The sequence below is a fragment of the Lentzea sp. CA-135723 genome, assembly GCF_050936595.1.
GTDB lineage: Bacteria > Actinomycetota > Actinomycetes > Mycobacteriales > Pseudonocardiaceae > Lentzea.
In genome coordinates this window covers 4,665,001-5,118,121 of sequence record NZ_JBNJMK010000001.1, presented here as the reverse complement: position 1 = coordinate 5,118,121, position 453,121 = coordinate 4,665,001, and the positions used below count along the sequence as shown (strand labels likewise).

Sequence of the window (453,121 nt, the reverse complement as noted above, 5' to 3'; positions counted from 1 at the left end):
ATTGGCTCTCCGCATCGCGCGAAGCTCCTCTCCGTGCAGGGCAGGGCTGTTGTGACGTACGTTACTTTCGGGTACGGCTATCGCGAAAGACCTTCGCGTTTTCCGGAACCGAGCCGAGACCTCTGCATCGATGCGGAAACCCATCGAAAAGCCATATGGGCAGAAACGAGACCAAACGAGACATCTGAATCGGATTACCGAGGGTGGACTCGTGTTTCTGGTACGGCATTCCACTCAGTGGGATTTCGAGTTTTGGTCACGCACAGTTCCGATGGCCCCTCCAAAGACCAGGTGGCATGCCTACGCAGCGAAGTCGGACGCCAATTCCGGTAACTGTGAACGTTGCCGGTGATCTCGAAAATCCGTTACCACATGATGAGATAACTGAGAATTAACGTGACCTTCGGCGTGCGTACGCGAAGATCACGAACATGAGGGAGCACGGAACGCCAATGCGGGAGGCGTCGTGATCAAGGTTCTGCTGGCCGACGACGAGGATCTCGTCCGTTCCGGCCTTCGCATGATCCTGAGCAGCGTCGGAGACATCGAAGTTGTTGCTGAGGCCGATGACGGACACCTGGTAGCCGACCTGGCGCGCCAGCACCGTCCTCACGTGGTTCTGCTCGACATCCGGATGCGCACCTCGGACGGACTCGTGGCTTTGCGGAGGCTGCGGACCCTGCCGGACCCACCGAGGGTCTGCATCCTGACCACGTTCGACGTGGATGAATACGTTTCGGAGGCGCTGCGTCTCGGCGCGGCCGGTTTCCTCCTCAAGGACACCGAACCGGAACAACTCGTCAAAGCCGTGCGCGATCTCGCGCGCGGAGGAGCGGTTCTCGACCCCGGCGTCGCGGCGAGGGTTCTCGCGGCGGTGGCCGACGGCGAACGAATGGCGGAGCCGGCGCGACGGCTTCTGCAGAGCCTGTCCGAACGCGAGCGCGAGGTGCTCGTGCTGATCGGCCAGGGCATGTCCAACGCGGAGATCGGCGGCACCCTGCACCTGTCGGAGGCGACGGTGAAGGGCTACGTCTCGTCCGTGCTCGGCAAGATCGGCGCGGTCAACCGCGTGCAGGCCGCGCTGGTGGCCTACCGCGGCGGCCTGATCGCCTGACACGCCTCTACGGCACGACCTCGTCCACCGAGGGCTCGACCTCGACCCTGTTGCGGCCGTGGCGCTTGGCGCGGTAGAGCGCCATGTCCGCGGCCGCGAACAGCTGGTCCAGCTTGGCCGGTCCGGCCGCCACGCCGATGCTCACGGTCGGGCGGCGGACCGCGCCCAGCACCATCGTCCAGTCGTGCCCGTCGACGGCCGCGCGGATCCGCTCCGCCACGTTCGGACCGACGTCCATGTTCGGCCCGGTGTCGCCCAGCAGCACCACGAACTCGTCGCCGGCCCAGCGCGCCACCAGGTCGTCCGCCCGGCACTCGCGCCGCAGCAGCGTCGCGATCTCGCGCAACGCCGCGTCGCCCGTCGCGTGCCCGGCGTCGTCGTTGACGTTCTTGAACCAGTCCACGTCGACCAGCACCAGCCACGGCACCCGCCCGCGCGCCGCCGTCGACTCCAGCAACGCGGCGGCCGCGCGTTCCAGCCCGAGCCGGTTCGCGAGACCTGTCAACGGATCGCGTGCCGCGGCCTCCTGCGCCGCCACCGCGAGCCGTTGCGCCTGCACGGCCACCCGCCGCTGTTCCAGCGCCTGACCGAGGCCCTCCTGCAACGTCTCCCTGGCCGTGCGGGAGGCCTGCATGGACCGTCGCAACGCCTCGGCCTCTCCCTGCGCGTCGTCGAGCCCGTGGCAGATGTCCGCGAGCTCCGTGGAGAACCGCAGCAGCAGTGACGTGTCGTTGATGCGTTCGGCGTGTGACACCGCACGGGATGCGAGTGTGCGGGCCTCGTCCAGGTCGCCCTGTTCGCGGCGCACGACGGAGAGGACCCAGTTGCCGACGGAGATGCCCCACAGGTCGGTGGCGTCCGTCGACAGCCGCAGGGTCTCCTCGCCCATCTCCTCGGCCTTGTCCAGCTGGCCTACACCGGCGAGCGACCGCCCGCACGCTCCGAGGAGGGCACGCCGGTGGCCCTCGTCCTTGACGATGCCGAGGCCTTCGTCCAGGTAGGCCAGTGCCTCCTCGAAGATCGCGGGCGCCGCGGCGGGAGGTCCGGAGCAGGCGCGGAAGTTGAGGGAGCCGCCGAGGCGTTGCAGGCACTGGGCCAGCACGTCGGTGTTGCCCGCACGCCGTGCCACTTGGACGGACAGCCGCAGCATGTCCAGGGCGGCGCGCCGGTTGCCGATGCCCTCCATCAGATAGCCGAGGGAGCCCATCGTGTGGGCCACGGCCGGGCTGTCGGAACGTTCGGCGTCGAGGTCGGTCCAGCCCTCGGCGGCCAGTTCGAGCGCGAGGGGGATGCGGCCGAGACGCCACGCCATCACGGCCCGGTTGACCAGCACGGCGGACCGGACCCAGCGGTCAGCGCCGGGGGACACCTTGGTGACCACCTCGTCGAAGAGGCTGTTCGCCTCCGGCACGCGGCCAGCGTTGTACAACGCGCGGACTTCGAGGTCCAATCGCGGAATCTGGCCCGCTACCAGCGGTTCGCGCTGCTCCACCTCGGTCATCGACTCCGTTCCGACTCGCCGAGCGGCCCGCACAGGCTACCGGGTGCGTCGCGCCCCGTACCGATCGTGGTGCAGGACGTCATCGAGGGGTAGGCGGTTGCGCCATCCGTGACGTTCCAGATCGGGCGTGTCGGGCAGCGAACGAACCGGTCCCACGCACAGCCACGCCACCGGACGGACCCTGGCGGGGATGTCCAGCAGGCGGCGCAGCACATCTTCTCGGTAGAAGCTCACCCAGCCAACACCGAGGCCCTCCTCGGTGGCGGCGAGCCACAGATTCTGGATGGCCAGACACACCGAGTACAAGCCCGCGTCCGCAATTGCGTGCCGGCCGAGCACCGCCGGGGAGCCCCGATCGGGGTCGTAGGTCACCACGATGCCGAGCGACGACTCCATGACGCCCTCGACCTTGATCCGCGCGAACGTCTCCGCGCGCTCCTCGTCGAGCTGCGCCGCGAAGACGCTGCGCTCGGCCTGGACGTGGTCGCGGAACGCCCGCCGGGTCGACTCGTCCCGCACCAGCACGAAGTCCCACGGCTGCGACAACCCGACGCTGGGAGCGGCGTGCGCGGCCGCCAAAACGCGGCGCAGGACGTCCTCCGGGATTTCCTCACCGGAGAACTCGGCGCGGGTGTCCCTGCGGCGGTGGACCACGTCGTACAGGTTCATTCGACCGATCGTGCCTCACTCGAAAGCACCAACTTCACGCCGAGGAGGTGGCGCTGATCTCACCTGGCGCGCTACACCGAGCGGATGCGAAGAATGAGGGGTGGTTACGGCTCCGCGCTCGGATTCGGCGGCGGAGTCGGCGTGACCACGTTCACCGGCGCCTGGCCGCTCGTGGCCCTGGTGCTGCTCGCCGCGGTCGTGGTCGTCGTCTCGCTGAAGACGACCATCGTCGGGGCGGGCCTGGCCGCGCTGCAGTGCTGGGGCCTCTACGCGACCTTCTTGGTGGGTGTTCGTGGCGATCTGACGGTCGACGAACACACGACCTGGGCGCTCGCGTTGCTGGTGCAGCTCGCCGCGCTGGCGTTCCTCGCCAGCGCGGCGATCCGCGTCATCGCCCTTGTGACGGGTACGGCAGCAAGGCCATCTCCCGTGCGTTCTTGACGGCCGTGGCGACCTGGCGCTGCTGCTGCGGCGTCAGGCCGGTCACACGGCGGGACCGGATCTTGCCCCGGTCCGAGATGAACTTGCGCAGCAGCGTGACATCCTTCCAGTCGACGACGGTCACGCCCTCCTTCGCGAGCAGGTTCACCCTGCGCTTGAGCGGCTTCCGTTCGCGCATCACCAGCTCGCCTTCGACACGCCCGGCAGTTCGCCGCGGTGGGCCATCTCCCGCAGTCGCACGCGGGACAGTCCGAACTTCCGGTTGTAGGCACGCGGTCGTCCGTCCACGACGTCCCGGTTGCGCAACCGGGTCGGCGATGCGTCGCGCGGCAGCTTCTGCAGGCCCCGCAACGCTTCCTCGCGCGTCTCCGGGTGCCGCAGCTTCTCCTTGAGCTCGGCACGCCGTTCCGCGTACCTGGCCACGACCTCGCGCCGGCGCCGGTCCGCGGCGATCTTCGACTTCTTCGCCATCAGCGCTCTTCCTTGAACTCGACGTGCCTGCGCGCGACCGGGTCGTACTTGCGCAGCACCAGGCGGTCCGGGTCGTTGCGGCGGTTCTTGCGGGTCACGTACGTGTACCCGGTGCCGGCGGTGGACCTCATCTTGATGATCGGCCGGACGTCCGTGCTCTTCGCCATCAGACCTCCACCCCGAGCTTGCGGATCTTCGCCACGGCGGCCTCGACGCCGATCTTGTCCACGGTCTTGATGCCCTTCGCGGACAGCGTGAGCGTCACGACCCTGTTCAGCGACGGCACGAAGTACCGCTTGCGCTGGACGTTCGGGTCCCACCGGCGCCGGGTCTTCCGCTGTGAGTGCGAGACGCGGTTGCCGAAGCCCGGCTCCCGGCCGGTCAGCTGGCAGCGCACGAGTACCTCCAGATTGAAACGACTTTCGTTTTCATCTACGGTACCTCACATGGAAACCGTTGTCGTCATGGTGGCGGGGCTGGTGGACCACGACGTCGCCGTGCGGGTGTGGCGTGACCGGCCCGGTTCGGTGCTCGTGCGGCACGTCGCCGCGGAAACGTGCGTGCGGCGGTGGGTCGACGGCATCGCGACCGACGTCGAACTGCTGCACGGCTGCGTGTCCTGCACGGTGCGCGAGGACCTGTGCTCGTTGTTGTCGTCGTTGGCGGGCCACACGGTCGTGCTGCACCTGGACCCGTTGCTGGAACCGGACGCGGTGCGGCGCAACCTCGGCATCGACGTCGAGTGCGTGATCACCGTGCTCGACGCGGCGACCTGGCTGGACGACGCGCTCAGCGACGCGTCCATGACCAGCGACCGGCGGACGGTGGCGCAGGTCGTCGTCGCGCAGGCCGAGGCGGCGGACGTGCTGGTGCTGCAAGGAGATCCGGACGGCCGCACGCTCGCGGTGCTCGACCGGCTCGCTCCCGGCGCACACCGCTGCACGCCGGAAACCGTGTGTGTGAGGCGATCCGCACGACCGCGGCTCGTGCCGCTGACGCCGGAATGTGGTGTCTCGACGGCGGTTTTCACGGCGGACCGGCCGTTCCACCCGGCTCGCCTCAACGACGCGCTCGCCTCAACGACGCGCTCGACTCGTTGCTCGACGGAACGGTCGTGCGCTCGCGCGGCCGGCTGTGGGTCGCGGACGAACCGGACGTGGCGCTGCACCTGGAGTCCGCGGGCTGCGGGATGCACGTCGGCGCGGGCGGGCCGCGCGGCGGGAAGACCACCCAGATCGTGGCGATCACGCTCGGCGAGCCGGACGCGATCACGGCGGCGTTCACCCAGGCGCTGCTCACCGACGACGAACTGTCCTTCGTGGACTCGATCCGAAAGCTGGATGTATGAAGCCCGGAATCCACCCCGACTACCACCCGGTCGTCTTCCAGGACGCGTCCACTGGAAAGACGTTCCTGACCCGGTCGACCGCGAAGTCCGGCAAGACGATCGAGTGGGAGGACGGCAACACCTACCCGTTGCTGGTCGTCGACATCACCGCCGACTCGCACCCGTTCTGGACCGGCACGCAACGGGTCATGGACACCGCGGGCCGGGTCGAGAAGTTCAACCGCCGCTACGGAAAGCGAGAGCGCTGATGGCCGTTCCCAAGCGCAAGACCTCACGCTCGAACACGCGGCACCGGCGGTCGCAGTGGAAGGCGACGGCGCCGGACCTGGTCAAGGTGCGCACCTTGGACGGCAAGGAACTCCTCGTGCCTCGCCGCCTCGTCGCCGCCTACAAGCGCGGACTGATCTAGACCGGGTGCTGGACCGTTCCGTCCGGTGAGTCGCGCCACTGGTCGAAGGGGCGGTCCAGCCTCCACCCGTCGCCGTCGTGGTCGATCACGCGGTTCTCGCAGGTGTCCGGATTGGACAGCGACTCGAACAGGTCGATGCTCCAGTCGAAGAACCTGCGGCACAGCAACCTGATCGTCAGGCCGTGCGACACGACCAGCACCGTCTTCGGGTGGTGCTCGTCCTTGTGCATCCGCACGGTCAGGCCGTCGAGGAACGCCGCCACCCGGTCGTCCACGTCCGCGCCCGACTCGCCGTTGGGCAGCCGGAAGAAGAAGTGCCCGAACGCGTGCCGCTGGTGCTTGAGCACCTCCTGCTGCACCGGGTCCTGGAGGTTGCCCCAGTCCTGCTCGCGCACCCTCGGTTCGGTGACGATCCGCTCCGCGTCGATCCCGAGCAGCTCGAACGTCCGCTTGGTCCGCTTGTACGGCGAGACGTAGGCCGCGACCGGGCCGTCGCCGATCAGCTCCCTGATCCCCGGTCCGGCGGCCCGTGCCTGGTCCTCGCCGGTCGCCGTCAGCGGGAGGGCGTGGTCGGGGATGCGGCAGTAGGCGAGCTCGTCGACGTTGCCGAGGCTCTGTCCGTGGCGCAGCAGGATGATCCGCACTCCACCATCGTGCCTCAGCTCGCGGGGTGCTCCGGGCGTTACAGTGCTCGGCGAGTCGAGGAGGATGGTGTCACATGATCAAGTACATCGTGCTGTACCGGCGGCCGGCCGACCCCGAGGGCTTCGACCAGAAGTACTTCGAGTCGCACCTGCCGATCGTGAACTCCGTTCCCGGCCTGGTCCGCGCCGAGGTCGCCAAGGTGCAGCAGGTGTTCCTCGCCGGGTTCCTCGGTGACACCGACCCGTACCTGGTCGCCGAGATGTACTTCACGTCCGAGGAGACCTTCAGGGCTGCCCTGCAGTCCCCCGAGTGGGCCACGTCGGGCGCCAACCTCGCCGAGATCGGCGGGATGGAGCTCGTCGCGATGTTCAGCGCCGAGGTGGTCGAGTCGTGAAGGCCGTCGTCATCGGCGGCGGCACGATGGGTGCGGGCATCGCGCACCTGCTGCTCGCCGGCGGTCACGAGGTGTGGCTCGTCGAGGCCGACGCCGAACGGGCGCGTGCCGGCTTCCTGGGAGTGAAGTCCTCGCTGCACAAGGCCGAGGCCAAGGGCAAGCTCAACGGTGCCGAGGCCGACGAGCTGCTGGCGAACCTGACCGTGGCCGAACCGCCGGCGGACGCCGAGCTCGTCGTCGAGGCCGTGCCGGAGAACGTACCGCTCAAGCAGAAGGTGCTGGGCGACGCGGCGGCGAAGTGTCCGGACGCGGTTCTCGCCTCCAACACGTCGTCGCTCTCGATCGCCGACATCGCGGAGGGGCTGCCCGGCGAACGCGTGCTGGGCATGCACTTCTTCAACCCGGTCCCCGTGCAGCAGCTCGTCGAGCTGGTGCACCACGACGGCGTCGACCCGGCGAACGTGGCCAAGGTGCGAACCTGGGCCGAACAACTGGGAAAAACCGTGATCGAAGTGCGTGACTCTCCCGGGTTCGCGACCTCGCGGTTGGGCGTCGCCGTTGGCATGGAAGCGATCCGGATGGTCGAGGAGGGCGTCGCGTCCGCCGCCGACATCGACACCGGCATGAAGCTCGGCTACCGCTGGCCGATGGGCCCGCTGGAGCTCACCGACCTGGTCGGACTCGACGTCCGGCTGGCCATCGCCGAGCACCTCGCGGCGCGGCTGGGCCCCCGGTTCGACCCGCCGCGGTTGCTGCGGGACAAGGTCGCGCGCAACGAGCTGGGGAAGAAGACGGGTCAGGGCTTCTTTTCCTGGTAGATAGTTGTCCGTGCGCATCCGTGAGTACACCGACGACGACATCGAGGCCGTCTTCCGGCTTCGCAAGCTCGCGTTCAACTCGTCCGAACGACCCGAACGGTTGGTGAAACCGGGTACGCACGGACTCGTCGCCGAGCTCGACGGCCGGATCGCGGGTGTGCTCGGCATCGGGGAGTTCGCCCAGTTCTACGGCGGCGCCGCGGTCCCCATGGGAGGGATCGGTGGTGTCGCCGTCGACGGCTCGCTGCGCGGCAGGGGAGTCGCGAACGCGTTGCTCGACGAGGCGCTGAACGTCATGCGCGAGCACGGTCAGCCCATCTCGGCGCTGTACGCCACGGTCCCCGCCGTCTACCGGGGCCGCGGCTGGGAGAAGGCCGGCGTCTTCGAGTGGGTGGAGCTGTCGATGGACAGGCTGCTCTCAGCTCCGAGGGCCGCCGAACCGGTAGCCTCGCGCCCGGCGACCGGGAGCGATCTCACCGCGCTGCACGACTGCTATCTCGAAGTGGCCAGGACGATCGACGGCATGGCGGACCGCCGCCCTCCGCGCATCGACGTCGAGAAGGTGCTGGAGATGGACCTGGTGACGGTTCTCCCCGGCCAGGACGGGCTGCGCGGCTACCTGACCGCGAAGCGCGAGCCCGGCGGGGACATGGGCCGTCTCAAGGTGTTCGACCTCATCGCCGTCGACGTGGACGCCCAGCTGACGCTGCTCCGCTCGCTCGCCTCCTGGGCCGGCACGCTCGAGGCGGTCGACGTGCGGATCACCGACCCCGCCACGGTGAACCTCCTCGGCAGCACCCCGATGCGGCACTCGGTGTGGAGCTCGACCTGGATGCAACGGGTCGTGGACCTGCCCGCCGCCGTGGCCGCGCGGGGCTGGCCGCGGCTCGCCGACACCGCGGTGGACCTGGAGGTCGTCGACGCGCACGCGCCGTGGCACGCGGGTCCGCAGCGGCTCGTGGTCGAGGACGGCGCGGTGCGCGTCGAACCCGGCGGCACCGGCGCGGTGCGGCTGCACGCGCGGGCGCTCGGGCCGTGGTTCTCCGGCGCGCAGAACACGCATGCGTTGCGGCGCGCGGGGTTGCTGGAGGGCGACCCGGCCGACGCGGTGGTGCTCGACCAGCTCACCGGCACGTCCGGCGTGCCCCGGCTCGCGGACTTCTTCTGATGGCCGACGTCTACCACGAGGTCATGCGGGCCATCTGGGACCACAACCTCCACTTCGGCCTGTGGGCGTCCGAAGAGGACGAGTCGTCCAACCGCGTCGCCGCCGAACGCATGACGGCGCTGCACATCGAGAAGCTCGGCGCGTGGCACGGTTCGCGCGTGCTGGACCTCGGCCGCCGCGTCGGCACGTCCGCGTTCCGGCTGGCCGAGGCCTCGCACGCGGACATCGTGTCCGTGTCGCCGTTCGCCGAGCACGTCGAACGCGCCAACTCGCGCGCCGAGGCGTTGTTCGTCGACGACCAGGTGCGGTTCGTGCACGCCGACCCGCACGCGATGCCGTTCCCCGACGGCTCGTTCGACGCGGCGTGGGCCGTGGAGACGTTGCCGCACCTGGGGGACAGGGTCAGCGTGCTGCGCGAGCTCGCCAGGGTCGTGAAGCCGTCCGGCCTGGTGGTGGTGTCGGACTTCGTGCAGCGCAGGCCGGTTCCCGACGGGGTGATCGACGACATCCGGTCCATCATGACCACGTACGACATCGAGGAGCTGCCGTCGTTCGGCGGCTACCCGAAGCTGATGGCGGCGGCCGGTCTGCAGGTCGTGGAGATGGTCGACCTGAGCAACGAGACGCGCAGGACCGTGCCGCGGATGCAGGAGGGCGCGCGCAGGCATTACGACGCTCTCGTTGCGGAGCACGGAGAAGAGGCGCGCCGCTATTTGGACGAGATCCTGTCGCCGCTCGCCATCCAACCGTCGCTGGGGTATTTGCTGGCGGTTGCACGCGTGTGAACAATGGCCGTGTGGCGGGGGACCAGGACGAGGTCAGGCATGCCTACGGCGACAACATGGGTTGGCGCCTGAAGGGGTATGCCAAGCACCTCAGCGGCGCCCCCGTCAGCGTCCGGGAGATCTCGCGCACCGAGTTCCTGATGATCAGGCCGTTCTTCGACGCCGAGAACAACCCGTGGCTCGTCGACCTGAACGAGGTGCTGCCCGCGATCCGGCCGTGCGTGGAGCACGTGCTCGGCCCGCTGAACCCCGACGAGGACTACTACGTCACCGGCCACCCGCTGGACTGGGACAAGGACCCCGTGCAGGTGGCGCGCGACCTGCTGGACACGTACTACCCGCTCGCCAGGGCGGCGTTCCTCGGCGGCAGCGTCGCGGCGGGCACCTACACCGCGAACTCCGACCTGGACGTGATCGTGGTCGTGGACGACCTGCCCGGTGCGTTCCGCGAGACGCTGCGGCACCGCGGCTGGCCGGTCGAGCTGTTCTGTCACACGATCGAGTCGTTCTGGGACTTCGTGGCCCGTGACGCCGAGGGCCGGCGGCCGCCGTTGCTGAACATGTGCGCCGACGGGTTCCTCATGCTCGACGCCGACGGCACCGGGCAGCGCATGCGGGCCGAGGCGCGGTCGTTGCTCGACGCCGGACCGCCGCCCGCGACCGCGTCCGAGCTGGAGGACCGGCGCTACCACACCACCGACCTGCTGGAAGACCTCATCGGGGCGCGCGACGAGGACGAACGGCTGTTCGTCGCGGCACGGCTGCTGACCTGCGCGGGCGAGCTGGCGCTGGTCGTGCGGAACCGGTGGCTCGGGCACGGCAAGTGGCTGCTGCGGCGGTTGCGCGACGCCGGCGAGAACGACCTCGTGGACTCCTACCGGGCGTTGGCGCGCGGGGAGGGCCCGGCGCGGTTCATCGCCGCCGTGGAGGGCGTGCTGCTGGCGGCGGGCGGCCGCCTGGACGCCGGTTACCGCCGGGAAGCGTTCCAGAAGTAACGCACTACTGTGTCCGTTCGTGCTGCTCATCGTCCTGGAGCTGATCGGTATCGCGGTCTTCGCCGCCTCCGGCGCGGTGGCCGCGGTGCGGGCCCGCCTCGACGTGTTCGGCGTGATCATCCTGGCGCTCACCACGGCGCTGGGCGGCGGCATCATCCGCGACGTGCTGCTCGGCGTGCACCCGCCGACGTCGCTGCGGAACTGGCCGTACCTGCTGGTCGCCGGCGGCACCGGCCTGATCGTCTTCTGGTTCCACCCGCAGGTCGCGAAGCTCCGCCGCTCGGTGCTGCTGCTGGACGCCGTGGGGCTCGGTCTGTTCGTGACGTCCGGCACGTCAACTGCGCTCACACTTGGCGCGACTCCTTATGCGGCCTGCCTGATCGGTATGACGACCGGAATCGGTGGTGGCGCGCTCCGGGATCTTCTTCTTCGTGAGATCCCGTTGGTCCTGAGGAGAGAGATCTACGCCGTGGCCGCGCTGTCCGGCGCGGTGGTGGTGGCGGTGGGCGAGTGGGCCGGGTTCCCGAAAGGCCTGGTTGCGCTGGCGGGTGCGTTGCTGATCATCACCATCAGGCTGATCGCGCTCTGGCGGAAGTGGAACGCGCCGGTCGCCAGAGGCCTCGAGGGCTAACGCCGAACTCACACCCGCTGTTAGGGCGCTTCTCAGGCACTTCTCAGATGGCTCGGCAAGACTGCCCTCATGCGCATCCTCGTTGTCGACGACGATCGGGCGGTCAGGGAGTCACTCCGCCGCTCGCTCCAGTTCAACGGCTACCAGGTCGAGACTGCCGGAGACGGCATGCAGGCCCTGGAGTCGGTGACCGCGGCCAGGCCGGACGCGATGGTGCTCGACGTGATGATGCCCCGCCTCGACGGCCTCGAGGTGTGCCGCAGGCTGCGCAGCACCGGCGACGACCTGCCCATCCTCGTGCTGACCGCACGGGACGCCGTGAGCGACCGGGTGTCCGGTCTGGACGCCGGTGCCGACGACTACCTGCCCAAGCCGTTCGCGCTGGAGGAGCTGCTGGCCCGCCTGCGCGCGTTGCTGCGCCGGGCCGCCCATGACGACGACGCCGCCCAGCAGTCCGCGGCCGCACTGAAGTTCGCGGACCTGGAGCTGGACCCGTCCACCCGCGACGTGCGCCGCGGCGAGCGTCCGATCAGCCTCACCCGCACCGAGTTCGCGCTGCTCGAGCTCCTGCTGGCGCACCCGCGCCAGGTGCTCACCCGCAGCCGCATCCTGGAGGACGTGTGGGGATACGACTTCCCGACCTCGGGCAACGCTCTCGAGGTCTACGTGGGCTACCTGCGCCGCAAGACGGAGCTGGAGGGCGAGCCGAGGCTGATCCACACGGTGCGCGGGGTGGGCTACGTCCTGCGGGAGACCCCTCCGTGATCGAACCGCAGGGGCGCCTGCAGAGGGCGTCGCTGCGGGCCCGGGTCACCTGGCTCGCGGCGTTCTGCGTCGCCGGCGCCGTCGCGTTGGTGTCCCTCGGCGCGTACATGGTCGTGCGGAAGAGCACCTACGACGCTCTCGACGAGAGTCTGCGACAGCGCGCCGCCACGGTCGCCAACGGCAAGAAGGTCAACGACCCGAACGAGTTCATCAACTACCCGGCCGCGTTCCTCGCGGCCGGTGACGTGAAGATGGGCGTGCTGCTGGCGGACTCCGGGAAGCTCTCGTACCCGAAGGAGTCCGACCCGCCGCCGACCGTCCAGGAGGCCTGGGACGTCGCGGACGGCGACCGCGGCGAGTTCATCTGGACCGACCACAAGACCGAGTCGCGCGTCATCGCCGTGCCGTACCAGCCGGGGCAGGCGATCATCATCGCCCAGTCGATGGTGCCGCAGCGGACGACGCTCGCGAAGCTCAGCGTCGTGTTGCTGCTGATCGGCGGTGCGGGCGTGCTGCTCGCGGCCATCGCCGGCACGGCCGTGGCGCGGACGAGCCTGAGACCCGTCCAACGGCTCACCGAGGCCACCGAACGGGTCGCCAACACCGGCGACCTGACGCCGATCCCGGTGTCGGGCGACGACGAGCTGGCCCGGTTGACGCACAGCTTCAACGCGATGCTGGGCGCCGTCGCGGAGTCGCAGGAACGACAACGCCGCCTGGTCGCCGACGCGGGCCACGAGCTGCGCACGCCGTTGACGTCCATGCGCACCAACCTGGAACTGCTGCTCGCCTCGGAACGCCCCGATTCGCCCACCCTGTCCCAAGAGGACAAAGCGGAGATCCAGGCGGACGTCCGCGGCCAGCTCGACGAGCTCACCACGCTGATCGGTGACCTGGTCGAACTCGCCCGCGAGGACGCCCCGCAGGTCATCCACGAGCCGGTCGACCTCGTCGAGGTGGTAGAACGGTCTCTGGACCGCGCGCGCCGCCGCGCCTCGAACGCCGTGACGTTCGACGTGCAGCTGCAACCGTGGACACTTCTGGGTGATTCCAGTGCTCTGGAGCGCGCCGTGCTGAACCTCCTCGACAACGCGGTGAAGTTCAGCCCGTCGGGCTCGGCGGTGCGGCTGACCCTTCGGCAGATGGGTGACGGCACCGCCATCGTGGAGGTCGCGGACGCGGGCCCCGGCATCGCGGACGCCGATCTACCTCACGTTTTCGAGCGGTTCTACCGTTCGTCCGAGGCGCGGACCCTGCCGGGTTCGGGGCTCGGACTCGCCATCGTCAAGCAGGTGGCACAACGGCACGGCGGCACGGCCACGGCGGGCAGAGCCCCCGAGGGCGGGGCCCTGTTCACGTTGCGCCTACCCGGACGTCCGTAAGGTGGGGCGTGTGAGTCATCGCGTGAACGACGATTCGTCGACCTGGGAGACCACCCCTCCCTCCGGAGACGGCCCCGCCGAGCCCACGTCACGCTTCTCGACGTCCGGTTCGCGCGCTTCGTCGTACGAGGACCGTTCGTCGCGGTCCTCCGCCTACGAGGAAGAGGATCCGGCTCCCCGGTTCCGCAAAAAGAAGAAGAAACAGCCGTTCTGGAAGGAACTGCTGGTCATCTTCAGCGTGGCGCTGCTGCTGACCGTCGTCATCCAGACGTTCGTCGCGCGCGTCTTCGTGATCCCGTCCGCGTCCATGGAGACGACGTTGCACGGGTGCACGGGGTGTGTGAACGACAAGGTGCTGGTCGAGAAGATCACGTACCTGTTCAACGACCCCCGGCCAGGTGACGTGATCGTGTTCCGCGGTCCGCCGAACTGGACCGGTGGGCAGGAACCGCCCAACTTCGTGGTCGGGACGCTGCAGGACCTCGGGTCGATGGTGAACCTGTCCGAGCCCAGCGGGACCGACTTCATCAAGCGCGTGATCGCGGTCGGCGGCCAGACCGTCGAGTGCTGCGACGAGCAGGGCCGGGTGATGGTCGACGGGAAGCCGTTGGACGAGCCTTACCTGAACTTCGGCGGCGGGCCCCGCCAGCAGGAGTCATTCGAGAAGGTCACCGTGCCCGCGGGCAAGCTGTGGGTGATGGGCGACAACCGGAACAACTCGTCCGACTCGCGCAAGCACGGGGACCCGACGCCGGCCGACGGCGCCATCCCGATCTCCAACGTCGTCGGCAAGGCCCGGGTGATCGTGATCCCGGTCAGCCGGTGGGGGACGATCTCGGACCACAACCCGCAGACCGGCGGGAAGTAGCCACCAGCAGACGCAAAGCGCGCCCCGGCTGTCCGCCGGGGCGCGCTTGTGCGTTCTGGCTGATCAGCCCTTGGTCGAGCCCAGGGTCAGGCCGCCCACGAACTGCCGTTGCAGCACGAAGAACACCACCAGCGTCGGCAGCGCGACCAGGAGAGAGCCCGCCGCGATCAGGTTGTTGTCGGTGAAGAACGTGCCCTTCAGGTTCTGCAACGCCGAGGTGACCGGCATCTTGTCGCCGTCCTGGATCAGCACCAACGCCCACAGGAAGTCGTTGTAGATCCAGGTGAACTCGAGCGTCGCCAAGGCGGCCAGCACCGGGCGGCACAACGGCAACGTGAGCTGCCAGTACTGCCGGAACACCGACGCGCCGTCCACCCGCGCTGCCTCGGTGAGCTCGTACGGGATCGTCTTCATGTAGTTCGAGAGGACGAACGTGCAGAAGCCCATCTGGAACGCGATGTGGATCAGGATCACGCCGAGCTGCGAGTCGATCAGCGAGCCGCTCTCGGACATCCACTCCGGCACGACGATCAGCCGGTACAGGCGCCACAGCGGCGTCACGATCACCTGCTGGGGCAGCAGGTTGCCGGCGGTGAACAGCATCAGGAGCGCGATGTTGAACTTGAAGCTGAACCGCGAGACCCCGAACGCCACCATCGAGCTGAGCAGCAGGGTCAGGACCAGCGCCGGGATCGTGATCAGCAGCGTGTTCCAGTAGAAGTGCGGCAGGTCGCCGATCTCCCACGCCTTGGCGAAGTTCTCGAACGTCAACGACTTGGCGATCGAGAAGTACCCGTTGACCGACGTGTCGTCGTAGGTCCGCAGCGATGCGTAGACCGCCCACAACAACGGCGCCAACGTCATGAGGCACGTGAGGATCAGGAACACGTGCAGGGCGATGCGGGCCGGCGTGACCGGGTGCTTGCGCTGAGCAGGGCGTTCCAAGGTGGCCGTCATGCGCGGTTCTCCTTGCTGAACACCTGGTACAGGTACGTGATGATGAAGCCGAGCGAGATCGTCAGCAGGACCACGGCCACCGCGGAACCCCGGCCGATGCGGGAGGCCTCGCCGATGATGTTGTCGGTCACCAGGACGGACAGCAGTTCCAGGCCGTTGCGGCCCTTGTTGATGACGTAGACGATGTCGAACGCGCGCAGGGCCTCGATGACCGTGACGACCAGGACGACGATGTTGACCGGCTTCATCACCGGGAACGTCACGCGGAAGAACGTCTGCGAGGCCGAGGCCCCGTCCAGCGCAGCCGCTTCCTTCAGGGCCGGGTCCACGGACTTCAGACCCGCCAAGTACAGCAGCATGATGTAGCCGGTGTGGCGCCACGCGGCCGCGACGAGGACGGCGTAGAGGTTGATGTCCGAGTCGCCGATCCAGTCGACCGGGTTGGCGCTCAGGCCCAGCAGCGAGTTGAGCAGGCCGCCGTCCGGGGTGTAGATCAGCTGCCAGATGAAGCCGACCAGGGCCAGCGACAGCACCATCGGCAGGTACAGCGCGCTCTGGTAGACGCGGCTGAACTTGAGCTCGCGGTCCAGCAGGACGGCCAGCAGCAGGCCTGCCGAGGTCGGTACGACCAGCAGGAAGACCAGCCAGATCAGGTTGTGCTGGACCGCGGGCCAGAAGCGCGGGTACTCGGTGAAGATCTCCACGTAGTTGCCGACACCGATCCACTCGATGTCTTCGAAGCCGCCGATGCCGTTCCACTTGCTGAACGACAGCGCGACCGAGCCCAGGGTCGGGATCCACACGAACAGCAGGTGCACGACCGTGGGGATGCCGAGCATGAGGGCCAGCACGAGCTTGTCCGTGCCGGCGAGGGCCGTGGCACGCTTTCCACGCCGACGAGGCGGCGGCCCCGAGGGGGCCACCGCCTTCGGCTTCTCCTGCACCGCGGTCACTTGAAGATGTTCTTCGCCTGGTCAGCCATGCCCTTGAGCACGGAGTCGACGCTGTTCGGGTCCTTGATGAACTCGATCAGGCCGTTGGTGGCGGCCTCGCTCGCGAAGCCCGGGTCGGTGTCGCGGTCGAGGAACTGCGTGATGTGCTTGGCGTTCTTGATGGTGTCCGCCACCTTCTTCTGCAGCGGGCTGTAGCCGGCCTGGTCGGCCTTCTGGTTCGTGGCGACCGCGGTCGGGTCGGCCTTCAGGTAGGCGAGCTGCGGCTCGGCGCTGGACAGGTACTCCAGGAGCTTGAGGCCACCGTCCGAATTGGACGGCTTCTTCGCCATCATGTAGCCGTCGATCGGCGCCTCGACCGTGTCGGTGCCGTGCGTCGGGTTGATCTCCGGGAACGGGAAGAAGTCGAGGTCGTCCTTCTCCGCGTCCGGGAACTGCTGGCCGACGAACGCGCCGAGCAGGTACATGCCGGACTTCTTCTGCTGCAACGACTGCGCGGCTTCCTGCCACTCGCGGCCGAGCGCGTTCTCCTGGTGGAACGGCAGCAGGCGCTTCCAGGTGTCGAAGACGTCCTTGACGCGCTTGTCCTGCCAGTCCTCCTTGCCCGCCAGCAGGTCGACGTGGAACTGGTAGCCGTTCGTGCGGAAGTTCAGCTGGTCGAACGTGCCCATGCCCGGCCAGCCCTGCTTCTGCGCGAAGGCGATCGGGATCAGGCCGTCGGCCTTCATCTTCGTGGCGAGCGCGACCAGTTCGTCGAGCGTCTTCGGGACCGCGTAGCCCTTCTCCTGCCAAACGCTCTTGCGGTAGAACATGCCCCACGCGTACTGGGTGAACGGCACGAAGTACTGCCTGCCGTCCGTGCCCGTGGAGGCCTGCTTGAGCGCGTCGGAGTAGTTGCCGCCGACCTTGCCCCACAGGTCGCTGAGGTCGGCCGTGAGTCCCTGGTCCGCGAAGAACCGCATGCGGTAGCCGGCGAACCACGCGAGCACGTCGTCCGGCTTGCCCTGCAGGTAGTTGTTGATCTGCTCCTGGTACTGCTCGTGCTGCTTGGTGTTGATCGTGACGGACAGGCCGCCCGACTGGGCCTCGAAGGCCTTCACCGCCGCCGTGATCGCGTCCTTCGGCACCTGGTCGGACAGGTTGTTGCCGAAGGTGACCACCTTGGAGTCGCCGCCCGCGCTCGATCCACCGCCGCAGGCCGAGAGGAGACCACCGGTCGCCGCGACGCCGGCACCGGCCAGCATGACTCGCAGCATCGTTCGCCGACCGAAGTGCGGTAACGGAGTGGAACCAGGCGTGTGCAGAACCATCATCGCTCCTACGGGTGACACTCGCTCGTGCGAACCGAACAGGACTCAAACAAAGTTGCGCACAATGTGGTCCCAGGCACACAGCATGTCAAGCCCCGTTACTCAGCTGTTAAACCTGGGCACAGCCACGTTCCTGAGGTAGACCGGGACTTGTACCGGGAAACTCACCCACAGACCTCAACGCGAAGTTGTGTTTGCTTGTGTTGACGTTGGGGGTTGTTGTCGGCCACGCTTGCGGCCGTGACGACATGGCCAACGGACCTGGCAGGGCTCGGCTGGGGAGCTGACTACAACCCCGAGCAGTGGCCCGAGCACGTCTGGGCCGAGGACGTCGAGCTCATGCGGCGGGCCGGCGTCACCATGGTCAGCCTGGGCATCTTCAGCTGGGCCAAGATCGAGGTCAGCAAGGGCGAGTACCGGTTCGAGTGGCTCGACCGCGTGATGGACCTGCTGCACGAGGGCGGCATCCGCGTCGACCTCGCGACCGCCACCGCCGCGCCCCCGCCGTGGCTCACCACCGCGTACCCCGAGATGCTGCCCGTCCGTGCGGACGGTGTGCGGCTCTCGCACGGCTCGCGGCAGGCGTACTGCCCGACGTCGCCGATCTACCGCGACCGGGCCACGGCGCTCGCCGGTGAGATGGCCGCGCACTACCGCGACCACCCCGCGCTGGCCGCCTGGCACGTCGGCAACGAGTACGCGTGCCACGTGAAGCGGTGCTACTGCGACACGTGCGCGGCCTCGTTCCGCGAGTGGCTGGCAGCCCGCTACACGCTCGACCAGCTCAACGACGCGTGGTCGACGGCGTTCTGGAGCCAGGGCTACACCGACTTCGCGCAGGTCCTGCCGCCGCGCGTCACGCCGACGTTCCAGAACCCCGCGCACGTGCTCGACTACGACAGGTTCTCCGACGACGCGATCCTGGAGCTGTACAAGGCCGAGCGGGACGTGCTGCGGATGATCACGCCCGAGGTCCCGGTCACCACGAACTTCATGGTCAACTGGACGTTCGGCGACCTCGACTACTGGAAGTGGGCGCGCGAGGTCGACTTCGTCTCCAACGACCACTACACGCTCGGCGAGTCGCCGGACCGGCACGTCGAACTGGCCATGTCCGCCGACCTCGTGCGCGGCCTCGCCGGCGGGAAACCGTGGCTGCTGATGGAGGCCTCGACGTCCGCGGTGAACTGGCAGCGGCGCAACATCGCCAAGCTGCCGGGAGAGCAGCGCAGGCACTCGTTCCAGAACATCGCGCGCGGCGCGGACGGCACGTTGTTCTTCCAGTGGCGGCAGTCGCGCGGCGGCAGCGAGCGCTACCACTCGGCGATGGTGCCGCACGCGGGCACGGACACCAAGGTGTACCGGGAGGTCTGCGAGGTCGGCGCCGAGTACGCGAAGCTCGCGGACGTCGTCGGTTCCACTGTGGACGCCTCGGTCGCGGTCCTCTTCGACTTCCAGTCCGGCTGGGCGCTGCGCCAGGACGCCCACCCGACGCAGGACTTCGACTACTGGCAGCACGTCCTGGGGTACTACAAGGCGTTGTGGGACCTCGGCGTCACGGTCGACTTCGTCGCACCCGGCACGAACCTGTCGAAGTACTCGCTCGTGGTCGTGCCCGCGTTCTACGCGGTGTCCGACGCGCACGCGGCCGTCATCGCCGACTACGTGGCGGGCGGCGGGCACGTCGTCGTCACGTACCTGTCCGGCGTGGCCGACCAGCACACGCGGATCAGGCTCGGCGGCTACCCCGGTGCGTTCCGGGACGTCCTCGGCGTGTGGTCGGAGGAGTTCCACCCGTTGAAGGAGAACGAGACGGTCTCGTTGAGCGACGGCTCGACCGCCTCGCTGTGGACGGAGCACCTGCACACCCGCACCGCTGACGTCGTTGTCTCCTATGCGGACGGGCCGTTGCCCGGTGTGGCGGCGGTGACACGCAACGCGTTCGGCAACGGTGTCGCCTGGTACGTGGCGTGCGATCTCGACGGGAGCGGTCTCGGCCGAACGGTGGAAAACGCGCTTTCCGGTGCGGGCGTTGCGGTGTCGCGTTCGCCGATCGAACTCGTGCGGCGCAGGGGCGACGTATCGTTTCTCTTCGCCGTGAACCACGGGGACGCCGACGCGGAGATCGAAGCGACCGGCGTCGACGTGTTGTCCGGCACGCAGGTCTCCGGACGCCTCACCGTGCGAGCCGGGGACGTCGTCGTCCTCAGGGAAGAGGTGTGAGGTGCTGGCACGTCAACGGCAAGCCGTGATCATCGAAGAGGTCCGTCGTACCGGGGCGGTGCGCGTCAGCGACCTCGTCGTGCGGCTCGGCGTGTCGGACATGACCGTGCGCCGCGACCTCGACGTGCTCGCCGCACGCGGCCTGGTGGAGAAGGTCTACGGCGGCGCCACGTCCGTCGTCGGGCGCTCCACCGACGAGCCCGGGTTCGAGGCCAAGTCGGTCCGCCAGCTGCCGGAGAAGGAGGCGATCGCGGCCGCCGCCGCGGGCCTCGTGCGTCCCGGCACCGCCATCGGCCTGTCCGCCGGCACCACGACGTGGACCCTGGCGCGGTTCCTCGACGACATCCCGGACCTCACGGTCGTCACGAACTCCATCCGCGTCGCCGACGTGTTGCAGCAGAGCGGGCGCACGGACCGCACGGTCGTGCTGACCGGTGGCGTGCGCACGCCGTCCGACGCGCTGGTGGGCCCCGTGGCCGTGCAGGCGTTGCGATCGCTGCACCTCGACGTGGTGTTCCTGGGCGTGCACGGCATGGCCGAGCGCTCCGGCTTCACCACCCCGAACCTCAACGAGAGCGAGACCGACCGCGCGCTGGTCGACGCGGCCGGGCGCGTGGTCGTGGTGGCGGACCACGAGAAGTGGGGCACCGTCGGCATTTCCACGATCGCGGACCTCGACGAGGCGCACGTCCTGGTGACGGACGAGGGTTTGCCGGACGACGCGCGGGCGATCCTCTCCGAGCAGGTCGGCGAGTTGGTGTTGGCTCATGTACCGGGAAGTGGCGAGGAGTTGGCGTGAGGCGTACCGCGGGCAAACTGGCGGACGGCCGGGAGATCATCTACTTCGACGACAGCGCTGAGGCGCCACCGAGAGTCGCGGTGGACACCCGGGATCTTCCGGAGACCCAGCCGATGTCCGAAGCACGGCTGGACCCGTTGACCCGCGAGTGGGTCGTCATGGCGGCCCACCGCCAGACGCGCACGTACAAGCCGCCGGCGGACCTCTGCCCGTTGTGCCCGTCGACGCCCGGCCGTCCGACGGAGATCCCCGAGGCCGACTACGACGTCGTGGTGTTCGAGAACCGCTTCCCGTCGCTGGCGCAGAACGTTCCCGACGTGCCGTCCACTGTGGACGGCGAGTCGGTGTTCTCGCGCGCGCCGGGGCGTGGTCGTTGCGAGGTCGTGTGCTTCACCTCCGACCACAACAAGTCCTTTGGCGAGCTGTCCCCTGAGCGCGTGCGCACCGTTGTCGACGCCTGGGCGGACCGTGTCGCCTTCTTGTCAACGTTGCCAGGGGTCGCGCAGGTCTTCCCGTTCGAGAACCGCGGCGAAGAGATCGGTGTGACCCTGTCGCACCCGCACGGCCAGATCTACGCATATCCGTTCGTGACGCCCCGGACCGAGCGGATGCTCTCGGCGGCTCTCGACTACTACGCCGAGCACGGGCGGCCGTTGTTCGGCGACGTCCTGGAGGCCGAGCTTCGCGCGGGCGCCCGCGTGGTGGAGACGTCCGAGCACTGGGTCGCGTTCGTGCCCGCCGCCGCCCGCTGGCCCGTCGAGGTCGTGCTGGCGCCCCGGCGGCAGGTGCCCGACATCGCCGCTTTGTCCTCTGTGGAGCGTGACGACTTCGCGTCGCTCTACCTGAAGGTGCTGCACCGCCTGGACGCGCTGTACGACCGGCCGTTGCCCTACATCGCCGCGTGGCACCAGGCGCCGGTGCGGGCGGGCCGCGAGGAGATGTGGCTCCACCTGCAGGTCTTCTCGGTGCTGAGGACGAAGGACAAGCTCAAGTACCTCGCCGGGTCCGAGTCGGGCGAGGCCGTGTGGATCAACGACGTGACGCCGGAGCAGATCGCCGAGAGGCTCCGGGGAACACACAAGTAGCTCCCAGGCTGGTTTAAGGGTTCTCTCAGGACGGGCCGAGAGACTATGCCCATGACCGAGAGCAACCAGCCAGCGCAGCAGCCGGAAGACACCGACTCCGTGCCGACGAGCGCCGGTCAGACAGACTCCGGCGCGCGGGAGCAGGGCCCGTCGCAGCCGGAACCCGGCCAGCCGGATCCTTTGCAGGGGGGATCCGGCCAGGCTGGGGCATCTTCCGCGGCAGCACCGCGGCAGGCGGCGGCTCCGGCCGCGCCGGCGGGGCTGGGCGACGTTCCCGCCTCCTTCACTTCGGCCCAGCCGCAGGTGCCCTCACCTGACGCGGGTCAGACGCAGCTCGGCGGGTCCGGACCCGGCCGGCAGCACTCCTCACCCTCCGGGTCCGGCCAACCTCACCCGCTCGGCCTCGGCGCCACGACGGCGCAGTTCGGCGCGGGTCCGCACACCGGTCCGTTCGGCGAGCAGGCGGCGGGACCGCACTCCGGTTCGTTCGCCGAGCAGCCCAACCCGTTCGCGGCGCCCGGCACCGGGCCGTTCCCGCAGGGGGCGCCGACCGGGCAGTACTACCTCCCGCCGGGCCAGCTGCCGCCCGCTCCCGCTCGTCCCAAGGGGCGCGGCAAGGTCGTGGCCGGTGTGGCGGCCCTCGTGCTGCTCGTCGGAGGCCTCTCCGGCGGCATCGGCGGCTACCTGGGCTACACCTTCGCGAACGACTCGACGTCGGTGAGCTCGCTCGACTCGCCGCGCCCCGCCTCGCAGACGTCCAACGCGCCGGCGGGCTCGGTCGAGGACGTGGCGAACAAGCTGCTGCCGTCCGTCGTGCAGATCCGCGTCACCACGCGGTCCGGCGCCGGCGAGGGCTCCGGCTTCATCATCTCCAGCAACGGCCAGATCGTGACGAACAACCACGTCATCGAGGGTGCCGCCACCGGTGGTGACATCAAGGTGGTCTTCGCGGACGGCAAGACCGTGTCCGGCAAGATCCTCGGCCGCGACCCCAGCTCCGACATCGCCGTCATCCAGGCCGACGGCGTGTCGAACCTCCCGGTCGTGAACCTCGGCAACTCCGGCGACATGAAGATCGGCCAGAACGTCGTCGCGGTCGGCTCGCCGTTCGACCTGGCCGGCACCGTGACGTCCGGCATCGTCAGCTCGCTCGACCGGCCGGTGTCGGCGGGCGGCGACAGCAACTCCCAGGCGACCGTCCTGAACGCCATCCAGACCGACGCCGCGATCAACCCCGGCAACTCGGGCGGTCCGCTGGTGAACATGCAGGGCCAGGTCATCGGCATCAACTCGGCCATCTACAGCCCCAGCCAGGGGCAGGGCCAGGCCGGTTCCGTCGGCATCGGCTTCGCGATCCCGATGGACCAGGCGCGCCGCACGATCGACGAGATCGTGAAGACCGGCAAGCCGAAGCAGACCGTGCTGGGCGTGAAGGTCGAGTCGACAGAGCAGGGCGCGCGCATCTCGGAGATCACCACCGGTGGCGCCGCCGAGAAGGCCGGGCTCAAGGCCGGTGACGTGATCACCAAGTTCGGCGACCGCCGCATCGACGAGTCGGACACGCTGGTGGCCGCCGTCCGGTCCAAGGCGCCCGGCGACAAGGTGACGATCACGCTGGCCGACAACAAGACCGTGGAAGCCACCCTCGACGGTGTCGAGGTGGGGTAGGTCGGGGGACGCCTCGTCTCGGACAACCGCCGCCCGTCCGAGCCGGGGCGTTGCGACCCCTCGGAGGCCCGGACCTGTGCGCACCTGCCCCGCACACAGGTTCGGGCCTCTTCTTACGTCCGTGTGACGGTTCCGGGCTGTTGGCGCGTTCGTGGCATAGCGTGGTGACGTGGTGGAACGGGTGTTGGTCGTCGACGACGACACGACGGTGCGCGACGTGGTGCGCCGCTACCTCGAACACGCCGGGTACGAGGTGGAGCTCGCCGGCGACGGGGAGCAGGCGTTGCAGCTGATGGCGGCTCAGGAACCGGACATCGTGGTGCTGGACCTGATGCTGCCCGGCATCGACGGACTCGAGGTCGCCAGGCGGATCCGGGCGCGCGGCAGCACGCCCGTCGTGATGCTGACGGCGCTGGGCGAGGAAGAAGATCGGATCGCCGGGCTGCAGATCGGGGCGGACGACTACGTCACCAAGCCGTTCAGCCCGCGTGAGCTGGCGTTGCGGGTCTCGTCGGTGCTGCGGCGAGCGCACCGGGCGTTCGAACCGCGGGTGGTGCGCGACGGTGACCTGGTCCTGGACGTGGCCGCGCACACCGCGACGTTGTCTGGGCAGCCGCTGCAGCTCACGACCCGCGAGTTCGACCTGCTGGCGTTCTTCATCTCCAACGCCGGGAAGGCGTTCGGCCGCGCCGAGCTGCTGGAACGCGTGTGGGGCTGGCAGTTCGGCGACCAGTCGACCGTCACCGTCCACGTGCGACGGTTGCGCGAGAAGATCGAGCAGGACCCCGCGAAGCCCCGCCGGTTGAGCACCGTGTGGGGCGTCGGCTACAGGTATGACCCGTGTTCGATCGGCTGAGCCGCGTCTCGCTGACCACCGTGATGACCGTGATGGTCATGGTGCCGGTGGTGGCGACCATCGGCGGCGTGCTCGTGGTCAGCGGGTTCATGTTCACGCCGATGCTGAACGCCGCCCTGATGGCGTGCGCTCTCGTCGCCGTGGTGACCGTGCCGTTCTCGATCCTGCTCGGCCGTGCGATCGCCCGGCGGACGATGTGGGAACGCGAGGCGGAGGCCGCGCGGCGGCAGCTCGTGGCGTGGATCTCGCACGACCTGCGCACGCCGTTGGCCGGCATCCGCGCCATGACCGAGGCCCTGGAGGACGGCGTCGTCTCGGAACCGGGCGAGGTGGCCGTCTACGCGAAGCAGATCGCTCTCGAAGCCGATCACCTCGCCAAGCTGGTCGACGACCTGTTCCAGCTCTCCCGCATCACCGCCGGCGCGCTGAACCTCTCGATGCACGACGTACGCCTGGCCGACGTGGTGTCCGACGTCGTCGCCGCCTCCCGCCCGGTCGCTTCGTTGAAGGGCGTCCAACTGCGCGCCGACGCTCGCGAGTGGCCGGTCGTGCGAGGCTCCGATCCGGAACTGATGCGTGTCGTGCGCAACCTTGTGTCCAACGCCATCGGCTACACCCCGGAGGGCGGCACGGTGTCCGTCCAGGTCGATGTGGACGGACCCGACGCCGTGGTGCGCGTGGACGACACGTGCGGCGGCATACCCGTTGACGTGCTGCCACAGGTCTTCGAGGTGGGCTTCCGCGGCACCACCGCCCGCAACCCGTCCGGCGCCGGACTGGGCCTTTCCATCGCGCGTGGCCTCATCGAGGCCCACCACGGCCGGATCGGCGTCGAGAACCACGGTCCTGGCTGCCGCTTCGAAGTCAGACTCCCGCTACGGTGATCGGTATGGAACGCAGCGCGCAGCGCCTTGGCCGCGCTTTGGTCGTGATCGTGGACGACCGGGTGGCGCACGGCGAGCAGGACGACAACTCCGGGCCTCTCGTCACCGAACTGCTCGAAGAAGCGGGCTTCATCGTCGACGGCACCGTCGCGGTCGAGGGAGAGGTGGTCGACATCCGGGCCGCCCTCAACACGGCCGTCATCGGTGGCGTCGACCTCGTGGTCACCGTGGGCGGCACCGGCGTGTCCCCGCGCGACGTCACGCCCGACGCCACGCAGGGCGTGCTCGACCGCCCCATCCACGGCATCGCGGAGGCCCTGAGGGCGTCCGGCCTTGCCGCAGGGGCGGTGGACGCCGGGATCTCGCGTGGGCTCGTCGGGGTGTCCGGTAGCACCTTGGTCGTGAACCTGGCCGGGTCCCGTTCCGCGGTTCGGGACGGGATGGCCACGTTGTCGGCTCTGGTGCCTTATGTGATCGAGCAGTTGAGCGGTCTTGACGAAGAGTGATTCGCCTGGGCCGGCCGGCAACGCCGACGCGGTTGCGCGGCGTCGCCGGTTGGCTGAGGTGTTCGGTGAGGTGCTGCCGGAGACCTCTTCGGATGAGCGGCCTGCCGGTGGTTCCGGTGGTGCTGGTTCTGGCGGGGCTGAGGACCGTGAGGCTTGGTACCGGGAGAATCGGCCGCCGCATCACGGTGGTTGAGGTTGCTTGTGGTTAGGGCGGTGCCGGTTTCGTAGGTGCGTCGCGTTCCAGCGGGGTTGGTCGCGTTCCCGAGATTTGCCTACCTTGCGAGGGTGCTCGCGTAGGTCCTGCCGAAGTGCGGGGTGGCGATTGGGGCTTGACCTTGAGCCTCTGGCGGGATGCATTCGCGGCCTCAAAGCCGGGCTGAGAAGCGCCCCGGCCGGACCGGACAGGTTGGCATCCCGCCCCCTCAAGGTAAAGCCCCAATCGCAGTCGGTGGGCTGTACCGCTGACCGGAGTGGGATCAGCCCGTTCGGGCTCGCCTCCGGCTTCGCCACGCCAGGACTCGTACGTGGTTGAGGTGCGTCGTTGGCTGTCCGGTTGGGGTGCGCGCGCCGGGCCAAGACGGTGGTCGCCTTGCGCTGACGACTGTGGTTAGGTGCGCGCGCCGAGCCTGCGTGCGTGGTTGGGCTGCGTTGACGACTGCGGTTGGGTTCGCGCGCCAGGCCTGCGTGCATGGTCGCCTCGCGTTGACGACTGCGGTTTGGCCGGACTGTCAGACCTGCTCGGTACGTTGGGTCGTGGGGGAGGGTGGGTTCAACCGGTCGTCGCAACGGTTGATGTTGGTGGGAAGAGTAGTTGGTGGAGTGCTTCGGCTGGGGTGTGCCAGCCGAGGGTTTGTCGTGGTCGGCCGTTGAGTTCGGCGGCGATGGCGGCGAGGTGTTCTGGGGTGTGAGCGGTAAGGTCTGTGCCTTTGGGGAAGTACTGGCGGAGTAGGCCGTTGGTGTTTTCGTTGCTGCCGCGTTGCCAGGGCGAGTGCGGGTCGCAGAAGTAGATGTCCAGGTCAGTGGCCAGGGTGATCTCGGCATGGCGGTTCATCTCCGAGCCCTGGTCCCATGCCAGCGAGCGCCATAGGTGTTTCGGAAGGGCGCCGATGGTGGTGATCATCGCGTCGCGGACGCTGACGGCGTCGTAGCGGGGCAGGTGCAGCAGCAGGCAGTAGCGGGTGGCGCGTTCGACCAGGGTGCCAATCGCGGATTTGTTGTTCTTACCGATGATCAGGTCGCCTTCCCAATGTCCGGGCACGGCGCGGTCGTCGGCTTCGGCGGGGCGTTCGCTGAGCATGATCATGCCGGGGATCTGGCCTCGGCCGGTCTTGCGTTCGGCGCGGTGCGGGCGACGCAACGTCCGCCCGGTCCGCAGACATGTGGCGAGTTCGCGGCGCAACGCGCCCCGGCCCTGCACATACAGCGATTGGTAGATCGTTTCGTGCGACACCCACATCTCCGGATCGTCGGGGAAGTCGATCCTCAGCCTGGCACTGATCTGGCGGGGTGAGTGCCGTCGGGTCAGCCGCCGCTGGACCTCCTCGCGCAGTCGGGAGTTGACCGCGAGCAGGGCCGGTTTCGGGCGCCGGGCCCGCTGGTCGGCCTTGGCCTGAGCTGCTCCGGCGAGATAACGCCGAGGCCGAGCGGTCCGTGAGTTGCGGGCGATCTCCCGGCTGACCGTCGACACCGGCCGGCCCAGCCTGCGGCCGATCTCCCGCATCGACAGGCCCGCAGCCCGGCCCAGCGCGATCTCCTCCCGCTCCGCGAACGACAAATACCGCCCTGACACGGGTCTCGTTCCGTTGCCGCACACCCCGCCAGCCTTGACGAACCACTCCTGGCCCGTCGGCCACGACACACCCGCAGCCCGCGCAGCCGCGGTCACACCCAGACCACCCGCGACACCGGCCCAGAACCGGACCCGCACATCCCGAGACACCTTCGGAACACCCACACAACCCTCCAACCAGGAGCGTTGCAACGACCCACTGACCCCAAGGAGCCAACTTCCGAGGGGACCCCTGCGTCAGCGTGCCGCGTGCCGCGTGCCGCGTGCCGCGTGCCGCGTGCCGCGTGCCGCGTGCCGCGTGCCGCGTGCCGCGTGCCGCGTGCCGCGTGCCGCGTGCCGCGTGCCGCGTGCCGCGTGCCGCGTGCCGCGTGCCGCGTGCCGCGTGCCGCGTGCCGCGTGCCGCGTGCCGCGTGCCGCGTGCCGCGTGCCGCGTGCCGCGTGCCGCGTGCCGCGTGCCGCGTGCCGCGTGCCGCGTGCCGCGTGCCGCGTGCCGCGTGCCCTACTCCTATGCCCGGCCCTGCTCCTGTGCCCGGCTCTCGCCGTGCCTCTCGCTTCAGCGCGTTCTAGCGCATCCCGCTGCCGCCAGGCGCGCCCTGCCGCTCGCTTCTCGCCCGCGCTGTTCTAGGCCTGCCTCGGCTCGCGCCGCTCTGCCCTCGCCTTCCGCCTCAGCCCTCGCCTCCGCCCGTGCCTCCGCTTCCGCCCGCGCCCTCGCCTTAGCCCCACCTCTGCGGTGCCTGGGCGTCTGTCTCGCTCGGCGGTCTGGCGTGGCTGGGTGCCTTGACGGAGCGCGCGGGCTTGGGGGCCGCGCGCTTCGTCTCGGCGGGGAATCAGGGGGTGGGTGGGGGTCAGATCGCTGGGCCCCGGCGGTCGGGTGCCGTCGTGGGCTGCTGGGACTGCTGGGACTTGAGGAGGTCGCGGATCTCGATCAGGAGCTCCACGTCGGTGGGCTCTGCCGGGCCCGGCTCTTCGCCTCGCTTGCGGCGGTCCTGGATCTTCTTGATCGGCAGGACCAGGACGAAGTAGACGACAGCTGCCACGATCACGAAGTTGATCGCGGCGTTGATGACGTTGCTGAAGTCGAGGTAGGTGTCTGCCTTGCCCTCCCTCAGCTGGATGCCGAGGCCTGCGGTTTCGGTGCTGCCCAGTGATGCGATGAGCGGCTTGATGAGGCTCGTGGTGAACGCGGTGACGATCGCGGTGAACGCCGTGCCGATGACCACGGCCACAGCCAGGTCGACGACGTTTCCGCGCATCAGAAAGTCTTTGAATCCCTTCAGCATCAGCGGAGAGTAACGGCTAATGCTTGATCCAGTGACATCGCGGCGATACGAGTTGCATTAAGTCTCGGCAACGTCAGGACCACCACTTGGCCCTGGGTTTCGCGGATCGCGGCGTTCTCGGCCAGCACCTCGCCGGACTGGGAGATCACGTCCACGCGAGCGCCTGGGCGGACCACGGCGGCCAAGGCCTGGTCAGCCAGCTGGACGGCGGCCGAGGCTTGGTCGGGGGCGGTGGTCGCCAGGTCCACGTCGGTCAGCGGGACGCCTGCTCGCGCCGGGGACGCGAGCGGTCTGCCCACCAGATCGGTGGAATTCCGGAAGGTCCCCGCCACGGGTGAGGGCAGGGTGACCAGGCGGAGGTCGGCGGCGGACAGGGCGGCGCCTGCCTGGAGGTCGCGGGACGCGACCAGGGTGGGGTGGCCGACGTCCGGCCAGAAGAACGTCACCACGGCCGACAGGGCCAGGCTCAGAGCCAGGAATCGGCGCCACGCAACGGAAAGCGGGCGGCGGAGCAGTGAGCGGAGCCGGTCGGGGAGGGTCGCGGAAAAGGTCATGCCTCCGACCGTAGAGAGGTCGGAGGCAGGTCGAACCGGGGTGAGCCGCAAGTTGTGGACAACTCGCGATCTTCAGGACGCGGCAGCCGCCGGCGCGCTCGAAGAAGAGGACGAAGACGACTTCTTGTCCGAAGAGGACGACGAGGACGACGACGTGGACGTCGACTTCGAGTCCGAAGTGGAGGACGACGAGGACGTGCTCTTGGACGAGCCCGAACGGCTGTCCGTGCGGTAGAAACCGCTGCCCTTGAACACGACGCCGACGGCGCCGAAGAGCTTGCGCAGCTTGCCCGAGCACTCCGGGCACTCGGTGAGGGAGGCGTCGCTGAACGACTGCACAGCCTCGAACCGGTGCTCACACGCGGTGCAGGCGTACTGGTACGTAGGCACTGGGTCTGCTCCTAGCTCTGGCACTCGACCGTTGTGAGTGCCAACACGATTTTCGCTCAGGACCTTCCCGGAGCGCAAACACCCCAGGTCAATGTCACAGCCATCGCAGGCCCACCGAGGGCGTCAACACGCCGTTCATCAGCACGTCGTGCGGCTCGCCCGGCACGTCGGCGAGCACCTCGCAGTCTCGCACGACACCCACCAGAGGTGCGTTGACCAGCGGCAACGACCGGTCGTAGTGACCTTGCCCCTTCCCCAGCCGCACCCCGGTCACCGACACGGCGAGGGCGGGCACGAGCACCAGCGAGGCTCCAGCGATCGCCGAGGCGCCGAGCCGCTCACCGGTCGGCTCCAGCAGCTTGAACCCGGCGGGCGCGAGCGAGGACGGCCCCGAGTACACCGCCCAGTTCAAGGCGGAGGGACCCGTCACGATCGGTAGCAGGACGCGGCACCGCAGCCCCTCCAGCCAGGACGCCTCACCGGGCTCCGAGCCGACCGGGATGAACGCGCACAGCGTCTGATCAGCGGAAACGTCCAGCGACGCGAGGTGCGCGGCCAGCGCGCGAGATTCAGCTGAGCGAACCTCGGGTGAAAGCGAACGGCGGGCGGCCAGCAACTGTGAACGCAACGTGGCCTTCCGGTCACGAAGATCGGACGTCATGTCGGGTACCCCTCGGTATGTCGTTAGCATCGCAGCCCATGAGCAGCGCCTTCCACACCGCTATCGTGCCCGCGGCCGGTCTGGGCACCCGTTTCCTCCCCACGACCAAAGCCGTGCCGAAGGAACTGCTGCCCCTGGTCGACACCCCCGCCATCGAGTACGTGGCGCGCGAGGCGGCCGAGGCCGGCGCGAAGAAGCTGGTCATCGTGACCTCGCCGACGAAGGCGTCGGTCGCGAACTACTTCGACGAGAACCCCGACCTCGAGGAGTCGCTGACCGCCAAGGGCAAGACCGACCTGGTCGAGAAGATCCAGCGCGCGCCGAAGCTGATCAAGGCCGAGACCGCGATCCAGGAGCAGGCGCTCGGCCTGGGCCACGCCGTCGGGTGCGCTGAGGGCAATCTGACCGGCGAGGACGAGGCCGTCGCGGTGCTGCTGCCGGACGACATCATCCTGCCGAACGACGCCCTCCAGAAGATGGCGAAGGTCCGCGAGGAGAAGGGCGGCAGCGTCCTGCTGGCGTTCGACATCCCGCGCGAGCAGATCTCCGCGTACGGCGTGTTCGACGTCCGCGACACCGGCAACGACGACGTCAAGCAGGTCGTCGGCATGGTCGAGAAGCCGAAGCCGGAGGACGCGCCCTCGACGTTCGCCGCCGCCGGCCGCTACCTCCTCGACCGGGCGATCTTCGACGCGCTCAAGCGGATCACCCCCGGCGCGGGCGGCGAGCTGCAGCTCACCGACGCCATCGCGCTGCTGATCAACGAGGGTCACCCCGTGCACGTCGTCGTGCACCGCGGCGGGCGACACGACCTCGGCAATCCCGCAGGATTCCTGCGCGCTGCGGTTGACTTCGCACTCAACACCCCGGAGTACGGACCCGATCTGCGCGAGTGGTTGCGGGAACGCCTCGACGACAACTCCTGAGCGCGAGGACCAAATCACATGAGGTCAGTGGACGAGCAGCTCGCACGGGTGATCGCGGCCGCGGTGCGGCCCGCACCTGTCCGCGTGGCGATCTCCGAGTCGCAGGGCCTGCTCTGCGCCGAGGAGGTCGTCGCGGAACGCGCGTTGCCCGGCTTCGACCAGGCCGCCGTCGACGGCTACGCGGTGCGCAGCGTCGACGTGTCCGGTGCGAACGCGAGCCCGGTGCAGCTGCCGGTCGTGGGCGAGATCCCGGCCGGCTCCCGGCAGCCCCGCCGGCTGCAACCCGGCCAGGCGGTGCGGATCGCCACGGGCGCGCCGCTGCCCACGCTCGCGGACGCGGTCGTGCCGCTCGGCTACACCGACGGCCACCAGGCCAAGGTGACGGTCAACCGCAGCGTGCCGTCCGCCGGGTTCGTCCGCCGCACCGGCGAGGACGTGCAGACCGGTGACGTCGCGGTACGCCGTGGCGCGTCCATCGGTGCTGCTCAGGTAGGCCTGCTGGCCGCCGTGGGACGCAACAAGGTGCTCGTGCACCCACGTCCGCGCGTGTCCGTCATCTCTCTCGGCGAAGAGCTCGTCGACGTGGACCGCACGCCCGGTCAGGGCCAGGTCTACGACGTGAACTCGTACGCGCTGGCCGCCGCCGCACGCGACGCGGGCGCGGAGGTCAGCAGGGTCGGCATCATGTCCGCCGACCCGCGCCGCCTGCGCGAGGTCGTGGAGGGCCGCCTGCTGCTGTCCGAGATCGTCGTGATCGCGGGCGGCGTCGGCGGCACGGTCGGTGACGAGGTCAAGGCCGCGCTGACCGACCTCGGCGACATGGACGTCAACCGCGTCGCCATGCACCCCGGCTCCGCCCAGGGCTTCGGCAGGCTCGGTCCCGACGCCGTGCCGACGTTCCTGCTGCCGGCGAACCCGATGAGCGCGCTCGTGGTGTTCGAGGTGCTGGTCAGGCCCCTGATCAGGGCCGCGCTGGGCAAGAAGAACCCGTACCGCCGGGCCGTCAGCGCACGGTTGTTGTCGCCGTTGCAGTCGGCGAAGGGCCGCCGGGGCTTCCTGCGCGGCCAGCTGCTGCGCGACGCGGACAACGGCGAGTACCTGGTGCAGCCGCTCGGCACGTCCGGGTCGCACCTGCTCGCGTCACTGGCGGAGGCCAACTGCCTGATCATGGTCGACGAGGACGTCACCGAGATCTCCGTCGGTGAAGAGGTGCTGGTCAGCTTCCTAGCGCAGCGTGGATGAGCGCTTTCGCCGATCTGGGCAGACACCCCGGCTGGCCCGCCCGGCTGGGGCCTCTCCAGGTGCGCGCGGGCGTCGTCGAGCTGCGCGGGCCGAGGTTCTTCGACGGGTCGAAGTGGTCGAGGCTGCGCATCCGCGACCGCTCCTACCTCGAACAGTGGGAACCGACCGCGCAGGAGGGCTGGGACGAGCGCAACGCGACGCTCTCCTGGCCCGCGCAGTGGTCGTCGCTGCGGGGCATGGCCCGGCGCGGCTCCACGTTGCCGTTCATGATCCTCGTGGACGGCGAGGTGGCCGGTCAGATCACCGTCGGCAACATCGTGCGCGGCTCGCTGCTGTCCGCGTGGATCGGCTATTGGGTAGCCGCTGATCGGGCGGGAGGCGGCGTCGCAACGGCGGCCGTGGCGTTGCTCGCCGACCACGCTTTCCGCGACGCTGGTCTGCACCGGCTCGAAGCGACCGTGCGACCCGAGAACGGTCCCTCGATTCGGGTGCTCACGAAGTCCGGCTTCCGCGAGGAAGGCCTCTTCAAGCGTTATCTGGATGTTGCCGGGCAGTGGCGCGACCACCTCTGCTTCGCGCTCACGTCCGAAGAGGTCCCGGATGGCCTAGTGCGCCGTTTGGTCGCACGCGGAGAGGCCCGTCTTCCCTGATCCGCGCTTCCGTTTGCCCTAATCACTTCACCCAAAAGTGGGTGATACACCACACTTTGGTACGCACTGGGGTCGGCGTGCCTCCGACACAGGTGTGACTGTTGTGACTAACGTGGTTGCCAGCACCACGCGTGGGCCGGGGGAGGTGAACGGGGAATGCCGAGTTCGCTGATCATCGTTGCGCTGGTCGTCGCCTGGCTCGTGGTCCTCGTCCCCATGATGGCCCGCAAGCGCCAGGAGAGTGCGCGCAGCGTGGGGGAGGAGTACGACGCCATGCCAGACGCCGAGTACGACGACATCCACGACATCGACGACGACTACTTCGACGAGGAGGAGTACGTCGAGCGCCCGTTCCGGCGTGGCCGAGGTGGCTACGACCCGGAGACCGCAGCGCTGGTCGCCCAGGCCAAGTACGCGTTCCGCCGCAGAGTGGTGGCACTTCTCTTCGTCGCCGCGGTGGCGTCGGGAGTCGTCGCCGGAGTGTTCTTCACGAAGCTCTGGTACGGCCACGCCGCGATCGACCTGCTGCTCGTCGGGTACCTGACGTACCTGCGCCGGCAGGTGCGGATCGAGGAGGAGATCCGCGGCCGCAGGCTCGCCCGCCTGCAGCAGGTCCGCCGCCGCCGTGCGACGGGCCCGCAGCAGCAGGAGGCGCCGGCCCCGGTCGTCGCGGACCTGCCGAAGCAGCCTTCCTCCGACGAGCAGGAGACCACGCGGGTCGAGGTCGTCGAGGAACGTCCGGCGCTGCCGCCGTTGCCGCGCTTCGAACACCACGTCCGTCCCGGCACGATCCCGGTCGACTCCGACGACGAGGACCCGGTCTTCGTGGAGTTAGAGGGACTGGAGTCGCTGCGGTACCGAGGTGCCGTGGGGGCTTAACGAGGGGTGGTGAAAACACCCCTCCAGGGACTGCTATAGTTCTCTTCGTAAGGAAGCAAGGGGCTGTAGCACAGTTGGTAGCGCGTCTCGTTCGCATCGAGAAGGTCAGGGGTTCGATTCCCCTCAGCTCCACGTAAGAGGCAGGGCCGGTGGTCACGACCACCGGCCCTGCCTCTTTTTCTGCGTCCGTCCGAAGAGGACGGCCTTCTCCGTCGTCGCTCTGCCGTAACCCATCGCTCTCGAAAGGCGATTGGGGACGTGTGGGCGGCGCGCGGAAGTCTTCTGGCTACAAGGACCTGTCGACGTCCGCGATCGTGTGGGCCGGGATCGGTCTGGTACTTCTCGCCGTGGGCATGGCGATCTGGCTGCTTCGGGCGTACGGCGGTGGCACGGACGCGCAGAAGGCCCAGCTCGAGGCGATCAAGACCGCCGGCACGATCGTCGTCGGCACCGGGGGCGCCGCGGCGTTGTGGCTCGCCGCGCGCCGGCAGCAGACCTCGGAGCGGGTGGCGACCCAGACCGACCACGACGCCGCCGAACGGCGCGTGACCGAGCTCTACACCAAGGCCGTCGAACAGCTCGGTTCCGACAAGGCGCCGGTTCGGCTCGGCGGGATGTACGCGCTGGAACGCCTGGCGCAGAACGTGCCGGAGCAGCGGCAGACCATCGTGAACGTGCTGTGCGCGTACCTGCGGATGCCTTATCTGCCTTCGACGGACGGAGAGGCGGACAAGACCGAAGTGGAGCGCCGCCAGCAGGAACGGCACGCGCGCCTCACCGCCCAGCGGATCCTCGCCGCCCATCTCGATCCCGGCGCCGCCGGCAGGTACTGGGAGGACATCGATATCGACCTCACCGGTGCCACGTTACTGAATCTCGACTTCCGCGGATGCCGGTTGAGGACGGCCCAGTTCGTCGAGGCGAGGTTCTGCGGGCCGACGGATTTCCGCCAGACGCGGTTCGACGGAGAGGCCTGGTTCGACGGGACGACGTTCGAAGAGGAAGCGGATTTCGAAAGTGCTGAGTTCGCCGCCGCCGCGTGGTTTCGTGACGACGTGGAGTTCGCGCAGACCGCCTGGTTCAACGGTGCGCGATTCCGCGGACCAGCCGGGTTCAACGGCACCAGGTTCTGCTCGTCTGCCTGGTTCAGCGACGCCGAGTTCGCGGCGGCCACCGCTTTCGACTGGGTCGAGTTCCGCACGCAAGCGAGGTTCAAAGGAGCCAGGTTCGGCGGAGCCAGCGCGTTCAGCAAGACCGCCTTTCACCGGACCGCGTGGTTCGACCAGGCGAAGTTCGCCAGGGATGCGGTGTTCGCCGACGCCGAGTTCGGTGAGGACGCCAGGTTCATCAAGGCCGAGTTCGGCAGGGACGTGTCGTTCAAGAATTCCCGGTTCAAGGCGAACGCGTGGTTCGGAGAGGCGCGTTTCTCGGAGGGCGCCTGGTTCCGCGAAACCGACTTCATCGGCGCTGCCAACTTCGACTCGGCCGTGTTCGGCGTGGCTGCCTGGTTCGACGCGGCCCTCTTCGGCGGGAGCGCGTCTTTCGGCCGCACGCGGTTCGACGGCGTCGCCGGGTTCGAGAAGGCCAGGGTCAAGCTGGTGGTGGATCTGCTGGAGGGGTCGGTCTGGCCTGCCGGGGTGTCCGTGGCCGAACCGTTCACCGAGGAGGAAGCGCGGGTGGAGGGGAAGACCGGCAGGTGGGGATTCCTCTGGAGCTGAAACCCGTTCGGTTTCCGTCCAGGCGCCGGATATCTTCTGGCGCGTGACCATCCTTGGGGGATTCAAAGCGGTGTGCGTGGTGGCGGCGGCACTCGCCGCCGTCAGTTGTACGGCCGGAACGGGCACGGGGTCGGGGGACCAGCAGCCCGCCGCGCCGGAGAAGAAGGTGCTGGACGTCAACGGGTTCGGGAAGCTCAAGCCCGGAATGTCCAAACAGGACGCTCTCGCGACCGGCGAGCTCGCCGCGTCCGCCTCGGGCAGGACCGGCAAGTGCGAGGACTACCGGTACGCCGGCGCGCCGCAGCCCGATGCCGCCCAGCTCGCCGAAGAGGCCGAGTTCGAGAAGAAGTACGAGGCCGCGCAGAAGGCCGCCGACGACGCGGAGGCGGCGATCGGGCCTGCGCCGGGTGCGAACGCGGGTGCCGCCGAGTACGCGGCCTACGCCGAGAAGGCCGCCACTTCGGCCGAGGCCAGTGCCAAGGCGACCGAGCTCATCTCGGAGTCCACGAAGCGGATCGTCGCGCGGGCGGAGGCGCGCGAGGCCAACGGCGGCGTGCTGTTCGCGGGCGACAAGATCCGCATGATCCTGCCGCCGCCGGGCGTCACGGCGGCGAAGGACATCGCCAAGGGCGCGACGGTCGAGCAGTTCAAGGCCGCCTACCCCGACGCCGTGGAGAAGGAGGGCGGCAAGACCTTCGAGGTGCCGGTGCCGGGACGGACCGACGTCGTGCTGAGCTTCCACTTCGCCGACGGCAAGCTCACGACGTTCATGCTGTTCGACGCCGCGGCCGAGTGCGTCTGAACCAGCCCGTGCAAGGGCCGCTCACCGTAATGTGAGCGGCCCTTTCCTCTATATAAGAGCCGTAAGCTCCGCTCCCGCGAAAGGCTGTACCCATGAGCGACGCGCCGCAGGACAAGGTCACGGTCCTGTCCGCCGATGCCCTTGCGCAGATGAAGGCGTTCCCGCTGCACGGCGACGAACGACTGCGGAACAAGCTGCTGTGGAAGTCCCCCAACGGCGACACCATCGTCGGCCTGCTCCAGATGGCGCCGGGCGCACGCGACGTCGGCCACAACCACCCGTCGGCCACGCAGCACACGTGGGTCGTCGACGGCACGGTGAGCATCGGCGGTGTGGAGGCGACGGCGGGTTCGTACGCGTTCGTGCCGCCGGGCGTGGACCACGAGACGGTCGCGGGCGACGAGCCGGTCACGATGTTCTACATCTACCAACCGACCGTCGAGCACGACCACGATCACGACCACGAGCACTGACAGGTCCCCACCAGTTCTGGGGCCTGGAACGCCTTTCGCACGCGCCACCCATCTATGGGGTGAAGTTGGATGAACAACGCGGCGTCGGCAAATAGTTTTCTCTCATGAGATCTGTCGTCGCCGCGTTATTACTCGTGGCCGTCACCTCCAGCGGTGCAGCGGCCTCCGAGGCTCCTGCCGCCAGGTGCGCGGCCGCCCGTCCCGTCGTCTCCAGCACGGAGACAGCTGTAGAAGCGCGCGTTCTCACCGGCTGCACGGCCGGTGAGCTCGTCGTCTTCCGGGCCGCCCTGACCTTCCGCGCCCACGGCACCGCGTGCACCGCGATCTCCCAGGAACTCGAAGCGGACCCGGCCACCGAGCCGCAGTGGATCCGCGCCCGCCTGGAACTGAGCTGCGCCCCGGGCGAGAAGGGCGACGCCGGCTCCCAGGCCACGGCCGAGCTGCACGACCAGCGCGGCACCCGCGTCGCCGCCTACGTCCTCTCCGACTCCTACGCGGAGAAGGCCGCCTCCCACCTGTGGACCGTCGAGTTCGTCGCCGGCCTCGGTGACCTGCCCGTGCCACCCGACCCGGCCGCGCGGACGTCCAGCGCGTCGGCGGGGCAGGGCAGCGCCCTCACCAGGATCGATCACCAGGCCCGTTCCTGATCACCCGTTCGCCACTGCGCCTTTGGCGCGTCTTCGATAACGAATCGCGCAAAAAGGGCGACTCCTGTCAACGGAGCCGTCCATCGCAACGTGTAAGAGCCAACAGGCCGAACGTGCGATGGGCGGAGGTGCAACGCGGTGATCAAGGAAAGGGTTGCTGTGGCGTCAACCGCAGACCAATTACGCACAGTAAGCTGACAGGGCGCCTAGGCTGGGGGTGATCTCGGAAGGGGTGGTGTGAGTCGTGGGGCTCGCTGAGTCCTTGCTCACGTGGCTGCACGGCTTCGTGGGTGCGAGTGTCTGCCCCGGTGACTGGGTGTGGACCACCACGGCGCTCGGTGCGGTGCTCGGGTTGTTCCCGACCATAGGTGCGTTGCTGTCCATCGCGGTGCGCCGGGTCGTCGGCAACTCCTACGGACCCGTGACCGGTGCCATCTTCACCGTGCTCGGCGTCGCCAGCTGTCTGGTGCTGCCGTGGCTGATCATGCGCGGAACCGTGCAGGGGCTCGCCGGCCGCAGCATCACCGGTGCCGACTCGCTCGACGAGGCCACCTGCTTCGGCACGTTCTCGCAGGGCAACTACCTGGTCGACGGGGCTCCGTCGATCATCGGCGTGATCCAGCGGCCCGGTCAGTCGGTCGTGTTCCTCGTCGCCGCGGGCATCACGATCGTGCTCGCGCTGCTCTGCCTGCTCTTCGTCATGCTGCAGTCGGGGTCGGCGTTCCGGCTCGGGCCGAACTGGCCGCGCCGGGTGTTCTGGCCGATGTTCCTGGTACTGCTGGTGACGACCTCTGCGTTTCCCGTGACACTGGTGGGCCATGTGCTGCTCGGGTTTCTGCCAATTGCTGTAATCGGGTCAATCGTCGTGCGGATTTTCGGGTTGACTACCGCCATGCTCAACCGCCCCGGCCGCGACCGGTCCCAGGACCGGAGCTCGCAGAACCAGCCACCGCAGCCGGTGGCGCGCACGCCGCAGCCCCAGAACAACCAGCTGCCGCAGGGTCAGCCGAAGCAGAAGGCGCCGACCAAGCCGATCACGGCCGCGCAGCACCAGCCACCCGGCCAGAACCCGCCGCCGTACCAGCCGGCGCAGGTGCCGAAGTACCAGCCTGCGCCGATGAACCGGCCGATGCGCCCGGTCACGCAGCCGCAGCCACAGCCACACCAGAACCAGCCGCCGCGCCAGTACCCGCCGACCCGCGTCGCCGAGGTCATGCCGCAGCTGGGTCCGCCCCAGCCGTCGAACCCGGCGGTGCTCGCGGACACGCCGGGCCCGCTGCCGTTCGGTCCGGGCGCGGCGAACGCCGAGTCGCCCGTGCCCGTGCAGAAGTCCGGCAAGGTCTGGAACCCGGGCAACGGCCGGTTCCGCCGCGTCCGCCAGCTCGGTTCCGGCGGCTTCGGCACGGTCTGGCTGGCCGTCGACGAGCAGCTCGACCGCACGGTCGCCGTGAAGCTCGCGCACGCCCCGGACAACGAGACCGAGGCCCGCATGCTCCGCGAGGCGCGTGCGCTGGCCGCCGTCCGCCACCCGAACTGCGTGCGCGTGTTCGACATCGTCCAGGACCCGGACGGCCTCGCCCTGGTCATGGAGTACATCGAGGGCGCCTCGCTGTCCGAGACGGTCCTGAAGAACGGCCTGATCGACGACAAGCTCGCCGCCCGCCTCTGGCTGAACATGGCCGACGCCCTCGCGGCGGCGCACGACCGGGGCGTCCTGCACCGCGACGTGAAGCCGTCCAACGTGATCGTCGACGGCCAGGGCACCGCGCACCTGATCGACTTCGGCATCGCCCGCTCCAAGGGCGACAGCACCCTCACCGCCACCGGCATGATGGTCGGCACCCCGGACTTCCTCGCGCCCGAGACGGCACGGGGCGAGACGGCGTCGCCGGCCTCGGACTCGTGGCAGCTGGCCGCGACCGTGTCGTACGCGCTGACGGGCCACCCGCCGCGCGGCTCCCGCGAGAACCCGATCTCCTCGCTGATGGCCGCTGCCCAGGGCGAGCCGATCACCAAGCTGCCGCAGAACAGCGCGCACGCGCGGTTGCTGCTGGCGGCGATGGACCCCGAACCGGGCCGTCGCCCGTCGCTCGCGCAGGTGCGGGGGCAGCTCTCGCAGTTCCTCGACCAGCAGGGGATGAGCAAGGAGGGCCCGGTGACCAAGATGATCACCAAGCCGGGTCCGCCGCCGACGAGGCACATGCCGATGTAGGACCGCGAGAAACCCGCTGGGCGGCAGGCCGTCCGGCGGGTTTCGCATTCCGGGGCGCGAGTCGTCCGACGTTCCCGTCGACGCTTAGGCGAACCGGGTGAACGTCGGACCGGTCCGTAACGGTGGTTCAGCCTTCAACGACCTAGGTCGTGGTTCACCCGGAAGCCTCGGCATCTCACGGGATGCCACGCGAAGAGTGGTGAGGCGGTTTCCGCCGATCGCCTCACCACTCACCTTCGGCCGGACGGCCTCAACCTCTTGCGCAGCACGAAGAACAGCCCTGCCGCGCCCACGACCACCAGCCCGACCAGCCACACGGGCAAGGGCTTTCCCGAAGCATCGTCCGGCACCACCGCGGCAGCAGGAGCAGGCGATGCCGACGTCACCGCGGCAGACGGTTTCGGCAGCGGCGGCGCGATCTCCTGCCACGGCCAGCCGACGTCGTCGAGGCCCTGCACCATCTGCGGGTCCACCGGTTTCACCTGGAGCGTGCCCGGCACGGTGAGCGTGCCCAGCGCGTGCTCCGGAAACCACCCCTGCACCCCGAACACCTCGTACGTGCCGGCGGGCAGCGCGAAGGTCACGGCGTAGTGCGCGGGTTCGGCCAGTGCGACGCCGGCGAACGAACGCGACTCGTCCCCGTTCTGGAACCGCAGGCCCGTCTTGCCCAGTTCGCCGGAGGCCGGGTGGGTGCCGTGCTGGAGCACCCAGTAGCCGACGGTGTGGGCGACGGACGGCTGGATCGACGGCACCGGGTCGACGTACGTGACCGCCCAGCCGCCCGCGTGCGCTGCAGGTGCGCTGACAAGCAGGAAAGCGCAAATCAAGGCGAGAATCCTCATGACGCGACTACACCGGGAACCAACGAGGGGTTCCCGGTGTAGAGGAGGCATCACGGACGAAGCGGTGGCACGGGCGATCGCGGGCGACCAGGCGGCCTACGGCGAGCTGGTCGTCCGGTACACCGCGCTCGCACACCGGACGGCGTACCTGCTCGGGGCCGGTGCGGACGCCGGTGACGTGGTGCAGGAGGCGTTCGTGAAGGCGTACCGGAAGCTAGGCACGTTCAAGCCCGGCGCCGACTTCAGGCCGTGGCTGCTCAAGATCGTCGCCAACGAGACGAAGAACCTGCACCGCGGCAGAAGGCGGCGCAACCTGATGGAGCTCCGGCTCGCCACCGTCACCGAGACCGTCGACCACGACGATCCGGGCACCCTGGTGGACGACTCGCGCGCCGCGCTGCTGAAGGCCGTGCAGAGCCTGAACGAGAGCGACCGGCAGGTCGTCACGTGCCGGTACCTGCTCGACCTGAGCGAGGCCGAGACCGCGCAGACCCTGGGCCTCGCCAAGGGAACCGTGAAGTCGCGGCTGTCCAGAGCGCTGCAGAAGCTGCGCCCGATGCTGGAGGAGGTGGCCCATGACCGATGACCAGGCGGAAGCCCTGCGCGACCTCGGCCGCCACCTCCACGTCCCGGAACCGCCGGACGTCACGGCGGCGGTCCTCGCCGAGATCGCCAAGCCGAAGCGGAACCGCTGGCTGAAAGCGATCGCGGCGGCGGTAACGGCGTTCGCCATCGCGTTCGCGGTGTCGCCGGCGGTGCGGGCAGGCGTTCAGCAGCTGCTGGAGTTCGCCGGCGTCGAGTTCCGCACGGAGGCCCCGCAGAGCGTCGCTCCACCGCTGCCGAGCCAGGACGTGCCGCTGGACGAAGCGAGGAAGCAGATGCCGTTCGAGATCCACCTGCCGGCGGAACTCGGCACCCCGGACAGGGTCACCGTCCACGAAGGACGGTTCGTCACCCTGCACTACGGCGAGCTGAGGCTGGACCAGTTCGACGGCACCATCAGCTCGACCGTCGGCAAGCTCATCCACCAGGAGGGCGTCGAGCAGATCAACGACCGGATCTGGATCCCCTACCCGCACGTGTTCTTCTACATCGACCGCGACGGCCAGTGGCACACCGAGGAACCGCAGAAGGCGGGCCAAACGCTGCTCTGGCAACGAGGTCAGGTCACCCTCAGGCTCGAGGGCGACCTGACCAGGCAACGCGCGCTGGAGATCAGCGAGAGCTAGCCTCCCCGGTCACCGCCAGCTGGGCAGCCACAGCTGCTGCTGCCACAGCTCAGGCGTGATCGGCACCCCGTTCAGGATCGGCCACAGCCACACGAAGTTCGCCACCACGATCCCCACGTACAGCGCGACGACGAGCATGCCGGTGCCACGGCGCTCGGACCCCGCCGACGAACGGCCCAGGATCTCGCCCAGCGCCAGCACGATCAGCAGCACCAGGAACGGTGCCATCGGCGTGACGTAGAAGAAGTACATCTGCCGGTCGAGGTTCAGGAACCACGGCAGCAGCCCGGCGGCGTAGGCGACCAGGACGGCGGCGTAGCGCCAGTCCATCCGGCCGATCGTGCGGTACAGGGCCCAGCCGATCACCGGGAACGCCAGCCACCACATCGCGGGGGTGCCGATGAGCATGATCGCGCCGAGGCACGACGCCGCGCCGCAGCCCGTGACGGTGTTGTCGTAGTAGTAGAGCATCGGGCGCAGGCCCATCGGCCACGTCCACGGCTTCGACTCCCACGGGTGCGTGTTGGTCGCCGAGGTGACCAGGCCCACGTGGAACTTGTAGACGTTCTGCGCGTTGTACCAGAGCGACTGGAGGACGTCCGGGATGTACGAGATGTCCTTGACCTTGCCGCCGACCACGTGGCGGTCGATGCCGGTCTCGCTGGCCATCCACGGGAACCACGTGACGACGTAGACGAGCACCGGGATGGCGACCAGGGCGCCCAGCGACGGCAGCACGTCCTTCGCCAGCGCGCCCAGCCAGGGTTCCTCCACGCCGGCCGCGCGCCGGGCCAGGGCGGTCCACAGCACCGACAGCAGGCCGAACGCGGCGATGTACCAGATGCCGGACCACTTGATGCCGCACGCGGCGCCGAGCATCACGCCCGCGCCGAAGCGCCACCAGCGGAAGCCCAGCCACGGGCCGAACGCCGAGTTGTTGATGAAGCCCTCGCGCACGGCGACGGCCAGTCGTTCGCGCACCTGCTCGCGGTCCACGACGAGGCAGCCGAACGCGGCGACGACGAACAACGCCAGGAAGATGTCGAGCATGCCCATCCGCGACTGGACGTGCGAGACGCCGTCCGCGATGAGCAGGACGCCGGCCAGCGCGCCGAGCAGGTCGGAACGCGTCAGGCGGCGGGCGATGCGGACGATCAGCAGGATCGTGATCGCGCCGGCGAGCGCGGAGGCGAAGCGCCAGCCGAGGCCGTCGTAGCCGAAGAGGTCCTGGCCGATCGCCATCAGCTGTTTGGCGAGCGGCGGGTGGACGATCAGCTCGTAGCCGGGGTTGTCCTCGTAGCCGCCGTTGCGCAGCACCTGCGCCGTCTGCGGCACGTAGTGCTTCTCGTCGAAGATCGGCGTGCCCTTGTCCGTCGGATAACCGACGTTCCAGAAGCGCACGACGGCACCGATGAGGGTCACGACGGCCGTCATGAGCCACCCGCGCATCCGGTCTCCATACGGAGGCGGGTCGAGCGCGGCCGCACGATCCGTGCGCGGCTCCTCGACGACGACGGGCGCCTCTCCTGGCTGCACGAGGACTGTCACGCCGCCGATCGTAGGGTGAAGCTTGTGAGTCCTGTATCCGGTTCAGGCCGTCTGGTCCTGGCAGCCACCCCTCTCGGCGACATCCGCGACGCTTCCGCGCGCCTGATCGAGGCACTTGAGACCGCCGACGTGATCGCCGCCGAGGACACCAGGAGAACGCACAGCCTCGCGGCCGCGTTGCAGGTCAAGCCGTCCGGGCGGGTGCTCAGCTTCTACGACCAGAACGAGGTCGGGCGGGTGCCGCAGCTGCTCGAAGCGCTGCACAACGGCGAGACGGTGCTGCTCGTGACGGACGCCGGAATGCCGTCCGTGTCGGATCCGGGTTACCGGCTGGTCGCCGCGTGCGTCGAGCAGGACATCACCGTCACGTGCCTGCCGGGGCCGTCCGCGGTGACGACGGCGCTGGCGTTGTCCGGCCTGCCGAGCGACAGGTTCGCGTTCGACGGATTTCCGCCGCGCAAGTCCGGCGAGCGCAAGCGCTGGTTCGCACCTTTGGCCAGTGAGCAACGCACGGTCGTGTTCTTCGAGGCACCTCATCGGCTCGCGGACACCCTTGCCGACGCCGTCGACGTGCTCGGGCCGGACCGCCGTGTGGCCGTGTGCCGCGAACTGACGAAGAAGTACGAAGAGGTCGTGCGGGGGACATTGGCAGAACTCGCCGAGTGGGCCGTGGAAGGCGCACGCGGCGAGATCACCGTTGTGCTCGGTCCCGCGCCCGTGCAGGACACGCCGGACCTCGACACGCTCGTCGCCGAGGTCAAGCAGCGCGTCGCCGACGGGGAGCGGATGAAGTCGGCCGCCACCGAGGTCGCGGAGGCGGCCGGGATCAGCAAGAAGACCCTCTACGACGCGGCCATCAAGTCAAGCTGACTCCTTGTTGAACGTGCGCACGCCGTAGAAGACGCCGACCAGCACGAGCACCGCGACCGAGATCAGCCCGTACGTCATCGTGCCGGGGTTGAAGATCGAGCGTTCGGCGTCCACGACGTGCGCCAGCGGGTTGATCCGAGACAGCCAGTAGAGCCACTGCGGGCCGTTGGTCATGGGCAGCAGCACGCCGCTCAAAAGCATCAACGGCACGATGGACGCCGACAGCACCGACGCGAAGACGTACTCCAGCTTCACCTTCAACGCGATCGCGTACGAGACGGAACCGATCGCGATGCCCAGCACCGCCACCAGCCCGAGCCCGAGCACCATCTGCCCGACCGAGGCGCGGAAGCCGAACAGCATCGCGGCCAGCATGATCAGCAGGCTCTGCACGACCAGCAGCACGACGTCCTTGCCGACCCGCCCGACCAGCAGCGCGACCCGGCTGACCGGCGTGACCCGCAGCCGTTCCATCACGCCTGTGCGGACCTCCGGCAGCAACGAGAAGCCCGCGTAGGCCGTGCCGAACAACGCCATCTGCACCAGCAGGCCCGGCACGAACCACTGCCAGCCGCCCTCGCCCAGCAACGGCCCGAAGAGCCCCAGGTAGAGCAACGGCTGGGCGATGCCGAACACGACCGCCACGGGGTTGCGCAGCACCGGCAGCATCACGCGGGTGAACACGAGCCAGGTGTCACCCAAGAGGTTCCTAGGCAGCATTGGCTTCCTCCCGCAACGAGCGGCCGGTCATGGTCAGGAACACGTCGTCGAGCGTCGGCCGGTGCACCTGGACGGAGTGCAGCTCGACGCCGATGTTGTCGAGGTCGCGCAGGAGCCCCGGCAACGCGCGGTCGCCGTTCGGGATCCGGAAGCTGACCCTCTCGCCGTCGATCACGGCGTCCTCGAACTTGGAGGCGACGAGCGACGCCTGGGGCGTGCCCAGCTCGACCAGGTCGCCGGAGACGCTGTGCTTGAGCTCGTCCGGTGAGCCCTCGCCGACGATCGCGCCGTGGTCGATGACCAGCAGCCGGTCGCTCAGGAAGTCGGCCTCGTCCAGGTAGTGCGTGGTCAGGAAGACGGTGGTGCCGTCGGCCTTGAGCTGCTTGATGTGGTCCCACAGGTTGCGGCGGCTCTGCGGGTCGAGCGCGGTGGACGGCTCGTCCAGGAACAGCAGCCGCGGTTCGTGCAGCATGCCCATCGCGATGTCGAGCCGGCGCTGCTGGCCGCCGGACAACGTCACCACGCCGCGCTTTTCGAGACCTCGCAGGTCGAACCGCTCGAGCAGGCCGGCGACCTTCCTGCGGGCGTCGTGCTTGGAGAGCCCGTAGAAGCGGGCCTGGAACTCCAGCTCGTCGCCGACGCGCTGGTCGAGGCCACCGCCGCCCTTCTGGCCGACGTAGCCGATGTTGCGGCGCACGCCCGCCGGGTCCTTCAGCAGGTCGTGCCCGGCGATCGTCGCCTCGCCCGCCGTGGGCTGCAGCAGCGTCGTGAGCATGCGCAACGTCGTGGACTTGCCGGCGCCGTTCGGGCCGAGGAACCCGACGAGCTCGCCCTCGGCGACGTCGATGTCCACGCCCCGCACCGCGTCCACCGGACCCGTCTTGGTCGTGAACCGGCGCGCGAGGCCGCGTGCCTCGATCATGACGAAACCCCCTCTACTCAAGTTTGACTAGAGGCTAGCTCGGACTAATCAAGTTTGACTAGTCCCTCAGCTCGTACTCGCCGGCCTCTAGGCGCTCGATCAACTCCCGAGTCCACCGGACCTGACCTTCGAGATGGACGAGCCACAGTCGAAAGAGCTCGCTGACGTGCGCGGGCTTGCCCATCGCCGGCATCGAGTCGATGCCGTGGCGGGTGGGGGTGAGCTGGCCTTCGAGGCCCGCGAGCCGTTGCTCCAGCAGCACGATCGCCTGACGGCGGGGGACGAGGTTGATCATCGCCACGGCCGCGGAGACCTCGTCGTTGCCCGCGGCCGGGTTCGCCAGGGCGTGCGCGAGGGCGTCGGTCAGCTCGTGCTCACCGGACGACGTGATCTTGTACGTGGTGCGGGCGGGGCCCTCGCCGGACTCGACGCCGACCGGCTCCAGCAGTCCGTCCTTGGCCAGCGACTTCAGCGCGTGGTAGATCGACCCCGGCTGCACGTTCGCCCAGGAGTCCGCCGACCACGACTTGAGCTCGCGGCGCACCACGTAGCCGTGGGCCTCGCCGACCAGCTTGACGATCCCGAGCACCAGCATTCTGGTCGCGGACAATCAGACCTCCCACTCGGTGAAAACCGCCTGGCACCGCCTCCGTAGGCTATGTGCATGAGTGCCTCCGTACTGACCGCGGTGGCCTGGCCTTATGCCAACGGCCCCAGGCACATCGGTCACGTCTCCGGTTTCGGTGTCCCGTCCGACGTCTTCTCCCGCTACATGCGAATGTCCGGACACCGGGTGCTCATGGTCAGCGGCACGGACGAGCACGGCACGCCCATCCAGGTGCAGGCCGAGAAGGAGGGCCTCACGGCCCGCGAGCTCGCCGACAAGTACAACCGCGTCATCGCGTCTGACCTGCAGGGCCTCGGCCTCTCCTACGACCTCTTCACCCGCACCACCACCGGCAACCACTACCAGGTGGTGCAGGACCTGTTCCTCGCGCTGTGGAAGAACGGCTACGTCGTCCCCAAGGTCGAGATGGGCGCCATCAGCCCGTCGACCGGCCGGACGCTGCCCGACCGCTTCATCGAGGGCACCTGCCCGATCTGCGGGTACGACGGCGCGCGCGGCGACCAGTGCGACAACTGCGGCAACCAGCTCGACCCGATCGACCTGAAGAACCCGCGCTCGCGGATCAACGGCGAGACGCCGAAGTTCGTCGAGACCGAGCACCTGTTCCTCGACCTGTCGGCGTTCATCAACTCGCTGTCGGGCTGGATGGGCACGCGCAGCGACTGGCGCCCGAACGTGCTCAAGTTCTCGCAGAACCTGATCAAGGACCTGCGGCCGCGCGCGATCACCCGCGACCTCGACTGGGGCATCCCCATCCCGCTCGACGGGTGGAGCGACCAGCCGATGAAGCGGTTCTACGTGTGGTTCGACGCGGTCATCGGGTACCTGAGCGCGTCCGTGGAGTGGGCGCGCCGCACCGGTGACCCCGACGCCTGGAAGGAGTTCTGGACGGGTGACGCCCAGGGCTACTACTTCATGGGCAAGGACAACATCGTCTTCCACTCGCTGATCTGGCCGTCGCTGCTGCTCGGGCAGAACGGCGCTGGCGACAAGGGCGGCGAGCCCGGCCGGTTCGGCACGCTGAACCTGCCGACCGAGGTCGTGTCGTCGGAGTACCTGACGATGTCCGGCTCGAAGTTCTCGACGTCGCGCGGCACCGTGATCTACGTCGGCGACTTCCTGAAGGAGTTCGGCCCGGACGCGCTGCGGTACTTCATCTCCGTCGCCGGTCCCGAGAACCAGGACACGGACTTCACCTGGGAGGAGTTCGTCCGGCGGACGAACTTCGAGCTGGCGAACGAGTGGGGCAACCTGGTCAACCGCTCGATCTCGATGGCGCACAAGAACGTGGGCGCCATCCCGAAGGCCGTCGCGCTGACGCCCGCCGACCACGAGCTGCTGGCCCAGTCGAAGGCGGCGTTCGACACGGTCGGCGCGCACCTGCGCCGTTCGCGGTTCAAGCAGGCCACGGGTGAGGCCATGCGCGTCATCTCGGCGGCGAACAAGTACCTGTCGGACCAGGAGCCGTGGAAGCTCAAGGACGACCCGGAGCGGCGCGACTCGGTGCTGCACACGGCGTTGCAGGTCGTGCAGGACGCGAACACGCTGATGACGCCGTTCCTGCCGCACTCGGCGCAGAAGGTGCACGAGGCGTTGGGCGGTACGGGCGTGTGGGCCGCGCAGCCGCAGATGAACGAGGTCACCGACCTCGACATCCCCGAGCGCTCGTACCCGGTGCTGACCGGTGACTACGCCGGCGAGCAGGCGCGCTGGGAGTCCACGCCGCTGGAGGTCGGCCGGCCGCTCGAGAAGCCGTCGCCGCTGTTCGGGAAGCTCGACTCGAAGCTGGGCGAGACCGGGCCCGAGTGGGCTCCGATCGTCACCGACTAGTGGCGGACAAGCGGGAACGACCGCCGGTGCCGGAAGCTCTTCCGGCACCGGTGATCGACGCTCACACGCATCTGGACGCCTGCGGTGCCTCCGATGCCGCCGGCGTGGCGGTGCTGCTCGACCGGGCGGAGGCCGCGGGCGTCTCGCACGTGATCACCGTGGCGGACGACCTGGCGGCCGCCACCTGGGCCGCGGAAGCGTCCACTTGGGACCCGCGGGTGTACGCGGCCGTGGCCGTGCACCCGACGCGAACCTCCACCTTCGGTGAGGTCGAGAAGGCCGAGCTGGAGCGGCTCGCGGTGCTGCCCCGCGTCGTGGCGATCGGCGAGACGGGTCTCGACTACTACTGGGACTACTCGCCGCCAGCCGCCCAGCACGAGGCTTTCCGTTGGCACATCGACCTTTCCAAGCGCGTCGGGAAGCCGTTGATGATCCACGACAGGGACGCGCACGAGGACATCCTCAAGATCTTGTCCTCCGAGGGTGCACCGTCCACTGTGGTGTTCCACTGCTTCTCCGGTGACGCGGACTTCGCCCGGCGGTGCGTCGACGCGGGGTACGTGCTGTCGTTCGCGGGCCCGGTGACGTTCAAGAACGCCCGCGCGCTGCGGGAGGCGGCGGCACTCGTACCGCAGGACCAGCTGCTCGTCGAGACCGATGCGCCGTTCCTGACGCCTCATCCGTTCCGCGGCCGCCCAAACGAACCCTATTGTGTGAATTACACAATTCGGGATCTCGCTACTCTCCGTGGCGAAGATCTTTCTGAACTCTGCTCCGCCGTCACCCGTACTGCTCAACGTGTGTTCGGGCTCGGGCGCTGAAATGCCACTTAGAGCGAACGGAGTAGGCGGTTCCTACCCCCACGGGGTGACTGACGTCACAACATTGGTGGGGGTGTTTGCGCAACGTCGGTTGCCCCGTTACTGTCCCGTGACCGTGCCACCAGAGCCGATGTTGTCGGTTCGGTGCACGCCCGCAGTCGGGGCGGGACCGAAGCCAGAAGCGCGAAGAAGCGAGACCACGTAGGAGGAGTTGCCGGGAACCTTCGAGCTCCAACTCGAATGATCTTGTCAACGCCAACTGTGCGGTGGCCTCAAAGCTTCCGCAATGGAGGTATCGACCCTGATGTCCGGTAGCGACAGAACTGCCGCGCCTTACGACTTCAACGACGACACCGACTGGTTCACGCCGGTCGGGCAGACGTCGGTGAGCGTCGCAGACCCGCACCCGAGCTTCCCGCCCGGCGCGTTGACGATCACGCCCGCGGACGTGCTCGAGGTGCTCGGCCCGGACGCGGACGACCTCCTCGCGTCGGCGAACGTCGACGTCGACGAGCTGATCCGTCTCATCAACGCCGAGACGACGATCATGCCGCCCCTCGTCCTCCCGTCGGAGGAAGAGGAGAAGCAGGACCCGCAGCTCCTCACCAAGACCGTCACCAACTGGAAGCGCCGCTTCCTCAAGGGCACGGTCGCCGCGATCCTCGTGTCGATCTCCGGCGGCGGCGTGACCGCCATGGCGATGGACAAGTCGCTGACCGTCGAGATCGACGGCGCGATGCAGACCGTCCACTCGTACGAGGGCACGGTCGGCGACGTCCTGGCGGAGGAGGGCATCGTCGTCGGTGAGCACGACGCCCTGTCCCCGTCGCTGAACGCCCCGATCTCCGACGGCGGCAAGATCAGCCTCGACCGCGGCCGCCTGCTCAAGATGAGCGTCGACGGCCAGGCCCGCGAGGACTGGGTCCGCTCCGTCACCGTCGAGGAAGCCGCCAAGCAGCTCGGCGTGAACCTCGAAGGCGCGTGGATGTCCGCCCAGGGCAGCCACGACATCCCCCTCGAAGGCATGAACCTCGAGGTCAAGACCCGCAAGAACATCAAGCTGTTCGACGGCGCCAACCCGGTCCGCGAGATCCAGACCACCGCGCTCTCCGTCGACGAGCTCCTCAAGGGCGAGAACATCACCCTGGGCGCCGAGGACTCCATCACGTCCGGCATGGACGTGAAGCTGGCCACCGGCGCCGAGGTCTACATCTCCCGCACCGGCGTCACGGTCATCAACGTGAACGAGCCGGTCGCCCCGCCCGTCGAGAAGACCAACGACCCGAACATGAACGCGGGCGAGCAGAAGGTCACCGACCCGGGCGAGGCCGGCGAGCAGATCTCGCAGTACAAGGTGACCATCAAGAACGGCAAGGAGGTCAGCAAGGAGAAGCTGAGCTCCAAGGTCACCAAGGAACCGAAGCCGAAGAAGGTCACCGTCGGCACCAAGCCCCTCCCCGACGGCGACGTCTGGGACCGTCTCGCCAAGTGCGAGGCGGGCGGCAACTGGGCCATCAACACCGGCAACGGCTACTACGGCGGCCTCCAGTTCAACGCGGGCACCTGGGCGGCCAACGGCGGCACCGCCTACGCCCAGCTCCCGCACCAGGCCACCCGCGAGCAGCAGATCGCCATCGCGACCAAGCTCCGCGACCGCGCGGGCGGCACGTACGGCGCCTGGCCGGGCTGCCGCGCGAAGCTCGGCCTGCCGTAAACCCCTCTCCGTCCCCCGCAGAAGGCCGCTCAGGTTCGCCTGGGCGGCCTTTGCCGTGTCCGGGGGTCGTGGAGGGGCGCTGGGGCTCCGGGGTGAGGGTGGGGCGGGGTTCGGGAAGCGAAGCTTGGGGCGCCAGGTAGGGCAGAGCGCGGGCCGGGCGAGGCAGGATGGGCTGGTGGGGCTGGGCCAGGCGGGACAAGACGGGCGGGCGAAGGCAAGGCGGGGTAGGACGGGCCGGAAGAAGGCAAGCGGGGCGGAGCGCGGGCCCGGCGAGGCAGTACGGGCGAAACGGGTTCGGGAAGCGAAGCTGGTGCGCGGGGCAAGGCGGAGCGCGCGGCGAGACCGAGCCAGGCGGGCGAGCGGGCAGGCTGGCGCAGGGGTCCCCTCGGGTTTGGAGTCCCCGCGACCCAACGTACTCAGCGGGTCTGACAGTCCGGCTGAGCGAGCGGCGAGGCAAGACGGCATCGGACAGGACGTGTCTCAGACAAGACGGCGTCGGGCGAGCCCGGTCTCAGGCGAGACGGGGCAAGGCGAGACGGGGTAAGGCGAGACGGGTCGAGGATGGCTATAGGGCTTGGCGAAGCCGGAGGCGAGCCCGACCGAGCGCAAGCTTCGCGATGGCGCAGCCGAGCTCGGCCAAGACCCAAGGCAATGCCGAAGGCGAGGCGTCCTTTCCTCGACGCGCCGTGCAAGCGGTATCGGTGACGTAGCCGCCCAACTCAGCCACGCACGCGAAGAGATTAGGGCTTGACTTTGGGTGCGAGGTGCTACCACTAGTGGCTCGGCCGGGCCTCTTTTCAGCCCGGCCTTTTCCGGTCCGACAAGCGCCTCGCAAGGGCCCCGAAGTCAAGCCCCAATCTCTATCGACGCGCCAGCGGCGATGACTCGACCACGCCCGTCGAGGTCTTTGCGCCCAACGCAACCACCGCCCCGAGGCGACGCAACGCGACCTGCGAGAATGCCCGGGTGAGCCTGCTGGGACCTGCCGAAGTCCGCCGCCTAGCCGCGGAACTGGACATCCGCCCGACCAAAAAACTGGGCCAGAACTTCGTGCACGACCCCAACACGGTCCGCAAGATCGTCGCAGCCGCCGACCTCGCCCAGGACGACGTCGTCCTGGAGGTGGGTCCGGGCCTGGGCTCCCTGACCCTCGCCCTGCTTCCCAGCGCGGCACAGGTCATCGCGGTGGAGATCGACCCGCCCCTGGCCGAGAGGCTCCCGCAGACCGTCCAGGAACTGGACCCGGAGAACGCCGCCAAACTCCACGTGGTCCTGAAGGACGCGCTGAAAGTCACCCAAGAAGACCTGCCGGCGCAACCCACCGCGATCGTCGCCAACCTGCCGTACAACGTCGCGGTCCCCGTCGTGCTGCACCTCCTGGCCGAACTCCCCAGCCTCCAAAAGGGTCTCGTCATGGTCCAGGCCGAGGTGGCCGACCGGATGGCCGCGAAGCCGGGCAACAAGATCTACGGCGTCCCCAGTGTGAAGCTCGCCTGGTACGCCGACGCCAGGAAGGCCGGCAGCATCGGCAAGAACGTCTTCTGGCCCGCCCCCAACGTCGACTCGGGCCTGGTTTCTTTCCGCAGGCACGAAAATCTACTATCCACAGTGGACCGGAAGAAGCTCTTCCAGATCGTCGACGCGGCCTTCGCTCAGCGCCGCAAGACGCTGCGATCGGCCCTGAAGGCGTGGTCGCCGAACGTCGACGAGATCCTCGCCAAGGCCGGTGTCGACCCGCAGCAGCGGGGCGAGCAGCTGTCGGTGATCGACTTCATCCGGATCGCCGAGGTCTAAGCCGGGGATCCTTCGGCCAACAGTGTGATCTGTCGAACGAATCGGATTCTGGCTTGCGCAACCGAACGTCCGTCCGGTTGACTGCTACTTGCCATCCGGAGCGACTGAGAGACCTGGCTCTACGACGTCGCAGCAACCACCCGCTGGATGCGGGCAGGTGCTAACGCCAGGACCGATGGAGGAGCACCATGGGTACCGTGCGAATGCTGACGCGCCGTCGAGTTGTCGACCAGTGCCGTCGCACCGCTTCTGCATGTCGTCGCCACCTCGTCTAAGGCGCCTTCTCAAAGTCCTTTGACGCGCACTCCCCAGCGAGTGGCGCACCCCTGAGCAGCACACCTCGACCGCGCACGTCCACATCGGACGGTGTGCCGTCGCGCGCAGCCGTGGAGCAGAAGTGATCACTGTCGAAAACCTCACCAAGTCCTTCCAGGGCGTCTCCGCCCTCAACGGCGTGACCCTCGACGTCGAGGCCGGCACCGTGCTCGGTGTCGTCGGCCCGAGCGGCGCCGGCAAGTCGACGCTCGCCCGGTGCGTCGCGCTGCTGGAGCGTCCCGACTCCGGGGCGATCCGCGTCGACGGCACCGACATCACCAGCCTCGACGGCAGTGCTCTCCGCGCCGCGCGCAGGCAGATCGGCGTTGTGCCGCAAGGGGATTCGCTCCTGCGCCAGCGGACGGCGGCCGGCAACATCGCGCTGCCGCTGGAGTCCGCGGGCGTGCCCGGACCGCAGCGGCGGACGCGCGTCGGCGAGCTGCTGGACCTCGTCGGGCTCACCGACAAGGCCGCCGCGTACCCCGACCAGCTGTCCGGCGGGCAGCGTCAGCGCATCGCCGTGGCGCGTGCCCTCGCCGCCAACCCCAGCGTTCTCCTCGCGGACGAGCCCACCAGCGCGCTCGACCCCGAGACGACCGGCTCCGTGCTGACCGTGCTCGACCGTGCGCGCGCTGAGCTCGGTGTGACCGTGCTCGTCGTCACGCACGACATGGGCGTGGTCCGGAAGATCTGCGACGACGTGGCCGTGCTGGAGCAGGGCAAGGTCGTCGAACACGGCAAGGTGCTCGACCTGGTCAACAACCCGGGCAGCCGCACGAGCAGCTCGCTGCTGCCCGCCGTGGACCTCAACCCGATCAACGAGAACGCCTACGACCGCGTCGCGGACGTCGTGCTCGTCGGGTTCGCCGCGGTCGGCGCGCTGCTGCCCGAGGCCGCGCACCGGTTCGGGGTCGAGCTCAACATCGTGGGCGGTGGCCTGACGCGCCTCGGCGAGACGCCGGTCGCGCGCTTCCGGCTCGGCCTGAACGGTGAGCGGTCCGACTCCGCGCTGGAGTGGATCGGCGAGGCCGGCGGCGCTGTGCAGAGGTCCCTGAAGGGGCCGCAGGGAGTAGCTGCGTGAGGTCTGCAACACCCTGGTCCGACGTGATCGCTTATCTCGTCGAGGCCACCGGAGAAACGCTGTACATGGTCGGCGTCTCCACGGTCATCGCAACACTGCTCGGCGTTCCCGTTGGTGTCTGGCTGCAGCTCACCGCCAAGGGTGGGCTGCGGCCGAACGCCGCGGTGCACAGGATCCTCAGCTTCGTCACCGACCTGGGCCGCTCGATGCCGTTCATCGTGCTGCTCGTGGCGCTCACGTCGGTCACCCGGCTCATCGTGGGCGGCTCCATCGGCAGCACGGCGGTCATCGTGCCGCTGGCCGTGGGAGCGATCCCATTCGTCGGCAGGCTCGTGCAGAACATCCTGTCCGAGGTGCACGTGACCGTGGTGGAAGCCGCGATCACGACCGGGGCGAGCACCCTGCGGATCGTGCGCAGCGTGCTCATCCGCGAGTCGTTGCCCGCCCTGATCAACGCCATCGGCGTCACCGTGATCGCCCTCATCGGGTACTCGGCGATGGCCGGCGTGATCGGCGGCGGTGGTCTCGGCGACCTGGCGATCCGCGAGGGCTACCAGCGCTTCAACGACCGGATCCTGTGGAGCACCGTGGCGTGGCTCGCCGTGCTCACCACCGTGATCCAGCTCGGTTTCACCCGTGCCGCCCGTGCGTCCGACCGGCGCCGGCACGCCTCAGTCTGACCCGTAGAAATTTCTCAAAAGGAACGTCATGCGTATTCGTGCTGCCCTGATCGCAGTCGCTTTGACCGGTATCACCGCTTTGTCCGCCTGCTCGGCCGGTACGTCGAGTGCCTCCGACACGCTCAAGGTCGGCGTCTCGCCGGTTCCGCACGCCCAGATCCTCAAGTACGTGGCCGACAACCTCGCCGCGCAGAAGGGCCTGAAGATCGAGGTCGTCGAGTTCACCGACTACGTGCAGCCGAACACGGCGCTGGTCGACGGGTCGCTCGACGCCAACTACTTCCAGACCGTCCCGTACCTGGAGACGTTCACGAAGGAGAGCGGCGCCAAGGTCGAGTGGGTCCAGCCCGTCCACGTCGAACCGCTCGGCCTCTACTCCAAGAAGGTCAAGAAGCTCGACGAGCTGCCGGCCGGGGCCAAGGTCGCCGTCGCCAACGACGCCACCAACGAGGCCCGCGGCCTGAAGCTGCTGGAGGCCAACGGCCTGATCAAGCTCAAGCCCGTCGACCAGCCCACGGTCCGCGACCTGGCGGAGAACCCCAAGAACCTCCAGTTCGTGCCCCTGGAGGCCGCTCAGCTGCCGCGTTCGCTCGACGACACCGACGCGTCCGTCATCAACGGCAACTACGCGATCGACGCCGGCCTCAAGCCCGCCACCGACTCGCTCGCGCTGGAGAAGGCCGAGGGCAACCCGAACGCGAACGGCCTGGTCACCCGCACCGAGCTCAAGGGCGACAAGCGGATCAAGGACCTCGCGGAGCTGCTCGGATCGCAGCAGGTCAAGGACTACATCAAGCAGACGTTCGACGGTTCCGTCATTCCGGTGTGACATCGGCAGTGGCCGGGGGAGGAGTCCGGCGGGCCAGAACGCCCGTAGGCTGACGTGGTGCTCGCAGTCGTTCCTCCCCCGGTCACAGTTCGCGTCCCGGCCAAGGTCAACCTGCACCTGGCCGTGGGTGACGTGCGCCCGGACGGTTACCACGACCTGGTGACGATCTTCCAGGCGCTGTCGCTGGTGGACGAGGTCACGGTCGCGGTGGCCGACGAGCCAGGCGTCGAGGTGCACGGCGAGGGCGCCGACCAGGTGCCCACCGGAGCCTCCAACCTCGCCTGGCGCGCCGTCCAGCTGCTGGCCGCGCACGTCGGCAAGGACGCGGACGACCCCAAGGTCCGCGTCGTCATCCGCAAGGCCATCCCGGTCGCGGGCGGCATGGCGGGAGGCAGCGCGGACGCGGCGGCGACGCTCGTCGGCCTGTCGTCCTTGTGGCGCCTCGACATCAGCCGCGACGAACTGGCCGAACTGGCCGGCAAGCTCGGCGCCGACGTCCCGTTCGCCCTCTACGGCGGAACGGCGCTCGGCACCGGCCGCGGCGAGCGGATCGTGCCCGTGCTGGCCCGCCACCAGTTCCACTGGGTGCTGGCGTTCGACCGCCGCGGACTGTCCACTCCGGACGTCTTCGACGAGCTGGACCGCCTGCGCACGGAGGGAGATCCGCCCCGCGTGGGCGAGGTCGAGGCAGTGCTGGAGGGTCTCTCCTCCGGCGACCCGCGCCAGCTCGCGCTGCTGCTCGGCAACGACCTCCAGGCCGCCGCCGTGTCGTTGCGGCCCAACCTGCGCCGCACGCTCCGCGCGGGCGTCGACGCGGGCGCGCTCGCCGGCATCGTGTCCGGTTCCGGCCCCACGACGGCGTTCCTGTGCGAGGACGGCGATGCCGCGGTGAAGGTGGCCGCCGAGCTCGCCGGCGCCGGGGTGTGCCGGACCGTCCGGGTCGCGCACGGGCCGGTGCCCGGTGCCCGCGTGATCACGACGGAGGAGCCGAAGCCGACGCCGCCCGAGGTGCACGCGTAGTAGTCCGTCCGGACGATCGCACGCCGCGGGCACGCTCCCCGGGTCAAGGCTGGCGATCAGGACCTTTGGCCCCGCTGGGTAGCCTTCAGCGGGGTTCTTTCTTCCGAAGTCGTGAGGTTTTGATGGCCAACCTGGTCAACCTGGAGTCCGTGGCGAAGTCGTTCGGCGTCCGGCCGCTGCTCGACCGCGTGTCGCTCGGCGTCAACGAGGGCGACCGCATCGGCGTCGTCGGCCTGAACGGCGGCGGCAAGACGACGCTGCTCGAGGTCCTGGCCGGGGTGGAGCCCGCGGACGACGGCAGGGTGTCCCGGTCGCGCGACCTGCGGATGGCCGTCGTGACGCAGCGGACCGAGCTGCCGGAGGGCTCGACCGTGCGCAACGCGGTGATCGACCCGCTCGGCTTCGACGCCGAGCACGAGTGGGCCTCCGACGCCCGCGTCCGGTCCATTTTGGACGGTCTGGGGATCACCGCGCTGGGCCTCGACTCCGTGGTCTCGCGGATGTCCGGTGGCGAACGGCGCCGCGTCGTCCTCGCGGCCGCGCTGATCCAGGACCTCGAGCTCCTCGTGCTCGACGAGCCGACCAACCACCTCGACGTCGAGGGCGTGCGGTGGCTCGCGGAACACCTGCTGTCCCGCAAGTGCGCGCTCGTCGTCGTCACCCACGACCGGTGGTTCCTCGACACGGTCTGCAACCGCACGTGGGAAGTGGTGAACGGCAAGGTCGAGCAGTACGAGGGCGGCTACGCCGACTGGATCTTCGCCCGCGCCGAACGGCAGCGGCTCGCGGACACGCTCGAGGAGAAGCGGCAGAACCTGGCGCGCAAGGAGCTCGCCTGGTTGCGCCGCGGTGCCCCCGCGCGGACCTCCAAGCCCCGCTACCGGATCGAGGCCGCCGAGGCGTTGATCGCGGACGTGCCTCCGTTGCGGGACAACGTGGAGCTGCTCGCGTTCGCGAAGAAGCGGCTGGGCCGCACGGTCATCGAGATCGAGGACGCCACACTGTCCATTCCGGACCGGGTGCTGGTGCGCGACCTGACGTGGCGGATCGGGCCCGGCGAGCGGATCGGTCTGGTCGGCGTCAACGGATCGGGCAAGACCACGCTGCTGAAGCTGCTCGCCGGAGAGCGCGAAACCGAGACGGGCAAGCGGATCCAGGGTTCGACCGTCAAGATCGCGCACCTGTCGCAGGAGCTGCTCGACCTCAACGGGTCGATGCGCGTGCTGGAGGCGATCGAGGAGGTCGCGCGGCGCGTCGTGCTCGGCAAGTACGAGATGTCGGCCTCGCAGCTCGGTGAGCGCTTCGGGTTCTCGTCGCAGAAGCAGTGGACGCCCGTCTCCGACCTCTCCGGTGGCGAACGCCGCCGGCTGCAGCTGTGCCGGTTGCTGATGGCCGAGCCGAACGTCCTGCTGCTCGACGAGCCGACGAACGACCTCGACATCGACACGTTGCAGCAGCTGGAAGACCTGCTCGACTCCTGGGCCGGCACGCTCGTCGTGATCTCGCACGACCGCTACCTCGTCGAGCGCGTCTGCGACAAGGTCGTCGCGTTGTTCGGCGACGGTGGCCTGACCGAGCTGCCCGGCGGCATCGAGGAGTACCTGAAGCGCCGCGACTCGCTGCGGGACAGGGAGAACGCCACCGCCGCGCCCGCCGCCGAGAAGGCGCCGTCGAACGCGGCCGACCAGCGGGCCGCCCGCAAGGAGCTGGCCAGGCTGGAACGCCGGCTCGAGGTGCTGCACAAGAAGGAAGCCGAGCTGCACGCGGCACTCGCCGAGGCCGCGACCGAGCCTGACCGGCTGCTGAAGCTCGACGCCGAGCTCCGCGCCGTGCTGGCGGAGGAGTCCGAAGTGGAGACCGCCTGGATGGTCGCGGCGGAGGTCGTGGAGGGCTAGCGGCGCGGCCCGCACCGGGCCGCGCGTCCTAGCGTCCCTTGCGGCGCAGCTGTTCGGCGAGCTGGGGCAGCAGCTCGTCGATGAACGCCGTGTCGTAGCCCTGCCCGGACAGCAGCGCGTAGCTGAAGCGTGCCTTCATGACCTCGTCGGAGGACGCGCCGAGCATGCCGTCGAGCGCGACGCCGATCTCCTCCAGCATCCGGTCGACCTGCGCGGTGCGGTAGCCGCGCTGGCCGGACGCCGCCTGCGGGATCCGCAGCTGGCGCAGGTCCTTCCACGACTTCACCTGCGGCATGCTGCTGCGCATCGGCCCGGAGAGCTGCTGCTCGATCGCGGTGAGGAACGCGTCGACCTCGGTCTCGTCATACCCGCGTCGTCCGATGAGCGGACGGGAGAACCGGATGTCGCGGACGTCCTTCGCGGTCAGGTTGTCCTGGCCGAGCAGCGTCGCCTCGATGCGGTCGAGGAACGCGTCCACCTGGGACTCCTGGTAGCCGCGGCGGCCGCGGGGAGGGCGGTGGAACGCGATGTCGCGGATGTCGGCGGCGGTGAGCTTCGGCGAGTCGACCGCCTGGGGCGCCGCCGGCTGCTGCGCGGGCGGGCGTTGCTGGGCCTGAGAGGGCCGAGGACGCTGCTGGGGCCGCTGGGACCGTGGATCCGGCTGGGCGGAGCGTTGCTGCGGCCGTTGTTGCTGCTGGGGCAGCGGAGGGAGCACCGTGGTGGGCGGGCCCGTGTCGCGCGGGGGCGGGGCGACCTCGAACATCAGGACCACGAGGTCGAGGAACGTGTCGACGTCTTCCTCGTCGTAGCCGAACGTGCCGGGCGCGGTCTCGCCGAACACGGCGTCCTGCACCTGCTGGGCGGTCAGGTTGTCCCTGCCGCGCAGGGTCTGCTCGATGCGGTCGAGGAACGCGTCGATCTGCCCCTCGTGGTACCCGCGGGTCCCCGGTCTGGGCTTGTGGAAGCGCACGGCGGCGACGTCGTCCGGCGATAACCGGACCGCCGGTCTCATCGCCTGCGACGTGGCGTGCGCGCCCTTGGCGGGCGCAGAGGCCTGCTGGCGTTGCGGAGTGGACCGCAGCGTGTCCGCCACGAGCTCCATGAAGACGTTGACCTCGTTCACGTCGTAGCCCGGGTCGCGGGTCGCCGTGCTGAACTTGACGTTGAGGACGTCTTCGCGCGTGAGGATGTCCTTGCTCTTCATGGTGCCCTCGACCCTGTCGAGGAACGCGTCCACCTCAGCCGCGTCGTAGCCGCGCTGCCCACTGGGGGGACGGTGGAACGCGACCAGTGCCACGTCCTGCGCGGAGAGCAGAGGAGCCGGATGCGCGGGTAGACGATGCTGCGCTCCGGGACCGCCCCGATCCACCAATGACCTCCTCCTGCGTACCTGTACTGGGGAGTATCGCGTTTCGCGTGGCATAACGTTTCGCCCTGATGGACCAAACGGCGCCACTACGATCGCGAACATGAGTCAGTTCGTGGATGTGATGCTGGCGACGGCCTCCAACGGCCGGGACAGGGGCATGACGACGGGTGAACCCGCCGCGCCCGTCCGCCGGACCTGGGCCGAGGTGCACGAACGCGCCCGGCGGATGGCCGGTGCGCTCGACGTGGCGCCGGGCACCGCGATCGCCGTGCTCGCCGCCGAACCAGCCGTGATCGCCCCAGCCGTGCAGGCCGCATGGCTGTGTGGTGGCAGCGTCACGATGTTGCATCAACCCACACCACGCACCGACCTGGCCGAGTGGGCCGAGGACACGCTGCGGGTGCTCGCCATGATCGATTCGCGTCTGGTCCTGCTCGGCAGCCCTTTCGACGCCCTGGCTGCCGTTCTGGACCAGCACGGAGTGCCGTACCGACTGCTCTCCGAACTCGACGCGGAACCGATCGCTGCTCCTGTTCCCACCGACGAGGATGCCACGGCACTGCTGCAGTTGACGAGTGGCTCCACCGCCGATCCCAAGGCGGTGCGAATCACGCACCGCAACCTGATGGCCAACGCGCGCGGCATGGAGATCGCGGCGGCCCTCGACCCCGAGTCCGACGTGATGGTCTCCTGGCTGCCTTTGTTCCACGACATGGGCATGGTCGGCTTCCTGACCGTGCCGATGCTCTTCGGCCTGGAACTGGTGAAGGTCACCCCTGTCGACTTCCTGTCGCGCCCGACGTTGTGGGCCGACCTGATCACCCGGTACAAGGGCACGATCACCGCTGCTCCGAACTTCGCCTACGCCATCGTGGCTCGTCGGCTGGCCTCTTCTTCCGACTCCTTCGACCTGTCGTCGATGCGGCTGGCGTTGAACGGGGCCGAGCCGATCGACCCGGCCGCTGTCCAGGCGTTCGTGGTGGCCGGCGAGCGCTTCGGGCTGCGTCCCGAGTCGATCCTGGCGGCCTACGGCATGGCGGAGACCACTCTGGGTGTGGCTTTCGCGCCGTTGTTCACCGGTCTGTCGGTGGACGTCGTGGACGCCGAATCGTTGGAGGCCACGCACCGCGCGGTACCCACTGAGGGTGGGCGTGCGTTCCCGTTGCTGGGGCCGCCGTTGCCGGGGCTGGAGCTGCGGGTGGTGTCGGACTCGGGTGACGTGCTGGGCGTGCGGGACGTCGGTGAGTTGCAGATCCGCGGTGAGGCGGTGACTCCCGGGTACCTGACCGTGGACGGTCCTCTGGCCACTCAGGACGCTGAGGGCTGGCTGTCCACCGGGGACCTCGGCTACCTGGTGGAGGACGGCCAGGTCGTCGTCTGCGGGCGGCGCAAGGACGTCATCATCATGGGCGGGCGGAACATCTATCCGACCGATGTGGAGCGTGCGGCCTGTTCCGTCGAAGGTGTCCGGGCCGGCAACGCCGTTGCCGTTCGGCTGGACGCCGGGACGCAGCGGGAGCGGTTCGCCGTCGTGCTGGAGTCGAAGCTCGCCGGGGACGCCGAGGCCGAGAAGGACCTGGTCAAGCAGGTGACGGCGCGGGTGGTGGACGCGGTCGGGCTGCGGCCGTTCGCCGTGGTGGTGCAGCCGCCGGGGACTTTGCCGAAGACGCCGTCCGGCAAGCTGCGCCGGTCCGCGGCGGCCGAACTGGTCTAGCTAGTGGTAGGTGTTCTGCGCGGCTTCGAGGCCCTTGGTGACCAGGGCCTCGGCCGCGTCGGCCGCCCGGTCGACCTCCAGGGCCAGCTGCTTGCGCTCGACCGTCGAGAAGTCCTTCAGGACGTAGTCGGCGGGGTCCTGGCGGCCGGACGGGCGGTCCACGCCGAAGCGCAGGCGGTGGTAGTCCTTGGTGGCCAGGGACTTCGTGATGGAGCGGAGTCCGTTGTGGCCGTTGTCGCCGCCGCCCAGCTTCATCCGCAGCTGCGCGAACGGCAGGTCCAGCTCGTCGTGGACGACGACGATGGTGGTGGGCTTGAAGAACTTGACGGCGCTCGCGACGGGGCCGCCGGAGAGGTTCATGAAGCTGCGGGGCTTGGCGAGCACGACGCGGTGGCCTTGGAGGCGGCCCTCGACGATCTCCGCGCCTGACTTGTGGGCCTTGAACTTGCCGCCCACGCGTGCGGCCAGCTCGTCGAGGACGAGGAAGCCGATGTTGTGGCGGTTGCCCTCGTACTTGGGGCCTGGGTTGCCCAGCCCGACGATGAGGGCGAGGTCAGCGTCCACGGAACCGCAACTCCTGCTCGAGATCGTCCAGCAACGTGTCCACGGCCTGCACCTGGTACCCCTTGCCCAGCAGGCCGGACGTGGTGCTGAACCGGGTGTTGCGGACCTCGGTGGAGGTCATGGAGCCCCGGCCGTCCAGGTTGGCCGCGGCGCGGGCGATGAAGGCGTCGACCTCGGCGCGATCGTAGCCGGTGCCGGTCTTGCCGAGCTTGCGCGCGTGCAGGTCCTCACCGGAGTTGAGGCCGGTCGGCGGCACGATGCCGTTGCGGACCTGGTGCTCCAGCAGGTGCAGCACGCCGTCGACGCTGAGCGGGTCGTAGCCGTTCGGGACCGCGGCGAACCTGACGGTGCGCACGTGGTCCGGGTTCAGCCGCAGCCTGCCGGCCAGCGCGTCGGCGACGATCTGCAGGAACTCGTTGACCTGGTCCGGGTCGTAGCCCTGGCGCTTGCGGCGGAAGGTCTTCGACCGGACATCGGCCGGGCTGAGGTACTGCAACGGCGCGCCGCCCCCCTCGTGAGGAGGCGACGCGCCGTCGTTTCTGCCCGACGTGATGGGGCTCAGTCTTCCTCGGTGGCCTCGGCCGGAGCGGCCGCCTCGTCACCCTCGAGCTGCGCCGCGGACGGCGCCTCGTTCACGGCGACGATCAGGGCCTCGGCGTCGGTGGCCAGGGTGACACCCTTCGGCAGCTCCAGGTCACCGGCGTGGATCTGGGTGCCGGCCTCCTTGCCCTCGATCGAGAGCTCGACCTGCTCCGGGATGTTGAGGGCGTCGGCCTCGACGGTGATCGTCGTGGCGTCCTGCGTGACGAGCGTGCCCGACTGGGCCTCACCGGTCACGACGACGGGGATGTCGACGGTGACCTTCTCGCCGCGCTTCACGAGCAGCAGGTCGACGTGCTCGATGTAGTTCTTGATCGGGTGCGTGGTGACGGTCTTGGTGAGCGCCAGCTCAGCCGCGCCGTCGAGGGCGAGGGTGAGGACGGCGTTCTGACCGTGCTCGCGGACCACACGGGCGAACTCCAGCGCCGGCAGGGCCAGGTGCTTGGGGTCGGAACCGTGGCCGTAGAGCACCGCGGGGATCTTGCCGGCGCGACGGGTGCGGCGGGCTGCGCCCTTGCCGAATTCGGTGCGCTGCTCAGCGGCGAGACGAACCTCGGACACGGTGGGGTACTCCTTACAAGTCTGGCCTTGTACGTCGGGGCGGTGCACAAGTATCAGTGGTTCAGCGTGTTCAGCTCTGGGTGGTGGCCTGCGGCGGCGAGCAGCGCGGAACAGGGGTCAACACGCGCGGCATCAAGCCACCGCGTCGATCACGCCGAGCTGGGTAGCTCGCCCTCGCCGAGGCAACCCGACCAGTGTAGGTGAGTGCGGGTCGGAGGTGGTAATCGGGGGTGTGTCACGGGTGGGTGAATGTGCGCGGGTCGGGTTGCGGGGTGGGTGCGGGTCGGCTTTGGCGGGTGCGGGGTGCCGGTTCTGCGGGGCGGTTCCTGTTGTGGCGGGGGTTGGTCGCGTTCCTGGGGTTGGGCTGCGGTTGCGAGGGTGGTCCATCAGGCAGTGACGAAGTGCGGGGTGGCGATTGGGGCTTGACTTCGGGGCCCTTGCGAGGCGCTTGTCGGACCGGAAAAGGCCGGGAAGAACGCCCGGCCGAGCCACAAGTGGTAGCACCTCGCACCCAAAGTCAAGCCCCAATCGCAATCGATGGGTCCGACCGCTGACCAGCCGGGCAGCAGCCCGTTCGGGCTCGCCTGCGGCATCGCGTGCCAGGACTCGTAGGTGGTTGGCTTGGTTGTTGGCTGTCCGGTTGGCACCACGCGCCGGGCCTGCGTGCGTGGTCGGGTTGCGTTGGCGGCTGCGGTTGGGTGCGCGCGTTCGGCCTGCGTACGTGGCTGGGGCTGCGCTGACGGCTGCGCTGACGGCTGCGGTTGGGTGTGCGCGTTCGGCCTGCGTGCGTGGTCGCCCTGCGTTGGCGACTGCGATTTGGCCGGAGTGTCAGACCTCGTCGGTACGTTGGGTCGCGGGGGAGCCTGAGCGCGAGGGGACCTCTGCGCCAGCCTGCCTGCTCATGCAGAAGGGCCTCCCGCTGTCCGTGTGGACTGCGGAAGGCCCTGTGCGAGCGTGGGTCAGGCGTTGCCGTCGAACAGCGACGTGACGGAGCCGTCCTCGAACACTTCCTGGATCACGCGGGCCAGCAGCGGCGCGATGGACAGGACGGTCATGTTCGGGAAGCGCTTCTCCGCCGGGATCGGCAGCGTGTCGGTGAACACGACCTCGCGGGCGCCCGAGTCCTGCAGGCGCTGGGTGGCGGGGCCGGAGAGGATGCCGTGCGTCGCGGCGATGACCACGTCGGAGGCGCCCTCGTTCAGGAGCTGCTTGACGGCGCCGGCGATGGTGCCGCCGGTGTCGACCATGTCGTCGATCACGATGCAGAGGCGGCCCTCGACCTTGCCGACGACCCTGTTCGAGACGACCTCGTTGGGGCGGAGCGGGTCGCGGGTCTTGTGGATGAACGCGATCGGCGCGCCGCCGAGGGTGTCCGCCCACTTCTCGGCCAGCTTGGTGCGACCGGAGTCGGGGGAGACGACGGTGATCTCGTGGCCCGCGTACTTGCCGCGGATGTGGTCTGCCAGCAGCGGCATGGCCCACAGGTGGTCGACCGGGCCGTCGAAGAAGCCCTGGATCTGGGCCGTGTGCAGGTCCACGGAGACGAGGCGGTCGGCGCCCGCGGTCTTGAACAGGTCGGCGACGAGGCGCGCGGAGATCGGCTCGCGGCCGCGGTGCTTCTTGTCCTGCCGGCTGTACGGGTAGAACGGCATGATCACGGTGATGCGCTTGGCCGAGGCGCGCTTGAGGGCGTCGACCATGATCAGCTGTTCCATCAGCCACTGGTTGATGGGCGCGGTGTGCGACTGGATGACGAAGGCGTCGCAGCCGCGGACGGACTCCTCGAAGCGGACGAAGATCTCGCCGTTCGCGAAGTCGTAGGCGGACTGCGGGGTCACCGTGACGTTGAGGTGCTTCGAGACCTCTTCAGTCAACTCCGGATAGGCACGCCCGCCGAAGAGCATCAGGTTCTTCTTCGGTGTGCCGGGCATCTGCGGGTTCACAGTCAGCGACCCTCCTCTGTCTTCTCGTCGGCATTCTGCTTCGCCAGGGCCTCGGCTGCCGCCTGAGCCGCGGCCGTTCCCTCGCGACGGCTGAGTACCCAGCCCTCGAGGTTGCGCTGAGGGCCTCCGGACACGGCGAGCGCGCCCGGCGGGACGTTGCGGCGCAGGACCGTGCCCGCGCCCGTGTACGCGCCGTCGCCCACGGTCACCGGCGCCACGAACATGTTGTCCGAGCCGGTGCGGCAGTGGGAACCGACGATCGTGCGGTGCTTGTTCACGCCGTCGTAGTTGACGGTGACCGAGGCCGCGCCGATGTTGCTGTGCTCGCCGATCGTGGCGTCGCCGATGTAGGACAGGTGGGGGACCTTCGAACCGGCGCCGATCTGCGAGTTCTTGGTCTCGACGAACGTGCCGATCTTGCCCTTGACCCCTAGAGACGTGCCTGGGCGCAGGTAGGCGAACGGGCCGACGGACGCGTTGTCGCCGATCACCGAGTCGCTGCCGTGGGTGCGGACGACCGACGCGCCCTCACCCACCGTCACGCCGGACAGCGTCGTGTCCGGCCCGACGACCGCACGCGCGCCGACCACCGTGCCCGCGCGGAGCTGCACGTTCGGCTCGATCAACGCGTCCTGGCCGACGGTCACGTCCGCGTCCACCCACACCGAGGCGGGGTCGACGACGGTGACGCCACCGCGCATCAGGCCCTCGACGATGCGGCGGTTCATCTCGGCGCCGACGGCCGCGAGCTGCACGCGGTCGTTGATGCCCTCGACCAGCCACCGGTCGGACGCGATCAGCGCGCCGACGCGCAGACCGTCGCCGCGGGCGATGCCCAGCACGTCGGTCAGGTAGAGCTCGCCCTGCGCGTTGTCGGTGGACAACCGCGAGAGCCCGTCGCGCAGCACCGCCGCGTCGAACGCGTACACGCCCGAGTTGATCTCGGTGATGAGCTGCTCGGTGGAGGAGGCGTCCTTCTGCTCGACGATCCGCACCACGGTGCCGTCGGAGTCGCGGACGATCCGGCCGTACCCGGTGGGGTTCTCCACCACGGCCGTCAGGACGGTGACCGCGTTGCCCGCTTCCGAGTGCTCGGCGAGCAGGGCGGCGAACGTCTGGGTGTCCAGCAGCGGCACGTCGCCGTAGCTGACGATCACCGTGCCGCCGAGGTCGTCCGGCAGCTCGGCGAGGCCGCACGAGACCGCGTGGCCCGTGCCCTTCTGCTCGGCCTGCACGGCGACGGTGACCTTGCGGCCCAACGCCCCGGCGAGAGTGTCCAGATGCTCAGTGACTGCTTCACGGCCGTGTCCGACGACGACGGCCAGGTGGTCGGGGTCTGTGCCGGCCGCCGCGCGCACCGCGTGTTCGACGAGTGAGCGTCCGGCGATCCGATGCAGCACCTTGGGCGTGGACGACCGCATGCGGGTGCCTTCCCCGGCGGCGAGCACGACCGTGCTGACAGGGCCCTCGAGCATCAATGCTCTCCCTAACAGGCTGGGTGGTTCGAAGTCCGCCGACCAGCCTAGGCCTCCGCGGACGGCTCTCCAGCCACCGCGGCCACCTGGCAGCCACCCTGGCGCTTCGCCACGTACATCGCCGAGTCCGCCCTCGACAGGGCCTGGTTCGCTGTTTCGCGGGGTCGCAGGGAGATCACGCCGACCGACAGCGTCACCCCTCTGGAGAGGTCGATTGGCAGGCCTGCCACGGCATCCACGGCCCTGCCCAGTGCGGCTTCCGCGGCGTGCAGAGGGGCGCCCGGCAGCAGCACGACGAACTCGTCACCGCCGTAGCGGGCCACCATGTCGTCACCCCGCAGGGCCTGCCGGAGTGTGCTGGCAATCACCCGGAGGACATCGTCACCCTCCGCGTGCGAATGCCGGTCGTTCACGCCCTTGAAGCCGTCGAGGTCGACCAGCGCGATCGAGAACGGGTCGACCTGACCGGCGATGAGCTCGCCCATCTTGTCGTCGAGCGCGCGCCGGTTCGGCAGCCCCGTCAGCGGGTCCTGCAACGCCTGCTGCGCGATCTGGCCGTGCGCGCGCGTCAGCCGTTCGTGTTCGCGGCGGGTCTGCAACGTGGCCACGCGCGACTCGCGCATCTGCCACAGCTCCAGTTCCAGGGCCGCGTTGTACGCCTGCAACGCCGACGTCGTGTGCGGGCCGCAGAGGTGCGCGTACTCGCGTTCGAGCGACAGCACCAGCGACGGTTCCGACGTGTCGTGCTCCATCTGCGTGCGGGTGTCGTCGAGGACCTTCAGCGCGTCGTCCAGCCGGTTCGCCTCGACGAGGCACCTGGCCAGCGCGATCGCGACGATGATCAGCTCCCGCGCGTACATCGACAGGCCGCGCAACGACCACAGCCGGTCGAGGTGGCGTTCGGCCGGGTGCGTGAGCGCGTGGGCGGCGCCGAGGATCGGCACCTGCTCGGCGGCGTCGAGGTCGCGCCTGCCGGGGTGCAGCGACTGCCGGAACGGCACCTCGGCGGCCTCGGCGAGCCCGGACGCCATCTTGAACTGCTCGCCGGCGTCGTCGTGCAGGTTCACCCGTTCGAGGCGCAGGCCCCAGCCGATCCGGAGCCGGGCGCGGTTGACCAGGTGCACGTAGATCTGGTGGGGCTGGCCGCTCTCGCGCAACGCGTTGTTGGCGCCCGCCAGCACGTCGTCCGCCATCTCGTAGACGCCGAGCTGGGTCAGCACCAGCGCGATGTCCTGCAGCGTCGTGGCGAGCAGCTGGTCCCAGATGCGCTTGTCGAAGACCGGGTCCACGTCCGGTTCCTCGTCGAGCATCATCGCGAGCGCCGACGCGATCTCGGTCAGCGCCTTGTCCTCGGCGTTGCCCAGCAGGAACCGGCGGCCGCGCAACGCCCGCGCGTCCGCCTCCAGCACGATCAGGCCGTGCCGGCGGCAGTGCGAGAGCATCTCGTCGAGTTGCGGGTCGGACATGTCGACCAGCCCCGGCGTGACCAGCCGGACCACGGCCGCGGCTCTGAGCAGCTGCGCGACGATCCGGGGCTCTCCGCGCCCCTGCGCCTCGGCGAGGATGCGGTCGATCTCGGAGGCCGCGTCCAGCTGCGCGGCGAGGTGGCTGCTCTGGGCCACGGCGACGAGTTCGGACGCGCGGCCCACCAGCCACGCGTCGGACATCTCGTGATGGCGGTGGCCCACGTTGCCCTGCTCGTCGACCGTTTCCTCGGGCAGCTTCGCACCTCCCAAAGACACCCTGACCCTGCGCTTTCAAGGCCTTGCTCCGCCACCAGGATTCGAACCTGGACCATCTGAACCAAAATCAGAGGTGCTGCCTTTACACCATGGCGGAACGGGCGAGCTCGCGCGCGCCCAGGGCACATGTTGTCACGAGTGGTCCTCTTCTTGTCCAACCACCACTCCACCGGCCCAGTTCAAGATCACGGCTTGGTGCCGACTGACCTGGTCAGGAAGTCGCCGAGCGTCGTTCGATACGTGTCCGTCGCCACATTCCACCCCGAGGTGTGGTCGGCGCCGGGGATCTCGACGTACTGCAGCGGCCACCCGAGCCCGCTCGCCGCGGTCGCGAGGTCGCGCGACGACTGTGCGGGCACCGTCTCGTCCGCCGAGCCGTGGAAGACCAGCGTCGGGGGCTTCCGCGCGGGCGGGTTGCGGACGAGGTCGAACCGGTCGAAGTCGATGTCGGCGCGCCAGCCGGACACGAGCTCGGCGACCGGCGTGAGCCACGTCGGCACGCCCCGGTTGCTCGCCTGCAGGTCGAGCGTCTGCGTCCAGTTCGTGACGGGGGAGTCGAGCACGACCGCCTTGACGGACGCCGCGAGGCCGGACCGGGCGAGCGTCTGGCCGACGATGGCGCCGCCCATCGACCAGCCGTAGAGCACGACGTCGCGGGCGCCCTGGCTCTGCGCGTACCTGATGGCGGCCTCGACGTCGCGCCACTCGGTGTCACCCAGGTGGTAGAGGCCGTCGGGCGAGGCGGGCGAGCCCTCGTCGTTGCGGTAGGTGATCAGCAGGACGGGCAGCCCGGCGTTGTGCAGCTGCGGCACGATCCGCAGCCCCTCCTCGCGCTTGGCGCCGCGCCCGTGGACGTTGATGACCCAGGTGCCCTTGTTCTCGGCGGGCACGAGCCACGCCGGCATGTCGCCGAGCTCGGTGGGCACCGCGACGTCGCTGTAGACGAGGCCCAGCGCGGTCTTCGGGTTGCCCTCGTAGACGGCGGTCTCGATGCGCACCCTGGTGCCGTCCGGCGGCGCGCTGCCCTCCAGCACCGGCCGTTCGACGCGCCCGTCCTTCGTGCTGGTGATCTCGCCGATCTTGGCCTGGCCGCCGGACCAGATGAGGCCCAGCGTGCCCTGCTGGACCGTGGAGACGGACTCGGCCAGCACGACCGACTGACCTTGGCTGCCCAGCGCGGTGTCCGGGTACCGACCGGCCCAGCGGTCGGGTTCGAGCAGCTCGCCGCTGTAGTACCAGCCGATGCCGCCCAGGGCCGCCGTGACCAGCACGAGCAGCGCGACGAGCGAGATCGTGGTGATCCGGATGATCTTGCGTCTGGCCATCTTCGAATGATGCCTTTTCCACCCGGGGTGTGGCGAAGCGAGGGGGTCAAGGCCAAGCGCCCGTTGAAGATCGCCGACGTGTGGGCGTTGGCGATCTTGAGCTTCGGCGAGCTCGGCCAGGATCACCGCCGCGAGGTGAGCTTTGTACGCTGACTCGGTGACCAGGGTCAGGATGACGGGCAAGGAACGCCGCGAGCAGCTCCTCGACGTCTCCCGCGCCCTGTTCGCCGAGAAGGGCTTCGACGCGACCTCGATCGAGGAGATCGCCCACCGCGCGAGCGTGTCCAAGCCCGTCGTCTACGAGCACTTCGGCGGCAAGGAAGGCATCTACGCCGTCGTCGTCGACCGCGAGATGCAGCGCCTGATGGACCAGATCATGACGGCCCTGGACGGCGGCTCGCACCCCCGTGAGCTGCTGGAACAGGCCGCGTGCGCGTTGCTCGACTACATCGAGGGCTCGACCGACGGGTTCCGCATCCTGGTGCGCGACTCGCCCGTCGCGTCGTCCTCCGGGACGTTCTCGTCGTTGCTGAACGACATCGCGTCGCAGGTCGAGCACATCCTCGGCGTGCACTTCGCCCGCGGCGGCTACGACCGCAAGCTCGCCCCGCTGTACGCGCAGGCGCTCGTCGGCATGGTGGCGCTGACCGGGCAGTGGTGGCTGGAGGCGCGCAAGCCGAAGAAGGACGAGGTGGCCGCGCACCTGGTCAACCTGGCCTGGAAGGGCCTGTCCGCGATGGACCACAAGCCCAGGCTGCGCTTCGGCCGCTGAGGTTCCCGTTGCCCGGTGGTAAGCGCGCATAGGACCATGCCTGCGTGAGCGGGTTTCTCGTTGTGCAACTTGCCGAATGCTTGTTGTGGATTGAAACGGTTCAGGTGTGACCGAGCGATGTCTCCGGGTGAGGGGCGTGACGTGTCCGGGCCGTTCGTCGAGGGGTCGAACGGCCCGGAAGCGCCTGGCTTCCTGCTGTGGCGCGTGACGCTGGGGTGGCAGCGGGCCATGCGAGCCGCGCTGGCCCCGTTCGGCCTCACCCACGTGCAGTACGTGCTGCTGTCGTCGTTGCGCTGGCTGGAGACCTCGGCCGGGCCGCCGTCCCAGCAACGCCTCGCCGAGCACGCCGGCACCGACCCGATGATGACCTCGCAGGTCGTGCGCCGTCTCGTGGCCCGCTCGCTCGTCGCGCGCGGCGTGGATCCCGCCGATGCGCGGGTGCACCTGCTGTCGCTGAGTGCTGATGGCGCGGCGCTGGTCGGCTCGGCCTCCGTCGCCGTCGAGTCCGCCGACCGCGCCTACTTCGCCGCGCTGGGTTCGTCTTCTGACTCGTTCGTGCGCGGACTCACGCGGCTCCTGTGAGCTTCAGCAGCTTGTCGTCGGTGCCGTTGGACGTCGTGACGTAGAGCGACCCGTCCGGCGCGGTGCGGGCGGCCCGCAGGCGCCCGTACCTGTCGTTGAGCTCGTCGGGGATGGCGACGTTCTGCACCTTCCCCGCCGCGTCGAGGGTGAACAGCAGCAGCTTCTGCCCCTTGAGCGCCGTGATGGCCAGCTTGCCGTTCCAGAACGCGGCCTGGCAGATCGCCTCGGTCGGCGACCCGGACGACCACACCGCGGGCACGGCGTCGGGGAACCGCTGCAGGTCCGTCATGGGCACGTCCTCGTCGTACCCGCCCTGCGTGCCGCCCTTGGACGGGTCCCACCCGAAGTTGGCGCCCTTCCGCAGCAGGTTGACCTCGTCGTCGACGTCGGGCCCGTGCTCGCTGGAGAAGATCTGGTCCGTGCCGGGCCGGAACACCACGCCCTGCACGTTGCGATGCCCGAAGCTGTAGACCCGCCGCTCGTTGGCGTTGGCCGACGTCGCGAACGGGTTGTCCGCGGCGCCCTCGCCGGTCTCCGGGTCGATCCGGAGGACCTTGCCGCCGAGGCTGGTGCGGTCCTGCGGGTTGCGCCCCTGCGCGATGTCGCCGGTGGCGATGAACATGGTGCCGTCCGGGGCGATCGTCGGACGGCACCCGGAGTGCCGGCCGCTCGGGTTGGACGGCATGCCGGTGAGCAGGTCTTTCGTCTTCGTCGCCGTCGTGCCGTCGAGCTTGAACGTGGTCAGCCGCACGTCCTTGGTCGTGTTGTAGCAGACGGTGAAGCGCTGGTTGTCCGGGTGGATCGCGAGGCCCATGAGGCCGCCCTCGCCGCGCACCTGGATGTCGGTCAGGTCGGCTTCGACGTCGGTGACCTGACCGTTCTTGACCAGCTTGATGCGGCCTGGACGTTCGGTGACCAGCATCGAGCCGTCCGGGAGGAAGCCGATGTCCCAGGCGTGCTGGAACCCGCCGGCCACCTCCTCGACCTGCAGGCCTTGTGGGGCCGGGGCCTTGGACGGGGCGTTGCCGCCTGGTGCCGGCGACGAACAGGCCGCTAGTCCTAGGGCCAACCCTGCTGCAACTAGTGCGCGCATGTCTCAACTATGCGTTTTGCGCCGTGGAGGTTCCGTAAGGCCGTTCGGGCGGGAGGAGGGCTTGGGCCTTGTCCAGGTCTCTGGCGCGGACGTGCTGGTGGATCTCGCGGGCTCGCTCGGTCAGGTCGGTGATGCTCAGGGTCCACTCGTTGACGTAGCGGTGGGCGGCTTCGCCGGTCAGGCCGATCTGGATGGACCTGTGGTTCAGGGCTTCGTGGTTGAGGCCGCGTTCCGGGTCCCACTGGACGCGCACCTGGGGTTTGCCGGGGATGCGGCTGCTGACGGCGTTCGCGATGGCCCAGTCGAAGCCCTCTCGGGTGATTCGGATGGCGAGGACGCGTTCCTGGTCCTGCTTGGTGGCGTAGCCGCAGCGGTACATCATCCAGAGGAAGGACGGCTTGATCCACGTCATCCTGGTCAGCTTGAACGGGGGGACGAAGCGTTGGGCCCGCAGTGCGGGGTCGGCGATCGCCGGGGAGTAGGCCTGGTAGACCACGATGGACTGATCGTCGTAGTCAGCCCTGATTTCTTTCATGCCGGCCAGGGTGGTCGGTGATTGGTTGGTGGGCCAGCGATTTTGCCGGGTCGGGTTCCTGTTCCAGCGGGGTGGGTTGCGTTCCAGCGGAGTTGGTCGCGTTTTGTTGGTTGGGCTGCGGTTGCGAGGGTGTTCGCGCGGGTCGTGACGAACGCCTGGGGGTGGCGATTGGGGCTTGACTTCGGGGCCCTTGCGAGGCGCTTGTCGGACCGGAAAAGGCCGGGCTGAAAAGAGGCCAGGCCGAGCCACTAGTGGTAGCACCTCGCACCCAAAGTCAAGCCCCAATCGCAATCGATGGGTGACACCGCTGACCAGCCGGGCAGCAGCCCCGTTCGGGCTCGCCTGCGGCATCGCGTGCCAGGCCTCGTAGGTGGTTGGCCTGCGTCGACGGCTGACCGGTTGGCACCGCGCGCCGGGCCTGCGTGCGTGGTCGGGTTGCGTTGGCGACTGCGGTTGGCGCGCATGTCCCTGCTGTGGCGGAGCCGCGCTCAAGCCACCCGATAAGGGGTCGCGGGACGAGCTATGGTGGGTGACCGAGACCCCTCGTCCCAGGCAGGGGTCTGTCTGGCGTCTCCCACGACCGGGGTTTCTCACATGCCGCTGCTCGGCCTGCTCGATGGTGTCCTGCCCGACAAAGCCCTCCGCACGTTGATCGACTCGGCCGGTGTGCCCGAGTTGGAGCTCGACGGGCCCCTGGCCGCGCGGCCGCTGGTGACGGCTGCGCTGTCCACGGCCAGGCCCGTGCTCGCGGTTACCGCCACGGGCAGGGAGGCCGAGGAGCTGACGAGTGTCCTGCGGGACCTCATCGGCGCGGACAAGGTCGCGTTCTTCCCCAGTTGGGAGACGTTGCCGCACGAGCGGTTGAGTCCTCGGGCGGACACGGTCGGGGCGCGGCTGCAGATCCTGCGCCGCCTCAAGCACCCCGAGGGCAACCCGATCCGGGTGCTGGTCACGACGGTGCGGAGTCTCATCCAGCCGATGGCGCCCGGGCTGGGGGACCTGAGGCCCGTGCACCTCGAGGTCGGGGAGGAGCAGGACTTCGTCGAGCTCGTGACTCGGCTGGCGGAGAACGCCTACAGCCGCGTCGACATGGTCGAGAAGCGTGGCGAGTACGCGACGCGCGGCGGGATCCTCGACATCTTCCCGCCCACGGCCGAGCACCCCTACCGGGTGGAGTTCTGGGGCGACGAGGTCAGCGAGATCCGGCCGTTCTCCGTGCAGGACCAGCGGTCGCTGGCCGAGGAGGTGCAGGAGTTCGTGGCGCCGCCCTGCCGCGAGTTGCTGCTCACCGAGGACGTGAAGCAGCGGGCCGCGGAGCTGGCCGAGCAGCACCAGTCCGACGCGCACCTGGCCGAGATGCTGGAGAAGATCTCCGGCGGCATCGCGGTCGAGGGCATGGAGGCGCTCATCCCTGCGCTGTGCCCCGGCGAGCTGCAGCTGCTCACGGACGTCGTGGAACCCGGCACCCACGTGCTGCTGAACGACCCCGAGAAGATCCGGGCGCGGGCCGCCGACCTGGTGCGGACCGGGCAGGAGTTCCTCGAGGCGTCGTGGATGGCGGCCGCCGGTGGGGGGAAGGCGCCCATCGACCTCGGGCGCAGTGCCTACCAGGGCATCGGCGAGGTCGCGGAGCAGGCCAAGGGCAACGACCGTCCCTGGTGGACGCTCAGCCAGCTCACCACGGACTCCCAGGACGTGGTGCACCTCGACGTGAAGCCCGTCGAGGCTTATCAGGGGGACGTCGAGCGGGCGTTCACGGATTTGAAGGCGCACACGGCCGCCGGTGGTGCCGCCGTGCTGGTGGTGCCCGGTGCGGGTACGGCGCAGCGGGCCGAGGAACGGCTCAAGGAGGCCGAGGTCGCGGCCGTCTGCCTCGAAAGCCTCGACGAGGCGCCGAAGACCGGCATGGTCACGGTCGTGCGGGGTGCGCTCGAGGACGGGTTCGTGCTACCCGACCTGGCGCTGGTGGTGCTCACCGAGACGGACCTGACCGGTGGGCGCGGCGGTACGTCCACGAAGGACATGCGCAAGATGCCGTCCAAGCGGCGCAACGCGGTGGACCCGCTGGCGCTCAAGGCCGGCGACTTCGTGGTGCACGAGCAGCACGGCATCGGCAAGTACGTGGAGATGGTGCAACGCACGGTGGCCGGCGCCACCCGCGAGTACCTGGTCCTGGAGTACGCGAGCAGCAAACGGGGCCAGCCCGGCGACCGGCTGTTCGTGCCCACGGACCAGCTGGACGAGGTCAGCCGGTACGTCGGGGGCGAGCTGCCCACGCTCAACAAGCTCGGCGGCAGCGACTGGAAGAACACGAAGTCCAAGGCGCGCAAGGCGGTCAAGCAGATCGCGGCCGAACTCGTGCAGCTCTACGCGGCACGCCAGAGCGCGCCCGGACACGCGTTCGCGAGCGACACGCCCTGGCAGCGCGAGCTGGAGGACGCGTTCGCGTTCACCGAGACGCAGGACCAGATGGCCGCGATCGACGAGGTCAAGGCCGACATGGAACGCGGCGTCCCGATGGACCGCGTCATCTGCGGTGACGTCGGCTACGGCAAGACGGAGATCGCCGTCCGCGCCGCCTTCAAGGCCGTGCAGGACGGCAAGCAGGTCGCGGTGCTGGTGCCGACGACGCTGCTCGCCCAGCAGCACCTCAACACGTTCGCCGAACGCATGCGCCAGTTCCCGGTGAACGTCAAGGGGCTCAGCCGGTTCACCGACGCGCAGGAGTCCGAGCGGACCGTCGCGGGCCTCGCGGACGGCGAGGTCGACATCGTCATCGGTACGCACCGGCTGCTGCAGAAGACGGTGCGGTACAAGGACTTGGGCCTCGTGATCGTCGACGAGGAGCAGCGCTTCGGCGTGGAGCACAAGGAGCACATCAAGGCGCTGCGGACGCACGTCGACGTGCTCACGATGTCCGCGACGCCCATTCCGCGCACGCTGGAGATGTCGCTCGCGGGCATCCGCGAGATGTCCACGATCCTGACCCCGCCGGAGGAACGGCACCCGATCCTCACCTACGTCGGCGCGTACGACGACAAGCAGGTCGGTGCCGCGATCCGCCGCGAGCTGCTGCGCGACGGCCAGGTCTTCTTCGTGCACAACAGGGTCTCGTCCATCGAGAAGGCCGCGCGGCGCATCCGCGAGCTGGTGCCGGAGGCGCGCGTCGTCACCGCGCACGGCCAGATGAACGAGGACCGGCTCGAGAAGATCATCCAGGGCTTCTGGGAACGCGAGTTCGACGTCCTCGTCTGCACCACGATCGTCGAGACGGGCCTCGACATCTCCAACGCCAACACGCTGATCGTCGAACGCGGCGACCTGCTCGGCCTCGCCCAGCTGCACCAGCTGCGCGGACGCGTCGGCCGCGGCCGCGAACGCGGGTACGCGTACTTCCTGTACCCGTCCGAGACGCCGCTGACCGAGACCGCGCACGACCGGCTCGCGACGATCGCGCAGAACACCGAGCTCGGCGCCGGCATGGCCGTCGCGATGAAGGACCTGGAGATCCGCGGCGCCGGCAACATCCTCGGCGCCGAGCAGTCCGGGCACATCGCGGGCGTCGGCTTCGACCTCTACGTCCGGCTGGTCGGCGAGGCCGTCGAGGCGTTCCGCAAGCACGCAGGGGCGGAGAGCGCCGAGGAGGAGGAACTCGCCGAGGTGCGGGTCGACCTCCCCGTCGACGCGCACATCCCGCACGAGTACGTGCCCGGCGAGCGGCTGCGGCTGGAGGCCTACCGCAAGATCGCGGCCGCCACCGACGAGGCCTCGCTCCAGTCCGTCTGGGAAGAGCTGAAAGACCGGTACGGCACCCCGCCCGAGCCCGTCGAACGGCTGCTCGGCGTCGCCCGGCTGCGGCACGCCTGCCGCCGGCACGGGGTCACCGAGGTCATCGCGATGGGCCAGAACCTGCGGTTCGCGAAACTCGAACTGCTGGACTCGCAGCTGGTCAGGCTGCGCCGGCTCTTCCCGAAGGCGGTCTACAAGCAGGCGATGGGCACGGTCACCGTGCCGCGTCCCACCGAGGGGGCGGCAGGCGGCCGAATGGGCGCACCGCAGCTGCGCGACCAGGAGCTGCTGGACTGGTGCGGTGCGTTCCTCGACTCACTCGCGGGGACTCCCGTGACCCCGGTCACCAAGGCGTGAGAAGGTAGGTCCTCGTGAGCACTGTTCTGAAGCGTTTCTCGCTGGTCGGTGTTGCCGTGGCGCTCCTGGCCACCGGTTGTGGCACCGAGCCTGCCAAGGCCGGTTCGGCGGCGATCGTCGGAAACGAGACGATCAGCCTGCAGACCGTCCAGGACCGCACCGTGAAGGTGCTCAAGAAGGAGCCCGCGGCTCAGCAGATGCAGGACCAGGGCAAGCTCGACCAGGTGTCGAAGCTCGTGCTGGCCGACGAGATCACCCACCAGATCGCGGCCGCCGCGGCCCAGCGCGAGAACATCACGGTCGACGAGACCAAGGTGTACGACGCGATCAAGGAGAAGGGTGGCGCCGAGGCCGCCGCCAAGCAGAGCGAGCAGGACGAGACCACGATCTACCGCCGTCAGCGCGACGTGCTGGTGATGGGTGAGCTCGCCCGCCGCAACCTCTCGACCCTCCAGGTCGAGATCGACTTCTTCCAGGTCCAGGACCCGAAGGAGGCCAAGGAGAAGGCCGCCGAGGTCGCCGCCGACTCCTCGAAGATGTCGCGGTTCGTCCAGGAGGCCCCGCGCACGGCCGGTGGCCAGCAGGCGTCGGGCACGAACCAGAAGGTCCGCGTCACCGAGAACCCGTCGCTGGTGCACACGATGCTGTGGGGCGTGAAGCCCGGCACCGTCGTCGCCTTCCCGGCCGACGAGCAGCAGTCCAGCTGGATGGTCGCGCTGGTCAAGCAGCGCAACACGGTCTCGCCGACGCCCGGCGAGGAGGACCTGGTCGAGCGCATCGACCCGCAGCTGCTCGCGGCGTTCGGTCTCCGGATCGCGCAGTTCCTCACGGCGGACATGAACATCGAGGTCAACCCCCGCTACGGCGTGTGGGACGCGACGAACGCGCAGGTCGTCGGCAACGTCGGCGAGCGCGGTGGGTTCGTCGGTGTGAGCGCGACCAAGAACAAGTCTTGATCACCGTCGTCGTCCTCAGCGAGCGGCTCGGAGCCGTGCTGCCCGCTGCCGCCCTGCCCGCGTTGCGCACGGCTCAGGCCGTCTACGCGGGCGAGGGCGTGCCCCAGGAGTCCTGGGGTGAGCTGGGCGTGGACGGGCCCGCACCGGCCGTGCTGCCCGACGGTTCGGTGGTGATCACGACCGACGCGTCCGCGTACCCGGACGCGCGGGTGATCACGACGCCCGAGCCGCTGGGCGCGGGCCTGCTCGACGCGGCCGCGGTCATGCACCGGCTGCGCTCGCCCGGCGGCTGTCCGTGGGACGCCGAGCAGACGCACGACTCGCTGCGCCAGTACCTCGTCGAGGAGACCTTCGAGCTGCTCGAGGCGATCGAGGACGGCGACCGCGCGGCGATGCGCGAGGAACTCGGAGACGTGCTGCTCCAGGTGCTCTTCCACGCCCGTGTCGCGGCCGAGGACGCCGACGACCCGTTCGACGTCGACGCCGTGGCGGCCGAGCTGGTCGCCAAGCTCGTCGGCAGGCACCCGCACGTCTTCGAGGGCAACGACCCCGCCGTGACGGACGCGACCTCGCAGCAGCACCGCTGGGAGGAGCTCAAGCAGGTCGAGAAGAAGCGCGAGTCCAGTGTGGACGGTGTGGCGCTCGGCCAGCCCGCCGTGGCGCTGGCCGCGAAGCTGGTGCAGCGCACCAAACGCGCGGGCTTCCCCGTCGACCTGCTGCCGGAGGGCGACGACACGGGCACGACGTTGTTCGCCGTGACCGCGCTCGCCAAGCTCGCCGGCGAGGACCCGGAGACCGAACTGCGACAGGTTTCTCGCCGCTTCGCCGCGAACGTCAGGGAAGCGGAAGCAAAGGCGCGGGCCGAAGGTATTGAATCTCTTGCCGCTGCCGACTGGCGGCGCTTTTTGCCCTCCTGAAACGGCGGCGTTGGGCTAACGTCGATCTCGTGACTTACCTGCGGTATCCGCATCTGCGCGGTGACTTGGTGACGTTCGTGGCCGAGGACGACGTGTGGCTCGCGCCCGTCGACGGAGGCAGGGCTTGGCGCGCGTCCGCCGATCAGGTGCCGGCCCGCACGCCTCGGTTCTCGCCGGACGGCACGCATCTGGCCTGGGCCAGCGTGATCGACGGCGCTCCCGAGGTGCGCGTGGCCCCTGTGGACGGTGGCCCGGCCCGCCGATTGACGCACTGGGGCGTGAGCCGCTCGGCCGTGTCCGGGTGGACACCGGACGGGCGGGTGCTGGCGGTGACCTCCACCGGCACCATGTCGCGCGTCCGAAAGCGGGCACACGCCGTTCCGCTGGACGGCGGGCCTTCCGAGGTGCTGCCGTACGGCTGGGTCAACGACGTCTCCTTCGGACCTGACGGCCAGGTCGTCACCACCTCCAGCTACCTGCAGGAACCGTCGGCGTGGAAGCGGTACCGCGGCGGCACGGCCGGCAAGCTGTGGGTGGACCTCGACGGCTCCGGCGAGTTCGTCCGGATCGTGGACGAGCTGAAGTCGACGCTCGCCAGCCCGATGTGGGTCGACGGGCGGATCGCGTTCCTGTCCGACCACGAGGGCGTCGGCAGCCTGTACTCCGTGCAGCCGGACGGCACCGACCTGCGCCGCCACTCCTCCGGGGAGTTCTACGCGCGCAACGCCTCCACCGACGGCTCGCGGGTGATCTTCCACCAGGCGGGCGAACTCTGGCTGCTCGAAGGCCTTTCCGAACTGCGCAAGCTCGACATCAAGCTCGGCGGCCCGCGCACCGGCCTGCAACCGCGTCACATCAAGGCTTCCGGCAACGTCGAGTCGTTCAGCGTCGACCACACCGGCCGCGCCTCCGCGGTCGAGGTCCGCGGTTCGGTGCACTGGGTGACGCACCGCGACGGCCCGGTGCGCGTGCTGGCCGACCGTTCCGACGTGCGCGCCCGGCTGCCGAAGGTGCTCGGCGAGACCGGGCACGTGGTGTGGGTGACCGACGTCGAGGGCGAGGAGGCGCTGGAGATCGCGCCCGTCGGCGGTGTGGAGCCGGGCAACACGCCTCGCCGCGTCGCCTCCGGTGCGTTGGGCCGCGTGATGTCGATGGCCGCCGCGCCGGACGGTTCGCGCGTCGGTGTCGCCACGCACGACGGCCGCTTGTTGTTGGTGGACATCGGTTCCGGCGAAGTGCGCGAGGTCGTGTCCGGTGCCAACGCGCACATCACGAACCTCGCGTTCTCGCCGGACTCTGCCTGGCTCGCCTGGTCGCACCCCGGCCCGTCTCCGTTGCGGCACATCAAGATGGTGAACGCGGCGGATCTGTCCGTTGTGGACGCGACGCCGCTGCGGTTCGCCGACTTCGCGCCGACGTTCACCGAGGACGGCAAGTACCTCGCGTTCCTGTCGATCAGGACGTTCGACCCGATCTACGACGCGCACGTGTTCGACCTGTCGTTCCCGACCGGCTGCCGCCCGTACCTCGTGCCGCTGGCCGCGACCACGCCGTCGCCGTTCGCGCCGATGCACGGCGGCCGCCCGGTCGGCGACGAGGACAAGGACTCTGAGGACGACGACGAGAAGACCCCGGTGACGAAGGTCGACCTCGAAGGCCTCGCCGACCGCGTGGTGCCGGTGCCCGTCGCGGCCGCCGACTACGTGTCGCTGCGCGCCGCGAAGGGCGGCCTGCTGTGGCTGCGCCGGCCGTTGCTCGGCGTGCTGGGCGACAACCTGGCGTCGCCGGAGGCCCGGCCGCCGCGGACCGTGCTGGAGCGGTTCGACTTCGCCAAGATCAAGACCGAGGTGCTGTCGGACAGCGCGGAAGCGTTTGCGGTGTCCGGCGACGGCAAGCGGATGGTCGTCGAGGACCGCGGTGACCTGCGGGTCGTGCCGTCGGACAGCAAGGCGGACGAGGACTCGGCCGACCACGTCGAGATCGACCTCGCGCGCGTCCGGGTCGTCGTGGACCCGGCGCTGGAGTGGGCGCAGATGTACGCCGAGAACGGCCGCCTGATGCGCGACCACTTCTGGCGCACCGACATGGGCGGTGTCGACTGGCAGGGCGAGCTCGACCGCTACCGGCCGCTGGTGGCCGAGGTGGGCAGCCACGACGACCTGGTCGACCTGCTGTGGGAGGTGCAGGGCGAGCTCGGGACCTCCCATGCGTACGTGTGGGGGTCTTCCCCCGCGGTGCCCGCCTCGCGCCGGCAGGGGCTCCTGGGCGCCGATCTGGCCCGCGTCGGCGACTCGTGGGTCGTCGAGCGCGTGATCCCCGGCGAGACCTCCGATCCGCACGCTCGATCCCCTCTCTGCGCGCCTGGCGTGGCGGTGCGGGCCGGGGACGTGCTGGTGGCCGTGGACGGACGCCCGGTCGGGCTCGCCGGCCCTGGTGCGTTGCTGGTGGGAACGGCCGGTAAGCCCGTGGAGCTGACCGTGCGACCCGGTGGTGGTGGAGAACTGCGTCGCGTCGTGGTCGTGCCACTGGCAGACGAGGAACCACTGCGCTATCACGACTGGGTCGCCGGGCGCCGTGCGTTCACGCACGCCGCTTCCGGTGGTCGCGTCGGCTACCTGCACGTGCCGGACATGATGGGCGCCGGCTGGGCGCAGCTGCACCGCGACCTGCGGATGGAGCTCACGCGCGAGGCGCTGGTGCTGGACGTCCGCGAGAACAACGGTGGCCACACCTCCCAGCTGGTGATCGAGAAGCTCGGCCGCAAGGTGATCGGCTGGTCCGTCGCGCGCGGCTACACGGCCTCCGAGTCCTACCCGCAGGACGCGCCGCGCGGTCCGGTCGTGGCGGTGGCCGACGAGTACGCCGGTTCGGACGGCGACATCGTCAACGTGGCCATCAAGGAGCTCGGCATCGGCCCGGTGGTCGGCGTCCGGACCTGGGGCGGCGTGATCGGCATCGACATGATGTTCACGCTGGTGGACGGCACGATGGTCACACAGCCGAGGTACGCGTCCTACTTCACCGGCCACGGCTGGGGCGTCGAGAACCACGGCGTGGACCCGGACATCGAGGTGGTCATGACGCCCGCCGACCGCGTCGCCGGCCGCGACCCGCAGCTGGAGAAGGCCGTCTCACTGGCCCTGGAAACTCTTTCATCTTCACCGGCTGCTCACGCTCCGGAGTTGCCGCCATTGGCCTGACCACCCCATCGTGTGACTAAAGAACTGTGACGGACTGTTCCATGTGGACGATCAACCAGATGGAACAGTCCTCACCGTTCGGGGGTGTGCTGGGATGAGTCACCGTGAAGAGCCGCGCAGTGGGCGTGGATGCTTCGGGGCAGTGGTCGTCGTGCCGTTTCTGGCGCTGGGCGGCATGTTCGCGTTGATCGCGTTCACAGGCGGGGGCGCGGAGGCTCCGCTGGCTGCGCCGCCCGCGGTTCGGCCTACTTCACAGTGGTGGACCGAGCCGTTCGAGACCGCGGTGTCGCTGTCCACCGTTACCGAGACCGTGGTGGTGGAGGGGGCGGTTCGGGAAGTTCGTGCTGCTGCTCGGGTTTCCACTGCTACTCGGGTGGTTGGCGGGACTACCGTCACCGAGACCGTTCGGGTTCCGGAGTCCGGGGTGAAGCCCGGGGCTACTGGGCGGAACGAGCCCGGCGAGGTGGAGCCTGAGCCGGCTGAGACTTCTTCTCCCGTTGTCACGACCACTTCGGCTGTTGGGTCCAGTGTGGAGCCTCCGCCGGTTCCTCCTGTGTTGGAGGAGAGTCCTGTTGGGACTCCTGTGGAGACTCCTGTTGCGTCGCCTGTGGTCACGCCTCCGGTTGAGGTGCCGCCGTCTACGCCTCGGGCTGAGGAGCCTGTGGTTCCGCCGGTTAGCACTGCCCCGCCTTGTGATCGGGCTGAGCCGGTTGTCGGTGAGGAACCTCCTGTTGGTGAGGAGCCGGCTGTTTCTTCCCCTGCCGAGGAGATCTCCACGTCCTCCGCGCCTTTGGCAGGGGTTTGAGAAGAGGGGGCTGGGACCGCGTTTCCGCCCGGTCTCAGCCTCCTCTTGTTCTGCTTGGGGTCCGTAGCGTTCCCCTGTTGCGTTTGCGGGTTCCTGGTGCGTGCTTCCCTCCGGGGGCTCTGCCCCCAGACCCCCGGCAATCTGATCGGGGGGCACCGCGCCGTGAGCGGGTTGATGGCACGCCTGTTTGTGTTGGGCGGCTGCCTGTTTCGTAGTTTGGTTGCGTTGGCGGTGGGGTCCCGTCACAAGTCGAGCCAAGAGCGGGCCACACCTGCCTGGGGATGTCAAACGGACGAAAAGCGTGTCCGTTTGACATCCCCAGGCAGGTGCAGCAAGAGCTGTGGCGCGACTCGTGACGGGACCCCACCGCCGGGCCCTCTTGGCTAAGGGCAAGAGCCAAGACTCCTCGGCTTCGCCGTCGGGTCGGCTCGCCTTCGGCTTCGCGTTGCTTGGGTGTGCCTGCTTGAGTTGCCTGCGTTGTTACTGCGGGGTGCTCGCCCTTGCGTAGGCGTCGGCGCCGCTGAACACGTTCTGGCCGTACTCCACCGAGTTGTTGTACGCCAGCACGGCCTGCCACCAGCCCTGGCCTGTGCCCAGGTCTCGTGCGCCGCCCCCGCACAGGTAGCGGGCTGCGGTCAGGGCCGCGTCGTCGATGTTCTGCGGGTCTGCGGGGAGGCCGTCGCCTGCCGCTCGCTTCGCCCACTTGTTCCAGGTGCCCGGGATGAACTGCATCGGGCCCACGGCTCGGTCCCACGTCGTGTCGCCGTCCAGGCGGCCGCCGTCGGTGTCGTGGATCGCCTTCACGCCCGGCGCGCCGTCCAGGGGGATGCCGATGATCGGGCGGGACGGCAGGCCGTTCTCCTGGAGTTTGGCGCCGTTGATGTTGCCGTGGTGCGACTCGATGCGGCCGATGCCCGCGAGGGTGGCCCAGCTGATCCGGCAGGCCGGGGCCTCCTGTTGCATCGCCAGGTCCGCTGACGCGTAGGCGTGCAGGGCTCGGACCGGGATGTCGGTCTTGGAGGCGACGCGCGTCGCCCACTCCTGGAGCGGGTTCGCCGTCGCGGTGGTGCCGGGGGAGGCCGCGCTGCCCGGGGCGGCGGCGCCTGGTTCCACCTCCTGGATGGGGACCAGGAACGGTGGCGGGCCCAGTGGAGCCGCGTCGCGGCGGTTGAGGGCGCCCAGGCCCCAGGCGCCTGCGGCTACCACGACTATCAGCAGCAGCACCAGGACGATGCGGCCGATGATGTTGCCTGAACGGTTGCGGCGGGCGGGTTCCTGGACTGCGGGCGGCGGGACCACGGCATCGAGGGTACGTGCTCCGCACGGGTGCTGACGGAGTGAAGCGTGATGAAACCGGCACTGTTGGCGGCTGGACAATCAGGTGAGGCTTACCTTAAATAAGGCCGACCTAATTCACGGAGGCGGCGAGATGTTGTTGGCGAATGGGCTGATCGGGCTGCGGGAAGGGCTTGAAGCCGCGCTCGTCGTCAGCATCCTCATCGCGTTTCTGGTGAAAACGGACAGAAGGTACGCGCTCAAGTGGGTTTGGGTCGGTGTCGCGACCGCGGTGGCGCTGTCGGTGGCGGCCGGCGCGATCATCACGTTCAGTGCCGCCGGAATGACGTTCGAGCAGCAAGAGGCGTTCGGCGGGACGATGTCGATCATTGCGGTCGCGTTCGTCACGGGAATGATCTTCTGGATGCGCAAGGCTTCGAAGACCATTGCCAAGGAGCTGCGCGGCAAAATGGATGAAGCGTTGCAAATCGGACCTTTTGCCATCGTTCTCGTGTCCCTTTTGTCGGTCGGCAGGGAAGGGTTGGAGACGGCGGTCTTCTTCTATTCCAGCGTGCAGGCGGCGGGCGGCGGAACAACGCAACCCTTGATCGGGTTCGTGGCGGGCATCCTGGTTGCTGTGGGCATCGCCGCACTTCTGTACCAGGGTGCGATCCGGTTCGATCTTGGAAAGTTCTTCACGATCACCGGTGTGCTGCTCGTCTTCGTGGCCGCCGGGGTGCTCAGCTACGGGATCCACGACCTGCAGGAGGCCGCGATCCTGCCGGGGCTCGACACGCTCGCGTTCGACATCAGCGACGTGCTGCCGGAGGACTCCTGGTACGGCGCGCTGCTCAAGGGCTTCTTCAACTACTCGCAGCGGACGTCCGTGCTGCAGGCCATCGCGTGGGTCGCCTACGTGGGGGTCGTCCTGTCCCTGTTCCTCATCCGGCCGCGCCGTCGCGCCGCCGTGGCCAACTGATCTGGAGTAACCGTGCGCAAGGCAGCAGTCATCTTGGGCTCTCTCGCGGTGCTGGCGGCGTGCAGCAACGGCGGCACGACCGACGGCGCGAGCGGCTCCATCGCGGTCGAGGCCAGTGACGACGCGTGCAAGGTCGCCAAGACCGAGGCCGCCACCGGCAACGTCACGTTCGAGGTGACCAACAAGGGCACCAAGGTGACCGAGTTCTACCTCTACGCCGAGGGCGACCGGATCCTGGGCGAGGTCGAGAACATCGGACCGGGGCTCAGCAGGAAGCTGATCGTCGAGGTCACCGAGTCAGGCAAGCTCCAGACCGCCTGCAAGCCCGGCATGAAGGGCGACGGCATCCGCGGCGACTTCACCGTCACCGGTGACGCCAAGAAGTCGACCGACGGCAACGCGTTGCTGGCCGAGGCGACCAAGAGCTACCAGCGCTACGTGAGCTCGCAGGCCGACCAGCTGCTGGTGAAGACCGAGGAGTTCGTCAACGCCGTCAAGGCCAAGAAGGTCGAGGACGCCAAGGCGCTCTTCCCCGTCTCGCGGCTGTACTGGGAACGCATCGAGCCCGTCGCGGAGAGCTTCGGCGACCTCGACCCCAAGATCGACGGCCGCGAGGACGTCATCGAGGAGGGCATGGCGTTCACCGGCTACCACCGCCTCGAGAAGGACCTGTGGACGTCCGGGCTGCAGGCCGACTCCGACAAGATCGCGGACGACCTGCTGACCGACGTCAAGGAGATCGTCTCCAAGGCCAAGAGCGTCGAGCTCACGCCCGTGCAGCTCGCGAACGGCGCCAAGGAGCTGCTCGACGAGGTCGCCACCGGCAAGATCACCGGTGAGGAGGACCGCTACTCGCACACCGACCTGTGGGACTTCCGCGCCAACGTCGACGGCTCGCAGGCCGCGATCGCCGCGCTGCGCCCGGCCGTGGAGCAGAAGGACAAGGCCCTCGTGTCCACTTTGGACGACAAGTTCAAGGCGCTGGACGAGGCGCTGGAGAAGCACCGCAAGGGCGACGGCTTCAAGCTCTACACCGACCTGACGCAGGACGAGATCAAGGCGCTGGCCGAGGCCGTCGACGCGCTCGGTGAGCCGGTCAGCAAGGTCGCGGAAGTGGTGTCCGCCAAGTGACCGCGGGAGTTCCCCGGCGCAGGCTGCTCGGGTTCGCGGGTGCCGGGGTGGCGCTCGCGGGCGCGGGTGCCGCCGCCGGGGTGCTCGCCTCCCGCGAGTCGGCGGCGGTGGAGAACGTCGCGGCGGCCAAGGTGCCGTTCCGGGGTGAGATCCAGGCCGGTATCACCACGCCGGCACAGGACCACATGCACTTCGTCGCGCTCGATGTGAAGACGAAGAGCCGTGATGAGCTGGTCGCGCTGCTCAAGGAGTGGACGGTCGCCGCGGAACGGATGACGGCCGGTCAGGAGGCGGCGGAGAACGGCGCGGTCGGAGGCAACGTCGAGGCGCCGCCCAAGGACACCGGCGAGGCGCTCGACCTGCCCGCCTCCGCGCTGACGATCACGATCGGGTTCGGGCCGTCGCTGTTCGACGACCGGTTCGGGCTCAAGGACAAGCGGCCGGAACGGCTGATCGACCTGCCGCGGTTCCCGAAGGACGACCTCGACCCCGCCCGCAGCAACGGCGACCTCTGCATCCAGGCCTGCGCGAACGACCCGCAGGTCGCCGTGCACGCCATCCGCAACCTGGTGCGGATCGGGTTCGGGAAGGTCGCGGTGCGCTGGTCGCAGCTCGGCTTCGGCCGCACGTCGTCGACCACGCGGGAGCAGGCCACGCCGCGCAACATGTTCGGGTTCAAGGACGGCACCCGCAACATCAAGGCCGAGGACACCGATCACCTGCGTGATCACGTGTGGGTCTCGAAGGAGGACGGGCCGGAGTGGCTCGTCGGTGGCACGTACCTGGTGTCGCGGCGGATCCGGATGCACATCGAGATCTGGGACCGCACGTCGCTGGTGGAGCAGGAGCAGATCGTCGGCCGCAGCAAGGGCGAGGGCGCGCCGCTCGGGCAGGCGAAGGAGTTCGACGAGCCTGATCTGCACGTCAGGGGTGCGGGTGGGGTGCCGTTGATCAACGACATCGCGCACATCCGGCTGGCGTCGCCGGAGTCGTTGAACGGGGCGAGGATCCTGCGCCGCGGTTACAACTTCACCGACGGTTCGGACGGGCTCGGGCACCTGGACGCGGGGCTGTTCTTCGTGGCGTTCAACCGGGACAGCCGCACGCAGTTCGTGCCGATGCAGCAGGCGTTGTCCACAAAGGACGACATGATGGAGTACGTGGAGCACACCGGTTCCGGGCACTTCGCCGTACCGCCCGGCGTGAAGGAAGGCGGGTACTGGGGAGACACGCTGTTCGGCTAGTTCCCCAGGGCCAGCCGGGCTTTGACCTCTCCGAGCGCTTCCTGGTACTCCGGTGACGGGTGCATCGCCACCGCCATCCGGAGCTGGGCGAGTGCCTCGGGGAGGCGCATCTGCCGTTGCAACGTCTTGCCGAGCGCGAACCGCGCGTAGTGATCGCTCGGATCGAGGTCGAGCACCTTGCGGAACGCCTCTTCAGCCCTGTTGAGCTGCGCCGATCCGAGGTAGGCCCGGCCGGCCAGCAGCTGCACGGACGGCGCCTCGCCTGCCTCGTCCAGCACCTGCCTGAGTTCGCGCAGCGCGTCGAGAGGCCTGCGCTGCGCCATCAACGCCTCGGCCTTCCGAAACGCTTCGAAGGTGCCGTCCGTCATTCGATCAACGTTACCCATCGCCTGCCGGTTCTTCGACTGCCGTCCGGGCGACAGGACCTGAACGAGCGACCGCGCCGAGCCGGCACGCTCCGAAACCGAGCACGAGACCGGCGAGCACCCCGCCGGTCGGGACCTGCCCGAGCAACGGCCACGCGATCACCGCCGTGACGGCCGGGACCACAGAGGACAGCGTGGTCATCGCCGCCGCGCCGCCCGTGCGGACGCCGACCAGGAACAACGACGCGCCGCCCATCGAGTTGACCAGCACCAGGAACGCGACGGTCAGCCAGAACTGCCGCCAATCGGTCACCGGTGAGCTCTCGGTCAGCGCCAGCAACCCCACGACCGGCACCGACACGGCGTTGCCCGACCGGAAGTCGGTGTCCTGGCAGAACCTCTGCTGGTACACGCCACCCGCGACGAACCCGAGCATGCCGAGCGCGGTGAACAGCGTGCCGGTCCCGAACGAACCCAGCCGGTCCCAGAGCGCCGCCAGCACCGCCGCGACGCCGAGCACGAGCCCGGCGACCTGCCGGAGTCCAATTCGGACGCGGAACACCCAGGCCGCCACCACCGCCGTGAGCACCGGCGTGCACGAGATGACCAACGCCGTGGTCGCCGCCGGAACGCCCATCCGCAGCCCGAGGTAGACACCGGAGAACTGGCAGGCCTGCACCAGCAACCCGGCCACGCACGTGTGCACCGACCGGGTAGCCGGACGCCCAGACCAGCACCGTCACCGCCGCGAAGCCCGGTTTGATCCGCACGGACTCCAGCCGTACCAGGCCCCGAGCCCTAGAGCGAGGCTTCGTTCCAGGCTTTCGCCATCCGGTGGACGGCCTCGGTGATGATCTCCGGCGAGGTCGCGAGGTTCATCCGGACGAACCCGGCGCCACCCGTGCCGAACGGCACCCCGCAGTTCAGCGCCACCCTGCCCTGCCTGAGGAACGTCTTCGCCGGGCTGTCGCCGAGCCCGAGCTCGCGGCAGTCGAGCCACGCCAGGTACGTGCCGGCGCCGGGCGCGTACCGGACGGCCGGGAGGTGCTCGGCGAGCAGGTCCGCCAGCAGTCGCCGGTTCTCCTGGAGGCCCTCCAACAGGGCGTCCAGCCAGTCGGCGGACTGGGAGAACGCCGCGGTGTGGGCGAGCACGCCGAGGTGGCTCGGGCCGTGGCCGACCTCCTCCGGCAACCGCGCGAGGTCGTCGGCGGCAGCGGGCCCGGCGATGGCGAGCGCGGCCTTGAGCCCGGCGAGGTTCCAGGCCTTCGACGCGGACATCAGCGACAGCCCGTCGTCCGCGACGCTCAGGTAGGGCACGAACCCGCCGGTCGTGAGCGGCGCGTGGATCTCGTCCGCCACGACGCGGATGCCGTGCTCACGTGCCAGCCGGGCGACCTCGCGCAGTTCGTCGGCGGTGTGCACGGTGCCGGTCGGGTTCTGCGGGTTGCACAGCAGGTGGACGGCGCCGCGCCCGGCCCGTTCGTAGGCCTGGCGCAGTGTGCCGAAGTCGAGCCGCGCGTCCGTCAGCGGCGCCTCGACCACCTGTCGTCCCAACGACTCCACGAACTGGTAGAACGGCGGGTAGACCGGGCTGTTGACGACGACCGGCGCGTCCCGGTCCGAGACCAGCCGGAACATCTCGACGACCCCGAGCATCACGTCCGGCACGATCGCCGTGCGCTCGACGGCGGGCGTCCAGCCCCACCGCGCCGTGGCGAACTCCGCGAGCGCCTCGGCGTACGCGGTCCCGCTCGGATAGCCGGTGTCACCCCGCCGCACGGCATCGGTGATCGCCCGCGCCACGGGTTCGGCGAGCAGGACGTCCATCTCCGCCACCCACACGGGCAGCACGTCCTCCTCGTACTGCCGCCACTTCACGCTCGTGCGGCTCTTCAGTTCGTCCAGCGTCACCTGCCGTAACGGGTTGCTCATGGGGCAAAAGCTAGGGGAACTCGGCGGCAAGGTGTTTGCGTTCTTTGCTCATGGACGCCATGGACCGCAAGATTCTTGCCGAGCTCCAGCGCGACGGGCGGATCACCGTCACCGACCTGGCCCAGCGCGTGCAACTCAGCGTCTCCCGCTGCCAGCGCCGCCTGCGCGACCTCGAACGCGAGGGCGTGATCCACGGCTACCGCGCGGTGGTGGACGCGGCCGCGCTCGGGTTCGGCTTCGAGGCGCTGGTGTTCGCCAAGCTCCGCCTCGACACCATGGCCGAGTTCGACCGCGCCCTCGTCGACGTGCCGAACGTCGTGGAGGCGCAACGGTTGTTCGGCAGCCCCGACTACCTGCTGCGCGTCGTCACCGCGGACCTCGCGTCGTACCAGCGGTTGTACGAGGAGACGCTCGCGAAGCTGCCCGGCGTGCGCGGGCTGACGTCGACGATCGTGATGAAGCAGGTGATCGAACCGCGCCCGTTGCCCGCCAGTCCGTGAGACGGGGAAGCACGGAATGCGCACGGGCGTTGACTCGTTGTATGAGCCTGCGCTTCTCACTGATGGGTCCGGTACGAGCCTGGCGCGACGACGAGGAGATCGACCTGGGCCCGCGGCAACAGCGGGCGGTGCTGGCGGCGTTGCTGCTGAACAACGGCGTCCGGCTGAGCAACGACCAGCTGATCGGCATGGTGTGGGACGACCCGAAGCCCAGCGCGGTGATGGCGTTGCGGACGTACATGTACAAGATCCGCAAGGCGATCCCCGAGCTCGACCTGAAGTCCAAGGACGGCGGCTACACGCTCAACGCCGAGCTGTTCGACGACTGCCGCGGCGAGCCGTTCGAAGGCCTGAGCAGCACGTACTTCGAGGCGCAGCGGGTCAGGATCGGCAACGAGCGGCTCCAGTGCCGTGAGGCGTGGCTCGAACGCGAGCTGGACGTCCTCGAGCTGCAGAAGCACGTCGCCGCCTTCCCGTTGCGGGAACGACCGCGCGCCCTGCTGATGCAGGCCCTCTACCGCGACGGCAGGCAGGCCGAGGCGTTGGACCAGTTCCACGAGGTGCGCGCGCTGCTGAACGAGCAGCTCGGCCTCGAACCGGGGCCTGAGCTGCGCGCGGTCCACGAGCGGATCCTGAGGGGCGACCTCCACCTGGCGCGCCGGCTCGACCTGCTGCCGCCCGGCCTGCCCGACTTCACCGGCCGCGCCGCCGAGATCGCCCAGGCGTTGCGGGCGCTGCCGCAGACCGTCGGCATCACCGGCATGCACGGCAGCGGCAAGACGGCGCTCGCGGTGCACGTCGCGCACCTCGCGAAGCAGCACTACCCCGACGGGCAGCTCTTCGTCAGCGGGGACGACGTGGCCGGTGAGCTGCTGCGGGCCGTCGGCGTCGAGAACCCGGTGGGGGACAGGGCCGCGCTGTGGCGGGAGAAGGCGCGCGGCCGGCGGTTCCTGGTGGTGGTCGACGACGTGCGCGACCCGGCGCGGATCGCCGAGCTGCGCACGCCGGGTTCCGCGTTGCTCCTCACCAGCGTGCGTCGGTGGAACGAGCTGCCCGGCGTGCTCTGGCTCAAGATCGCGGGGCTGACCGAGGCCGAGGCGAACCAGTTCTTCCGCCGCGTGCTCGACCCGGCGCGGGCCGACCGCGAGGCCGACGTGACGGACGTCGTCCTGTCCCGCCTCTCCTACCTGCCGAACCCCATCCGGGTGCTCGGCGGCAAGCTCGCCGGCCGTCCTGATTGGACGGTCGCGATGCTGCTCGCCCAGATGGAGCGGGAGACGTTGCTGGGCGAGGCCATCCCGTCGGACTGCAGGGCCGTGCTCGCGCCGATGATCAAGGCCGAGCAGCAGCTCACCGGCCAGGAACGCCACCTGCTGCAGTGCTTCGCCCGGCGCGACGGGGACGTCATCGACGTGTGCGAGGCCGCGGAGATGTCCGGTGGCGATCCCGGTGCGATCGAGTTCCTGCTGGAGGCGCTCGCCGACGTGCACCTGATCGAACCGCTGGTGCTCGGCCGGTACCGGCTGCCGCACTTCGTGCGCATGTACTTCGGCTGGCGCGTACCGGTGCTGACCAGCTGATTCATCCGGAATTTATGGCCTGACGACCTGGCGCGAGCACGTTAGGAGACATGTCAACCAAGGAACTCGCAGGCAAGAAGGCACTCGTCACCGGAGCCACCTCGGGCATCGGCCGCGCGATCGCGGTCAAGCTCGCCGAGGCCGGCGCCACCGTCTACGTCAGCGGCCGCCGCGCCGAGCTCGGCAAGGAGACCGTCGCGCTGATCGAGGCGGCGGGCGGCACCGGTCACTTCATCGTCTCGGACGTCGCCAGCGTCGACGACGTCCGCGCGCTCGCCGAGGAGGTCGGCGAGGTCGACGTGCTCGTCAACAACGCGGGCATCTTCCCGTTCTCGCCGACCGCCGAGCAGTCGCTCGACACCTACCAGCAGGTGTTCGACGTGAACGTGCGCGGCACGTACTTCCTCACCGCCGCCCTCGCCCCGGCGATGGTGGCGCGCGGCAAGGGTTCGATCGTCAACGTCTCGTCGATCGCGGCCGTCGTGGGCACCCCGGTCGGGTCCGTCTACAACGCCTCCAAGGCCGCGATGGACGCGCTGACCCGTTCGTGGGCCACCGAGTTCGGTGCGGCCGGCGTGCGGGTGAACTCCGTGGCGCCCGGCCCGGTCGCCACGGACAAGGCGTTGGCCGAGGCCGGCGAGGTGTTCGACGCGATCGCGAAGGACCTGCCGTTGCAGCGCGTGGGCCAGCCGGAGGAGATCGCCGAGGCCGTGCTGTTCCTCGCGACCGACCGGGCCAGCTTCATCACGGGCTCGGTGATCACCGCGGACGGCGGCTACGTCGCGAGCTGAGCGAGCAGGGCGGCGACGGCCGAGGGCGACTCGACGTGCGCGTTGTGGCCCGCGCCGGCGAACACGACCGGCTCGGGCACCAGCTCCTTCAGGTGCTCCTGAGGGCTCATCGGGTCGTTCTCCCCTGCCGCCAGCACGACGTGGGCCTGCGCGGCCATGATCAGCCCGGCCATGTCCGGCCGGCCCACGCCGAACGCCCGCATGTCGAGCGCCGGCGCCCATCCACCGTCCACTTCGGACACGCCGTGCTCGATCGGGACCCCGGCCATCTTCGTCGCTCGTTCCACCGCTTCTTCGCGGGTGCCGAAGGTCTTTCCGGGTTTGGCCGCGAGGGCCGCGGCCTTGGCCAGCTCGTCGTCGGTCCACTGCACCTTGATCCCCACACCGACGACGGTGGTCACCTCGACCCCGAACCAGCCGCTGGCCAGCGCCAGTCCGACCACGCCGCCCAGCGAGTGCCCGAGGACCACGACGGGCTCCCGCGGGATCTCCTCGGCGACGGCCGCGGCCAGCGCGCCGAACGTGTACCTGGTGATCCGCGGGCTGCGGCCGTGACCGGGCAGATCGGGTGCGATCCAGCTGCCGGGCCACGCTCCGGCGACCTCCCGCCACACCTCGCCCGTGGCTCCCAGCCCGTGCAGCAGCACCAGCAACGGCCCGTTTCCACCACGTTCGACATGAAGCACGTCAGAATCCCGTTCTGTGCAGACCGATGCCGAGCTGATCCTCGACCCGGACACGTATACCTCGGGCGTACCGCATGACGCACTAACCCGCCTGCGTGAGAAGGACGTGGTCCGCATCGCCGACCACTGGGCCGTCTTCCGCCACGAGGACGTCCGAACCGTGCTGCGGACGCCGTCCGTCTTCTCCTCGCACCGCGGCGCCACCCAGATCCGCGACCCGCGGCCCGCGGACCTGGCCTACGTCCAGCGCATGATGCTCAACCAGGACCCGCCTGATCACACCCGCCTGCGCCGCATGCTGACCAAGGCCTTCACCCCGCGCGCCGTGGCCCAGCTGGAGTCGCGGATCTTCGAGAACGCCCGGGCGATCGTCTCGTCGTCGTCCGGCGACTTCGCCTCCGACGTGGCCGACCTGCCGTTGCTGACCCTGGCCGACATCTTCGGCGTCCCGCGTCAGGATCGTGTGCTCCTCTACGACTGGAGCAACCGCGTGATCGGCTTCGAGGACCCGGAGTACGCCCTGTCCTCCAGTTCCACGTCCGGCATGACCGACATGGCGCTGGAGGCGTTGGCGCTGCGCCCTGCCGACGGCCGCGACCCGCGTTCCCGCGACGGCATGCCCGACCTCTACGCCTACGCCCACGCGCTGGCCGCTCACAAACGCCTGCACCCCTCCGACGACGTCCTCAGCAACCTCATGCGGGAGGACATCTCCCCGGAGGAGTTCGAGAACCTCTTCTGGCTGTTCTCCGTGGCGGGCAACGAAACCCTCCGCAACGGCATCCCCGGCGGCCTCATCGCCCTGCTCGCGAACCCGTCCGAGTACGCCCGGCTGCGTGCCGACAGGTCGTTGCTCCCCCTTGCCGTGGAGGAGATGCTGCGCTGGTGGACCCCGGTGATGCACTTCCGCCGCACCTGCGTCCAGGACACCTCCCTGTCAGGACAGGAGATCCGGGCCGGCGACAAGGTGGTGGTGTGGTTCAGCTCGGCCAACCGCGACGAGCGGGTCTTCACCTCGCCGGACCGGTTCGACGTCGGGCGGCGGGAGGCCGACCACCTGAGCTTCGGGCACGGCCCGCACTTCTGCCTGGGGGCGCAGCTGGCGCGGACGCAGATGCGGGCGGTGTTCGAGGCCGTTCTGGATCTGCCCGGCTTGCTGGAGCTCGACGGCGAGGTCAGCCGCCTCCGTTCGAACTTCCAGAACGGCGTGAAGCACCTGCCCGTCCGGCTCGTGTGACTGCGGTTCCCACCCGCCGCCCCTTCTGGCACGATTCAGACGACAGGCCTGGACGCTCCGCTGTGATCCGACGGTGTCGAGCCCCTGCCGGTCAGCTGGCCCAAGTAGGCTCGTCACGACGACGAGACGCAGCAGAAACAGGGAGCGCAAGTGGCGGTCATCGAGCAGGTCGGAGCACGCGAGATCCTGGACTCTCGCGGCAACCCCACCGTCGAGGTCGAGGTGGCGCTGGACGACGGCACGCTGGAGCGCGCCGCTGTTCCGTCCGGTGCGTCCACCGGTGAGCACGAGGCGGTGGAGCTGCGGGACGGCGACGCCAAGCGGTACCTGGGCAAGGGTGTCGAGCGCGCGGTCACCGCGGTGCTCGACGAGATCGGGCCCGAGCTGGTCGGCATCGAGGCCGTCGAGCAGCGCGTGGTCGACCAGAAGCTCGTCGACCTCGACGGCACGCCGGACAAGGGGCGTCTCGGCGCCAACGCGATCCTCGGCGTGAGCCTCGCGGTCGCGAAGGCGGCGGCGACGTCCAGCGGCCTGGAGCTGTTCCGCTACGTCGGCGGCCCCAACGCGCACGTGCTGCCCGTGCCGATGCTGAACATCCTCAACGGTGGCTCGCACGCCGACACCGACGTGGACATCCAGGAGTTCATGATCGCGCCGATCGGCGCGGAGACGTTCCGCGAGGGCCTGCGCTGGGGCACCGAGGTCTACCACTCGCTGAAGTCCGTGCTGAAGAGCAAGGGCCTCGCGACCGGTCTGGGTGACGAGGGTGGTTTCGCACCGAACCTCGGCAGCAACCGCGACGCGCTCGACCTCATCCTCGAGGCCATCGAGAAGGCCGGCTACCGGGCGGGCCGCGACATCGCGCTCGCGCTCGACGTGGCCGCCACCGAGTTCTTCTCGGACGGCGCCTACTCGTTCGAGAACAACAAGCGCTCGGCCGAGCAGATGATCGGCTACTACTCCGAGCTCGTCCGCGACTACCCGATGGTCTCCATCGAGGACCCGCTGTCCGAGGACGACTGGGACGGCTGGGTGCAGATGACCGCCGAGCTGGGCGAGAAGGTCCAGATCGTCGGCGACGACCTGTTCGTCACCAACCCGGAGCGTCTCGAGGAGGGCATCTCCCGCCGCGCCGCCAACGCGCTGCTGGTGAAGGTCAACCAGATCGGCACGCTGTCCGAGACGCTCGACGCGGTCTCGCTGGCCACGAGCTACGGCTACAAGTCGATGATGTCGCACCGCTCGGGCGAGACCGAGGACACGACCATCGCCGACCTCGCCGTCGCGACCGGTGCCGGTCAGATCAAGACCGGTGCGCCGGCCCGCGGTGAGCGCACCGCGAAGTACAACCAGCTCCTGCGCATCGAGGAGAGCCTCGGCGACGCGGCGCGCTACGCGGGCGAGCTCGCGTTCCCGCGCTACACGCCGGAGAGCTGAGAGGCTGTAGGACATGGCCGAGCGCGCGCGTCGTCCCCGTCGCCCCCGCGAAGAGCGGGAGGCGCGGCCCGCACGCGCGCGCAAGCCACCTCGTCCCAAGGCGCCGTCGCGGCGCAGTGAGGGCACGGGTGGCGCGTTCGGCATGACCGGTACGCGCCGGGCCGCGATGTTCGCGATGGTGCTGTGCGCACTGGCGTTGAGCATCGCGGTCCCGCTGCGGACCTACCTCTCGCAACGCGACGAGCTGCGCGACGTGGGAGCCGAACAGCAGAAGCTGCGCGAGACGGTCGCCGCGCTGGACAAGCGCAAGGCGGAACTGCAGGACCCGGCGTACGTGGAGATCGAGGCGCGCAAGCGGCTGCACTGGGTGCGGCCCGGCGAGGTGCCCTACATCGTGCAACTGCCGGGTGACGAGAGTCGCAACACGGAAACGGAGAGGCCGTCGGGCAAGCAGGCGGCACAAGGGTCTTGGTACGAGGAACTGTGGGAATCGGTGACGCACAAGTAAGTGCTGCTGACCTGGAAACGGTCGCTCAGCAGCTCGGCCGCACGCCACGCGGGACGCGTGCGATCGCTTCGAGGTGCCCCAGCGGGCACCCGAACGTCGTGCAGACCGCGCCGCGACTGCCCGACGGGACCCCATTCCCGACGCTGTACTACCTCACCTGCCCCAAGCTGAACTCGCTGGTCAGCACGCTCGAAGGCGGCGGGCTGATGAAGGAGCAGCAGGAACGCCTGGCCACCGACGCCGAGCTCGCGGCCGCCTACCAGCGCGCGCACGAGGCGTACCTGGCGGAGCGCGACGCCATCGAGTCGCTCGGCACGCAGGTCACCGCCGGCGGCATGCCCGTGCGCGTCAAGTGCCTGCACGTGCACGTCGCGCACGCCCTCGCCAAAGGCCCCGGCGTGAACCCCATGGGGGACGAGGCGCTGGCCATCCTGGGCGCGCAGGGACTGTGGCCCGCAGGTGAATGTTCGGCCAGTTAACGGTCAACGGAACCGAACACACGCTTCACTCCGTCTTGGGTACACCTAGGCTTCGGAGTGAGGCAGGGTGGGACGGGTCACCGACGGGGGCATTCGCCGTAACGAGCAGTACGGCGAGCCGCGATGACACACGAGAGGTGATTATTCGTGGCAATGGCCAGACTGCGCGGTCCGTCGGTGTTGAGCCCCAGGCAAAAGGGCTTCGCCGTGGCGGCACTGGCCGCGATGCTCGCCCCCGCCATGATCGTCGGCACCAAGCTGGTCGACTGGGTCAACCTCGCCAAGCACAACGACATCGCCGTCACCCTCGGTCCCGCGGACGTCTACGGAGCGTTGCACCGCGACCCGTCCGAGCTCGGCGCGGCCGGCCGCCTGCCGCTGTCCGAGGAGCTGAGCGCCGCACTGCTCGCCGACCTCGAGGACGGCAGCCTCGACGGCGACCTCGACCCCGGCACCGACCTCGGCGACATGGCCGGCATCCAGGACATCCCCGGCGTCATGGTCGAGGCCTACCTGCGCGCGGAGGACAAGCTCGGCGAGCTCGTCCCCGGCTGCAACCTCGACTGGGCGTTGCTCGCGGGCATCGGCAAGATCGAGTCCGGCCACGCCAACAACGGCCGCGTCAACGCCGTCGGCGACGCCACCCCCAAGATCCTCGGCCCGGTCCTCAACGGCGCCCCCGGCATGGCCGCGATCCGCGACACCGACGGCGGCCGCCTCGACGGCGACACCGCGTGGGACCGCGCGGTCGGCCCGATGCAGTTCATCCCGTCGACCTGGGCGAGCTTCGGCGGCGACCTGAACGACGACGGCATCGTCAACCCCAACAACATCTACGACGCCGCTCTCGGCGCCGGCCGCTACCTCTGCTCGGGCGGCGGCGACATGACGAAGCAGGCCGACCGGGCCGCCGCGGTCTTCCGCTACAACCGCGACCCCGAGTACGTGAAGAAGGTCCTCAACTGGGCCAAGGTCTACAGCGAGAACGTCGACACGCTGCCGCTCCTCCCGGACAACGGCAACAACGTGACCACCCCGCCGCCGGGCAACGGCGACCCGGGAACGCAGCCTCCCGGCAACGGTGGCACCACCACCAACCCCACGTCGACGACCACGACCACCACCACGACGACCACGACGCCGACCTGCCCGACCACCACCACGGGCACCACGTCGTCCACGACGTCGAGCACCACCACGACCACGACGCCGCCGCCGTCCTCGTGCACCACCACGACGACGACCACGACCACCACGACGACGACGTCCACCACCACAACGACGACCACTACGACGACGACCACCACGGTCCCGTCGCAGCAGTCGACGACGCCGGCCAGCTCCCAGTCGTCCACCAACAACGGGTCGAGCTCGGTGCAGACGACGTCGCAGAGCTTGGCAACGAGCACGCCCAGCTAACCGGCGCGTCGGGTTGGAACGATTCCAACCAGTACTTCGTTCAGGGTCGATTCGGGCAAGGTTTCCTTGCACGTCAACGGAAAGCTCGAAGGAACGGGACGTTCGCGAGCGCGCCTCGACGCGACGGGCACCGTGACCGGCCCGCGGGTCTTCTCGGGCGCACTGGACAGGAACGATGTCGTGGACGTGCTCGTCAACAGCACGCACGGCTAAATCGGGTGGCACGACGCGCGTTCCTTGGCACTGTGGGGGAGTGCTGAAGCCTGACTTCCCCATCCGGACGGAACGGCTGCTGCTGCGGCCGTTCCGCACCGACGACCTCGACGACTTCTTCGCCTACCGCGCACTCCCCGAGGTGCACCGCTACCTCTACAACGACGCCACCACCCGCGAGGAGTGCGCGGAGGTGCTGGCCAAGCGGATCACCGAGGCCGAGCTGACCGAGGAGGGCCAGCGGCTGATCGTGGCGATCGAGCTCCCCGGGACGAACCGGGTCATCGGCGACGCCATGTTGAAGTGGCGCAGCGAGGAGCACCGGCAGGGGACGATCGGGTACAGCCTGCACCCCGGCTTCCAGCGCCGCGGGTACGCGACCGAGGTGGCGCGGAAGATGCTGGCGCTCGGCTTCCAGGACCTGGACCTGCACCGGATCATCGCCGAGTGCGACCCGCGCAACGAGCCGTCGTGGCGGTTGATGGAGCGGCTCGGCATGCGACGGGAGGCGCACTACCGGGAGTTCGAGATCTTCAAGGGCGAGTGGGGCGATCTGTTCGTGTACGCCATGCTTGCCGAGGAGTACCGGAACGACGCACAGGGGTGAACATGTCGCGGGTCGCGGCCATCGACTGCGGGACCAACTCGATCAGGTTGTTGATCGCGGACGTCACCAAAAGGGAGGACGGGACCGCGTGGCTGCGGGACGTCCACCGGGAGATGAAGATCGTCCGGCTCGGCCAGGGGGTGGACGCGACCGGGCGGTTGCACCCCGACGCGATCGAACGCACGCGCCAAGCCTTGCTCGACTACGCGCGCACGATGCAACGCAAGGGAGTCGAGACGGCACGCATGGTGGCCACCAGTGCCACGCGGGACGCGAGCAACCGCGACGAGTTCTTCGACATGACCGAGCAGATCCTCGGGGCACCGGCCGAGGTGATCTCCGGGGACGAGGAGGCGCGGCTGTCCTACCTCGGGGCCGTGGCCGATCTTGACCCGGACGAGGGACCCTTCCTCGTCACCGATCTGGGTGGTGGTTCCACCGAGTTCGTCCTCGGGACCGGCTCCGACGTCGAGGCGGCTCGGTCGATGGACATCGGGTGCGTCCGGTTGACGGAGCGATTCATCCACTCGGATCCGCCCGGAAAGGACGAGATCGCGCAGGCGGAAGCGTTTGCGCGGGCCGCGGTCAAAGAGGCCTTCGAAGTCGTTCCGGTGGAGAAGATGAAGACCTGGATCGGGGTCGCCGGGACCGCTACGACATTGTCAGCCCTGGTCCAGGGGCTGGAGGTGTACAACAGCGACGATATTCACCTCAGCCGCATCACACTTGACAATGTTCGTGAAATCACCGACCGTATCCTCTCCATGACGCATGATGATCGTGCCTCGTTGGGGCCCATGCACCCCGGTCGAGTGGACGTGATCTGCGGTGGAGCGGTGGTGCTGCGCGCGATTGCCGACGAGCTGGAGAATCGCGCGGGTATTCGCACGCTCGTGTGCAGCGAGCACGACATCCTCGACGGCATCGCGTTTTCGCTGGTCTAGCGCCGAATTAAGGTGCGCTTGAGCTGATCGTGACTATTTTGTGACCGATTTCGATGCGCGATGTACTGGACGCCCCGGTTAACGTCCTCTCACGTTTTGGGAGGTGGACGAGACCTCCCGGGGAGGCGCGCGCACGCAATATCTGCGGAGCGGCGCCGGGGAAAGGCGGGAGAGACTGATGTCGCGATCACGGGTTGCGTGGGTGGCTTTGCCCGCCGCGCTGGCCATGACGCTCAGCGCGTGCGGCGGCGGTGGCGGTTCCAACAACGCTGCCGATGGCAAGGACAACCCGGACGGCACGGTGTCCATCTACGGCACCGAGCCCAAGAGCACCCTGTTCCCGGCCAACACGACCGAGGCAGGCGGTGGCAAGGTCACCGATTCGCTGTTCTCGCGACTGGTCGGCTACAAGGCCGAAGACGGCGCGCCGTACGACCTGATGGCGGAGAAGATCGAGTCGACCGACGCCAAGGTCTACAACATCAAGATCAAGCAGGGCTGGAAGTTCCACGACGGCACCGAGGTCAAGGCGAAGAACTTCGTCGACGCCTGGAACTGGGCCGCGTACGCGCCGAACGCCCAGCAGGCCGCGTCGTTCTTCTCCGTGATCCAGGGCTTCGACGCCGTCCACCCGGCTGACGAGAACGCCAAGCCGACGGCCGAGAAGATGTCCGGCCTCGAGCTGGTCGGTGACTACGAGTTCAAGGTCACCCTCAACGGCCCGACCTCGGTCTTCACGACGATGATCGGCTACACGCCGTTCTCGCCGATGGCGGACTCGTTCTTCGCGGACCCCAAGGCCGCCGAGGCGAAGCCGATCGGCAACGGCCCGGTCAAGTTCGTCTCCCGCACGCCGAACGCGCTGATCAAGATGGAGCGCTTCGACGACTACAAGGGCGAGGACAAGGTCCACTTCAAGACCCTCGACTACAAGATCTACTCCTCCCAGGAGACCGCGTACCAGGACCTGGTCGCGGGCAAGCTGGACTTCATGGAGGCCCTGCCCCCGTCGGCCAAGGTCGGCGAGAAGTACAAGGCGGACCTCGGCGACGCCGTCGTGACCGCGAACCTGCTCGGCCAGAGCGCGATCGCGTTCCCGCAGTACATCGACGCGTTCAAGAACGTGAAGCTGCGCCAGGCCGTCTCGATGGCCATCAACCGGGAGCAGATCACGAAGACCGTGCTGGCCGGCTCGTACGTGCCGTCCACCAGCTTCGTCTCGCCCGGCATCAAGGGCTACCGCGCGGACACCTGCGGCGAGTACTGCAAGTACAACCCGGAGAAGGCCAAGCAGCTGTTCGCCGAGTCGGGCTTCACCGGCAAGCTGACCATCCAGTCCAACCAGGACGGTGGCCGCAAGGAGCCTCTCGAGGCCGCGTGCAACAGCATCAAGCAGGCGCTGGGCGTCGAGTGCGAGTTCGTCGGTGCCACCAACTTCGGTGCGTTCCGCCAGATCGTCGACGGCAAGCAGCTGACCGGCATGAGCCGTTCGGACTGGTCGGCCGACTACCCGTCGATCGAGAACTTCCTCAACCCGCTGTACAAGACCGGTGGTTCCTCGAACGACTCGAACTACTCCAACCCCGAGGTCGACGCCCTGCTGAACAAGGCGGACCAGACGGCGAACGAGGACGAGGCGATCAAGCTCTACCAGCAGGCGGAGGACATCATCGCCAAGGACCTGCCCTCCATGCCGACCTGGAACGAGAAGGGCATCGGCGGCCGCTCGAAGAACCTGCTCGACGCCAAGATGTCGTTCAAGCGTCAGGGCGTTCTGGAGTCCTTCCGCGTCAAGGCCTGATTGCCTAACACCTGAGTTCTGAAGCAACACACCGTCCGGCCCCGCGTCCCTCAAGCGTTACGGGCGCGGGGCCGGAGCGGTGTTCAGGACTTCGGGCGCCCCCCACCACGCAAGGAGCCGACCTCATGGGTCGCTATGTGCTGCGCCGTCTGCTGCAGCTGATACCGGTCTTCCTGGGGACCACCTTTCTGATCTACGCCCTGGTCTGGGCGATCCCGCAGGACCCCTTCGCGGGCAAGTGCGGCCAGCGGCCGTGCGATCCGTCCTACATCGCCCAGATGAGCGAACAGCTCAACCTGAACGACCCGCTGGTCATCCAGTACTTCAAGTACCTGGGCAACCTGCTCGTCGGTGACTTCGGCACCACCTTCAACGGCATCTCCGTCGGTGAGCAGATCGGCACGTCGTGGCCGATCACCCTCAAGATGGGCATCATCGCCCTGATCATCGAGGCCGTCATCGGCATCATCGCCGGCGTCCTCACCGGACTGCGCAAGTCGGGCTTCCTGGACAACCTGGTCCTGGTCTCGACGCTGTTCCTGATCTCGCTGCCGGTCTTCGTCACCGGTTTCGTGCTGCGGCTCTACCTCGGCCCGCAGGGCTTCGACATCATGGACACCTCGGTCAGCTCCGATCCGACGTTCGGGGAGCTGATCCTGCCCGGCTTCGTGCTCGGCAGCCTCTCGATGGCCTACGTGGCCCGGTTGACCCGCACCAGCATCGTCGAGAACCGCCGCGCCGACTACGTGCGCACGGCCATCGCCAAGGGCCAGCCGCAGTCCCGCGTCGTCGGCATCCACCTGCTGCGCAACTCGCTGATCCCGGTGATCACGTTCCTCGGCACCGACCTCGGCAGCCTCATGGGCGGCGCGATCGTCACCGAGGGCGTCTTCAACATCAACGGCATCGGCGGCCTGATCTTCCGCGGCATCCAGGAGAAGGAAGGCGTCATGGTCACCGGCATCGTGACGTTGCTGGTGCTCGTGTACCTGCTGATGAGCCTGCTCGTCGACCTCCTGTACGCCGTTCTCGACCCGAGGATTCGCTATGAGTGACCCAGGATCCGTGTCCGGTGGAGCCGGACTGGAGGCGTCCGCGGCTGCCGGTGTCGACCAGCTGAGCCACGTCGACGACTCGTCGCAGAAGCAGCGCAAGCCTCGTTCGCTCTGGAGCGACGCGTGGGGCGAGCTGCGCCGCAAGCCGACGTTCATCATCTCGCTGGTGATCATCGCGGTCATCGTGCTGATGGCGATCTGGCCGACGCTGTTCACCTCCGTCGACCCGAGGTTCGCGAACCTCGACAAGTCGTTGCAGCCGCCCTCCGGTGACGCCTGGTTCGGCTACGACCTGCAGGGCTACGACGTCTACGCCCGCGCCATGCACGGCGCCCGCGCGTCGCTGCTCGTCGGGTTGTTCGCGACGATCCTGACCGTCCTCATCGGATCGATCATCGGCATCTTCGCGGGCTACGCCAAGACGTGGATCGACTCGCTGCTGTCGCGCTTCGGCGACATCTTCGCGGGCATCCCGTTCGTGCTCGGCGCCATCGTCATCCTGACGACGCTGAACGCGCCGACCGAGAACCCCGGCGCGTTCCAGATCATCACGCAGGTGGTGCTCTCGATCGCCGTGCTGTCGTGGCCGGTGGCCATGCGCATCATGCGTTCGGCGACGCTCGTGGCGAAGCAGCAGGACTACGTCAAGGCCGCACGCGGTCTCGGCGCGTCCCCGCTGCGGATCGTGCTCCGGCACCTGCTGCCGAACACCGTGGCGCCCGTGCTGGTGTACGCGACGATCGCGCTGGGTGCCTTCATCGGCGCCGAGGCGACGCTCGCGTTCCTCGGCATCGGCCTGCGTCCGCCGGTCGTGTCGTGGGGCGTGATGATCTCCGAGTCGCGCGACTACTTCCAGTCGGCACCGCACATGCTGCTGTTCCCCGCCGGCTTCGTCACGATCACCGTGCTGGCCTTCGTCATGCTGGGTGACGCCGTGCGCGACGCCCTCGACCCCAAGTCCCGATAGGGGAATCCTGTGACTCAGCCATTGCTGGAGGTCGAGGATCTCCACGTGGAATTCCGCACCCGCGACGGTGTCGCGAAGGTGCTCAACGGCGTCTCGTACCACGTCGCGGCGGGCGAGACCCTGGCCGTGCTGGGCGAGTCCGGCTCCGGCAAGTCCGTCACCGCCCAGACGATCATGGGCATCCTGGACACGCCGCCGGGGTTCATCACCAACGGCACCATCAAGTTCCGCGGTGAGGACCTGCTGAAGCAGTCGGCGGACGAGCGCCGCCAGGTTCGTGGCGAGGGCATCGCCATGATCTTCCAGGACGCTCTCTCCGCGCTGAACCCGGTGTTCACCGTCGGGTTCCAGATCGAGGAGCAGCTCAAGGTCCGCCGCGGCATGTCCAAGGCGGACGCGCGCAAGCGGGCGATCGAGCTGCTCGACCAGGTCAAGATCCCGAACGCCAAGGGACGGATCACCGACTACCCGCACCAGTTCTCCGGCGGCATGCGGCAGCGCGCGATGATCGCGATGTCGCTGGCGCTCGACCCGGAGCTGCTGATCGCGGACGAGCCCACGACCGCGCTGGACGTCACCGTGCAGGCCCAGATCATGGACCTGCTGGCGGAGATCCAGAAGGAACGCGACATGGGCATGATCCTGATCACCCACGACCTCGGCGTCGTCGCCGACGTCGCGGACCGGATCTCGGTCATGTACGCGGGCCGCATCGTCGAGCACGCCGACGTCTACGAGCTGTTCCGCGCGCCGGGACACCCGTACACCGAGTCGTTGCTGGAGTCCCTGCCCCGCGTGGACCTGCGCGGCCAGGAGCTCAAGACGATCAAGGGTCTGCCGCCGTCGCTGACCAACATCCCGCCCGGCTGCCCGTTCAACCCGCGCTGCCCGCGCGTGTTCGACAGGTGCTCGACCGAGGTGCCCACCGTGCACAACCTCGGCATGGGCCGCACCAGCCGGTGCCACATCGCGGAGGAGGTCGTCGCTCGTGGCTGAGCCGATCCTCGAGGTCGAGAACCTCGTCAAGCACTTCCCGGTCCGCGTCGGCGTGCTGTTCAAGCGCACCGTGGGCCACGTCAAGGCCGTCGACGGCGTCTCGTTCTCGCTGAACAAGGGCGAGACCCTCGGCGTCGTGGGCGAGTCCGGCTGCGGCAAGTCCACGCTGGCCCAGGTGCTGATGCGCCTGGAGCCGCCGACGTCGGGCGTCGCGAAGTTCGAGGGCCGCGACATCTTCGGCATGAAGGGTTCCGAGCTGCGCAAGCTGCGGCGCGACATCCAGATCGTGCTGCAGGACCCGTACACGTCGCTGAACCCGCGCATGACGGTCGGCGACATCGTCGGCGAGCCCTACGAGATCCACACCGAGGTCGCGCCCAAGGGCGACCGGCAGCGCAAGGTCCAGGAGCTGCTGGAGACCGTGGGTCTCAACCCGGAGCACGTCAACCGGTACCCGCACCAGTTCTCCGGCGGTCAGCGCCAGCGCATCGGCATCGCCCGCGCGCTCGCGCTCAAGCCCAAGGTGATCGTGTGCGACGAGCCGGTGTCCGCGCTGGACGTGTCGATCCAGGCGCAGGTCATGAACCTGCTGGGCGACCTCCAGACGGAGATGGGCCTCTCGTACGTCTTCATCGCGCACGACCTGTCGGTGGTCCGCCACCTGTCGGACCGCGTCGCGGTGATGTACCTCGGCAAGATCGTGGAGATCGGCACCGAGGAGCAGATCTACGAGCGCCCGATGCACCCGTACACGCAGGCGCTGCTGTCCGCCGTGCCGGTGCCGGACCCGACCCAGCGCGGCCGGCGTGACGTCATCCGCCTGACGGGTGACGTGCCGTCGCCGATCGACCCGCCTTCGGGTTGCCGGTTCCGGACGCGGTGCTGGAAGGCGCAGGACATCTGCGCCACCGAGGTGCCCGAGCTCGTGGTGCGCAAGGACGACCACCCCGCCGCGTGCCACTTCGCGGAGGAGCGCGCGGTCGTCTGACCGCTGGTGCTAGGTGGCTGAGGGGTCGTGCCCGCGGGCGCGGCCCCTCAGTTCGTCGAAGACCCTTCCGCGGACCGGCCTGGCCACGAACTCCTTGATCGCGCGGGCGCACTGCCGCGCGCTGTGCGCGCTGGTGTCCACCTGGAAGTCGTAGAGCCGGTGCCGGTGGACCTCCTGGAGCTGCTGGGCCGCCGCCCCGACCGTCCGGTCGCCCCTGGCTCGTTCGCGCCGTTCCAGCACGTCCAGAGGGCAGTGCACGGCCACCAGGACGACGTCCAGGCCCTCGAAGACGTCCAGGCAGTCCTGGAGCCGCCACGGCTCGCTCAGCACGTGGTCCATCACGACGTCGTTGCCGGCCGCCGCCATCCCCGCGACCGCGCGGTGGAAGCCCGCCCTGGTGCGGCGCAGGAGCTCCTGCTGCGCGGGGACGTCGAGCTCCAGCGTGCGTTCGACGGCGCGCATGGCCCCGAAGGCGTCGACGCTCATGTGGAAGAACGGCGTGTCCAGCTCCCTGAGCAGCTCCGCGGCGATGCTCGACTTGCCGGAGCTGGACGTGCCGTTCAGGAAGATGATCACTCGCGGACCAGGTTGGTGATCGACACACCGGGAGCGACCTCGCGGGTGCCCGCCTCGACGAAGCCGTGCTTGCGGTACAGCGCGAGCGCCGGTGCGTTGGCGCTGCCGGTGCTGACGATCGTGCGCCTCGCCGGTTCCAGCGCGTCGATCAGCATCGAGGCGATGCCGCGGCGGAAAGCCCTGGGGTGCACGAACATCCGGCAGATGTCCAGTTCGGACTCGTCGCGCACGAACGCGATCGCGCCGGCCAGGCCCTCGTCGTCGTAGAAGCCGAGGAACCGGTGGTGCGTGCCGGCCAGGTCCTCCCGCGACTCCAGCAGGCCGGGGATGCGGTCGAAGCCGATGATCTCGGCCTCGACCGCGTATCCGAGCCGCTGCACGGTGAAGAGCTCGTCGAGCACCGCGTCGTCGGTCAGATCGAGTGGCTCGATCACGTGTTGGAGGAGTTCCGCACGAACGCCGCCAGGTCCTCGGACTGCTGGATCCTCGAAGGTTCGTGGACGTACATCATGTGGCCCGCCGGGTAGTAGGCCGACTCGATGTTCGCCGTGAGCTCCTTCGGGATCTGCAGGTGCGCGATGAGGTGCTCGGCCGCGAAGTACGGCGTGGCGCCGTCGAACCAGCCGAACGCGACGTGGACCTTGAGGTGCGGGTTGGCCCGCATCGCCGCGGAGAGCTTGCCCGCCGTCGTGACGTGCCGGCCCTCGAACTCCTTGTACGACCACTTCTCGATCGCCTCCGAGGCGAACGTGGTGTACGGCAGGTCGTTGGAGTAGCCCAGCTCGGCGTGCAGGTAGTGGTTGATCACCGCCGTGTACGGGCCGAGGATCGCGTCGATGGACGGGTCCGCGGAGATCTCCTCGCGGCCGTAGTCCTTGTCCCAGCCGGTGAAGCGGCCGTCGATGCGCCCGACCGTCTTGCGGTCGCGGCGCAGCAGCTCCGTGAAGAACCGGATGTGCTCGACGCGCAGGTCGACCGCGTCCACGTACTCCTCGGACAGGCCGGTGAGCCGGGCGATCTTCTCGATCGCGGCGGCGCGCTCGACGTCGGTCAGCCGGTTGCCGCGGGCGAGGACGTACGGGTACTCGCGGACCGCGAACTCCTCGGCCTCCGCGAGCACCTCCTTCAGCGGCCGGTCGCCGTGCAGGCCGTGGTAGTTCGCGATGGCCGCGTACGTAGGCAGGAAGAGCGTGTAGCCGAGGTCGTGGCCCTCGTTGAACTCCAGCGTCGCGAAGTCCAGCACGCTGGAGATCAGCATGAGGCCGTTGAGGTACATGCCGTGCTTGCGCTGCAGCTGCTCGGCCAGACCGGCGGCGCGCAGCGTGCCGTACGACTCGCCGCAGAGGAACTTCGGCGACATCCACCGGCCGTTGCGCGCGGTCCAGAGGCGGATGAGCTCGGCGAGGGAGTCGACGTCGGGCTGGTAGCCGTGGAAGCTGCCGGGCTTCTCGCCCTCGGCGGCCCGGGAGAAGCCGGTCGACACCGGGTCGATGAACACGAGGTCGCTCTCGGCGAGCAGCGTCTCCTCGTTGTCCGCGATCCCGTACGGCGGGGCGGCGAGGTCGCCGACGTCACCGCTGAGCACGCGGCGCGGCCCGAGGACGCCCATGTGCAGCCACAGGCTCGCCGAGCCCGGCCCACCGTTGAACGCGAACGTGACAGGCCGCTTCAGCGGGTCGGCGCCGTCGAGCGTGTAGGTGGTCAGGAAGACCTCGGCCTTGGGCTTGTGGCCCTCGAACACGCCGTCCTTGAACACCTCCTGCTTGAGGACGACCCGCCCGGTCGTGGCGGTGTAGCTCAGCTCGCGTCCCCCGACCGTGATGCTGTGCTGGGTGGACACCAGATCATCGGTGGGAGACTTGGGCTTCTCTTCGGTCTTCTCCTCGGACATGGGAGCAACACTACGGAACTCGACGATCGAATAACGGCCTGCCGAGCCTGCCCGCGCCTGGTGGAGTGGCGCGAGCGAGTGGCTCTGGAGAAGCGCGCGGCGTTCCGCGACCAGACGTACTGGGGCAAACCGGTCCCGGGGTTCGGTCCGCTCGACGCCTCGCTCCTGATCGTGGGCCTCGCACCCGCAGCGCACGGCGCGAACCGGACGGGCCGGATGTTCACCGGCGACCCGTCCGGCGACTTCCTGTTCCGCGCGTTGTACGAGGTAGGGCTCGCCTCGCAGCCCACGTCGGTGTCCGCGGACGACGGCCTGGAGCTGCGCGGCGTGCGCATGGCGGCGCCCGTCCGGTGCGCGCCGCCGGACAACAAGCCGACGCCGGCGGAACGGGACAGGTGTTCCGGCTTTCTGCGCGAGGAAATGGGGTTGATGCCGCGGCTGCGGTCGGTGATGGTGCTCGGCGGGTTCGGGTGGAAGGCGTTCCTGCCGTTGCTGGGGCCGGAGCGGCCGAAGTTCGGGCACGGGGTGGAGGTGTCGGTCGGTGGGCTGCGGGTGTTCGGGTGCTACCACGTGTCGCCGCACAACACCTACACCGGCAGGTTGACCCAGCAGATGCTCCAGGACGTGCTGAAGAGGGCGATGGGCTGATGGGCAGCAGGGCGAACTACGTGATCGTGGACGAGCGCGGCTGCGAGCTGTACATCGACAGCGATGGCGCGGTCGGGTTGCTCCGCGAGTTCGCGGAGGGCCCGGAGGCCGTGATCGAGTCCGTTCGGGAGAGCTTTCTCGCCAACGGGTGGCTGGACGACATCTGGTGCGAGGGCGCCGCCGTCATCGACACCCTGAACCAGGTCCTGGTGCTCTACAGCCTGCACCACGACGGCGTGGACGCGCGTGCGCGACAGCTGACCGCGATCCGTGCCGCGTGGCCGGAGTGGCAGGTCCGCTGGGCGTACGGCGGGATCGGGGACGTGGTGGCGTACGTCGGTCTCGGCCGCGCGTCCGTCCGCAGCGAGATGCCGTCCGCTCACGCCGAACTGCAACCGACCTGGAACGGGCGTCCGACGGCGCGCAACTGCCTGGTGACCGTCCAGCAGGCCGATGGCTCGGTGCAGGGACACCTGGTTCGCCACTCGTACTTCAAGCCCGTCTGGGAGACGGCCGATCTGCTGGACGCGCTGGCGGAGCTCACCCCGTCGCCGGGCTGGGAACCGCAGTCGGCGGACGACAGCGGACCGGATCACGGCCTGCACTTCGATCTCGCCCGCCGCACGTTCGGGTTCTGGACGGTCATGAGCTTCACCGAGACGGTTGACGAGATCGCCGCGCGCTGGCCGGGCTGGACCGTTGAGTTCTGGGAGGACCGCCACGAGGAGCAGGCCCAGCGCGCCGGCGACTTCCGGACGTTCCCCTTCGAGACGGTGCTGTGACCGGTGCCGAAGCCGACACCGGTGCAGGTGCTCCGGGACGAGGGACTGCCCGCGTTCGCGTTCCTGGTCGAGCGGCACGACTTCCTCGGCCCCGAACTCGTGGAGGACGGCTTCCTCTTCCACCGCCCCGACCTGCGGGTGAGCGTGACTTCCTGGACGTGGAACGGCGAACGCGGGTTCACCACGAGGGTCTCGCTGCCGGACGTGGTGATGTCGGCCGACCTGGGCTGCCTGTACGTGGCGTGCGGGCTCGGGCCGTTGCAGGCGGTCGGTGGCTCGACGGGGACGGCGCACGTCGTGCGCAAGCGGATCGCCGAGCACGCGGCGGCGTTGCGGCCGGTGATGCGGCGCCTCGACGGGCCGGAACGGGTCGAGCTGGTGCGGCGCTGTCGCGGGCGGTTGTTGCCGGACTGACCAAAGGATCATCCGAAGTGTCCTCGCGCGTGTCACGCTGACCGCCATGAAGTGGTGGCGGGCCGGGGTGGCGGTGGCGGCGTTGCTGATCGTCGTCGTCGCGGCCGGCGGCACGTCGCCGATCACGCTGGTCCAGCGGCTGGACGACCGCCCGCCGGCGCAGCAGACCGCGGGGCAGCTGGACGTGCCGTTCCCCACGGAGCTGCCGGGGCTGTTCGCCGTGCCCCTCACCGTCTACCTGGTGGTGCTCGCGGGGCTCGTGCTGTTCGGGCTGGTCGGGATCTTCTTCGCGCTGCGGCTGCCGGAGTGGCGGCGGCGCGGGGGAGTGCGCGGGGTCGAGATCGAGGGCTTCGAGGTGGGTGAGCAGGCCGTGGTGCGGCGGGTCGAGAAGGCGTTGCAGGAGTTCACGAAGCATCCGGGACGGCCGCCGCGCGACGCCGTGATCGCCGCCTGGCTCGCACTCGAAGCCGCCGAGGAACGGTTGCCGCACCAGACGCCGACCGAGTTCACCGAACGGCTCGGGGTGGACGCGAACGTCCTGAAGGACCTCTACCAGCGGGCGCGGTTCGGGCACGAGGACGTGACGGCCGCGCAGGCCGAGCAGGCGCGCGAGGAACTCGGCCGCATCGTCCGGGAGCTCGCGTGAAGACCGCGCTGGCGCTGGTGGTCGGGGTCGTCATCGGCGTCGTCGTCTGGTTGCTCGGCGTGCCCGGCGAGTGGGCCGTCGTGCTGGCCGTGCCGCCGACGGCGTTCGCCGTGCTGGTCAGCAGGTTGCCGCGGGCCACCGACGTGCTGTGGGTCTCGGCGCCACCACCGCCCGCCTCGATCAGCACCGGGCACGCCAGCACGCTGGCGAGCCGGCTGGAGGAGGCCGCGGACGATCCGCGGCGCTACGACGAACGGTTCCGGGCGCGGCTGGAACGACTCGGGATCGCCGGCGGGATGCCCGATCCGAAGACACTGGCGGAGAAGCTCAGGAGGGTCGAGTGACCATCGAGTTGGAGGCCGAGGAGGTCCTCGACGAGATCGGCAAGGTCGTCGTCGGGCGCACCCGGACGGTGCGGCTCGCGCTCGCGGCCGTGCTGGCGGGCGGGCACGTGCTGCTGGAGGACGTGCCGGGCCTCGGCAAGACGTTGATCGCACGGTCGCTCGCGCAGGCGTTGTCACTGGACTTCCGGCGCCTGCAGTGCACGCCGGACCTGCTGCCCGCCGACGTCACCGGGTCGTTCCTCTACGACCCCGGCAGCCGCGAGTTCGAGTTCCGGCACGGGCCCGTGTTCACCGGGCTGCTGCTCGCCGACGAGATCAACCGGACGCCGCCGAAGACGCAGTCGGCGTTGCTGGAGGCCATGCAGGAGCGGCAGGTGACGGTCGAGGGGCGCACGTTCCCGCTGCCGCGGCCGTTCCACGTGCTGGCGACCTCGAACCCCGTGGAGTACGAGGGCACCTACCCGTTGCCGGAGGCGCAGCTCGACAGGTTCCTGGTGCGGCTCGACATCGGCTACCCGCCCGCCGAGGAGGAGGTCGAGGTCCTGCGCCGGCGGCTCGCGCGGCAACGAGAAGAGGCCGAGGTGCCGCCCGTGTTGGCGCCAGGACGGCTCGGTGAGCTGCAGGCGCTGCTCGAACAGACCACAGTGGACGACGATCTCCTGCGGTACTGCGTGGACCTGGCGGTGGCGACGCGCGGACACCAGTCCGTCGAGGTCGGCGCGTCACCGCGGGGGGCGCAGGGGCTGGTGCTCGTCGCTCGCGCTCTGGCCACTTTGGACGGACGTGCGTACGTGACGCCGGAGGACGTCAAGGAGTGCGCGATCGCCGTGCTGGCGCACCGGCTCGTGATGAAGCCCGAGACGTGGACGTCCGGCGTGAGCGGTGTGCAGGTCGTCACCGAGCTGCTCGGCAAGGTTCCGGGCCCGCCCAGCTCATGAGCAGGGCGGACAAGCTGCGGGAGGCGTTCTCCCGGACGCACGGCGCGCACTGGCACCCGACCGACGCCTACTCGCGGGCGGTGTGGCTCGGTGTCGGGCTCGTGGTGGCCGGGATGTTCCTGCACCAGCCAGAGCTCGTGCTGTTCGGCGTTCCGCTGGTCCTGTCCGTGCTGCTGACGTCGAGACCGCGCGGCAAGCCCGCGGTGAGCGTGCGCCCGGTGCCGCGCGGGGCCGGGGCCGGGGTCGTGCACACCGTCGCGCACGTCGACGGCGCGGACGCGGAGATCGCGGTCGTGAAGCTGCCCGGCGGGGCCAGGGCGATCCCGGCGCACTCGCCGGACCTGCCGGTGGAGATCCGGCGCGACGCCTGGGGGCCCGGCGTCGACCTGCGGCTCGACCACCTGTTCGCCGGGCCGGACGCGATGCACGTCTACGGCCCGATCGTCGGCGTCGAGCACGTCCGCACGATCCTGCCGCCGGTCGAGCACCACCCGTCCGGACCGCTGCCGCCGCGGCCCGCCGGGCTGGTCGGCATCCACCGCTCGCCCCGCGCCGGCGACTCGACCGAGCTGCGCGACATCAGGGCGTTCCAGCCGGGGGACCGGCTGCGGCGGATCGACTGGCGCGTCACGACCCGCACCGGCGTCGTGCACGTCCGGGAACGGCACGCCGAGGCCGACGCGGAGATCGTGCTGGCCCTGGACACCCGCGCGGACGTCGTCGCGGAGGTCGCCGAGTGGTCTTCGCCGCGGTACGGGGCCTCGGCGCGGCCGGGCGGCAGTCTCGACCGGGCGGTGCGGCGGGCGGCGTCGATGGCCGCGGGCTACCTGCGCCAGGGCGACCGGGTGGCGTTGATGGACCTCTCACGGCCGCAGCTCAACGTGCGGTCCGGGGTCGGGCGGCGGCACCTGATGCGCATCCGCACGCAGCTCGTCGTGTGCGTGCAGGCGGCTGGATGGTCGTCGCACGTGGCGTTGCGCCGGCTTCCGCACGGATGCGTGGTCGTGTTGTTGTCGCCGTTCCTCGACGACGAGATCGCGGAACTGGCCGTGCAGACGCGCAAGCGCGGGCACGTGGTGCTGGCGGTGAACACGCTGCCGCTGGAGCTGGTGCCGGACGCCGAGTCGCGCTGGGGCGAGGTGGCGGCCGAGCTGATCGCCGCGGAGCACCGGGTGCGGCTGCGTCGGATGGCCGAGCACGGGGTGGCGGTGACGCGGTCGTGCTGATGCGGTTGATGATCGTGCTCGCGGCCGTCCCGGTGGTGGTGGTCCTGCACCTGGAGGCGACGTCGCTCGTGCCGTTGCTGGTCGCCGTGGCGCTGACGGTGCTGACCGTTTTGATGCCGGGGAGCGCCGGGCCGGCGTTGCTGATCGGGTACGCGGCGCTCGCGATGGCGTTCGCGGACGGGCACCCGTTGCGGCTCGGCGTGTTGATCATGATTCCGGCGTTGCACCTGATTCACGTCACTTCCGCGCTCGCCGCGGTCGTTCCGGTGAAAACGAGAATCGAGCCCGCTGCGCTGAAAGCACCAGCCCGCCGGTTCGCCATTGTCCAAGTGATCACATTTGTCGTCGCGGCGTTCGCGGCCGTCGTACCTTCTGGTGCCGGGATCGGGCTCCTGGAGGTGCTCGGACTGGGTGCTCTGACAGTCGTGATCGGGGTCGTCGCACTGAGGATCTGAATCGAGACTCTCAGGCACAACACCTCGAGTCGCGGTCGAGGCGCAGGTCAGCCCCGATCGTGTCCGGCATCACCCGGCGACGGTAGTCACAACAGCCCCTCCGGACGCGCGAAAAATGGGCTCCTGGTGCGACCATGTGTGTATGGCTGCTGTGAAGTCGAACCCCACGCGAATCGTCATTGTCGGCGGTGGGTACGTCGGGATGTACACGGCTCTCGGACTGCAGAAGAAACTGCGCTCCGGCGAGGCGTCCGTCACTGTCATCGACCCGCAGCCGCACATGACCTACCAGCCCTTCCTGCCAGAAGCGGCGGCCGGCTCCATCGAGCCGCGCCACGTCGTCGCTCCACTGCGCAAGGTGCTCAAGCGCTGCCACGTCGTCACGGGCCGCGTCACCAAGATCGAGCACGCGCGCAAGATCGTGACCGCCGAGCTGTCGGACGGCCACGTCGAGGAGATCGAGTACGACGTGCTCGTCTCCGCGCTGGGTGCGATCTCCCGCACGCTTCCGATCCCCGGCCTGGCCGAGGTCGGCATCGGCATGAAGACGATCGGCGAGGCGATCTACGTCCGCAACCACGTGCTGTCGCGCCTGGACCAGGCCGCGAGCACGAACAACGCGGACCTGCGCAAGAAGCTGCTCAGCTTCGTCGTCATCGGTGGTGGCTTCGCGGGCATCGAGACGCTCGCCGAGCTCGAGGACATGACGCGGTATGCGCTCAAGTACTACGAGGGCATCAAGCCCGAAGAGATGAACTGGGTCCTGGTCGAGGCCGCCGGCCGGATCATGCCCGAGGTGTCCGCCAAGCTCGGCGCGTGGACGGTCGAGGCGCTCGAGAAGCGCGGCATGAAGATCTACCTCGACACCCGCGTGAAGTCGCTCGAAGGCGGCCACGTGGTGCTGGACGACGGCACGGAGTTCGACTCCGACACGATCATCTGGACCGCCGGCATGAAGGCGAACCCGGTGCTGCGCAACACGGACCTCCCGCTCGACGAGCGCGGCCGCGTCCGGTGCACCGCCGCCATGCAGGTCCAGGGCCTCGACGGCGTGTGGGCCGCCGGTGACTGCTCCGCCGTTCCGGACCTCTCGCGCATCGAGGAGGACCCGACGGCGACGTGCGTGCCGAACGCGCAGCACGCCATCCGCCAGTCGAAGCTGCTGTCGAAGAACATCGTCGCGTCGCTGCGCGGCCAGAAGCCGAAGGACTACTTCCACAAGTACCTCGGCTCGGTCGCGGGCCTCGGCCTCTACAAGGGCGTCGCGGACGTGTTCGGCCTGCGCTTCAAGGGCGTGCCGGCGTGGTTCATGCACCGCAGCTACCACGTGGCGTTCATGCCGACCGTGAACCGCAAGCTGCGCGTGCTGATGGACTGGACGCAGGCGCTGTTCTACGGCCGCGAGATCGTGGCCCTGGGGCAGATCAACGACCCGAAGTCGGACTTCGACCGCGCGGTGCAATCCTGAGGTTTACTGTCTGTGAGTGACTGAGTGCCCCGAATGAGACCTCATTCGGGGCACTTCTTTGGTCTGAAGGCGGAACTTGAGCGCCCAATCGGAGTAAGCTCCAGGGGCTGCCTTGACATTGCGTTACGTGTTTCGGAGACTACGGCTGGTGCATCACCTGAATGCGTGATTCGCCATGTGGGGAGAGAGGTGATCCCGATGTCTCTCGAGGAGCTGGCCGCACAGCTTCGTCGCGGTGAGATCGAGGACCCCGCGTTGGCGCAGTACGCCGCAGAGTACGCGCAGGCGGGGCAAGTTTTCCGCAGCAAGAAGGACGATTGAGCAGGTCGGCTGACGGGCGGGTGCCAGGTGCCCCGTCCGAGGCTGCCAGGCCCCTCCTTCTCCAGGGCCAGGAGTACCTCTTCCGGTCACCGCCCAAGTGCCTGGACTTCCAGGAGCAGGTCCACCGCCTCGGCATGGTCGACGAGGGCGACGGCAACCCGCAACCGTGCGTGCTGGTCCTCGCCCGCGCCGCCGACATGGAGATGAACGAGCTCTCCATCGCCCTGGCCGAACGCGGCATCCGCATGGCCCGCATCGACGCCGACAGGTGCGTCGACCTCCCTCTGTCGGTCTACACCGACCAGCCGTTGATCGAACTCGACCGCTGGCTCCTCAGGCCCCTGCTGGTGTGGCGCCGCCACTTCGAGCTCTCCGCGGTCCCCGTCGAACCAGGCACCCTCGCTGGCGCCTACGCCGTCGACCAGTGGGCTTCAGTGGCCAACTGGCTGTCCTCCCGCGCCGACTGGGCACATGTGAACCCCTCGCGCTTCTCGACGCACCTGGACCGTCTCACGCAGCTTTCCGACGCATCAGCCTTCGGGCTCCGTGTGCCCCGCACGGCCGTGACGACCCGCCCAGGCCGAACGCGCCCAGGCGGCGGCGCCTGCATCGTCAAAACGGCAGGCCGCCACCTCCTAGAGCCCCGACCGGGCGTCCAGCACGGCCTCTTCCCCAGGCCCCTGGAGACCTCGCGAGCCTCCGACACCCCGGAACCCGCACCGGTGATCGTCCAGGAGTACGTCCCGTCCGAAACGGAACTGCGCGTCTTCGTGGTGGGCGAGCAGTGCATCGCCTACCAGGTCGACAAACTCGACCCGGCGCAACTCTGGGTGGATCCCGACGCAGTCCGCGTCACGCCGACCGAGGTACCGACGTCCCTCTCGGACAAACTGCTCGCCCTGGCCCGCCACTGGCGGGTCCAGGTAGCGGCGTTCGACCTGCTCGTGACCGGTGGAGACCACGTGTTCCTGGAGATCAACGTCAACTGCGACTGGCGCTGGTTCGAACACCGCGCCGACGACACCAGCGTCTCCACGGCCGTCCACGACTGGGTGGCGCTCCGCTTCAAGGAGCTCCTGGGCGCGGGAAGGGCACGCTGATGTTCGGGTCCGTTCGACGCTTACCCGGATGCTCGCTCTAGTCCAATTCGCTGGGCCGCTCGGGCGAGAAACCACCATCCGCTCACACAAGCCGACGATCAAGGCCTAGGCTCACCGCGCCCCCGTAGCCCAATCGGTAGAGGCAGGTCCCTTAAAAGGATCACAGTACGGGTTCGAATCCCGTCGGGGGTACCAACTAGATCCGCATAAGGATCAGGTGCCTGATCAGGCGTTTCACCGGTTTTGCCGGTCGCTTCGGCGATCCGTTCGGCCGTATCGGCTACCTCCGAAAGATGCGCGGAGGGGAGCCGGAGAGTAACCAGAAGATGATCATGATCATCGTTCAGGCGGACGCCGAGCTGGGTGATCTTGAACAGCCGTCGTAGCAGCTGGTCAGGTGCCTTGCTCAGGTCCGTGACCAGATGCGGAAGTGCGTCGAGGAGTCCGATGTCCGCGGCTTTCGGCCCGGTTGGCACGGGTGTACCAATCGCTGTGTCCTTCGTCACGAGCGACCGCCGCTGCTCGTCCAGTTCGTTGTAGGTCTGCCGCAGTCCACGGCTGAACGCGTCGTCGCCGTCCTGGGCCTGCCGGAGGATGGCCGCCTGCCGCCGCTCGATGTCGGCGAGCGCTCGTTCGATCTTCGTCTTCTCGGCGCGTTGCTGCTCGGCTTCACGATCGTCGACAGCCGCCAGATCGGCTTCGAGCAGCGCGCGACGCTCCGGACCGAACACGCGGTCCGCGAAGAAGGCCGCAATGCCCTCCATGATCGCGTCCTCGCGGACGTAGACCACCTCGGCATGGTCGGAGTACCTGTCGGGCCGTCCGCGGTTGTTACTGCGCGCTGAGCACATGTAGTAGACGCGCTGGTTGCGAAAGCTGCCGTACATCCGCCGGCCGCACGCGTCGAACACCATGCCGCGCAGCAGGTACGTGCGCGTGGCCGTGGAGTGCACACTCGCGTCGTCGTCCCGTGAGCCTTGCCGCGCCCGCCTCGTCGCGGCCATCTCGTCGAACATCCACTTCGGAATCAACGGCTCGTGCACCGGCTCCGGCGACCACACCCACAGGACTGGCGAGTTGACCTTCCCGCGCTTCGACCGCGTCGCCCGCCGGTTGAACACTTGGAACCCGGTGTACTTCGGGTTCCGCAGGAGGTCGCAGACGCTGGATTTGCTCCAAGCGCCTCGTGCGCGGGCCTTGCTGGGTGGCTGCGGCGGCGGGTACTTGGCCAGATCGACGTTGAGCAGGTCGGCGATCGTGCCGTAGCCGAGCCCTTGGTGGTAGCGCCACATCGCTATCTGGGTGACGGCCTCAGCGCGGATGCCGTCCGGCTCCAGCCGCGTCTTCGTCTGCCCCTTGGCGGCCTTCGTGGGGTTGGGATGCCGGTACGTCTTGGCCTTGTAGCCGTACGGCGGCTTGCCGATGTTCCAACCTTCACGGACGTGCGTGCACAGCCCACCCCACGACTGCTCCAGCGTGTTGAGCACCTCGTACTCGGCCACAGACTGGTTGATCCGTCGTTGCAGGATCCGTTGCGCCCGGCTGCCGGTCAGCGTGATCGGCTCGTTGGAGGCGAACAGCGGGACTTCGGCCCGTTCCAACTCCCGCTCGATCGAGAGCCCTTCGTACGTGCGCCGAGCAACGCGCGAGACGCTCTCGCAGATCACGACGTCGAACCGGCGGCCCTTATGTGCCGCCTCGTCGAGCAAGTCGGTGACACCGCCGTCACGCGCGATCGGGATGTCGTACCGCTCGTAGTTCTCACCGCGCCCGCGCTGCTCCAACTCCATGCGGCCGGACTCGACGTCGTAGAAGTGCGCGACGATCACCCACGAGTCAGGAATGGACGCCTTGCAGTTGCCGAGCTGCCGGAGCATGGACTGCCGCGGATCCTGCTGGTCGTCGGTGGACGTCCGGCCGAGAAACGCCACCCGAACTTCGTTGCGCAGCAACGCAACAGGCATCCCGAGCGGCGAGACCGCGTAGTCCGACAGGCCGGACGGCCCAGACGGCACGGCGTTCATCCGCGGTTGGTTCATCAGGCAGCCTCCTGCTCGTCGGCCTGTTCAGCGCACTGACCGGCAGCCCAGTCGAGGAGGTCTCTGATCACGGCGGCCAGTTCGCCGTGCAGACGATCGCCTTCGGCGCCGCTGACATAACGCACGTGGCCGGAGAAAGCCCAGCTCTTCGTGCGGTTTCCTATCTGATTGTAGTGCCACTCGTCACGTTCAGAACCGTTGTCGCACAAGGCTTCCGTGTCACTAACGGGTGGTCTCTGAGGCAGCGGAACAATGTTCATCCCCATCGCCTCTCGTTTCCCATGATCTGTCCGACCACGGCGGTGTTCTGGGGATCCCATGCCGCTTCACTGAAGGGGAGTCCGGCAGGCGATGCGTGCTCTGGGACGCGCGGACCACGTTGCGGCAGCTCTGCCAGTCGCCGCCGTTCCAGCACCTGGCTTTGGAAGGAGCACAACGCCCAGATCGGCCCAGCAGATCCATCAGGATGGCCGTGGTCACGAGAAGCGGTAGCGATGACGAAGCCGGGCTTCTCGAAGCCGAGCTGCTGGCGCATCGCCGAGCGAAGGTTCCGTTCTCGCAGCGACGAGTGAACCGAGAACAGCAGAACCCCGAACACGTCGGTGCCGAACCGGCTGTAGTCACCGAGCTTGCCCACCACTTTGGACAGCGGTTCGGTCCCGGTGTCGTGCTCCAGGAAGAACCGAACCCGCCGTCCGTGCTCGTCCCAACAGCCGTAAGCGTCGGGCCTGAGCTTGATGTCGCCGTGCCAGAAGAAGTCGGCGCAGACCTTCTCCGGCCACCACTGCGTGAGGCCGGCGTCTGACCGAGTACGGGCATACGCAGCCAGCCCACAGAAGAAGTCGTTGACGCCAAGCTGATGTGCCAGCTTCGGCCACAACCCCAGTCGCTCCAGCCGGTCTGCGTGCGCACCGGCCACCGGCGGCTTCTCCGCGCGCTGTGCGGCGATCACCCGCGCACCGCGGTAACCGAGCGCGTACCGCGTCTGACTTGTACCTCCGGCGCTGTAGGAGTCGCGAAACGCGAACACCACACCGAGCTCACGCAGCTGCCGCAGACGATCCTGAGCACGTCGTACCGAGGAGAACTCGATCGCCGCAATCTGGTTGGTGGTGAGCACCTTGTGCTCGTGCAAGAGAGCGAGGATCCGCCGATCCCGCTCAACGAGCCGAAACCACAGGGCGGCATCTGGCTCGCCGACCCGGCCGCCGCGCCGTCCACGAGTGTGTGGAGTTCCTTTGGTGTCACTCCTCAGTCGGCTTTTGGGCGGCCTTGCTCGATACCACTGCTGACGTGCGGAGACCTGACTTTGCGTCTCGGCGGTTGGGTCAGCGGATTCAGAACGCCGTACACCCGCCACCCCACGTGCCGGACCATGCGCTGACCAACCCGCGCTGTCACCCATCGGTCCCTCCCTCCGGAGCTGCCCAAGCGGTCGTCGCTTAAGCACCCCTGAACTCCGGATTTAGGGCCTTGGATGGACAGTGAAGGCGCAATCGTTATTGGTCCGACATGTCGGCTGGGTCGGGGGACTGAAGTTTGTGCCGGTCGAGGTCAATCGCTCCGCCCGGAAGCCTGGTCAGCTTCAGCTGAGTAGAGCAGGCCCAGGCAGCCTCGTTATTCACTCTCTCGGGGAATACGGTGTTACATCACTTTGCCTTCGGGGCGCCTGATGAAGGTCGTTCTCTAGGTGCTTGCACAAGTGGGCTGCCTCGGTGCACTAGTCCACATGAGCACTGATCGTGTGGCGCCGCAGCGCCACGGTGAACTTCACGGTACAGATCAAAGCAGCGGACTTGTGCAGGCTGTGGTTGGCCTGACGACCACGGTGGCGACCTCGATTAGCGGGGTGTACGTCGTCACGCGATCGGTGATCGTGACTGCGCTGGTGGCTGGTCTGATCATGGCGCTCGTGGCTGGGATGCTGGTGTATAAGTCGCGTTGGGCCAGGTAGGGGCCTTGTTGTTGCTGGCGTTGCATATTGGCGTCCGCTCGTTCTACAAGGTATGTGTAGCGGTCCACTGAGTTGATGTTGAAGGAGAGGAGGTGCGTTGGTGAGTGAGCGACTCCCCAGATGACTTCGACGAGTTCTTCCGAACTGACTTACCTCAGTTGATCAGGTTTCTGGTTCGGTCCGGGTGGGGGTGGGAAGACGCGCGTGATGCTGCAGCTGAGGCCATGTTGTCGGCGTACCAGGGCTGGATAGAGATTGATCATCCTCGTGCCTACGTTCGGAAGGCTGCATGCCGTGTAGCCGCTCAACAGCGCCGACGTGACCATGAGCGGCTGCAACGATCGATTCGTGGCGGTATGACGACGCCGGAGCACGACGACCCGTACGCGATGTTTGATGCCAGGATGGATGCGACGCGACGGCTCGTCGCGCTGCTGAAGCTGTTGCCGGACAAACAACGCACTGTGCTGGTGTGGCATCTAGACGGATTCGGCAACTCGGAGATTGCTTGTCACCTGAACATGTCCCCAGCGACCGTGGCGTCACATCTGAGGCATGCCAAGCAGAGCGTTCGCCGACTGTTGTCGTCTCCTGAACGGTTGCCTACCGAGATGATCTATGAGGGAGGTGCCCCGTCATGACTCACGCAGACGATTTGGAGCTCGGCGACGAGGCCTTCGCCGAGTTGGTGAGACAGTCCCGCTACGAGGTCGACAAGGTGACAGCGGTGTGCGCGGATGTCGGGGACATGCTTGCTGCGATCAAACGGCAAGCTGCAGATAACCATGCCCGCGCGGCGCAGGACATGCTGCATGACGTGCCGAGTGAGCAAAGGGAGCTGCAGGTTGTCGGCGCCGAATTGACCAGGGCGTTCCGCGCTCCGATGTCGCAGTCTGGTCACTACGGTGCCTCGCCGTCGCTCGAAGAGCAGTGGAACGATGATGAGTGGAGGGAGCTGGCGACCTCTCCATCATGCCCTGAAGATGAGATTCGTCAGGTGCACGTCGAAGGCTACGCCGAAACTTCCTGGGATCTCTCGATTGTTGTTGCCGACGCGAGCCGCGGGAATCGTGCTGCGGTTGAGGTGCTGCTGAGTCGAATTCAGCCTCTGATTGTCCGGTACTGCCGTGCTCGGCTTGGAAAGATGAGGCATCTGCAGTCGGAGCCGGACGAGCTTGCTCGAGAGGTCTGCCTGGCAGTCCTGACCGCCTTGCCCGACTACCGTGCTCAAGGACGTCCGTTCTTGGCCTTTGTGTACGGCATTGCCGCCAACAGGATCGCTCACTGGAGCCGAGTCAACGAGCTTGAGTCAGCCGCAGATCAGAGGGTGATGCCGAGCTTGGAGGCTCACTATGCCGAGTCGGATCAGCTTGCGCAGATGACAGAGCTGTTGAGCCGGCTACCGAGTAAGCAGCGTGACATCTTGGTGCTGCGTGTGGCGTGCGGTCTGTCGGCTGAAGAGACGGCTGATGCTATTGGATCTACGCCAGGGGCTGTTCGGGTGGCACAGCACCGTGCATTGACCCGATTGCGCAAAGAGATTGATCGCTTGAGCTGATGTAGTTCATATGTCAATTTGCTGTACCCAAGGTATCGAACTTATTGAGGAGCAGGGCTTTTGACTCTCTCGCGTCGAGGCTCTCCTCCTCAAGAGCCTTGACGATGGCCTCGTAGCCAGTGAGGGAAGCCTTTGCCTCTATAAGAAGGCTGGAGTTTTCTGTACCTACCCACACCAGCGGTTCGTACTTCGGAAAGGTCAGCAAGGTGAACGGCCCTGCCAGCCCAGCGTGGGCGCCTCGGGTGATCGGCAAGATCCGGATCTCAACGTTCGGTTGGTTCGCCATGAACATCAGATGCAGCAACTGCCCGGCCTGCACCTCAGCACCACCAACCTGAAGCTGCAGCGCCAACTCGTGAATGAAGAACGTGCAAGTGGTGCCTTGTCGAGGCAGCCGCTGCATCGCAAGGCCCGCCTGAACTCGGACTTCCAACTCATCGGCCGGCGAGGTGGCCGAGGCGCGCAGTGCCTCACGCATGTAGTCAGCCGTTTGCAAGAACAGCGGCACCGCGTGCGTGTGCCAGCAGGTGAGCGTCTCCGCCACCGCCAGGTTCTCAACGACAGTACGAAGCTCGATGGGCGAACACACCCCGTGCTGCTGCCACCAGCCGACAACACCCGTCTCACTGTGCAAGCCCAGAAGATGAGTGCGCTCATCCGCTTTGACCCGGCAGGCACCGAGTAGCGCGGCGATCTCAACGAGGTTGGCGCCACCCTTGCCGTTCACCACGTCCGAGACCTTGGCCTCGTCCCAGTCCATGACCTCAGCGGCACCTCGCGCGGTCATGCCAGCGCCTGTGATGGCTGCCCGTATGCCAGCGCCCAGCTCACGGCCACGCGCGGTGGAGATCCTCTTCGGCACAACTAGCTCCTCGCCTGATCGGTAACCAGCTGCAAATGCCGTGCCGGTTCCCGAAGCCGCAGCGAGGCTTCGTTCAACCAGAGCAAGGACAGCTCCTCGGTGCGGACAACATCGTCGAGTGCGACAAGCACTCGTTCGTAGGAATCGCGCTCGGCAGCCGACTCAAGCCAGGTGTTGCCACCGTGCAGCGTGTGAAGGAGAACAACGTCGTCAAACCGCTTCTCCATGAACCGCATCACTGAGAAGGACACGCCCATGCCGAAGTAGGGCCCTGCATCGCCATCCACGATTCGAAGCTCAAAGCCGGGCAACTCGCCTAGCTCCTCCAGGTGCTCCAGCTGGTCTGCCATCACCTTCGAATCGCCAACGCCGCCAAGCGCCTGCTCCGTCACAACCAGTCGAACGTTCAGCCGCCGCAGCTTCGAGGACTGCTTGGCGCCCACTCTCAAGCGCCTGAGGGCGTCTTGCTGCTTTGCAAGATCGAGGCCATTCGTCGTTGCGCCGGACGTGACGAGAGCGGCGTGATAGCCACAGGTACGCACAAGCTCAGGTAGCGTCTCCACAGCTACGATCACCAGCGCACTCGCCTCAGCCAGGACATCCCACGGTGTCCACGTAAGCCGAGCCCAAGCGTCGCCGTTGATCCGATCCCACATCGGGGGATCAACGGCTCGCTGCGCAACCCGCATGCACAGCTCAACTTCGTCATCGGGGGCACCGCACGCAGCGCCGACCACGACGACCTCGCTAGGAGACATGCGTTGCGCAGCTCGGCAGAGGTGCGACAACTTCGCGGTCGAGAAACCAACCCGTGCGCCCAACTCGAGGAGCGACCAGTCGCGCCTCGTCCGCCAGCCCAACACGGTCCGGCTCAAGGCGCGAACCTCCAGACTCGCTCTCCCGTTGACCAGTTGTAGAGCCATGTCCCATCAGCCTGTTCTTGATCCGTGGGCTTCACGCCCGGTGCCTCTTCGGCTGCCAATGCGTGCGCTCGTGCGTCGTCGCAGTCGCTGCCTGGGCGGCAAGATGAACGTCGAGCAACATCCGGCAAGGCGCGGGCACTCTCCGCCAAGCGGGCCCACCACGACACTTCCTGCACCAGCCGTTCTCGTCCGGCTGGTGCTCGTCAACGAACACACGCAAGGCGGCCACCAACCGCGGAACTTCGTGCCGTGCCATGGACAACACGGACGCGCCATCGCCGTCAGCAGCGATCCGCGACACAAGATCCAGGTGCTCGACAAGCCGTCGGCGCAGCTCGGAAAACAAGACGAGGTTGCCCATGGCGGCGTGCCCTTCGGCTAGCTGGCTCGGAGACGGGAACACCGAGGCGGCTCGGCCGGTTCCGACGTCCTGTCGTTGGCGAAGGCACGCGCAACCGCTTGGCGGAAAACAAGAAGCCCTTGCGCCGCAGCATTGGCCTCCCTGCATTCCAAGGCAGAAGTGACCACCACGGCAGCGCGCGAAAGCACCGCGGTCTGCGCCCGCGTCAGGTTCACGACGACGGGAACAACATCCTCAACACGCTCCATCGCCAGAACCCTCCGTCGGACCGAATTGGGGCCGACGGAACCCTTGGGCGTGGCGCGCTACCAGCCTGGACACGCCCGTCCGGACTAGTTCCCGCGAGGGGCCAAGGGTCCCGCCGACAGGGACTACATTAGGGGTTAATTAACCCCTAATGCGATAACCAGAACGTGTGAACCTGCCCTGACCTGCGCGTGACTAGGGTGATCACGAGTTCCGCAGCGCGAGGAGGCAACCGGGTGCCGAGCGACAAGACGTACAGGAAGTCCAAGCTGGGCCGCCTGCTCGATCAGCTGCGCAAGGACGCAGGCAAGGACCTCAGCTACCTGGCGAGCGAACTCCGCAAGACCGAGGCGCACCTGTCGAAGTGCCTGAACGGCACGAACCTGCTCGGCTGGGCGGACCTCGGTCTGTACCTCGACCTCGTCGAGGCGGACGAAGACCGCCGGCGCAAGGCAACCGAGTACTGGGAAGACGCGAAGCAGGACAGCACGCGCGTCCAACACCCAGCCGCGTACAACCAGGCCGCCCGCTCGTACGCCCGCGCCGAAGCCGACGCCTCAAAACTGAAGCAGGTTGAAGCGGTCTGGATCCCGGGCATGCTGCAGGTCCCGGAGTACACGCTCGCTCTCCGCGAAGCGGCGCACCTCTTCGTCAACCCGAAGGTCCCCGCTAACCGCACCGTCGCCGCCCGGCAAAGCCGCCAGATGCGGCTACACGGCGAGGCTCCGCTGCAAGCGCACTTCCTGATCGACATCGCAGCTCTCCGCCGCGCGGTCGGCGGCGCCGCTGCCATGTACGCGCAGTTGCTCCACCTGCAGGCGTCCGCGGCTCTTCCGAACGTGACGATCCAGGTGATCGGCGAGGACGCTGGCGCCTACGCCATCGACGGCGTGACCATCCTGAGCTTCGACGACGAGGACTTCCCGGACGTCGTCTACCTGGAGACCAGGGGAGGTGGTCGGTGGGTGGAGAATGACGTGGACGTAGACAAGTTCCGCAAGTCGTTCAACGAGATCGCGGACGAGCTGGCCTTCACGCCCGAAGAGTCGCTCAAGGTCATCCGCGATCAGGCTGAACTCTTCAAGGAGAGACTCCAGCGAGATGACGAACCCTGAGAAGACGTGGCGCAAGTCCAGCTACACCGCCCCCGACAACAACTGTGTTGAGCTGACTATCGGCAAGGCAGCGACCGCGATGCGGGACAGCAAGGACCCTGACGGTGGTTCATTCGTCGTTCAGGCGAGTGCATGGGCCCAGTTCATCTCGTGTACCAAGTCAGGCGAATTTCAGCTGTGATCACAGCTTTTGCTGTTTTCTGACCGGTCGGGCTGGCTAGCTAGTTGCCGCCACTCATTTCACAGGCGCGAGTGCATCGCATTCAGGCGCCAGTGGCTCGTGGGCGTGGCTGTCCATGCGAACAGATAACTGGATCTAGCGGTCATCCTGAGATCGAGGCTCTCGATCGATCTCAGCCGGTTCGATCGCAAGCAAGGGAAGATCTTCATTGAAATCTATCCCGATCTGTTCGTTCTCATACGTCGTATCTATGGCGAGCTTCTGCCTCAACTCTGCGAGCTCGTCATGTGTCAGGCCTCGCAGAAGTGGAAGCGCATTGAGGAGAATCTCAGGAAGGCTTAGCTTAGATTTTGTGCGACCGGAACTCGTTGCGGTTGTGAAGTCACAAGAGAGATGCTTGCCTCCGGCAAGTGCGACTTCGACTCTCCGGACGGTGGCATACTCTCCCAGCTGTTTCGCAAAAGCGTAGAGACTTTGATCTTCTAGAATCTGCAGCGAATCCGAGTAGTACTTCACTGTCTGATGGCCGTTGGATAGGACTGCTTCATCGATGCTTGATGCGATACCTGAAGAGCGCCTCGTAAGCCCGGCTATAGAGATGCCGTCAGACTGATCTGGTTTGACTGCGTCTAGATCATCTACCTTATCTGCAAGGTAGGCGACATAGCCGTTTCCCTTGAGTCCTACGAAGCGGGTGTCGGTGAACCAGTGCGAGGCAAACTCTTCTTCTGAAAGTCGATCTTGTTCATTCTTTACGCGACATGAACGAGCCCAAAGCCCGTCCAGGTTTGCGTGCATGAACTTTTCGAGATTCTTTGATCCCGCAGGAAGATTGAGTCCTGCTAGCCTCCTTAGGGCCACCCTGTGGCCAAGTCGGCGCCAGAACTCGTAATCATCAATGTCATCAAACTCGAAGATGAATTGCAGTGCTTCTAGGTTCAGCTCATCTGACAACGCGGTTCGGCCTGGGAACCTGTCTAGTGAGCCTCCGGAAGCAACCCACACTGCTTGCAGCAGGCCCTGAACTTTCTCGGACTGCTGATGGTTCAAATATGTATCGAGAGTTTGCGCTGCAAGTTGCGTGGGCTCCTCGAGGGCGCGAAGTGCGCCTTCCATCCCGTTAGTTAGTGCTCGGGAAGCCAGCTGAGCCCCTGCGTGATCGAGCAGGCCTCGGCCGCCTTGTGCTATCGCTGATGACACAAGTTTGAGGAACGGCGATGACTGCTCGGATATCAGAACCTGAAGACCAAGTGCGTCGGTGACCAAGGTGCCGTACTCGCGCGAACTCTCTTCTAGTTTGCTGGTGAGTTCCGTTCCTGCGTCTTGAGGGGTGTCTTCCAGTCCGAAAACTATTGGCTGGCTGTCGCCGATGAGCGCAACGTCATCGATTAGATGTTCAACGTTAGAGTTGAATCGCAGATAGACATAGCGCTCCTTGAGTGAAGGATCGCTTGGCCAGTCCATTACCAAATCTGGAATGAAGCTGTGGTTGAAGTACTCTGTCTTCTTTATCTTCGCCTTTGGGTCAAGTGCTGCGATCTCGGCAATGACCGCTGACTTGACGCCTTCGACGCTATCGGCCGGGATCGACCAACTGAGCGCATCGGCGATTCGCCTTGAGTAGGATTCGTTTACGCTCATCGATCCCCCTTATTGGTGTCGTACTGGCGTATTACGCCGAGATGCTCGCGAGACAAAGTGAGCTTTTCTTGAAACTCCGATATAAAGACCATTCCTAGTCGTTCGGAAACGTCCTTGCAGGCGTCGCCGGAGACGAGCTCGGCTGCTTGTTCTTTATTGGCGACGTTGAAAACTCGTTCCCGATGCATGAGTACGCAGTCGCGAACCCATTCTGAGGTCATCAAATCTCCCCAGTCATTGACCAGAAAGGGAGACCAAGTGACCCATAGAAACTTGTCGCAACGGTCGGGGCGAAGGTTGTATGCGCGATAGCATTGGGCGAGAAATCTTCTGTAGTGAGTTCCTTGGTCTTGAGCGCTTGTGTAGTATTTGCACTCCGCAAGGAATTCCTGGCCTTGCAACTCGCCGCCGAGAAGTATACCGCCCATGTCGAATGAGAATGTCTTGTCGTTTGCCCATTCGAATGAGAGTTTGGGTACCGCCACCTTGTCGGGGTTGACCCATTGGACGTTCGCGCGCGTGGTTGACTCAAGGTAGAGCTTCGCGCGGCGTACGCCGTCGGCTCCCTTGGCCTGAGTCTCCTCGCCTGACACGAGGCAAACCCTATCTCCGTTCGGTACAAGTCGGTCGAAACTACCCCGCTCGTCCCCCGAACGTTCGAACGTTGTCCTGGGCGGCGGCGCCGCGGCTTGTGATCAAGGTCGGCTTCGTGGGCGCGACCCTGGAGAGTGCATGGCGGAGAAGAGGCTTTGGCACTGGTCATGGGCTGAACTCTGGTTCTTCGTCCGTAAGTGCGCAAGGCGGTTATCCACAGCCAGTGCTCGACCTGTGGATAACTGCGCATCCTGCGTCGTCCGAGTGGGGTGCAGGCGTGCGTGTGGCGGTCGAGCTGCTGCGAGCAGGTTGGTGTGATCGCTTGTGTTGCTGCGTTGTTGGCCTGTCGGCTTCGGGCTGGAGCGGCTAACCCAACTCGTGTGTCAACTGAGCTGGACTGGCTTAACGAGCTGATTCCGTATTGCCATCCTCGGCTCCGCTGCGGCGTCGACGCCGATGGGCAATCGGAACAGTGGCGGATATCTGCAGTTCGCGAAGCGTGTGCGTAGGGGAGGGACTAGTGCGTACCGTGTCGGGGGTACTTCCGTTCACCTGTATGGATCATCCCCTGACCAGCGGATACGCGGTCAGGGGATGATCATGTAACTGCCGGTGACGTTCTGTTCGCAGCTGGCTCTCCGTCACTTTCCGTGACAGTGTGTGTCGTGGTTCTGGACCACTCGACACGGCTTCAGGCGCCCGAATGGTGTGGCCTTCGTCACGAGAAGTATGCGGGCGCCAACCTCAGGTTTGAGGTTGCGCTTCGGTCTGCCCGTACATTTTCTGACTGGCAGTATGGCCTCGGTTACGCATCGTGGAGGCCAGATGACTGATCCGGACGCTCTTCTCAGCCAGTACGAAGGCAGGCTGGCTGACGCGCAGCGCAAGAGTGACGCGATACGCGAGGGACTCACGAGGCTGCGTGTTGTGGAGAGCAGCGCGGACGGCCAGATTGTCGTGACGATCAACGACGCTGGCAACCTCGTGGACCTGAAGCTCGGCACCTCGTTGCAGCGCAAGGACGGCGACAGCGTGGCGCAGGAGGTGCTGCGCGTGCTGCAAGGCGCGCAGAGCCGGGTAGCCGCGACCGTGCAGGAGGCCCTGTCGCCGATGCTCGGTGCCGACTCCGAGGCGATGCACTTCATGATGGACAAGCTGCGCAGCGCACATCCGTTGCCGCCTGCGCAGTACGTGCCAGGCGGTGGGTATGGAGACGAGCCGCATCGGCTGGGTGCCATCGAGGACGACGCACCGCCTTCGCCTCCGGTAGCCCGCCCCCGGCCACAGTTGCCCCGCTCGTCCCAAGACGACGAAGAAGACTTCGGCGACAAGGGATTCCTACGATGACCTATCGAATCGACCTCGTCGAGATGCAGGCGCACTCGGCCAAGCTCGACAGCGTGGGTGCGCACGTGAACCAGGCGTTGGGCGCGGCGCAGACCGTGTCCAATCCGGAGGCGTTCGGCAAGCTCGGGTTTCCGCTCGCGGCTCTCTGCTCCATCGCGCAGAACTCGGCGATGGACACGATGCGCCAGGCCTCGGATGCCGCGGCCGACCATCTCAGGCGATTCGACTCCTGGCGGAAGTCCGTTGAGGAACACGAACAGCTCCAGACTGACGTCTTCGACGGGATGCACGAACGATGACCGCGATTGGACCCGCTCCAGCACCTGGGCCGAACCCCTTGGTCGTCATCGGGGAGGAGACGGCCGGCACCGAAGGCGCGGGAATCTTCCACGACGCCACGGAGACCGTGAAGGGTTTCTCGAGCGGGAACTGGGCCGAAGGCTTGATCAACGCTGGGGCGACGGCCGCCGGTGTGGCCGGCTTTCTCGCTGATCCGATGGCTGCGCTGCTCAGCGCGGGCTTCGGCTGGCTGATCGAGCACGTCAGCTTCCTGAGGGAGCCGCTCGACTGGCTCATCGGAGATCAGGAAGCCTTGGACGGCATGGCGAAGACCTGGGAAACCGTCTCCGGGTTCATGGAGGAGACCTCCGAAGACCTGCGGACCTGGGTCAGGGACGACACAACCGGGTGGGCCGGGAAGGACAGCGATCAGTACCGGGCGTTCGGTGCCGATCGTGCTGACACCTATGCCGGGGTCGCGACAGCTGCCGGAGGCATCGCGGGTCTCGTCCGCATGTGCAAGATCGTGCTCAAGGTGGTGCGCGACATCGTGCGCGACCTCGTCGCCGAGGCGATCGGCAAGCTGATCTCCATTTGCCTGCGGTGGGCACCGGCGATCGCGGCGGCCGGGGCGGGCCTTGCGGGGGCGATCGCCGAGTGCGTGCCCACCGCGATCAAATGGGCGAACAAGGCGCTGGAGGCGTGCCGCAGGCTCACCACGGCGTTCCGCAACGCTGGCGGTCTGTTCCAGAAGCTCGACGGCATCCTCGTCAACGCCAAGACTGCGCTCTCCAAGAGCGGCGACGACTTCGTGAACGTCCTCAAGAAGAGCATCAACGCGGACATCAGGCGGAGCGCCACTGACTTCTCCTTTGCCGGCATGGCCAAGGACGCACTCAGCGAGGCGAGGACGGTCGCCGCCGACGGCATCACGAACGTGTCGTCAGAGGTCCTTCCGAAGATCGGGATCGAGGCGACCAAGGAGTCCACCAAGTTCCGCGACTGGGAGGACAAGGCCAAAGACGGCGGCGGATGGCGCACATGGCGCGACCTTCGCGCGGAAGAAGCGGAGAAGCAGGAAGAGGAGCGAAGGGAGGCCAACGGCGGATGATGGTTGTCCGCGTCCTGCACAGGTTCTTCGCGTTCCTCGTCGTCCCCGTTCTCGGTTACCTGCTCGGCGCCACGATCTTCAACCACTTCTGGGACAAGGTCGAGACCGACCTCCGAGACGCCGAACTCGTCATCACCGCCACGTCCTGCGAACGCGGCAGGCCGGTGACCTTGCGCGGCTTCGGCTATGTCTACGAATGCCGGGCCAAAGTGGAGAACAAGACCAACGGCAACGTCACCACGGCCACCACCCGCGGGTTCCTCACTCCTGAACTCATCGGTACCGAGGTGGCCGGTTCTGGCTTCCGGCGCGGTGAGTTGTATCCGGAGCGTCCCTATGCGGGATGGGGCATGGTTTTGTTGCTCCCGTTCGGCGTTCTCTGGTTCTACGTCTACATCCGGATCGCTTGGCCGTTGCTGCCTGAACGCAGGAAGACCCGTCGGAAACCCGTGAGGTACCAACGGCCTGGCAGCTCAGCTGAGCCTGATCGCACGGTGCGGGTGTTAGGCGGGCATCGGCGAGTGTGGTTGTTCGCCGTCTTCGTGCTCGGATGTGCAGGCGCATTCATCCACCCCGTGTCTTGGGCATTGGCAGGCCTCGTTCTCCCCGCCGTCGTGTGGCAAGCGCTGCGTGGGCCGATGATCGCCGTTTCACCCGACGGACTCGCGTGGCGCGGGACGAGCCTCACCTGGGCCGAAATCGGGGACGTCCGGCTGACGCGGCGCAACGTTTTGCTGGTGCAGCCGAGGAACGGCGAAGAGGTGCGCATTGGCAGGTTCGGAGCTGAGCAGGCCACCCGCATCCACGTTGCCATGGGGCATTTCGCGCAGGCGCCCTATGTTCGTGACGACGCAGTGCCCAGGTGAGCCGGAACTCGGCGCGGACGAGTGCGATAACGCACTAGATCAGCTAGATTCGAACCCGTGTTCGACGACGGTTGCCACCCGCTCAACCGCGGTGTCCAGGGTCTCGTGTTCCCAGATGCGGATCACGGCCCAACCCGCCGCGGTCAGCACCTCGTCGGCGCGCCGGTCCCGTTCCATGTTGCGCCTGAGCTTCGGCGTCCAGTACCAGTCGTTGGTCGTGGGCTGCCGGCCGTGCTCGGGACACACGTGCCAAAAGCAGCCGTCGACGAACACCGCGATCTTGCGCGCCGTGAAGACGATGTCCGGGCGGACCTTGACGCCGTCGTCGAACCGGAGCAGGTGATCCTTCCGGTAGCGCATCCCGCGGCGGTGCAGCGCGCTGCGGAGCGCCACTTCAGGCTTGGTTCCGGAGCGCCGGTTGGCCTGCATGTTCCGCGATCGGCCCTCGTTGAGAGGGGCGGGGTAGAGGCCGTCGGCGTGCGCCCGCTCGCGTCGAGTCTTGCGATCTTCTTCGGGCACGCTCTCCCACCTAGGGGTCCGGCTTTGTGCTGAGGCACTCGGTGCCGGAAGATACCTCAGTCCTGTCGTCAATCTGTGACGCGAACAAACGAAGGGAGGGCCTGTGGAAACCCCCGAGGCCGCGACGCCGTTGAAGGTCGTCGAGATCTGTGCCGGCGCCGGTGGTCAGGCCCTCGGGCTCATGCAGGCCGGGTTCGAGCACGAGCTCGCCATCGAGCTGGACCCCACGGCGGCGGACACCCTCCGGGTGAACCTGCTGGCTCGGCACGGTCATCCGGTGCGGCCTGAACTGCTCACCACCAAACGAGGCGGCAAGAAGAAAACCCCTGAGGCTCCTGCTCCCGTTCAGATCGTCGACGGCGTGATCACCGGAGACGTGGCCGCCAAGGAGGTCTGGGAGGTGGCGCGCAAGGCGGGCGTCGCGATCCCGGAGAACTTCGACCTCCTGGCCGGCGGTGTTCCGTGTCCTCCGTTCAGCCTGGCCGGGCAGCAGCACGGTTCGACAGATGAGCGCGACCTCTTCGCTTGGGCTGTGCACCAGTGCCAGACGCTCAAGCCGAATGCGCTGCTCCTCGAGAACGTCCGAGGCCTCAGCACGCCGAGGTTCTCCGCCTACCGGCAGGAGATCCTCGACCAGTTGATCGACATGAAGTACGTCGCCGAGTGGCGGCTCCTGCACGCGTCCGACTTCGGCGTGCCCCAGCTTCGGCCGCGATTTGTCCTCGTGGCGCTGAAAGAAGAGTTCGCACCGTACTTCCGCTGGCCGGAGAAGCAGGCTGATCCGCTCACCGTTGGCGAAACCCTGAAAGACCTCATGGGTGCTCGCGGCTGGAAGGGCCTGGACGAGTGGGTCGCGAAGGCCAATGACATCGCGCCGACCATCGTCGGTGGCTCGAAGAAGCACGGCGGCGCCGACCTCGGCCCGACGCGTGCCAAGAGGGCCTGGGAGCAGCTGGGCGTCGACGCGTGGGGCATCGCCAACGAAGCGCCGGCCGAGGACGACGAGTTCGAGGTCGGGCCGAAGCTCACGACCGAGATGGTGCAGCTCCTGCAGGGCTGGCAGCCGGCGGAGTGGCAGTTCGTGGGACTCAAGACCTCCAGGTACCGCCAGGTGGGCAACGCGTTCCCGCCGCCGGTCGCCAGGGCGGTGGGACTCGCGATCAAGTCCGCACTCCGCAAAGAAGGCGACCCGGCCGATCGCGACATCGACACCGAGCACGATCCGATCTACCGCGCGCTCCGCGTCGCCGGCGACTACCTGACCGCGGCGCAGATCTCCAAGGCGGTCTCCAAAGCGACCGGCAAGGAGATCGAGGCGCACGAGCTGGAGCATCGGATCTCGTTGCTGAGCAAGGACTTCGAGCTCGAGATCGACAAGGAGAAGCCGGCCGTCCCCAGGTTCAAGCTGGGCAGGTTCAAGGCATTCGTCGGGCAAGACGACCACGTTCGCCACGACCTGTTCAGCAAGAACAAGTCGAAGATCAGCTGATCTCTGGAGGCGCCGCCGGCATGGCTACCTGCATGTTTGTCATCAAACGAGCAGGTTGAGCAGGTTGTCGGCGTCGTCGGGGAACTGCAGGCCGCGCAGTGTGATCGACATCCGGATGACGTCCCGGTGCTGGCCCTTCTGGTGGTCGCGGCCGTAGATCTGGATCAGCGTGTCGGCGAGCTCGTCGTGCCCTCCGGTGCGGAAGTGCGCGACGCACTGAGCCACTTCGGCGGCTTCGTGGTGCTCGGAGAGTCGTGACAGCAGGGTGAGCGCCTGCTCGTGCAAACCGACCGCGGTCAGTTCGATCACCTCCGTTGCCGCTTGCGGTGCCGGTCGCTCTTCAAACGCATTGCTCTGCCGGTCCCCCTGGTGAGCGGGGACCGGCAGAGCAACGGCGTCGTTCTTGTCGGCAAGCTGCTGCTCCAGCTCTTCGATACGCCGGTCCTTTTGAGCTGCGATTTCCTCGCGGACCTTGCTCCGGCGTCCGTCGGTAGCCGCTGCCCGTGCGCGGAGAACCAGGAGGTCTTCGCAGCTCAGAGGAAGGTCATCGGTGGTGCAGTCCCTGAGCAGCGCGTAGAAAGACACGGTGAACGCCTCGCTGGGGACGTTCTTGCCGTTGAAATACCTGCACAGGCTTGAGCGGTTGTAGCCGGCTTCCATGGCCTTGAGCATCTCGGCGTGGGAGGTTCGCTTCCCGTCGCTCAAGGCGACGTGGGTATACAGGTCACGCAACGTCTGAGCGAAGACCTGCCGTGCTTCGGGCAGCAACTTGCTGATCTTCGACTTGAACCCACCGGCCGACATCCCCACCCCTTGTTCTGCGTGTGCAGTTCCGCCTGACTGTACGCGGTCTCTGCGGTCGCAGGTGTTGCAAAATGTATCGCGCAACACGGAGAATTCGTTTCTGTTGCGCGATAGATTCGCAACAAGAATTGCTTGGAGTTCGCCCAAGAGTCGTGATCTGGTTGCTCTAGGCGCCGTTAGGTGCACACGGCACTGATGGCGCCGTGTACGTAAACTCGTCACTTGGCTTAGGGGAGGAACCATGACGCCCTCGTGGAGGGACAAGGAGTCCGGGCTCGGCAGCATGTCGAGGGGAGGTCTGTGGCTCGTGCAGGAGGTCGGTGTCGGCGAGACCTTCACTAAGAACGACCTGCGGGAGGCGTTCCCGGACGTCGCGCAGATCGACCGGCGACTGCGCGACCTGAGGGACTACGGCTGGCAGATCGACACCTACCGCGAGGACCCGAGCCTGAAGCAGGACGAGCAGCGCCTGGTGAAGGTGGGTGCTGAGGTCTGGATTCCCGGCCAGGCGAAGACCGCCAAGGCCAAGGGTGGTATCACCGCGGCACAGCGCACGAAGGTCATGAAGGAGGACGGCTGGCTCTGCCGGTCCTGCGGAATCGCGGGCGGCGACAGCTTCGACGACGGAACGACCGCCCAGCTCGACATCGCTCGGCGCCAGGTTCTCCTCCCGGACGGTACGGAGGAGACTCAGCTGAGCACGGAATGCAACAAGTGCCGGGTCGGGGGGCGCGGCAGCATTGTGGATCTCGGAGAGATTCTGCGTCTCGTGGAATCGCTCGGTCCGCTCGAGAAGAAGATCTTCGGTGGCTGGCTGGCCGCTGACGAACGGCGGCTCAGCGGTCTCGAACGACTGTGGGGCCTTTACCGCGCGATGCCGGCGGATTCCCGCGCGGCGGTTCGGCGCCAGCTGCTCGGGGACGAAGAAGACGGAGTGACGGTTTGATGCATCGAGAATTTCCCCCGCCTCCGCGCGCCGCTGAGTTCAGCGAGCTGGTGAAGAAGCGGCTCGCGGAGGCGAGGGAGGCCGGCGGCACGCGGGAGACCGTGACCGTCGACTGGAACGGGCAGCCGCTCCACGTCGACGTGATCGAGTCGCCGCTCATCAGCCTGTACTTCAACCCCGCGACGCACCGCATCCGCGCTCAGCGGTCGCACGACCCGAAGCGGGACGCGGAGCTGGACTCCGACCCGTACAGCGCGACGAGCCAGGACTACCTGAAGTACCTGCTGCAGGCCTCGCCGGCGGACACGAACCGAAGGGATCCCGAGTTCGACGGCCTGCTGGAGAGCCTGACGAAGTTCGGGCAGAACGACCCCGGTCTCATCACCCACGAGGGCGTGCTGGTCAACGGCAACACCCGTGCCGCGGCCCTGCGCGAGCTCGGCGCCCAGTCGATGCGGGTGGGCGTGCTGCCGGAGTCGTTCACCTGGGCCGACATCAACGCGGTCGAGCTCTCCCTGCAGCTGCGCAAGGACCACCGTCGCGACTACTCGTACATCAACCGCCTGCTCGCGCTCGAGGAGCAGGCGGCGCTGGGCCGGACTCCTGAGCTGATCGCCAAGGAGTTCCGGATCCGCACCGAGACCTACCACCAGGAGCGGTGGATCCTCGGCGTGATCCGCGACCAGATCGAACGGAGCAAGGACCCGGAGAACGGCACCGGTCTGAAGTTGATCGACTTCGAGCAGCACCAGGAGAAGCTCAAGGAGCTGCACCGGATCTATCACAAGACGAAGGCGTCGGATCCGGACAACGCCGATGTCCTCAAGGAGATGAGGCTGGCCGCGATGAGCCTCGGCTTCGCCAAGACCGATGTCCGCCTCATCGAGGACGGCCTGAAGTTCCGCGAGCAGTACCTGGACAGCCGGCTGCCGGCGGAGTTCGGCGCTGCTGCGCCCGCGAATGCCCCGGTTGCGATTCCGGGGCTGGGCGTCAGCGTCGCCGCTGCATCGAGTGCCGTCGGAGCGGCGAAGGACCTGACCAATCGAATTCTCAAGGCCAAGGCGGCCAGGGGAACCGCCGGCCCTTTGGCGGACGACGAGAGCCAGGCCGCGAGCGAGGCCTACGACCAGTTCAAGGAAGCGTTCGATTTGGCACTGGAGACCGCAGGCCGCAACGCTCGCCTCCTGAAGCGCAAGCAGATGGCGCCGGCCCGGCTGGCTGACGCCAGTGCGAACATTGAGCAGTGCATCGCCGAACTCGTCCAGGCGCGCAGCTCGCGGTCTCTCGACGAGGAAGCGTTTGACGACGCTGTGCTGAAGCTGCGGGACTCCCTCCGCAAGCTCGCCAAGCAGGCTGGCCGGGGTTTGAAGGACCCCGGTGACGGCGTGACCTGGCTTCTCGACGCGACCTCTCCTGGAGGAATTCGGTGAACAACGGCCAGCCGGAGCCGTCCCTGCGCCTCGACTTCGACGAAACGCGGACCAAGGTCACCATGAGGACGGTGCAGCCGCACCGCGACGACCTCGTGCGGCTGGCCACGCGTTTCCGCACCGGAGCGCAGCTCGGCCCGCTGGCGATCACCGTCGACCTCGACGATCTTCTGTCCCAGCTGGAACTCCTCTCGACCTGGCCGAGCCCGGCTGACGTGCAGTGGGCGGACGAGCTCGCTGAGCTCGTCCGCAGCAATGTCGAGGACTCCTACACGGTGCAGCGCCAACTGGACGCACCTAGCACGACTGCCGCGGTCGACGCGGAGGACGTCTTCTACCTGCTGGGCGACGACTGGAAAGGCGACCTGCGCGAGTTCCAGCGGCGGGACATCGCGAAGCTTTTGTCGTTGCGGCACGGCGCGAACTTCAGCGTGCCCGGCGCGGGCAAGACGCGGGTGGCGCTGGCGGTTTTCGCGGCCCAGCGGACTCAAGGCAGTGCTGAGCGGTTGCTCGTCGTGTGCCCCAAATCCGCTTACGAGTCATGGCAGTTCGAGAGCGTGGAGTGTTTCGGCGAACCGTTGCGCGCGCAGGTCTACGAGCGTTCCATCGAGCCGGACACCCAGGTCCTGATCATCAACTACGAGCGGCTCGTCAGGACATTCACCGCGCTGGCGACGTGGTTGAAGGCCGCGCCGTCGATGATGATCCTCGACGAGGCGCACAGGATGAAGCTCGGAACCCGCGGCGCTTACGGATCCGCGTGCATGGCACTCGGACCGCTCGCTCGCCGGCGGCTGATCCTCACAGGTACCCCGGCACCCAACGGTGCGAAGGACCTCGAGAGCCTCATGGGATTCGCGTGGCCGGGGCACGGCCATCGGACAGTTTCCAACGCAGTGGCGGGTGGAGATCTGGCGCGCGCGAGCATGGTGCTCCGGCCGTTGTTCGCCCGCACCACGAAGCTGGAGCTCGGGCTGCCTCCGATGGACACGAAGGTCCGTTACGTCGACTTGCCCCCACTGCACGGCCAGATCTACGACGCGATCGTGGGCAAGGAGGCGAACCGCTCCGGCCGCGACGACCTCGCTGCTCTGGGCAAGTCCGCTCTGCGCTTGCTGATGGCCGCGACGAGTCCGGCGATGCTGGCGGAGGGAGAGTCGCGGTACGAGCCGCTCGAGTACCAGTTGCCGCCGCTCGACGTGCCCGAGGGTGACTCGCTCTACGCACTGCTGAAGAAGCTGCCGAGCTACGAGCTCTCGCCGAAGTACAAGGAGACGGCCGCGATCGTCGCGGAGAACGCCGCGCGCGGACGGAAGACGCTGGTGTGGACGACGTTCGTCCGCAGCCTCACCACGTTGCACAAGTTGTTGTCCGCCTTCGAGCCCGCCATGGTCCACGGCGGGACCACCGAGCGAGCGGAGGAGCTGCACCGCTTCCAGAACGACCCGGACTGCATGGTGCTCGTGTCCAATCCGGCGACCCTGGGCGAGGGCATCAGCCTCCACCAGATCTGCCACGACGCGGTGTACGTCGATCGCGACTTCGTTGCCGGCCGGTTCCTGCAGAGCCTCGACCGCATCCACCGGCTGGGTCTCGCGCCCAATGTCGAGACCCGTGTGACCGTGCTCGCGGTGCGCGGCACGATCGACGAGGTGGTCGAACTCCGCCTAGGGAAGAAGCTCGAGTTCATGGGCAAGATCCTGGACGACCCTTCAGTCCAGCAGCTCTCGGATCTCGAGGAAGAGCCGGCGGTCGCGAGCGGGCTGGAGTCCAGCGACGTTCAGGCACTCCTGGGCCACCTCGGAAGGTGAAAGGCCCGCCCACGGCAGTTGTGCCGAGGACGGGCCCGACGAGAACGCGGGTCAGTTCTTCTTCACCTGGTTGAGGCGCGTGATCACGGCCCCGCCGTCCTGCATCCCGAACGAGTTGCAGGCGGTCTCCCACGGGAAGCGCGAGCACGCGTTCGACTGCACCACGACGTCCTGCTCGTTGTTCCAGCCGCCGCCGATCACCTTGGCGTTCTTCCACACCTTGGTCACCGGGTTGTAGCTGTACCAGAGCAGGTTGCCGTTGTTCTGGTTCACCGCGTAGAACGTCTCGCCGCCGGCCGAGCTGAGGTTCTTCAGGTTCTGCCAGCCGGTGGTGACAGTGGTGGTGGGCTTGACCCAGGTCGCGGTCGCGCCCGTCCAGAAGTCGATGTAGTAGCGGTACATCGCGCCTGCCGCGTTGCGGGCGTAGACGACGCCGCGGCTGGTGGCGACGATGGCGTTGTACTGGGTCAGGCCCGTGTCGAGCAGTGCGCCCTGGACGGCCCATTGCTGCGTGGTGAAGTTGTAGTAGTGGGCCTTGAGGTTGCCAGCGGCGTCCAGCGTGTAGATCACGCCGTCCTCGTCGACGGAGATGCGGTAGCGGGTGTTGGCGGCGCTGTAGGACCAGCCCTGGCCGAGCACGAGGTACTCGCCGCCGTTGAGGCTGTCCCACGTGGAACCGTTGTAGTGCAGCAGTCGCAGCTCGCCGCCGGTGGTGATGCTGAACGTCCAGCCGCTCGGTCCGGCGAGCACGCGGCCCTGCCAGCCCGCGCCGATCTGGTAGCTCTCGCCCCAGGCGAACGTGCCGGTGGCCGGGGTCGAGTGCTCGAAGCAGTAGAGGTCACCCGCGGTGTCGCACGGGTAGACCGGAGCGAGGCCGTAGCGGGCCGACAACGTGGTGCTGGGTCCTGGCATGTCTCACTCCACTCTTCAGAGGTTCAGCATGGCGGTGCAGGCGTCGAGAACCAGACGCTCTGTCGACCCGGCCGCGGCGGCGCCGCTCGGGTTGAACTTCAGCGGGGACGGCCACGCGTAGAAAGTGGTCCACGAGCCCGGCCCCGACATCTGGTCGTCGTCGGTCCAGCCGGCCTCGTAGCCGAAGTGCTTCGACTCGCCCGCCTGCAGGACGCTGTGGCCCGCGACGTAACCCTCGGTCTCGTTGGCGTACGCCATGATCCACAGCCAGCCCGGGGTCTGGTTCTGCAGCGTCACCGCGTACTGGGAGAGGACCTCGTGCGACATCGCGAGGATGTTCAGGCCGCCCAGGTTCCAGCGCTGGATGGGCATCGGGAACTCCTTGGGGAGTCCTGGGCCCGTGAACTTCTCGATCATGACCTCGGCGTGGCGGTACGCGAAGTCGTCCGGCGGGAACGTGTCCAGCCTGTTGTTGTAGGAGTTGCGGGCCCTGATGGCGGCGGCCGGGTCGCCGAAGTCCACCTGCAGCGGGATCTTGATCTCGTTGTAGTAGGTGGCGACGGGGCCGGTGACGGCGTTCCAGCCGCCCGAGTTGACCATCGACACGACCGCGTTGCCCAGCGTGGTGCCGAGACTCGTGACCATGCTGGGGGAGTGCGGGTCGTTGGGTTCCTGGTCGCCGGCGGCGCCCTGGAAGAACAGCGCCTGGACGCCCAGCGCGTTGCTGATCACGTCGGTGGCGGCGCCGGGGTAGTCGCTGCAGAACGTCCTGTCGTTGCCGCGCGACACGGCGTGGCAGGCGTATCCGAAGAGGACGGTGTGCAGCCCGTTGTCGCTCACCCGGCGGGCGATCAGCGCCGAGATCGTCGTCATGACGTGCGGCTCTTCCGCGCGGTTGTAGCCGATCGTCGTGCTGCCTTCCTTGTACCACAAGGTGACCGGCGTGCGGGCCATCGCGACGGTCTGCTGCACGAGCGCGACCATCTGGTTGATGAACACCGTGGTGGTGCCCTCGATCGCGTTGATGTCGGCGGGGGCGAGGTCCATCATCACGTACGGGCTGGGGCTCGTCGTGCCGATCATCGGGCCGGAGTGCGTGTGGCTGACGATGATCAGGAAGTTGCCGTTGTTGTTGCCCACCAGGGGAAGCACGGCGGAGCGGATCGCCTGGTGGACGTAGCGGGGGATGCTGACGACGTCGACGCGCAGCATGACCTTGGGGCCGGCGCCGTCGTCGATCACGACGCACTGGGCGCGCAGCCTGCGGTCGACCGCGCCCTGGTTGCCGCGCGGCGCGCCGCAGTAGCCGCCCATCCAGAGGCTGGGGTACGTCGGCCAGGAAGGGGTGTAGTCCAGGGTCTTCACGGACATGGAGAAAGGCATCTCGGGCTCCTCCCGGCGCTCAGGCGGTCTCGACGACGGCGACGCAGGTCGGCGTGTTCGAGTTGGGGGTCGACAGTGAGCTGTCCGGCTTGCCGGAGTCGCTGTTCGCGGACGTGACCTTGCGGTTCTTCTTGTCCAGCACGAACGTGCGGCCACCGTCCTTGCTCATCGCCAGAGGACCGTTCGCCTTGCCGTTGGACTCCTTCGTCCTGACCTTGTTGGAGTTGATGTTCACCGTGACCAGCTGCGCGTCGACGTTGCGGCCCGCGTAGAGGCTGACGGCGGCGAACGTGCCGTTCGGGTGCACCGCCAGACCGCACGGAACGCCTTCGAGCTCGGTCGCGCCGGCCTTGCCACCGCGCAGGCCGAACGTGGCCAGCTCGCGCGACGAGGCCACGTAGAGGTTCTTGCCCTTGGGGTCGATGGCGAGCAGCAGCGGCGTCTTCTCGGTCTCGAACCTGCCCGACACCACGTTCTTGGCGGTGTCGACGATCGTGACGCCCTTCGCCCGCTCGTCCCCGACGAACAGCTGCTTGCCGTCGGGCGTGAGCGCGAGCGAGCGCGGCAGCAGACCTGCCTGGACGCGGGCCCGGACCTCGCCGGTCGCGACGTCCACCACGGCCACCTGCCCGCGCGAGCCACCGGCGCCCGCGGTGCCGGTCGCGACGTACACGGTCCTGCCGTCGGGCGAGACGAGGACCTCGTTGACGAACCCGCCGACGGGGATCTCGGTGGTCACCTTGGCGCCGTCCACGTCCACGACGCTCAGCCCCGGCCCGAAGACCGTCCCCACGTAGGCGAGCACTCCGTCGGGCGAGCCGGTGATCGCGTTCGGCTGGCCGTTGACCGGGATGAGCGCCTGCTCGCCGGTCAGGGTCGGGTCGGCCAGCTGCACGACCCCGTTGCCGAGGCGGTCCACGCTGCCGATCAGAAGTTTCTTGCGGGCTGCCTTGGGTGCCGCGGTTGCGGTCCCCGCGAACAGTCCTGGGCTGACGACGCTCACCGCGGCGCCGCTGAGTGCGGCGGTCAGGAGCGTTCGCCGGGAAAGCGGTCGGTGCTCGGATGTCATGTCGTCCGTCCCCCTCCGGTCGAAGTCGACTCGTTGAACATTCGAGGAAGAGGACGTGCGTGTTATCACGCTGGGTAGTCCATTTTTGAGCTGTGACCCAGTTGAGACATTGCATAGCCGATTGATACGCACGGTGGCTGCCGTGTGACGCAACGCTCTTGACCTGGTCGTATATAATAACGCAAGTAAAGCCGTAGATGGGTCTTTAGGCCCTGTTCGGCGCTGTGCAAACTGAGCTACGCGCGTGAACGACTACGTACTGTGACGTAAAGGTGTTAACTAAGTGATGGCACCTGTCGCAGTCGGCTCACCAGGTCGGTCGAGTGCCCACTCCGCCGTCCACTACGAGGTCGTGCCCCGTGATCCACTTCGCGAGGTCGCTCGCGAGGAACACGCACGCGTTGCCGACGTCCTCGGGCGTGCCCAGCCGGCTCAACGGCGCGGCGGCCCGCCACCGGGCGACGCCCTCCGGCCACTGCTCCTCGATGCCCGGCCGGGCGATCAACCCCGGCGAGACTGTGTTGACCCGGATGCCGCGCGGCCCGTACTCCAGCGCCGCCGCCCGCGCGTGCATGATCAGCGCGGCCTTCGAGGCGGCGTAGTGGGCGTGGCCGGGCGCCGGGTGGGTGCCCTCGATCGACGCGATGTGCGTGACCGACCCTCCGGACGGCAGGTGCTCGACCGCCGCCTGGGTCACGGCGAACGGGCCTGTCAAGTTCGTGTCCACAACGGAACGCCACTGCGCGGTCGTCATGCCCGGCAACGGCTCGACGGGCTGCACGCCCGCGTTGTTCACGACGGCGTCCAAGCGGCCGTGCCGGGCGAACGCGTCGTCGACCACCGACTCGGCGCGGTCGCGCAGGTCACCGTCCTCCAGGCCGCGGTGGCGCACGACCGTCGCGCCCGCGCGCACGAAGCAGTCGGCGATGCCCGCGCCGATGGTGCCGCCCGCGCCGGTGACCAGCACGACCCTGCCGCTGAGATCGATCACGAGACGATGCCCTCCACCCGCGTCACCAACCAGTCGACGATCTCACCACGACCGGCGGCGAACGCGTTGGCGGCGATCTCCACGAACGTGCCGCCCGCCTCGCGCACCAGCACCGCGCCCGCCGCCACGTCCCACGGGAAGGTGCCGATGTTGGCGACCGCGTCGGCCCGCCCGGCCGCCACCCAGGCCAGCGACAGGGCCGTCGAGTAGACCCGGCGGACGTCCGCGATCGCCAGCAGGTCGCCCAGCAGCTCCAGCTCGCCGGAGTACGGGCTGCCGGGCAACGGGATGTCGGTCAGCACCAACGGCCGCGGCCCGGCGCTGGGCGGGATCACCAGGCCGGTCGAGCGGACGCGGAACGGCACCCCGGACGCGGCGGTGAAGAGCTCGTCGCGGAACGGGTCCAGCACGCACCCCGCGACCAGCACGCCGTCCACCGCCGCGGCCACCGAGATGCACGACAACGGGATGCCGCGCACGAAGTTGCGGGTGCCGTCGATCGGGTCGACGTACCAGGTCACCGAGGCCGTCGCGCTGCCCAGCTCCTCGCCGACGACCGCCGAACCGGGAGCGCCGGCGACCAGGGCCGAGCGCAGGAACGACTCCACCGCCAGGTCGGCGCTGCTGACCTGGTCGTACGTGCCCTTCGCGGACACGTCGACGTGGACGTCGCGCAGCAGCTTGGCGGCGTCGACGCAGGAGTCCGCCGCCAGCGAGAGGAGTTCACCTGGAGTCACGTGCTCCATTGTGATCGGTCACAAACACGACCGGATGACTCTGGGCAACGTCCTACCCGCGCACGTGACCTGAGCCACCACGATGAGCAGACCTGACAACGACGTTGGAGGATCGGGATGCGAATCGTGGCAGGCGTGGCGGCTCTGGCGATGTTGGTCGCCGGAACAAGCACGGCGCAGGCGGACGTCCTCGAGTACGTGGCGATGGGCGACTCCGCGGCGGCCGGGCCGTTGATCCCGAACCAGGATCCCGCGCTGTGGTGCCTGCGCAGCAGCAACAACAACTACCCGCAGGTCGCGGCCAAGATCCTCGGCGCGAAGCTCACCGACGTCACGTGCTCGGGCGCCACGACGGACGACTTCGCCGGACGGCAGTTCGGGTTCGTGAAGCCGCAGTACGACGCGCTGTCCAAGTCCACCGACCTGGTGTCGATCACCATCGGCGGCAACGACGTCGGGCTCGTGCAGACGGCGCTGGGCTGCATCAACCTGCTGCCCGAACCGGTCGGCCTGTCGTGCAAGGACCGGCTCACGGCGGGCGGCGACCAGGTCGCGGCGAAGATCGCGCAGTGGGCGCCCGAGTTCGGCGCCGCGCTCGACGAGGTCAAGCGCAGGGCGCCGCAGGCCAAGATCCTCGTCACCGGCTACGGCACGTACGTCAAGCCCGGCGGGTGCTACCCGGTGCAGCCGATCTGGGCGCGGGACGCCGACTTCGTCCAGGGGTCGGTGAACCTGCTGAGCGCCACGGCCAAGGCGGAGGCCGAGAAGCGCGGAGCGTCCTATGTGGACCTCGCGGCGGTCAGCGTCGGCCACGACACGTGCGCCAAGCCGTCCGAACGCTACCTGGAGGGCCTGATCCCGACGTCGGTCGCGGCACCGCTGCACCCCAACGCCGCGGGCATGCAGGTCTTCGGGGCTACGGTCGCGCGCGCCGTGCGGCAAGCGCAGCCGTCAAAAGCGTGACGTGCTCGATGCGCGTCGGGTCGAGGCCGGTCAGCTCCGCCACCCGCCGCAGCCGGTAGTCGACGGTGTTCGGGTGCACGTGCAGCTCACCGGCGGCGGGCCTGCGTGAGCCGCGGCGGAGGTAGACCTCCAGCGTCTGCACCAGTTCCTCGGTCAGCGGCGCGACAATCTCCGCCAACGGCCGCAGCGCCGCGCTCGGCCGTGACAGCTGGTACTCCAGCAGCACGTCGGCGAGGCGGAAGAGCCCAGGCCCGGACGCCACGGCCAGCACCTCGCGCGCCAGCACGGCGGCGGTCGCGACCCCGGAGGGAGGGGCCGCGACCGCCGCCACCGTCAACGGCACCCCGGCCGCGCGCGTCACGTCCGCCACGATCCGGTCCAGCGGCAGGTCCTCGCCGGGCAGCAACGCCAGACCGCCTTCGGGCGTCAACGACGACAGCACTGGCTCCCGGCTGTGCCGCTCCAGCTCCACCCGCAGCCGCCGCAGCTTGCGCCGCGACGCCACCGCCGCGTCCACGTCCGGCAGCAGCTCGTCGGGGTGCGGCGGCACGTCCAGCGCCAGCACGACGTAGGGCCCTTGCGCCTCAACGGTTCCGGCGAGCAGCCCGGTCAGCAGCGTGGCCCGCGCGGAGCGTTCGTCGTCGAACATCGTCTGCCGCTCGTCGAGGTACCCGGCGCTCACCACCGGCGTCACGAGCTGCAGGTACCGCAACGCCAACGCGTTCAGCGCCAGCACGTCCTGCACCTCCTCCGGCCGCGCCTCGGGCACCAGTCGTTCCCAGACGACCTGGATGCCCACGTGGTACGCCGTGAGCACCACGTCGATCGGCACGCCCTCCTCGGCCCGCCGCGCCGCCGACTCGCGCAGGAACCGCAGCTCGTCGGCCGACGGCAGCGCACCCGAGTCCAGCACGGCCGCGAACGCGCGCAACGCGTGCTCGGTGACGCGGTAGATGTCGCCGGAGAGCTCTTCCGCTGGCAGCTGGGCGTACGCCGGCACGCGTTCGACCAGCGACGACACCACCTGCCGCACGAACGACGGCATCTCAGCGACGAGCCGCGCGGCGAGCGGACGTCCACCGATCACGTAGGACATCCGCCGATTCTGGCCTAAAGCTCGAGCACCGTGCCGTCCAGCGGAACCTCGACGCCCGCCTCGCGCAGCTTCAGGAACTCGGGCGAGGCCGGGTCGAGCACCGGGTTGGTGTTGTTCAGGTGCGTGTAGATCCGCCGCACGGACGGGAAGCGGCGCAGCTCTGGCAGGCTGGCCGTGATCGGCAGGTGCCCCATCGCGGCCTGGCCGGACGAGCTGCCGGTCGCCGACCCCATCTCCGACGCCGCGTAGAACGTGCCGTCCAGCAGCACGCAGGTGGCATCGGCCACCACCTCGTCGAAACCGGGCGGCCAGGACGCCAGGCAGGGCGCGTACACCAGCACGCCACCGGTGGCCGGGTCGTGGAACCGGTACGCCACCACCCAGTGTCCGTCCACAGTGGATGAACGGGCGTACTTCGGCCGCTTACCGCTGATCGGAATCGCCGACACCCGCAGCCCGCCCAGCTCGAAGTCGCCGTCCACCTGCCGCCACGCCACGGGTGCGTAGCCGTCGATCACGGAACGCAGGTCGAACTGGTCCTTCAGCGCGTGCAGCACCGGCCCCGGCGCCCACACCGTCAGCCCGGCGCCACCGCGCAACGTCAGCAGGCCGAGCGTGTGGTCGAGCTCGGCGTCTGTGCAGAGCGCTCCCCGCACCGGGGTCTCGCGCGGGCCGGGCCCGGGGTTCAGCACTGCACACGCGGCGATCTGCATGCGGATGTCCGGCGAGGCGTTGACCAGCCACCAGTCGGTGCCGTCGGCGCTGATCGCCAGGCAGTCCTGGGTGCGCGAAGGCAACTCACCGGACCGGGCGCGGACGCACAACGCACAGGCGCAGTTCCACTGCGGGAACCCGCCACCGGCCGTCGTGCCGAGCAGAACCGCCTTCACCGCATCTTCCTCATCGCCATGACCGGCAGGGACTCTGGCGCCATCTCGGTCTCCAGGATCAGGTCCACAGTGGACCGCGCGGGCGACAGCGAGCACACCGGATCGGTCGCCGCCGCGTCGCCGGTCAGCTGGAACGCCTGGCAGCGGCACCCGCCGAAGTCGATCTCCTTGCGCGGGCACGACCGGCACGGGTCCTGCATCCAGTCGAAGCCGCGGAACGCGTTGAACGACGGCGAGTCGTGCCAGATGTCGTGCAACGACGACGAAAGCACGTTCTCGACCTTCAGCGTGGAGATCACCGAGGCGGCCGGGCAGGGGAGCACGTCCCCGTTCGGCGCCACGGTGAGCTGCCGCGCACCCCACCCGTACATGCACGGCTTCGGGTGCGCCTCGTGGTAGTCCGCGATGACGTAGACGATCTCCATCCGCCCGCGCAGCCGTTCTTGCGCGGCAGCCACGATCGGATCGGCCGCGACGAGCTGTTCGCGGGTCGGCAGCAGCACGGCCCGGTTGCGCAGCGCCCAGCCGTAGTACTGGGTGTTGGCGAGCTCCAGCCGTTCGGCGCCCATCTGCTCGGCCATCGCGATGAGGCCGGCGACGTTGTCGAGGTTCTGCCGGTGCAGCACGGTGTTCACGGTCAGCGGCAGGCCCTCGTCCAGCACGAACGCGGCCGCCTCGATCTTGCGGTCGAACGCCTTGATGCCCGCGATCCGGTCGTTCCCGGCCTTCGTCGCGTCCTGCAACGAGAGCTGCACGTGGTCGACACCGAGCGAGGCCAGCTCCCGCAACCGGTCGCGCGACAGCCCGACGCCGGACGTGACCAGGTTGACGTAGCAGCCGAGGCTGTTCGCGTGCGCCACCAGCTCGGGCAGGTCGGGCCGCAGCAACGGTTCGCCGCCCGAGAGGTGGATCTGCAACGCGCCGAGCGACCGCGCCTGGTCGAACACCCGCCGCCAGTCCTCGGTCGACAGCTCGGCGTCCCGCCGCACCAGTTCGAGGGGGTTCGAGCAGTACCCGCACTGCAACGGGCACCGGTGCGTCAGCTCCGCCAGCAGTCCGAACGGCGCCTCAGCCATCGACGTCCACCACCCTCCGCTCGACCAGCCGCCGCACCAGCGAAGCCACGTCCGACGGTTCGACCCCTGAGTACTCGTCGGCCAGCACCACGGCGATGTCCCCGACGGACCGGACGCCGTCGCACAGCGCCACCACGGAGGCGGCCGTCTCGTTCAGCACCAGCACGCCCTCGGGGAACAGCACCACGTGCGCGGACCGGATCTGGTCGAAGGTGCACTTCACCCCGCGCCGGATCCGCGGCACGGCGTCCAGGGCGGTGGTCACGGCCTGCCCCTGCCCGAGTAGTAGTCGACCGCGTCCAGCACGGCCCGCAGCACGTCGCACTTGAACGACAGCGCGGCCACCGCGTCGAGCTGCTGCTCACGGGTCCGCGAGTGCTCCACCACGATGTCCAAAGTGGCCTGTCCCTCGCCCGCGACCGCCTGGATGCGGTTGGTGAAGTAGGCGAAGCCCTCCTCCGCGATCCACGGGTACTGCTCCCGCAACGCCGTCAACCGCTTGCGCATCAACGCACCCGAGAACATCTCGGTGAGCCCGGAGGCGATCCCGACGACCCACGGCCGGGTGCGCGCGAAGTTCACGTAGGCGTCGACCGCGAACCTGGTGCCGGGCAGCACGTGCCGTTCGTCGAGCACCTCCTCCCGCGTCAGCCCGACGGCCTCCGCGAGGCGGATCCAGTTCTCCGCACCACCTTCTCCCGGCCGCGTGCCGTCGTGCCAGATGATCCGCTCACGCCACTGGCGGCGGATTTCCGGCGACGGGCAGTTGGACAGGATCGCGGCGTCCTTCTGCGCGATGCAGCGCTGGTAGTACCAGCGGTTCGCGGCCCACGCCTGCAGCTCGTGCTTGCTCAGCTGACCGGCGTGCATGCGCAGGTGGAACGGATGGCTGTCCCAGTACCGGGGTGCGAGTGCGCGCAGCTCGGCGACGAACTCCGCTGGGGCGACGGCAGACATGGGCGGGAACCTCCAGGAACGACGCGCGGAGCCGGGGTTCCCGGTAGCAGACCAGAAACCCCGGCGCGATGCCTGACGTCAGCTGCGAGCCGCGTAGGCGGTGACCTCCATCGGCGTCTCGAAGTCGCGGAAGTCGGGCTTCACCCACTCGCGCTTGACTTCGGGAAGCTTCGTCTCGGTGGTCGGCACGGCAACGTTCATGGCGCAACTCCTCGGTCTCCTGCTCACCTGCCGTGAGGCGGGCAAGCGCTTTCCGTGGGGGCGCGGCGGCGAACCACACGGTATGTCGTCGAGGCGCTCGGGGTCTAGACCGTACATGAAGTTACCTAAAGTCATCGGAGGGGTGACCCGAATGGCGGATGCGGTCCCGGCTACGCACCGTGGTTGTATCGAGAAGCCCCCGCTGCCCGAAAACTCCGAATCCGGGCTCGCCGTCGCCGCACGACGCGAAAGCTGAGGGCTCACCAGATGACTGCTCTTCGAAGCATCGGCGCACTCGCGCTCGCCGCGGGCCTGGCGGTTCCCGTGACGGCGCACGCGCAGGACGTCGGAGCGTTGGCCGTGAGGACCATCGCGAGCGGCTTCAACCAGGCCTGGAGCATCGACTTCCTGCCGGACGGCACCGGGATCTTCACGCAGAAGGACGCGAAGACCGTCTCGACGATCACCAAGGACGGCAAGGTCACCAAGGTCGGCGACATCCCCGGCGTCTCGGTGACCAAGGAGGCGGGCCTGCTCGGCATCGCCGTGTCGCCGGCCTACGCCACGGACAAGACGCTCTTCCTGTACCACACCACGGGAAGCGACAACCGGATCGTCACCTGGAAGATCGGCGACTCGACCACGAAACCGATCGTCACCGGCATCCCGCGCGGCTCGCAGTACCACCACGGCGGCCGCATCAAGTTCGGCCCGGACGGCTTCCTCTACGCCGGCACCGGTGACGGCCAGAACGGCGGCAACGCGCAGAACAAGAACTCGTTGGGAGGCAAGGTCCTCCGCGTCACGAAGGACGGCAAGGCCGCGCCCGGCAACCCGTTCAACTCGCTCGTCTACTCCTACGGCCACCGCAACGTGCAGGGCCTGACCTGGGTCGGCACGCAGCTCTACGTCTCCGACATCGGCGCCAGCAAGGTCGACGAGCTCAACAAGATCGACGCCGGCAAGAACTACGGCTGGCCCACCTGTGAGGGCTCGTGCAGCACGTCCGGCATGACCAACCCGGTCAAGCAGTGGCCGACCTCGCAGGCCACCCCGTCCGGCCTCACGACCTACAAGGGTTCGCTGTACATGGCGTCGCTCAAGGGCGGCACGTTCAAGCTGAACACCAGCGGTGCGGGCGGCAAGATCTACACCAACCTGGGCCGCACCCGTGACGAGGTCGCGGGCCCCGACGGGTCGCTCTGGATCATCACGCCCGGAGGCGTCCACCTCGCCGACGGCAACTGAGCGCAGCCGACACACATCGGATGTCCTTGGCGAGAGATTGCGAAGTGTGCTTGGGTGAACACGCCCTGCAACACCGCCGCCGCAGCCTAATTCGAGCGGACCCTAAGGAGAGCACTCCATGCGTGCTCGTCGTATCGCAGCGGCGGCAGCCTGCACTGCCATGGCCGCCACCCTGTGCGTCATGCCCGCGTCGGCCCAGGACGGGTCGTCCACGCTGGCCGAACGCACCCTCGCCACGAAGCTCGACATCCCGTGGGACATCGAGTTCCTGCCGGACGGCAGCGGGATCTTCACCGAACGGGACACCCGGAAGATCAAGAAGATCAAGGGTACGACCGTGACCGAGCTGGACACGGTCGAGCAGGCGCAGACGACGAACGGCGAGGGCGGCCTGCTCGGCCTCGCCGTCTCGAAGAGCTTCGCCACCGACAACTCGGTCTTCATCTACTACTCGACGGCGAGCGACAACCGCGTCGCCAAGCTCCAGCTCGGCGGCACCCCGCAGCCGATCGTCACCGGCATCCCCAAGAACCGCTACCACAACGGCGGCGGCCTCGAGTGGGGTCCGGACGGCTTCCTGTGGGCCACCACCGGCGACGGCCAGAACACGGCCAACGCGCAGAACTGGAACTCGTTGGGCGGCAAGGTCCTGCGCTTCGACACCGCGGGCAAGCCCGCTGCCGGCAACCCTCGCGCCGGCAGCGTGGTCTACTCGATCGGCCACCGCAACGTCCAGGGCATCACGTGGATCGGCACCACCGCGTACGCCACGGAGTTCGGCAACAACTCGACCGACGAGCTCAACAGGATCGAGGCCGGCAAGAACTACGGCTGGCCGACGTGTGAGGGCAACTGCAACACCGCCGGCATGACCAACCCGGTCAAGACCTGGTCCACCAGCCAGGCCGGCCCTGCGGGCATCGCCTTCTACAAGAACGCCCTCTACATCGGTGCTGTCACCGGAAAGCGCGTCTGGAAGATCCCGGTGAACGGCACGACGCTCGGCACCCCGCAGGCGGTGTTCTCGAGCTACGGCCGGGTGCGCGCGGTGGCTCCGGCGCCGGACGGCACGCTGTGGCTCGGAACGTCCAATCAGGACGCCAACGGCTCACCGGGTGCCAACGACGACCGGATCATCTCGACCGACGGCTGATCAGTTGCGGGCTGCGGGCATCCGGCGGAGCTGGTCCAGCACCGCCGGGTCCTGCAGCTGCATCCACTGGATCACCTCGGTGTAGGTGGCGCACACCGTCTCCGGCTTGTCGCACACGAACTCCATGAACTGCTCCATCGCCGTGGAGAACGCGTTGCCGTTCCACTCGTTGAAGTGGTTGCCGACGACGATCGGCGCGCGGTTGCCGTTCAGCGCGGCCTGGTGCACGGACTTGTAGGTGTCGAGGACGATCTGGGCGAAGTCCGCGGCGCGTTCCGGCTGCTCGGTCGCCTTGTTGAGCGAGTACCAGAGGTTGAAGTCCATCATGACGACCTGCTTGCCCAGTCCGGGAACGCGGACCTCGGGCATCGGGAACTCGTAGAGTCCGTTCTGGACGGTCGGCCACTGGACGCCGAGCGCGACCTTGCTGGTGTCGTAGACGAGCCCGTTCGCGGCCATCGCCGGGAAGGCCTGGTCCCAGTTGCCTTCCAGGCACGGCGTCCGTCCACCCCGGACCGCGTCCGCGGGCAGGTTCAGGCCGGCGGCGCGGGACTTGTCGACGATCTGCTTGAACTGCGCCAGTTCCGCGTTCCAGGCCGCGGTGTCCCACTTGTCGACCGACGGCTGGGTGCCGTTCGAGCAGAAGTGGCCGTTGTAGTGCGTGCCGATCTCGTGGCCGTCGGCGATCACCTGGTTCAGGTAGGCGATGCGGGACGTGACGTCCTGCCTGGTGCCGCCGAAGTCGATGTCGGAGATGCCGCGCTTGAGGCCCGCCGGGGGCTGGTACTGGTTCTTGTCCGGGTCCGCGAGCATGTAGACGCCCGACAGCAGGCCGGTGACGTGCGCGTTCTTGGCCTTCGCGATGGGCAGGACCTTGTCCCAGTGCTGCTTCGACACCGCGCCGTCGAACGAGAACAGGACGAACTGCGGGGGCTTCTCGCCGGGGCCGAGCTTGCGCATCCACGGCTGCTTCGCGACCTGCTCCGGAGACGGCGCGGGCACCGTCGGCGTCGGTCCCGCGTCCTTGGGAGCGGGCAGTCTCGGTGCCATCGGCAGCGGTCCTGAGTCAGCCTGGTTCGCCGGCTCCTTGTTCGAGCCGAGCGTGAACACCATCGCTAGAACCAGCCCCAGAGCCAGGCCCGTGGTCAACCATCCCCACCGTTTCACACTAAGGGAGACGACTGATTACCCGAACGGGTTGCGCGAGGTGCGTGATTGGTCACTGAACGGGTTCGGCGATGACCACCCGGTTCGCCTCGTACCCCTGCTGACCACCGATCCACGTGCCACCGCACGTGACGAGGACCAGTCGATGAGGGCCGCGCGGACCGAAGAACTCCACCGCGCGCGCAGGCAGCTCCTCCTTGCGCACGGTCTCGATCTGCTTGATGCGGAACTTGAACTCCTTGCCCGCGCTGTCGGCGATCACGACCTCCCGGCCGTTCTGCGCCTGCCACAGCTCCGCGAACGGGCCCTTCGCGCCCTTCCAGTCGACGTGCCCGGCGAGCACCGTCGCGCCTTCGGCACCCGCGAGCTCGGTGCCCCACCACGTCGCCTCGCCGATGCCGTCCGGCACCGGCAGCACGCCGTCCTTCACCTCCTTGCGCACGAGCGTCGCCGACCCGCCTGCGGGCAGCCGCACCGAACCCGGCCCTGCCTTGGGCGGCGCCGGCTGCTGCTGTTGCTGTTGCGCAGGGGGTTCGACGGGCTTGGCGTTGGCCGTGTTCGCCCCGCCGATCAACCCGGTGAGGTCGGGACCGCGGCCGGTGCTCAGGCTGTCCGCCACCGGTCCCGGCCCGACCACCGGGATCTCGTCCGCGACCGCGTGCCCGCGCAGGACCTCGGTCTCGGACGTGCCGACCAGCGCGCCGGCGGCGGCGATGCCCGCCACCAGCGCGCCGGTCAGAAAAGCCTTGGAACTCACTGCCTGCGCCACACCAGGAAGCCTGCCAGCGCCGCACCGAGCAGCACCAGTCCACCCACGCCGAGCATCAGGCCCGGACGCAGCTGGGTGTCGAACGACGCGGTCGCGACCGGCGTCTGGCCGTCCGCGCCGGCCGGGATCGTGCTGGGCACGACGGGCTTGTTCGGCTTGTTCACCAGTTCGAGCGCGAGCGTCTGGCCCGCCGCGAGGGTGCCGCACGCGGACGGCGGCGCCTTCGGGTCGAAGAACTCCTCATAACCCTTGGGAGCGGCCACCTCGACGAGGCAGATCTCCTGCGGCGTGCGCAGGTCCGGCACCTCGACCGTGCCGTCGGGGCCGGTCTGCAGCACGAGCGGCTTGCCGTCCGTGCCGACGAGGTCCGTGTCGTCCTGCTTCTTCGCGGGCTTCGTCTGGTCCTTCGCGGTGACCCGCAGCGCGACGCCCGAGATGGCCTTCTTGGTCTCCGAGTCGATCTTCGTGATCTTCACGGCGCCCGGCGCGGTCTTCGCCGTCGTGTTCGCGGCGGCGTTCAGCTTCTTCTCGCCACCGGTCGTGACCATGCGCTGCATGTTCTCGGTCTGGATGGGGAAGTGCACGACCGGCTGGTCGGCGGGGGAGTCCGCGGCGACGGCGATCGACGGCTTCTCGCCGGTCGCGATGACCTTGATCGCGGCGGGGCTGCCGTCCGCGCCGGTCTTGGCCGTGCCGCTGGTGGAGCCGTCCGCGAGCTGCGCGTCCGTGAGCGTGAACGTGATCGGCGCGTCGGTGACGCCCTTGTCGTTCGCCTTGAGCAGCGACGCGGTCCAGGTGGACTCGGCGCCGATGATCAGCGGTTCCTTCGGCGCGGCGGTGCTGAGCTTCCACGGGCCGCGGTTGGTCTCGGCGTCCGCCTTGATCCGCGCGACCGTGTCCATGACGGACTGCGGCAGGCGTGCGGCGTAGAAGGCGGAGTCGTAGGCGAGGTACTTCGGGTCAGTCGTGTCGAGCCGCACCGGACCGTCCACGACGGACGTCCACGTGTGCAGCAGGTGCGCGAGCGCCGCGGCCTCGTCCGGCGACTTCGTCGTGGAGTAGCGCAGCAGCAGGTAGGAGATGTTCGCCGCGATCGCGGGGTCGAGGTCCTTGCCCGCCTTGGTGCGCAGCTTGTCGCCCTCCTTGTACCCGACGTTGCTGTCGGGCGCGGGCAACGCGTACTGCACGCACCACACCTGCTTGTCCTGCCAGATGTATGAGCCGTGCCACTCGCTACCGGGTGTGGCGTTGGGCTGGAGCCCTGACGCGTTGTGGCCGATGCCCTTGACGCCGACAGCTGTCGCCGTCGCGGGAACGGTCAGGAGCGCGAGCCCCGAAACCATCGCCACGGCGGCCAGACGTTTCCAGCCCATGGTGAATCAGTATCCCCTCTGACCTGTGTAGATCCCGCGTGCGAGCTTGTCGGTCCCCCACATCGGGGACAAGCCGCCACGAGGGGGAAGTCTCTCGCTACTCTGGGTGTGACTGTGAATGAAATGTGACCGGGCTTACGCCCATCGAGGGTGACACGCCGCGACACGCCGTAGTCTCACTACGCTCCGGAGTTAGCGCAGTATTTGCGCACGTGTGATCGTCGTTGCGGGTAAAGTCGCCTTTACCGACGGGGAACACAGCACCGAGCGTGCTCGTTGTATCCCGTGACGGCGTAAAGCAACGCCCCAGGAGGACCAGGTGCGCTCCAGCAGCAACCCGGCTTTCCGTAACCTGCCGACCGGCGGCGGGTACGGAGGCTACGCAGGCTTCGGCCAGCCAGAGCAGGCTGGCTACCAGCAGGCCCCGCCGCCGCTGACCAGCGAGCGGCCGATGACGATCGACGACGTCGTCACCAAGACCGCCATTACCCTCGGCGTTGTCGCCGTCGGTGCCGTCATCACGTTCGTGAGCGGCCTCGCGTTCCTCGCGTTCCCCGCGGCGATCGTCGGTCTCGTGCTCGCGCTGATCATCATGTTCAAGCGCAACCCGAGCCCGCCGCTCGTGATCCTGTACGCCGCCGCGGAGGGCATCTTCCTCGGTGGCATCAGCTTCTACATCGGCCGGGCGCTCGACGGCATCGTGCCGGGCAACGGCATCGCCGTCATCGGCCAGGCCGTGATCGGCACGCTCGGCGTGTTCCTCGGCATGCTCGTGGTCTACAAGACCGGCGCCGTCCGCGTGACGCCGAAGTTCACCAAGTGGATCACCGGCGCCATCATCGGTGTCGGCGTGCTGATGCTGTTCAACTTCATCCTGAGCTTCTTCGGCTCCGGCGAAGGCCTCGGCATCCGCTCCGGCGGCCCGATCGCCATCATCTTCAGCCTCGTCTGCATCGGCCTCGCGGCGTTCAGCTTCCTGATCGACTTCGACGCGGCCGACCAGGCCATCCGGGCCGGCGTGCCGGCCAAGTACTCGTGGCAGATCGCGTTCGGTCTCACCGTCACCCTCGTGTGGCTGTACACCGAGATCCTGCGCCTGCTGTCGTACTTCAACTCGGACTGACGCTTCGGGTGTGCTGGAGGGCGCTTCGCTTCGGCGGGGCGCCCTTTGGCGTTTACGGGGGTTGAACGGTTCGCCGTTGAAGGTGCGCGAACGGTCCTCTCGCGCACCGGCCTCTATCGTCAAGCGAACAATGCGCACACCTGAGGGGGAATTGCCGTGGATTCGGCTTATCGACTCGTCCTGGAACCGCCATCGGTCGACGACTACCTGCGTTTGCGGCAGGAATCCGGACTGAGCGCGCGCACCAGGCAAGAAGCCGAAAACGGCATCAACGGCGCGTGGGCCAGCGCGATTGTCATCCACGTGGAATCGGGTGAAACCGTCGGCATGGGCCGGGTGCTCAGCGACGGCGGCTGGTACTTCCACGTCATCGACATGGCGGTGCTGCCTGACCATCAACGCAAAGGCATCGGCGACGCGGTCCTCACCGCGTTGCTCGACCGCATCGAGGCGCACGCGCCCAACGCGTACGTCAACCTGCTGGCCGACCCGCCCGGCCGTCGTCTCTACGCACGACACGGGTTCGTGGAGAGCGCACCGGCGAGTATCGGCATGAAGCGGGTCTAGGCCCGCCAGCGCACGTCCGGCAGTTCGGTGCCCACCTTGATCAGGCAGTCCATGCAGAGTGCGCCCGCCTGCGCGCGAGAAACCCGTTCGTCCGGCACCGAATGTTCGCAAACGGCCTCGTAAAAGCTGCGCTCGGCATCGGCTTGATCGAGGGAGAAAGCATGGCATTGCAGGTCATATTCGCTTTGCCACCACACGTAGGGCATGTCCGACCCCTCCTTACTCACCGGTAGGGACGGACTTCCCCTCGCCAGATGACGCCATTGGGCGACGATTCATCTCATCGGCAGAAAGGGGGCTTGCGAGTAGCTCCGTTCGGGTGAAGCGGAGCTACTTGCAAGCTTCAATTTGCAGATCTTGTCCGAGAACGCACTCAGCTCAGGCGCTCGACGACCATTGCCATGCCCTGGCCGCCGCCCACGCACATCGTCTCCAGGCCGAACTGCTTGTCGTGGAACTGGAGCGAGTTGATCAAGGTCGTGGTGATGCGCGCGCCGGTCATGCCGAACGGGTGGCCGACGGCGATGGCGCCGCCGTTCACGTTCAGCCGGTCCAGGTCGATGCCGAGGTCCTGATAGGAAGGGATGACCTGGGCGGCGAACGCCTCGTTGATCTCCACGAGGTCGATGTCCGAGATGGACAGGCCGGCCAGCGCGAGGGCGCGCTTCGAGGCCTCGACCGGGCCGAGGCCCATGATCTCCGGCGACAGGCCCGAGACGCCGGTCGACACGATGCGGGCCAGCGGCGTGATGCCGAGCTGCTGGGCCTTGGTGTCGGACATGATCACGAGGGCCGCGGCGCCGTCGTTGAGCGGGCAGCAGTTGCCGGCGTTGATGCGGCCGTCGGGGCGGAAGACGGGCTTCAGCTGGGAGACGGCCTCGTAGGTGACGCCGGCGCGCGGGCCGTCGTCGGCGGAGACGACCGTGCCGTCGGGCAGCTCGACCGGCGTGATCTCGCGAGCCCAGAAGCCGTCGGCGATCGCCTTCTCGGCGAGGTTCTGCGAGCGGACGCCGAACTCGTCCATCTCCTGGCGCGAGACGCCCTTGAGCAGCGCGAGGTTCTCGGCGGTCTGGCCCATGGGGATGTAGACGTCCGGCACGACGTCCAGCGACCGCGGGTCGATCCACTCCGAGGCACCGGACTGAGCGACCGAGGCCGTGCGCGCCTCGGCCTCGCCGAACAGCGGGTTGTGCGTGTCCGGCCAGGAGTCGGAGCTGCCCTTGGCGAACCGCGACACCGTCTCGACGCCGGCCGAGATGAACACGTCGCCCTCGCCCGCCTTGATGGCGTGCAGCGCCATGCGCGTGGTCTGCAACGACGACGCGCAGTACCGGGTCACGGTCGTGCCGGGCAGGTTGTCGTAGCCCAGCAGCACGGACACGACGCGCGCCATGTTGAAGCCCTGCTCGCCGCCGGGCAGGCCGCAGCCGAGCATCAGGTCGTCGATCTGCGCGGGGTCGAGCTGCGGCACCTTGTCCAGCGCCGCGCGGATCATCCGCGCCACCAGGTCGTCGGGCCGAACGTCCTTCAGCGAGCCCTTGCCCGCTCGGCCGATGGGGGAGCGGGCGGCGGAGACGATCACGGCCTCAGGCATCACGAAACTCCTCGTTGAGAGTCAAGGTTGCCGCCGAGCCTAGTTAACGCCCGCTCACCCCGGCCAGCGCGAGTGACGAGGATTCCGAAACTCACGCGTGCCGCTTCAGCAGCCACGACGGCACCCGTGACGGCCGCACGGCCAGAGCCGCCGCCGACCGCAACGGCAGCACCGGGGCCACCCAGCCCGGGAACAGCCCGGCCACCTGGCACAACGGCGCCAGCAGCACGCCCGCCGCGGCCTCGTAACCCGCCGCGCTGGGGTGGAAGCGGTCCGAGCTGAACATGTCCAGCCGTGCCATGAACTCCGGCGCCAGCAGGTTCGCCAACGACACCGGCACGCCACCCGCGCGACGCACCGCGGCGGTCTGCGCGGCCGCGAGCCGCAGGCTGTACCGGTGGCCGACCGTCCGCAACGGCTGCGGGATCGGCCGCACGGTGCCCAGGTCAGGGCACGTGCCGACGACGACACCGCACCCGATCGCGCGCAGCTTGCGCACCTGCTCGGCCAGCAGCCGGGCCGACTCGGCGGTGCCCATCCGCGACGTCACGTCGTTCGCGCCGATGATGACCAACGCGACCTGCGGCGCGTCCCGCACGGCCGCGTCCACCTGCGGCACCAGGTCACGGGTGGTCGAGCCGCTCACGGCGTACGTCGAGAGGCGCACCGGCCGTTCCGCCTCCTCGGCGAGCGCCTGGGCCAGCAACACGCCCGGCATCTGCGAGGGATGGGTCACACCCACGCCGACCGCCATCGAGTCGCCGAGCACCGCGAACCGCAGCGGGTCGCGCCCGTCGTCGAGGTAGACGCCGTCCGGCGCCGGCCAGAGGTGTTCCAGCACGCCGATCGCCACGCGAGCGCGTCTGCCCTGCTCAGTGAGCAGTCCGACGAGCGCGCCCGACAGCCCTCCGAGCGTCGCCGCGGTCATCGCGGCCGCTCGCAGCGTCCTCAGCCCGATCATCCGCACCACCCCTTCTCCACTGAGATCGTCGGCACCGCCGTTCGAATTAACCTCCGCAGCCACTAGAGCTAGGCTTCGTTCCGCTATCTCGGAGAGTGGAACAGGGGAGTAGATACCGGTGGAGTACGTCGAGCACGTCGTCGATCTGGTCGGCAACACGCCGCTGGTCAAGCTCAACTCCCTGACCACGGGAATCAAGGCCACCGTGCTGGCCAAGGTCGAGTACCTGAACCCCGGCGGCAGCGTGAAGGACCGCATCGCGCTGCGGATGGTCGAGGCCGCGGAGAAGTCCGGCGCCTTGAAGCCCGGCGGCACCATCGTCGAGCCCACCTCGGGCAACACCGGCGTCGGCCTGGCCCTGGTCGCCCAGCGCAAGGGCTACAAGTGCGTCTTCGTCTGCCCGGACAAGGTCAGCGAGGACAAGCGCAACGTCCTCAAGGCGTACGGCGCCGAGGTCGTGGTGTGCCCAACGGCCGTCGCGCCCGAGCACCCCGACTCGTACTACAACGTCTCCGACCGCCTGGTCCGCGAGATCCCCGGCGCGTGGAAGCCCGACCAGTACTCCAACCCGGAGAACCCGGCGAGCCACTACCACCAGACCGGCCCCGAGATCTGGCGGCAGACCGAAGGAAAGATCACCCACTTCGTCGCGGGCGTCGGCACCGGCGGCACCATCTCCGGCACCGGCCGCTACCTCAAGGACATCTCGAACGGCGCGGTGCAGGTCATCGGCGCCGACCCGGAGGGTTCGGTCTACTCCGGCGGCACCGGCCGTCCGTACCTGGTCGAGGGCGTCGGCGAGGACTTCTGGCCGGAGGCGTACGACAAGACCGTCGCCGACCAGATCATCGAGGTCTCCGACGCCGACTCGTTCGACGTCACCCGCCGCCTCGCCCGCGAGGAGGGCCTGCTCGTCGGCGGCTCCTGCGGCATGGCGGCCGCCGCGGCCCTGCGCATCGCCCGTGACCTGCCGGAGGACGCCGTCGTGGTCGTGATCCTCCCGGACGGCGGCCGCGGCTACCTGTCCAAGGTCTTCAACGACCGCTGGATGGCGTCCTACGGCTTCCTGCCGCCCGACTCGACCGGCGCGACCGTCGGCGACGTGCTCCGCCGCAAGGGCGGCATGCTGCCCGACCTCGTGCACGCCCACCCGAACGAGACCGTCGGCGACGCCGTCGCGATCCTGCGCGAGTTCGGCGTCTCGCAGATGCCGGTCGTCAACGCCGAACCGCCGATCATGGCCGCCGAGGTCGCGGGCGCGGTCAACGAGCGCGACCTGCTCGACGCGCTCTTCACCGGGAAGGCGCAGCTGTCCGACCGCCTGGACAAGCACATGTCGCCGCCGCTGCCCACGCTCGGCGCCGGCGAGCCCGTCGGCATCGCGATGAGCGCCCTCTCGAACGCCGACGCCGCGCTCGTCCTGGAGGACGGGAAGCCTGCGGGTGTCGTAACTCGGCAGGACATTCTGGGGTTCTTGGCTGGTCGCTGAGCGTAGAACCCCGTGCGTCCGATAGCGTGACGCCCCAGATCAACACCTGTCTCACTCGTACACGGCCCAGCCAAGGGGGTTGGAAACCGGATGAACGCTCCGCAGCCGCCAGGAAATCCGTTCGGCGGTCAGCCGCAGGAGCCCAACGCGGACGCAACGCAGATCGTTCCGGGAGGTGGCCAGCCGGCAGCGGCGAACCCCAACCCGGACGCGACGCAGGTCGTCTCGCCAGGGCAGGCTCCCGCTGCACCGCAGCAGAACGCGGACGCCACCCAGGTCGTCAGCCCCGGGCAGGTGCCCCCGTCCTCGGGTGGCTTCCCTGCGCAGGGACCCGGCTCCGGCGGGTTCCCCGCCCAGCAGCCGCCCGCGTACGGCGCTCCGCAGCAGCCGGCCTACGGCCAGCAGCCGCCGCAGCAGCCGTACGGCGCTCCGCAGTCGAACCCGTACGGCCAGCCCGCGGCCGGTGCCTACGGCGCCCCGCAGCAGCCCTACGGCGCTCCGCAGTCCAACCCGTACGGCCAGCCGGCCGCGGGTGCGTACGGTGCTCCGCAGGCCGGTGGCTACGGCCAGCCGGGCTACGGTGCGCCGATGCCGCCCACCGGCTACGCCGAGTGGGGCCCGCGCGCCATCGCCGGTCTGATCGACTACGGCGCCCCCGGCGTGGTGGCCGGCATCATCATCACCGTCTTCAGCGCGATCGGCGCCGGCACCGGTGACCCGTCGTCGCTGGGCCTGTTCCTGACGATCGGGTACATCGTCGGCTACGGCGGTCTGCTCGGCTTCTACATCTGGAACACGGTCCTCAAGGGCGGTTCCACCGGTCAGTCGATCGGCAAGAAGGTCGCCAAGATCAAGGTGATCAAGGAGGACACGCAGCAGCCGCCCGGCGGCGGCACCGCGTTCCTGCGCCTTCTGCTGAACAACGCGTTCGGTCTGCTCTGCGGCATCGGCTCGCTGATCAACTACCTCGCGCCGCTGTGGAACAAGCCGAAGAACGAGACCTACTCGGACAAGATCTGCGGCACGGTCGTCATCAACTGGCCGGACACCGCCGGCGGCGGCTACCCCGGTCAGAGCGGTGGCTACGGCCAGCCGCAGACCGGTGGCTACCCGCAGCAGCAGCCGGGCGGCTACCCGCAGCAGCCCCAGCAGGGCGGCTACGGCCAGCCCCCGCAGCAGGGCTACGGCGGTCAGCAGCAGGGCTGGTAAGCCTTTCCGCACAGCCCCCGGCCACCACCTGGTGGCCGGGGGCTGTTGCGTTCGGCGGGGGTGTTCACCTGGTGGACCAGCGCTCTGAGCGGCCGGACGGGTGAGTACCCTTCGAACATGAGCACTCCGTACGGCTTCGCCACCAGGGCGATCCACGCCGGTCAGGACCCGGACCCGACCACGGGCGCGGTGAACGTCCCCATCTACGCGACGTCGACGTACGCCCAGGACGGCGTGGGCGGCCTCCGTGAGGGCTTCGAGTACTCGCGCACCGGCAACCCGACCCGCCGCGCCCTGGAGACGTGCCTGGCGTCCCTCGAACGCGGCACGTACGCCCGCGCGTTCTCCTCCGGCATGGGAGCGACCGACGCCGCGCTGCGCACGTTCCTCAAGCCCGGCGACCACATCGTCATCCCGAACGACGCCTACGGCGGCACGTTCCGCCTGATCGACAAGGTCTTCTCGCAGTGGGGCATCACCCACTCGCCGGCTCCGGTGTCCGACGTCGACGCGATCCGCGCGGCCGTCCGCCCCGAGACGAAGCTGATCTGGATCGAGACCCCGACCAACCCGCTGCTCAACATCGGCGACATCGCGGCCATCGCCTCGGTGGCCCACGAGTCCGGTGCCCGGCTGGTCGTGGACAACACGTTCGCCTCGCCCGCCCTGCAGACCCCGCTGGAGCTGGGCGCGGACGTCGTCCTGCACTCGACCACCAAGTACATCGGCGGCCACTCCGACGTCGTCGGCGGCGCGCTGATCACCTCCGACGCCGAGATCGACGCCGCGTTCGGCTTCCTGCAGAACGGCGCCGGCGCGGTGCCCGGCCCGTTCGACGCCTACCTGACGTTGCGCGGCATCAAGACCCTCGAGCTGCGGATGGAGAAGCACTCCGACAACGCCGAGCTCGTCGCCGAGGCCCTGACGCGGCACCCGCGGGTCAAGAAGGTCATCTACCCCGGCCTGGAGTCGCACCCCGGGCACGCGGTGGCCGCCAAGCAGATGCGCCGGTTCGGCGGGATGGTGTCGTTCCTCGTCGAGGGCGGCGAGGCGGCGGCGCTGGAGGTGTGCGCCCGGACCAAGCTGTTCACGCTGGCCGAGTCGCTCGGCGGCGTCGAGTCGCTGATCGAGCACCCCGGCAAGATGACGCACGCCTCGACGTCCGGGTCTCTGCTGGAGGTGCCGGCGGACCTGGTGCGCGTGTCGGTGGGCATCGAGTCCGGCGACGACCTGGTGGCGGACCTGCTGGCCGCGCTGGGCTGAGCACCGTGAAGGTCGTGGAACTGGACGGTCGAAGCTGATCAGCGAGGCGTCGGCGTGCACCGCGAGCTGCATGCCGACGCCTCGCGAGCCGCCATCGGCACGTCGTTCGACCAGATCGTGAAGGTGATGCACGACGCCGCCGAGGAGGACGTCCAGCTCGGGCCGGACAAGCTGCGGTTCACCTACGAGCTGCGTTGACCCGCTACCTCGCGCATGCGAAAGGCCCCCTCGCCGCTGGTGAGGGGGCCTTCGTCGTTCGCTAGGGCTTCTTCGAGCCGAACCTGTCCACGTTCTCGGCCTCGGCCGTGGGCGCCGCCGGCAGGTCGGCGCCGTTGACACAGCCGCCGACGAACTGGATCGCGTCGCCGGTGCGGACGAAGCGGCCGGCCTCGTCACAGCCCGCGTGCGCCACCGTCAGGAACGCCGCGCCGGTCAGTGCCACTGCCGTGGTCACGGCTCCGACCAGCGGAATCACCGCGGCCACGCGTCGTGCGAATGCCATGCCACCTCCAGACGATGTGAGTCCCCCGTGAGGCAGCCTACCGGTGGATCGCCCCTAGAGGTTGCCCCGTCGCTCCTGTTCGCGCTCGATCGCCTCGAAAAGTGCCTTGAAGTTGCCCTTGCCGAAGCCCAGCGAGCCGTGCCGCTCGATCATCTCGTAGAAGACCGTCGGCCGGTCGCCGATGGGCTTGGTGAAGATCTGCAGCAGGTAGCCGTCCTCGTCGCGGTCGACCAGGATGCGGTGCTCCTTGAGGACCTCGATCGGCACGCGGACCTCGCCGATGCGCGCACGCAGCGCAGGGTCGTCGTAGTAGGAGTCCGGGGTCTCCAGGAACTCGACGCCCGCGTCGCGCATGGCCGTGACGGTCGCGATGATGTCGTTGGTGGCCAGCGCGATGTGCTGGACGCCCGCGCCCTCGTAGAACTCCAGGTACTCGTCGATCTGCGACTTCTTCTTCGCGATCGCCGGCTCGTTCAGCGGGAACTTGACCCGGTGGTTGCCGTTGGAGACGACCTTGGACATCAGCGCGGAGTAGTCCGTGGCGATGTCGTCGCCGATGAACTCCGCCATGTTCACGAAGCCCATGACGCGGTTGTACCAGTCGACCCAGTAGTCCATCTTGCCGAGCTCGACGTTGCCGACGCAGTGGTCGACGGCCTGGAACAGGCGCTTCGGGGCGCCTTCCGGACGCTTCACGGTCGAGGTCCGTGCGACGTAACCGGGCAGGTAGACGCCGTTGTACCGAGTGCGGTCCACGAGCGTGTGGCGGGTCTCGCCGTACGTCGCGATGGCCGCGAGACGCACCGTGCCGTGTTCGTCTGACACGTCGTGCGGCTCTTCCAGCACGGTCGCGCCCTGCTTGCGTGCGTGCTCCACGCACTGGTCGACGTTGCCGACCTCCAGGGCGAGGTCGACGACGCCGTCGCCGTGGCGGCGGTGGTGGTCGAGGAGGTCCGAGTTGGGCGTGACGCCGCCGTGGATCACGAAGCGGGCCGAGCCCGACTTCAGCACGAACGACTTGTGGCTGCGCTGGCCGGTCTCGGGGCCCGCGTAGGCCACGAGCTCCATGCCGAACGCCACCTGGTAGAGCCACGCGGTCTGCGTGGCGTTACCCGCGACGAACACCACGGCGTCCATGGCGCGCACGGGGAAGGGGTCCTTGGTCGCGTCGTAGTCGACCAACCCCACGAGCTGCCGGAGCTGGTCGTAGCTCACGTCGTCAAGCTGCTGCGTCATGCCATTCAGCATGAATAGACCCGACAGGGTGAGCAATAGTCAGCGATTTCTCAGGGCAATTTGTATAGTGATCTATGCTCAACGACCAGCAGAGTGAGCACTCTGACCAGCCCGTGGACGAACTGGACGCGAAGCTGCTCCTGCTCTTGACGGACGAGCCCCGCCTGGGCGTCCTCGAATGCTCCCGCCGGCTGGGGGTCGCGCGCGGAACGGTGCAGGCCCGGCTGGATCGATTGACCGACAAGGGCGTGCTCACCGGGTTCCCGCCGGCGCTCGACCTCGGCGCGATGGGCTACGGGCTGACGGCGTTCGCGACCGTCGAGATCGCGCAGGGCCGCCGGGCCGAGGTGTGCGAGGGGCTGGCCGCGATTCCCGAGGTGTGCGAGGTGCACGCGACGACCGGGCAGGGGGACCTGTTCGTGCGGATGGTCGCGCGGTCGAACTCCGACCTGCAGCGCGTCGTCGATCACATCGTGGACGTGCCGCACGTGAGAAGGCTCTCGACGTCGATCGCGCTCTCCACGCCGGTGCCCCCACGCGTGCGACCGCTCCTGGAACGCGTGAAAAAAGGAAAGGGCCGGCCACCGAAGTGACCGGCCCTGTGCCTGTTCGAAAGCACAATCCCCAAGCTGGTGGAACTACGCCGAGTACGGAACCGCGGAGATCAGCGTGACCTTCTGCTGCTTGCCGTTGGGCAGCTCGTACGAGACGGTCTCGCCGTCCTTCGCGCCGTTCAGCGCCTTGCCGAGCGGCGACAGCGGGGAGTAGACCTCCATCTCGCCGTGCGCGCCCTCTTCGCGGGTCGCCAGCAGGAAGGTCTCCGACTCGTCGTCGCCCTCGTAGCGAATGGTGAGCACCGTGCCCGGTGCCGCGACACCCTTGGTGGTGGGAGCCTCACCGACCTTCGCGGCCTGGAGCAGCTCGTGCAGCTGGCGGATGCGCGCCTCCTGCTTGCCCTGCTCCTCGCGAGCCGCGTGGTAGCCGCCGTTCTCGCGGAGGTCGCCCTCTTCGCGACGAGCGTTGATCTCGGCAGCCATGACCGGGCGGTACGCGATCAGTTCGTCCAGCTCAGCCTTGAGCCGGTCGTAGGCCTCCTGGGTCAGCCAGGTCACCTGGGTGTCGCTCACGGTCACCAACTCCTCGTCTTGCTCTGGTGCATGCGTGTGCACCAGATAGTTCCCGGGCCTGGGGCTCGGAACGGAAAAACACGGCCCGCGCCGGGGCCGTGCTTGAGCGGCAATAGTAACACGGAGACAACGCTCAGCGACGGCGATTTGTTCCCCATCTCGCCGTTTAAACCGCAGATCACCCGCTTGGCCGCTAGCTCGTGGACAAGTAGGCGGGAACCTGGTAGGAGCACCCGAACACTTCGCCGGTGACCGGCGGCTTCGAGGTGCGGAGAACAGTTGTCTCGACGACGACGTCATTTCCCGGCGGCACCAGAACTTCACGCCGGCCTGCTTCGTCCCCGTCCTTGGATCGGGCCCGAATGATGCAGACGGCAGCGCGCTCCGGTTGATCGCGGGAAACCTCGAAACTGACCTTCACCTGGTCGTCGCCGAGGAGGATGAACGCGGTCTGCTTGGCCTCGATCGGTTTTGTGCCGAGATTTCGGTAACCGACGAAGGCGATGACGGCACCTACCGCGACGGCTACAGCGAGTAATGCCCAGCGGGCCCACTTCGAGAGCGGCTTGCGGCTCTGCTTGCTGTAGCGCCCCTCGGGGAGCACGCGCTGTGCCACTTGTCCGCGCCCTCCTCCGGCTCTGGGGAACAATGGTGCCCGACGTTCAGTTGATGAGTGTCGCAGGACCGTTCACACAGGAGGACCACGGGGGTCATGGCCGACAAGCTGCGCCTTATGGCAGTGCACGCACATCCCGACGACGAGTCGAGCAAGGGCGCGGCCTCGATGGCTCGCTACATCGCCGAAGGACACGACGTGATGGTCGTGACCTGCACCGACGGTGGTGCGGGCAGCATCCTCAACCCGGCGATGGACAAGCCGGACGTGCTGGAGAACATCATCGAGGTTCGCCGCGAGGAGATGGCCAACGCGGCCAAGATCCTCGGCATCCAGCACCGCTGGCTGGGCTTCAAGGACTCCGGTCTGCCCGAGGGCGACCCGCTCCCGCCGCTGCCCGAGGGCTGCTTCGCGCTCGTGCCGCTGGAGGAGTCGGTGCCGTCCCTGGTGGAGGCCATCCGCGACTTCCGCCCGCACGTCGTCGTCACCTACGACGAGAACGGCGGCTACCCGCACCCTGACCACATCCGCACGCACGAGATCTCGATGGCCGCCCTCGACGCGGCCGCCGACGCCTCGTTCAAGCCGGAGCTGGGTGAGGCCTGGGAGACGCAGAAGGTCTACTACGGCCACGGCTTCTCGCGCGCCAAGATCGTCGCGTTCCACGAGGCGATGGAGGCCCGCGGCCTGGAGTCGCCGTACGCCGAGTGGCTCGCGAACTGGAGCACCGACCGCCCGGACGTCATGCAGCGCGTGACGACCCAGGTCGAGTGCGCCGAGTACTTCGACGTGCGCGACGAGGCGCTGAAGGCGCACGCCACCCAGATCGACCCGACCAGCCGCTGGTTCGGGATCCCGATGGAGCTGCAGCGCGAGATCTGGCCGACCGAGGAGTACGAGCTCGTCCGCTCGCAGGTCGACTCGACGCTGCCGGAAACCGACCTGTTCGCCGGAGTTAAGGTCTAGGGGTGCTCTCCCCAGACTTCTCCCTCGGCAGCACGGTGGCGCTCGTCGCCGTGCAGCCGTCGAACACGAACGACACCGACAAGGGCGGCCAGGGCGAGGACTTCGGCAAGTCCTCCCCGGTCGGCCTCGTCCTGCTGATCGTCTTCTTCATCGCGGTGTTCTTCCTCGTCAAGTCGATGAACAAGCACATCAAGGGCCTGCCGGCGTCGTTCGACGAACCGGCAGAGCCCGCGAAGGACACCGCCGCGGAGAAGAAGGACTAGGTCAGCCTGAGGTTCACCACGAAGTCGTGGACCTCTTCGAACGCGGGCGGTTCCAGCGGCAGGTCGCTGGTCTCCCGCGCCAGTCGCAGCTGCTCGTGCCAGTGCGCGACGTCGGCCTCCAGCCGTTCGGGACCAGGCCTGTTCTGCACTCCCGCCAGCGCGCGGTGCTCGCCGAGGACCTTCGCCTCGACGAGTCCCGGCAGGAAGTCGGGGCCGTCGAGCAGGTTGACCAGCGTCGGCAGGTGCGCGTTCACCTCGCCCGTGCGCATGAGGTGCACGCCCGTGAGCAACGCACGGAACGTGTACAGCAACGGCTTGATCTCGCCGGTCTTCTCGAACAGCCGCCATTGCGTGACGGCGAACCCGCGGTAGTGGTGCCCGTGCCGTGACGTCAGGCACCCCTTCGCGAGCGCTGTCAGTTCCTCGTGCGCGTTCGTCGTGTGCACGACCAACGGCGAAAGCAGCTGTTCGAGCACATAGCCGTTGGGGCGCGTGAGGAGCCGGCAGAACTTCTGCACGTCGTGCGTGACGAGGTCGATCTCCACGCCGTCCCGCACCCACATGCGTTCCTTGGTCTCGGGGCCGTGCCGCAGCCCGAGAACCTCCGCGAGCGGCAGCACGTGCACGCCGCGCAGGTCCACGTCGGAGTCCCTGGACGGGAAGCCGTACAGGTGCGCGCCGGAGACCGTCGCGAACAGCAGGTCGTGCGACTGCTCGGCGACCACCTCGCTCAGGTCGGGAACCTCGTAGCTCACAACATCCTCCTGCGCACCGACACGACCCAGTCCTCCACCCGTTCCCTGTCCGGTTCCTCCGGCAACGGGCCTTTCGCCTCCGCGATCTCGTCACCCAGTCTGTGCGCCCACGCGACGGCGTCGGCCCACGGCATCTCCTCGCGACGGATCTTGAGGAGCTCGCGGTCCGCCGTGATGTCGTAACGGCCCGTGCGCAGCAAGTTGAGACCCACGAGCCGGAGTCGTACGACGTGCATCAGCTGTTTCGGCTTGAGGTTGCGCCCCGCGCGCGACAACTGCATCTCCGTCGCGCGCGTGAACGCACGCACGGCGTACTGGGAGAGGAACGCGGGCAACAGGTCCCTGAGCTCCTCGCCCATCGGCGTGCTGATCTCGGTGAGCGGGCTCACCAGCGTCTCGAGCACCGTCGGGTTCGACTTCAGCCCCAGCCTGCAGAAGTGCTCGACCTCCCAGCTGAGCAGCTCCGGTTCGGGGCCCTCGACGCTCGTCGGCGGTTTCTCGAAGCGCCAGAACGCTTCCGTGGGCGCGACGAACACCCCGCGCCTGTCCACATCGGACTCTTCGCCGGCGAGACCGTAGGCGTGCGAGCCGATGACGACCTGGAGGATCATGACACCTCCAGGTCGGCGTTCGGCGGGAACGGCGCGCTGCTGCGGTACCAGGCCTGGTGCGCGTGGACGGAGACGAGCTCGCGTTCCGGATAGCGCAGTGCGGTCAGCTTTCCGCCGAACACCACGCCCGTTTCGAGGCACATGGTGTTGTTGACCCACTTCGCCTCAGGTGAGAGGACGTGCCCGTACAGCACCATCGCCGCGCCCTTGTAGCCCTTGGCCCACGGCAGGCGCACGGGCATTCCGTGCTGGTCTGTCTCGCCGGTCGTGTCCCCGTACAACGCAAAGCTGCGCACCTTGCCGCCGGTGCCGCCGTGCATGCGTTCGGGCAGGCCGGCGTGCGCGACGACGAGGGCGCCGCCGTCGAGGACGTGGTGATGGGCCAGGCCGGCGCAGAACTCCTCGACCTGGCGCCGGAACTCGGGCGTTTCCCGCGCCAGCTGGTCGAGCGACTTCTCCAGGCCGTGGCGCACCGTCACGTTGTGGCCGCGCAACGCGCGCACGAGCTTCTCCTCGTGGTTTCCGCGCACGCTGAGGGCGTGGCCGTTGGCGACCATGCCCATGACCAGGCGCAGCACGCCAGGGGTGTCCGGGCCGCGGTCGACGAGATCGCCGACGAACACGGCCTTGCGGTTCCGCGGGGGGATCGCGTCCGTCGCGCGGCCCTCGTCGTCGTGCTGGACCTCGTACCCGAGCTTCACGAGCAGCTCTTCCAACTCCGCACGGCATCCGTGCACGTCACCGAACACGTCGAACGGTCCGGTCTCGTGCCTCAGGTCGTGTGCGGGTCTGCCGCTCGTCGAGTCGTCCACGAGGTCGAGTTTGATCGACAGTCGCTGGTTTCGCAGGCGATTTAGGGTGGAGGTCATGGCGAACCGACTCGCGGACGCGACCAGCCCCTACCTGCTGCAGCACGCGGACAACCCGGTCGACTGGTGGCCGTGGTCCGAGGAGGCGTTCGAGGAGGCCCGGCGGCGCGACGTGCCGGTGTTGCTGTCCGTCGGCTACGCCGCCTGCCACTGGTGTCACGTGATGGCGCACGAGTCGTTCGAAGACGCTGCGGTGGCGGCGTTCCTGAACGAGAACTTCGTGGCGGTGAAGGTGGATCGGGAGGAACGCCCGGACGTCGACGCCGTGTACATGGAGGTCACGCAGGCCATGACCGGGTCTGGCGGGTGGCCGATGACGGTGTTCCTGACGCCGGACGCGCGGCCGTTCCACGCGGGCACCTACTACCCGCCGTCGCCGCGGCCGGGGATGCCGTCGTTCCGGCAGCTCGTGGAGGCCGTGGCGGCGACCTGGGCCTCTCGTCCCGCGGAGATCCTGGAGTCCGCTTCCGCTGTGGTGGAGGAGATCTCCCGGCACGCCGCGCCGTTGCCGCCGTCCGTTGTGGACGCGGACGTGCTCGCCGGTGCCGTGGTGTCGTTGCTCGGGGAGTTCGACCGGCGCAACGGCGGGTTCGGTGGCGCGCCGAAGTTCCCGCCGTCGATGGCGCTGGAGTTCCTGGTGCGGCACCACGAACGGACAGGGTCGGTCGAGGCCGTGTCGATGGCCACCGCCACGGCCGATGCGATGGCCAACGGCGGGCTCTACGACCAGCTCGGTGGCGGGTTCGCGCGGTACAGCGTCGATGCGTCGTGGGTGGTGCCGCACTTCGAGAAGATGTTGTACGACAACGCTTTGTTGCTGCGGTTCTACGTGCATCTCTCTCGTGTGACGGGTGCTGAACGCTATGCGCGCGTTGTGCGTGACACGGTCGGGTTCTTGTTGCGTGAGTTGCGCACGGACGATGGAGGGTTCGCAGCGTCGTTGGATGCGGACACTTCCGGCGTTGAGGGCCTTACCTACGTGTGGTCCTTCGAGGAGTTGGGTTCCGCTGCTGCTGCGTTCGGGGTGACTTCCGAGCCGAACTTCGAGGACGGCAAGTCGACGTTGCGGTTCGTGTCGGAGCCGGGGGAGGAGGTGCGTGCGTCGTTGTTGGCCGTGCGTGCGTCACGGCCGCAGCCCGGCCGTGACGACAAGGTGATCGCCTCGTGGAACGGCATGGTCATCGCTGCTCTGGCCGAGGCGGGGGCGTTCTTCGACGAACCGTCGTGGATCGCGGCGGCTTCGGACGCGGCGTCGTTGCTGGCCTCCGTGCACGTGGTGGAGGGACGGCTGCTGCGCACCTCACGGGACGGCGTTGCCGGGCCGTCGTTCGGGGTGCTGGAGGACTACGGCTGCGTCGCCGATGGGCTGTTGGCGTTGCATCAGGTCACCGGCTCGATCCGTTGGCTCGACCTCGCGTGCGGCCTGCTGGACACCGCACTCTCTCGTTTCGCTGTTCCTGACTCTCCTGGCGCCTACTACGACACGGCTGACGACGCCGAGACGTTGGTACGGCGTCCTGCCGACTCCACGGACAATGCGTCGCCATCGGGTGCGTCGTCGTTGGCCTCGGCTCTGCTGACCGCCTCGCTGCTGTCCGGCGCCGATCGTGCTTCGCGGTACTTCGAGGCTGCTTCCGCGGCCGTGACGCGGGCCGGGCTGTTGGTGGCCCGTGCGCCGCGGTTCGCCGGGCACTGGCTGACCGTCGCCGAGGCGTTGGTGGCCGGACCGTTGCAGGTGGCCGTGGTGGGCGCCGACGACACACGGCGTGCGTCGCTGTGGGCGGCGGCGGTGGCCAACGTGCCCGGAGGCGGCGTCGTCGTGGCCGGTGAGCCGTCATCCGTGCCGTTGCTGGAGGACCGGCCGTTGGTCGACGAGGGCCCGGCCGCGTACGTGTGCCGCGGCTACGTCTGCGATCGGCCGGTCGTTTCCGCAGAAGCCCTGGTCACTTCGCTGATGGCGAACACCCTTCGCTGATTGCAGGCGTAACGTCAGTAATGACGTAATCATGTAATCAGAGGTGGTTGTGATGGCACGTGGATGGCGAGGCAGAGGCGGGTGGCAGCAGGCCGACCTGCCCTCGGCCGACGACGCGGCGGCGTGGTTCGCGGGCAGGCTCCCGGACGGCTGGTTCACCGGCCAGCCCGAGGTGATCGTCGACCGCGAGGAGATCACGGTCATCGGCACCCTGCCGGACCTGGAGGGCGAGTTCGACGACGCCTCCAGGTCCGCGGCGGAGTCGGGCCGCCTCTCGCGCTGGCGTGAGGAGACCCGGGACGAACGCATCGAGATCGCGCGCCAGGCCGAGCACCGCTACGGCCGCAAGGTCGCCTGGGGAGCCGTCCAGGGCGGCACGCGCGAGCTCTTCACCCACCTGGCCGTGCCGGTCATGACGCGTCTGCGTCAGCCGGAACGCCAGGTGCTCGACACGCTCGTCGCCGCCGGCGTGGCGCGCTCACGGGCAGACGCCCTCGCATGGGCCGTGCGGCTGGTGGGCGAACACGCGGACACGTGGCTGGACGAACTTCGCGATGCCATGTCCCGTGTCGACGATCTGCGTTCGCAGGGACCAGATCTGGCCTGACAGGCACAAGGGCCGTAGCTACCCGTTGACGACGCCGATGGTCGACGTCACCGGAGTCCTGCTCTCCGGTGACGTGTCACCCTGCTCGTCCGACCTCGGCGTCTGAGACCTCCGGAGCCCGATGACGCACCCGAGTGCGACCGTGCTGACGCCGATGACCGACACGAGAGAGAGTGACTGCGCACCTAGCAGCACGGAGGTTGCGAGGCCGGACACCGGCATCAGGCCGATGAGCACGCCGGCGCGGTCGGAGCCCAGGCGGTTCACGGCGAAGTACCAGAGCCCGAACGCCAGCGCGGTTACCACCACCGCCAGCAACCCGAGCGCGAAGGCCTGCCGCGTGTCCGGCATCCGCCAGCCACCGACGAACGTCCCGAGCACCGCGCCGATCACCGTGGCGAGGATGCAGGTCCACGTGGCGACGCCGAGCACTCCAAGGCGTCGTACGACTCCCACGGCGAAAAGCGTGAAGCACACCTCACCGGCCATGGTGACCAACGCAAGGGCAAGGCCAGGTCCGTGCCACGAGCCGCCGCCGGACAACAGCACGATGCCCGCAGCCACCACCACAGCACCCACAACGGCCGATGCGGTGCGTTGACGGGAAAGCAGCGCCAACGCGATCGGCGCGCCGCCCATGACGGCGGCGACGAAGCCGGGTTCCGCGTACTGCTGGGCGGCGATGAGCACGGCGTTGAAGCCGAGCATGCCGGTGACGACCACGCCGAGCAGCGGCGGCACGTCCCGCCACGACGGCATCGGCAGGCGGCGCGCCACCAGCAGCAACACCGCCGCGCCGAGGGCGTAGCGCATGGCCTGACCGGTCAGGACCGGGTAGCCCTCCAGCATTCCCGTGACCGGTACCGACGCACCGACGATCGTTGCCGCTGTCGCTCCCGCGGCCACCCCGAGTTTCATGACAGCAAGCCTTGCGCCGAACTGGTCCAGGTTTAAGCTCCACTTCGATGGCCACGAACTGGACCACTTTCCGTGAGCTGCTGTTGCCGGGGCATCAGCGGCGCCGTGGCGTGGAGGTCGAGCTGCGCAGGGCGATCCGGGACGGGCGCCTGCCACCCGGCACACGCCTGCCGTCGAGCCGCGACCTGGCCGCCCAGCTCGAGGTGGCGCGCGGCACCGTCACGTCGGCGTACACGCAGCTCGTCGCGGAGGGCTACCTCACGACGCGGCGCGGCTCGGGCACGACCGTCGCGAGCCTTGGCCCGGCAGGCGCGTGCGGCGTCCCGGAACCACCGCAGCGCTGGCGCTACAACCTGCGGCCCGGCCTACCCGCCCTGGGCGCGTTCCCGCGTGCCGAGTGGGTGGCGGCGCACCGCGCGGCGCTCGCCGAGCTCCCCGACGACGACCTCGCCTACCCCGACCCGGCCGGGTTCGTGGGGCTGCGCAAGGAGATCGTCGACTACCTGGCGCGCGTCCGGGCGGTCGCCGCGAAGGACGCGGTGATCACCAACGGCGCCGCGGACGGGCTGCAGCTCACCGCGAGAATCCTCAACGGCAGCATCGCGATCGAGGAGCCCAGCCACTTCGGTGGCGAGCACATGCTCCGGTCGCACGGCCTCAACACCGTGCCGGTTCCGGTGGACGACAAGGGAATCCGCGTCGACCTGCTGTCCAAAACGGACTGTCGAGCCGTGCTCGTCACCGCCGCACACCAGTTCCCGCTGGGCGTGGTGCTCCACCCGGAACGGCGGCGAGCGCTCGTCGAGTGGGCGCGCGAGCGGGACGGGTTGATCATCGAGGACGACTACGACGCCGAACACCGCTACGACCGGCCGGCTCTGGGTGCGTTGCAGGCGCTCGCCCCCGACCACGTCGTCTACCAGGGGACGACGAGCAAGGTGCTCGCGCCCGCGTTGCGCCTCGGCTGGCTCGTGGTGCCGGAACGCCTGCGTGAGGGCATCGTGCAACGCAAGCAGTACAACGACATGGGCACCGGCACGATCCCACAGGCCGCGTTCGCACACTTGCTGCGCACGGGCGGCTATGACCGGCATCTGCGCCGTACGCGCGCGCTCTACCGGAAGAGGCGCGATGCGTTGCTGGAAGCGGTTGCATCGCATTTGCCCGCATGGCAGCCCATCGGCGTCGCGGCCGGTTTGCACGTCGTGCTGCGCATGCCGGACGGGACCGATGACCTCGCGTTGAAGAGCAGGCTCGCCGAGCGTGGCGTGCACGTCTGGGCGTTGGCGCAGTACACGCGCACGCCCACGTGGCCCGGCCTGGTCCTCGGGTACGCGGCGCTCACGCCCGACCGCCTGCGCGAGGCGGTCAGGGAGATCGCGGACCTCTCCGTTTAGAGGATGTGCTCGCGCTTGGCGCTCGTGTCGGCACTTGCGCCGAGGATGTGCTCGCGGTCGCCGGTGGCGGGACCGCCGAACGAGGTGGCGGCGACCGCCGCGAACAGCAGGGCGGCAGCGATGAAAACACGCATGGCGCGGTAAACCCCCAGGTAGAACGGTTGACCCCGCCAGCCTAGTCCGCGCCTCCAGAAAATGTCAGTGCTCGGGTGCACCATGAGACCTGTGCTTCTCTCCGAAGTGGTCGACACGTCGGCCGCGGTGGCGGCGACCCGGTCGCGCCTGGCCAAGGTCAAGGCGCTGTCCGCGTTGCTGCGCGCGGCGCCGGCGGATGTGGTGGTCGCGGTGGTGTCCTTCCTCATAGGCACGCCGCGGCAGGGGCGGATCGGCACGGGCTGGCGCACCGTCGTCGACCTGTCCGTGGTGCCTGGTGAGCGTGCCGAGCTGACGATCGCCGAGGTTGACGCGGTGCTGGCCGAGGTCGCCGCGACGTCCGGCAAGGGCTCGGCGCAACGCCGGGTGGACCTGCTGACGGCGCTCTTCGCCCGCTCCACCGAGCAGGAGCAGGACTTCTTGCGCCGCCTGCTCACCGGCGAGCTCCGCCAGGGCGCGCTGGAGGGCGTGATGCTGGACGCGATCGCCTCCGCGGCGGACGTGCCCGGCGAGACGGTGCGGCGGGCGTTCATGCTGTCCGGCCGCCTGCCGGAGACGGCCGTGGCCGCCCTGGATGGCGGCGCCGAAGCGCTGGAGGCGTTCCGGCTGGAGGTGGGCCGCCCCCTGCGCCCGATGCTGGCCTCGCCCGCCGAGTCGCTGGACGACGCGCTGGCCGAGATCGGCAGCTGCGTGGTGGAGCACAAACTGGACGGCGCCCGCATCCAGGTGCACCGCTCCGGCGACGAGGTGCACGTCTACACCCGCACGTTGCGCGAGATCACCAAGACCGTGCCCGAACTGGTCGACCTGGTCCGAGGCCTGCCCTGCACCTCCGTGGTGCTGGACGGCGAGACCCTGGCCCTGACCGACGAGGGCAGACCCCGCCCGTTCCAGGAGACGATGAGCCGCTTCGGCGCGCAGGACGAACGAGAGCTGCTGCTGCACCCGTACTTCTTCGACTGCCTGCACCTCGACGGCAAGGACCTGCTCGACGACCCCCTCCGCGACCGCCTGGCCGCCCTGCGCCAGGTAGCGGGCGAGCACGTGATCCCAGGCGTGCTGGACCCGACCCCGGCGCAGGCCGCGGACGTGGTGGCAGCTGCCCTCGCCGCGGGCCACGAGGGCGTGATGGTGAAGTCGCTGGCCTCGCCCTACGCGGCGGGCAGACGAGGCAAGGCCTGGCAGAAGGTGAAGCCGGTCCACACCCTCGACCTGGTGGTCCTCGGCGTCGAGTGGGGCAGCGGCCGCCGCCGAGGCTGGCTCTCGAACCTGCACCTGGGCGCCCGCGACCCGGACGGCGGCCCCCCGGTCATGGTGGGCAAGACCTTCAAGGGCCTGACCGACGACCTGCTGAAGTGGCAGACCGAAGCCCTCCAGGAAATCGCGACCGACCGCAACGACTGGGTGGTCATGGTCCGCCCGGAACTGGTGATCGAGATCGAACTGGACGGCGTCCAGGTCTCCCCGCGCTACCCAGGAGGCGTAGCCCTGCGCTTCGCCCGAGTAGTGCGCTACCGCCCGGACAAGGACCCGTCAGAAGCCACCACGATCGAGGAGGTGCGGGCCCTCCTGCCCACAGCAAACCCAACCCCCACCCCCTGAAACCGCAACGCTCCCGCCCCGAGCCGACCCGAGCTGAGCCGCCCCGGCCCGAGCGGAGCGGAGCCGATCCGACCCGACCCGACCCGCCCCGAGCCGAGCGGAGCCGAGCCGGCCCGGGCCGACCCGACCCGAGCCAGGCCAGCCCGAGCCAGGCCAGCCCGAGCCAGGCCAGCCCAACCAGGCCAGCCCAACCGAGTCTCGCCCAACCGAGTCTCGCCCAACCGAGTCTCGCCCAACCGAGTCTCGCCCAACCGAGTCTCGCCCCGCCTAGTCGATGCCAGACCAGGCCAGCCGGCCCGATGCCAGCCCAGCCCAGTCCGGCTGGTGCCATGCCAGGCCTCGGCAGGCGTGGCGTCGTCAGCCGAGGCGTCGCGAGGCCCGCCGTTGCGAGGCGAGGCCGCAGGCGAGGGGGCGATATTCACATGCGCCCAAGCCACCGCCACCCCTAGCGTCGCCGAATGACCTCCGCAGCCGCGCTGCTCAGCGCCTTCGACACCCAGGCCCGCCCAGCAGAGTGGACGATCCCGGACCAGGACGCCGAGGTGCACCAGGACGGCCCGGTGTTCCGCGTGACCTGGCCAAGCCGCCGAGGCTTCATCGGCGGCCCCCCGACCCTGAACGTCGAGGGCAAGGCCCTCGACACCCTCATCGCCCGCCAACGCGACTTCTTCGCAGCCCGCAACCAGCCCGTCGAGTGGAAGACCTGGGGCCACGACACCCCAGCGGACCTCCCAGCCCGCCTGGAAGCAGCAGGCTTCGAATCAGAAGGCCGCGAAACAGTCCTGGTAGGCCTGGCCTCCGCCATGACCACCCAGGCCACCCCGGCCGGCGTGACGATCCGCGAGGCCACCACCGAGGCCGACATCCACAACCTGGCCGCCACCGCCGCCGAAGTCTTCGGCCGCAACCACGACTGGCTGGCAGCCCACCTCCTCGACAAGCAGAACGACCCGAACACGATCGCCGTCCTGGCCGAGGCAGACGGCCGGGTCGTCTCCTCCTCGCGCATCGAGTTCGTCCCCGGCACGGAGTTCGCGGGCCTGTGGGGCGGCGGCACCCTCAAAGCCTGGCGAGGCAAGGGCATCTACAAAGCCCTGATCGCCCACCGAGCCCGGCTCGCCGTGGCGCGAGGCACCAAGTACCTCCAGGTGGACGCCTCCGAGGACAGCCGCCCGATCCTCGAACGCCTCGGCTTCACCACCATCACCACTACCACGGGCTACGCCTGGACCCCGCGGTAACCCCCGAGCGCCGCGCGGAATCCCCGAGCGCCGCGTGGAGTCCCCGAGCGCCGCGTGGAGTCCCCGAGCGCCGCGTGGAGTCCCCAAGCGCCGAGTGGAGTCCCCCGAGCGTCGCGCGGAACCCTAAGCCCTGAGGCAACGCAGGAACTCGGGGCAACCCTCGAGCCGTCCGGCGGCGCCGACGTCCCGGGCGGCTCCGGCTGAAGTGGACCGCTCCGGCTGGGCTGGAGGTGGCGCAAGGCCGCCCGAACCGGCGTCGCGCTGGGCAGCGCGCCGACATGCTGCCCGTCTCCAGCCGGCCTGACTTCGGCACGTTCGACGTGCCCCGACTGGCCTGACCTCGTCACGTCCAGGGCTCGGCGCTGGCCACCTGTACAACACAGCCGGTGAGCATCCGTCCGACCCGCCCCCCGCGCTTCCTTACCTTGCGGAACGAGTGAAAAGCGTTTTGGGTTCCCGGCTATCCACAGGTTATCCCAACCAGGGGTATCCGCAGGTCAGAATGCCGTCAGCCTGTGGATAACTCGCGATCTTGCGGTGGGTGGCGCTGTCAGTCAGGACCGGCCTGTGCGCCGCCCAACCAGCCCGTAGCAGCACGACTGACGGGCGGGCTGATCCCCGTGAGGCAAGGTTGGCAGAGCACGCTGAGTGACGGAGATGGCTGGCCGGTCCAGGCCGTCACCGCACGCCCGCCACTGCACGCCCGCCACTGCACGCCCGCGACCGCACGGCCAGCGAGGCGTGCCCAGGCCGGGCAAAGGTCGGCAGGGCGCACGCAGGCGGAGCCAACAGGCGGGTGCAGCGCACGGTCGGCGACTGTAGGTGGGCCGGCGCAACTGGTGCGCACCCGCCTGCCGCACCGCTGGCGGGTCGCGCGGGGGTGCGGTTCGAGCGGCGTGCCCTGGGGAGACGCTGCGGGTATCGTGGAAGCACGTGCGGTTCATCGAAGGGCATCGACCCTCTTACGACCTGACCTACGACGACGTGTTCCTCGTTCCCGGCCGCAGTGCCGTGGAGTCGCGGTTCGGTGTCGACCTCTCCACTTCGGACGGTACCGGGGCCACCATTCCCGTTGTCGTCGCGAACATGACGGCCGTGGCCGGGCGGCGGATGGCTGAGACCATCGCTCGGCGGGGTGGGCTGGTGGTGATTCCGCAGGACGTGCCCACCGAGGCCGTTGCGGAGATCATCGCGTGGGTCAAGGAGCGGCATCCTGTTTGGGACACGCCGTTGACGCTCGGCACTGGGGATGCGGTCGCTGATGCGTGGAACCTCCTCCACAAGCGGGCTCATGGGGCCGTTGTTGTTGTGGACGACGGTGGGCGGCCGCTCGGGGTTGTTGACGAGGCGGCGTTGACCGGGGTTGATCGGTTTGCTCGGCTTGGCGATGTCATGAACACCGACGTGTTGAAGTTGTCGCTCGAGTCGCGGCCTCAGGACGTGTTCGACGAGTTGCACCACAGCGCGCACAAGGTGGCGTTGGGGGTGGACGAGGCGATGCGGCTTCGTGGGGTGCTGACCGAGTTGACGGCGCTGCGGGCCGAGGTTTATCAGCCTGCCAAGGATGACGACGGGAAGTTGAAGGTCGCGGCTGCCGTTGGGGTCAACGGGGACGTGCGGGCCAAGGCTGAGGCGTTGGTCAAGGCCGGGGTCGACGTGCTCGTCGTGGACACGGCTCATGGGCACCAGGAGAAGATGATCGCCGCGCTCCAGGCGCTCAAGGAAATCGGTGTGCCGGTGGCCGCGGGGAACGTGGTCACGGCTGAGGGTGTGCGGGATCTGGTCGAGGCCGGGGCCGACATCATCAAGGTCGGGGTCGGGCCCGGTGCGATGTGCACGACGCGGATGATGACCGGCGTCGGGCGGCCCCAGTTCAGCGCTGTGGCCGAGTGCGCAAAAGAGGCGCGCCGGCTCGGGAAGCACGTCTGGGCCGACGGCGGGGTGCGGCACCCGCGGGACGTGGCGCTGGCGCTTGCGGCCGGGGCCAGCAGCGTGATGGTCGGCAGTTGGTTCGCGGGGACCTACGAGTCGCCCGGAGATCTGCAGCGGGACGAGCGCGGCAACCTTTACAAAGAATCCTTTGGAATGGCCTCGAAGCGGGCGGTGAGTGCGCGGACGCGGGGGGACAACGCGTTTGAGCGGGCCAAGAAGGGGTTGTTCGAGGAAGGGATCTCCACTTCGAAAATGAAGTTGGACCCGGTGCGTCCGAGCGTGGAGGATCTGCTCGATGCGATAACGTCCGGCGTTCGCTCGGCCTGCACGTATGCCGGCGCGACCTCGCTGGAGGAATTCCACGACAAGGCTGTGCTCGGCGTTCAGTCCGCCGCTGGTTTTGCGGAGGGAAGGCCGTTGCCAGGGGGATGGTGAGAAAGTGGACGAAGCGGTCTCGGTAAGAGATCTCCGCAAAGTCTATAAAACTGGACAAAAGCCTGCGGTGGACGGATTGAGCTTCGACGTCCACCGCGGCGAGGTCTTCGGGTTGCTCGGGCCGAACGGCGCCGGCAAGACGACGACGGTCGGTGTCCTCACCACGCGCGTCCGCCCCACGTCGGGGCAGGCGCTCGTGGAAGGGGTCGACGTGGTGGCCGACTCCAAGCAGGCGCGGCAGCTGCTGGCGGTGGTGCCGCAGCGCAACAACCTCGACCGGTCGCTCAACGCGCGGCAGAACCTGCTGTTCCACGCCGCCTACCACGGCATCGGGCCGAAGGAACGGCAGCAGCTCGCCGACGACATCATCGAGCGGATGGGCCTCAAGGACCACCAGAACGCGCTCGTCGACACGTTGTCCGGCGGGCAGGCGCAACGGCTCATGATCGCCCGCGCGCTCATGCACCGGCCCAAGGTGCTCTTCCTCGACGAACCGAGCACCGGTCTCGACCCGCAGGCCCGGCTCTTCGTCCACGAACGGATCGCGGCGCTGCACGCGGACGGCGTCACGGTCGTGCTCACCACGCACGACATGGACGAGGCCACCAAGCTGTGCGACCGGGTCGGCATCGTCGACCACGGCAAGCTGCTCACGCTCGACGCGCCGGACGCGCTCACCAAGAACCTGCCCGGCAGCAACACCGTCAGCGTCACGGTGAGCCCGAACGGCCACGACAGCGCCAAGATCACCCAAGCTCTGTCCGAAGTGGACGGAGCGCAGCGGGTCGAGGAGATCGGGAACATGTTCCGCGTCTACACCGACGCCGACACCTCGATCACGCTGCCCGCGGTGCTGAACGTGCTGCGGGACCTCGACGTGACGGTCAGCGACGTCGCGATCGGCAAGCCCAGCCTCGAGGACGTCTTCATCCACCTGACCGGCAGGGAGCTGCGGTGAGCCAACTCAGGACGTTCCAGGCGATCCTGTGGCGCGACGTCTTCGTCACGGGCCGCGAGCTGCCGAGCTTCCTCGCCCAGGTGATCATCCAGCCGTTCTTCATCCTCTTCATCTTCGCGAAGGTGCTGGGGGACATCGGTTACGTGCAGAACGACTTCGCGCAGGTGCTGCTCCCCGGCATCATCGCGATGAACGGCTTCCTGGGCGCGCTGCAGAACACCACGCTGCCGCTGGTGCTCGACTTCAGCTGGACGCGCGAGATCGAGGACCGGCTGCTCGCGCCCATCTCCATCCCGCTCGTCGCCGTCGAGAAGATCGTGTTCGGCGCCATCCGCGGCTTCTTCGCGGCCGTGCTGATGGTGCCCGTCGGGTTCGTCATGCTCGACGTCTCCTGGGCGTGGGAAGGGATTCCCGGCGCTCTGCTCGTGATCATCTTGGGATGCCTCGCAGGCGGCAGTGTCGGCATGGTCATCGGCACGTCGGTGCCCGCGCGACGCGTCAACGTCATGTTCGCGGTCATCCTCACGCCGTTGCTGTTCACCGGCTCGTCGCAGTTCCCGTGGCGGTCGCTGAGCGACGACCTGCTGTGGTTCAAGGTGATCTGCGCGCTCAACCCGCTCACGTACGTCAGCGAGGGCATGCGCGCCGAGCTCGTGCCGAACGTGCCGCACATCCCGCTGCCGATCGTGCTGCTCGTGCTCGTCGCCGCCATCGCGGGCTTCGGCGCACTCGGCCTGCGCGGCTTCATGAAACGGGCCCTGGACTAGAAGCAGAACGGCCCCGCGCAACGAAGTGCGCGGGGCCGTTTCACACCAGCGGACGGGAACTACGAGGCGTAGTCCTCCTCCAGCATCTCGGTGACGAGGGCCGCGATCGGCGAACGCTCCGAGCGCGTCAGCGTGACGTGAGCGAAGAGCGGGTGGCCCTTCAGCTTCTCGATCACCGCCGCCACGCCGTCGTGCCGGCCGACCCGCAGGTTGTCGCGCTGCGCCACGTCGTGCGTCAGCACCACCCGCGAGTTGCTGCCCAGCCGCGACAGCACGGTCAGCAACACGTTGCGCTCCAACGACTGCGCCTCGTCCACGATCACGAACGAGTCGTGCAGCGAACGGCCGCGGATGTGGGTGAGGGGCAGGACCTCGAGCATCCCGCGGTCCATCACCTCTTCCACGACCGCCTGGCTCACCAGCGCGCCGAGGGTGTCGAACACCGCCTGCGCCCACGGCCCCATCTTCTCGTTCTCGCTACCCGGCAGGTATCCGAGCTCCTGGCCACCGACCGCGTACAACGGCCGGAACACCACGACCTTCCGGTGCTGCCTGCGCTCCATCACGGCCTCGAGGCCCGCGCAGAGCGCCAGTGCCGACTTGCCGGTGCCCGCACGTCCGCCCAGCGAGACGATGCCGACCTCGGAGTCCAGCAAGAGATCCAGGGCGATCCGCTGTTCCGCGGACCTCCCGTGCAGTCCGAACGCCTCCCGATCCCCGCGCACCAGCCTGATCTGCTTGTCCGCGGTCACCCGCCCCAGAGCGCTCGACGTGCCCGACAGCAACCGGAGTCCGGTGTGGCAGGGCAGCTCGGCGATGTGCTCGAGGTCCTCGTACTGGGTGGGGTCGACGACGTTCTCCTTGAACAGGCCGTCCACGAGGGACTGCGGAACGTCCAGATCGGACATTCCCGTCCAGCCTGACAGGGTCACGTCGTGCGCCCGGTACTCCTCCGCCGGCAGGCCGACCGATCCGGCCTTGACCCGCAGCGGCATGTCCTTCGTCACCAGGGTGACGTTGCGGCCCTCAGCAGCGAGGTTGAGGGAGCACGCGAGGATTCGGGCGTCGTTGGAGTCCGTTCGGAAACCTGATGGCAACACCTCCGGGTCGGAGTGGTTGAGCTCGACGTGCAAGGTGCCTCCCACATCCCCGATGGGGATGGGCGAGTCGAGGCGACCATGCCGCAAGCGCAGGTCGTCGAGGAGGCGCAGGGCTTCCCTCGCGAACCAGCCCAGTTCGGGGTGGTGGCGCTTGCCCTCCAGCTCGCTGATCACCACGAGCGGCAGCACGACCTCGTGCTCCGCGAACCGGGTGGGGGCGAGAGGATCGGACAGCAGTACCGACGTGTCCAGCACATATGTCGTGATGGCTGGGGCGGCGGACTTGCGCCTGGAGGAAGAACTGCGCGATGAGCCTGAGGTACGGCTCGCGGGACGTCGTGCGTTCACGGCAACTCCCTCACGAACGCGGCACCCGCGTCCGCTCCTCGCTGGGCCAGGCACCACCCTGATCGGTCGTCTCGCCTTCCGCCGGTACGGCGTCAGGCAGGTCGACCACGAGGGCCGGGTGCCGGCCCCCTCGCGACGTTTTCTGCCACGATCAGAGCCTCCCTGCGCGGTCCGCAGTGGTCGCGTCCCGCCGCTTTCGAAGTTACCTGTGGAAGTGCCCCATCTGCACGAAGCCACACAGGTGAATCCGAATTTGTCATCTGCCGGACAACCGCCCGAAACATGGCCGCAGCCGTGTTCTAGCTGGTCAGATGGCGTTCTCCTGGGTGTTGCGGGCAAGCCACGAGAGACCGTCGCGCACCTGGGATTCGAGTGAATCCGGCACGAGCGGCTCGTCGAGAAGTCTCAGATAGCGGGAGTCGAGCGACTCTCCAGGCGCACGGACGTCCAACCACGCCCGCACGAGACGCACCCCTTCGACGTATGTGGTCGTGTACGCGCGCCACAGCGGGTCCGCCAGAAAACGAACCATTTGCCGTGCGCGAGCCTCGGGGACTAGCAGCCACCTGCACAGATGCGCAACCACGTCATCCTGATCCGCACCCCGATCGTGTAGCAGCAGCGCGGCGTCCTGCCGCACCGTGAGCAGGCCGGACGCCGCCGCTTCGACCTTTTCGGACAGTGCGCCGTCCATTCGCAACCCCAGGTCGCCGAGCACCTCCTCCGTCCACCGGCCCCAGCCGGGCCCGACCGCGGCGTGCAGGCCCAGGTCCGCCATGCCCTCGGCCATCAGGCACTGCGGCGTGTTGATCAGGAAGATCGACTGCTCGGCGTGGCCGCGCTTCGCGACCAGCCCCGCCTCCTTGCGGCAGTGCTCGGTGTGGTGGCCCGGATAGGACTCGTGCGCGACCAGGTGCGGCAGGTTCGACATGCGGTGCCCGAGGTCGGCGTTGACCGCGACCCGGCTGCGGTAGCCGCCCAGGTAGTAGTTGAAGCCGCTCCACGGCTTGTTCGTGACGATCTGGTACTCGACGATCTCCTGCTCGGGCAGCGCGAACTTCTGCCGCACGCGGTCCCTCAGGGCGCTCGACAACGCCTGCACGGCGCCCTGGAGGCGGCGCCGGGGCACCTCGTCGTCCGCGCGGAAGTCGCCGAGGCGTTCGGCGAGCGTCCCAGGGCCCTCCAGCACGGCGTTGAGGCTGCGGTGGGCCTGCCGGTACGCGTCCTCGTCGCCGGGGCGGATGCGCACCTGGAAGTACTGCTGCACCTCGTCGACGAACGAGACGACCTGGCCGTCGAGCTTGCGCGCGGTGCACTCCAACGCCCTCAGGTGCGCGTCGAGGAACTGTTTGCGCTGGTCGGCGAGGTCGCTGCCGGGGAGTTCGCGGCGCAGCAGCCGCGCGTGGTCGCCCAGCGCCCTCGGGTGCAGGCGCGGTTCGTTGTCGACGGCGCGGCTCAGGGCCGGGTCGCCGGTGAACGAGTCGACGAACCCGGGCACCAGGCGCCCGAGCCGCAGCCCCAGCACCAGGTAGGCCCGCACGAGCTCGTTGGCTTCCATGAGCCGGAGAGCTTAGAGCGTCTACCACAGCGTCTTACTCGCGACCGAATCGTGAATCGACGACCACTCCATCGGGGAATGTTGTTGATCTTGACGTCACACAATGGGGTCACGCGGGCCGCCAATTCGGATCAACACCTATAGCGTTTCCGCCCGGAGACCCCACCGACTCCGGAGATCCCCGAAGACTCCGGAAATGACGGGGATAACCCGACATGAAGGAGAATCACATGAAGAAGGCTTGTGCCGTGGTGGCTGCTGCCGCCGCGCTGTCGCTCGCGTTCGCCCCGGCCGCCATGGCCGGCGAGGGCCACGGTGGACACCACTGGAAGAACGGCCCCCTGCTGGTTCTGCTCAACGGCAACAACCTGAACGGCACCATCGGCGCCTGCGGCAACAACGTCGGTGTCCTGGGCGGCGCCGTGCCGATCAACTCGCCGTCGATCACCGAGACCTGCGCCGCCGGCGGCATCGTCGACGAGGGCTGATCTCCCTTTGATCCACGTCTGGGGGCGTCATTTCTGGCGCCCCCAGACGCGTTTTTCCCGCTTTAAACCTTCATGAGGAGAAAAATCGTGCTGAAGAAGGCTGCCGCCGCTCTCGGCGTCGCTGCTGCGTTCGCCGCCATCGGTTCCCCGGCAATGGCCGCCCCCGGCCACCACTGGGTCAACGAGCCGCTGCTGATCGTCGGCAACGCCAACAACCTCAACGGCGTCGTCGGTGCCTGTGGCAACAACGTCGCGGTGCTCGGTGGAGCGGTTCCGGTGAACTCGCCCTCCATCACCGAGACCTGCGCCGCCGGTGGCATCGAGGACGGCGACGACTTCGGCCCGCACTGGGGCTGATCTCGCAGTTCGAACGAAGGGGCGCTCACCTCGCGGTGGGCGCCCCTTCGGCGTTCGTGGAGGACCGTCAGCCGCCGTAGCGGCGGTGGCGCTTGGCGTACTCGCGCATCGCCCGCAGGAAGTCGGTGCGGCGGAAACCGGGCCAGTAGGCCTCGCAGAACCAGAACTCCGAGTGCGCCGACTGCCACAGCATGAAGCCGGAGAGCCGCTGCTCACCGGACGTGCGGATGATCAGGTCGGGGTCGGGCTGCCCGGACGTGTAGAGGTGCTCGGCGATGTGGTCGACGTCGAGGACCTCGGCGAGCTCCTCGATCGTGCCGCCGCGCTCCGCGTGCGCCTGCAACAGCTTCCTGACCGCGTCCGCGATCTCCTGCCGGCCGCCGTACGCGACGGCGACGTTGACCTGGATGCCCGTGCGGTTCTTGGTGCGCGCGGTGGCGTTCGAGAGACGTTCGGCGTGCTCCTTGGGCAGCATGTCGAGCGCGCCGACGTGCCGCACCCGCCACGGCTTGCCGTCCTCGGCCAGCTCGTCGGTGATGTCCGCGATGATGTCGAGCAACGGCGCCAGCTCGTCGTTGTCGCGGCTGAGGTTGTCGGTGCTCAGCATCCAGAGCGTGACGACCTCGACGTTCGCCTCGCCGCACCACTCGAGCAGCTCGAGGATCTTGCGCGCGCCGGCCCGGTGTCCATGTGCGACGTCCGTGAACCCGGCTTCCCGCGCCCACCGGCGGTTGCCGTCGAGGACCACGCCCACGTGCTTGGGAGCCTGGGCGCTCGAGCTCACCTCGCGCCGGAGTATCCACTCGTAGAGGTGGACGGCGACGTCTTTCACACGGGTGCGGAGTGCCACGTCCGAACAGCGTACGCCGTGCAAGGTTCATCACTGAGCCGTGGTCGGAAACCTACGGTCGCGTAACCTAGGGCCCCGTGACCACTGCGACCGTTCCTCCCCAGCCCGGACTGCGGCCGCGCCTGCGTGGATGGCTGCACTTCTGGTCGTTCATCGCCTCGGTGGCGACAGGCGCGACACTCATCGCACTCGCGGCGTCCACAGTGTCCGCGCGCGCCGCCCTGGCCACCTCCGTCTACGGCCTGACGGTCCTCGGCCTCTTCGGCGTCTCGGCGCTGTACCACCGCGTGACGTGGAAGTCCGACCGCGTCCGCACGTGGATGAAGCGCATGGACCACTCGATGATCTTCGTGTTCATCGCGGGCACCTACACGCCGTTCGCCCTGCTGGCCATGGACCCCGGGACCGGTTCCACCGTGTTGTGGGTCGTCTGGATCGGCGCGCTGCTCGGCGTGACCCTGAAGCTGGCGTGGCCGCACGCGCCGCGGTGGCTCGGGGTGCCGATCTACATCGCGCTCGGCTGGGTGGCGGTGTTCGTGCTGCCCGAGCTGCTGCACCACGCCGGGGTCGCGGCTCTAGTGCTGTTGCTGGTGGGTGGCGCTTTGTACACGGTGGGCGCGGTGTTCTACGCGACCCGCTGGCCGAACCCTTGGCCGCAGGTGTTCGGGTATCACGAGTTCTTCCACGCGGCGACCGTGGTGGCGGCGATCTGCCACTACATCGCGATCTGGCTCGCGATGTACTCGTGACTCGCTTGCGGTGCCAGGCGGTCCGGTGGGTCGACGACCAGAGGGTCGAGGTCCGGCTCGTCGACGCGTCCGGGGTCGAGTGGACTCTGGTCGACCAGGCGCCTGCCGTCGGTGTGCACCCCGAGGACGAGCTCCCGTGCTACCTCGAGATCGCCTGCGAGGTGGTGGCGGCCGACGGCGACCTCGTCACGGTCTCGACCGCCCAGCCGTGGGGCGTGGAGGCGCGGCACGAGCTCCTGGTCACCCCGTACCAGCTTCTCGACGGCGGTCCGGCGGCCAGGGAGGTCGGCTTCTACCGGACGGCGGACGAGGTCAGGGCCGCGATGGCCGGTGGTGAGCAGCCGTGGGAGCAGGACGCGTTGCGCTACCTGGAACAGGGCGAGGTCGTCTTGATCACGGCGTCGCCGGCGACCGACCTCCTCGACCCGGAGGGTCCCCGTCTCCGCGATCGGGGTGAGTGGACCGACGGCGTGTGGTTCTGGAGCGGCACGCTCGGCCACTACCTGCGGAACTACCACGTGACGTTGCCGGAGGAGTTCCTCGCGCACATGCGAGCCCATCACTGGACTGTGCCGAAGGTCGACCACTCGGCCGTCGTGCGGAGATACCCGTTCCTCGCCGAGGACGTGGCGGCTCCGGTCGCCGAGGCGTGACGACCGGAGCGCCTGAACGTCAGCGGCCGCCTCGGGCCATGTGCAGGACGTCCAGGGCCGCGTCCAGCTGCTCCTCGGTGAGCTTTCCCGGCACGTGGCCGCGTTCCAGCACCACCTCGCGGATCGTCTTGCGCTCCTTCAGCGACTGCTTGGCGATCGACGCCGCCTCCTCGTAGCCGATGTAGCGGTTCAGCGGCGTGACGATGGACGGCGACGACTCGGCGTACTCGCGCATCTGGTCGGCCGAGGGTTCGGTGCCGAGCAGGACCTTGTCGGCGAGCAGGCGGGACACCGCGGCGAGCAGGCGGGACGACTCCAGCACGTTGCGGGCGATGACCGGCAGCATCACGTTGAGCTGGAAGTTGCCCTGCGAGCCGGCGAACGCGACGGCGGCGTCGTTGCCGATGACCTGGGCCACGACCATCATCGTGGCTTCGGAGATCACCGGGTTGACCTTGCCCGGCATGATCGAGCTGCCCGGCTGGAGGTCCGGCAGGGCGAGCTCGCCGAGGCCGGTGCGGGGGCCGGAACCCAGCCAGCGGAGGTCGTTGGCGATCTTGAACAACGCCACGGCGGTGGCGCGGAGCTGGCCCGAGATCTCGACGACGCCGTCCTGGGTGGCCTGCGCCTCGAAGTGGTCGCGGGCCTCGGCCAGCGGGAGGTCGGTGGCGGCGGCCAGTTCCGCGGAGACCAGGGCGCCGAACTCCGCGGGGGCGTTCAGGCCGGAGCCGACGGCGGTGCCGCCGATCGGGAGTTCCGCGAGGCGCGGGACGGACGACGAGAGGCGCTCGACGGAGTAGCGGACCTGCGACGCCCAGGCGCCCGCCTCCTGGCCCAGCGTGATCGGCACCGCGTCCATGAGGTGCGTGCGGCCGGACTTGACCAGGTCGGACCACTCGGCGGCCCGTGACTCCAGCACGCCGAGGAGGTGCTGGAGCGACGGGATCACGTCGGTGACCACGGCCTCGGTGGCGGCCACGCGCAGGGTCGTCGGGAACGTGTCGTTGGACGACTGCGAGGCGTTGACGTGGTCGTTCGGGTGCACGTCGCGGCCCAGCGCGCGGGTGGCCAGGGTGGCGATGACCTCGTTCGCGTTCATGTTCGAGGACGTGCCGGAACCCGTCTGGAAGACGTCGACCGGGAAGTGGTCGTCCCACTTGCCCGCGGCGACCTCGTCGGCGGCGGTGGCGATGGCGGACGCGAGGTCCTCGTCCAGAACGCCGAGGCGGGCGTTGGCACGGGCGGCCGCGGCCTTGAGCAGACCGAGCGCGCGGATCTGGGCGCGTTCCAGGCCTCGACCGGAAATCGGGAAGTTCTCGACCGCGCGTTGGGTTTGGGCGCGCCACAATGCGTCGACCGGCACGCGGACCTCACCCATCGTGTCGTGCTCGACGCGGTACTCCTGTTCAGACATACCTCCGAGTCTCTATGGTCGATCACAGCACTGCCACCCACCACTGGCAGAAGGGCACCACTCATGGAGCGTGACGTCGACCTCCTCATCGTGGGAGCGGGTCCGACTGGGTTGTTCGCCGCTTATTACGCAGGCTTCCGGGAGATGGACGTCGCCGTCGTGGACGCCCTGCCCGAACCGGGCGGTCAGGTGACCGCGATGTATCCGGAGAAGATGATTTTCGACGTGGCGGGGTTCCCCGCCGTCCGGGGACGCGACCTCGTCAACGGCCTGGTGGAACAGGCCGGTCAGTTCAAGCCGACCTACCTGCTCGGCCGCCAGGCGCGCACCTGTGAGTCCATTGAGGACGGTCTGCGGATCGGTCTCGCGGACGGGTCCTCGATCATCACGAAGGCCGTGCTGATCACGGCCGGGATGGGCGAGTTCAACCCGCGGCCGCTGCCCGCGGGCGACGGCTGGCTGGGGCGCGGCATGGTGCACTTCGTGCCGGTGCTCGCCGAGCACGCGGACCAGCACGTGGTGATCGTCGGTGGTGGCGACTCGGCGTTCGACTGGGCGCTGGCGCTGCACCCGATCGCGGCGAGCGTGAAGATCGTCCACCGCAGGGCCAACTTCCGCGCGCACGCCGCCACCGTCCGGCAGGTGCGCGAGCTCGGGGTCGAGATCATCACCGACGCCGAGGTGCTCGCGCTGCGCGGCGAACCACTGTCCGAAGTGGACATCAAGGTCAAGGGTGGTGACGCGCGGACGTTGCCCGCGCAGACCGTCGTCGCCGCCCTCGGGTTCACCGCCGACCTCGGTCCGATCGAGTCGTGGGGGCTGGAGCTCGACCACCGCGCGGTGCTCGTCGACTCGACCATGAAGACCAGGCTGGACCGGGTCTACGCGGCAGGCGACGTGGCGCAGTACCCCGGCAAGGTCAAGCTGATCGCGACCGGGTTCGGGGAGGCGGCGACAGCGGTCAACAACATCGCGGTGGCGCTGAACCCGTCCGCACACCTCTTCCCGGGGCACTCCAGCGACGGCACCTGACGCCGGCGGCCGGGGACCGGTCAGGTCCCCGGCAGCGGGGCCGGATCGTGTTTGGCCAGGTGCTGGAAGATGATCGACGTGCGGAAGCCGACGATCTCCTTGCGGTGACTCAGCCGGTCGACCAGGAAGGCGTGCAGGCGGTCGTTGTCCTGGGCGCTCACGTGGATCACGAAGTCCTCGTTGCCCGCCATCACGAACACCGCGGTCACCTCGGGCAGACCGGCGGCGAACGCCTTGAAGGCCTCGATCACCGCTCTGCTCAGCGGACGGACCTGGACCGACACCAGCGCCTGCACGCCCCGGTTCAGCGCGGACGGGGCGATTTCGGCGTGGTAGCCGCGGATCACGCCTCGTTCGCGCAGCAGGCGGGTGCGTTCCAGGCACGTCGAGGGCGCCACCCCCACCTTGCGGGCGATGTCCCGGTTCGACTGCCGGGCATCGCGCTGGAGTTCCCGCACGATCGCCGAATCAAGTTCATCCATGTCACTCCCTGGCCTGCCTCGGGCGAACGAAGTTCGGCAACGACCCATCTCCTTCGGCGATCACCCTAACTTCGTGCTCGCAGCTTGAGCGAAGTTCGGGAGGAACGCAGATGTGGGAGCACGAACGGCTCGTCGTCCGCACCGGGCCGCGATCGGGGATGACCACGATGGTCGCCCTGCACTCGACGGTCGCGGGACCGGCGGTCGGGGGGTGCCGGATGAAGCCGTACGCGCACGTCGCCGATGCCGTCGCGGACGTGCTGAGGTTGTCCAGAGCCATGACGTCGAAGTGTGCGGCGGCCGGGGTTCCGCACGGCGGGGCCAAGAGCGTGATCGTGGTCGACCGCGAGCTCACGCCGGAGCGGCGACGGGCCGTGTTGCTGGACCACGCCGAGCTGATCGCGGAGTTCGGCGGCACCTACCGCGCCGCGCCCGATGTCGGGACCGGGCCGGACGACATGGCGGTGCTGAACGAGATCACGCCGTTCGTCTACTGCCTTCCCGAGGCGCACGGTGGCACGGGGTCGTCGAGCGGTCCCACGGCGAGAGGCGTGCTGGCGGCGTTGCGGGCGGGCGCGCGGCACGCGTTCGGGACGGCCGACCTCGCCGGGAGGAAGGTCGTGATCAGCGGGTTCGGGTCGGTGGGGGAGCTCGTCGCCAGAGGACTCGAGGGTGCGGACGTCGTGGTGTCCGATGTGGACGCGAGCAGGCGCACCGGGGAGTTCGGGTGGGTGGAGCCGGAAGAGGCGTACACGACCACGGCCGACGTGCTCGTGCCTGCCGCGGTGGGCGGGGTGTTGAGCCCCGAGGTGGTGCGGAACCTCGACGTGAAGCTGGTCGTGGGGCCTGCCAACAACCAGTTGACCGAAGACGGGGTGGCCGGGCTGCTGGCCGCGCGGGGGATCGTGTGGGTGCCTGACCACGTGGCGAGTGCGGGTGGGGTGGTCTACACGCTGGCCCGGGAGGACGACGGGGTGGACCACGAGACCGCGTTGCGGAGGGTCGACGGGATCGAGGCGGCGGTCGGGCGGCTGTTGCGTCAGCGGGAAGACAGCGAACTTCAGTAGCCTGACCAGGTAGCACAATTCCTGGGGGGCTTGTGATTCACGTGTACTGGGCCGATGTGGTCCCGGGCATGCCGTGGTGGGCGGGTCCCGTCGCGCGTGCCCGGCGCACCGTGTACTGGCAGCCGTTGTCCGACCTGGTGGAACGCCGGGTCAACGCCGCCGTCGGCACGTCGCGCTGGGGTTCGGACGTGCTCGTCGAGCTGACGGTGCCGGAGCTGGTCGTGCCCGACATCGCGGTGCTGCCGGGGTTCGCGGTCGCGCAGCTCGCGTTGCCGGAGGCGCTCAACCGCTCGCGGGACGTCGAACTGGTCGTGGCCGCGCTGGAGGACGGCGTGCACGTGACCGTCGAACGGGTCGCACGCCGCCTCGGCAGGCCGTACGAGCGCACCCGCGCCGAGCCGGGGAACCTGGAGCACCCGTTGCGGCTGAGCACGCTCGCCGGGCGGTTCGGCGGGACCATCGGCCTGGTCAGGCAGGACGTCGGGGAGCTCGACGCCGACGAGGTGCCCTGGGAGGGGTACGAGGGCTGGCGGGTCGTGCGCGCCAGGGACGAACCGGCAGGCCGGCCCGTGTCCGATGTGGACTTCAGCGCGGTGGACGTGCCGGTGCTGCTGGACGACCTGTCCGCGGACCCGGCGACCGCGCTGGTCGTGGTCGGCAAGGAACTCGAACGGCTCACGGGCTGGTTGCCGAACGGTATCGCCTCGCGCGTCTCGGTGCTGGGACGCGATGATGGGTGCTGGTGGGCGGCGATCGGCTGAGGAGACGTGCATGACCCGGTGGAAGCTGGTCGCGGTGCTGGCCGCGGTGACCGCGCTCGGGGGTTGCTCCTCCGCGCAGTCCTGGGCGGTGAAGCTCACGCCGACCGGGCTGCCGCAGTTCGTCGACGCCGGCTGTGACCAGTCCGCGGTGGCGGACATGCGGGTCGAGGCGGCTGGCAAGGAGATCTGGCGGCTCGAGTTCGCGCAGCCCGTGCGGATCCGCGAGGTGACGGTCGGCCAGAAGCCGGAGGGCGCGCAGGAGAAGGTCGCCTGGCAGCCGCCGAAGGGCGACCAGACGCTCGTGCTGTCGGTGCGGCGCAACGAGGAGACCTCGACCGCCGAGTTCACGCTGGACGGCCTGAAGGGCGGCAAGGTCGGGTTCGACGGCGACTACCTCTCGGCGGACGAGTTCGCCGAGCAGCGGCAGGCGTGCTGACAGGCCCGGTCGCGAACGGCCGGGCCTGGCAACGGGAGAAACCTACGGAAGCACCTGCACCTGCTCGCCGATCATCAGGTTGTCGTAGAAGACAGCCGACGCGTCCATCGGCATCCTGATGCAGCCGTGCGACTGGATCGCCGTGTCACCCTGGTGGAACGCGATGCCGGTCGTGGTGAAGTACACCGCGTTCGGCATCGGGCCGTTGTAGGGGACACTCCAGTCGTTCTTCACCTTGCGCAGTACGGAGAAAGTGCCCACCGGGGTCTCGTACCCCGGCTTGCCGTGGCTGATGGTCACCGGCCCGTAGCTCACGTTGCCGTTGAAGACCAGCCACGCCTGGTTGGAATGCTTTTCCAGGCACGCTCCGTTGTAGACGGTGCATCCCGCCTGAGCCTGTGCGGGAACAGCGAAGCCGAGGATCAGGAGCACCGTCGCGATCAGAACTCGCATCTCTCATCACCCCTCGGTAGTGGGATAACCACGATGGGGTGATCTCAATCATCGATTTATGGAAGTACCTGGACGCGCTCGCCGGGGAAGAGGTTGTCGTAGAAGACCGCGGAGTCGTTCCAGGAGAGCCGGACGCAACCGTGCGACTGGGAGTTCAGGTCGCCCTGGTGGAACGCGATGCCGTCGGTGGTGAAGTAGACCGAGTTGGGCATCGGGCCGTTGTAGGGGACGCTCCAGTCGTTCTTCACCTTGCGCAGCACCGGGAAGTTGCCCACGGGCGTGCCGAAACCGGGCTTGCCGTGGCTGATCCGCACCGGGCCGTAGCTCGTCACGCCGTTGGTGACGAGCCAGGCGAGGTTCGAGTGCTTCTGCACGCACGCTCCGTTGTAGACGGTGCAGCCGGAAGCGTGTGCGGGGGCGGCGAAACTAAGCAGGAACAAGGCCGCTACGGCCAGGGCTCTCATGGTTGGTGATCATGAGACCACCTGCACGGTCTCGCCAATCGAGAGGTTGGTGAAGTAGTACTGCGCCGCCTGCGGGTCGAGGTGGATGCAGCCGTGCGACGGCACGTCCAGCTCGCCCTCGTGGAACGCGATGCCGCTCTCGGTGAAGTACGTCGACCACGGCATCGGCGCGTTGTACGGCCGGCTCCACTCGTCCTTCACCTTGCGCAGCACCGGGAAGTTGCCGAGCGGCGTCTCGAAGCCCTTGCGGCCGTGCGTGATCGGCTTCGGCCCGTAGACGATCTTGTCACCCCGGACGATCCAGGTCTGGTTCGTCGACAGCTGGATGCAGGCACCATCGCTGATCGTGCAAGGCGTGGGCTTCACGACGGGCGGAGGAGGAGGCGGAGGGGGAGGGGTCTCCGAGGTTGTGGACGGCGCGGCAGAGGGAGCTGACGAGACCGACGAAGGCGGGGCTGACGTCGGTGTTTCGGCCTGCACGTTGCTCTGCGCGCACCCCGCGAGCGACAACAACGCGACCGCTGCGACCACCATCCGCATGGCCCACCCCCTGGTTGTTCCATCCCTTGCCGAAGTAGACGACGGGAGGATCACCCAGGTTGCAACGCGGAGGCCCGCCTCCCATAACGGTTGGGAGACGGGCCTCGTGGAACGCGGTTACCTGCTTACAGGCCGCCGACGTTCGTGTTGATCCACGAGCGGTAGTACGCCACGTCGACGTAGATCGACGGAGCCTGGGCGCAGTTCGCGCCACCGCCGGAGCGGCTGGTCGCGCCGATGAGCTCCCAGCGGCCGCCGACCGACTTCACCTGCGGGCCACCCGAGTCGCCGTAGCAGGCGCCCTTGTTGCCACCGGTGTTGTTGGTGCAGATCTCCGACACGGCGCTGATGCCGGAGCACCGGCTGTCAGCGACGATCGAGGTGTTGAGCTCCTGCAGGGTCACCGGGGCACCACACGCGCCGCGGACCGGGCAGGTCTGGCCCCAGCCGATGATGCGGGTGGCCGTGCCGACCGCGCCCGACGAGGTCGGGATGGTGATCGGCGCCTGGCTGACCGAGGTGTTGAGCTGCACGACCGCGAGGTCCGCGGACGGGTGCAGGATGATCCGCGACGCGCCGGTCGTGGTGCCGCCGCTGGTGCGGTTCGTCGTGCCGATCCGGGTGCGGATCGAGGCAGCCGAAGAGCCCTGGACGCAGTGCTTCGCCGTCACGACCCAGTTGGCCTTGACCAGCGAGGCGCCGCAGAAGTGGCTGCCGGAGGTGCTCTGCAGGGAGACCATGAACGGGTAGACCTGCGAGGCGTTGGTGCCACCGACGATCATCGGCGAGACCTCGCCGTCGGCGGTGGGAGCCGGTGCCGCGGCCGCAGCCGTGACCGTGGCGAGCAGGGCGCCCGCGGCCACGACGATTGCGGAGAACAACGAACGTGCCCTCATCGTTGAGTTTCCTTTCCTGAACCCGGCGCAGGGTTGCCGGGGTCAGGAGGGAAGTTATGGACGAAGGTCACACCGTCACTAGGGTCACTCGTCTGGTCACCGAGCGTTCACAGTTCACAGTGAATGGGACGATTACGGCAAAGGTTGCTGAACGTCCTCGGGCAGGTCGAAGTCGACCGAGGCGTATTCGCGCAGCTTGTGCAGGCTGTGGAAGCCGTCGATCATGCGGACCGTGCCCGACTTCGAGCGCATGACGATCGACTGGGTCGTGCAGCCACCCGCGCGGTAGTGCACGCCGCGCAGGAGGTCGCCATCGGTCACGCCGGTCGCGCAGAAGAAGACGTTGTCACCGGAGACAAGATCGTTCGTGGTGAGCACGCGGGACAGGTCGTGGCCCGCGCCGATCGCCTTCTCGCGCTCCTCGTCGTCCTTGGGCCACAACCGGCCCTGAATGGCGCCACCGACGCACTTGAGGGCCGCGGCGGCGATGATGCCCTCGGGAGTGCCGCCGATGCCCACGAGCATGTCCACGCCCGACGTGGGGCGCGCGGCGGCGATCGCACCGGCCACGTCGCCGTCGGAGATGAAGTGGATGCGCGCGCCCGCGGCCCGGACCTCCTGCACGATCTGCTCGTGGCGGGGCCGGTCCAGGATGCACACGTTCACGTCGGAGACGTCGCTGTGCTTGGCCTTCGCGACGCGCCGGATGTTCTCGGCGAGCGGCGCGGTGATGTCGATGACGTCGGCCGCCTCCGGGCCCACGGCGAGCTTCTCCATGTAGAACACGGCGGACGGGTCGAACATCGCGCCGCGCTCCGCGACCGCGAGCACCGCCAGCGCGTTCGGCATTCCCTTGGCCATCAACGTGGTCCCGTCGATCGGGTCGACCGCGACGTCGCAGTCGGGACCCTCGCCGTTGCCCACTTCCTCACCGTTGAACAGCATGGGCGCCTCGTCCTTCTCGCCCTCGCCGATCACCACCACACCGCGCATCGAGACGGTGTGGATGAGCTTGCGCATCGCGTCGACGGCCGCGCCGTCGCCGCCGTTCTTGTCGCCGCGTCCCACCCACCGGCCCGCGGCCATCGCCGCCGCCTCGGTGACGCGCACGAGCTCCAATGCCAGGTTCCGGTCGGGGGCTTCGCGACGTCGTTCCGCGGGGGTGTTCACCATTGCGCGCCTCCATGCGATTACTCAGCGTGCCGGATTTTGTGATCGGCAGCTGAATCCTTGCACGGGATCACGCGTCCGAAACGTCCTCCTCGACCACAGCGAGAGCTGCATCGATTCGCTCGCGCGCACCGGCGAGATGCTGCTCACAAGTCTTGGCGAGCGCTTCACCGCGTTCCCACAACGCGAGGGAGTCCTCCAGCGACAGACCGCCGGCTTCGAGCTTGCGGACCACCTCGACCAACTCGTCGCGGGCGGCTTCGTAACCCAGTGTTTCCGAACTCACGCGGACTGGCTCCTCAGACGGCTCAGCACGGTCGCGACGGCCAGGTCGTAGCCGACCAGCGCCTCCGCGAACTCCTCGCCGTCACCCTCTCGCACCGCCTCGTCGATGAGCGCCTCGGCCTCCGCGACGCGCCGGTACTGCACGGTGCCCGCGGTGGCCTCGCTCAGGTCGTGCAACGTCAGGATCAGCGTGCGGCGGCTCGGGGTGTCGCAGTCGCCCACCATCGCCGTCCAGCACTCCGACGCGGCCCGGTTCGCCGCCTCCGCCTTCGTGCGCAGGCCAGAGCCGCAGGAACCCGCCGCCTCCAGGGTGAGGGGCAGGAACACGGCATCACGCATCATCGGTACCTCCCCCTTCCACGGTGGTGACGGTCGCCTGCACTGCTCCGTCAACGACGCGCACCCGCAGCTGTGTTCCGCTCGGCGCGTCCGCCACGGAGCGCAACACGCCATCAGGGCCGTCAGGTGTGACGAGTTGCACAACGGCATATCCGCGGGCCAGCGTGGCGGCTGGTCCGAGGGTCGTCAAGCGGGCTTTGGTCCCGGAGAGGTGGACGTCCTCCCGATCGAGTCGTTGCGTCACGGCCCTGCGACCCTGGTCGCGAAAGCGCTTCACCTCTTCGGAACGGCGGTCCAGCGGGCCGTGCGGGTCCGAAAGCACTGGTCGGGACCTCAGCGAGTCGAGCAGCCTGCGTTCCCGATCGACCCAGCCGTGCAGCGCGCGCCGGCCGCGATCGCGCATCTGGCGAACGCGTTCACTCTCTTCAGCGACATCCGGAACCACCCGTTTGCCAGCGTCGGTCGGCGTCGAACATCGCACGTCAGCGACGTGGTCGAGCAGCGGTGTGTCCGGTTCGTGGCCGATCGCGGACAGCACCGGCGTGCGGCACTGGGCGACCGCGCGGCACAGCGCCTCGTCGGAGAACGGCAGCAGGTCCTCCACGCTGCCGCCGCCGCGGGCGATGATGATCACGTCGCACTCGCTGTCGCGTTCCAGAGTGGACAGCGCGGTCATCACCTGCGTCACCGCGGTCGGGCCCTGCACGGCGACGTTGATGACGCGGAAGTGCGCGCCAGGCCAACGGTTCCGGGCGTTCGTGAGCACGTCTCGTTCGGCCGCGGACGCCCTGCCGGTGATGAGTCCGATCTTGGCCGGCAGGAACGGGGGACGGCGCTTGCGGCGCGGGTCGAACAGGCCCTCGGCGTGCAGCAGCTTGCGCAGCCGTTCGATGCGCGCGAGCAGCTCGCCGATGCCGACCGCGCGGATCTCGTCCGCCCGCAACGACAGCGTGCCCCGGTTCGGGTAGAAGCTGATCTTGCCGTGCACGATGACGCGGCTGCCCTCGGTGAGCTGCAGCTCGCGCACCAGCGACGAGTTGGCGGTGATCGACATGGACATGTCGACGCTCGCGTCGCGCAGCGTCAGGAACGCCGTGGAGCTGCGCGCGTTGAGCTGCGTGACCTGGCCCTCGACCCAGACGTCGCCGAGCCTGTTGATCCAGTCGAGCAGCTTGCGGGCGACCGTCCGCACCGGCCAGGGGTTCTCCGGCGTGGATTTCGCTTCGGTCACGACTGCGTTTTCACCGTCGCGATCCGGCGGTTGAGCATCCCCACGAACTCAGGCCGTGACTCGTGCGCCTTCTCGTAGCGCAGGAGCTCTTCGAGCTGTTCGACGTCGAGGTTGCGCAACCGCGCGCGCAGCTGTGCGATCGACAGCTCCTCGTAGGTCGGCAGGAACTCGGGCGCCTCGGCGACGATGGCGCGTTCCTCTTCCTCCCACGGGTCGTCGGACGCGTCGTCGGCCGGAGTTTCCTGAGAAGTCGTGACGGGCGTCTCGTCCTCGTCGAACGTCGCCCACTCCGGTTCTTCCTCGGCGGGCCTCAGTCCGGAGAGGACGTCGTCGCCCTTGATGGCGAGTTCGGTCACATGCTGCTGCACGCGCATGGACAGCTGCATCGCCTCGCTGACCACCGTCAACGGGAGTCCGGCGAGCTGCTGGGGCAGCCTGCGGGCCTGTTCGAGGGCGGTCACCGCGAGGCCGGCGGCGACGCGAACACCCAAAGGCAGTGGCTTCATGGCGCTAAGCCTGCCGCAACTGCACGTCGAATGCCTAGGAAGCGGGCTGGGTACCCTGGAGCCATGCCCAAGCGAGTCCTGTTGGCGAAGCCGCGTGGTTACTGCGCGGGCGTTGATCGTGCCGTCGAGACGGTCGAGCTCGCCCTCGAGAAGTACGGCGCACCTGTCTACGTGCGCAAGGAGATCGTCCACAACAAGTACGTCGTGGAGACGTTGTCCGACCGCGGCGCCATCTTCGTCAACGAGACCGACGAGGTTCCTGAAGGCGCGCTCGTCGTGTTCTCAGCGCACGGCGTGTCGCCCGCGGTGCACGCGGAGGCGGAGCAGCGCTCGTTGCGCACGATCGACGCCACCTGCCCGTTGGTGACGAAGGTCCACAAGGAAGCGGTGCGCTTCGCCAAGGAGGACTACGACATCCTCCTGATCGGCCACGAGGGGCACGAGGAGGTCGAGGGCACCGCCGGTGAGGCGCCGGACCACGTCCAGCTCGTCGACACCGCCGAGGACGCCGCGACCGTCCAGGTGCGTGACCCCAACAAGGTCATCTGGCTGTCCCAGACCACGCTGTCCGTCGACGAGACGATGGTGCGCGTGCGGCAGCTCAAGGACCGCTTCCCCGAGCTGCAGGACCCGCCGTCCGACGACATCTGCTACGCCACCTCGAACCGCCAGACCGCGGTGAAGACGATGGCGCCGTCGTGCGACCTGGTGCTCGTCGTGGGCTCCAAGAACTCCTCGAACTCGGTCCGGCTGGTCGAGGTCGCGCTGCAGCACGGCGCCAAGGCCTCGTACCTGATCGACTACGCCAAGGAGGTCGACCCGGCGTGGCTCGAAGGCGTCGAGACCGTCGGCGTCACGTCGGGCGCGTCCGTGCCGGACCTGCTGGTGATGGACCTGCTGAAGTTCCTGGAGACGCACGGCTTCGGCGAGGTCGAGGAGATCACCACGGCGAACGAGCGCATCACGTTCTCGTTGCCGCGCGAGCTCCGCAAGGACCTCGTCCGCTAGTCGGGGCGTTTCAGCGGCCAGGCGGACATCGCGTCCCGTCTGGCCGCTTCGTCGGCTCTAGCGGTCGTCGCGCGGCGGGCGGGGCCTGCGCTGGCCCGCGGGACGTTCGCCGCGGGCACCGTCCGGGCGCGGCCGGCGGGCGGGTGCGCCCTCGGGACGCGGGCGGCGCGGACGGTCGTCGTCGGACCGCTCAGGACGCTCGGCGCGCTCCGGGCGGGGGCGGCGCGGGCGTTCCTCGCGCGGGGCGTCCTCGTCGGTGTCCTCACGGGGGCGGCGGACCGGCTTGGAGCGTTCCTTGATCTCCGCCTTGGCCTCGCGGACCTCGTCCTTGGTCGGCCGGTTCGGGTCCTTCTGCAGGAAGATGCGCAGGACGCCGAGGCCGACCGTGACGATGGTGGTGACGGCCATGACCGGGAAGCTGTCGATCAGCGGCTTGCCCAGGCCGAGCGCCATGGCGGACAGGCCGCCCTTCTGGACGCCGCCGGTGAGCAGCACGAGCGTCGGCACGGTCACGGCCAGGATCAGCGGCGGCTGCACCATCGGCCCGAAGAGGCTGCGGCGCTGCACCAGCAGGATCGCGGCCAGCGCGCCGGCGAAGAACACGACGTTGAACGTCCAGCCGACGGTCTTGCTGGAGTTGATGTCGATGAACGCACCGATGAACGCCGGGACCAGGGCGGCCAGGATGGCCGCCCACCAGGGGATGCCCTTGAACTCGCCGAAGACGGCCCGGTAGTTCCACGGCACCGCGTCGTAGTCTTCGACATCGTCATCGAAGGCTGCTGAACGCTCGCGCAACTCACTCACGACGCACACGGTAGCCGTTCGGCCATTCGGTGTTCGTCAGTCCGTTCGTTTCTCACCCAGAAGCAACCCGCACGCACACTCCGTGCGTTTTAAGCGGACTGTTCGTCCGCCCTTCGGACGAGAGGCAGGGGCGTGGGGGTGGCGGACGCGTCCGTCAGCGGCTCCACGCTCGCCCGGAAACCCTCCAGCGCCTCCAGCTCGCGGCGCCTCGCCGACAGGAACCGCTGCAGGTGCGTGGTGGAGAGGTTGACGGCCTCGATGGCGCTGTCGGCGGCCCGGTTCGCGCGGCCCGCGGACAGCCTGACCTGCTCGACGTCCTCGGCCAGCGCGCGTTCGGTGACCGCGAACATCGCGCTCGACGCGATCACCGCGAACCCGGTCGGCCCGCACAGGAAGACACGGCGGTCGAGCAGCCAGCGCAGCAGTTCGGGATCGGTGTCCAGGGCCGCGACGACCGCGCCGTCGTTGGGGACGAACATGATCGTGCCGTAGATGGCGTCGGCCCAGCGCTGGTAGCCCTTGCCCGCCAGTTCGGCGGCACGCGAACGGATGTTGCGCACGTGCACCCGGAGCGCGTCCTGGCGTTCCTGCGGGTCGTCCGTCTCCACGGCCTCGGCCCAGGTGGCCATGGACATCTTCGAGTCGACCGGGACCGCGCGGCCGCCGCCGACGTTCAGCACCATGTCCGGCCGGACGGAACCGCCGCCCGCCACGTCCGTCTGAAGCGTGTAGTGGAGGTTTTCCCTCAGGCCGAGCGCGCGCGCCGTTTCGACGAGGACCTGTTCGCCGAGTTCGCCGCGTCCCGAAACGCTGGAGAACGCCACTTCGTAGCGTTGGAGTGCTTGCTGCTGCGAGTCGTAGCGCGCGCGTTCCGTGCTGATGGCGGCCAACGCCTCGTCGGTGCGCCGGACGCTGTCCTGGTAGAGGCGCCAGACGAACAGCAGCGCCCCGGCACTGACGAGTGCCAGGACGATCAGGGCGGTGATGATCACTGCGGTCACGGCACCGATGATGCTCCCCCAGAGATGTTGAACTCGATCGGGTGACACGCCGGGAACCCTCCCGGAGATTTGTCAGACCCCGTCTCTACGGTTGGTGCCATGCGGATCCTGCACACCTCCGACTGGCACGTGGGGCGGACGTTCCACGGCCGCGACCTGCTCGTGGAGCAGGAGTCGGTGCTGGGCGGCCTCGCTGACCTGGTGTCTTCCGAGAAGGTCGACGTCGTGGTCATCTCCGGTGACCTGTACGACCGCGCGGTGCCCTCGGCGGACGCGGTGGCGTTGTGCGCGCGGGTGCTCATGCGGATCCGCGCGGCCGGAGCGCGGATCGTGATCACGCCCGGCAACCACGACTCGGCGGCGCGGATCGGGGTGTTCGGGGAGTTCGCGGCGGCGGGCGGGCTGTACCTGCGCACGCAGATCTCGTTGCTGGACAAGCCGGTCGAGCTGGAGGACGAGCACGGACCGGTGGCGGTGTACGGGATCCCGTTCCTGGAACCGGAGCCGGCGCGGCACGTGCTCGGGGTGGCGGACAAGGGCCACGCGCCCGTGCTCGGCGAGGCGATGCGGCGGATTCGCGCCGACCTGGCATCGCGGGACTCCCGTTCCGTGGTGCTGGCGCACGCTTTCGTGACCGGAGGGGCGCCTTCGGAGTCCGAGCGCACCATCGCGGTGGGCGGCGTGCAGGACGTGTCGATGCAGGTGTTCGCGGGCGTCGACTACGTGGCCCTGGGTCATCTGCACGGGCCGCAGACGCTGGCGGAGAACCTGCGGTACTCGGGTTCGCCGCTGGCATACTCGTTCTCCGAGGCGCGGCACCGCAAGTCGGTGTGGCTGGTGGAACTGGACGCCGGCGGGCTCGTCGGCGTGGAACGGCGTGATCTGCCGGTGCCGCGCCGGCTGGCGGTGGTGTCTGGGACGTTGGCCGCGGTGCTGGAGGATCCGGCGCACGAGCCGCTGGAGGACCACTTCCTGTCGGTGGTGCTGACGGACCAGGTGCGGCCGATGGACGCGTTGCGGCAGCTGCAGAAGCGCTTCGAGCACGCGGTGCACGTGGAGTGGCGGCCGGAGCAGGGCCAGCAGCACGACATGACCTACGCGGAACGGGTGCGCGGCCGTTCCGACGAGGAAGTGGCCTGCTGCTTCGTGTCGGACGCCCGCGGTTCCGAGCCGACGGCCGCGGAGCAGGCGTTGTTGCGCGAGGCGTTCGCGTCGGTGGCGAGGGAGCAGGAGCAATGAGACTGCACCGCCTGGAGCTGACGGCGTTCGGGCCGTACCCGAAGCCCGAGGTCGTCGACTTCGACGAGCTGGGCGCGGACGGGCTGTTCCTGCTGCACGGCGACACGGGCGCGGGCAAGACGACGTTGCTGGACGCCGTGGCGTTCGCCCTGTTCGGTCGCGTGCCCGGCGCGCGCGGTGACGTGAAGAAGCTGCGCTGCGAGTACGCCGATCCCGAGGTGCCGACGGAGGTGGCGCTGGAGCTGACCGTGCAGTCGCGGCGGTTCCGGATCGTGCGCTCGCCGGAGTTCGACCGCCCGAAGAAGCGCGGCGGCGGCTTCACCACCCAGCCGGCCAAGTGCACCCTGACGTGGCTCGAAGGCTGGGACGGCGAGGGCATCACCCGCATCGACGACGTGGCGCGCGCCGTCGAGGACATGCTCGGCATGTCGTACGAGCAGTTCTTCCAGGTGGTGTTGCTGCCGCAGGGCGAGTTCGCCCGCTTCCTGCGCTCGGACACGGCCGAACGCGAGGTGCTGCTGGAGAAGCTCTTCGGCACCGAGCGCTTCCTGGACGTCGAGAAGTGGTTCCGCGACAAGCGGGTGGCGGCCGGCCGCGTGCTGGAGGAGCGGCGCAAGGGCGCCGACGAGCTGATGCACCGCGTGGCCGAGGCGGCGGGCGGCGAACCGTCCTGCGAGCCCGGCTGGCTGGAATCGGTGCTGGACCGCCTTTCCGCTGCCGTGAGCGCGGCGCGGGCGTTGTCGGAGGAGACGGCGGGCGTGGCGGACGGCGCCGACGCGTTGCTGGCCCAGGCGCGCGTGCACGCCGACCAGGTCCGCCGGGTGCGCGAGGCCCACGAGCTCCTCGCCCGCGTGGAGGCGGCGGACTCCGCCTCGTGGTTCGCCGAACGGGACGCGGCCCGCCGGGCCGTTCCCGTGGTGCCCGCCTTCGGTGAGATCGCCAAGCTCCGGCAGTCCTACGAGTTCGCCGTCCGCGACGAGGCCCAGGCCGCGGAAGCGTTGCAGCGCTTGGGATACGAGGGCTCCGCGCTGCGCGAGGACGCCGAGCGGTACCGCGAGGAGGCGGGCGGCCTGGGCGAGCTGGCCGCCGAGGCCGAACGCCAGCAGTCCGACGTGCGCCGCCTCTCGGTGCTGAAGAACTCGTCGCATCAGGTGGAACGCCGCCTGCTGGCGCTGAACGCCGACCTGGAGGTGCTGCCGGAACGCCTGGCGCAGTGCCGCCTGCACCTCGACCTGGCCGTGGAGGCCTCGGCCCGCCTGGAGTCCCTGAAGACCCGGTCCGACGCGGCACTGGCGCTGCCCGACGCCACCGCCGCCCTGGAGCGCACCAAGAAGGAGCTCCACGAGGCCATCGACGTCCACCAGAAGGCGAAGGACGTCCTCCAGCAGGTCCGCCACCAGCGCCTGGAGAACATGGCCATCGAACTGGCCGGCGCCCTGAAACGGGGCAAGCCCTGCGCGGTCTGCGGCTCCCCGTCCCACCCCCGCCCCGCCCAGCCGATGCTGGGCGGCGTGGACGCGGAGGACGAGGACTCGGCGGCCGCCGAGGAACAGACCGCGCTGGACCGCCGCAACGAGGCCGAACGCGCGGCCCACGCGGCCGAGCTCCGCATCCAGGCCTGCTGGGAGGCCCTGGGTTCGGACGAACCGTCCGCCGCCGTCGCCGAGTACCGGTCGGCGCTGGAGCTGGCGCGCACCCGCTCGCAGCGCCAGAACGAGTTCGTGGGGCTGGAGGCGAAGAGCCGCGAGCTGGGGGCCGAGAAGGCCCAGGTGGAGCAGGACCTGGTGGGGCTGCGCACCGAGCACACGTCGTTGGTGGGCGTGGTCGAGGAACGCGGGGCCCGGCTGGAGAAGGCCCGCGGCGAGCACGAGGACGTGCTGACCCGGCGCGACCACCTGCTGCGGGTCTCGTCTGCGTTGGTGAAGCTCGCGGACCGCCGTTCCGCGCGTGACGCGGCCTCGGCGCGGGTGGAGGAGCAGCAGGCGCTGGTGGCCGCGCTGGCCACGGACGCCGGGTTCGCCGACGTCGAGACCGCGCTGGCCGCCGCCCGTCCCGCGGTGAAGGTGCAGGCGTTGGACGAGCGGATCGCCGCCTGGGAACGGGCGCGCGCGTCGGCGTCGGCGACGCTGGAGGAGCTGGACGGGATCGACCCCGGCTCGTCCGTGGACGTCGGAGAGGTCTCCGCCGCGGCTTCTTCCGCTCGTGCCGCCGCTTCCGCCGCGGCCACCGGGCTGGCACGGGCCTCCGCCGCGTTCGAGCGGGTGGGGGAGCTGGCGGCTCGGTTGCGGGCCGAGTGGAAGTCGCTGGAGCCGTTGGAAGCCTCCTACGCCGAGCTGGACGCGTTGACCGACGTGATCAACGGGCGCGGGCAGAACTCCAAGAAGATGACGCTGCGGTCGTACGTGCTGGCGGCTCGGCTGGAGGAGGTGGCCGTCGCCGCTTCCGCCCGGCTGCACCGGATGAGCCAGGGTCGGTACAGCTTCGTGCACTCCGACTCGGCCGGCGCTCGGGGGACTCGCGGCGGGTTGAACCTGGACGTGCTGGACGACTACTCGGGCCGGGCCCGTCCGGCGAAGACCCTGTCCGGCGGGGAGTCGTTCCTGGCGTCGCTGTCGCTGGCGCTCGGGCTCGCGGACGTGGTGGCGAACGAGACCGGCGGCGCGTTGCTGGACACCCTGTTCGTCGACGAGGGCTTCGGCACGCTGGACTCGGACACGCTCGACATCGTCATGAACACGCTGGACGAACTGCGCGCGGGCGGCCGGGTCGTCGGGCTCGTGTCGCACGTGGAGGAGCTGCGGCAGCGGATTCCCACCCGGTTGAGGGTCCGCAAGGCGCGTTCAGGATCCACGCTGGAGGTCTCGCTCGGTTAGCCTCGGCCGGTGCTGTCCCACGTGGAAATCACCGCGCGCGTCGCCCTGACCGAGGCCGCCCACTTCGGGTGGTCGAACAGGCTGGAGTACTCGCACGACTGCTTCGTGTGCGGCCGCACCGGCCGCACCGTCAGCCTGCGGCACGGCGCGACGCACGGCGTGTGCCACTCGTCGCAGACCGCCCTGGACTGGCAGGACGAGCAGGCCGCGCGGGGCAGCCACCCGGCGCCGATCCGCGTCACGGGCTTCGACGTCAACGGCAGCGGCGCGACCCGCGAACTGCGGTGCAGGCTGTCGTTCTGGTGGTCGCCCTTCGCGGACGCGGAGCGGGGCCAGGCCGAGGGCGGCGAACTGGGCGCGGGGCCGTGGGTCCGGCTGTTCTACCGCGTCGGCTGCCACGCCTGCCGCGACGCCGGCGAGGCGGACTGGTTCAACGGCGAGCAGTCGGTGCAGACCAACGCCGTCCTGCCCGTCGCCAGGCCGTGCACGAGGTGCGGCACGGACCTGGTGACGATGACAGGACGCCCGGAGATCACGCTCGTCGGCTAGCTCTCGTGGGCCAGCAGCCACTGCTTGACGTCGAGGCCCCACCGGAACCCGCCCAGGTTGCCGCCGAGCCGGATCACCCGGTGGCACGGCACGAAGAGCGCCGCCGAGTTGCGGGCGCACGCCGAGGCCGCCGCCCGGATCGCCGCCGGGCGCCCGGAGAGTTCGGCGTACTCGGAGTAGGTGACGGGTTCGCCTGCCTTCACGGTGCGCAGGACGTCCCAGGCGTGGTTGAGGAACGGGCCCGACTTCTGGCGGACCGGGATCGTGTCGATGGCCGTCAGGTCGCCCTCGTGGTAGGCGACTGCCGCCTTGGTGACGTCGCCCAGGTCCGGGCGTTCGGTGATGTCCGTGGGCATCAGGGTGGCGTGGATCTGGGGGGTGAGCAGGGCCAGGTCCGCGGTCCAGCCGCTGGCCAGGACTGCTCCGTCCGGGGCGACGATCGCGGTGAACGGGCCCGCCGGAGTGTCCACTGTGGACGTGTGCGCGACGGTCATGATGATGTTGCTGCCTTCCTCGTCAGATGTGCTGCCGCGTAGGAGCGCCAGGGACGCCATTGGCGGCCGTCCTGGGTCAGGTGTGCGGGGAGCGCCAGGACGTCCGGGGCGCCCAGGACGCGCATGGCCACCTCGTCGGCCACTTCGGCGCCCGCGGCTCTGGTCAGTTCTTCGGTCAGGTCTTCCTGGGTCCGGCCCACGTCGACGGCGAGTCTGCCGGTGGCCAGTGCCTCGGTCAGCGGGTGGTCCGCGGCCGAGTAGAGGTGGGTGAGGGAGCCGTCCGGGATCTGCAGCGGGACGCCCGCGAACGGGGCCACCAGGCGCAGGAGGGTCTCGGCGCCGTCGACGCTGCCCGGCACGCGGATGCCCGGGGTGGCCTTGACCAGCGGGCCGATGGCCGGGTCCGCGCCCAGGAACGTGTCCACGGCCACCGGGTCGGCGTCGAGGTCCAGGAGGCGGCGGACTCGTGCCACGGCGGTGCCCAGGTCCCGCACGTCGGCGAGGCGCAGGGAGCAGAGGACGTGGTCCGCGGGGAACGTCAGGCGGACCGTCGCCTCGCCGTGGGGCAACGCCAGCGTCCTCGCGTAGGAGTCGGCGGTGACCTCCTCCACGCCGGGGAGGGCGTGGGCGCGGAAGTGGATCAGCAGGCCCTCCGCGTCGAACGGCGGGCGGTACGGCAGGCGCAGGACGATGCGGCCGGGCGTGCCGACCGGCGCCTTGCCCCTGCCCCGCATGTCGGACGGGGTGGAGGCGAAGACCATGCGGATCGTGTCGTTGAACTGGCGCACCGACGCGAAGCCCGCGGCGAACGCGATGTCGGCGAACGGGAGTTCCGTCGTCTCGATCAGCAGGCGGGCCGCGTGCGCCCGGTGGGCGCGGGCCAGGGCGAGCGGGCCCGCTCCCAGTTCGGAGGTGAGGACGCGGGTGAGGTGGCGTTCCGAGTAGCCGAGCTTCGACGCGAGGCCCGTCACGCCGTCGCGTTCCACGACGCCGTCGCTGATCAGGCGCATCGCCCTGCCCGCGAGGTCCGCGCGGAGGTTCCACTCCGGCGAGCCGGGGACGGCGTCGGGCAGGCAGCGGCGGCAGGCGCGGAAGCCCGCCGACTGGGCGGCGGCCGCCGTCAGGAAGAAACGGCTGTTGCGGCGCTTCGGGGTCACCGCGGGGCACGACGGGCGGCAGTAGATGCCGGTCGTCTGGACCGCGTGGATGAAGCACCCGTCGAAACGGGCGTCACGTGCGGAGCACACCCGGTACGCGTGTTCTTCGTCAATGACCATGCCAACGATCCTGCCAGCGGGAACGGCCGTTGGCTCGCGGGAATCGGACACGACCGTCGGCTGCCGTAGACTCGCTCCCCGTGAGTTTGACCCTCGGTATCGTCGGCCTGCCCAACGTTGGCAAGTCCACCCTCTTCAACGCGCTCACGCGCAACGACGTGCTCGCCGCGAACTACCCGTTCGCGACCATCGAGCCGAACGTGGGCGTCGTGCCGCTGCCGGACGCGCGCCTCACCAAGCTCGCTGAGATCTTCAGCTCCGAGCGCGAGGTGCCCGCCGTCGTGTCGTTCGTCGACATCGCGGGCATCGTCAAGGGCGCGTCGGAGGGCGAAGGCCTCGGCAACAAGTTCCTCGCGAACATCCGCGAGGCGAACGCGATCTGCCAGGTCATCCGCGTCTTCGACGACCCGGACGTCGTGCACGTCGACGGCCGCGTCGACCCGTCGAGCGACATCGAGACGATCAACACCGAGCTGATCCTCGCCGACCTCCAGACCCTGGAGAAGGCCATCCCGCGCATCGAGAAGGAGGCGCGGATGCAGAAGGACCGCCGCGCCACTCTCGAGAACGCCAAGAAGGCCAAGGACATCCTCGACTCCGGCCGCACGCTGTTCTCCGCGCAGTCCGAAGTGGACGGTGAGCTGCTCCGCGAGCTGTCGCTGCTCACCACCAAGCCGTTCCTCTACGTCTTCAACGCCGACGAGGGCGTCCTGAGCGACGAGGCGCGCGTGAAGGAGCTCCGCGAGCTCGTCGCCCCCGCCGACGCGGTCTTCCTCGACGCCAAGGTGGAGTCGGAACTGCTGGAGCTCGACGAGTCGGAGGCCCTGGAGCTGCTGGAGTCGATCGGCCAGTCCGAGCCGGGCCTGCACGCCCTCGCCCGCGCCGGCTTCCACACGCTCGGCCTGCAGACCTACCTGACGGCGGGCCCGAAGGAGGCGCGCGCGTGGACGATCCCGCAGGGCGCCACCGCCCCGCAGGCCGCCGGCGTGATCCACACGGACTTCGAGAAGGGCTTCATCAAGGCCGAGGTCGTGTCGTTCGACGACCTGGTGGCCTCGGGCTCGAAGGCCGACGCGAAGGCGGCGGGCAAGGTCCGCATGGAGGGCAAGGACTACGTGATGGCCGACGGCGACGTCGTCGAGTTCAGGTTCAACGTGTAGCGTTTTCGCAGGTCAAGCGGGCTCTGGGTCGGTTTCGGCGCAGGGCCCGTTCGCGTTCCCGGCCGGTGCCCGCACTCCCGCCTAGACTCTCGGCCGTGATCGTCGAGTACCGCGTTCTCGGGCCGTTGGAGGTGCTCCTCGACGGCGCGCCGGTCGTCGTTCCCGCCGGTCGCGGCCGGGTATTGCTCGCCACGCTCTTGTTGCACCCCAACGAGTTCGTGTCGGTCGACGAGCTGGTCGACCGGGTGTGGGACGGTAGCCCGCCCGATGTGGACCGTGCGCACAAGACGTTGCAGACGGTCGTGCTGCGGTTGCGGCAGTCGTTGGGGGCGGCCAACTGCGTCCGGACGTCGGTGCGCGGGTACCAGGCCGAGGTCGATCCGGAACGACTCGACCTCACCAGGTTCCGGCGGCTCGCGGCGAAGGGGGCGTACCGCGAGGCGTTGGAGCTGTGGCGTGGACCGGTGCTCGCGAACGTCAGGTCGCACTCGCTGCACGGCGAGGAGGTGCCGAGGCTCGTCGAGGAGCACGTCGTCGCGCTGGAGCGCCGGATCGACGCGGACCTCGCCCGCCTCACCGACGTCCTGGTGCCGGAACTGCGCTCGCTGGTCCGGCAGCACCCGTTGCGGGAGACCTTCTGGGCACAGCTGCTGCTCGCTCTGCACGGCGCCGGGCGGCAGGCGGACGCGCTCGCGGCCTACCAGGAGATCCGCACGCTCCTCGCACGTGAGCTCGGCGTCGAGCCCGGCGCGCGGCTGCGGCTGGCGCACCAGCAGGTGCTCACGGGAGAGGCCGCCGAGAGGGCGCCGGTGCCCCAGCAGCTCCCGGCCGTGCACCCGCACTTCGTCGGCCGTGAGGACGAGCTGCTGCGGCTGACCGAGATGGTCGAGGTGCGGCCTGGTGAACCCGTGCTGATCTCCGCGATCAACGGCATCGGCGGTGTCGGGAAGACCGTGCTCGCGGTGCGGTGGGCGCATCAGCTGGCCGGCCGCTTCCCCGACGGCCGGCTGTACGTGAACCTGCGCGGGTTCGACCTGCGCGCGGAACCGCTTGATCCCGTCGCGGCCGCCCGCGACTTCCTCGTGGCCCTCGGGGTGCCCGCGCGGGAGGTGCCCACGTCCGACGAGGCGGTGATCGCGGCGTACCGGACGAAGCTGGCCGAGCGCCGGGTGCTGGTGTTGCTCGACAACGCGCGGGATGCGGAGCAGGTGCGCCCGCTGCTGCCCGGTGACGGCGGCAGCCTGGTGGTCGTCACCAGCCGCAACCAGCTGAGCGGGCTCGTCGTGCGGGAGGGCGCCCAGTCCGTCGCGCTCGACGTGATGGACGACCAGGCGGCGACCGACCTGCTGACCGGACGCGTCGGCGCGGCACGGGTCGAGGCGGAGAAGGACGCCGCGTCCCGGCTGGTGGAGCGGTGCGCCGGGCTGCCGCTGGCGCTCGGCATCGTGGCCGCCCGCGCCGCCTACGGAGACTCCCTCACGGCACTCGCGGACGAACTGGAGCGGGAACGGCTCGGCGCGCTCGACGTCGACGACCCCGCGACCGGCGTCGCCGCGGTCTTCTCCTGGTCGCTGAGGTCGGTCAGCGACACCGCCGCCAGGGTGTTCACGGCACTGGGCGCCCATCCCGGTCCCGAGCTCAGCGCGGAAGCGGCCGCGAGCCTCGCCTCGGTGCCGTCCGCCGTGGCCAGGCTCGCGCTGGACGAACTGGTCGCGAGCAGCCTCGTCGCCGAGCCCGACGCCGGTCGGTTCACCCTGCACGACCTGCTGCGCGACTACGCCGCTGCCCGCTTCGGCGACCTGCCGCCGCAGGAGCGGACCGAAGCGCGACAACGCATGTTCGACCACTACCTGCACAGCGCGCTCGCGGCGAACCGGGTCATGGAGTCCTACGTCGTCTGGACGCCGCTCGCGCCCCCGGTACCCGGTGCCGTGGTCATCCAGCCGCCGGACGGGCTGTCGGCGAAGGCCTGGATCCTCCTCGAACACAGGGTGTTGCTGGGGGTGCTGCGCGACATGGTCACCGCCGGCGCGGACGACCTCGTCTGGCGGCTCGCCTACACGCTGCACCTGACGCTGCTGCGCGAGGGGCACCTGGCCGAGCTCGAAGCCGCGGAGCTGCTCGCGCTGGACGCCGCGCGACGGCGCGACGACGTGTTCGGCAAGAAACGCATGCAACGGGCGCTCGCCGGGGTGAACATCTCGATGCGCAACTTCGCCGTGGCCGAGACCCACCTCTTCGACGCGCTGAGCGGCGAAGAGGAGATGGGCGACCTCGACGGCCAGGCTGAGATCATCCGCGGTCTGGCGCACGTCTACGAGGAGACTGGGCAGCACGATCGCACGATGCAGGTGCTGGGGTCGCTGCACCCGAGGATCGCCGAGCTCACCCTGCGCCAGCGGGCCTTCTTCCTCGGGGCGTACGGCAGAGCCCACCACCGCGTGGGCAGGCTGGAACGCGCGCTCGAACTCTGTCTGGAGGCGCAGGCGCTGTTCGCCGAGTTCTCCCACGCGGGCCAGCCGACCATGCCGGAGGCGAACAACATCGAGTCGATCGCGGACCTCTACGCGGAACTGGGCCGGTACGAGGAGGCCGTCGCGCACCACCGCGCCAGCATCGAGGTGTTGCGGGCGATGAACCATCACCACCACATCGCCAACGGGCTCGTCCGTCTCGCGAAGCTCAGCACCGCGGAGGGAGAACCCGCGGCGGCCAGGGAGATGCTCGCCGAGGCGCTCGCCGCCTACGAGCGGCTCGACCGTCCGGAGGCAGCCGAGGTCAGAGAGCTGATCGCGGCTCTGCCGGACGCGGGAACGCCCATAGACTCGGAGACGTGATCGTCGAGTACCGCGTGCTGGGGTCGTTGGAGGTGCTCCTCGACGGCGCGCCGGTCGTTGTTCCCGCCGGTCGCGGCCGGGTGTTGCTCGCCACGCTGTTGTTGCGCCCCAACGAGTTCGTGTCGGTGGACGAGCTGGTCGACCGGCTCTGGGACGGCAGCCCGCCCGATGTGGACCGTGCGCACAAGACGTTGCAGACGGTCGTGCTGCGGTTGCGGCAGTCGTTGGGGGCGGCCAACTGCGTCCGCACGAGGACGCGCGGTTACACGGCGGAGGTCCACGACGGACAGCTCGACCTCGCGCGGTTCCGGAGCCTGACCGCGCGAGGCGAGCACCGCGCCGCGCTGGACCTGTGGCGCGGCCCCGTGCTCGGTGACGTCCTGTCGGAGTCGCTGCACCGCGCCGACGTGCCGCCGATCGAGCTGGAACGGGTCGTCGCGCTGGAACGCCGGATCGACGCCGATCTGGCCGGTGCCACCGACGTGCTGGTGCCGGAGCTCCGCTCGCTGGTGCGGCAGCACCCGGCGCACGAGACGTTCTGGGCCCAGCTGATGCTGGCGTTGCACCGGTCGGGGCAGCAGGCGGAGGCGCTCGCGGCCTACCAGGAGATCCGCAAGCACCTCGCCGACGAACTGGGCGTCGATCCCGGCGCACGGCTGCGCGAGGCGCACGAGCAGGTCCTCGCCGGTGACGCGCCCGCGGCACCGGACGTGCCCCGCCGGCTCCCGCCCGCGCACCCGCACTTCGTCGGCCGCGAACAGGAGCTCGCCGCCCTGACCGAGATGCTCAGGTCGAGGCCGGGCGAGCCCGTGCTGATCTCCGCGATCAACGGGATCGGCGGCGTCGGCAAGACCGCCCTCGCGCTCCAGTGGGCGAACCAGGTGGCGCACCGCTTCCCGGACGGCCAGCTGCACGTCAACCTGCGCGGCTTCGACACCCTCGCTGACCCGGTGGCCCCGTCGGTGGTGGCCAGGGACTTCCTGCTGGCGCTGGGCGTCGCGGCGAAGGACGTCCCGCCGCCCGGCGACGCCCTGGTGGCCGCCTACCGGTCGGCGTTCGCGCGGCGCCGGGTCCTGCTGCTGCTCGACAACGCTCGTGACGTCGACCAGGTTTGGCCGCTGCTGCCCGGTGGCACCGGCAACCTGGTGCTGATCACCAGCCGCAACCGGCTGACCGGGCTCGTCGAACACGAGAGCGCGCATCCCGTCGCTCTCGACGTGATGGACGACCAGGCGGCCGTGGACCTGCTGGCCGAACGCATCGGCAAGGAGCGGATCACCGCCGAAGCCGACGCGGTCCCGCTGCTGGTCGAGCGGTGTGCCGGGCTGCCGCTGGCCCTCGGCATCGTGGCCGCTCGCGCCGCCTACGGGGACGAGCTCACGACTCTCGCGCAGGAGCTGGACGCCGAACGGCTCGGCGCGCTGGACGTCGACGACCCCACGACCGCCGTGCGCTCGGTCTTCTCCTGGTCGCTGCGTTCGGTCAGCGACCTCGCCGCCGAGGTGTTCGTGCTGCTCGGCCTGCACCCAGGACCTGACTTCACCGCCGAGGCGGCGGCAAGCCTCGCCGGGTTGCCCGTCGCACGCACGGAGGAGGTCCTCGCCGAGCTCGTGGCGGGCAGCCTGGTCGACGTCGGCAGGGACGGCCGGTACACGCGCCACGACCTGCTGCGGGACTACGCCGCCGAACGAGCGGCCGCGCTGCCGGCAGATCCGCGCACCGAGGCCCTGAACAGGATGTTCGGCCACTACCTGCACACGACGCTGAGCGCGAACGGGGTGGTGGAGCCTTTGGTGACCTGGACGCCACTGGCACCTCCGCCGGAGTGGGCGGTGCTCGTGCCGATAGCGGACCGCGCAGCCGCCTTCACCTGGTACGACGCCGAGATCCAGGTGTTGCTGGGCGTGGTGTCCTCGATGGTGTCCGCAGGGGAGGACGACCTCGCCTGGCGGATGGGTTACGTGCTGCACCGCGACCTGATGAACCGAGGTCGCTTCGCCGAGGCGGAGTCCGCCGAGCTGCTCGCGCTGGGCGCGGCGAAGAGGCGGGACGACGTCTTCGGGATGGCCAGGCTGCACCGCTCGCTGGCCGGAGTGCTGATCGCGCGGGGCGACTTCACCAGGGCAGAAGAACAGCTGAGCGCCGCCATGCGGTGTGAGGAGCTCCTGGACCGGCCGGAGGGCCTTTCGATCGTCGTGCGCGGGTTGGCTTACGTGCGTGAGTTGCAGGGCCGTGACCCGGAGGCGCTGGACGCCCTGTTGACGCTGCTGCCGACCCTCGAGCAGCGGACCATCTACGAACAGGCCATGTTCAGCGCCGCGCTCGGCCGCGCGTACCACCGGACGGGGGACGACGTGCGCGGACTCGAGCTCTGCGTCAGGGCTGACGTTCTGATGGACGAACAGGAGCTCGCCGCGCTGGCGGATCCGGCGGCGACGAACAAGCGGGCGATCGGTGACATCCGGCTCCAGCGCGGCGAACACGCGGAGGCGATCCGTCAGTACGGGACGGCTGCCGAGATCTACCGGAACGTGCGGAACAGGCCCGACCTGGCCGATGCGCTGGTCGAGCTGGGTACCGCTCACCTGGCGGCGGGCGACCGCGCGTCGGCGCGCGAGGCGTTCACCGAGGCGTTGGCCGTCTACGAGGACCTCGGTGACGAGAAGGCGGCTTCTGTCCGGGAGCGAATTTCATCGGAAACCGATGTATGACGCGAGGTTTGTACCTACCTCCGACGGGTACCTCTACACCAGGATTCCCCACCTGGAGGTTGGAATGATCGTCCTCGGTCTGATTCTGCTGGTCGTCGGATGGCTGATGGGTATCAGCATCCTGACGACGCTGGGCGTGGTGCTCCTGGTGATCGGCGCGATCCTCGCCGTCCTCGGCGCGGTCGGCAAGCCGATCGGCGGCCGGGCGCACTACTTCTAAATCGCCGTTCCCCCTCCCCCTCGGAACGGTGAAGGGGCCAACCTCCTTTGTGGAGGTTGGCCCCTTCTTTTTGTCTCACAACGGTTTTACACGTGGTTCTTCGCGCGCGCGGCAGCCGCGAACACTCCGAACGCGACCCCCAGCATGGCCAGAGCGGCGACAGCGGCGACGACGACATCAACTGACATGATCGAAAAAACTCCCTCTTGCGATCTCTCCCGTTCAGTTGACGCCGGGGTACCCCGTTCCGTTGCCTCGGGTAACGTTTTCGGGGTGAAACTCCGTGCTGTGGAAGCGCGTGTGCTCTCCGTAGCACCGTGGTTGCTCGCGTTGTCGGTCGCCGGCCACCTCTTCATGGTCGCGTTCCAGGCGAAGATGACCATGATCGACCTGCTGGTGTACCGCAACGGGTCGCCGCACCTGTTCTCCGGCGACCTCTACGAGTGGCGGCTCGACCAGTACGCGGACGTGTTCCCGCTGCCGTTCACCTACCCGCCGTTCGCGGCGGCGATCTTCACGCCGATGAGCTGGGTGCCGTGGGAGGCGTCGCGCTGGATCTGGCAGCTGATCTGCCTGGGCTGCCTCTACTACATCGTGCACGTCACCCTGAAGCTGTTGAAGCTGCAGGACCCGCGCCGCGTGATGATGTGGACCGCGCTGACGCTGTGGATCGAGCCGGTCCGCACCACGCTCAACTACGGCCAGATCAACCTCGTGCTGGTCGCGATCCTGATCGGCACGCTCGCGAGCGCGCGCAACTGGGTCGGCGGCGCCGGGGTGGGTTTCGCCGCGGGCATCAAGCTCACGCCCGCGATCTCCGGGCTGTACTTCCTCATCCAACGCCGGTGGATGGCCGCTGTGTGGTCGTTCGTCGCCTTTGTCGTCGTTTACGGCATCGGGTGGGCGATCTCGCCGTCGCAGTCGGACAAGTTCTGGTTCCAGCTGCTCGGAGATGCGAGTCGCGTCGGCCCGGTCGGCAGCGCGATCAACCAGTCGCTGCGCGGCGCGCTCAGCCGGACGTTCGGCTACGACGTGAAGACCGGGCCGATCTACATCGTCGCCGTTCTCGTCGCGGCGGCGTTGACGTGGTTCGCGGTCAGCAGGACCAAGGACGCGCTGGCGTTGATCGTCAGCGTCCAGATGCTCGGCCTGCTCGTGTCGCCGATCTCGTGGAGCCACCACTGGGTGTGGATGGTGCCCGCCCTGTTGTGGCTGGTCTACGAGGGCGGACACCTGCTCTGCAAGATCACCGCCGGCCTGTGGGTGCTGCTGACCGGCGGCTACCTGATCTCGTTCCTGCTGCTCGCCCAGCCGAACATCTGGGACTTCCCGCGGCCGTTCGTCTTCGTGGTGCTCGGCTGGGGTTATCCGGCCGCTGGCCTGCTCACGCTGGTCGCGATCGGGCTAGCAACCCGGCGTCAGAGGGACGATCTGCTGCCCGGCGATGAGGAAGCTGCCGACGGCGAACCCAGCCGAGTCGCCGGCTGACGCGGGCTTCCAGGAGTTGCGGGCCGCGGTCCAGCCGAGCAGTCCGTCGGCGTCGAGCGCGGTCAGCAACGCCTGCCAGCCCTTCTGGACGTGCGGCAGGTAGGTCGCCCGGTCGAGCACGCCCGCGTTGACGCCGGCCGCGATCGCGTAGGTGATCATCGCGGTGGCCGCCGAGTCCTTGCCGGTGGCGCCCCAGAAGCCGTCGTGGTGTTGCAGGAGCTTCAAGGTTTTGAGGCTCTTCGCCAACGTCCTGGCGTACTCGGCGCGGTACGGGTGGTCGGCCGGGAGCGCGAGCACCGCCTTGGCGAGGCCCTGCACGGCCCAGCCGTTGGTCTGCACGTTCAGGCTCCACAGCCCGGTGAACTCGTTGAACGTCCGCGCCTTCAAGGCTTTGTACGACTTGAACGAGTAGTCGAGCATCGCCTTGTCGTTGTCCGCCAACGCGATCCGCGTGAACGACGGCAGCGCCATGTTCAGCGCGTCCGGCCGCTGCCAGTGGTTCTTCCCGTCCTGCACCTGGGCGCGCAGGTTGTCGCGCAACGGTTGCAGCACCTCGGGTTCCGGGTGGAAGTACGCCACGTCGAGGTACGGCTCACCGGTCGCCTGCGCGTCCGGGGCGAAGGGGTTGGCGGGGTCGACCGGCAGCAGGTACCTGTTCGCCTGCACCCACGGCCACGTCTTGTGGTTGCTGATCCCGGTGGTGCGCACCTGGGCGAGGTTGCCGACGTGGAACTGCGCGTTGGACCAGGTGTTCGCGGCCTGGTCCGTGCCGTGATCGACCCAGGCCTGGCTGGCCTTGATCATCGTGTCCGTCACGGCACAGGGCACGGCCTGGGCCGCGGTCGGAATTACGGCAAAACTCCCGGCCAGAACCAGGGAGAAAAGTGATGTGCGCAACCGCATGAGGGTGTTCCCTCTCATTTCCGCGGGCGGCGGCAGCGCACATCTTGACCGAATCAGCCCAGCGCGTCCAGGACCCCGTCGATTTCCTCGGCGAGGGTCACGTCGAGCGCGGTGATTCCTCCCTTGTAATGCGTGGACAGGCGAAATGTCAGTGTCTTGTAACGGATGTCGACGTCCGGGTGGTGGTTGTCGTTCTCGGCGATCTCCGCGATCCGGTTCACGACCATGATCGCTTTCGCGAAGCTCTCCAGCTCCACGGTCCTGACCAGTGCCGCGTCCTGGGCGGTCCAGTCGGGCAGCTTGGGCAGCACGTCGTTCAACTGATCGTCGCTCAACAGCTCGGCCATGTCCTGATCGTCCCATCACGTGACGTAAGCTGCGCGTTTACCACGGGAGTCCGGTGAAGCGCCGGGCTGAGAGGAGGGCTCGCAAGCCCTCGACCGTCCACCTGATCCGGGTCATACCGGCGTAGGGAGAGGTCTGATGAGAAGGATTTTGGCTGTTTGTGCTGCTCTCGTACTGGCCGGTTGTTCGGCCGGGACGTCGACCGCACCCCAGTCGCACGAGGTCACGCTGGTCACGCACGACTCGTTCGTGGTGAAGCCGGAGGTGCTGGACGAGTTCCAGAAGTCCTCTGGCATCACGGTGAAGCAGATCGCGAGCGGTGACGCGGGCGAGCTGACGAACAAGCTGGTGCTGACCAAGGCGAACCCGATCGGCGACGTCGCGTTCGGCGTCGACTCGACGTTCGCGTCGCGCGCGCTGAGCGAGGGTGTTTTCGCCGAGTACGCCTCGCAGGAGGCGTCGAAGGGCGCCCAGCGCTACCAGGCCGATTCGAGCAACCGCCTGCACGCGGTCGACGTCGGTGACGTGTGCCTCAACATCGACCCGGCCAAGCTCGGCGGCAACGAGCCGAGGTCGTACGAGGACCTGGTCGACCCGAAGTTCAAGGACATGCTGGTCGTCGAGAACCCGGCCACGTCGTCGCCCGGTCTCGCGTTCCTGCTCGGCACGGTCGCGAAGTTCGGCGAGAACGGCTGGCAGGACTACTGGACGAAGCTCAAGGCCAACGGCGTCAAGGTCGTGAGCGGCTGGGAAGAGGCCTACAACCAGGAGTTCTCCGCCACCAAGGGCACGCGGCCGATCGTCGTGTCGTACGCGTCGTCGCCGTCGGCGGAGGGCGGCAGGACCAAGGCCGTGCTGGACACCTGCTACCGCCAGGTCGAGTACGCGGGCGTGCTGAGCGGGGCCAAGAACCCCGAGGACGCGAAGAAGGTCCTCGACTTCCTGCTGGGCGAGAAGTTCCAGGCCCAGGTGGCCGAGCAGATGTACGTGTACCCGTCACGTGAGGGCGTCGCGCTGCCCGAGTCGTGGGCCAAGGACGCTCCGTTGCCCTCGTCGCCGCAGTCGTTGCCGGCGGACGAGGTGAAGGACAACCGCGAGGCTTGGGTCGAGCAGTGGCGCAAGCTGGTGCAGGGCTGAGTGGTCGTGGGGACGGGCCGGGTCGCGGCAGTTCGGCCGGGCCGGGTCGCTCCGGCTTGAGCGAGCCCGGCGCCGGCCGGTCTGCGGGGCGGGGTCGCTCCGGCCCGGGTGAGTCGGGCGGCGGTGGCCGGTCGGCGGCGAGCGGTCGCCTCGGCCTGATCCCCGCGTGGTGGGGCTGGTCCGCCGCGGCGTTGCTGCCGCTGGCCTTCCTCGCCCTCTTCTTCGCCTGGCCCGTCCTCGCGATCGTCACCCTCGGCCTGCGCGAAGGCGGTGTGCTCGCCACCATCGCCTCCGCCGACACGTGGGAGCTCGTCGGCTTCACCCTCGGCCAGGCAGCGGCCTCCACCGTCGTGGCGGTCCTCGCGGGCATGCCGCTCGCGTTCGTGCTGGCCCGCTGCAGGATTCGCGGGCTCGGCGTGATCCGGGCCGCCGTGATGGTGCCGTTCGTGCTGCCGACCGTGGTGGTGGGCCTGGCTTTCCGGACGTTCTGGCCGGACGGCGGGGTGCTGCCGATCGTGCTGGCCAACGCCTTCTTCAACGTCGCCGTGGTCGCGCGGACCGTTGGCGGGCTGTGGGCGCACACGGATCGCCGTGCCGAGGACGCCGCACGGGCGTTGGGGGCGTCACGGCCGCGGGCGTTCCTCTCCGTCGTGCTGCCCGCGCTGGCACCGGCGATCGGGTCGGCGGCGGCGGTCGTGTTCCTGTTCTGCGCCACCAGTTTCGGCGTCGTGCTGGTGCTGGGCGGGTCGCGGTACCGGACGTTGGAGACCGAGATCTACCTGCGGACCGTCGAGCTGTTCGACCTGTCCGGCGCGGCGGCGTTGTCGCTGTTGCAGTTCGCGGCGGTGCTCGCGGTGCTGGTGCTCGGGGCGTTGGCGCGGAGGCGCAGGGAGACGGCGCTGGCGTTGCGCGGGCGTGAGGAGCTGGCGCGACGGCCGAGCGGCGGTGAGTGGTACGTCGTGGGCGCGGCTTTCGCCGTGGTGGCGGCGTTGTTGCTGCCGGTGGTCGGGCTGGTGACGCGGTCACTGTCCACTCGGGACGGATGGAGCTTCGCCGGGTACGTGGCGCTGAACAGCAGGGGTGACCGCGGCACGCTGGCGGTGACCGGGATCGACGCGGCGCTGAACTCGTTGCGCACGGCCTTCGACGCGACGCTGGTGGCGTTGGTGGTCGGGGTGTTCTCGGCGGTGGTGCTGGTCGGGTTGCGGCGGTCGGGGGCGCGGTTCGCCGAGGTGCTCGACACGGCGTTGATGCTGCCGCTCGGGGTGTCCGCCGTGACGATCGGTTTCGGGTACCTGATCACGATGGACGCGTTGCCGGGCGACTTCCGCACCTCGCCGTTGCTGGTGCCGCTGGCGCAGGCGCTGGTGGTGACGCCGCTGATCGTGCGGATGGTGCTGCCGGTGCTGAGGGCGGTCGACGAACGGCTGCGGCAGGCGGCGGCGACGCTGGGCGCCTCGCCCGCGCGGGTGTGGCGAGAGGTGGACCTGCCACTGGCCGGACGGTCGCTCGTCGCGGCCGCCGGGTTCGGGTACGTGGTGGCGCTGGGGGAGTTCGGGGCGACGAGCTTCCTGGCGCGGCCGGACGCGCCGACGTTGCCGGTGGTGATCGCGCGGCTGATGTCGCGGCCGGGGGAGTTGAACAGCCAGATGGCCTACGCGGCGTGCGCGCTGCTGATGGTCGTGACGGTCGGGTGCGTGCTGCTGGTCGAACGGCTGCGCGTGCCGAGCAGCGGGGAGTTCTGATGGCACTGGAACTGGACTCGATCACCGTCCGCTATGGACAGATGACGGCGGTGTCGGACGTGTCGCTCGAAGTAGCGGACGGCGAGGTCGTCGCGTTGCTCGGGCCGTCGGGCTGCGGCAAGTCGACGTTGCTGCGCACGGTGGCGGGGCTCGAGAAGCCGTCTTCCGGTGCGGTGCGGTGGGATTCCGCCGATCTCGCGGGCGTTCCGGTGCACCGGCGCGAGTTCGGGCTGGTGTTCCAGGACGGGCAGCTGTTCCCGCACCGGACGGTCGCCGGGAACGTGGCGTTCGGCCTGCGCATGCAGAAGGTCGACCGCGAGGAGCGCGACAAGCGCGTGCTGTCGTTGCTGGAGCTGGTGGGGTTGGAAGGCTATGCCGACCGCCGCGTCACCCAGCTGTCCGGCGGCGAACAGCAACGCGTGGCTCTCGCACGCGCGTTGGCGCCGTCACCCCGCTTGCTGCTGCTGGACGAACCGCTGTCGGCGCTCGACCGGGCGTTGCGCGAACACCTCGCCGTCGACCTGGCCCGCCTGCTGCGCGAGGCCGCGACGACCGCCCTGGTCGTGACGCACGACCACGACGAGGCCTTCACCCTGGCCGACCGCGTGGCGATCATGTCGCGCGGCCGCGTCGTCCAGGTCGGTCCGCCGGCCGAGGTGTGGTCGTCCCCGGTCGACGTGGAGACGGCGAAGTTCCTGGGCTGCAACAAGTTCGTGCCGGGCTCGTTCGTCGGACTGGACGTGGAACGCGTCGGGCTGCGCGCCACGGCACTCAGGGTCGACCCGAACGGCCCGCTGGAGGGCACGGTCGTCGAACGCGTGCACCGGCGCGACCACGTGCGGCTGCTGGTGGAGATCGGCGGCGAGGAGTACGAGGCCGTGGGCCCGGTGTCCGTCGGCGACCGCGTGCGCATCGCAATTGACTTGGACGGCGTCGCACGGGTCGGGTAGGCATGGAGTCCTATGGGACTTCTTGAAGGACGCGTCGCACTGGTCACGGGCGTGAGCAGGCGGCAGGGCATCGGGTACGCCATCGCGAAGCGCCTGTCCGGCCTGGGTGCTGAGGTGTTCGTGCAACACCACGTCGCGCACGACGCGGGACAGCCGTGGGGCGGCGATGACGTGAACGAAGTGCTGGGGGACCTCGGTGCACGAGGGCTGGGCGTCGACCTGGCGAGACCAGAGGCGCCGGCAGAGCTGATGGCGGCTGCGATCGAGGTGCACGGCCGGGTCGACGTGCTGGTGTGCAACCACGCGCGATCCGGCGGCGACGGCTCGCTGGCCGAGGTGGACGCGGCCAAGCTCGACGAGCACTACGCCGTGAACACCCGCTCGTCGATCCTGCTGGCGCAAGCGTTTGCCCAGCAGTGGACCAGCGCGGACGGCGGACGGATCGTGTTCATGACGTCCGGCCAGAACCTCGGCCCGATGCCGGGAGAGGTGGCCTACGCGGCCTCGAAGGGAGCGTTGGCGGCGATCGTCGCGACGCTCTCGCACGAGCTCGCGGACCGGGGCATCACCGTCAACGCGGTGAACCCCGGCCCGACCGACACCGGCTGGGCCGGGCCGGAGCTCGAAGCTTTCGTGAACGAACGGATGCCGCTCAAGCGCTGGGGCCGGCCGGACGACGCCGCCCGGCTGATCTCCTGGCTGTGCACCGACGACGCGCAGTGGATCACGGGTCAGGTGCTGAACAGCGAGGGCGGCTTCCGCCGCTAGGGACGGAAGCCGCCGTTCTTAACTGTCCTTCGTGATCAGACGGATGGCCGCGAGGCCCGTGCCGATCAGCAGGTAGCACCCGGCGAGCAGCGTGCTGTCGCCGATCTGGTCCCACGGGATCGGGTCGCGCATCACGTCGACCAGCCCCGGGAAGCCCGTCGTGATCAGGAACGGGTGCAGCCAGTCGAGCGACGAGAACTGGCCGAGCACCTGGAACACGATGATCGACACCATCGTCGCCGCCTGCACCACGAGCGGGTGTTCGGTGGTGGCGGAGACGGCGAGGGCGACCGCGCCGACCGCCACCATCTGGAACGTCACCAGCACCACGAACAGCGCGATGCGGACCAGGCCCTCACCTGTGGAGAGGGTGGTGCCGGACAGCGTCGCCATGCCGTCGGAACCGAGGAACGCGGTACCGGCGATGATGCCGACCACGGCCATCAGCGTGACGGCGAAGAGCGACATCGCGGTCAGGCCGAAGAGCTTCACGAACAGCAGCCGCACCCGTGAGACCGGGGCGACGAGCAGGCCGCGCAACGTGCCGTGCTGGGCCTCGCCCGCCAGGCCGTCCGCCGCCCAGATCGACGCCACCAGCGGCAGCAGCAGGTTGAGCGACAGGAACAACGTGAAGATCGGCACGACCAGGCCGTTGCCCTGGATGATCGCGGCGATACCGGGGCCACCGCCGCCGTCCTCGCCCGCGGTCCAGATGCCGAAGCTGATGACGATCGGCACCAGCATCAGGCCGACCAGGCCGATCAACGTGCGCGGGCGGCGGAGCATCCACCGCACCTCGGAGGCGAACTGACGCGTGATCATCGGCGTCCCCCGTCCAGAGTGTCCACAGCGGACATCCCGCGCTCGGCCTCCTCGGCGTCGGTGAGCCGCGCGAACAGCTCCTCCAACCCCGTCTTCCAGCGCGTGGCCTCGAAAACGCGGGCCTCGCCCTTCACGAGCGTCTCGATCACCTGCGGCGCGCTCGTCCCCGCGAGCTCGACGCGCAGTCCGTCACCCAGCGGGCGAGCGGAGATCTTGGCCTGCCGCAACGCGCTCAGCGCCTTCTCGACGTCCGGGGTGATCACCTGGAGCGCCGAACCGCCCGCCTGCAGCAGTTCGGTCAGTTCTCCCTGCGCCACCACGGTTCCCCGGTGCAGGACGGCGACGTGCGTGCAGGTCGCCTCCACCTCGCTCAGGAGGTGGCTCGACACCATGACCGTGCTGCCGGCCGCGTGCAGGTCCGCGATGACCTTGCGGATCTCCCGCGTGCCTGCCGGGTCGAGGCCGTTGGTCGGCTCGTCGAGCACGACCAGCTTGCGCGGCACGAGCAACGCCGCGGCCAGGCCGAGACGTTGCTTCATGCCGAGCGAGTACCCCCGGAACCTGCGGTGGGCCGCCTGGGCGAGCCCGACGCGTTCGATGGCGTCCTCGACCGCCTGCTTGATCTCCTTGCGCGGCAGCAGAGGCTCGAACGCGGCACACCTGACGAGGTTCTCCCGTCCGCTGAGGAACGGGTGGAACCCCGGACCCTCGACCAGCGCGCCCACGTGCGGAAGTGACTGCTCGGCTCCCTCTGGCAACGGCCTTCCGAGCAGTTCGATCTCCCCCTGCGTGGGGCGGACCAACCCGAGCAGCATCCGGATCGTGGTCGTCTTGCCGGACCCGTTGGGGCCCAGCATGCCGAGCACGGCTCCTTCCGGCAGCTCCAGGTCGACGCGGTCCACGGCGACCGTGCTCCCGTACTCCTTGCGCAGACCCTTGGTCCGCGCGGCGACAGCGGTCTTGGCAGGCGCTGTCGCCGGCGCGCTGGTCGAGGTGGTCACTTCACCTGTCCGATCGTGTCGAACAGCACCTGCTCGGGAACGGCGCCCGCGACCACGCGGCCGTCGTCCGCGATGAGGATCGTGGCGACCTTCGTGGTGAAGATCTGACCGCTACCCCAAGTGCCGCTGACCTTCTTCGTGAACTTGTCGACCAGGCCCTGCGCCTCGGCCGGAACCTGGGTCATGGCCTCGGCCGGAATGCGCGCACCGATGACCGTGTCCCAGCCCGTGCCGAAGATCTGCGGGTCCTTGCCCTGCAACGCCTGCTCGACACCAATTCCGGGCTTCCGGCCCTCTTGCTGGTTGGCCTCGGGCGTGGTGACCTTGGCGTTGGCGGGCGGCGTGAACTCGAACAGCTTCGCGTCCTGCGGGCCGACGTTGATCTCGCTGAAGCCGACCGTGCCCGCGGGCTCGCTCGTGCCGTTGGTGAGCACCTGGACGCGCAACGGCATCTTCAGCTCCGAGTCGACGGCGATCCGCACCTCGCGGATCAGCGTCTTCTCGGTGGCCTTCGGGGTCAGCACCAGCTCGTAGGCGGCACGGTTCGCGACCCGCGCGGTGCCGTCGACGGAGATGTCGCTGAACTCCTTGGTCATGCCGACGACCTGCTTGGCCGCCTCGGCCGGGTTGACCGACTCCGACTTGTCCTGCGAAGGCCGCGGCTGGTCGGCCTTGTGCTCGGACTTCGTGACCTCGTTGTCGGCGGAGTTCCACGACCAGGTGGTCGTGCCGTCGTCGACGATGGTCTGCTCGGACTGGCCGTTCGGCAGGGCGGCGCGGAACTTGCCGTTGCCGTCCGTCCAGATCCGCGCGCTGTGCTTGCCGTCGGCGAGCTGCGGGATCTCGGCGATCGACGGGAGACCGAGCTTGTTGTCGACCTCCACGGTGCCGCCGAACGCGCCGGGCTTGCTCGTGAGCACCTGCTCGACGAGCGACTCGGCGGACACGTCGGGCAGGGTGGGCGGCTGGCCCGCACCCGCCGGCATGGCGAGCAGGCTCAGGCCTGCCACACCGGTGATCACACCGGCCGCCGCAGCGGCCAGGGTCACCTTTCGCTTGTTCATCAGTGGTTCCCCTCCTCCAAGGGCTTGTACCCATAGCTTGGTGGTGGGTTGCTGAGATGGTGCTGAGACTACGCCCACCTGCGGTTTTGTGCCCGGAACGCGATGGTTTCTGAGAGTCGGCTGAGATCTTGCGGGCAGCTGGGAGTCCGGCGCGGCATGCTGTGACCCGTGAAGCCTCGTGTGCTGGTCGTGGACGACGAAGTCGGCGTGCGCCGGGCGTTGGAGCGCGGGCTCTCGGCCGAGGGCATGGAGGTCGTCACGGCCTCCGACGGGCCCACGGCGTTGCGGGTCGCGCTGACCGGGGCGTTCGACGTGGTGCTGCTGGACATCATGCTGCCGGGCCTGTCGGGATATCGGGTGCTGCAACGCATGCGCGCGGACGGGGTGCGGACGCCGGTGCTGATGGTGTCGGCGAAGGACGGTGAGATCGACCAGGCGGACGGGCTCGACCTCGGCGCCGACGGGTACCTGGTCAAGCCGTTCAGCTTCGTCGTGCTGGTCGCGCAGGTCAGGGCGTTGCTGCGGCGCGGGGGAGGCGCTCGCCGCAAGCTCACGCTCGGCAGTCTCGTGATCGACCGGGGGCTGCGCGAGGTCAGCTGGGCCGGGCAGGACGTGTCGCTGTCGCCGCGCGAGTACGCGGTGCTCGACGTGCTGGCGTCGCGGGCGGGGTCCGTGGTGACCAAGGACGAGCTGCTGCGCACGGTGTGGGGCGACGAGCAGGCCGCGACGCGCAACGCCGTCGAGGTCTACGTCGGGTACCTGCGGCGCAAGCTGGAGGCCGTGGGCGCCGGTGAGGTCGTGCGGACGATCCGCGGGCACGGGTACATCGCGTCCACTCCGGACCTCGACAACGCGTTGGGCAACAAGTGACTCCTGGCTGGTGGCTGCGGCGCACGTTGCGCTTCCGCATCACCGTGGTGGCCACCGGGGTCGCGTTGTTGTGCCTGCTCGCGTTCACCAGCATCGCGCCCGCGTTGATCGGGCTGATCCAGATCACCGCGGTGGACCAGGAGCTGGAGAAGGCGCCGCCGCGCGTGCTCGACGTGTCGGGCGTGCCGGTGGACGGCGGCCCGGCGCTTCCCCTGACGGCACAGGACATCCGGTCGTTGAAGTCCGGCGAACCCGTGCTGCGCATGGAGGGCGCGTCGGCGTTGCGGTTCAGCGGGCGGGTGGTGTTCACCGGCGACGGGACGCCCCGTCTGGAGGTGTACGCGAGCACGTTGCTGGGCTACGAGAACGCCAACACGCTCGGCACGCGCTGGCTCGCCGTCGCCGCCGTGCTGGTGGCCGGGTTGGTGGGGATCGCGACGTGGCTCGCGGTGCGGTCGTCGTTGCGGCCGGTCGAACGGATGCGCGTCGCGGCGGGGGAGCTGCCGCACGGCGAACGGCTGCCGGTGCCGCCGTCGCGTGACGAGCTGCAGGCGTTGGCCGAGGCGTTGAACGCGCTGCTGGCCCGTCGTGACGACGCGTCGGACCGGTTGCGGCGCTTCACCGGCGACGCGGCGCACGAGCTGCGCTCGCCGGTCGCGTCCGTGCGGGCGCAGGCCGAGGTCGCCGTGGCGCACCCCGATCCGGACTTCTCGATCGAGGTGCTGGAGTCGGTGGTCGAGGAGTCGATCAGGCTCAGCGCGCTGGTGGACTCGTTGCTGATCCTCGCCCGCGCGGACACCGGGGCGCCGCCGCGCGCGGAGGCCGTCGACCTGGTGCTGGAGGCAGAGGCCGCGATCTCCCGGCTGGACGCGGAGCTGCTGGTGCGGCTGAACGCGCCGCCGTCGGCCTGCCTGGTGTCGGCCGCGCGGTCCGAGGTCGAGCTGGTGCTGGACAACCTGCTGCGCAATGCGGCCAGGTACGCGTACTCGACGATCACCGTGACGCTGGTGCCGGTCGGGCGGGACGTGCGGCTGATCGTGGACGACGACGGGCACGGCATTCCGGTGGAGCACCGGGCGAAGGTGTTCGACCGCTTCTACCGGGTCGACGAGGACCGGGGACGGCGGTCCGGCGGGTTCGGTCTCGGGCTCGCGCTGGTGGCGCACCTCGTGCAACGGCGGGGTGGCAGCGTGCTGGCCGCCGAGTCGCCCGCCGGTGGTGCGCGTTTGGAGATCCGCTGGCCGTCCTGGTAGCAAGCTCTGGTGCCAGAGTTGCGAGCGTCGGCACTGGTCGACGCGCCCGTTGCCGCCGTTGCCGGTGCCCTGCTCGACACCTCGCTGATCGCGGGGTTCGGCGTGCGCGTGCCGGGACCGTTGCTGTGCCTGGGAGACGAGCTCGCCGGGCCGTTCGGTGTCCGGTTGGTGGTGACCCGCGCGGATCTGTCCGGTGTGTCCGCCGCCGGTGACTTCCTGGAGCTGCACACCGATCTCGTGGTGACCGGGGCCGGGACGATGGTGGTCGATCGCGTCTCGTGGAAGGCCGTCGGCGGGGTCGTCGGACGGTTCGCGGACGTGACGGTCGGGCGCGGGATGGCGTTGCGGGTGCTGCAGAAGCGGTCCGCGTTGCTGGCGACCCGGTGCGCGGAGCTGGTGGCGGCCAGGGTCGTGGTCGGCGCCGCGATCGTCCGGAGTGGACGGATGCTGGCGCAGCAGCGGTCGTTCCCCGCTGACACCGCGGGGAAGTGGGAGCTGCCCGGCGGCCGGGTCGAGGCGGGGGAGAAGCCCTCGGACGCGCTGGTGCGCGAATGCTTTGAGGAGCTGGGAGTTCCGGTCGTGGTCGGTGACCAGGTCGGGCCGGACGTGCCGTTGAAGCGCGATCTCGTGCTGCGGATCTTCGCGGCGGAGCTCGCCGGCGGTGAGCCGGAGGCGTTGGAGCACAACGCTGTCCAGTGGTTCACCGCCGACGAGCTGCCCGCCGTGGACTGGCTGCCCGCCGATCGCGTGCTGATGCCGGCCCTTCAGGCTCTCCTCAACTGAGGCCGGACAGGCGCAGCGCCGCCGTCAGCCGGTGCTGGGCGCGCTCCTGCGCCCGTTCCGCACCGGCCTTGCGGATCCGGTCGAGCTCGGCGGGGTCGGCGAGCAGGGCGAGCGTCCGTTCCCGCACGGGCCGCAGCTCCTCGATCACGGCCTCCGCCACCTCGTTCTTCAGGTCGGCGAACCTGGTCGTGTAGTCCTCGGGCTCCTTGCCGGTGCAGGAGGCGAGGATCTCGGTCAGGTTCGCGATGCCGTCGGTGGACGACACGGCCCTGCGGACCTTGCGCCGCACCAGGTCCGGGTCGTCCAGCACGAAGACCACGCCGGCGGAGTTCTGCGCCGACTTGTCCATCTTGCGCGCGGGGTCCGAGAGGTCCTTGATGCGTGCCCCGACCTTCGGCACCACGGCCGTGGGCACGATGAACGCGTCCCCGTAGGCGTGGTTGAACCTGCGCGCCAACGCCCGCGCCAGCTCGACGTGCTGGAGCTGGTCCTCGCCCACCGGCACCTCGGCCGTGCCCTGCAACAGGATGTCGGCGGCCATCAGCACCGGGTAGGTCAGCAGGCTGAGCCGCACCGACTCGCGGCCGAGCGACTTCTCCTTGAACTGGATCATCCGCGCGGCCTCGCCGTACGTGCAGGTGCACTCCAGCACCCAGTTCAGGGCTCCCAGCTCGCGGATGAGGTCGCTCTGCACGCACACGCTCGCCGGGTCGATGCCGGACGCGACGAGCACGGCCAGCTGCTCGCGCGTCATGGATCGCAGGCGTTGCGGGTTGTGCGACGACGTCATCGCGTGCAGGTCGCTGATGAAGTACACGTCCTCGTCGGTGCCCTCGGACGCCCACGTGCGCAACGCCCCGAGGTAGTTGCCGAGGTGCACCTGGCCGGACGGGGTGATGGCGGAGAGGCGGATCATGATGGTGGTCCTTCCCTTGGGTTTCGGTGACCTGCCCCGGGACTGACCGCATGAAAAAGGCCGCCCGTCGGGGCGGCCTGCGTCTCTTACGAGCGCGCGTCTACTCCGGCCGCCGGAAAGCGGCCCACCAGAAGGCGTTCAGAGTGCGCACGATGCCCAGTATAGGGCTACCGTCGAAGGATGTTCATCGTGCTGCTGAAGTATTCCGCGCCACTGGAACAGATCGACTACGCCCTCCCCGACCACCGCGCGTGGGTCGAGAAGCAGTACGAGCGGGGACTCTTCCTCGCCTCGGGGCGTCAGGTGCCGAGGACGGGCGGCGTGATCATCACGCGGCCCATGCCGCGGGGCAAGCTCGAAGCGCTGCTCGCGACGGACCCGTGGGCGGAGCAGAAGCTCGTGAAGTACGAGATCTGCGAGTTCGAGGCGACTCGGACGGCGCCGGAGCTGATGAAGCTGAACGAGGCCGTGCTCCAGCACTAGGCCCCGGCTTCGATCCACTCGATGGCCTTGGTGAGCGCGTCGTCCGTGGGCACGTGCGGGGCTATCGGGGCGTTGCCGTACGTCCTGCCGGTGCGGTCGGCCATGAGCGTGGTGGTGATGGCCAGGCGTGCGCCGTCCTTGAGCGCGAAGGTCTGGTTCCCCGTCGCGAGGCCGCCGGTGGGCCGGCCGAACGTCCTGACCGTGGGGTCGCCGAGGAACGAGACGAGCACCGCCTCGCCCGAGCTCGCCGTCCCGCCGTCGATGAGCACGGCCACCGGCCGGTGCTGCGCGGGCGGGACCCGGTGCAGGCGGAAGTGCCTGCCCGTGCCGGTGTAGAGGTGCCGGCGCCGGACGCCCCAGCCGGTCGTCTCGCCGCGCGGGCCGACGAACGTCCCGCGTTCCCCCTCGCCGAGCAGCGGGGCGACGACCGTGAGCATCGGGTGCATGGCGCCGCCGCCGTTGCCGCGCAGGTCCACGATCCACCCGGTCGGGTGGTGGGCGATGAGGGCGCGGAGGGTCTTGAGCCCCGCGGTGACGTACTCCCGGCCGTAGCGCGCGTGGGTCTTCGGGAGGCGCACGGTGGCGATCGTCCCGGTCACCTGACCGGTCGGGACGCCGGTCCGGGGTGGTGAGGTGGCGCGGTCGGCCGTGATCAGGTGGGTGTGCCGGTTGCCGAGCGCGTCGATCACGGCCCGGATCGCTTCGTGGGTGTCCTCGGGGCGTCGCGCGTGCGCCGTGGCGGCGTGAGCTTGAGCACGCAGGGCGGGCCAGTCGGCGTTGCCGCTCTCGATCGAGTGACGTTCGAGGAGATCGAGCGCGCCGTCGACGTAGGCACGCACCTCAGGCCGCCTTCTTGAGGGCCTTCTTGGCTTCCTTCGCCGCCTTCTTGGCGGCCTTCTTGCGGGCCTTGTCACGTTCCTTGAGCAGGAACGGGACGGGACAGCGCTTGCACTGGGGCTTCGAACGGCAGCACTTCTTCTTGAGCTTTTTACCCACTGGTTGAACTCCACTCCGACACGTATCGCTAGAGTAGGTGAGGCTCAGTTCACTGGCAGTGTTGTGTGGTAATGGCGATGCAGCCGGTAGTATGAGCAACGGCCCTGCGCATCGAAGTGTCCGGCGCGAGCCCCTCCAACGCCTTCGAAGCTCTAGGAGTTCTGCGTGCCCACGGCCACCGCGTCTGCCCTTCAGACGCGCACTGACCTGCGAAATGTCGCGATCGTCGCGCACGTCGACCACGGCAAGACCACCCTGGTCGACGCCATGCTGCGCCAGTCCGGCGCCTTCTCCGCGCGTGCCGAGCTCGTCGACCGGGTCATGGACTCGGGCGAGCTCGAGCGGGAGAAGGGCATCACGATCCTCGCCAAGAACACGGCTGTGCGCAGGCACACGCCGGACGGCGACGTGATCATCAACGTCGTCGACACCCCCGGCCACGCCGACTTCGGTGGCGAGGTCGAGCGCGCGCTGTCCATGGTCGACGGCGTCGTCCTGCTCGTCGACGCGTCCGAGGGCCCGCTGCCCCAGACGCGCTTCGTGCTGCGCAAGACCCTCGCCGCCGGCCTGCCGGTGATCCTGCTGGTCAACAAGGTCGACCGCCCCGACGCCCGGATCTCCGAGGTCGTCGAGGAGGCCCACGACCTGCTGCTCGACCTGGCGACCGAGGTCGGCGCCGACGAGTCCGTGCTGGACCTGCCGGTCGTCTACGCCTCCGCGCGCGCCGGTCGTGCCTCGCTGACCCAGCCCGAGGACGGCGGCCTGCCGGACGAGGAGAACCTCGACACCCTGTTCGAGGTGCTGCTCAAGCACATCCCCGCCCCGCACGTCGACATCGACGGCCCGCTCCAGGCGCTGGTCACGAACCTCGACGCCTCGACGTTCCTCGGCCGCATCGCGCTCTGCCGCATCCACCAGGGCACGCTGCGCAAGGGCGAGACCGTGGCCTGGTGCCGCGAGGACGGCGAGCCCGTCAAGGTCCGCATCACCGAGCTCCTGATCACCGAGGCCCTCGACCGCCAGCCGGCCGAGCTGGCCCGCGCGGGTGACCTGGTCGCCATCGCCGGCATCCCGGACATCACCATCGGCGACACCCTCGCCGACGCCGAGGCCCCGGTCGCGCTGCCGCGCATCACGGTCGACGAGCCCGCGATCTCGATGACCGTCGGTGTGAACACGTCGCCCCTGGCCGGCCGCAACGGTGGCACCAAGCTCACCGCCCGCATGCTCAAGACCCGCCTCGACTCCGAGCTGATCGGCAACGTGTCCGTGCGCGTCCTCCCGACCGAGCGCCCGGACACCTGGGAGGTGCAGGGCCGAGGCGAGCTCGCCCTGGCCATCCTGGTCGAGCAGATGCGCCGCGAGGGCTTCGAGCTCACCGTGGGCAAGCCCCAGGTGGTCACCCGCACGGTCGACGGCAAGGTCCACGAGCCGTTCGAGCGCCTCTCCGTCGACTGCCCGGAAGAGCACCTCGGCGCCGTGACGCAGCTGCTGGCCAACCGCAAGGGCCGCATGGAGAACATGTCGGGCCACGGCACGGGCCGCATCAAGCTCGACTACGTCGTCCCGTCGCGAGGCCTCATCGGCTTCCGCACCGAGTTCCTGACCGAGACCCGCGGCACCGGCATCGCCAACGCCGTCTCCGAGGGCTACGGCCCGTGGGCGGGCGAGATCCGCACCCGCCACAACGGCTCCCTGGTCGCCGACCGCTCCGGCTCCATCACCGCCTACGCGATGATCCAGCTGGCAGACCGCGGCACCTTCTTCGTGGAGCCCGGCGCCGACGCCTACGAGGGCATGGTCGTGGGCGAGAACCCGCGCGCCGAGGACCTCGACGTCAACGTCACCCGCGAGAAGAAGCTCACCAACATGCGCTCCTCCACCGCGGACGTGATGGAGACCCTGGCCCGCCCCCGCAAGCTCTCGCTCGAGGAGGCGCTGGAGTTCTGCGCCTTCGACGAGTGCGTGGAGGTGGCGCCCGAGGTCGTGCGCGTGCGCAAGGTGATCCTGGACGCGAACCTGCGCGGGCGCGAGCGTTCTCGCCTCAAGAACCGCGTCTAGTCACACGCTGACCGAGGGCGGCAGGACCCGAGAGGGTTCTGCCGCCCTTCGGCGTTTCTGGGGGCGCGGCAAGGGCTGGGCAAGGCGAGGCGAGTCAGCGCGGGGTTGGGCGGCGCGTGAAAGCGCGAGCCGAGCAGGGTCATGCCCGTCCCAAGTCTTCGCCTCGAAGCCGAACCACCCTTCCAGGTGACCCGTACTACTCATCGGCGGAAGCAACCCCGAGACCCGAGCGCACGTCTCCACGAGTGGCGGGGGTGACAAAACCTGGGTTGCCCGAACACCGCCACCACCCTTCTGGCAATGTGAGGACCATGAGGCGACTCGGGGGAGTGCTGGCCGCCGCAGTGCTGTGCACCACAGCCGCGGCGTGCACGAACGCGCCCCCTCCTCCGCTGGTCCCCAAGTCCGAGGCCCCGGTCATCACCACCACGGGTCCGAAGGTCACCGAGATCGTCGTGGGCGTGGACGACGTGGCCGGCGGTTACAACCCGCACTCCCTCGCGGCCCAGAGCCCGATCACCACGGCACTGAGCAGCCTTCTGCTGCCCTCGCCGTTCCGGGCGGGCAACGACGGTGCGCCGCAGCTCGATCGCAACCTGATGGTCAGTGCCAAGGTCACCAAGGCCGAGCCGTTCACCGTCACCTACACGATCCGCAAGGACGCCAGCTGGTCGGACAGCGCGCCGATCGCCGCCGAGGACTTCTACTACCTGTGGCAGCGTATGCGCGCCGAACCCGGTGTCGTGGATCCGGCGGGTTACAGGCTCATCAACAACATCAGCGCCCGGGAGGGCGGCAAGGTCGTCGAGGTCGCCTTCGGGAAGCCGTTCCCCGGCTGGCGGAGCCTGTTCTCGAACCTGTTGCCGGCTCACCTGCTCAAGGACGCGCCCGGCACGTGGTCGAACGTGTTGTCGTCCAACTTCCCGGCGACGGCGGGGCCGTTCCAGGTGCGCAGCCTCGACGAGCCCCGCGGTGAGGTCGTGCTCGAACGCAGCGACCGGTACTGGGAGGTGCCGACGACGCTGGACCGGGTCGTCATCCGGCGTGCCACGCACAGTCAGATGGCCGAGTCACTGTCCAAAGGCGACAACCAGGCCGCGCTCCTCCGAGCCGACGCGGCGGACACCAACCTGATCAACAGCATCGCGCAGGTCACGACGAAACCCGTGCCGCGCAACGAGGTCGTGCAGGTCCTGCTGAGGCCGACGAGCACGACGCTGCGGGACCTCAAGGTGCGCAAGGCCGTCATGGCGGCGATCGACCGCGAGGCGCTCATCGCGTCCGGCACGCAGAGCGGGCCGAGTGCGCCGTTCCGGGCCGACTCGTACGTCGTGCCGCCGAGCCGGGCCGGGTACGTGAAGACCATCAACGCGAACACGTTCGACGCCGCGTTGAGCGACCAGCTGCTGACCGAGTCCGGGTACGTGAAGGCCGGCACGGAGTGGCAGAAGGACGGCAAGCCGTTCAAGCTCCGGATCGCCGCGCCGGAGAAGAGCGAGCCGTACGTGGGTCTCGCGAACCGGATCAAGGCGCAACTGCGCGACCGCGGCATTGACGCGGAGGTCATCACCCCGACCGCCGAGGACCTCTTCAGCAAGGACCTGGTCGAGGAGAACGTCGAGATCGCGGTCGTGCCGCGGGTCGACGCCGGTGACTCGGCGGCGGCGCTCGCGAGCGTGTTCGGATGTGCCGGTGACGCCCCGGACGGCGCCACGCCCAGTCCGCGCAACCCCGCCGGGTTCTGCGACCAGGCGATCCAGGCCGACATCGACGCCGCTCTGAACGGCAAGGTGTTGCTCTCCGACGTGCTCGCGCGGGTCGAGCCGTTGATCGCTGGGCAGGCCGTGGCGGTGCCGCTGTTCCAGGTCGTCGACCTGCTCGGTGTGCTGCCGACGGTTTCAGGAGTCGGAACCGGGGCACCCCTGGCGGGCGTGCTCAGCGGTGCACCCGAATGGCGGCGCCTCGACAAGTAGTCGGGGGGCCGGAAATCGTTTGCGCGGGTTGTTCAACCGTTGCTACGTTCGGCCGTTTCCGTTGACAGAATTCTTAGCGCCCGGTCAACGAACGCAAGCGCCCGGTAATCGGGCCATTGCGCCGCGCTACAACCTGTTTCCATTGGGTCACGATCCCCCTCCCAGGTAGTGACCGCCACCTCAGCGGGTTCTTACCGTGCTGCCCACGATGTGCCGGTTCGGGGCGCGTATGGCACATCACGGTTATGGGCGTGCAAGCCGACCAGGCCACGCCGCCCAGTGCTAGGAGGGCACGTGTCGATGAGGAGAACCAAAGCACTGCCGGCGATCGCGCTGGTGGCCAGCGCGTCTCTCGTGCTGGGTGCCTGCGGTGGCGGCGGAGGTGGCACCAGCGACGCCAACGGCGGCGATGCCACCGTCGCGGAGATGGCTGTCGCGCGCGGCGAGTCCGCCGACGGCTACACCGCGCCGGACACCAAGCAGAGCGACCAGATCGTCGTCTCTACGGACAAGGCGTTCACGTCGTACAACAACGCGACCGAGGACGCCAACCAGTCCTACAACACGTTCGCGCTGGTTCTCGCACAGCCGGGTGCGCACATCCTGAACGGCAACAACAAGTACAGCCTCAACAAGGACACCATGGAGAGCGTCGAGGTCACCTCGAAGTCTCCGCAGGTCGTCACGTGGAAGCTGAAGAAGGGCGTCACCTGGTCCGACGGCGAGGCCTGGGACTGCGACGACTTCTACATGGCCTGGTTCACCCAGAGCAACTCTGCCAAGAAGGCCGACCAGAGCAAGTACTTCAAGCCGGCCGGCACCACCGGGTACGACCTGATGACCGGTGAGTGCAAGGACGACCAGACGTTCGTCGGCTCCTTCTCGTCGCCGTACCCGGACTACATCGGCATGTTCAACAACGACGTTCTCCCCGCGCACATCCTGGAGAAGAACGCCGGCATCGCCGACATCACCAAGCTGAACAAGGACTCCGCTCCCGCCGACATCCAGAAGGCTGCTGACTTCTGGAACGAGAAGTGGAACGGCTTCACCAAGGACCTCATGCCGGGCGCGGGCCCGTACATGCTGACCGCCTTCGAGCCGAACCAGTCGGTCACGCTCGAGCGCAACCCCAAGTGGGTCGGCAAGCCCGGTGGCCCTGCCAAGATCATCCTGAAGGCCGTGCCGGACCCCGTCGCGCAGGCGCAGGCGCTGGAGAACGGTGAGGTCGCCGTCAACTCCATGGCCCAGCCCGACGCGAACGCCGCGACGAAGCTGAAGGGCCTGAGCGCCCAGGGCATCACGTTCGGCGCGGGCCCCGGCCTGTCGTTCGAGCACCTCGACATCCAGTTCAAGAACCCGGTGCTGGCCAAGGAAGAGATCCGCAAGGCGTTCTTCATGTGCGTCAAGCGCCAGGACATCATCGACAAGCTGATCACCGAGGTCCAGGCCGACGCGAAGCCGCTCGGCAGCCTGATCTTCTTCCCGAAGGACGAGGGCTACAAGGACGTCTACGCCGACAAGGCCAAGGGCGACCCGGCCGAGGCGAAGAAGATCCTCACCGACGCCGGCTGGGCGCAGGGTGCGGACGGCGTGTTCGCGAAGGACGGCGTGCGCGCCTCCTTCCGGATCAGCCACACCGACATCCCGCGGCGCAAGCAGACCGTCGAGCTGATCCAGGGCCAGTGCAAGGAAGCCGGCATCGAGGTCAAGGACGACACCGACCCGAACTTCCTCGACGAGCGCGTCTCGCAGGGTGACTACGACGTCGCGCTGTTCGCGTGGTCCGGTGGCCCGCTGAAGAGCGACAAGAAGTCGATCTACGAGACCGGCGGTGGCCAGAACTGGCAGAACCTGAGCGTGCCGGCTGCCGACGCGGCCATGAAGGACGCCGTCTCGCAGACGTCGATCTCGGACTCGCTGAAGCTCTTCGCGAAGGCCGACGAGGAGATCGCGAACGCCTACGGTTCGCTTCCGCTCTTCCAGATGCCGAACATGTGGGCCTTCAAGGAGCTCGACCGCGTGTACTTCCAGAGCTACTACGGCGCGCTGTGGAACGCCAACGAGTGGCAGACCAAGTAAATCGCCATAGCTGAAGTGCGCAACGCCTGACCGGGCGGGGCCGGACCACGAGTCCGGCCCCGCCCGAGCCGGGTTGCCCCCTAGGAGCCCGCCCGTGATCCGCTACATCATCCGGCGCCTGCTGATCTCCATACCCATCCTGCTGATCGGCAGCTTCGCCTGTTACGTCCTCGTCGCCACCGCCGGAAACCCCTTGGCGGAGATGCGATTCCGGCCCGGTGTCACCGAAGCCGACATCAAGGCCGCGGAAGTCGCACTGGGCTTGGACAAGCCCGTCTTCGTCCGCTACTGGCACTGGCTCACCGACTTCCTGTCCGGTGACTGGGGTCAGAGCATCGCCCTCGGTCAGGCCAAGACCGCCGTCTTCCCGGCCGTCACCGACGCGCTGTGGACCACCGGCCGCCTCGTCATCGGCGCCGAACTCCTCGCTCTGACACTGGGTGTCTCGGTCGGCGTGCTCGCCGCCGTGCGCCAGTACTCGATCTTCGACTACCTCGCCACCAGCACCGCGTTCCTCATGTTCTCGATGCCGATCTTCTGCGTCGCGGTCATCGTGAAGAACTACGGCATCCAGTTCAACAACGTCCTGGAGTCGATGGGGCTGGACCGCTGGCTCACCACAGCGGGCCCGAGGCCGGGTGGGTTCACCGGCAGCTTCGGCGAAGTGATCTTCAAGTACACCGGCACGTTCCTGCTGCCGACGGTCGCGCTGATGCTGATCAGCTTCGCCGCCTACAGCCGGTTCGAACGCGCCTCCATGCTGGAGATCCTGCACTCGGACTTCGTGCGCACCGCACGGGCCAAGGGCATCTCGCAGGGCCGGGTGATCTTCCGGCACGCGTTCCGCAACGCGCTCATCCCCGTGTCGACGCTGTTCTCGCTGAACTTCGGCGCGGTGCTCTCCGGCGCGATCATCACCGAGACCGTGTTCGGCTGGGCCGGCATGGGCACGCTGCTGGTCAACTCGGTGCGGCAGTTCGACCCGCCGATGCTGATGGGCTGGCTCGCCGTCACGGCCACCCTGATCGTGCTGTTCAACCTGATCGCCGACGTCGTGTACGGCATCCTCGACCCTAGGATTCGCCTTGGCTAACATCAACTTGGCGTCCGAGGGCGGCGTGGTGAACAGCGCTCCCCAGTCCGACTCCCACGAGTTCGACGCCACCAAGACCCGCACGCAGGGCCAGCTGGTCATGCGTCGCTTCCTGCGCCACCGGCTCGCCATGGTGAGCCTCGGCGTCTTCGTCTTCCTCGTGCTGTTCGCGTTCCTCGGGCCGTTCATCTGGACGTTCGACTACGAGGACGTGAGCAGCAAGTCCTACCTGCCGATGAGCGGCACGCACCCGCTCGGCACCACCCAGGTCGGCAAGGACATGCTCGCGCTGCTCATGCGCGGCACCGGTTACTCGCTGCAGATCGCGTTGATCGTGGCCGCGCTGGCGACCGCGATCGGCGTGACCTTCGGCGCGCTCGCCGGCTACCTGCGCGGTTTCGTCGACACGGCGCTGATGCGCCTGGTCGACCTGCTGCTGATCATCCCCCAGATCGCGGTCGCCGCGATCGTCGTCAAGGGGTTCTCCGGCAGCTGGTACGTCGTCGCGCTCGTGCTCGCCGCGTTCGCCTGGATGTCGATCGCCCGCATCACCCGCGGTGAGACGCTCTCCTTGGCACAGCGCGAGTTCGTCGAGGCGGCCCGCGCGTGCGGCGCCTCGACGTCGCGGATCATCTTCAAGCACCTCGTGCCGAACATGATCGGCTCCATCACGGTCAACGCCACGCTGGCGATCGCCGCCGCGGTGCTCACCGAGGCCGCGCTGTCGTTCCTGGGACTGGGCGTCCAGCCCCCGGACACCTCGCTCGGCGTGATCGTGCTGGAGAACTACGGGCAGTTCATGAACCGGCCGTGGCTCTTCTGGGGTCCGTTCATCGTGCTCGTGTCGCTCTCCCTGGCCGTCAACTTCATCGGTGACGGCCTGCGCGACGCGTTCGACCCGAGGCAGACGAAGGTGCGTGCCTGATGAGTGTTTCCGAACTGACGGAGGACTTCCTGCCCTCCAACACCACCGCGCCGCTGCTCTCGGTCAAGGACCTCAGCGTCACGTTCCCGACCGACGACGGCGACGTCCGCGCCGTGCGCAACGTCTCGTTCGACCTCAACGCGGGCGACGTGCTCGGCATCGTCGGCGAGTCGGGCTCCGGCAAGTCGGTGTCCTCCATGGCGATCATGGGCCTGCTGCCCAAGAACGCCGTCATCGAAGGCTCGATCCGCTACCGCGGTGAGGAGCTGAACGGCCGCACCTACAAGCAGATGCAGCCGTTCCGCAGCAAGCACATCTCGATGATCTTCCAGGACCCGATGACGTCGCTGAACCCCGTCTACACCGTGGGGTGGCAGCTCGCCGAGACCTACCGCGCGCACCACGACGTCTCGAAGAAGGCGGCGTGGGCGAAGGCGGTCGAGGCGCTCGAACTGGTCGGCATCCCGCAGCCGGACAAGCGCGCGGCCCAGTACCCGCACGAGTTCTCCGGCGGCATGCGGCAGCGCGTGGTCATCGCGATGGCGATCATCAACGACCCCAGCGTGATCATCGCGGACGAGCCGACCACCGCGCTCGACGTGACGGTGCAGGCGCAGATCCTCGACACCATGCTGAGGCTGCAGACCGAGACCGACGCGGCGATCGTGATGATCACGCACGACCTCGGCGTGGTCGCGGGCATGGTCAACCGCGTGCAGGTGATGTACGGCGGCACCGTGGTCGAGTCCGGCCCGGTCGACGACGTCTTCGAACGGCCGCGGATGCCGTACACCGTCGGCCTGCTGGGCTCCGTGCCCAACCCGTCCACGCTGGGCAAGCGGCTCACGCCGATCAAGGGCGCGCCGCCGTCGCTGGTGAACCTGCCGACCGGCTGCTCGTTCTCGCCGCGCTGCCCCCTCGTCACCGACGTGTGCCACGAGTGGGAGCCGATGCTGGAGGAGGCGGGCGCGGCGAACCACACGACGCGCTGCCACCGCTGGGAGCACCTGGCGACGATCGAGACGCCGCAACGGTTGTTCCTGCACGACGAGATCGGCTCGGTGGAGAACCCGGCCGCGTTCGCCGCGGCCAACCCCGACGAGTCGCTCGAAGTGACGGCCGTGCACGGCACGCTGGTTTCCGATGAGGAGGCGAAGTGACCGCTCCGCTGCTGGAGGTCACCGACCTCGTCAAGGAGTTCCCGGTGCGCGGCAAGGGGATCATCCCGCGCAACACCGGCACGGTGCAGGCCGTGTCCGGGGTGTCGTTCACCCTGCACCCCGGTGAGACGCTCGGTCTCGTCGGCGAGTCCGGCTGCGGCAAGTCCACGACCGGGCGCGCGATCCTGCAGCTGCACAAGCCGACCTCGGGCTCGGTGAAGTTCGAGGGCCGCGAGCTCACGTCCATGAGCACCAAGCAGCTGCGGCCGTTGCGCAAGGACATCCAGATCGTCTTCCAGGACCCGTACGCGTCGCTGAACCCCAAGTGGCAGGTCAACGACATCATCGCGGAACCCCTGGTGATCCACGGTGTCGAAGGTGGCGTGCAGCGGCGGGTCAACGAGCTGATGGAGCTCGTGGGCCTCAACCCCGAGCACCGCGGCCGGTACGCGCACGAGTTCTCCGGCGGCCAGCGCCAGCGCATCGGCATCGCCCGCGCCCTGGCGCTGAACCCGCGCTTCCTGGTGCTGGACGAGCCGGTGTCCGCTTTGGACGTCTCGGTGCAGGCCGGTGTCGTGAACCTGTTGGAGGAGCTGCAGGAACGGCTCGGGCTCGCGTACCTGTTCGTCGCGCACGACCTCTCGGTGGTGCGGCACATCTCGGACCGGGTCGCGGTCATGTACCTCGGCAAGATCATCGAGATGGGCGAGCGCGAGGCCATCTACACCAAGCCGATGCACCCGTACACGCAGGCGTTGCTGTCGGCCGTGCCGATGCCGGACCCGAAGGCGGAGCGCAAGCGTCAGCGGATCGTGCTGACCGGTGACGTGCCGTCGCCGGTCAATCCGCCGTCGGGATGTCGCTTCCGCACGCGGTGCTGGAAGGCGCAGGACATCTGCGCCACCGAGGAACCGAAGCTGGAAAGGCGCGGAGGACCGGACGGAACGTTGTCCGCCTGCCACTTCGCCGAAGAACGCGCGGTCGTCTAGTAGTCCTGCCGACCACGCAAGGTCATTAGCAAAGGCCGCCTTTATCAACCGATGAAGGCGGCCTTTACTCTTTTCCGGTGACCCTGACTGCCCCACCACGGTTGCTCTTCGTGCACGCCCACCCGGACGACGAGAGTCTCTGGACCGGCGGCACCATCGCGCGCTACGCCTCGGCCGGCGCGCACGTCACCGTCGTCACCTGCACCCTCGGAGAAGAGGGCGAGATCATCCCTCCCGCGCTCGCCCACCTGGCGGCCGACCAGGCCGATCAGCTCGGTGGATATCGGGTGGGTGAGCTGAGATCGGCGTGCGCCGCGCTCGGTGTGACGGACCACAGGTTCCTCGGCGGGATCGGCCGCTGGCGCGACTCCGGCATGGTCGACGTGCCGTCCAACGCCAAGGCGCGCGCGTTCATCCAGGGATCGCTCGACGACCAGACGGCCCAGCTGGCCGAGATCCTGCGCGAGGTGAAGCCTCAGGTCGTCGTGAGCTACGACGCTTTCGGCGGCTACGGACATCCTGACCACATCCGCGCGCACGAGATCACGGTCGCCGCGTGCGCCCAGGTCTCCGAGGTCGAGCGGGTCTTCTACGCGGTGACGTCCCGCGACGCGACCGAGGCCGGCGTGGCCGCGCTCTCCGGCGTGCCGGAGGCGTTCCGGCTGCCGGAGCCCGGCGAGCTGCCGGTGACGCCGGATGAAGAGATCACAACGGTTGTCGACGTTTCGGAGCACCTGACGGCCAAACGGCGTGCCTTGAGGGCACACTCGACGCAGGTCAGTGTGTGGGACGGCGGGTACGCGTTGTCGAACGACATCGCGCAGCCGCTGGTCGGCGCCGAGTACTACGTGCTCGCCAAGGGGTCACCCGAGGGAGCGTCGTCGGATCTGTTCGGAGGACTGGGTGACCGGTAGCTGGCGAGTGCTGTTGTTGCTGCTCCTGTGCGTCGAGGCGGCAATGCTCGCTGTGCTCGAAGTGATCTACCTGCCCGTCCGCCTCGACGGCACGCTGCTGCCGAGGCTGGGAGACCTGCCGTTCCCGATCACGATCGTCGTGGCCGCCGTCATGACCCCGATGATGGTGTCGTGGGCGGCCGCGCTGTCGAAGCGGGTGACGACCGCCGCGTTGCCGCTGCTGGTCTGGTTCTTCACGCTGTTCGTGTTCGGCTACCTGGAGCCGGGAGCGGTCTCCGGCCAGGCACTGCTGCTGCAGGACTGGCGCGGCCTGCTGCTCTTCGCCGCCGGGGCGTTCCCCGGCGCGGTCGCCGTCGGGGCCGTGATGGCCCGCAACGCCGCGAACAAGCCGGGGCTCTACGAGACCGCCGGGATCCAGTAGCGGTAGCGGTGGTGCTCGGCGCAGCCGAGGTCCTCGTACAGGCGGATGGCCGGTTCGTTGTGCTCGGCGACCTGGAGCACGCACGTCGTGGCGCCCTGCTCGAGGCCCCAGCCCGCCAGTTCGCCCATGAGGCGCCGGGCGAGGCCCTGACGGCGGTGGGACGGCCGCACGGCGAGGCGGGCGACGTGCAGGACGTCCTCGACGACCGCGCCGCGCACGGCCGCTGTGACGGTCCCGTTGTCGGTGTCGGTGTCGGTCAGGCTCGCGAAGCAGACGTTGCCGCCGGAGCCGAGCACGTGCCGCTGGGCGGCGGTGATCTCGGATCCTGCCGTCAGTTCCCACCATCCGGGAAGATCACGGCTCTCGGCTACGCCCTGCGCGAACTTCTCCAGCGGACCGGTCATCACGAGCGATTCGTACCCACCCGGATGATCCAGATCGATCCTCCAGCCAGCGGCTTCGACCGCCGCCTCCGCGGGTGAGCCGTTCACCACATGTGCCGTGGGTTTGATTCCGTGCGTCCGGGCGAACCTCTGGACGGCCTTGAGGGCGTCCGGAACGGGCATGCCGGGATCACCGCAGGTCAACGTGCTGTTCGCGCGTCCGGTGAAGCCCGCGGCGGCGCGCATCAACCAGTTTCCGAGCGGAACTTCTGCCAGCACGGGCCATGCTCGCGCGCAGAGCGATTCCAGGTGATCCACGGTGTGCACCCGTCCATCCTGACTAGGTTGTCGAGAGGATTTCCGAGCGGGAGTTGTGGCGTGGCGCACCGCACAGCTAAGGCAAGCCTGACCGGGTGATACTCGTATGCGCCGCGTACTCTCCGGCTTGCGCGGTGTGGACCAGATGAAGTTGGAGAGCGCAGTGACTTATGTGATCGCCCAGCCGTGCGTAGATCTGCTCGACAAGGCGTGCATCGAAGAGTGCCCCGTCGACTGCATCTACGAAGGCGACCGGATGCTCTACATCCACCCCGACGAGTGTGTGGACTGTGGCGCGTGCGAACCCGTGTGCCCGGTGGAAGCCATCTACTACGAGGACGACGTCCCCGACGAGTGGAAGGACTACACCAAGGCGAACGTCGACTTCTTCGACGAGCTCGGCTCGCCCGGTGGCGCCTCGAAGGTCGGCAAGGTCAGCAACGACCCGCCGTTCGTGAAGGCGCTCGAGCCGCAGCAGGCTGAGGGGCATTGATCATCCAACGCAGGGGTCCGGCGCTCCCGGACTTCCCGTGGGACCAGCTGTCCGGCCACGCCGCCAAGGCGCGCAAGCACCCAGGCGGCGTGGTCGACCTGTCGGTCGGCACACCCGTGGACCCGGTCCCGGCCGTGATCCAGGCCGCGCTGTCGTCGGTCTCCTCGATCCCCGGCTACCCGACCACGCACGGCACGCCTGAGCTGCGCGCCGCCTTCGTCGCCGCGGTGGAGCGCCGGTACGGGATCCTTGGGCTGTCCGCTGACGCCGTGCTGCCGACGATCGGGTCCAAGGAGCTGGTGGCCTGGTTGCCGACGTTGCTCGGGGTCGGTCCCGGGGACGTCGTGGCCGTGCCGGCAGTGGCGTATCCGACCTACGAGGTCGGGGCGTTGATGGCCGGGGCGTCTGTGGTGCGGCTGGCCGATGGTGAGGCGCCGCCTGCCGGTACCCGGTTGGTGTGGCTGAACTCGCCGTCGAACCCGACCGGGCGGGTGTTGTCCGCTGCCCAGTTGCGGGATGCCGTGGCGGCTGCTCGCGCCGTTGGTGCTGTCGTGGCTTCGGACGAGTGCTATCTCTCGTTGCCTTGGGACTCGTCGCCGGTGTCGGTGTTGCACCCGTCCGTGGTGGATTCCTTTGACGGGGTGCTGGCCGTGCACTCGTTGTCGAAGTCGTCTTCGCTGGCCGGGTACCGGGCCGGGTTCATCTTCGGGGATCCGGAGTTGGTGGCCGGGTTGCTGGAGCTGCGCAAGCACGCCGGGATGATCGTTCCCCGGCCGGTGCAGGAAGCCATGCGCGCGGCTCTGGAGGACGACTCGCACGTCGCTGAGCAGCGTTCGCGGTACCTGGCACGGCGATCCGTGTTGAAGCCTGCTTTGGAGGCTGCCGGGTTCGAGGTCTCGCACTCCGAGGCCGGGTTGTACCTGTGGTCGTCCCGTGGTGAGGACGCCTGGGAGACCGTGTCCTGGTTGGCCGATCGCGGGATTTTGGTTGCGCCTGGGACGTTTTACGGGCCTGCTGGGGAACGGCACGTGCGGATCGCGTTGACTGCGTCCGATGAGCGGATCGCGGCTGCTGTGGAGCGGTTGCAGGGCTGAGGTCGCGGTTTCGTAGGCCGGTTCCTGTTGTGGTGGGGTTGGTCGCGTTTTGTTGGTTGGGTTGCGGTTGCGAGGGTGTTTGCGCGGGTCCTGCCGATGTGCGGGGTGGCGATTGGGGCTTGACTTCGGGGCCCTTGCGAGGTGCTTGTCGGACCGGAAAAGGCCGGGCTGAAAAGAGGCCCGGCCGAGCCACTAGTGGTAGCACCTCGCACCCAAAGTCAAGCCCCAATCGCAATCGATGGGTGACACCGCTGACCGGAGTGGGATCAGCCCGTTCGGGCTCGCCTGCGGCATCGCGTGCCAGGACTCGTAGGTGGTTGGCTTTGCGTTGACGGCTGTCCGGTTGAGAGCGCGCGCCTGGTTTGCGTGCGTGGTGGGCTGCATTGACGACTGCGGTTGCGTGCGCGCGCCTGGTTTGCGTGCATGGCTGGCCTGCGTTGACGACTGCGGTTGCGTGCGCGCTTCGCCTCTTCCCCCGCCCGCCTCTTCCCCGCCCTCGCTCGCTGTCCTCGCTCGCTGTCCTTCTCCGTCGCTGTCCTCACCGAGCCGGACTGTCAGACCTGCTCGGTACGTTGGGTCGCGGGGGACTCCGAATCCAGGGGGACCCCTGCGTCAGCCTGCGGTCAGGGCTTGAGGGCTGACCACACTCGGCGCGTGAACTGGTTCGGTGGCACCGCGTCCGTCGTCAGCCTCACGGACGTGCTGATCTCCTCGCCGCTCAACCCCAGCCCCAGCACCAGGTGCCAGTGCAGGTCCCAGAGGTCGGCGAACGCGTCCAGCTCCACGTCCGCGTCCGCGCTCACGTGCAGCACGGCCGGCTCGGCCACCCGCACGACGCGTTCGACGGCTCGTACGTCACGCGTGTTGGTGCGGAAGCTGAACGCCAGGTCCACCGTTTCGCTGTCCAGGCCGTAGGTGGCGTAGGAGTGGCAGCGGTGGTGCGGCAGGGACAGCGGTTGGTTGGTTTCCAGGTAGAGGTCGCCCTCGAAGCGCAGGGTCGGGGAGTGCTGGCTCAGGGTGGCGCGGGCGCTCACGAACTCCCAGCCCGGCATGTCCAGCTTGGGGACCAGGAGTTCCAGGACTTCGCCTCGGCGGGCCGAGCGGGTTCGTTCGCCTGAGCGCCACGGGATTTCCCTGCTGTACGGCTCCTTCTTGGTGACGAAGACGTACGGGGCGTTGTCCGTTTGCAGGGAGAGTACGACGACTGTGCGGCCGCGGGCCCAGTCGAACGCCACGGTGGTGAGACCTGGCGCCACGCCGTCGAAGTGGCTCTCCACTCGGGGCCACCAGGAGGAGAGTTCTTCCGCCGGCGCGCCTTTGACGTAGCGGCCCTTCTCGTCCACGCCGACTATCCACATGGCTTCTGAGCCGCGGGCCGCGTTGCAGAGGGCGGCTATCTGGCGGGCCGCCTTGCCGTGGTCGACCGGCCACTGGGTCTTGAACTCCACGAAGGAGTCCTCGGACTGCGCGCCCTGGAGGGCACGTTCGATGGCGGCGCGAGCGTTCAACTCAAGTCGCTGTTTCAGCACGTGCACCTCCCCTCTGACGGCCGGGGGCCAGTCTGCCTCGGCAGACCGGCCCCTGACACCGAGTTTCGCGCGAGGCCTCTAGTCGTTCGCGTGCAGCGCCGAGTTCAGTTCGACGCCGGTGCCCTTGCGGGGCTTCACCAGGACGGTGCCCGTGACGGAGTCCCGGATGAACAGCAGGTTCGATTGTCCGCTCAGGGACAGGGCCTTGACGACCTCGCCGTCCGGAAGCGTGACCTTCGTGCCCGCGGTGACGTAGAGGCCGGCCTCCACGACGCAGTCGTCGCCGAGCGAGATGCCGAGGCCCGCGTTCGCGCCCAGCAGGCAGCGCTCGCCGATGCTGATGACCTGCTTGCCGCCGCCGGACAGGGTGCCCATGATCGACGAGCCGCCGCCCACGTCCGAGCCGTCACCCACGACGACGCCGCCGGAGATGCGGCCCTCGACCATCGACGTGCCGAGCGTGCCCGCGTTGAAGTTCACGAAGCCCTCGTGCATCACGGTCGTGCCGGAGGCGAGGTGGGCGCCGAGGCGGACCCGGTCGGCGTCGGCGATGCGGACGCCCGACGGGACGACGTAGTCGACCATGCGCGGGAACTTGTCGACGCCGTAGACCGTCACCGGGCCGCGCACGCGGAGGCGCAGGCGGGTCTGCTCGAAGCCGTCGACGGCGCACGGGCCGTGGTTGGTCCACACGACGTTGGTCAGCAGGCCGAACATGCCGTCGAGGTTCGCGCCGTGCGGCTGGACCAGGCGGTGGCTCAGCAGGTGCAGACGCAGCCAGATGTCGTAGGTGTCGCGCGGGGCCGCGTCCAGGTCGATCGCGACCTGCACGCCGACGACCTCGACGCCGCGTTCCAGGTCCTCGCCGAGCAGCTTCGCGGCGGCCTCGCCGAGGGCCTCGGCGACCTCGGCGGACGACACGCGCGTCGTGCCGGGTTCGACGTCACCGAGGGCGGGGGACGGGTACCAGGTGTCGAGGACGGTGCCGTCCGGGGTCACAGTGGCCAGGCCGATGCCGTATGCGGTGCTCACGGCTACCGAGCTTAGTCCGACCGCCCCGCCCGCCACCGTCCGGCGGGGAAGTGTGACGTGCCCTCGCAGCCATGTTCAGTTAGGCAAGGCTGCCTTAATCTGTCTGAGATAAATTACTACTACTCACTCGGCTGGAGCAGTCCCCGCATGCGCATCTTCCGGTCCCTCCTCGCCGCGGCGCTCGCGGCACTGGCGCTCACGGCGTGCTCGACCACCCCGGAAGCGCCCACGACGGGCAGCTCCGGTGGTGAGGGGCAGTTCCCCGTCACGATCAAGACCGCGTTCGGCGACGTCACGGTGCCCAAGCAGCCGCAACGGGTCGTGGCGCTCGGCTGGAGCGACGCGGAGACGGCGCTGGCGCTCGGGGTGCAGCCGGTCGGCGCGGCGGACTGGCTCGCTGTCGGCAAGGACGGGCTCGGGCCGTGGGTGACCGAGAAGTACACGACCGCGCCGAAGATGCTCGGCACGCAGGAGATCGACCTGGAGGCGCTGGCCGCGTTGTCGCCGGATCTCATCCTCGACACCAAGGCGAGCGGCAAGGAGGAACGCCAGGAGCAGCTCGCCAAGCTGGGCGTGCCGGTCGTCGGCATCCCCACAGGCGCCGAGGCGTACCTGACGTCGTGGCGCGACCAGCTCGACATGATCGGCAAGGCGGTCGGCAAGACCGAGAGGGCGGCCCAGTTGAAGGCCGATCTCGAGGGCAAGTTCAAGGAGGCCGCCGAGGACCACCCCAAGTTCAAGGGCGCGTCCGTCGTCGTCGGGGTGCGCAACGCCGACGCGTACGCCGCGTACATCAAGGGTGCCGGGCGCGTCGACTTCATGACCGAGCTCGGGTTCACGAACTCGCCCGCGATCGAGGCGCTGAAGACCACCGGGTTCTCGGTGAAGGTGTCAGCGGAGCAGCTCACCCTGCTCGACGCGAACCTGACGGTCATGCAGGCGATCGGGGACACCGCCGCCGTCGTGAAGGCCGACCCGCTGTTCCAGGCCGTGCCGTCGGTCAAGGCCGGCCGCAGCGTCCTGCTGGAGGACCGCCAGGTGTCGCAGGCGTTCTCCAGCAACTCGGTGCCGGGCCTCGCCTGGGCCCTCGACAAGACGGTGCCGCTGTTCGCCGCGGCGCTCGACAGGTGACGAAGTCCCTCGGGCTGGTCCTGCTGGCCGGTGCGGTGGTCGCGGCCGCCCTGCTGTCGTTGGTGGTGGGCACCCGCGACCTCCCGTTCCGCACGGTCTGGCAGGCGCTGGTGGCGTTCGACCCCGCCAGCGTCGACCACCTGGTGATCTCCGAGCTGCGGCTGCCGCGCACCGTCATCGGCCTGCTGGCCGGGGCCGCGCTCGGCGTCGCGGGGGCCGTCGTGCAGGGCATGACCCGCAACCCGTTGGCGGACCCGGGAATCCTCGGCGTCAACTCGGGCGCTGCGCTGTTCGTCGTGTTCGGCATCCAGGTGTTCGGGCTGACCACGTTGACCGGGTACGTGTGGTTCGGGCTCGCCGGGGCCGCGCTGGCCGCCGTCGTGGTGCACGCGATCGGGTCGCTCGGACGGGGTGGTGCGACGCCGATGAAGCTGGCGCTGGCCGGCACGGCGTTCAGCGCTGTGGTGGGGTCGCTGACCACGGCCGTGCTGCTGACGAACCTGAACACGTTCGAGGACTTCCGGTTCTGGCAGGTCGGGTCGCTGGTCGGGCGCGGGATGGACATCGCGGTGCAGGGGCTGCCGTTCCTCGTCGTGGGCGCGTTGCTCGCGTTCGGGGCGGCGCGGTCGCTGAACGCGCTGGCACTCGGCGAGGACGTCGCCACGTCGTGGGGGCTGAACGTGCGCAACGCGCGAATCCTTTGTGGAGTGTCGGTGGTGCTGCTGTGCGGTGCGGCCACGGCGATGGCGGGGCCGATCGGGTTCCTCGGGCTGGTGGTGCCGCACGCGGCACGGCTGGTGACCGGGCCCGATCACCGCTGGCTGCTGCCGTACTCGGCGTTGATGGCGGCGTTGTTGTTGCTGCTGGCGGACGTGCTGGGGCGGGTGCTGCTGCCGTCCGGCGAGGTGCAGGTCGGGCTGGTGACGGCGGTGATCGGCGGGCCGGTGTTCGTGCTGCTGGCCCGGCGGCGGAAGGTCGCCGAGCTATGACCAGGACTGGTGCTGCGAACCCCGTCGCTGTTGTTGCTGCTGCGCGAAAACGGCGTGATCGCGTCGAGCTGCGGGCGTGTCTCGGGCTGGTCGTCGCGGTGGTTCTCGTGTTCTGCCTGGCGTTGTCGACTGGGACGTTCACGGTGTCCGCGCAGGACCTGTTCCTCTCGCTGACGGGGCAAGGGGTGCCGCGCGTCGACCACGTCGTGCTGGGGCTGCGGTTGCCGCGGGCGTTGGTGGGGCTGCTGGTCGGGCTCGCGTTCGGGGTGTCCGGGGCGGTGTTCCAGCGGTTGCTGCGCAATCCGCTGGCCAGTCCGGACGTCATCGGCATCACGGTGGGCGCGGGTACGGCCGCTGTGCTGGCGGGAGTCGTGTTCGGGGCGAGTGCCGCTGTTCTCTCGTTCAGCGCGTTGGGTGGTGCGCTCGGGACGGCACTGCTCGTGTATCTGTTGGCGCGGCACGGAGGAGCGCCCGCCTATCGGCTCGTGTTGGTGGGTATCGGTGTCGGCGCGGTGTTGGGGAGCATCACGTCGTTCGTGCTCATCACGGCGGACGTCCGTGCGGCGCAGGAAGCGTTGGTGTGGCTCACGGGCAGTCTGAACGGCCGCGACTACACGCACGTGTGGCCGTTGCTGGTGGCCGTGGCGGTCCTGGTGCCGGCGGCGTTGGTGCTCGGCCGGTCGATGGCGGCGTTGCAGCTCGGTGACGACCTCGCGACCGGGCTGGGCGTGCCCGCGCAACGCAGGCGGGTCGCGTTGCTGGGCGTGGCGGTCTGCCTCGCCGGGGTCGCGACGGCCGCGGCGGGCCCGGTGGCGTTCGTCGCGTTCGTGTCGGGGCCGATCGCCGCGCGGCTCACCGGCGGCGGACGGCCCGCGCTGCTCGCCGCCGGGCTGGTGGGCGCGCTGGTCGTGCTCGTGGCCGACTACGCGGGCTCGCACCTGCCGTTCGGTCTGTCGTTCCCCGTCGGCGTCGTCACCGCCATCGTCGGCGGGCCCTATCTGCTGTGGCTGCTCGCCGCCGGCAACCGTTCAGGAGGAAACCGATGACGCCGCCCGAGTTGCGGTCGGAAGACCTGTCGCTGGGTTACGGCGAGCGGCGCGTGGTCGACTCGCTGACCACCGTGCTGCCCACCGGCAAGATCACCGTGATCGTGGGACCGAACGCCTGCGGCAAGTCGACGTACCTGCGCGGGCTGGCGCGGTTGCTGCACCCGTTGTCCGGGGCGGCTTTGCTGGACAGCACGCCGATCCACACCATGCCCGGCAAGGAGGTCGCGAAGCTGCTCGGCATCCTGCCGCAGGGACCGGCCGCGCCCGAGGGGATCACCGTCGCGGACCTGGTCGGCCGCGGCCGGCACCCGCACCAGGGGTGGCTGCACCGGTGGACCGCGCAGGACGACGAGGCGGTGGCCGCCGCGCTGGTCGCGACCGGCACGCTCGACCTCGCCGACCGGGTGGTCGACGAGCTGTCGGGCGGGCAACGGCAGCGCGTGTGGATCGCGATGGCGTTGACGCAGCGCACGCCGGTGTTGTTGCTGGACGAGCCGACGACCTATTTGGACGTGACGCACCAGGTCGAGGTGCTGGACCTGTTGGTGGACCTCAACGAGGCCGAGGGCGCGACGGTGGCGTTGGTGCTGCACGACCTGAACCTGGCCGCGCGCTACGCCGATCACCTGCTGGTGCTGCGGGCAGGGCGGATCGTCGTGGAGGGCGCGCCGAACGACGTGCTGACCGAGGAGGTCGTGCGGGAGGTGTTCGAGATGGACTGCCGGATCGTGCAGGACCCGGTGTCGCACACGCCGCTGGTGGTGCCGGTCGGGCGGCACCGGGTGGTGTCGTGACCGGGACGCCGATCCGCGGCCTGGACGAGCTGCGGGCGCTGGTGCCGGAACCGTTGCCGCACCTGAGGGACAAGGCGATCTCGGTGGTGGACGAGGGGTCGCGGCGGTTCATCGAGGCGTCGACGTTCTACCTGTTCGCCACGACCGGTGCGGACGGCAGCGTCGACGTGTCGCCGCGCGGTGATCCCGCCGGGAGCGTGCGGATCCTGGACTCGCGGACCTTGGCGTTCGCGGACCGGCCGGGCAACCGTCGGCTGGACAGCTTCCGCAACGTGCTGGAGCACCCGCGTGCCGGAATGCTGTTCCTGGTCGCCGGGCGGCTGGAGGTGTTGCGGGTCAACGGAACCGTGACGCTCGTGCGGGACGCGCCGTTTCTGCTGGAGTACTCGGAGCCCACGCCCGTGCTCGGGGTGGTGTTGCGCGTCGAGGAGCTGTTCCTGCACTGCGGTCAGGCATTGCGCCGGTCCTCGCTGTGGGACGCGGACGGGTGGCCCGCCGAGGACGCCGTGCCGCCGTTCGCGGACCTCGTGGCGAGCCAGCAGCGGTACCGGGGTCAGTCGGGGACGTCCGCGCTGAAGTAGAGCGAACCCAGGTCGCCGCGGGTGGCGATGAGGGCCTCGTTGCACTTGGACTGGCGGGCGTCGGTGCTGGAGACGTTGTCGACGCGCACCTCGCCGCACTGGTGCGCCTCGAAGTCGCCGACCGCGGTCATCAGCCGGGGCAGCACCTCGCTGACGTCCTCCTGCACGTGCTTGCCCTGCAACGACCTGTCGAGCCTGCGAGTCATCGAGCTGACGTCGTCGACCCACCCGGCGCAGTCGGCGGGCGTGAAGCTGTGCTGGGAGCCGCAGGGCGCGGTGAACAGCTGCCGGATCTCGCCGCACTGCCGGTCGCACGCGGCGGGTGCCTCGCCGCAGGCGGTGGTGGTGAGGAGCAGGGAGATGACCAGGAGTGTGCGCTTGATCACGCGGCGTACGGTATCGGCTGAACGGCCTAGCGCCCAAGCGCGCTGAGTAGGGTGAACCGCGTGTCCGACACCCTTGATCTCCTCGCCGACCCGATCGACCTGACGACCGCGCTCGTGGATGTGCGCAGCGTGTCCGGGGAGGAGGCGGAGATCGCGGACCTCGTCGAACGCTCCTTGCGCGTGCACGCGCCGCACCTGGAGATCACCCGTTCGGGGAACGCCGTGCTGGCGCGGACATCGCTGGGCCGCGGCCGCCGGGTCGTGCTCGCCGGGCACCTCGACACCGTGCCGATCAACCAGAACTTCCCCAGCCGCCGCGAGGGCGACGTCCTGCACGGCTGCGGCACCGTGGACATGAAGGGCGGCGACGCGGTCATGCTCGCCCTCGCCGCGCTGAGCTCGTCCGCTGCCTACGACCTCACGTTCGTCTTCTACGACTGCGAGGAGATCGAGGCGGAGCGCAACGGCCTCACCCGCATCCAGCGCGACCTGCCGGAGTGGCTGCTCGGCGACCTCGCGATCGTGTGCGAGCCCTCGAACGGCGTCGTCGAGGCCGGCTGCCAGGGCACGATGCGGATCGAGATCACGACCTCGGGCAAGCGTGCGCACACGGCCCGCGCGTGGATGGGTTCCAACGCCATCCACGGCCTGGGCGAGGCGTTGCGGCGGCTGGAGTCGTACGTGCCGCGGCAGCCCCTGATCGACGGCTGCCAGTACCACGAGGGCCTGCAGGCGGTGAAGATCTCCGGTGGCGTCGCCGGGAACGTCGTGCCGGACTCCGCCGTGCTGACCGTGAACCACCGGTTCGCACCGGACCGGTCCGTCGCCGAGGCCGAGGCGCACCTGCGTGAGGTGTTCTCCGGTTTCGACGTCGTGGTCACGGACTTCGCCGGCGGCGCGTTGCCGGGGCTGGGCGCTCCGGTTTCCCAAGAGTTGATCGCGGCCGCCGGTGGGACGCCCGTGGCCAAGCTGGGCTGGACGGACGTGGCGCGGTTCGCCGCGCTGGGCATGCCCGCGGTGAACTTCGGGCCCGGCGACCCGACGCTCGCGCACACCCAGGAGGAGCACGTGCCGGTCCAGCAGATCACCGGGTGTTTCGACGTGCTTAAGCGATTTCTGCTGGACTGATCACTAGCATCTCAGTGATGAACGAGGAGAAGAACGGCGCCGTCGACGAGCGCCCCACCGAGAAGCAGCGTGGCCCGGTCGTGCTGCGGCGGGACCGCAAGGACGAGCTCACCACCACTGATCAGCGCCTGCTGGACTCCCGCGGCCCGTCGGACTGGGTGCACACGGACCCGTGGCGGGTGCTGCGGATCCAGGCCGAGTTCGTGGAGGGCTTCGGCGCCCTGGCCGAGGTGCCGTCGGCGGTGACCGTGTTCGGGTCCGCGCGGACCGGGCGGGACCACCCCGAGTACCAGATCGGGCGCGACCTCGGGGCCGCGCTGGCCGAGGCAGGGTTCGCGGCGATCACCGGGGGCGGGCCCGGTGCGATGGAGGCCGTCAACCGCGGGTGTTCCGAGGCCGGCGGGTTCTCCATCGGCCTGGGGATCGAGCTGCCTTTCGAGCAGGGGCTGAACCCCTGGGTCGATCTCGGGGTCAACTTCCGGTACTTCTTCGTGCGGAAGACGATGTTCATCAAGTACTCGCAGGCGTTCATCTGTCTGCCTGGTGGGTTCGGGACGCTTGACGAGCTGTTCGAGGCCTTGACGTTGGTGCAGACGAAGAAGGTCACGAAGTTCCCGGTGGTGCTGTTCGGGACGTCGTACTGGCAGGGGTTGTACGACTGGATCCAGAACTCGGTGCTGGAGGGTGGGAAGGTCGGGGAGAAGGACCTCGCCCTGTTGCACCTGACGGACGACATCGATGATGCGGTCCGGGTGGTCAAGGACGCGCACAAGGCTTGGGGCGACGCGCACTGACCTGTTCGCTCGGGGTGCCGGTTCCGGTTCCGGTTCCGGTTTCGTAGGCCGGTTCCTGTTCCAGCGGGGTTGGTTGCGTTCCTGGGGTTGGGCTGCGGTTGCGAGGGTGTTCGCGCGGGTCCTGTCGAAGTGCGGGGTGGCGATTGGGGCTTGACTTCGGGGCCCTTGCGAGGTGCTTGTCGGACCGGAAAAGGCCGGGCTGAAAAGAGGCCCGGCCGAGCCACTAGTGGTAGCACCTCGCACCCAAAGTCAAGCCCCAATCGCCATCGATGGGTCCGACCGCTGACCAGCCGGGCATCAGCCCGTTCGGGCTCGCTCCGCTTCGCCACGCCAGGATTCGTAGTTGGTGGGCTTGCGTTGTTGGCTGTCCGGTTGAGAGCGCGCGCCTGGCCTGCGTGCGTGGTTGGGATGCGTTGACGACTGCAGTTGGGTGCGCGCGCCTGGTTTGCGTGCGTGGTTGGGCTGCGTTGACGACTGCAGTTGGGTGCGCGCGCCTGGTTTGCGTGCGTGGTTGGGCTGCGTTGACGACTGCTGTTGGGTGCGCGCGCCGAGCTTGCGTGGTGGTCGCCTTGCGGTGGGTGCGCTGCCGAGATCCAGCCGGAGTGTCAGACCCTCTCGGTACGTTGGGTCGCGGGGGAGCCTGAGTCCCAGGGGACCCCTGCGTCAGCCTGCGATCTGCGTGGCCACGCGTGGGCGATAGGGTGCCGTCTTCCTGCGAGGAGTGGACTTCAGGGTTATGTACGTTGCTGTGTATTGCGGGAGCCTCGCCACCGTTCCCCAGAGCTATGTCGACCTCGCCGCCGAGGTCGGGCGCCAGATCGCTGCCCGTGGCTGGCACCTCGTGTGGGGTGGTGGGCAGACCTCGATGATGGGCGCGGTGGCCAGGGAGGCCCGTGCCGGTGGGGCGCACACCTACGGGGTGATTCCCAAGGGGTTGGCGACCCGCGAGATCGCCGACCGGGAGTCGACCGAGTTGCACGTGGTCGACACCATGCGCGAGCGCAAGAAGATGATGGACGACAAGGCGGACGCGTTTCTGACCTTGCCCGGCGGCATTGGTACCGCTGAGGAGTTCTTCGAGGTGTGGACTGCCGGGGTGCTCGGCATGCATCGGAAGCCGGTCGTGCTGCTGGACGTCGACAACCACTACAAGGGGTTGGTGGAGTGGTTGACGGAGTTGCGGGACAAGGGCTTCGTGTCGCACGCGGCCTTGAGTTCGCTGGTCGTCACGGACGACGTGTCAGTTGCTCTTGACGCTTGCGTCGTCTAGGCCCTTGGCCTGGGCCAGGAGTTCGGTCTCCGGCAGGAGGTCGGGGAGTGGGCGGTACGGGGTCGCGGTGACCTCGTAGCGTTTGCCGGAGACGACCTTGCCCTGCCAGGAGCCTGCGATCTCGCCGTCCACGAGGATGGCGCCCCTGCGCCCCAGGATGCGGAAGATGTCCTTCTGGGCTGCCTTGTCCGGCAGGAGCAGGTCGCGGTCGCGGGCCTGGAGGTACGGGTCGGTCGGCGGGAGCAGGCGGACGTCCGGTGGGTCGGCGTCGACGATCTCCACGTCTTCCGGCAGCCAGGCCTGGTTGCCTTCCACGGTGACCTCGACGAGGCCTTCTTTGGGCCAGCGCTTCTTGAGCTCGCGGACGGTGGTGCCGAAGTAACTGGCCACTTCGGACGGTCCCGCCGGGCCGTGCAGGGTCAGGTAGCGGTGGATCAGTTCGTCGAAGCCCGCCGTTTTGCGCGGGACGCCCGGCCAGCCGTGGATTCGTTCGAACGTGACGGTCTTCTCCTCCGGGAGGATGCGCAGGCCTGCCGGGAGGGCGCCGAGGCGGAAGATCGGGTCGCTCACGTGCTCGGTGCCGCAGCCCCGGCACGGTTCGACGGTCTGGGCCGGTGCCAGCGGGGTGAGGGCCTTGCTGAGGTCGCCCTTGGTCATCGGCTTGGTGACGATGGAGCGCATCGCGGTCGCGATGTGGCGGAGGGCGGCGAGCATGTCGTCGGCCTTCGGGCGGGCCGCGCGCGCTCGGGCGTCGGCGTCGCTCCACGGCCAGAGGGCCCGGGAGAACGCTTTCAGCTCTCCCGCCCGGTGCAGGTGCGGGGCGCCGCGGACGGACCAGGTGTGCGTGAAGTCGTCCGCGGCCGGTGTTTTCAGCCTGGCGGCGAGGCTCAGCACGGCCGCGCCGGCGGTGTTGTCCTGGATGCCCAGGGAGAACACCGCCAGCTCGGTCGCGTCGCTGGTCCGCCGGTCCAGTTCGTGCTGGTGGATCCGGTGGAGGAGCACCTGTTGCCGGGTGAGGTCCACCCCGACATTCTTACGCCTTCGGGATGGTGAGGCTCGACGGTCCGAAGGTGACGGTTGAGCCGCGAGTTGATTCCGTCAGATAACGCGGGTCGACCGTGTCGATCACCAGTGCGACCCGGTTGCCCGCGTCGACGTTCCAGACGGTCGGTTCCAGGTCCACGGCGAGGGTCTGCGTGCGGCCGGCGCCGGTGACCTTGATCGGCTTGTGCGTGATCAGAGCGCCCAGACCGAGCGGGCCCACCTCGTACAGGTACGCGAAGAGGGTCGTCGTTTCGGCGCTCGGGGTGACCGTCAGGGTGAGGCGAGGCGTGCCCGCCAGCGTGGTGGTGCGGGAGTAGTACGGGCCGTTCCAGACGCCGGCGACGTTCCTGTCGACGAACGGCAGGGAGACGCCCGTCGGGATGTTCAGGAACCCTTGCAGGGCACCGGAGAGCAGGATGGTGCCGCTGTCGGCGACCGTGCCCCAGCCCGCGGTGATCCGCTTGCCGTCGAGTTGGAGGGTCTCCACGTTGGCGTTCGGCCAGGCAGGGAACGCCCGCCAGGCGCCGCCGTTGTTGGGCTTGAGCTGGACGGGTTGTTCGGTGTCGATGCCGTTCGAGACGCCCTTGACGTAGCGGTCGAACCAGCGGCCGACGGACTCCCAGATCTCGTTGGGCAGGCCCGCCGCGCCGAAGAGCTCGGCGGTGGCGTGGTCGCCCGGCGAGAGCATGAGTCGCTTTGGACCCGTCAGCTTGCCGTAGAAGTCGGTGATCTGGCCTGGAGCGAAGATGCCGTCGTTCCAGGCGTTGCCGAGCATCACGGCGGTGCCGTTGGCGTTGATCTGCGCGATCTTGGACGCCGCCGAGCGCTCCGCGGAGATCGGGACGACCTCCCAGAACCTGCCGTCGCGGTACGCGTCCTCTGCCTCCTGCAGGACGGGACCGGGACGTCCGGTGGCCTTGCCCGCGGCGAGCAGGACCTCCACGGCCTGCTTGTTCACGGTGTTGTTCGGGTAGAGCGAACGGGCCAGGTCGGTCCACGTGCTCAACGCGGCCGCGGCCTTGATGCGCTTGTCGTTCGCCGCGGCCAGCAGGGACTGGCCCGCCCCGTACGAGATGCCGGCCGCACCGACCTTGGTGCCGTCGGCGTGCGCGTTGGCGATGGCCCAGTCGATGACCAGGCTGACGTCCCCGACGGTCTCGGGGCCCGCCACGTCGATCGTGCCGCCCGAGTCCCAGAAGCCGCGGCTGGTGTAGCTCACGACGACGTAACCGGACTGCTTGGCGAGCTTCGCGGCCGCGCCCACGTACTCGATGTTCGGGACCGCCCAGCTGGACGGCATCACGAGCAACGGGAACGGGCCGGGGCCCTGACCGGTCGGTTCGACGACGAGGGCCTTCAGGGTGGTGCCACCGACGCCGGGGATCGAGCGGTAGGAGATCTGGTGTCCGGGAGCGGCCGTTGCGGCGACCGGAGCACCGAGCAGGGTTGTGAGGAGTACCAGGACCAAAACAAGTGATCGTCGCACGCTGGTCCTCCTTGACCATGACGTAGATCACACAGGGTTGTTACTGCGGAGTAAACCAGGCTGCTACTCGTGGGTAGCAAGACCCTGTGAGCCAGGTCACTGTCAGTGCGGGTGTTTACGCTGGGTGGCGTGAACCGATTCCGCGTCACTGAGCTGCCGAAAGACCGGGTCCTGGTCGTTGCGCATCTGACCAGCGCGGACGCGTTGGCTCAGGTGGTCGCCGCCGGAGCCGACGTCGTCGAGTTCGACGGCGAGCTGGACCTGCCGTCGCTCACCGAAACGGTGGATGTCGTGACGATCCCCCCAGGGGACGAGGACTTCACCCTGGCGGCTGCCACAGTGGCTGCGATGTCCGGCGCACGGGCCGTTCGTGCGTCCGACGTACGGCAGGCGAGGAAGGTTGTGGAGATGGTGGCGAGTGTGGTCGGGACCCGTCCGCCGGCTCGTGCGATGCGGGCGCTGGCCTGATGCTGCCCTCCGTCGAAGCCTGGTTCGCCACGCACACCTGGCAGCAGCCGTCCTGGACCGTCGACGACCTCGTGGCGTTGAAGCGCGGGCGGACGGTGTCCGTGGTGCTGCCCGCGTTGAACGAGGAGGAGACCGTCGGTGACGTCGTCGCCGTGGTCAGGCCGTTGCTCGGGACGCTCGTCGACGAGCTCGTGGTGATGGACTCCGGGTCCACGGACCGGACGGTCGAGGTCGCCGCCGAGGCCGGGGCGCGGGTGGTGCTGCGCGAGGACGTCGTGCCGTGGCTGCCGCCGGTGCCCGGCAAGGGCGAGGTGCTGTGGCGGTCGCTGGCCGCGACCACCGGGGACCTGATCGTCTTCCTGGACTCGGACCTGGTCGATCCGGAGACCGCGTTCGTGACGGCGTTGCTCGGGCCGTTGCTGCTGGACGCCGATGTGCACCTGGTGAAGGGGTTCTACCGGCGCCCGTTGCGGCTGGAGAGCTCCGGCGGCGGGCGCGTCACGGAACTGGTGGCGCGGCCGTTGCTGAACACGCTGCGGCCGGAGCTCTCCGGTGTGGTGCAACCGCTCGGCGGCGAGTACGCGGCCACCCGGTCCTTTTTGGAGTCCGTGCCGTTCGCGGCCGGGTACGGCGTGGAGATCGGGCTGCTGCTGGACGTGCACCGGGTGCACGGGCTGGCGGCGCTGGCGCAGGTGAACCTGGGCGTGCGCAAGCACCGGAACCGGTCGTTGCTGCAGCTCGGCGCGATGTCGTCGCAGATCATGGGGACGGCGCTGGCCCGCTGTGGCGTGGCCGCGGAGTCTGGTCCGCTGACGCAGTTCGTGCAGGTCGGGGGCGAGTGGCTACCCGACTCGACGGACGTGGTCGTCGCCGATCGGCCGCCGATGGTGCACGTGCTCGAACAGGGCTAGCTGCTCGGTCCGGTGCGTGACGACCAGGGCCGGGCCGCCGTGGTCGTCCAGGACCTTCGCGAGGACCCGGTCTGCTTGGAGCGGGTCCAAGCCTTCGGTGGGTTCGTCCATCAGGAGGACCTCGGGGCGGGCCAGGACCGTTCTGGTCAGGATCAGGCGCTGGCGTTGGCCTCCGGAGATCTCCTCGCCGCGTTCGCCGACGACCTGGTCCCAGTTGAGGTCCAGTTCGGTGATCCCGGCGGCCCTGTCGAGTTCCTGTTGGGTGGCATCGGGTTTGGCCAGCAGGACGTTGGTGCGGACCGTGGTGTGGAAGACGTGCGCGTCGGCCAGCGCGCCCCTGCTGGGCTCCAGGTCGTGCGCGATCGCGTTGAGCAGGGTGGTCTTGCCGGCACCGCTCGGGCCGACGATCGCGGTACGTCCGTGCAGCTCAGGTGCGTTGTGGGTGATGGCGGGCGCGGGTTCGCCGGTGGGTTCCGGCCTGGGCATGGTGAGGGCCGCGAGCGGGATGGTGATCTCGAACGTGGCGACGGCGGCCATGATCAGCCAGCCCGGTTCGTGCTGGGCGAGCAGCGCGATCGCGGTGGCGAACTGGACGGCGATGGCCAGCGGGGTCAGGTCTCGGGTGCGTTCGCCGCGTGACAGTTCTTTCGCGGTTTTGGTCGCTGCGGCGAGTTTTTCGTCGAACAGGCCGTAGGCGATCAGTTCTTCTTTGCTGTGGACCAGTTCGGTGGTCTGGTCGGTCAGCCTGGCGCGCAACGGGGTCAGGTCGCGCGGGTTCCTGATGGCGAGCCACGGCAGCAGGGCGAGGTTGATCAGCAGACCGGCGACCAGGGGGAGCGAGAAGCCGGAGAACGCGACCGCGGTGGCGCCCACCAGTGCCACGGTGAGCCACGGCAGGGTGGCGCGGAGCCTGGTGTTGAGGTGCTGGTCGACGTTCGTGACGATGCGGGTGAGCGCGGTGCCGGACGGGACGTGCTCGCGGTGCGCGAGGTCGTCGTAGACCCGGCCGCGCAGCTCGACGGCCTCGCTGAGCACGGCTTTGTGGCTGGTCAGGCGTTCCAGGTAGCGCAGGGCGCCCTTGGCGAGGGCGAGCGTGCGGACGGCGACGATCGCCACGGTCAGCGCCTGCATCGGCGGGTGTTCGGCGGCGCGCATGATCAGCCAGGTCGCGGTGGCGGTGAGGCCGACGCCGGCCAGTTCGGCGAGCGTGCCGACGAGGATCGCGAGCTTCATACGTGGACCACCCTGTCGACCTCGTTCAGCAGTGTCGGGCGATGCGCGACGATCACGGCCGTGCGGCCTTTCGTGAACTCACGGGTTGCCTGGAGCACAAGGGACTCCGTGTCCGCGTCGAGGTGCGCGGTGGGTTCGTCGAGCAGGAAGAGGCCGGCTTCGCGGCGGTCGAGCGCGGTGGCGAGTGCGACGCGTTGCTGCTCGCCGGACGAGAGGTTCGCCGGGACGAGCGTGGGGCGTTGCGGCACCCAGGAAAGGGAGTCCAGCCATTGGCGGTGGTCGAGGTCGTTCAGGTCGACGCCGCCGACGAGCACCCTGCCGTCGTCGGGACGCACGAAACCCAGCAGCAGCCCCAGAATCGTGCTCTTGCCCGCGCCGCTCGGGCCGACCAGCGCGATCCGGTCGCCGGGGGAGATGGTGAGCGAGAAGTTCTTCAGGCTGCGCACCGACACGTTCTCGAACACGATCTCGGCCTTGCCGAGATCGGGCGGGGTCTGACCGCTGGTCTCGTTGTGCGCCGGGACTTTCGCGAGCACCTCACGGCCCTGCGCGCTGGCGTGGTACTGCGCCCCGGCCGCCCGGAGCGGCAGGAACGCTTCTGGTGCGAGGAAGAGCACGAGGAGTGCGGTCTGCAACGGCACCCCGCCGTCGAGCAGCCGGAGCCCGACCGGCACGGCGACCAGCGCCACCGACATCGTCGCCACGACCTCCAGCACGAACGCCGACAGGAACGCGACCCTGAGCGCGGACATCGTCTCGGTCTGGTGCCGCGCGGCGAGCTCGCGGACCGTCTCGGACTGCGCCTCGGCTCGACCGAACGCCCGCAGCGTGCCGATTCCCCTGACCACGTCCAGGAAGTGGCCGCCGAGCGCGGCCAGGGCGTCCCACTGCCGGGCCGTGCGCTCACGGGTGTGCGCGCCGACCAGCGCCCCGAAGATCGGGATCAACGGCAGCGTCGCGAGGATCGTCAACGCCGCCGTCAGGTCCGCGAACCCCAGCCTGACCACGACCGCGAGGGGCACCACGACGGCCAGGACCTGCTGCGGCAGATAGCCCACGACGTACGGCGTCACGTCGTGCACGCCCCGCGTGACCAGCGTGGCGACCTCACCGGCCTTGGCGCCGGGCGTGCGCAGGAACGCCTCGCGCAGGCGGGTTCGGGTGCGTTCGGCGGCGCGGTGGGCGAGGACGCGGTGCGCCCACCAGACCAGCACCCGCGCGGCGATCACCAGGCACAGCAGGACAAGTCCTGGTCCGCCGCTCAGCACCGACGCCAGCAGTTCGGCCTGCGCCAGCACGAGGAACGGGATCGGGATCAGCGCGAGGAGATGGCGACGATCGACCATTGCAGCACCACCACCAGCGGGATGACCGGGATCGCGACCCACGCGAGCAGGCCGAGCGTGTCGGAGTGCGCCATCAGCCCGGTGACGTCGATCGAGCTGAACGCGAGCGGGATCGGCAGCGCGCACAGGGCCGCCGTGACCGGGAAGACCTTCCACCGCCGGGTCTGGAACACCCAGCCGTGCAGCACGAACAGCACCGGCATCACGAACGCGACGGGCCACGGCGCGTGCAGCAGGTGCGCCAGGAAGAGCCCCCAGCCCACCGACACCATCAACGCGCCGGTGAACACCAGCCACCACCACAACCGCAGCTGCACGGCCGCCATGAACAACACCAGCCCGGCCAGGACCAGCGTGAACGTGCTGTGCGCACCCGACAGCAGCTCGCCTTCGAGCCGCGGGAACGCCGCGAACAGCACGCCGATCGCCGCGACCAGCCACACCTCGTTGCCGAGGAAGAACGGGTTCATCTGCCGCAGCACGACCTCGCGGCCGCGGAACGGCAGCAGCAACCCCGAGCCGTAGTCGAACCCGGCCAGCGCGAAGTACCCGGCGGTCAGCACACCGAGCAACGTCAACCAGAGGATCTCCATCAGAGCGTCACCACCAACGGCGAGACAGGGGCGGGCGCCACGTCCGGACCGCGACGGACCGCACGCGCGATCAACGCCCAGTCGACGCAGGCCAGCACCACGAACAGGGACGTGAACACGATGAGCGACAACAGGATCTGCGAAGCGTCCACATGCGACACGGCGTCCTCGGTGCGCAGCAGCCCGTAGATCAGCCACGGCTGCCGCCCGATCTCCCGGAACATCCACCCGAAGATGGCCGCCGCGAACGGCAGCGGAACGCCGATCACCATGAGGTACAACGGAAAGCGCATCCGGATCACGGCGTCGCGGAACAGCAGCGGCAGCGTGAACCAGCTGACGGTCGTCAGCGCCATCCCGATCATGATCATGAACCCGAGGGGCGCGCCGACCCATGGTGTCGCCTCGGACTTGCCCGGCTGGTACTGGGCGATCACCGGGAACTGCGCGAAGCCGGCGCCGATCAGCGACGGGGTGGCCAAAGCGGTCGTCCACACGCCCATCCGCAGCGAGCGGCGGAAGAAGTCGACCTCCGGCGTCCGCTTGATGAAGTGGTACGCCGAGACGCCGGTCATGAACACGCCACCGGCGGTGATCGCCGCGAAGACCACGTGCGTCAGCGCGGAGGTGAACGTCGGGTTGGTCAGCAGCGCGCCGAAGTCGTCCAGCCGCAGCACGTCGCCGTCGACCCGGTAGCCGACCGGGTGCTGCAGGAAGCCGTTCGCCGCCATGATCCAGAACGCCGACGCGAACGCCGTCAGGGCGGTGGCGTACAGCAGAGCCAGGTGCACCCAGCGGTTGAGCCTGCCCCAGCCGAAGATCCACAGGCCGAGGAACGTCGACTCGAGGAAGAACGCGATCAGCGTCTCCAGCGCGAGCGGTGCCCCGAACACGTCGCCGGCGTAGGTCGCGAGGCCCGACCAGTTCAGGCCGAACTGGAACTCCATCACGATGCCGGTGACGATCCCGAGCGCGTAGTTGATCACGTAGATGCGGCCCCAGAACCGCGTCATCCGCTCGTGGACGGGCGCGCCGGTGATCGTGAACCGCGTCTGCATGATCACGAGCAACGTCACGAGACCCAGCGTGAGCAGCACGAACAGGAAGTGGAACGACGTCGTCAACGCGAACTGGAGCCGGGCGAGGTCTACTGCGCTCATGGGTAGAGACGCTATGCGTAGCGCGCCTACTTATTAAGGCCTCCGCACGCATCTCAGGGGGATCTCAGGGCCGACCCTGACGGCAAGACCAGGGGCCGTTCCGAGCCCCGCATCAGTAGAGTCGCCACCCATGAAGCCCGACGCGCTCCGCGGTCATCTCGACGCGTTGCTGCTGGCCACGCTCGACGGCCGGGAGCTGCACGGTTACGCGATCATCGAGGCGTTGCAGCAGGGCAGCGGGGGAGCGCTCGACCTCCCGACCGGCACGGTCTACCCGGCGTTGCGGCGCCTCGAACGAGCCGGTCACGTGGTGAGCGACTGGAGCACCGTCGGCGGGCGCAAGCGCCGCACGTACAAGCTCACGCAGGCGGGGCAGCGGGCCCTGAACGCCGAGCGCAGCGCGTGGCGCGAGTTCACGACGGTCATCGACGGCGTGCTGGGGGGTGACGGCAAGTGGGCGCAGACGTGATGGACGCCGGCGTGATCGACAGGTACGTGTCCGATCTCGGGGCGCGGTTGCAGGGCTCGAAGAAGCAGGTCCGCGACCTGCTCACGGAGGCGCGGGACAGCCTCACCGACGCGACCGAGGCGCACCTGGACCGCGGCCTGGACGAGACCGAGGCGCAGCAGCGCGCGGTCGAGGAGTTCGGGCCGGTCCGCGAGATCGCCAACGAGTACCAGGCCGAACTCGCCGTCGCCTATGGCACGCGCACGCTCGTGTGGCTCGCGATCGTGTTGCCGTTGATGCACATGACGTGGGAGTACGGCCGGATGCTGTTCATCGGGCCGTGGCAGGACTTCGGCACGATGCCGCCGCCCTGGTACCTGTTCGTCGCCAAGGCCAACGACCTGACGAGCGGCATCGCGTCCGGTGTGGCGCTGGTGGCGTTGATCCTCGGCCGGGTGCTCGCGCGCCGGCTCGACACGAAACTGCTGGCCAAGATCGGTGCGGGCGTCGCGCTGGCCGCAGTCGGGGCCGTGCTGCTCGGCAACGTCTCGATCATCCTCGCCACCGCGCACGTCGACGCGTCCCGGCTGCTGCAGTCGCTGCCGATGAGCATCGCGAGCCTGATCACCTGGATCGTGATCGTTCGTCTCGGTCTGCTCGCTCGCCGCAGCCTGAGCTGTGCCACGATCGTCGCGTGACCAACGCCCTGATCTACCTGATCGTGATGATCGCCGTCGCGGCAGTGGTGTTCCTGCTCGCGGCGTTGGTGTTCGGGCGCGGCGAGGAGCTCGCGCCGCTGCCGCCCGGAGCGTCGCCCACGCGGCTGCCGGCCGAGGACATCACCGCGGAGGACGTGCGCGGCCTGAAGTTCCAGCAGGTGTTCCGGGGCTACAAGATGAGCGAGGTCGACTGGGCGTTGCAACGGCTCTCGGCCGAGGTCGAGACGCTGCGGGCACGGGTCGAGGAGCTGGAGAGCAGTGAGCACCACCGAGCTTGAGCTGACCGTCGAGGTCGCCGCGCCGCCGGACGTCATCTTCCGCGCCATGTCCGACTGGGAGCGCCAGTCGGAGTGGATCTTCGGCACGACCGTGTCCGTCGTCGCGGGCGACGGGCGCTCCGTCGGCAGCGAGATCGACGCACGCACGTTCGGCGTCAGCGACCGCATGCGGATCACCCGCTGGGACCCGCCGCACGCCGTGGAGGTCCTCCACCTGGGCCGCGTCGTGCGCGGCACGGGCGTGTTCGCCGTGCGCGGCAGCCGTTTCGTGTGGAGCGAACGCCTCGACGTGCCGTTCTTCTACCCGTTGGTGAAGCCGCTCTTCGTGCTGATGTTGCAGCGTTCGCTGCAGCGCTTCGCCCGTTTCGCCGAGGAGTACCGGTGATCGTCCGCTGCCCGTGGGGCGACTCGACCCCGGACTACGCCGACTACCACGACACCGAGTGGGGCGTCGAACTGCACGGCACCCCCGAGCTCTACGAGCGGATGTCGTTGGAGGCGTTCCAATCCGGCCTGTCGTGGATCACGATCCTGCGCAAGCGCCCGGCGTTCCGCGCGGCCTTCGGCGACTTCGACCCGATGCTGGTGGCGAAGTTCGGTCCCGCGGACGTGGAACGGCTGATGGCCGACGCGGGCATCGTCCGGAACAGGATGAAGATCGACGCCGCCATCCACAACGCGCGGGTGATCGTGTCGGAGGGCGTCGACCTGGACGCGTTGCTGTGGTCGTTCGCCCCGAAGAAGCACAAGCGGCCGAAGACGTTCGCGGACGTGCCGGCGATCACCGACGAGTCGAAGGCGATGGCCAAGGAACTGAAGAAGCGCGGCTTCAAGTTCCTCGGCCCCACCACGTGCTACGCGCTGATGCAGGCGACCGGCATGGTCGACGACCACATCTCGACGTGCTTCCGCGCGAAGAAGGCCGCTACTTCCCGGTGAACTCCGGGGCGCGCTTGTTCACGAACGCGTCCACGGCTTCCCGGTGGTCGTCGGTCGCGCCGCACTCCGCCTGGGTGCGGCGTTCGGCCTCCAGCGCGTCCTCCAGCGTGCCGTCCGCGGCCGCCGCGAGGGCTTCCTTGATCTTCGCGTACGCCGTCGTCGGCCCCTTGGCGAGCTTCGCGGCCAGCAGGTGCGCGGCGGACAGCAGTTCGGAGTCCGGCACGACCTGGTTGACCATGCCGACCCGCAATGCCTCCTCGGCGCTGACGGGCTGGGCGAGCAGCATCATCTCCATCGCGCGGCCGTACCCGATGAGCCGCGGCAGCGTGTACGACGCGCCGGAGTCCGCGGTGAGGCCGACGTTGGCGAACGCCATCAGGAACTTCGCCGAGGCGCCCGCGATGCGCAGGTCCGCCGCGTAGGCGAACGACGCGCCCGCTCCTGCCGCGCTGCCGTTGACGGCGGCGATCACCGGCTTCGGCATGGCGATCAGCTCGCGCACGATCGGGTTGTAGTGCTTCTCGACCGTGTTCAACGGGGCAGGATCGCCTGCCTGGAGCAGGCCGATGTGCTCCTTGAGGTCCTGGCCCGCGCAGAACGCCTTGCCCGCGCCCGTGATCACCAGAGCGCGCACCGACGGGTCGGCCGCCGCGTCCTGCAGCGCGGCGAGGAACGACTCCTTCAGCGAGGTCGTGAAGGCGTTGTACGACTCCGGGCGGTTGAACGTGAGCGTGCGCACACCATCGGCGTCGTCGACGAGGAGCTCGGACACTGGACCTCCATCAAGCTGTGGAAACGTTGCGCACCGGCCGCAGGCACTCGTCGACGAACCGACTCGTGCCCGGTGCGAGCCGCAGGGTCTGTTCGTCGAAGAACGACGCTGCCGCGTGCCCCGGCCAGTCCGGTGGCAACAGTTCAGCAGGAAGACCGGGATCGCGGAACAGGAACTTCCGCCACGCGTGCAGGAGCCGCTGCGAGGCGGCGAACGCGGCGGCGTCGTCCGTTTCGTCCACATCGGACACGATCTCGTGCCAGTGCGCGACGAAACCGGCGTAGTCGCGGCCCAGCTCGGCGAGGTCCCAGGCCTTCGCCGCGAGGTCCGCGTCGCCACCGTCGTGTGAACCGTGAAAAGTTCGTGCCGCGACCTGTTCGGCAGCCAAGACGTCGGCCAGTTCGGGGGACGGGCGAGGGGCGATCCACGTCACAGGGCCGAGCGCGCCGTAGCCGAGCAGCTGCAGCTCCGACGCCAGGTGGTCGCGCGAGTCGCGGCCGGGCAGCTCCTCCAGCACCACGACGTGCCAGCGACCGTCCCAGGTGGACGGCCCGGTGCGGTAGATGCGGGCGGCGGCCTCGTCCAGACGTCGTTCCCCGCGAGGTGTCATCGCGTATCCGGGCCCGTCAGGGAGCCGCGTGGGCTGCAACCAGCCCTGCCGGACCGTGCGCGAGACGGCCGTGCGGACGGCGGGCGCGGCGAAACCGAGGGGCTCCAGCAACCGGACGAGCGCGGCGATGGTGGCGGCGCCACCGCGTTCGCGGAGGTGGCCGCCGTAGACGTCGAAGAGCGCGGAACGGGCTCGCACCCGGCCCAGTCTGTCACGCCGCACACGAGGTCGTGCCGGGTCGCGGGGAACACGGCCGCCGTCGCCGCTTCGTGACCTTCACCCCGCGGAACCGCCCGGGACGACCTTCGGTGCGGATAGTGTTGTGGTGTCGTGGATACAGGTGTTGATCAGGCACAAGTCAAGATCGACAACCGTCACCCGGACTCGCCAAAAGATCGGTTCGGTTTCGCCCCTGAGTCGCGATAGGGGAGAATGGAGCAGATCCGGCCTGGCCGGACGGGGAAGATGTTGACGGAGGGAGCACGCGATGGCGGCCATGAAGCCCCGGACCGGCGACGGTCCCCTTGAGGTCACCAAGGAGGGGCGCGGCATCGTCATGCGCGTGCCGCTTGAGGGTGGTGGGCGCCTTGTCGTCGAGATGTCGGCAGACGAGGCAAGCGCCTTGGGCGACGCGCTGAAGGCCGCCGCCGGCTGAGGCACCCCGGCGAGGAGCTGTCGAGCCCCGGTTTCCACAGTGGAGACCGGGGCATCGCTTCGTTCCGCGCTGGGAGAGAATGAACGGTCGTCAATGCGTTAGGGGAGGTCCAGTCGTGGCGTCGACGGTGCCGTCAGTGCCGAGCAAGCTCGTGGACGTCGAGGTGGCCACCACCTCGCGCCGTGCCGTTCCGCAGGTCGTGCTCACGGCCACGGGACCGGCACTGGGACCGGGCGGCGACGGCATCGACGTCTCCGACCTCACCGGCAAGGCGGGGGAGGCGGTCCGGCACGACGAGGCCTGGACGCTCGGCGTCGGCACCGGCACGCTCGCGGACTACCGCGCGGCCGGAGCGTCGCTCGTGCGCGCGCTGAGCGGCGAGGACGCGCCGAAGACCGCCGACGTGCTGCTGACCCCGGACTTCGACGCCGACAAGGTGCGCGCGTTCGTGCTCGGCGCGGCGCTCGGCGGGTACCGGTTCAAGGTCACCGCCGAGGAGGCCCCGAAGCGGGTCGGCTCGCTGCGGCTCGTCACCGGCGACACCGGCTTCGAGGAGGTGCTGACGTCGGCCGCGCTGAAGGCCCACGCGCTCGCCACCGCCACCTCGCTCGCCCGCGACCTCGCCAACACGCCGTCCAACGTCAAGGACCCGCGCTGGCTCGCCACCACGGCCGCGAAGCTCGCGGACAAGGTCGACGGCCTGACCGCGACCGTGCGGGACGAGAAGTGGCTGGCGCAGCAGGGCTTCGGCGGGGTGCTCGCGGTCGGCGGCGGCTCGGCGCGCCCGCCGCGGTTCATCGAGCTGACCTACGGCACGACCGGGCCGCACCTGGTGTTCGTCGGCAAGGGCATCACGTTCGACACCGGCGGCATCTCGGTGAAGCCGGCGGACGGCATGCACCTCATGCGCACCGACATGGCGGGCGGTGGCGCGGTGATCTCCGCCCTGCTGGCCGTGGCCCGCAGGCAGCTGCCGATCCGGGTCACCGGGCTCGTGCCGTGCGCCGAGAACCACGTGGGCGCGGCCTCCTACCGGCCCGGCGACGTCGTGCGGCACTACGGCGGCAAGACCACCGAGGTGCAGAACACCGACGCCGAGGGCCGCATGGTGCTGGCCGACGCGATGGCGTACGCGGTGCAGAACCTCAAGCCCGACCTGATCGTGGACGTGGCGACGCTGACCGGCGCCATGAAGGTCTCGCTCGGCCTGCGCACCGGCGCGGTGTTCAGCGCGTCCGACGAGCTCGCGGCCGAGGTCGTCGAGGCGGGCGCGGGCGTCGGCGAGAAGTGGTGGCGGATGCCGTTGCTGGAGGAGCACGTCGGTGCCGTCGCCAGCGAGATCGCGGACTACAAGCAGTGCCCGCCGGGGCCGGGTGGCATCACGGCGGCGTTGTTCCTGCAGAAGTTCGCGGGCGACGTGCCGTGGGCGCACCTCGACATCGCCGGTCCGGCGCGGTCGGAGAAGGTCTACGACGAGGTCGTCGCGGGCGCGACGGGCTTCGGCGCGCGGACGCTCGTCCAGTTGGCTGAAAAATATTCGCGTTAACCTACGAACGGGCCATACGAGACGGCGACGTTCCACGGCATGATGTGAGCTCCTTCACAACGCCGTAGAGGAGCGCCCTGTGTTACTCCGCCTGGCCGTCGCCGTCTCGCTGGTCATAGCGTCGTTATCGCCTGCCTCGGCCGCCACGCCGTGGTGGGAACCGGTGGCGCGGCCCGCCCCGGACTCGCAGATCAACGTGACGGGCGAGCCCTTCCAGGGCACCGACGGCCAGGGCAGGGTGCGCGGGTTCGTCGACGCGCACAACCACCTCATGACCAACGAGGGCTTCGGCGGCAAGCTGATCTGCGGCAAGCCGTTCTCCGAGCAGGGCATCGCGGACGCGCTGAAGGACTGCTCCGAGCACCACCCGGCGGGCCTCGGCGCGATCTTCGAGGCGATCGTGACGGGTGACTTCGACGGCCACGACCCGGTGGGCTGGCCGACGTTCAAGGACTGGCCGTCCTCGACGACGGTCTCGCACCAGCAGAACTACTACGCCTGGCTGGAACGGGCGTGGCGCGGCGGGCAGCGCGTGCTGGTGCAGGACCTGACGAGCAACGCGACGCTGTGCGTGATCCACCCGTTCAAGGACAAGCCCTGCGACGAGATGCAGTCGGTCCGGCTGCAGGCGCAGCGCACCTACGAGATGCAGACGTTCATCGACAAGATGTTCGGCGGCGCGGGCAAGGGCTGGTTCCGCATCGTCACGTCCGCCGAGCAGGCGCGGGACGTGATCACTCAGGGCAAGCTCGCGGTGGTGCTCGGCATCGAGACGTCCGAGATCTTCGGCTGCCGGACGTTCCTCGACTTCCCGTTGTGCAGCAAGTCGGACATCGACCGCGGCCTTGACGAGATGTACGCGCTGGGCGTGCGCAGCGCGTTCCTGTGCCACAAGTTCGACAACGCGCTGTGCGGCGTCCGGTTCGACTCGGGCACGCAGGGCGGCGTGATCAACGCGGGCCAGTTCCTGCGCACCGGCCAGTGGTGGCAGACCGAGGTCTGCAAGGGCCCGCAGCAGGACAACCCGATCGGCACGGTCGGCCCGAACGCGCTGATCCCCGCCTCCGTCGTCGCACCGGCCTACGACCCGGCCAAGCGCTGCAACGTGCGCGGGCTGACGTCGCTCGGCGAGTACGCGGTGCAGGCCATGATGAAGCGGCACATGATGATCGAGGTCGACCACATGAGCGTGAAGGCCGCCGGCCGGACGCTGGAGCTCGCGGCCGCGGCGAAGTACCCCGGCATCGTGTCGAGCCACAGCTGGATGGACGCCCAGTGGACCGAGCAGGTCTACCAGCTCGGCGGGTTCGTGGCCGGGTACGAGAACTCGCCCGAGGGGTACGTGTCCCAGGCCGCCGCCGCGGAACCGTTGCGGCGCAAGTACGACGTCGGCATCGGGTTCGGCTCCGACTACAACGGCGTGGGGTCGCACCCGGCACCGCAGACCGGCGTGACGTACCCGTTCCGCAGCTACCCGGACGGGCCGCTGGTGGACCGGCAGCGGACCGGCGAGCGGGTGTGGGACATCAACGTGGACGGCGGCGCGCACATCGGGCTGCTGCCGGACTGGGTCGAGAAGGTGCGACAGCTCGGCGGCGACCAGCTGGTGCAGGACATGCTCGGAGGAGCCGAGTCGTACCTGCGGACGTGGCAGCGGTCGCAGACCTGGAGCCGCTGAGCCTGGAACGCGGTGTCAACGGTCCGTTCGGGGCCGGCTCTCGTTCGGGGCTCGCGTGACGGCCGGCGCTCGCTCCCGATGGGCGCCGGCTCTCGGTCAGCGCTCCACCCCGTGCGTCTTCAGGGCGTGATCCCTGAATGCGCGCACCGCGGGCGGCAGCGGGTTGTCCTTCAGCCAGGCCAGCCCGAAGATCCGGCCCGTCCGCGGTGACAGCGGTAGCTCCCGCAGGCCCGGTGGCGGCACGAACTCGGCGTGGGTCAGCAACGCCACGCCGAGTCCCGCCGCCACCAGCCCGCGCACCGTCTCGATCTCCTGGCACTCGAAGACGTAGCGCGGCGTGAAGCCGGCCGTCGCGCACATGTCGTCGGTGATCTGCCGCAGGCCGTAGCCGTGCTCCAGCGTGATCAGGTCCTCGTCGGCGAGGTCCTCGATCCGCACGGCCCTGCGCGACTCCAGCCGGTGCCCGGCCGGCACGACGACGATCAACGGCTGCTCGAACACCACCACCGACTCGAACTCCGGCCCGACCGGCGGCGGGGCGACCAGGGCGAGGTCGATCTCACCGCCGATCAGCTTCTCGACCACGGCGTGGCGGGCGTTCTGCACCAGGCTGAACCGCACGTGCGGGTGTTCGGCGCGGTAGCTGCGCACCAGCTCCGGCACGATCGCGCGGCCGAGCATGTGCAGGAACCCCAGCGCGACGTGGCCCTTCTCGGGGTCGAGTTCTTCCTCCACCTCGCGCAGACCGGGTTCCAGGGCGGCCAGCGAACGGGTGGCGGCCTCCGCCAGCAACCGGCCCGCGCGGGTGAGGCGGACCCGGCGGCCGGACTTCACGAGCAGCGGCGCGCCGAGCTGCTCGCCGAGCTCGGCGATCCAGCGGCTGACGGTCGGCTGGGGGAGCCCGACGCGTTCTGCGACGCGCGTCACGTGCTCGTCCGCGGCAAGCGCTTTCAGCACGGCCAGCTTCGGGGCCAGGTCCGATTCGTTCATGGATTGATTCTCACGCATTTCCGTATTGGACGTATGGCTTAGCGTCGGATGCGTGAACAGGTTGACCACGTCCATCGCCGCTTCGGGGTTCGCGTGCTTCGCGTTGCTGTACACCCCGCAGCCGGTCATGCCGCAGATCGCCGCGGAGTACGGGCTGGGACCGAGCGGCGCGTCGCTCGCGCTCTCGGCGGCGACGCTCGCGCTGGCCGTGGTGGTCGTGCCGATCGCGATGCTGTCCGAACGGCTCGGGCGGCGGCCGGTGATCGTGGTCAGCGTCCTGGTGGCCGCCGTGCTCGGGCTGCTGCTGCCGTTCGCGCCGAACTACGAGGTGTTCCTCGCACTGCGGGTGCTGCAGGGCATCGCGGCGGCCGGGGTGCCCGCCGCGTCGATGGCCTACCTCGCGGACGAGCTGGAGAAGAAGAACCTCGGCGCCGCGGTCGGCGCGATGATCGCCGGCAACAGCCTCGGCGGCATGACCGGCCGGCTCGTCACCGGCATGACGACGGACTGGCTCGGCTGGCGGCACTCGGTGCTGCTCGCCGGGGCGTTCGGGCTGGTCGCGGCCCTGGTCGTGGTGTTCCTGCTGCCGAAGCAGCACAACCGGCCGAAGCGGGCGCCGAGCGGCATGCGGGCGGCGACGCGGGACCCGGTGCTGCTCTCGCTGTACGTGGTCGCCGTGCTGCTCGTGGGCGCGTTCATCTCGTTCTACAACGTGGCGGGCTTCCAGCTCAGCGGTCCGGCGTGGCTGGAGACGCTGGTGTTCCTCTTCTACGGCTTCGGCAGCACGGCGGCGGCCGTCGCGGGCAGGCTCGCGGACCGCTACGGCCGTGGGCGCGTGCTGCTGCTGTGCATCGGCGTGCTGGCGTTGGGTGCTGTCGCGAGTCTGGTGTGGGTGCCGCTCGGCCTTGCGATCGTCACGGCCGGGTTCTTCGCCTCGCACACCACGGCGAGCGGCTGGGTCGCCGCGCGGGCTCCCTCGCACGCCCGCGGCCAGGCGTCCGGGCTCTACCTCGCCGGGTTCTACCTGGGCAGCAGCGTCGGCGGGACGTCCGGCGCCACCTCGTACGAGGAGTGGGGCTGGGGCGGGCTGGTGCTGGTCATCCTCGGCTGGCTCGCGCTCGCCGCGATGCTCGCTCAGAACTCCAGCGCGAGGGTGACGCGCGAGTCGACCGGCGCGATGGTGGTCCTGCCGAGGCGCGGCAGCTCAGGCGTGCCCTCGACCATGCCGACCGACACCGAGCGGGTGTCCGCCGGGATCTCCACGACGACCGCGAACGGCAGCGGACCGCCGTCGTAGCGGGCGCCGACCTGCCGGGCGGTCGAACCGTCCGGCAGCGTCACGGTGAGCAGGTCCTTGGTGAGCAGGCCGCCCGCCGTGTCGGGAAGGTTGCCCACGGCCTCGACCCGCACCTCCAGCAGCGCCTTGTCCGGCGCCGAGATCGTGGCCACGTCGTACTGGCTCTCGCCGAGCTTGATCGGGCGCTGGCGGCCGAGCCGGACGCCGGTGACCTTCATGCCGAGCTCGCGGTCGCCGAAGCGGATCTTCTGCGTGTGCTCCTGGAACTGGCCGGGGGCGGCGGCGCGGTTCAGCACCGGGGGCGGCGTGTCCGAGCGCTTGCCGGACGGGACCTCGGCGCGCTGCTCCAGCGACTTGGCGCCGAGCGTGCTCAGCACCAGCGACTCGGGCCCCTCCTGCGGGTCCGGCACGGTGAAGACGACGAAGACCGAGCCGTTCGCGGGCAGGCGGTCGGCCGGGAGGGTCTGGCGCTTGCCCGGCACGTCCAGCGCGAGCTCCGACGGCTGCGGGGCGAACCCCTGCCAGTTGGTGCGGTGGAAGCCGCTGTCGGTCTCGTTGAGCTTCTCGACCTTCATCCGGATGACGCGCAGCCGTGAGCCGGACTCGGCGCGCACGGTGCCCTCGGACGTGTACCAGATGTCCGGGTTGGCCCAGCCCGTCACGGCGACGCCGAGCAGGTCGTCGCGCAGCTTGACGTCGGCGTTGCCGAGGCCGAGGTCGACGTTGCCGCGCTTGCCGTCGTCGGGCAGCACGGCCAGGAAGTCGCGGCCGGCGGTCATGTCCTGCTGCTTCGACGGGTCGAACTCCTTGCCGTCGGTGCGCACGAGCGTGCCGCTCGGGGTGCTGCGGTTGCCCTTCTCCGGCACCTGCGGCGACTGCACCTCGTAGCGGACCTCGTCATCCGTCTTGGTGACTTCCTTGAGCGGTACGGGCACCCAGTCGGTGCCCGCGCCGGTGCCGGGGACCTGGACGGGCCCGCACCACAGCCGCTTGTCGACCTCGGCCTCGACGCCCGTCTTCGCGAACCAGCAGCTGACCGCGGCGGCGCCCGCTCGTGCCACGTAGCCGTACGCCAGCGTGTAGGCGAGCTGCGCCTCGGCGTTCGACTGCAGGTCAGAGGCGTCGGCGAGCTTCTTGCCGTCGATCGTCACCTGCACGTTCTTCTGCTGCGACGCGGGTGCTGAAGTGGCACATCCGGTCACTGCGAACAGGACGGTCAGCCCCAGCACCGCACCACGCACAGTCCTCGCGCCCCTCACCAGTTGGAACCGAAACGTCACTACTGGTTAAAGGCGGTGCTCACTCTTCAGGGTTGCCCTGAAGGAGTGTGTCTCAAATCACACTGCGGTAGACCTCGACGGTTTGCGCGGCCATCGTCGACCACGAGAAGTCCTGCTCAGCGCGGGTGCGTCCGGCGGATCCGAAACGCTGCGCGCGGGCGGGGTCTGTGATCAGTTCGTTCACGGCCTGGGCGAGCTCGTGTTGATAAGTCGACAAATCACGCTCGTCGTAGTGGACGAGCAGGCCCGTCTCGCCGTGCACCACGACCTCGGGGATGCCGCCGACGTCGCTCGCGACGACCGCCGTGCCGCACGCCATCGCCTCCAGGTTCACGATGCCGAGCGGCTCGTAGACCGACGGGCACACGAACACCGTCGCGTGGCTGAGGATCTGCCGCACCTCGGCGGGCTGGAGCATCTTCTGGATCCAGAACACGCCCGCGCGCTTCTCCGCGAGCGCGCTGACGGCCGTGCGGATCTCCTCGGCGATCTCCGGCGTGTCCGGTGCCCCGGCGCACAGCACGATCTGCGCTTCCGGGTCGATCTCGTGCGCGGCGGCGACGAGATGGCTCAAACCTTTCTGCCGGGTGATCCTTCCCACGAAGGCGACGATCGGCTTGCCGGGATCGATTCCACGAGACGTCAGGGCGTCGGTTTCCCGAACGGGTCGGTACGCGTTGCTGTCGATTCCGTTGCGCACGACGTGCACCTTGGCGGGGTCGAGAGCGGGGTACGCGTCGAGCACGTCGGCCCGCATTCCGTCGCTCACGGCGATGACCGCGTCGGCGTGTTCGTAGGCCGTGCGCTCCGCCCAGGACGAGATCCGGTACCCGCCGCCGAGCTGCTCGGCCTTCCACGGACGGCGCGGCTCCAGCGAGTGCGCGGTCACCACGTGGGGGATGCCGTGCAGGAGTTTGCCCAGGTGACCGCCCATGTTGGCGTACCAGGTGTGCGAGTGCACGAGGTTCGCCGCGGAGATCCCGGCGGCCATTTCAAGATCGACAGCGAGGGTCGTGAGGGCCGCGTTCGCCTGCTCCAGGCTGTGCGGCGGGTTGTGGGCCGTGGCGTCCGATCTGGGCGCACCGAAGCAGTGCACGTCGACGTCCACGAGCTCGCGAAGATGGGGCACGAGGAATCCCACGTGCACACCAGCCCCGCCGTAGACCTCCGGCGGATACTCCCTTGTCAACAGCGCAACTCGCACGCACTCACCGTAGATCACGGGCGTACTCGTTGGGACTGGCCACTTTGCGTCTGGTTCGAGAACGATCGCACGGATAGGGTCACATGCTGTGAAGGGGCAGCCGCACGTTCTCGGAATTGTGCTTGCCGGTGGTGAAGGCAAGCGCCTGTGGCCACTGACGGCCGACCGCGCGAAACCGGCTGTGCCCTTCGGGGGCAACTACCGGCTCGTGGACTTCGTCCTGTCGAACCTGGTCAACGCGGGGCTCGCGAAGCTCTGCGTGCTGACTCAGTACAAGTCGCACTCACTGGACCGCCACATCTCGACGACGTGGCGCCTGTCCAATGTGCTCGGTCAGTACGTGACCCCGGTCCCGGCGCAGCAGCGCCTGGGCCCGCGCTGGTACACGGGCTCGGCCGACGCGATCTTCCAGTCGTTGAACCTGGTCCACGACGAGAAGCCGGACCACGTGGTCATCTTCGGAGCCGACCACGTGTACCGGATGGACCCTGGCCAGATGATCTCGCAGCACGTCGAGTCGGGCGCGGCCGTGACCGTGGCCGGCATCCGGGTGCCGCGCACCGAGGCCAAGGCGTTCGGCTGCATCGACTCCGACGCCTCCGGCAAGATCACCCGGTTCCTGGAGAAGCCCTCCGAACCGCCGCACGTGCCGGACGACCCTGACGTGACGTTCGCTTCGATGGGCAACTACGTCTTCACCACGGAGGCGCTGCTCGACGCGCTGCGGGGCGACGCGCTGAACCCCGACTCGGACCACGACATGGGTGGCGACATCATCCCCATGCTGGTGGACCGCGGGAAGGCGCACGTCTACGACTTCCAGGACAACGAGGTGCCCGGCGCCACCGACCGGGACCGCGGCTACTGGCGTGACGTGGGAACGATCGACGCGTACTACGACGCGCACATGGACCTGGTCTCGGTCCACCCGATCTTCAACCTCTACAACCAGCTCTGGCCTATTCGGACGGCCACGCCGCCGCTGCCGCCCGCCAAGTTCATCGCCGGAGGGTCCGCTGAGGACTCGATGGTCGGACCTGGCTCGATCATCTCCGGCAAGATCCACGGGTCGGTGATCTCGTCCGACGTGACCGTCGAGGTCGGGTCGGTGGTGCAGGGGTCGGTGCTGCTGCCCGGCGTGCGGATCGGCAAGGGCGCCGTGGTCCGGCGGGCCATTTTGGACAAGAACGTCGTGGTGCCGGACGGTGCGTTGATCGGCGTGGACGCGCCGATGGACCGTGAGCGCTACACGGTGTCCGCGAGCGGCGTGACGGTGCTCGGCAAGGGCGTCCGGGCGTACTGATGGCGCGTCCGGGACCGGTCCCGGACGTCCTGCCTAGCGTGCTGGGCGTGAAGTGGTTCAGGTGGCGGTGGGCCGCGCGGGAGGCGTGCTCCTTCTGCGGCGCGCTCAAGCCGGAGACCGCGCTCGGCCCGGTGGCGGGGCCCGTCGGCACGCCGCCGGCGTTGGGCTGTGCCGGCTGCTGGGCCGGCTTCGTCGAGTTCGAGCGGACGGTGCGCCTTCAAAGCATCGAAAGGCGCAACCGGTGGGTGCTGCCCGTCCCGCGGACCGAGTACCGGATCGTGCCGGCGGCCGACCCGCTGGACGAGGTGCGCGCCGCGCTCGCGCCTCTGGCGAGCAGACTGCGCCGAGTGCCGGCACCGACCGCGCGTGTCGCGGCGTTCACCCTCGAGATCGACGGGCCGGCGAGGCGCGAGCCCATCGCCGCGACGTCCCACGCGGAGGCGGTCGACGGCATCGCCAGGGACATCGCGGACCACCTGGCCGAGTACCGCGCGATCACGCTCCACCTCGCGGACGGGAAGCGGCCGAAGTACTCGATCTTCTCCGCCGCGCTGTTCGGCGCCGCGTCAGGCGTGCTGTTCCAGCAGCTCATGAACGACGGAAGCCGGTTCCAGCAGACCTGCTACCTGGTCGACACCGGCTTCACCGTGCACCAGTACAGGCCGTACCTCCGCAGCCCGTTCACGGACGACGGGCCGCCACCAGCAGGCCGTCGCCGAGCGGGAGGATGACCGGCACGAGGCGGTCGTCCTCCTTCACCAGGCGCGCGATGTCGCGCATCGCCTGGGTCGACTCGTCCCGCTGCGCCGGGTCCACCACCGCGCCGTGCCACAGCACGTTGTCGAACGCGATGACGCCGCCGGGGCGCAGCATGCGCACGCCGTGCTGCAGGTACTGCGGGTACTCGGGCTTGTAGGCGTCCACGAACACGAGGTCGTAGGCCGCGTCGGTCAGCCGGGGGAGGACGTCCAGCGCCTTGCCCATGATCAGGCGGGTGCGCGACGGCGAGATGCCCGCCGACGCGTAGGCCTCGCGGGCCGCGCGCTGGTGTTCGGAGGCCACGTCGATCGAGGTCAGGATGCCGGACTGCGGCATGCCCGCCAGGAGGTAGAGGCCGCTGGTGCCCGCTCCGGTGCCGATCTCGACCACCGCGCGGGCCTGGAGTGCGGTCGCGAGGAACCGCAGCGCGGCGCCTCCGCCCGCGCCGATGGGCACGCAGCCCAGTTCCTGGCCGCGAGCTCGTGCGGCCAGGTGCACGTCGTCCTCGGGGAGGTACTGCTCGACGTACTCCCGCAGGGCCGATTCCGTGGTCACGGGGTAGCAGGTTAGTGCTTCCGGTGCCCAAAACGGGTGAACGTGGCCCTAACCGAGATTCTCAGGATGCTCTCAGCCCACTCTCACGATCGTTTAAAGAGCGCAGGAGAAGGTACAGAAGCAAGAAGCCAGGCTCTGGTCGGGAACAAGCCGGACCCGTCGCTCGTTGAGCCGCACAAGGGTCGCCGGGCGGCCCACATGGAGGTGCCGAAACACCTGATGCGCACGCAGTCGAGTTCGCCGGAGGCCGTCGCGCCCATCGAGACGGCCGACTGGACGCCGCCCTCGTGGGACTCCATCGTCCGCGAGCACGCGGACAGGGTCTACCGGCTCGCGTACCGCTTGACCGGCAACCAGCACGACGCCGAGGACCTCACGCAGGAGACGTTCATCCGCGTCTTCCGCTCGCTCGCGTCGTACAAGCCGGGCACCTTCGAGGGGTGGCTGCACCGCATCACCACCAACCTCTTCCTCGACATGGCGCGCCGGCGCAGCCGCGTGCGCATGGAGGCGCTGCCCGAGGACAACGACCGCCTCGAGGGTGACGACCTGTCCCCCGAGGAAATCTACGACGAGAACCACCTCGACCCCGACCTGCAGGCCGCGCTGGACGAGCTCCCGCCGGAGTTCCGCGCCGCCGTCGTCCTGTGTGACGTGGAAGGCCTCTCCTACGAGGAGATCGGTGCCACGCTCGGGGTGAAGATGGGTACCGTGAGGAGCAGGATCCATCGGGGCCGCCAGGCTCTGAAGGTCGCTCTCGAACGGCGTCGTCAGGAATCGTTGCTGGAGGACTCTGCATGACCGACCTCCGTGGTTGGGGCCTTCCTGAGGGGCACCTCGCGCTGGACGCGGTGGTGGCGTTCGTGGACGGGGAGCTTTCCTCGACCGCCCACGAGCGAGCCTCCGCGCACATCCAGCGTTGCGGGTTCTGCGCCTTCGAGACGTTCACGCAGCAGCAGGCGCGCGCGGCAGTGCGCACCGCTTCGGCGCCCACGGCGCCGGCGTCGCTTCTCGACCGGCTCGGCGCGATCCCCCAGGAGGTCGAGCTGCCGTCCGCACCGGACGGGCTCGCGATCACGGAGGACGGCCAGTTCGTCGCGGTCCAGCGCACCGACAAGCCCGCGTTCGGCACGGGCCCGGTGCTGGGCTCGTCCAGACCGCTGGGCAGCAACGGCTGGTTCAGCGGCCGGCGCGCCCGTCAGGGTGCCGGGGTCGTCGTGAGCGGCATGCTGCTCGGCGCGCTCGCGTTCACCACGCCCGACAGCGAGGCGCCCGCGCCCGCCCCGTCGCCGCAGAACGCCGGCGCGATCTTCGCGACCACCCCCTGACAGCCATTTCACTGTTCGTGGGGCACGCTGTAGTTCAGCACTCCTAGCGCGAAAACCGGGGAGAGATGAGCCAGCAGTCGCCCAACGGCCAGACGTCCACACCCGTTTCCGGAGTGGACGACGGAGCGCATCGCAGGCTCCGGCCACGGCCCCTGGTGCAGCCGCCGGTCGACCCCGCGCACGCCACCGCCTTCGGCCGCCCGGACGGTGTTCCGGGCGCGTTCGCCTCGCGCGACGTGCCCGTCACGCAGGTCGAGTCCTCGCCGCCGCCTCCCGAGTCCCTCGTGACGGCGTTCGGCCGCCAGGGCTCGTCCGAACTGCTGCAGCGCCCGCCGCAGCCCACCTCCGACCCCGATCCGGACATCGACCCGGTGTTCTGGGGCGACAAGCCCGCCGGTGACCCGTGGCGAGACCCGACGTCCGGCGCCGTGATCGGCCCGCCCGCCGTCGGCGAGGACCCACCCGGCGAGCCCGAGCGCCAACCCGCGCCCGGCCCCCAGCTGAGCATCCCCGAGCTGATCTTCGGCCGGCGCGTGAAGCCCACGGCGCTGGCGTTGTTGCTGACCGTCGCCCTGGTGCTGGGCGCCGTCGGTGGCCTGGTCGGCTGGCTGATCGGCAGGGCGGGCAACCCGCTGACCGACTCGACGGTCACCCTGGCCGAGGTCGAGCAGGGCAAGGAACGCCCGGCGGGCTCCATCTCGGACATCGCGAAGCGCGTCACCCCGAGCGTCGTCTCGATCGAGTTCAAGGGCGCGAACGTCGCGGGCGTCGGTTCCGGCGTCGTCATCGAGGGCGGCGGCTACATCCTGACCAACGACCACGTGGTCGCCCCGGCGGCGCAGGACTCGTCCGCGAAGCTGAGCGCCGTCTTCACCGACGGCACCCGCGCGCAGGCGAGGGTCGTGGGCCGCGACCCGAAGACGGACCTCGCCGTCATCAAGGTCGAGGTCACCAACCCGACCGTCCTGCAGTTCGGCAACTCCGACGAACTGCAGGTGGGCGACAGCGTGATCGCCATCGGCTCCCCGCTGCAGCTCTCCAACACCGTCACCGAGGGCATCGTCTCGGCGTTGCACCGCCCGGTCACCGCGGCGGGCGAGAACGGCGGCCCCCAGGTCACCTACGACGCGATCCAGACCGACGCCGCGATCAACCCCGGCAACTCGGGCGGCGCGCTGGTCGACTCGCGCGGCGCCCTGATCGGCATCAACTCGTCGATCCGCACCGAGACCGGCGGTTCCGTTGGTCTCGGCTTCGCGATCTCCGGCAACCAGGCCCGCAAGATCAGCCAGGAGCTGATCCGCAACGGCTCGGTGAAGCACGCCGACATGAACATCAACGTGAAGTCGGTGTCCGCCGAGACCTCCGAAGGCGCCCAGGTGCAGAACGTCCCCGCGGGCGGCGCCGCGGCGGCCGCCGGCATCCAGGAGGGCGACGTCATCACCAGGGTCGGCAACCGCATGGTCCGCAACGCCGCCGAACTGGTCGTAGCGGTCCGTGAGCACGAAATCGGTCAAACGGTGCAGGTAACGCTTGCGCGCCAAGGCCGTGAACTCAAACTCGACGTGACGCTCAAGAGCGACTGACAAGTAGGCTGGGACCCGTGTTCGACAGCATCGGATGGGTAGAGATCCTCATCATCGTCGTCGCGGGTCTCTTCATCCTGGGGCCCGAACGCCTGCCGTCCGCGGCGGCCTGGCTGGGCAAGACCGTGCGTCAGGTGCGTGAGTACGCGACCGGGGCGCGCGAGCAGCTCAAGCAGGAGATGGGGCCTGAGTTCGAGTCGCTGCGCAAGCCGCTGGAGGACCTGCGGGAGCTGCGGAACTTCGATCCCAAGCGCGCGGTCGCGAAGCACCTGTTCGAGGAGCCGGAGAACGGGACCAAGTCGAACGGGTATCCGACGCCGTCCACCCCGCCCGCCGCCGAGCAGCGGCCGCTGGGACCGGGCGAGCGCCCGCCGTACGACCCGGACGCCACCTGACCTGAACGCGAAGAGGGGCCCTCCCACCTGGGAAGGGCCCCTCTTCGCGTCAGTTCGTCAGCGCCCGGCGGGCGACACGTTCAGCAGGCGGCCGGCGAGACCGCGCGACCGCACCGACAGCTTCTTCGCCACCTCGGACAGCACCTGGGCCGCGGCCGAGTCGGGCACGGCCTGCACGATCGGCGTGCCGGTGTCGCCGTTCTCCCGCAGGCGCGGGTCCAGCGGCACCTGGCCGAGCAGCGGCACCTCGGACCCGATCGCCTTCGACAGCGACTCGGCCACGGCCTCGCCGCCGCCGGAGCCGAAGACCTCCATGCGCGAACCGTCCGGCATCTCCAGCCAGGACATGTTCTCGATGACACCCGCCACCCGCTGCCGGGTCTGCAACGCGATCGAACCGGCCCGTTCGGCCACCTCGGCGGCTGCCTGCTGCGGAGTGGTCACCACGAGGATCTCGGCGTTCGGCACGAGCTGGGCCACCGAGATCGCCACGTCACCGGTGCCGGGCGGCAGGTCCAGCAGGAGCACGTCCAGATCGCCCCAGAACACGTCGGCCAGGAACTGCTGCAACGCGCGGTGCAGCATCGGCCCGCGCCACACCACCGGGGTGTTGCCGGGAGTGAACATGCCGATCGAGATGACCTTCACGCCGTGCGACTGCGGCGGCATGATCATCTTCTCGACCTGCGTGGGGCGGCCGTCGGCGCCCAGCATGCGCGGGATCGAGTGGCCGTAGATGTCGGCGTCGACGATGCCGACGGACAGGCCGCGGGCCGCCATCGCGACGGCCAGGTTCACGGTGACCGAGGACTTGCCGACGCCGCCCTTGCCGGACGCGACGCAGTAGACGCGCGTCAGGGACCCGGGCTGGGCGAAGGGGATGACCGGCTCCTCGGTGCCGCCGCGCAGCGTCTTGCGGAGCTCGGTGCGCTGGGCGTCGCTCATGACGTCGAGGTCGACGCGCACGGACGAGACGCCCTCCAGGGCCGACACGGCCGCGGTGACGTCGGCGGTGATCTTGTCCCTCATCGGGCACCCGGCCACCGTCAGGAAGACGCCGACCACGACGGCGCCGTCCGTGCCGACCTCGACGTCCTTGACCATGCCGATCTCGGTGATCGGGCGGCGGATCTCGGGGTCCTGCACACCCGCGAGCGCCTTGCGGACGTCCTCGGCGGTGGGGCGGGGCTGCGTGGTGGTCACCGATCCATGCTACGTCCGGTTCGTGCCCCTCCTACCGGCCGGTCACTTTCCAGCACAGGCCCTGGTCGTAGCCACGGGGGCGCTGTCCGTAACATCGACGTCCGTGCCGGAATCGGGTAGTTCCCGGTTGCCCACCCGTGTCGAGCTCGGGGTGTGGCGATCGTTCCTCCGCGCGCATGCACGGATCACGAGGGTCCTCGAGGCCGAACTGATTGCTGAGCAGCGCCTATCGCTCGCGGCGTACGACGTGCTGGTTCAACTGGCCGAGACGCCTTCCATGCGCATGCGCATGACCGAACTGGCCGATGCCGTCCTGCTGTCCCGCTCTGGCGTGACCCGCCTCGTGGACCGTTTGGAACGTGCTGGTCTTGTCGGACGCGAACGCGCCGACGGTGACGGACGCGGCATCGTGGCCGTGCTCACACCTCTGGGCGCCGAACGTCTGCGCAGCGCCTCCGCCACCCACCTCGCCGGCGTCGCCGAGCACTTCGGGGAGAGCTTCAACCCCGGTGAGCTCGAGGCGTTCGGCCGCACGTGCGACCGCCTCGCCGCGGACGACGTGTTCCCGTGACCCCATGATCACGGTGGTGGGACTGGTGCACGTCGAGGCTGGCCGCCTCCTCGTTGTGCGCTCACGCAACAAGAAGGCCTTCTACCTTCCCGGCGGCAAGATCGAGCCCGGCGAGTCGCTCGTGGACGCCGTCCGCCGCGAGGTCCGGGAGGAGCTCGGCGTCGAGATCGGCGCACCCGCCGAGCTGAAGCGCTACGTGTCGCTCGCGTACGGCGAGGGCGAAGGCGCGATGGTCGACATGACCTGCTTCACGGCCAGGCTGCACGGCACGCCGCGGCCCACCGGCGAGATCGCCGAGCTCACGTACGTGACCCGCGACGAGTACCGCGCGCACGCCGAGACCGCTCCCGCGATCCACGAGGTCCTGGCGGACCTGGTGGCGAACGGACAGGTCAGCGCGTGATCCGGCGCACTTCGCCGCCCGCGGCCGTCAGGGCCTGACCTTCTTCAGGTTGTTCTGCTCCTTCACGAGCTTCTCCAGCTCGCCCCGGATGAAGTCGCGCGTCGCCACCTCGCCCAGCGCGAGCCGCACCGCCGCGAGCTCCCGCGCCAGGTACTCGGTGTCCGCCTTGGTCTGCGCGGCCCGCGACCGGTCCTCCTCCAGCGACACCCGGTCCCGGTCGTCCTGCCGGTTCTGCGCCAGCAGGATCAACGGCGCGGCGTAGGCGGCCTGCGTCGAGAACGCCAGGTTGAGCAGGATGAACGGGTACGGGTCCCAGCGCAGCGACACCGCGACCAGGTTCACCACGATCCACGCGACGACGATCAGCGTCTGCCAGAACAGGAACTTGCCGGTGCCGAGGAACCGCGCGAGCCGTTCCGAGAACTGGCCGAACGTGTCGGGGTCGATCGAGAACCGGAAGCCGCGCGGGCCTCGTGGCTGGTCGAGTCTGCGCCGGGGCAGCAGTTCAGGCATGGCTCAGTCCCGTCTCGCGCCAGTTGTCCGGCAGCAGGTGGTCCAGCACGTCGTCCACGGTGACGGCGCCGAGCAGGTGCTCGTCCTCGTCCAGCACCGGGGCGCACACCAGGTTGTAGGTGGCGAAGTAGCGCGTCACGTCGCTCAGCGAGGCGTTCGGCGACAGGAACGCCATGCTCGTGTCGAGCACGCCCGCGACGAGGTCGAACGGCGGTTCGCGCAGCAGCCGCTGGATGTGCACGCAGCCGAGGTAGCGGCCGGTCGGGGTCGCGGAGGGCGAGCGGCACACGAAGACCATCGACGCCAGCGCGGGCGTGAGGTCGGGATTGCGCACCCGTGCCAACGCTTCCGCGATCGTCGCGTCCGGCGTGAGGATGATCGGCTCGGGGGTCATCAGACCGCCGGCGGTGTCGAACGAGTACTCCAGCAGCCGCCGGACCGGTTCGGACTCCTCGGGTTCCATCAGTTCGAGCAGCCGGTCCTTGGTGCCCTCGGCCAGCTCGCCGAGCAGGTCGGCCGCGTCGTCCGGGTTCATCGCCTCGAGGATGTCCGCGGCGCGTTCCTCGTCCAGGTGCGACAGGATGTCCTTCTGGTCCTCTTCGGACAGTTCCTCGATCACGTCGGCGAGCCGTTCGTCGTCCAGCGCGTCGGCGACCTCGTGCCGCCGCTTGGCCGGGAGCTCGTGCAACGCGTGGGCGACGTCCGCCGCGCGCATGCCCTCGAAGACCGCGACGAGCTGTTGCGCGCTCTGCGGCTGGCCCGCGATCTCGTTGACGCTCAGGCCGCCGACGTCCTCCCAGCGCCACACCTGCACCGGGCCCTTGAGGCTGAACCGGCCGGTGCGCTCGCGGCCCGCGACGCGCACCATCCGCCAGTCGCGGGTGCGGGTGAGCTCCATCGCGGCGTCGACGACCACGGCCGTGCCGCCGTCCTCGAGCTGGATCTTGGCGTCCAGCAGTTCGCCGATCACCAGCACCTCGTTGACGCGCTGGTGGAACGGCCGCAGGTTCACCGACCCGGTCGCGAGCGTCACGGCGTTCGGCTCGATCGACGTCAGCCGCAGCATCGGCACGAAGATCCGCCGGCGCGTCACCAGCTCCACGACCATGCCGAGCACCCGCGGCGGCTGCCGGTCGATGCGGAGGCTGATCACGACGTCGCGGGCCTTGCCGATGGGTTCGCCATCGGGGCCGAAGACGGGAAGTCCGGCCAGCTGAGCGATGTAGATCCGGTTCACAGCCACCACGACGACCAGGCTAGATCACGTCCTGGCCGCCCACCCGGCGATCTCGGCGCAGATCGCCGCATCGTCCGCCATGTCCTCTTCGAGGCACCAGCTCCAGTTGGTGACGGCCCGGTACAGCGTCCAGTCCCGCGCCTTCGCCACGTCCAGCTCGCCCGCGTCGCACACGGCGAGGAACCGGTCGGTCAGCCCCCTGCGGCCGTCCATCTCGTCGAACCTGTTCCACAGCAACGGCAACACGCACCGCTCGCGGTCACCGGACAGCGGCTTCGGGTCGATCATCAGCCACGGTTCGCGGTCGCCGCGCAGCACGTTCTCGTAGTGCAGGTCCGCGTTGACGAGGGTGGTGCCCATCGGCCGGGCGGCCACCTCGCGGGCGGCGTCCAGCAGCCTGCGCGGCACCGCCGGGTGATCTTCGACATGGCTCTCGAACCGGTGGATCCCCGCCGGTGCCTCGATGTGCCGGTGGCGGCGCAGCAGCGAACCGATCACGCCGACGGCCTTCTCGATCGGCTCGTCGAGCAACGAGTGCGTGTGGTCCAGGCGTTCCAGCAGCAACGCGCCGAGCTCTTCGTCGTGGTCGAGCAGCCGCACGACACCGTTGCCGTCGTAGGTCTTCAGGGCCAGCGGTTCGTGCTCGGTCTCCCGGTCGACCCAGGTCAGCTTGAGCACTGCGGGGTGCCCGTCGGCCTGGCGCACCGGCAGCACGACCGCGCAGAACCCGTTCATCAGCGCGCCGTCCGGAGTCAGCCGCCACCGCGCGCACGCCTTCGTGGCGAGCTTCGGCAACGACGCCGCCCAGGCCGCCGAGCCCTCGCCGAGGCCTTCACCGAAGCCCGCCGGCACGGTGATCACGAGCTGAACTCCAGGCGGTACACGGCTTCCCACTCCGGTTTCGTGTTGAGCCGCGCTGTCCGCAGGGCCTGCGCGGTCTCGTCGTCCGGCTCGGTCAGGTGCGCGACGGCCTGGGCGTCGACGAGGTGCGAGTGCGTGCTGGGGGAGCGCACGGTGACGGTGACCTCCGCGCCGTCGCTCAGGGGCGCCGCCGGTTCGGTGCCGCCGGAGATGACCCACAACGCGTCGGCACGCCAGTGCGCGTGCACCAGACGCGGTTCGTGGCCGGGTGAGGTGATCCAGACGGCAGCGGCCTTGCGCAGCGCCGAGTCCAGGATTCGAGTGATCTCCACCGGTTCAGCGTGCCAGCGTTGGATGGCCGCTGCTCCGCAGACGGCGGCGAGTTCGCCGGGAAGTCGGTCGTCCGGCCGAATCGCTGGTACCGGATTGGGCTTCGCCGAATCCGGTACCAGCGGTTGACCGGACGACCGACGCGAACTCGCGCCTGTGAGACGGGACTCATGGAACATGCGCCACGAGATGATGCGTGCCACTGTGGCGCACGTAGTTACCGGCCGGTACGAGGAGGTACTCCAGTGGTCGACCAGCAGCGTCCCCGTCGCTCGTGTCTGGCGGTCCCGGGATCCAGCCAGAAGATGATCGACAAGGCCCGCACGCTGCCGGCGGACCAGGTGTTCCTGGACCTGGAGGACGCCTGCGCCCCGCTGGCCAAGCCGGACGCCCGCAAGACCATCGTCGCGTCGCTCAACGAGGGCGGCTGGGGCGACAAGGCCCGCGTCGTGCGCGTCAACGACTGGACGACGGAGTGGACCTACCGCGACGTCACCGAGGTCGTCGAGGGCGCGGGCGCGAACCTCGACTGCATCATGCTGCCGAAGGTGCAGACGCCCGAGCAGGTCGTCGCGCTGGACTTCCTGATCACGCAGATCGAGAAGACCATGGGCTACGAGGTCGGCAGGATCGGCATCGAGGCGCAGATCGAGAACGCCCTGGGCCTCAACAACGTCAACGCGATCGCCACCGCGTCCCCGCGCGTCGAGACGATCATCTTCGGCCCCGCGGACTTCATGGCGTCGATCAACATGAAGTCGCTCGTGGTCGGTGAGCAGCCGCCCGGCTACGACGTCGGCGACGCCTACCACTACATCCTGATGCGCATCCTGATGGCGGCGCGGGCCCACGACAAGCAGGCCATCGACGGCCCCTACCTGCAGATCCGCGATGTCGAGGGCTACAAGCGCGTCGCCGGCCGGTCCGCCGCGCTGGGCTTCGACGGCAAGTGGGTGCTGCACCCCGGCCAGATCGAGGCGGCCAACGAGGTCTTCAGCCCCAAGCAGGAGGACTACGACCACGCCGAGAACATCCTCGACGCGTACGAGTTCTACACGTCCGAGGCCGGCGGCAAGCGCGGCGCGGTGATGCTCGGCGACGAGATGATCGACGAGGCGTCGCGCAAGATGGCGCTGGTGATCTCCGGCAAGGGCCGTGCCGCGGGCATGGCGCGCGCGAACGTGTGGACGCCGCCGGAGGACTGAGATCCGTTACGGATTGTGCCCTACTTCACCCCAAGTATTACTGGACGTGTTCGACCGTCACAGGTTGCGTTCAAAGCGGGTGAGGTGGGGCACAATCAGTGACGAGAGTTTGCGATCAAGCCCTGCCTCGGGTGCATGCTCTTCGCCATGTCACGTTCGAGTAACGGCAAGATGAGCAGACGGTTGCGGCTCTTCAAACGCCGGGAGGACGACCTGCTGGAGCGCAGCTTCCGCACCTGTCCCGGCTGCGACGCCGACGTCCACGTGTTCGCCGACGTCTGCCGCCACTGCGGTGGCGCGCTGGAGATCGCCCTCGCCGGCTGAGCCGGTCGCCGCGCGAGCCGTCAGTTGTAGCCGCCGCTGACCGCCGCGAGGATCACGAAGATGTAGAACGCCAGGTAGGCGAGCCAGGCGACGATGACGAAGTAGCCGATGATGATGCCGGCGAGCGCCAGTCCGTGGCCCTCCTCCTCGCCGCGCTTGATCTTCGCCATCGCGATGTGGCCGAAGACGACCCCGACGATCGACGAGAGACCGCAGGTCACGAAGCCCGCGATGCCGAGCACCAGCGACACGATCGCGCTCGTCTGCGGCTTGGGCATGGGCGGCGGGTAGCCGTAGCCGTACATCGGCTGGCCGTAGGGGCCCGGCTGTCCGTACGCACCCGGCTGGCCGTAGGGCTGTTGCTGGCCGTACGGGTCACCCGGCTGCTTCGGGTTGTAAGGGTCGTAGGTCATCGTGCTCCCCCTGGACGTGTGAGCCGGGATCTTAAGGTCGCGCCCATGAGTTCGTTTCGAGCGGGTGCGTGATTACACCTGTCAGGGACGCTGTTTCGGTACAGGTGGTGCCGGTGTGTTGCGGAGAGCACACCGCGGTCGCAAACGAGCGTTAACCGGTCCATACTCGCCGGTAACCTCAGCCTTGGAAGGGAAGTGCGATGGCGCGCCTCGCCCAGACCGCGGGTCTCACGGACATCCAGGAAGAAATCCTCGCGACCGTGCGCACGTTCGTGGACAAGGAGATCATTCCGCACGCCCAGACGCTGGAGCACGGCGACACGTATCCCGCCGACATCGTCGACGGCATGAAGGAGATGGGCCTCTTCGGCCTGACGATCCCAGAGGAGTACGGCGGCCTGGGCGAGTCTCTGCTGACCTACGCGCTGGTGGTCGAGCAGATCGCGCGCGGCTGGATGAGCGTCTCCGGTGTCATCAACACCCACTTCATCGTGGCGCACATGCTCAAGCAGCACGGCACGCCCGAGCAGAAGCAGAAGTACCTGCCGCGGATGGCCGCGGGCGAGGTGCGCGGGTCGTTCTCCATGTCCGAGCCCGAGCTCGGCTCCGACGTCGCCGCGATCCGCACCCGCGCGGTCAAGGGCTCCGGGGGCGGCTACACCGTCAACGGCCAGAAGATGTGGCTGACCAACGGCGGCACGTCCAACCTGACCGCCGTGCTGGTGAAGACCGACGAGGGCGCCGAGAAGCCGCACCAGAACCTCACGACGTTCCTGGTCGAGAAGCCCGAGGGCTACGGAGAGGTCCTGCCGGGCCTCACCATCCCCGGCAAGATCGACAAGATGGGCTACAAGGGCGTCGACACCACCGAGATGGTGTTCGACGGCTTCGAGATCGCGGCCGACCAGGTCCTCGGCGGCGTCACCGGCCAGGGCTTCCGGCACATGATGGACGGCGTCGAGGTGGGCCGCGTGAACGTGGCCGCGCGCGCGTGCGGCATCGCGATCCGCGCCTTCGAGCTCGCGATCGACTACTCGCAGCAGCGCAAGACGTTCGGCAAGGCCATCGCCGAGCACCAGGCCATCGCGTTCAAGCTCGCCGAGATGGCCACGAAGGTCGAGGCCGCGCACCTCATGATGGTGAACGCGGCGCGCCTGAAGGACTCCGGTCAGCGCAACGACGTCGAGGCCGGCATGGCCAAGCTGATCGCCTCCGAGTACTGCGCCGAGGTCACCCAGGAGTCGTTCCGCATCCACGGCGGCTACGGCTACTCCAAGGAGTACGAGATCGAGCGCCTGATGCGCGAGGCCCCGTTCCTGCTGATCGGCGAGGGCACGTCCGAGATCCAGAAGACGATCATCAGCCGCGGCCTGCTCCGCGACTACCAGTCCCGTGGTTAGACGAAGTTCTCGGTTAACCCGTTAGGGGCCAATCTTTCACGGGACTGGCCCCTAACGGTTTTCGCCTGCGGGCCATAGGGTTCGCTCACTTTGAGCACAGATCTGACGCTTCCGAGACCTGTGTCGCCGCCGCACGTCGTCCGCCTGGAGCTGGACACGTTCTCCGGTGTCGACCGCCCCGCGCTGGCCGGCTGGTTCGGCGCCCTGTTCACCGACCTGCTCGCGCCGCTCTGCCCGGCCTCGATCGACGAGCTGGTCGCGGTGGCGCGCGACTACCACCCGTCCGACACAACGCCCTGGGGCCCGCCGGGATACGCCCGGCTGCGACTCTCCACCGGAGAGTTCACCCGATCGTCGTGGCAGGCGGCCCTGGACGACCTGCCGTCGTTCCTGCGCGTGCAACTGGTCCAGCTCGACTCGCAGGGCCTCCCGCTGCCCGACGACGGCTGGTCCGCCGAGATCCTGCTGAAGGACGACCCGGAGTTCCCGCACCAGGTCGTCGTGACGGCCGCGCGAACCCTGTTCGGCGGCTGGATCTCCCATGCGGTGCAACAGGAATGGCTCACGACCCTGCGCACCGGTGCCACCCTCGTGCAGGCCAGCGGTGGTTGGATCACGCTCGACCGCGTCGGCGTGCGCACCAGGCACGAGGTCGGCGCCGGTGCAGGACTGGACGAATCCCTTTTCATGGCAGCGGAGTTGAGCCGCGGACCGCACTGGGCGACGTTGCTGGGTCCTCGCCAGGTGGCCGCTTTGGGTGGTGTGCAGGAGGTCTGCGCGACGGCGCCTTGTTTCGCCGTCGAGCACCTCGGCGGCGGTCGCATACTCCTGCAGCTCACGGAGCACGTCGACGAGGTCCCGCCGGACGCGGTGGCGAAGCTGACCGAGTTCCTCGGCCCCGTACTGCACTGAAAGGCCCGACGAGCTCGCGCCGGGGTTTGACGAAAGCCGCCCATCTGACGCGGAACCTCGGCGCCGTCGTCCTGAGCGGCGGGATCCGGCATCGTTTGGGACCCTGTGGTCCGTGAGGCCTTCCCCGAAAACCGACGTGCTCATGGCCGTGGACACCGCCCTGCGTCCCACCGGATTCGTCCGCCGAGGCCACGTCTGGCTCCACGAACGAGGTGACGGCGTCGCCGGCTGGCTCGGCTTCGGCATCGCGGGCACCCTGACCCTGACCCCGCTGGTCGGCGTCTGCTTCCGCCGCTACGACGAGGTCTGCCGCACCCTCGGCATCGGCATCCCGACCACGCCGGTGATCTCCACCCCGCTGGGCGCCCTGATGCCCGAAAAGCCCGTCTGGACCTGGACCTTCGCGCCGGGCACCGACCACGCGCCCGGCGCGGCGTCGCTGGTGGCCGCGTTCCTCAAGCACGGCAAGCCGTACATCGACAAGTACGCCGAGTGGGACACCGTGGCGCGCGAGTTCGTCGCGAAGCCGGAGTCGTTGCTGGAGTTCGACCGTGCGCGCAAGCTAGCGGTCGTCCATGTGCTGGCGGGCAACGCCGGCGCGGCCTGGGAGGCGTTGCGGAAGGAAGCCGAACGGGTGGCGGACAGCCGGGACGTCCACGCCAGCGCGCACCGGGAGCTGCAGCGCAGGTTCGAGATCGCGTTTCCCGCCTGAGGGCTCGCGCCGACGACGGCGCGGTGGTGGAGACGGCTACAGCGGCGTCTGCTCGCCAGGCAAATAATCGAACACGCGTTCGATGCCGGGTTTGGTTCGTTCAACTGCGGACTACGGTTGTACCTGGGGTTTTTCTGGTCACAGTCCGCTCACATGTGGCTTTGTTCACTCGTTCAGAGTATTGGGTAAAGCCCGTGTGTTGTTCAGACTGGCTCCCGACTGAAGCCGGTCGTGCGGTCCCGCGGGGAGGCCCCGACCACATTCTGGGGGGAAGACCATGTTCACCTGCCGCTCCGCGGCGGGCCGCTCCGGCCTGCGCGCGTCCAGATACAGACTCGTGGCGCTGGTCGCCGTGTCGGCCGCGGTGGTCGCCGCGGTGGTGGCCTCGACGGGCACTCCGCGGCCGGAGGTCGTGCCGATCGCCGAGGCCCCGGACGCGGTGGCCGCGTTCGCCGCGGCGAAGCTGCAGGGCTCGCGCGTCGAGATCGGGAGCATGCGGGACGAGAAGAAGTCCTTCTTCGCCGAGCCCAACGGCACCACCACCGCCGAGATCAGCGCGGTGACCACGCGGGTCCGGCGCGGGGACGGCTGGGCGCCCGTGGACGCCTCGCTCGAGCGCAGGCCCGACGGGAGCGTCACCCCCAACGCGATCAGCGCGGACCTCGCGCTCTCCGGCGGTGGCGACAAGGCCGCGCTCGTGCGGATGACCTCGAAGGACTCCGAGTTCGCGCTGCGCTGGAGCGGTGCTCTGCCCGAGCCGCGGATGGACGGCCACGTGGCCACCTACGAGAACGTCCTGCCCGGCGTCGACCTGAAGATGGCGGCCGGCGTCGACGGCTACAGCCAGTACCTCGTGGTCAACACGCCCGAGGCGGCGAAGAACCCCGATCTCGCCCGCGTGACGTTCGGGCTCGAGACCAAGAACCTGACGGTGAGCACGACGCCGGAGGGCGGCATCGTCGCCGCCGACTCCGCCGGCAAGGCCGTCTTCACCTCGCCGAAGTCCCTGATGTGGGACTCGAAGCCGGGCACGCCCAGGGCCGACGTCGGCGTGGAGATCTCCGCCGGCGCGCTCACGCTCGTGCCGGACCAGAAGCTGCTCACCAGCGCCGACGCCACGTTCCCGATCGTCATCGACCCGAGCCTGAACGAGGCGAACCTCGACAAGACCGGGTGGACGACGGTCTACAAGAACGACAACGACTCGCGCGTCGCGAACAGCACGCACTGGAACGGTGCCGACTCCCAGGCGGAGACCAGGCCGTGGCTGCAGGGCACGACGACCGCGCGAGCCGGTCGGGCGTACGGCGAGTCCTACCTGCGCACGAAGTCCTACTTCCAGTTCAACACCGACTTCCTCGCGGGCAAGACGAACCTCTCCGCCTGGCTCAACAGCGTGGTGGTGTGGGGTCCTGACTGCGCGAAGAACCGCGACTTCCACATCTACAACTCGGAGGCGGTCGGGACCGGCACGAGCTGGAACCAGCAGCCCTGGACGGGAGCGATCGGCAATGCGATCAGCGTGCCCGTCGACAGCGACAACTGCCGGTCCAACAAGGACATCTCGTTCCCCGCGGGCAGCGCGCTGAGGCCGGGCACCACGACCACCGTGATGCTCGCGCCGGACGACATGGACGACGTCAACGCGTGGCGGAAGTTCGACCCGTCCAGGACCAAGTTGAAGATCAACTACAACACCCCGCCCAACGAGCCGGAGTTCGTCAGCACCGAGCCCGTGATCCCCGCGGCGTGCAAGAACTGCGGCGGACTGCCGTACCTGCACGACTCCTCGCTCCTCGTCCGCACGCGGATGACCGACAACGACGGGCACGCCGTCAAGGACGTCGCCGTCGTCAACCGGGGCAACCCGAAGACCCCGAACGAGGCTGGTCCCGAGGACCCCGCGCAGATCGGCTCGCCGCTCGCGTCCGGGCAGACCCACATCACCGCCATCGACCTCACCGACAAGCACGACAAGCTCGTCCGCTGGCGGGTCAGGGCGAACGACGACCTCGACAACGGTCCGGAGTACCGGGGCACGGCGTTCGTCGTCGACCGGGTCGCGCCGGCCAGCCAGCCGATCGTCAAGAGCGCCGCCTACCAGGAGGACAACACCTGGCGCGGTGGTGTCGGTGTCGCGGGCCTCTTCTACTTCGAGTCCAACGGTGTCGAGGACGTCGACCACTTCCGCTACGGCTGGGACGACACCGCTCAGTCCAAGGTGGACGCCGACAAGCTCGGCGGTGCCGCGAGCGTCCGCATCGCACCACCCGGTGACGGGCCGCAGGACCTGTACGTGCGCAGCGTCGACCGCGGCGGCAACCTCAGCCCGCCCAAGGTGCTGCACCTCTACGTGCGTCCCGGCAACGGTCCGCTCGCGCAGTACTCGCTCGACGGGGACGTGAAGGACACCGCGTACCTCGGTGGCAAGCACGGCGTCCTGAACGGCGGCGCGGGCTACGCGCCGGGTGCCGTCGGTTCCGCGCTGAAGCTCAACGGCACGCCGGCGCCGAACGCGACCGCGCCGAACGTGCTCCGCACGGACGACAGCTTCTCCGTGTCGGCGTGGGCGTACCTCGACTCGAAGGGCTACACGCGGGCGATCGTCAGCCAGGACGCCAACAGCACCGGCACGGGCAGCTACCCCGGTTTCGTGCTCTGGTACCGGCCGGAGAACGGTGGCACCTGGACGTTCGGCATGTCGAACACCGGTTGGGCGGACACGGACTTCGCGTCGAGCAACGGCGCCCCGCCGGCGCTCTCCACGTGGACGCACATCACCGGTGTCTTCGACGCGCCGGCCAGGAAGATGTCCCTCTACGTCAACGGTGAGCTCGCCGGCACCGCGAACCGCCGGTTCTCGGACTGGCACGCGGAGGGCCCGCTGCGCATCGGCCAGACCTACTGGGGCGGCTCCACCCCGACCGACCACTGGCCGGGCATGATCGACGAGGTCCGGCTCTACGACCGGGCGCTGACCGCGACCGAGGTCCAGGCGGAGGTCCGCAGGGACGGGGTGCAGGCCGGGTACTGGAAGTTCGACGACATCGAGGGCACCACCGCGCGCAACGCCGTCCAGGGTGGAGACATGGCGGTGCTGTCGGACGGTGCGTCGCTGGTCGAGAACGCCGCGGTGAACGGTGGCCTGGACCTGAACGGCACCACCGGTCTCGCGCAGACCGGTCGTCCCGCGGTCCGCACGGACCGGAGCTTCTCCGCGACCGCGTGGGTCAAGCTGGACAAGAAGTCCACCGGTGACGCGACTCAGGTCGTGCTGTCCCAGGACGGCACCACCAGCAGCGGGTTCGTGGTGCGCGAGCAGAACGGCCGCTGGCAGTTCGGCATGACCAAGGCCGACGGTGACGTCGCGTGGAACGTGCTCGCGGAGTCGCCGGCGAACTCGGTCGTGGTCGGTCAGTGGACTCACCTCACCGCGATCTTCGACGCCACCACGAAGAAGGCCACGCTGCACGTCGACGGCGGTACGCCGGTCGTCAGCGCCGCCGCGACGGTCGCCCCGCGCGACACCACGGGCACGTTCGTCGTCGGCGCGGGCCAGTGGTCCGGTGGCCGGACCGGGTTCCTCGACGGTGTCGTGGACGAGGTCCGCGTCTACAGCAGGATCGTCTCCCCGAGCGAGATCGCGGAGATCGTCAGCCGCGACAACGTCAAGACGGGGGAGTGGAAGCTCGACGGCGACGTCACCGACACGTCGGGGCGCGGCAGGGACGCGCGGCTCGAGAACGGGCCGGACTGGACGAGCGGGCAGAGCACGATGCCCGGCGCGAAGGACCTCGCGGTCAGCCTGAACGGCACGAGCAGCCACGTCAGCGCCCCGAACGTCGTCGACGTCGCGCGGAACTACTCGGTCTCCGCCTGGGCGAGGATCGACAAGCTGGGCGGCTACCCGTCCGTCGTGTCGCAGGACGGCGCCCGCACGAGCGCCTTCCAGGTGCAGGCGACGCCCGACAACCACTGGGCGTTCACGATGTTCGGCCAGGACGTCGACGGCGGCGGTACCGTGCACGACCGGATCATCGGTTCCGTTGTGCAGCAAGGGGTGTGGACGCACCTCGCCGCCACGTACGACGCGTCGGCCAAGCAGATGGCGTTGTACGTCAACGGTGTGATCGTCGCGACGCAGTCCCACACGCCGGTGCCGAACTGGGGTGCGGGCAGGCTGCAGATCGGCCGGGGGCAGTGGGGTGGCGCGCAGCTCGACCACATGACCGGTGCGGTCGACGACGTCTCCACCTACAGCCGGGTGCTCGGCGCCGACGAGGTGCGGGAACTGGCCGGGCGCGATCTCTCGCTGATCCACCAGTACCGGTTCGACAGCACGCAGAACGGCACCGTGCCCGACTCGGTCGGCGCGCGCACCGGAACGCTCTCGCCCGGTACGACGTTCGCGCCCGGCAGGGTGGGCACCGCGGCGCAGTTCGACGGCGTGGACGACTCGGTGTCGACCACGGGCGCGGACCTGCGCACGGACGAGAGCTTCACCGTGTCCACGTGGGTGTACCTGTCCAACAAGGACTGCGCGCAGGACCGGTGCCAGCTCGACGCGGTCAGCCTCGACGGCGCGCAGACGAGCAAGTTCCGGCTCGGCCACACGCTGCACCGCACGCAGGAACCGGACGGCGTCTGGATCTTCGAGATGCCGGAGTCGGACGCGGCGGACGCCCGCGTGACCAAGGCCGCCGTCTCGGTGATCCCGTCCGACCTCAACACGTGGGTGCACCTGGTCGGTGTCTACGACAAGCAGAGCAGGACGACGTGGCTGTACGTCAACGGTGACCGCGTCGGCGACGGCGCGCTCGACACCGCGTGGCGTGCGAGCGGCGGTCTCCAGATCGGCCGCGGAAAGGTGGGCGGTCAGCCCGCGGAGTTCTGGCCGGGCAACGTCGACGACGTCCGGGTGTACACGGGAGCGCTGGACAGCGACCGCGTGCGCGCCCTCCACGACTCGTACCCGGCGCTGACCGAACCCGCCACGCTTCCGGTGGCGGACAAGGGTTACTGGGCGATGGACGAGCCGACCGGCGTCAACACCGCCGCGGACTCCACCGCCAACGCCCGCACCGCCGCGCTCACCGGCACCACGTCCCGTGTCGGTGGCCGCAAGGTCGGCGCCACCCGGTTCGACGGCACCACGAGCTACGCGGAGACCGCGACGCCCGCGCTCAACACCGCGCAGAGCTTCTCGGTGTCGGCCAGGGTGTTCGCCGACCGCGGCCCGACCGGGAACCGGGTGCTCGTGGGGCAGGACGGCACCAGGAACAGCGCCTTCCAGCTCCAGTTCCGCCCGGCGGACGAGCGGTTCGCGGTGGTCGTGCCGCAGCGGACCGACGCGGACAACTCGCCGGAGACGGTGCTGGTCGCGCCGGAACGGGCGCTGGCCCTGGTGTGGTACCACGTGACCCTCGTCTACGACGCGACCCCCGGTGAGATCACCCAGTTGCGGCTGTACGTCAACGGCAGGCTGTCCGCGGTCAGGACCGGGGTGACGATCCCCGCCTCCGCCGGTCCGCTCTCGATGGGGCGCGGCAAGCAGAACGGCGCACCCGCAGGCCTGCTGCCGGGCGTGCTGGACGAGGTCAAGCTGTACGGCAGGGCGCTGTCCGACACCGAGGTCGCACTGGTGCACGACGACGTCCCGCTGGTGACCCAGGCCGACTGGTCGTTCGACGACGGCACGGCGAACGACTCGACGTGGCGCAAGACCCACGCGACCCTGACCGGCGGCACGTCGTTCGTCGACGGGCGCAAGGGCAAGGCGCTGCGCTTCGACGGCACGGGCAGGGGCACGGGCCTGCGCGCGTTCGAGATGGCCGACGGCTTCGGCGTCGCGCTGTGGGTGAAGCTCGAGAGCGGCACCGGCGTGCAGACCGTCTTCGCCCAGCCCGGCCAGCGCCGCAACGCCGTCGCGCTCCAGTACCGCCCGGAGTCCAAGCGCTGGTCGTTCAACGTGCCGACCCGCGACGACGACCAGGCACCACTGGTGCACGCGCTGTCCGCGCAGGAAGCCGTGGTGGGCCAATGGGTGCACCTGGCCGGCGTGTACGACCGGGTCAGCGGCGAGCTCCGGCTCTACGTCAACGGCCAGCTGTCCGGCACCAGCACGCCGGTCATGCCGTGGCGCAGCGACGGCAACTACACGATGGGACACGGCAAGGACCGCGGCGCGTTCGGTGAGCAGTTCACCGGCGTGATCGACGAGGTCCGCTCCTACGGAGGCCTGCTCACCGAGGCCGAGATCCGCACCCGCGCGACGATCCCGGCCGCCTGAGTCACGCGATCACCTTCTCCTGCACCAGGTCTGGAGGACCCATGCGCTCCAACACGCGCACGTTCCGGGGCATCGCGACAGCTCTCGCGGTCTCCCTCCTCGTCACCGCCGTCAACCTGACCGACTCGCCCACGGCCTTCGCCGCGGGCTCCCCCTCCGTCCCCTTGCCGGACGTCTCGTCCGTCTCGGTCACCGCGGAGACCCGCCAGTCCCGCAACCCGGACGAGGCGACCACCCGTGCCCTGAAGAACGACCAGCCGCCGAGCACCGGTGGCAGACCGGACGGCGGGGGTTCGTTCAGCGCGACTCCGCTGAACCCCTCGGGGACGTGGACCGTCTCCGCGCAGAGCGGTGACTTCAGCTGGTCGTACCCGATGCGGGTACCTCCGGCACCGGGAGGGTTCGTGCCCTCCGTCGGTCTGTCCTACCGGTCGTCCCTCGTGGACGGACGGACGAGTGCGACGAACAACCAGGCGGGCTGGGCCGGCGACGGCTGGTCGCTCGGCGCCGGATTCATCCAGCGCACCTACGGCGCCTGCCTCGACGACACCGAGGGCAAGACGCCCCCGCGAGTCGGTGACCTCTGCTGGCGCAGCGACAACGCCACCGCCTCCTACCCCGGTGGCGGCGGTGAGCTGATCAAGGACGACGACGAGCCGTCGAAGTGGCGGCAGAAGTCGGACAACGCCGCGCGCATCGAACGGATGACCGGCCCGTCCGGCCCTGAGAACGGGGACGCGGACCGCGAGCACTGGAAGATCACGACGGTCGACGGCACCCAGTACTTCTTCGGGTCCCGCCCGGAGTCGCAGTCGACCTGGACCGTCCCCGTGTTCGGCGACGACGACAACGAGCCGTGCAACGACAAGACGTCGTTCGACAAGTCGTCGTGCGACCAGGGCTGGCGCTGGAACCTCGACAAGGCGATCGACCGCAACGGCAACGTGATCCTCTACAACTACGTGGCCGAGAAGAACAAGTACAGCTCGAACATGAAGGACGCCTCGGTCACCTACACCCGCGGCGGAACGCTCGACAACATCGAGTACGGCCTGAACGAGAACGTGCAGGCGCCGGCGAGCGGCAAGGTCGTCTTCACGGCCGCCGAGCGGTGCGTTCCCGGCAGCAACTGCTCGCAGACCTCGAAGGAGAACTTCCCCGACGTCCCGCTCGAGGAGAAGTGCGACGCGGCGACCTGCCGCGACCACTGGTCGCCCACCTTCTGGTCCACCAAGCGCCTCGACAAGGTCACCACGAAGGTGCGGCGCGGTGACGGCAGCTACGGCGACGTCGACTCGTGGACGCTCGACCACCAGTTCCCCGACACCAGGGACGGCAACGGCGCCGCGCTGTGGCTCAAGGGCATCAAGCACACCGGTCACGTCGGCCAGGCGGTCGACCTGCCGCAGGTGACGTTCGAGGGCCAGCTGCTCAACAACCGCGTGCCCAAGAACTCCAGCGCGTACTCGATCAACCGCTACCGCATCAACGCGATCGTCACCGAGTCCGGCGGTGTCACGACGATCAGGTACGCGGACACGAACTGCAGCGAGAACACGTTGCCCGCCAGCGCGCAGTCCAACACCCTGCGCTGCTACCCGGTGACGTGGCGGAAGAAGGACTTCGCCGAGACGGAGGACTACTTCCACAAGTACGTCGTCGATTCGGTCACGTCGTCCGACGCCTCGGGCATCAACACCGAGCAGTTCGTCCGGTACGAGTACGTCGACGGCGCTGCCTGGCGGTTCGACCAGTCCGAGTTCGTCAAGGACGACAAGAAGACCTGGAACGACTACCGCGGCTACGGCAAGGTCCGCGTCCTCACCGGCAAGCCGGGTGTCGCCGCGGCCCCGGTCACCAAGACCGAGCAGTTCTTCTACCGCGGCATGGACGGCAACAAGGGCGACACGGCCCCGCGCAAGCTGACCGACTCGGCCGGAGGTGTGCGGGACGACCACGACTGGCTGGCCGGTCTCTCCTACGAGACCGTCACCTACGAGGGCGAGTCCGACAAGGTCGTCTCCAAGGTCATCAACACCCCGGACTGGCAGGGCCCGACCGCCAAGCGCGGCATCTACAAGGCCTACCTCCTGGGCGGCGGCACGACCGACACCTACACGGCGCTGAAGGACCGCGACTGGCGCCACACCAGGGTCAAGACGACCGTCGACCAGTACGGCCTGCCCACCGAGACCGATGACCGCGGCGACCTGTCGACCGACACCGACGACCTCTGCACGACGCGGACGTACGCCCGCAACGCCGGCAAGTGGCTGATGGCGTTGCCGAACGAGTCCGAGACGGTGTCGGTCAACTGCGAGGCCACGGCCGTCTTCCCCGGTCACGCCGTGTCGGCGTCGAGGAACGCCTATGACGGCGGGGACTTCGGCGGCGTCCCCGAACGCGGCAACGTGACCAAGGCGCAGGTCGCCAAGAGCCGTCCCGCCGCCGCACCCGACTACATCACCAAGGCCACGCTCGGGTACGACGTGCACGGCCGCATCACCACCGCGACGGACGCGCTCGACCACACGTCCACAGTGGAGCACACACCGGCGGCCGGTGGTCCGCTCACCAAGGCGGTGACCACCAACGCGTTGGGGCACAAGGCGACCACGACCTACGAACCGGCCTGGGGCGCGGTCCTGCAGACCTCGGACGCCAACGCGGTCCCGCTGGTCACGACGACCGAGTACGACGGTCTCGGCCGCTCCGTGCGCTCGTGGAACCCGTTGCGGCCCAAGTCGGACTACCCGAACGACCCGAGCGCCAGGTACGCCTACGACGTCCGCAAGGACGGACCGACCGTCGTCACGGCCACCACGATCGGCCCCAACGGCCGTGAGATCTCCTCCAAGACCCTCTACGACGGCCTCTACCGGGTGCGGCAGGTGCAGACACCCGCAGATGGCGGCCGTCTCATCGTCGACACGCGGTACGACACCCACGGCCGCACGGCCAGGGTCACGCAGCCGTTCTTCAACAACAGCCCGGTCGACAACTCGATCGTGATCGCGTCCGAGGCGGACCTGCCCGGCTTCACCACCTCGGAGTACGACAACGTCGGCCGGCCGGTCAAGACGACCAGCACCGCCGGTCCGCACGTGAACGTCACGTCGACGACCTACGACGGCGACCGGGCGTTCGTCAGCCCACCACAGGGCGGCACGCCGACGACGACGATCTTCGACGCCCGCGGCCGCAAGACCGCTCTGCTGCAACACAAGAGCAACGCACAGCTGAACGACTTCGAGCGCACCGAGTACGCCTACACGCCTTCGGGTCAACTCGCCTCCACGAAGGACGCGGCAGGCAACGTCTGGAAGTGGCAGTACGACCTGCTCGGCCGGCTGGAGAAGTCGGAGGACGTCGACAAGGGCACGACCCTGTTCACGTACAACAACGCCGACCAGGTCGTGACGTCGACGGACGACCGCGACACGACGCTGACGTTCGCCTACGACGTGATCGGCCGTCCGTCGAGCGTGCGCAACGGCTCCACGGTGCTGCGCGAACAGACGTACGACACGGCGACCAACGGCGTCGGCCTGCCCGCCTCGGCGACGAGCTACACCGGCGGCCAGGCCTACAAGACCGCGGTGCAGAGCTACAACGGCCTCGGCCAGCCGAAGAGCACCTCGGTGACGATCCCGGACTTCGAGGGCGCGCTGCGCGGCGAGTACAAGTCGTTCTACAGCTACGGCCCGGACGGCAGCCTGCAGGGCGAGTCCTACCCGGCCGTGCCGTCGATCAGCCTGGCCGCGGAGACGATGAAGTACGTCTTCGACGACCTCGGCCGGGCGACGACCACCAACGGCAAGGACGACTACGTCACCGCGAGCACGTACACGCGCTATGGCGAGCGCTCGCGCCTCCAGCTCGGCAAGGCCGGCGGCCGCACGTGGCTGTCGTACTACTACGACGTCAACAACCGCCGCATGGACCGCTACATCGTCGACGCCGAAGTGACGTCGCCGATGCAGGCCGACATCAGGTACTCCTACGACAAGGCAGGCAACGTCCTCGGCGTGACGGACGCCCTGGCGGGTGACAAGCTCGATCGCCAGTGCTTCCGCTACGACCACCTCCAGCGGCTGACCGAGGCCTGGACGCCGTCCACGGCCTGCGAGACGGAGCCGGCCACCGTCAGCCTGGCGGGCCCCGCGCCGTACTGGCACTCCTACACCTACGACCCCGCCGGCAACCGCAAGACCGAGGTGCAGCACGCCGCCGGCGGCGACACGACGCGCACGTACGAGTACCCGCGCGGCCACGAGCTGAAGTCCGTGAAGACGGTCAAGCCGGGCGTGACCACGCTCGACAGCTTCACCTACGACGCGTCGGGCAACACGAAGACCCGCAACCTGACCGGCGTCGGCCAGACCCTCGACTGGGACGACCTGGGCCGGCTGGCCAAGGTGTCCGAGGGAACGGCGAAGCAGACGGAGTTCGTCTACGGCGCCGACGGCTCCCGCCTGCTGCGCAAGGACCCGGACGCCACCACCCTCTACCTCGGGGGCCAGGAGCTTCGCCTGGTCAAGAACGCGACCAAGCCGACCGTCACGCGTTACTACAGCCACGGCGGCCAGGTCGTGGCGATGCGCGAGGGCACCACGAAGATCACCTGGCTGGCCGCCGACCACCAGGGCACCGCGCAGATCGCCGTCGACAAGGCGACCCTGAAGGTGGACCGCCGCCGCCAGCTCCCGTTCGGGGCCCCGCGCGGCACCGCGGACCCGTTCCCCGGCGAACGCGGCTTCGTGGGAGGCACCATCGACGCCTCGACGGGCCTCATCTCCGTTGGAGCGCGGCAGTACGACCCGGCCATCGGCAGGTTCATCTCCGTCGACCCGATCATGGACGGCTCCAGCCCCCAGCAGTGGAACGGCTACGCGTACAGCAACAACTCGCCGATCACGTTGAGCGACCCGTCCGGCCTGCTCGCGCAGGCCTGCATGATGGACGGGCCGTGCGGCACGCAGGGAGCGACGGAGCACTACACGCCGATACTGGGTTCCGACGCGCCGGCAGGTGCGGTGCCGAAGCCGCAGAAACCGCAGAAGAACTACAGCGCCCAGCGCGACAAGGCTGTCCAGCAAGCGGCCAAGGACGCGTACCACGGCATCGTCGACGCGGTGGACTTCCTCGGGTCGTGCCGGATGAGCCTCGACTTCACCATCGACCTGGAGAAGTGCGACAACGCGATCGCCACCGTCAAGGGCGGCGTCATCACGTTCGGCAAGAACCCCCAGGGCGTGCTCGTGCAGAGCATCGTCGCCACCGTCGACCCCATCGTCGAGGCGGTCAAGAACGAGGACTACGGGACTGCTGTCGGTCTCGGTGTGGTCGTCGTCGGCGAAACCGTGGTGGGCAGCAAGGGCCTGGGCAACGCGGGCAAGGGCCTCAGGGGCGTCGAGGCTTTGGCCAAGGCCTGCCTGAACAGCTTCGACGGCGATACGGCCGTGCTGATGGCCGACGGCTCGACCAAGCGCATCGATGAGATCGAGGTCGGTGACGAAGTCGCGAACAGCAATCCTGGCGACACCTCTGTCCAGTCGAACACGGTCGCGGCTGTCTACGTCACCGATGAGGACAAAGAATACGTCGATCTCTCGTTCGCGGATGGCGCGGAGAAAATCACCGCGACCGCACACCACCTCATTTACAGCGTTACCCGAGGTGGCTGGGTGGAAGCTGGCGACCTCAAGCAGGGCGAGGAGCTCCAGGCGCCGGACGGGAGCGCGGTGACTCTCGCTGCGACGGTGCACAGGACCACGTTCATGCGGACCTACAACCTCACCGTGCAGTCCATCCACACCTACTACGTGGTTGCCGGCCTGGTTGCTTTGCTGGTGCACAACCGCAACTGCCTTGGGCCGGTACCACTCGGTGGCAATGACCTGGCGCAGATGGCGGTCCAGCACAGGTTGCAGAAGCCCACGAGTCCCGGTGTCAACATCGCGGTATTCGAGATCGACACCGGTTCGGGGTTCCGGCACATCCTCATGGAAAACGCGGGCAACAAGGGTCCGCATTCCGAAGAACTGATCAATGCGCTTATCGAGAAGGAAGGGGTGGACAAGGGTTCGGTCACCCGGATCTACTCCGAGCGAGTGCCGTGCTCGATGAAGAACCACGAGTGCGCCGCAATTGTCGGCCAGTACGCCAACGCCCAGGTATCGTTCAGCCTCTCCGGAAGCAGCAGGGAGAATTTCACGGCCATCCTCAAGTACATGAGCGGTCGCTAGTGCTAGCAGCGGAGTGGTGTCGATGAGCAAACATCGTGAGGCGACTTCCGACGTGTTGTCGCGGCCGTTGGCCTCGTTGGTCGTGCCGGAGGTCAGGGCCGAGGCGCGCCCTGAGGTGGTGAGAACGTGGGATCTGGCGGAGCGGGACAGAGAGATCTTGATCGAATGCGGCCTGCCGACGATGGAGCAGTGCCGGCTGGTCCCGCACGTGCAGGAGGATCTGCTCCCAGGCCTCGCGAGCTCACGGGGTCTGGCGTACGGCCTCGGTTCCTTCGCCCAGTACGTCGTCGGGGCGCTCGCTTCGTCTGGTGAGGTGATCGGGGTGCCGCGCACTGCTCACTCGACTGAGGCGTACATCAGTTCCTCGGTTGCGCAGTACGTCGAGATGATGTGGCGGTGGTACTGGATCTCCCAGATCCTCGAACCGCTCTCGTTCGGCCTCGAGCAGTACGACGTGGTGGACGACTTCCTCGAGTTCGCGATCCGCCTCGACCCGGCGATCGAGAGCGCGGACGGAACGTTGTGGCCTGACTTCATCCAGGACCAATGACGAACCTGAAGGCCGATCGGGCTACTCGCCCGATCGGCCTTCAGCCTGAAACCGGCAAAACACCCGTAGGCATATCGGCACGCCGTAGCGGGCACTGGCAGGATGGAACGATCAGCGCGTCCGACAGAGGTGGTCCCCGTGACGAGTCCGTTCGCCAACCCGAACCGGCCCGGCGTGCCTCCGCGCCTGCCCACCCCGCCGACGGGCTGGCCGATCGGGTCCTACGCCACGTACGAGGAAGCGCAGCGGGCGGTCGATCACCTGGCCGTCGAGGACTTCCCGGTGCAGGACGTGATGATCGTCGGCGTGGACCTGATGCTGGTCGAGCGCATCACCGGCAAGCTCACCTGGGGCCGCGTGCTGATGACCGGGGCGGCGAGCGGTGCGTGGTTCGGTCTGTTCGTGGGGCTGTTGCTCACGCTCTTCAGCCCTGAGCCCGGCGTTACGGTCGGGCCTGTTCTCACGGGTCTGATCACCGGTGTGTTCTTCGGGCTCGTGTTCGCGGCGGTGGGGTACGGCTCGGCGAAGGGCAAGAGGGACTTCCAGTCCGCGTCCCAGCTGGTCGCGAACAGGTATGACGTGCTGTGCCACCCCAAGTCGGCCGAGAAGGGCCGTGACCTGCTCGCGAAGCTCGCGATGCGGCCGGTGAACCCGAGCTCTTAAAGGTTTCATAAGTCCATTGGTTCTGAATCGTTGCTTCCTTTGGTTGCGGCTCGTGATCACCCGGCCTAGGTTCATCTGACCGGTCCGCCCGGTGCGGCCGGTGGCACGACGAGGTGCCGGGCGCTGCGGTCTGGCTCCTCCGTGCAGTCGGGAAGGAGGCAGGGCCGATGGGTGCGACAAGGCGCTATCGACTCGCGGCCGGAGTGGGAGCCGCGGTACTGGCGGCCGGAACTCTGACGGCGTGCGGGTCTGGCGACCAGGGCATCACCGTGAACGTCTACAAGTACCCGCAGGAGAACTTCCAGGCCATCGTCGACAGCTGCAACGCGAAGGCCGGCGGGCGCTACAACATCGTCTACAACAAGCTGCCGCGTGAGGCGGACGGTCAGCGCGAGCAGATGGTGCGCAGACTGGCGGCGGAGGACGACAGCATGGACGTCCTCGGGCTCGACGTCACGTGGACGGCGGAGCTCGCGAAGGCGGGCTGGATCAAGGAGTTCACCGGCTCGGTGAAGTCCCAGGTCTCAGAGGACACGTTGCCCGCGCCGCTGGAGACGGCGACGTACGAGGGCAAGCTGTACGGGGCTCCGGACAACACCAACGTCCAGTTGCTCTGGTACCGCTCCGACCTCGTGCCCACGCCGCCGAAGACGTGGGACGAGATGATCTCCATGGCCGAGGCGCTGGTGGCGGAGGGGAAGCCCGGTCAGATCGTCGCGCAGGGCAAGCAGTACGAGGGACTCGTCGTGCTGTACAACACCCTCGTCAACTCCAACGGCGGCAAGATCCTCGACGAGAACGGCACCAAGGCCATCGTCGACGCCAAGGCCGTGGAAGCGTTGGCGGCGTTGAAGAAGCTGGCCACGTCGAAGGCGATCGACCCGTCGTTCTCCAACGCGGCCGAGGACAACGCGCGCCTCGCCATGGAGAACGGCAACGCGGCGTTCCAGCTCAACTGGCCGTACGTCTACGCGGCGGCGCAGAAGAAGCCGGACTTCGCGAAGAACTTCAAGTGGGCGCCGTACCCGACGCTCAGCGGGAGCCAGGCGAAGGTGACGGTCGGCGGGATCAACTACGCCGTCAGCAACTACTCCACGCACCCGAACGAGTCGTTCGACGCCGTCACGTGCCTGCGCAGCGCGGAGAGCCAGAAGCTCGCCGCCCTCAAGGACGGTGTGCCGCCGACCATCAGGTCCGTCTACGACGAGCCCGAGATGGCCGAGGCGTACCCGATGCGCGACGACATCAAGAAGACGCTGGAGAACGCGAGCGCGCGGCCGAGCACGCCCGCCTACCAGAACGTCTCGACCGTCATCTCCACGATCCTGTCGCCGCCCGCGAGCATCGACCCGCAGGCGACAGGAGACAGGCTGCGCAAGGAACTCCAGGACGCTCTCGACTCGAAGGGAGTGTTGCCGTGAGCCACGCCGTGACCGAAAAACCCGAAGCGGCAACGGAAACAGCGCCGGCCAGGAAGAAGGCGGCGCTGAGCGAGGGCAAGAAGGCCGAACGCAGGCTCGGCTGGCTGCTCTGCGCCCCCGCCGCGATCACCATGGTCGCGGTGACGGGCTGGCCGATCCTCTACTCGCTGCTGCTGTCCATGCAGCGGTTCGACCTGAAGTTCCCGGACCGCACCGAGTGGATCTGGTTCGACAACTACGTCACCGTGCTGTCGAGCCCGTACTGGTGGAACGCGGTGTGGGTGACGGTCGTGCTGACCGTCGTCACGGTCGCGATCGAACTGGTGCTGGGCATGTCGCTCGCGCTGATCATGCACCGCGCGCTGGTCGGCCGGGGCATCGTCCGCACGACGACGTTGATCCCGTACGGCATCGTCACGGTCGTGGCCGCGTTCTCCTGGCGCTTCGCCTGGACGCCCGGCACCGGCTACCTCGCGGAGGCGCTGGGCGGCGACCCGGTGCTGACCGAGAAGGTGCCCGCGCTGATCGTCGTGAGCATCGCGGAGATCTGGAAGACCACGCCGTTCATGGCCCTGCTGCTGATGGCGGGCCTGGCGCTGGTGCCGGACGACCTGCTCAAGGCCGCCGCGATGGACGGCGCGAGCGGGTGGCAGCGGTTCATCCGGATCACCGTGCCGATCATGAAGCCGGCGATCCTGGTCGCGCTGCTGTTCCGCACGCTCGACGCGTTCCGGATCTTCGACAACCTCTTCGTGCTCACTGCGGGTTCGCAGGGCACGTCGTCGGTGTCGATGTTGACCTACAACAACCTCATCAAGGGCTTGAACCTCGGTATCGGGTCGACCATGTCGGTCCTGATATTCATCATGGTCGCGATCATCGCGTTCGTGTTCATCAAGCTCTTCGGCACCGCTGCCCCCGGCAGTGACGACGGAGGGAAGCGCTGATGGCGGGCATCGGAGGAGCGGAGACCCCGGCCAAGAAGTGGGGCTGGGGCGTGCTCAACACGGTCGTCGTGATCTACGCGCTGTTCCCGGTGCTGTGGATCGTGTCGCTGTCGTTCAAGTCCTCGGCGACGTTGTCGGACGGCAACTTCATCCCGCGCGAGTGGAGTCTGGAGAACTACCAGAACATCTTCTCGACGTCGGAGTTCACCCGTGCGCTGGTCAACTCCATCGGCATCGCGATCATCGCGACGGCGATCGCGGTGGTGTTCGGCACGATGGCCGCCTACGCCATCGCGCGGCTCGACTTCCCCGGCAAGAACCTGCTGGTGGGCGTCTCGCTGCTGATCGCGATGTTCCCGCAGGTCTCGCTGGTGTCGCCGTTGTTCGAGATCGAGCGCTCGCTCGGCCTGTTCGACACGTGGCCCGGCCTGATCCTGCCGTACATCACGTTCGCGCTGCCGCTCGCGATCTACACCCTGTCGGCGTTCTTCCGCGAGATCCCCTGGGAGCTCGAGAAGGCGGCGAAGATGGACGGTGCGACGCCGGGGCAGGCGTTCCGTCGCGTCATCGCGCCGCTGGCCGCGCCGGGCGTGTTCACGACGGCGATCCTGGTGTTCATCTTCTGCTGGAACGACTTCCTGTTCGCGATCTCGCTCACCTCGACCGAGCAGTCGCGGACCGTGCCGGTGGCGCTGTCGTTCTTCACCGGCAGCTCGCAGTTCGAGGACCCGGCCGGGTCGATCGCGGCGGCCGCCGTCGTGATCACCATCCCGATCATCCTCTTCGTGTTGTTCTTCCAGCGCCGGATCGTCGCCGGCCTGACCTCCGGCGCCGTCAAGGGGTGAGTTGACCAATGGCAGAGATCGTTCTGGACAAGGTGACCAAGCGGTACCCGGACGGTGCGTTGGCCGTCCAGGAGGTCAACCTGGAGATCGCCGACGGCGAGTTCATCATCCTGGTCGGGCCGTCCGGCTGCGGGAAGTCCACCACGCTCAACATGATCGCGGGCCTGGAGGACATCACCGACGGCGAGCTGCGCATCGGCGGGCAGCGCGTCAACGAGAAGGCGCCCAAGGACCGCGACATCGCGATGGTGTTCCAGTCCTACGCGCTGTACCCGCACATGACGGTGAAGGAGAACATGGCCTTCCCGTTGCGGCTGGCCAAGGTCGACAACGCGACGGTGGAGAAGAAGGTCAAGAAGGCGGCGGAGATCTTGGATCTCTCCCAACACCTTGAGCGCAAGCCGTCCAACCTGTCGGGTGGTCAGCGGCAGCGCGTGGCGATGGGTCGCGCGATCGTGCGCAGCCCCAAGGCGTTCCTCATGGACGAACCGCTGTCCAACCTGGACGCCAAGCTCCGCGTGCAGATGCGCACCTCGGTGTCGCGCCTGCAGAAGCAGCTCGGCACGACGACGGTGTACGTGACGCACGACCAGACCGAGGCCATGACGCTCGGCGACCGGGTCGTCGTCATGCGCGGCGGTGTGGTGCAGCAGATCGGCGCGCCGCAGTTCCTCTACGACCAGCCGGCGAACCTGTTCGTCGCGGGCTTCATCGGCTCCCCGTCGATGAACTTCGTGCCGGCCACGCTGGAGAACGGCGCGCTGCGGTCGGTGATCGGCGACGTGACGCTGACGGACCGGATCCGCCAGCTCGTCGAAGGCGCCGACGCGCCCCGCGAGGTGATCCTCGGCATCCGCCCCGAGCACTTCGAGGACGCGTCGCTGGTCGAGCCCGCCAAGCTGTCGGCGGGCGGCAAGTTCACGTCGCACGTGGACGTGCTGGAGTCCATGGGTTCGGACAAGTACGCCTACTTCAACCTCACGGGCGAGCAGGCGGCCTCGGCCGAGCTCCAGGAGCTCGCGGCGGACGCGGGATCGGACGACGTGCCGGGTGACGGCATCTCGCTCGTGACGCGCCTGTCGTCGGCGTCCGGCGCGGTCGAGGGCGAGGCGTCGGAGATCTGGTTCGACGCCGACAAGGTGCAGCTCTTCGACCCGTCGAGCGGTAAGAACCTGACGTACACGGAACGGTGAATTCTCGTTTTACCGAGCCGCCTTCCCCACTCGGGAGGGCGGCTCTTTCTATGTCACTCGATCGGATTAGGACGAAAGACTCGGGTGCGCAAGGGCCGATCAGTCGAGGTCATCTGCCCTGCCGAACTCGGTTCGCCATTGGGCGCTCGGCAGCGACATCTCATCGAAACATGGAGGTCGTCGCTTCGGAACGTCCGCACGCTTGTCGAAGGCGGGTACAAGGACCACTCAGGGGGCTTCCGGGTAACCGCCGCCCGACGGAAAGAGAGCGTGCAATGGGGATCCTGGACGGGAAAGCGGTCGTCATCACCGGGGCAGGACGAGGTCTTGGTGAGGCCTACGCCATGCACGCGGCCCTCGCCGGAGCGTCCGTTGTGGTCAACGACAACGACGCTGACCTGGCGGAACGGGTCGCGGAGCACATCCGCGAGTTCGGCGGCCAGGCCGTCGCGTCGAACCACACCGTCGCCGACCCCAGCGAGGCCGCGAAGATCGTGGACCTGTGCCTGGACGAATTCGGCCGCGTCGACGGCCTGGTGAACAACGCGGGCCTGAACTACGAGACAGCGCCGTGGGAAGACGACCCGGAGACGATCCGGCAGGTCGTCGAGGTGAACGTCCTCGGTGTCATCTACACCGGAATCGCGGCCATGCGGGCGATGCGCGCTTCCGGCGGCGGTTCGATCATCAACATTTCCTCCGGCGCCTCGTTCGGTCAGCGCAAACTCGCCACCTATTCGGCCACCAAGGGCGCGGTCGCGTCGTTGAGCTACTCGTGGGCGCTGGACCTCGAAGCCGAAGGCATCCGCGTGAACGCCGTGTGCCCCGTGGCGCACACGCGGATGGTGTGGAAGTCGGAACGCTCCCTTCGTGCCATCCCGGCGGACCGCACGCCGGGCAAGGTGGCGCCGCTCGTGCTGTTCCTGCTCTCCGACCGCGCGGAGGGCATCACCGGCCAGGTGATCCGCTGCAACGGCAGGCAGTTGCACATCGTCGGCCAGCCGTACTTCAAGCAACCGATCCTGGAGAGCGACAACTGGGACACGGCTTCCGTGGAGCGGGCGTTCACGGGCGTGCTGCAGGCGCACCTCGAACCGTACGGGTTGGAGAAGAGGATGCCTCCCCGGCTCCGTGCGCTGGTGGAGCCTTCGCAGACCGCCTAGAGCGGCCCGCGGCGGTGCGGGGGACGTGGGGGAGCGTCTCCCGCACCGCCTTTTGGTCAACTGTGGACTGTCACGCTTGACGCGGTGCTAACTTCCCGCGCGTGGCTTCCCAGTTCCCCGATTTCGTCGACACCGCCTTCCGCGACGAACAGCTCATGAACGCAGGTCTCACGCTGAGGTACGGCGAACTGGGTCCCGCACTGGACCTGCTCGCCGCCACGCGCGACCGGCCGTACCGGCGTGAGCTCGCGGTCGACTTCCTCGGAGCCGTCGGCAGCACGGTGCTGCCGGTGCTGCTCAACGCCGAGGAGGAACGCCCCGACGACGTCAACCTCCTGCTGCTGCTGGGAAGCGCGCAGACCACCGCCGGCTGGCAGGCGCGGGGAGCCGCCTACGCGAAGCACACCAGCGACGCGCAGTTCGGCGGCCTGATCAACTTCACCCAGCGGGCCCGCCGGACGCTGCGCCGCGCGGCAGAGCTCGACCCGGACGACGTGGCGCCGTGGGCCGCGCTGATGCCCGTGGCACTGGGAGCGCCCACCCACCGCGGCGAGGCCGCCGAGGTCTACGCGGAGGTCGTGAAGCGCGTGCCGGACCTGGTCAACGCGAACCTGCGCCGCCTGCAGTCCACGGCGGCCAAGTGGTACGGCAGCCACGGCGAGATGTTCGCGTTCGCGCGTGCCGGTGTCGTCGGGCTGCCGGACGGACACCCGCTGCTCGCGTTGATCCCGATCGCGCACATCGAGCGGTACCTGTCCCTGCTGTCGGCGGACAGCTTCCTGGTGCGGCTGTGGCGGGTGATCACCTCGCGCTACCTCAAGAGGCAACGCGCCGAGGTCGACGCCGCGTCCGACCGCCTGCTCGCCGGCCCCGACGGTCAGCCGCACTCGTTGTGGGCGCACCAGATCTTCGCGATGTACTACTACGAGACCAAGACGAAGGACCGGCTCCGGTCGCACCTCGGCCGCAGCGGGCCGCGAGCCGCGTCGTGGCCGTGGGGCTACTTCGGCGACCACGACGAGAGGTTCGCCGCGGCGCACCGGCTGGTGGCGTTGCACTAGCTCCAAGCGGGGTAGGCGGGCGCGACCTCGGCGTAGCGCTCGCTCCAGTTCGGCGGGGTTTCGTTGCCGAGGAAGGCTTCCGCGCGGTCGAGGAACGCGTGCGTGCCCGGCGCGAAGCCCTTGGCGTTGCGTTCGGACAGGCCGGTGTGGGTGAACGTCAGGATGGTGTCGTCGCCGTCCTGCCGGAGTTCGTAGCGGACCTTGCTGTCCTCGACGATCCGTTGGTGCCACTCGTGTTCGAAGACCGCGTGGCCGTTCTCCGGCGGCTGCCAGACGAGGATGCGGCCGGTGACCCGCTTGGCGTCCATGGGAGCGGGCGGGTCCTCGGGCTCGATGACGACCGTGTTGTTCCGCGGGTCAACGGTTCCCTCGCCGAACCACGCCTTGCGCTCGGCGTCGTCGGTGATGGCGGCCCAGACGCGGTCGATCGGGTGGCTGAGCCTGCGCTGGAACGTGAGCGTGGCGTTGCCGCCTTCGACGGTGATGGTGCCGAGGTTCATCCGTTCTCCAGGTGCTGTTCGAGTGCTGCCAGGTGGTCGCGCCAGAAGCGGCGGTACGGCGTGATCCAGTCGTCGATGCGTTGCAGGCCATCGGGTCTGAGCGCGTAGATGCGGCGCTGGCCGTCGGGCCTGACCTCGACCAGCCCGGTCTCGCGCAGGATCCTGAGGTGGCGGGACACGGCCGGCTGCGTGAGGGCGGGCAGGCTGTCCACGAGCTCACCCGCGGTGCGCTCGCGTTCGGCCAGCAGGCTGATCAGGTGCCTGCGGTTGGGTTCGGCCACGGCCTCGAAGACGTCCACGGTGAGTTGTATAGTGGATGGCGTATATAAGCACAAGCTCATATGGCGTTCCGGTGACGTTTCCGCACGTCACACGGATGGCCCCGGGAATTGTCGGGGGTGGGTGTCATCATCGGGACATGGCTGAGCGCAAACCCAGAGTCACCGACTGGCGACTCGTCGTGCAGTCCCGGCTCGACCGGGTCCGCGCGGATCTGGCCGCGCTCGGCCCGTCCGACCCGGTCGATCCCGAGGGCGACGTGTGGCGGCGCACGGCCCTGTCTCAAGCCGCCGTCGTCGAGGCGATGCTCGCGGCGCGCGAGTCGTGGTGGCGAGCGCTGCCGTCGTGGTGGTCCGGTTGGCACATCGAACGTGCCTGGCGAGCGCTGCACGAGGCCGAGGTGGCGACGATCTCCGCAGAGCGCGGGTTTTCGGGGCGGTTACCCGGGTTGCAGGCTCGGGTGGCGCAGTACCTGGACGACGATGATCCGCGGCGTCGCGCTTTGGAAGCGTTGCGGCCAGGGGAGTTCACGCCTGCCGTTGAGCGGGCGATCGTGGTGGACGCGCTGCGGGCCGCCTACGACAACTCGGACTTCGCACATGCGGGGTCGCGGGCGTTGCGCAACAAGCTGATCGCGGCCTCGCTGGTGTTGTTCGTGATCAACACGGTGCTGGGGGTCGTGGGGATCGTCCGGCCCGGGATCATTCCGTTGTGCGTTGATCCCAAGGAGAACGCGCTGCCTGTCGTGTGTCCTGGGGGTGGGGCTCGGGCGTCCGGTGTGGACGTTTGGCTGGTGCAGGTGCTGGGGGCTTTCGGGGCTGTGCTGGCTGCTGTTGTGTTGTTGTTGCGGCGGCGGCCTTCGCTTTCGCCCTACGTGATGATCGGGTATCAGGCGTTGATCAAGATCATGCTTGGGGCTGCGTTGGCCGTGGTGGGGATTCTGGCGTTGGGGGCTGGGGTCACCAGTGGATTGATCGGGATTCCTTCTGCTGCTGCTTTGTTGTTGTGGGCTGTGATTTTCGGGTACGCGCAGCAGATCGGGACTCGGTTGTTGGACAAGTACACGGATGAGGTGCTGGATCAGGCTCGGCCGTTGCCGGATGCCGAGGGGCCTCGGGTTGTGCCTCGGTGATCCTTGGTTTGTTCTTGCTAGTGCGGTGGTCTTGTTGGGGGCAAAGACTTTGACGGGCGTGGTTGAGTCATCGCCGCTGGCGCGTCGATAGAGATTGGGGCTTGACTTCGGGGCCCTTGCGAGGCGCTTGTCGGACCGGAAAAGGCCGGGCTGAAAAGAGGCCCGGCCGAGCCACAAGTGGTAGCACCTCGCACCCAAAGTCAAGCCCCAATCTCCAGCGTGCGTGGCTGGGTTGGGTCTGTACGTCACCACACCGCTTTGACGGCGGTGAGAGGGAAGGACGCCTCGCCTTCGGCATTGCGTTGGGTCTTGGCTGGGCTCGGCTGCGCCATTGCCCTGAGCTTGCGCTCGGTCGGGCTCGCCTGCGGCTTCGCCAGGCCCTAAAGCCATCCTTGACCCGTCTTGCCTTACCCCGGTCTTGCCTCAACCCGTCGCGCCTTGACCCGTCTTGCCCGAGACCCGTCTTGGCTCGACCCGCCTTGCCCTTGACCCGTCTTGCCTTGCCGCTCGCGCCAGCTGGATTGTCAGACCTGCTGAGTACGTTGGGTCGCGGGGGGTCTTGCTTGCGAGGGGACGCCTGCGACAGCCTGCCCCGCTCGCCTCGCCCAGCTCCGCGTCGCCCGGCCTTGCCTAGCGTTGCCCGGGCCCGCTTGACCTCGCCGGCCTTGCCTTGCTTCGCGTCGCCCGCCCTCGCCCGGCCTTGCCTAGCGTCGCCCGGCCTCGGTTGGCCCCGCCTCGCCCTGCGGCGCCTGCCTCGCCGTGTGCGGGCTAGGTGCGCGGGGTTCGGGTCTGGGCGCGGGTTTCCTCGCGGACCGCGTTGATGACCTCGGCGTCCCAGCGGTGCGTGCGGATCAGGCGGTAGCGTTCCGCCGCCACCCACATGTAGGCCTCGGTCTCGGTGCGGTCGCCCACCATGTCGGCCTGCTTGAGCATCGCCACCACCGGGCGGTACTCGTCGGCGTACCAGCGGCGGGCCACCTCTGCTCGGTCCAGGAACTGGCAGGTGTCCTGCATGAGGCGGAAGCCCCAGGCTTCGACGTGTTCGCCCAGCTGTGCGTAGTGCCAGGGGTCGGAGAGGACCACGGCTGCCCTGGACTCGCCGGTCAGGGGGACTCGGTCCAGGAAGAGGCGGCGGTAGTCCTTCACGATCAGGTCGCCCCGGTAGCGGATGCCCGAGGAGTTGAGGCGGGTGATCACCTGGGTCACGTAGGCGTCGATGGTCTGCTGGCCCAGGGCGTGGGCCACGGAGACCCGGTGGTGGCCGTCGATGATGAAGTGGAGTTCGCCCACCCGGTACACCTCGATCGGCGGGACCGGTTCGCCTCTGCGGGCTGCTTGGGCCAGGCGTTGCCAGCGTTCGCGCACTCGGCCCGAGGTGGGGCGGAAGCGGCGGTCGAAGTCTCTGGTGCGGTCGACGCTGCCGACGATCGAGTCGAGGCGGATGGACTGGAGGCCCAGGCGCTTTTCGGACGCCATGCCCAGGGCGTCCACCACCTCGTGGAACGGCAGCATGATGTTGACGTCGTCCGGTTCTCTGCGCAGCCAGGTGGCCAGGCGGGACATCACCTGGCTGCGGCGGGCTCTGAGGAAGTCGCTTTCGGCGTCGGCCGCCGGGAAGCCGGTGTCCCGTTTCATCGCCCTACCTCCAGCACCTTCAGAGGGACCACGTTCACCACGCGGGTGGAGCCGAGCGTCCGGTCCGGGCGCGGGGTGCCGTGGGGGTGGATGTGGCCGTGCAGCATCAGCTCGGGTTGCAGGCGCGACACCAGGGTGCCCAGGCAGGCGAAGCCGCGGTGCGGGGCGTCGGGTTCGTCGCCGCAGCCGAGTGGTGGTGAGTGGGTCAGCAGCACGTCCACGCCACGTCCGTCCCGCAGCCTGCGCCACGCGGCCAGCCGGGTCACCCGGCGGGCTCTGCGGGCCTGCTGCCGTTCCGTCCACTGGTTCGGGCCCTTGTTGTAGCGGATCGAACCACCGAGACCGGCTATGCGCAGGCCGGCGACGTCGATCACGCGTTCGTCCGCGTTCACCGCACCGGCTGGACCTGGCCAGCGGACCGGCACGCCCGCCTTGGTCCACAGGCCGCGCACGTTCGCGTAGCCGGAGAGGTCGGCGTCGTGGTTGCCGGGGACGAACACCAGTGGCTTGTCCAGGGCGTTGGCCAGGTGTTCCAGGTAGTCGAACGGCAGGTCGCCCGCCGCGAGGACCAGGTCCACGTCGCCATGAGCGTGCACCTGGTCCGTCCACAGCGCCTCGACGACCTCGTCGGCAACCACCAGAACCCGCACCATCTCAGCCAGCCTAATCAGGTCTTTCACCACATGACGGGAGCGAGCGCTGCCGTTAGCGTGAGCGGCGTGCTTGCCGAGCTGTTCGCCGCGGCCGCCCACGGCTGCCGCGACCGCAGTCCGCTGACCCAGCGACTCCTCACCGACGCGGCCGACGACCTCGCCAGAGGTGGCGTCACGACCAGGATCATGGCGGGCTCCGAACGCGACCGGGAGGGCTCCGTGCCCGGTCTGCGGTTCGCGGGCGCCGTCCACCGGCTCGTGCTCGAAGGCCGCGCGCCGGCGCTGTCGAAGCACTACCCGTCGGTCGGCGGCCGGCCGCACCTGCCGACGCTGTGGGACGACGCGCTGCCCGCGCTCACCGAGCACGCCGACCTGCTGCGGCACCGCGTGCAGGCCACGGTCGTGCAGACCAACGAACCCGGCCGCAGCGCCCCGCTCTACGGCGGTCTGCTGGTCGCCGCGCAGGAGGCCGCGAAGGCCGCCGGACGGCAGGTGCCGTTCTGCGTGCGGCTGCTGGAGGTCGGCGCGAGCGGTGGCCTCAACCTGCGCCCGCACCACGTCGGCTACCAGCTCAGCGACCGGGTCCTCGGCGACCCGGACAGCCTGCTGGTGCTGAACCCGGAGTGGACCGGCACGCCGCCCGCGGACCTGGACCACCGGCTGCGCGTCGTCGGACGGGCCGGCTGCGACCTCACCCCGGTCGACGTGTCCACAGAGGACGGACGGCTGCACCTCAGCTCGTTCGTCTGGGCCGACCAGCTCGACCGGTGGAACCGGCTGAACAGCGCGCTCGACCTCGCCGCCACCGACCCGGTGAAGGTCGACCGGTCGGCAGGGCCCGAGTGGCTCGCGAAACAGCTCGCCCGCGCCGAACGCGACGTGCTCACCGTCGTGTGGCATTCCGTGGTGTGGCAGTACGTCTCGCCCGCTGACCGCGCGATGGGACGGGCCGTGCTCGCGGACGCCGCCGCGAAGGCGACCCCCACGACACCGTTGGCGCTGCTGGTCTTCGAACCGCGCCGCGCGGACGACGACTACCGGTTCGAACTGCTGCTGCGGCTCTGGCCGGCCGGGATCTCGCTCAACCTCGGCCACGGCGCGGGCCACGGCACGCCGTTCACCTGGGACGTCACCCCCTGGGAGTGACCACCGGGTTGATCACGTACCGGCCGTCCTGGAACTCCACGGGCAGCCGGAACTCCGCGCGCGTGCCGTCGTGCGTGTACTCGACGACGACGGCACCGTCGAGGTACGAGCCGCGCTCCACCTGAGCGGACTGGAACTGGTCGGTCGTCGACTGCGCCACGTCCTCGCCGCCGATCGCGAGCAACGGCTGCAACTTGTGGAAGTCGTGTGCCCGCAACGCGTTCGTCACCTCGGAGGCGAGTTCGTCCGGTGACGCGGCCCCCGGATCCGGCCAGGCCGCGATGGAGACGAACACCATCGCGATCCAGGCGACCGGGAGCGCCAGCAGCCAGAACCTGATGTTCCTCAGCCGCGCGTACACGTCAGGGCGTTCCGCTGATCAGCACGAACACGGTGGTGATCCAGCAGAGCAGGAACGCGAGGATCCAGAAGCGGATGTTGGTGAGAATTCTGGTCATGACACACCTCATCTACGAACAGAGCGAGCGAAACCGGGACTACAGCCAGCGATTTCGGCGCAATATTCGGTAGAGCGTGAGGCAGGCGACCAGGATCAGGCTGAGGATCAGCGGGTAACCGAACCTCCACTTGAGCTCCGGCATGAACTCGAAGTTCATGCCGTACACGCCGACGACCATGGTGGGCACGGAGATGATCGCGACCCACGAGGTGATCTTGCGCATGTCGGTGTTCTGCTGGAGCGTGATCTTCGCGAGCGTCGCGTCGACCAGCGTCGTCAGCAGTTCGTCGAACGCGGTGACGCGCTCGGAGACCTCGGTGAGGTGGTCGTCGACGTCGCGGAAGAACGCGCGCACCTGCTCGGGGATGAGCGGCGTGTAGCCCTCGGCCAAGCGGCGCAACGGGTTCGCGAGCGGCATGACCGCGCGGCGCAGCTCCACGACCTCGCGCTTGAACATGTAGATCTGCTCGGCGCTCACCTCGGTGCGCGGCGCGAAGACCCGCTCCTCCATGCGGTCGATGTCGTCCTCGATGTGGTCGGTCACCTCGAGGTAGTTGTCGACGACCTGGTCGGCGATCGCGTGCATCACCGCGGCCGGGCCGATCTCCAGGCGCTCCGGGTCGGCCTCCAGCACGTGCCGCAGCTTGGAGAGACCGGAGTGGTTGCCGTGCCGCACGGTGATGACGAAGTCCTTGCCCAGGAACACCATGATCTCGCCGGACTCGACGATCTCGTTGGCGGTGTCGGGGTGTTCGTTCGTCACGTAGCGAACGGTCTTGAAGACCATGAAGAGCGTGTTGTCGTAGCGCTCCAGCTTCGGGCGCTGGTGCGCGTGCACCGCGTCCTCGACGGCGAGCTCGTGCAGCCCGAACGTCTCGGCGATGCCCTCGATCTGCTCGGCGTCCGGCTCGTGCAGGCCGATCCACACGAACCCGTCCTTGCGCTTGCGCACCTCTTTGACGGCGTCGGTGTGCGTCCACCGGCCGGGCAAGCGCTTGCCGTCCACGTACACGGCGCAGTCGACGACGTACGCCGACAGCGGCACGGGGACGTGCGGGACGTGCCCCGCGGGGCCGCGCTGGTTCCCGCGTCCGCGGATCGAGGGCAGGCTGGGCATGGTGAGTTTCCTCCAGGTACACACGCCGACGTGAAGTGCAGATGCACGACGGGCGTCCAGACCGGGTGGAAAGAACGATCCAGAAGGGATCTAGAAAGCCACCTCGGAGAGGACGCGCCTGGTACTGGCAGGGTGGGGGTCCTTGCTCATTTAGGGGTCCTCACCTCCTCGGGGCGAAGTCACTGGTGGTGGAAATCCTCACACACCGGTTGCCGAGGGTACTCCCTCCGCGTAAAGACTGTCTCCCCACCTGTGGCAGATCTCGATCACACGTAGTTGGAGGCGCGGTGCAGTTCGGTCGGTACTACGAGGAGTTCGAGGTCGGAGCGGTCTACAAGCACTGGCCTGGCAAGACGGTGACGGAGTACGACGACCACCTGTTCTGCCTGCTCACGATGAATCACCACCCGCTCCACATGGACGTGAACTACGCGGAGAACACGACGGACTTCGGCAAGAACGTCGTCGTCGGCAACTACATTTACTCGTTGCTGCTGGGCATGTCCGTGCCCGACGTCTCCGGCAAGGCGATCGCCAACCTGGAGATCGAGTCGCTGCGGCACGTGAAGCCCACGTTCCACGGTGACACGATCTACGGTGAGACCGAGGTGCTCGACAAGACGCCGTCCAAGTCGAAGGACGACAGGGGCGTCGTCTACGTGGAGACTCGCGGCTACAAGCAGGACGGCACGGTCGTGTGCATCTTCAGGCGCAAGGTCATGGTGCCGAAGCAGTCATACGGCGAGGCCCGCGGTGGCGAGCAGCCGGGGCGCCCGGAACCTGTCTCCAACTGATTTTGGGGTAGTGACGTGACTTCTCTGGATCTGGCACAGCAGCGCTTGAGAGCGTTCGCCGAGGAGGCTTCCGCCATCTCGCCGCTCTACGAGCACCTCGCGTCGCGTGCCGCCGCCGATCCGGAGGTCGCGGACCTGCTGACCGCCGCCAGCGAGGAGAACGCCACCGGCGAGCTCCTGCTGGCGGCGGCGCACCGGCTCGTGCAGGCCGAGCCGTTCCACCAGCTCTCGAACTACTACCCGTCGCTCGGCGGCACCTACGGCGCGGACGAGAGCACCTGGCCGTTGTTCCGGGACTTCCTGCTGGAACGTGCCGAACGCGTCCGTGCGCTCGTGAGCACCCAGGTCGTGCAGTCGAACGAGGTGCGCCGCGCGGCGTTGCTCTACCCGGCCGTCGCGGCGGCGGCCAAGCAGGCGGGCGGGCCGATCGGCCTCGTGGAGGTCGCGACGACCGCGGGCCTGCTGCTCGGGCTCGACCAGTACTCGTACCGCTACCAGACGGCGGAGGCGGGCCAGGTCGTCGCCGGCCCGGCCAAGGCCGCCCTGGGGCTGCACTGCGCGCTGGAGCTCGCTCCCGGAGCCGTGCTGCCGAAGCTGCCCAAGACGGTGAAGGTGGCCGCGAAGGCGGGCATCGGGGTGGCACCGGCCGACCTGGCCGACGAGGACGCCTACGCGTGGCTGGAGGCGTGCGTGTGGGCCGACCAGCCGGAGCGGCTGCGGCTGTTCGGCGTGGCGGCGGGCGTGCTGCGCAAGAACCCGCCGCGGCTCGTCGCCGGAGACCCCGTCGCGGACCTCGCCAAGGCGGTCGAGCCGATCGACGCGCCGCTGGTCGTCATCTCCAGCGGTTCGGGCCTCGACCTCACACCCGCTTTGTCCGCATTGGGGAAGGATGTCTGGTGGGCCGCGCACGAGGACGGTGAGCTGCGCCTCATCCGTGTCGGTGAGTCAGGCGTGCAAGTGACCACCCTGGCGACGACCGAGGCCCACGGGCAACGTCTCGTTTGGTGCTGAACGCTCGCCCCGTTCGCGTGAACCCTGATCAGGCCCTGGGCAGGCAGTTCCACTCGGAGAGCGCTTCCACGAGCCCTTCCGTCGTCGGAAGTGTGTCCAAGGTCGCACTGTCCACCCAAGCGACATCCGATGCGTCGTCGCCCGCTCGGAGCACACCCGACGTGACCTGGCATTCGTAGTCGAAGATCGCGTAAACCCCGTTCGGGGCCGGTCGCTCAACGCAGCCGACGAGGCGGCCGACGGTGACGGAGAGTCCTGTCTCCTCGACTAGTTCCCTAGTCACGGCCGCCTCATCCGTCTCATCTGGCTCCACGCGCCCGCCTGGTACCGACCACATGCCCTCACCAGGCGGGTTGGCCCGTCGCACGAGCAGTAGTCGCCCAAAAGAGTCAAAAACGATGGCTCCGACGCAACGGATCGTGCGCTTGCTGCTGGCGGTCACGATCACGAAGCGTAGTCACACTGGAATGGCGGTGCTGTCCGCTACCCCGGCTGCGGTACAAATCTCCCAAGGTGCTGAATCGTGCTGTACAACGGTCACGAACGGCGCCAAACGGGTGCGACGCGGACGGGGTGGACACCGTGAACTTGAAGAAGATTCTCACTTTCGCTGGAATCGCCTTGCTGCTGTTCTTCTTGATCGCGGAGCCCCAGCAGGCGGCCCAACTCGTGCAGAACATCCTCAACTCGCTCCGCACGGCGGCCGAGGCACTGATCACGTTTGTGCGTTCCGTCTTCTAGTCTGGTACCAGCCACCCCCGAGGTGGCCTGGAGCAGGTCTTGGTACCAGGAAGGGCTGGTAGCGCATGTTCGCACCTCGTGATCCGGACGACTACCTGCTGTCGAGCGAGCGTCGGGTCATCCGGGTGCGCAGGCACTGGTCCTACCTGATCTGGGACGTCCTGGAGGCGGCGGCGCTGCTCGCCGGCTTCATGATGATCTCGTACCTGCTCCCGGCGGACGCCGGACTGCTGCAGAACGTGCTCTGGTATGGGGCGCTGCTCGTGTTGCTGCGCCTCTCGTACTTCATCATCGAGTGGTGGGTGGAGCGCATCGTCGTCACCGACAAGCGCTTCATGCTGACCTCGGGCGTCTTCGAGACCAAGGTCGCGATGATGCCCATCAGCAAGGTCACGGACCTCACCTACGAGCGGACCGTGGGCGGGCGCATGCTCGGCTACGGCACGCTCATCGTGGAGTCGGCGGGTCAGATCCAGGCGCTGAACCGCCTGGAGTTCCTGCCGGACCCCGAAGAGGTCTACGACGCCATCTCGGAGCTGACCTTCGGCGACAAGAAGGCCCAGGCCGAGCGCTTCTCGATGATCAAGGCCCAGCGTGCGGCGCGCGGCAAGAAGATGGTCCCGTAACACGGGTCGTTCATCACGTCGTCCACACTGGACGACGTGGTCATCGATCTGCACACCCATTCGTCCGAGTCCGACGGCACCGACAGCCCTGCCGAACTGGTGAAGGCTGCGGCGCAAGCCGGGCTCGACGCGGTGGCGATCACCGACCACGACACGGCGGCCGGCTGGGCCGAGGCCGCCGCCGCGCTGCCCTCCGGCCTGCGGCTGGTCCGCGGCGCCGAGCTCTCCTGCTCCTCGCCGGACGGCTACGGGCACACCATCACCGTTCATCTGCTGGCGTACCTGTACGACCCCACGCACGCCATGTTGATGAAGGAGCAGTCACGCCTGCGTGAGGAACGGCGCACGCGGCTGCAGAAGATGGCCGAGATGATGCAGGCCGACGGCTTCCCGATCGACCCGGTCGACCTGATGGCGCGCCTGCCGTTCGACGCGCCCGCCGGCCGTCCGCACCTCGCCCAGGCGCTGATCAGGGCAGGGGTGGTGTCGTCCGTCGACGAGGCCTTCGCGACGTTCCTGACCGGCGGCCAGTACTACGTGGGGCGCACGGACACGCCCGTCGAGCGGGCGATCGAGATGATCACCGAGGCGGGCGGCGTCACCGTGCTGGCGCACCCGTTCGCCCGGTCCCGCGGACCCGTGGTGGCGCCCTCCGTGGTGTCGTCGCTGGCGTCCGCCGGACTGGCCGGCGTCGAGGTCGATCACCCGGACCACGACCTGGAGACGCGGCGGTCGTTGCGGGCGCTGGCCGATCAGCTGGGGTTGATCGTCACCGGGTCGAGTGACTACCACGGGACGAACAAGACGGTGCGGCTCGGCGCGGAGACGACGGCGCCGGAGATGCTGGATGCTCTGGCGGAGAGGGCGACCGGAGCCGAGATCCTCGTCGGGTAGGGCGGTGGTGCGGTGTTCAACGTGCGGCTGTTCATCGAGGCCTCGATCACGCTGCTGGTGATCATGGACCCGCCGGGCACCGTGCCGGTGTTCCTGGGGCTGGTGGGGCGCAAGTCGCGGGAGGCGCGCAAGCGGGCGGCGCGGCAGGGCGTGCTGGTGTCGTTCCTGGTGATCACGCTGTTCGCGGTCGCCGGCAACTCGATCCTCGCCTACATGCACATCGGCATCCCCGCCCTGCAGGGCGCGGGCGGGTTGCTGCTGTTGCTGATCGCGCTGGACCTGCTGACGGGCAAGGGCGCGACCAACCACCCCGAGGTGGAGGACGTGAACATCGCCCTGGTGCCGTTGGGGACGCCGCTGCTGGCCGGACCCGGTGCGATCGCCGCGACCATCGTGTTCGTGCGTCAGGCGGACGGCTGGGGCTCGTACTTCGCGCTGGCCGCGGCGATCGTGGCCGTGCACCTCGTGCTGCTGGGAACCCTGCGGTCCGCCGGCCTGCTGATCAAGGTGTTCAAGGAGAGCGGCATCCTGCTGATGGCCAAGATCGCCGGCTTGTTGCTGGCCGCGATCGCCGTGCAGCTGGTCGCGTCGTCCGTGCAGGGCTTCATCGCGTCGGGTGTCTAGCGCTCGATGCGGGCGGTGTTCCCGTCGATGACGATCGGCCGCTCGATGAGGCTCGGGTTGGCGACCATGTGCGCGATCCACTTCGCGCGGTCGTGTTCCATCGTGGCGGGGTACGCGGCCTCCTTGGTGCGCGCGATCTCCCAGGGTTGTTTGCCGAGGAGCTCGAGGACGTGGTCGAGCTCCTCGGCCGTGGGCGGGTCGTCGAGGTAGCGCCGTTCGGTGTAGTCGGCTTTGCTGTCGTCGAGTTTCTGCTTCGCGGCGCGGCTCTTCGAGCAGCGAGGGTTGTGCCAGATCTCCATGCCCCTCATTTTCTGTCAGGGGTGGTGAGTAACTTGGTTGGGGTGGAACAACTCGGCTTCGACTTCGGCACCACCGCACCGCGCCGGCTGGTGCGCGTCACGCCCGCGAAGCTCTCGACGTGGACGGACTGCCCCCGCCGCTACCGGATGACGTACCTGGACCGTCCGTCGCCGCCGCGCGGTGGGGCCTGGGCGCACAACACCCTCGGGGCTGTGGTGCACAACGCGCTGAAGGCGTTGTTCGACCTGCCGGCTGAGCGGCGCACGCCTGACCAGGCAGTCGCGTTGGTGGGGCGGCAGTGGAAGTCGGACGGGTTTCGGGATGTGGACCAGGCTGCTGAGTACCGGTCGCGTGCTCAGGGGTGGGTGCATGAGTACGTGTCTTCGTTGGACGTCGACTTTGAGCCGCTTGGGGTGGAGCGGTGGGTGTCGTCGCCCACTGAGCGGATCGTGGCCGAGGGGCGGGTCGACCGGATCGACTATCGCGATGGTGAGTTGGTCATCGTTGACTACAAGACCGGGCGGCATGTGCTGACTTCTGATGACGCTCGGGGGTCGCAGGCGTTGGCTTTGTACGCGTTGGCTGCTCGGCGGACTTTGCGGAAGCCTTGCCGGCGGGTGGAGTTGCATCATCTGCCGTCCGGGTCGGTGGCGGTTTGGGAGCACACCGAGGAGTCGTTGGGGCGGCATGTCCGGCGGGCCGAGGAGGCTGCCGATGAGATTGACCTGGCTTCGGAGACCTTGAAGGCCGGTGGGGATCGGGAGATCCTGTTTCCGCCGGTTACCGGGCGGCAGTGTCAGTGGTGCGATTTCCGGCGTAGCTGTGAGGAGGGGCAGGCGGCGGTCCCGCCGTTGGAGCCTTGGGATCTGTTGGCGCCTTGAGGTTTGTGGTCTTGTTGGGGTGCAAAGACTTTGACGGGCGTGGTTGAGTCATCGCCGCTGGCGCGTCGATAGAGATTGGGGCTTGACTTCGGGGCCCTTGCGAGGCGCTTGTCGGACCGGAAAAGGCCGGGAAGAACGCCCGGCCGAGCCACAAGTGGCAGCACCTCGCACCCAAAGTCAAGCCCCAATCTCGTTGGTGCGTGGCTGAGTTGAGAGGGCACGTCACCGATACCGCTTGGACAGCGGTTGCAGGAGTGACGCCTCGCCTTCGGCATTGCGTTGGGTCTTGGCTGGGCTCGGCTGCGCCATTGCCCTGAGCGCGCGCTCGGTCGGGCTCGCCTGCGGCTTCGCCAGGCCCTAAAGCCATCCTTCACCCGTCTTGCCTTACCCGCCTCGCCTCGCCTCGCCTCGCCCCGCCCCGCCCCGCCCCGGCTCGCCTCGCCCCGGCTCGCCTCGCCCCGCTCGCCCCGCTCGCCTCGCTCGCCTCGCCCCGGCTCGCCTCGCCCCGGCTCGCCTCGCCCCGGCTCGCCTCGCCCCGGCTCGCCCCGCCCCGGCTCGCCCCGCCCCGCCTCCAGGCTTGATTGCCTCACCCCACCTCGCCTTCCGCCTCCCACCTGTCGCCGCCCCGCCTCTCCGAGTCGCTCGCCTCTCGCCCGCACCACCTCGCCCGCCGCCACCTGCCTCGCCCTCCGGCGGAACCCCGCTCGTGCCTGCGCGTCTGCCTCTGTGGGGGGCGTGGGGGTTGACTGGCTGGATTCGGGCGGACCCGTAGGGTGGCGGAGGTGGACGTGGAAGTGGCTGAGCGGCGGCCGTCGCGGGTTTTCGGGTTCCTGCGCGCCGTGAGCGGTGTGCTCGCGGTGGGCTTGGTGTTGCTCGCCCTGGGGAACATCGGCGTCCAGTTCTACGCCAACACCCGCGATCTGCCTGGGCCTGGGACGTTGTCCGTGGTGGCGCACGTGGTGGCTGCCGTGTTGGTGGTCGGCGCGCAGATCGTGGCCGATCGGTACGCCGACTGGCGGGCTCCGGTGGCCTCGCTCGGCGTGTTCGTGGTCAGCGGGGCCACGTTGTGGACGTTCTGGTGGGCCTAGGGCGTTAGTCGTCCGTGGTGTGGGCGATTTGTGTGTTTGTTCTTCCGTCCTGGTGGTTGGGCCCCTAAAGTGCAGTCGATCCGCTTGGGGAGGCGGGTGCGGCGAGCTTGGGGGAGCGCGGTGGCCGTGGGGGACGTTGCTGTTGGTGTGCGCCGGGACTCGTTGGCGCTGCCCGGGTTGCTCGTGGTCGCCGGGTTCGCGGCCGCCGTGGTCGCGCAGGGTGGGTACTACCTGCCTGGGCGGGTGTTGTCCGCTGTGCTCGTCGGGGCTGCTGTTGTGGTGGCGCGGCCTCGGCCCTCGGTTTTCGTCGTGCTTGGCGGAACGTTCGCGGTGTGGGCCGTTGGGCGTGGGGCGGTTGCCGGCGAGCTCCTGAGCGGGGTGCCGGCTGCGGTTGCCGTGCTGGTGTTCGTCGGGGCGGCGCTGGTGGCGGCGCAGGCTGATCTTGGGCAACGGGAGTTGCTCGCCACCGTGGTGGTCGGGGTCGGGACGCTCGTCGGGGTCAGCGGGTGGGTCGCTGTCGTGTGGCGGGTGCCTGGGTGGACGACTGTGGCCGAAGGGCTGGCTCGGGCCGCCTCCACGTTGACCTATCCCAATGCCGCTGCCGCGGTCATGGCGGCTGCTGCGGTGTTGGCGTTGGTGTTGAAGACGTCGTTGTTGATGAACGTCGTGCGGTTCCTGCTGCTCGTGGGGATCGGGGCGACGATGAGTCGCGCCGGCGTCATCGCGTTGGTCGTCGGGCTGGGTGTGCTGGCGGTGTTGTACGGCGTCGGGGAGACCCTGAAGAAAGCTGTGCCGCCGTTGCTCGGGGCGGCGGTGGCCGTGGCCGCGTTGGTGCCGACCATGCGGGTGGACGAAGAGCCGCAGGTGTTGCTGGCCGTTGCCGGGCTCATCGCGGGTGCGCTCGTGTCGTTGCCGCGCGCCGGGAAGTGGGTGGTGCCGGGGGTCGTGCTGGCCGCGGGGGCGGTGGTGGCGGCCGCCGTGGTGTTCGCCGACCGGCTGGCCACGCGGATCTCGTTCAGCTCGCCTGACCGGAGCCAGGCCGCCGACGCGGCGTTCGATCTGGTGGCGCAGCAGCCGCTGGCCGGTACCGGGCCTGGGCAGGCGATCTTGTTCTTCGTCCGAGGCAACGACGATGCCCGCGTGATGCGTTATGTGCACAACGAGTACCTGCAGGTGCTCGTCGAGTTCGGCGTGGTGGGGCTGGTGCTGGCGCTCGCGGTCATCGGCGCCGTGCTCGTGCGGATGTGGGGCGGGAAGAGGAGCACGCCGTTGCACGCCGGGGCGTTCGCGGCGGTGGTGGTCGTGCTGGTGCACAGCGGGTTCGACTTCCTGTGGCACCTGCCCGTGGTGTTGATCGTCGCCGGCCTCTGCGCCGGTCTGGGGTTTCCGTCCACAAGGGACGGAATGGAAGAGGGGACCGCAACACCATGAAGAAGTTGTCCGGGGGCAGGTCGCTCGCCGTCTTCGCCGTCGCAGGAGGCGCGGTCCTCGCGTCCGTCGCGCCGGTGCTGGCGGACGTGAGCGCGCAGTCGCCCTCGCAGTCGCTGGTCAGGGTCGAGGCGCCGGTGAACCTCAGAGCGCAGGGTGCGGCGATCGAGGTCGACGTGACCTACGCCTGCCCGGTGACCTCGCCGGCGTACCTCTACGTGAGCGCCACGCAGGCCGTCGGGGGCGGCAACGTGGCGACCGGTGGCGCGTCCAAGGGCGTCACCTGCACGGGCGGGTTCGAGACGGTGACGGTCACCGTCCCGGCGTCGAACAAGGCGTTCCGCAAGAACAACAAGGCGTACGTGAAGGCCGATCTGCAGGCCTACCCGAACAACGCCGTCGACGAGCGCTACGTCAACGTCAAGTAGTTCTGACGCGTCCGGGGTCTGGCCGGCGTCCTACGACGTCAGCCAGGCCCGCCACGTCGGCAGCAGCGTCGCGATGAGCTCCAGCGGCGCCTCGGTGTTCGGCGAGTGCATCACGCCCGGCAGCACGGCGAAGTCCGCGTCGAGGCGTTCGGCCATGTCGCGCTGGGCCGCGGGCGTCCACGCGTCGTCGGAGTCACCGCACACCACCAGGCAGGGCGTGCCGGACGAGCGCAACGTGCGGGCGAGCTTCGCCACCTGGTCCGGTTCGTAGCGCAGGCCGTTGCCCATGCCGAGCAACGCGGCGGCCGGCGACGCCAGGAAACGGTTGCGGTAGAAGTCCTTCAACTCCTGCGGCAACGCCACGTACGCCGGGTTCTGCTGCGAGCGCAGCTCGTTCAGCTTGTGCGTGCCCGCGACGCCCTGCTCGGCCAGCACGTGCTCGCCGACATCCAGCACCGCGCGGCGTTCGCCGGCAGGCAGCTCGGACGGACCCGTCGACATCAGCGTCAGACCGGCGATCGGCGCACCGGCGAACACGGCCGCGCGCGTCACCAGACCACCGTAGGAATGGCCGAGCAGCAGCACTTTCCGGCCGTCCGCCGCGATCTTCCCGATCAGCTCGGCGATCACCGAACCCAGCGGGCCCGGCCGGTAGAGCGCCTCGTCGTCAGGGCCCGCGGAGTCCTGCTGGCCCGGCAGGTCGATCGCGACGACCTCGAACCCCGCGTCCGCGATCGGGTCGATGATCGGCGCGAAGTCCTCTTTGGAGCCCGTGTAGCCCGGCACGAGCAGCACGGTCGTGCGCATCGCGTCGTCGCCCATGGCGGGCGCGCGCAGCGCCGCGATCGTGCCGTAACGGCCCGGGAAGTCGACGCGTTGCGCCCGGTTCGGGCTGAGCTGCGAGTACACGAGCTGAACTATCGCAGCGCGACCACGGTTTCGCCACGCTGCTCCAGCACAACCGGACCTGCTGTGGCGAGTTGCACAGGACCCGTGTAGCCGGCGCGGTTCACCCGGAACGTGCCCACGACGGCGCCCGTGTCCTGCTCGAACACGCGCAGGCCGTCCTTGACCGGGATGAGCGCGCGGCCCGCGAGCGTCGTGCCCGCGCCCAGCGTGCCCTCGGCGGTCCACAGTGGAGTGAGCGTCTCCAGCGACAGCGAGACCGTGCGCGATCCGGTGAACCAGAAGGCGTTCGTCTTCGTCGTGAAGACGCGCGCCACGTGGTTCGGCGGGTCGGTGAAGTCGGACTCCGGCACGTCGACCGGCGCCTCGTTGATCTGGTTGCCGGTCTCCGCGTCGTAGATCAGCACGCGGCTCGGGTTCGGCACGGCCACCGCGACGTACTTGTCGGTCATGGCCACGACCTGGGCGTTCTTCGAGCCGGTGACCGAGCTGCCGAACACCTTGGGCTCGTCGGACTTGTCGGGGTTCGGCTTGAGGATCGTCACCCGGTCCGACGCGTCCTCCGGGCAGCGTTCGATCATCGCGAACTTGCCGGTCGTCACGGCCATCGAGCCGTACGTGCAGCCGACCCGCGGCTGCTTGTTCGGGTTCACGATCGCGCGCAGGCCGCCGTACTCCAGCGACCGCACCAGGTCGTCGCGCCGGTAGACCTCGACGAACTTCGACCCGGTCGTGATCAGGTGCGAGCCCTCGTTGAGCAGTGCCGTGCCGGTTTCCGCGTCACCGTTGCGCTGGGCCCGCCGCTCGCCGGTCACGCCGTCGAGCGAGGTGAGCTCCGAGCAGTTCTCGCCCTTGGAGTACAGGGCCATCGCCCGGCCCCACGCCGTGCTGACCGTGCACAGCGGCAGATCGCGTTTGTACGTCCACCGCACGTCGCCGGTCAGCGGGTCGCGGCCGTTGACCTCGCCACCGGTGCCGGTGACGACGGTCGACGGCTTCTCCTCGCCGGTCTCCTTCGACGGGGTCTGCACGACCACGGGAGACAACGAGGCACCGCTGCCCGCCCGCCAGACCTCGGCGAGCGACGGCGGCAGGTTCGCCACGTCGGGCAGCGGCTCGAACGACGACGGCCCGGTGACCGACGTCGTGGCGCGAGCATCGCTGAACGCCCAGGTCAGCACGGACGCGGTGATCGAGACGACGGCGATCAGCGCGACGGCGATGAAGTCGGCGCGCGTGCGCCAGGACCGGGCAGGCGGGCGGTCCCCGACGGGCGCCGCGCTCTCGTGCGCGGGCTCGTCGAGGACGTCCTCGACCTCGGTGACGTCGGAACCGGGGGACGACATGGTGATCAGTCTGCCGAAGGAGCGGCCTGTTCGGCAGAGCTTCGGCGACGCCGGCGCCTGCGGGGCTTGTCGGAGGCGGCCTTCTCGGCCCCTTCCGGCGCGCTGACCTGGGTCTGCTCGCCGCCCTCCGACGCCACGCCCGCCCGGCTGCGCGTGCGCGACCGGGTGCGCTTCGGCCTGGTCTCCTCGCCGGCCTCCGGCGCCTGGCCCTCGCCGGAGCGGGTGGAGCCGGTGCGACGACGGCGCTTGCGCTTGCCGGCGTCGAGCTGCTCCTCCTCTTCGGCGTCGAGGCCCGCCCGCGTGCGGTGGCTGAGCGGCAGCCTGCCCGTCGAGCCGGACGGGATGTCCAGGTCGTAGAACAGGTGGTCGGAGGTGGAGTACGTCTCCACGGGCAGCGGCGCGCCGAGGCCGAGCAGGTCGTTGACCGACGCCCAGCGGTGCGTCTCGTCCCAGTCGACGAACGTGACCGCGACGCCCGTGCGCCCGGCACGGCCCGTGCGGCCGATGCGGTGGACGTAGGTCTTCTCGTCCTCGGGGCACTGGTAGTTGATGACGTGCGTCACGTCGTCGATGTCGATGCCGCGGGCGGCGACGTCGGTGGCGACCAGCACGTCGACCTTGCCGTTGCGGAACGCCCGCAGCGCCTTCTCGCGCGCGCCCTGGCCCAGGTCACCGTGCACGGCGGCCGCGGCGAACCCGCGTTCGGTCAGGTCGTCGGCGACCTTCTGCGCGGTCCGCTTGGTCCGCGCGAACACCATCGTCAGACCCCGGCCGCGGGCCTGCAGCGCGCGGGCCAGCATCTCCGGCTTGTCCATGGAGTGCGCGCGGTAGACGAACTGCGAGGTGTTCTCGTGCGTCTGGCCCGCGTCGTTCTCCTCGGCACGGATGTGCGTCGGCTGGTTCAGGAACGTGCGCGCCAGCGTGATGATCGGGCCCGGCATGGTCGCGCTGAACAGCATCGTCTGCCGCTCGTCGGGGACCATGTTCAGGATCCGCTCGATGTCGGGCAGGAAGCCCAGGTCGAGCATCTCGTCGGCCTCGTCCAGCACCAGCATGCGGACCTTGCCGAGCACCAGGTGGCGCTGTTCTGCGAGGTCGAGCAGGCGGCCGGGCGTGCCGATGACGACATCGACGCCCTTGCGGAGCTGCGCGATCTGCCGCTCGTAGGGGATGCCGCCGTAGATCGCGGCGACCTTCACGTCGAGGTGGCGCGACGCGTCGGTGAGGTCGTGCGCGACCTGGAGGCACAGCTCACGGGTGGGCACGACCACCAGGGCCTGCGGGGTGCCGTCGCCGGGCGTCTCGACGCGGTGCAGCAGCGGCACGCCGAACCCGAGGGTCTTGCCGGTGCCGGTGCGGGCCTGGCCGATGACGTCGTCACCGGCGAGAGCGATGGGGAGCGTCAGCTCCTGGATGGCGAAGGTGCGGACGATGCCGGCGTCGTTGAGCGCCTTGACGATCTCTTCCCGCACACCGAGCTCGGCGAACGTGGGGGATTCGGACTGCACCGGGGCGTCTGCCAGCAACGGGTGCGACGTGTCTTCTTCGACGACTCCGGCTTCGCTGTGTTCCAGGAGAACCGGGTCCAGATGTGCTTCTACTTCAGCGGTCAGGGTGATCAGCCTCTCTCGTACCAAGCGCGTACGAGCCCTGCCGGGCCTCTCGACCGCGCTTCAGGATCAGCTGCGGGAAAGGTGTACGCGCACCATTTCGTGCGCCTCGCGGCGGTTCGTCACACTCGTCACGCCGGGCGACCAAGGCCATTCTACCTGCCAAGACACATTTGACCACTAGGGTTGTGTCTCATGGGTGTCGCAGAGGGTGTTGTCGATCTTCTGGGAGCGGTTGCATATGGCGAGCTCTCAGCCTTCGACAGGATGACGGAGGACTCGCGCTCGGCGCCGACGCTGGCCGGGCGTGCCGCGCTCGCGCAGATGGCCGCCGCCGAGATCGGTCACTTCACGCTGTTGCAGAAGCACCTCGCCACCGAGGGCATCGCCATCGAGGACGCGATGGCGCCGTTCGTGAAGGGCTTCGACGCGTTCCACGAGTCGACGAGCCCCAAGTCGTGGCTCGAGTCACTCGTGAAGGCGTACGTCGGGGACGGGCTGGCGGCCGACTTCTACCGCGAGGTGGCCACGTGGCTCGACGAGCCGACGCGCGACCTCGTGCTGCACGTGCTCGCCGACACGGGCCATTCGGCGTTCGCTGAGCGCGAAGTCCAGGCCGCCGTCGACGCCGATCCGCGCGTCCGCGACCGGCTCGCGCTGTGGGGCCGGCGGCTGCTCGGAGAGGCGTTGACGCAGGCCCAGTACGTGGTGGCGGAGCGGGACGGCCTCTCGGAGCTCATCATCCGGGGGTCCGGCGACCTCGCCGGGATCGGTCAGCTGTTCCGCCGGCTTCAGCAGTCGCACGCGCGGCGCATGACGCAGCTGGGTCTCGGCTAGGTAGGCTCGCGATCAGATTTTTCTCTTGAGCACGGAGGTCAGCGTGGAGGTCAGGATCGGCGTCGCCGACAGCGGGCGGGAACTCGTCGTGACCAGTGAGCTCAGCCCGTCCGAGGTCGAGACCCTGGTCGCGGACGCGGTGTCCGGCAAGTCCAGCGTGCTGTCGCTGGTGGACGCCAAGGGTGCGCGGTTCGTCGTGCCCGCTGGCCGCGTCGCGTACGTGGAGATCGGCCCGCAGGACTCGCGCAAGGTCGGGTTCGGCGCCTGAGTCGGCTAGCAACGAGCAGGGCCCCGGTCGTCACGGCCGGGGCCCTTTCGTTTGTGAACGGCGCAGTATCGGACATGGTCGGCAAGATCGCATCCCGGCGCCGAATCGAGATCGCCTGAAGCGGTGAATGCGCTGGTAGAGGCATGTGCGCGCACATAGCGTGATCGGGTCGTCACGCTGCTGAGGAGTGCTATGCGCGCCGCCCTGCTGGCTTTGTTGCTCGTGGTTTCGGCAACGACTTTCTCGCTGCCCGCGCAGGCGTACCAGTCGCACGCCGCCGGGTCGTGGTCCTCGTCGTCGGGGCTGCCCGCGACCAACGCCTCCGCCCGGTCGACGCTGTCGTCGGGCACGCAGGTCACGGCGTCGGTGTCCGGGTCGAGCCTGCGGCTGACGACGTTGAACTCGCCTCCCGGTGACCGGAACGCGGTGCCCGGCAACTTCCGGCCGCAGATCCCCTCCTCGACGGCCCTGATCGGCCTGACGGCGGTGGCCGCCGGCTGTGCCGCGTTCGTCGACTGCTTCAACCGCGGCACGCTGACGTTCTCGTTCAACCGGCCGGTGCGCGACCCCGTGCTGCACATCGCGGGCAGCGGCGCGACCATCGGCAACACCGGCAGCACGCACGTCGCGCACACCCTGACCTCGGGCGGAGTCACGCTCAGCGGGCCGCTCGACGGCGCGGTGAACATGACGATCGGGCAGAACGGCACCCGCATCGAGGCGCCCAACCGCAACCTCAACGTGCAGTGCAACACCAACGGCGCGAGGCAGGCTTCCGCGTCGTGCGGCAGCGTGAAGCTCAACGGCACCATCAGCTCCGTGAGCTTCCAGGTCGACATGCTCACCAACAGCAGCACGCCCACCGACGACTTCTACGTCGCGGGCGTGTCCGTGGACGAGGACTTCGGCGACGCCCCGGCGAGCTACGACACCGGTTCCGCGGCGAGCCACACGATCAGCGATCTCGTCATGGGCTCGGGCGTGTCGGCCGACAACCCGACGGTGATCAACACCGGCAACGTCACGCCGAGCCCGAAGGCCGTGGCGGCGGGCGCGGACAACAACCTGCCCAACGGCGACGACCTCGACGACGGCGTGGCCGCGTTCCCGCGCCTGGCCAGGTCGGACGCGGGCGAGGACTACTCGGTGCAGGTCGCGTTGGCCGGTGCCTCGCAACCGGGCCGGGTGTGCGCGTGGATCGACTTCAACGGCAACGGCTCGTTCGAGAGCGGCAACGAACGCGCCTGCACGGACTTCGGCGCGGGCGCCACCTCGGTCACGATCACCTGGAAGATCCCGGGAAGCATCAAGTGCGGCAACACCTACGCGCGCTTCCGGGCCAGCTACAACGTCGACCAGGTGCGCAACGACAAGGGCCTCGCGGACAGCGGTGAGGTCGAGGACTACCGCCTGCCCGTCGAGTGCCTGGACATCAAGAAGTCCACGACGAAGACCACCGCGAACCCCGGCGAGCAGGTGCCGTACACGGTCACCATCACCAACTCCGGCGCCACGGACGTCACCGGGCTGAGCGTGTCCGACGACCTCACCCAGGTGCTGGACGACGCGACGTTCAACAACGACCAGGCCGCGACGTCGGGCTCGATCGCCTACACCGCACCGAAACTGACGTGGTCCGGCGACATCGGCAAGGGCAAGACCGTCACGCTGACGTACTCCGTCACGGTCAAGAACCCGATCACCGGCGACCACCGGCTGCGCAACGTCGTGGTCAGCAGCGCCGGCAACTGCCTCGTGGGCTCCACCGACCCCGACTGCTCGACCACCGTCGACACGCCCGGCCTGAAGATCGAGAAGTCGGTCGACCGCGCGTCCGCGAACCCCGGCGACGCGGTGAAGTACACCGTCAAGGTCACCAACACCGGCAAGACGCAGCTCAACGCGATGTTCGTCGACGACCTGACCAAGGTGCTCGACGACGCCACCTGGGGCAGCGCGACGGCCTCCAGCGGCACCACGAACTTCGTCTCCCCGAAGCTGACGTGGACCGGCGCGCTGGCCGTCGGCGCGTCGGCGACCATCACGTACACCGTGGTCGTGACCGGCAAGGGCGACAAGCAGCTCACGAACGTCGTCACGTCCGAGACGTCCGGCAACAACTGCGTGCCGAGCTGCACGACCGACACCCCGGTCTCCGGCATCACCTTCGAGAAGAAGGCCGACAAGCAGTCGGTGAACCCCGGCGAGACCGTCACCTACACCGTGACCGTCACGAACACCGGCAGGACTCCTTGGCAGGGCGCCACTTTCACCGACGACCTGGCGCGCGTGCTCGACGACGCGGAGTGGGTGTCGGCGGAGGCCTCGTCGGGCACGGCGGAGTTCGTCTCGCCCAAGCTGACCTGGACCGGCAACCTGCCCGTCGGTGGCTCCGCGACGGTCAAGTACACGTTGCGCGTCACCAACCCGGTCAAGGGCGACTTCCAGCTGGACAACGCGATCACGTCCACGACCCCCGGTGGCAACTGCCCGCCAGGCTCGACGGACCCGAAGTGCGGCACGACCACCCCGGTCGCCGGCCTGAAGATCGAGAAGGCCGTCGACCGGAAGTCCGCGAACCCCGGTGACACCGTCACGTACACGGTCAAGGTCACCAACACCGGCAAGACCCCGTTGGACGCCACGTTCTCCGACGACCTGTCGAAGGTGCTGGACGACGCGGACTGGATCGGCACCAGCGCGGGCACGTTCACCTCGCCCGTGCTGACCTGGACGGGTTCGCTCGCGGTCGGCGGTACGGCGACCATCACGTACACGGTCAAGGTCACCGGCAGGGGCGATCACCAGCTGGACAACGTGATCACCTCCCCCACGCCCGGCAACAACTGCCCGGAAGGCTCGACGGACGCGGACTGCCGCACGTCGACGCCGGTCTCCGGGGTGGAGATCAAGAAGGAGGTCGACCGGCCGTCGGCGAACCCCGGCGACACCGTGAAGTACACCGTCACCGTCCGGAACACCGGCAAGACGCCGCTCAACGCCTCGTTCGCCGACGACCTCACCCAGGTGCTGGACGACGCGACCTGGGGCAGCGCAACGGCTTCCTCCGGTACCGCGACCTACGCCGCGCCGACGTTGTCCTGGAACGGCGCGCTGGCCGTGGGCGAGTCTGCGACCGTGACCTACACCGTGGTCGTGACCGGCAAGGGCGACAAACAACTCACGAACGTCGTCACGTCCGAGACGCCCGGCAACAACTGCGTGCCGAACTGCACGACCACGACCCCGGTGTCCGGCGTGGAGTTCGAGAAGGCGGTGGACCGCGAGTCGGCCAAGCCCGGCGACGTCGTGAAGTACACCGTGACCGTCCGGAACACCGGCAAGACCCCGGTGTCCGGCGCGACCTTCACCGACGACCTGACCAAGGTGCTGGACGACGCCGAGTGGGTTTCCGCCGAAGCCTCAACGGGTTCCGCCACGTTCACGTCCCCGAGGCTGACCTGGGCCGGTGATCTCGCGGTCGGCGGCACGGCCACCGTCACCTACACCGTGAAGGTCGGCGACCCGCAGGACTTCAAGCTGGACAACGTGATCACGTCCACCACGCCCGGCGCCAACTGCCCAGGCGGGGACAAGTGCTCCACCAGCACGCCGATCGCCGGTCTGCGGATCGAGAAGTCCGACGACCGCGACCAGGTCGTGCCGGGCGACACCGTGACGTACACGATCAAGGTCACCAACACCGGCCAGACCGTCCAAACGGGAGCGTCGTTCACCGACGACCTGACGCAGGTGCTGGACGACGCCCGCTACAACGACGACGCGCAGGCCACGGTCGGTGCCGTGACGCTGGTGTGGCCGCGGCTGGAGTGGAAGGGCGACCTGCCGATCGGCGGCACCGCCACGATCACCTACACGGTGACGGTGAAGGACCCGAACCCCGGCGACAAGAAGCTCAACAACAAGATCACCTCGGACACGCCGGGCAACAACTGCCCGCCCGGTTCGAAGGACCCGTCGTGCAGCACCGAGACGCCCGGCCGTGAGCTGACGATCGAGAAGAAGGCCGACCGGCAGGCCGCGAACCCCGGCGACACCGTGACCTACACGCTGACGATCACCAACACCGGCCAGGTGCCGCTGACCGGCGAGAAGGTGACGGACGACCTGTCCGGCGTGCTCGACGACGCCACCTGGGTCTCCGGGCAGGCCACGCCGGGCACCGTTGCGCTGGTCGCGCCGACGCTGACGTGGACCGGTGACCTGGCGATCGGCGCCACGGCCACGGTCACGTACGTCGTGCGCGTCAACGACCCGATCAAGGGCGACCACGAGCTGGTCAACCGGGTCAGCAGCGAGGTGCCGGGCAACTGCCCGCCGGGCTCGACTGACCCGAAGTGCTCGACGACGACCCCGTTGCCCGGCATGGAGATCGTGAAGACGGTCGACCGGAAGTCCGCGAACCCCGGCGACACCGTCACCTACACCGTGACCGTGCGGAACACCGGTCAGACCGAGTTGAACGCCTCCTTCCGCGACGACCTGACCAAGGTTCTCGACGACGCGACGTGGGGCGGCACGAGCGCGGGCACGTTCGCCTCGCCCGTGCTGACCTGGAACGGCGTGCTGCCGATCGGCGGGTCGGCGACGATCACGTACACGGTCGTCGTGACCGGCAAGGGTGACCACGAGCTGACGAACGTCGTCACGTCCGACACGCCGGGCAACACTTGCGTGCCGAACTGCACGACCACGACCCCGGTGTCGGGGGTGGAGATCAAGAAGACCGCCGAGCCCGCGTCGACCAAGCCGGGCGATGTCGTGACGTACACGGTGACGGTGCGCAACACCGGCAAGACCGTGCTGGACGCGTCGTTCCGCGACGACCTGACGGGCGTGCTGGACGACGCCACGTGGATCGGCACGAGCGCCGGCGTGTTCGCCGCGCCGGTGCTGACCTGGTCCGGGCAGTTGGCCGTGGGGGAGACCGCGACCGTCACGTACACGGTGAAGGTGACCGGGGCCGGCGACAAGCGGCTCAAGAACGTGGTGACGTCCGAGACTCCCGGCAACAACTGCGTCGACGGCTGCACGACGGACACACCGGTGGCGGCGTTGAAGCTGGTGAAGAAGGCCGATCCCGCCACGACGAAACCCGGTGACACCGTCACGTACACGGTGACGATCACCAACACCGGCCAGACCGTCCACAGTGGAATTTCGGTGTCCGACGACCTGAGCGGTGTGCTGGACGACGCTTCGTGGAACGGGGACCAGAAGGCCTCCGCCGGGTCGGTGTCGTTCGCGGCACCTCGCCTGACGTGGACCGGTGACCTGGCCGTGGGTGCCTCGGTGACGGTCACGTACTCGGTGAAGGTGACGGGTGCGGGCGACAAGCGGCTGAAGAACGTGGTGTCGTCGGAGACTCCCGGTACCGACTGCTCCGAGGGCTGCACGACCTACACTCCCGTGGCAGGTCTGGAGATCGTGAAGACGGCCGAGCCGGGCAACCCCGTTCCCGGTGACACCGTGACGTACAAGGTGACCGTGAAGAACACCGGCCAGACCGCGCAGAACGCCTCGTTCCGCGACGACCTGACCGGCGTGCTCGACGACGCGACCTGGAACGACGACGCGGCCGCGACCGTGGGCGAGGTTTCCTTCGCGGCGCCTCAGCTGAGCTGGACCGGTGCGCTGCCGATCGGGTCGCAGGCCGTGATCACGTACTCGGTGAAGGTGACCGCGGCGGGCGACCACCTGCTGAACAACGTCGTCACCTCGGACGACCCCGGTGGCAACTGCCCGCCGGGCTCGACGGACCCGAAGTGCTCGACCTCGACCCCGTTGCCGGGCATGGAGGTCAGCAAGGCGGTGGACGTGCGGTCGGCCAAGCCGGGCGACACCGTCACGTACACGGTCAAGGTCGTGAACACCGGCAGGACGAAGCTCGTCGGTGCGTCGTTCCGCGACGACCTGAGCGAGGTGCTGGACGACGCGACCTGGGGCGGCACGAGCGCGGGCACGTTCACCTCGCCGGTGCTGACCTGGACGGGCGACCTGGAGATCGGCGCGACGGTGGAGGTGAAGTACACCGTCGTCGTGAAGAACCCGGTGACCGGCGACTTCAGCCTCGACAACGTGGTGACGACCGACACGCCGGGCGGCAAGTGCGTCGAGTGCACGACCTCGACGCCGATCGCCGGGCTGAAGCTCGTGAAGACGTCGTCGCAGGAGTCCGCCAAGCCCGGTGACGACGTCGATTACACCGTCGTGATCACCAACACCGGCAAGACGGTCCACAGTGGAATCAGCGTCACCGACGACCTGAGCGGGGTGCTGGACGACGCGACGTGGAACGGTGACCAGGCGGCGAGTGCGGGCTCGGTGTCGTTCGCGGCACCTCGCCTGACGTGGACCGGCGACCTGGCCGTGGGTGCCTCGGTGACGGTCACGTACTCGGTGAAGGTCACGGGCGCCGGCGACAAGCGGCTCAAGAACGTGGTGACGTCGGACGTCCCGGACACCGACTGCTCGGACGGCTGCACCACGGACACCCCGATCGCCGGCTTCCAGATCGTGAAGAAGGCGGACCGGACCGAGGCCAAGCCGGGCGAGAAGGTCACGTACACGGTGGTCGTCACCAACACCGGCGCGACGATGCTGCGCGACGCCGAGTTCGTGGACGACATGACCGAGGTGCTCGACGACGCGACCTACAACGGTGACGCGGCCTCGACGTCAGGGCTCGCGACCTACGCGGCCCCTCGGTTGACGTGGAAGGGCGATCTCGCCCAGGGCGCGTCGGCGACGGTCAGGTACTCGGTGACCGTCACGAGCAAGGGCGACCTGCGGCTGAAGAACGTCGTCACGTCCGACACCCCCGGCTCGACCTGCCGCGAGGGCTGCTCGGTCGAGGTGCTGGTGCCGCGGCTGGAGATCGTGAAGAAGGTCGACACGACCTCCGCGAAGCCCGGTGACCTCGTCAGCTACACCGTGACGGTCACGAACACCGGCCAGACGGTGCTGGCGCCGGCGACGTTCGTGGACGACCTGAGCGGCGTGCTGGACGACGCGTCCTTCGTGGACACGAGCAGCGGTTCGTTCGCGGCTTCGAAGCTGACCTGGTCCGGTGAGCTGGCGATCGGGGCGACGAAGTCGGTGACGTACCGGGTGCGCGTGAACGACCCGCCGACGGGCGACTTCAAGCTGCGCAACGTGGTCACGTCGGACACGCCGTCGAACTGCCCCGAGCGCTGCGGTACCGAGACGCCGGTGTCCGGGCTGGAGATCGTGAAGAAGGCGGACCGGACCGACGCCAGGCCGGGCGACCGGATCACCTACACCGTGACCGTGCGGAACACCGGCCAGACACCGGTTTCCGCGTCGTTCACCGACTCGCTGGCCGACGTGCTGAAGCACGCGACCTGGGGCGGCACGGACGCGGGCACGTTCGCGTCGCCGGTGTTGAGCTGGAGCGGTGAGCTGGCGGTCGGTGCCTCGGCGACGGTCACGTACTGGGTGACCGCGTCGAGTGCCGGCGAGCTGCGCAACGTCGTGACGTCGGACGTGCCGGGCTCGAACTGCAAGCCCGGCGGGTCCGATCCCCGCTGCTCCGCGACCGTGAAGGTGCGGGAGGACTCGCCGATCGCGTGGACCGGCTTCCCGGCCCTGCCGCTGGCGGCGTTCGGCCTGGTCCTGGTGCTCGCCGGGGTGCTGCTGAGGCGCCGGGCCTAGTGCTCGGCGGGTTCCTCGATCTTGTAGGGCGGAGTGGAGATGCCACCGACCCGGTACCGGCCCCACGGGTCCTGGTCGGTGAGCGTCCCCTCCGCCTGACCGGTGGGGGTGCGCAGCAGCGCGGACCGCGCACCCCCTTCGACCCGGCTCGTGACGTCGTCGTTCTTCTTCACGCGGCCGTACCAGTGGTAGCGGCCGTCGATCGGCTGGAAGTAGCCGCGCAGCTCGACCTCGACCGCGACCTCGTCGGTTCCGAAGACCAGGGTGGCGGCGCCGGTGTAGCCCTCTTCGTCGTGCTCGTGCTCGCTCATCAGTCCGCTCTCTTCTTTGAGTAAATGAGGATTCGATCGACCCGGTGGTTCTTGGGCTGGTGTTCGCTGCAAGAATGGGATTGTGGGGAGGTCGTCGACGAAGCGGGCGTTCAAGTACCGCTTCTACCCAACGGATGTGCAAGCTGCGGAGCTAGCGCACTTTTGGGTGTGTGCGTTTGGTTTACAACAAGGCCTTGGCGGTTCTTGCGAAACCTGCATGGAGCGTTCGCAAGCTTCTTCGCAAAGCGCGCGCGATATCCGCGCTTCAAGTCGAAGAAGAAGTCCCGTGCGACGGCGGAATACACGCGATCGGCGTTCCGCTGGCGCGACGGTCGGCTGACCCTCGCCAAGATGTGGGCGTGGATGCCGGGGTGGCGGCGTTGATCACGCTTTCGACCGGCGAGAAAATCGAGAACCCACGGCATGAAGTGAAAGAGCGGGTGCGCCTCGCCAGGGCGCAGCGTCACCTGGCGAGGAAGCAGATGGGCTCGGCCAATCGGGAGAAGGTGCGGCGCAAGATCGCGCGCGTGCACGCTCGCGTCGCCGACAGGCGCAGCGACCACCTGCACAAGCCGACGACTCGGCTCGTTCGTGAGAATCAAACGATCGTGATCGAGGATCTGCACGTCAAAGGCATGCCGCGCAACCGCCGGCTTGCGCGTGCCATCGCCGACGCTTCGTGGTCGCAGATGCGTCGCATGCTGGAATACAAGGCCTTCTGGTACGGCCGTCAAGTGATCGTGGTCCACGACCGTGACGTGAACGCGGCGAAGAACATCCTGGCCGCCGGGCTGGCGGTTGCTGCCTGTGGAGACGGTGTGAGACCGACCCGGCGTGAGCTGGCGAGGCATCTGTCGGAACCTCCCTACCGAGGGTGAAGAAGCAGGAATCGTCGGGTGTGAACCCGACACGTCTCCGCCGTCGAGCGGGGGAAGCCAACAGTCCACCAATCGGAGGTCGACGGGTGGTCGTCAATCCACCAATCGCAGAGGGGTGAGTGGCGTTGCGGGGTCGATCTCGACCCCTGCCGACCGCAGCAGGCCGTCGAGGGCGTGCCAGATGATCGTGGCGAGGTAGTCGCTGAGGTTCGCGCGGGACATGGTCTGCCGGTCGAGCCACCAGTCGCCCGCGTTCTGCACCATGCCGACCAGCGCGTGCGCCCACGGCTCGGCGCCGCCGGAGTCCATGTCGAACGCCCTGAGGTAGTCGCCGATGAGGCGGGCCAGGGTCGCGGCGATGAGGTTCTTGTCCTCCGCCACGACGTCCTTCTCGACCGGGCGGTCCGCGAAGGAGCCCTTCACGACGAACCGGTAGAGGTTCGGGTTCTCCTCGATGACCGACAGGTAGGCGTCCACGATTCTGGTGATGCGGTCGCGGATCGAGCCCTCCGCGGCGAGCGCGGGCCCCATCCGCTCCATCAACACCTCGGTGGCCCGTTGCCCGACCGCCAGGTAGAGGTCCGACTTGTCGGTGAAGTGCCGGTACAGCACGGGTTTGCTGACGCCGGCCTCCGCGGCCACGTCCTCCATGCCGACGTCGGGGCCCTTCTTGGCCACGGCGGCGATCGTGGCCTCCACGAACTCCGCCCTGCGCTGCTCGCGATGACCCTTCCACCGCTCACGTCGCGCGTCCGGCCCCTTGACAGTGCGTGCCATGTGACGCACGCTACCAGAAGTAACCGTTACCTCAAGTAACACTTACCGGGGAGGGCAATCGATGAGGGTCGCCGATCGGGAGAAGACCGCGGAACGGCTGCTCAAGTCGTCCGCCGAGAAGTTCTACGACCCCGAGGTGGACATCGACTGGTCCGCGCCTCTGGTGGACGGCCTCTTCTACATCCCTGAACAGCGCATCTCGCTCTACGGCACGCCTCTCTACGACACGCTGTCGCAGGAGCAGCGCATCGAGCTCTCGAAGCACGAGCTGGCGTCGATCGCGTCCGTCGGCCTGTGGTTCGAGCTGCTGCTCATGCAGATGCTCGTGAAGGTCGTCTACAACACCGACCCGACCTCGCGGCACGCCCAGTACGCGCTCACCGAGGTGGCCGACGAGTGCCGGCACTCGACGATGTTCGCGCGCCTGGTCGAACGGGTCGGCTGCCCCGCGTACGGGCCCAGGCAGCACACGCACCGCCTCGGCAAGCTGCTGCCGACCATCGGCTACGGCCCCGCGATGTACGGATCGATCCTCGTCGCCGAGGAGATCCTCGACCGCCTGCAGCGCGAGGCGATGAACGACGAGACCGTGCAGCCGTTGGTGCGCATGGTGAACCGCATCCACGTGCTGGAGGAGGCCCGCCACGTCCGCTTCGCCCGCGAGGAGCTGACCCGCGGCATGGAGGGCCTGCGCGGCTTCGAGAAGCCGTACCAGAAGTGGCTCATCGCGACCGTGTCGATGATGATCACCCGCACGATCATCAACCCCGAGGTGTACGCGGCGGTCGGTCTCGACGTCCGCGAGGCCCACCGCCAGGCGCTGGGCAACCCGCGGTTCCAGGAGACCATCCGCTGGTCGGGCGAGCGGATCATGTCGTTCCTGCAGGAGGCCGGACTCGTCGGAAAGCCGGGGATGCACGCATGGCGTCGCTCGTTCTTGATCGGCTGAAGGTCGTCACGTCGGGGCCTTCGTCCTCCGACGTGACCGCGGTCCTGCTGCACGGCTGGACGATGGACCTCACGACGTGGGACCGCGTCGCCGCCGCCCTGCCTGGCCGGGTGGTGCGGTACGACGTGCGTGGCCACGGCGGGTCGTCCGGTTCCGGGACGATCTCCGAGCTGGCCGACGACCTGGCGGCTGTGCTGGAGGAGTTCGCGCCCACCGGACGGGTCGTGCTGGCCGGGCACTCGCTGGGTGGCATGACGATCATGGCGTTGGCGGAGCAGCGGCCCGAGCTGTTCGCGCGGGTGTCCGGGGTGGCGTTGATCGCGACCTCGTGCGGGAACCTGCCTCGGCAGCTCGCGGTGGAGCGGCTGGCCGGGAGGTGGCTGGGGCGCCGGGCCAAGGTCGGGTTCGGGCGGGTGATCACGCCCGGGCTGCGGGTGACGTTCGGGCGCCGGCCGCGCTGGGCCGACGTGCGGGCTGCCGCGGCGATGGCCGGGAACACGTCAGGGGAGGCGTTCGTCGGGATCCGGGAGGAGCTGACGCTGCACCAGCGGCGGGAGGCGCTCGCGGTGCTCTCCGACATCCCGACGGTGGTCATGGCCGGGTCCTGGGACGTTCTGACGCCTTTGCGGCATTCGCGGGTGCTGGCCGAGGCGTTGCCGTCGGCCGAGTTCGTGATCTATCCGAAGACCGGGCACATGTTGCCGCTGGAACGCTCGGAGGACGTCGCGAGACGAATAGCCGCGCTGATGTGAGAGCAGATGTGAGAAAGGGCCCGCACTCGCGGGCCCTTTTTCGTGTGGTCAGTGCTGGAGCGGGAACCCGCCGCCGATGCCGCGCCACGCCAGGTTGGAGATCAACGCCACCGCGTCCTCCTTCGGCACGCGCCTGTTGTCCGCCAGCCACGACCGGGCCGTGACCTGCGACAACCCGACCAGCCCGACGGCCAGCAGGCGGGCGCGCTCCTCGTCCAGCCCGGCGTCGGCCGTGATGGTCTCGGTGATCGCGTCGACCGAGTCCGTCGTCGCTCGCTCCACGGCGGACTGCACGGACGGCTCGGAGCGGAGGTCCGACTCGAAGACCATGCGGAACGCCTGGCCCTCGCCGTCCACGAAGTCGTAGAAGGCGGCCACGGCGGCGCGGACGCGGAGCTTGTTGTCCGAGGAGGAGGCGATGGCCGTGCGGACGCGGCCCACCAGCTCGTCCACATGGGACTCGAGGAGTGCCATGTAGAGCTCGAGCTTGCCCGGGAAGTGTTGGTAGAGCACCGGCTTCGACACGCCCGCCCGCTCGGCGATCTCGTCCATCGCCGCGGCGTGGTAGCCGTTGGCGACGAACACGTCCTGCGCGGCCGCGAGAAGTTGCGCGCGGCGGGCGGTGCGCGGCAGTCGAACGCCCCTGCCTGCGGGGGCGCTCTGCGCCGTCTCCGTCATGGTGCCTCCAGCACGAGTGATGCGCCGTCGGAGAGGGGTTGCCTGACCGAGGCTGAGCGCAACCTTACTCGCTGGTAGCCCACATGCGGGAACCATCTGCGCCCGATTTCCCGCATCCTGGTCTGGTGAGCACCCTGATTCCTGCCCCGTTGTCCACGGTCTCGCTGCCTCCGCTGGACACGTCGCAAACGCCGTGGCCTGGTGAGTTCCACCAGGTGGATGACCACGAGGTGCACGTCAGGGTCACTCCGGGAGACGGGCCGAAAGCGGTCTACGTGCACGGGCTCGGCGGCTCGGCGACGAACTGGACGGACCTGGCGGCCCAGCTGAAGGACCACGTCAGCGGGTACTCGATCGACCTGCCCGGATTCGGGCGGTCGCAGCCCATTCCCGGCTACGACTTCAGCCTGGCCACGCACGCCCGGACGGTCATCAAGTACCTGGAGACGTTCCACGAGCCGGTGCACCTGTTCGGCAACTCCATGGGCGGCGCGATCTCGCTCATCGTCGCCGCGAGCAGGCCGGAGCTGGTGAGAACGCTCACGCTCGTCTCGCCGGCGGTGCCCGACCTCAGGCCGCGCCTCGACCGCATGTCCGACCCCCGGATGGCGCTGGCCGTGCTGCCGATCATCGGGTCCAAGGTCCGGCGCGAACTGGCCAAGCTCACCGCCCACGAGCGCACCCGGCAGATGCTGACGCTGTGCTTCGCGGACCCGAGCGTGGTGCCGGACCACCGAATCGAGGAGTCGATCAAGGAGAACGAGGAGCGAGCCCGGCAGAAGTGGGCCGGTCAGGCGCTCAACCGCAGCACGTTCGGGCTGATGCAGAGCTGGCTCACGCCCGGCCCGAAGTCGCTGTGGCGGATCCTTCCGCTGGTCAAGGTGCCGACGCTGGTGCTGTGGGGCGAGAACGACCGGCTCGTCAGCGTGCGCAAGGGACCGCGGACCGCGCAGCTGCTGCCGAAGGGGCGACTGCTCGTGCTCCCCAAGACCGGCCATGTCGCCCAGATGGAGAGGCCCGCCACCGTGGCGAGGGCCGTGCTGGGCATGTGGGAGGCGGTCGACCGACACACATGGTGATGAACGACGGCCATACGGGGGATGTGGGACCCTGGACGACGTGAATCGCGCCCCCGAGCGAGGACGTCCTGTGCCGCCCTCCGACCGCTACCGCCGCGGCGAGCGGCGGACCAGCGCGGAACCGCTCGCGGCCGCCTGGGAACCGGACGCGACCCAGGCCATGCGACGCCCCCGCAAGAAGAGCGGGATGAAGAAGCTCGTCTCCAACTACGGCTGGCGGATCTACGCGATCCCCGTGCTGCTGGTGCTGACGGCGCTCGTGGTGCTCGACACCGTCCAGCCCAAGGCGCCCGGCGCGGGCGGTGACACCGGCAGCACCAACGCCGCCGAGACGCCCGCCAGCGCGCCCGAGGCCCCCGCCTCCGAGGTGCCGAAGCAGAAGCCGGTGCTCAACATCCCGACCGCCGAGCTCCCGGCCGGTCCGGCGTTCTCGGAGAACGGCGTCGGCACGTTCAAGGCCATCGCCGGAGCGGGCCAGCGGATCGGTGACGGGGGCGCGCAGAAGTTCCGCAAGTACGCGATCGCCATCGAGGACGGCGTCAACGCGGCGGACTACAACGACGACGCGGCCGCGTTCGCGCGCACGATCGACGGCATCCTGGCCGACCCGCGCAGCTGGATCGGCACGAAGCAGGTCGCGTTGCAGCGGGTCGAGGGGAACCAGAACCCCGACTTCACCGTGACGCTCACCACCACGAAGACGACCCACACGCTGTGCGGCAAGGAGATCCCGTTCGAGACCTCCTGCTACAACCCCGTCCAGAAGCGCGTGGTCATCAACGTCGCCCGCTGGGTCCGCGGCGCCATGGTCTACGGGCCTGACCTGGCCGGATATCGCACGTACGTGATCAACCACGAGGTCGGGCACGCCCTGGGCAACGGCCACGCCGCGTGCCAGGAGAACGACGCGCCGGCCCCGGTGATGATGCAGCAGACGTTCGGCGTCGCGAACGACTTCGTCGCCCAGCTCAACGCGGGCCAGGACGTCGTGCCCGCCGACGGCAAGGTGTGCAAGACCAACGCGTTTCCCGCAGGCTGAGACAGCTTTCCAACGGGGAAGAGTCGAGGCAGGGTAGACGTTGTCTCGGACACGGAGACATTCGTCGAGGAGGACCAGCATGGCGCTTCCGCCGCTCGTTGAGCCAGCCGCGGAGCTGACCAAGGAAGAAGTCGCGCGCTACAGCCGGCACCTGATCATCCCGGACGTCGGGGTGGACGGGCAGAAGCGGCTGAAGAACGCGAAGGTGCTCGTCGTCGGCGCGGGCGGCCTGGGCAGCCCGGCACTGCTGTACCTGGCCGCGGCCGGGGTCGGCACGCTCGGCGTCGTGGACTTCGACGTCGTGGACGAGTCGAACCTGCAACGCCAGGTGATCCACGGCCAGTCCGACGTCGGCCGCCCGAAGGCGGAGTCGGCGCGCGACTCGGTCGCCGAGATCAACCCGTTCGTCAAGGTGATCCTGCACCAGACGCACCTCAACTCCGAGAACGCGCTGGACATCTTCCGCGACTACGACCTGATCCTCGACGGCACCGACAACTTCGCCACCAGGTACCTGGTGAACGACGCCGCGGTGCTGCTGGGCAAGCCGTACGTGTGGGGCTCGATCTTCCGGTTCGAGGGCCAGGTCAGCGTCTTCTGGGAGGACGCCCCGAACGGCCAGGGCCTCAACTACCGCGACCTCTACCCGGAGCCGCCGCCTCCCGGCATGGTCCCCTCCTGCGCCGAGGGCGGCGTGCTGGGCGTGCTGTGCGCGTCGATCGGCTCGATCATGGTGACCGAGGCGATCAAGCTGCTCACCGGCATCGGCGACCCGCTGCTGGGCCGCCTGATGGTCTACGACGCGCTGGAGATGTCGTACCGGACCATCAAGATCCGCAAGGACCCGGAGTCCCCGAAGATCACCGAGCTGATCGACTACGAGGCGTTCTGCGGGGTCGTGTCCACGGACGCGCAGCAGGCCGCCGCGGGCAACACGATCACGCCGCTCGAGCTCAAGCACAAGCAGGAGTCCGGCGAGGACTTCCTGCTGGTGGACGTGCGCGAGCCGCACGAGTTCGAGATCGTCCGGATCCCCGGTTCCGTGCTGATCCCCAAGGACAAGATCCTGTCCGGCGAGGCGTTCTCCGAACTCCCGCAGGACAAGCCGCTGGTGCTGCACTGCAAGTCCGGTGCGCGCTCGGCGGAGGCCCTCGCGGCGCTGCACAAGGCGGGCTTCAAGGACGCCGTGCACGTCGGTGGCGGCGTGCTGGCGTGGGCCCGCGAGGTGGACCCGAGCCTGCCGACGTACTAAAGCGGGTGGGTGCGTTCGGGTGCTTTGACACCCGAACGCACCCATCAGCCTTTCGGCTTTTCGGGTGGCGGCGCGAATCACCGTGTGCTGCCTTCCACCACCCGGACGGTCTAAGCAGGTAGCGTGCCGGACCGTGACCCGCTCCCCCGAACCGCCCCCAGCGCACGTGCGTGCGGCGTTCGGGGCACGTGACGCCGAACCCGAGCTCATCGACGGCGGTCCCGCCTGGCGGTGCGGCGAGGCCACGATCAGGCCGGCGCCCAAGCCTGCGGAGGCGACCTGGATCGCCAAGACCCTCGACGGTCTGGACGTCCACCACCTGCGCATCGGGAGGCCCTTGCGGTCGACCGACGGCCGGTACGTCGTCGGCGGCTGGTCCGCCACCAAGTTCCTGGCCGGACGGGCAGAGCCGCGGCACGACGAGGTCATCGCCGTCGCGCAACGGCTGCACCAGGCCACGGCCGAGCTGCCCAAGCCCCGGTTCCTGGACGCGCGCACGGACGTGTTCGCCGTCGCCGACCGCAAGGCGTGGGGCGAGGAGGACGTGCCGCTCGAAGCCGACCTCGGCGGGCGGACGTTCGACCTGCTGAAGGACCTGCGCAAGCCGCTCAACCTCCAGCCGCAGGTCGTGCACGGGGACCTGTTCGGCAACGTGCTGTTCGCGGGCGACGCCCCGCCGGCCGTCATCGACTTCACCGCGTACTGGCGTCCCGCCGAGTGGGCCGCGGCCGTGATCGCCGTGGACGCCGTGGCGTGGGGTGGCGCGGACACCGGGCTGTTCCACCGGTGGAGCCACCAGGCCGAGTGGGAGCAGGCGCTGCTGCGGGCGACGATGTTCCGGCTCGCCGTGCACGCGCTGCACCCGTTGTCAACGCCGCAGTCCTTTGCGGGCTTGGAACGAGCTGCTCACTTCGTCACCGCACTGCTGTGAGCGGGCCATTTTCCACTGACGAAACATTGGGTCGCTTTGGGTTAACGAGCGCTTCTTAGCGTTCGGAGGCGTGACCCACTGCCCTTACTGCGCGCTGCAGTGCTCCATGAGCGTCATCGACGGCCAGGTGGCCCCTGGTCCCGGTGGGCTGTGCCAGAAGGGCTGGACGGCGGGGGAGCTGCTGCGCCATCCCGGCAGGCTCACCACTCCGCTGCTGCACGGGTCGCCGGTGCCGTGGGACGAGGCGCTGGACTACGTGGCTTCGCGGATCGGGTTCTACGAACCCGACGAGGTCGCCGTGTTCGGCGGCGGCGGGCTGACGAACGAAAAGGCTTACGCGCTCGGGAAGTTCGCGCGGGTGGCCCTTCGCACTTCGCAGATCGACTACAACGGCCGGTTCTGCATGTCGTCGGCTGCGGCGGCGGGCAACAAGGCGTTCGGGCTCGACCGCGGGATGCCGTTTCCGTTGACGGACCTGCGCACTGCCGACACCGTCCTGCTGGCGGGTTCGAACCCTGCCGAGACGATGCCGCCGTTCCTGCGGCACCTCGAAGGCGCGCGGCTGATCGTCATCGACCCGCGCCGGACCGCGACGGCCGAGCGCGCGACGTTGCACCTGCAGCCCGCGCCGGGCACGGATCTGGCGCTGGCACTGGGTTTGCTGCACACCGCCGTCATCGAGGGCGTGATCGACAAGGAGTACATCTCCGCGCGCACCAAGGGTTTCGACGACGCGTGGCGGGTGGCGGCGTCGTGGTGGCCGGAGCAGACCGAACGCGTCACCGGCGTCTCCGCGGCCGACCAGCGCGCCGCCGTGCACATGCTGGCGGGGCGGTCGTACATCCTGAGCGGGCGCGGCACCGAGCAGCACGCGTCCGGCACCGACACCGTCTCGGCGTGGATCAACCTGGCTCTGGCGCTGGGACTTCCCGGCAGGGCGGGGTCGGGCTACGGCTGCCTGACCGGGCAGGGCAACGGCCAGGGTGGGCGCGAGCACGGCCAGAAGGCCGACCAGCTGCCCGGCTACCGCAAGATCGACGATCCCGTCGCGCGGCGGCACGTCATGGACGTCTGGGGTGTCGACTGGCTGCCCGGTCCCGGGCGCAGCGCGTACGAGCTGCTGACCGCCGAGGACATCAAGGCGATGCTGGTGTTCGGCAGCAACCCGGTGGTGTCCGCGCCGCGCGCGTCCGGTGTCGCGGACCGGTTGCGGTCGCTGGACCTGTTGGTGGTGGCGGACTTCGTGCTGTCGGAGACCGCCGCGATGGCCGACGTGGTGTTCCCGGTGACGCAGTGGGCCGAAGAGGACGGCACGATGACCAACCTCGAAGGCCGGATCATCAGGCGCCGCAAGGCACTCGACCCGCCTCCCGGTGTCCGCAGCGACCTGGAGCTGCTGCACGGCCTCGCGTCGCGGCTCGGCGTTGCTTCCGGCTTTCCCGTTGCGCCGCAGGAGGTCTTCGAGGAGTTGCGGCGCGCGTCGGCGGGCGGGCTCTCCGACTACTCGGGCGTGACGTACGAGCGGCTGGAGTCCGAGCAGCTGCACTGGCCGGTGCCCTCGGTGGATCATCCTGGCACGCCGAGGCTCTTCCTCGACCGGTTCGCGCACGCGGACGGCCTGGCGCGATTCGTCGCGGTCGACCACCGCGGCCCGGCCGAGCCGCCCGACGCCGAGTTCCCGTTGCAGGCCACCACCGGCCGCGTGTTGCAGCACTACCAGTCGGGGGCGCAGACGCGGCTCGTCGCCGAGCTGATGAAGGCCGTTCCCGAGATGTACGTGGAGATGCACCCGGACACGGCCGCGCGTGCGGGGCTGAGCCCGGACGGTCTGGCACGGGTCGTGTCCAGGCGGGGAGCGGTGACGGCGGTCGTGCGCTGCGTGCCGAGCATGCGGGCCGACGCGGTGTTCCTGCCGTTCCACTTCCCCGGTGACGGGCGGGCGAACCTGCTCACCAACCCCGCGCTCGACCCCACGAGCCGGATGCCCGAGTTCAAGGTGTGCGCGGTGCGATTGGAGCGGGCATGAGGCGAGTCGTGATCGTCGGGTACGGCATGGCGGGTGCGCGGCTGGCGGACGAACTGCGCCGCAGGGACGCGGACGTGTCGGTGACCGTGGTGGGCGCCGAGCCGCACGCCGCGTACAACCGGGTGCTGCTGTCGACGGTGGTCGCGGGGGCGATGACGCCGGAGTCGACGCGGCTGCACGACGAGGGGTGGGCGGCGGAGCAGCGGGTCGACCTGCGGCTGGGCACCGAGGTGGTGGGGATCGACCGCGCCATGCGAACGGTGACGATCGCCCCAGCTCCAGCCTCCGGCTCCGCCGCCCTGGCCTCCAGCTCTGCCGCCACCGGCGCCTCCGCTCCCGCCGCCACCGAGTCCATCCCCTACGACGCCCTGGTTCTCGCCACCGGCAGCGTGCCGTGGGTTCCGCCTGCCGAGGGCCTCCTCGAAGACGGCCGCCTGGCCCCCGGTGTCGTCGCCTTCCGCACCCTCGACGACTGCGCCCAGATCGCCCAGGCCGCCGACAAGGGCGCCCCCGTGGTCGTCCTCGGTGGCGGCCTGCTCGGCATCGAAGCCGCCAGAGGCCTGGCCGGGCGCGGCTGCCTCGTCACCGTCGTCCACCCCGTCGGCCACCTGATGGAACGCCAGCTCGACCCCGGCGCCGGCGGCGTCCTCGCCCGCACCCTCGGCAAGCTCGGCATCGAGTTCCGCCTGAACGCCCTGGCCGCCAAGTACCTCCCCGGCGACGGCCTGGTGCTGGACGACGGTTCGCACCTCCCGGCCGAGCTCGTGGTCGTGTCCGCCGGTGTGCGCGCCGAGACGTCGTTGGCGGTCCAGGCAGGCCTGGAAGTCGATCGCGGCATCGTCGTCGACGACGCGTTGCGCACCAGCGACCCGCGCATCCACGCCATCGGCGACTGCGCCCAGCACCCCGGCACCGTGTCCGGTCTCGTGCAGCCGGCCTGGGACCAGGCCGCGGTGCTCGCCGACCGCCTGACCGGCGCGAACCCGGCCGCCCGGTACCGCGGCACGTCCGTCGTCACCAGGCTCAAAGCGCGCGACGTGGACCTGGCGGCATTGGGGGACGTGCACACGGACGTCGACTGCCCCGACTCGGAAGTCCTGTGCTTCCAGGAACCTTCGCGCGGCCGGTACGCGAAGCTCGTGCTGCGCGACGACCGGGTCGCGGGCGCGATCGTGCTCGGCGCGCCGGACGCGGCCGCCACGATCACACAGCTCTACGACCGGGGCATCCCCGCGCCGACCGACCGGCTCGCGCTCCTGCTCGGCAGGGCGTTGCCCGCCGAGGCCGCGTCGCCCGCCGATCTGCCGTCCAGCTCGGTGATCTGCCGGTGCAACACCGTCTCCAAAGGACAGATCGTGTCGGCGTGGCGGGCGGGGGCGGAGTCGTTGCCGCAGCTCGCGGAGGCCACGCGGGCCACGACGGGGTGCGGTGGCTGCAAGGACGCGGTGTGCGGGCTGCTCGACTGGCTCGGGGCCTCACAGCCGGCGCCTGCGTGATGTGCGGCGGAGTTGCCGTCGCCGTCATCGGCCAGAACGCCCTGGTAACGCCCGGTTCCTAGGTTTCAGCGGCAACGCCGACCCGCGGAGGACTTCAATGAGCTGGATCGACCACTGGGAGCCGGAGAAGCCCGAGTTCTGGGAGAGCAAGGGCCGCCGGATCGCGCGCAAGAACCTCGCGTTCTCGATCCTCGCGGAGAACCTCGGGTTCAGCGTGTGGGTGCTGATGAGCATCGTGGTGGTGAGCCTCGGTTCCGTCGGCTTCGACTTCACCGTGGGCCAGCAGTTCTGGCTGCTGATCGTGCCGAACCTGGTCGGCGCGGCGCTGCGGGTGCCGTACACGTTCGCGGTGCCGCGCTTCGGCGGCCGGGTGTGGACGACGATCAGCGCCGGGCTGCTGCTCATCCCGTGCGCGATGCTCGCCTACGCGGTGTCGACGCCGGGCACGCCCTACTGGTTCTTCCTGCTCACGTCGGCCGCGATGGGCCTGGGCGGCGGCAACTTCTCGTCGTCGATGGCGAACATCTCGTTCTTCTACCCCGAGGGCAAGAAGGGCCTGGCCCTCGGCCTGAACGCGGCCGGCGGCAACCTGGGCGTCGCGATCACGCAGCTCCTCGTGCCGATCGTGATCACCGTCGGCACCGGGATCCACCTCGCGTACGCGGCGCTGATCTGGATGCCGTTCATCGTGGTCGCGACGGCCTGCGCGTGGTTCTTCATGGACAGCCTCACGCAGGCCAAGCCGGACGGGCAGTCCTACAAGCTCGCGCTGTCGAACCAGCACACGTGGGTGATGTCGTTCCTGTACATCGGGACGTTCGGGTCGTTCATCGGGTACTCGTTCGCGTTCCCGTCGCTGATCAAGCTCGCCTTCGTCGACCACAAGGGCTGGGTGGCGCTCGCGTTCCTCGGCGCGCTGATCGGGTCGGTGGCCAGGCCTCTCGGAGGCTGGCTCGCGGACCGGGTCGGTGGCGCCAAGGTGACGCTGGGGACGTTCGTCGGGCTCGCGATCGGCACCCTCGGCGTGATCCTCAGCGTCGACACGAAGAACTTCGCGCTGTTCTTCGGCTCGTTCATCGCGTTGTTCGTGCTGGCGGGCGTGGGCAACGGCTCGACGTACCGGATGATCCCGGCGATCTTCCGCACCCAGTCGGACTGCGACAAGTCCGCGAAGCGCCAGGCCGCCGCCGTGGTCGGCATCGCGGGAGCGGTCGGCGCGGCCGGTGGCGTGCTGGTGAACCTCGTCTTCAAGTTCTCGCTGGAGGGTTCGAAGACGCTGACGCCCGCGCTGACCGCGATCCTCGTCTTCTACGGCCTCTGCCTCGCCACCACCTGGTGGTTCTACCTGCGCCGCACCGTCTTCGCGGCCCGTCCGTCGCTCGCGCACGCGGGCGTGTGACGACGGCCGCTTAACCGCGCCGACACACAGCAGACCTGGGGACGACACACCGCCCGGTGACGATGCCGTGGCGGGAAGGAGGGACTCCGATGACTCGAACGCTGGTCGTGATCGGCCACGGCATGGTGGGCCACCGGCTCGTCGACCTCCTGCGCGACTCCGCGTGGCGGATCGTCGTGTTCGGCGAGGAGTCGCACCCCGCCTACGACCGGGTGGCGCTGTCGTCCTATGTGGACAGCTGGAGCACCGACGGTCTGGAGCTGCCCGCACTGAGCGGGTGCGAGCTGCGGCTCGGCGAGAAGGTCGTGTCGGTGGACCGGGCTCGGCGCGTGGTCGTCGGGGCGTCCGGCATCGAGGTCTCCTACGACGCCCTGGTGCTGGCCACGGGTTCCGCGCCGTTCGTGCCGCCGGTGCCGGGCCGGGACCTGCCCGGCTGCCACGTCTACCGGACCATCGACGACCTGGACGCCATCCGCGCGACCGTGGAGGCCGCCTCCCGGCCCGGCCGGAAGTCCGGGATGGTGCTGGGCGGCGGGTTGCTCGGGCTGGAGGCCGCCAACGCGTTGCGGGGCATGGGGGTGTCGCCGCACGTCGTGGAGCTGGCGCCGCGGCTGATGCCGATCCAGGTCGACGACGGCGGTGCCGCGCTGCTGAAGCGGCTGGTCGAGAAGCTCGACCTGACCGTGCACACCGGCACCTCCGCCTCCTCGATCGAACGGGACGGGCCGCGGCTGATCGCCCGGCTCGCGTCCGGGCTGGAGCTCGACCTCGACGTCGTGGTGTTCAGCGCCGGCATCCGGCCGCGCACCGACCTGGACCTGGGTCTGGAGCTCGGGCCCCGCGGCGGGTACCTGGTGGACGCGGCCTGCCGGACGGCTGATCCCGCGGTGTTCGCCGTGGGGGAGTGCGCTGCCGTCGAAGGCGTGACGTATGGGCTCGTGGCGCCCGGCTACTCGATGGCCGAGGTGGTCGCGGACCAGCTTTCCGGTGGTGCGAGGGTGTTTCCCGGTGCGGACGTCTCCACCAAGCTGAAGCTGCTCGGGGTGGACGTGGCGTCGTTCGGCGACGCGCACGCGGCCACCGAGGGCGCTCTCGAGGTCGTCGTCAACAACGCGGTGGCCGGCACCTACAGCAAGCTCGTGGTGTCCGATGACGCCCGGACGTTGCTGGGCGGCGTGCTGGTCGGTGACGCCTCTTCGTACCTGTCGCTGCGGCCGTTGGTGGGCAAGGAAGTGCCGGCGGCCTTGTTGCAGCCCGGCGGTTCCGTCGACGTCGAGATGCCCGCGGACGCTCAGGTCTGCTCGTGCCTGGCGGTGACCAAGCAGACGATCACGGACGCGATCGGGTCCGGCGTGGCCTGCGACGTGGCCGAGCTGAAGGCGTGCACCAAGGCCGGCACCGGATGCGGTTCGTGCGTGCCCATGCTGAAGAAGCTGCTGACCGAGTGCGGGGTGGAGCAGTCCAAGGCCCTGTGCGAGCACTTCACGCACTCGCGGGCGGAGCTGTTCGAGATCGTGCGGGCCACGCGGGTGTCCACGTTCTCCGAGCTGGTGTCGAAGCACGGGACCGGGCGCGGGTGTGACATCTGCAAGCCCGCCGTGGCGTCGATCCTGGCCTCGCTGGGGAACGGGCACATCCTCGGTCCCTCGCAGGTCTCGTTGCAGGACACCAACGACCGGTTCCTGGCGAACATGCAGCGCAACGGGACCTACTCCGTCGTGCCGCGGATTCCGGGTGGCGAGATCACGCCGGAGAAGCTGATCGTCATCGGTGAGGTGGCGCGGGACTTCGGGCTGTACACGAAGATCACCGGCGGGCAGCGGATCGACCTGTTCGGCGCGACCGTGGACCAGCTGCCGCTGATCTGGCGCCGGTTGGTCGACGCAGGGTTCGAGTCAGGGCACGCCTACGGCAAGTCGTTGCGGACCGTGAAGTCCTGCGTCGGCACCACCTGGTGCCGGTACGGGGTGCAGGACTCGGTGGGGCTCGCGATCGAGCTGGAGCTGCGGTACCGCGGGCTGCGGTCGCCGCACAAGCTCAAGTCCGCGGTGTCCGGGTGCGCGCGCGAATGCGCCGAGGCGCGGTCGAAGGACTTCGGCGTGATCGCCACCGAGAACGGCTGGAACCTCTACGTGGGCGGCAACGGCGGGTTCACGCCCCGGCACGCGGACCTGCTGGTGTCCGATGTGGACACCGAACAGCTGATCCGGGTGATCGACCGGTTCCTGATGTTCTACATCCGCACGGCCGACCGGCTGCAGCGCACCTCGGTGTGGCTGGAGGGTCTCGACGGCGGGCTGGACCACCTGCGCGAGGTCGTCGTCGACGACAAGCTCGGCATCTGCGCCGACCTGGAGGCCGCGATGGCCGCGCACGTGGACGACTACGCCGACGAGTGGCGCGGCGTGCTGGAGGACCCGGAGAAGCTGGCGCGCTTCACGTCGTTCGTGAACGCCCCCGGGGTGCCCGACCCGAGCATCTCGTTCCGTGCCGAGCGGGGGCAGCGCGTTCCCGTGTCCCTGGGGATTCCGGAGGTCGTCAGATGATCGTCTGTGGCGTTGAGGCGCTGCGTCCTGAGCAGGGGGTGGCGGCCCTGCTGCCGGACGGATCGCAGGTGGCGGTGTTCCTGACCGCGGACGGCGCGGTGCACGCCCTGGACAACATCGATCCCTTCAGCGGCGCGGCCGTGCTGTCGCGCGGGATCGTCGGCGACCGGGGAGGCGTGCCCGTCGTCGTGTCGCCGGTCTACAAGCAGGCGTTCTCGCTGGCCACGGGCAAGTGCCTGGACTCGCCTTCGGTCTCCGTCGCCGTGCACGGGGTGCGCGTGCGCGACGGCGTCGTGGAGCTGACGTGACGGGGCCGCTGCCGTTGGCGGGGTTCACGATCGGCGTCACCGCGGCCCGCCGCGCCGACGAGCTGATCGCGTTGCTGGAACGCAAGGGTGCCTCGGTCCTCCACGGTCCCGCACTGCGGATCGTGCCTCTGCCCGACGACGCGACCCTGCACGCGGCGACGTTGGAGTTGGTGTCGTCGCCGGTCGACGTCGTGGTCGCCACCACGGCCATCGGGTTTCGCGGCTGGTTCGAGGCCGCCGAGGGGTGGGGGCTGGCGGCTCGGCTGCACCGGGCGTTGTCCGGGGCCGTGGTGCTGCCGCGCGGGCCCAAGGCCAAGGGGGCGGTCCGGGCGGCCGGTCTTGTCGAGACCTGGTCGCCCACTTCCGAGTCGAACGCCGAGTTGTTGCAGTACCTGTTGCGGCTCGGGGTTGCCGGGAAGCGGGTCGCCGTTCAGCTGCACGGAGAGCCGTTGCCGGACTTCGTCGGGTCGTTGGTCGCCGCCGGCGCCGACGTCGTGGAGATTCCCGTTTACCGGTGGGAGCCGCCTGCCGACACCGGGCCGTTGCTGCGGTTGATCGATGCTGTGGTGGCCGGCTCGGTGGATGCTTTGACGTTCACCTCGGCGCCCGCGGCGGCCTCGGTGCTGCGGTCCGCGCCGGATGCCGCGGCGCTGGTCTCGCGGCTGCGGCGGGAGGTGCTGGTGGTCGGGGTGGGGGCGATCACCGCTGGCCCGTTGGTCGCTGCCGGGATTCCCGTGGTGCAGCCGGCTCGGTCGCGGATCGGGTCCATGGTCCGGGAACTGACCGTGGAGCTGCCTGCTCGGGCGTTGCGGTTGCGGATCGCGTCCCGGGACATGGAGATGCGCGCACAAGCTGTGGTGGTCGACGGAGAGTTGAGGCCCGTCGCGCCTGCGCCCATGGCCGTGTTGCGGACTTTGGTGGCTGCGCGCGGACGGGTGGTTTCCCGGCAGGAGTTGTTGGCCGCGTTGCCTTCCGGTGGAGAGGAGCACGCGGTGGAGACCGCTGTGGGGCGGTTGCGGACCGCTCTGGGGGCGCCGCAGATGGTGTGCACGGTGGTCAAGCGGGGGTATCGGCTTGCGATGGAGCCCGTGTGAAACTGGTGCTGGCGTTTCATGGGACTCGGGATGCCGGCGGGCTCGCGGTCTGTGCCGCTGTCGCCGCTGGGGTGCAGGCACTTGTCGACGTGCCCGTGGTGGTGGCCTATGCGGACGTGCTGGAGCCGTCTGTCCGGTCCGTTGTGGACTCGGCTTGTGTTGTGGTGCCGGTGTTCCTGGCGGCCGGGTATCACGTTCGGGCCGACATCCCGGCCCAGGTCGCCGGGGTTCCCGGGGTGGTGGTGACTCCGCCGCTGGGGCTGGATGCCGTGCCTGCGGTCCGGGATCGGTTGGTGGAGGCCGGGGTTCGGGCCGGGGATTCGGTGGTGCTGGGAGCCGCCGGGTCTTCGAACGCCTTGGCGTTGGAGACCGTGCGGGTGGCGGCCCAGCAGGTCGGGGCCTGCGCGGTGGGGTACGTGGCGACCGCTTCGCCGAAGATCGGCGAGGTGGTGGCGGGCACTCCCGGGCGGGTTGTGGTCGCGTCGTGGTTGCTGGCGCCGGGGGTGTTCCACTCGGCGTTGGTCGCGAGCGGGGCGGACGTGGTCTCCGCGCCGGTCGGAGCACATCCGCTGGTGATCGCGGCGTTGGTCCAGAGGTACCGGTCTGCGGTCGCGGCACGCCTCGTGCGTGCGGCCGCGGAGTGTCAGACCTGCTGAGTACGTTGGGCCGCGGGGGATCCTCATCCCAGGGGGACCCCCGCGTCAGCCTGCTACCAGAGGCCCGGCGACTCCTTCTCCTCCTTACGGGCCTTCTCCCAGCGGTACTCGCGGAGGTTGACCGTGCCGTCCAGGTTCGGCACGCCCTCCTCGTGCAGGAGCTGGAGCTGGGTGTCGCGCAGGTGCGGGGCGCAGGTGCCGTCGGCCTTCAGGACTCGCTGCCACGGGAGGTCGTGGCCGTCCTCGTTCAGGATGCGGCCCACGAGGCGCGGGGACGGGGCCTTCGCGAGATCTGAGATGTCGCCGTAGGTGGCTACGCGTCCGCGGGGGATGGCCATGATCAGGTCGCGGACTCGCTCGTGGATCTCTTCGTCCATGCGGTGAGTCTAGTGGTGTGGCTCGGAACGTTGCCGGGGGAATGCGCGGTCAGACGGGTGCATCGTGGTGCCGCCCCCACGCCGTCGTACTGGTTGTACGGGGGTGTGGGGGCGGTGCCGCGAGGCGCCCTGCTGAGCGTGGATTACCTCGCCAACGTTCCGAGACACACCACTAGCTAGGCCCGCCGTGGGGAGGACGGCCTCGCCGACGACGGTGGCCGCGCGCTCCTGGACGTCGTTCTCGGCGGCGTGGATCTGGTCCGGTGTCCACCGCGCAGCCAGCGGAGCAGCGGTACCAGCCATTGTCGAGGCATGCGCTTCAGTCCGTTCGCGGTGGAACGCCGGTGGTGTTCGTTGTTTCGAAACTTCGACCGTTGCGGCACAAGCACTTCGTGAGGAGTGCCGGGTTCGTGTCGAAGTCGGACTCCCCGTGGAGTCGGGCCGGACCACCCTAGGAGCCGTTCGGGCGGCGATGACAGTGCCTGATCGAGTGGTTCGGTTGTCACTCGGATGGTTCAGTGCGCGGGCTGCCCAGGTGGCTAAAGTCGTGCGGTGGTCGTAAGGGCTGAAATCACGCTGTAGTGTCGGAGGATCACACGGTTGGCGCAATGAGCGTCGACTGCCGGTAGGTAAACTCCCGGACACTCTTCAACCCATACAGGGCAACGGGAATGACGAAACCAAGCCGAAGACCCGATGCCGCTCCACTCACGGACACCGCCGCCGTCCGCGCGCGAGAAGCCTTGTCGCGCAAGTGGAGCTACCTGCTCAGCAGCGTCGTCGTGGTCGCGCTGAGCAGAGACGAGCTGGACGCCGCACTGGGCGCTCAGCTCGACGCATTGTGCGCGGCGCTGCACCGCGAACCGTTCGACCCTGCCCCTTTCGAGGAGGTCGGCGAGCGGCTCGTCGCTCTCGGCTACGTCAACGAGCCCGGGCTCAAGCGCACGGTCGACGTGCTGGGCAAGGGCCTGCTGGCGTTGCAGGAGTTCCGCGCGAGCGACCAGCACGCGGTCCGCGTCGTCGGCGGCATCGGAGCGCTGACGTGCGGCTTCACCGCGGCGAGGGCGCGGGTGATCCTGGACCAGCAGGAGAGCATGCAGCAGGCGCTGCTCAAGGCCGCCCACGACGCGCAACGGGACCGGCGCCAGAGCGAGGCGAAGTTCGCGGGCATCGCGTCCTCGTCCACCAACGGCGTCCTGATCGTCGGCCTCGACGGCAGGCTGGCGTGGGGCAACGAGTCCATCGGCGTGATCATCGGACGTCAGCCGGAGGCGGGCACCCGCCTCGTCGAGCTCATCGCGCCGCCGTCCATCGTCGTGTTCCGCGAGATGATGGAACGGGTGCTGGGCGAACTCGGCGAGTTCGAACGCGAACCGATGCAACTCGTGCGCGGTGACGGGGAATTCGCCAAGGTCACGCTCACGGCGTCCTTGCTGCGCGACGACGAGGGCAAGCCCAGTCACGTCCTCGTCATGGCCGACGACGACACGGAACTCGCGCTCCTGCAAGGAGAACTGCGCAGGCAGTCGCTGCACGACGTGCTGACGGGCCTGCCGAACAGGCAGTTCTTCACCACCCACCTGGAGACCGCGCTGCGCCGCGCCGACCCCGCGCTCGGCGTGACGATCTTCCACCTCGACCTCGACGCGTTCGGCCTGGTGTGCAACAGCCTCGGCGCACGCGTCGGCGAGCACCTGCTCCAGCACGTCGCCCGCCGGCTGCGTGCGGTGATGTCCAGCGAGAAGGCCATGGTCGCCCGGTTCGACGGCGACGAGTTCGGCATCCTCGTCGAGAACACCCCGCACACGCCGAACATCGCCACCACGATGGCCACCATCAACGCCGACCTCGGCGAACCGACCTATGTGGACGACCACGGTCTGGCGGTCTCGGTGAGCGCGGGCGTGGTGCACAAGCCGTCACCCGACGTCGACCCGGTCGAGCTGCTCCGCACGGCGGACCTGGCGCTGCGGCAGGCCAAGCGCGACCGGCGCGGCCAGTGGGAGCTGTTCCACACCAACGAGGACTCCGCCGGACGCAGGGACGCGGCACTCGCCGTGGTCATGCCGGGCGCGTGGGAGCAGGGCGACATCGGCGTCGTCTACCAGCCCGTCCGCGACCTGGCGACGGGCGCGCTCGCGGGCGTGGAGGCGTTGCTGCACTGGGACCTCTCGGACCGGTGCGCGGCGCTCGCCGACGAGAGCGGCCTCATCCTCCCGATGGGCGAGTGGCTGCTGCGCATCGCCGCCGGCCAGGCCCAGTGGTGGCGTCAGCGCGGCGAGCTCGACCAGCAGTTCGGCGTGCGGCTCACGCACCACCAGGCCACCGACGCGGACCTGGTGTCGCGCATCGCGAAGGTGCTGGAGGAGACCGCGATGCCCGGCGAACGGCTGACGCTCACCATGCCCGTCGGCGTGCTGGGCGTGGCCGACGCGGCGGACAACCTCGGCACCCTCGCGGACATGGGCGTGCGGATCGCGCTCGACGACTTCGGGCTCGGGCCGCGCGACCTGGTGTGGCTGAGCGAGATGCCGATCGTGTCCGTGCTCGTGCCGAAGGACCTGGTGCGACGGCAGGATCCGCGTTCCACCGCGTTGATCCAGGCCGTGCACGACGTGGGCGTGAACCTCTGCGTCGACGGCATCGAGACCGCCGAGCAGGCCGAGTGGTGGCACGGGGAAGGGGCCGACCTCGCGATCGGCCCCCACTTCGGCTCGCCCAAGGACGCGGGAGAGTTCCTGCGCACGCTGCCGGACTAGGCAGGCTGGGAACGTTGCCCCGCAACGCTCCCAGCCGCCTGCCTAGATGCCGCGCTGCCAGGCGACGAGAGCCGCGTGGTAGGCGTCGGCGCTCTTCGTGTCGAAGTTGAAGACGTGCCCGTACCCGTTGACGACGTACCCGTCGAGGCGCGGTGCCTTGGGGTAGAAGGGCTTCTCGGACCTGACCAGCGCCTGCGCGGACGAGCAGTCGGCGCCCAGCGGCGGGGTGCCGCAGAAGTAGTCGGCCGACGTCTGCATGGTCATCACCGGCACGTCGATCGCGGCGCTGACCGGCAGCACCAGGTTCGACATCAACGCGGTCGTGACGAACTCACCGGCGGACACGACGTCCTTAGTGGCCTCGTCCCAGGAGGTCACGGCCGGGACCTCGGGGCCGGGCGCGTGGAACATGCGGTACCGGCTGCCCGCCACCGTCGTCAGGTAGCCGACGTCGAGGCCGCGCAGGCCGAGCTTCGCGTCGAGCAACGCCGGCACGAGGTTCGTCAGCGCCGGCACCGCGCGCACGTAGTCCCACTGGTGCGTCATGCCGGTGACGAGGACGCCGTCGACGTCCTTGTAGATCCCCGCCTCGGCCATCGCGATGGCCGAGCCGATGGAGTGGCCGCCGACGATCACCTTCGCGAACCGCGGCCGCAGCTTCTCGATGACCTGGTGCACGGCCTGGGCCTGGTTCGGCACGTCGACCAGGATGCTGAGCGGCTTGGTGGACTTGCCGGAACCGATGCGGTCCACGGCCATGGTGGCGATGCCCGCGTTGTTCATCGCGCGCACGACCGACCGCTTGTCGCTGTCCACCGGGATGTCCCAGTAGCCGCTGGTGTACGTGCCGCCGGGCACGAGCACCTGCAGCGTCTTCGCGCCCTGGGGCACGCACAGACGGCCGTACATCGTCTGCTTGATCAGTCCGAACTGAACGGGTGTGTAGACGTCCTCACAGGTCGTCTGGGCAGCGTTCGCCGGCGTGGGAACCGGTAGGAACGCGGCCAGCAGCACGGCGGCACAAAGCCGACGGAAACGCATGGGGGAGCAACCTTCCAGCTAGCGGGGGACGACCCTCATCATCAGGTCGTTGGGGTATGCCGCGTTGGTGAACCTGGTGCGCACCGGCCGGTCCGGGACGAGCCGGTAGCGCCGGCAGACCGTCGCCACCACGATGGCGATCTCGGTCAGGGCGAAGTGGTTGCCGATGCACTGGTGGATGCCGCCGCCGAACGGCACGAACGCGCCCTTCGGCAACTCCTTGGCACGCTCGGGAGTCCAGCGATCGGGGTCGAACCGCTCGGGGTCCGGGAAGTTGACCGGGTCGTGGTGCATGGTGTGCGGGCTGAGGATCACCTCGGTGCCCGCCGGCAGCACGGCACCGCCGAGCTCGACCTCGACGGCGGTGCGGCGCATCACGAGCCACAGCGGGTACTTCCGCAGGACCTCCTGGGCGACGCGGCCGACGTAGGTCAGCCTCGGCACGTCGCCGACGGTGATCTCGCGGTCTCCCAGCACTTCTTCGAGCTCCGCGAGAACTCCGCGCTCCACCTCGGGGTTGGCGGCGATCTCGTGGAAGATCCAGGCGAGCGCGAGCGCGGTCGTCTCGATGCCCGCCGTCAGCAGCGTGATGACCTCGTCGAAGACCTCTTCGTCGGTCATCGGCTCACCGGTCTCGGGGTCCTGCGCCATCAGCAACGTCGACAGCAGGTCGCCGTGGTCGGTGTCGTCGCCGCGGCGGCTCTCGACCACCTCGGTGACGATCGCCCGCATCCTGGCGATGGCCTCGTCGAACTCGCGGTTGGCCGGGATGGGCAGCTTCTCCACGAACCCCGGTGAGAGCGCGCGCATGATGCCGTTGCGGATGATCACGAAGACCGAGCGCCGGGCCTCGTCGATGGCCTTCTGACCGATCTCGGTGGAGAACAGCGCCTCGCCGACGATCGTGACCGCGAGGCCCTGCATGTCGGCCTCGAACTGCCTGACCTCGCCGGGCCGCCAGGAGTCGGCGATCTCGGTGGCCGCGCGGCGCATGATCTCCGCGTACCCGGCGATCCGGTCGCGGTGGAACGCCGGCTGCATCATCCGGCGCTGGCGCAGGTGGAACGACCCGTTCGACACGGCCAGGCCGTTGCCGACGAACGGGCGGAACTTGTCGTACATCCGGCCCTTGTGGAACTTCGACGCGTCGGTGACCAGCACCTGGTGCGTCAACCGCGGACTTGCCACGAATAACGCGCGCAAAGGCCCGAGGTGGACTTCGACGAGTTCGCCCTGATCACGCAAATTCCCCGTGAAAGCGAATCTTTTCCTGAGCATCGGCAACGTGTGCCCGAGGAACGGCAGCCTTCCGGGTGCCACCGGGACGGACATCATCGCTCCTACGCGAGGCGGAAAGAGATCGAGTCACCCTATGAGTCGTTCGGTGCAGAGTGACAGTGCCCGATCGGGTGGCTTGCGTTCACACTTGCGGCGTAACCGTGTCCGGTTTGTGCGTGACTAAGCTAGTGCGTCCGCAACCTGAAGAGGGTGGGTCGTCGTGTCCGACGGGCAGAACTGGATTCCGCAGAGCGTGGACGTCTCGGTGCCGAGTGCGGCACGGGTGTACGACTACCTGCTCGGAGGCGCGCACAACTTCGCGGTCGACCGCCTGATGGGCGACAAGGCCGAGGAGATGATGCCGAACTCGCGCAGCGCGGCCCGGCTGAACCGGGCCTTCCTGCGCCGCGCGGTGCGGTTCATGACCGACCAGGGCGTGCGGCAGTTCCTCGACATCGGGTCGGGCATCCCGACCGTGGCGAACGTCCACGAGGTCGCGCAGGACGAGGCCCCGGAGTGCCGAATCCTGTACGTGGACCGCGATCCCGTGGCCGTGGCGCACGGCGAGCTGATCATCGCGGGCAACGACAGGGTCGGCGTGCTGCAGGCCGACATGCGCGACCCCGAGAGCATCCTCACGAGCGGGGAGGCGAACCGGCTGCTCGACTTCGACCAGCCGATCGGGGTGCTGATGCTGTTCATGGTGCACTGGGTGCCGAACGAGGCGGACCCGCAGGGGCTGCTGAAGCGGTACCGCGAGGCGCTGGCGCCCGGCAGCTACCTCGCGATCTCGCACATGGCCGGTGACCACGTGAACGACGAGGCCAGGAACGTCACGGACCGGATGGCGAAGTCGGGCGGCGGTGACGTGACCTACCGTGATCGTGCCGAGATCGAGGGCTTCTTCGGTGATTTCGAGCTGGTCGAACCGGGTCTGGTCAAATTCGCCGAATGGCGACCTGGTGGCCCCGGCGACATCTCCGACGACCCGGCGGTGAACAGGATCGCGTTCGCGGGCGTTGGCCGTAAGCCATAGAAGATATCGATAGAGTGAAGTCGATTCACGCTGCCGGTTGAGGTGGGATCGACACTGCGTGGGTAAACTGCCGTACCTCAAGAGCCCATTGCGAGGCAGCCCCGAATGTCCAACCCGAGTCGAGCAACTCGTGTAACGCCCTCGCCGCAGGACAATGCGCGGGCGCGGATGACGCTCGCCCGGAAATGGTCGTACAAGCTGCTCAGCGCCGTCGCGATTCCGCTGGGACGCGACGACCTCGACCAGGAGCTGGCGCTCCGGCTGGACGCGCTGTGCTCGATGCTGCACGCCGAGCCGTTCGCGACGACCCCGATCGAGGGGGCCGGCGCGGATCTGGCCACGCTCGGTCACCTCGGCAAGTTCGGCCTGCGCTGCACCACGGAGGTGCTCGGCAAGGGCCTGCTGGCGCTGCCCGAGTTCCAGCCCGTCTCGCAGTACGCGGAACGGATCGCGCTCGCGATGGGCGCGCTGGGCGCCGGTTTCACCGCGGCCAACGCGGAGTCCGTGCTGGCGCAGCAGGAGAGCATGCAGCGGTCGTTGCTCAAGGCCGTCCGCGACGCGAACTGGAACCTCAAGGAGAGCGAGGCCCGCTTCAACGAGGTCGTCACGTCGTCCACCAACGGCGTGCTGATCGTCGACCTCGAAGGCAGGCTGCTCACCGTCAACGAGGCGATCGGCGAGATCCTCGGCCGCACGTCGGACGAACTCGTCGGCACGCCGTTGCTCGACCTGATCGAGCCCGCGTTCACCGAGATGCTGCGGGAGGCGATGACCGACCTCGCCTCCGGAGCCGTCGACCGCGTCCAGCAGTCGCAGCGGTTGCTGCGCCAGGACGGCGAGTCCGCCCGCGTGACGCTGACGGCGTCGCTGCTGCGTGGCGCCGACGACGAGCCGAGCAACTTCGTCGTGGTGATCGAGGACGGCACCGAGCTGGAGCTGCTGCAGAGCGAGCTGAAGCGGCAGTCGCTGCACGACCCGCTGACCGGGCTGCCGAACCGCCAGTTCTTCACCACGCAGCTGGAGACCGCGCTGCGCAAGGCCGATCCCGTGCACGGCATCACGGTGTTCCACCTCGACCTCGACGCGTTCGGCATGTTGCGCGACACCTTCGGCGGCCGCGTCGTCGAGCGCTACCTGCAGCACGTGTCCGGCCGGCTGAAGGCGTTGCTGGCGGGTGAGAAGGTCATGATCGCGCGGTTCGGCGGCGACGAGTTCGGCGTCCTGTTGGAGAACACGGCGTCGACCCCGCGCATCGACACGATCATGAAGAGCATCAACGAGGACCTGATGTCCGAGCCGACGTTCGTCGACGGCCACGGCGTGTCCGCGTCGATGAGCGCGGGCGTCGTGCACCGGCCACCCGCCGACACCGAGCCGCTCGACGTGCTGCGCTCGGCGGAGAGGTCGTTGCGCCGCGCCAAGAAGGGCAGGCGCGGCCAGTGGGAGCTGTTCCACGCGGGCCAGGACGCCGAGGAACGCCGCGACGACGCGCTGGCCGTGGCGATGCCGGCCGCGTGGGAGGACGGCGAGATCACCGTGCGGTACCGGCCGATCGTGCGGCTGGCGAGCGGTGAGGTCGCGGGCGTCGAGGCGGAGTTGTTCTGGGACCTGCCTTCCGGGCCGCTGGACCACGACCGGTGCGCGGGCCTCGCCGAGCAGACCGGCCTGATCCTGCCGCTGGGCGGCTGGCTGCTGAAGGTCGCGGGCGGTCAGGCGGCGTGGTGGCGGCAGCGCGGGCAGTTCGACCTGCCGCTGGCCGTGCGGCTGACCGCGCACCAGGCGTCCGACGCGGACCTGGTGTCCCGCGTGGTGCAGGTGCTCGACGAGCTCGGCGTGCCGTCGGAGATGCTGATGGTCAGCGTGCCCGGCAACGTGCTCGTCCTGCCCGACGCCGTCGACAACCTCGCGGTGCTGACGCGGATGAACGTGCTGACCGCCATCGACGACTTCGGCATGGGACCGCTGGACTTCGGCCTGCTCGCGTCCGACGTGCCGGTGCGCGCCGTGCGGATCGCGCGCGAGTTGGTGGCGTCACGATCCCCTTATGTGGCGGCGTTGTTGCCGTTGCTGCGCGAACGCGGCGTGCGGGTGGCCGTCGAGGGGATCGACGACGCGGAGCAGGCTGCCTGGTGGCTGGCCGCCGGCGCGGACTTCGCGACCGGTGACGAGTTCGGGGTGGCGCTCGACGCCGGAGAGTTCCTGGTGGGACTCCGGTGACCGGACGGGGTCGGGGTCACGTCCGGCCACCGGAGGGGTTCGTGTCTAACCAGTGAACTTCGCCAGCGCCTTGGTGAATTCGTAGGTCTGCTGGTTGATACCGCTGCATGAGGAGCTCATGGCTCCGCAGTTACCGCGGTCCCGGTTCACGGCCCAGAAGCTGACCCGCGACAGGTGCTTCGAGTTGGCCCACGTGACGATGTCGCGGAAGTTCTGCGGGGTCACGGTCTCGCCGGTGTCGGTCTTGCCGTTCATCGACGACAGGCCGCTGCGCCGGTACGCCGCGTCGTCGGTCAGCCCGAACGTCGACTTGACGTGGTTCTTCAGCCCGTCGACCGCGGACTTGGTGTAGGCGAACATGTCACCGCCGCTGCCCCAGTCGAACGGCATGACGGCCCACGTGTCGATCGGCGCGTTCAGTTCCTTGGCCCGCGTGACCAGCCGCTTGCCCCACGAGTTCGGGCCGGTGCGGTCCGTCGGCATGGTGATGACGGTCTTCACGCCGGGGTTGTTCTGCTTGACGATCTTGAGGGCGCCGAGCACGCGGTCCTGCGTGGCGTTGTTCTCGAACTCGGCGGCCTCGATGTCGATGTCGATCGCCTTGAGCTGGTAGGCGTCGATCACCTTCTGGTAGGCGCCGGCGAGTGCTTGTGGGCTCGTGCAGAACTGGCCGAGCTTGTTGCCGGACCAGCCGCCGATCGACGGCACCGCGTCACCGCCGGCCGCGCGGATGTTGTTGATCAGGGTCTTGTCCGAGCCGGTGAGACTGCGGCTGCCGTCCCACTTCGGGTTGCAGGTGCCGTCGCTCAGGATGAAGGCGAGGGTGAACGACTTGATGCCCGTCTGCTGCATCACCGTGGCGGGGTTCGGCTGGCCGCCCCACTGGTAGAGGTAGGGGGCTGCGAGTACCGGGTTGACGGCGGCCTGTGCGGTCGTGGGCAGCATGATCGCCGCGCAGGTGGCAGCGACTGCGCCGACTAGGAACCGCTTCATCAGTCCTCCAAAGACTGCTCGGTCCAGGGCGGCGGAGCTGGCAGTGAGGGGGCTCACAACGTTTCTAAAAGTGGACTAGACCATCGGTATCTGTCAAGAAGGTAGACGAAATCGGTTCCGGGGTGGTGGTGGGCGGGGGTTCATGGCTGTGAACTGCGCTGTTCCGGGGCGTGCGGGGTGCGTCGCGTTTGGCGGTGGTTGCGTTGGGGGCAAAGACTTTGACGAGCCGGGTCATTTCATCGCCGCTTCGCGACGATAGAGATTGGGGCTTGACTTCGGGGCCCTTGCGAGGCGCTTGTCGGACCGGAAAAGGCCGGGAAGAACGCCCGGCCGAGCCACAAGTGGTAGCACCTCGCACCCAAAGTCAAGCCCCAATCTCGTTGGTGCGTGGCTGAGTTGGGTGGGCACGTCACCGATACCGCTTGGACAGCGGTTCCAGGAGTGACGCCTCGCCTTCGGCATTGCGTTGGGTCTTGGCTGGGCTCGGCTGCGCCATTGCCCTGAGCGCGCGCTCGGTCGGGCTCGCCTCCGGCTTCGCCAGGCCCTAAAGCCATCCTTGACCCGTCTCGCCTTACCCCGGTCTTGCCTTGACCCGTCTTGCCTTGCCTTGCCACGGTCATGTGGGTCCGCCGCCGCCGCCGCCGCTGCCGCTGCTGCCGCTGCCGCTGCTGCCGCTGCCGCTGCTGCCGCTGCCGCTGCTGCCGCTGCCGCTGCTGCCGCCTCCGCCTCCGCTGCCGCCTCCGCCTCCGCTGCCGCCTCCGCCTCCGCCTCCGCCTCCGCCGCCGCCGCCGCCGCCTCCGCCGCCGCCTCCGCCGCCGCCTCCGCCGCCGCCTCCGCCGCCTCCGCCGCCGCCTCCGCCGCCTCCGCCGCCGCCTCCGCCGCCTCCGCCGCCGCCTCCGCCGCCGCCGCCGCCTCCGCCGCCTCCGCCGCCACCTGCTGCCGCTCCCCTCCTCTGCCTCTCCGCCGCCCTCTCCCAGGCCTCCGCTACCTCCCACGTCCTCCTCCCGCCCGTTACTTCCTTCGCTGCTCACGGCGGGGGTGAGCGATCTTGTCGGTGGCGCGTGGTGCAATCGGGGTGTGGCACTTGCACCTCAGCTGGTCCGCCGGAAGCCGGAGACGCGCCCGCGTCCCCGGTGGGACGCTGCTGCCCAGCGGGTCTTCGACGCCGCGGGCTTCGTCCGCGTGCTCGGCGGGCCCGGCACCGGCAAGACGACGTTGCTCGCCGAGTTGGCTGCCCACGTCGTGCTGGAGCAGGGGGCCGATCCCGAGAACGTGCTGGTGCTCACCGCGAACCGGCGTGCGTCGGTGGCGTTGCGGGCTCGGATCACGCAGTTGCTGACCGGGCGGCTCCAGGCGATCCGGGAGCCGTTGGTGCGGACGGTGCACTCGTACGCGTTCGCGGTGTTGCGGAACCAGGCCGTGCTGATGGGGGAGCCGCCGCCGCGGTTGTTGTCCGGGCCCGACCAGGACGCGATGGTGCGGGAGTTGCTGGCCGGTGACGTCGAGCTGGGTGCGTTGCAGTGGCCTGAGCGGTTGCGGCCGGCGTTGGAGTTGCCCGGGTTCGCGCACGAGCTCAGGGATCTGCTGTTGCGGGCGGCGGAGCGGGGGCTCGGGCCCGAGGACTTGATCGCGCTCGGCGAGGAGCACGGGCGGGACGTGTGGGTCGCCGCCGGGCGGTTCGGCGCCCAGTACGAGGCGGTCAACCTGCTGTCCGGGATGGACTCGGCCACGGCTTACGCGCCTGCTTATGACGCGGCCGAGTTGGTGTCGTCGGCTTATGCGGCGTTCGTGAACGACGAGGACTTGTTGTTCGCGGAACGGCGGCGGATCAGGTACCTGCTGGTGGACGACGCGCAGCACCTGGATCCGATGCAGTACTCGTTGATCCGGTCGTTGGGGTCGCACGCGGCGCGGTTCGTCCTGGCCGGGGATCCGGACCAGGCGATCTTCACGTTCCGCGGGGCCGATCCGGAGATCCTCCGGGACGCCGACGGCGAGACCGTGGTGCTGAGGCAGTCGCACCGGATGATGCCCGAGGTGCGGGACGCGGTGGCGCGGCTGGCGGCGAGGTTGCCGGGGGCGTCGCCTGCGCGGACGGTCGACCCCGTCGACGGCGAGGGGTCGGTGCAGGTTCGGTTGCTCGCGTCGTCCGCGCAGGAGGCGGCGTGGGTGGCGGACCAGCTGCGGCGGTCGCACCTGGCCGATGAGGTGCCCTGGTCGCAGATGGCCGTGGTGGTGCGGTCGGCGACGTTGTCGTTGCCGGTGTTGCAACGGGCGTTGCTCGCGGCCGGGGTGCCGGTGTCGGTGGCGTCGGACGAGTTGCCGTTGGCACAGCAGCCTTCGGTGCGGCCGTTGCTGGCGTTGGTCAGGGCAGCGGCGGCGCCGGGGTCGTTGGACGAGGACACGGCGTCGATGCTGTTGGCGTCCAGCTACGGTGGCGCGGATCCGTTGGCACTGCGGCGGTTGCGGCGCGGTCTCAGAAGGCTCGAGATGGCCGCGGGGAACGACCGGCCCAGCGGTGAGCTGCTGGTCGAGGTCGTCGAGACGGGTGACCGGCTGGCGGCCCTGGAGGACGTCGAGTCGATGCCCGCGCGGCGGATCGGGCACCTGCTCTCGTTGGCGCGCAAGGCGATCGAGGCCGGCAAGTCCGTCGAGGTCGTGCTGTGGGACCTGTGGACGGCGACCGGGCTGCAGGAGCGGTGGGTGGCCCAGTCGTCGCGGCGCGGGATGCCCGGCATGCAGGCCGACCGGGACCTGGACGCGATCGTGGCGTTGTTCGAGGCGGCGGCCAAGTACGTCGACAGGTTGCCGGGGTCCGGGGTGGCCGGGTTCGCGGACTACCTGGAGTCGCAACGGATCGTCGGCGACACGCTGGCGGCCTCGGCGCCGACCGGCGAGGCGGTGTCGGTGCTGACGGCGCACTCCGCGGCCGGGCGCGAGTGGGAGGTCGTTGCCGTGCCCGGGGTTCAGGAGGGCAGCTGGCCTGATCTGCGGCTGCGCGGCACGGTCCTGGGCGTCGAACGCATGGTGGACGTGCTGGCCGGGCTGGAGCCGTCGGTGTCGGCGGTGGCGCCGATCCTCGCGGAGGAACGCCGGTTGCTGCTGGTCGCGGCCTCGCGGGCGCGGTCGAAGCTGCTGATCAGCGCGGTCAGGGGCGAGGACGAGCAGCCGTCGCGGTTCCTCGACGAGATCGAGTCGTCCGCGGAGGACGAACGCAAGCTGCACCGCCCGCAACGCGGCCTGGTGCTGGGCGAGCTCGTCGGCGAGCTGCGCCGGGTGGTCTGCTCGGACACCGAACCGCCCGAACGCAGGGAACGCGCCGCCACCCAGCTCGCCAGGCTCGCCGAGGCGGGCGTACCGGGAGCGCACCCGGAGTCCTGGTACGGCCTGGCAGAGGTCTCGATCGATGCTCCACTGTGGACAGAAGACCAGAAGGTCAGCGTGACGCCCTCGACCATCGAGGTCATCACGAAGTGCCCGCTGAGGTGGGTCGTCGAACGGCACGGCGGCCAGGACCCGGCCGAGCTCGCCTCGGTCACGGGCACGCTGGTGCACGCCCTGGCGCAGGCGGCGGCCAGCGGGGCCGACTCCCAGCAGCTGCGGGTGAAGCTGGACGAGGCGTGGGCCGCGGTGGACGCGGGCGCGCCCTGGTTCTCCCGCCGCGAACGCCTGCGCGTCGAGAAGATGCTCGACACGTTCCTCGCGTGGCTGACCATGAGCCGCACCCAGCTCACCCAGGTCGCCGTCGAGGAGGAGATGGTCGTCGAGGTCCCCAAGCGCGACGGCGGGCCGTGGCTCCAGGTCAGGGGCCGCGTCGACCGGCTGGAACAGGACGAGAACGGCCGTCCGGTCGTGATCGACCTCAAGACCGGCAAGAGCCCGGTGTCCAAAGAGGCGTCCCAGGAACACCCGCAGCTCGCGGTGTACCAGCTCGCGTCGTCGCTGGGCGGCTTCACCCACATCGGACTCGGGACGGAGCCGGGCGGCGCGCGCCTGCTCTACGTGGCGAAGGAGGACAAGAAGACAGGAGCCGTCGAACGCACCCAGGCCCCGCTCGACGAGCAGGGCGTGCAGGCGTGGCTCGAGGTCGTGCAGGGCGCGGCGGAGTCCGTGCTCGGGCCCGAGTACCGCGCGAAGGAGAACGCGGACTGCGACCGCTGCCCGGCGCGCACGACGTGCCCGGTGCACCCCTCCGGGCGTCAGGTGAGTGAGTAAGCGCCGTTGACCTGCGTGTTTCCTCTGGCAGAACGGTCGGCGAACACACCGTCCCGGGTGGTGCGGAAGCGCACGGGCCGGGTAGGAAGATGTACTGGTGACCGTCAGCCCGTTTGAGATCGCTGAGGCGCTCGGGCTGAACAAGCCGACTCCCGAGCAGGCCGAGGTGATCGCCGCACCCGCGCAGCCCGCGCTGGTCGTGGCGGGCGCCGGCGCCGGCAAGACCGAGACCATGGCCGCGCGGGTCGTGTGGCTGGTCGCGAACGGGCTCGTGCAGCCCGACCGCGTGCTCGGCCTGACGTTCACCCGCAAGGCCGCGCGCCAGCTCGCCGACCGCGTGCGGGCACGGCTGCGCAGGCTCGCGGGATCGTCCCTGCTGGACGAGCTCGACCCGAGCGGCGAGCGCAAGATGTCCGTGCTGACCGGCGAACCCGTCGTGCTGACCTACCACGCCTACGCGGGCCGCCTGGTCACCGAGCACGGGCTCCGGCTGCCCGTCGAGCCCGGCGTCCGGCTGCTCACCGAGACGGCGTCCTGGCAGCTCGCGCACCGGGTCGTGTCGACGTGGGCGAAGGACCTCGACACCGACAAGGTGCCCGCCACGATCACGGGCTACCTGCTGTCGCTGGCGGGCGAGCTGGGCGAGCACCTCGTGACGCCCGACCAGCTCGAACGGCACGCCACCGAGCTCACGGCGTTGATCGAGAACGCCCCGCGCGCGCCGCGGCAGCGGGACGCGCTGCCCGAAAAGCTCAAGGAAGTCATTGCGGCGCAACGGTTGCGCATCGCGTTGCTGCCGTTGCTCGACGCGTACCAGCAACGCAAGCGCAAGGAGGCCGCGCTCGACTTCGCCGACCAGATGTCACTGGCCGCGCAGCTCGCCCAGTTCGAAGAGGTGGCCTCTGGCGAACGCGAGCGGTACGGCGCGGTGCTGCTGGACGAGTACCAGGACACCGGTCACGCGCAACGCGTGCTGCTCAGGTCGTTGTTCGGCGACGGCGAGCCGATGCCGGTGACGTCGGTGGGCGACCCGGCGCAGGCCATCTACGGCTGGCGCGGCGCGTCCGCGGCGAACCTGCCGCGTTTCGCCGAGGACTTCCCGCCGACGAGGAAGTTCGGGCTGCTGACCAGCTTCCGCAACCCGCCGGAGGTCCTGGAACTCGCCAACGCCGTGTCGCTGCCGTTGCGCGAGGCCGGTCTGGACGTTGAAGAGCTGCGCGCACGGCCGGGCGCCGGGCCGGGTGACGTCCGGCTCGCGTTGCACGAGAACATCCGCCAGGAGCTCGACTGGATGGCGGACAACCTCGCCGCGCAGTGGGAAGCGCACCTGGACGCCGAGGGCGTGCCGCCGACCGCCGCCGTGCTGGTGCGCCGCCGGTCGGACATGGCCGCCATCGCCGCCGCCCTGCGCGAACGCGGCCTGCCGGTCGAGGTCGTCGGTCTCGGCGGCCTGCTGGACGAACCCGAGGTGCGCGACCTCGTCTCAGCGCTGCGGGTCCTCGTCGACCCGCTGGCCGGCACGGCGGCCGCCCGCCTGCTCACCGGCTCGCGCTGGCGGCTCGCGGCCGTCGACCTGGCCGCGCTGTGGAAGCGGGCACGCGAACTCGCCGGCGTCGCACCTCGACAGTCCGTTGTGGACGATCCACTCATGGTCCTCGCCGACGCGCTGCCCGGTGAGCACGCCGAACAGGCGGGGCTGGCCGACGCGCTGGACGATCCCGGCGACCCCGACGCGTACTCGACCGACGGCTACCGGCGCGTCCGCAGGCTCGGCGGTGAGCTGGCGGCGTTGCGGCGCAGGCTCGACCAGCCGTTGCCCGAGCTCGTCGCCGACGTCGAACGCACCCTGCTGCTGGACATCGAGTCCATGTCGCGGCCGGGCATGGTCGGCCGCGCCCACCTCGACGCGTTCTCCGACGTCGTCGCGGACTTCGCCGCCGCCTCGCCGTCCGCGACGCTGCCGTCGCTGCTCGACTACCTCTACACCGCCGAGCACGCAGAGGACGGCCTGGAACCCGGCGAGGTCGAGGTCTCCGAGGACCGCGTGCAGATCGTCACCGTGCACTCCGCGAAGGGCCTGGAGTGGCACATCGTCGCGCTGCCGCACCTGGTCCGCGACGTGTTCCCGGGCCGCAAGAAGTCCTCGTGCTGGCTCAAGAACGTCACCGAGCTGCCCGCCTCGCTGCGCGGCGACTCGGCCGACCTCCCGGTGCTGCGGCTCTCCGCGGGCTTCAACCGCAAGGAGGTCGACGAGGCCCTCGCGATCCACACCGAGGAGTTCGAGGAACGCCGGCTCGTCGAGGAACGGCGCCTGTTCTACGTGGGCGTGACGAGGGCCGAGCACAGCCTCCTCATGTCGGGTCACTGGTGGGCGGAGGCGGGCGACAAGCCGAAGGGCCCGTCGGTGTTCCTCAAGGAGATGCACGAGGTCCTGGAACGCGAGAACCCGCCGGGCGACATCAGCGCGTGGGCCGAGGAACCCGAGCTCGACACCCCGAACCCGCTGGCCGAGGACGTGAAGTCGTCGATCTGGCCGGCCGACCCGCTCGGCAAGCGGCGCGACGCCGTCGTCGAGGGCGCCGAGATGGTGCTGGCCGCCCTCGACCAGCTGCGCAACGCCCCGCCGGAGCCGCTGGCGTTGATCTTCGACGAGCCCGTGCCCGAAGTCGTCGACGAAGAGGACTACCCGCCGCCCACCGACGAGCCCCCGGACGACGACTTCCCGCCGGAGCCAGAACCGCTGCCCGACGACGTGGTCCCCGACGACCCGGAGATGCCAGAGGACGCGGACCCGGAGGGCTGGGCGGCCGACGTCGACGTGCTGCTCGCCGAACGCGCCGCGTCCCAGAACCGTCGCGAGCAGGTCCTGCTGCCCGACCACCTGTCGGTCTCGCAGCTCGTCGAGCTGGCCAAGGACCCGGACCTGCTGGCCCGCCGCCTGCGCCGCCCGCTGCCGTTCCCGCCGAACCCGCTGGCCCGCCGCGGCACGGCCTTCCACACCTGGCTGGAGAACCGCTTCGGCGCCACCCGGCTGCTGGACCTGGACGAACTGCCCGGCGCCGGCGACGCGGACGCCTCCCCGGACGCCGACCTGGAACGCCTGAAGGAGTCGTTCCTCGCAAGCGACTGGGCCGAGCGCACCCCGCACGACGTGGAGGTGCCGTTCGAGGCGGAGTTCGACGGCATCTCGGTGCGCGGCCGGATGGACGCCGTCTACCGCGACCCTGACGGCTGGACGGTCGTCGACTGGAAGACCGGCGCGGTGCCGGACGCCGAGGCGTTGCCCGCGCTGTCGGTGCAGCTCGCGGCGTACCGGCTGGCGTGGGCGGCGTTGATGAACGTGCCGCTGGAGCAGGTGCGGGCGGCGTTCCACTACGTGCGGCACGACCACACGGAACGTCCGGCGGACCTGCTGGACGAGCAGGGCCTGAAGGACCTCATCCGGTCCGTGGGGTGAGCGTCAGGACTGCGGGCTGGAGCCTGCGGGCGCGTGCGACTCCTTCAGCACGCGTTCGTACAGGACCTCCAGCAGCCACCGCCCGAAGAGCGACGGCCCGAACTCCGGCGACCGGTCCTCCGGCGGCACCATCAGGTCCGCGGTGCTGTCGTCGCCGACCACGACACCGATGCCGTAGTAGTCGAGCTCGATGAAAGACCAGGCCAGGGACTCGTCGGTGCGGGGGAGCATCACCGCGCACGGGGCCAGGGTCAGCAGGGTGCCGCACGACTGGAGCGCGCGGTCCGTCGTGGACTCGCTCACCAGGACGCCCACCAGTTCGACGGCGGCGACCGGAAGGCGGTCGTGGGCCTCTGGCTCGAACCAGGAGCGGAACCAGGACGGGTCGGATCTGGGCGGCCAGCCGTTCTCGGTTCTCCACTCGTGCACCTCGGGGAGCAGGCGCACGACCGCGGACACCTGCTGGCCCAGGACGGCGACGTCGGGTACGACGACTCCGTCCCAGCCGAGAGCGGTGGCGGCGCGCTGAAGAAGCGTGTGCACAGGGCGCATCCTAAGGTTCCTCGCACGGAAAATGACAGCGTTTGCGGGACACTTGGTTAAGGATTACCCAGGGTGGTCATGGGACGCTTTCGCCACTTTCCAGGCCCATGCGACGAGCGGGATCTGAAGAGGCAGACGGCCGTAGGCGATGGCGCGGGCTTTGGGGGATTTGTCCCGGAAATCCAGAGCCATTTTCACATTCGCCGGGAAGACGGCCACGAACAACGCGGCGGCGGCGAACCCGCCCAGCCGGCGCGTGCGCGGGGTGGCGACGGCAGCGGCGACCGCGAGCTCGGCGACGCCGGACGCGTACGTCCACTGCCGCGGGGTGCCGGGCAGCGAGCGCGGAACGATCGAGTCGTACGGCTTCGGCCTGGTGAAGTGGGTCGCTCCTGCCAGGCCCAGCAGCGCGGCCAGTGCCAGCGCCGACCGCGTTCGGGAACGGGTTGGTTCCATGGCGTCACCATGTCATGCCTACGCCGCGTAGGCGAGATGGGGCTGGCCTATTGTCCACGAGCGTGGCAGGTGATTCTCGTCATTCCGAACTCCCTGAACGCGCCGCCGTCGCCGCGCTGGCCGATTCCTTCGTGGCCGGCCTGTGCGAGTGGATCAAGATTCCCGGCATCGGCGTCGATCCCGCGCACCACGCCGACGTGCGGAGATCCGCCGACTGGCTCGCGGACCGGCTGACCGCGGACGGCTGGCCGGAGGTCGCGGTCTGGGGTGACGGACCAGCGCTTCCCGCCGTGTTCGCGTGCTGGCCCGCCGAAGATCCGCAGGCCCCGGTCGTGCTGGTCTACGGCCACCACGACGTGCAGCCCGTCGACCCCCTCGACCGCTGGGAGCACCCGCCGTTCGAGCCCGTGATCAGCGGCGACGAGATCCTGGGGCGGGGTGCGAGCGACGACAAGGGGCAGGTCGCGATGCACCTGCTCGGCGTTCGGGCACATCTGGCGGCGAGCGGCCGGAATGCGCCGAGCGTGACCTTGAAGCTCTTCGTCGAGGGCGAGGAGGAATCCGGCTCGCCGCACCTGCGAAAGCTCCTGGAAGATCATCGGGAATCGCTCGCGTGTGATCTCGTCGTGTTCACCGACACCGCATTGCACGAACGCGACGCGCCGACCGTCAACACCGGGCAGCGCGGTGTTCTCGGCGGCGAGATCACGTTCTTCGGCGGCACCGACGACGTCCATTCCGGACGCGCGGGCGGCGCCATTCCGAACCCCGCGACGGCACTCGCGAAACTGATCGCCGCGGTGCACGACGACGACAACAGGATCCAGCTCGACGGCTTCTACGACGACGTCCGCGAACCGTCCGCGGAGGAACGCGCCGACTACGCCTCGCTGCCGTTCGACGAGCAGAAGTGGCTGCGGCACAACGGCGGCGGCGCCCAGGCCGCGCACGGCGAGACCGGCTACAGCACCCTCGAACGGATCTGGGTGCGGCCCACCGCCGAGATCAACGGCATCAGCGCCGGCTACACCGGGCCCGGCCTGAAGACGATCATCCCGGCGTCCGCGACCGCGAAGATCAGCTTCCGGCTCGTGCCAGACCAGCACCCCGACCGCGTGCGCGAGCAGCTCCTCGCGTTCGTCGAACGGCACACCCCGCCGGGCATCCGCGCCGAGGTGAACTTCCGCGGCACCGGCGTGCCGCCGTACGCGGTCAGCCCGGACGACCCGGCCAACGCCGCCGTGCGCGAGGCGATGGAACTGGCCTTCGACCAGCCCGTCCGCTTCGCGCGGGCAGGTGGTTCGGGACCCGCGGCGGTGCTCCAGCAGTTCCTGGGGGTGCCCCTCGTGTACCTCGGCGCGACGTTGCCGGATGATCGCGTCCACGCGCCGAACGAGCGCGTAGTGGTGCCGTTGCTCCTCAAAGGCGCGGAGGCGGCTGCTCACCTGTGGCGGACGCTCGCCCGAGCGGAGATCGCGAAGAGGTTGTCCCGATGAGTCTGACCGATGAAGCGTCGCACTCGCTCGTCGGCGTGATCAGGATGCCGGACAAGGTCGAGAGCCCTGTCCGCGCGATCCTGAAACGCGTCATCGGCGCGATGGCGGCGCTGATGCTCGCGGTGTTGATCGTCTACCTGGACCGCGACGGCTACCGGGACGTGAACGAGGACGGCGTCTCGCTGCTCGACTCGTTCTACTACGCGACCGTCTCTCTCTCGACGACCGGCTACGGCGACATCACGCCCGCGTCGTCGTCAGCACGCCTGGTCAACGTCCTGGTCATCACGCCGTTGCGCGTCCTGTTCCTGATCGTGCTGGTCGGCACGACACTAGAAGTTCTCACCGAGCGCTCCCGTCAGGCGTTGCGCATTCAAAAGTGGAGGCGGGTTGTGCGGGACCACGTCGTGGTCGTCGGTTACGGCACGAAGGGACGGTCCGCGGTCGCCGCGCTGCTCGGCGACGGCGTCGACCCCGGCTCGATCGTCGTCGTCGACACCGTGCAGGAGTCGCTCGACGCGGCCACGGCCAAGGGCCTCGTGGTCGTGCACGGGTCAGGCACGCGCAACGACGTGCTCAGGGTCGCGGGAGCGGCACGGGCCCGCGCCATCGTGGTCGCCCCGAACCGCGACGACACCGCGGTGCTGGTCACCTTGACCGCCCGCGAGCTGGCACCCAAGGCGCAGATCGTGGCGTCCGTGCGCGAGCGCGAGAACGAGCACCTGCTGCGGCAGTCCGGCGCGGACTCCGTCGTGGTGTCGTCCGAGACGGCAGGCCGCCTGCTCGGCATGGCCACCGCCACGCCGTCCGTGGTGGCGATGGTCGAGGACCTGCTCACGCCCGACCAGGGCCTCGCGATCTCCGAGCGGGACGTCGAGCCCAGCGAGATCGGCGGCTCGCCGCGGCACCTGCCGGACATCGTGCTGGGCGTGGTGCGGGGCGGGACCCTGTATCGGGTGGACGCGCCGGAGGCCGACGCGATCGAGCCGGGCGACCGGCTGCTCTACGTCAAGAAGGTGACTCCGCCCGGAGAGGAGTGAATCGGCGCGGCCCGCGTAGTCCAATGAGGGGCTCCCCGCCACCGGGGAGCCGTGCCCCTCGGAGGACGCATGAGCTTCCTGCTGTTCCTGGCTGGTGCCGGGGTCGTGCTGTTGATCATGATCGCTGTGCTGTCGGTGGTCAGCGTCGGGGAGGACAAGGCACGGGCCCGCTCCCTCGTCGCCGCGACCGGCGCGCTCGACCGCCAGGCGCGCAAGCCCGGCTGGCGGCAGGTCCCCGAGGACGAGGACGTGCCGGCGGGGCGGATGGGCGACCGCGAACTGGTGCGGCACGCTGCGGTCGCGAGCACCCGCGGGGGAAGAACGGTGCGGGTCGCCGTCTTCGCCGCGTCGAGGGTCGCCGGGACCTACCAGGGCGTCCCGACCAGGTGGGCCGTCACGCCGGGCCTCGTGGTGGCGGTGGACGCTCCGGAACTCGCCGGGGTCCTGCGGCTGAACCCGGTCCGGGGCGACCGGCGCTACGGCGTCCTGGGCAGCCTGGAGTCCTTGGTGGAGGGAGACGCCGGGAAGGAGGTCTTCGCCCAGCTCGCCTCCTACCAGCCGCCCGAGGTGGACGTCGCCGACGGCGTCGCGTGCTTCACCTTCACCGACGTGGACCTCGCCGACCGCCTCGACGACGTGGCCGGCATGGCGTGCGACGTCGTCGAGATCCTCGCGAACGTCAGGAAGCCGGCTCAGCCGGTCGAGGAGTAGGCAGCACGGCCGGGGCGCGCAACGGCGCGTACCGGAAGAGGAACGCGTAGAAGCCGCCCGCCAGCGCCGCCATGCACAGCAGCAGTGCGGTGAGGCGGCGCCCGACCGGGAGTCCGACCGGGACGGACGCGGCAGAGGACACCATGTCGCCGCCGGTGTTGACGATCTCGACCGTCTCGCCCTTGGTGTGGCCGCAGCCGTCGAGCCTGGCCTGCTTCTTCTGGCCGCCCGCGTCCCACTCGACCGTGTCCGTGCCGGAGCCGCACGAGCCGCTCTCGACGACGGTCGCCATGACGGGCGGCGGGGGTTCTTCGGCGCCGAGAACCTTGGCGGGCACCAGAAGCGCGACCGCGACACCGATCCCGACCAGTCCGACGACCAGCAGGATGAACACCCATCTGTCCGGGCTTCGCGGAACCGCCACACTGCGATGTTCGCAGACGCGGCGGCCCGCGTGGAGCCCAGGTTTACTTCGGCAGCTGGCGGAGCTTGTCGACCTTGATGGTCTTGCCGTCGGACACCGTGCCGGTCACCGCGACGAGGTCGCCGTTCTTCGGCTTCTCCGTCACCGACGACAGGTCGAGCGGCGTCTGCAGGCCGTCGACCTGCACCAACGTCGCGTTGTTGCCGTTGACGTCCTTGACCGTGCCGCGCGCCTGGGCCTTGGCGAGCGCCACGTTCAGCGCCTTGCCGTCCTTGACCCGCACGGTGACGCGCTGGTCGGCCTTCAACCCCGCGACGTCGCCGCCGCGCAGCTTCGTGGAGCCGTCAGTGGTCAACGACACCTCGCCGCCGTCGTCCTTGGTGATCACGAGCTTGCCCGTTTCGACGCTCTTCACGCGTCCGACGACGAGGGTGCTGTCCTTGAGCGCGGCCTTGTCCGGACGGCCGTGCTTGCCAGGGCCGGGGCCGCCGGGGTGGCGTTCCGCGAACGCCGCGGGCGGGCCGTCGGGACCCTCGGCCGCAGTCGCGACGGCGATGCCGCCGACGGTGAGACCGGCGGCCGCGACGATGGCGCCGGCCCACGCTGATTTCTTCGACATACGCCCCAGCGTGCGCGCGCATTCTGAGGGCCAGCTGAAGGCGAGTCGCCCGAAGTCCGGATGATCAGGAGAATGGTGGCGTGTCCGCCAGGGTGTTGGTGATCGAGGACGCCGAGGCGATCGGCGCCGCGGTGTCGTCCGCGCTGCGCGAGTCCGGGTACGAGGTGCAGCACCGCCTGGACGGCCGCCAGCTGGAGACCGACCTCGGGCGCTTCCGCCCCGACCTGGTCGTCCTCGACGTGATGTTGCCCGGCCGCGACGGCTTCCAGCTGCTCGAGGTGATCCGCCGCTCGTCCGGAGCCGGGGTCGTGATGCTGACCGCGCGCGACGGCGTTCCCGACCGGTTGCGCGGGCTCGCGGGCGGTGCCGACGACTACGTGGGCAAGCCGTTCGTGCTCGCCGAACTGGTCGCGCGGGTGTCCGCCGTGCTGCGCAGGCTCGGCCGCACGCCGTCGACCGTGCAGGTCGGCGACCTGGTCGTGGACGCCGACGCCGGTGTCGTCATGCGCGCCGACCAGCAGATCGAACTGACCGCGACCGAGCTGCGGCTGCTCGTCTACCTGGCCGCGCAACGCGGACGGGTCGTGTCGAAGACGCAGATCCTGACGGCTGTGTGGGGTTATGAGGACTACGACCCGAACCTGGTCGAGGTCCACGTCAGCGCCGTGCGTCGCAAGATCGAGGAACACGGCACACGCCTCGTGCACACCGTTCGCGGCCTTGGGTACGTGCTGCGAGCCGAAGAATGAACCTCCGCACGGTCTCGCTGCGCCGCCGCGTCGCGGTGTCCGTGCTGCTGGTGCTGTTCCTCGTGCTGGTGGCGCTGGTCATCTCGGTCGACCGGACGTTCGCCGGGCAGTCGTCCCGCGACGTCGACGGCGTGCTGGTCAACACCGAGAACCGCGCCGTCGAGATGCTCAAGAACGGCAAGCGCCCCGCCGAGGTCGTCGGCCAGCTGACCAAGCGGAACGTGCACGTCACGATCGACCTGCCCAACGGCACCATGCTCGGAGCCAGGCCCGACGGGCAGTTCGAGAGCAAGAACCGCCTGGTCGGCCGCAACAAGGTCACCATCTACGCCGACACCGAGGCGATCTCGCAGGCGCAGCACCGGTTGCGCAAGCTGCTGCTGATCCTGGGACTCGTGGCCATCGGGGTCACCGGCCTGCTGATCGTCGTGGTGGTGCGGCGCGCGTTGGCGCCGTTGGACGCCATGACGTCGTTGGCGCAGGCGATCGCGGCCGGGCATCGAGGCGGCCGGCTCAACCCGTCCAGAACGGACACCGAGCTCGGGCGCACGGCGGCCGCGTTCGACGGGATGCTCGACTCGCTGGAGGGCTCCGAGCAACGGACGCGGCGGTTCGTCGCCGACGCCGCGCACGAGCTGCGCACGCCGATCACCGGCGTGCAGGCCGTGGCCGAGGCGCTGGTGCAGGCCCCCGTCGACTCGCCGGACCGCGACCAGATGTCGTTCCTGCTCGTGCGGGAGGCACGCCGCGCCGGACGGCTCGTGGACGACCTGCTCGCCCTGGCCCAGCTCGACGCCGGGTACGAGATGCAGCGCGAGTCCGTCGACCTGCTCGGCCTGGCCGAGGCCGAGGTGGCCAGGACCCGGTTCGTGGCACCGGACTTCGACATCGCGGCCGAGGGCGTCCCGGTAGCGGTCGTCGGCGACGGCCAACGGCTCGCGCAGGTGCTGGCGAACCTCGTGGACAACGCACGACAGGCCACCGGCCCCACCGGGACGGTCCGGATCCGCGTCGACCTGACCGGTTTCACCGTCTCCGACAACGGACCGGGCGTGCCCGACGCGGAACGGGAACGGATCTTCGACCGCCTGGTGCGGCTCGACGACGCCCGCGACCGCCGCTCCGGCGGATCCGGGCTCGGCCTCGCCATCGCGCGCGGCGTGATCCGCGCGCACGGCGGCGACCTGACCTGCGAGCCGTCCGCGCAGGGAGCCGTCTTCCGGGTGAGGCTGCCCGCCGTTAATCCGGTCGCCACGCCCGCCGCACTTTGATTGCATCGACGGCGTGGACGTCGACGTGGTGGTGCAGCTGGTCAAGACGGAGTGGACCAAGGACTCCCGTGGCGGGTCCGAGGCGGCCCGCCGCAACGCCGCGCCGGTCGCGTTCGTGCTGCCACACCTGAGGCCCGCCGTGCACGAGATCCGGCTGAGCGAGCCCGACTTCACGCCCGTGTGGGCGAAGGAGCGCGACGAGATCGACCGGATCACGCTCACCCTGCGCGAGGACGACGACGTGCTGTCCGTGCAGCTGCAGGACACCATGATCGCCTCGCCCCGGCGGTGGAACCGGCCGTCACCGGTCCGGCTGGCGCGCGGCGAGTGGGTGCGCTGGCAGCTCAACCACCGGTGGGCGAGGCCGCGCGACGGCGGCTGGAACTACCTGCTGACGACGTTGAACCTGGTGTACGGCCCGCCCGAGGACCTGAAGGTGTTCCTCGGCACGCCGACGCGGCACGTCGACGAGCGGGCCCACCTCAGCTGATCCGGTCGGGTTCGCGTTGCCGCACCTGAGGCCCGCCGTGCACGACATCCGGTTGCGGGAGCCCGACTTCGAGCCCGTGCGAGGTGAGGTCGACCGGATCGGCCTCACCCTGCACGAGGAGAGCTACGACCTCGTGTCGTTGGGGCTGCTGGACACCTAGCGGTCCACGCCCCGGCGCCGGAACCGGCCGGAGCCGGTTCTGCTGGCGCGCGGTGAGTGGGTGCGCTGGCAGGTCGACCACCGCTGGACGGCCGGGTCCACCGCCGACGGCTGGTGCCACTCGCTGACCACGGTGAACGTGGTCCACGATCCGCCCGCCGACGCCGAGATCTTCCTGGGCACGCCGACCCGGTACGTCGACGAGCGGACCCACCTCAGCTAGGTCAGCCGACCGCCGCCGGAGCCGCCGCGAACGTGTTGCAGGCGTCCGTCGAGTTCGCCTTGAAGCCCGCGCCCGCCCACTGCGCCTGGTTCTTCGCGGAACCGTGCGCGTTGTTCTCCGGCTGCTCCTCGATGGCGTACTGGAAGTCCTCCTGGGCGGAGCGGGCGAGGCCGGCCGTCACCGAGCCGCGGCCGGCCGCCGCGGCGAGGAACATGCCGGCGAAGCAGTTCGCCTGCAGCTCGATGCGCCGGGACATCTCCAGGCCCGCCGGGGACTTCTCGCCCGCGTCGGTGATCTTCAGGTCCGCCGCCCGCAGCAGGCCGGTGAGCGCCTGCACGTGGTGGCCGTACTCGTGCGCGAGCGTGGCGAGGTGGGTCGCCGGGGCGTCACCGCCGCCGTTGTCGCGCAGCCGGGCCGTGGGCATGTAGATCGTGCGGTTGCGGCCGCAGTAGTACGCCACCGCGTGGTCCGACTCCGGGGCGGCGCCGCACGGGCCGTCCTTGAGCGTCGGCGAGGCGTCCAGGACGGGCTTGTCGAACGGCAGGTTCGCGGCCTGGAGCACCGGGCCCCACGTCGCGTCCAGGCACTCGACGCCCGCCGCGTAGTACGCCGCGAGCTGCGGGTCCGAGGTGCCGAACGGCGGCAGCGCGCACGTCGCCGGCGCCAGCGTCGCCGGCTTGACCAGCAACGGGTGGTCGGCCAGCCGGTAGACCGTCCGCGGGCGGATCGGGGTCGACGGCTCGGTCGGCGGCGTCGACGCGGGCTTCGACCCCGCCAGCGCGTGCCCCGTGACCACTCTCGGGCGACTCAGTTGACCGATTCCGAGGACGAACGCGACCACCAGGACGAACACTCCCGCGAGCAGGACAGGGTTGTTCTTCGCTGGTCGGGTCACGCTCTCCCCTTCCTAGGAGACGGCTCCTGCGTCGGCGGCCCAGGTGTTGCACTCGGACGCCTTGTTCGACTTGTAGCCCCGGTCCACCCACGACGCGTTGTTCTGCGGCGTGCCGTGGTCCTTCGTCGGATAGATGTCGTAGTCGCCGCGGTTGCCCGCGTCCGTCAGCGCCACCCTGATCACGTCGATCGGGATCGCGCCGTGCGACAACGGGGCCAGCGACATGCCTCCGAAGCAGGTCGCCTGCAGCTCCATCCGGCGGTTCAGGTCGAGGCCCTTCGGAGTATCCCACCCGCCCGCGTCGTACTGCGCGCGGTCCGACGCTTTGAGCATTCCGGTCAGCCACTGGATGTGGTGGCCGTACTCGTGGGCGAGCTGTCCGAGGTACTTGCCGGGGTGGTTCGGGTTGTTCGGGTTGCGCTCGGCGGCGTACGCATTGGCCGTCCAGTAGATGCCGCCCTGGCAGTACCTGGCCGTCTGGTCCGGACGCACCGTGCCGCACGGGTACTGCGCCTGCTCGGTGATGATGTGCAGCTCGACGGGCTGGTACGGCAGGTTCGCCGCCTGCAGCGCCGGCTTCCACATGTTCTCGATGCACGGCAGCGCGGCGCGCAGGAACTTGTCCTGGCCCGCCGGCGAGTAGTCCATCGCCGGCAGCGCGCAGCCCGAGATCGTGTTCGCGCCGAAGCTCGGCTTGAGGAACGGGTGGTCCGCCAGCGCGTACACGGCCTTCGGACCCGCCGGGGTCTGCGGCGCGGACGGCTGGCGCGACGACGGCGCACGCGGGGCGCTGGTCGTCGTCTCCGCCGCTTCCGTCGTGGTGGGGGCGGTGAACGTCGGGCTGTACGTCGTGTAGTTCGAGTAGCCCGTGTCCTTGACCTTGCTGTTCAGCGTCGCCGCGAACAGGCCGACCGCGCCGAGGCCGAGGATCACCACGCCACCCAGGACGAGGGCGATCAGCGGGCCGCTGCTCTTGCGCCGCGGCGGTGGCGGGAACTGGCCGTAGCCCTGCGGACCGCCCCACTGCGGGTGCGGCGGCGGCATGACCGGGCCGGGAGGCGGCGGGCCGTAGTAGCCAGGCGGTGGGCCTTGGGGCGGCGGCGCGTTGTAAGGCGGCGGCGGAGGCCCTTGCGGTGGCGGACCTTGTGGTGGTGGCGCGCCGTACGGCGGTGGCGGGCCTTGGGGCGGACGCTGCCCGAGTGGTGCGGGCATCGGTGGCGGGCCGACCGGGCGTGGCGGCGGCCAGGTGCCCGGCGGCGGTGGTTGCGTCATCGCCTGAGGTCCCCCCATTGGTGATCCTGGGTCGCGTACGAGCATAGGCGGACCGAGATCGCGTGTCCCCCGACCGGGCTAACGCGTCCAGCCCACTTCAATGAGACGTGCGAGCCGTGCGTTCGGTTCACGACACGTCCGCCGCGCTCGCCGCCCACGTGTTGCAGGCCTTGATGTTGTTCTGCTTGTGGCCGTGCATCACCCAGCGGTCGTTGTTGGGCGCACTGCCGTGATCGGGCCTGCGGTCGTAGTCGCCCCGCTTGCCCGCGTCGCTCAGTCCGGTGTTCACGACCTCGATCGGCACGACGCCGCGGTGCGAGAACGGCGCCAGCGTCATCCCGCCGAGGCACGTCGCCTGCAACTCCAGCCTGCGGTTCAGATCGAGCCCCTTGGGAGTGTCGAACCCGCCCACGTCGTACTGCGCCTGGTCGGCTGCCCGCATCATGCCCGTCAACCACTGCACGTGGTGCCCGTATTCGTGACTGAGCTGCCCGAGGTACACACCGGGATGCCGCACCGTGGTGCCGCCCTCGTTGGCGTAGTAGTTGCCGGGCCAGTAGATGACGCCCCGGCAGAACATGGCCGTGACGTTGTTCTGCCTGCTCCCGCACGGCGTCTGCGTCGTGCCGGTGAACACCTGCAGCTCGGCTGGCTGGTACGGCAGGTTGGCCGCCTTGAGCGCCGGCTGCCACGCCTTCTCGATGCACGGCAGCGCGGCCTCGAGGAACCGCTTCTCCCCGGCCGGGCTGTACTCCATCCGCGGCAACGGGCACGAGTCGAAGTCGTTCGCACCGATGTTGGTGCTGAAGATGGGGTGGTCGGCCAGCTTGTAGACGGCCTTGGGCCCCACCGGCGTCTGCTGCGTGCTCGTTTCCCGGGTCGGACGTGTGGTGGTCGTCGTCGTGGTGGTGGTCGTTGCTGACGTGTAGGTGGGGCTGTAGGTCGTGTAGCTGGAGTAGCCGGTGTCCTTGACCTTGTTGTTCAGCGTTGCCGCGAAGACGCCGACCGCGCCGAGGCCGAGGACCACGACGCCGCCGAGGACGAGGGCCACGATCGGGCCGCTGCTGCTGCGACGGGGTGGGGCCATCGGGTGGGGCGGCGGGGCGAACGCACCGGGGTGGCCCCAGCCCGGCGGGGGCACGACCGCCCGGGGAGGCGGCATGACGGGACGCGGCGGCGGGAGCGGGGCACGGCCGGGAGGCGGCGCGTACGAAGGCGGTGCGTACGGAGGCGGTGCGTACGGAGGGGGCGCGCCGTACGGCGGTGGCGCACCAACGGGCGGTCCCATCGGCGGCGGTCCTGCCGGAACCTGCCGTCCTGCCGGGCGCTGTCCCGCCGGAGATCCCATCGGCGGCGGGGCCGGCACGGGCGGCGGCCCCACCGGGCGCGGCGGCGGCCAGTTGCCTGGTCGTGCGTTGCCCGGCGGCGGTGGTTGCGTCATCGCCGAAGATCCCCCAGATGGCGTCTGTTCGAAAGTCCGCCGGAGCATATGAGGACTCCGCTATTGTCCGCAGCCGTGTTGAAGAACTGGGGTGCGGCGGTCCTCGTCGCCGCCGCGCTGGCCTCCGTCGGGTCCGTCGTGACGGCTGTTGGCGCGCTCGCGCAGCCGCTTCCAGGGACGGTCAGCACCGAGGTGCGGATGAAGCTGGAGCGCGACGCGCGGCTGTCCGTCACCGAGACGGTTCAGGTGCCGGAGGGCACGACGGTCAAGCGCACCGTCCCCTTGCGACTCGCGGTCGGCAACGAGCTGGAGCGCCAGTACCGGGTCACCGACGCCAAGGTCGACGGCAAGGGCAGCACGAGCACCACGGACGACACGTTCGGCGTGGAACTCCAGGGCACCAGCACGCTGACCTACACGGTCGTCGGGGCGGTGGCGCCGGTCGGCGACACGCTGGAGGTCCGCTGGCAGGTCGCGGGCGGCTGGGACACCGAGCTCGACAAGGTCGCCGTGTCGTTCTCCGCGCCGGACTCGCCCACGTCGGTCAACTGCCTCGCCGGGCCCGTCGGGTCGTCGCAGCCGTGCACGAGCGCGGACCTCGCGGACGGCAAGGGTGTGCGGGCGCAGGAGATCAAGCTCGCACCGAAGGAACGCGTCGACATCGCGATCGGGCTGTCGGCCGGGGTCGTGCCGCCGAACGCGGTCGTGGTCGAGCAGTCGGGGTTCCTCGCGGCCTTCGCGCTCACGCCGATCAGCGCCACGGCGCTCGGCGCGCTGCTGGTCCTGCTGCTCGGCGGCGTGGCACTGCTCTGGTACCTCCGCGGCAGGGACGCCGCCGCGCTCGCCGGTGACGTCGGCGCGGTCACCGTGCTGGTGCGAGACGAGCAGAACCGGGTCGCGTTCGCGTCGCCGGACGGCGTGCTGCCGGGCCAGGTCGGCACGGTCGTCGACGAGCACGTGGACGTCGTCGACGTGACCGCCACGGTGATCGACCTCGCCGTCCGCAACTACCTGTGGATCACCGAGACCGAGGGCCACGACTGGCAGATCGTGCGCCGCAACCCCCTCGACGGCTCGCTGTCGGGTTACGAGCGGGCCGTCGCCGAGGCGCTGCTGCCGCCGAACGTGGAAGCCGTCAGCGTGTCCGAGCTGCGGACCCGGCAGATCGACCTCGCCGCCGTGCGCGACCAGCTGTACCAGGACGTCGTCGAGAAGCGCTGGTTCGTCCGGCGCCCGGACGCCGAGCGCACCAAGTTCTGGTGGGCCGGGATCGCGCTCGCCGTGCTCGGTGTCGCGGCCACGGTCGTGCTGGCGTTCACGGTCGGCAACGCCCTGTTCGGACTCGCCGTCGCCGTGGGTGGCGTGGCGCTCGCGCTCGGCGCGAGGTCCATGCCGGCCCGCACCAAGCGCGGCAGCGAGCTCCTCGAACACGTCCGCGGCCTGCGCGGGTACCTCCACGGGGTGACGCCGGACGACGTGCCGGAGGCCGACCGCGAGCTCGTCTTCTCGCGCTCGCTGCCGTACGCGGTCGTGCTCGGCGAGACCGAGCGCTGGCTCACGACGTTCGGCCAGAGCCAGACCCAGCAGGACCTCTACTGGTACGGCAACGCGTCCGACTTCCGGCGCAGCTTCCCCGCGTTCCTCGGGGCGCTCGACGGCGTGCTCGCCCAGGCGGGCCACCTGCGATCGCTCCGGGCGCCGAACCCGTAGGCTTGCCGCATGGCCTCACCCGAACTGCACAGGTTCACGTTGCCCAACGGCCTGCGGGTGGTGCTCGCCCCCGACGCCAGCGCACCGGTCGTCGGCGTCAGCGTGCACTACGACGTCGGCTTCCGCTCCGAGCCGGAGGGGCGCACGGGCTTCGCGCACCTCTTCGAACATCTCATGTTCCAGGGCAGCGAGAGCCTGGAGAAGCTGGCCCACTTCCGGCACGTGCAGTCGTCGGGCGGCACGTTCAACGGGTCCACGCACCCGGACTACACCGACTACTACCAGGTGCTGCCGAGCGCGGCCCTGGAGCGCGCGCTGTTCCTCGAAGCGGACCGCATGCGCGCGCCGAAGCTCACCGAGGAGAACCTCCGCAACCAGATCGACGTGGTGAAGGAGGAGATCCGGCTCAACGTGCTCAACCGCCCGTACGGCGGGTTCCCCTGGATCCTGCTGCCGGCGGTCCTGTTCAAGACGTTCGCCAACGCGCACAACGGCTACGGCGACTTCGTCGACCTGGAGAGCGCCACGGTCGACGACTGCGCGGAGTTCTTCGACACCTACTACAGCCCGGCGAACGCGGTGCTGACGGTGGCGGGCGACCTCGACGTCGAGGCCACGAAGGCGTTGGTGGACAAGCACTTCGGCGACGTGCCGTCCCGCCCGCGCCCGGAGCGCCCGTCGTTCGCCGAGCCCGCCCCGCAGGGCGAGGTCCGCCACGAGCACGGCGACGCGCTGGCCCCGCTGCCCGCGATCGCGATCGGCTACCGCGTGCCGGACCCGGTCACCGACATCGACGGCTACCTCGCGTACCTGGTGCTCGCCGGTGTGCTGACGGACGGCGACAGCTCGCGCCTGCAGCAGCGCCTCGTGCACCGCGAGGGCATCGTGATCGACCTGAACGCCGGCTGCGGCCTCTTCGGCCCGCTCGAGGCCCGCGACCCCGACACGTTCAGCATCACCGCGATCCACACCAACGAGGTCTCGCCGGACCAGGTCATCGCGGCCATCGACGAGGAGCTGCAGAAGCTCGCGCAGGAGCCCCCGTCGGCGGAGGAGCTCGCGAAGGTCACCGCCCGCTGGGCGTCGACCATGCACAAGGAGCACGACCGGCTCACGAACCGCACGCTGGGCCTCGGCTCCGCGGAGCTGCTGTTCGGCCGCGCCGAGCTGATCTACGAACTGCCCGAGCGGATCGCCTCGGTGACCGTCGACGAGGTGTCCGCCGCGGCCAAGGCGCTGCGTCCCGACGCCCGCGCCCTTCTCTTCGTCAAGCCCACCGGAGGAGCCCAGTGACCTCGGCCAAGACCCACCGATCCGCCGAGGAGATCGGGCGCACCGAGACCGGCCCGCGCCCGCTTCCCGAACTGGGCAGCCAGAAGGCGGCCGCCGAGCTGTCCACTGTGGACACGACGTTGCCGAACGGCCTGCGCGTCATCGCGGTGCGCCGCGCGACCGTGCCGATGGTCGAGGTCCGGCTGCGCGTGCCGTTCGCGGACCCGTCCGGCACGAGCGTCGGCTCCCAGCACTCCGCGATCGCCGAGATCCTCGCGAACACCGTCCTCACGGGCACCGAGTCGCGCTCGCGCGTGCAGATCGACACCGAACTGGCGCTGGTCGGCGGCGAGCTCGACTCCGTGGTCGACCCCGAGCGCCTCAGCTTCACCGGCAACGCGCTGGCGTCCGGCCTCGGCACCGTCCTCGACGTGCTGAGCGACGTGCTCACCAACGCGTCGTACCCGGCAGACGAGGTCGAGCGCGAACGCGGCAGGCTCGTCGAGCGGATCACCATCGCCCGCTCGCAGCCGAGCGTCATCGCCCGCGAGGCGCTGCAGAAGATCCTGTACGGCGACCACCCGTTCGCCAAGGAGATGCCGGAGGCCGACGAGGTCGCCGCCGTCTCCCGCGAGGACGTCGTCGCGTTGCACGGCAAGGCCCTGCTGCCGCGCGGCTCGGTGTTCGTGGTCGTCGGCGACGTCGACCCGGCGCAGGCCGTCGAGCAGGTCGGCGCCGCACTGGGCGCGTGGCAGGGCGACGGCGAGGCCGTCCAGCTGCCGCCGCTGCCCGAGGTCAAGGGCGGCGACGTGGTGCTGGTGCACCGCGCCGGTGCCGTGCAGTCGCAGATCCGCCTCGCGGCTCAGTCGATCCCGCGCACCGACGAGCGCTACCCGGCGCTGCAGCTCGCGAACCTGGTCTACGGCGGGTTCTTCTCCTCGCGCCTGGTCGAGAACATCCGCGAGGACAAGGGCTACACCTACAGCGCCCGGTCGCACCCCGAGTTCACCGTGCACGGCGCGACGTTGCTGATCGACGCCGACACCGCGTCGGACGTCACCGCGGCCGCGCTGCTGGAGACCCGCTACGAACTGGCGAGGCTCGGTCTCGTGCCGCCGTCGCAGTCCGAAGTGGACACCGCACGCAGCTACGCCGTCGGCACGCTGCTCACCAGCACGTCGTCGCAGGGCGGCCTGGCGTCGTTCCTGGTGAACCTCGTCGGCCTGGGACTCGGCCTCGACTGGCTGGTGGCGCATCCGCAGCGCCTCGCGGCCGTCACCGCCGAGCAGGTGGCGCAGGCGGCGCTGGACTTCTTCGCCCCGGCCAACTTCACGGGTGTGCTCGTCGGTGACGCCGAGCAGCTCAAGCCGAAGCTCGCGGCCCTGGGCGGGGTCTCGTTCCAGTGAGTTTCGATCTGGTCGGTCTGCCCGCGCTGTCGCGGTCGACGATCGACAGGTGTGAGCCGTTGCGCGGCGACGACGAGAAGCTCGCCGCGCTCTGGCCCAAGGCCCGCATGATCGTCGTGGACACGCGCGGCCGCACGCTGGTCGCCGACCACGGCACCAGGCTCGCCGACCGCTCCGCGCTGGAGTTCGGCGACCTGCCGCCCGTCAACGCCGTCCTGCTGGGTGAGCAGGACGGCGTGGCCTACTTCGCCGTGCTGATGCCCGCCGAGGACGACGAGGCGGTGCCGCCCAGCCGTGCCTGGGGCCTGCCCGAGCTCACCGACGAACCGCAGTGGCTCGACCTCCGCCAGGCCGGTGCGACGCTGGACGACATGTGGGCGGGCCTCTTCACGACGGCCGCCGCGCTGTTCCAGTGGCACCGGCTCGGCAAGTACTGCGCCAAGTGCGGCGCGCGCACCGTGCTGGAGAAGTCGGGCTGGACCTCGGTCTGCTCCGGCTGCGGGCGCGAGGAGTACCCCCGCACCGACGCCGCGGTGATCTGCCTCGTGCACGACGGCGCCGACCAGGTGCTCGTCGCGCGCGGCCCGGAGTGGCCGGAGGGCAGGTTCTCCGTGCTGGCCGGGTTCGTCGAGGCGGGCGAGTCGCTGGAGGCCTGCGTGGCGCGGGAGATCTCCGAGGAGGTCGGTGTCGCCGTGCGCGACATCCGGTACCTCGGCTCGCAGCCGTGGCCGTTCCCCCGGTCGTTGATGATCGGCTTCGAGGCCGTCGCCGACCCCGCCGAACCGCTGAAGCTGGCCGAGGGCGAGATCGCCGAGGCCAAGTGGGTGTCGCGCGCGGACGTGCGCAAGGCGATCGACGAGCCGGGCAGCGTCCCGGGCCTCGGGCTCGCCGGGGGCGCGTCGATCGCGTTCCGGATGTTGCAGAGCTGGTCCCGCGCTTAGGGGAGTGGACGGTCGTCAACGACGTGCTTCATGACGACCGTCGACCTCATCCTCCGCACGCCGGGCAGCTTCACCAGTTCCTCGTCGTAGAGCCGTTGGTACGCGGGCAGATCCGCCGTCGCGATGCGCAGCAGGTAGTCGGGCTCGCCGAAGAGTCGTTGCGCCTGCAGGACGTTCGGGATGGCGGCGACCGCGCGTTCGAAGTCGGCCACCGTGCTCTCGTTCTCCCAGTGCACGGTGGCGAACACCAGCGCCTCGAAGTTCAGGCCCACCGCGGCCGGGTCCACCACGGCCCTGTAGCCGCGGATCGCCCCGTCGCGCTCGAGGTCGCGCAGCCGGCGGTGGCACGGCGAGATGCTCAGGTTCACCCGCGCGGCCAGTTCGGTGACGGTCAGCCTGCCGTCCTGCTGGAGCTCGGCAAGAATCTGTCGGTCAACGGCGTCCATTGCCACATTCTTGCTCCACCCGGGCTGGTTCGCGAGCAAAGACGGGAACACCTTCGGGTCGTTGCTTCCTAGCCTTTCCGGTATGGAACTCGGCACTGTGGTGGCGTTCCTGGCGGTGGACCTGCTGCTGGTCCTGACCCCGGGAGCGGACTGGGCGTACGCGATCGCGGCGGGCCTGCGCGGCCGGTTCGTGCTGCCCGCCGTGCTCGGCCTCGTCGCCGGGTACGCGGGCTACACGCTGCTCGCGGTGGCCGGGCTGGTCGTGGTGGTGGCGAGCTCGCAGGGCCTGCTCACGGCGCTGACGGTGGCGGGCGCCGCGTACCTGGTGTGGCTCGGCCTCGGCGTGCTGACGAAGCCCGCTGCACCGGGCGCGGCCGAGTCGTTCGCGTCGTCGCCGGGACGGGTGGTGCTGCGGGGCGCGGGCATCAGCGGCCTGAACCCCAAGGCGATGCTGCTGTTCGTGTCGCTGTTCCCGCAGTTCATCGACCCCGCGGCCGGCTGGCCGGTCGGCGTGCAGACCGCGGTCCTCGGCGTGCTGCACATGGCGTTGTGCGCGGCCGTCTACCTGGCCGTGGGCGTCTCGGCGCGGCTCGTGCTGGCCACCCGGCCGGGGGTGGCGAGGGTGGTCAGCAGGGTCAGCGGAGCCGTGATGATCGGCATCGGCGGGGTGCTGCTCGCCGAACGGCTGGCAGGCTGACCGCGCACTCGTCCGGGCCGGTGACGTCGCTGTACCAGTTACGCACCTCGCCCCGGCGGTCGGCGCTGTTCCGCGCGGGCGAGCCAGGCCGCGTAGGTGTGCCAGCCGACCTCGGGGAACTCCGCGTGCAGGGCGGGCAGGTCCAGGTCGAGGCCGGTCTCGGTGAAGTAGCGGAACATCGCCGCCAGATCGGGGTTGTACCGCTCCGCCTGTTCCGGTGAGACCTGGACGAACTCGGTGCCGCGCAGCGCGGCCATCTCGGGGCCGGTCAGGACGTCGCTCGCCAGGTCGACCCGGCGGTGCCGGAGGCGGTCCGGTTGCTCGAACGCCAGCACGGCCGTTGCCGCGATGTCCTCCGGCGCCACGACGTGCAGCTTCAGGTCGGGTGGGATCGGCAGGGTGACAGGGCCTCCCGCTGCCATGAACGCGGCCGGGCCGAGGATCGTCCAGTGCGGGTGGCAGGCGGTCAGGTGCCGTTCCACCTCCGCCTTGGTGTCGAAGTGCGGGATGCCGGTGCCGCGGTCGGCGTTGGTGGCCGAGGTGAAGACGACGTGCGGGACGTGCCGTGCCGCGTCGACGGCGGCTTTGCCCCTGGCAACCTCGTTCTCGCTGTTCAGCGGGGTCATCAGGAAGACGCCGTCCGCCCCGGCGAAGGCGTCGCGCAGGGACGAGGGCACGTCGAGGTCGCCGTGCACGTCGGTGGGGGCGGCCGGGTTCCTGGTCATGCGGCGGACGTGGTGGCCGCGTTCGGTCAGCAGGCGGGCCACCGCACTGCCCTGCGTGCCGGTGGAGCCGGTGACGACGATCGTCAAAGGTTTCATGCTCAACATTTGACTGTGAAAATATAGCGTCGTCAAACCTGTTTTAGGATGAGGCGGTGACGGAGCCGATCTACTCGTGGCTGTACGCGCAGCAGGGCGTGGACGCCGTGACGGCCGCGATCGGGCGGCGGATGGAAGCCGAGGCCGGGTGCTCGCTGCTGGAGCACGCGGCGCTCTTCCGCCTGCACCACAGCGGCGGGCGGCTGCGGATGTCCGAGCTCGCCGAGTTGCTGGAGGTCAGCCCCTCCGGCATCACCCGGCTGGTCGAACGGCTGGTCGCGCGCGGCTGGGTCGCGAGGGAACAGCCCGCGGACAACCGGCGGCTGGTCATCGCCGTGCTCACGCCAGAGGGCGAGGAGATGTGCCTGCGGACGACGGCGCCGGTGTACCGGGCGTCGCTGGCCGAGGAGTTCACCGCGCTGCTGAGCGACCGCGACCTCGCCGACCTGCGCCGGATCGGCCGCAAGCTGCTGGAGGGCCACGGCCGCTGGGACGTGCGGAGGTTCGCCCCGTCAGAGGAGTGACGGCAGCAGGTGCTCCTCGGTGACCACCAGCCCGGTCGTGGCCATCGTGCCGGCGAGATCCGGGTCCCAGCTCGCGGGTTCCGGCCGGCTGTTCAACGTGGGCAGCTCGACACCGCGCGCGATCGACACGGCCACGGCCTCGCGGTAGTCGGCGGCGGACATCCGCCACGCCGTACCGCCGGTCCAGGCGAGGACCTCGTTGGTGACGCGGATGCCGTCCGGCGTGAAGTCGTTGTGGCACAACACGGTCTTGCCGTCGAGGTGGTGCCTGGCCTGCGTGGTCAGCCCGCCGGGGAGCACCATCAACGGACCGCGCACGCCCGACTCCAGCAGCCGCGGACTGCGCACGACGGTGATCTCGGCCGCGTCGAGGGTGTCGTTGAGCGTCAGGTAGCCCTGCGAGGTCAGCACCGGGTCGCGGTAGGCGTCGGGCAGGACGCCGGAGCGTTCCCAGTCGGTGCCGGCCAGCTGCAGCGCCTTGGCCAGCACGCGGGTGAGCGGCCGGCCCTCGTCGAGGTCGTTGCCCGCCAGGGCGAACCGGGTCGTCCACCGCCGCGGTTCGGTCTGCAGCCGAGCCAGGATCGACGCGGCCTGGTTCGCGATCATCGGCAGCGCGGGCTGCGGGATCTTGCCGTAGCGCCGCACGTGCTCGACCCACTCGGCGGCCCAGGGTTCCTGCAGCAGACCGTGTTCCCGCAACGCGAACCTCAGCACGGCGTCCGCTGTGGACGCCTGCTCGGTGGTCGACAGCGCGATCGGCCTGCCGTGCACGGCCTCCAGCACCTCGGGCAACGTGCTGCCGTGCGCGCGGACGTGTTCGTCCAGGCGCGCCAACGAGATCTGGCGGCGAGCAGGATGCGCGACGGGCTTGCGCAGCAGCTCGCCGAGGACCGCGGCGGTGCGCTCGTCTTCCACGCGGAAGCTGAACGCCGACCGCCCGCCGCCCTCCACGGTCTCGCGGGCGAGGCGCCAGAACTCGGCGAGCTCGGGGGAGTTCAGGTTCACGGGTCGATCCGGTCCAGCGCCGCGCCGTCCCACGTCGTCTGCGTGCACGCGACGCCCCGGCCGTTCTTGGGCCTCAGCACGTCGTAGATGTGCATGCGCGGGATCTTGTCCGACACGCCCCAGCCGCTCGGCCAGGTGATCACCCAGTCCATGTCGAGGTCGACCAGCAACCCCAGCATGCGCGCGATCGTCGGGTCGTCGAGCCGTTCGAACGCCTCGTCCAGCAGCACGAGGCGCAGCGGGTCGAACTCGTCGCTGACCGCGTCGTAGAAGCTCGCCGCCGCCGCGAACAGCGTCACGTACGAGATCAGCCGGGTCTCGCCGGACGACAGCTGCTTCAGCCGCCGCTCGCGCGGGCCGCCGTCGGGGCCGGTGTCGGCGACGGTCACCGTGAACTGGTGCCAGGTGCGGTAGTCGAGGGCGCGCGACAGGATCTCGGCGTACCCGCCGGAGTGCGCGTCGCGTTCGTTCTCGATCCGCTCGGTGAAGACGCGGCGCAGCGTGGCGTCCTGCTCGGGCGTGCGTTCGCCGAACGGCAACCGCACCAGCGCAAGCGCTTGCCGCGTCGCGTCGTCCAGCGCGCTCGACGACTTCCAGGCCAGCTTGACGTGCACGCCCTGGCTGGAACGGGCCTGGCCGAGCACCTCGTTCATCCGCTTGGTCAGGTCCTCGGCGACGGTGATCTGGCCGCGCAGCCACTCCGCCAGGTCGCGGATCAGGTAGTCGGCGAAGATGCCCTGGTACTGCTCGTCGAGGAACCCGCGCTGCTCGGTCAGCTTCGTCGTCACCTGGCGGGCGGCGACGGCCACGGGCTTCGCACCCTCCTCGCCGGTCACGGTGACGGTGAGCAGGCCCGCGTGCTGCTCGGCGGCGATGTCGTGGCTGCCGGCGAGCGAGGTCTGCAACGCCTGGAGCTTCGCGATGACGGTGGCCTCGGTGCCGCCACGGCGGTCGGGAGTCTCGGCGATGGCCTCGCGGACAGCGGCTTCGAGGGTGGCGCCGGTGGGCGGGGCGTCGTCCTGGCCCGTGGAGCCGTCGGCCAGCTCGGGGAACGCGGCGGCGATCAACCCCGGCGCGCGCACCGTCGCCGTGAAGTTCGCGGCCGCCCGGTCCCGTGCCTCGGCCGACTCCTCCACCTGCGTGGAGTTGGTCTCCAGCAACGCTTCCAGCTTCGCCGCCTGCTCCCGCGCGGTCGTGATGCTCTCGCGCACGCCCTTGAGGTCCTCGCGCATTTTCTTGCGCGACTTCTCCAGCGACGTCAGCTGCTCGCTGATCTCCTTGGCCTCACCGCCGACCGCGTCGGTCAGCTCGGCCAGCGTCCCCGCCTGGGCCGCGTAGTCGACGCATCGGCTGTCGGCGTCGGCCTCGGCGGTCTGCCGGTCGGCGACGGCCTCGTGGTAGCGGTGCGACGCGTCCGTGAGGTCGGAGATCGTGCCCTGGCAACGCCTCTTCACCGCGTCACCGAGCAGGTCGGCCGTCCGCTGGGCTTCCGCAGCGGCGGCCTGGGCGGCGCGCAACGCCTCCGTGTCGGACGACAGGTCGGCGTCACCGGCCTGCCGGGTCAGCTCGCTTCGGGCCGCCTCCAGCCGGGAGTTGGCGTTCTCCAACGCTTCCCGCAGCTCGAACGTCCGCTGCTGCGACCGCGCGGCGGACTCGTCGGCGGCCTGGACGCGGCTGTGCTTCGCGATCAGCTCGCCGTCGGCGGGGAACGCCGCGAGGTGCGCCTCCCACGTCGCGACGTGCTCGTGGGCGCGCGCGAGCTCGTCCTCGGCGGTGCCCAGCTGCGCCCGCAGGTCGGCCAGTTCCTCTTCCAGGGCACCGATTCGACGGCCACGCGCGGCCTGCCGGGCGCCCGCGCCGATGAACTCGGCCTCCGGCTTGGTCCAGCGGCCGGTCAGCACGCCCGTGCGCCAGTCACCGGTCGTCGTCATGTCGTCCAGCGACACGGCCCGCAGCAGATCCGCGACGAACGCCTCCGGCACCGGCGATCCCTCGACCGCGGGCACCAGGTAGTCGGCCAGCGACCGTCCCTCCGCCGCCGGCCGGGGCACGGCCAGCACGTCCTCCAGCGAGGCGTCGGCCGTGCTCACCCAGGCGTCCAGCAGGCCGCTCGCCTGCAACGCCGCTTCGAGCCCGGCGCGTTCGTCGTCGGTCAGCGCCGGCACGAAGTCGACCAGCCGGTAGAACGGCGCTCCGACGGCGACGTCCCTGGTCGCGGACGTGTACTGGCCCGGCACCGGCACGCGCTCGTTGCCCGACCGCAGGCCGACGAGCTCCTCGTCCAGCGTGTCGAGGCGGGCGCGCAGGTCGGCGCGTTGCTGGGTGAACGCGTGCGCGGCGTCGCGGGCCGTCTGCACCAGCGGCCCCGCCCACTCGCGGGCGGTGGTGCTCAACGTCTTCGCGGCGGCCGGGTCGGCGGTCCGCGGCAGCACCAGGGCGCCGGACGGGCGGTCGTCGCGCAGCGGGCCGCTCGTCGTCCACACCTCGACCTGTTCCAGCCAGGTCTGCACGACCTCGGCCAGCTCCTGCATCTCCTGGTTGCGCATGGACGTCGACTCGGTCGCGCCGAGCTGGGCGTCGCGGGCCTTCTGCCGCAACGACTCCACCTCGCGGTGCTGCGCGTCCAGCGCGAGCGCCTGCTCGTGCAACGCCAGCGCCAGCGCACCCCGTTGGCGGGCAAGGGAAGCGATGCCGGAGGTCTGGTCCATGACCGACGTCAGCGACGCCAGCACGTCCTCGGTCGCGGCGGCGGGCGGCACCCGGCGTTCGATCGGCAGCGGCCCGGCCTCGGGGTCCGGCTTGGCGCGCACCGAGTCCGTGGTCACCGACGCCTCGGCGGCCGGCACCTGCGGCACGTCCGGCGCCAGGTCGGCGTCCATGCCGGCCAGCCGCAGGTTCTCCCGCAACGGCTCGCTCAACGCGTCCGCGGCCTGGAGGTCCTCGGCGAGGCGGCGCAGCAGCCGCAGCACGTTGTCGACGGCCGCGTCCTCCTGCGCGCGCTGGCGGTGCGCGGTCTCCAGGGCGGCGACCGCCGAGGAACGCTTCTCCGCCACCAGGTTCTCGCGCGTCTTGAGGTCCTGGAGGTCGCGGAACGCGGGCAGCTCCTTCAGCGCCGCGATGGTCTCCTCCGCCTGCTGCTCACCGGTCTCCATGTCGGTGAGCGCCTGCTCGGACGCCGAGCGCTCCATCCGGGTGAGGTCGAGCTCCTGGCTGAGTTTGGCCTGCTCGCGCCGCAGCTTCGCCACCGACTTCTCGGCGCCCTCCAGCCGTTCCGAAGCTGAACGAAGCCCGCCGAACGCGTAGTCCCGGTAGGTCTTGAGGAACGTGCCGAGCGCACTGTCCGCTGAGGACAGTCGCACGATGTTCTCGCGGATCGACTCCAGGTCGTCGAACGACGTCGCGAGCTGTTCGACCATCGCCTGGTCCAGCGGCGGCAGCGCGTCCGACAGGATCTGTTCGAGCTGGCCTTCCAGCACCTTCAGACCGACGTCCGGGTTGCGCAGCGTCCGCTGCAGGTGCAGCAGGTCGCCGTAGCGCGCGGCGGGCACGCCGTAGACGGCGTCGGCGATCTTCGCGCGGAACGCCGGTTCCTCGAACATGCAGTCCGCGCCGATGAGGTCGCGCAGCTGGGCAGGGCCGTGCGGGACGCGTTCCGGGCCCGCGAGCTGGAGTTCGGTGCCGACGCGCATGGGCGTGACGAACCGCCACGAGTCCGTGATGGCCTGCGAGGTCTTGGAGGCCTTCACGCCCAGCCCGCAGGTCAGGTACTCGTTGCCGCTGTGGTCGGCGGCCTCGCGGATCAGCTCGACCCACGCGTAGCCGATGCGGTTCGGGCCGCCGTCGTAGTCGTCGAGCATCAGGCGGCGCAGGCTGACGGTGTCGAAGCCCTTCGAGCCGAGCTGGCGCAGGTCGCCGTCGAGGCACAGCGGGAGCAGCAGCTCCAGCGTGCGGGACTTGCCGGAACCGTTGGTGCCCTGGAAGATCGCGCGGCCACCGGAGAAGTCGAACGTCTGCTCGGTGTACTGCCAGATGTTGACCACGCCGCCGCGGTGCAGCCGCCACCTGCTCATGAAACGTTCTCCTCGTCGAACAGGGACCAGCTCGGTACTTCTTGCACCACAACGGGTTCGGGTTGTTGTTCACGTTCGGGGTCGCCGTCCGGCGAGGGCAGCCAGCGGTGCGCGGCCGCGCTGACCGACCACGCGCCGTCTTCCAGTCGCACGGCCAAACCCATGCGCCGCAACAGTTCCGTCACCTCGGCGACCAGCCGGTCGAGGTCGTCGGTGAACTGCTTCGACCACGCCGCGGGGTAGTCCTCGACCAGACCGGCGCAGACCTCGCGCAGCCGTTCGACCGTGACGACGTACCGGGCGGGCGCGTCCTCGTCCTCGCCGTCGATCAGGTCGGGCAACGCGAGCAGCGTGATGCGCGCGACCGTCGAGACGCCGGGGAACGAGAGATCGGTGAGGAAGTCCTCGGGGTCGGCGGCGAGCACGCCCTCGACGCGGCACTCGGTGTGCAGGCCGAAAGCCTGCTCCAGCAACGCGGTCTCCTTGCGCTGGTTGCGCCGCAGCCAGTCGGCCTGCTCGTCCGGCAGGTCCGCGTAGAGCACCAGCGGTGTCTCGACGAGCCTGCGCCGCACGGCGTGCTCGACGCCGCGCGGGCCCGGCCGTGCCGCGAGCTCCACCAGGTGCGCCGGGGACGTGGCCTCCCCGACCGGACCGGTGACGAGCTGGCCCAGCAGGTCGGTGTCGATCGTGATCAGCGCTTCCTGCGGCAGCAGGTCCTGCGCGACCGAGCCCTCGGTCTCGTGCAGCACGCCGAGCGAGACGAGGTGGCGCAGCGCGGCGGTGAGCGCACGCCGTTCGGCGACGTCGTCCGGCGCGTCGATGCCCGCTTCCGCTGCCGCCGAACGGATGTCGGCCACGAGCCTGGACAGCAGCGTCTGCCGGCCGATGCCGGTCAGCACCGCGAGCGTGAGCGCCAGGTAGGCGTACCCGCGCGGGGACATGCTGAGCACGCCGCGGGTGTCGTCGTTGCCGGGGCCGGACTTGTACAGGCGCGCGAAGCGGCGTTCCACGACCAGGCGGTAGCCGAGCAGGCCCGCGAACAGGTCCTGGAGCACCGCCCGGTGCCGGTAGACGAGGCTGAGCAGTTCGCCGTCGGGGCCGTCGCTGCGCAGCAATGGCCGGCGCAGCAACGTGCGGGCGCAGCGCACGACGTTGGCGGCGTCGATGTCGGAGAGGTTGTCCAAGTGGTTCATCGTTTCAGGGCCACCGTCGCGTCGTGCAGGGTGAGCGTTCCGGCGGCGGAACGGATCTGCGTCGTGGTGCCGGGGACGATCTCGAGTTCGAGGCCGCGCACCGGGTCGCTCGCCGCACCGCTGTCGTTGGGCGAGTCGCGCTGGGCCATCGCGAGCGTCAGCAGCTCGCAGAAGACCTCCAGCGCGCCGTGCGTGAGCGTCGTGTTCTCCAGGTTTCCCGCGGCCTGGCTGAGCTCGGCGACGTGCCGGGCGCGGATCTCGTCGGCCTCCCGCGCCTCGGCCAGCAGCGACTGCTCGGTCATCGGGTCGTCGAGGATCCGCGACGGCCTGCCGCGCCCGCCACGGTCACCGCGGGTCCTCACCGAGACCGTCACGTCGCAGACCGGGCCGTCGCGCCACGGCGTGCGCTCGTTGTCCGAATCGTGCTCGGGCGCGGGGGAGAGGTGGCGGGCGCTGTAGAGACCGAACGCGGAGGCGTAGATCTCGTGCGCTTGCTCCCTGCTGGAGTTCTGGAACCAGCTCGCGAGCTTGAGCAGCTCGGCGCGGCGGCCGGGGAGGAGGCCACCGCCGGACGTCGCGCGCTTCACGCTGGCGAGCAGGCTGCCGATGGCGCGGGCGGTGGCTTCGCGCAGCGCCGTGACCTGGCTCGGGCGACCTGGGCGGTCGACGAACCAGTCGGTCAGCTCCTGCCAGTCCTCCGGGGTGCGGCCGCGGGCGCGTTCGACGTTCTGGCCGAGGTCGGTGCCGAGCAGCCGGACGAGCTCGGAGCGGGCCTTGGTGAGTCCGGCCAGGGCCTCGGCGATCGGGGGCGTGTACTTGAGGACGTCCTCGACGACCCGCTGGATGTACTCGACCAGCAGGTTGCGGAAGCCCGCGATCTCCTCGGGAGCGAGGTGGTTCCGCGTCACGACCTGGCCGAGGTAGGCGTAGAAGTCGCGGACGGTCGCGGCGAGCTCGGCGTGCTGCAGGAACAGCGTGGTGACGCGTTCGGCCAGCAGTTCCTTGGTCTTGTCGCCTTCGTTGAGCAGCGCGACGGAGAGGCTGCCGCCTAGCTCGTTGAGGCCGCGTTCGATGGCGGGGAGCAGCTCGCGGGAGACCTCGCGGGCGCCTTCGGGGACCCGGAGCAGCTCGTCGACGTCGCGCTGGACGCGGACCGCGAGCTTGGAGACCTGGTAGCGGACGCTGCCGTGCTGGAACTCGGCGATGCTGGCCGCGACGACCTCCCGCCGGCCCTGCACGAGGTTGCCCCACTCGACCAGCTGCTTGAGGCGGTTGATGACGTTCTCGATGCGGCTTTCGCCCTGCTCGACGCGGCCCTCGCGCTCCTGCCCGGCCAGTGCTCCGGCGACCTCTCCGGCACTCAGGTCCGCGAGCAACGTGGAGGTGAACAGCCGCATGATCGCCAGGTACGTGCGCTGGTGATCGCGCGCGTCCAGGTAGGCGTACAACTTCAGCCGCTTGTGCTCCACGACCGGCCACCCTAATGCGCGCGCAGGTGTGCTGCGGCGCTACCGTGCTCCAACGGAGCTGAGGGGGATGCCGTGGGCGCGGGTCGCGCGTTGGGGTTGTTGCTGGGCGTGGCGGCGGACGCGGTCTTCGGAGACCCACGCCGATTTCACCCGGTAGCGGCATTCGGGTCGACCGCCGCGGCCCTGGAGAAGCGTCTGCACCGCGACTCGGAGGCCGCCGGGGTCGTGCACTCCGCCGTCCTCGTGGGCGGAACCGTGGCGCTCGGCGTGGCCGTCGAACGGGTCGCGCGCCGCCACTGGCTCGCCCAGGCGCTGGCCACCGGCGTGGCGACCTGGGTGGTGCTCGGCGGCAACTCGCTCGCCACCGAGGGCACGTCGATGGGCCGCGAACTCGCCGACGGCGACCTCGACGCGGCTCGCTCGCGACTGCCCTCCCTCTGCGGCCGCGATCCCGAGCGGCTGGACACGCTGGGCCTCGCCCGCGCGACCGTCGAGTCGGTGGCCGAGAACACCTCGGACGCCGTCGTGGCGCCGCTCTTCTGGGGAGCCGTCGCCGGCGTCCCCGGCCTGCTGGGCTACCGCGCCGCCAACACGCTGGACGCGATGGTGGGCCACAAGTCGCCGCGCTACCTGCGGTTCGGCTGGGCCTCGGCACGCCTGGACGACCTGCTGAACCTGGTGCCGTCCCGGCTGGCGGCACTGCTGACCGTGGGCGGCGCCCCGGTCGTCGGCGGCTCGGCCTCGCAGGCGCTGGAGACCTGGCGCCGCGACGCCTCAGCCCACCCGTCGCCCAACGCGGGCCAGGTGGAGGCGGCGTTCGCCGGAGCGTTGGAGATCAGGCTCGGCGGCCGCACCGTCTACGCGCACGGCGTCGAGGAACGCCCGGTGCTCGGCCACGGCCGCAACCCGGACTCAGGTCACGTGACGCGAGCCGTGGAGCTGTCCCGCGTCGTCGGCTTCGGCGCGGGGTTCGTCAGCGCCTTCATCGCTCTCTTCCGCAAGTAGCTCGGCGATCGACTTCTTCTTCGTCCGGCCCTCGTACAGCACGCCACCGGGCCGTGCCTCGCGGATCGTGAAGTAGAGCCACCCGCCGACCGCCATCACGCCGAACGCGATCCACTGCAGCGCGTAGGAGAAGAACGGCCCGGACTCGAGGCGGGGCAGCGGCAGCGTGTCGAGCGCGCCCGGCTGGTTCTCGATCAGCTGGTAGTAGCCGGGCTCGATGCCCGCGCCGACCGCGTTGTTGTTGATCGAGTAGATCTGGCGGCGCCCGTCCTGCTCGAACGCGGGCTGGTCGTTCGACTCGTTGGGCCGCGCGAGCCCGATGAGCGTGACCTCGCCGGTGGGGGCGGCCTGGAAGTTCGGCGGCTTGATGCCGTTGACCGGCCGCACGTACCCGCGGTCGACGAGGATCCTGTGGCCCGTGGTGGTCTCGAACGGCGTGATGACCTCGAACGCGGCCTCGCCCTGGACCGTGCGGAGGCGGGCGAGCGCCTCCAGTTCCGGCAGGTAGCGGCCCTTGATCTCGACCTTCTGCCACTCGTCGTGCTGGGCCCCGAACTGCGCGGGGTCGCTCTTCAGCGACTTGGTGATGGCGGAGTTCTGCTGCTGCCGCTCGTCGTTGCGGCCGAACTGCCACGGCGACAGGAAGTAGATGCAGGCACCCGCGAACACCCAGACGGCCAGGGTCAGCGCCAGCCAGCCCGGCTTGAGGAGGAACTTGAACCGCACGACCTTCACGGTAGTTGACCCGTCAGAGCGCCCGGAGTGCGGCCACTGACTGGACCAGCCCACAGCGTTCGAGAGAGGCCAGCACGTCCTCGACGGTGCCCGGCGGGTTGCGCCACGAGTTCGCGATCTGCTGGACGCAGCTCCACACGACCTTGGCGTCGAGTCCGATCTGGTCGCTCACGAAATCGTCCGCGTCCTTGGGATCGATGTCCCACTCGCGCAACGACTCCGCGGGGAAGTCCTTGAGGTTGTCGGTGACGATCACCTGCGCGCGTGCCCTGATCGCGGCCGCGAGCACGTGGCGGTCATCCGACAGGTACGGCCGGTTCTTCCGGATGTTGCGGAAGACCTCGTCGAGGATCTGATCGGTCCACTTGGCCTGGACGAGACCTGCTGCCGCGACCCGGATCAGCAGGTCTCGCAGGGTGCTCGGGTACAGAACGTTGGCGTCGTAGAGGACGACGAAACTCACTCAGGCCATGCCCATCTCCTGCGTGAGCGCGGACAGCTCGTCGGCGGCTCGCCGCCGACGCTGGTCGTCGTTGCGCATGTACTCCACCAGCGACACGGCCTTGATGCGGCGGTGCTTGCCGACCTTGCGGTACTCGATCTCGCCGGCCTCCAGCAGGCCGATCAGATAGGGACGTGACACGTTCAACAGGTCTGCTGCCTGCTGCGTGGTCAGTTCGGCGTCGGCAGGCACCACGGACACACCGTGACCGGCGGCCATGTACGCGAGGATCTGGGCGAAGAGCTCGACGGCGGCGCGCGGCAGGACCAGGACGTCGTCGTTCTCCTCGACCCGGACGCGAACGTCGGCCTCGTCGTCGTGATGATCGTGCAGATAGGCCTTGACCCTGCTCAGTGCGGCATGAGCGGTGACGACGGCCTCGTCGTCAGGTTGCACGGCTCGCAAAGCTGCGGAACTCATCGATTCCTCCTTCCCCTCTATTCGAAGTATCCGCATCATTCGAAGTAAACGCAACGCGCGATCGGGTGAGCTGGTCCTTGAGGAACGGGGTCACGACCGCAGGGCCGCGCGAGCCGCGGCCTCTGCCTGCGCGCGGTACCCGCCGCCGAACAGCACGGCGTGCACGAGCAGCGGGAACAGCTGGTGCAACGGCACGCGCGCCTGCCAGCCGTCCGCCAGTGGCGCGACCTCCCGGTAGGCGCCGAGCACGTGGTCGAGGTACGGGCAGCCGAAGAGCTGAAGCATCGCGAGATCGCTCTCCCGGTGCCCGCCGTGGGCCGCGGGATCGATCAGCCACACCTGGCCGTCCGCGCCCCACAGCACGTTGCCGCTCCACAGATCGCCGTGCAGCCGTGCGGGTGGCTCCGGCGGACCGGCGAGTTCCTCGATCCGCGCGCACACGTCGCTCATGTCGATGCCCGCTTGTCGCGCGTACGGCTCGATTCGTTGTGACGCGAACCACGACGGCCACTCGGCGGCAGGCTCGTTCACCATCACCGCCTTGCCGATGGTCGCCTCCCGCGGCCCGTCGGGAGGTGGCGCACCGAAGGCTGGAGCACCTGCCAGGTGGAGCGCGGCGAGACGGCGTCCAAAGGTCACGGCCGCCTGAAGATTCGGCGTGCCGTGCGGGATCTCGTCCATCACGAGCACACCACCGTCCGCGCTGTGCACGAACGGCACGGGCGGTCCGCCCGGAACGCGCAACCACCGCAGCCCGGCCGCCTCGGCCGCGGTGGCTCCGGCCGTCTGCCGCTTGGTCCTCACAGCCGCTCGCGGACCCACGCGATCAACCCCGGCATCGCCGCCTCGGCCATCACCAGCACCTCGTCGAAGCCGGCGGCGTCGCCGTAGTACGGGTCCGGCACATCTGTGCCGTCGGCGTCCGGATCGAACGAACGGAGCAGCCGCACGCGGTCCGGATCGGCCATCCGGCGCAACGCGCGGGCGTGTCCGGAGTCCAGGGCCACCAGAAGATCGGCGTCCAGGTGAGACGGACCGACCTGCGCGGCCACGTGATCGGTGGGATATCCGTTGTCGGCCAACGTCTTCAACGCGCGCGGATCGGCGGGGTCGCCGACGTGCCATCCGCCCGTTCCCGCACTGGACACGTGTACGAGGTGCGACAATCCTTCCCGCGACAACCACTCTCGGAACACGAGCGCTGCCACGGGGGACCGGCAGATGTTGCCGGTGCAGACGAAGGTGACGTGGACCTGCATGCGGGCAGCCTAGGTGCTGCCGCCGCACGGTAACGCTCAACCGTTGTCGCAAGATGTAAGGACAAACGACATGGAGGCCGCCCATGCAGACAGGTACCGACGTGCCCCCGCAACGGGAGATCATCGGGTGCACCGACGCCCTCGGGCGTCGTCGTGCGTTCGAGGTGTACCTCAACGAGAAGGGTCGCGTCTGCTTCCGCACCCCGCCCGGTGAGTCCGCACAGCTCGACGCGTTCCAGCTGGACGAGCTGATCAGCCACCTCACCGAGCTCCGCCGCTACATGCAGTGACGCGCCGGTCTGAGCCCGTCGCCTAGTATTCCGGGCGATGACCAGCCCAGACCTGCGCCACCACGGTGACGTCGACGCCGCACCCGGCCTCGCCGACTTCGCCGTCAACGTGCGGGTGCCGCACCCGCCCGATTGGCTGCGCGAGAGGCTGGCGGCGGCGCTCGACGGACTCGGGCGGTACCCCTCGCACCTGGCTGAACTGCGCGCTCGTGAGGCCGTCGCACGCCGTCACGGGCGCTCGCCGGACGAGGTCCTGCTCCTCAACGGCGCCGCGGAGGGCTTCGCGCTGCTGCCGAAGCTCGCGCCGCGCCGTGCCGCGATCGTCCACCCCGGCTTCACCGAGCCGGAGGTGGCGTTCCGCGATGCCGGAATCCCGGTCGACCACGTGCTGCTCGACGGCGATTTCACGCTGCCGCGGCACGTCCCGTCCGACGCCGACCTGATCGTCATCGGCAACCCGACGAACCCCACCTCCGTGCTGCACGAGGCCGCGCGCCTGAAGACGTTGCCCGGCCGGCTGGTCGTCGACGAGGCGTTCATGGACGCCGTGCCCGGTGAGCCCGAGTCGCTCGCCGGTGATCCCGACGTGCTGGTGCTGCGTAGTCTCACCAAGACCTGGGGACTCGCGGGCCTGCGAGCCGGCTACCTCCTCGGCGACCCCGAGACGCTCGCGCGGCTCGCGCACGGCCGTCCGCACTGGCCGGTGGGCAGCCTCACCCTCGAAGCGATCACCGCGTGCTGCGAGCCGGAGGCGCTCGCCCAGTCCGCCGAGTTCGCCGTGGAAGGCCAACGCCATGCCGCACATGCGTTGGAGCAGCTCCAAGACCTCGTCGTCCTTGCCCCGAACGGGCCGTTCCTGCTGATCAGGGCACCGCGCGGAGCACGACAGGCGTTGCGGGACAAGGGGATCGCGGTGCGTCGCTGCGACACGTTCCCCGGACTGGACGACACGTACCTGCGCGTCGCGATCAGGCCGCCGGAGGAGTTCGCGGTGTTCGTGGACGCGCTGCGGGTAGTGATGGAGGAACTGGCGTGAAGCTCGCCGACGTGATCGCGGTCCTGGAGTCCGCGTATCCGCCGAAGACCGCGGAGAAGTGGGACGCGGTGGGCCTGGTCTGCGGTGATCCCGATGAGGAGGTCACCAGGATCCTGGTCTGCGTCGACCCCACGGCGTCCACTGTGGACGAAACGGTCGAGACGGGCGCGCAGGTGCTGATCGCGCACCACCCGCTGCTCCTGCGTGGCGTCAACGGCGTGCCGGCCGACGACCCCAAGGGTGCGTTGGTGCACAAGCTGATCCGCAACCGCGCCGCCCTGTACTGCGCGCACACCAACGCCGACTCGGCCTTGAACGGTGTCTCGGACGCCCTCGCGAAGGCCATCGGCCTCACGATCACCGGCCCGCTCGACCCCGCGGAGACCCCCGGCACCGGCAGCGGCCGCATCGGCGACCTGCCGGAGCCCGAACCGCTGAGGGTCTTCGCCCAGCGCGTCGCGAACGCCCTGCCCGCGACGGTCCAGGGCGTGCGCGCGGCGGGCGACCCGGAACGCCTGATCAGCAGGGTCGCGGTGTGCGGCGGCGCGGGCGACAGCTTCCTCGGTGTGGTCAAGAACGCGGGCGTCGACGCCTACGTGACGGCCGACCTGAGGCACCACCCGGCGTCGGAGCACGTCGAGTCCGGCGGCCCGGCCCTGGTCGACGTCGCGCACTGGGCCAGCGAGTGGCCGTGGTGCGAGCAGGCGGCGGAGATCCTGCGGCACGCCTTCGGCGGTAGGGTCGACGTACTCGTCTCCACTCGCCGGACCGATCCGTGGACCGTCGCCGCGACGAGCCCATCAGCAGGAGGACATGCGTGAAAGCCGACCCAGCAGTGCAGCGCAGGCTGCTCGACCTCGCCGGGGTCGACGCCGAACTGGCGCGTGTCACCCACCGTCGCCGCACGCTGCCGGAGATCGCCGAGATCGCCGACGCCGAACAGCTGACGCGCACGAAGCAGGACGCGCTGGTGGCCGTCGAGACGACGCTGGGCGACCTGAACCGCGACGTGAAGCGCCAGGAGACCGAGATCGACCAGGTCCGCGCCCGCGAGGAACGCGACCGCAAGCTGATGCAGTCCGGCTCGGTAGGCGCCAAGCAGCTCACCGACCTCGAACACGAGCTCGCCACCCTCCAGCGCCGCCAGGGCGTCCTCGAAGACGACCTGCTCGAGCTGATGGAACGCCGCGAGGCCGTGGAAGCCGACGTGTCGTTCGCCCGCGTGGAGCTCGACAAGGCAGGCGAAACCCTCGCCGCCGCCACGAGCCGCCGTGACGAAGCGCTGGCCGACCTCGAAGCCACCGAGACCCGCCGCGCCGCGGACCGCGCGGTCATGGCGAAGGGCTTCCCGGACGACCTGCTCAAGGCCTACGACCGCCAGCGCGAGCAGCGCGGCATCGGCGCGGCCCTCATCCAGTCCCGCCGCTGCGGCGCGTGCCGGATCGAGCTCGACCGCAGCGCCGTGGCGAAGGTCAAGGAGGCGGCGGCCGACGAGGTCGTGCGCTGCGAGGAGTGCGGCGCGATCCTGGTCCGCACCACGGAGTCCGGCCTGTAGGCCAGAAGACCACGAAGGGGCTGCCCAGCCTGGGCAGCCCCTTTTCGCGCCTTGAGGGAAGCCCCATCGGCGTGAGCTCAGCTCGTGCGCCGCAACCGCAGCGCTGACACCAGGAAGAAGACGCCGCCGATCGCCGCGTACCCGGCGAGGTTGCTCAACGTCGCGCCCTCGGCCCCGGCCTGCAGGAAGAACGACGTACCGGCGAGCGTCGAAATGCCGCCGCTGAGGATCATCGGCCACTGCCCGCCGAGGCTCCGCCGCACCAGCCCGACCACGAGCTGAGCCACCCCGGACACCATGGCCCAGGCGCCCCACACCCGCAGCACCGCCGGAATCCCGGACGTCACCGCGAACGCCAGACCGGCCGCCGCCGCCAGGCTGACGGCGATGTTGGCGTAGAGCGCGAGCGACGCCCCACCGCGCGAGGTCCGGCTGTCGACCAAGACCGCCGCCACGTCGAACAACGGGTAGAGCACCAGCAACGTGCCGCTGACCAGCCCGATCTCGCTCCCGGTGACGAACAGCAGCGTCGCCCACACCACCGCGAACCCGAAACGGACGAGGTAGAGCGTGCGAAGGGCGGGGGCGAGGCCAGGCGACTCGGTAAGGGTGCTCACGACTCAGTCCTTGAGGTAGGGAGAACGTTCTTTCTGCTTACCTCCGCAGCCTGGCAGCCCGTGCTCGACGCTGTCAAGACCGAACGTTCTCTCTGCTACCGTGGCAGAGGTGACCAGCACCATCTCCGAGGCCAGAACCCGCCTGCTGGAAACGGCCAGCCGCCTCTTCTACGCCGAGGGCCTGCACTCCGTCGGGGTAGACCGCATCCTCGCCGAGGCGAAGGTGACCCGCGCCACGATGTACCGCCACTTCGCCGGCAAGGAAGACCTGGTCCTCGCCTACCTGGCAGACGCGGACCAGGCGACGCGCCACCACGTGGAGGCAGGCGTGGCAGCCGCCACGACCGACGCCGACGCCGTGCGCGCCGTGGCCAAGGGCATCGCCATGCACATCAACGGGCAAGGATTCCGAGGCTGCGCGTTCCTCAACGCCGTCGCGGAGTACGCCGACCCCGCACACCCCGTGCATCAGGCCGTGCTGGCCCACCGCCAATGGTTCCTCGACACGGTGACGGAGTTGCTCGCGCGCGTTGGCGACGGTCCGGCCGAACTCGACGGACGGCACTTCGTGATGTTGCGCGACGGGGCGATGGCGGCGGGGTGCCTGACGGACCCGGGGCCGATCGGCGACACCCTGTGCGAGGCGGTCGAGGGCATCCTGCGAGCCCGCACGTCGGGGTGACCTAGCCGGCCAGCCCGCGGTAGACGTTGGTGCGGTGCCAGGTGAAGTAAGGCTGCGACCCGACGCGGTGCGCACCACACGCGCGCCCGTCCAGCTGCGTCAGGTGATCGTGCAGCCGCCCGCGGAAGCCGTCCTCGAACCAGACGAGCACGCGACCGGCGTCGTCCACAGTCACATGACCGGACTCGAACAGGCTGTCGCAGCCGAACTTGCACGCCAGCATCGCCACGTTGACGAGGTCGTTGCGCTCGTCGTCGCTGCACAAAGACCGCTTCTTGATGTGGGCGGCGACGAGGAAGTCCTCCGGGTACTCGTCTCCGCACAGGTCGCAGGGCGCGGTGGTGCGGCCGCCGAGCAGCAACCTGCGCAGTGCGCTCTGCTCCTTGCGGACCTTGACCTGAGCGATGCCGTCGAGCTTGTCGAACTTCTGCACGCGCACCGGGAACTTCGCGTCGTGCAACGTGATGACGACCGGAGAGAGGGCCAAGGTGGTGCCGGGAATGGTCAGCAGCACCGCGCCGACGAACGACGAGCGATGCCCGAGCTCCTCGACGTTCACGAGCACCGACCCCTGCTCGTACAGCTTCGCCAGGCCGGCCTCGACGTCGCGGACGTCGACCCACTGGCCCTCAGGTGACTTCTCGGTGGTCACCCGCACCTGCTTCTGGTTGACCTCGACGATGGTGTTCACCCTGCCGGTCGCCGTCGTGACGGGGTCTCCGATGAGCGACCGCAGCAGAGCCAACGCGTCCGGAGCCTCGCCCCGGTTCGCGGGCCTGGCCAGTTCCGCGGCCAGGCGCACCGCGTCGTCAGCCGCGTAACCGGAGATCTGCAGCCGAAGCCGGATCAGCTTGGTGGCGTTGCCGTCCGGGTTTTGGCCGATCCTGCCCTGCGCACGACCCAGCCTCCTGCGCAACGCCTCGAGGTCGTGCGTCTCGGCCAGAACGATCGGCGAGTCCACGATCGAACGTTCCTCTGCGGGCAGCCTCTTGGCCGGGGCGGAGTCCACGACACCGCTCACGATCACGGCGCCGATCTCGCGAAGCCGGCGGAGCAGCAGCTCCAGGGCGACGTTGTACTGGTGGTTGCGGGGGTGCGGGCTGCCCTTGACCTTGCCGCCCGCACTCTGCAGGACCAACGCGAGGTGGTCGCCGTCCGGCACCACCTCGAACTCGGCGTTGAGCTCGACACCGGCGTCGTCCGTTGCTCGCATACCTACATCATCTATGCCCGCGGCAACCGAGTTACGGCAAAGCAAGTATGAAGTCTGACCTGTGGCGGTCGCGCGAAACTGAACAGTGCCCGGACGATGACCTGGGTTTCTAACGACTGAAAAGATCGTCTTTCCGACCGCGTCGCTCGTAGACGCTTCCTGGTTCGGGTCCGGCTGATTCCGGGCTGGTCAGGTGCTGTCGAGGTCAGTGCAGCAGTTTCGCCTTCGCCTGGGCGAACTCTTCCTCTGACAAGACCCCGTCGTCGCGCAGCCGTGCGAGCTTTGCGAGATCATCCGCGATGGTGCTCGGCGATGTGCCCTGCGTTACGCCTGGCGTGCTCTGGGGCATGTTTCCGCGAAAGGACGGATGCGCGCGGATCCAAGCCTCGATCTTCGCTGAAGTCCCGTGGTTGACCGGGCAACTTGCAAGTTCTGTCCCGCTGCCCTGCACCGTCAGCATTTGTTGGAGCGCGCTCGCGCCATTCTTCCGGTCTTGCCGGGTCGCCTTGCGCACTGAGAACCCGGTGACGTCGGCGATGTTGACCCTGAATGCCGGGAGCAGCTTGCCGGTCTGCCGGTACTCGATGATGCCATCACCGTGATCGATGATGCTTCCGTTCCCAATGCCCAGCCCGTGGCTCTGCGCTCTCGTCATTGCCGGTCTCCATCCTGTCGCCGCGACCCCGATGGTTGAACATCGCGAAGACCAGCGCATCGGTTACCCATCAGGTTGGTGTTGAGTGCTGCGCCCGGTACGCGCGAGTAATCCGCGGCACACCTGCCTTGGATGCACACCGTCGCTGGCCAGGACCGCTGCCGCGTTGGCGAAACGCATGTCGGATGCGGAAGCGAAGCTGACCAGGGTCACGAATGGCCCGAGCAACGTCTCGGCGCCGGTCTGGGGTGGACGTAGTCGAGATCTGCGCGGCGATCGAGCCAATAGGCGACGTCAGCGCCGACGAGGCTGGAAGAGCTGTGCGAGGGGATGGACCTGCAAGTTCGGTACAAGCAAAAACCCCCACGCGGCTGATGTCTCCATCAACCCCGTGGGGGTTCATCTTGTGTCCGAGGGGGGACTTGAACCCCCACGCCCTTACGGGCACTAGCACCTCAAGCTAGCGCGTCTGCCATTCCGCCACCCAGACTTGCGTGAACAGAATACAGGGTGCCGGAAGGGGTCTGAACGCGGGGTTACGATCGGGCCGTGAAGGTGATCGTCGAGGCCGATGGCGGGTCGCGTGGCAACCCCGGGCCTGCCGGGTACGGCGCGGTGGTGCGGGACAAGCTCAGCGGCGAGACGTTGGCTGAGCGCAAGGGGTTCATCGGGGTCGCGACCAACAACGTTGCCGAGTACCAGGGGCTGATCGCGGGGCTCAGGGCCGCGGTGGAGCTCGGTGCGGAGAGCGTTGACGTTCGGATGGACTCCAAGCTCGTCGTCGAGCAGATGTCCGGGCGGTGGAAGGTCAAGCACCCGTCGATGCAGCCGCTCCACCGCGAGGCTCGGGAGGTCGCGGGCGGGCTGGGGCGGGTCACCTACGAGTGGATTCCGCGCGAGCGGAACAAGCAGGCCGACCGGCTCGCCAACGAGGCCATGGACGGCGAGACCAAACCCCAGAAGGCCGAGGGGGCGAAGCAGCCTCATTGGAGTGGAGCTGTGGGGGAGCCCACGCGCATCATCCTGTTGCGGCACGGGCAGACGAGGTTGTCCGTGGATCGGCGGTACTCCGGGCGCGGGGATCACCCGCTGACCGAAACAGGGCTGGAGCAGGCGGAGAAGGCGGCACGGAGGCTGTCTACTGTGGACGGGATTGCCGGGATCATCTCGTCGCCGTTGCAGCGGGCCCAGCAGACGGCGCAGAAGCTCGCGGACAAGATCGGGCTCGAGGTCGTGACGCACCAGGGGCTGATCGAGACCGACTTCGGCGACTGGGAGGGGCTCACGTTCGCCGAAGCCTCCGAACGCGACCCCGAGGTGCATCGGCGGTGGTTGGGCGACACGGCGCAGAAGCCGCCCAACGGCGAGAGCTTCGACGAGGTGCACGCGCGGGTCCGGAGGGCGCGGACCGACATCATCTCGCGGTACGGCGGCAAGACGTTGGTGCTGGTCAGTCACGTCACGCCGATCAAGACGATGCTCCGGCAGGCGCTGGACGTCGGGCCGCAGTTCCTCTTCCGGATGCACCTCGACCTGACGGGGGTGTCGATCGCCGAGTTCTACCCGGACGGGCACGCTTCGGTGAAGCTGGTGAACGACACCTCGCACCTGGGTTGACCTGGGGTTAAGTAGTCGATCGGCGGCTTGTTCAGGACCGAGGAGCGCTCCACGATCCGGAGACATGAGAGCCAACACCCTGCGCGCAACTCTCGTGGTCCTGACCTTGGTCGCTGCCGCCCTGCCCACCGGCACGGCGGCAGCGGCGCCCCAGACCGTGAGCCAGATCCTCGACGGCCTCGCCCGCGCCGTCGCCATCCGGAAGAGCGACGTCGCCGAAGCCGAACGGCAGATCGCCAAGGCCAAGGGGCTGCAAAACGGCAAGGGGCTGGTCACCTTCCGCCACGCCGGCACGAACAACGGCGAACGGCTCGTCGCTGCCGCCCCCGACGACGACAACGCCAAGACCATCAAGGCGTACGACCGCAACGGTGACGTGCACGAGCTGACGACCGCGCACGAGCCGAACCAGCCGTTGACCATCGTCGACATCGACGTCGAACGGGCCGTGCAACGCGGCATGGACGTCATCAAGCAGGCGATGCCGACCGAGCAGACCAGGCAGCTCGCCGGCTACTGGGCCACGCAGGTCACCAGGATCAGCGTCAGCGACGTGCAGGAACCCTGGTTCAAGGGCGACGCGGAGATCTTCGCGCTGGTGTCCGGGTTCGGGCTGGACGGCAAGGTCAGGGTCGACCCCGTCACGATGCCGTACCTCGACGACGAGAACACGACGTACTCCCCGAACCAGCTGCTGGTGCACTGGAACAACTACAAGTACGACCTCGCCGACGTGGTCCTGATGGAGGACGACGGCGACACGAACTACAAGGCACTCGCCCAGGCACTGGCCGCCGCGTTGCTGACCATTGTGGACGGAGGCGCGTACATCCCGCTGGTCAGCGCCGTGCTCGACGCCATCCCGGACAGCTGGTACACCGACGACCCCGACTACGTCGAGTCCTGGTACACCCTGTCCGAGCAGGGCGGCGGCGTCCTCAACGGCGCGTCAGGCCGGGGTTGGATGGACACGCGGCCCTACTTCGTCCGCGAGCTGTGAAAATCAGCTGACCTTGCGCAGCCGCGGGGTCAGCGCAGCGCCGAACCGGTCGGCCGCCGCCTCCAGCGCGGCGGCCGACTCGGCGGACCCGACGTTCTGGTCCAGCACGAACTCCCCGCGCACCACCTGGTCCGCGCCCTTGGCCGCGAGCAACGGGTGCAGTGCGTAGTCCATCGCCACCAGGAACCCCTGGCTGCCGCCGGTCGCCAGCGGCAGCACGGCGCGGCCCCGCAGGGCCTTCTTCGGCAGGAGGTCGAGGAGGGCCTTGACCAGCCCGCTGTAGGCGGCGCGGTAGACGGGCGAAGCGACCACCACGCCGTCCGCCGACAGCACGCTGCTCACCGCCTCCGCGATCTCCGGATCACGCAGGTCCTCGGTGAGCAGCGACAACGTGGGCAAGGAACGGACGTCGAGCAACGACACGCGGTGCCCTGCCGTCCGCAGCACCTCGGCCACGTGCTCCACGACGACACCGGTCGGCGCGGCGTGGGACGGCGCGGCCGAGATGATCAGCACATCGGACATGCGGGGCACCCCCTGAGGTCGTCGTGAGTCAACCAACGTCCGCACCGGCGGACAACCGGTTCCAGACGCTGGGATATCCTCGGTCCGCGGATGAGTCGGCAGGGCGGCCGCGGCACGCGAGTGTCGAGGAAAGTCCGGACTCCATAGGGCAGGGTGGTTGTTAACGGCAACCAGGGGCGACCCTCGGGACAGTGCCACAGAAAGCAGACCGCCGCGGCGCGAGCCGCGGTAAGGGTGAAACGGTGGTGTAAGAGACCACCAGCGCCCCAGGTGACTGGGGCGGCTAGGTAAACCCCACCCGGAGCAAGGCCAAGAGGGCACCCGACCGAAAGGGGAGGTGCCTGCGCGAGCGTTCGAGGGCTGCCCGCCCGATGCTCGCGGGTAGGCCGCTAGAGCCTGTCGGCAACGGCAGGCCCAGATGGATGGCCGCCGACTGGGACCTCGGTTCCACGAACAGGATCCGGCTTACATGCCGGCTCATCCGCCTGTATGCATGAAGTCATGCTCTCGCATCTGGAATGCGCCCGTTGCGGCCGCGAACACGACGCCAACGCCGTCCAGAACCTCTGTCACGAGTGCGCGTCGCCGCTGCTCGCCCGGTACGACCTCACGCGCGTGAACCGCCCCACGGCCGAGAACTCGCTGTGGCGCTACCGGGACGTGCTGCCGGTCCGCGACCCCGACCCGGCGTTCAGCCTCGGCGAGGGCATGACCCCGCTCGTGCCGTTGCCGTCGATCAGCCGCGCACTCGACGCGACCGTGCTGATGAAGGACGAGTCGCTCATCCCGACCGGCTCGTTCAAGGCCCGAGGTGCCGCCGTCGGCGTCGCCAGGGCCAGGGAGCTCGGCATCGAGGGCATCAAGATGCCGACCAACGGCAACGCGGGCGCCGCCTGGGCCCTGTACGCGGCACGGGCGGGCCTGCGCAGCGTCATCGCGATGCCGGAGGACGCGCCGCTGATCACCCGCGAGGAGGTCGAGGCGAGTGGCGCGGAGCTCAGGATCGTGCCGGGCACCATCGCGGACGCCGGCAAGGCCATCGCGGACGTGGACCTCTTCGACGCGTCGACGCTGCGCGAGCCGTACCGCATCGAAGGCAAGAAGACCATGGGGTACGAGATCGTCGAGCAGCTCGGCTGGCGCGTCCCGGACGTGATCATCTACCCGACCGGTGGCGGCGTCGGTCTGATCGGGATCCACAAGGCGCTGGGCGAGATGCGCGAGCTCGGGTGGATCACCGGCAAGCTGCCGCGGCTCGTCGCGGTGCAGTCCACCGGGTGCGCGCCGATCGTGAAGGCGTTCGACGAGGGCCGGGAGGAGTCGGCCTTCTGGGACGGCGCGTACACCGACGCGTTCGGGATCAACGTGCCGAAACCGTTGGGGGACTTCATCATCCTGCGTGCCATCAGGGAGACGAATGGCACGGCGATCGCGGTCACGGACGAACAGATCGCCCACGACCGCGCCGAGACCGCACGGCTCGAAGGCACGTTCCTGTGCCCTGAGGGCGCCGCGACGATCAGCGCCGTACGGGCGTTGCGCGCTAACGGATGGCTAAACGCGCAAGACGAAGTGGTCGTGCTGAACACCGGTGCGGGCATCAAGTACCCAGCTGTCCGCCTCTAGTTCGCTGCTGCCCCAAGGGTGTTACAGAATTTCGGCCGTTCGAGTGGTACGGCCGTCGCGACTGGCCACTCTCGGTATCACCGCGAACGGCTCCACATCCTCCTGTCAGACGGCCGGCCCCTGCAGCCGGCCGTCCCCAAGGGAGGGAACAGACATGCAACGCAAGCTGACGGTGGTGCTGGCCCTGTCCGGCCTCGTCACCGCGGGAGCGGCCGGGATCGCGACCGCCGACGCGACGGAGCTGCCCGTCTACGGGGTGACCAGCTCGGGTCTGGACCAGGAGCAGGCGCAGAAGCTGCAAAGAGCGTTCGGGCTCAAAGACGTCCAGAGATCGGAAGCCGGCGCCGTGTCCTTCGCGGACGAGCAGCGCTACCAGTACCTGCCGACCGTCGACAAAGGACGCGGCAAGGAGGACGAGGACGGCAACGCCACCACCCAGACCGCTCTCGACACCGAGGCGATCAAGCGCATCCGCACGATCCCGACGGAGGAAGCCGCCAAGCGCGCGCAGGAAGGCCTGAGGGCGGCGGGGGTCCTGCCCGCCAACGCCACGCCGACCGCGCAGTACACGACGTTCGAGCTCGCGGACCCCAACGGCCGCAACGCACTCACGGCCAACCTCGACACGAGCGTCTCGTACACGTTCCAGCTCGGCGGCATCCCGCTGGAGGGCGAGGGAGCGAACATCCGCGTGTCGTTCGACGCGCAGGGCGTCACGGCGGTCAGCCACGCCGCCCGCGGCTACGAGAAGGCCGGCACGGTCAAGGTCAACGACCTCGCCTACGGCGCGAAGCTGTGCCAGAAGTACCTGGGCGCCGAGGTCAAGGCCGACGTGAACTACGTCTACGTGGCCGCGCCGCTGGAGGAGAAGACCGACAAGGTCGAGCCGTCGTTCCGCTGCACCGGCCGCACCGCCGACGGTGGCGCCCCGCAGGCCATCACCCTGCCCGCCGCGGTCGGCGCCGAACTGCCGCAGCCGGGCCCGGTCCAGGAACCGCGCCCCGACGCCCAGTTCAAGACGCAGGCCACCGGCACCCAGGTCGGCAGCGAGGGCACCGGCAACTGCTCGGGCCTGCCCAACACCGTCGCCAACATCGGCACGTTCAACACCGAGGCGAGCAGCCACGGCATCTCGCGCTCGTTCAGCTGGACCGACGGCAACGCCTGGGAGAGCGACTTCAAGGACCCGGCGTTCGCGGGCGGCCAGGACACGCAGTGGGCCGACGACGTCGACCTCACCTACTGGCAGGGCCACGGCAGCGGCACCGGCTTCTACTTCACCGGCTGCTCCAACCACAACGACACCAAGCTCGCCAACACCGAGGCGCGCTGGGGCAACAACGACGTCGAGTGGATGAGCCTCTTCACCTGCCTGGTCCTGGAGGACACCACCGGCGGCCAGAGCTGGGCGCAGCGCTGGGGCCAGGCGTTCCGGGGCCTGCACCAGATCAACAGCTTCACGACCGTCAGCTACAACTCGTCGAACCACGGCGGCAAGTTCGGCCACTACATGTGGCGGTCGCCGTTCCTGTGGTGGAACAACCCGATGAAGGTCCGCGACGCGTGGGCGCAGGCCAGCATCGACACCCAGCCGGCGCAGGTCCGGTGGGCCACGATGGGCGTCTACCTGCCGGCGAGCGGTGGGCTGGGCAACTTCGACGACTACTTCTGGGGCAAGGGCTCTGTCGGGCCCGACTACGCCTCGACCGGGTGGTTCTGGAGGATCACCGGGGCCAGCTAGGCCCTGAACGGCACGCGCGGTGCAGCCCGGTGGCCACGACGGTCGCCGGGCTTCACCGGTTCGCGGGACGTGGCGGGTGCGACGCGTTCAAGAAGGTGGACGACGGGCGCCCGGCGGGATCGCTTTTCGGGGGTTTCGCGTCGTTCGCTGGAGCGGCGCTCTGCCCGAACCTCTGCCGCCGCGGTCCGCGTCAGCCGGGAGCCTGGGCGGTCACCGGCCACGACGGTCGCCGGGCTTCACCGGTTCGCCGGACGCCCCGACGGCATGCGCAGCACGGGCCGGAACGGTTCCCCGGCGTTGTAGAGCTCCTCCAACTCCGTCACGTACGCCAGCACGGCCGGATTCACGATGTCCGCGAGCGACCGCACCCCCGCCTGCGGCTCGTAACTGGACAGGTACGTGGCCGCCGCCCGCGCCCGTTCCAGCACCTCGCGGTCGAAGTTGATCGTCCGCTGGACCCGGCGCCGGGATTGCGTGCCTTGCCCGGTAGGCTCGTCCACGCCTGGAGCACTAGGGGAGGCTGTGATTCCGTCCACACTTCCATCCGGCACGAGGTCAGGTTCGAGCATGAACGGATCTCCTCGCAGTCGTGGCTCCGGAACGCGCCCGCGCACGGGTCGTGAACCGGCCGATCAGGGCGTTCACATGGGTGTACACGTGCGCGTGTTTGAGACGCACGCACTGTGGGTGACCAGGGCGTTCGCAGTCGGGTGAACCTTGCCAGCGACGGAGAGAATCTTCATCCGGGTGTTCCCCACTGACCTCTCCTCAGTGATGATGTGTCGGCCAGATTAGACGTAATTCCTCCCAGGGGGAACGGCCAGATGATCTACACCCCGCAGCAACAGCCCCACACGTCGTGACGAACTCGTGTTCTACTCGTAGCGCAAGCCCCAGCGCACTCTGGAGTAAGAAATGACCGCCATGGACCTGGTGACACTCGCTCAGCAGCAGCCGCAGGTGCCGGGCACAGGCAACGTCCGGACCTGGATTCTGGACAACATCGTCCCGTTGCTCCTGCTCACGGTCGCGCTGCTCCTGCTCTGGCTGGGAGGTGGCAAGGGCGACAACGCGGGCGTCATGCGCCGCCTCGGTGGTGTGATCGTCGCGCTGGCCATCATCGGCCTGGCCGTCACGACCGACGCCGGCGCGAACATCGGCCAGTGGCTCGCCGGTTTGTTCGTCGGAGGCTGACACGTGCGGGTTCGCACCGACGACGAGGTCTACCGGGTCGACGCCGTCTGGCTCGGTCCGCCCAAAGCGACATTTCCCTGGCGCGCGCGATACGTCGCGTGGGGCGTCGGGATCGTCGTTTTCCTCGTCGTACTCACGATCGAACGGCAGATGGGCGTCGGGTTCGGGTTCTTCTCGACCGCGTGGGCCCTCGTCGCGACGATCATCCTCACCAGGTTCATCACCCAGCGGATCAGTCATGAACGGCCCCTCACGGCCGTCATGTCGATGTGGGTCCGCGAGCTCACCGCACCTCGAGAGCGCACGGCCAGTACCGGCGGAGCGGCCAGTGCCGCCCGGATCCGGGTCACCCCGCAGCGGCCTCGTCCCAAGTTGAGCAAGAAACAACGGGCGAGACAGCAGGCCCAGCCCCGCCGGACGCCAGACAGCCGTAAGAAGGAGGTTCGCGGTGTTCGGACGCCGGCGAGACCGTGACCGTCGCGCAGCTCAGCACATCGCCCAGCACGCCGCGGCCGACCCCCGTGAGCGTGACAGGGCCGCATATTCGAAGCGCGGCCGCCGCCTGCCCGGCGAGCAGGCCGTGCCGAGCTACACGCCGTCGATCAGCGCCCGCAGCATCGACGGTCACCTGCTGCGCACCGGCCAGGAGGTCTACGCCTGGTACCGGCTCGCGCCGCAGCGCTGGTCGTTCCGCAGCGACTCGCAGCGCCAGGACCTGATCGCCGCCATCGCTGGCCAGTACGCCGAGCTGCAGGGCCGCTGGATGCACCTGCGGGTCACCACGCGGCCGTACCCGATCCGCATGTGGGCAGAGGCGCACGTGCACAACGCCGTCAAGCGCCTGCCGGACACCCCCGGCACGCTGTCGTTCGACGACTACATGGTCGGCGAGCAGCAGCAGCTGATGGGCCGCTCGATGGCGGAGAAAGAGGTCTACCTGGGCGTCCAGGTGCAGACCCGCAACATGATGGACCGCGCCGTCGAACGCGCCGCCCCCGTGCTGCGCAAGGTCTTCCCGGACGCCGTGGACGCCGAGCTGGTGGCGCTGGACTCCGAGGTCGAGCACCTCGACCAGGTCATCGGGTCCGCCGGGCTCGAAGGCCGTCCCGCGACGGCCGAGGAGATGTCCTGGCTGATGCACCGGTCGTGCTCGCTGGGCCTGCCCGCGCCGCGCAACATGCCCGCCGTGCCGGGTGCCGCGTGGGAACCGGAGGACCTGGCGTCGTTCACCGACGCCGCGGACTTCCACCAGGAGCCCTACTCGCCGACCGTCACGGTCAGGGGCCGCACCGGCTCGAACGCGGGCATCAAGCGGCACGTCGCCGTGCTCACGGTCGGCCTGATGCACGGCCTGCAGATCCCCGAGGTCGACGACCCGTGGGTGCAGCGCGCCGACCGCCTCCCGGCCAGCGTCGAGTGGTCCGCCCGCATCTACGTGCGCAAGCCCGAAGAGGTGTCGGGTGAGCTGTCGCGGCAGATGAGCAAGGTCCGCTCGCAGGTCCGCCACTACACCGACGAGCACGAGCTCGAACCGCCGCAGTCGCTCGCCCGCCAGGCCGGCCGCGTGCTGGAGATCGACGACGAGATGACGTCGGGCTTCACCGCGCTCGGCACCCGGGTGCGCTCGTGGTGGCGGCTCGCCGTCTCCGGCCCGACCGAGCGCGAGGCCCTGCGGCTCGCCCAGTCGTTGCTGGAGCTGTACAAGCCGAAGGTCGCGATCGAGCACCCCGAGGCCCAGTACGCGATCGCCCGCGAGTTCATCCCCGGCGAACCGCTGTCCAACGGCGCCTACCTGCGCCGCGGCAGCGTGCTGTGGGCCGCGTCCGCCGTGCCGACGGCCACGGCCGAGGTCGGTGACCGCCGGGGGATCCTCCTGGGCGAGACCGTCACGGCCACCCGCCGCCCGGTCGCGTGGGACCCGTGGATGGCGCAGGAGCTCCGGGACGCCTCGGGTCTGACGGCCATGGTCGCGGGCCTGGGTGCCGGCAAGTCGTTCCTCGGCGGCGGCATGGTCTACAAGACCCTGCGCGCGGGCGCCCACTGGACGTTGCTCGACCCGTCCGGCCCGCTCTCGGCGCTGTGCGAACTGCCGGAGCTGCGCCCGTACGCGCGTCCGATCAACCTGCTCAACGCCCAGCCCGGCATCCTGAACCCGTACCGGGTGGTCGCCGAGCCGATGATCGAGCACTTCCTCGACGAGGACGACCCCGAACGGGCCTGGCGCCGGGAGAAGGCCCTCGCGGCCGCCACCCGCCGCCGTCTCGTGCTGGACGTGCTCACCGGCCTGCTGCCGTTCGAGGTCGCGCGTCTCCCGCAGACGCGCATCGTGCTGCTGCGCGCCGTCCGCACGGTCGGCGGCCGCTTCGACGCCCACCCCGGTCTCGTCTTCGAGGCGCTGCGCCGGGACGCGTCCGAGCACCACGAGCACGCCGTCGTCGTCGCGGACTTCCTCGACGAGATGCGCGAACGCATGTCGTTGCTCATCCCCGAGGAGAACGCCGACCCGTACAACGAACAGCGCGACGACCGCCTGACCGTCCTCACCATGGCGGGCCTCAACCTGCCGAAGGACGGCGTCGGCCGCGAGCACTGGACGGACGCGGAGGCGCTCGGCGTCGAGATGCTGAACCTCGCCGCCTGGCTCACCCAGCGGTCGATCTACGACCGGCCGAAGGACCTCCGCAAGGGCGTCTGGATCGACGAGGCGTTCTTCCTCTCCGAGGTCCCGACCGGTCGCGTGCTGATGAACCGCTTCGCGCGTGACTCGCGCAAGTGGAACGTCCGCGTGCTGCTGTCGTCGCAGATCCCGGCCGACTTCCTCAGGATCCAGGGCTTCGTGGCCCTGCTCGACTCGGTCTTCGTCGGCAGGCTCGACGACGACCAGGCCCAGGCCGACGCGTTGCGGCTGCTCAAGGTGCCGGTCGGCGCCGGGTACGAGCAGGTCGTCGCGTCGCTGGGTCGCCGCCCCGGTGGCGAGCGCACCGCGACCGAACGCGACCGCGCGCCCCGTCAGTTCATCTTCGGCGACGGCGCCGGTGGTGTGGAGCGGATCCGCATCGACTTCAGCGGACCGCACCTCGAGCACCTGCGCAACGCCCTCGACACGACGCCGGACGCCAAGCGCGGCGACACCGGTGCCGAACTCGTGCCGGCGGAAGACCACGCGGCTCCCCAGCCGCCCGCCTACGTGCCCGACGAGATCGACGACGAACTGGCGGCGGACATGGAACTAGGGCTCACGGAGGACGAGGCTCACCTGGTGAGCCACGGTGACGGCTCCAACCGCCACCGGGACGGCGGCGCATGACGGCGCTGACGATCGTGCTCGCGATCGCCGCCTTGCTCTGGGCAAGGCGGCGGTTCGCGCTGCGCGCGTCAGCACGCGCCAAGTCGCTCACCCTCGTGTCGGCGATCCTGGCGCTTCAAGTGGTGCTGGGTGCCCCGATGGCGCACGCCCAAACCTGTGGCGAGGCACCAAATCCGGAACGGCCCGGCGCGGGCATGGTCGGCGCGCTCGACCCGCCCGTCGGCAACGGCCTGCCCGGCTCGCCGTACCTCGAGTACGGCTACGCGGGCATGGTGTGGCACAACTACAACTCCAAGTGCAACGTGCTGCCCGACGCCAACGCCACGCTCGACACGTGGGCGGGCAACGAGCTGTTCAGCATCGGCAAGAACATCGTCGGCGCCACGAACGCGTTGCACTACACCGTGATGGGCCGCGGTCTGCTGGTCCCGCTGGACGACGCCGTGAAGAACGGCGTGCAGAAGGTCTACGACAACGTCTACCTGCGCTGGTTCGGCCTGGTGGCGTTGATCCTCGCGATCCTGATGTTCCGGCAGATCTGGACCGGCGACTTCGCCACGATCTCCAAACGCGGGCTCTGGGCGTTGGCGGCCATGTGGCTGGCGACGTCCACCCTGGCCCTACCCCAGTTCTACAACCTCCTCGACAACACACTGGTCTCCAAGACATCGGAGATACAGGCGGGGTTCATCGAGGCGCCTGAAGAACAAGGCACGCTCCACGTCCTGCCGACGAAACTGCACGACGCCGTCGTCTACCAGAGCTGGCTGCGCGGCGCGTTCGGCACGCCCGAGGCACCGCAGGCCGCCGAGTACGGCCCGCGCATCCTCAAGACCCAGGCGTGGACCACGGCCGAGATCGCCGAGGGCAAGGACGGCGACCAGGCCGCCCTGGACGCCAAGAAGTCCGAGTGGAAAGCGCTCGAAGCCCAGCTCGGCACGGCCAAGGGCTACTTCGACGGCACCGACGGCAGCCGCACCGGCGCGGGATTCCTGGCGTTGCTGCAGTCGATCGCGTTCTCGCTGTTCCAGCTGTTCGCGAAGGCCGCCGTGCTGCTCGCCCAGCTGCTGCTGCGCATCCTGACGCTCGCCGGACCGTTGATCGGTCTCGTGGCGTTGCTGCACCACGACCTGTTGCGCAAGGTCGCGCGCGCGGCCGCCGTGACGGTGTTCAACGTGCTGGTGCTCGCGGTCCTCGCGGGTGTCCACGCGCTGCTGCTCCAGGCGATCTTCAACGCGACCGGGCTCTCGTTGCTCACCAGGACGTTGCTGGGCCTGATGCTCACCCTGGTGTGCTTCGTCATCGGAAAACCGTTGCGGCGCATGTGGCAGATGGTCGAGATGTCCGTCGGCTCGGCCGGCAACGTCCTGCCGATGAGCGGCGGCGTCTGGTCGAAGATGATGGGCCGCAAGAAGCAGCAGGGCCCCACGCCGCAGGACGAGTTCTGGGAGTCCGTGCGGGACAACGACTCCGACGGCGAAGAGGTGCCGCAGCGCGGCCGCGGCCGGGTGCGCCCGGAGGCGTCCAGCCCGGTCATGGCGACGGCGCAGCGGCTCGACCGCGACGCCCAGCCCGGTCAGATCGTCAGCGGTCCGAACGGCTCAGGCACCCGCGTGGGCGCGTTGCCCGCCGGCTCCGGTCCCGCCGCGCTGCCCGTCTCGCGGTCGCGCGTGGTGGACAGCCCGACGATCACCGACCGGCAGTGGGACCGGGTCGACGACGCGGTGCTCGTGCCGTCGCGGTCGAGCGCCTACTCCGCTCCGGTGCAGGAACCTCGCAGGGCCGAGACAGAAGTGGTGGCAGGGCGTCCGGTGCACGTGATCTACCGACCGTCGCGCGGTTTCGAAGTCAGGGACAACTGAAGGGAGGCGTAGGTGCCGATCCGTACCAACCGCGGCCGTGCTGCGGTCTACCGCAGGCTGTGGGGATGGCCGCTGCGTTCCCCGCGGCACCTGGCTGCCTCGATCATCATCTTCGTGGTGCTCGTCGTCGCGCTCGGCGTGATCATCCCGAAGGTCCTCGACCGCAAGCCGGCCGACCCGAACGCGGCCGGCCAGAGCTCGACCTCGTCGCAGGGCACCCAGGTCGGCCAGCTGCCCGGCAGCAGCGGTGCCTCGCTGCCGACCAAGCAGCCGCCGCCGTCGATCTCCGCGTCCGCCGCGCCGCCGCAGGCCGACGCGCAGCTGATCGCGGAGCTGTGGGCGGAGAACTGGATCAAGCCGCCGCCGGACAACGACGTGAACAAGTGGCTCGCGCAGCTCCGCCCGTACACGACGGAGGAGTTCCTCGCGCAGATGGCCACGATCGATCCCAAGAACGTGCCCACCAAGATCACCCAGAAGGTCACGGCGAAGAAGTCGTTCGTCTCGTCGGCCGACTTCGAGGTGGGCACCGACTCGGGCAAGGTCGTCATCACGCTGGTCAAGACTCCGTCCAAGGAGTGGCGTGTGAACAGCTACACGAAGGCGGACTGAGCCATGCGCCTGATGTTGCTGGTGGGAGCCCTCGCCGCGGTCGTGGTGGTCGCGGTGGCCACGTCGGGCGTGACGCAGGTCGTGAGCAACTCCACGAACCCCATCGGAGCTGACTTCCGGCGGATGAGCTGCAACGCCGCCATCGGCCCGTGGGACGCGGGCGGCGGCGACAAGGGGCGCAACGACGCGTCCCGGCTCAACGACGAACAGCGCAACATCGTCGGGCGCATCATCTCCATCGGCCAGGAGCGCAAGCTGCCGCCGCTCGCGTGGCAGATCGCGATCCAGGCGGGCATGACCGAGTCGGGCCTGCGCCCGTTGAACTACGGCGACCGCGACTCGCTCGGCATCTTCCAGATGAGACCGTCGATGGGCTGGGGCACGCCTGCCGAGGTGACCGACCCGACGTACGCGATCAACAAGTTCTACGACGTGCTGCTGAAGGTGCCGGACTGGGAGAACAAGCGCCCCGGCGACTCGGCGCAGGCCGTCGAGCGCTCGGCGTTCCCCGACCGCTACCACAACTGGGAGGCCATGGCGGCCTTCCTGCTGAGCGAGCTCGGCCAGATCTCCGACCCGGCCGGCTGCGGCGCGGGCGCGGGGGAGTTCCTGCTGGCCTCGAACGCGGCGGGCATCGCCATCGAGTTCACCAAGCAGCAGCTGGGCGAGCCGTACCTGTGGGGCGGCAACGGCCCGGACGCGTGGGACTGCTCCGGCATCCTGGTGAAGGCGTTCGGCGCGGCGGGCGTGCAGATCCCCCGCGTGGCGAACGACCAGTACGAGAAGGGCGGCGCCCACCTTCCGGTGCGCGAGGCCCAGGCAGGCGACCTGATCTTCTGGGCGACCGACACGTCGAACCCCCGGACGGTGCACCACGTGGCCATGTACCTCGGCGGAGACGAGTACATCCACGCACCTCAAACGGGTGATGTCGTGAAGATCAGCAAGATCAACTGGGATTATTACGAGTTGATGCCGCTGGCCGTCCGGCCGGGCGTGTAGATCGCGGGGAGGCGCTGCATGTTCAACCACGACCCCATCCCGAGGCCTTCCGGACCACCCGCGTCGAGCACACCGGTGCGTGACTACACGGCGGCCGGAGCTCCGGGAGTCTCGCCCGACTACGTGGTGGTCCCGCGGGCGCTGGCCGAGGCGATGCCGTTGCCGTGGCAGCAGCACCTCGTGCACCTGCTCGCGGACTTCCACCGCACGTACGGGCACCTCAAGTGGCCGGTCTACCGCGTGGTGCCGTCCCGCTACGAGAAGCTGGCCGACCTCGACGAGGAACAGCTCGCCGAGGTGGGCGCCATCATGGAGATCGACTCCGACGGTTCCCTCGTCTACCGCGACCGCTCCGGACGTAAGATCGAGAACGCCGAAGACCGCACGGTGCTGGTCTCGTGTTTGGATCCGATCCCGTCGGAGTACGCCAACGCCAACCAGTCGACGCCGCCGCGGGGATTCCCGGCGCCTTTGGGAGGCGAACGCAGATGAGTGACACGAGCGGGTGGTACTTCTGCCTGACCCACCAGACGGTGGAGCACGGCAAGGGGTGCAAGGGCCCTGACCGGATGGGCCCGTACCCGGACGAGGCCACCGCGGCCCGAGCCCTGGAGATCGCCAGGGAACGGACCAAGGCGGCCGACGAGTCCGACAAGAAGTGGCGCGGCGACGACGAGGACTAGTACCTCGCTCCTTACGCTGTGCGGGTGGCTACCCAGGTGATCCGCACGGGCCGTGCCGACCTGTCCTTCGACGACCTGCGCACCGAGTTCGGCCTGCCGTCCGTCTTCCCGGCGGACGTGCTGGCCGAAGCGGAGTCGGCGGTCTCCCGGCCCCCGGGAGACCGCGAGGACCTGACCTCCATCCCGCTGGTGACGATCGACCCACCGGGCGCCAAGGACCTCGACCAGGCCCTCCACGTGGCCAGGACCGGTGACGGCTTCACGGTCCACTACGCCATCGCCGACCTGGGCCTCTTCGTCACGCCTGGCGGTGCGCTCGACGCCGAGGTGCGCCGCAGGGGCCAGACCACCTACCTGCCGGACGGCAACGTCCCGCTGCACCCGACCGTCCTCTCCGAAGGCGCCGCGTCCCTGCTCCCCGGAGTGACCCGCCCGGCCGTCCTGTGGACCTTCGAGTGCGGCCCGGACGCCATCCCCACCACGGTCACGGTCCGCCGAGCCCTGGTCCGTTCGACGGCGCAGTTCGACTACGCCTCGGTCCAGGCCGCCTTCGACGCGGGCACCCCGCACCCCTCGATCGAGGCCCTGGCCGCCTTCGGCCCACTGCGCCGCGCCTACGCCACGGCCAGGGGCGCCATCGAACTCCAGCTCCCCGAGCAGGAGATCGAGCAGGACGGCACGGGCTGGAAGCTGGTGGCCCGCCCCCGAGCCGACGTGGACGCCTGGAACGCCGAGATCTCCCTGATGACCGGCATGGCCGCCGCGGACCTCATGCTCAAGGCCGAGGTGGGCGTCCTCCGCACCCTCCCCGCCCCGGACGAGGCCGCGGTGAAGGACCTGCGCAAGTCGGCGGCGGCCCTCAAGGTCCACTGGCCGTCCGACAAGTCCCCGGGAGCCTTCCTGGCAGGCCTCGACCCCACCACCCCGGAAGCCCTGGCGCTCTTCACCGACGCCACCCGCCTCCTGCGGGGCGCGGGCTACTCGGCGTTCAACGGCGAGGTCCCCGACCTCACCACCCACGCGGGCGTGGCGGCCCCGTACACCCACGTGACAGCCCCACTCCGCCGCCTCGTGGACCGCTTCGCCACCGAGGTCTGCCTCGCGGTGTCCGCGGGCGAACCCCTCCCAGCCTGGCTGGCAGAAGCCCTCCCGGAACTCCCGTCCCTGATGGGCTCCTCGGACTCCCTCGCCTCGAAGGTGGACCGCGCGGCGACCGACCAGGTCGAGGCCTGGGTGCTGGCGGACAGGATCGGCCAGCGGTTCGAGGCAGCCGTCCTCCGCTCGGGCGACAACGAGGCCGAGATCTACGTGACCGAACCACCGGTGCTCGCCAAGTGCACGGGCAAGCGCCTGCCGGAAGGCGAACGCATCACGGTCCGCCTGGCGGAGGCGGACCCGGCAGCCCGCAAGGTGCGCTTCGAACGCGCCTGACGACGGCAGGCTGACGCAGGGGTCCCCTCGCACGCAGGATCCCCCGCGACCCAACGTACCCAGCGGGTCCGACAGTCCGGCTGAGCAAGACGCGCGGGTTGGGGAGGCGAGGGAGCAGAACGCAACGATCTGGGCGAGGTAGCCGAGCGCGCGGGAACGGGTGAGGGCAAGACGGGTCGAACCAAGACGGGTCTCGGGCAAGACGGGTCAAGGCAAGACCGGGGTGAGGCAAGACCGGGGTGAGGCAAGACCGGGGTGAGGCAAGACGGGTCAAGGATGGCTTTAGGGCCTGGCGAAGCCGCAGGCGAGCCCGACCGAGCGCGCGCTCAGGGCAATGGCGCAGCCGAGCCCAGCCAAGACCCAACGCAATGCCGAAGGCGAGGCGTCCTTCCCTCTCGGCTCGGTCAAGCCGGTGTGGTGACGTGCCCTCTCAACTCAGCCACGCACGCGAAGAGATTGGGGCTTGACTTTGGGTGCGAGGTGCTACCACTTGTGGCTCGGCCGGGCCTCTTTTCAGCCCGGCCTTTTCCGGTCCGACAAGCGCCTCGCAAGGGCCCCGAAGTCAAGCCCCAATCTCTATCGACGCGAAGCGGCGATGAAATGACCCGGCTCGTCAAACTCTTTGCACCCAACGCAACCACCAACGCAAGGCGAGCAGACCCCAACGCTGGAACGTGACGCCCCCAACGAAACCCCCCAACACAACCCGCACCCGCACGAACACAACCACCCCGTGTGAAGATGCAGGGGTGACTGACATCAAGGACCTCACCGTCGGCGTCCTCGGCGGCACCGGTGCCCAGGGCAAGGGCCTGGCCATCCGCTGGGCCAAGGCGGGCCTCAAGGTGATCATCGGCTCCCGCAGCGCCGACCGGGCCGAACTGGCCGCCAAGGAGATCACGGAGGCAGCCGGCGGTGATGTTCGGGGCGCCGACAACGCGAACTGCGCCGCCGACTCCGACATCGTCCTGATCGCGGTCCCCTGGGACGGTCACGGTGACCTCCTGACCAGCCTGCGCGACCAGCTGGCCGGCAAGATCGTCATCGACTGCGTGAACCCGCTCGGCTTCGACAAGCAGGGTCCGTTCGCCCTTCCCGTCGCCGAGGGCAGTGCGGCGCAGCAGGCCGAGCTGCTGTTGCCGGAGTCCAAGGTCACGGCCGCGTTCCACCACGTCTCCGCGGTCCTGCTCGCCGACCTGGGCGTATCCGAAGTGGACATGGACGTCCTGGTCCTCGGCGACGACCGCGAGGCCACCGACACCGTCCGCGAGCTGGCTGAGCTGGTGCCGGGCTTCCGCGGCGTTTACGGCGGCCGGCTGCGCAACGCCCACCAGGTCGAGGCCTTCACCGCCAACCTGATCGCGGTCAACCGCCGGTACAAGACCCACGCCGGCCTGAAGATCACGGGAGTCTGATGCTCCCCGCCGACGACCTCGGTGAGCCGGTCCCGCTGGACCAGCCGCAGCGAGTGGTCAGCCTGGTGCCCTCGATCACCGAGGCCGTCGCGCACACCGTCCCCACCACCCTCATCGGCGCCACGGACTACTGCACCCACCCGCCGGATCTCGACGTCCCGAGGATCGGCGGTTCGAAGTACCCGGACGTCGACAAGGTCCTGGACCTCCGCCCGGACCTGGTCATCGCGAACTCAGAGGAGAACCGCCCGGAGGACGTGGAACGCCTGCGCGCCAACGGTGTCAACGTCTGGGTGACCGAGGCCCCCAAGACCGTCCCGATGGCGTTGGACTCCCTGAAAAGGCTCTTCCAACTGGCCTGGGACGTCACCCCGGACTGGCTGACCGACGCGGAAGACCTCTGGCGGGAGGCAAAACCGGCCAAGCTGACCGCGCTCGTCCCGGTGTGGCGACGGCCGTGGGTCGTGGTGGGCCGCGACACGTTCGCCACCGACGTCCTGCGCAGGCTGGGCATCGAGAACGTGTACGCGCACCACGAAGAACGCTACCCGCGCCCGACCCTCGACCAGCTCAACGCCAGGAAACCGGACCTGGTGATCCTCCCCGACGAGCCGTACCTCTTCACCCACGAGGACGGCCCGGAGAGCTTCCCCGGCCTGCCGTACGCGTTGGTCAACGGCCGGCACCTCACCTGGTACGGGCCTTCGCTCGTAGCCGCAAAAGCCAGTCTCACCAGAGCACTGGACTACGGCCAGGGTTGACGAACCGCAGGTGGATTCGCGAACCGGAACGCACTGCCAAGATCCCACCCCATGGGGAAAACAGCCGCGATCATCGCGACAGCCGCCGCCATCGTCACCCTCACCGCCGTCCCGGCCAGCGCCGAACCGGTGGTGACCTACCAGCTGGCGGGCACCACCCGCTGCCTCGCCGACACCGGCGGCAACGTCGTCCTCAAGCCCTGCAACCAGATCGCGAACGACCAGCGCTGGATCGTCCCGATCAGCGGGGGAGTCGACTGGCCGCACAACATGGCCACCGACAAGTGCCTGGCCGCCGCCGCGAACGACGTGCTCACCCAGGCCTGCACCACGAGCGGAACCCAGCGCTGGCGCCGGATCGGCACCAGCACGTCGTTCCAGCTCCGCAACGTCGGCACCAACAAGTGCCTCACCGCCCAGGTGACGGTCGCCGACTGCACGACCACCACCGCGAAGTGGGTCGGCCTGCGCTAGTCGCGGAACCGATCGGTCGCCTCCAGCAGAGCGGCCAGGACGCCGGGCTCGTCGTAGGCGTGCCCGGCGTCCGGCACCAGCACCAGCGACGACTCCGGCCAGGCCCGGTGCAGGTCCCACGCCGACACCGCCGGAGTCGCGACGTCGTACCGCCCCTGCACGATCACCCCGGGAACGTCCTTCAACCGCCCGGCGTCCCGGATCAGCTGTCCCTCCTCGAACCACCCGCCGTGCAGGAAGTAGTGGTTCTCGATGCGCGCGAACGCCAACGCGTAGGACGGCTCGGCGAACTCGGCCACCAACGAGGGCCGGGGCAGCAACGTCACGGTCGCCCCTTCCCAGGTGCTCCAGGCCACCGCCGCGGGCATGTGCACGGCGGGATCCGGATCGGCCAGCAGCCGCGCGTACAGCTCGACGGGGTCACCGGACGACCCGGCCAGCGGAGCCGTGAACTTCTCCCACAGGTCGGGGAAGAGGTGAGCCGCCCCGCCGCGGTAGTACCAGTCCACTTCGGACGACCGCAGCGTGAAGATCCCGCGCAGCACCAGCTCGGACACCCGCGCCGGATGCGTCTCGGCGTAGGCCAGCGCCAGGGTGGAACCCCAGGAACCGCCGAACACCAGCCACCGGTCGACCCCCAGCGACTCCCGCAGCAGTTCCATGTCGGAGACCAGGTGCCAGGTCGTGTTCAACGACAGGTCGCCGGACACGGCGGCGTGCGGCAACGACCGTCCACACCCGCGCTGGTCGAACAGGATGATCCGGTAGGCGGACGGGTCGAACAGCCGCCGGTGGGACGGCGAGCAGCCACCGCCGGGTCCGCCGTGCAGGAACACCACGGGCTTGCCGGCCGGGTTGCCGCACTCCTCCCAGTACACGAGGTTGCCGTCACCGGTGTCCAGATGGCCTGACGAGTGGGGCTCGATCTCCGGGTACATGGGCCTATGGTCGACCACATGGCGCAGTTCTCGAAGGAGACCTCCACCACGGGGGCGTTCGTCCGGCAGCCCAACCGCTTCACCGCACGCCCGGAGCCCGAACCGGGCCGCTACCGGCTGGTCGTCAGCCTGGCCTGCCCGTGGGCGCACCGCGCGGTCATCGTCCGCAAGCTCCTGAACCTCGAAGACGACATCTCGCTCGCGGTCGTCGACCCCATCCGCGACGAGAAGGGCTGGCGGTTCGAGGAGACCGACCCGGTCCTCGGCATCGACTACCTCAAGCAGGCCTACGACAACGCCGACCCTGGCTACGAGGGCCGCGTCACCGTCCCGGCGCTGGTCGACACGAAAACAGGCGAGGTCGTCACCAACGACTACCCGCAGCTCACCCTGGACTTCAGCCTGAAGTGGCGCCCGGACAGCACCCTCTACCCGGAACACCTGCGCGACGAGATCGACGCCTGGATCGAGCCGATCTTCCACAACGTCAACAACGGCGTCTACAAGGCGGGTTTCGCCACCTCACAAGAGGCCTACGAAGAGGCGTACGCGAACCTCTTCGCCGAACTCGACCGCATCGAAGCCCACCTGGCCACGACCGACCACCTGGTGGGCGACCAGCTCACCGAGGCCGACATCAGGCTCTGGACCACGCTGGTCAGGTTCGACGCCGTCTACCACGGCCACTTCAAGACCAACCGCAACAAGCTCACCGAGATGCCTAACCTGTGGCGGTACGCGAAACGCCTCTACGCGAGCTTCGGCGACACGGTGAACTGGGACCACATCAAGCGCCACTACTACGTGACGCACCACGACATCAATCCGACCGGAATCGTGCCGGCGGGCCCAGACCCGGAGGCCTGGACCCGCTAGGACGAACGATCAGTGGAAGGTGTGCTCGGGCCCGGGGAACTGGTGCCCGCGCACCTCGTTGGCGAACTCGGCGGCCGCGCCCAGCATGACGTTGCCGATGTCCGCGTAGCGCTTCACGAACCGGGGCGCCTTGCCGCGGTTCAGGCCCATCATGTCCTGCCACACCAGCACCTGGGCGTCGGTGTCCGGACCGGCGCCGATGCCCACGGTCGGGATGACCAGGTCGTGCGTGATCTGCTTCGCGACCTCGGCGGTCACCATCTCCAGCACGACCGCGAACGCGCCCGCCTCCTGCACGGCGATCGCGTCCTGCACCACGGCGTCGTGGTTGTCGTGACGACCCTGCACGCGGTAGCCGCCGAGCTGGTGCTCGGACTGCGGGGTGAAGCCGATGTGCGCCATGACCGGGATACCCGCGGCGGTGATCGCGCGGATGTGCGGCGCGAAGTAGGCGCCACCCTCCAGCTTGACCGCGTGCGCCTGGCCTTCCTTCATGAACCGGACCGCCGTCGCCACGGCCTGCTCGACCGACACCTGGTAGGAGCCGAACGGCAGGTCAGCGACCACGAGAGAGCGCTTGACCGAACGCGTCACAGCGCGCACGAGCGGTACGAGCTCATCGACCGTGACCGGCAAGGACGAGTCGTGTCCGTACACGGTGTTCGAGGCGGAGTCGCCGACCAGCAGGACGGGGATGCCTGCCTCGTCGAAGATCGAGGCGGTGAAGGTGTCGTACGAGGTGAGCATGGGCCACGCCTCGCCGCGTTCCTTCATCTCCCGCAGGTGGTGAACGCGGACCCTCTTGGCCGGGGGCTTCTGGCCCGCTCCGGAGCCGTAGGGCGCGGAAACTTCGGCATTGGTCATCGTCGACCGTTCCTTTCCTCGAGGCCCACATTCGTGGGTCCCCGGGCGCTTGGTGCACGGTTGCCGAACACCAGAGTGGCACCGTTGGCGAGAAACGGAACACGGATGCGGCTACCGTCACACGGCCGGCGGCGCGAATCACCGGATGGTGCTCGTCTGCACCGATCCCGAACGCCCGCTCACCCCTCGGGCACACCCTTGAGCACCTCTCGGACCGCCATGACCACGGCGTCCGGCCGGTCCATCTGGATCATGTGACGGCTGCCGGGCACGGGCACGTTGCGTCCCCACGGCACGAGACCCGCCAACGACCTGTGCTCCGGCCACACGCGCCGTCCGGCCGTGAGCACCAACCACGGCACACGGGGCAACGGCCGTCGCGCGCGCAACCGTTCGAGCGTCGCCACCTGACCGGGGTACGACGCGAGCTCCCACAGCGCCGCCCGCCCGACGCCGGGCCGCCGGTAGACGAGTTCGACCAGGTCGGAGGGGGCGGGGTCGGTCATGCCGAGCGTCGAGACCGCCGTCAGCCAGTTGCGGAACGAGTGCCCGTACCGCTGGGTGATCCGCGCGCCGAGCCAGCGGCTGCCGAGCGCCCGCACGCCCTGCGCGATCACCGCCGACACGTCGAACGGGGCTCCCGCGCCCGGCGTCTCGGCGTCCGGGTCGAGCAGGACCACCCCGTCGACGCGGTGCGGCCGCAGCCGCGCGTAGGCCTCGACGTGCATCGACGCCATCGAGTGGCCGACCAGGATCGCCCGCGGCACCCCGCGCAGCACGGCGTCGAGCACGGCCACCTCCCGCGCCAGCGACGGCCCGCGCCGCGCCGGACCGCTCAGGCCGAGGCCGGGCCGGTCGAAGACGATCACCCGTGCGAGTGGCGCGAGCAGCCGCACCGTCCGGTCCCAGTCGAACCACGCCCCGCCCAGGCCCGAGCTGAGCACCACGACCGGTCCGTCGACACGCCCGGAGGCCGCGACATGCACCCGCCCGGCGGAAGACGGAATCATGGCGGTCATCGGCAGACCTCGGGAGTTGAAGTGGCACCGGCTTGGAAGTGGAAGATCGCGGGCGCGATAGCGACGATCGTGCAGCTGGCCGGGGTGTTGTCGCTGCTCAGAGTGATCCTGCCGGAGGACAGCTGGTTCACCGACGTCGCGGACGGCATCGGGTACTTCTTCGGCCTGCCGATCGACGGCAACCTGTTCATCGCCATGGTGTTCTTCGTGCTGGGCGCCGCCCTGCGCAGGCACAAGCGAGCGGCGCTGTGGACGCTGCTGCTGTTCCAGGTCATGGGCCTGCTGCTGGTCGGCTTCATCATGGTCATCTTGGCCCTGGCACCTGAAGAAATCCTGGACGACGGCGAGAAGCCGCACTGGGTGTTTCTCGGCGTGGGCGTCGTCACGTCGGTCGTGCTGATCGTGCTGCTGTTCGTGGTGCGCGAGGCGTTCCCGGCGCGGCTGGCCCGCGGTGCGTGGCGGCAAGCGCTTGCGTCGTTCGTGCTGGGCATGATCGCGCTGGTGCTCGTCGGCTGGGGCCTCACCGAGGTCTTCCCCGGCAAGCTGGTCGACCAGGCCGACCGGCTCGCGTGGTCGGCGAACCAGGCGACGGGTGAGGTCGTCCGGCTGGGACGGTTGAACATCCCGGAGGGACCGCAGTGGCTGAGCGTCGTGCTGGGCCTGCTCGGCGCGCTGGTCGCGATCAGGGCGATGTACCTGTTCTTCCGCGGCGTCCGCAGCCAGAGCATGATCTCCGGCGAGCAGGAGCTCGACGTCCGCCGCCTGCTCGCGGCCGACGGCGAGCCCGACTCGCTCGGCTACTTCGCGACCAGGCGCGACAAGAGCGTGGTGTTCGCGGCGTCCGGCCGGGCCGCGCTGACGTACCGGGTGATCGGCGGCGTCACGCTCGCCTCCGCCGACCCGATCGGTGACGAGGAGCACTGGCCGGAGGCGGTGCTGGCGTGGCTCGCCGAGGCCCGCACCTACGGCTGGATGCCCGGTGTCCTGGGTGCGTCCGAACGCGGTGCGCAGGCCTACGCCGACGCCGGGCTGAAGGCGTTGGAGATCGGTGACGAGGCGATCCTCGACGTCCGCCGGTTCGTGCTGGCCGGTCCGGAACGGCGGGGGCTGCGCCAGGCCGTGTCGCGCGTCGAACGGGCCGGGTACACCACGCGGGTCCGCCGGCACAGCGAGATCACGCCGGACGAGATGGCGTCCATCCTGGACCGGGCGCAGGCCTGGCGCGGGGCGGAGACCGAGCGCGGGTTCTCGATGGCGTTGGGGCGCCTGGGAGATCCGAGCGACGGCCGATGCGTGATGGTCGAGGCCTACGACGCGTCAGGTGCGTTGCGCGGCCTGTTGTCGTTCGTGCCGTGGGGCCGTCGCGGGGTGTCGCTGGACCTGATGCGCCGGGACCGTGCGGCGGAGAACGGCCTCAACGAGTACATGGTCGCCCAGCTCGCCGCTGCCGCCGGACACCTTGGCGTGCAACGGATCTCGTTGAACTTCGCGATGTTCCGCGCGGTGTTCGAGGAGGGCGAGAAGATCGGGGCCGGGCCGGTGCTGCGGGCGTGGCGGCGCGTGCTGTCGCTGGCCTCGCGGTTCTTCCAGCTGGAGTCGCTGTACCGGTCGAACGCCAAGTACCTGCCGGAGTGGGAACCGCGTTTCCTCTGCTACCAACGCTCCCGGTCGTTGCCCCGCGTCAGCATCGCGGCGGGCGTGGCCGAGGGTTTCGTGCCGTCGCTGCGGTCGTTGCGCAAGCGGGCGTTGCAGAAGACCGACGTCAGCGACGAGTTCGCGGCGCGCGTGGCGGAGATCGACGACATCCGCGTCGAACCGAAGGTGGTGCGCCGGCCGGAGCAGGTCAGGGTGCGGATCGCGAAGGTCGAACGGCTGGTGGCGGCCGGCGTCGACCCGTACCCGGTGGGCTTCGAGCGCTCGGATCTCCTGGCCGGAGCCCGTGAACGGTTCGGCGAGCAGGTGTCGGTCACCGGGCGCGTGGTGGCGTTGCGGGAGATGGGCAGGCTCTGCTTCGCGCGGCTGCGGGACTTCAGCGGCGAGATCCAGCTGATGCTGTCGGTGGACTCGCTCGGCGACGCGCTGGCGTCGTGGAAGTCGGACGTCGACCTGGGCGACCACGTCGGCGTCATCGGTCAGGTGATCAAGTCCGACCACGGCGAGATCTCCGTGCGGGTGGAGTCGTGGACGATGACCGCGAAGTGCCTGCATCCGTTGCCGGACAAGCGGAAGGGCTTCACCGACCCGGAGGCCCGCGTCCGGCAGCGCTACCTCGACCTGGTGGTGAACGCCGACTCCGCGCACCTGCTGAAGCTGCGCAGCGACGTCATCCGCAGCATCCGTGAGTTCCTGCACGCGCAGGAGTACCTCGAAGTCGAGACGCCGATGCTTCAGGCCGTGCACGGCGGTGCGAACGCACGGCCGTTCGTCACCCACATCAACGCCTACGACATGCGCATGTACCTGCGGATCGCGCCGGAGCTGTACCTGAAGCGGCTGTGCGTCGCGGGCGTGGACCGGGTGTTCGAGCTGAACCGCAACTTCCGCAACGAGGGCGCGGACGCCACGCACAACCCCGAGTTCACGATGCTGGAGGCCTACCAGTCCTACGCGGACTACCGGGTCATGCTCGATCTGGTGCGCACGTTGATCCAGCACGCGGCGCAGGAGGCGTTCGGCGCCGAAGTGGCCATGCGACCCGAGGGTGCCTACGACATCTCGGGGGAGTGGCCGGTGGTTCCGGTCTACACGGCGGTTTCCACCGCGTTGGGCGTGGAGGTCACACCTTCTTCTTCGGTGGCGGAGCTGCGTTCGTTGCTGGGCGCGCGAGGCGTGGAGATCAACGAGGACTGGGACCACGGCCAGCTCGTGCAGGAGGCCTACGACTCGTTCGTCGAGGCAACCACGGTCGGGCCGACGTTCTACATCGACTTCCCGACGTCCGTCTCCCCGCTCACCCGCCAGCACCGCGTCGACCCGAGGCTCGCCGAACGCTGGGACCTGGTGGCGTTCGGCGCGGAGATCGGCACGGCCTACTCGGAGCTGACCGACCCGCTGGAGCAGCGGCGACGGCTGGAGGCGCAGTCGCTGAAGGCCGCGTCCGGCGACGTCGAGGCGATGGAGCTCGACGAGGACTTCCTGCGCGCCCTGGAGCACGGCATGCCGCCGACGGGCGGGCTGGGCCTGGGCATCGACCGCGTGCTGATGATGCTCACCGGCACGTCGATCCGGCAGACCGTGCTCTTCCCGTTCGTCCGTCCTCAGTGATCCAGGTAGGCGAGCACGGCCTGGACGCGCCGGTCGCCCGAGCCGTCCTCGGAGTTGAGGCCGAGCTTCAGGAACACGTTGCCGATGTGCTTGTGCACGGCTCCCGCGCTGAGGACGAGCCTCTCTCCGATAGCGGCGTTCGACAGCCCCTCGGCCATCAGCCCGAGGACCTCGCGCTCGCGCGGCGAAAGGACGCTGAGCGCGTCGTCCGCCTTGCGGCGCACCAGGAGCTGCGACACGACCTCGGGGTCGAGCGCCGTGCCGCCGTTCGCGACGCGGTGCAACGAGTCGAGGAAGTCCGCGACCTTGCCGACGCGTTCCTTGAGCAGGTACCCGACACCGCCACTCGTGCCGGCCAGCAGCTCGTGCGCGTAGCTCTGCTCGACCCAGGCTGAGAGGACCAGCACGGCCAGCTTCGGGTGCCTGCGCCGTGCCTCGACCGCGGCCTTCAGGCCTTCGTCCGTGAACGTCGGCGGCATCCGCACGTCGACCACGGCGATGTCCGGCTCGTGCTCGGCGACGGCCTTCAACAGGTCGTCCGGGTTGTCGGTGGCCGCGGCGACTTCCAGACCTTCGTTGCGCAACAACAACGTCAGCCCCTCACGGAGCAACGCGTCGTCTTCAGCGATCACGATCCGCACAGCTCTACCTCCCCGCCGGCAGCACGACCGTGAGCACCGTGGGCCCACCTTCCGGACTGGTGATCTCCGCGCTGCCGTCCAACGCCGCCACCCTGCCGCGAATGCCGTCCAACCCCGTCCCCTGCTTCTCGTCCGCGCCACCCTTGCCGTCGTCGTGGACGATGACGGTGAGCTGCTCCTTGATGATGCTGAGGCTGACCCAGGCCCGCCGCGCCCCGCTGTGCTTGGCCACGTTGGTGAGGGCTTCGGCCACCGCGAAGTACGCCGCGGCCTCCACCGCGGCAGGCAACCGCCCCAACGCCTCGGCCGTCAACACGCACGGCACCGGACACCGCGCCGCCAGCGCCTCGATGGCCCCGTCCAAGCCCAGATCATCCAACACCGGCGGATGAATGCTGCGCACGACGTTCCGCAGCTCTTCAAGGGCGTCGCCGGCCGCGTCCTGGGCGCGGAGGATCGCCTGCACGGCGTTGTCGGGGTTCTGCTTGAGCGTCCGCTCGGCGATCCCGAGCATCATGACCACGCCGACCAGCTTGTTCTGCGTGCCGTCGTGCAGGTTCCGCTCGATCCTGCGCAACTCGGCGCCGTGCGCCTGCAGCGCCGCCGCCCGCGTCGCCACCACCTCGGCCAGCCGCTTCTCCAGCGACGCCTTGGGCGGCGCCAGCATCCTGGCCGCGAGGGTGGCGTCGACCCTGGCCAGCCGGGGGAACTGTGCGGTGATCAACGCCAGCACGACGGCGATCGGCACGCTCAGCAGCGCCATGGCCCACGAGTCGACGCGCACGTTGAACGAGTTCTCGATCCCACCAGGAAACGCCCACCAGAACAGCCCCGCGATCGGCTGCTGGATCAACGCTCCTGGCACGCCGATCGCGATCGCTCCGAGGAGGGTTCCCACGAGGGCGTGCGTGATCAGCCAGAGTCCGTCGCGCCGGCTCTGCGGATCGCTGAGCACGCCCTGTGCCCGGTGCAGCCACGGTCCGTCCAGAGGCGGTGGCGGTGGCAGTTCGATTCCAGCGAAGCGCGCCAGTCGTCGTCGGTCGAAGTCCACGATGCGACGGATGTACGGCGCGGTGATGGGCAGCAACGGCAGGACGACGACGGACAGCAGCAACACGCCGATGGCGAGCCACGACGCGATGGCCGTCAGCAGACCCGTCGCCAGGTAGACGAGTGCCGCCCAAATCCGTTTCATGGGGAGAAACGTATCCGGGCGGCCCATGCGCGCGCGGTGGAGCAGGCTCTACTCCTGAGCTCAGCCCTCGCGCCAGCCGTTCGTGATCGGCAGCCGCCGGTCCCGCCCGAACGCCTTGTTCGAGATCTTCGTGCCCGGCGGGTACTGCCGCCGCTTGTACTCGGCCTTGTCCACCATCCGCAGCACCCGGTCCACCAGCTCCGGCGTGTGCCCGGCGGCGATCAACGCGTCGTAGCCCTTGTCGTCGTGGACGTAGTCGTCCAGCAACGCGTCGAGCACCTCGTAGTCCGGCAGCGAGTCGGTGTCGACCTGGCCGGGCCGCAGTTCGGCCGACGGCGGCTTGACGATCGAGTTCTCCGGGATCGGCGGGGTCTCGCCACGCTTCTCGGCCTCGGCGTTGCGCCAGCGGGCGAGGTCCCAGACCAGGGTCTTCAGCACGTCCTTGATCGGGGCGTAGCCGCCCACCGCGTCGCCGTAGATGGTCGAGTAGCCGACGGCGAGCTCGGACTTGTTGCCGGTCGCCAGCACCAGGTGGCCGTCCTGGTTCGACAACGCCATCAGCAGCATGCCCCGGCAGCGGGCCTGGATGTTCTCCTCGGCCAACCCCGTGAGCTTCAGCTGCGAGACGTAGACGGAGACCATCTCGCCGATCGGTTCGGTGGTGAAGTGCAGGCCGGTGCGGGCGGCCATGTCGGAGGCGTCCGACCGGGAGTGCTCGGAGGAGTAGGAGGACGGCATCGAGACGCCGTAGACCGAGTCGGCGCCGAGTGCGTCCACGGCCAGAGAGGCGACCACGGCCGAGTCGATGCCACCGGACAGGCCGAGCACCACGGAGCGGAAGCCGTTCTTGTGCACGTAGTCGCGCAGGCCCGTGACCAGGGCGTGCCACACCTCCGCCTCGTCGGACAGCGGTTCGAAGACGCGCGGCGCGGGCAGCGGCTCGTAAGGCGCGACCGCGTCCGACAGGAACACGCGGCGCACGTAGAAGTCGCCGATCTGGCCCTGCTCGTACTCGCGGTCGCCGGGGACGTCGAAGTCGGCGAACATCAGGTGCTCGACGAACTGCGGCGCGCGGCCGATCAGGCGGCCCTCGGCCGACACGACCAGCGAGTCACCGTCGAAGACGAGCTCGTCCTGGCCGCCGACCAGGTTGCAGTAGGCGAGCGGCACGTGGGCCTCGGCGGCGCGGCGGGCCACCAGCGGCAGGCGCAGGTCGTCCTTGTTGCGCTCGTACGGGGAGGCGTTCGGCGAGACCACGACGTCCACGCCCGCGTCACCCAGCGCGGTGATCGGGCCGCCGTCCTGCCACAGGTCCTCGCAGATCACCATGCCGACCTCGACGCCGTTGACGCGCACCACGTCGAGGGACGAGCCGGGCTTGAAGTACCGCCGTTCGTCGAACACGCCGTAGTTCGGCAGGTGGTGCTTGCACTGGCGCGCGACGACACGCCCGCCGTGCAGCACGGCCGCGGCGTTGCGCGGGCCCACCGAGTCGTGTTCGAGGTAGCCGACGACCGCCGCCACGGAACCCAGGCCCGCGTCGTCCAGCGTCCGCGCGAGCTCCTCGAGCTTCTCGGCCGACGCGCGGGCGAACGACGTGCGGATCGCCAGGTCCTCGACCGGGTAGCCGGTCAGCACCATCTCGGGGAACACCACGAGGTGCGCGCCGCCTTCACGGGCCTTGCGCGTCCAGTCCACGACCAGCGAAGCGTTGCCCGAAAGATCGCCGACAGTGGCGTTGACCTGGGCGAGCGCGATCCGAAGCTGCGGCATGCCCTCATCATCTCCCATACCATCGGGCTGTGGTCCGTCTCTTGAGCGTGTTGCTCGTCATTCCGCTGCTCGCGTCCTGCACGACGATCATCGAAGGGACGTCCAAGCCCGGCGTGAGCTTCGAGAAGGCCGGTCCGGCCGGCGCCGTGCCCGCCGGTCTGGAGGAGTTCTACGGCCAGAAGCTCGGCTGGGAGAACTGCGCTCCTTATGCCACGACCGGCTCCAGCAGGGACGCGTACGGCAGCAAGCGCGACGTGGAGTGCACACGCCTGAGGGTTCCCCTCGACTACAGCAAGCCGACCGGCGACACGATCACGATCGGCGTGCTCCGGTACAAGGCCACCGGGCAGAAGATCGGCTCGTTGCTCACCAACCCCGGCGGGCCCGGCGCGTCCGGCATGGCGTCGGCCGCGGGCATGATCACCGAGTACCGCAAGACCGAGCTCGCGGCCAGGTTCGACCTCATCGGGTTCGACCCGAGGGGCATCGGCGCGAGCGAGCCGGCGGTCCAGTGCCTCACCGGACCGGAGCGCGACGCGGAGCGTTTGGACCTCGACACGGACACGAGCCCGGCCGGAATCGCCCAAACGGAGCAAGAGAACAAGGCATATGCCGAGAAGTGTGCCGCCGGTACAAAATTCGGGGCATCAATGCTCGCCAACTTGGGCACGCGGGACGTAGTTAAGGACATGGATGTCCTCCGCTCTGCGCTCGGCGACGCGAAGCTGAGCTACGTCGGGTACTCGTACGGCACCCGCATAGGCACCGAGTACGCCGAGACCTTCCCCCAGAACGTGCGCGCGCTGATCCTCGACGGAGCCGTGGACCCGACCCAGGACCAGCTCGCGTCGCTGGTCGCCCAGGCGGCCGGCTTCCAGAAGGCGTTCGACGAGTTCGTGAAGTGGTGCCGGGAGAAGAAAGACTGCCCCTTGGGGGGCGATGCGAACGCGAGCTTCCGGCAGCTCACGACCCCGTTGATCCAGAAGCCCGTGAACGTCGGCGACCGCAAGCTGTCCTACAACGACGCCATCACCGCGGCGATCCAGGCGATGTACTCCGAGCAGCTCTGGCCGATCCTGCTCAGCGGCCTGGTCGAGCTGAAGAACGGCAAGGGCACGACCCTGCTGCGCCTCGCGGACGCGTACTTCGACCGCGACGACCAGGGCCAGTACTCGACCATCACCGACGCGTTCAACGCCGTGCACTGCGTTGACGACGCACGGCTGACGGACAAGAACGCGCTGTTGGAGACGCAGAAGAAGTACAAGGAGGCGGCGCCGTTCCTCGACGACGGCAACCCGCCCGGCGCGGCGCTCGACTCGTGCGCGTTCTGGCCGGCCCCGGTGACCGCGCGCACCGGCCCGCCCAAGGCCGACGGCATCCCGCCGCTGCTCGTCATCTCCACCACGGGTGACCCGGCCACGCCCTACGAGGCTGGCGTGAACCTGGCCAAATCGCTCAACTCGCGGCTGCTCACGTTCGAGGGCGTGCAGCACACGGTCTTCCTCCAGGGCGACCGCTGCGTCGACTCCGCGGGCGTGAAGTACCTGATCGACCAGACGTTGCCCGCTGACGGAACCCGGTGCGCCTAATGACGAAGAGGCGATCCCGAGTCACCGCGGCGTTGTTCGCCTTGATCATTGTGCTCACCACGTCCACGTCCTTCGCGCGCATCGACGGCAACGCCGTCGCCGGCCGCAAGGGCATCGAACGCTTCTACGCGCAGACGTTGTCATGGGGTGCGTGCCAGCCCTACGCGACCGATGCGAAGAGCAAGGGCCTGTACGAGCGCGAGGGCATCCAATGCTCGCGGTTGCAGGTCCCGCTCGACTACGAGAAGCCGGACGCGGGCACGATCACGGTCGGACTGCTGCGCCGTCCCGCCACCGAGAAGGACCGGCGCGTCGGTTCTCTCGTGCTGAACCCTGGAGGTCCCGGCGGTTCCGGCATGTCGCACGTCGCGAACATGCAACCGAACAACCCCGTCGGCAAGCGGTTCGACATCGTGGGCTTCGACCCGCGCGGCGTGGGGGCGAGCCAGCCCCGCGTCCAGTGCCTGACCGACGCGGAACGCGACGCGCAACGGCTGCGGCCCAAGGGCGAGAGCGCGAACCAGACCGAGCAGGAGAACAAGTTCTTCGTCGACCGCTGCGCCGAACGCAGTGGCATCGACCTGCTGCGCAACGTCGGCACGCGCGACGTCGTGCGGGACGTCGACGTGCTGCGCGCCGCGCTGGGGGAGAAGAAGTTGAGCTACCTCGGCTACTCCTACGGCACGCGCATCGGCACGTTGTACGCCGAGATGTTCCCCCGCAACGTGCGCGCGATGGTGCTCGACGGTGCGGTGGAGGTCAACGCCGACAAGGTCGCCGCGTCCGCCCGCCAGGCGCAGGGCTTCGAGGAGTCGTTCCAGCGCTTCGCCGGCTGGTGCGCCCAGCGCGACTGTCCTATCGGGAGGGACACGAGCACGGCGGAGTCGAAGTTCCGCCAGCTGATCGAGCCGCTCAAGAAGACCCCGATGCAGGTCGGCGACCGCAAGCTGTCCCACTCGGACGCGAACACCGCCATCATCCAGGCGATGTACACGGACCGGTTGTGGGAGACCGCGTTCAAGGGCCTGCAGGAGCTGAAGCAGAACAAGGGCACCACCCTGCTCCAGCTCGCCGACCAGTACCTCGGCCGCGCCCAGGACGGCAGCTACAGCCGCATCCAGGACGCGTTCGTGGCCATCCGCTGCGTGGACGAACCACCGATCAAGGACCGCGCCACGCTGGAGTCCAACCGTCGGAGGCTGTTGGAACTCCTCGGCAACGACACCGTCCCCACCGACGAGACGGCGCTCGGCCCGTGCGCGTTCTGGCCCGCCCCGCACACGTCCGAGCCGCACCCGCCGAACGTGCAGGGCCTGCCCCAGGTGCTGGTCGTCTCGACGACCGGTGACCCGGCGACGCCCTACCAGTCCGGCGTGGACCTCTCGCGGGCACTGGGCGCGCGGTTGCTGACGTACAACGGGAACCAGCACACGGCGTTCCTCGCGGGCGTCAACTGCGTGGACACCGTGGGCACGAACTACCTGGCGGACTTGAGGCTGCCGGAAACGGACGCCGTCTGCTGAGAACGCCCAGGCAGGAGGAGCGAGCCCAGCGCGCCGACCGCGCAGATCACCGCCGTGATCAGGAAGATCTCGTGGTACTCGGTGAGCAGCGCGTCGGTGAGCCCGCGCTGGTACTCGGCCATCTGCCGTTCGAACTCGGCCTTCTCCACGCCGAACGGCAGCGGTGTGTTCAGGTCTGCCGTGAGCTCGCGGAAGCGGTGCAGTCCCCACGCGGACAACGCCGCCACACCGACGAGCATGCCCGTCATGCGTGCGACGACGACGAACGCCGACGCCACGCCGTGACGCACTGACGGGACGACACGCAGCACAGCACCGCTCAACGGCGCGATGACCAGGCCCAGCCCGAAACCGGCGATGGCCAGGTCACGCGTGAGAACGAGCCCGCTGACGTCAGCGGGCCACTGCGCGATGAACACGTACGACACGGACGCCATCGCGAGCCCGCCGAACGACACCCAGCGGTCGCCGATCCGGGACGCCAGGAACCCGCCGAGCACCGCGCCGACCGGCAACGCGATCAGGAACCGCGTCAGCAGCGTCGCCGACGAGGCCGAATCGCGCCGCAACACGGTCTGCGCGAACAGCTCGACGTCGACCAGGGTCACCATCAACGCCGCACCGGCCGCCAGCGACACCCCGAGCACCGCCCAGAACGGCCGCCACTGCACGCCGTCGGGATCGATGAGACGCACGGACGCACGGCGTTCCCACAAGAAGAAGGCACCCAGCACGACAAAAGCCGCCACCAGCGTCGGCCAGCCCCACGACGGCAGCACGGACTCGGCCGGCGTCGGGTTGTAGAGCGCCACCACCAGCAACGACAACGCCGCGGCCAGCAACACGCCACCGACGACGTCGATGCGCACTTCGCGCCGTGTGTTCGGCACGGTCCGTTGCACGATCACCATCGCGATGACCGCCAATGGGATGTTGATCCAGAAGATCCACCGCCAGCTCTGCGGCTCCCAGCCCTCGAACAACGGCATCGCGTTGAACAGCGAGGCGACCCCGATGCCGTAGAGCGTGCCGAGCACCGACCCGAGCTCCTGAGCAGCACCGACCGTGCCGAGAGCCGACGACCGCCGTTGCTCCTCCCACAGGTCGGCGACCAGTGCCATCGTCACGGGCAGAAGCGCGCCACCGGCAAGTCCCTGCACCACGCGCCCAAGAACGAGCAACGGCACGTCAGCGGCCAACGCCGTGATGACCGAGCCCACGAGGAACCCGAGCAACGAGAGCTGGAGCACGAACCGCCGCCCCAACCGGTCCGACAGCTGCCCGAGCAACGGCATGCCGGCCACGTACCCGAGCAGGTAGCCGGTGACGATCGGCGTCGCCTGCTCCAGCTGGTTCACCGCGATGCCCAGGTCACGCACCATGTCCGTGAGGACCCCGACGACCACGTACGCGTCGAGGGCCCCCAGCAGCACCGCCGCGCCGGACGCGGCCAGAGCGACTCGTCTCATCTACGCGGGCGCCGTCACCGTGACGGGCTTGTCGAAGTCGGTGAGGCCGATGTCGACCTTCTGACCACCGGGGAGCTCGAACAACGCGCTCTTGAGCTTGTTGTCCTTGTCGACCGAGAACGTCGACTTCACGTCCGCGGAGATGCCCGGCACCAGCCCGGCCGCCACGTCCTTCGGCACGGTCGCCTCGATCACCGACACGTCACCGGACGACTTGGTCTTCGCGTCCTTCGCGCTGCTGAGGACCTTCGCGACGCCCTTCTCCGGGTTCAGGATCGCCGACGGGTCGTACACCTGGCCGGCGAACGCGGCAGGCAGCTTCGTGAACCCTCCGGTCGGGCCCTTGAAGTGCAGGTTCCCGCCGGTCAGGACGTACTCGATGGACAACAGGCTGCCGCCGAAGGTGACCTTCGCGGTGCCCTTGGAGTCGCCCGCCGACGTGAGGTCGCCGTCCGCCTCCTTCACCGGCACGTCCGGCAGCTCGCCGTCGACCTTGATCGTGAAGTGGACGCTCTTGACCGAGCGCATCGACTCGGCCGACTTGGAGAGCAAGGTCGCACCATCGGGGAGATCTCCACCTGACGTGCAGCTCGTGAGCAGGGCGAGTGCGCAAACCAACAACCAACGTGCCGACATGCGTTGATCGTAGAGACTCGGTAGCCCTTAAGCTGCCGCATATGGACCGCCAGCAGGAGTTCGTGCTCCGCACGCTCGAGGAACGCGACATCCGGTTCGTCCGGCTCTGGTTCACGGACGTCCTGGGCTTCTTGAAGTCCGTGGCGGTCGCACCGGCCGAGCTCGAGGGCGCCTTCAGCGAGGGCATCGGGTTCGACGGCTCCGCGATCGAGGGCTTCGCCCGCGTCTACGAGTCGGACATGGTCGCGAAGCCGGATCCCGGCACGTTCCAGGTGCTGCCGTGGCAGACACCGGAGGGCACGAACTACTCCGCGCGCATGTTCTGCGACATCACCATGCCGGACGGCTCCCCGTCGTGGGCCGACCCGCGGCACGTGCTGCGCCGCACGCTGTCGAAGGCGAGCGAGGCGGGGTTCACCTGCTACGTCCACCCCGAGATCGAGTTCTTCCTGCTCAAGGGCCTGCCGGGCGACGGCAGCGAGCCAGAGCCCGCGGACAACGGCGGGTTCTTCGACCAGACCTCGCACGAGACGGCCACGCACTTCCGCCGCCACGCCATCGAGGCGCTGGAGGCCATGGGCATCTCCGTCGAGTTCAGCCACCACGAGGGCGCGCCCGGCCAGCAGGAGATCGACCTGCGCTACGCCGACGCGCTGACCATGGCGGACAACGTCATGACGTTCCGCTACGTGGTGAAGGAGGTCGCGATCACGCAGGGCGTGCGCGCCTCGTTCATGCCCAAGCCGTTCTCGGACCAGCCGGGCTCGGGCATGCACACGCACTTCTCGTTGTTCGAGGGCGACCGCAACGCGTTCTACGACGAAGAGGACCCGTACCAGCTCTCCGACGTCGGCAAGCAGTTCGTCGCGGGCATCCTCAAGCACGCGCGCGAGATCTCTGGCGTCACGAACCAATGGGTCAACTCGTACAAGAGGCTCATCGTCGGCGGTGAAGCACCCACGGCCGTGTGCTGGGGTCATGCGAACCGCTCGGCATTGGTCCGTGTGCCCATGTACTCGCCGGGGAAGTCGTCGTCCCGTCGCGTCGAGGTCCGTTCGCTCGACTCCGCGTGCAACCCGTACCTGGCCTACTCGGTGATCCTGGCCGCCGGCCTGCGGGGCATCGAGAAGGGCTACGAGCTGCCGCCGCCCGCCGAGGACGACGTGTGGTCGCTGACCGACCGCGAACGCCGTGCGGCCGGGTACGCGAACCTGCCGCAGAACCTGGGTGAGGCGCTCGCCGAGATGGAGAACTCGGAGCTGCTCCCCGAGGCGCTCGGCGAGCACGTCTACGACTTCTTCCTGCGCAACAAGAGGACGGAGTGGGACGCGTACCGTCGAAGCGTCACCCCGTACGAATTGCGCACACTTCTTCCCATGCTGTGAGGCAGCTACGTGCTCTCCGTGACTGACGTTCCCGAGTTCCAGCCGACGATCTGCGCGTGCACCGTCGCCACGGCGGCGGAGCTCCCCGCGGTCAAGGTCCTGTCCAGCTCGTTCCTCGCGGAGCACCCCGAGGGCCGGTTCGTCGCGCTGGTCGTCGACGCGCAGCCGGAACACTCGGGGCCGGGGCTGATGACACCGCTCGACATCGGTGTCGACGAGCTCGAGCTGCACGTGCTGGCGACGTCCTTGGACGCCTCCGGGCTGAAGGCCGCGATGGTGCCGCGGCTGCTGGAGGCGTTGCTGTCGCAGGGCATGCCCGTGCTGTACCTCGACCCGTGGGTGCAGGTGTTCGGGTCGGTGACGAAGCTCGTGCTGGAGGCGTTGCGCACCGCACCGGTCGTGCTGCTGCCGCGCACGTTGCGGCCGTTGGCGTCCGACGGCCTGCAGCCCGGTCCCGCCGACCTGCACGAGCTCGGCGCGTTCGACCCAGGGTTCATCGCGGTCGGCCAGGGCGCCGAGCCCTACCTGACCTCTTTGGACATGCCCGCGATCGTGCCGCATCACGTCGTGCGCGACGCACGGGTCGGACTGTCCGTGTGGAACGTCGCCGACCGGCCGTTGCACCGCACCGAGTCCGGGGCGTTGGCCGTCGTGGGCCAGGACCTGCTGACCGTGCACTTCCGCGGGTTCGACCCGCAACGACCGTGGCTGCTGTCCGCCGACTTCGCGGAACGGCCGCGCGTGCTGCTGTCGGAGCACCCCGAGGTCGCCGAGCTCTGCCAGGCCTATCGCGCCGAGCTGGTGCGCAACGGCTGGACCGTCGCGCCCGTGCCGTACCGGTTCGACGCGCTGATCGACGGGACGCAGATCCCGTCCGGGCTGCGCGCCGACTACCGGGCCTCCGCTTCGCCGCCACCGCCGGCGTTCGGTGAGGACGGTGGTGGTGGGTTCCTCATCTGGGCGTGCGAGCCGACCGAGACCGGTGGCACGCGGTGGGCCGACGCCGTGTGGCGCGCCGACGCGACGCTGCGGCAGCAGTTCCCCGCTCCGTACGGTGCGGACGCGGACGCCTGGCGCGAGTGGTGCGCCGGTGTGGGCGTGGGGTCCGGCCGGATGCCGGCGCCCGCCGTGCCGCAGGCCCGTTCGGAAGGACCCGCGCTGCTCGACCAGCTCGGTGTGTCCGTGGTGGGGTCCGGGCCGTTGGTCGATCTGGTGCTCGCCGCCGCGCGTGCGTCCGGACTGCCCGTGTCGACCGAAGCCGGCTATCCCGTTGTGGTGCGGGCATCTTCTTCTGACGAAGTGCCTTCTGGACGGTTCGTCGTGGACGTTGCACTGGACGCCACGGCTGCGGACGACCGCACGGGCGTGAACGAACTTTGGCTCTCATCAGAAGTGTCGCGCGCCGCTGCCGAACGCATCGGCGGGCCCGTCGTGCGTGTGGTGCCTGTGCCCGTGCACGACGTTGGCGCGCGTGAGCACTCCACCGGTGAGGTGGTGGTGTTCGCCGCGATGGCGGACCACTCTCTCGACCGGCCCGGCAACGTGCTGGGTGCGGTGTCGGCGTTCTTGACCGCGTTCCCCGACCGCACCGACGTCGAGCTGCGGATCGCCGTGTCCGGGGCGTTCGAGCACCCGGAGGCGGCCGAGCGGTTGCGCCTCGCCACCGCCTCTGACCAGCGGATCTCGTTGGTCGAAGACCTCGACGTGGCCGAGGTGGCCGACGCTGTCGTGTCGTTGCACCGCGGTGGGGCCGATGACCGGATCGCGTTGCGGCTGGCCGAACTGGCCGTGCGTGGCGTACCGGTGGTGGCGTCCGGCCATGGCGCCGTTGCCGAGCTGTTCGGCAAGACGGCTGTTCTCGTGCCGTGTCACCAGGGGGCCGAACCGGACGTTCAGGCTGCCGCGAAGTTGTTGCGCTCGTTGGCAGATGACCTGCCCACGGCCGTTGCGCTGGGTGCGGCCGCACGGGATCACGTGCTGTCCGTGCGTTCCGTTGCGCGCGTTGCCGAGGTTCTGCGCGAACGCGTCGAGCACGCGTACCGCGGCTGGCGCGCGCGTCGGCCGAAGCCCAAGGCCGAGGTCGACCCGATGCTCGCGTTGCAGTCGGCCAAGCACGCGTTACTGCGGCAGCCGACCGTGGACGGGCCTCATCGGACGCCGATGGCACCCGCGCTGCGCAAGGTCGTGCTGCGCGCGTTGGACCACTACGACAACCACATGCGCCAGGTGCTGCACACCCTGATCGACGGGGTCGAGCGCACGGTGTCCGAGCTGGTCAACCGGCAGGACGCGCTGAGGGCGGGCGTCGGCGCCGGTGAGCTGGAGCTCCTGCGCGCCGAGGTTGAGCAGGTCGCGGAACGGCAGGCGCACTTCGGTGACCAGTTGGTCGGCATCGACGACGGCGTCGTGCGCGTGCGCGCGGACATGGCCGGTCAAGGGCGCCGGCAGCGGGACCTGGAGGACGCGGTCGTCGCCGAGGCGGCCAAGCGCGCGAAGTCGGACGAGGTGCTGGCCGAGCGGATCGACAAGCTGACCGTGGCGCTGGACCGGACGCTCGACCGCATCGACGGGCTGGAGTCCAAGGTCGTCGAGGTGTTCCGCGAGCGCGACTCCCGGCTGGACGCCGCGCTGCGCACCGCTCACCAGGCACAACAGACCGCGGACGCGTTGCGCCGCGTGGTCGTCCGTCAGCACGAGGCCTCCGGGGACGCGCCTGCTGTGCGTTCGTCGCTGGTGTTGTGCGACGCGGGCATGATGCGGCTGCCCTCCGACGACGCGTTCATGCTCCCGCTGTTGTCGTCCAACGGCGTGTGGGAGCCGGACCTCGCTGAACTGCTCGACTCCGTGCTGGAGCCGGACGGGATCTTCCTCGACGTCGGCGCGT

General features: G+C 69.1%; 439 protein-coding genes, 4 tRNA genes, 1 other RNA gene, 3 pseudogenes and 1 riboswitch (2 of these 448 running past the window's edge). Of the genes and pseudogenes, 273 read left to right on the top strand and 174 right to left on the bottom strand.

The window, feature by feature from the left end:
* Both ACQEU1_RS23280 and ACQEU1_RS23275 read right to left on the bottom strand, forming a co-directional pair.
* On the bottom strand, positions 1-15 hold the beginning of the coding sequence (locus tag ACQEU1_RS23280) for a penicillin acylase family protein (protein WP_433205370.1). 3,186 nt of this gene lie to the left of the window's left edge; 15 of the gene's 3,201 nt are visible here — the first part of the coding sequence; its start codon is at positions 13-15; its stop codon lies beyond the left edge, outside the window.
* A gap of 376 nt (positions 16-391) precedes the next feature.
* On the bottom strand, positions 392-613 hold the full coding sequence (locus ACQEU1_RS23275) for a hypothetical protein (RefSeq protein ID WP_433212014.1): 222 nt from the start codon (positions 611-613) through the stop codon (positions 392-394).
* Between ACQEU1_RS23275 and ACQEU1_RS23270 the strand changes: the two genes are divergently transcribed.
* Positions 521-1,114 (top strand): response regulator, encoded by a 594-nt coding sequence (locus tag ACQEU1_RS23270; protein ID WP_433211688.1) that lies wholly within the window; start codon positions 521-523, stop codon positions 1,112-1,114. The two genes, ACQEU1_RS23275 and ACQEU1_RS23270, sit on opposite strands and share 93 nt — an antisense overlap.
* A gap of 7 nt (positions 1,115-1,121) precedes the next feature.
* Here ACQEU1_RS23270 and ACQEU1_RS23265 read toward each other — a convergent pair whose 3' ends face one another.
* Together ACQEU1_RS23265 and bluB are read right to left on the bottom strand one after the other, a co-directional pair.
* Positions 1,122-2,615, bottom strand: a complete 1,494-nt coding sequence (locus tag ACQEU1_RS23265) for a diguanylate cyclase (protein ID WP_433205367.1) — start codon at positions 2,613-2,615, stop codon at positions 1,122-1,124.
* 36 nt (positions 2,616-2,651) lie between these two features.
* Positions 2,652-3,284 carry a 5,6-dimethylbenzimidazole synthase gene (gene bluB, locus ACQEU1_RS23260; protein ID WP_433205364.1) on the bottom strand — a complete coding sequence of 211 codons (633 nt, stop codon included), beginning with the start codon at positions 3,282-3,284 and terminating at the stop codon, positions 2,652-2,654.
* Between the two features lie 84 nt (positions 3,285-3,368).
* On the opposite strand from bluB, the gene ACQEU1_RS23255 reads away from it, so the two are divergent.
* Entirely contained in the window at positions 3,369-3,725 is a 357-nt protein-coding gene (locus ACQEU1_RS23255) for a hypothetical protein (protein WP_433205361.1), read from the top strand.
* Here the strand turns inward: ACQEU1_RS23255 and rpsR are convergent.
* From rpsR to ACQEU1_RS23230, 5 genes are read right to left on the bottom strand one after another with little or no spacing between them, the layout of a single operon-like run.
* A complete protein-coding gene (gene rpsR / locus ACQEU1_RS23250) occupies positions 3,673-3,903 on the bottom strand; it encodes a 30S ribosomal protein S18 (protein WP_401034082.1) in 231 nt (76 codons plus the stop codon). The genes ACQEU1_RS23255 and rpsR overlap by 53 nt on opposite strands.
* Positions 3,903-4,196 (bottom strand): 30S ribosomal protein S14, encoded by a 294-nt coding sequence (gene rpsN, locus ACQEU1_RS23245; RefSeq protein ID WP_394614024.1) that lies wholly within the window; start codon positions 4,194-4,196, stop codon positions 3,903-3,905. Before rpsN ends, rpsR begins: the two co-directional genes overlap by 1 nt.
* Positions 4,196-4,363 (bottom strand): 50S ribosomal protein L33, encoded by a 168-nt coding sequence (gene rpmG / locus ACQEU1_RS23240; protein ID WP_191303664.1) that lies wholly within the window; start codon positions 4,361-4,363, stop codon positions 4,196-4,198. Before rpmG ends, rpsN begins: the two co-directional genes overlap by 1 nt.
* Positions 4,363-4,593, bottom strand: coding sequence for a 50S ribosomal protein L28 (gene rpmB, locus ACQEU1_RS23235; protein WP_433205356.1), 231 nt, complete (start codon positions 4,591-4,593; stop codon positions 4,363-4,365). Before rpmB ends, rpmG begins: the two co-directional genes overlap by 1 nt.
* 45 nt (positions 4,594-4,638) lie before the next feature.
* Positions 4,639-5,139, bottom strand: coding sequence for a hypothetical protein (locus ACQEU1_RS23230; protein WP_433205353.1), 501 nt, complete (start codon positions 5,137-5,139; stop codon positions 4,639-4,641).
* Positions 5,140-5,151: 12 nt separating this feature from the next.
* Here ACQEU1_RS23230 and ACQEU1_RS23225 point away from each other — a divergent pair, with 12 nt between their 5' ends.
* Genes ACQEU1_RS23225 through rpmF form a run of 3 tightly spaced genes read left to right on the top strand, consistent with a single transcriptional unit; the run spans position 5,152 to position 5,953 of the window.
* Positions 5,152-5,544, top strand: a complete 393-nt coding sequence (locus tag ACQEU1_RS23225; protein ID WP_433205350.1) for a GTP-binding protein — start codon at positions 5,152-5,154, stop codon at positions 5,542-5,544.
* Positions 5,541-5,792: a type B 50S ribosomal protein L31 gene (locus ACQEU1_RS23220; protein ID WP_433205347.1), complete on the top strand. Its 252-nt coding sequence runs from the start codon at positions 5,541-5,543 to the stop codon at positions 5,790-5,792. Before ACQEU1_RS23225 ends, ACQEU1_RS23220 begins: the two co-directional genes overlap by 4 nt.
* Positions 5,792-5,953 (top strand): 50S ribosomal protein L32, encoded by a 162-nt coding sequence (gene rpmF / locus ACQEU1_RS23215; protein ID WP_433205344.1) that lies wholly within the window; start codon positions 5,792-5,794, stop codon positions 5,951-5,953. Before ACQEU1_RS23220 ends, rpmF begins: the two co-directional genes overlap by 1 nt.
* Here rpmF and ACQEU1_RS23210 read toward each other — a convergent pair.
* A complete protein-coding gene (locus tag ACQEU1_RS23210; RefSeq protein ID WP_433205341.1) occupies positions 5,950-6,597 on the bottom strand; it encodes a histidine phosphatase family protein in 648 nt (215 codons plus the stop codon). The two genes, rpmF and ACQEU1_RS23210, sit on opposite strands and share 4 nt — an antisense overlap.
* A 74-nt stretch (positions 6,598-6,671) precedes the next feature.
* On the opposite strand from ACQEU1_RS23210, the gene ACQEU1_RS23205 reads away from it, so the two are divergent.
* From ACQEU1_RS23205 to lepB, 9 genes are all read left to right on the top strand, one after another.
* Entirely contained in the window at positions 6,672-6,992 is a 321-nt protein-coding gene (locus tag ACQEU1_RS23205; protein WP_433205338.1) for an EthD family reductase, read from the top strand.
* Positions 6,989-7,810 carry a 3-hydroxyacyl-CoA dehydrogenase family protein gene (locus ACQEU1_RS23200; RefSeq protein WP_433205335.1) on the top strand — a complete coding sequence of 274 codons (822 nt, stop codon included), beginning with the start codon at positions 6,989-6,991 and terminating at the stop codon, positions 7,808-7,810. The genes ACQEU1_RS23205 and ACQEU1_RS23200 overlap by 4 nt, the downstream gene beginning before the upstream one ends.
* Before the next feature lie 10 nt (positions 7,811-7,820).
* Positions 7,821-8,978 carry a GNAT family N-acetyltransferase gene (locus tag ACQEU1_RS23195; RefSeq protein WP_433205332.1) on the top strand — a complete coding sequence of 386 codons (1,158 nt, stop codon included), beginning with the start codon at positions 7,821-7,823 and terminating at the stop codon, positions 8,976-8,978.
* On the top strand, positions 8,978-9,763 hold the full coding sequence (locus tag ACQEU1_RS23190; RefSeq protein ID WP_433205329.1) for an SAM-dependent methyltransferase: 786 nt from the start codon (positions 8,978-8,980) through the stop codon (positions 9,761-9,763). Before ACQEU1_RS23195 ends, ACQEU1_RS23190 begins: the two co-directional genes overlap by 1 nt.
* An 11-nt stretch (positions 9,764-9,774) precedes the next feature.
* Positions 9,775-10,758: a nucleotidyltransferase domain-containing protein gene (locus ACQEU1_RS23185; RefSeq protein ID WP_433205326.1), complete on the top strand. Its 984-nt coding sequence runs from the start codon at positions 9,775-9,777 to the stop codon at positions 10,756-10,758.
* A gap of 19 nt (positions 10,759-10,777) precedes the next feature.
* Positions 10,778-11,389, top strand: a complete 612-nt coding sequence (locus ACQEU1_RS23180; RefSeq protein ID WP_433205323.1) for a trimeric intracellular cation channel family protein — start codon at positions 10,778-10,780, stop codon at positions 11,387-11,389.
* A 69-nt stretch (positions 11,390-11,458) separates the two neighbouring features.
* Positions 11,459-12,154 (top strand): response regulator transcription factor, encoded by a 696-nt coding sequence (locus ACQEU1_RS23175; protein WP_285642478.1) that lies wholly within the window; start codon positions 11,459-11,461, stop codon positions 12,152-12,154.
* Entirely contained in the window at positions 12,151-13,536 is a 1,386-nt protein-coding gene (locus ACQEU1_RS23170) for a sensor histidine kinase (RefSeq protein ID WP_433205319.1), read from the top strand. Before ACQEU1_RS23175 ends, ACQEU1_RS23170 begins: the two co-directional genes overlap by 4 nt.
* Before the next feature lie 10 nt (positions 13,537-13,546).
* Positions 13,547-14,404 (top strand): signal peptidase I, encoded by an 858-nt coding sequence (gene lepB / locus ACQEU1_RS23165; protein WP_433205316.1) that lies wholly within the window; start codon positions 13,547-13,549, stop codon positions 14,402-14,404.
* A 63-nt stretch (positions 14,405-14,467) separates the two neighbouring features.
* Here lepB and ACQEU1_RS23160 read toward each other — a convergent pair whose 3' ends face one another.
* From ACQEU1_RS23160 to ACQEU1_RS23150, 3 genes are read right to left on the bottom strand one after another with little or no spacing between them, the layout of a single operon-like run.
* Positions 14,468-15,361, bottom strand: coding sequence for a carbohydrate ABC transporter permease (locus tag ACQEU1_RS23160; RefSeq protein WP_433205313.1), 894 nt, complete (start codon positions 15,359-15,361; stop codon positions 14,468-14,470).
* Positions 15,358-16,314, bottom strand: coding sequence for a carbohydrate ABC transporter permease (locus tag ACQEU1_RS23155; RefSeq protein ID WP_433205310.1), 957 nt, complete (start codon positions 16,312-16,314; stop codon positions 15,358-15,360). The genes ACQEU1_RS23160 and ACQEU1_RS23155 overlap by 4 nt, the downstream gene beginning before the upstream one ends.
* Positions 16,311-17,555, bottom strand: a complete 1,245-nt coding sequence (locus tag ACQEU1_RS23150) for an ABC transporter substrate-binding protein (RefSeq protein WP_433205307.1) — start codon at positions 17,553-17,555, stop codon at positions 16,311-16,313. The genes ACQEU1_RS23155 and ACQEU1_RS23150 overlap by 4 nt, the downstream gene beginning before the upstream one ends.
* Before the next feature lie 306 nt (positions 17,556-17,861).
* Here ACQEU1_RS23150 and ACQEU1_RS23145 point away from each other — a divergent pair, with 306 nt between their 5' ends.
* From ACQEU1_RS23145 to ACQEU1_RS23115, 7 genes are all read left to right on the top strand, one after another.
* Positions 17,862-19,844 carry a beta-galactosidase gene (locus ACQEU1_RS23145; RefSeq protein ID WP_433205304.1) on the top strand — a complete coding sequence of 661 codons (1,983 nt, stop codon included), beginning with the start codon at positions 17,862-17,864 and terminating at the stop codon, positions 19,842-19,844.
* Between the two features lies 1 nt (position 19,845).
* Positions 19,846-20,643: a DeoR/GlpR family DNA-binding transcription regulator gene (locus tag ACQEU1_RS23140; protein ID WP_065914902.1), complete on the top strand. Its 798-nt coding sequence runs from the start codon at positions 19,846-19,848 to the stop codon at positions 20,641-20,643.
* The gene (gene galT, locus ACQEU1_RS23135) at positions 20,640-21,728 is read left to right on the top strand and encodes a galactose-1-phosphate uridylyltransferase (protein WP_433205300.1); all 1,089 of its coding nucleotides are present in this window, start codon (positions 20,640-20,642) and stop codon (positions 21,726-21,728) included. Before ACQEU1_RS23140 ends, galT begins: the two co-directional genes overlap by 4 nt.
* A gap of 51 nt (positions 21,729-21,779) precedes the next feature.
* Positions 21,780-23,396, top strand: coding sequence for a trypsin-like peptidase domain-containing protein (locus tag ACQEU1_RS23130; protein ID WP_433205297.1), 1,617 nt, complete (start codon positions 21,780-21,782; stop codon positions 23,394-23,396).
* Positions 23,397-23,565: 169 nt separating this feature from the next.
* Positions 23,566-24,252, top strand: coding sequence for a response regulator transcription factor (locus ACQEU1_RS23125; protein WP_433205294.1), 687 nt, complete (start codon positions 23,566-23,568; stop codon positions 24,250-24,252).
* Between the two features lie 23 nt (positions 24,253-24,275).
* Positions 24,276-25,136 carry a HAMP domain-containing sensor histidine kinase gene (locus ACQEU1_RS23120; protein ID WP_433211685.1) on the top strand — a complete coding sequence of 287 codons (861 nt, stop codon included), beginning with the start codon at positions 24,276-24,278 and terminating at the stop codon, positions 25,134-25,136.
* A gap of 5 nt (positions 25,137-25,141) precedes the next feature.
* Positions 25,142-25,642 carry a MogA/MoaB family molybdenum cofactor biosynthesis protein gene (locus ACQEU1_RS23115; protein ID WP_045311897.1) on the top strand — a complete coding sequence of 167 codons (501 nt, stop codon included), beginning with the start codon at positions 25,142-25,144 and terminating at the stop codon, positions 25,640-25,642.
* 769 nt (positions 25,643-26,411) lie between these two features.
* Here ACQEU1_RS23115 and ACQEU1_RS23110 read toward each other — a convergent pair.
* From ACQEU1_RS23110 to ACQEU1_RS23090, 5 genes are all read right to left on the bottom strand, one after another.
* On the bottom strand, positions 26,412-27,533 hold the full coding sequence (locus ACQEU1_RS23110) for an IS30 family transposase (protein WP_433211446.1): 1,122 nt from the start codon (positions 27,531-27,533) through the stop codon (positions 26,412-26,414).
* A 743-nt stretch (positions 27,534-28,276) separates the two neighbouring features.
* A complete protein-coding gene (gene mscL / locus ACQEU1_RS23105) occupies positions 28,277-28,711 on the bottom strand; it encodes a large-conductance mechanosensitive channel protein MscL (protein ID WP_433205290.1) in 435 nt (144 codons plus the stop codon).
* The gene (locus tag ACQEU1_RS23100; protein ID WP_433205287.1) at positions 28,711-29,265 is read right to left on the bottom strand and encodes an SAF domain-containing protein; all 555 of its coding nucleotides are present in this window, start codon (positions 29,263-29,265) and stop codon (positions 28,711-28,713) included. The genes mscL and ACQEU1_RS23100 overlap by 1 nt, the downstream gene beginning before the upstream one ends.
* A gap of 72 nt (positions 29,266-29,337) precedes the next feature.
* Positions 29,338-29,655, bottom strand: coding sequence for an FmdB family zinc ribbon protein (locus ACQEU1_RS23095; RefSeq protein WP_433205284.1), 318 nt, complete (start codon positions 29,653-29,655; stop codon positions 29,338-29,340).
* Positions 29,656-29,749: 94 nt separating this feature from the next.
* Complete coding sequence (locus ACQEU1_RS23090; protein ID WP_433205281.1) at positions 29,750-30,316, bottom strand: 5-formyltetrahydrofolate cyclo-ligase; 567 nt, start codon at positions 30,314-30,316, stop codon at positions 29,750-29,752.
* Between the two features lie 38 nt (positions 30,317-30,354).
* Here ACQEU1_RS23090 and ACQEU1_RS23085 point away from each other — a divergent pair, with 38 nt between their 5' ends.
* The 10 genes from ACQEU1_RS23085 to ACQEU1_RS23040 all read left to right on the top strand — a co-directional run bounded on the left by ACQEU1_RS23085 (position 30,355) and on the right by ACQEU1_RS23040 (position 39,865).
* A complete protein-coding gene (locus tag ACQEU1_RS23085) occupies positions 30,355-31,242 on the top strand; it encodes a UTP--glucose-1-phosphate uridylyltransferase (protein ID WP_382442400.1) in 888 nt (295 codons plus the stop codon).
* Positions 31,243-31,260: 18 nt separating this feature from the next.
* Positions 31,261-32,484, top strand: a complete 1,224-nt coding sequence (gene glp, locus ACQEU1_RS23080) for a molybdotransferase-like divisome protein Glp (RefSeq protein ID WP_382442399.1) — start codon at positions 31,261-31,263, stop codon at positions 32,482-32,484.
* Positions 32,481-33,134 carry a GNAT family N-acetyltransferase gene (locus ACQEU1_RS23075; protein WP_433205276.1) on the top strand — a complete coding sequence of 218 codons (654 nt, stop codon included), beginning with the start codon at positions 32,481-32,483 and terminating at the stop codon, positions 33,132-33,134. The genes glp and ACQEU1_RS23075 overlap by 4 nt, the downstream gene beginning before the upstream one ends.
* A gap of 156 nt (positions 33,135-33,290) precedes the next feature.
* Positions 33,291-34,013 carry a divisome protein SepX/GlpR gene (gene sepX / locus ACQEU1_RS23070; RefSeq protein WP_433205273.1) on the top strand — a complete coding sequence of 241 codons (723 nt, stop codon included), beginning with the start codon at positions 33,291-33,293 and terminating at the stop codon, positions 34,011-34,013.
* A gap of 59 nt (positions 34,014-34,072) precedes the next feature.
* Positions 34,073-34,145: transfer RNA gene (locus tag ACQEU1_RS23065), tRNA-Ala, on the top strand.
* A 128-nt stretch (positions 34,146-34,273) separates the two neighbouring features.
* Positions 34,274-35,731 (top strand): pentapeptide repeat-containing protein, encoded by a 1,458-nt coding sequence (locus ACQEU1_RS23060; RefSeq protein ID WP_433205270.1) that lies wholly within the window; start codon positions 34,274-34,276, stop codon positions 35,729-35,731.
* 43 nt (positions 35,732-35,774) lie between these two features.
* Positions 35,775-36,533 (top strand): hypothetical protein, encoded by a 759-nt coding sequence (locus ACQEU1_RS23055; RefSeq protein ID WP_433205267.1) that lies wholly within the window; start codon positions 35,775-35,777, stop codon positions 36,531-36,533.
* Between the two features lie 92 nt (positions 36,534-36,625).
* The gene (locus ACQEU1_RS23050; protein ID WP_433205264.1) at positions 36,626-37,006 is read left to right on the top strand and encodes a cupin domain-containing protein; all 381 of its coding nucleotides are present in this window, start codon (positions 36,626-36,628) and stop codon (positions 37,004-37,006) included.
* Positions 37,007-37,110: 104 nt separating this feature from the next.
* Positions 37,111-37,653 carry a hypothetical protein gene (locus tag ACQEU1_RS23045; RefSeq protein ID WP_433205261.1) on the top strand — a complete coding sequence of 181 codons (543 nt, stop codon included), beginning with the start codon at positions 37,111-37,113 and terminating at the stop codon, positions 37,651-37,653.
* Between the two features lie 244 nt (positions 37,654-37,897).
* Positions 37,898-39,865, top strand: coding sequence for a protein kinase domain-containing protein (locus ACQEU1_RS23040; RefSeq protein WP_433205258.1), 1,968 nt, complete (start codon positions 37,898-37,900; stop codon positions 39,863-39,865).
* Between the two features lie 230 nt (positions 39,866-40,095).
* Here the strand turns inward: ACQEU1_RS23040 and ACQEU1_RS23035 are convergent, their stop codons facing one another.
* Positions 40,096-40,707, bottom strand: coding sequence for a hypothetical protein (locus ACQEU1_RS23035; RefSeq protein ID WP_433205255.1), 612 nt, complete (start codon positions 40,705-40,707; stop codon positions 40,096-40,098).
* Between the two features lie 64 nt (positions 40,708-40,771).
* Between ACQEU1_RS23035 and ACQEU1_RS23030 the strand changes: the two genes are divergently transcribed.
* Together ACQEU1_RS23030 and ACQEU1_RS23025 are read left to right on the top strand one after the other, a co-directional pair.
* Positions 40,772-41,293, top strand: a complete 522-nt coding sequence (locus ACQEU1_RS23030) for an RNA polymerase sigma factor (protein WP_433205252.1) — start codon at positions 40,772-40,774, stop codon at positions 41,291-41,293.
* On the top strand, positions 41,283-41,936 hold the full coding sequence (locus tag ACQEU1_RS23025) for a hypothetical protein (protein ID WP_433205249.1): 654 nt from the start codon (positions 41,283-41,285) through the stop codon (positions 41,934-41,936). Before ACQEU1_RS23030 ends, ACQEU1_RS23025 begins: the two co-directional genes overlap by 11 nt.
* A 9-nt stretch (positions 41,937-41,945) precedes the next feature.
* Here the strand turns inward: ACQEU1_RS23025 and ACQEU1_RS23020 are convergent, their stop codons facing one another.
* Positions 41,946-43,484 (bottom strand): dolichyl-phosphate-mannose--protein mannosyltransferase, encoded by a 1,539-nt coding sequence (locus ACQEU1_RS23020; protein ID WP_433205246.1) that lies wholly within the window; start codon positions 43,482-43,484, stop codon positions 41,946-41,948.
* 24 nt (positions 43,485-43,508) lie between these two features.
* Here ACQEU1_RS23020 and rsmI point away from each other — a divergent pair, with 24 nt between their 5' ends.
* On the top strand, positions 43,509-44,354 hold the full coding sequence (gene rsmI, locus ACQEU1_RS23015; protein WP_433205243.1) for a 16S rRNA (cytidine(1402)-2'-O)-methyltransferase: 846 nt from the start codon (positions 43,509-43,511) through the stop codon (positions 44,352-44,354).
* On the opposite strand, the gene ACQEU1_RS23010 is transcribed toward rsmI, so the two are convergent.
* From ACQEU1_RS23010 to ACQEU1_RS23000, 3 genes are read right to left on the bottom strand one after another with little or no spacing between them, the layout of a single operon-like run.
* Positions 44,346-45,074, bottom strand: a complete 729-nt coding sequence (locus ACQEU1_RS23010) for an ABC transporter permease (protein ID WP_433205240.1) — start codon at positions 45,072-45,074, stop codon at positions 44,346-44,348. The two genes, rsmI and ACQEU1_RS23010, sit on opposite strands and share 9 nt — an antisense overlap.
* The gene (locus ACQEU1_RS23005) at positions 45,064-45,996 is read right to left on the bottom strand and encodes an ATP-binding cassette domain-containing protein (RefSeq protein ID WP_433205237.1); all 933 of its coding nucleotides are present in this window, start codon (positions 45,994-45,996) and stop codon (positions 45,064-45,066) included. The genes ACQEU1_RS23010 and ACQEU1_RS23005 overlap by 11 nt, the downstream gene beginning before the upstream one ends.
* Before the next feature lie 58 nt (positions 45,997-46,054).
* A complete protein-coding gene (locus tag ACQEU1_RS23000; protein WP_433205234.1) occupies positions 46,055-46,606 on the bottom strand; it encodes a PadR family transcriptional regulator in 552 nt (183 codons plus the stop codon).
* A 54-nt stretch (positions 46,607-46,660) separates the two neighbouring features.
* Between ACQEU1_RS23000 and metG the strand changes: the two genes are divergently transcribed.
* The 9 genes from metG (at position 46,661) to ACQEU1_RS22955 (ending at position 58,603) form a co-directional block, all read left to right on the top strand.
* The gene (gene metG, locus ACQEU1_RS22995) at positions 46,661-48,454 is read left to right on the top strand and encodes a methionine--tRNA ligase (protein WP_433205231.1); all 1,794 of its coding nucleotides are present in this window, start codon (positions 46,661-46,663) and stop codon (positions 48,452-48,454) included.
* A 26-nt stretch (positions 48,455-48,480) separates the two neighbouring features.
* Positions 48,481-49,275, top strand: a complete 795-nt coding sequence (locus ACQEU1_RS22990) for a TatD family hydrolase (RefSeq protein ID WP_433205228.1) — start codon at positions 48,481-48,483, stop codon at positions 49,273-49,275.
* A gap of 304 nt (positions 49,276-49,579) precedes the next feature.
* The gene (locus ACQEU1_RS22985) at positions 49,580-50,989 is read left to right on the top strand and encodes a transglycosylase family protein (RefSeq protein ID WP_433205225.1); all 1,410 of its coding nucleotides are present in this window, start codon (positions 49,580-49,582) and stop codon (positions 50,987-50,989) included.
* 972 nt (positions 50,990-51,961) lie between these two features.
* Positions 51,962-52,783, top strand: coding sequence for a 16S rRNA (adenine(1518)-N(6)/adenine(1519)-N(6))-dimethyltransferase RsmA (gene rsmA / locus ACQEU1_RS22980; RefSeq protein WP_433211682.1), 822 nt, complete (start codon positions 51,962-51,964; stop codon positions 52,781-52,783).
* Between the two features lie 88 nt (positions 52,784-52,871).
* A riboswitch (SAM riboswitch) is annotated at positions 52,872-52,965 on the top strand.
* 215 nt (positions 52,966-53,180) lie between these two features.
* On the top strand, positions 53,181-54,179 hold the full coding sequence (locus ACQEU1_RS22975; protein ID WP_433205222.1) for a methionine ABC transporter ATP-binding protein: 999 nt from the start codon (positions 53,181-53,183) through the stop codon (positions 54,177-54,179).
* A 23-nt stretch (positions 54,180-54,202) separates the two neighbouring features.
* Positions 54,203-54,859 (top strand): methionine ABC transporter permease, encoded by a 657-nt coding sequence (locus ACQEU1_RS22970; RefSeq protein WP_433205219.1) that lies wholly within the window; start codon positions 54,203-54,205, stop codon positions 54,857-54,859.
* A 28-nt stretch (positions 54,860-54,887) separates the two neighbouring features.
* On the top strand, positions 54,888-55,688 hold the full coding sequence (locus ACQEU1_RS22965) for a MetQ/NlpA family ABC transporter substrate-binding protein (protein WP_433205216.1): 801 nt from the start codon (positions 54,888-54,890) through the stop codon (positions 55,686-55,688).
* 57 nt (positions 55,689-55,745) lie between these two features.
* Positions 55,746-56,708 carry a 4-(cytidine 5'-diphospho)-2-C-methyl-D-erythritol kinase gene (locus ACQEU1_RS22960; protein WP_433205213.1) on the top strand — a complete coding sequence of 321 codons (963 nt, stop codon included), beginning with the start codon at positions 55,746-55,748 and terminating at the stop codon, positions 56,706-56,708.
* Positions 56,709-56,830: 122 nt separating this feature from the next.
* Positions 56,831-58,603 carry an ABC-F family ATP-binding cassette domain-containing protein gene (locus tag ACQEU1_RS22955; protein ID WP_433205210.1) on the top strand — a complete coding sequence of 591 codons (1,773 nt, stop codon included), beginning with the start codon at positions 56,831-56,833 and terminating at the stop codon, positions 58,601-58,603.
* Between the two features lie 28 nt (positions 58,604-58,631).
* Here ACQEU1_RS22955 and ACQEU1_RS22950 read toward each other — a convergent pair whose 3' ends face one another.
* Positions 58,632-59,972 carry a DivIVA domain-containing protein gene (locus tag ACQEU1_RS22950; RefSeq protein WP_433205207.1) on the bottom strand — a complete coding sequence of 447 codons (1,341 nt, stop codon included), beginning with the start codon at positions 59,970-59,972 and terminating at the stop codon, positions 58,632-58,634.
* Positions 59,973-60,072: 100 nt separating this feature from the next.
* On the opposite strand from ACQEU1_RS22950, the gene ACQEU1_RS22945 reads away from it, so the two are divergent.
* Positions 60,073-61,686 carry a fatty acyl-AMP ligase gene (locus tag ACQEU1_RS22945; RefSeq protein WP_433205204.1) on the top strand — a complete coding sequence of 538 codons (1,614 nt, stop codon included), beginning with the start codon at positions 60,073-60,075 and terminating at the stop codon, positions 61,684-61,686.
* Here the strand turns inward: ACQEU1_RS22945 and pth are convergent, their stop codons facing one another.
* The 8 genes from pth to ACQEU1_RS22905 form a co-directional block, all read right to left on the bottom strand.
* Complete coding sequence (pth, locus tag ACQEU1_RS22940) at positions 61,687-62,250, bottom strand: aminoacyl-tRNA hydrolase (protein WP_433205201.1); 564 nt, start codon at positions 62,248-62,250, stop codon at positions 61,687-61,689.
* Positions 62,240-62,746, bottom strand: coding sequence for a DivIVA domain-containing protein (locus tag ACQEU1_RS22935; protein WP_433205198.1), 507 nt, complete (start codon positions 62,744-62,746; stop codon positions 62,240-62,242). Before ACQEU1_RS22935 ends, pth begins: the two co-directional genes overlap by 11 nt.
* Positions 62,747-62,808: 62 nt before the next feature.
* Entirely contained in the window at positions 62,809-63,411 is a 603-nt protein-coding gene (locus ACQEU1_RS22930; protein ID WP_433205195.1) for a 50S ribosomal protein L25/general stress protein Ctc, read from the bottom strand.
* A 959-nt stretch (positions 63,412-64,370) separates the two neighbouring features.
* Positions 64,371-65,342 (bottom strand): ribose-phosphate diphosphokinase, encoded by a 972-nt coding sequence (locus ACQEU1_RS22925; RefSeq protein WP_285643718.1) that lies wholly within the window; start codon positions 65,340-65,342, stop codon positions 64,371-64,373.
* Between the two features lie 14 nt (positions 65,343-65,356).
* Positions 65,357-66,829 carry a bifunctional UDP-N-acetylglucosamine diphosphorylase/glucosamine-1-phosphate N-acetyltransferase GlmU gene (gene glmU, locus ACQEU1_RS22920; RefSeq protein ID WP_433205192.1) on the bottom strand — a complete coding sequence of 491 codons (1,473 nt, stop codon included), beginning with the start codon at positions 66,827-66,829 and terminating at the stop codon, positions 65,357-65,359.
* A gap of 47 nt (positions 66,830-66,876) precedes the next feature.
* Positions 66,877-68,571, bottom strand: a complete 1,695-nt coding sequence (locus tag ACQEU1_RS22915; RefSeq protein WP_433205189.1) for a GGDEF domain-containing protein — start codon at positions 68,569-68,571, stop codon at positions 66,877-66,879.
* A 26-nt stretch (positions 68,572-68,597) separates the two neighbouring features.
* Positions 68,598-68,668: transfer RNA gene (locus ACQEU1_RS22910), tRNA-Gln, on the bottom strand.
* 88 nt (positions 68,669-68,756) lie between these two features.
* Positions 68,757-69,896, bottom strand: coding sequence for an alpha/beta hydrolase family protein (locus ACQEU1_RS22905; protein ID WP_433205186.1), 1,140 nt, complete (start codon positions 69,894-69,896; stop codon positions 68,757-68,759).
* A 172-nt stretch (positions 69,897-70,068) separates the two neighbouring features.
* Between ACQEU1_RS22905 and ACQEU1_RS22900 the strand changes: the two genes are divergently transcribed.
* Both ACQEU1_RS22900 and ACQEU1_RS22895 read left to right on the top strand, forming a co-directional pair.
* A complete protein-coding gene (locus tag ACQEU1_RS22900; protein WP_433211678.1) occupies positions 70,069-70,668 on the top strand; it encodes a TetR/AcrR family transcriptional regulator in 600 nt (199 codons plus the stop codon).
* Between the two features lie 117 nt (positions 70,669-70,785).
* Positions 70,786-71,250, top strand: a complete 465-nt coding sequence (locus ACQEU1_RS22895; protein WP_433205183.1) for a MarR family winged helix-turn-helix transcriptional regulator — start codon at positions 70,786-70,788, stop codon at positions 71,248-71,250.
* Here the strand turns inward: ACQEU1_RS22895 and ACQEU1_RS22890 are convergent.
* Together ACQEU1_RS22890 and ACQEU1_RS22885 are read right to left on the bottom strand one after the other, a co-directional pair.
* Positions 71,234-72,343, bottom strand: a complete 1,110-nt coding sequence (locus ACQEU1_RS22890; protein WP_433205180.1) for a PQQ-dependent sugar dehydrogenase — start codon at positions 72,341-72,343, stop codon at positions 71,234-71,236. The two genes, ACQEU1_RS22895 and ACQEU1_RS22890, sit on opposite strands and share 17 nt — an antisense overlap.
* A gap of 7 nt (positions 72,344-72,350) precedes the next feature.
* Complete coding sequence (locus ACQEU1_RS22885; protein WP_433205177.1) at positions 72,351-72,878, bottom strand: DUF4291 domain-containing protein; 528 nt, start codon at positions 72,876-72,878, stop codon at positions 72,351-72,353.
* A 594-nt stretch (positions 72,879-73,472) separates the two neighbouring features.
* On the opposite strand from ACQEU1_RS22885, the gene mfd reads away from it, so the two are divergent.
* From mfd to ACQEU1_RS22865, 4 genes are read left to right on the top strand one after another with little or no spacing between them, the layout of a single operon-like run.
* The gene (gene mfd, locus ACQEU1_RS22880; protein WP_433205174.1) at positions 73,473-77,024 is read left to right on the top strand and encodes a transcription-repair coupling factor; all 3,552 of its coding nucleotides are present in this window, start codon (positions 73,473-73,475) and stop codon (positions 77,022-77,024) included.
* Between the two features lie 14 nt (positions 77,025-77,038).
* Positions 77,039-77,980 carry a hypothetical protein gene (locus tag ACQEU1_RS22875; protein ID WP_433205171.1) on the top strand — a complete coding sequence of 314 codons (942 nt, stop codon included), beginning with the start codon at positions 77,039-77,041 and terminating at the stop codon, positions 77,978-77,980.
* Entirely contained in the window at positions 77,977-78,897 is a 921-nt protein-coding gene (locus tag ACQEU1_RS22870) for a MazG family protein (protein WP_433205168.1), read from the top strand. Before ACQEU1_RS22875 ends, ACQEU1_RS22870 begins: the two co-directional genes overlap by 4 nt.
* 29 nt (positions 78,898-78,926) lie before the next feature.
* A complete protein-coding gene (locus ACQEU1_RS22865) occupies positions 78,927-82,097 on the top strand; it encodes a S41 family peptidase (RefSeq protein ID WP_433205165.1) in 3,171 nt (1,056 codons plus the stop codon).
* A 1,285-nt stretch (positions 82,098-83,382) separates the two neighbouring features.
* On the opposite strand, the gene ACQEU1_RS22860 is transcribed toward ACQEU1_RS22865, so the two are convergent.
* Positions 83,383-84,201, bottom strand: a complete 819-nt coding sequence (locus tag ACQEU1_RS22860; protein WP_433205162.1) for a hypothetical protein — start codon at positions 84,199-84,201, stop codon at positions 83,383-83,385.
* A 130-nt stretch (positions 84,202-84,331) separates the two neighbouring features.
* Here ACQEU1_RS22860 and efeU point away from each other — a divergent pair, with 130 nt between their 5' ends.
* Genes efeU through efeB form a run of 3 tightly spaced genes read left to right on the top strand, consistent with a single transcriptional unit; the run spans position 84,332 to position 87,531 of the window.
* Positions 84,332-85,156: an iron uptake transporter permease EfeU gene (efeU, locus tag ACQEU1_RS22855; protein ID WP_433205159.1), complete on the top strand. Its 825-nt coding sequence runs from the start codon at positions 84,332-84,334 to the stop codon at positions 85,154-85,156.
* A 12-nt stretch (positions 85,157-85,168) separates the two neighbouring features.
* Positions 85,169-86,287, top strand: a complete 1,119-nt coding sequence (gene efeO, locus ACQEU1_RS22850; RefSeq protein WP_433205156.1) for an iron uptake system protein EfeO — start codon at positions 85,169-85,171, stop codon at positions 86,285-86,287.
* A complete protein-coding gene (gene efeB / locus ACQEU1_RS22845) occupies positions 86,284-87,531 on the top strand; it encodes an iron uptake transporter deferrochelatase/peroxidase subunit (protein WP_433205153.1) in 1,248 nt (415 codons plus the stop codon). The genes efeO and efeB overlap by 4 nt, the downstream gene beginning before the upstream one ends.
* Here efeB and ACQEU1_RS22840 read toward each other — a convergent pair.
* From ACQEU1_RS22840 to ACQEU1_RS22830, 3 genes are all read right to left on the bottom strand, one after another.
* Entirely contained in the window at positions 87,528-87,899 is a 372-nt protein-coding gene (locus tag ACQEU1_RS22840) for a tetratricopeptide repeat protein (RefSeq protein ID WP_433205150.1), read from the bottom strand. The two genes, efeB and ACQEU1_RS22840, sit on opposite strands and share 4 nt — an antisense overlap.
* Positions 87,900-87,909: 10 nt before the next feature.
* Entirely contained in the window at positions 87,910-88,590 is a 681-nt protein-coding gene (locus ACQEU1_RS22835; RefSeq protein ID WP_433205147.1) for a DMT family transporter, read from the bottom strand.
* Between the two features lie 104 nt (positions 88,591-88,694).
* Positions 88,695-89,828, bottom strand: a complete 1,134-nt coding sequence (locus tag ACQEU1_RS22830) for a MalY/PatB family protein (protein WP_433205144.1) — start codon at positions 89,826-89,828, stop codon at positions 88,695-88,697.
* 59 nt (positions 89,829-89,887) lie between these two features.
* Between ACQEU1_RS22830 and ACQEU1_RS22825 the strand changes: the two genes are divergently transcribed.
* Genes ACQEU1_RS22825 through ACQEU1_RS22815 form a run of 3 tightly spaced genes read left to right on the top strand, consistent with a single transcriptional unit; the run spans position 89,888 to position 92,699 of the window.
* Positions 89,888-90,328, top strand: coding sequence for an Lrp/AsnC family transcriptional regulator (locus ACQEU1_RS22825; protein ID WP_433205141.1), 441 nt, complete (start codon positions 89,888-89,890; stop codon positions 90,326-90,328).
* A gap of 41 nt (positions 90,329-90,369) precedes the next feature.
* On the top strand, positions 90,370-91,908 hold the full coding sequence (locus ACQEU1_RS22820) for a BTAD domain-containing putative transcriptional regulator (RefSeq protein ID WP_433205138.1): 1,539 nt from the start codon (positions 90,370-90,372) through the stop codon (positions 91,906-91,908).
* 50 nt (positions 91,909-91,958) lie between these two features.
* The gene (locus ACQEU1_RS22815) at positions 91,959-92,699 is read left to right on the top strand and encodes an SDR family NAD(P)-dependent oxidoreductase (protein ID WP_433205135.1); all 741 of its coding nucleotides are present in this window, start codon (positions 91,959-91,961) and stop codon (positions 92,697-92,699) included.
* Here the strand turns inward: ACQEU1_RS22815 and ACQEU1_RS22810 are convergent.
* Positions 92,684-93,385 carry an alpha/beta fold hydrolase gene (locus tag ACQEU1_RS22810; protein ID WP_433205132.1) on the bottom strand — a complete coding sequence of 234 codons (702 nt, stop codon included), beginning with the start codon at positions 93,383-93,385 and terminating at the stop codon, positions 92,684-92,686. The genes ACQEU1_RS22815 and ACQEU1_RS22810 overlap by 16 nt on opposite strands.
* A 16-nt stretch (positions 93,386-93,401) precedes the next feature.
* Between ACQEU1_RS22810 and ACQEU1_RS22805 the strand changes: the two genes are divergently transcribed.
* The 13 genes from ACQEU1_RS22805 (at position 93,402) to ACQEU1_RS22745 (ending at position 106,036) form a co-directional block, all read left to right on the top strand.
* Complete coding sequence (locus tag ACQEU1_RS22805) at positions 93,402-94,622, top strand: cytochrome P450 (RefSeq protein ID WP_433205129.1); 1,221 nt, start codon at positions 93,402-93,404, stop codon at positions 94,620-94,622.
* Between the two features lie 150 nt (positions 94,623-94,772).
* The gene (eno, locus tag ACQEU1_RS22800; protein ID WP_382445739.1) at positions 94,773-96,059 is read left to right on the top strand and encodes a phosphopyruvate hydratase; all 1,287 of its coding nucleotides are present in this window, start codon (positions 94,773-94,775) and stop codon (positions 96,057-96,059) included.
* A 13-nt stretch (positions 96,060-96,072) separates the two neighbouring features.
* Complete coding sequence (locus ACQEU1_RS22795; RefSeq protein ID WP_382445738.1) at positions 96,073-96,567, top strand: FtsB family cell division protein; 495 nt, start codon at positions 96,073-96,075, stop codon at positions 96,565-96,567.
* Entirely contained in the window at positions 96,549-97,046 is a 498-nt protein-coding gene (locus ACQEU1_RS22790) for a DUF501 domain-containing protein (RefSeq protein WP_433211675.1), read from the top strand. Before ACQEU1_RS22795 ends, ACQEU1_RS22790 begins: the two co-directional genes overlap by 19 nt.
* 153 nt (positions 97,047-97,199) lie before the next feature.
* Positions 97,200-98,465, top strand: a complete 1,266-nt coding sequence (locus ACQEU1_RS22785; RefSeq protein WP_433211672.1) for a lytic transglycosylase domain-containing protein — start codon at positions 97,200-97,202, stop codon at positions 98,463-98,465.
* Positions 98,466-98,531: 66 nt separating this feature from the next.
* Positions 98,532-98,678 (top strand): hypothetical protein, encoded by a 147-nt coding sequence (locus ACQEU1_RS22780; protein WP_433205125.1) that lies wholly within the window; start codon positions 98,532-98,534, stop codon positions 98,676-98,678.
* 40 nt (positions 98,679-98,718) lie between these two features.
* Entirely contained in the window at positions 98,719-99,285 is a 567-nt protein-coding gene (locus tag ACQEU1_RS22775; protein WP_433205122.1) for a GNAT family N-acetyltransferase, read from the top strand.
* Between the two features lie 2 nt (positions 99,286-99,287).
* Positions 99,288-100,229, top strand: coding sequence for an exopolyphosphatase (locus ACQEU1_RS22770; protein WP_433205119.1), 942 nt, complete (start codon positions 99,288-99,290; stop codon positions 100,227-100,229).
* Between the two features lie 178 nt (positions 100,230-100,407).
* The gene (locus tag ACQEU1_RS22765; RefSeq protein WP_433205116.1) at positions 100,408-102,030 is read left to right on the top strand and encodes a peptide ABC transporter substrate-binding protein; all 1,623 of its coding nucleotides are present in this window, start codon (positions 100,408-100,410) and stop codon (positions 102,028-102,030) included.
* Positions 102,031-102,155: 125 nt separating this feature from the next.
* Complete coding sequence (locus ACQEU1_RS22760; protein ID WP_433205113.1) at positions 102,156-103,085, top strand: ABC transporter permease; 930 nt, start codon at positions 102,156-102,158, stop codon at positions 103,083-103,085.
* Positions 103,078-104,052 carry an ABC transporter permease gene (locus ACQEU1_RS22755; protein ID WP_433205110.1) on the top strand — a complete coding sequence of 325 codons (975 nt, stop codon included), beginning with the start codon at positions 103,078-103,080 and terminating at the stop codon, positions 104,050-104,052. Before ACQEU1_RS22760 ends, ACQEU1_RS22755 begins: the two co-directional genes overlap by 8 nt.
* Positions 104,053-104,061: 9 nt before the next feature.
* Complete coding sequence (locus ACQEU1_RS22750; RefSeq protein ID WP_433205107.1) at positions 104,062-105,048, top strand: ABC transporter ATP-binding protein; 987 nt, start codon at positions 104,062-104,064, stop codon at positions 105,046-105,048.
* Positions 105,041-106,036, top strand: a complete 996-nt coding sequence (locus tag ACQEU1_RS22745) for an ABC transporter ATP-binding protein (RefSeq protein WP_433205104.1) — start codon at positions 105,041-105,043, stop codon at positions 106,034-106,036. Before ACQEU1_RS22750 ends, ACQEU1_RS22745 begins: the two co-directional genes overlap by 8 nt.
* Before the next feature lie 9 nt (positions 106,037-106,045).
* Here the strand turns inward: ACQEU1_RS22745 and ACQEU1_RS22740 are convergent, their stop codons facing one another.
* The 3 genes from ACQEU1_RS22740 to ACQEU1_RS22730 are packed head-to-tail and all read right to left on the bottom strand — an operon-like array spanning position 106,046 to position 108,503.
* A complete protein-coding gene (locus ACQEU1_RS22740; RefSeq protein WP_433205101.1) occupies positions 106,046-106,612 on the bottom strand; it encodes a chloramphenicol phosphotransferase CPT family protein in 567 nt (188 codons plus the stop codon).
* On the bottom strand, positions 106,609-107,046 hold the full coding sequence (locus ACQEU1_RS22735; RefSeq protein WP_433205098.1) for a GNAT family N-acetyltransferase: 438 nt from the start codon (positions 107,044-107,046) through the stop codon (positions 106,609-106,611). The genes ACQEU1_RS22740 and ACQEU1_RS22735 overlap by 4 nt, the downstream gene beginning before the upstream one ends.
* Positions 107,043-108,503 carry a S10 family peptidase gene (locus tag ACQEU1_RS22730; RefSeq protein ID WP_433205095.1) on the bottom strand — a complete coding sequence of 487 codons (1,461 nt, stop codon included), beginning with the start codon at positions 108,501-108,503 and terminating at the stop codon, positions 107,043-107,045. The genes ACQEU1_RS22735 and ACQEU1_RS22730 overlap by 4 nt, the downstream gene beginning before the upstream one ends.
* Positions 108,504-108,533: 30 nt before the next feature.
* On the opposite strand from ACQEU1_RS22730, the gene ACQEU1_RS22725 reads away from it, so the two are divergent.
* The 13 genes from ACQEU1_RS22725 to ACQEU1_RS22665 all read left to right on the top strand — a co-directional run bounded on the left by ACQEU1_RS22725 (position 108,534) and on the right by ACQEU1_RS22665 (position 117,690).
* Complete coding sequence (locus ACQEU1_RS22725) at positions 108,534-109,151, top strand: uracil-DNA glycosylase (protein WP_433211669.1); 618 nt, start codon at positions 108,534-108,536, stop codon at positions 109,149-109,151.
* Positions 109,151-109,933, top strand: a complete 783-nt coding sequence (locus ACQEU1_RS22720; RefSeq protein ID WP_433205092.1) for a hypothetical protein — start codon at positions 109,151-109,153, stop codon at positions 109,931-109,933. Before ACQEU1_RS22725 ends, ACQEU1_RS22720 begins: the two co-directional genes overlap by 1 nt.
* Before the next feature lie 3 nt (positions 109,934-109,936).
* Complete coding sequence (locus ACQEU1_RS22715) at positions 109,937-110,347, top strand: hypothetical protein (RefSeq protein WP_433205089.1); 411 nt, start codon at positions 109,937-109,939, stop codon at positions 110,345-110,347.
* A gap of 46 nt (positions 110,348-110,393) precedes the next feature.
* The gene (locus tag ACQEU1_RS22710) at positions 110,394-110,993 is read left to right on the top strand and encodes a DUF4129 domain-containing protein (RefSeq protein ID WP_433205086.1); all 600 of its coding nucleotides are present in this window, start codon (positions 110,394-110,396) and stop codon (positions 110,991-110,993) included.
* Positions 110,990-111,337, top strand: coding sequence for a hypothetical protein (locus ACQEU1_RS22705; protein WP_433205083.1), 348 nt, complete (start codon positions 110,990-110,992; stop codon positions 111,335-111,337). Before ACQEU1_RS22710 ends, ACQEU1_RS22705 begins: the two co-directional genes overlap by 4 nt.
* Positions 111,334-112,275, top strand: coding sequence for an AAA family ATPase (locus ACQEU1_RS22700; RefSeq protein WP_433205080.1), 942 nt, complete (start codon positions 111,334-111,336; stop codon positions 112,273-112,275). Before ACQEU1_RS22705 ends, ACQEU1_RS22700 begins: the two co-directional genes overlap by 4 nt.
* A complete protein-coding gene (locus ACQEU1_RS22695; protein WP_433205077.1) occupies positions 112,272-113,501 on the top strand; it encodes a DUF58 domain-containing protein in 1,230 nt (409 codons plus the stop codon). The genes ACQEU1_RS22700 and ACQEU1_RS22695 overlap by 4 nt, the downstream gene beginning before the upstream one ends.
* A complete protein-coding gene (locus ACQEU1_RS22690) occupies positions 113,495-113,956 on the top strand; it encodes a hypothetical protein (RefSeq protein ID WP_433205074.1) in 462 nt (153 codons plus the stop codon). The genes ACQEU1_RS22695 and ACQEU1_RS22690 overlap by 7 nt, the downstream gene beginning before the upstream one ends.
* Before the next feature lie 142 nt (positions 113,957-114,098).
* On the top strand, positions 114,099-115,424 hold the full coding sequence (locus ACQEU1_RS22685) for an NAD(P)/FAD-dependent oxidoreductase (RefSeq protein WP_394613916.1): 1,326 nt from the start codon (positions 114,099-114,101) through the stop codon (positions 115,422-115,424).
* Positions 115,425-115,622: 198 nt separating this feature from the next.
* Positions 115,623-115,745, top strand: a complete 123-nt coding sequence (locus ACQEU1_RS22680; RefSeq protein WP_256238980.1) for a hypothetical protein — start codon at positions 115,623-115,625, stop codon at positions 115,743-115,745.
* Positions 115,742-116,845, top strand: coding sequence for an ATP-grasp domain-containing protein (locus ACQEU1_RS22675; protein ID WP_433205069.1), 1,104 nt, complete (start codon positions 115,742-115,744; stop codon positions 116,843-116,845). The genes ACQEU1_RS22680 and ACQEU1_RS22675 overlap by 4 nt, the downstream gene beginning before the upstream one ends.
* 118 nt (positions 116,846-116,963) lie before the next feature.
* Positions 116,964-117,040: transfer RNA gene (locus ACQEU1_RS22670), tRNA-Leu, on the top strand.
* Positions 117,041-117,267: 227 nt separating this feature from the next.
* Complete coding sequence (locus tag ACQEU1_RS22665) at positions 117,268-117,690, top strand: hypothetical protein (RefSeq protein ID WP_433205066.1); 423 nt, start codon at positions 117,268-117,270, stop codon at positions 117,688-117,690.
* Between the two features lie 198 nt (positions 117,691-117,888).
* On the opposite strand, the pseudogene ACQEU1_RS22660 reads toward ACQEU1_RS22665, so the two are convergent.
* The 3 genes and pseudogenes from ACQEU1_RS22660 to ACQEU1_RS22650 form a co-directional block, all read right to left on the bottom strand.
* Positions 117,889-118,635, bottom strand: a pseudogene (locus ACQEU1_RS22660) (recombinase family protein); the annotation flags it as partial.
* 248 nt (positions 118,636-118,883) lie between these two features.
* Complete coding sequence (locus ACQEU1_RS22655; RefSeq protein ID WP_433205063.1) at positions 118,884-119,150, bottom strand: hypothetical protein; 267 nt, start codon at positions 119,148-119,150, stop codon at positions 118,884-118,886.
* Positions 119,141-120,019 (bottom strand): replication-relaxation family protein, encoded by an 879-nt coding sequence (locus ACQEU1_RS22650; RefSeq protein WP_433205060.1) that lies wholly within the window; start codon positions 120,017-120,019, stop codon positions 119,141-119,143. Before ACQEU1_RS22650 ends, ACQEU1_RS22655 begins: the two co-directional genes overlap by 10 nt.
* A 594-nt stretch (positions 120,020-120,613) precedes the next feature.
* Here ACQEU1_RS22650 and ACQEU1_RS22645 point away from each other — a divergent pair.
* From ACQEU1_RS22645 to shbA, 3 genes are all read left to right on the top strand, one after another.
* The gene (locus ACQEU1_RS22645; protein WP_433205057.1) at positions 120,614-120,838 is read left to right on the top strand and encodes a hypothetical protein; all 225 of its coding nucleotides are present in this window, start codon (positions 120,614-120,616) and stop codon (positions 120,836-120,838) included.
* Between the two features lie 104 nt (positions 120,839-120,942).
* Entirely contained in the window at positions 120,943-121,479 is a 537-nt protein-coding gene (locus ACQEU1_RS22640; protein ID WP_433205054.1) for an RNA polymerase sigma factor, read from the top strand.
* A 356-nt stretch (positions 121,480-121,835) separates the two neighbouring features.
* A complete protein-coding gene (gene shbA / locus ACQEU1_RS22635) occupies positions 121,836-122,396 on the top strand; it encodes an RNA polymerase sigma factor ShbA (RefSeq protein WP_433211666.1) in 561 nt (186 codons plus the stop codon).
* A 13-nt stretch (positions 122,397-122,409) separates the two neighbouring features.
* Here shbA and ACQEU1_RS22630 read toward each other — a convergent pair whose 3' ends face one another.
* Positions 122,410-123,156 (bottom strand): DUF5753 domain-containing protein, encoded by a 747-nt coding sequence (locus ACQEU1_RS22630; RefSeq protein WP_433205051.1) that lies wholly within the window; start codon positions 123,154-123,156, stop codon positions 122,410-122,412.
* Between the two features lie 104 nt (positions 123,157-123,260).
* Complete coding sequence (locus tag ACQEU1_RS22625) at positions 123,261-124,181, bottom strand: Scr1 family TA system antitoxin-like transcriptional regulator (RefSeq protein WP_433205048.1); 921 nt, start codon at positions 124,179-124,181, stop codon at positions 123,261-123,263.
* 196 nt (positions 124,182-124,377) lie between these two features.
* On the opposite strand from ACQEU1_RS22625, the gene ACQEU1_RS22620 reads away from it, so the two are divergent.
* The 3 genes from ACQEU1_RS22620 (at position 124,378) to ACQEU1_RS22610 (ending at position 126,084) form a co-directional block, all read left to right on the top strand.
* On the top strand, positions 124,378-124,563 hold the full coding sequence (locus tag ACQEU1_RS22620) for a hypothetical protein (RefSeq protein ID WP_433205045.1): 186 nt from the start codon (positions 124,378-124,380) through the stop codon (positions 124,561-124,563).
* A 461-nt stretch (positions 124,564-125,024) separates the two neighbouring features.
* Positions 125,025-125,903 carry a DUF5753 domain-containing protein gene (locus ACQEU1_RS22615; RefSeq protein ID WP_433205042.1) on the top strand — a complete coding sequence of 293 codons (879 nt, stop codon included), beginning with the start codon at positions 125,025-125,027 and terminating at the stop codon, positions 125,901-125,903.
* Positions 125,890-126,084, top strand: a complete 195-nt coding sequence (locus ACQEU1_RS22610) for a DUF397 domain-containing protein (protein WP_433205039.1) — start codon at positions 125,890-125,892, stop codon at positions 126,082-126,084. Before ACQEU1_RS22615 ends, ACQEU1_RS22610 begins: the two co-directional genes overlap by 14 nt.
* Before the next feature lie 135 nt (positions 126,085-126,219).
* Here ACQEU1_RS22610 and ACQEU1_RS22605 read toward each other — a convergent pair whose 3' ends face one another.
* On the bottom strand, positions 126,220-127,725 hold the full coding sequence (locus ACQEU1_RS22605) for a hypothetical protein (protein ID WP_433205036.1): 1,506 nt from the start codon (positions 127,723-127,725) through the stop codon (positions 126,220-126,222).
* A complete protein-coding gene (locus ACQEU1_RS22600; protein ID WP_433205033.1) occupies positions 127,722-128,318 on the bottom strand; it encodes a hypothetical protein in 597 nt (198 codons plus the stop codon). The genes ACQEU1_RS22605 and ACQEU1_RS22600 overlap by 4 nt, the downstream gene beginning before the upstream one ends.
* Positions 128,319-129,144: 826 nt before the next feature.
* On the opposite strand from ACQEU1_RS22600, the gene ACQEU1_RS22595 reads away from it, so the two are divergent.
* The 4 genes from ACQEU1_RS22595 to ACQEU1_RS22580 are packed head-to-tail and all read left to right on the top strand — an operon-like array spanning position 129,145 to position 131,922.
* Complete coding sequence (locus ACQEU1_RS22595; RefSeq protein WP_433205030.1) at positions 129,145-129,666, top strand: YbaB/EbfC family nucleoid-associated protein; 522 nt, start codon at positions 129,145-129,147, stop codon at positions 129,664-129,666.
* Positions 129,663-129,965 (top strand): hypothetical protein, encoded by a 303-nt coding sequence (locus tag ACQEU1_RS22590; protein WP_433205027.1) that lies wholly within the window; start codon positions 129,663-129,665, stop codon positions 129,963-129,965. The genes ACQEU1_RS22595 and ACQEU1_RS22590 overlap by 4 nt, the downstream gene beginning before the upstream one ends.
* On the top strand, positions 129,962-131,056 hold the full coding sequence (locus tag ACQEU1_RS22585) for a WXG100 family type VII secretion target (protein ID WP_433205024.1): 1,095 nt from the start codon (positions 129,962-129,964) through the stop codon (positions 131,054-131,056). The genes ACQEU1_RS22590 and ACQEU1_RS22585 overlap by 4 nt, the downstream gene beginning before the upstream one ends.
* On the top strand, positions 131,053-131,922 hold the full coding sequence (locus ACQEU1_RS22580; protein ID WP_433205021.1) for a DUF6346 domain-containing protein: 870 nt from the start codon (positions 131,053-131,055) through the stop codon (positions 131,920-131,922). The genes ACQEU1_RS22585 and ACQEU1_RS22580 overlap by 4 nt, the downstream gene beginning before the upstream one ends.
* A gap of 39 nt (positions 131,923-131,961) precedes the next feature.
* On the opposite strand, the gene ACQEU1_RS22575 is transcribed toward ACQEU1_RS22580, so the two are convergent.
* Positions 131,962-132,441, bottom strand: coding sequence for a very short patch repair endonuclease (locus ACQEU1_RS22575; protein ID WP_433205018.1), 480 nt, complete (start codon positions 132,439-132,441; stop codon positions 131,962-131,964).
* A 103-nt stretch (positions 132,442-132,544) separates the two neighbouring features.
* On the opposite strand from ACQEU1_RS22575, the gene ACQEU1_RS22570 reads away from it, so the two are divergent.
* A complete protein-coding gene (locus ACQEU1_RS22570) occupies positions 132,545-133,930 on the top strand; it encodes a DNA cytosine methyltransferase (protein WP_433205015.1) in 1,386 nt (461 codons plus the stop codon).
* Between the two features lie 42 nt (positions 133,931-133,972).
* Here ACQEU1_RS22570 and ACQEU1_RS22565 read toward each other — a convergent pair whose 3' ends face one another.
* Positions 133,973-134,734 (bottom strand): hypothetical protein, encoded by a 762-nt coding sequence (locus ACQEU1_RS22565; RefSeq protein WP_433205012.1) that lies wholly within the window; start codon positions 134,732-134,734, stop codon positions 133,973-133,975.
* 307 nt (positions 134,735-135,041) lie between these two features.
* On the opposite strand from ACQEU1_RS22565, the gene ACQEU1_RS22560 reads away from it, so the two are divergent.
* From ACQEU1_RS22560 to ACQEU1_RS22550, 3 genes are read left to right on the top strand one after another with little or no spacing between them, the layout of a single operon-like run.
* Positions 135,042-135,680, top strand: a complete 639-nt coding sequence (locus tag ACQEU1_RS22560; protein ID WP_433205009.1) for a hypothetical protein — start codon at positions 135,042-135,044, stop codon at positions 135,678-135,680.
* A complete protein-coding gene (locus ACQEU1_RS22555; protein ID WP_433205006.1) occupies positions 135,680-137,110 on the top strand; it encodes a transcriptional regulator in 1,431 nt (476 codons plus the stop codon). The genes ACQEU1_RS22560 and ACQEU1_RS22555 overlap by 1 nt, the downstream gene beginning before the upstream one ends.
* Positions 137,107-138,921 (top strand): DEAD/DEAH box helicase, encoded by a 1,815-nt coding sequence (locus ACQEU1_RS22550; RefSeq protein ID WP_433205003.1) that lies wholly within the window; start codon positions 137,107-137,109, stop codon positions 138,919-138,921. Before ACQEU1_RS22555 ends, ACQEU1_RS22550 begins: the two co-directional genes overlap by 4 nt.
* 51 nt (positions 138,922-138,972) lie before the next feature.
* Here ACQEU1_RS22550 and ACQEU1_RS22545 read toward each other — a convergent pair whose 3' ends face one another.
* The 5 genes from ACQEU1_RS22545 to ACQEU1_RS22525 all read right to left on the bottom strand — a co-directional run bounded on the left by ACQEU1_RS22545 (position 138,973) and on the right by ACQEU1_RS22525 (position 144,013).
* Positions 138,973-139,833 (bottom strand): tachylectin-related carbohydrate-binding protein, encoded by an 861-nt coding sequence (locus tag ACQEU1_RS22545; protein ID WP_433205000.1) that lies wholly within the window; start codon positions 139,831-139,833, stop codon positions 138,973-138,975.
* A 15-nt stretch (positions 139,834-139,848) separates the two neighbouring features.
* Positions 139,849-141,216, bottom strand: a complete 1,368-nt coding sequence (locus ACQEU1_RS22540; RefSeq protein WP_433204997.1) for a hypothetical protein — start codon at positions 141,214-141,216, stop codon at positions 139,849-139,851.
* A 19-nt stretch (positions 141,217-141,235) separates the two neighbouring features.
* On the bottom strand, positions 141,236-142,285 hold the full coding sequence (locus ACQEU1_RS22535; protein WP_433204994.1) for a beta-propeller fold lactonase family protein: 1,050 nt from the start codon (positions 142,283-142,285) through the stop codon (positions 141,236-141,238).
* Positions 142,286-142,592: 307 nt separating this feature from the next.
* On the bottom strand, positions 142,593-143,276 hold the full coding sequence (locus tag ACQEU1_RS22530; RefSeq protein WP_433204991.1) for an SDR family NAD(P)-dependent oxidoreductase: 684 nt from the start codon (positions 143,274-143,276) through the stop codon (positions 142,593-142,595).
* Complete coding sequence (locus tag ACQEU1_RS22525; protein WP_433204988.1) at positions 143,273-144,013, bottom strand: inositol monophosphatase family protein; 741 nt, start codon at positions 144,011-144,013, stop codon at positions 143,273-143,275. The genes ACQEU1_RS22530 and ACQEU1_RS22525 overlap by 4 nt, the downstream gene beginning before the upstream one ends.
* Positions 144,014-144,130: 117 nt before the next feature.
* Here ACQEU1_RS22525 and ACQEU1_RS22520 point away from each other — a divergent pair, with 117 nt between their 5' ends.
* Positions 144,131-144,976, top strand: a complete 846-nt coding sequence (locus tag ACQEU1_RS22520; protein ID WP_433204985.1) for an SGNH/GDSL hydrolase family protein — start codon at positions 144,131-144,133, stop codon at positions 144,974-144,976.
* Here the strand turns inward: ACQEU1_RS22520 and ACQEU1_RS22515 are convergent.
* The 6 genes from ACQEU1_RS22515 to pqqA form a co-directional block, all read right to left on the bottom strand.
* Positions 144,930-146,072, bottom strand: coding sequence for a PucR family transcriptional regulator (locus tag ACQEU1_RS22515; RefSeq protein WP_433204982.1), 1,143 nt, complete (start codon positions 146,070-146,072; stop codon positions 144,930-144,932). The genes ACQEU1_RS22520 and ACQEU1_RS22515 overlap by 47 nt on opposite strands.
* A 14-nt stretch (positions 146,073-146,086) precedes the next feature.
* Positions 146,087-146,962 (bottom strand): pyrroloquinoline quinone biosynthesis protein PqqB, encoded by an 876-nt coding sequence (pqqB, locus tag ACQEU1_RS22510; RefSeq protein ID WP_433204979.1) that lies wholly within the window; start codon positions 146,960-146,962, stop codon positions 146,087-146,089.
* Positions 146,959-148,038 (bottom strand): pyrroloquinoline quinone biosynthesis protein PqqE, encoded by a 1,080-nt coding sequence (gene pqqE, locus ACQEU1_RS22505; protein WP_433204976.1) that lies wholly within the window; start codon positions 148,036-148,038, stop codon positions 146,959-146,961. Before pqqE ends, pqqB begins: the two co-directional genes overlap by 4 nt.
* On the bottom strand, positions 148,031-148,303 hold the full coding sequence (gene pqqD / locus ACQEU1_RS22500) for a pyrroloquinoline quinone biosynthesis peptide chaperone PqqD (protein WP_433204973.1): 273 nt from the start codon (positions 148,301-148,303) through the stop codon (positions 148,031-148,033). The genes pqqE and pqqD overlap by 8 nt, the downstream gene beginning before the upstream one ends.
* Complete coding sequence (gene pqqC / locus ACQEU1_RS22495) at positions 148,300-148,995, bottom strand: pyrroloquinoline-quinone synthase PqqC (RefSeq protein ID WP_433204970.1); 696 nt, start codon at positions 148,993-148,995, stop codon at positions 148,300-148,302. Before pqqC ends, pqqD begins: the two co-directional genes overlap by 4 nt.
* Before the next feature lie 78 nt (positions 148,996-149,073).
* On the bottom strand, positions 149,074-149,196 hold the full coding sequence (gene pqqA / locus ACQEU1_RS22490) for a pyrroloquinoline quinone precursor peptide PqqA (RefSeq protein ID WP_063757028.1): 123 nt from the start codon (positions 149,194-149,196) through the stop codon (positions 149,074-149,076).
* A gap of 267 nt (positions 149,197-149,463) precedes the next feature.
* Here pqqA and ACQEU1_RS22485 point away from each other — a divergent pair, with 267 nt between their 5' ends.
* Together ACQEU1_RS22485 and ACQEU1_RS22480 are read left to right on the top strand one after the other, a co-directional pair.
* On the top strand, positions 149,464-150,444 hold the full coding sequence (locus tag ACQEU1_RS22485) for a PQQ-dependent sugar dehydrogenase (RefSeq protein WP_433204967.1): 981 nt from the start codon (positions 149,464-149,466) through the stop codon (positions 150,442-150,444).
* Between the two features lie 160 nt (positions 150,445-150,604).
* Complete coding sequence (locus ACQEU1_RS22480) at positions 150,605-151,597, top strand: PQQ-dependent sugar dehydrogenase (protein WP_433204964.1); 993 nt, start codon at positions 150,605-150,607, stop codon at positions 151,595-151,597.
* Here ACQEU1_RS22480 and ACQEU1_RS22475 read toward each other — a convergent pair whose 3' ends face one another.
* The 3 genes from ACQEU1_RS22475 to ACQEU1_RS22465 all read right to left on the bottom strand — a co-directional run bounded on the left by ACQEU1_RS22475 (position 151,598) and on the right by ACQEU1_RS22465 (position 154,906).
* A complete protein-coding gene (locus ACQEU1_RS22475; RefSeq protein ID WP_433204961.1) occupies positions 151,598-152,647 on the bottom strand; it encodes a polysaccharide deacetylase in 1,050 nt (349 codons plus the stop codon).
* Positions 152,648-152,816: 169 nt separating this feature from the next.
* A complete protein-coding gene (locus ACQEU1_RS22470; RefSeq protein ID WP_433204958.1) occupies positions 152,817-153,533 on the bottom strand; it encodes a class F sortase in 717 nt (238 codons plus the stop codon).
* The gene (locus ACQEU1_RS22465) at positions 153,518-154,906 is read right to left on the bottom strand and encodes an MSCRAMM family protein (RefSeq protein ID WP_433204955.1); all 1,389 of its coding nucleotides are present in this window, start codon (positions 154,904-154,906) and stop codon (positions 153,518-153,520) included. The genes ACQEU1_RS22470 and ACQEU1_RS22465 overlap by 16 nt, the downstream gene beginning before the upstream one ends.
* Positions 154,907-155,225: 319 nt before the next feature.
* Here ACQEU1_RS22465 and ACQEU1_RS22460 point away from each other — a divergent pair, with 319 nt between their 5' ends.
* Both ACQEU1_RS22460 and ACQEU1_RS22455 read left to right on the top strand, forming a co-directional pair.
* Positions 155,226-156,029 carry a Bax inhibitor-1/YccA family protein gene (locus ACQEU1_RS22460; RefSeq protein WP_433204952.1) on the top strand — a complete coding sequence of 268 codons (804 nt, stop codon included), beginning with the start codon at positions 155,226-155,228 and terminating at the stop codon, positions 156,027-156,029.
* Between the two features lie 156 nt (positions 156,030-156,185).
* Positions 156,186-156,596 carry a GNAT family N-acetyltransferase gene (locus ACQEU1_RS22455; RefSeq protein ID WP_433204949.1) on the top strand — a complete coding sequence of 137 codons (411 nt, stop codon included), beginning with the start codon at positions 156,186-156,188 and terminating at the stop codon, positions 156,594-156,596.
* On the opposite strand, the gene ACQEU1_RS22450 is transcribed toward ACQEU1_RS22455, so the two are convergent.
* From ACQEU1_RS22450 to ACQEU1_RS22440, 3 genes are all read right to left on the bottom strand, one after another.
* Positions 156,593-156,802, bottom strand: coding sequence for a hypothetical protein (locus ACQEU1_RS22450; RefSeq protein ID WP_382440383.1), 210 nt, complete (start codon positions 156,800-156,802; stop codon positions 156,593-156,595). The two genes, ACQEU1_RS22455 and ACQEU1_RS22450, sit on opposite strands and share 4 nt — an antisense overlap.
* 167 nt (positions 156,803-156,969) lie before the next feature.
* The gene (locus ACQEU1_RS22445; protein ID WP_433204945.1) at positions 156,970-158,190 is read right to left on the bottom strand and encodes an acetyl-CoA C-acetyltransferase; all 1,221 of its coding nucleotides are present in this window, start codon (positions 158,188-158,190) and stop codon (positions 156,970-156,972) included.
* 91 nt (positions 158,191-158,281) lie between these two features.
* Positions 158,282-159,151, bottom strand: coding sequence for an SGNH/GDSL hydrolase family protein (locus ACQEU1_RS22440; protein ID WP_433204942.1), 870 nt, complete (start codon positions 159,149-159,151; stop codon positions 158,282-158,284).
* Positions 159,152-159,269: 118 nt separating this feature from the next.
* Between ACQEU1_RS22440 and ACQEU1_RS22435 the strand changes: the two genes are divergently transcribed.
* From ACQEU1_RS22435 to ACQEU1_RS22420, 4 genes are all read left to right on the top strand, one after another.
* A complete protein-coding gene (locus ACQEU1_RS22435) occupies positions 159,270-160,640 on the top strand; it encodes a cystathionine beta-synthase (RefSeq protein WP_433204939.1) in 1,371 nt (456 codons plus the stop codon).
* Positions 160,641-160,730: 90 nt separating this feature from the next.
* The gene (locus ACQEU1_RS22430; protein WP_433204936.1) at positions 160,731-161,849 is read left to right on the top strand and encodes an RDD family protein; all 1,119 of its coding nucleotides are present in this window, start codon (positions 160,731-160,733) and stop codon (positions 161,847-161,849) included.
* Positions 161,850-161,966: 117 nt separating this feature from the next.
* Complete coding sequence (locus ACQEU1_RS22425) at positions 161,967-163,112, top strand: cystathionine gamma-synthase (protein WP_433204933.1); 1,146 nt, start codon at positions 161,967-161,969, stop codon at positions 163,110-163,112.
* A 54-nt stretch (positions 163,113-163,166) separates the two neighbouring features.
* On the top strand, positions 163,167-163,310 hold the full coding sequence (locus ACQEU1_RS22420; protein WP_433204930.1) for a hypothetical protein: 144 nt from the start codon (positions 163,167-163,169) through the stop codon (positions 163,308-163,310).
* Between the two features lie 61 nt (positions 163,311-163,371).
* On the opposite strand, the gene ACQEU1_RS22415 is transcribed toward ACQEU1_RS22420, so the two are convergent.
* Both ACQEU1_RS22415 and hppD read right to left on the bottom strand, forming a co-directional pair.
* Positions 163,372-163,614: a hypothetical protein gene (locus ACQEU1_RS22415; RefSeq protein ID WP_285643564.1), complete on the bottom strand. Its 243-nt coding sequence runs from the start codon at positions 163,612-163,614 to the stop codon at positions 163,372-163,374.
* Positions 163,615-163,668: 54 nt separating this feature from the next.
* Positions 163,669-164,850, bottom strand: a complete 1,182-nt coding sequence (gene hppD, locus ACQEU1_RS22410) for a 4-hydroxyphenylpyruvate dioxygenase (protein WP_433204927.1) — start codon at positions 164,848-164,850, stop codon at positions 163,669-163,671.
* 74 nt (positions 164,851-164,924) lie between these two features.
* On the opposite strand from hppD, the gene ACQEU1_RS22405 reads away from it, so the two are divergent.
* Positions 164,925-165,443: an Lrp/AsnC family transcriptional regulator gene (locus tag ACQEU1_RS22405; RefSeq protein WP_433204924.1), complete on the top strand. Its 519-nt coding sequence runs from the start codon at positions 164,925-164,927 to the stop codon at positions 165,441-165,443.
* A gap of 45 nt (positions 165,444-165,488) precedes the next feature.
* Here the strand turns inward: ACQEU1_RS22405 and greA are convergent, their stop codons facing one another.
* Together greA and ACQEU1_RS22395 are read right to left on the bottom strand one after the other, a co-directional pair.
* Positions 165,489-165,983: a transcription elongation factor GreA gene (gene greA / locus ACQEU1_RS22400; protein ID WP_285643559.1), complete on the bottom strand. Its 495-nt coding sequence runs from the start codon at positions 165,981-165,983 to the stop codon at positions 165,489-165,491.
* A 187-nt stretch (positions 165,984-166,170) separates the two neighbouring features.
* On the bottom strand, positions 166,171-166,593 hold the full coding sequence (locus ACQEU1_RS22395; RefSeq protein WP_433204920.1) for a DUF4307 domain-containing protein: 423 nt from the start codon (positions 166,591-166,593) through the stop codon (positions 166,171-166,173).
* Positions 166,594-166,689: 96 nt separating this feature from the next.
* On the opposite strand from ACQEU1_RS22395, the gene mca reads away from it, so the two are divergent.
* The gene (mca, locus tag ACQEU1_RS22390) at positions 166,690-167,559 is read left to right on the top strand and encodes a mycothiol conjugate amidase Mca (protein ID WP_433204917.1); all 870 of its coding nucleotides are present in this window, start codon (positions 166,690-166,692) and stop codon (positions 167,557-167,559) included.
* Positions 167,560-167,594: 35 nt separating this feature from the next.
* The gene (locus ACQEU1_RS22385) at positions 167,595-167,822 is read left to right on the top strand and encodes a hypothetical protein (RefSeq protein ID WP_433211663.1); all 228 of its coding nucleotides are present in this window, start codon (positions 167,595-167,597) and stop codon (positions 167,820-167,822) included.
* Here the strand turns inward: ACQEU1_RS22385 and ACQEU1_RS22380 are convergent.
* The 3 genes and pseudogenes from ACQEU1_RS22380 to ACQEU1_RS22370 form a co-directional block, all read right to left on the bottom strand.
* Entirely contained in the window at positions 167,819-168,577 is a 759-nt protein-coding gene (locus ACQEU1_RS22380; RefSeq protein ID WP_433204914.1) for a nucleotidyltransferase domain-containing protein, read from the bottom strand. The genes ACQEU1_RS22385 and ACQEU1_RS22380 overlap by 4 nt on opposite strands.
* The gene (locus ACQEU1_RS22375; RefSeq protein WP_433204911.1) at positions 168,574-169,188 is read right to left on the bottom strand and encodes a nucleotidyltransferase domain-containing protein; all 615 of its coding nucleotides are present in this window, start codon (positions 169,186-169,188) and stop codon (positions 168,574-168,576) included. The genes ACQEU1_RS22380 and ACQEU1_RS22375 overlap by 4 nt, the downstream gene beginning before the upstream one ends.
* Positions 169,189-169,217: 29 nt before the next feature.
* Positions 169,218-169,970, bottom strand: a pseudogene (locus tag ACQEU1_RS22370) (metallophosphoesterase); the annotation flags it as partial.
* 85 nt (positions 169,971-170,055) lie between these two features.
* Between ACQEU1_RS22370 and ACQEU1_RS22365 the strand changes: the two are divergent.
* Positions 170,056-172,032: a thioredoxin domain-containing protein gene (locus tag ACQEU1_RS22365; protein WP_433204908.1), complete on the top strand. Its 1,977-nt coding sequence runs from the start codon at positions 170,056-170,058 to the stop codon at positions 172,030-172,032.
* Positions 172,033-172,084: 52 nt separating this feature from the next.
* Complete coding sequence (locus ACQEU1_RS22360) at positions 172,085-172,639, top strand: hypothetical protein (protein WP_433204905.1); 555 nt, start codon at positions 172,085-172,087, stop codon at positions 172,637-172,639.
* Positions 172,640-172,657: 18 nt separating this feature from the next.
* On the opposite strand, the gene ACQEU1_RS22355 is transcribed toward ACQEU1_RS22360, so the two are convergent.
* Positions 172,658-173,557, bottom strand: a complete 900-nt coding sequence (locus ACQEU1_RS22355; RefSeq protein ID WP_433204902.1) for a DMT family transporter — start codon at positions 173,555-173,557, stop codon at positions 172,658-172,660.
* A gap of 47 nt (positions 173,558-173,604) precedes the next feature.
* Between ACQEU1_RS22355 and ACQEU1_RS22350 the strand changes: the two genes are divergently transcribed.
* Complete coding sequence (locus tag ACQEU1_RS22350; RefSeq protein WP_433204899.1) at positions 173,605-174,954, top strand: PLP-dependent aminotransferase family protein; 1,350 nt, start codon at positions 173,605-173,607, stop codon at positions 174,952-174,954.
* On the opposite strand, the gene ACQEU1_RS22345 is transcribed toward ACQEU1_RS22350, so the two are convergent.
* The gene (locus ACQEU1_RS22345; protein ID WP_433204896.1) at positions 174,951-175,088 is read right to left on the bottom strand and encodes a hypothetical protein; all 138 of its coding nucleotides are present in this window, start codon (positions 175,086-175,088) and stop codon (positions 174,951-174,953) included. The genes ACQEU1_RS22350 and ACQEU1_RS22345 overlap by 4 nt on opposite strands.
* A 91-nt stretch (positions 175,089-175,179) precedes the next feature.
* Here ACQEU1_RS22345 and ACQEU1_RS22340 point away from each other — a divergent pair, with 91 nt between their 5' ends.
* From ACQEU1_RS22340 to ACQEU1_RS22320, 5 genes are all read left to right on the top strand, one after another.
* Positions 175,180-176,709, top strand: a complete 1,530-nt coding sequence (locus tag ACQEU1_RS22340) for an ATP-dependent DNA ligase (RefSeq protein WP_433204893.1) — start codon at positions 175,180-175,182, stop codon at positions 176,707-176,709.
* 458 nt (positions 176,710-177,167) lie between these two features.
* Positions 177,168-177,950 (top strand): GNAT family N-acetyltransferase, encoded by a 783-nt coding sequence (locus ACQEU1_RS22335; RefSeq protein ID WP_433204890.1) that lies wholly within the window; start codon positions 177,168-177,170, stop codon positions 177,948-177,950.
* Between the two features lie 933 nt (positions 177,951-178,883).
* Entirely contained in the window at positions 178,884-180,317 is a 1,434-nt protein-coding gene (locus ACQEU1_RS22330) for a GuaB1 family IMP dehydrogenase-related protein (protein WP_433204887.1), read from the top strand.
* Between the two features lie 4 nt (positions 180,318-180,321).
* Positions 180,322-181,275, top strand: coding sequence for an ATP-binding cassette domain-containing protein (locus ACQEU1_RS22325; protein ID WP_433204884.1), 954 nt, complete (start codon positions 180,322-180,324; stop codon positions 181,273-181,275).
* Positions 181,272-182,042 (top strand): ABC transporter permease, encoded by a 771-nt coding sequence (locus ACQEU1_RS22320; RefSeq protein ID WP_433204881.1) that lies wholly within the window; start codon positions 181,272-181,274, stop codon positions 182,040-182,042. The genes ACQEU1_RS22325 and ACQEU1_RS22320 overlap by 4 nt, the downstream gene beginning before the upstream one ends.
* Positions 182,043-182,101: 59 nt before the next feature.
* On the opposite strand, the gene ACQEU1_RS22315 is transcribed toward ACQEU1_RS22320, so the two are convergent.
* Complete coding sequence (locus ACQEU1_RS22315) at positions 182,102-183,409, bottom strand: PhoH family protein (RefSeq protein ID WP_433211660.1); 1,308 nt, start codon at positions 183,407-183,409, stop codon at positions 182,102-182,104.
* Between the two features lie 388 nt (positions 183,410-183,797).
* Positions 183,798-185,048, bottom strand: coding sequence for a DUF885 domain-containing protein (locus tag ACQEU1_RS22310; RefSeq protein ID WP_433204878.1), 1,251 nt, complete (start codon positions 185,046-185,048; stop codon positions 183,798-183,800).
* Positions 185,049-185,278: 230 nt separating this feature from the next.
* On the opposite strand from ACQEU1_RS22310, the gene ACQEU1_RS22305 reads away from it, so the two are divergent.
* Together ACQEU1_RS22305 and ACQEU1_RS22300 are read left to right on the top strand one after the other, a co-directional pair.
* Positions 185,279-185,536 carry a hypothetical protein gene (locus tag ACQEU1_RS22305; protein WP_285643532.1) on the top strand — a complete coding sequence of 86 codons (258 nt, stop codon included), beginning with the start codon at positions 185,279-185,281 and terminating at the stop codon, positions 185,534-185,536.
* A gap of 87 nt (positions 185,537-185,623) precedes the next feature.
* Positions 185,624-185,893, top strand: a complete 270-nt coding sequence (locus ACQEU1_RS22300; RefSeq protein ID WP_433204875.1) for a hypothetical protein — start codon at positions 185,624-185,626, stop codon at positions 185,891-185,893.
* A 67-nt stretch (positions 185,894-185,960) separates the two neighbouring features.
* Here the strand turns inward: ACQEU1_RS22300 and ACQEU1_RS22295 are convergent, their stop codons facing one another.
* The gene (locus tag ACQEU1_RS22295) at positions 185,961-186,743 is read right to left on the bottom strand and encodes an isoprenyl transferase (RefSeq protein WP_433204872.1); all 783 of its coding nucleotides are present in this window, start codon (positions 186,741-186,743) and stop codon (positions 185,961-185,963) included.
* Positions 186,744-186,820: 77 nt separating this feature from the next.
* Between ACQEU1_RS22295 and trhA the strand changes: the two genes are divergently transcribed.
* On the top strand, positions 186,821-187,492 hold the full coding sequence (gene trhA / locus ACQEU1_RS22290; RefSeq protein ID WP_285643529.1) for a PAQR family membrane homeostasis protein TrhA: 672 nt from the start codon (positions 186,821-186,823) through the stop codon (positions 187,490-187,492).
* Positions 187,489-188,145, top strand: a complete 657-nt coding sequence (locus ACQEU1_RS22285; protein WP_433204869.1) for a hypothetical protein — start codon at positions 187,489-187,491, stop codon at positions 188,143-188,145. The genes trhA and ACQEU1_RS22285 overlap by 4 nt, the downstream gene beginning before the upstream one ends.
* A 19-nt stretch (positions 188,146-188,164) precedes the next feature.
* Here ACQEU1_RS22285 and ACQEU1_RS22280 read toward each other — a convergent pair whose 3' ends face one another.
* A complete protein-coding gene (locus tag ACQEU1_RS22280; RefSeq protein ID WP_433204866.1) occupies positions 188,165-189,559 on the bottom strand; it encodes a class II fumarate hydratase in 1,395 nt (464 codons plus the stop codon).
* Between the two features lie 63 nt (positions 189,560-189,622).
* On the opposite strand from ACQEU1_RS22280, the gene ACQEU1_RS22275 reads away from it, so the two are divergent.
* Complete coding sequence (locus tag ACQEU1_RS22275) at positions 189,623-190,591, top strand: NAD(P)/FAD-dependent oxidoreductase (protein WP_433204863.1); 969 nt, start codon at positions 189,623-189,625, stop codon at positions 190,589-190,591.
* 20 nt (positions 190,592-190,611) lie between these two features.
* Here ACQEU1_RS22275 and ACQEU1_RS22270 read toward each other — a convergent pair whose 3' ends face one another.
* The gene (locus ACQEU1_RS22270; protein WP_433204860.1) at positions 190,612-191,073 is read right to left on the bottom strand and encodes an Lrp/AsnC family transcriptional regulator; all 462 of its coding nucleotides are present in this window, start codon (positions 191,071-191,073) and stop codon (positions 190,612-190,614) included.
* 110 nt (positions 191,074-191,183) lie between these two features.
* Here ACQEU1_RS22270 and ACQEU1_RS22265 point away from each other — a divergent pair, with 110 nt between their 5' ends.
* From ACQEU1_RS22265 to ACQEU1_RS22255, 3 genes are all read left to right on the top strand, one after another.
* Positions 191,184-192,140, top strand: coding sequence for a Glu/Leu/Phe/Val dehydrogenase dimerization domain-containing protein (locus ACQEU1_RS22265; RefSeq protein WP_433204857.1), 957 nt, complete (start codon positions 191,184-191,186; stop codon positions 192,138-192,140).
* Positions 192,141-192,208: 68 nt separating this feature from the next.
* Positions 192,209-192,901 (top strand): hypothetical protein, encoded by a 693-nt coding sequence (locus ACQEU1_RS22260; RefSeq protein ID WP_433204854.1) that lies wholly within the window; start codon positions 192,209-192,211, stop codon positions 192,899-192,901.
* 10 nt (positions 192,902-192,911) lie between these two features.
* Positions 192,912-193,337 carry a hypothetical protein gene (locus ACQEU1_RS22255; RefSeq protein WP_433204851.1) on the top strand — a complete coding sequence of 142 codons (426 nt, stop codon included), beginning with the start codon at positions 192,912-192,914 and terminating at the stop codon, positions 193,335-193,337.
* A 42-nt stretch (positions 193,338-193,379) separates the two neighbouring features.
* Here the strand turns inward: ACQEU1_RS22255 and ACQEU1_RS22250 are convergent, their stop codons facing one another.
* From ACQEU1_RS22250 to ACQEU1_RS22210, 9 genes are all read right to left on the bottom strand, one after another.
* A complete protein-coding gene (locus ACQEU1_RS22250; protein WP_433204848.1) occupies positions 193,380-193,790 on the bottom strand; it encodes a L,D-transpeptidase in 411 nt (136 codons plus the stop codon).
* 56 nt (positions 193,791-193,846) lie between these two features.
* Positions 193,847-194,254 (bottom strand): L,D-transpeptidase, encoded by a 408-nt coding sequence (locus ACQEU1_RS22245; RefSeq protein ID WP_433204845.1) that lies wholly within the window; start codon positions 194,252-194,254, stop codon positions 193,847-193,849.
* A 9-nt stretch (positions 194,255-194,263) separates the two neighbouring features.
* Complete coding sequence (locus ACQEU1_RS22240) at positions 194,264-194,620, bottom strand: L,D-transpeptidase (protein ID WP_382440346.1); 357 nt, start codon at positions 194,618-194,620, stop codon at positions 194,264-194,266.
* Between the two features lie 299 nt (positions 194,621-194,919).
* Entirely contained in the window at positions 194,920-195,690 is a 771-nt protein-coding gene (locus ACQEU1_RS22235; RefSeq protein WP_382440345.1) for a S1 family peptidase, read from the bottom strand.
* Positions 195,691-195,822: 132 nt separating this feature from the next.
* On the bottom strand, positions 195,823-196,863 hold the full coding sequence (gene glpX / locus ACQEU1_RS22230) for a class II fructose-bisphosphatase (protein ID WP_433204840.1): 1,041 nt from the start codon (positions 196,861-196,863) through the stop codon (positions 195,823-195,825).
* Between the two features lie 67 nt (positions 196,864-196,930).
* Entirely contained in the window at positions 196,931-197,146 is a 216-nt protein-coding gene (locus ACQEU1_RS22225; protein WP_090099824.1) for an exodeoxyribonuclease VII small subunit, read from the bottom strand.
* Complete coding sequence (locus ACQEU1_RS22220; RefSeq protein WP_433204836.1) at positions 197,143-197,487, bottom strand: sugar ABC transporter substrate-binding protein; 345 nt, start codon at positions 197,485-197,487, stop codon at positions 197,143-197,145. The genes ACQEU1_RS22225 and ACQEU1_RS22220 overlap by 4 nt, the downstream gene beginning before the upstream one ends.
* A complete protein-coding gene (gene xseA / locus ACQEU1_RS22215; protein WP_433204833.1) occupies positions 197,477-198,715 on the bottom strand; it encodes an exodeoxyribonuclease VII large subunit in 1,239 nt (412 codons plus the stop codon). The genes ACQEU1_RS22220 and xseA overlap by 11 nt, the downstream gene beginning before the upstream one ends.
* The gene (locus ACQEU1_RS22210) at positions 198,712-199,221 is read right to left on the bottom strand and encodes a lipid droplet-associated protein (RefSeq protein ID WP_433204830.1); all 510 of its coding nucleotides are present in this window, start codon (positions 199,219-199,221) and stop codon (positions 198,712-198,714) included. The genes xseA and ACQEU1_RS22210 overlap by 4 nt, the downstream gene beginning before the upstream one ends.
* Positions 199,222-199,251: 30 nt before the next feature.
* On the opposite strand from ACQEU1_RS22210, the gene ACQEU1_RS22205 reads away from it, so the two are divergent.
* On the top strand, positions 199,252-200,229 hold the full coding sequence (locus ACQEU1_RS22205) for a 4-hydroxy-3-methylbut-2-enyl diphosphate reductase (protein WP_433204827.1): 978 nt from the start codon (positions 199,252-199,254) through the stop codon (positions 200,227-200,229).
* Between the two features lie 57 nt (positions 200,230-200,286).
* Here ACQEU1_RS22205 and ACQEU1_RS22200 read toward each other — a convergent pair whose 3' ends face one another.
* On the bottom strand, positions 200,287-201,036 hold the full coding sequence (locus tag ACQEU1_RS22200) for a DUF6542 domain-containing protein (RefSeq protein WP_433204824.1): 750 nt from the start codon (positions 201,034-201,036) through the stop codon (positions 200,287-200,289).
* An 89-nt stretch (positions 201,037-201,125) separates the two neighbouring features.
* A complete protein-coding gene (locus tag ACQEU1_RS22195; RefSeq protein ID WP_433204821.1) occupies positions 201,126-202,037 on the bottom strand; it encodes a DNA recombination protein RmuC in 912 nt (303 codons plus the stop codon).
* A 99-nt stretch (positions 202,038-202,136) separates the two neighbouring features.
* On the opposite strand from ACQEU1_RS22195, the gene ACQEU1_RS22190 reads away from it, so the two are divergent.
* The 3 genes from ACQEU1_RS22190 to ACQEU1_RS22180 are packed head-to-tail and all read left to right on the top strand — an operon-like array spanning position 202,137 to position 206,698.
* Positions 202,137-203,276 carry an exonuclease SbcCD subunit D gene (locus ACQEU1_RS22190; protein ID WP_433204818.1) on the top strand — a complete coding sequence of 380 codons (1,140 nt, stop codon included), beginning with the start codon at positions 202,137-202,139 and terminating at the stop codon, positions 203,274-203,276.
* Positions 203,273-206,149: an AAA family ATPase gene (locus tag ACQEU1_RS22185; protein WP_433204815.1), complete on the top strand. Its 2,877-nt coding sequence runs from the start codon at positions 203,273-203,275 to the stop codon at positions 206,147-206,149. The genes ACQEU1_RS22190 and ACQEU1_RS22185 overlap by 4 nt, the downstream gene beginning before the upstream one ends.
* A 9-nt stretch (positions 206,150-206,158) precedes the next feature.
* Positions 206,159-206,698 carry a hypothetical protein gene (locus tag ACQEU1_RS22180; protein ID WP_433204812.1) on the top strand — a complete coding sequence of 180 codons (540 nt, stop codon included), beginning with the start codon at positions 206,159-206,161 and terminating at the stop codon, positions 206,696-206,698.
* On the opposite strand, the gene ACQEU1_RS22175 is transcribed toward ACQEU1_RS22180, so the two are convergent.
* Together ACQEU1_RS22175 and ACQEU1_RS22170 are read right to left on the bottom strand one after the other, a co-directional pair.
* The gene (locus tag ACQEU1_RS22175) at positions 206,695-207,192 is read right to left on the bottom strand and encodes a methylated-DNA--[protein]-cysteine S-methyltransferase (RefSeq protein ID WP_433204809.1); all 498 of its coding nucleotides are present in this window, start codon (positions 207,190-207,192) and stop codon (positions 206,695-206,697) included. The genes ACQEU1_RS22180 and ACQEU1_RS22175 overlap by 4 nt on opposite strands.
* Positions 207,189-208,469, bottom strand: coding sequence for a bifunctional transcriptional activator/DNA repair enzyme AdaA (locus ACQEU1_RS22170; RefSeq protein ID WP_433204806.1), 1,281 nt, complete (start codon positions 208,467-208,469; stop codon positions 207,189-207,191). The genes ACQEU1_RS22175 and ACQEU1_RS22170 overlap by 4 nt, the downstream gene beginning before the upstream one ends.
* 80 nt (positions 208,470-208,549) lie before the next feature.
* Between ACQEU1_RS22170 and ychF the strand changes: the two genes are divergently transcribed.
* From ychF to ACQEU1_RS22145, 5 genes are all read left to right on the top strand, one after another.
* Positions 208,550-209,629 carry a redox-regulated ATPase YchF gene (ychF, locus tag ACQEU1_RS22165; RefSeq protein WP_433204801.1) on the top strand — a complete coding sequence of 360 codons (1,080 nt, stop codon included), beginning with the start codon at positions 208,550-208,552 and terminating at the stop codon, positions 209,627-209,629.
* A 95-nt stretch (positions 209,630-209,724) separates the two neighbouring features.
* Positions 209,725-212,466 carry a BTAD domain-containing putative transcriptional regulator gene (locus ACQEU1_RS22160; protein WP_433204798.1) on the top strand — a complete coding sequence of 914 codons (2,742 nt, stop codon included), beginning with the start codon at positions 209,725-209,727 and terminating at the stop codon, positions 212,464-212,466.
* A complete protein-coding gene (locus ACQEU1_RS22155) occupies positions 212,463-215,177 on the top strand; it encodes a BTAD domain-containing putative transcriptional regulator (protein WP_433204795.1) in 2,715 nt (904 codons plus the stop codon). Before ACQEU1_RS22160 ends, ACQEU1_RS22155 begins: the two co-directional genes overlap by 4 nt.
* A gap of 64 nt (positions 215,178-215,241) precedes the next feature.
* Entirely contained in the window at positions 215,242-215,397 is a 156-nt protein-coding gene (locus tag ACQEU1_RS22150; protein WP_089909616.1) for a DUF6131 family protein, read from the top strand.
* Between the two features lie 300 nt (positions 215,398-215,697).
* Entirely contained in the window at positions 215,698-216,885 is a 1,188-nt protein-coding gene (locus tag ACQEU1_RS22145) for a mannosyltransferase (RefSeq protein ID WP_433204791.1), read from the top strand.
* On the opposite strand, the gene ACQEU1_RS22140 is transcribed toward ACQEU1_RS22145, so the two are convergent.
* Together ACQEU1_RS22140 and ACQEU1_RS22135 are read right to left on the bottom strand one after the other, a co-directional pair.
* A complete protein-coding gene (locus ACQEU1_RS22140; RefSeq protein ID WP_433204788.1) occupies positions 216,802-217,701 on the bottom strand; it encodes a glycoside hydrolase family 88 protein in 900 nt (299 codons plus the stop codon). The genes ACQEU1_RS22145 and ACQEU1_RS22140 overlap by 84 nt on opposite strands.
* A 140-nt stretch (positions 217,702-217,841) precedes the next feature.
* Positions 217,842-218,135, bottom strand: coding sequence for a 4a-hydroxytetrahydrobiopterin dehydratase (locus tag ACQEU1_RS22135; protein ID WP_433204785.1), 294 nt, complete (start codon positions 218,133-218,135; stop codon positions 217,842-217,844).
* Positions 218,136-218,271: 136 nt separating this feature from the next.
* Here ACQEU1_RS22135 and ACQEU1_RS22130 point away from each other — a divergent pair, with 136 nt between their 5' ends.
* The 4 genes from ACQEU1_RS22130 to ACQEU1_RS22115 all read left to right on the top strand — a co-directional run bounded on the left by ACQEU1_RS22130 (position 218,272) and on the right by ACQEU1_RS22115 (position 222,733).
* Entirely contained in the window at positions 218,272-219,270 is a 999-nt protein-coding gene (locus tag ACQEU1_RS22130) for a thiamine ABC transporter substrate-binding protein (protein ID WP_433204782.1), read from the top strand.
* A gap of 155 nt (positions 219,271-219,425) precedes the next feature.
* A complete protein-coding gene (locus ACQEU1_RS22125; RefSeq protein WP_433211657.1) occupies positions 219,426-221,015 on the top strand; it encodes an ABC transporter permease in 1,590 nt (529 codons plus the stop codon).
* Complete coding sequence (locus ACQEU1_RS22120; RefSeq protein WP_433204775.1) at positions 221,015-221,965, top strand: ABC transporter ATP-binding protein; 951 nt, start codon at positions 221,015-221,017, stop codon at positions 221,963-221,965. The genes ACQEU1_RS22125 and ACQEU1_RS22120 overlap by 1 nt, the downstream gene beginning before the upstream one ends.
* A gap of 12 nt (positions 221,966-221,977) precedes the next feature.
* Positions 221,978-222,733: an SDR family oxidoreductase gene (locus tag ACQEU1_RS22115; protein WP_433204772.1), complete on the top strand. Its 756-nt coding sequence runs from the start codon at positions 221,978-221,980 to the stop codon at positions 222,731-222,733.
* A gap of 18 nt (positions 222,734-222,751) precedes the next feature.
* Here the strand turns inward: ACQEU1_RS22115 and ACQEU1_RS22110 are convergent, their stop codons facing one another.
* The 3 genes from ACQEU1_RS22110 to ACQEU1_RS22100 are packed head-to-tail and all read right to left on the bottom strand — an operon-like array spanning position 222,752 to position 225,620.
* Positions 222,752-223,555 (bottom strand): ABC transporter permease subunit, encoded by an 804-nt coding sequence (locus tag ACQEU1_RS22110; RefSeq protein ID WP_433204769.1) that lies wholly within the window; start codon positions 223,553-223,555, stop codon positions 222,752-222,754.
* Complete coding sequence (locus ACQEU1_RS22105; protein WP_433204766.1) at positions 223,552-224,556, bottom strand: ABC transporter ATP-binding protein; 1,005 nt, start codon at positions 224,554-224,556, stop codon at positions 223,552-223,554. The genes ACQEU1_RS22110 and ACQEU1_RS22105 overlap by 4 nt, the downstream gene beginning before the upstream one ends.
* Positions 224,553-225,620, bottom strand: coding sequence for a LolA family protein (locus ACQEU1_RS22100; RefSeq protein WP_433204763.1), 1,068 nt, complete (start codon positions 225,618-225,620; stop codon positions 224,553-224,555). The genes ACQEU1_RS22105 and ACQEU1_RS22100 overlap by 4 nt, the downstream gene beginning before the upstream one ends.
* A gap of 168 nt (positions 225,621-225,788) precedes the next feature.
* On the opposite strand from ACQEU1_RS22100, the gene ACQEU1_RS22095 reads away from it, so the two are divergent.
* The 3 genes from ACQEU1_RS22095 to ACQEU1_RS22085 are packed head-to-tail and all read left to right on the top strand — an operon-like array spanning position 225,789 to position 228,526.
* Positions 225,789-226,490 carry a response regulator transcription factor gene (locus ACQEU1_RS22095; protein WP_382440317.1) on the top strand — a complete coding sequence of 234 codons (702 nt, stop codon included), beginning with the start codon at positions 225,789-225,791 and terminating at the stop codon, positions 226,488-226,490.
* Positions 226,487-227,743 carry a sensor histidine kinase gene (locus ACQEU1_RS22090; protein ID WP_433204759.1) on the top strand — a complete coding sequence of 419 codons (1,257 nt, stop codon included), beginning with the start codon at positions 226,487-226,489 and terminating at the stop codon, positions 227,741-227,743. Before ACQEU1_RS22095 ends, ACQEU1_RS22090 begins: the two co-directional genes overlap by 4 nt.
* A 9-nt stretch (positions 227,744-227,752) precedes the next feature.
* The gene (locus ACQEU1_RS22085) at positions 227,753-228,526 is read left to right on the top strand and encodes a (deoxy)nucleoside triphosphate pyrophosphohydrolase (RefSeq protein WP_433204756.1); all 774 of its coding nucleotides are present in this window, start codon (positions 227,753-227,755) and stop codon (positions 228,524-228,526) included.
* Here the strand turns inward: ACQEU1_RS22085 and trpS are convergent.
* Entirely contained in the window at positions 228,519-229,442 is a 924-nt protein-coding gene (trpS, locus tag ACQEU1_RS22080) for a tryptophan--tRNA ligase (RefSeq protein ID WP_433204753.1), read from the bottom strand. The two genes, ACQEU1_RS22085 and trpS, sit on opposite strands and share 8 nt — an antisense overlap.
* Before the next feature lie 180 nt (positions 229,443-229,622).
* Here trpS and ACQEU1_RS22075 point away from each other — a divergent pair, with 180 nt between their 5' ends.
* Entirely contained in the window at positions 229,623-229,925 is a 303-nt protein-coding gene (locus tag ACQEU1_RS22075) for a YciI family protein (RefSeq protein ID WP_382440313.1), read from the top strand.
* On the opposite strand, the gene ACQEU1_RS22070 is transcribed toward ACQEU1_RS22075, so the two are convergent.
* Positions 229,922-230,764, bottom strand: a complete 843-nt coding sequence (locus ACQEU1_RS22070; RefSeq protein WP_433204750.1) for a S41 family peptidase — start codon at positions 230,762-230,764, stop codon at positions 229,922-229,924. The two genes, ACQEU1_RS22075 and ACQEU1_RS22070, sit on opposite strands and share 4 nt — an antisense overlap.
* A gap of 1 nt (position 230,765) precedes the next feature.
* Positions 230,766-230,921, bottom strand: coding sequence for a hypothetical protein (locus tag ACQEU1_RS22065; RefSeq protein ID WP_433204747.1), 156 nt, complete (start codon positions 230,919-230,921; stop codon positions 230,766-230,768).
* Positions 230,922-231,086: 165 nt separating this feature from the next.
* Here ACQEU1_RS22065 and typA point away from each other — a divergent pair, with 165 nt between their 5' ends.
* The 9 genes from typA to ACQEU1_RS22020 all read left to right on the top strand — a co-directional run bounded on the left by typA (position 231,087) and on the right by ACQEU1_RS22020 (position 242,539).
* Positions 231,087-232,982, top strand: coding sequence for a translational GTPase TypA (typA, locus tag ACQEU1_RS22060; protein WP_433204744.1), 1,896 nt, complete (start codon positions 231,087-231,089; stop codon positions 232,980-232,982).
* A gap of 311 nt (positions 232,983-233,293) precedes the next feature.
* Positions 233,294-234,955: an ABC transporter family substrate-binding protein gene (locus ACQEU1_RS22055; RefSeq protein ID WP_433204741.1), complete on the top strand. Its 1,662-nt coding sequence runs from the start codon at positions 233,294-233,296 to the stop codon at positions 234,953-234,955.
* Positions 234,956-235,255: 300 nt separating this feature from the next.
* Positions 235,256-237,037 (top strand): ABC transporter family substrate-binding protein, encoded by a 1,782-nt coding sequence (locus ACQEU1_RS22050; RefSeq protein ID WP_433204738.1) that lies wholly within the window; start codon positions 235,256-235,258, stop codon positions 237,035-237,037.
* A 94-nt stretch (positions 237,038-237,131) separates the two neighbouring features.
* Complete coding sequence (locus tag ACQEU1_RS22045; RefSeq protein WP_433204735.1) at positions 237,132-238,130, top strand: ABC transporter permease; 999 nt, start codon at positions 237,132-237,134, stop codon at positions 238,128-238,130.
* A 28-nt stretch (positions 238,131-238,158) separates the two neighbouring features.
* Entirely contained in the window at positions 238,159-239,055 is an 897-nt protein-coding gene (locus tag ACQEU1_RS22040; RefSeq protein ID WP_433211653.1) for an ABC transporter permease, read from the top strand.
* On the top strand, positions 239,055-240,215 hold the full coding sequence (locus ACQEU1_RS22035) for an ABC transporter ATP-binding protein (RefSeq protein ID WP_433204732.1): 1,161 nt from the start codon (positions 239,055-239,057) through the stop codon (positions 240,213-240,215). Before ACQEU1_RS22040 ends, ACQEU1_RS22035 begins: the two co-directional genes overlap by 1 nt.
* A complete protein-coding gene (locus ACQEU1_RS22030) occupies positions 240,212-241,204 on the top strand; it encodes an ABC transporter ATP-binding protein (RefSeq protein ID WP_433204729.1) in 993 nt (330 codons plus the stop codon). Before ACQEU1_RS22035 ends, ACQEU1_RS22030 begins: the two co-directional genes overlap by 4 nt.
* 77 nt (positions 241,205-241,281) lie before the next feature.
* Positions 241,282-242,118: an N-acetyl-1-D-myo-inositol-2-amino-2-deoxy-alpha-D-glucopyranoside deacetylase gene (mshB, locus tag ACQEU1_RS22025; RefSeq protein ID WP_433204726.1), complete on the top strand. Its 837-nt coding sequence runs from the start codon at positions 241,282-241,284 to the stop codon at positions 242,116-242,118.
* Positions 242,108-242,539, top strand: a complete 432-nt coding sequence (locus tag ACQEU1_RS22020) for a hypothetical protein (protein ID WP_433204723.1) — start codon at positions 242,108-242,110, stop codon at positions 242,537-242,539. The genes mshB and ACQEU1_RS22020 overlap by 11 nt, the downstream gene beginning before the upstream one ends.
* On the opposite strand, the gene ACQEU1_RS22015 is transcribed toward ACQEU1_RS22020, so the two are convergent.
* Positions 242,515-243,201: a GNAT family N-acetyltransferase gene (locus ACQEU1_RS22015; protein ID WP_433204720.1), complete on the bottom strand. Its 687-nt coding sequence runs from the start codon at positions 243,199-243,201 to the stop codon at positions 242,515-242,517. The two genes, ACQEU1_RS22020 and ACQEU1_RS22015, sit on opposite strands and share 25 nt — an antisense overlap.
* A gap of 202 nt (positions 243,202-243,403) precedes the next feature.
* On the opposite strand from ACQEU1_RS22015, the gene fdxA reads away from it, so the two are divergent.
* Positions 243,404-243,733, top strand: a complete 330-nt coding sequence (gene fdxA, locus ACQEU1_RS22010; protein ID WP_218159521.1) for a ferredoxin — start codon at positions 243,404-243,406, stop codon at positions 243,731-243,733.
* 2 nt (positions 243,734-243,735) lie between these two features.
* On the top strand, positions 243,736-244,827 hold the full coding sequence (gene dapC / locus ACQEU1_RS22005) for a succinyldiaminopimelate transaminase (protein ID WP_433211650.1): 1,092 nt from the start codon (positions 243,736-243,738) through the stop codon (positions 244,825-244,827).
* Positions 244,828-245,450: 623 nt separating this feature from the next.
* On the opposite strand, the gene ACQEU1_RS22000 is transcribed toward dapC, so the two are convergent.
* Together ACQEU1_RS22000 and dapD are read right to left on the bottom strand one after the other, a co-directional pair.
* Positions 245,451-246,356, bottom strand: a complete 906-nt coding sequence (locus ACQEU1_RS22000) for a hypothetical protein (RefSeq protein WP_394613825.1) — start codon at positions 246,354-246,356, stop codon at positions 245,451-245,453.
* Positions 246,357-246,434: 78 nt separating this feature from the next.
* The gene (gene dapD / locus ACQEU1_RS21995) at positions 246,435-247,388 is read right to left on the bottom strand and encodes a 2,3,4,5-tetrahydropyridine-2,6-dicarboxylate N-succinyltransferase (protein WP_433204715.1); all 954 of its coding nucleotides are present in this window, start codon (positions 247,386-247,388) and stop codon (positions 246,435-246,437) included.
* Positions 247,389-247,535: 147 nt separating this feature from the next.
* Between dapD and ACQEU1_RS21990 the strand changes: the two genes are divergently transcribed.
* From ACQEU1_RS21990 to ACQEU1_RS21970, 5 genes are read left to right on the top strand one after another with little or no spacing between them, the layout of a single operon-like run.
* Positions 247,536-248,519: an iron-siderophore ABC transporter substrate-binding protein gene (locus ACQEU1_RS21990; RefSeq protein WP_433204712.1), complete on the top strand. Its 984-nt coding sequence runs from the start codon at positions 247,536-247,538 to the stop codon at positions 248,517-248,519.
* Complete coding sequence (locus ACQEU1_RS21985) at positions 248,516-249,508, top strand: FecCD family ABC transporter permease (protein WP_433204709.1); 993 nt, start codon at positions 248,516-248,518, stop codon at positions 249,506-249,508. The genes ACQEU1_RS21990 and ACQEU1_RS21985 overlap by 4 nt, the downstream gene beginning before the upstream one ends.
* Entirely contained in the window at positions 249,505-250,554 is a 1,050-nt protein-coding gene (locus tag ACQEU1_RS21980) for a FecCD family ABC transporter permease (protein WP_433204706.1), read from the top strand. The genes ACQEU1_RS21985 and ACQEU1_RS21980 overlap by 4 nt, the downstream gene beginning before the upstream one ends.
* Complete coding sequence (locus tag ACQEU1_RS21975; RefSeq protein ID WP_433204703.1) at positions 250,551-251,351, top strand: ABC transporter ATP-binding protein; 801 nt, start codon at positions 250,551-250,553, stop codon at positions 251,349-251,351. The genes ACQEU1_RS21980 and ACQEU1_RS21975 overlap by 4 nt, the downstream gene beginning before the upstream one ends.
* Positions 251,348-251,932 carry an MSMEG_1061 family FMN-dependent PPOX-type flavoprotein gene (locus ACQEU1_RS21970; protein ID WP_433204700.1) on the top strand — a complete coding sequence of 195 codons (585 nt, stop codon included), beginning with the start codon at positions 251,348-251,350 and terminating at the stop codon, positions 251,930-251,932. The genes ACQEU1_RS21975 and ACQEU1_RS21970 overlap by 4 nt, the downstream gene beginning before the upstream one ends.
* Here the strand turns inward: ACQEU1_RS21970 and ACQEU1_RS21965 are convergent.
* Entirely contained in the window at positions 251,905-252,318 is a 414-nt protein-coding gene (locus ACQEU1_RS21965; protein ID WP_433204697.1) for a hypothetical protein, read from the bottom strand. The genes ACQEU1_RS21970 and ACQEU1_RS21965 overlap by 28 nt on opposite strands.
* 60 nt (positions 252,319-252,378) lie before the next feature.
* Between ACQEU1_RS21965 and dapE the strand changes: the two genes are divergently transcribed.
* The 3 genes from dapE (at position 252,379) to ACQEU1_RS21950 (ending at position 255,510) form a co-directional block, all read left to right on the top strand.
* Positions 252,379-253,446 (top strand): succinyl-diaminopimelate desuccinylase, encoded by a 1,068-nt coding sequence (gene dapE / locus ACQEU1_RS21960; protein ID WP_433204694.1) that lies wholly within the window; start codon positions 252,379-252,381, stop codon positions 253,444-253,446.
* Positions 253,447-253,463: 17 nt separating this feature from the next.
* Positions 253,464-254,240: a TIGR00730 family Rossman fold protein gene (locus ACQEU1_RS21955; RefSeq protein WP_433204691.1), complete on the top strand. Its 777-nt coding sequence runs from the start codon at positions 253,464-253,466 to the stop codon at positions 254,238-254,240.
* A 736-nt stretch (positions 254,241-254,976) separates the two neighbouring features.
* A complete protein-coding gene (locus ACQEU1_RS21950; RefSeq protein WP_433204688.1) occupies positions 254,977-255,510 on the top strand; it encodes a TIGR00730 family Rossman fold protein in 534 nt (177 codons plus the stop codon).
* Here the strand turns inward: ACQEU1_RS21950 and ACQEU1_RS21945 are convergent.
* Positions 255,481-256,533 carry a winged helix DNA-binding domain-containing protein gene (locus ACQEU1_RS21945; protein ID WP_433204685.1) on the bottom strand — a complete coding sequence of 351 codons (1,053 nt, stop codon included), beginning with the start codon at positions 256,531-256,533 and terminating at the stop codon, positions 255,481-255,483. The two genes, ACQEU1_RS21950 and ACQEU1_RS21945, sit on opposite strands and share 30 nt — an antisense overlap.
* A 10-nt stretch (positions 256,534-256,543) precedes the next feature.
* On the bottom strand, positions 256,544-258,040 hold the full coding sequence (locus ACQEU1_RS21940; RefSeq protein ID WP_433204682.1) for a CocE/NonD family hydrolase: 1,497 nt from the start codon (positions 258,038-258,040) through the stop codon (positions 256,544-256,546).
* A gap of 129 nt (positions 258,041-258,169) precedes the next feature.
* Here ACQEU1_RS21940 and ACQEU1_RS21935 point away from each other — a divergent pair, with 129 nt between their 5' ends.
* A complete protein-coding gene (locus ACQEU1_RS21935) occupies positions 258,170-258,508 on the top strand; it encodes a hypothetical protein (protein WP_433204679.1) in 339 nt (112 codons plus the stop codon).
* A complete protein-coding gene (locus ACQEU1_RS21930; RefSeq protein ID WP_433204676.1) occupies positions 258,508-259,419 on the top strand; it encodes a glucosyl-3-phosphoglycerate synthase in 912 nt (303 codons plus the stop codon). The genes ACQEU1_RS21935 and ACQEU1_RS21930 overlap by 1 nt, the downstream gene beginning before the upstream one ends.
* Here ACQEU1_RS21930 and ACQEU1_RS21925 read toward each other — a convergent pair.
* From ACQEU1_RS21925 to ACQEU1_RS21910, 4 genes are read right to left on the bottom strand one after another with little or no spacing between them, the layout of a single operon-like run.
* Complete coding sequence (locus tag ACQEU1_RS21925; protein ID WP_433204673.1) at positions 259,351-260,652, bottom strand: ATP-binding cassette domain-containing protein; 1,302 nt, start codon at positions 260,650-260,652, stop codon at positions 259,351-259,353. The genes ACQEU1_RS21930 and ACQEU1_RS21925 overlap by 69 nt on opposite strands.
* Positions 260,649-261,998 carry an ABC transporter ATP-binding protein/permease gene (locus tag ACQEU1_RS21920; RefSeq protein ID WP_433204670.1) on the bottom strand — a complete coding sequence of 450 codons (1,350 nt, stop codon included), beginning with the start codon at positions 261,996-261,998 and terminating at the stop codon, positions 260,649-260,651. Before ACQEU1_RS21920 ends, ACQEU1_RS21925 begins: the two co-directional genes overlap by 4 nt.
* The gene (locus ACQEU1_RS21915) at positions 261,968-262,591 is read right to left on the bottom strand and encodes a cytochrome d ubiquinol oxidase subunit II (protein ID WP_433204667.1); all 624 of its coding nucleotides are present in this window, start codon (positions 262,589-262,591) and stop codon (positions 261,968-261,970) included. The genes ACQEU1_RS21920 and ACQEU1_RS21915 overlap by 31 nt, the downstream gene beginning before the upstream one ends.
* Positions 262,591-263,751 (bottom strand): cytochrome ubiquinol oxidase subunit I, encoded by a 1,161-nt coding sequence (locus ACQEU1_RS21910; RefSeq protein ID WP_433204664.1) that lies wholly within the window; start codon positions 263,749-263,751, stop codon positions 262,591-262,593. Before ACQEU1_RS21910 ends, ACQEU1_RS21915 begins: the two co-directional genes overlap by 1 nt.
* Before the next feature lie 130 nt (positions 263,752-263,881).
* Between ACQEU1_RS21910 and ACQEU1_RS21905 the strand changes: the two genes are divergently transcribed.
* The 5 genes from ACQEU1_RS21905 to ACQEU1_RS21885 are packed head-to-tail and all read left to right on the top strand — an operon-like array spanning position 263,882 to position 266,135.
* Positions 263,882-264,220 (top strand): PadR family transcriptional regulator, encoded by a 339-nt coding sequence (locus tag ACQEU1_RS21905; RefSeq protein ID WP_382440288.1) that lies wholly within the window; start codon positions 263,882-263,884, stop codon positions 264,218-264,220.
* Positions 264,205-264,897 carry a permease prefix domain 1-containing protein gene (locus tag ACQEU1_RS21900; RefSeq protein WP_433204660.1) on the top strand — a complete coding sequence of 231 codons (693 nt, stop codon included), beginning with the start codon at positions 264,205-264,207 and terminating at the stop codon, positions 264,895-264,897. Before ACQEU1_RS21905 ends, ACQEU1_RS21900 begins: the two co-directional genes overlap by 16 nt.
* Entirely contained in the window at positions 264,894-265,196 is a 303-nt protein-coding gene (locus ACQEU1_RS21895; RefSeq protein WP_382440286.1) for a DivIVA domain-containing protein, read from the top strand. The genes ACQEU1_RS21900 and ACQEU1_RS21895 overlap by 4 nt, the downstream gene beginning before the upstream one ends.
* Positions 265,177-265,581, top strand: coding sequence for an SRPBCC family protein (locus ACQEU1_RS21890; RefSeq protein WP_433204655.1), 405 nt, complete (start codon positions 265,177-265,179; stop codon positions 265,579-265,581). The genes ACQEU1_RS21895 and ACQEU1_RS21890 overlap by 20 nt, the downstream gene beginning before the upstream one ends.
* On the top strand, positions 265,581-266,135 hold the full coding sequence (locus ACQEU1_RS21885; RefSeq protein ID WP_433211647.1) for a DNA-3-methyladenine glycosylase I: 555 nt from the start codon (positions 265,581-265,583) through the stop codon (positions 266,133-266,135). The genes ACQEU1_RS21890 and ACQEU1_RS21885 overlap by 1 nt, the downstream gene beginning before the upstream one ends.
* Here the strand turns inward: ACQEU1_RS21885 and ACQEU1_RS21880 are convergent.
* Both ACQEU1_RS21880 and ACQEU1_RS21875 read right to left on the bottom strand, forming a co-directional pair.
* Positions 266,122-266,907, bottom strand: a complete 786-nt coding sequence (locus ACQEU1_RS21880) for an enoyl-CoA hydratase-related protein (protein ID WP_433204652.1) — start codon at positions 266,905-266,907, stop codon at positions 266,122-266,124. The two genes, ACQEU1_RS21885 and ACQEU1_RS21880, sit on opposite strands and share 14 nt — an antisense overlap.
* A gap of 10 nt (positions 266,908-266,917) precedes the next feature.
* Positions 266,918-267,715: a PaaX family transcriptional regulator gene (locus tag ACQEU1_RS21875; protein ID WP_433204649.1), complete on the bottom strand. Its 798-nt coding sequence runs from the start codon at positions 267,713-267,715 to the stop codon at positions 266,918-266,920.
* Between the two features lie 289 nt (positions 267,716-268,004).
* Here ACQEU1_RS21875 and ACQEU1_RS21870 point away from each other — a divergent pair, with 289 nt between their 5' ends.
* The 3 genes from ACQEU1_RS21870 to ACQEU1_RS21860 all read left to right on the top strand — a co-directional run bounded on the left by ACQEU1_RS21870 (position 268,005) and on the right by ACQEU1_RS21860 (position 271,396).
* Positions 268,005-268,172 (top strand): DUF3117 domain-containing protein, encoded by a 168-nt coding sequence (locus tag ACQEU1_RS21870; protein WP_065914675.1) that lies wholly within the window; start codon positions 268,005-268,007, stop codon positions 268,170-268,172.
* A 115-nt stretch (positions 268,173-268,287) separates the two neighbouring features.
* Complete coding sequence (locus ACQEU1_RS21865; RefSeq protein WP_433204645.1) at positions 268,288-269,718, top strand: leucyl aminopeptidase family protein; 1,431 nt, start codon at positions 268,288-268,290, stop codon at positions 269,716-269,718.
* A 79-nt stretch (positions 269,719-269,797) separates the two neighbouring features.
* On the top strand, positions 269,798-271,396 hold the full coding sequence (locus ACQEU1_RS21860) for a hypothetical protein (protein ID WP_433204642.1): 1,599 nt from the start codon (positions 269,798-269,800) through the stop codon (positions 271,394-271,396).
* Between the two features lie 96 nt (positions 271,397-271,492).
* Here ACQEU1_RS21860 and ACQEU1_RS21855 read toward each other — a convergent pair whose 3' ends face one another.
* Complete coding sequence (locus ACQEU1_RS21855) at positions 271,493-272,386, bottom strand: LysR family transcriptional regulator (protein ID WP_433204639.1); 894 nt, start codon at positions 272,384-272,386, stop codon at positions 271,493-271,495.
* Between the two features lie 52 nt (positions 272,387-272,438).
* On the opposite strand from ACQEU1_RS21855, the gene ACQEU1_RS21850 reads away from it, so the two are divergent.
* The gene (locus tag ACQEU1_RS21850) at positions 272,439-273,683 is read left to right on the top strand and encodes an MFS transporter (RefSeq protein WP_433204636.1); all 1,245 of its coding nucleotides are present in this window, start codon (positions 272,439-272,441) and stop codon (positions 273,681-273,683) included.
* Positions 273,684-275,015: 1,332 nt separating this feature from the next.
* Here the strand turns inward: ACQEU1_RS21850 and glgA are convergent.
* Positions 275,016-276,167, bottom strand: a complete 1,152-nt coding sequence (glgA, locus tag ACQEU1_RS21845; protein WP_433204633.1) for a glycogen synthase — start codon at positions 276,165-276,167, stop codon at positions 275,016-275,018.
* Positions 276,168-276,255: 88 nt separating this feature from the next.
* Here glgA and glgC point away from each other — a divergent pair, with 88 nt between their 5' ends.
* Positions 276,256-277,470 carry a glucose-1-phosphate adenylyltransferase gene (gene glgC / locus ACQEU1_RS21840; RefSeq protein ID WP_382440277.1) on the top strand — a complete coding sequence of 405 codons (1,215 nt, stop codon included), beginning with the start codon at positions 276,256-276,258 and terminating at the stop codon, positions 277,468-277,470.
* Between the two features lie 47 nt (positions 277,471-277,517).
* On the top strand, positions 277,518-278,201 hold the full coding sequence (locus tag ACQEU1_RS21835; protein WP_433204629.1) for a hypothetical protein: 684 nt from the start codon (positions 277,518-277,520) through the stop codon (positions 278,199-278,201).
* Here the strand turns inward: ACQEU1_RS21835 and ACQEU1_RS21830 are convergent.
* The gene (locus ACQEU1_RS21830; protein WP_433204626.1) at positions 278,152-278,784 is read right to left on the bottom strand and encodes an O-methyltransferase; all 633 of its coding nucleotides are present in this window, start codon (positions 278,782-278,784) and stop codon (positions 278,152-278,154) included. The genes ACQEU1_RS21835 and ACQEU1_RS21830 overlap by 50 nt on opposite strands.
* A 198-nt stretch (positions 278,785-278,982) precedes the next feature.
* Here ACQEU1_RS21830 and sigE point away from each other — a divergent pair, with 198 nt between their 5' ends.
* The 4 genes from sigE to tatB all read left to right on the top strand — a co-directional run bounded on the left by sigE (position 278,983) and on the right by tatB (position 282,093).
* Complete coding sequence (sigE, locus tag ACQEU1_RS21825; protein WP_189257209.1) at positions 278,983-279,585, top strand: RNA polymerase sigma factor SigE; 603 nt, start codon at positions 278,983-278,985, stop codon at positions 279,583-279,585.
* Entirely contained in the window at positions 279,582-280,112 is a 531-nt protein-coding gene (locus ACQEU1_RS21820) for a zf-HC2 domain-containing protein (protein ID WP_433204622.1), read from the top strand. Before sigE ends, ACQEU1_RS21820 begins: the two co-directional genes overlap by 4 nt.
* 65 nt (positions 280,113-280,177) lie before the next feature.
* Positions 280,178-281,698, top strand: coding sequence for a trypsin-like peptidase domain-containing protein (locus ACQEU1_RS21815; protein ID WP_433204619.1), 1,521 nt, complete (start codon positions 280,178-280,180; stop codon positions 281,696-281,698).
* 17 nt (positions 281,699-281,715) lie between these two features.
* Positions 281,716-282,093 (top strand): Sec-independent protein translocase protein TatB, encoded by a 378-nt coding sequence (tatB, locus tag ACQEU1_RS21810; protein ID WP_382440272.1) that lies wholly within the window; start codon positions 281,716-281,718, stop codon positions 282,091-282,093.
* Positions 282,094-282,150: 57 nt separating this feature from the next.
* Here tatB and ACQEU1_RS21805 read toward each other — a convergent pair whose 3' ends face one another.
* On the bottom strand, positions 282,151-283,296 hold the full coding sequence (locus ACQEU1_RS21805) for an Mrp/NBP35 family ATP-binding protein (protein ID WP_433204614.1): 1,146 nt from the start codon (positions 283,294-283,296) through the stop codon (positions 282,151-282,153).
* Between the two features lie 103 nt (positions 283,297-283,399).
* Between ACQEU1_RS21805 and ACQEU1_RS21800 the strand changes: the two genes are divergently transcribed.
* Positions 283,400-283,867, top strand: a complete 468-nt coding sequence (locus tag ACQEU1_RS21800; protein WP_433211644.1) for a MarR family winged helix-turn-helix transcriptional regulator — start codon at positions 283,400-283,402, stop codon at positions 283,865-283,867.
* A 4-nt stretch (positions 283,868-283,871) separates the two neighbouring features.
* Positions 283,872-284,270: an NUDIX hydrolase gene (locus tag ACQEU1_RS21795; RefSeq protein WP_433204611.1), complete on the top strand. Its 399-nt coding sequence runs from the start codon at positions 283,872-283,874 to the stop codon at positions 284,268-284,270.
* 27 nt (positions 284,271-284,297) lie between these two features.
* On the opposite strand, the gene ACQEU1_RS21790 is transcribed toward ACQEU1_RS21795, so the two are convergent.
* The 4 genes from ACQEU1_RS21790 to ACQEU1_RS21775 are packed head-to-tail and all read right to left on the bottom strand — an operon-like array spanning position 284,298 to position 287,213.
* A complete protein-coding gene (locus tag ACQEU1_RS21790; RefSeq protein WP_382440267.1) occupies positions 284,298-284,783 on the bottom strand; it encodes a DUF1003 domain-containing protein in 486 nt (161 codons plus the stop codon).
* A complete protein-coding gene (locus tag ACQEU1_RS21785) occupies positions 284,776-286,029 on the bottom strand; it encodes a magnesium transporter MgtE N-terminal domain-containing protein (protein WP_433204607.1) in 1,254 nt (417 codons plus the stop codon). The genes ACQEU1_RS21790 and ACQEU1_RS21785 overlap by 8 nt, the downstream gene beginning before the upstream one ends.
* A 15-nt stretch (positions 286,030-286,044) precedes the next feature.
* Positions 286,045-286,881, bottom strand: a complete 837-nt coding sequence (locus ACQEU1_RS21780; protein ID WP_433204604.1) for an aminoglycoside phosphotransferase family protein — start codon at positions 286,879-286,881, stop codon at positions 286,045-286,047.
* Complete coding sequence (locus ACQEU1_RS21775) at positions 286,878-287,213, bottom strand: hypothetical protein (RefSeq protein ID WP_433204601.1); 336 nt, start codon at positions 287,211-287,213, stop codon at positions 286,878-286,880. The genes ACQEU1_RS21780 and ACQEU1_RS21775 overlap by 4 nt, the downstream gene beginning before the upstream one ends.
* A 243-nt stretch (positions 287,214-287,456) precedes the next feature.
* Between ACQEU1_RS21775 and ACQEU1_RS21770 the strand changes: the two genes are divergently transcribed.
* On the top strand, positions 287,457-288,416 hold the full coding sequence (locus ACQEU1_RS21770; RefSeq protein ID WP_433204598.1) for an HpcH/HpaI aldolase/citrate lyase family protein: 960 nt from the start codon (positions 287,457-287,459) through the stop codon (positions 288,414-288,416).
* Between the two features lie 147 nt (positions 288,417-288,563).
* Positions 288,564-288,740 carry a hypothetical protein gene (locus ACQEU1_RS21765; RefSeq protein WP_433204595.1) on the top strand — a complete coding sequence of 59 codons (177 nt, stop codon included), beginning with the start codon at positions 288,564-288,566 and terminating at the stop codon, positions 288,738-288,740.
* Positions 288,741-288,760: 20 nt separating this feature from the next.
* On the opposite strand, the gene ACQEU1_RS21760 is transcribed toward ACQEU1_RS21765, so the two are convergent.
* Complete coding sequence (locus ACQEU1_RS21760) at positions 288,761-289,153, bottom strand: DUF4190 domain-containing protein (protein ID WP_433204592.1); 393 nt, start codon at positions 289,151-289,153, stop codon at positions 288,761-288,763.
* A 200-nt stretch (positions 289,154-289,353) separates the two neighbouring features.
* Between ACQEU1_RS21760 and ACQEU1_RS21755 the strand changes: the two genes are divergently transcribed.
* From ACQEU1_RS21755 to ACQEU1_RS21695, 13 genes are all read left to right on the top strand, one after another.
* Complete coding sequence (locus ACQEU1_RS21755) at positions 289,354-290,553, top strand: acyl-CoA dehydrogenase family protein (RefSeq protein WP_433204589.1); 1,200 nt, start codon at positions 289,354-289,356, stop codon at positions 290,551-290,553.
* Positions 290,554-290,643: 90 nt separating this feature from the next.
* The gene (locus ACQEU1_RS21750) at positions 290,644-291,465 is read left to right on the top strand and encodes a hypothetical protein (RefSeq protein WP_433204586.1); all 822 of its coding nucleotides are present in this window, start codon (positions 290,644-290,646) and stop codon (positions 291,463-291,465) included.
* A 112-nt stretch (positions 291,466-291,577) separates the two neighbouring features.
* Positions 291,578-292,177 carry a hypothetical protein gene (locus tag ACQEU1_RS21745; protein WP_433204583.1) on the top strand — a complete coding sequence of 200 codons (600 nt, stop codon included), beginning with the start codon at positions 291,578-291,580 and terminating at the stop codon, positions 292,175-292,177.
* A 277-nt stretch (positions 292,178-292,454) separates the two neighbouring features.
* Complete coding sequence (locus ACQEU1_RS21740; protein WP_433204580.1) at positions 292,455-298,466, top strand: LamG domain-containing protein; 6,012 nt, start codon at positions 292,455-292,457, stop codon at positions 298,464-298,466.
* Between the two features lie 41 nt (positions 298,467-298,507).
* Complete coding sequence (locus ACQEU1_RS21735; protein ID WP_433204577.1) at positions 298,508-304,714, top strand: RHS repeat-associated core domain-containing protein; 6,207 nt, start codon at positions 298,508-298,510, stop codon at positions 304,712-304,714.
* 22 nt (positions 304,715-304,736) lie between these two features.
* Positions 304,737-305,264 carry an SUKH-4 family immunity protein gene (locus ACQEU1_RS21730; protein ID WP_433204574.1) on the top strand — a complete coding sequence of 176 codons (528 nt, stop codon included), beginning with the start codon at positions 304,737-304,739 and terminating at the stop codon, positions 305,262-305,264.
* A 102-nt stretch (positions 305,265-305,366) separates the two neighbouring features.
* Positions 305,367-305,927 carry a general stress protein gene (locus ACQEU1_RS21725; RefSeq protein WP_394613778.1) on the top strand — a complete coding sequence of 187 codons (561 nt, stop codon included), beginning with the start codon at positions 305,367-305,369 and terminating at the stop codon, positions 305,925-305,927.
* A 167-nt stretch (positions 305,928-306,094) separates the two neighbouring features.
* On the top strand, positions 306,095-307,348 hold the full coding sequence (locus tag ACQEU1_RS21720) for an ABC transporter substrate-binding protein (RefSeq protein WP_433204570.1): 1,254 nt from the start codon (positions 306,095-306,097) through the stop codon (positions 307,346-307,348).
* Positions 307,345-308,295, top strand: coding sequence for a carbohydrate ABC transporter permease (locus tag ACQEU1_RS21715; RefSeq protein ID WP_433204567.1), 951 nt, complete (start codon positions 307,345-307,347; stop codon positions 308,293-308,295). The genes ACQEU1_RS21720 and ACQEU1_RS21715 overlap by 4 nt, the downstream gene beginning before the upstream one ends.
* Positions 308,295-309,140: a carbohydrate ABC transporter permease gene (locus ACQEU1_RS21710; protein WP_433204564.1), complete on the top strand. Its 846-nt coding sequence runs from the start codon at positions 308,295-308,297 to the stop codon at positions 309,138-309,140. The genes ACQEU1_RS21715 and ACQEU1_RS21710 overlap by 1 nt, the downstream gene beginning before the upstream one ends.
* An 8-nt stretch (positions 309,141-309,148) precedes the next feature.
* Positions 309,149-310,333, top strand: coding sequence for an ABC transporter ATP-binding protein (locus tag ACQEU1_RS21705; RefSeq protein ID WP_433204561.1), 1,185 nt, complete (start codon positions 309,149-309,151; stop codon positions 310,331-310,333).
* 275 nt (positions 310,334-310,608) lie between these two features.
* Entirely contained in the window at positions 310,609-311,496 is an 888-nt protein-coding gene (locus ACQEU1_RS21700; protein ID WP_433204558.1) for an SDR family NAD(P)-dependent oxidoreductase, read from the top strand.
* 101 nt (positions 311,497-311,597) lie between these two features.
* Positions 311,598-312,557, top strand: a complete 960-nt coding sequence (locus ACQEU1_RS21695) for a hypothetical protein (protein ID WP_433204555.1) — start codon at positions 311,598-311,600, stop codon at positions 312,555-312,557.
* On the opposite strand, the gene ACQEU1_RS21690 is transcribed toward ACQEU1_RS21695, so the two are convergent.
* Positions 312,554-313,057: an SRPBCC family protein gene (locus tag ACQEU1_RS21690; protein ID WP_433204552.1), complete on the bottom strand. Its 504-nt coding sequence runs from the start codon at positions 313,055-313,057 to the stop codon at positions 312,554-312,556. The two genes, ACQEU1_RS21695 and ACQEU1_RS21690, sit on opposite strands and share 4 nt — an antisense overlap.
* A complete protein-coding gene (locus ACQEU1_RS21685; protein WP_433204548.1) occupies positions 313,054-313,356 on the bottom strand; it encodes an ArsR/SmtB family transcription factor in 303 nt (100 codons plus the stop codon). The genes ACQEU1_RS21690 and ACQEU1_RS21685 overlap by 4 nt, the downstream gene beginning before the upstream one ends.
* 119 nt (positions 313,357-313,475) lie before the next feature.
* On the opposite strand from ACQEU1_RS21685, the gene ACQEU1_RS21680 reads away from it, so the two are divergent.
* Entirely contained in the window at positions 313,476-314,468 is a 993-nt protein-coding gene (locus tag ACQEU1_RS21680; RefSeq protein WP_433204545.1) for a hypothetical protein, read from the top strand.
* A gap of 768 nt (positions 314,469-315,236) precedes the next feature.
* On the opposite strand, the gene ACQEU1_RS21675 is transcribed toward ACQEU1_RS21680, so the two are convergent.
* A complete protein-coding gene (locus ACQEU1_RS21675) occupies positions 315,237-316,103 on the bottom strand; it encodes a chromosome partitioning protein ParB (RefSeq protein WP_433204542.1) in 867 nt (288 codons plus the stop codon).
* Positions 316,100-316,756 carry a metallophosphoesterase family protein gene (locus ACQEU1_RS21670; RefSeq protein ID WP_433204539.1) on the bottom strand — a complete coding sequence of 219 codons (657 nt, stop codon included), beginning with the start codon at positions 316,754-316,756 and terminating at the stop codon, positions 316,100-316,102. The genes ACQEU1_RS21675 and ACQEU1_RS21670 overlap by 4 nt, the downstream gene beginning before the upstream one ends.
* 66 nt (positions 316,757-316,822) lie before the next feature.
* Here ACQEU1_RS21670 and ACQEU1_RS21665 point away from each other — a divergent pair, with 66 nt between their 5' ends.
* Positions 316,823-317,902, top strand: a complete 1,080-nt coding sequence (locus ACQEU1_RS21665; RefSeq protein WP_433204536.1) for a DUF2332 domain-containing protein — start codon at positions 316,823-316,825, stop codon at positions 317,900-317,902.
* On the opposite strand, the gene ACQEU1_RS21660 is transcribed toward ACQEU1_RS21665, so the two are convergent.
* On the bottom strand, positions 317,886-318,263 hold the full coding sequence (locus ACQEU1_RS21660; RefSeq protein ID WP_433204533.1) for a hypothetical protein: 378 nt from the start codon (positions 318,261-318,263) through the stop codon (positions 317,886-317,888). The genes ACQEU1_RS21665 and ACQEU1_RS21660 overlap by 17 nt on opposite strands.
* 136 nt (positions 318,264-318,399) lie before the next feature.
* Positions 318,400-319,479, bottom strand: coding sequence for a magnesium/cobalt transporter CorA (gene corA / locus ACQEU1_RS21655; protein WP_433204530.1), 1,080 nt, complete (start codon positions 319,477-319,479; stop codon positions 318,400-318,402).
* Positions 319,480-319,766: 287 nt separating this feature from the next.
* Between corA and ACQEU1_RS21650 the strand changes: the two genes are divergently transcribed.
* Together ACQEU1_RS21650 and ACQEU1_RS21645 are read left to right on the top strand one after the other, a co-directional pair.
* Positions 319,767-320,273 (top strand): MaoC family dehydratase, encoded by a 507-nt coding sequence (locus ACQEU1_RS21650; protein ID WP_090065688.1) that lies wholly within the window; start codon positions 319,767-319,769, stop codon positions 320,271-320,273.
* A 15-nt stretch (positions 320,274-320,288) separates the two neighbouring features.
* The gene (locus tag ACQEU1_RS21645; RefSeq protein WP_433204526.1) at positions 320,289-321,284 is read left to right on the top strand and encodes a DUF2332 domain-containing protein; all 996 of its coding nucleotides are present in this window, start codon (positions 320,289-320,291) and stop codon (positions 321,282-321,284) included.
* Between the two features lie 28 nt (positions 321,285-321,312).
* Here the strand turns inward: ACQEU1_RS21645 and ACQEU1_RS21640 are convergent, their stop codons facing one another.
* A complete protein-coding gene (locus tag ACQEU1_RS21640) occupies positions 321,313-321,726 on the bottom strand; it encodes an NUDIX hydrolase (RefSeq protein ID WP_433204523.1) in 414 nt (137 codons plus the stop codon).
* Between the two features lie 140 nt (positions 321,727-321,866).
* Between ACQEU1_RS21640 and ACQEU1_RS21635 the strand changes: the two genes are divergently transcribed.
* The 4 genes from ACQEU1_RS21635 (at position 321,867) to ACQEU1_RS21620 (ending at position 324,169) form a co-directional block, all read left to right on the top strand.
* Complete coding sequence (locus tag ACQEU1_RS21635) at positions 321,867-322,025, top strand: hypothetical protein (protein WP_169746024.1); 159 nt, start codon at positions 321,867-321,869, stop codon at positions 322,023-322,025.
* Between the two features lie 65 nt (positions 322,026-322,090).
* Positions 322,091-322,651: a PH domain-containing protein gene (locus tag ACQEU1_RS21630; protein ID WP_382440238.1), complete on the top strand. Its 561-nt coding sequence runs from the start codon at positions 322,091-322,093 to the stop codon at positions 322,649-322,651.
* Between the two features lie 36 nt (positions 322,652-322,687).
* On the top strand, positions 322,688-323,545 hold the full coding sequence (locus tag ACQEU1_RS21625; protein WP_433204518.1) for a PHP domain-containing protein: 858 nt from the start codon (positions 322,688-322,690) through the stop codon (positions 323,543-323,545).
* Between the two features lie 12 nt (positions 323,546-323,557).
* The gene (locus ACQEU1_RS21620; RefSeq protein WP_433204515.1) at positions 323,558-324,169 is read left to right on the top strand and encodes a MarC family protein; all 612 of its coding nucleotides are present in this window, start codon (positions 323,558-323,560) and stop codon (positions 324,167-324,169) included.
* On the opposite strand, the gene ACQEU1_RS21615 is transcribed toward ACQEU1_RS21620, so the two are convergent.
* Positions 324,166-324,468: an ArsC/Spx/MgsR family protein gene (locus tag ACQEU1_RS21615; protein WP_433204512.1), complete on the bottom strand. Its 303-nt coding sequence runs from the start codon at positions 324,466-324,468 to the stop codon at positions 324,166-324,168. The two genes, ACQEU1_RS21620 and ACQEU1_RS21615, sit on opposite strands and share 4 nt — an antisense overlap.
* Before the next feature lie 42 nt (positions 324,469-324,510).
* Here ACQEU1_RS21615 and ACQEU1_RS21610 point away from each other — a divergent pair, with 42 nt between their 5' ends.
* The 4 genes from ACQEU1_RS21610 to ACQEU1_RS21595 all read left to right on the top strand — a co-directional run bounded on the left by ACQEU1_RS21610 (position 324,511) and on the right by ACQEU1_RS21595 (position 328,294).
* A complete protein-coding gene (locus ACQEU1_RS21610) occupies positions 324,511-325,350 on the top strand; it encodes a RecB family exonuclease (protein ID WP_433204509.1) in 840 nt (279 codons plus the stop codon).
* Positions 325,351-326,132: 782 nt separating this feature from the next.
* Entirely contained in the window at positions 326,133-326,438 is a 306-nt protein-coding gene (locus ACQEU1_RS21605; protein WP_433204506.1) for a hypothetical protein, read from the top strand.
* Positions 326,439-326,564: 126 nt separating this feature from the next.
* On the top strand, positions 326,565-327,869 hold the full coding sequence (locus ACQEU1_RS21600) for an O-antigen ligase family protein (RefSeq protein WP_433204503.1): 1,305 nt from the start codon (positions 326,565-326,567) through the stop codon (positions 327,867-327,869).
* Positions 327,866-328,294, top strand: coding sequence for a hypothetical protein (locus tag ACQEU1_RS21595; protein ID WP_433204500.1), 429 nt, complete (start codon positions 327,866-327,868; stop codon positions 328,292-328,294). Before ACQEU1_RS21600 ends, ACQEU1_RS21595 begins: the two co-directional genes overlap by 4 nt.
* Positions 328,295-328,324: 30 nt before the next feature.
* On the opposite strand, the gene ACQEU1_RS21590 is transcribed toward ACQEU1_RS21595, so the two are convergent.
* From ACQEU1_RS21590 to ACQEU1_RS21580, 3 genes are read right to left on the bottom strand one after another with little or no spacing between them, the layout of a single operon-like run.
* On the bottom strand, positions 328,325-329,203 hold the full coding sequence (locus ACQEU1_RS21590) for an alpha/beta fold hydrolase (protein ID WP_433204497.1): 879 nt from the start codon (positions 329,201-329,203) through the stop codon (positions 328,325-328,327).
* 8 nt (positions 329,204-329,211) lie between these two features.
* Positions 329,212-330,546, bottom strand: coding sequence for an Rv3212 family protein (locus tag ACQEU1_RS21585; protein WP_433204494.1), 1,335 nt, complete (start codon positions 330,544-330,546; stop codon positions 329,212-329,214).
* Between the two features lie 5 nt (positions 330,547-330,551).
* Complete coding sequence (locus ACQEU1_RS21580; protein ID WP_433211641.1) at positions 330,552-332,168, bottom strand: DEAD/DEAH box helicase; 1,617 nt, start codon at positions 332,166-332,168, stop codon at positions 330,552-330,554.
* 183 nt (positions 332,169-332,351) lie between these two features.
* On the opposite strand from ACQEU1_RS21580, the gene ACQEU1_RS21575 reads away from it, so the two are divergent.
* From ACQEU1_RS21575 to ACQEU1_RS21565, 3 genes are all read left to right on the top strand, one after another.
* Positions 332,352-332,993: a ferritin-like fold-containing protein gene (locus tag ACQEU1_RS21575; RefSeq protein WP_433204491.1), complete on the top strand. Its 642-nt coding sequence runs from the start codon at positions 332,352-332,354 to the stop codon at positions 332,991-332,993.
* Between the two features lie 43 nt (positions 332,994-333,036).
* Positions 333,037-333,261, top strand: coding sequence for a DUF3107 domain-containing protein (locus ACQEU1_RS21570; RefSeq protein ID WP_355307513.1), 225 nt, complete (start codon positions 333,037-333,039; stop codon positions 333,259-333,261).
* Between the two features lie 192 nt (positions 333,262-333,453).
* Positions 333,454-340,956: a DUF7507 domain-containing protein gene (locus ACQEU1_RS21565; RefSeq protein WP_433204488.1), complete on the top strand. Its 7,503-nt coding sequence runs from the start codon at positions 333,454-333,456 to the stop codon at positions 340,954-340,956.
* Here the strand turns inward: ACQEU1_RS21565 and ACQEU1_RS21560 are convergent.
* The gene (locus ACQEU1_RS21560; protein ID WP_433204485.1) at positions 340,953-341,267 is read right to left on the bottom strand and encodes a DUF4873 domain-containing protein; all 315 of its coding nucleotides are present in this window, start codon (positions 341,265-341,267) and stop codon (positions 340,953-340,955) included. The genes ACQEU1_RS21565 and ACQEU1_RS21560 overlap by 4 nt on opposite strands.
* A gap of 82 nt (positions 341,268-341,349) precedes the next feature.
* On the opposite strand from ACQEU1_RS21560, the pseudogene ACQEU1_RS21555 reads away from it, so the two are divergent.
* Positions 341,350-341,422 (top strand): annotated as a pseudogene (locus tag ACQEU1_RS21555) (helix-turn-helix domain-containing protein); the annotation flags it as partial.
* Positions 341,423-341,437: 15 nt separating this feature from the next.
* The gene (locus ACQEU1_RS21550) at positions 341,438-342,145 is read left to right on the top strand and encodes an RNA-guided endonuclease TnpB family protein (RefSeq protein WP_433204482.1); all 708 of its coding nucleotides are present in this window, start codon (positions 341,438-341,440) and stop codon (positions 342,143-342,145) included.
* A gap of 93 nt (positions 342,146-342,238) precedes the next feature.
* Here ACQEU1_RS21550 and ACQEU1_RS21545 read toward each other — a convergent pair whose 3' ends face one another.
* On the bottom strand, positions 342,239-342,922 hold the full coding sequence (locus tag ACQEU1_RS21545; protein WP_433204479.1) for a TetR/AcrR family transcriptional regulator: 684 nt from the start codon (positions 342,920-342,922) through the stop codon (positions 342,239-342,241).
* Between the two features lie 61 nt (positions 342,923-342,983).
* Between ACQEU1_RS21545 and ACQEU1_RS21540 the strand changes: the two genes are divergently transcribed.
* Entirely contained in the window at positions 342,984-343,871 is an 888-nt protein-coding gene (locus ACQEU1_RS21540; RefSeq protein WP_433204476.1) for an AurF N-oxygenase family protein, read from the top strand.
* A complete protein-coding gene (locus ACQEU1_RS21535) occupies positions 343,844-344,623 on the top strand; it encodes an alpha/beta fold hydrolase (RefSeq protein WP_433204473.1) in 780 nt (259 codons plus the stop codon). Before ACQEU1_RS21540 ends, ACQEU1_RS21535 begins: the two co-directional genes overlap by 28 nt.
* A 48-nt stretch (positions 344,624-344,671) precedes the next feature.
* Here the strand turns inward: ACQEU1_RS21535 and ACQEU1_RS21530 are convergent, their stop codons facing one another.
* Positions 344,672-345,301, bottom strand: a complete 630-nt coding sequence (locus ACQEU1_RS21530) for a TetR/AcrR family transcriptional regulator (RefSeq protein WP_285646816.1) — start codon at positions 345,299-345,301, stop codon at positions 344,672-344,674.
* Between the two features lie 125 nt (positions 345,302-345,426).
* On the opposite strand from ACQEU1_RS21530, the gene ACQEU1_RS21525 reads away from it, so the two are divergent.
* The 11 genes from ACQEU1_RS21525 to ACQEU1_RS21475 all read left to right on the top strand — a co-directional run bounded on the left by ACQEU1_RS21525 (position 345,427) and on the right by ACQEU1_RS21475 (position 359,127).
* Complete coding sequence (locus ACQEU1_RS21525) at positions 345,427-346,380, top strand: alpha/beta fold hydrolase (protein WP_433204469.1); 954 nt, start codon at positions 345,427-345,429, stop codon at positions 346,378-346,380.
* A 70-nt stretch (positions 346,381-346,450) separates the two neighbouring features.
* A complete protein-coding gene (locus tag ACQEU1_RS21520) occupies positions 346,451-347,419 on the top strand; it encodes a DUF3152 domain-containing protein (protein WP_433204466.1) in 969 nt (322 codons plus the stop codon).
* Between the two features lie 79 nt (positions 347,420-347,498).
* Entirely contained in the window at positions 347,499-348,671 is a 1,173-nt protein-coding gene (gene moeZ / locus ACQEU1_RS21515; protein WP_433204463.1) for an adenylyltransferase/sulfurtransferase MoeZ, read from the top strand.
* A gap of 133 nt (positions 348,672-348,804) precedes the next feature.
* Positions 348,805-349,602 (top strand): TIGR02569 family protein, encoded by a 798-nt coding sequence (locus tag ACQEU1_RS21510; protein ID WP_433204460.1) that lies wholly within the window; start codon positions 348,805-348,807, stop codon positions 349,600-349,602.
* 106 nt (positions 349,603-349,708) lie between these two features.
* The gene (locus ACQEU1_RS21505) at positions 349,709-351,628 is read left to right on the top strand and encodes a molybdopterin oxidoreductase family protein (protein ID WP_433211638.1); all 1,920 of its coding nucleotides are present in this window, start codon (positions 349,709-349,711) and stop codon (positions 351,626-351,628) included.
* Positions 351,625-353,124 carry an FAD-dependent oxidoreductase gene (locus ACQEU1_RS21500; protein WP_433204457.1) on the top strand — a complete coding sequence of 500 codons (1,500 nt, stop codon included), beginning with the start codon at positions 351,625-351,627 and terminating at the stop codon, positions 353,122-353,124. The genes ACQEU1_RS21505 and ACQEU1_RS21500 overlap by 4 nt, the downstream gene beginning before the upstream one ends.
* Positions 353,125-353,221: 97 nt before the next feature.
* Positions 353,222-354,523 (top strand): MFS transporter, encoded by a 1,302-nt coding sequence (locus ACQEU1_RS21495; RefSeq protein ID WP_433204454.1) that lies wholly within the window; start codon positions 353,222-353,224, stop codon positions 354,521-354,523.
* 89 nt (positions 354,524-354,612) lie between these two features.
* A complete protein-coding gene (nirB, locus tag ACQEU1_RS21490) occupies positions 354,613-357,069 on the top strand; it encodes a nitrite reductase large subunit NirB (RefSeq protein ID WP_433204451.1) in 2,457 nt (818 codons plus the stop codon).
* On the top strand, positions 357,066-357,377 hold the full coding sequence (gene nirD / locus ACQEU1_RS21485) for a nitrite reductase small subunit NirD (RefSeq protein ID WP_433204448.1): 312 nt from the start codon (positions 357,066-357,068) through the stop codon (positions 357,375-357,377). The genes nirB and nirD overlap by 4 nt, the downstream gene beginning before the upstream one ends.
* The gene (locus ACQEU1_RS21480) at positions 357,374-358,471 is read left to right on the top strand and encodes a uroporphyrinogen-III synthase (protein ID WP_433204446.1); all 1,098 of its coding nucleotides are present in this window, start codon (positions 357,374-357,376) and stop codon (positions 358,469-358,471) included. The genes nirD and ACQEU1_RS21480 overlap by 4 nt, the downstream gene beginning before the upstream one ends.
* Complete coding sequence (locus ACQEU1_RS21475) at positions 358,468-359,127, top strand: sirohydrochlorin chelatase (RefSeq protein WP_433204443.1); 660 nt, start codon at positions 358,468-358,470, stop codon at positions 359,125-359,127. The genes ACQEU1_RS21480 and ACQEU1_RS21475 overlap by 4 nt, the downstream gene beginning before the upstream one ends.
* A gap of 53 nt (positions 359,128-359,180) precedes the next feature.
* On the opposite strand, the gene ACQEU1_RS21470 is transcribed toward ACQEU1_RS21475, so the two are convergent.
* Positions 359,181-359,504 carry an MGMT family protein gene (locus ACQEU1_RS21470; protein ID WP_433204440.1) on the bottom strand — a complete coding sequence of 108 codons (324 nt, stop codon included), beginning with the start codon at positions 359,502-359,504 and terminating at the stop codon, positions 359,181-359,183.
* A gap of 743 nt (positions 359,505-360,247) precedes the next feature.
* Here ACQEU1_RS21470 and ACQEU1_RS21465 point away from each other — a divergent pair.
* The gene (locus ACQEU1_RS21465) at positions 360,248-362,263 is read left to right on the top strand and encodes a putative bifunctional diguanylate cyclase/phosphodiesterase (protein WP_433204437.1); all 2,016 of its coding nucleotides are present in this window, start codon (positions 360,248-360,250) and stop codon (positions 362,261-362,263) included.
* 42 nt (positions 362,264-362,305) lie between these two features.
* Here ACQEU1_RS21465 and ACQEU1_RS21460 read toward each other — a convergent pair whose 3' ends face one another.
* Together ACQEU1_RS21460 and ACQEU1_RS21455 are read right to left on the bottom strand one after the other, a co-directional pair.
* Positions 362,306-363,304 carry an alpha/beta hydrolase gene (locus ACQEU1_RS21460; RefSeq protein WP_433204434.1) on the bottom strand — a complete coding sequence of 333 codons (999 nt, stop codon included), beginning with the start codon at positions 363,302-363,304 and terminating at the stop codon, positions 362,306-362,308.
* An 18-nt stretch (positions 363,305-363,322) separates the two neighbouring features.
* Positions 363,323-364,636, bottom strand: coding sequence for a cytochrome P450 (locus ACQEU1_RS21455; protein WP_433204431.1), 1,314 nt, complete (start codon positions 364,634-364,636; stop codon positions 363,323-363,325).
* A gap of 166 nt (positions 364,637-364,802) precedes the next feature.
* Between ACQEU1_RS21455 and ACQEU1_RS21450 the strand changes: the two genes are divergently transcribed.
* Together ACQEU1_RS21450 and ACQEU1_RS21445 are read left to right on the top strand one after the other, a co-directional pair.
* Positions 364,803-365,618, top strand: coding sequence for an SAM-dependent methyltransferase (locus ACQEU1_RS21450; protein WP_433204428.1), 816 nt, complete (start codon positions 364,803-364,805; stop codon positions 365,616-365,618).
* A 168-nt stretch (positions 365,619-365,786) separates the two neighbouring features.
* Positions 365,787-367,835: a putative bifunctional diguanylate cyclase/phosphodiesterase gene (locus ACQEU1_RS21445; protein ID WP_433204425.1), complete on the top strand. Its 2,049-nt coding sequence runs from the start codon at positions 365,787-365,789 to the stop codon at positions 367,833-367,835.
* A 45-nt stretch (positions 367,836-367,880) separates the two neighbouring features.
* On the opposite strand, the gene ACQEU1_RS21440 is transcribed toward ACQEU1_RS21445, so the two are convergent.
* Positions 367,881-368,828: a chitinase gene (locus ACQEU1_RS21440; protein WP_433204422.1), complete on the bottom strand. Its 948-nt coding sequence runs from the start codon at positions 368,826-368,828 to the stop codon at positions 367,881-367,883.
* Positions 368,829-369,435: 607 nt separating this feature from the next.
* Between ACQEU1_RS21440 and ACQEU1_RS21435 the strand changes: the two genes are divergently transcribed.
* The 3 genes from ACQEU1_RS21435 to ACQEU1_RS21425 all read left to right on the top strand — a co-directional run bounded on the left by ACQEU1_RS21435 (position 369,436) and on the right by ACQEU1_RS21425 (position 376,500).
* Entirely contained in the window at positions 369,436-369,870 is a 435-nt protein-coding gene (locus ACQEU1_RS21435) for a hypothetical protein (protein WP_433204419.1), read from the top strand.
* A 35-nt stretch (positions 369,871-369,905) separates the two neighbouring features.
* Positions 369,906-373,043 (top strand): ATP-dependent helicase, encoded by a 3,138-nt coding sequence (locus ACQEU1_RS21430; protein ID WP_433204416.1) that lies wholly within the window; start codon positions 369,906-369,908, stop codon positions 373,041-373,043.
* Between the two features lie 97 nt (positions 373,044-373,140).
* On the top strand, positions 373,141-376,500 hold the full coding sequence (locus ACQEU1_RS21425) for an ATP-dependent helicase (RefSeq protein ID WP_433204413.1): 3,360 nt from the start codon (positions 373,141-373,143) through the stop codon (positions 376,498-376,500).
* A 3-nt stretch (positions 376,501-376,503) separates the two neighbouring features.
* On the opposite strand, the gene ACQEU1_RS21420 is transcribed toward ACQEU1_RS21425, so the two are convergent.
* Together ACQEU1_RS21420 and ACQEU1_RS21415 are read right to left on the bottom strand one after the other, a co-directional pair.
* Positions 376,504-377,043, bottom strand: a complete 540-nt coding sequence (locus ACQEU1_RS21420; RefSeq protein ID WP_433204410.1) for a hypothetical protein — start codon at positions 377,041-377,043, stop codon at positions 376,504-376,506.
* A 63-nt stretch (positions 377,044-377,106) separates the two neighbouring features.
* Positions 377,107-377,499, bottom strand: coding sequence for a DoxX family protein (locus ACQEU1_RS21415; RefSeq protein WP_433204407.1), 393 nt, complete (start codon positions 377,497-377,499; stop codon positions 377,107-377,109).
* Between the two features lie 62 nt (positions 377,500-377,561).
* Here ACQEU1_RS21415 and ACQEU1_RS21410 point away from each other — a divergent pair, with 62 nt between their 5' ends.
* The 3 genes from ACQEU1_RS21410 (at position 377,562) to ACQEU1_RS21400 (ending at position 380,746) form a co-directional block, all read left to right on the top strand.
* Entirely contained in the window at positions 377,562-378,995 is a 1,434-nt protein-coding gene (locus ACQEU1_RS21410; protein WP_433204404.1) for a M20/M25/M40 family metallo-hydrolase, read from the top strand.
* Positions 378,992-380,035 carry a potassium channel family protein gene (locus tag ACQEU1_RS21405; protein WP_433204401.1) on the top strand — a complete coding sequence of 348 codons (1,044 nt, stop codon included), beginning with the start codon at positions 378,992-378,994 and terminating at the stop codon, positions 380,033-380,035. Before ACQEU1_RS21410 ends, ACQEU1_RS21405 begins: the two co-directional genes overlap by 4 nt.
* 69 nt (positions 380,036-380,104) lie before the next feature.
* Positions 380,105-380,746 (top strand): hypothetical protein, encoded by a 642-nt coding sequence (locus ACQEU1_RS21400; RefSeq protein WP_433204398.1) that lies wholly within the window; start codon positions 380,105-380,107, stop codon positions 380,744-380,746.
* Here ACQEU1_RS21400 and ACQEU1_RS21395 read toward each other — a convergent pair.
* Together ACQEU1_RS21395 and ACQEU1_RS21390 are read right to left on the bottom strand one after the other, a co-directional pair.
* Positions 380,715-381,140: a hypothetical protein gene (locus tag ACQEU1_RS21395; RefSeq protein ID WP_433204395.1), complete on the bottom strand. Its 426-nt coding sequence runs from the start codon at positions 381,138-381,140 to the stop codon at positions 380,715-380,717. The two genes, ACQEU1_RS21400 and ACQEU1_RS21395, sit on opposite strands and share 32 nt — an antisense overlap.
* 73 nt (positions 381,141-381,213) lie before the next feature.
* Positions 381,214-381,789, bottom strand: coding sequence for a hypothetical protein (locus ACQEU1_RS21390; RefSeq protein ID WP_433204392.1), 576 nt, complete (start codon positions 381,787-381,789; stop codon positions 381,214-381,216).
* Positions 381,790-381,869: 80 nt separating this feature from the next.
* Here ACQEU1_RS21390 and ACQEU1_RS21385 point away from each other — a divergent pair, with 80 nt between their 5' ends.
* The 5 genes from ACQEU1_RS21385 to ACQEU1_RS21365 are packed head-to-tail and all read left to right on the top strand — an operon-like array spanning position 381,870 to position 384,681.
* Entirely contained in the window at positions 381,870-382,538 is a 669-nt protein-coding gene (locus tag ACQEU1_RS21385; RefSeq protein WP_433204389.1) for a response regulator transcription factor, read from the top strand.
* Positions 382,535-383,809 (top strand): sensor histidine kinase, encoded by a 1,275-nt coding sequence (locus tag ACQEU1_RS21380; RefSeq protein WP_433204386.1) that lies wholly within the window; start codon positions 382,535-382,537, stop codon positions 383,807-383,809. Before ACQEU1_RS21385 ends, ACQEU1_RS21380 begins: the two co-directional genes overlap by 4 nt.
* 13 nt (positions 383,810-383,822) lie before the next feature.
* Positions 383,823-384,299, top strand: coding sequence for a hypothetical protein (locus ACQEU1_RS21375; RefSeq protein WP_433204383.1), 477 nt, complete (start codon positions 383,823-383,825; stop codon positions 384,297-384,299).
* A 16-nt stretch (positions 384,300-384,315) separates the two neighbouring features.
* Positions 384,316-384,459, top strand: coding sequence for a hypothetical protein (locus tag ACQEU1_RS21370; protein WP_433204380.1), 144 nt, complete (start codon positions 384,316-384,318; stop codon positions 384,457-384,459).
* A gap of 60 nt (positions 384,460-384,519) precedes the next feature.
* On the top strand, positions 384,520-384,681 hold the full coding sequence (locus ACQEU1_RS21365) for a hypothetical protein (protein WP_433204377.1): 162 nt from the start codon (positions 384,520-384,522) through the stop codon (positions 384,679-384,681).
* A gap of 1 nt (position 384,682) precedes the next feature.
* On the opposite strand, the gene ACQEU1_RS21360 is transcribed toward ACQEU1_RS21365, so the two are convergent.
* From ACQEU1_RS21360 to ACQEU1_RS21350, 3 genes are all read right to left on the bottom strand, one after another.
* Positions 384,683-385,576: a neutral zinc metallopeptidase gene (locus ACQEU1_RS21360; RefSeq protein ID WP_433204374.1), complete on the bottom strand. Its 894-nt coding sequence runs from the start codon at positions 385,574-385,576 to the stop codon at positions 384,683-384,685.
* Positions 385,577-385,588: 12 nt separating this feature from the next.
* Positions 385,589-386,620 carry a neutral zinc metallopeptidase gene (locus ACQEU1_RS21355; protein WP_433204371.1) on the bottom strand — a complete coding sequence of 344 codons (1,032 nt, stop codon included), beginning with the start codon at positions 386,618-386,620 and terminating at the stop codon, positions 385,589-385,591.
* Positions 386,621-386,975: 355 nt separating this feature from the next.
* Entirely contained in the window at positions 386,976-388,010 is a 1,035-nt protein-coding gene (locus ACQEU1_RS21350; RefSeq protein ID WP_433204368.1) for a neutral zinc metallopeptidase, read from the bottom strand.
* Between the two features lie 354 nt (positions 388,011-388,364).
* Here ACQEU1_RS21350 and ACQEU1_RS21345 point away from each other — a divergent pair, with 354 nt between their 5' ends.
* The 4 genes from ACQEU1_RS21345 to nudC are packed head-to-tail and all read left to right on the top strand — an operon-like array spanning position 388,365 to position 393,618.
* Positions 388,365-389,999 (top strand): DUF2207 domain-containing protein, encoded by a 1,635-nt coding sequence (locus ACQEU1_RS21345; RefSeq protein ID WP_433204365.1) that lies wholly within the window; start codon positions 388,365-388,367, stop codon positions 389,997-389,999.
* 9 nt (positions 390,000-390,008) lie between these two features.
* Entirely contained in the window at positions 390,009-391,292 is a 1,284-nt protein-coding gene (locus ACQEU1_RS21340; RefSeq protein ID WP_433204362.1) for a M16 family metallopeptidase, read from the top strand.
* Positions 391,289-392,677: a M16 family metallopeptidase gene (locus tag ACQEU1_RS21335; RefSeq protein WP_433204359.1), complete on the top strand. Its 1,389-nt coding sequence runs from the start codon at positions 391,289-391,291 to the stop codon at positions 392,675-392,677. The genes ACQEU1_RS21340 and ACQEU1_RS21335 overlap by 4 nt, the downstream gene beginning before the upstream one ends.
* Positions 392,674-393,618, top strand: a complete 945-nt coding sequence (nudC, locus tag ACQEU1_RS21330; RefSeq protein ID WP_433204356.1) for an NAD(+) diphosphatase — start codon at positions 392,674-392,676, stop codon at positions 393,616-393,618. Before ACQEU1_RS21335 ends, nudC begins: the two co-directional genes overlap by 4 nt.
* Here nudC and ACQEU1_RS21325 read toward each other — a convergent pair.
* Complete coding sequence (locus ACQEU1_RS21325) at positions 393,615-394,064, bottom strand: Lrp/AsnC family transcriptional regulator (RefSeq protein ID WP_433204353.1); 450 nt, start codon at positions 394,062-394,064, stop codon at positions 393,615-393,617. The genes nudC and ACQEU1_RS21325 overlap by 4 nt on opposite strands.
* Before the next feature lie 82 nt (positions 394,065-394,146).
* On the opposite strand from ACQEU1_RS21325, the gene ACQEU1_RS21320 reads away from it, so the two are divergent.
* Positions 394,147-394,761, top strand: coding sequence for a LysE family translocator (locus tag ACQEU1_RS21320; RefSeq protein ID WP_433204350.1), 615 nt, complete (start codon positions 394,147-394,149; stop codon positions 394,759-394,761).
* A 38-nt stretch (positions 394,762-394,799) separates the two neighbouring features.
* On the opposite strand, the gene ACQEU1_RS21315 is transcribed toward ACQEU1_RS21320, so the two are convergent.
* Complete coding sequence (locus tag ACQEU1_RS21315) at positions 394,800-395,582, bottom strand: NmrA family NAD(P)-binding protein (protein ID WP_433204347.1); 783 nt, start codon at positions 395,580-395,582, stop codon at positions 394,800-394,802.
* A 56-nt stretch (positions 395,583-395,638) separates the two neighbouring features.
* Here ACQEU1_RS21315 and ACQEU1_RS21310 point away from each other — a divergent pair, with 56 nt between their 5' ends.
* Complete coding sequence (locus ACQEU1_RS21310) at positions 395,639-396,106, top strand: MarR family winged helix-turn-helix transcriptional regulator (protein ID WP_433204345.1); 468 nt, start codon at positions 395,639-395,641, stop codon at positions 396,104-396,106.
* Here ACQEU1_RS21310 and ACQEU1_RS21305 read toward each other — a convergent pair.
* From ACQEU1_RS21305 to ACQEU1_RS21290, 4 genes are read right to left on the bottom strand one after another with little or no spacing between them, the layout of a single operon-like run.
* The gene (locus ACQEU1_RS21305) at positions 396,095-397,111 is read right to left on the bottom strand and encodes a DUF2399 domain-containing protein (protein ID WP_433204342.1); all 1,017 of its coding nucleotides are present in this window, start codon (positions 397,109-397,111) and stop codon (positions 396,095-396,097) included. The two genes, ACQEU1_RS21310 and ACQEU1_RS21305, sit on opposite strands and share 12 nt — an antisense overlap.
* Positions 397,108-401,181: a TIGR02680 family protein gene (locus ACQEU1_RS21300; RefSeq protein ID WP_433204339.1), complete on the bottom strand. Its 4,074-nt coding sequence runs from the start codon at positions 401,179-401,181 to the stop codon at positions 397,108-397,110. The genes ACQEU1_RS21305 and ACQEU1_RS21300 overlap by 4 nt, the downstream gene beginning before the upstream one ends.
* Positions 401,178-402,374, bottom strand: coding sequence for a TIGR02678 family protein (locus ACQEU1_RS21295; protein ID WP_433204336.1), 1,197 nt, complete (start codon positions 402,372-402,374; stop codon positions 401,178-401,180). The genes ACQEU1_RS21300 and ACQEU1_RS21295 overlap by 4 nt, the downstream gene beginning before the upstream one ends.
* Positions 402,371-403,843: a DUF2397 domain-containing protein gene (locus ACQEU1_RS21290; protein ID WP_433204333.1), complete on the bottom strand. Its 1,473-nt coding sequence runs from the start codon at positions 403,841-403,843 to the stop codon at positions 402,371-402,373. Before ACQEU1_RS21290 ends, ACQEU1_RS21295 begins: the two co-directional genes overlap by 4 nt.
* A 72-nt stretch (positions 403,844-403,915) precedes the next feature.
* Between ACQEU1_RS21290 and ACQEU1_RS21285 the strand changes: the two genes are divergently transcribed.
* Entirely contained in the window at positions 403,916-404,848 is a 933-nt protein-coding gene (locus ACQEU1_RS21285; RefSeq protein WP_433204330.1) for a cobalamin biosynthesis protein, read from the top strand.
* On the opposite strand, the gene ACQEU1_RS21280 is transcribed toward ACQEU1_RS21285, so the two are convergent.
* The 5 genes from ACQEU1_RS21280 to ACQEU1_RS21260 form a co-directional block, all read right to left on the bottom strand.
* Positions 404,756-405,574 carry an SURF1 family cytochrome oxidase biogenesis protein gene (locus tag ACQEU1_RS21280; RefSeq protein WP_433204327.1) on the bottom strand — a complete coding sequence of 273 codons (819 nt, stop codon included), beginning with the start codon at positions 405,572-405,574 and terminating at the stop codon, positions 404,756-404,758. The genes ACQEU1_RS21285 and ACQEU1_RS21280 overlap by 93 nt on opposite strands.
* Positions 405,575-405,596: 22 nt before the next feature.
* On the bottom strand, positions 405,597-406,046 hold the full coding sequence (locus ACQEU1_RS21275; protein ID WP_433204324.1) for a PIN domain-containing protein: 450 nt from the start codon (positions 406,044-406,046) through the stop codon (positions 405,597-405,599).
* Positions 406,047-406,505, bottom strand: coding sequence for an excisionase family DNA-binding protein (locus ACQEU1_RS21270; RefSeq protein WP_433204321.1), 459 nt, complete (start codon positions 406,503-406,505; stop codon positions 406,047-406,049). It lies immediately after the preceding gene.
* 90 nt (positions 406,506-406,595) lie between these two features.
* The gene (locus ACQEU1_RS21265; RefSeq protein ID WP_433204318.1) at positions 406,596-407,327 is read right to left on the bottom strand and encodes a fructosamine kinase family protein; all 732 of its coding nucleotides are present in this window, start codon (positions 407,325-407,327) and stop codon (positions 406,596-406,598) included.
* On the bottom strand, positions 407,306-407,764 hold the full coding sequence (locus ACQEU1_RS21260; protein ID WP_433204315.1) for a low molecular weight protein-tyrosine-phosphatase: 459 nt from the start codon (positions 407,762-407,764) through the stop codon (positions 407,306-407,308). Before ACQEU1_RS21260 ends, ACQEU1_RS21265 begins: the two co-directional genes overlap by 22 nt.
* An 83-nt stretch (positions 407,765-407,847) precedes the next feature.
* Between ACQEU1_RS21260 and ACQEU1_RS21255 the strand changes: the two genes are divergently transcribed.
* From ACQEU1_RS21255 to ACQEU1_RS21240, 4 genes are read left to right on the top strand one after another with little or no spacing between them, the layout of a single operon-like run.
* Positions 407,848-408,054, top strand: a complete 207-nt coding sequence (locus ACQEU1_RS21255; protein ID WP_030472678.1) for a hypothetical protein — start codon at positions 407,848-407,850, stop codon at positions 408,052-408,054.
* A 37-nt stretch (positions 408,055-408,091) separates the two neighbouring features.
* On the top strand, positions 408,092-409,090 hold the full coding sequence (gene cobC / locus ACQEU1_RS21250) for an Rv2231c family pyridoxal phosphate-dependent protein CobC (protein ID WP_433204310.1): 999 nt from the start codon (positions 408,092-408,094) through the stop codon (positions 409,088-409,090).
* Entirely contained in the window at positions 409,087-409,911 is an 825-nt protein-coding gene (locus tag ACQEU1_RS21245; protein ID WP_433204307.1) for a Nif3-like dinuclear metal center hexameric protein, read from the top strand. Before cobC ends, ACQEU1_RS21245 begins: the two co-directional genes overlap by 4 nt.
* Positions 409,908-410,645: a zinc ribbon domain-containing protein gene (locus ACQEU1_RS21240; protein ID WP_433204304.1), complete on the top strand. Its 738-nt coding sequence runs from the start codon at positions 409,908-409,910 to the stop codon at positions 410,643-410,645. The genes ACQEU1_RS21245 and ACQEU1_RS21240 overlap by 4 nt, the downstream gene beginning before the upstream one ends.
* A 77-nt stretch (positions 410,646-410,722) precedes the next feature.
* On the opposite strand, the gene ACQEU1_RS21235 is transcribed toward ACQEU1_RS21240, so the two are convergent.
* A complete protein-coding gene (locus ACQEU1_RS21235; RefSeq protein WP_433204301.1) occupies positions 410,723-411,262 on the bottom strand; it encodes a hypothetical protein in 540 nt (179 codons plus the stop codon).
* 121 nt (positions 411,263-411,383) lie between these two features.
* Here ACQEU1_RS21235 and ACQEU1_RS21230 point away from each other — a divergent pair, with 121 nt between their 5' ends.
* On the top strand, positions 411,384-411,944 hold the full coding sequence (locus ACQEU1_RS21230) for a TetR/AcrR family transcriptional regulator (protein ID WP_433211635.1): 561 nt from the start codon (positions 411,384-411,386) through the stop codon (positions 411,942-411,944).
* A gap of 1 nt (position 411,945) precedes the next feature.
* Here ACQEU1_RS21230 and ACQEU1_RS21225 read toward each other — a convergent pair whose 3' ends face one another.
* The 3 genes from ACQEU1_RS21225 to ACQEU1_RS21215 all read right to left on the bottom strand — a co-directional run bounded on the left by ACQEU1_RS21225 (position 411,946) and on the right by ACQEU1_RS21215 (position 414,302).
* Complete coding sequence (locus ACQEU1_RS21225) at positions 411,946-413,157, bottom strand: hypothetical protein (RefSeq protein ID WP_433204298.1); 1,212 nt, start codon at positions 413,155-413,157, stop codon at positions 411,946-411,948.
* 205 nt (positions 413,158-413,362) lie between these two features.
* Positions 413,363-413,812 carry an SHOCT domain-containing protein gene (locus ACQEU1_RS21220; RefSeq protein ID WP_433204295.1) on the bottom strand — a complete coding sequence of 150 codons (450 nt, stop codon included), beginning with the start codon at positions 413,810-413,812 and terminating at the stop codon, positions 413,363-413,365.
* A gap of 407 nt (positions 413,813-414,219) precedes the next feature.
* A tRNA-Leu gene (locus ACQEU1_RS21215) sits at positions 414,220-414,302 on the bottom strand.
* 65 nt (positions 414,303-414,367) lie between these two features.
* On the opposite strand from ACQEU1_RS21215, the gene ACQEU1_RS21210 reads away from it, so the two are divergent.
* On the top strand, positions 414,368-415,429 hold the full coding sequence (locus tag ACQEU1_RS21210; RefSeq protein WP_433211632.1) for a bifunctional RNase H/acid phosphatase: 1,062 nt from the start codon (positions 414,368-414,370) through the stop codon (positions 415,427-415,429).
* Between the two features lie 64 nt (positions 415,430-415,493).
* Positions 415,494-416,429 carry a DUF3103 family protein gene (locus ACQEU1_RS21205; RefSeq protein ID WP_433204292.1) on the top strand — a complete coding sequence of 312 codons (936 nt, stop codon included), beginning with the start codon at positions 415,494-415,496 and terminating at the stop codon, positions 416,427-416,429.
* A 3-nt stretch (positions 416,430-416,432) separates the two neighbouring features.
* Here ACQEU1_RS21205 and ACQEU1_RS21200 read toward each other — a convergent pair whose 3' ends face one another.
* Entirely contained in the window at positions 416,433-416,954 is a 522-nt protein-coding gene (locus ACQEU1_RS21200) for an NAD(P)H-dependent oxidoreductase (RefSeq protein WP_433204289.1), read from the bottom strand.
* A 91-nt stretch (positions 416,955-417,045) separates the two neighbouring features.
* Here ACQEU1_RS21200 and rnpB point away from each other — a divergent pair.
* The 3 genes from rnpB (at position 417,046) to ACQEU1_RS21185 (ending at position 420,321) form a co-directional block, all read left to right on the top strand.
* Positions 417,046-417,438, top strand: an RNA gene (gene rnpB / locus ACQEU1_RS21195) — RNase P RNA component class A.
* Positions 417,439-417,455: 17 nt separating this feature from the next.
* Positions 417,456-418,580, top strand: coding sequence for a threonine synthase (locus tag ACQEU1_RS21190; RefSeq protein WP_433204286.1), 1,125 nt, complete (start codon positions 417,456-417,458; stop codon positions 418,578-418,580).
* Positions 418,581-418,734: 154 nt separating this feature from the next.
* On the top strand, positions 418,735-420,321 hold the full coding sequence (locus ACQEU1_RS21185) for a DUF6345 domain-containing protein (RefSeq protein ID WP_433204283.1): 1,587 nt from the start codon (positions 418,735-418,737) through the stop codon (positions 420,319-420,321).
* Positions 420,322-420,557: 236 nt separating this feature from the next.
* Here the strand turns inward: ACQEU1_RS21185 and ACQEU1_RS21180 are convergent, their stop codons facing one another.
* Positions 420,558-420,821, bottom strand: coding sequence for a hypothetical protein (locus tag ACQEU1_RS21180; RefSeq protein WP_382440156.1), 264 nt, complete (start codon positions 420,819-420,821; stop codon positions 420,558-420,560).
* Between the two features lie 415 nt (positions 420,822-421,236).
* Here ACQEU1_RS21180 and ACQEU1_RS21175 point away from each other — a divergent pair, with 415 nt between their 5' ends.
* The 12 genes from ACQEU1_RS21175 (at position 421,237) to ACQEU1_RS21120 (ending at position 433,062) form a co-directional block, all read left to right on the top strand.
* A complete protein-coding gene (locus ACQEU1_RS21175; RefSeq protein ID WP_285647521.1) occupies positions 421,237-421,515 on the top strand; it encodes a hypothetical protein in 279 nt (92 codons plus the stop codon).
* Positions 421,516-421,518: 3 nt separating this feature from the next.
* The gene (locus tag ACQEU1_RS21170) at positions 421,519-421,989 is read left to right on the top strand and encodes a hypothetical protein (RefSeq protein WP_285647519.1); all 471 of its coding nucleotides are present in this window, start codon (positions 421,519-421,521) and stop codon (positions 421,987-421,989) included.
* 19 nt (positions 421,990-422,008) lie between these two features.
* On the top strand, positions 422,009-424,822 hold the full coding sequence (locus ACQEU1_RS21165) for an ATP-binding protein (RefSeq protein WP_433211629.1): 2,814 nt from the start codon (positions 422,009-422,011) through the stop codon (positions 424,820-424,822).
* Entirely contained in the window at positions 424,819-426,684 is a 1,866-nt protein-coding gene (locus ACQEU1_RS21160; RefSeq protein ID WP_433204279.1) for a hypothetical protein, read from the top strand. The genes ACQEU1_RS21165 and ACQEU1_RS21160 overlap by 4 nt, the downstream gene beginning before the upstream one ends.
* Before the next feature lie 12 nt (positions 426,685-426,696).
* Positions 426,697-427,296 (top strand): hypothetical protein, encoded by a 600-nt coding sequence (locus ACQEU1_RS21155; RefSeq protein WP_433204276.1) that lies wholly within the window; start codon positions 426,697-426,699, stop codon positions 427,294-427,296.
* 3 nt (positions 427,297-427,299) lie between these two features.
* Complete coding sequence (locus ACQEU1_RS21150) at positions 427,300-428,298, top strand: C40 family peptidase (protein WP_433204273.1); 999 nt, start codon at positions 427,300-427,302, stop codon at positions 428,296-428,298.
* Between the two features lie 18 nt (positions 428,299-428,316).
* Entirely contained in the window at positions 428,317-428,790 is a 474-nt protein-coding gene (locus ACQEU1_RS21145) for a hypothetical protein (RefSeq protein ID WP_433204270.1), read from the top strand.
* A complete protein-coding gene (locus ACQEU1_RS21140) occupies positions 428,787-428,981 on the top strand; it encodes a hypothetical protein (RefSeq protein ID WP_382440150.1) in 195 nt (64 codons plus the stop codon). Before ACQEU1_RS21145 ends, ACQEU1_RS21140 begins: the two co-directional genes overlap by 4 nt.
* 36 nt (positions 428,982-429,017) lie before the next feature.
* Positions 429,018-430,412 carry an RNB domain-containing ribonuclease gene (locus ACQEU1_RS21135; protein ID WP_433211626.1) on the top strand — a complete coding sequence of 465 codons (1,395 nt, stop codon included), beginning with the start codon at positions 429,018-429,020 and terminating at the stop codon, positions 430,410-430,412.
* 749 nt (positions 430,413-431,161) lie between these two features.
* Positions 431,162-431,827: an NADPH-dependent F420 reductase gene (npdG, locus tag ACQEU1_RS21130; protein ID WP_433204267.1), complete on the top strand. Its 666-nt coding sequence runs from the start codon at positions 431,162-431,164 to the stop codon at positions 431,825-431,827.
* Complete coding sequence (locus tag ACQEU1_RS21125) at positions 431,827-432,588, top strand: helical backbone metal receptor (RefSeq protein WP_433204264.1); 762 nt, start codon at positions 431,827-431,829, stop codon at positions 432,586-432,588. The genes npdG and ACQEU1_RS21125 overlap by 1 nt, the downstream gene beginning before the upstream one ends.
* Positions 432,589-432,639: 51 nt before the next feature.
* A complete protein-coding gene (locus ACQEU1_RS21120; RefSeq protein WP_433204261.1) occupies positions 432,640-433,062 on the top strand; it encodes an RICIN domain-containing protein in 423 nt (140 codons plus the stop codon).
* Here ACQEU1_RS21120 and pip read toward each other — a convergent pair.
* The gene (gene pip, locus ACQEU1_RS21115) at positions 433,059-434,000 is read right to left on the bottom strand and encodes a prolyl aminopeptidase (protein WP_433204258.1); all 942 of its coding nucleotides are present in this window, start codon (positions 433,998-434,000) and stop codon (positions 433,059-433,061) included. The genes ACQEU1_RS21120 and pip overlap by 4 nt on opposite strands.
* 18 nt (positions 434,001-434,018) lie before the next feature.
* Here pip and ACQEU1_RS21110 point away from each other — a divergent pair, with 18 nt between their 5' ends.
* Positions 434,019-434,876: a glutathione S-transferase family protein gene (locus ACQEU1_RS21110; protein WP_433204255.1), complete on the top strand. Its 858-nt coding sequence runs from the start codon at positions 434,019-434,021 to the stop codon at positions 434,874-434,876.
* A 9-nt stretch (positions 434,877-434,885) separates the two neighbouring features.
* On the opposite strand, the gene panB is transcribed toward ACQEU1_RS21110, so the two are convergent.
* Together panB and ACQEU1_RS21100 are read right to left on the bottom strand one after the other, a co-directional pair.
* On the bottom strand, positions 434,886-435,740 hold the full coding sequence (panB, locus tag ACQEU1_RS21105; RefSeq protein ID WP_433204252.1) for a 3-methyl-2-oxobutanoate hydroxymethyltransferase: 855 nt from the start codon (positions 435,738-435,740) through the stop codon (positions 434,886-434,888).
* Positions 435,741-435,919: 179 nt separating this feature from the next.
* Positions 435,920-436,759 (bottom strand): alpha/beta fold hydrolase, encoded by an 840-nt coding sequence (locus ACQEU1_RS21100; protein WP_433204249.1) that lies wholly within the window; start codon positions 436,757-436,759, stop codon positions 435,920-435,922.
* Between ACQEU1_RS21100 and lysX the strand changes: the two genes are divergently transcribed.
* Positions 436,721-440,023: a bifunctional lysylphosphatidylglycerol synthetase/lysine--tRNA ligase LysX gene (gene lysX, locus ACQEU1_RS21095; protein ID WP_433204246.1), complete on the top strand. Its 3,303-nt coding sequence runs from the start codon at positions 436,721-436,723 to the stop codon at positions 440,021-440,023. The genes ACQEU1_RS21100 and lysX overlap by 39 nt on opposite strands.
* On the opposite strand, the gene ACQEU1_RS21090 is transcribed toward lysX, so the two are convergent.
* From ACQEU1_RS21090 to ACQEU1_RS21080, 3 genes are read right to left on the bottom strand one after another with little or no spacing between them, the layout of a single operon-like run.
* Positions 440,017-440,664, bottom strand: a complete 648-nt coding sequence (locus ACQEU1_RS21090) for a response regulator (protein ID WP_433204243.1) — start codon at positions 440,662-440,664, stop codon at positions 440,017-440,019. The genes lysX and ACQEU1_RS21090 overlap by 7 nt on opposite strands.
* A 4-nt stretch (positions 440,665-440,668) precedes the next feature.
* Entirely contained in the window at positions 440,669-441,859 is a 1,191-nt protein-coding gene (locus tag ACQEU1_RS21085) for a sensor histidine kinase (protein ID WP_433204240.1), read from the bottom strand.
* Between the two features lie 60 nt (positions 441,860-441,919).
* Positions 441,920-443,632 (bottom strand): NAD+ synthase, encoded by a 1,713-nt coding sequence (locus ACQEU1_RS21080; RefSeq protein WP_433204237.1) that lies wholly within the window; start codon positions 443,630-443,632, stop codon positions 441,920-441,922.
* A gap of 29 nt (positions 443,633-443,661) precedes the next feature.
* Between ACQEU1_RS21080 and ACQEU1_RS21075 the strand changes: the two genes are divergently transcribed.
* Together ACQEU1_RS21075 and ACQEU1_RS21070 are read left to right on the top strand one after the other, a co-directional pair.
* Entirely contained in the window at positions 443,662-445,224 is a 1,563-nt protein-coding gene (locus tag ACQEU1_RS21075; protein WP_433204234.1) for an alpha/beta hydrolase, read from the top strand.
* Positions 445,224-446,747 (top strand): alpha/beta hydrolase, encoded by a 1,524-nt coding sequence (locus tag ACQEU1_RS21070; RefSeq protein WP_433204231.1) that lies wholly within the window; start codon positions 445,224-445,226, stop codon positions 446,745-446,747. The genes ACQEU1_RS21075 and ACQEU1_RS21070 overlap by 1 nt, the downstream gene beginning before the upstream one ends.
* Here the strand turns inward: ACQEU1_RS21070 and ACQEU1_RS21065 are convergent.
* Both ACQEU1_RS21065 and ACQEU1_RS21060 read right to left on the bottom strand, forming a co-directional pair.
* Entirely contained in the window at positions 446,702-448,216 is a 1,515-nt protein-coding gene (locus ACQEU1_RS21065; RefSeq protein ID WP_433204228.1) for an MFS transporter, read from the bottom strand. The genes ACQEU1_RS21070 and ACQEU1_RS21065 overlap by 46 nt on opposite strands.
* Entirely contained in the window at positions 448,217-448,768 is a 552-nt protein-coding gene (locus tag ACQEU1_RS21060; protein ID WP_433204225.1) for an LppX_LprAFG lipoprotein, read from the bottom strand.
* A 125-nt stretch (positions 448,769-448,893) separates the two neighbouring features.
* Here ACQEU1_RS21060 and glnA point away from each other — a divergent pair, with 125 nt between their 5' ends.
* A complete protein-coding gene (gene glnA, locus ACQEU1_RS21055; RefSeq protein WP_433204222.1) occupies positions 448,894-450,237 on the top strand; it encodes a type I glutamate--ammonia ligase in 1,344 nt (447 codons plus the stop codon).
* Positions 450,238-450,255: 18 nt separating this feature from the next.
* A protein-coding gene (locus ACQEU1_RS21050; protein WP_433204219.1) for an FkbM family methyltransferase crosses the window boundary here: on the top strand, positions 450,256-453,121 show its 5' portion. The gene runs 665 nt beyond the window's last position; 2,866 of the gene's 3,531 nt are visible here — the first part of the coding sequence; it begins with the start codon at positions 450,256-450,258; its stop codon lies off the right edge, out of view.

What these genes read in the sequence shown, in the direction of transcription:
- ACQEU1_RS23270 (WP_433211688.1), top strand. Translation starts at nt 521, where the DNA reads ATGATCCTGAGCAGCGTCGGAGACATCGAAGTTGTTGCTGAGGCCGAT.
- ACQEU1_RS23265 (WP_433205367.1), bottom strand. Translation starts at nt 2,615, where the DNA reads ATGACCGAGGTGGAGCAGCGCGAACCGCTGGTAGCGGGCCAGATTCCG.
- bluB (WP_433205364.1), bottom strand. Translation starts at nt 3,284, where the DNA reads ATGAACCTGTACGACGTGGTCCACCGCCGCAGGGACACCCGCGCCGAG.
- ACQEU1_RS23255 (WP_433205361.1), top strand. Translation starts at nt 3,369, where the DNA reads ATGCGAAGAATGAGGGGTGGTTACGGCTCCGCGCTCGGATTCGGCGGC.
- rpsR (WP_401034082.1), bottom strand. Translation starts at nt 3,903, where the DNA reads ATGCGCGAACGGAAGCCGCTCAAGCGCAGGGTGAACCTGCTCGCGAAG.
- rpsN (WP_394614024.1), bottom strand. Translation starts at nt 4,196, where the DNA reads ATGGCGAAGAAGTCGAAGATCGCCGCGGACCGGCGCCGGCGCGAGGTC.
- rpmG (WP_191303664.1), bottom strand. Translation starts at nt 4,363, where the DNA reads ATGGCGAAGAGCACGGACGTCCGGCCGATCATCAAGATGAGGTCCACC.
- ACQEU1_RS23220 (WP_433205347.1), top strand. Translation starts at nt 5,541, where the DNA reads ATGAAGCCCGGAATCCACCCCGACTACCACCCGGTCGTCTTCCAGGAC.
- rpmF (WP_433205344.1), top strand. Translation starts at nt 5,792, where the DNA reads ATGGCCGTTCCCAAGCGCAAGACCTCACGCTCGAACACGCGGCACCGG.
- ACQEU1_RS23205 (WP_433205338.1), top strand. Translation starts at nt 6,672, where the DNA reads ATGATCAAGTACATCGTGCTGTACCGGCGGCCGGCCGACCCCGAGGGC.
- ACQEU1_RS23190 (WP_433205329.1), top strand. Translation starts at nt 8,978, where the DNA reads ATGGCCGACGTCTACCACGAGGTCATGCGGGCCATCTGGGACCACAAC.
- ACQEU1_RS23175 (WP_285642478.1), top strand. Translation starts at nt 11,459, where the DNA reads ATGCGCATCCTCGTTGTCGACGACGATCGGGCGGTCAGGGAGTCACTC.
- ACQEU1_RS23160 (WP_433205313.1), bottom strand. Translation starts at nt 15,361, where the DNA reads ATGACGGCCACCTTGGAACGCCCTGCTCAGCGCAAGCACCCGGTCACG.
- ACQEU1_RS23150 (WP_433205307.1), bottom strand. Translation starts at nt 17,555, where the DNA reads ATGCTGGCCGGTGCCGGCGTCGCGGCGACCGGTGGTCTCCTCTCGGCC.
- ACQEU1_RS23130 (WP_433205297.1), top strand. Translation starts at nt 21,780, where the DNA reads ATGACCGAGAGCAACCAGCCAGCGCAGCAGCCGGAAGACACCGACTCC.
- ACQEU1_RS23120 (WP_433211685.1), top strand. Translation starts at nt 24,276, where the DNA reads ATGACCGTGATGGTCATGGTGCCGGTGGTGGCGACCATCGGCGGCGTG.
- ACQEU1_RS23115 (WP_045311897.1), top strand. Translation starts at nt 25,142, where the DNA reads ATGGAACGCAGCGCGCAGCGCCTTGGCCGCGCTTTGGTCGTGATCGTG.
- mscL (WP_433205290.1), bottom strand. Translation starts at nt 28,711, where the DNA reads ATGCTGAAGGGATTCAAAGACTTTCTGATGCGCGGAAACGTCGTCGAC.
- ACQEU1_RS23100 (WP_433205287.1), bottom strand. Translation starts at nt 29,265, where the DNA reads ATGACCTTTTCCGCGACCCTCCCCGACCGGCTCCGCTCACTGCTCCGC.
- ACQEU1_RS23090 (WP_433205281.1), bottom strand. Translation starts at nt 30,316, where the DNA reads ATGACGTCCGATCTTCGTGACCGGAAGGCCACGTTGCGTTCACAGTTG.
- ACQEU1_RS23085 (WP_382442400.1), top strand. Translation starts at nt 30,355, where the DNA reads ATGAGCAGCGCCTTCCACACCGCTATCGTGCCCGCGGCCGGTCTGGGC.
- glp (WP_382442399.1), top strand. Translation starts at nt 31,261, where the DNA reads ATGAGGTCAGTGGACGAGCAGCTCGCACGGGTGATCGCGGCCGCGGTG.
- ACQEU1_RS23075 (WP_433205276.1), top strand. Translation starts at nt 32,481, where the DNA reads ATGAGCGCTTTCGCCGATCTGGGCAGACACCCCGGCTGGCCCGCCCGG.
- sepX (WP_433205273.1), top strand. Translation starts at nt 33,291, where the DNA reads ATGCCGAGTTCGCTGATCATCGTTGCGCTGGTCGTCGCCTGGCTCGTG.
- ACQEU1_RS23050 (WP_433205264.1), top strand. Translation starts at nt 36,626, where the DNA reads ATGAGCGACGCGCCGCAGGACAAGGTCACGGTCCTGTCCGCCGATGCC.
- ACQEU1_RS23045 (WP_433205261.1), top strand. Translation starts at nt 37,111, where the DNA reads ATGAGATCTGTCGTCGCCGCGTTATTACTCGTGGCCGTCACCTCCAGC.
- ACQEU1_RS23035 (WP_433205255.1), bottom strand. Translation starts at nt 40,707, where the DNA reads ATGAGGATTCTCGCCTTGATTTGCGCTTTCCTGCTTGTCAGCGCACCT.
- ACQEU1_RS23025 (WP_433205249.1), top strand. Translation starts at nt 41,283, where the DNA reads ATGACCGATGACCAGGCGGAAGCCCTGCGCGACCTCGGCCGCCACCTC.
- ACQEU1_RS23010 (WP_433205240.1), bottom strand. Translation starts at nt 45,074, where the DNA reads ATGCTGCCTAGGAACCTCTTGGGTGACACCTGGCTCGTGTTCACCCGC.
- ACQEU1_RS23005 (WP_433205237.1), bottom strand. Translation starts at nt 45,996, where the DNA reads ATGATCGAGGCACGCGGCCTCGCGCGCCGGTTCACGACCAAGACGGGT.
- metG (WP_433205231.1), top strand. Translation starts at nt 46,661, where the DNA reads ATGAGTGCCTCCGTACTGACCGCGGTGGCCTGGCCTTATGCCAACGGC.
- ACQEU1_RS22985 (WP_433205225.1), top strand. Translation starts at nt 49,580, where the DNA reads ATGTCCGGTAGCGACAGAACTGCCGCGCCTTACGACTTCAACGACGAC.
- ACQEU1_RS22965 (WP_433205216.1), top strand. Translation starts at nt 54,888, where the DNA reads ATGCGTATTCGTGCTGCCCTGATCGCAGTCGCTTTGACCGGTATCACC.
- ACQEU1_RS22955 (WP_433205210.1), top strand. Translation starts at nt 56,831, where the DNA reads ATGGCCAACCTGGTCAACCTGGAGTCCGTGGCGAAGTCGTTCGGCGTC.
- ACQEU1_RS22945 (WP_433205204.1), top strand. Translation starts at nt 60,073, where the DNA reads ATGAGTCAGTTCGTGGATGTGATGCTGGCGACGGCCTCCAACGGCCGG.
- ACQEU1_RS22925 (WP_285643718.1), bottom strand. Translation starts at nt 65,342, where the DNA reads ATGCCCGGCACACCGAAGAAGAACCTGATGCTCTTCGGCGGGCGTGCC.
- glmU (WP_433205192.1), bottom strand. Translation starts at nt 66,829, where the DNA reads ATGCTCGAGGGCCCTGTCAGCACGGTCGTGCTCGCCGCCGGGGAAGGC.
- ACQEU1_RS22905 (WP_433205186.1), bottom strand. Translation starts at nt 69,896, where the DNA reads ATGGCCAGACGCAAGATCATCCGGATCACCACGATCTCGCTCGTCGCG.
- ACQEU1_RS22900 (WP_433211678.1), top strand. Translation starts at nt 70,069, where the DNA reads ATGACGGGCAAGGAACGCCGCGAGCAGCTCCTCGACGTCTCCCGCGCC.
- ACQEU1_RS22895 (WP_433205183.1), top strand. Translation starts at nt 70,786, where the DNA reads ATGTCTCCGGGTGAGGGGCGTGACGTGTCCGGGCCGTTCGTCGAGGGG.
- ACQEU1_RS22890 (WP_433205180.1), bottom strand. Translation starts at nt 72,343, where the DNA reads ATGCGCGCACTAGTTGCAGCAGGGTTGGCCCTAGGACTAGCGGCCTGT.
- ACQEU1_RS22885 (WP_433205177.1), bottom strand. Translation starts at nt 72,878, where the DNA reads ATGAAAGAAATCAGGGCTGACTACGACGATCAGTCCATCGTGGTCTAC.
- mfd (WP_433205174.1), top strand. Translation starts at nt 73,473, where the DNA reads ATGCCGCTGCTCGGCCTGCTCGATGGTGTCCTGCCCGACAAAGCCCTC.
- efeU (WP_433205159.1), top strand. Translation starts at nt 84,332, where the DNA reads ATGTTGTTGGCGAATGGGCTGATCGGGCTGCGGGAAGGGCTTGAAGCC.
- ACQEU1_RS22840 (WP_433205150.1), bottom strand. Translation starts at nt 87,899, where the DNA reads ATGACGGACGGCACCTTCGAAGCGTTTCGGAAGGCCGAGGCGTTGATG.
- ACQEU1_RS22830 (WP_433205144.1), bottom strand. Translation starts at nt 89,828, where the DNA reads ATGAGCAACCCGTTACGGCAGGTGACGCTGGACGAACTGAAGAGCCGC.
- ACQEU1_RS22825 (WP_433205141.1), top strand. Translation starts at nt 89,888, where the DNA reads ATGGACCGCAAGATTCTTGCCGAGCTCCAGCGCGACGGGCGGATCACC.
- ACQEU1_RS22820 (WP_433205138.1), top strand. Translation starts at nt 90,370, where the DNA reads ATGAGCCTGCGCTTCTCACTGATGGGTCCGGTACGAGCCTGGCGCGAC.
- ACQEU1_RS22815 (WP_433205135.1), top strand. Translation starts at nt 91,959, where the DNA reads ATGTCAACCAAGGAACTCGCAGGCAAGAAGGCACTCGTCACCGGAGCC.
- ACQEU1_RS22795 (WP_382445738.1), top strand. Translation starts at nt 96,073, where the DNA reads ATGGCCGAGCGCGCGCGTCGTCCCCGTCGCCCCCGCGAAGAGCGGGAG.
- ACQEU1_RS22785 (WP_433211672.1), top strand. Translation starts at nt 97,200, where the DNA reads ATGGCCAGACTGCGCGGTCCGTCGGTGTTGAGCCCCAGGCAAAAGGGC.
- ACQEU1_RS22770 (WP_433205119.1), top strand. Translation starts at nt 99,288, where the DNA reads ATGTCGCGGGTCGCGGCCATCGACTGCGGGACCAACTCGATCAGGTTG.
- ACQEU1_RS22765 (WP_433205116.1), top strand. Translation starts at nt 100,408, where the DNA reads ATGTCGCGATCACGGGTTGCGTGGGTGGCTTTGCCCGCCGCGCTGGCC.
- ACQEU1_RS22760 (WP_433205113.1), top strand. Translation starts at nt 102,156, where the DNA reads ATGGGTCGCTATGTGCTGCGCCGTCTGCTGCAGCTGATACCGGTCTTC.
- ACQEU1_RS22755 (WP_433205110.1), top strand. Translation starts at nt 103,078, where the DNA reads ATGAGTGACCCAGGATCCGTGTCCGGTGGAGCCGGACTGGAGGCGTCC.
- ACQEU1_RS22730 (WP_433205095.1), bottom strand. Translation starts at nt 108,503, where the DNA reads ATGTCCGAGGAGAAGACCGAAGAGAAGCCCAAGTCTCCCACCGATGAT.
- ACQEU1_RS22720 (WP_433205092.1), top strand. Translation starts at nt 109,151, where the DNA reads ATGGGCAGCAGGGCGAACTACGTGATCGTGGACGAGCGCGGCTGCGAG.
- ACQEU1_RS22710 (WP_433205086.1), top strand. Translation starts at nt 110,394, where the DNA reads ATGAAGTGGTGGCGGGCCGGGGTGGCGGTGGCGGCGTTGCTGATCGTC.
- ACQEU1_RS22695 (WP_433205077.1), top strand. Translation starts at nt 112,272, where the DNA reads ATGAGCAGGGCGGACAAGCTGCGGGAGGCGTTCTCCCGGACGCACGGC.
- ACQEU1_RS22685 (WP_394613916.1), top strand. Translation starts at nt 114,099, where the DNA reads ATGGCTGCTGTGAAGTCGAACCCCACGCGAATCGTCATTGTCGGCGGT.
- ACQEU1_RS22680 (WP_256238980.1), top strand. Translation starts at nt 115,623, where the DNA reads ATGTCTCTCGAGGAGCTGGCCGCACAGCTTCGTCGCGGTGAGATCGAG.
- ACQEU1_RS22665 (WP_433205066.1), top strand. Translation starts at nt 117,268, where the DNA reads ATGCGGAAGTGCGTCGAGGAGTCCGATGTCCGCGGCTTTCGGCCCGGT.
- ACQEU1_RS22655 (WP_433205063.1), bottom strand. Translation starts at nt 119,150, where the DNA reads ATGGGGATGAACATTGTTCCGCTGCCTCAGAGACCACCCGTTAGTGAC.
- ACQEU1_RS22645 (WP_433205057.1), top strand. Translation starts at nt 120,614, where the DNA reads ATGAGCACTGATCGTGTGGCGCCGCAGCGCCACGGTGAACTTCACGGT.
- ACQEU1_RS22630 (WP_433205051.1), bottom strand. Translation starts at nt 123,156, where the DNA reads ATGGACTGGGACGAGGCCAAGGTCTCGGACGTGGTGAACGGCAAGGGT.
- ACQEU1_RS22625 (WP_433205048.1), bottom strand. Translation starts at nt 124,181, where the DNA reads ATGGCTCTACAACTGGTCAACGGGAGAGCGAGTCTGGAGGTTCGCGCC.
- ACQEU1_RS22610 (WP_433205039.1), top strand. Translation starts at nt 125,890, where the DNA reads ATGACGAACCCTGAGAAGACGTGGCGCAAGTCCAGCTACACCGCCCCC.
- ACQEU1_RS22605 (WP_433205036.1), bottom strand. Translation starts at nt 127,725, where the DNA reads ATGAGCGTAAACGAATCCTACTCAAGGCGAATCGCCGATGCGCTCAGT.
- ACQEU1_RS22595 (WP_433205030.1), top strand. Translation starts at nt 129,145, where the DNA reads ATGACTGATCCGGACGCTCTTCTCAGCCAGTACGAAGGCAGGCTGGCT.
- ACQEU1_RS22590 (WP_433205027.1), top strand. Translation starts at nt 129,663, where the DNA reads ATGACCTATCGAATCGACCTCGTCGAGATGCAGGCGCACTCGGCCAAG.
- ACQEU1_RS22585 (WP_433205024.1), top strand. Translation starts at nt 129,962, where the DNA reads ATGACCGCGATTGGACCCGCTCCAGCACCTGGGCCGAACCCCTTGGTC.
- ACQEU1_RS22580 (WP_433205021.1), top strand. Translation starts at nt 131,053, where the DNA reads ATGATGGTTGTCCGCGTCCTGCACAGGTTCTTCGCGTTCCTCGTCGTC.
- ACQEU1_RS22565 (WP_433205012.1), bottom strand. Translation starts at nt 134,734, where the DNA reads ATGTCGGCCGGTGGGTTCAAGTCGAAGATCAGCAAGTTGCTGCCCGAA.
- ACQEU1_RS22555 (WP_433205006.1), top strand. Translation starts at nt 135,680, where the DNA reads ATGCATCGAGAATTTCCCCCGCCTCCGCGCGCCGCTGAGTTCAGCGAG.
- ACQEU1_RS22545 (WP_433205000.1), bottom strand. Translation starts at nt 139,833, where the DNA reads ATGCCAGGACCCAGCACCACGTTGTCGGCCCGCTACGGCCTCGCTCCG.
- ACQEU1_RS22540 (WP_433204997.1), bottom strand. Translation starts at nt 141,216, where the DNA reads ATGCCTTTCTCCATGTCCGTGAAGACCCTGGACTACACCCCTTCCTGG.
- ACQEU1_RS22535 (WP_433204994.1), bottom strand. Translation starts at nt 142,285, where the DNA reads ATGACATCCGAGCACCGACCGCTTTCCCGGCGAACGCTCCTGACCGCC.
- ACQEU1_RS22520 (WP_433204985.1), top strand. Translation starts at nt 144,131, where the DNA reads ATGCGAATCGTGGCAGGCGTGGCGGCTCTGGCGATGTTGGTCGCCGGA.
- ACQEU1_RS22515 (WP_433204982.1), bottom strand. Translation starts at nt 146,072, where the DNA reads ATGTCCTACGTGATCGGTGGACGTCCGCTCGCCGCGCGGCTCGTCGCT.
- pqqE (WP_433204976.1), bottom strand. Translation starts at nt 148,038, where the DNA reads ATGGCTGAGGCGCCGTTCGGACTGCTGGCGGAGCTGACGCACCGGTGC.
- pqqC (WP_433204970.1), bottom strand. Translation starts at nt 148,995, where the DNA reads ATGTCTGCCGTCGCCCCAGCGGAGTTCGTCGCCGAGCTGCGCGCACTC.
- pqqA (WP_063757028.1), bottom strand. Translation starts at nt 149,196, where the DNA reads ATGAACGTTGCCGTGCCGACCACCGAGACGAAGCTTCCCGAAGTCAAG.
- ACQEU1_RS22485 (WP_433204967.1), top strand. Translation starts at nt 149,464, where the DNA reads ATGACTGCTCTTCGAAGCATCGGCGCACTCGCGCTCGCCGCGGGCCTG.
- ACQEU1_RS22480 (WP_433204964.1), top strand. Translation starts at nt 150,605, where the DNA reads ATGGCCGCCACCCTGTGCGTCATGCCCGCGTCGGCCCAGGACGGGTCG.
- ACQEU1_RS22475 (WP_433204961.1), bottom strand. Translation starts at nt 152,647, where the DNA reads ATGGCACCGAGACTGCCCGCTCCCAAGGACGCGGGACCGACGCCGACG.
- ACQEU1_RS22465 (WP_433204955.1), bottom strand. Translation starts at nt 154,906, where the DNA reads ATGGGCTGGAAACGTCTGGCCGCCGTGGCGATGGTTTCGGGGCTCGCG.
- ACQEU1_RS22450 (WP_382440383.1), bottom strand. Translation starts at nt 156,802, where the DNA reads ATGCCCTACGTGTGGTGGCAAAGCGAATATGACCTGCAATGCCATGCT.
- ACQEU1_RS22445 (WP_433204945.1), bottom strand. Translation starts at nt 158,190, where the DNA reads ATGCCTGAGGCCGTGATCGTCTCCGCCGCCCGCTCCCCCATCGGCCGA.
- ACQEU1_RS22440 (WP_433204942.1), bottom strand. Translation starts at nt 159,151, where the DNA reads ATGATCGGGCTGAGGACGCTGCGAGCGGCCGCGATGACCGCGGCGACG.
- ACQEU1_RS22430 (WP_433204936.1), top strand. Translation starts at nt 160,731, where the DNA reads ATGAACGCTCCGCAGCCGCCAGGAAATCCGTTCGGCGGTCAGCCGCAG.
- ACQEU1_RS22425 (WP_433204933.1), top strand. Translation starts at nt 161,967, where the DNA reads ATGAGCACTCCGTACGGCTTCGCCACCAGGGCGATCCACGCCGGTCAG.
- ACQEU1_RS22415 (WP_285643564.1), bottom strand. Translation starts at nt 163,614, where the DNA reads ATGGCATTCGCACGACGCGTGGCCGCGGTGATTCCGCTGGTCGGAGCC.
- hppD (WP_433204927.1), bottom strand. Translation starts at nt 164,850, where the DNA reads ATGACGCAGCAGCTTGACGACGTGAGCTACGACCAGCTCCGGCAGCTC.
- ACQEU1_RS22405 (WP_433204924.1), top strand. Translation starts at nt 164,925, where the DNA reads ATGCTCAACGACCAGCAGAGTGAGCACTCTGACCAGCCCGTGGACGAA.
- mca (WP_433204917.1), top strand. Translation starts at nt 166,690, where the DNA reads ATGGCCGACAAGCTGCGCCTTATGGCAGTGCACGCACATCCCGACGAC.
- ACQEU1_RS22375 (WP_433204911.1), bottom strand. Translation starts at nt 169,188, where the DNA reads ATGATCCTCCAGGTCGTCATCGGCTCGCACGCCTACGGTCTCGCCGGC.
- ACQEU1_RS22365 (WP_433204908.1), top strand. Translation starts at nt 170,056, where the DNA reads ATGGCGAACCGACTCGCGGACGCGACCAGCCCCTACCTGCTGCAGCAC.
- ACQEU1_RS22360 (WP_433204905.1), top strand. Translation starts at nt 172,085, where the DNA reads ATGGCACGTGGATGGCGAGGCAGAGGCGGGTGGCAGCAGGCCGACCTG.
- ACQEU1_RS22355 (WP_433204902.1), bottom strand. Translation starts at nt 173,557, where the DNA reads ATGAAACTCGGGGTGGCCGCGGGAGCGACAGCGGCAACGATCGTCGGT.
- ACQEU1_RS22350 (WP_433204899.1), top strand. Translation starts at nt 173,605, where the DNA reads ATGGCCACGAACTGGACCACTTTCCGTGAGCTGCTGTTGCCGGGGCAT.
- ACQEU1_RS22345 (WP_433204896.1), bottom strand. Translation starts at nt 175,088, where the DNA reads ATGCGTGTTTTCATCGCTGCCGCCCTGCTGTTCGCGGCGGTCGCCGCC.
- ACQEU1_RS22335 (WP_433204890.1), top strand. Translation starts at nt 177,168, where the DNA reads ATGACCTCCGCAGCCGCGCTGCTCAGCGCCTTCGACACCCAGGCCCGC.
- ACQEU1_RS22310 (WP_433204878.1), bottom strand. Translation starts at nt 185,048, where the DNA reads ATGGAAGCCAACGAGCTCGTGCGGGCCTACCTGGTGCTGGGGCTGCGG.
- ACQEU1_RS22305 (WP_285643532.1), top strand. Translation starts at nt 185,279, where the DNA reads ATGAAGAAGGCTTGTGCCGTGGTGGCTGCTGCCGCCGCGCTGTCGCTC.
- ACQEU1_RS22280 (WP_433204866.1), bottom strand. Translation starts at nt 189,559, where the DNA reads ATGTCTGAACAGGAGTACCGCGTCGAGCACGACACGATGGGTGAGGTC.
- ACQEU1_RS22275 (WP_433204863.1), top strand. Translation starts at nt 189,623, where the DNA reads ATGGAGCGTGACGTCGACCTCCTCATCGTGGGAGCGGGTCCGACTGGG.
- ACQEU1_RS22270 (WP_433204860.1), bottom strand. Translation starts at nt 191,073, where the DNA reads ATGGATGAACTTGATTCGGCGATCGTGCGGGAACTCCAGCGCGATGCC.
- ACQEU1_RS22265 (WP_433204857.1), top strand. Translation starts at nt 191,184, where the DNA reads ATGTGGGAGCACGAACGGCTCGTCGTCCGCACCGGGCCGCGATCGGGG.
- ACQEU1_RS22260 (WP_433204854.1), top strand. Translation starts at nt 192,209, where the DNA reads ATGCCGTGGTGGGCGGGTCCCGTCGCGCGTGCCCGGCGCACCGTGTAC.
- ACQEU1_RS22255 (WP_433204851.1), top strand. Translation starts at nt 192,912, where the DNA reads ATGACCCGGTGGAAGCTGGTCGCGGTGCTGGCCGCGGTGACCGCGCTC.
- ACQEU1_RS22250 (WP_433204848.1), bottom strand. Translation starts at nt 193,790, where the DNA reads ATGCGAGTTCTGATCGCGACGGTGCTCCTGATCCTCGGCTTCGCTGTT.
- ACQEU1_RS22245 (WP_433204845.1), bottom strand. Translation starts at nt 194,254, where the DNA reads ATGAGAGCCCTGGCCGTAGCGGCCTTGTTCCTGCTTAGTTTCGCCGCC.
- ACQEU1_RS22235 (WP_382440345.1), bottom strand. Translation starts at nt 195,690, where the DNA reads ATGAGGGCACGTTCGTTGTTCTCCGCAATCGTCGTGGCCGCGGGCGCC.
- glpX (WP_433204840.1), bottom strand. Translation starts at nt 196,863, where the DNA reads ATGGTGAACACCCCCGCGGAACGACGTCGCGAAGCCCCCGACCGGAAC.
- ACQEU1_RS22220 (WP_433204836.1), bottom strand. Translation starts at nt 197,487, where the DNA reads ATGATGCGTGATGCCGTGTTCCTGCCCCTCACCCTGGAGGCGGCGGGT.
- ACQEU1_RS22210 (WP_433204830.1), bottom strand. Translation starts at nt 199,221, where the DNA reads ATGAAGCCACTGCCTTTGGGTGTTCGCGTCGCCGCCGGCCTCGCGGTG.
- ACQEU1_RS22205 (WP_433204827.1), top strand. Translation starts at nt 199,252, where the DNA reads ATGCCTAGGAAGCGGGCTGGGTACCCTGGAGCCATGCCCAAGCGAGTC.
- ACQEU1_RS22190 (WP_433204818.1), top strand. Translation starts at nt 202,137, where the DNA reads ATGCGGATCCTGCACACCTCCGACTGGCACGTGGGGCGGACGTTCCAC.
- ACQEU1_RS22185 (WP_433204815.1), top strand. Translation starts at nt 203,273, where the DNA reads ATGAGACTGCACCGCCTGGAGCTGACGGCGTTCGGGCCGTACCCGAAG.
- ACQEU1_RS22175 (WP_433204809.1), bottom strand. Translation starts at nt 207,192, where the DNA reads ATGACCGTCGCGCACACGTCCACAGTGGACACTCCGGCGGGCCCGTTC.
- ACQEU1_RS22170 (WP_433204806.1), bottom strand. Translation starts at nt 208,469, where the DNA reads ATGGTCATTGACGAAGAACACGCGTACCGGGTGTGCTCCGCACGTGAC.
- ACQEU1_RS22150 (WP_089909616.1), top strand. Translation starts at nt 215,242, where the DNA reads ATGATCGTCCTCGGTCTGATTCTGCTGGTCGTCGGATGGCTGATGGGT.
- ACQEU1_RS22135 (WP_433204785.1), bottom strand. Translation starts at nt 218,135, where the DNA reads ATGGCCGAGCTGTTGAGCGACGATCAGTTGAACGACGTGCTGCCCAAG.
- ACQEU1_RS22130 (WP_433204782.1), top strand. Translation starts at nt 218,272, where the DNA reads ATGAGAAGGATTTTGGCTGTTTGTGCTGCTCTCGTACTGGCCGGTTGT.
- ACQEU1_RS22120 (WP_433204775.1), top strand. Translation starts at nt 221,015, where the DNA reads ATGGCACTGGAACTGGACTCGATCACCGTCCGCTATGGACAGATGACG.
- ACQEU1_RS22115 (WP_433204772.1), top strand. Translation starts at nt 221,978, where the DNA reads ATGGGACTTCTTGAAGGACGCGTCGCACTGGTCACGGGCGTGAGCAGG.
- ACQEU1_RS22110 (WP_433204769.1), bottom strand. Translation starts at nt 223,555, where the DNA reads ATGATCACGCGTCAGTTCGCCTCCGAGGTGCGGTGGATGCTCCGCCGC.
- ACQEU1_RS22100 (WP_433204763.1), bottom strand. Translation starts at nt 225,620, where the DNA reads ATGAACAAGCGAAAGGTGACCCTGGCCGCTGCGGCGGCCGGTGTGATC.
- trpS (WP_433204753.1), bottom strand. Translation starts at nt 229,442, where the DNA reads ATGATCCGCCTCTCCGCCATCACCCCGTCCGGCCAGGTGCACCTCGGC.
- ACQEU1_RS22075 (WP_382440313.1), top strand. Translation starts at nt 229,623, where the DNA reads ATGTTCATCGTGCTGCTGAAGTATTCCGCGCCACTGGAACAGATCGAC.
- ACQEU1_RS22055 (WP_433204741.1), top strand. Translation starts at nt 233,294, where the DNA reads ATGAGGCGACTCGGGGGAGTGCTGGCCGCCGCAGTGCTGTGCACCACA.
- ACQEU1_RS22050 (WP_433204738.1), top strand. Translation starts at nt 235,256, where the DNA reads ATGAGGAGAACCAAAGCACTGCCGGCGATCGCGCTGGTGGCCAGCGCG.
- ACQEU1_RS22035 (WP_433204732.1), top strand. Translation starts at nt 239,055, where the DNA reads ATGAGTGTTTCCGAACTGACGGAGGACTTCCTGCCCTCCAACACCACC.
- ACQEU1_RS21990 (WP_433204712.1), top strand. Translation starts at nt 247,536, where the DNA reads ATGCGCATCTTCCGGTCCCTCCTCGCCGCGGCGCTCGCGGCACTGGCG.
- ACQEU1_RS21980 (WP_433204706.1), top strand. Translation starts at nt 249,505, where the DNA reads ATGACCAGGACTGGTGCTGCGAACCCCGTCGCTGTTGTTGCTGCTGCG.
- ACQEU1_RS21975 (WP_433204703.1), top strand. Translation starts at nt 250,551, where the DNA reads ATGACGCCGCCCGAGTTGCGGTCGGAAGACCTGTCGCTGGGTTACGGC.
- ACQEU1_RS21955 (WP_433204691.1), top strand. Translation starts at nt 253,464, where the DNA reads ATGAACGAGGAGAAGAACGGCGCCGTCGACGAGCGCCCCACCGAGAAG.
- ACQEU1_RS21950 (WP_433204688.1), top strand. Translation starts at nt 254,977, where the DNA reads ATGTACGTTGCTGTGTATTGCGGGAGCCTCGCCACCGTTCCCCAGAGC.
- ACQEU1_RS21930 (WP_433204676.1), top strand. Translation starts at nt 258,508, where the DNA reads ATGCTGCCCTCCGTCGAAGCCTGGTTCGCCACGCACACCTGGCAGCAG.
- ACQEU1_RS21925 (WP_433204673.1), bottom strand. Translation starts at nt 260,652, where the DNA reads ATGAAGCTCGCGATCCTCGTCGGCACGCTCGCCGAACTGGCCGGCGTC.
- ACQEU1_RS21920 (WP_433204670.1), bottom strand. Translation starts at nt 261,998, where the DNA reads ATGGTCGATCGTCGCCATCTCCTCGCGCTGATCCCGATCCCGTTCCTC.
- ACQEU1_RS21915 (WP_433204667.1), bottom strand. Translation starts at nt 262,591, where the DNA reads ATGGAGATCCTCTGGTTGACGTTGCTCGGTGTGCTGACCGCCGGGTAC.
- ACQEU1_RS21910 (WP_433204664.1), bottom strand. Translation starts at nt 263,751, where the DNA reads ATGAGCGCAGTAGACCTCGCCCGGCTCCAGTTCGCGTTGACGACGTCG.
- ACQEU1_RS21905 (WP_382440288.1), top strand. Translation starts at nt 263,882, where the DNA reads ATGAAGCCCGACGCGCTCCGCGGTCATCTCGACGCGTTGCTGCTGGCC.
- ACQEU1_RS21870 (WP_065914675.1), top strand. Translation starts at nt 268,005, where the DNA reads ATGGCGGCCATGAAGCCCCGGACCGGCGACGGTCCCCTTGAGGTCACC.
- ACQEU1_RS21855 (WP_433204639.1), bottom strand. Translation starts at nt 272,386, where the DNA reads ATGAACGAATCGGACCTGGCCCCGAAGCTGGCCGTGCTGAAAGCGCTT.
- sigE (WP_189257209.1), top strand. Translation starts at nt 278,983, where the DNA reads ATGGAGGTGCCGAAACACCTGATGCGCACGCAGTCGAGTTCGCCGGAG.
- ACQEU1_RS21820 (WP_433204622.1), top strand. Translation starts at nt 279,582, where the DNA reads ATGACCGACCTCCGTGGTTGGGGCCTTCCTGAGGGGCACCTCGCGCTG.
- ACQEU1_RS21815 (WP_433204619.1), top strand. Translation starts at nt 280,178, where the DNA reads ATGAGCCAGCAGTCGCCCAACGGCCAGACGTCCACACCCGTTTCCGGA.
- ACQEU1_RS21795 (WP_433204611.1), top strand. Translation starts at nt 283,872, where the DNA reads ATGATCACGGTGGTGGGACTGGTGCACGTCGAGGCTGGCCGCCTCCTC.
- ACQEU1_RS21790 (WP_382440267.1), bottom strand. Translation starts at nt 284,783, where the DNA reads ATGCCTGAACTGCTGCCCCGGCGCAGACTCGACCAGCCACGAGGCCCG.
- ACQEU1_RS21765 (WP_433204595.1), top strand. Translation starts at nt 288,564, where the DNA reads ATGTCACGTTCGAGTAACGGCAAGATGAGCAGACGGTTGCGGCTCTTC.
- ACQEU1_RS21760 (WP_433204592.1), bottom strand. Translation starts at nt 289,153, where the DNA reads ATGACCTACGACCCTTACAACCCGAAGCAGCCGGGTGACCCGTACGGC.
- ACQEU1_RS21755 (WP_433204589.1), top strand. Translation starts at nt 289,354, where the DNA reads ATGGCGCGCCTCGCCCAGACCGCGGGTCTCACGGACATCCAGGAAGAA.
- ACQEU1_RS21740 (WP_433204580.1), top strand. Translation starts at nt 292,455, where the DNA reads ATGTTCACCTGCCGCTCCGCGGCGGGCCGCTCCGGCCTGCGCGCGTCC.
- ACQEU1_RS21735 (WP_433204577.1), top strand. Translation starts at nt 298,508, where the DNA reads ATGCGCTCCAACACGCGCACGTTCCGGGGCATCGCGACAGCTCTCGCG.
- ACQEU1_RS21730 (WP_433204574.1), top strand. Translation starts at nt 304,737, where the DNA reads ATGAGCAAACATCGTGAGGCGACTTCCGACGTGTTGTCGCGGCCGTTG.
- ACQEU1_RS21725 (WP_394613778.1), top strand. Translation starts at nt 305,367, where the DNA reads ATGGAACGATCAGCGCGTCCGACAGAGGTGGTCCCCGTGACGAGTCCG.
- ACQEU1_RS21720 (WP_433204570.1), top strand. Translation starts at nt 306,095, where the DNA reads ATGGGTGCGACAAGGCGCTATCGACTCGCGGCCGGAGTGGGAGCCGCG.
- ACQEU1_RS21710 (WP_433204564.1), top strand. Translation starts at nt 308,295, where the DNA reads ATGGCGGGCATCGGAGGAGCGGAGACCCCGGCCAAGAAGTGGGGCTGG.
- ACQEU1_RS21705 (WP_433204561.1), top strand. Translation starts at nt 309,149, where the DNA reads ATGGCAGAGATCGTTCTGGACAAGGTGACCAAGCGGTACCCGGACGGT.
- ACQEU1_RS21700 (WP_433204558.1), top strand. Translation starts at nt 310,609, where the DNA reads ATGGGGATCCTGGACGGGAAAGCGGTCGTCATCACCGGGGCAGGACGA.
- ACQEU1_RS21690 (WP_433204552.1), bottom strand. Translation starts at nt 313,057, where the DNA reads ATGAACCTCGGCACCATCACCGTCGAAGGCGGCAACGCCACGCTCACG.
- ACQEU1_RS21680 (WP_433204545.1), top strand. Translation starts at nt 313,476, where the DNA reads ATGGCTGAGCGCAAACCCAGAGTCACCGACTGGCGACTCGTCGTGCAG.
- ACQEU1_RS21675 (WP_433204542.1), bottom strand. Translation starts at nt 316,103, where the DNA reads ATGAAACGGGACACCGGCTTCCCGGCGGCCGACGCCGAAAGCGACTTC.
- ACQEU1_RS21670 (WP_433204539.1), bottom strand. Translation starts at nt 316,756, where the DNA reads ATGGTGCGGGTTCTGGTGGTTGCCGACGAGGTCGTCGAGGCGCTGTGG.
- corA (WP_433204530.1), bottom strand. Translation starts at nt 319,479, where the DNA reads ATGCCCAGCCTGCCCTCGATCCGCGGACGCGGGAACCAGCGCGGCCCC.
- ACQEU1_RS21630 (WP_382440238.1), top strand. Translation starts at nt 322,091, where the DNA reads ATGTTCGCACCTCGTGATCCGGACGACTACCTGCTGTCGAGCGAGCGT.
- ACQEU1_RS21615 (WP_433204512.1), bottom strand. Translation starts at nt 324,468, where the DNA reads ATGGAGATCTGGCACAACCCTCGCTGCTCGAAGAGCCGCGCCGCGAAG.
- ACQEU1_RS21595 (WP_433204500.1), top strand. Translation starts at nt 327,866, where the DNA reads ATGAAGAAGTTGTCCGGGGGCAGGTCGCTCGCCGTCTTCGCCGTCGCA.
- ACQEU1_RS21585 (WP_433204494.1), bottom strand. Translation starts at nt 330,546, where the DNA reads ATGTCGTCCCCCGGTTCCGACGTCACCGAGGTCGAGGACGTCCTCGAC.
- ACQEU1_RS21575 (WP_433204491.1), top strand. Translation starts at nt 332,352, where the DNA reads ATGGGTGTCGCAGAGGGTGTTGTCGATCTTCTGGGAGCGGTTGCATAT.
- ACQEU1_RS21565 (WP_433204488.1), top strand. Translation starts at nt 333,454, where the DNA reads ATGCGCGCCGCCCTGCTGGCTTTGTTGCTCGTGGTTTCGGCAACGACT.
- ACQEU1_RS21560 (WP_433204485.1), bottom strand. Translation starts at nt 341,267, where the DNA reads ATGAGCGAGCACGAGCACGACGAAGAGGGCTACACCGGCGCCGCCACC.
- ACQEU1_RS21545 (WP_433204479.1), bottom strand. Translation starts at nt 342,922, where the DNA reads ATGGCACGCACTGTCAAGGGGCCGGACGCGCGACGTGAGCGGTGGAAG.
- ACQEU1_RS21540 (WP_433204476.1), top strand. Translation starts at nt 342,984, where the DNA reads ATGAGGGTCGCCGATCGGGAGAAGACCGCGGAACGGCTGCTCAAGTCG.
- ACQEU1_RS21535 (WP_433204473.1), top strand. Translation starts at nt 343,844, where the DNA reads ATGGCGTCGCTCGTTCTTGATCGGCTGAAGGTCGTCACGTCGGGGCCT.
- ACQEU1_RS21530 (WP_285646816.1), bottom strand. Translation starts at nt 345,301, where the DNA reads ATGACGGAGACGGCGCAGAGCGCCCCCGCAGGCAGGGGCGTTCGACTG.
- moeZ (WP_433204463.1), top strand. Translation starts at nt 347,499, where the DNA reads ATGGCGCTTCCGCCGCTCGTTGAGCCAGCCGCGGAGCTGACCAAGGAA.
- ACQEU1_RS21505 (WP_433211638.1), top strand. Translation starts at nt 349,709, where the DNA reads ATGAGCGTCATCGACGGCCAGGTGGCCCCTGGTCCCGGTGGGCTGTGC.
- ACQEU1_RS21500 (WP_433204457.1), top strand. Translation starts at nt 351,625, where the DNA reads ATGAGGCGAGTCGTGATCGTCGGGTACGGCATGGCGGGTGCGCGGCTG.
- ACQEU1_RS21495 (WP_433204454.1), top strand. Translation starts at nt 353,222, where the DNA reads ATGAGCTGGATCGACCACTGGGAGCCGGAGAAGCCCGAGTTCTGGGAG.
- nirB (WP_433204451.1), top strand. Translation starts at nt 354,613, where the DNA reads ATGACTCGAACGCTGGTCGTGATCGGCCACGGCATGGTGGGCCACCGG.
- nirD (WP_433204448.1), top strand. Translation starts at nt 357,066, where the DNA reads ATGATCGTCTGTGGCGTTGAGGCGCTGCGTCCTGAGCAGGGGGTGGCG.
- ACQEU1_RS21470 (WP_433204440.1), bottom strand. Translation starts at nt 359,504, where the DNA reads ATGGACGAAGAGATCCACGAGCGAGTCCGCGACCTGATCATGGCCATC.
- ACQEU1_RS21460 (WP_433204434.1), bottom strand. Translation starts at nt 363,304, where the DNA reads ATGCGTTTCCGTCGGCTTTGTGCCGCCGTGCTGCTGGCCGCGTTCCTA.
- ACQEU1_RS21455 (WP_433204431.1), bottom strand. Translation starts at nt 364,636, where the DNA reads ATGTCCGTCCCGGTGGCACCCGGAAGGCTGCCGTTCCTCGGGCACACG.
- ACQEU1_RS21445 (WP_433204425.1), top strand. Translation starts at nt 365,787, where the DNA reads ATGACGCTCGCCCGGAAATGGTCGTACAAGCTGCTCAGCGCCGTCGCG.
- ACQEU1_RS21440 (WP_433204422.1), bottom strand. Translation starts at nt 368,828, where the DNA reads ATGAAGCGGTTCCTAGTCGGCGCAGTCGCTGCCACCTGCGCGGCGATC.
- ACQEU1_RS21415 (WP_433204407.1), bottom strand. Translation starts at nt 377,499, where the DNA reads ATGGAACCAACCCGTTCCCGAACGCGGTCGGCGCTGGCACTGGCCGCG.
- ACQEU1_RS21405 (WP_433204401.1), top strand. Translation starts at nt 378,992, where the DNA reads ATGAGTCTGACCGATGAAGCGTCGCACTCGCTCGTCGGCGTGATCAGG.
- ACQEU1_RS21400 (WP_433204398.1), top strand. Translation starts at nt 380,105, where the DNA reads ATGAGCTTCCTGCTGTTCCTGGCTGGTGCCGGGGTCGTGCTGTTGATC.
- ACQEU1_RS21390 (WP_433204392.1), bottom strand. Translation starts at nt 381,789, where the DNA reads ATGTCGAAGAAATCAGCGTGGGCCGGCGCCATCGTCGCGGCCGCCGGT.
- ACQEU1_RS21380 (WP_433204386.1), top strand. Translation starts at nt 382,535, where the DNA reads ATGAACCTCCGCACGGTCTCGCTGCGCCGCCGCGTCGCGGTGTCCGTG.
- ACQEU1_RS21355 (WP_433204371.1), bottom strand. Translation starts at nt 386,620, where the DNA reads ATGCCGCCGCCGCACCCGCAGTGGGGCGGTCCGCAGGGCTACGGCCAG.
- ACQEU1_RS21350 (WP_433204368.1), bottom strand. Translation starts at nt 388,010, where the DNA reads ATGCCGCCTCCCCGGGCGGTCGTGCCCCCGCCGGGCTGGGGCCACCCC.
- ACQEU1_RS21340 (WP_433204362.1), top strand. Translation starts at nt 390,009, where the DNA reads ATGGCCTCACCCGAACTGCACAGGTTCACGTTGCCCAACGGCCTGCGG.
- ACQEU1_RS21325 (WP_433204353.1), bottom strand. Translation starts at nt 394,064, where the DNA reads ATGGACGCCGTTGACCGACAGATTCTTGCCGAGCTCCAGCAGGACGGC.
- ACQEU1_RS21320 (WP_433204350.1), top strand. Translation starts at nt 394,147, where the DNA reads ATGGAACTCGGCACTGTGGTGGCGTTCCTGGCGGTGGACCTGCTGCTG.
- ACQEU1_RS21315 (WP_433204347.1), bottom strand. Translation starts at nt 395,582, where the DNA reads ATGAAACCTTTGACGATCGTCGTCACCGGCTCCACCGGCACGCAGGGC.
- ACQEU1_RS21300 (WP_433204339.1), bottom strand. Translation starts at nt 401,181, where the DNA reads ATGAGCAGGTGGCGGCTGCACCGCGGCGGCGTGGTCAACATCTGGCAG.
- ACQEU1_RS21295 (WP_433204336.1), bottom strand. Translation starts at nt 402,374, where the DNA reads ATGAACCACTTGGACAACCTCTCCGACATCGACGCCGCCAACGTCGTG.
- ACQEU1_RS21270 (WP_433204321.1), bottom strand. Translation starts at nt 406,505, where the DNA reads ATGAGTTCCGCAGCTTTGCGAGCCGTGCAACCTGACGACGAGGCCGTC.
- ACQEU1_RS21260 (WP_433204315.1), bottom strand. Translation starts at nt 407,764, where the DNA reads ATGCAGGTCCACGTCACCTTCGTCTGCACCGGCAACATCTGCCGGTCC.
- ACQEU1_RS21255 (WP_030472678.1), top strand. Translation starts at nt 407,848, where the DNA reads ATGCAGACAGGTACCGACGTGCCCCCGCAACGGGAGATCATCGGGTGC.
- cobC (WP_433204310.1), top strand. Translation starts at nt 408,092, where the DNA reads ATGACCAGCCCAGACCTGCGCCACCACGGTGACGTCGACGCCGCACCC.
- ACQEU1_RS21225 (WP_433204298.1), bottom strand. Translation starts at nt 413,157, where the DNA reads ATGCGAGCAACGGACGACGCCGGTGTCGAGCTCAACGCCGAGTTCGAG.
- ACQEU1_RS21220 (WP_433204295.1), bottom strand. Translation starts at nt 413,812, where the DNA reads ATGACGAGAGCGCAGAGCCACGGGCTGGGCATTGGGAACGGAAGCATC.
- ACQEU1_RS21205 (WP_433204292.1), top strand. Translation starts at nt 415,494, where the DNA reads ATGAGAGCCAACACCCTGCGCGCAACTCTCGTGGTCCTGACCTTGGTC.
- ACQEU1_RS21200 (WP_433204289.1), bottom strand. Translation starts at nt 416,954, where the DNA reads ATGTCCGATGTGCTGATCATCTCGGCCGCGCCGTCCCACGCCGCGCCG.
- ACQEU1_RS21190 (WP_433204286.1), top strand. Translation starts at nt 417,456, where the DNA reads ATGCTCTCGCATCTGGAATGCGCCCGTTGCGGCCGCGAACACGACGCC.
- ACQEU1_RS21185 (WP_433204283.1), top strand. Translation starts at nt 418,735, where the DNA reads ATGCAACGCAAGCTGACGGTGGTGCTGGCCCTGTCCGGCCTCGTCACC.
- ACQEU1_RS21175 (WP_285647521.1), top strand. Translation starts at nt 421,237, where the DNA reads ATGACCGCCATGGACCTGGTGACACTCGCTCAGCAGCAGCCGCAGGTG.
- ACQEU1_RS21160 (WP_433204279.1), top strand. Translation starts at nt 424,819, where the DNA reads ATGACGGCGCTGACGATCGTGCTCGCGATCGCCGCCTTGCTCTGGGCA.
- ACQEU1_RS21150 (WP_433204273.1), top strand. Translation starts at nt 427,300, where the DNA reads ATGCGCCTGATGTTGCTGGTGGGAGCCCTCGCCGCGGTCGTGGTGGTC.
- ACQEU1_RS21145 (WP_433204270.1), top strand. Translation starts at nt 428,317, where the DNA reads ATGTTCAACCACGACCCCATCCCGAGGCCTTCCGGACCACCCGCGTCG.
- ACQEU1_RS21140 (WP_382440150.1), top strand. Translation starts at nt 428,787, where the DNA reads ATGAGTGACACGAGCGGGTGGTACTTCTGCCTGACCCACCAGACGGTG.
- ACQEU1_RS21125 (WP_433204264.1), top strand. Translation starts at nt 431,827, where the DNA reads ATGCTCCCCGCCGACGACCTCGGTGAGCCGGTCCCGCTGGACCAGCCG.
- ACQEU1_RS21120 (WP_433204261.1), top strand. Translation starts at nt 432,640, where the DNA reads ATGGGGAAAACAGCCGCGATCATCGCGACAGCCGCCGCCATCGTCACC.
- pip (WP_433204258.1), bottom strand. Translation starts at nt 434,000, where the DNA reads ATGTACCCGGAGATCGAGCCCCACTCGTCAGGCCATCTGGACACCGGT.
- ACQEU1_RS21110 (WP_433204255.1), top strand. Translation starts at nt 434,019, where the DNA reads ATGGCGCAGTTCTCGAAGGAGACCTCCACCACGGGGGCGTTCGTCCGG.
- panB (WP_433204252.1), bottom strand. Translation starts at nt 435,740, where the DNA reads ATGACCAATGCCGAAGTTTCCGCGCCCTACGGCTCCGGAGCGGGCCAG.
- lysX (WP_433204246.1), top strand. Translation starts at nt 436,721, where the DNA reads ATGCACCCGCCCGGCGGAAGACGGAATCATGGCGGTCATCGGCAGACC.
- ACQEU1_RS21100 (WP_433204249.1), bottom strand. Translation starts at nt 436,759, where the DNA reads ATGACCGCCATGATTCCGTCTTCCGCCGGGCGGGTGCATGTCGCGGCC.
- ACQEU1_RS21085 (WP_433204240.1), bottom strand. Translation starts at nt 441,859, where the DNA reads ATGAAACGGATTTGGGCGGCACTCGTCTACCTGGCGACGGGTCTGCTG.
- ACQEU1_RS21080 (WP_433204237.1), bottom strand. Translation starts at nt 443,632, where the DNA reads ATGCCGCAGCTTCGGATCGCGCTCGCCCAGGTCAACGCCACTGTCGGC.
- ACQEU1_RS21070 (WP_433204231.1), top strand. Translation starts at nt 445,224, where the DNA reads ATGACGAAGAGGCGATCCCGAGTCACCGCGGCGTTGTTCGCCTTGATC.
- ACQEU1_RS21065 (WP_433204228.1), bottom strand. Translation starts at nt 448,216, where the DNA reads ATGAGACGAGTCGCTCTGGCCGCGTCCGGCGCGGCGGTGCTGCTGGGG.
- glnA (WP_433204222.1), top strand. Translation starts at nt 448,894, where the DNA reads ATGGACCGCCAGCAGGAGTTCGTGCTCCGCACGCTCGAGGAACGCGAC.